This is a genomic window from Marinomonas foliarum, assembly GCF_016906065.1.
In the GTDB taxonomy this organism is placed as follows: Bacteria; Pseudomonadota; Gammaproteobacteria; order Pseudomonadales; family Marinomonadaceae; genus Marinomonas; species Marinomonas foliarum.
On the sequence record NZ_CP070273.1, the window covers coordinates 1,435,515 to 1,810,000 of the forward strand.

Sequence of the window (374,486 nt, forward strand, 5' to 3'; positions counted from 1 at the left end):
GTTGGTCAATCAGTTTGCGTGTGCGCGGGTGCAAAGGCAGTATAACAGGCGCTAAAGTCTGGTGAAGTTCGTTCAAAGCCGACACAATAGCAGCCAAGCGCTCTGGGCTATCTGTATTTTCAGCACGGTGTAACGTAGCCAAAATAAACTCATTTGGAAGCTCATCTGCTGGAGCAACCGCTTTTTTGGCAAACAAAAGCGCTGCATCCTGCATAACATCCCCGACCTGCAACACATGGACCAACTTGTTGGCAAACCCTTCATTCTTAAGATTTTTAACAGCTGTGTCCGTAGGGCAAAACAATAAATCACTAATTTGGTCGGTAAGAATACGATTAACTTCTTCGGGCATCTGCATATTAAAACTACGTAAGCCTGCTTCAACATGGGCTACTGGAATATGCAACTTTGCCGCAGCTAAAGCACCTGCTAACGTAGAATTTGTATCACCATAAACCAAGACGCGATCAGGCCGCTGTTCAAGTAGCACCTTTTCAATTTCCATTAACATTCGTCCAGTCATAGCACCATGACTTCCACCATGAATATCCAACTGAATATCAGGCCTCGGAATACTCAATTGATTAAAAAAAATATCCGACATGTTTGCATCAAAATGTTGCCCAGTATGTAAAATAACCTCATCAACGCCTTCACTTTGTCTAATTGCTCGTGACACTACACTTGCTTTGATAAACTGTGGTCTAGCGCCTACGATTGACAAAACTTTCATCTTTCCACCCTTTTATATAGGTCAAACAATTTGTTTTCTTGAGATGACCAGCTGTAATCAGCTAAGACCGCTTGCTTGCCATTCTTCCCCAGCCTCTGAGCTAGCTGTTTATCATTCTTGAGTCGCTCAATAGCATCAATCAGCGATTCAGGATTCGTTTGATCAACGGAAAAGCCACACTCATTTTTATCGATGAAGGCTTGCCAATTCGACATTGATGACACTATAATCGGTTTACTTGCATACATGGATTCATACAGTCTGTTTGACTTTATTTCCAAATGATTTGGCTGATCACTAAACATCACTAATATCGCATCAGCATTCACATTTTCGTTTAAGGCGTCTTGGGCAGAGAGGTAGCCCAAGTAACGGCAATTGCCTGTTTGCCACGATAAATCAGAATAGCGCTTGGAGATGCCGCCACCAATGGCAATAGAAACATCCGGTAATCCTTTAGAAGCTGCAATAATTGTATTAGCACACCGTTCATCTAATACCCCCCCTAGACTCACTAGCTTAAACGTATCATCACACTTATTTGACAATGGCAACTCTTGAAGCAGAGGGAAATTCTCAAGCATCGTAACATCACTATTAACCTTGGAGAATCGTCTTACTAAGCTAGCGTCGACTGTAACGACCGCTGACATGGTTCTTGCACTCATATCTTCAAACCATTTTGCAATCAGAGATAGTGGTTTTCTTATAGGGCGAGGAATCCATGGACGCTGAAGCAGCTGAGCAGGTATGTCTTCATGAACATCAGCAATCACTTTTTTTCCTAAAAAACGTAATAGTAAAGCAACAGGCCAAAGCTCAAAATCATGAAAGTGGTAAATATCAGCCTTAACTGATAGAGATTTTTTAAGCGCAAGTATAGGTAAAAGGAAGGCCCGTCGAAATTTCGTTGGCGTTACTTGAATAGGAACTATCTTTACCCCATCTTCAATCATGTCGCTTGGGGCAGGAACGACAAAATATACTTCATAACCCACCTTTACCAGTGATTTACATTCCTTTCTAAATATACGGATATCGTGGAACTTATGAGCTGTAGATAAATGACAAACTTTTATCACTTCAATAACCTATAGAAACTATCAGAGGCAGATTTCAAAGAAAACTTGCTCTCGGACTGACTTGCTGAAATAGAGGTAGGAGGTGAAATGTATTGTGCTTTCAATGCAAGCAAAGCACGAATAATATCACTTTTGTCATACTGACACACGATTTGCCCCGACTCTCTGAGCACATCGTAAAGCTCTCCACCATTTGATATATGAAAAACGGTCTTGTCCAGGGCAAAATATTCAAAAATCTTCGTACCAAATGCATACTCAGAACCAATAGAGTTAATTGAAAGGCATGCATAAGCATTATTAATTAAGTTAGCTACTTGATCAGGCTCAACCATAGAAAAAATTTTAAAGCGAGTATCAAGAAGTGGTTCATATTGAGCTTTAATTTTATTTTTAGGGTAGTTTGTGTATAACTTAATATGTAAATTATCTTTTATAAACTGGTCATCTGAAGCCTCAATAGAATCTAGTAATCTATATATCGCCTCAATACGACCGTTAAACAAACTACCAAAATAGCAAAGACTAAAGTCACTAACTTGAACAGGGATTATCGCTTGATAATCATCAGGGTCATAAAAGTTATAAATCGTCTGAAAATGAGTATTAACAGCGTTATGATGACGCAACTTCATAATATTAGTTAGTTCATTTGAAACATTAATAACATGATTTGCATAATTTACCGATAGCGCCTCTTGAAAAACATGCTTCTTTTTCGTAGAAAACCGTTTGCACCCTTTTGTATAGGCAAAAACTCCAAGATCATTCCAGTTATCTCGAAAATCTTGAATAAGGTTTATGTTTGGAAGGTCGTATTTTGTTAGAGAGGCAAAGTAGTTAAGGCTAACAGGGTGACCAGAAGCAAGGACATTACGAATATCATACTCTTCGATGATTTTCTTGGCAGAGCTAACAATGTTGTAGCCGTCGTGTTGAGCTTCATCAATATCAAAAAATAGCTTAGACAAAACAAATTTAGTTAACCTAGAAACGTGATATGCAAATTTATTGTCATGACTTCTCATCAACCAAGATGGGAACCTGCTCTTATATTTATGTATCGCAATGGACTCTGGAAGATCTTTGCTCCAGTTAACACGATCTTGATAATTATAATCGGCACATAATACGTGAACCTCTACACCTTTCTTAGAAAGTGCCTTACTTAGCTTAACCCAACGCCTAGTAGCAATCCCTCCCATAGGAGGGAATTTATATAGCACTACTAGTATCTTTTTACTCATATCTTAAACAACCTTTTGATTTTTCGTCCAACCTGTAGCACCTTTTCTGAGGTTGGATAAGACGGGATATCCCCCTCAATAGGTTGACAGAGCTGTTTGAACTCTTCTAATTCAATATCTAGCTTTTTAGCCACATACTCCATGTCTAAATTTATTTGCAATTGAGAATCATATTCATCTTTATCTATCAGTTGTAACGCATCAGCTCTTGATACCTCACCAGCAAGGATTAAGCTTGATAGGTGAGCTCTTCTTTTATCGTATCCAAACTTATTAGGTAAATAATATGATTGAAAGAATCTAGTAAACTTAGACTCTCCGTGTTTCACTCCATAATCTTTCCAATCTAATTTTTCTATTATTAGCTTCTTTGCTTCAGATTTGTTGTAAGGGATATAGTTTAGAGGAGGGAATTTACTAATCTTATAGATATAAGGATAATAAACATGTGTATCGAATAAAGTTAATTTTGGGAATCTCTTTGTTCTAAATCCGCCAAATGACTTACATATATAGTCAAAGTGTATCGCATCCATGGCAGGAACACCTTGCCAACATCTCGGAAGAATACTCTCAGTTTGAATGTTATACCCAACAAGAAAGTCTCGTATATTGAATTTTTTCGCAATTTTATATAAAGCAGCAAAATACGCATGATCTTGAGGAGTATCTTGGTTCACCGTATGAGAGCGCAAAAAAGCTCGCTGAACTTGTTTCATCTCCTCCCAATCAACGACATGCGTATAAAAATTCAAGTCTAAGCTTCTAATAATGTTTTCAATATTACTTACCGCTTGTTCAGAATTCCACCCAGCATCTACATGAACGGCAAGAATCCTTAAGTCATAGTTTTTTTTGAGATAATACGCTAAGTAAGAGCTATCGACACCTCCACTAAGACCAATCATACAGTCATACTGATACTCGGCCCTACGAGCCTTGAGTTCCGCAATAAAATGATCGAGTTTTTCTTTACCTTCTTTGGTTGGTTGCCAAGCAGGCTTCCTGACGCTTTCAAAATAATAACAATGGCTACACACCCCGTCATCATCAAAGGTGATTGATGGATCAGTTGTATCCATGATGCACTGAGTACAAATTTGATAAGTCATATACAGATTAGCTCAAACTAGATTTCAAAAATTCGTAGGAAGGATACATCACGAGTGGAGCATCATACTTACCTAACAATGAAAAGACACTACCAGCAGCAACTGCAGACACCTCAGTATTCTTTGCTAGTTGAACGAGATCGTTGTAATCTCGGGCACCACCACACGCAATTAAAGGCACTGATAAAGAACGAGCTATTTCTTGAATATAACTCTCATCAAAGCCAACCCTTCCTCCATCTCTACAGACGAAGTTAATAAATACCTCTCCAACTCCGCGCTCTTGAAGCGACAACGCGATATCTATTGGATCTCGATCGGATACTTTTTTATCAACGTGTTCATATACAAACGGTTTTTCATCAGATTTTTTATAGATGTCAATAGCTCCGACAATGCTCTGACTACCATATCTATCAACGGCATTTTCAATAAACCCAGGCAACCCAGAAGCAGAATTGATAACTACCTTTTCAATCCCCAGATTAAACAGCTCTTCAATTTCATCGAGTGAGCTGATACCCCCACCGTATGCCACGGGCATAAAGCACTCACTACAGAGAGATTTAACCAGATTGATGTTCGCACCTGTTTTTAACCTAGACGCAGAAATATCTAAAACAATGATTTCATCAACTTCCTTCTGGTTAAAGATGTTTATCGTATTGATTGGGTCACCCAAATAAACCCTTTCAGTGAACATCTTTGTTTGAACCAAGCGACCTTTCTCGACCAAAAGGGTCGGTATAATACGCTTTTTAATCATAGTTATAACTCACAAAATTTTTGTAGTAGAAACATACCAAAGCGATGACTTTTCTCTGGGTGGAATTGAACCCCTATGATGTTACCTTTCCTAAAACCGGACACAAACTTTTTCCCATAACTCGTACTGTACATGACATCGTTAAGATCGTTACACTCTACATAATAGGAGTGAACAAAATAAAAGCGCTCATCGCCGTGAAGAATAAGAGGGTTATTTACATGTTCTACAATATTCCAGCCCATGTGAGGCACTTTTAAATTTTCAAATGAGAATTTCTTTACTTCAGCGTCCACCCAGCCAAAGCCAGCTTGATTGCCTTCTTCAGAAGACTTTGTCATCAGTTGCATACCTAAGCAAATACCGATAATGGGTTTACATTTGACCACAACTTCACGGTCAAGAACATCAAACAACCCCAGCCTCTTTAACTGATTAATCGCGTAGTCGAATGAACCCACTCCGGGAAGAATCAGCTTATCTGCCGCCTCAATCATTGATACATCGCTAGATATAACAGCATCCACACCAAGATACTTCAACATATTATTAATAGCGCCCAAATTTCCAACGCCATAATCTACAATACAGATCATTTAATATTCCAAACTCTTACAAAGTGGTGAAGACAATAACAACGCCAAATAAAGGCCCAATCAGTAAAGGTGCCAGCTTGATAATCTCGATACAGTCGGAAAACTTTTCCACCATCCACCACACCTGCTAGTCCGTAATTTCTAATTTCTTCAAATGTTGAATCAAATGAATGCTTTAGCTCATTCTTCTGCCAGACTTCTTGGGGTGACACAAAACCCATTTTATCTTTGCGCAGCAAGATGCTATCTGAAACTTTTCCTTTCGCAAGGTTTCTAAGAGGTACTTTGGTAACCCCCTCAACAATCATTTCTGAAGGAGATAAGGCTAATCCAGCTTCTACTATTCGATAATCCATAAATGGAAGCCTTGCCTCTATCGAGAAACGCATAGAGTTTCTATCTTCATCACGAAAATATTCTCTAAGCGATGAGAATTGAATATTCTTTCTTTGATACTGTTTGAAAAGGCTTAATCCTGGAAACTTAGGCTCTTTGCTGTACAAGATTTTTTTAATAAAAACTCCATAAGGGTCATAACGAGTAACATAATCACGTAACAAATACCGGCAAGCGCCTTTCAACAAGGTTGATGAGTTCAAACCTCGAATTTTTTTTATATCTATTAAATTTCTCACAAAACTGACTAATTTACCCTGCTTAAGCAATGAGCTAAGAAGCACATAATAGTCATTTGTATAACCACTAAATATTTCATCAGCACCTTGACCACTAAATATAACCTTCACATCAGTTTCTTGAGATATATATTGATAAATCTTATATTGAGAATAAGCAGAAAGTGAACGCAAAGGATATTCATGCGACAATAAAAAATCGTCAAAATCTTTTCGAAAGTCTTCGACTAACGGATATATAAAATGAGGTTCAAGATCGTTTTTATCTACAGTTATATCGACATAACCCTTCTCACTAAACATGGAGTCTTTAAAATCCGCCGTAAATGATTTTACTTTCTTAGCGCCTTTCATTAAAGATGCAGCAATAAGAGAAGAATCAACACCTCCGCTTAACATAACACCAAACTCAGTATCGGTTCTTTTCCTTATTTCTAAAGCGTTACTGAATATCGATGATAGATCATTTCTAGAAGACTTTAATTGATAGTAAGGTGTTAACTCTAGAGAACCATCAAAGGTGATAACACTTCCAGGAGTAAGGGATTTAATGCCTTCGAAGAAAGTTTCATCATCATGGCTAAGATGAGTATACCTTAAATAAGAGTATACTGCCGACTCGTTAATCATTAATGATTCGAAATATCCTGTAAGTCCTTTTATCTCACTGCAGAAATATATCTCCTCTCTATCCTTATTATGAATATAATATAAAGGTTTAACACCAAACCTATCTCGAGTAAGGGTTAAGTGACCAGTAACCTGATCATAGATTGCTGCAGCCCACATGCCATTAAATTGATTAAATGCATCTATTCCCCAGCAATGATAACCTTTAATAAACACTTCTGTGTCGGAGTCAGAGTCAAAGGAATAACCGAGTTTAATCAGCTCCTCACGCAATTCAATATAATTGTAAACTTCACCGTTGTATACTAAGGTAAAGCGCTCATAACGATAGGGCTGATGACCTCGCTCTGATAAGTCAATAATACTGAGGCGACGATGACCCAATACAAGATTACTAGTATCAATTTCCTTAATGTGCCGACCGATACATTTAACGTCAATCGTATCATCACCATACACATGCTCTAATTCACCAGCCCTACAAATAACAAAGCCTTCGTCATCAGGTCCTCTGTGAGCTATTTTTTTGTGGTTTTCATAGTATTCAAGCAAATTTAAGTTTGAAATCTTAGAGTAATATCCAGATATTCCACACATACCATTCCTCTAATAAATATATTTTGCTTCTAGAAAGCAATGAGATTTTTTAATAATTTAACTCGATCTAATATCAAGCCAAATCCACTTGCAACCTCAATCAAATCAGAAAATTTCTCTCACGCTCTTCTTTTAGATAAGCATTACACTCATTCTCTGGACGCTTATAAAAATAAACATCACCACCCACTCATAAATTAAAAAATATCGCTAAAGAAAAAAGCCATTTGATATTCTTCATTTATAATATATTTAAAATAAAGCTTTATTTAAAAAAACACAAAAACAAATTTTCTATTTTCAATAAAGAGTTTAACACTGTTCTCATTTTAAAATTATTTATAGAGAAATCACAGCTCAGCCCTCATCAGGCATAAGCCCTCAAAAAAATACGATTTAAAACCTAAAAAAATAAGAAATAATTTTATTTGAAATATTGCCATAGACCATAAAAATCCCTGCAATATCAGATTTGAATAATACCTCTCTATAGGGTCACTATAAATTATAATTTTCATTAAAGTAATAACCTATAAAAATCAAAATAAAAAGATATGAGAGAGCTGTCGCCCACTTATATTTTGCACTAAAAAATTTCCAAGAAGCCCTTTGCACCAATATAGAATATACAAAACAACCGACGCAAGTGGATAAGCCGGCCCCAATTATTCCATAGCTAGGAATCAGAAGATAGTTCAAAGCAACATTGAAGGAAAAAGAAATAAAAGTAACCGGAATATAGAACCAAACAATTTTATGGTAGGAGAGTACAATAGACGGCAGCTTATATAAGCCTCCTAGCACAATACCTATCACGACAAAAGGCAATACTTTTTTAGACTCTTCATACTCTCCACTAGATATAACCATATATATAACAGGAGATAAAGAAATCACACCAACCAACAAAAAAAATAGAAACGCATAGTATTTGAGGGACCATGACTCTATTGACAATATTCCTTTGCAATAATCATCTGTTAGGCGTTTAATTGCCATAGGGAAAAGAGAACTAAACATTGATTCGAAAGCAATTGTAATCAGCTTCCCTATAATTAAAGCCAATCCATATAAACCCACAGACTCATTTCCGGAAAACTCTTTTAGGAAGATTCTATCTGTATAAGAGAAAAGTAAAATAAGTATCGAGGAACACGTAGCTGGAAAAGCCAAGTATAATGTCTCAAAAAGCATAGATCGATTAAATCTCCTCGAAAGAGAAAAACCTAAACTCATGAAAGATACTCGAGACAACGCAATCAACTGAACTACGCCACCCAATGCAGCGCCAATGAATCTCCCCCCAATACCAGCCCCAATGATTTGTATAGCGACAATTGCACTGGATTGGCTCACAATAGTTTGAGAAACCTGCGAAAGAGAAACCTCTTTAGACTTTTGCCCGTTAACACAAATTGTATTGAAAAACTTTACCGCGACATTGATGATTCCAGCTACAATAACTATGTGGAAGATATAAACTGTGCCTGGTGCTACCCAATCAGATATAGTGTGAGATAAAGCCCACCCCAACATGATAAGGAGAACACATAAAAAAGCATAAAACCAAAACATTGTGCTTAAGTATATATTGAGATCGTCGCCTTTATAATCAAATATTTTTCTTGCTATGCTTTTTTCTGCTGATAAACCACCAAAGGAAACGACATACTCAAATACCATAATATATACGACCATGACACCAAACTCAGAAGGCGTAAAAACCTCAGTGTAATATCTAGTCATTAAGAATGCTGCAATAGCACTAATTATTGATGCCGAAAAGTATCTAGAAGAATGCTTGAATAATGAATGAATCATGAGAGGAAAAGGCTACCTAATATACCTATCGAAAAAAGCTCAGCACGTATTTCTTGATTCCAATTAGATTAAGAATTTTGCCTGCTAATTTTCTATACTTAACATGAAAACCGACACGATTCCTATGGATTCGTCGTTTTTCTTTCATGCCAAGTTCATATAGTAGCGCATCCACTTCAACGTGATAATCAGCGCTTTCTTTCTTTATATACCAAGTCGGGTAAGAACTATAATCAGCATCTTCCTTACCTCTAGTCACCGAGACTGGCACGCCTAACTGAGAAGCTAGATGATTTACAGCCCACTTAACTAAAGGCCAATCATCGTGATAATCATCACCAGCAAGAATACCTCCTACTTTTAGCTTTTTGTACCAATCGACTAGAGCCTTCCCTCCCTCTTCTCCAGTATGAGCAAAACCATCCACATAAATAAAGTCAAAAGAATTATCATCAAACATATCCAATGCTGAGTCAAAATCCATTCTCAATAAACAGTAGCGAGGATCTTCAAAACCAATATACTTTAATGCATTTTTATATTCATTAACATCATGAGTGTCACCATATATATCCACTCCATAAAATCGATTGAATTTATTGGAGTTTATCATCCTCTTAGAATATACACCTATAGCAACACCAAGCTCTATACCTTTATTTTCATTACCTTCAAGCTCAGAGGTAATGTCATGTCTAAGCCAACCATCTTTATCTATAACGTTAACTTCAGGAGTTTTTTCTTTAGATATATCAACAACATACCTTTTATTCATCATAACATCACCCTATTTAAAGATTCTCTTTATAATTCCACATAATTCTTCATTGCTAAAGAATATATTAGACTTAAAGCAACCTATTGCTTTTTGATCGACTAAATCCAAATCACCATCATTAAACTGAAAGTGATAGCTCTTATCCAAATCTAGCGATAACCGCTCCCATATAAACGAGGAGTGATAAGAAATAGCTATTTCAGATTCGTATATTTTTTCTCTCGAACTAGCCCCACTTGCATCAATTTCAATCTCACCAGAATCGACCCATTTATAATATGGGGGCTTAATACCTGACTTAATTAGCTCTCTTTCAAATGGGTGCGGGTAGACTTTGATAGTGAATTTTTTTTCCACATTCAGCGAGATGAGCGTTAAAAGTCCACTTTCAAAGGCTTGGTAGACTTTATTATTTGCTAAGCTAAAGTTAGCTATAGATTGTATATCACTTGAACGATATAAACCACCCAATCTAGCCCACTCACCAGAAGAGAAAAGTCCTACCTCTCTTTTAGGCACCTTTGATAATACATCCTTACTAAAAAGAATAAATTCATCTCGACAGTACTGCCAATCATTTGGGAGTTTAAGATATTTAACTTCTTCCCTCTGAATAGCACTTGAAAGAATTATGGGGCTCGAAATAGGAAAAGGATAGTTCCACTTGGCTATAGGGTTATTACCCATATGTATAACAGATCTCACTTTATGGAACTCGACATACTTTGCAAATATAAATGGAGACGGGTGGTTTATATAAAACACATATAGCTCTTCAATTTCATTCTTGTAACATTCATATTTAATTAAGTTCTTAAATAAATGAAAAACCCAGTATTGATTAACCTCTCCGCTAATTCGCAACACATAGATACACATTTTAATATAAAGAAATATAATATCAAATCTGATGAAAAAAATAGAACATTTCACATTATCAATATGCGTATATTCTCGCCCAAAATAGTGTTTTACGAAATAAAGCCATGCCTGTCCAGAATCAGAAGTGGGACCAACAGTAAATCCTTTAACCTGATGTTTCCTACCGAAAATAAAAAGCGGAAGAAGCAATACTCTGAAAAAAAGTATTACTTTACTTTTATATCTTTTGTATACAGTTAGATTCGATGTTACATTAGTAGTCTTATCTATTCGAACTTTGAGCGCTTCACTGATATTTACGTCAATACCAAGCATTCTTAAAAGTATAGCGTAATCACGATTCACTCCACGCACCTGTCGTATCAATAATCAAACCTTGGTGAGGTTGGTTTCCAAGAAATTCATCATGTTTAACCAACAATACATGTATATCTGCCATTACCCGTTCATTATTCCAATCAATTAAAGTAAGAGGAAGCTTTTGAATATCTTTGCGTTTAACGTGTGGATCAATACATATGATATTACCCCCCAATTCGCGAGACAGTTTAATTGCAATTTCCAATGCTGGACTTTCACGAACATCATCAATATTTGGCTTGAAACTTAGCCCATAACAAGCAACTGTCACTTCATTCAAGCTTTTGCTAGGGTTTGCGAGCAACCAATCAGCGACTCTTTGCTTTACTTCGTAGATAACCCATTGAGGTTTAGCATCATTAACTTCTCGAGCAGTCCTGATCAATTTAGTTAGCTTGGGAGATTTGGAAACAATAAACCAAGGATCTACTGCAATACAGTGCCCCCCAACTCCAGGCCCAGGCTGCAGAATGTTAACCCTAGGGTGCCGATTCGCTAGTTCTATCAACTCCCAAACATTAATATCCAGTGAATCACAAATTATAGATAGCTCATTGGCAAACGCTATTTGTACATCTCTAGAGCTATTCTCTGTCAGCTTCGCCATCTCTGCAGTTCGAGCATTAGTAACAATGCACTTTCCTTTTACAAAGACACTATAAAGCTCTACCGCTCGCTCGGAGCAAGCTGAAGTAATTCCACCAATAACTCTATCATTCTCCACCAACTCTCTCACAATTTGTCCTGGCAAAACTCTTTCAGGACAATGAGCGATAAAGATATCTTGGTCATTAGAGTACTCATAAGGCATTTTTAGATCTGGACGAAGTTCAGATAGCCAATCACGCACCTGTTCTGTCGTTCCAACTGGAGACGTCGATTCTAATACAACAAGATCTCCAGCTTTCAACACTGACGCAATAGCCTTAATAGCAGAATTTATAAAACTCAGGTCTGGTGTAGGAGTTTTACAATCTTTGTTTTGGATAAAAGGTGTAGGAACCGCGACTAAATATGCACCTGCTGTCTCGGGTATTAAGGAGGCTTGCAGGTAGCCTTCACTAACCGCAGCGTGAACGATCATATCTAAGTCTGGCTCCACAATATGTATTCGGCCTTGATTAATTATGTCTACAGTAGAAGAACAAACATCTACACCTATTACCTTTATTTTTCTAGAAGCAAACATGGCTGCAGTTGGTAAACCAATGTAGCCAAGCCCGATTACTGAAACTGTATCAAAACTCATAGCAATTAAACCTTAAAGACGTTGAGCTAGAATATTACAAATGCGTTCACTGGAACTGCCATCACCGTATGGATTAGCCGATTTACTCATTTGCTCATAAAAGATATTATCCTCAAGTAATTTGACTACACCTTGAATAATACCTTCAGAGCAAGTTCCGACTAATCTGACTGTTCCTGCTGCTATGGCTTCAGGCCGCTCTGTAGTATCTCTCATCACTAATACAGGTTTGCCCAAAGATGGTGCTTCTTCTTGTATCCCACCAGAATCTGTCAAAACAATAAAGCTTCGACTCATGAGATACACAAAAGGCAGATAATCAAGGGGCTCAATCAGTGAAACATTATCAATACCTGATAATAAACGCTCAACCGGTTCTCTAACATTCGGATTTAAATGCACTGGATATACTATTTGGCAATTTGGATATTGAAGAGCAATATGACGAAGTGCATCACATATTTTTTCAAATCCTACACCAAAATTCTCTCTTCTATGACCAGTAACCAAAATAACTTTTTTCCATACATCTATAAAAGAAAAATATGAATTAAGTTTTCTTTGTAGTGCTGGTGTAGAGTCAATCTTTGCCGTCGCTAGTCGCAAAGCATCAATCACAGTATTACCCACGACATATATGTCATTCTTATCTATTGATTCTCGAAGCAAGTTATTCTTTGAAACATCAGTAGGTGCAAAGTGATAATTAGCCAATATGCTAGTCAACCTCCTATTTGCCTCTTCAGGCCAAGGTGAGAAAAGGTCACCTGTCCTTAATCCAGCCTCAATATGGGCAATTTTAATTTTTTGATAATAGCACGCTAAACTTGTCGCAAATGTCGTAGCTGTATCACCGTGAACCAATACAACATCTGGTAAGAATAAATCTAATATGGGCTTTATCTCAGTCACAATTTTTGAGGTTATATCATTCAAACTCTGCCCTTTTCTCATTAAATTAAGATCATAGTCTGGCTTTATATCAAAAAAATTTAGCACCTGATCTAACATTTCACGATGCTGAGCTGTGACACAGACTTTGACCTCGAATCGTTTATCTTGCTTTAAACGAGTAACTAGTGGAGCCATTTTGATGGCTTCAGGCCGAGTACCAAAAACAACTAATACTTTTTTTCTCATTTTTTTTATCACACTTCCACCGTTAATCCATATAACTATGCATAGGCAAACTAAAAACACTGCGTGCTAGCTTTTCTGCGACAGGAAAATCCCCTTCTTGATAATCCAACATTTCAAATGCGGTTTGCTGATGCATACATTTACAATAATAAACCATAGTAGGAACCCCTTGTGCTTTATAATTGACTATATCTGCATCACGGTCTGCTGAAACTACTGTATATTGTGCCCAAGAGCTAATATAGCCTTTTGGTACTTGAGGTGTTTTATATTTACCTGCGAGTGTTTTTTTGTAATTATCAGCAGCCTTATTACGATTAATAAGCTCAGTCGGGAACTCAGCTAACTTTTCGAGCAATATTGCAGCTTGAATTGTATCTAATCGAGAGTTCATGCCAATGCGTACATTATCGTATTTATCGCTACCTTTACCATGAACACGATATGATTTAAGTAACTCTGCGTACTCATCATTATTAGTAAATATAGCGCCGCCGTCTCCATAACAACCTAAAGGTTTAGCAGGAAAAAAGCTGGTAGTAGCTATATCCCCAAAACTACCAGCACACTTACCATTAATGCTACCACCAAACCCTTGGGCTGCATCTTCCACTAACTTTAGGTTATACTTATCCGCAATTTTTTGAATTTCTGGGTAGTTAGCTGGCAATCCGAACAAATCCACGGCAATGATTGCTTTTGGCGTTAGCTTACCTTCCGATATTGTTGCTTGGATACGTTTTTCTAAGTCTGCAGGACAAATGTTAAAAGTAGCTTCGTCTGAGTCAACAAAAACCGGCGTAGCTCCTTCATAGGCAACAACCTCTGCAGTCGCAAAAAACGTAAAGGTTGGACAAAAAACTGCATCACCCAGTTTAATGTCAAGCACCATCATTGTAAGTGTGAGCGCATCTGTGCCATTTGCACAAGTAATAGCGTGCTTAACTCCCACGTATTCAGCTAGCTTTTCTTCAAGCTCTTGCACCTCAGGCCCCATAATATAATGCCCATGGTTTAATACATCTTGAATACGTTTATCTATTTTTGTTTTTAAGTGCTTATATTGTGCGGCTAGATCAATAAATTGCATCATGATTTTTTAGTTAACACCTTACCAACAAGTTGATATATATCGCCCGTCTCAGAGCAAGCCACTTCAGCGTTACCTTCAAGAGGAAGGTCAAGCTGTTCGCCATATTCACTCATCCAACCGATTTGCTTCGCTGGCACCCCCACCATTAACGCATAAGCTGGAACATCTTTATTAATCACAGCCCCAGCGCCAACAAACACGTATTCACCAATAGTCACACCACAAACGACAGTACAGTTTGCCCCAAGCGTTGCGCCTTTTTTGACTATGGTGTCTAAATATTGATCTTTGCGCTCGATCAATGAACGAGGATTATAGACATTGGTAAACACCATGCTAGGTCCACAGAACACGCCTTCTTCAAGATAGACGTTGTCGTAAACTGAGACATTATTTTGGATCTTACAATGATCACCTATCGTGACTTTATTTCCTACAAAGACGTTTTGCCCTAGTGATACACCTTTACCTATTTGGGCACCACCACAAACATGAACAAAGTGCCAAACACGTGAATCATCACCTATTTGAGCACCATCATCCACAATGGCACTTTCATGCTGATAAAAAGCCATGTTATTTCTTAACCTTTGATAATAATGGGTGAGGATTGACTGGGTTTTCGACTATTGCAGATTTACGCATCACATCCACCGTCTCTATAGCCGCGCGGTTGTCTTCTACGCCATAACCTTGGCCTGCTAAAATACGCTGATAACTTTGCGTATGCAGATCAGTGAAACCGCCAGAAAACTCAAGCACTTCACCTTCAATATCGATACTTCGATAAGTGGACTTTTCACCATGAACGGCATTATCCGGCAAATGATTGGCATCAATCGATAGAAACCAACGAACACGCGCTCGCTCATACTCTAAATAACCCGCAGAGGTTTTTTCATCGCGATAATGCACTTCATTATGCTTAATATCACCAAAAATAAAGTGCAACATATCGTAAAAATGCACGCCAATGTTTGTTGCAACCCCTCCTGATTTTCCATCAAAGCCTTTCCAAGACCTCAAATACCACTTACCGCGTGAGGTTAAGTAGGTTAAGTCCACGTTAAACACCTTATCTGCAGGCGCTGCTTGCACTTTTTCACGCAATGCGATGATCGATGGGTGCAAACGAAGCTGTAAAATTGAGTTTACTTTTGCACCGTATTCTTTCTGATAACGATTTAACGTATCTAAATCCGCAGTATTGAGTACTAAGGGTTTTTCACAAATCACATCTATGCCATTCTGAAGAGCAAATTTCATATGCGGTAAATGCAGATAATTAGGTGAAGCAACAGCGATGTAATCTAATTTTTCACCGCTTAATTTTAGATCATCAACAAAAGCAGAAAACGCTTCAAATTCAGTAAAAAATTCCGCATCAGGAAAATGGCTATCCATGATGCCAACTGAGTCATTAACATCCATTGCAACCACGAGGTCATTGCCTGTTTCTTTAATCGCTTTAAGGTGTCGTGGTGCGATATAACCGGCCGCACCAATAAGAGCAAATCGTTTCATTTTTTATATCACCGAATAAATATTTATAAATCACTAAAAGCTACAAATTTGAACTACAAACGCAAGTCAGACTGACCATATGGTAAAACGTATTTCACATCATAAAGAACATGCTTTTCTTTACCTAGGCTGCGGATCTTTTCTTCGCCCCAGTTTTTATAATCTGAATGATCTACCGCCAAAACAATAGCATCGTAGTAACCATTTTTAAGCTCGCTTATTAGCTCAATATCGTACTCATGTTTGACTTCTTCTGGGTTTGCCCAATGATCGTACACATCCACATGCATATTGAAGCTTTTTAACTCTTTAACCATATCGACAATTTTTGTATTACGCACATCAGGGCAATCACCTTTAAACGTAAAACCCAGCACCAGTACTTTCGCTTCATCAACGTGTATTTTTTGCTTTGAAACAGCTTTAACAAGTTGCGTTGCCGTGTACTGCCCCATGCCATCATTAATGCGTCGACCAGCTAGAATAACCTCTGGTTGATAGCCCACTTCTTTGGCTTTATGAGTTAAATAATAAGGATCAACACTAATACAGTGACCACCAACTAGACCCGGCTTGAAAGGAAGAAAGTTCCATTTTGTACCCGCCGCATCAAGTACTTCTTGAGTATCAATATTGAGAATATTAAAAATTTTGGCAAATTCATTAATGATTGCAATGTTCAAATCACGTTGCGTATTCTCAATCACTTTTGCGGCTTCTGCGACCTTGATAGAACTTGCTGAATGAGTGCCAGCCGTAATAATCGAGCCATATAGATCATCCACAAATTTCGCAATTTCGGGTGTGGAGCCAGACGTGATTTTTTTGATTTTGGTTAAGGTGTTTACTTTATCACCAGGGTTAATACGCTCAGGGCTATAACCCGCAAAAAAGTCCACATTAAATTTAAGACCTGATGTCTTTTCAATAATCGGAATGCATACTTCTTCCGTAGCGCCTGGATAGACAGTCGACTCATAAATCACGACGTCATTTTGTTTAATAACCGTTGCTAACATAGCAGACGCTTTGCGAAGCGGCGTTAAATCAGGTGCGTTACTTTCATCTATTGGTGTAGGCACTGTAACAATGTAAATATTACAGTCATTTATATCTTCAATAGCCGAAGAAAACTTAAGTGATGTGGCTGTTTTTAACTCTTCAGGTGTCACTTCCAATGTTGAGTCTTTTCCAGACAACAGCTCGTTCACTCGCGCGTGATTAATATCAAAACCAACGACTTGCTGCTTTTTCCCAAACTCTACTGCGAGCGGTAAACCTACGTAACCTAAACCAATTACTGCAATTTTTTTCATTTTTCATCCAATAATTTAACTAATTTTTGTTATTACTGCTTATGACATTCATCTCTACTCGCAGAGAATTTTCTGACACTTTACATTATGTCGTGTCTATTTTGCCTTTTATCATCAGATCACGCATCGTGCCTCGTCTCATCTGACCTACGGGCTGCATTTCCATTTCAACGATAATGGCTAATCGTCAGATCACGCTTCGTGCCTCATCTCATCTGACCTACGGGCTACATTGTCGGCCTAAAGGCGCGACCTACATAACGTCGTGATTTGTCGCAGCACATCTTTTGTCGGCCTAAAGGCGCGACCTACATAATGTCGTGATTTGTCGCAGCACATCTTTTGTCGGCCTAAAGGCACGACCTACAAGTGACACGCTATGTTTTTACTTCTTGGCGTAGCTGTTCTATTTCTTGTTCTAGTTTTTCGTATTCTGTTATTTTGCGTTGTAAAAAACGTTTGGTTAGGCTGGCTTTTTCCTCTATACCTTTTGGTGTGAGTAGGTATAGGTAACCCATTTTATTGGTGCTGTTTTTAAAGTTGTCGGCTTTTATAAGGCCTTTTTCGATTAGGGCTTTTACGCAAAAATTGGCTTTGCCTAGGCTTATCTCTAGGCGCTTGGCAAGCTCTCGCTGACTCATGCTTGGGTCTTGCTGCAGGGCTTTTAGGATTTTGTAGCGGTATTCGTCGTCTAGCATACCGTCTCACTTTGTGGTGTAGGGTTGAGAAGGCTGCGTTTTGGTAAGCGCGATGGCGAGTATGATGATGTGTGTTGTACGCGACCCATGTGTTTACCTCCTTTATTTTTTTGTATTAAACCATTTTGACCCCATCCTAGCCTTCCTCTTGGAAAAGTGGGAAGGGACAGGTCAAGGCTGTGTTCAGTCGATGAACAATGATAAGTCAGGATAGCAAATTAAGCAAAGAATGTGTTTGAAAAGTGTTTGTAAGGTGGACGTTTTTAAAACGTTTGAGAGTAGTAAGGATATGTTGGTTATGATCATTCGTCAGATCACGCCTCGTGCCTCGGCTCATCGGACCTACAAGTGAGAGAGGGAAGGGACAGTTAGGTTGATGCTGGTTAGGATTGTGGTTTAATCTTGGTTCTTCTTTAAAACGATACATAAGGATTTGTATGTTATCTATTAAGCATCACGGTGCTGTGCAGGGTGTTACTGGGTCTTGTCATGAGTTGTTTGTGGATTCTGATCAGTCTGTGTTGGTGGATTGTGGTTTGTTTCAGGGGGCGGAGACGTCTGGGTCTGGGGCAAGTTCAAACAATTTAGAAATAGACTTTGATCTTTCTGCTGTGCAGGCTTTGGTTATTACTCATGTTCATATCGATCACGTTGGGCGTTTGCCTTATTTGTTGGCAGCGGGGTTTGCTGGGCCGATTTATTGCTCTAAACCGAGTGCGGCGTTGTTGCCTTTGGTGATTGAAGATGCACTTAAGGTGGGTGTGACACGTAATGCCAGTATTATTAAGGCGTGTTTGGATCGTTTGGCATCGCAGTTGGTGCCGTTAGAATATAAAGAGTGGACGAACGTTCCTTTAACTTCAAACCATACCACCAAAGTACAAGTTCGATTATGTCGTGCTGGGCATATTTTGGGGTCGGCATATGTTGTTTTTCGGGTTGAAGGGGGTGACCTTTGTCGTCCTAAAGGCGCGACTTACCAAAATAATGGTGCAGATGATCCTAAAGGCACGACCTACCAAAAATATTGGGATGTGGTGTTTTCTGGGGATTTGGGCGCGCCCTATTCGCCTTTGTTATGTGCACCGCAGTCGCCTTATCGTGCAGACCAGTTGGTTATCGAGAGTACTTACGGTGATCGTAACCATGAGAACAGATCTACGCGCCAGCAAAAACTCCAACAAAGCTTAGAACATGCGCTAAGCGATTCCGGTACGGTGTTGATTCCTGCGTTTAGTATTGGCCGTACGCAAGAATTACTGTATGAGCTAGAGCATATTATTCACCAGAACAAGCAGAAAACTGTGAGCCAAACGCGTTCTGGTGTGCTACTAAACTGGGAAGACATTGATATTATTATCGACTCCCCTCTCGCCAGTCGTTTTACTACTGTGTATCGATCGCTGAAAACCTATTGGGACGCAGAAGCCAAGCGCCGCGTGAGTTCGGGTCGCCATCCACTCAGTTTTGAGCAAGTGACTACGATAGATAGCCACGAGACTCATCTGCAAACCGTATCTTACCTACAACGCCAAACTCGCCCTGCTATTGTTATTGCTGCTTCTGGCATGTGCGCAGGTGGCCGTATTGTGAATTATTTAAAAGCTTTGTTGGATGATGAGCGTAACGATGTGTTATTTGTGGGCTATCAGGCAGCAGGTACGCCAGGACGGGATATTTTGCGGTATCACGATAAGCCAAATGGTTATGTGGTGTTTGATGGGAAGCGTTATGCCATTAATGCCAAGGTACAGCAGATAAGCGGTTATTCCGCCCACGCAGGGCAACGGGATTTGTTGAATTTTATTAAGCGTATGCGCGTCCCGCCGAAGAAAGTGCATTTGGTGCATGGGGATGATGGCGCCAAGCGGACGTTAAAGGGGCTGATTGAAATAGACCATCCGGAGTGCAACGTCGTCGTGCCTTAAGAAATAAAATAAACATAGAATTATACTTATGCGTGTGTATAATTTTATGTTGATCCAAGTAACGCCAGTTCAAAACAAGGATGCAAAGATGAACTCGAAGGATCTTATTAAGCAACTCAAAGACAACGGATGCGTGTTTGTAAGGCATGGAAAAGGAGACCATCAGATATGGTTTTCTCCCATAACAGGAAAGAAATTTTCAGTACCTCACCCAAAAAAAAACCTTCCGATTGGCACATTAAACAGTATTAAGAAAATGGCTGGGGTTTAATCAGCACCTTAAAAACACCAACAGCAAGCGAGGTGGTTATGTTATTTATGGTTGGTATAGAGCGCCCACAGGACAACAACACAGCATGGGGCATTATTGTTCCTATGTTTGAAGCATTCGGGTATGGCTGCGTTTCTGCTGCAGATGAACAAAATGAAGTATTGTATCGCGCCAAAGAAGTAATTCTTTTAATGGCCGAAGAAATCATGGCCGATGGACATATGCTATCGATGTTAGATACCGGTTTTGTTGATTATCGTACTCAATATCCAGAGTTTACTGAATGGCTAGCCATTGAGGTGCCCGTTGAAGGCTTAAAAGGCAAACAAAAGCGCGTCAACATCACCTTGTCAGAACCACTATTAGCAAGAGTCGATGCCTACGTGGGCTTTCATCATGAATTTAAAGATCGGTCGGATTTTCTAGCCAAAGCCGCTGATCGTTATATGCAGGCAAAGTAACAGGTTAGGAATGATTCGTTTTCGTAAGCCGGATGAGGGAGGCACAACCGTCAGATCATGCCTCGTTCCTCGGCTCATCTGACCTTGTATTTCCTTGGTATCAACGACCGGCACAAAACCGATAGTATTCTTATCTGTGGGTCGCGGCTTTGGCCTGATAAAACGTATTTTTGGTAGGTCGCGGCTTTAGCCCGACAAGATGCTATTTGATATCGTCTCGTTTTTGTCGGCATAAATGCACGACCTACATTTTTTGTGATTTGATGCGTCTCGTTTTTGTCGGCATAAATGCGCGACCTACATTTTTTTGGTGGGTCGTGGCTTTAGCCCGACAAATCGTATCTTTGGTAGATCGCGGCTTTAATATTAATAAGGAGTTTTTATGTCATGGAATGACTTGAGAAAAGGAAGGTACTCAGAGCCCAATCGTGAGTATTTCATTACTTTTAATATATTTGACCGAATCCCCTATTTCAGTGATTTCTATACTGCTAGCTTATTTTGCGAGCTGATAGAGACAAACCAAAATCGCAATAATTGCAAATGGCTAACATGGGTTCTTATGCCCGATCATTTCCACGGTTTATTAGAACTTAAAAGTAACAGTTCAACGTTGCCTCGCATTGTTGGGGACTTGAAAGGAGCTAGTGCTTTTAAGATAAATAAACACTTAAACAAGAATGGAAATTTATGGCAGCCTTCTTTTCACGATCACGCTTTACGGGCTGAAGATGATCGCCTTCATATTGCCCGATACATTGTTGCGAACCCTTTACGAAAAAAATTAGTCAACAGTATAAAAGATTACCCTTATTGGGATTCGATCTATTTGTAGTTTTGTCGGCATAAATGCGCGGCCTACATTTTTTGTGATTTGATGCCGTCTCGTTTTTTGTCGGCATAAATGCGCGACCTACATTTTTTGTGATTTGATGCGTCTCGTTTTTTGTCGGCATAAATGCACGACCTACATTTTTTGTGATTTGATGCGTCTCGTTTTTTGTCGGCATAAATGCACGACCTACATTTTTTGTGATTTGATGCCGTCTCGTTTTTTGTCGGCATAAATGCACGACCTACATTTTTTGTGATTTGATGCGTCTCGTTTTTGTCGGCATAAATGCGCGACCTACATTTTTTTGTGATTTGATGCCGTCTCGTTTTGTCGGCATAAATGCGCGACCTACTTTCACCAGCAAATTCAATAACCGCTCCAAGAAATTTCGTAATTGAAGCAATCGTTCAAAAAAACAATTATTCATAGGGACAAAAATAACAACGATCAGGAGATCTGATATGAGTGAGTTTTTTAAGAATGTGCCGCATATAAAATACGAAGGCGCGAATTCCAGCAATCCTTTTGCTTTTAAACATTACGATGCCAATAAAGTGCTTATGGGCAAGACTATGGCTGAGCATTTAAGAATGGCGGTCTGTTATTGGCACAGTTTCTGTTGGCAAGGAAGCGATGTATTTGGGGCAAATACTTTTGACCGCCCTTGGTACAAGGCGTCGTCCGAGATGGAAGCGGCAAAGATGAAAGCCGACGCGGCGTTTGAATTCTTTACAAAGCTGGGTATTTCTTATTACAGTTTTCACGATGTGGATGTCAGCCCAGAAGGCAGCTCACTTAAAGAGTATATTAATAACTTTGCGCAAATGGTTGATGTTCTTCAAGCCAAGCAAGAAGCCACTGGTATCAAGCTGTTATGGGGCACGGCGAATGCCTTTTCCAACCCAAGATACATGTCTGGCGCCGCTTCCAATCCTAACCCTGAAATCTTTGCCTACGCGGCGACTCAGGTGTTTCATGCGATGAATGCAACCAAAGTACTAGGTGGTCAAAACTATGTTCTATGGGGCGGTCGTGAAGGCTATGAAACCTTGCTCAATACCGACTTAAAACGCGAACGTGCGCAGCTTGGTCGCTTTATGCAAATGGTGGTTGAACACAAATACAAAATCGGTTTTGAAGGCACTTTGTTGATCGAGCCGAAACCTGCGGAGCCTACCAAGCACCAATACGATTACGATACTGCGACGGTTTATGGTTTCTTAAAAGAGTTTGGGCTTGAGAAAGAGATCAAGGTCAATATCGAAGCCAACCACGCGACATTGGCGGGACACAGTTTCCATCATGAAATCGCCACGGCTTGTTCCTTGGGTATTCTTGGTTCTGTCGACGCCAACCAAGGTGACGCGCAACTCGGTTGGGACACAGACCAATTTCCAACCAGTGTTGAAGAATATACTTTAGTTACGTATGAGATTCTGAAAAACGGTGGCTTCCAGAACGGTGGTTACATGTTTGACACCAAATTGCGTCGTCAGTCCATGGATCTAGAGGATTTGTTCCACGGGCATATTGGCGCGATGGATACTTTGGCACTGTCCTTAGAACGCGCGGTTAAGATGATCGAAGATGAAAAACTAGCGACGCTTGTTGAACAACGCTACGCAAAATGGAACGATTCTTTAGGGGCCGACATTTTAGCTGGCAAGCATACACTGCAAGATCTTGCGGAGTATGCGACTAAAAACAACATAGACCCTCAGCCCGTTTCTGGTCGTCAAGAGATGCTAGAAAATATGCTGAATGGCTATATTTATAAATAAGATCGCATGTTAGATCGCGAACAAAAAACACAGGCCAACGAAGATTGGCCTGTGTTTTTTATTACTAAATGTTACGAGAAATTTTAAGAAAAGATCACGCCTTTCTTCAGTAGAAAACACCCATAACCTCTTGCTTCCCCCGTTACGACGACAGCGAAAGCCTGTTTGGCAGCTTCATAAAAAGCAAAGCGTTCTAACGAGCCCATTTCTGCATTATCACTGTCAGCCGTCTTTAATAGCGCTGCGAACTCTTGCTGTACTTCTGGCATGACCGATTCGTCTTCGCCAACCATTTGCATACGAGTCACTGGCTGGTCAACAAAGGTATCCAACGGCAATACGGATAAAATCGCCGTAGCCGCTTGGATGACATTCACGCCATCTAGACGAATGACCGGTTTTCCAGCCGCAACAGAAGCCGCAGGAAAGTTACGATCCACCAAAACAATGTCGTCACCGTGGCCCATTGTGCGCAATACGTTTAGCAATTCACCACTTAGTAATGGGTCTATATTTTTTAGCATTTCGCCCTCCCTCACTGTCTCAAAAATACTTTAGTGTTGGTTGTTTTCTTTATCAAGCCGCGACGACACACGGTATTCCCCAGGTGTCATGCCCAAGTTTTTACGCGATACAGTGTACATGTATTGTACAGAAGGGTAACCACAGGTTCGGGCGATTTCATCGAACGGTAAGTTGGTCGAGGTGATCAATTCACAGGCGCGATAAAACTTAGTCATGTGCAGTTGTTCGTGCATTGAGCAGCCAATTTCGTCGATAAAGCGGGTTTCTAGGTTGGTTCTGGATATGCCAATGTAATCAACAACTTGTGCTACTTTCACACCTCGACACGCATTATGACGAATAAAATGCATGGCTTGGATAACATACGGGTCGTGCAATGCGCGATAATCAGACGATTGTCTTTCCGCTATGCCAGTTGGGTCGACCACCACCAGCGAGTTTTCCGTAGAATAGCCTTGTAGCATACGATGCAGCATTTTTGCCGCTTCATAACCCATTTGCTTACTGCCCTGCTCTACTGAAGATAAAGCTGTACGGTTCAAGTTCCTCGCCATGCTTTCATTATCAATGCCTACAATGGCCACTTGCTCTGGTACCAAGATATTCAAATGATCACAGACCTGTAATAAATGGCGCGCACGGGAATCTGTGACGGCTACAATGCCAATGGGTTTAGGAAGGTTTTTAAGCCAGTTTTCTAGCTCACGCTGTGCCGTTTCCCAGACTTCTGCCGAGGTGCAGAAACCTTGGTGTACATGAGGCTCAAAGCCGTCTGAACGGACTTGCTCGATAAAGGCATGCTCACGCTCACTGGCCCACCGACTATAAATGGTACTTGGCACACCATAAAAGGCAAACGCGGGCAGCCCTTTGCGCTTCAGGTGTTGGTACGCGCAATGCACCAAAGCAGCGTTGTCTGTGGCGACATAAGGTAGGCGAGGATAATCTTCTTTATGATGGTAAGAGCCGCCAACCGCTACGGTGGGAATGTTGGTGTCTTTTAGGATGTCTTCCACTTCGGGGTTATCAAAATCGGCAATAATACCGTCCCCTTCCCAGTGTTTTAATGCATCTAGGCGACAGCGAAAATCGTCTTCAAAATACACATCCCAATCACATTGAGCTGCATGTAAGTATTCACCAATACCTTCAATGACTTGTCGGTCATACACTTTATTGGCATTAAACACCAAGTTGAGTCGATAGCGTTTTTCAAACATACAAAAGCATCTCTAATTTTTATTATTAGCTTGATCATACTCTTGTTGATATTGCAGGTTCTAGGTAATGATAAAAATCAGAAAGGAAATAACAGAAATCGTAATGAAAGAAAGTTGGTAATAAGAGCGGCGTCATGCAACACCGCCCTTGCTAATTAAAGCCCTTTTACTCTTTGGTACAAATTCTGAAAGCGCCTGCGCTTCTCTGTATACCGAGAACTATTTGCTTGATTAGGCAAGTAACGTTTAATGAGCGCTGGCTTGGTGCAAATTTCGTTTAGTGCGCCTTGGCCTTGATCGCCAATAGCCGCCAAGCGAGCCGCACCCAAAGCAGGCCCAACTTCGCCACCTGCACGGTAATCCATTGACACATTAAAGACATCAGCCAGCATTTGTAACCAATAGGTGCTTTTGGCTCCGCCACCAATCACGTCTATTCCTTCGCTGATATTTTGTGCCGAGCGTACCGCATCCAATCCATCCAGCAAGGCAAAGCTCACCCCTTCAAGTACTGCAAGAACCAAATCCGCTGGCGTCGTTTCGTGAGTCATTCCCCAAAACACGCCTTTTGCATTGGCATCGTTATGCGGCGTTCTTTCTCCGCTTAGATAAGGCAAAAAAGTCAGCTTGCTGTCATGATCCACACGATTTTCAGCCGCTAATAACGCCAGCTCCACACTGCTAAATTGTGCCAATTTCGTGACCCAATCAATGCAGCTCGCGGCGCTCAACATCACCGACATAGTGTGCCAAGTATTCGGAACCGCATGGCCAAAACTGTGCAAGGCAGCAGCAGGATTCGCTGTAAAGCCATCACTTACCGCAAAAATCACCCCAGATGTGCCAAGTGATAACATGGTTTGTTCAGGGGATATAATGCCCATGCCAACTGCGCCTGCGGCGTTATCACCACCACCCGCGACCACTGGCACAATAGGCATAGACCAGCGTTTCGCCAACAGCTCGTCGATCGTGCCGGTGATTTCCGAGCCTTCATATACTTTTGGCATTTGCTTTTCGTTTAAGCCTGTTGCTTGCAACATGGTCTCGCTCCAAGCACGCTGCTCCATGTTCAACCAAAGCGTGCCTGAGGCGTCTGACACATCGGTTGCGAAATCCCCTGTCATGCGAAAGCGCAGGTAGTCTTTTGGCAGCAGAACCTTGTCTATTTGCGCAAAAACATCTGGTTCATGTTGCTTCACCCAAAGTAACTTAGGCGCGGTAAAACCTGGCATAACTAGGTTCCCCGTAATAGCTTGAACTTCTGGGCAGCGTCGTTGCAATGACAAGCATTCTTCGTGGGATCGGCCATCATTCCAAAGCATAGCCGGGCGCAATACTTCACCCTGCTTACCAAGCAAGGTCGCACCATGCATTTGCCCAGATAAACCAATGGCTTTCACGCCTTGCAGATTGTGCTCTGAAGCCAGCTGCAGCATTGCTAAGTCAGTTGCTTGCCACCAGTCTTCTGGATTTTGCTCCGACCAAAGGTCAAAAGGGCGCGACACAGAAAGAGGCGACGAGCAGCTTGCCGCAACGCGTCCGTTTTCATCCATGAGAATTACTTTGACGCCAGACGTTCCGAGATCTATACCGATATACATACAATACCTATAAATAAATTCGACTTGATGAATGCTGTTTACTGCGATTTTTTGGTTTTCACGTCCAACCAAACGGCGAGCAATAAAATCATGCCTTTAACGATTAGTTGCCAAAATGTCGGCACATCCAACATGCTCATGCCATTGTCCAAGCTCGCCATAATCAGTGCGCCCATAATGGCACCAAATACCGCACCAACACCGCCAGCTAAGCTGGCGCCACCAATAACACAGGCCGCGATAGCATCTAGCTCTGCCATGTTTCCCGCCGCAGGAGAGCCGGCACCCAGTCGAGATGTCAGTATTAATGCGGCCACCGCGACCATCATGCCATTGAAGCCAAACACCAACATTTTAGTGCGTTCAACGTTAACTCCGGACATGCGAGTCGCTTCGATGTTGCCACCGATAGCGTAAATCCGACGCCCAAACGATGTTCGTTTTGCTACATAGGTGGCGATTAGAATCAGCCCGCCCATGATCAAGATTGGCGTTGGAATACCTCGATAACTTTCCAAGATAAACAACAAGCCCATCAATACGGCAACAGCAATCGTCGCTTTGGCGTATTCAAATTTAGCCGACTGATTTTCCACTCCGTGCTTTTGTCTTGCTTTACGTCGAGCATAAACTTTGGCTACCAAACCAAGGCACAACAAGGACACAACGCTGATCCCCCAACCAGACGGAATGTAACTTTGCCCAACAATCGCCAGCGAGCTAGACGTAGGCGCAACCGTTGCACCGTCGGTTAACCCAACCAAAATGCCACGAAACGCCAACATGCCTGCCAAAGTGACAATAAAAGACGGCACTTTTTGATAGGCAACCCACCAGCCGTTAAACAAGCCCAACACCAAACCCGCTGCGACCGTGATTAAAATGGTGAGCATAATAGGAAAGTGAAACCAAACATCCAGAATCGCGGCCACACCACCTAATAAGCCCATCATAGAACCAACGGACAAATCGATTTCCGCACTGATAATCACAAACACCATGCCAATGGCGAGCACGCCTACAATGGCCGTTTGACGAATTAAGTTAGAAATATTTCGCGGTGACACAAAGGCACCATCTGTCGCAAAGGAAAAGAATACGACGATTAACAGCATGGCTGCCAACATGGCAAACAGTTGTAGTTGACTGGTTTTTATTGTTTTAAACATTCGTTGTATCCTCTTTGATCGCGCAATTCATTATCATTTCTTGAGTCAACCCTTGGTGGTCAAATTGCCCTTTTAGTCGCCCTTCGTGCATCACTAATACTCGGTCACTAATACCAATGACTTCAGATAATTCAGACGACACCATAATGATGGACATACCCTGTTTGACGAGTGCAAACATCAACTTGTATATCTCATATTTCGCACCCACATCTATGCCACGAGTCGGTTCATCGAGAATCAAAATTTTGGGATGGGTTAACAGACATTTGGCGATGATGGCTTTTTGTTGATTACCGCCGCTCAGATTTTTAATAGACAATTCAGGAGACGCGGTTTTTACTTTCAGCTGGGCAATATAATGATCGATATCTTGGCTTTCTTTATCTTCATTCACTGCGCCAAACCAAGAAGAGTATTGCTTCAATACCGATAAGGTAATGTTCCGTCCAACACTCATAATAGGCACAATACCGTGGCGTTTTCGGTCTTCCGGCACCATGGCAATACCCGCTTCCAGCGCTGTGCGCTGAGAACGAATTGTTAAAGACTTATCATTTAATTCAATATCCGCTTCGTAATGTCCGTCGTATGACCCGTACAAACATTGCATCAGCTCCGTTCGGCCTGACCCAATCAAACCTGCGATACCTAGAATCTCCCCTTGACGCAATTCGAAACTAACATCGTCTACCTGTGCTCGCGAGGCACCGGCTTGCTTCGCTATCGCATGATTTACCTTCAATACGACGTCACCAATATCATGCTCTTCACGTGGGAAGAGTTCATCTAATTCGCGCCCAACCATCATGCTGATAATGTCATTTTGCGTTAGATTATCGACAGGCCGGGAGTCTATATGGTCACCATCACGAATGACCGTGACCCAATTGGATAAAGCCAATACTTCTTCCAATTTATGGGAAATGTAAATGCAAGCGATGCCCTGCTGCTTCAGCTCGCTGACGATATTCAATAGGATTTCGATTTCTGTGGTGGTCAGAGAAGACGTCGGTTCGTCTAATATCAATAGCTTCACGTTTTTGTTTAACGCTTTGGCGATTTCGATCAATTGCTGCTGGCCCACACCAAGCTCTCGGATTGGCGTATCAGGTAAAATATCCAATTTGACTCGCGCCAACAGTTCCGACGTACGACGGTGCATTTCTTCGTCATTCAGCCTTGCAAACGAACCAAGCTCATTACCCAGAAAGATATTTTCTAAAACAGTCATATCTTTAACGAGCGCCAATTCCTGGTGAATAATGACGATCCCTAGGGCTTCGGTATCTCGAATACTGGATGCTTTAACAAGATTTCCTTCAAAATAAATTTCACCTTCGTAAGAACCAAAAGGCCAAACGCCGCTCAGCACCTTCATCAAGGTTGATTTTCCTGAGCCATTCTCGCCACAAATGGACAAGGCTTCCCCAGGCTCAAGCTGAATACTGACGCCATTTAATGCACGGACACCGGAGAAACTTTTTACAATCCCACGCATGTCCAATAAGGGTTGCTTCATGTTTACGCCTCTTTCTACATCTCTTTTTTAAACCAGAAAAGCAAACAGCACCTTTTGGGTGCTGTTTATAGGAATGAACTAAGGGTTGTAAACAGAGCTACGTGAGTGATAACCATCGGCAATAACGGTGGAATCTAGGTTATCTTTATTGACCGAAATAGGCGTTAACAACACGGCATCAACATCTTTTTTGCCGTTGTTAACCTGACCATTCACATTGATGCTTTCACCACGAGCCAGTTTCACGGCCATTTCTGCGCTGGTTGTCGCCAGTTTAGAAATCGGTTTGTACACCGTCATGGTTTGTGTGCCAGCAACAATACGGCGCATTGCGGCAAGGTCTGCATCTTGACCAGAAATAACCACTTTACCACTCAAGCCTTGAGCCGCTAGCGCTTGTACCGCGCCACCCGCCGTTGAGTCGTTGGAAGCAACCACTGCATCGATTTTATTGGCGTTCGCCGTTAGACCGTTTTCCATGATGTTCAATGCCGCTTCTGCAGACCAGCCCATAGCCCATTGATCACCAACCACTTTAATTTTTTTAGAATCTATTGCCGGTTGAAGCACGTTCATTTGCCCCTGACGGAACATCTTCGCATTGTTATCGGTAGGCGATCCGCCCATTAAAAAGTAATTGCCCGTTGGTTTACGCTTAAGCAGGGCTTCGGCTTGCATTTCACCCACGCGAATGTTGTCAAAAGACACATACAAATCGATGTCAGCGAATTTAATCAGTCGGTCATAAGCCAGTACTTTGATGCCTTCCATCTTGGCTTCCGCAAGTACGTTACTTAATACTTCACCGTTTTCAGGCACGATAACCAGCACATCAACGCCACGAGAAATCATGTTTTCGATTTGGGATATTTGAGTGGTGACATCACCGTTTGCAGATTGGGTATAGACTTTTGCCCCCATGGCTTCCGCCGCTGAGGTAAATAAGTCTCGGTCTTTCTGCCAGCGCTCTAGGCGTAAGTCAGACATTAGCAAACCAATCTTTTCGCCGTCTGCTAAAGCAGGAAGAGACGTTGCTGCGCAGAGCGTTGCGAGCAAACTCATAGACACTATTTTTTTCATCTTTTTCATCCCTTGTTATTTTTATAAGTGAACGATCTCCATATGGAGTGGGATAAATGTAAAGTGATGATCTAAGAAGCGGTATTATCTTTTTTTGTTTGCGTGTAGCGTTTTTTATAAAAAAACGCCTCATGATATTAAAAATATTTTTGGCTTTTCTCGCGGCTTTTCTCGTGTTATTAGCCATGCGATTAAACTCTATTACTTGACTATGTTGAGTAGCAGCAACTCACTGAAAAAGGGGCTGTTTTTGCCTAGGCCCATTTATCTAACCATGCTTTTCTTCGACGATTTTGTAACCATTTCATTTTATTACATCTTATTTTCAATAGTAAAAAAACATCATTTCATCGCCTAAACTCACTTGATTAGATAAAAAAACCCACTATACTCAAAAAATTCTTCTAAAAGACTTTACAAAAAACATTGCAAAAGTCTTTTTTTATGACTAAAAATGTAATCGATTACAAAACATAAAAACCACTCAAATAAAAATAACTATGGGGGTAATATTATGCAGGCTTTACAAGGTCCCGCTTTGTTCCTTGCGCAATTCGCTGGTGATGAAGCACCATTTAATACGTTTGAAAACATTATTGAATGGGCTGCAAGCATTGGCTTTAAAGGCGTCCAAATACCCACTTGGGATCAGAGATTGTTTGACCTAGATCGTGCCGCTAGTGATCTTCAATACTGCCAATACATTCAAGACACGCTTGCTAAGCACGGCATGGTTGTGACTGAATTATCTACTCACTTACAAGGGCAATTGGTCGCTGTTCACCCTGCCTACGATGATATGTTTGACGGCTTTGCACCGGATCATGTCAAAGGCAACCCAGACGCTAGGCAAAAATGGGCTGTCGATCAGTTATTAAAATCCGCACACGCTTCCAAGAATCTAGGTCTTACCAATCACGCTACTTTTTCTGGTGCCTTACTCTGGCCTTATCTTTACCCTTGGCCACAAAGACCAGCTGGTTTGGTTGAAGCTGGCTTTGAAGAATTAGCCAATCGCTGGATTCCAATACTGGATGAATTCGACCGCTGCGGTGTCAATGTTTGCTATGAAATTCATCCAGGTGAAGACCTGCATGACGGCGTCACTTTCGATATGTTTTTAGCCGCGACAAATAACCACCCTAGAGCCAATATCCTTTTTGATCCTTCTCATTTTGTATTGCAGCAACTCGACTATTTGCAGTTCATCGACATTTATCATGAACGCATCAAGATGTTCCATGTAAAAGACGCTGAATTTAATGCCACTGGCAGACAAGGCGTTTACGGTGGCTATCAGAGTTGGATAGATCGGGCTGGGCGCTTTCGTTCTTTAGGAGACGGCCAAGTCGACTTCAAAGGTATTTTTTCAAAACTCACTCAATATGATTTTGGTGGCTGGGCTGTCATCGAATGGGAGTGTTGCATGAAACACCCAGAAGCCGGAGCCGAGGAAGGCGTCAAGTTTGTTAATGATCATTTAATTCGAGTCACAGAGCGCGCGTTTGATGATTTCGCCAGCAGCGGCATAGATCATCAGACAAATCGTCGCATTCTTGGTTTGAAATAGAGGAAAAACAACATGACTCATAAACGTATTCGTATCGGTATGGTCGGTGGCGGTGATGGCGCTTTTATCGGCGCGGTACATCGTATTGCCACTCGTATTGACGATGGCTTTGAATTGGTTGCTGGTGCTTTGTCTTCTGACCCTGATAGAGCCTTGGCGTCGGCACTCCGACTTGGTATTGACCCTGAACGTGCCTATTTGTCATTCGCAACGATGGCCGAACAGGAAAAGCGTCGTGAAGATGGTATTCAGGCTGTAGTGATTGTCACTCCAAATCACATGCACTTCCCTGTTGCTAAGGCTTTTTTAGAACAAGGTATCCACGTAATTTGCGACAAACCTGTCACAAAAGATCTAGATGAAGCCCTTGCGTTAAAGGCGCTGGTTGAAAAATCTGGGGCCTTTTTTGCCCTAACCCATAATTACACAGGCTACCCTCTGGTAAGACATGCCAAGCATCTGGTTGATACCAATGTGCTTGGCGCACTTCGCGTCATTCAGGTGGAATACGCACAAGACTGGTTAACCGATCCCGCTGAAAACACAGATAACAAACAAGCCAAATGGCGCACTGACCCTGAAAAGTCAGGCATGGCTGGTTGCTTAGGAGACATAGGTACTCATGCATTCAATCTAGCTTGTTTCATTTCTGGACAAAAAGTTCAACAAGTGTCTGCTGATTTAAGCGCTTTTGTTAGTGGGCGACGCCTAGATGATAACGTTCATACTATGCTGCGTTTTGATGGTGGAGCAAAGGGTATGTTGTGGTCTAGCCAAGTGGCGCCTGGTAATGAAAACGGCTTAAAAATCCGAGTTTATGGTGAAAAAGCTGGCGTCGAATGGTCGCAAGAATCCCCTAACGAATTATGGCTATCTGTGTTTGGTGAACCTACCCAAAAGATCACCCGAGCGGGTCATGGCGCTGGTGAGGAAGCCAACCGTCTTTCTCGAGTTCCGGCGGGGCACCCCGAAGGCTATTTAGAAGGCTTCGCCAACCTTTACCTCGATATTGCTGCTGCGATTGACTCTATTGAAGCCGGTGCGGATGTGAAGTCTGTGCAAGGCTTTATCCCTAACATTGATGATGGGGTTGATGGGATGAAATTTATTACGGCTGTATTGGCATCGTCTGCTAGTAACAGCACCTGGCAACCTCTTGAAGCCCATGGCCTATAACTAGGAGCAATGCTGATGAATGATCCTATTATGCAAATACGTGGCATCGTCAAAGAGTTTTCTGGTGTGCGTGTTTTACACAAAATAACCTTAGACATTTATGCGGGTGAAGTGCTCGGTGTGCTGGGAGAGAATGGCGCTGGAAAATCGACTTTGCTCAAAATTATCAGCGGAATTTATACCAAAACGTCGGGCAGCATTAAGGTCGACGGTGACGAGGTATTGATCCAGTCTACCGCGGATGCAAAGCGCTTAGGCATCGCCATGATACCGCAAGAATTTAATCTAATTAGTAGCCTAAATGTGTTTGAGAACATCTTTCTTGGCAACGAAATTAAAAAGGGCTTTTTCCTTAATAAGTCCGTGATGCGTGACAGAGCCAGCACGCTACTGAAAGAATTAGAAACCAATTTGAGCCCTGATGCCCTGATAGAAAACCTTAGTGTGGCGCAGAAACAAATGGTGGAAATTGCTAAGGCTCTGGTGAATGAATCACGCATTCTTATCATGGATGAGCCCACGACGGTCCTTACGGATCACGAAGTAGAGATCTTTTTCAATTTAGTGGAAAAGCTTAAACAGCGTGGTGTCACCATTATTTTCATTTCTCACAAGCTAAAAGAAGTGAAGTTACTTTGTGATCGTTTGGCAATTTTACGCGACGGCTATCTCGTCAGTGTGGACGATGTATCAGAAATAGATGAAGAAGACATGGCGCGAAAAATGGTGGGGCGTGAGTTAAACCAAATTTATCCCCAGCGTTCGGAGCATACCGATGAAGTGGTTTTGAAAGTCACCAATTTGTCTATCAAAGGGGTATTAGATGACATCAATTTCGACCTCAAAAAGGGCGAAGTTCTTGGCTTTGCAGGATTAATTGGTGCGGGTCGAACCGAGACAGCGGAAGCTGTGATGGGGTTGCGTAAAAAAGATTCTGGTGAAATCGAAATAAATGGTCAAAAGGTGCAGATTAATTCAATCGCTGATGCGGTGTCTTATAACCTCGCCTATTTGTCTGAAGATCGCCAAGGCAAAGGTTTGATCATGAATTTTGATATTCCTAAAAACATTACGCTTATCTCGCTATCTGCTTATGTAAAAGGCCTTATTCAGCATAAAAAAGAGCAGCAAGTTGCTCGTGAATACGTGAAACGCTTCGATATTAAAGCGGCGTCCCTGCATTCAAACTTGGCTAACTTAAGTGGTGGTAATCAGCAGAAAGTTTATCTCTCTAAATGGATGGACACTCAACCTAGCATCCTCATTTTAGATGAACCGACTCGGGGCATCGATGTGAATACCAAAAAAGAAATCTATCACTTTATCCGTTCACTGACCGAGCAAGGTGTATCAATCATTGTGATTTCATCTGAGCTTGAAGAGGTCATGGGCTTATCCCATCGCATCATGGTAATGAGATCTGGCCAAATAATGGGAGAACTCACCGGTGACGCGATAAACGAGAAAGAAATTATGTACTACGCAGCAGGATTAAAAACCATGGCTCAAGCCTAATTTAAACCATTCGTCAGTCGTTAAACGCAACTTAAATAACGTTCCTGTGCTTGTCATAAATTCAGGAACAAAAAAACAATAAAAATACATGAGGATCTACTATGGCCATGTTCGAATTATCGCCCATGATCACACGCCTAAAACGGCTTGATATAGCCACTTACGCGCCTTTTATCGCTTTGCTTTTATTGATTCTGTTTTCTTCCATTGCCAGCGAGCATTTCTTAATGCCACGCAATATTACCAATGTGTTAAGACAGGTTTCTTATACTGGGATTATTGCGCTGGGGATGACGTTCGTCATCATTGCTGGCGGTATTGATTTATCCGTTGGTTCCATGGTTGCTCTGGTTGGTGTGCTCTCTATTATGATCATCAATGGCGCTGGGGACGGTTGGTGGGCAGTTGCCATGGCTGTTTCTTCCGCTATTGCTCTGGGTGGTGTATTTGGCGCAATAAACGGACTGGTCATTACACGCGGTAAAGTCGCGTCATTCATCGCAACCCTAGCCACCATGTCTATTTTCCGATCCATGACTCTGTACATAAGTGATGCAGGCGAAATGGTATCTGAAAATCAACACTTTGCAGATATTGGCGGCGGTTACTTATGGGCAATTCCCTACCCTGTTTGGATCTTTCTATTGCTGGCTGTTGCTTACCATATTTTATTGAAACACAGCGCGTTCGGTCGCCACGTCTGCGCCGTTGGATCGAATGCAAAAGTCGCTTCTTACTCTGCCATTAAAGTTCGCTGGGTGTATTTCCTGACCTTTGTCATCGCTGGGGTATCGGTTGGTATATCAGCAGTGCTATTGGCGTCTCGTTTAAATTCCGTTAGCCCTGGTGACGCAGGCCTATTTTATGAATTAGACGCTATTGCTGCGGTGGTCATTGGCGGAACGGCATTATCTGGCGGTAAAGGCACTATTTGGGGCACCGTTATTGGTGCGATCATTTTAGGCATTATCAATAACATGCTGAACTTAATGGGCATATCGCCTTATCTACAAGGCATGGTAAAAGGTCTCGTTATTCTGACAGCGGTTCTCGTGCAATTTAAAGGCGACCGTTAAAAGCTTAGTTTTTCTCACTATGTGAAACATAAGAAGAAAAACAAGAATCCGAGCAGAACCCATGTTTTGCTCGCTATTAAATCAATGTAAAACGGAGAAAATCCATGAAATATAACAATAAAATCATGAGACTAATCGCAGTATTTACTATGCTATTTGCCTTTGTTGGCACAAGCTATGCCGCGAAATATAAAGTTGGTGTTAGTGTGCCATCTGCTGATCACGGCTGGACAGCCGGCTTACTGTGGTGGGCTAATAAAGCTGCGGCCGATTTCGAAGCAGAAGACAAAGATGTAGAATTTTTTGTTGTCGCTTCAAGCTCTGGCTCAAAACAAGTCGGTGACGTGGAAGATCTGATGATCAAGGGCATTAATGCTTTGGTTATTCTTCCTCATAACCCAGCAACCTTACAAAAAGTTATTGAAGAAGCCTACGACGACGGCATTTACACTGTCGTTGTCGACCGTGAACTGGCCCATCCGGCTCAAAATGTCTTTATTGCGGGTGACAATGCAGGTCTAGGCCGTGTTGGTGGACAATGGTTAGCCAAAGAGATGTCAGGTAAAGGCAACGTTGTCGTGATTGAGGGTTTGCAGATTCCTATCAATAAACAACGTGTCGATGCATTCAACGAAGTAATGGCCGATTACCCAAATATCAAAATCCTTGACTCTCAGCCTGGTGATTGGTCTACACAGAAAGCGCTATCCGTAATGGAAAACTTCTTACAAAAGCACCCTAAAATTGATGCGGTTTGGTGCCAAGATGACGACATGCTAAAAGGTGTTTTAAAAGCCATTGAAGAGTCTGGTCGTACTGATATCAAAACCGTTCTAGGCGGTGCTGGTTCTAAAGATATTCTGGAAATGATTCAGCATGAAAGCAAAATGGTACGTGCTACTGTAACCTATAGCCCATCAATGATTGCATCTGGTGTTGCTCTAGCGGTACATGGCGTTAAGAACGAAAAAATTGGCCATCTATACCACGAGCCTTCTCGTGTTATTCTTGGGGCTGATTTGGTGACTAAAGAAAACGTTGCGGATTATTACTTTGAAGATGCCGCATACTAAGAGGCATATCAATGCTGCGCCATTAGAGCTTTTGCTCTAATGGCGTTTCCCTAACAATCCTAATTTTCATAGAGAATAGCCGCTGTGTATAGACAGAGAGTTTGGTAAGATATGCAATCATTCAAACTCGCTTTTAAAAGGCTATGCAATTGAGCGCTACTATTCTTTATTTCTTCTTTGTTTTGGACGCTTATGGCCACTGTTAAAGATGTAGCAAAGTTAGCAGGCGTATCCACTGCAACCGTGTCTAGAGCATTAGCTAACCCTGAAGTGGTGTCACCGACTACTCGAAAAAAAGTAGAAAAAGCAGCCTCTGAAGTCGGTTATTCCCCCAATGGCCTTGCTCGAAGCCTACGAAAAAGTGAGTCAAAAACTATTGCTGTTGTCTTGCCTAACATAGACAGTACTTTTTTTTCCGACGTTGTTCATGGTATCGAAGCGCTTGCCCATAAATATGGCTACAAGCTACTCATTGGTGACGCTGGTAATGAGTCATCACGACTCCGTAGTTATTTTGATTTGTTCGAAAGCAAACAGGTAGATGGCATTTTATCTCTTTCTTCTGATGTGCCTGAATCTATGATTGTTAATAGCGCTGGCGAAGTTAAACTTCCTATTGTTATCGCTGGTGAATACTTTTCTGATATTCCTGTACCAACCGTACACATCGACAATCATTACAGCGCTAAAAAAGGCGTTGAATATTTAATTATGATGGGGCACTACAAAATAGCCTGCATCACAGGAAAAAGAAGTAACGCTACTTATAACGCTCGGGTAAATGGCCATAATGAAATAATGAAGAAGTGGAAAATCCCGCCTATGGATAACTACATTCTTGAATGCGACCTTTCTTATATCGCCGGATACAATCTGGGAAAACAGCTTTTATCGCTCGCTAATAAACCATCCGCCATTGTTTGTCACAGCGACGAGGCGGCCATTGGTGTGTTAAAAATAGCCAGAGAAATGAATATACCTGTGCCGAGTGAATTGTCAGTCATTGGCTTTGACAACCTAGCTTTGAGCGAATATTGCGTCCCTGAACTCACCACCATCCATCAGCCGAGACAACTCATTGGTGAAACATCGATGAAACTGCTACTTGATATTTTGGAGGGAAGAAAACCTAATCCTGAAATGACACTGCCGACACAACTCATTGTACGAGAAAGTTCCTGCCCTCCTCCTGTCGACCAACGCTTACAAATAGATTTGTAGCCTAAACGGCAGAAGTGTTTGTAGAAATAAAAGCAAAGAGAAACAAAGGCTGTTTATAAGCCCTTGTATTTCTCTCATACTTATTTTTCTAGCACTTATTTTTTAATAAGTATTTCTTATTCCAATCACTCCACTGTCACCGATTTCGCTAGGTTGCGCGGCTGATCTACGTCTGTACCTTTCACAACAGCAACGTGGTAAGACAACAACTGCAGTGGAATGGTATGAACAATCGGCTCTAGTATGCTGTCTACTTTTGGTACTTCTGTGAAGATGATGTTGTCTTCATTATGAAGGTCAGTATCTTTATCAGCAAAGACGTACAGTTCACCACCGCGGGCGGCGACTTCTTGTAGATTTGACTTAAGCTTGTCCAACATGTCGTTGTGTGGAACCAAGGCAATAATCGGCATGTCTTCATCAACTAATGCCAATGGTCCATGTTTTAGCTCGCCTGCTGGGTAAGCTTCGGCGTGAATATAAGAAATCTCTTTCAGCTTTAACGAACCTTCCAGTGCAATTGGGAACATGGTGCCGCGCCCCAAGAATAGTGCATTGGTTTTATTCGCAAATCGATCCGCTACTTTTTTAATGTGAGCGTCAGCCAATAAAGCGTCATTCACATAGGCAGGCAAAGAGCGCATAGCTTGCACAAGCTCTTTTTCTTTCTCAGCAGACAAGCCATTTTCAACCGCAATCGCTACACTGGTAATCAATAATGCTGTTAGCTGAGTTGTAAAGGCTTTGGTTGATGCCACGCCAATTTCTGGACCAGCATTGGTTAATAAAGTAAGCGCTGACTCACGTACTAGCGTACTAGATGGGACGTTACAAATAGCCAGTGTCGTCAAATAACCCAGTTCTTTTGCCATACGTAATGCGGCTAAAGTGTCGGCTGTTTCGCCCGATTGAGATAAGGTCAAAAACAAGGTTTTCTTGGGCACTGCTACTTTGCGATAGCGATATTCACTGGCTACTTCAACGGTACATGGCAGTCCAGCCAAATCCTCGATCCAGTATTTTGCCACCATGCCTGCATGGTAGCTGGTGCCACAGGCAACGATATGAACATTTTCAACTTCTTTTAAGAAACCAGAATCAACCCCAAAGCAGCTAGTAAGTACTTTGGTTTCGCTGATGCGGCCTTCTAAACACGCACTAATCACTTTCGGTTGTTCGTAGATTTCTTTCATCATGTAATGACGAAATTCGCCTTTGTCTGTGGCATCTACATTGTGGTTAAACACGCTAATTGGTCGGTCTTGCAATTCGCCTTTTGCATCATAGATAGAGACTTGATCACGGCTAACTTCGGCGACATCGCCCTCTTCTAAGAAGATGAATTGGTCGGTAACGTGTAACAAAGCAAGCTGGTCAGATGCGACAAAGTTTTCTTCGATGCCAACCCCAACAACAAGTGGACTGCCTTTTCGAGCCGCTATAAAGCGTTCGTTATCGTCTTTTTGAACCACGCCAATCGCAAATGCACCATGCAGCTTTGTTAATGCAGCTTGTACCGCTTTCAGTAAGTCTGGCTGTGTTTTCATTGCATCGTGAATAAGGTGAACGATGACTTCGGTGTCTGTTTCGGATTTGAACTCATAGCCTTTGGCTTTTAATTCACGACGCAGAGGCTCGTGATTTTCGATAATGCCGTTATGCACTAGTGCAAGATCGTCACCAGAGAAATGCGGGTGTGCATTCGCTTCTGTTGGTTTACCATGGGTCGCCCAACGAGTATGTGCGATGCCTATTTTTCCATCTAATGGCACAGCTTCAAACTTGTCTTTTAGCGCTTGAACTTTGCCTACTGCTCGGTGCGAATAAACACCTTCTTCGTTGTTAATCGCAACACCGGAAGAGTCATAACCACGGTATTCAAGACGACTTAGGCCTTCGATTAAAATTTTTGATACGTTACGACGTGCAATGGCACCAACTATTCCGCACATGAGTGAGTCCTTTTTTTCTGTGAAAAAAGGGGTCAGATCCCTTAAAATTAATAATAAATAGTCTAATTATGAGTGTTCTTTTAAAGGGATCTGACCCCTTTTCTATTCACAATCGTGGCGTGGCTATAATTATTAGCGCCGCAAGCGGCGAGGAATTACACCCAAAGAGATTAAAAGCTAAAACGTTATTTTTTAGTGGGCCTAGGCCAATTGTCTTTATTGGTCTGTCGTGCTCTGGCGAACGCTAACTGCTTCTCACCAACTTGTTTTGTAATAGTCGAGCCGGCAGCGATCGTTGCGCCTTCTGCCACTTGAACGGGTGCAACTAGTGAGGAGTTAGATCCGATGAATACGTTATCGGCTACTTGCGTCTTATGTTTATTAACGCCATCATAATTACAAGTAATGGTACCTGCGCCCACGTTTACGTTGGCTCCCATTTCGGTGTCGCCAATGTAGCTCAAGTGGTTTACTTTACTACCTTCTCCAATAATGGCCTTTTTCGTTTCAACAAAATTACCAATTTTAGCCTTGTTGGCCAATTGAGTTCCTGGACGTAAGCGCGCAAATGGCCCGATGTCGCAAGATTCACCAATCTGACTGTCTTCTATCAGAGTGTTGCTTTTTATGATGGTATTATCGCCCACAGTGCAATTTTTAAGGTGACAATTTGGTCCAACTTCCACACCAGTACCCAATACAACTTTGCCTTCAAAGACACAGTTCACATCGATAATGACATCGTTTCCAGTGACTAGCTCGCCACGAACATCAATACGAGATGGGTCAAATAAAGTCGCACCATTTTGCATAAGACTGATAGCTTGCTGACTCTGTAACTCTCGCTCTAATGCTGCAAGCTGGACACGATCATTTACTCCGGCCACTTCGGCTTCGCTTTCTGGGTTAACAGTAACAATCTCAACACCGTCACGTGCCGCCATGGCAATCACGTCAGTTAGGTAATATTCACCTTGCGCATTGTTGTTTGTTAAAGCAGCAAGCCAGCTCTGAAGGTGTGCATTAGGTGCCAATAGGATGCCTGTATTGACTTCTTTAATAGCAAGCTCACTTTCTGAGGCGTCTTTTTGTTCTACAATAGCGGTAACCTTGTCTTGCTCATTACGCACGATACGCCCGTATCCTGTTGGATTATCGAGAGAAATCGTTAATAAAACCAAGGTGTTAGCATTCGAAAGTGCAGTCATTTTTTCTAATGTACTGGCACGTATAAGCGGCACATCACCATATAAAGTTAATGTCGCGCCATCATCTTGCAGGAAAGGGGCAACGCGGCGTAATGCATCACCAGTACCTTGCGGGTCATTTTGCCAAACAATATTGGCTGAAAAATCCTGACAATTTGCTTCGACCTGTTCACCTTGGTGTCCAACAACGAGATGTAATTTCGAATCCGCCAATGTACCTGCGGTTGTCAGCACTCTTCTTACCATAGAGATACCACCTACTTTATGCAGCACCTTGGAAAATGCGGATTTCATTCGGCTACCCTTTCCGGCAGCAAGAATTACGATGTCCTGAGTCATGAAGCGTCCTTGTGTTGGCGTCTTTGAATAATGAAAATTTTAGGATGGGAGCCATTAGACCTTTTTGCAAAAAACGCTACAACCCAAATTGTCATAAAAAAAATGACAATTTCCATAAAAAAATATAAATCGATGATTTTCAAGGCATCTACTCGAGTCAGCAATCGATATTGTCAGAGAAATATCAATCTGACGGCGAGAGGTTACATTACGGCGCTAGCAGTATAAAATACCGCTCAATATTAATAGTAACCATTATCAATGTTTTGCCAAACCATCAACAATAAAGGACAAGCATGAGTAAACTCAGCGAACCACAACAACTTGATGCACTTTATAAAGAGGCGCACCCTTTAGCATTAAAAAAAGAAATTGATGCGTTAGAGCAACACTCCATCACCTTTATAGAGCATTGTCCTTTTATCATCATGTCAACATCTGACGAAAACGGCTTCGCGGATGTATCGCCTCGCGGTGGGGACGCTGGATTTATTAAGGTTCTAGATTCTAATACGATCGCTTTTTCAGATCTTCCTGGTAACAATCGCCTAGACAGCCTAAGAAACATCGTGGAACGCCCTGAAGTTGGGCTGCTGTTTATGATCCCTGGAATTGGTGAGGTGGTTCGCATAAAAGGCACTGCAAGCCTACACACCGACAAGGACTCACTTGAGCTGTTTTCTGAAGATAACAAACCGCCAAAGTTAGTCGTTAAAATACAAGTGCGTAAATTACTGTTTCACTGCCCTAAAGCGATTGCCGTTGCCAAGCTTTGGAGCGAAGAGAACAAAGTAGAACGCTCTTTCTTGCCTTCATTATTGACTATCATTCAAGACCAAGTCCCAGAGTAACTGGGACTTGAGTTGATATCACGATAATGATGATGAGACTTTGCGGCTTGGGCATGCATTGCATTCCGCCTGAAGAAGTTCAACCAGAAGCCTAGTCGCGGGGCCTGTTCGCTCACCTTTGCCGAAGATGGCATACATGTGAAAATTTCGTTCACTGCCAGAGGTCAGTTTTAGCTTTTGCAGCTTTCCACTTTGCAGTGCGTATTCCAAATCTGCCTTTGGCAGCCAGGCAAAACCTATGCCACTGGTCACAATCTCTAAAGCAGACTGCACGCTCGATACTGTCCAGCGACGATCCGTCCCTAACCAACCCGCATCAACAGAAGTTTCAGAGGCGGAATCACGAATGACGATCTGCAGTTCTCGGCTCAGGCGCTCATTATTAATAGGCTCTACTTCTTGTAGCAATGGATGACTGCTCGCCGCGACAGCGATCATTTCCACTTCCACAATAGGGTCCGCAAGATAACCTTTCGGAACAATGCTACTGAGCACTAAATCAGGGCTACCTTTTCTAAGAGCCTCTTCACCCCCACTCAATACCGCTTCTTTTAGCTGAACTTGTGTGCCTTGGCTTTGCGGTTCGAATGCTTGCAGTGCTCGCAACAGAGCCGGAGTTGGAAACGCTTGATCCACAACCAATTCCAATTCTGGCTCCCAACCTTGGCCTAATGTATGGGCCAGTTCTTCCAGGTCCACCGCCTCTTTTATTAAATGGCGAGACCGACGCAATAGCACTTCACCCCGCTCTGTCAGTTTGGCCTTGCGCCCTTCAATAATTAGCAGCGGATAACCAAGTTGCTCTTGAAGCTTCGCTACTGTGTAGCTCACTGAAGACTGGCTTTTGTGTAACGCTTCGGCTGCTTGGGCAAAGCCGCCTTTATCAACAACTGATTGCAGCACTCGCCATTGTTCTAGGGTTACTCTCGGAGCTTTCAAGGCCATTCTCGCTTTAAAATAGGATGAAACAATGTATCGCATTTTTCGATCAATATCCCCAAAAAATGTCACTTTTTTATCGAATATATTGGTTATATGATAGCGCTATTAATCAATAAACAGCGCCTTTAAGGCTCTTAACCCTTATTACGGAGAATCAAAACATGGCTACATTATTACGTATCGACTCTAGTGCTTCTGGCGAAAATTCAAAATCACGTCAACTAGCAAATGAATTTGTTGAAAACTGGTTAGCAAAAAACCCAGGTGGCAAGGTTGTTGTTCGTGATGTTGATGCGAATCCACTTCCACATTTTACGAGTGAAACTTTGGGTGCATTGTTTACACCGGAAGAAAACCGCACTGCTGAGCAAAAAGCCATTGTTGCGATTGGTGATGAGCTTATTAGCGAAATCGAAGCGGCTGATGTTGTGACGGTTTCTGCACCTATGTATAACTTCGGTATTCCTTCTACATTGAAGTCTTACTTTGACTACATCGCTCGCGCTGGTCGTACTTTCCAATACACTGAAACTGGCCCAGTTGGTTTGCTTAACAAAGATGCTTACGTTTTCGTTGCAAGCGGTAGCTTCTTGGCAGAAACGCCAATGGATCACCAAGTTCCTTACCTAAACACTTTCTTAGGTTTTGTTGGCATCACTGTAAAAGAAACCTTCATTGCTGGTGGCCAAGCACTTGGCGAGCCTGGTGAAGAATCTTTCAATAAAGCAAAAGCAAAAATTGCTTCTGCGGCTTAAATTAATAGTCCAACGCAATCCCTAAAAAAACCGATTAGTACGCTAATCGGTTTTTTTTTGCCTAGATTTACATCATGACACCAACACCAACCCGCCCCGTAGGTCAAATGAGACGAGGAACGAGGCGCTTACTTGAAAAAAGTGACGTTCATAAGCATCTCTCTTAAAGCCCATTGGCTTTCAACGCGATTCGTTTACGCTGTATATCCACTTCTATCACGGTGACATTAACCACTTGCCCCACTCGCACTAGCTCTCTTGGGTCTTTCACAAACCGGTTAGCAAGCTGCGAGATATGAATTAAGCCATCTTGGTGTACCCCGAGGTCTACAAAGGCGCCAAACGCCGCTACATTCGTCACAACACCTTCTAATGTCATACCTTCCTGTACATCTTCAAGTTTCTGAATACTGTGATCAAAAGACGCATAGCGAAATTCTGGACGCGGATCTCGGCCAGGTTTGGCCAGCTCAGCCAAAATATCAGAGTAGGTAAAATCGCCAGCTTGCGCAAAACTGGGCGCTAACTGTTTTAGTTGCTGTAAAGCTTGGGCATTGTTCAAAAGGTTATTGGCTTTGAGAGAAACTTGTTCAGCCATTTTTTTCACCAATGGATAGGATTCAGGGTGCACGCCAGACTGGTCTAAGGCTTCTTTGCCATTGAGTATTCTTAAAAAACCAGCGCACTGCTCGAAGCATTTATCACCAATGCCTTTTATCTTTAATAGCTCACTTCTCGATTCAATTCGCCCTTTTTGCTGACGATAATCTACAATATTTTGCGCTAATCGATTGGTTAAGCCTGAAACATAAGATAGTAAGGAAACCGACGCTAAGTTGATATCCACCCCTACTCGGTTCACACAGTCTTCCACAACATTGGCGAGCGATTTTGATAACAGTGTTACTTTAACGTCATGTTGATATTGCCCAACGCCAATGGCTTGCGGGTCTATTTTTACCAATTCGGCCAACGGATCCTGAAAACGCCTAGCAATCGATACCGCACCACGAATAGTGACATCTAAATCTGGAAATTCTTGAATCGCAATGGGCGATGCTGAATAGACAGAGGCTCCTGCTTCACTAACTACAATCGCACGACAGTCTAGCTCTTGCTCCGCAATCAAAGCTTTGATCAAAGTCTCAGTCTCTCGTGAGGCGGTGCCATTACCTATTGCCGCCCAAGTAATACGGTGCTTGTTTATAAGCGCCAATAACCGAGCGTTTGCTTCTTGTGTCTTGTTCTGCGGACCATGAGGATAAATAACACCATGATCTAATACATTGCCTTGCTCATCAATTACCGCTAGTTTCACACCATTACGGAAACCAGGGTCAACTCCCAGTACTCGGTAAGCACCCGCTGGCGCGGCCATTAGTAAATCTTGAAGGTTATCAGCAAATACCTGAATAGCACCTTCTTCTGCTCGCTCTTTCAATTGCGCTAATACATCACTTTCTAGTTTGGAAAGAAGCTTCTTATCCCATGCGATATTTAAATAACGTCGTTGTACAGAAGTTGGTCGATGCGATTCAGATTGTTGATGATCCAGCAATTGGTTTAAATGGGGGAACATTAAGCTATCGGGATAAGAATCTCCGCTTTTTAAGACCATACTAAGCTTTAATATAGCCTCTTTTTTTCCTCGAAATAGTGCCAGTAATCGATGGGGTGGCACTTTATTTATGTCTTCTTGGTAATCAAAATAGTCTCGGAATTTTTCACCTACTTCTTTTTTACCTCGCAATACTCGGCTGACTAAACGACCATTTTTGAGTAACTCTGCACGTCCTTGTTTTAGAACATCGCTGTCACTTGAAATAGCGTCACTCAATATTTCAATTACACCTTCTAGTGCTGATTCAGCCGACATTTTAATTTTATTTTGTCTATTCCAAGCTTCGATTGCAGATACACTGTCAGACCTTTCTCCCGACCAAACCAAGGCTGCTAATGGCTGCAAGCCTTGCTCTCTTGCTTCATCCGCTTTTGTTTTGCGTGCTTTTTTGAAGGGGGCATACAAATCTTCCAATTCATTTTTTGACGTGGCATTTTGTATTTTCCGCCTTACTATATCAGTGACATTTGAATCGTCAGCTAATAAGGAAAGAATGCTTTCTTTTCGTTTTTTTAATTCGACTAAGTATTGCCACCTATCAAAAAAAGCACGTAAATCCATATCGCTCATACCACCAGTGCTTTCTTTTCTATAGCGAGCAATGAAAGGCACTGTCGCGCCTTCTTCAAATAACTTAATGATGTTATTGCTGTATTTTTTTAATATAGAAAATTCTGCGCTTAAGTTATCCTGTATAGAATTCATTTATTACCCTATTATTTACACTTTTATAACAGTCTAAGAACATTATTTGATTAGCATGTTAGGTTATTTTTTATTAAAATCCACACACAAACTTGAAATAGTATAGAATCACGCCACAATATAATGACAGTAATTCAACATCTTCTTAAATATTGAATTAGCGTCATTAGAAGATAGAAAGTCATCACTTGTCTGAGTTTTAATTCATGAACAAGAGTAAACGACGCTGCTTTTTATTAAAAGGTAACGTGTTTTGACTGCCGATTTTACCACACCACTGTGTGTAATAGATGGATCTCTTTTTCAATGCAGGACCACACAATCAGTTCTTAACAGATAGATAGGGGACACCAATGAGTTTATTAGTTGAATTAGCAGGCAACAAAGCGAAAGCTCGCGCTGCTGGTAAAGAATTAAGCGTTGCTCAGCTTGAAAACCTAATTGCAGGCTTCACTAATGCGCTTGAGAAAGCGAAAGAAGAAGAAGCGGCACGCGAAGCTGAGCAAGCACTGAAATCTGCTCGCGCAGAAGAAATTGCTAGCCTGATCGCTAAAAGCGGCTTAACAATGGAAGAAGTTGCACTTTTAACTACGCCAAAAGCTGGCGCGACAAAAGGCAAAACTGTAGAGCCTAAATACCGTCTAGTTGTTGCTGGTGAAACTCACGAGTGGACTGGCCGTGGCCGCACACCAAAAGTATTCCAAGAATACTTTGACGCTGGCAACAGCCGTGAGAGCGTAGAAATCAAATAATATTTGATTCTCAACTTTCGAATAATAAAAAAGCGACCTAGGGTCGCTTTTTTATTAGCTAAGTATTAAAAGCGGAATTCTAATTTAGTACTTTTAATGCTTAGTTTATAATTTTGAATAAATCAAATCCCAAACACCGTGACCTAAACGCTCGCCACGTTGTTCAAATTTAGTCAAAGGTCGCCATTCAGGACGCGGATGATAAAGTCCTTTGCCAGCGGCATTTTGATAGCCTTCTTCAGCCTCCATCACTTCCATCATATGCTCTGCATAGGGCTGCCAATCGGTTGCCATATGAAAAAGACCACCCTCTTTTAAGACATTTGCCACTTGCTGAGCAAACAATGACTGTACAATACGACGCTTGTTGTGTTTCTTTTTATGCCAAGGATCTGGAAAAAACAGCTGGAATCCGCTTGCAGTGTTTTGCGGTAAGCAATTTGCCATCACCTCAATGGCGTCATCACAGTACACACGCAAATTGGTAACACCTTCCTCTTTCGCTAGCATCATCAACTTGGCAACACCTGGCGGGTGGACTTCAATACCGATAAAGTCTTTTTCTGGTGCATTCTTTGCCATTTCGACCAGAGATGCTCCCATGCCAAAACCTACCTCGATCACCACATCAGATTCACGATTAAATACACTTGTGTAGTCAATTCGGCCATCAGCAAGGTTTAAACCGTATACGACCCAGTTTGCGTCATAGTTCTTTTGCTGGCCTTCGGTCATGCGACCACCACGTACCACAAAGCTTCTGATGGTGCGTTTGTGACTTGGTTCTTGTATTTCTGTGTCTTGCTCTTGCATGATTTCGTATCGCTTAGCTTAAATATGTTCGATTTGAATGGGCATATTTATCAATATTTGATAATACACAACACCCACTGTAAATTTTGGACGCAATACTACCCGAAAACCCCAAATCTGTCCTGTTTTGTCAGATCAAAAATTAGGCTTGATGCTGAGTTGAGCGCCATAAACTTAATGCGAATAAGCACCAAGCCAATAAATAACAAAAACCACCTATCGGCGTTATTGCCCCTAAATAAGTATGACCAGTCAATGCCATGATATATAAGCTGCCAGCAAAAAAGAGATTACCTAAAGAAAATAATATCAGCACGCGTTTACAAGATGACAAAAGGGATGACAGCGCAACGACCAACAAACCAGCCAAGGCGTGATACATTAAATACTGACTCGCTGTGTGCCACCAGCCAAGCGCTTTAGCATCAAGAATTGCAGTTAAAGCATGAGCTCCAAATGCACCAGCTGCAACAGAAATAGCGGCTTGGATAGCAAACAGGGCGCCCCACTTGGACAGCGCCTTCTGAGTTATTGGGAAAATAGAAGGTCTGTTTTTATCGGTCATTGCTATCGGACTTATAGTTTAATGAAAGGGTCATTCTAATATGTTCAAAAAGCCATTACTGCCAATGGCGTAGTATCGATTGTCAGATCCATGCGCAAGCGCTAGGACGCTAGAACCGGTAAGCCGAGCATTCTCTTGCACAACATCCCATTCTTTCTGCACAGTTCCAGTACTCACCTGAACCAAGGAAACTCGCCCTGTCACCTCACCAAGAAGAATCGACCTGTCGTCTTGGGAGAAAGCCGCCTGACTAATAGTGACATTACGGTACTTTAACGCTCCTGTGTCTATTTTTGTCAGCTCTTGCCCTGTTCTTGTCGACCAAATTTTGGCGTTACCAAGTTGAGCTGCACCAAAGGCGTATTTTCCATCTGCAGATAGCGCCACGCTAGCGATCGCATTATCTAAAGGCCACTCGTACTTTTTCTCGCCGGTTTGCATATCCCACAGAATCACTTTGGACAAGTCATCCCCTGTAATACCTAATAGACCATCTGATGTGACATCGACTGCTCGAACCGTTGAGCTAGTTCGTAATGTCTGTCTGATGCCACCTTGTTTAATGTCAAAATAACGAGCAGTTTGGTCATTTAAGCCAACCAGTGCAAAATCGCCATTTTGGGTAAGTTTTAGCGACTGTATATCACCAGGCGTTGTCCAAAAACCATCAGACTTACCGGTTGTCGTATCCCACAGAACCAAGGAGCGACCGCCACCCGTCGCGGCAAATTGCCCACTAGGGTCAATATCCACTCCCAACAATGTCGTATATTCATTTGGCGCATGATTCCAGTTAAATCGACGCTCGTTAATTGCGTTTACCCAATAACTGCCGCCATGTTGAATAGAACCAATTAAAGCGGCTGAGCCGTCATCACTCAAGACAGCAGCATGCAGCCCCTGCACAGCGTATTTTGCCGTTCGGACTGGGGCCTCTGCCGAGCAAGACAAAAGCGCTATTGAGCAGAAAGCGATTACCCCCAGCTCAAGCGTTTTTTTCACTGTGCGCTTCATGTAATTCCTTGATCAACTGATCTTCATATTCGAATCGCTCAGCCATGACCACAGCCAATGCTTGCAATGAAAAAGGCAACGCTTCTAGCTGCTCGTTACAGTGCTCTTTGGTGTCGTATTTATCATTAAATTCGATAGCAATTTCGGTAGTGCTGTCTATTTGAGGCAGTAATTCACGTAATAGCACCACAGCAGCATCATCGCGAAACTCTTTCGCTTCTATAGCCAGCTGCTCATAAACCGTGAAATGTCCCACTGAAACATAATCTACCAGCAACTCACAAAATGATTGGATCTTTGGTGTATCAGTCGGCGTAAATTCTCCACGCTCTCGCAAGTACACTCCCAACTCAAGCAGCTGTCGGCGCTGTGCTAACCAACGATCAATAATGACATGAACTCCGCCCCAGCGCTCTTGGGCTGTTTTACAACCTTCTAACATATGCAGACTCCATTAGGCGTTAATTATTATTTCTATCTTTTCTAAAGCATATTCCGATACACCCCCCCCTGCAAGACGATAGTCAGAGGAATTTGTAACGTTTTTAGAGGGAGAAATAGGATCCCCCCCCCTCCATCACTTTGCTAAAAGCTGCGCCAAAATACTCGTTTATTAACGTATTTTTTTGTTAACTCGCAATGCAATAACAATATTAATAACCGCCATGCCAGTAAATGCGACCAAGGTCCAACCTGGGATGCTCAGGCCAAGAAAAGTCCAAACGACGTCACCACATTCGCCAGTGCCCATCACCATAGCCTGCATAATCTCCTGCCATGGAAACACTTCAAACATATAACTCAACCCCGGCAAACATGCCGGTAACTCATCCATAGGCAAGCTTTGCAGATATAAGTGACGAATAGCCAGTGCCGCCCCCATAACTGACAACACCACTACAAGCCAAGCACAGCCTTTTCTGACACAAACTTTTTCAGACAAAGCCGAGCCCAAAGACACAACACCTACACAGAAAAAAACGATGCGCTGCAACATACATAAAGGACAAGGCTCTAAGCCCATTTGATACTCCATGTAGAATGCCACGGCTAAAAGCGCAAACGCGACAAACGCAACTAAACCATGAAAACGACGAGCGGATAAAAACGCAAACATATATAAAGGTTCCTAAACTGACTAAAAGAGTAATTCAAAGCAAATATAAAGGTTACGACAGTTAGAAAATCCGAAAGTGCAAAATTCCTACTGCAGAAAACATTAATGGCGGTTAGTATACTGTCTATTGGAATGAATACGAGAGTCCCAAATGTCATTGATGATGTCCCTACACAGTAAGTTACGAACCTTTGGTTTATTACTGCTTTTATGTACGACTAGCCTCACATCTTATGCGGCTGACGACGAAACTACGTCGGTACCTGCTTACGTTGAACTAAAGCCAAATTTTGTGGTTAATCATGTGGGCAACGAAACACGTTTGAAATACATCAAAACCAGTATTAGCATTCGTACCGACGAGTCCCAGACAGAACTCATTGAAGCCAATATGCCGTTGATCAGAGATGCATTGGTCATGTTTTTAAGCTCTCGTACCACAGAGCAAGTCACTGGCGCTATTGCCCGCGAGAAAACTCGTGAAGAAGCAGCACTGGCAGTAAACACGGTTCTAAAAGAAGAAACCGGACTAGAGCCGGTAAAAGACATTTTATTTGCCAGCTTTGTTACTCAATAACCTTCTTTAACTGGCTCAAATCAATATTTTAAGTCAAAAAAGGCCCCTTGCTAATGTGTTTAGCAAGGGGCCTTTTTTACAGTAATTTATAGCGTTCTAACGATCTGTTAAAGTTCTTTAATGTCATCCGGATCGACATAACCTGATAGTTTATCTGTCGCTTCGTTATTAAAAAATTTATCCATTTGCTCCATCACGTATTTACGTGACTCAGGCTGCATGAGATTCAACTGTTTCTCATTGATCATCATGGTTTGCAGTAGTTGCCATTCTTGCCAAGCTTGCTTAGACACGTTTTGCAGAATTTCTTGGCCCTTTGCTCCTGGTAACGGCGCTCGATCTAATGCCTCCATTTCTTTTTGAAATTTTTTACAAAAAACTGTATTCGCCATAGAAGTTGCCTGTCTTGTCAAAGTGTATAAGTTGAATAATGGCGTTAAGCGCACAGAATTCAAGGCATGATAGAAATAAGTCATAAAACGAGATAAAAAACTATTCGCTCCTCCCCCTGCTAAGAGGGAGGCCGGGAGGGGGTAATCCTTAAAGGCTTCTAGCCAACCCAACAAGCACAAACACAAGAATCAACACAAAGATCGACGGTCGCTTATACACTAGCCAAATAAACCCGAGCCCGACTATTACCACATCCCAAACACTCAACAAGCTTGATGTGCCAATGGGATGATATAAGGCCGCTAAAAGAATCCCAACCACTGCAGCGTTCAAGCTTGCGACTGCCGAACGAAACAAAACGTGACAAGACAAACGCTGCCATGCTCCTTGAGCACTTAACATCAGTAGCAACCCAGACGAAAATACCGCTAAGGTTGCCATGCCAGCCCAAAGCCAAGCATTAGCGCCTGCTGGTGTCGCAGATGCACCGAGAAAACTCGCCATGGTGAACATAGGGCCTGGCACCGCCTGAGCAGCCGCATAGCCTAACAGCAAATCCGATTCCGACGCAGGCACAAAAGTCGCTAACATGGGCAAGACCACATGCCCACCACCAAAGACCAAAGCCCCCGCTCGATAAAAATCAGCAAACAATCCGGTAATACCGCTGCTTAATAAAAAGCTCACCACAAATATCACCAGCGCCACACCCAAAAAAAACCAAGCAAAACGTACCTTAGGCAAAGGTTCGGTGACTGTAGGCCCAGCAGAATGTCGTGTTATAACACCAAAACATACGGACATTAATAAAACCGCTAAGCTAGCGAAACCAAAAGGTGACAAGATAACAAATGCAGCGCTAGCAACCGTGACTCCCGCCATGGTTTTACTCTGACAAAACGACCGCCACATGCTAACGCAAGCGTCGGCAACCACCACCACAGCCAAAAGCTTCAGAGCATGGACCACAGAATCAAACCAGACATGACCTTGCCAATGATGGCCAAATTGCGCTAACAGCACCATGACAACAAATGATGGTAGAGTAAAAGCAACAAAGGCAGCGATTGCCCCCAACAGTCCAGCGCGATGATAACCTAACGCAAACCCTACTTGGCTCGAACCAGGCCCTGGGACAATCTGACTCAAGGCGATCCATTGGGCATATTGGGCTTCACTGGCCCATTGCTTACGCTTAATGAAAGTTTGATTGAAGTAACCTAGGTGAGCGGCAGGCCCACCAAAACTGGTGAAGCCTAGCATGAAGAAAGAGAGAAACACCTCTGATACACGTTTTAAATAAGAGAGGTTTTTGCCTGTCATTGTCGTTCTATTCCTAGTTAAGTTAGCTGTTCCAAAATACTTCTAACCGGCGCAGGCAACCCTTGCGCCATGGCATCTTGTTGATTAAACCATTGATATTTTTCACCTTCCATTACCTGTTTTGTCTCGGTAATCTGAATTTGGCTTGGCGAAATATCCAAATGATAATGACTAAACGTATGTCTAAAAGATGACAAGGGTGTTACAGCAGAAACCTGCGTCGCAAATCGTTGCTCAATATGCAGCACCACTGATTCGTCAGATGCCAACTCAGGCAAGCTCCAAAGGCCGCCCCAAATACCTGTAGAAGGACGTTTCTCTAATAACCATTGACCCTGCTGATTCATCAATACCAAAAGCTGAATACTCTTCTTTGGCTTAGCTGCTTTTTTCGGTTTACGGATAGGGTATTGTGTAGGGTCTTGACTAAGACGACCTTGGCAATCGCTTTGTAATGGGCAGAGCAAGCATTGCGGTTTGGAGCGCGTACAGAGCGTCGCTCCTAGATCCATCATGGCTTGCGTATAATCACCACAGCGTTCGCTTGGCATATAGTGTTCAGCTAATTCCCACATGACATTTTCGGTTTTTTTCTCGCCTGGCCAAGTAGGTACCGCATGAAAACGCGCCAACACCCGCTTTACGTTGCCATCTAAAATCGCGGCCTGAACACCACGGGAAATAGATAAAATCGCTGCAGCCGTTGAGCGGCCAATTCCGGGCAATTCACATACGCCTTCTACTGTTTGAGGAAATTCACTGTCGAACTCATCCACCAGCATTTTTGCCGCCTTGTGCATATTACGAGCACGAGCGTAATAGCCCAAACCGCTCCAGTGGGCGAGCACCTCGTCCAGCTCTGCCTCAGCTAATGCTCCTACTGTTGGGAAAGACGTCATGAATTTGTGGTAATAAGGAATCACTGTCGTAACTTGCGTTTGCTGCAACATGATTTCAGAAATCCATACACGATACGGTGTTTTACTTTCTTGCCAAGGCAAGCTTTTACGACCATGTTCGTCAAACCACGCTAGAACACGAGGCGCAAAATTTTCAACTGGCTGCATTTATATCTCACGTAACAAATACTAAACAAGCTTCGTTTTAATCAACCCGTGATTAGAGCAAGTTCTTTAATTTATCTTTTAGTTTCTCTTTTAGTTTCTCTTTTGCTCTTTCTTCTTCCGCTTTACGCTTTTCTTCCAATTCTGCTTTTAAGCGTGCTTTTTCAGCGTCTACTTTCTCTTTTAGTCGAGCTTTTTCCGCCTCGGCTTTTGCTTTTAACTCAGCTTTTTCTTCATCTAATTTGAGCGTTAACTCTTCTTTCGCGATATTGGCAAAGAGGGAAGCAAAGCCTTTTAGGTCTGGGCGGCACAACCCTGCTGGATCGTCACTGAACTGCCCTTTACAAACAATAGGAAAGGCCAGCCTAGTCAGTTTCTCGTTCACTCGACATGCTTTGTCTAATGCGCTACCTGCCACACCTACGTTCGCCTGATAATTTAACGACGAATCTGGCAATGACACCACGCCATCACCTGTTACTTGAATACCTGCCGAGCTGATTTTCAAGCCTGGAGTCGAGACCCGGCCATTCACAATATGAGCTGGAAAACGCATAGTTTCGAATGGTGTATCTTTACCGAAGAGCTGTTCATTGATCTGTTCTTTGCGCGTGGCGGCTATGCCTTCACACACTGTTTTGGTCAAGTTAGTTCCTACCAAGGCACCGTTTCTGATATCGATCAACAAATCACCTTGTAATGATGAAATCAAGTCATCCATGCGATTACCCTTGGCTCTAAGGTCACCATTTAGAAAAGTTGACCCTGCAATTTTGTCCATCTCCATGAAGTCCATTAACAGAGGTTGAATCTGCACGCCATCAATCGCTGGCGACACATCCAATATGGGCGTTTTCCCGCGCACATCTAGGCTAGCTTTTGACGATACCGTTCCCTTATACAAGGCAACATTCAGAGGAGACACAGTCACTAGACCGTTTTGCTGAGTTGAATCCAAGGTGATCTTATCAATTTTTAGTTTTTTGACGGTCAGCCCTTCAAATGTCAAACCAACATGACCATTTAAACCACGAATCAACTCAACCGGAATCAACTCTCCAGCAGCGGCAGCGGCTTTCTCTTCAATTTGCGCTTCAGTAATGGCTTCTTTTGAGCCATTTTCATTAGGTTCAATAGGCGTAGGTAAATAACGGTCAAGATTCAAATTTTTACCCGCTACTTTAATGTCCCAGCGCAACGGCGATAAATCTACCACGGCATTCGCTTCAATATTGGTGTCGTCCAACGCAATAGAAATAGGCTGAGCGATAATCGAATTCAAATCGCCTTCAACGGTTATATTGGCTCGCGCTTTGGTCATCGCGGTTTCATCTGACATCTCGGGCAGAGGAAGTTTTAAACGCGTCAGAAGATAACGAGGATTAAACTCGCCTACTGATAACACAGCAGAAAATTGCGGCTCACTTAGCACTTGATAAGCTTGAATCTTCGCATCCAAATTGACACCAAAAGAGCTCAAATTTAACCCGTCTATCAAGACATTTTCTTGTGGTAAGTCGACATCAACTTTTACGGCACTAAGCTTAGCGTTAATTGGGCTTGTAGGTAACGCGGTACTTTCCACATCAGCGGATAACACCAAAGAATCCAGTGTCAAAAACTCTCTTTCTGGGAAAACCGCAAGGTTGGCATTAAGCGTTGCTTTGGCTTTAATAGGAGACTGCCCTTGCAAATCACTTTGTGTGACGGCGATATCCATAACCATTGGCCATGCTTTATCCCACTGAACGTCGTTAAGCTGCACATTTAGCGTAGCATTAATGAGCTGATTGGTTTGTTCGTCACGGTATTCAACTTGAGCATTCTCAATACGGAGTTCATCAAGTTGGATATCTGGTAGCTTTTTGTTGATGGCGTCATTTTCATCATTTGCCTGCTCAGAGCTAGCAGATGCTGTGGTTGGCGCATTAGAGCCTGTGGAACCCGAACCACTCACTTCTTCAGCCGTTTCTAACTGCCAATTACCTTGGCCTTGGGCATCTTTATTTAAGCGCGCTTTGACATTTACCAAGCTAACCTTGTTGACCTGAACTTTTTGCTCCAATAACGGCAAAATAGCCAAGCCAAATTCTGCACGATCGAATTGTACTATTTCAGCGTCCGTACCGAGCGCCACGCCAATATCTTCTAAGCTAAGACCTAACCAAGGAAAAAACGACCAGCTAATATCACCGTCTAAACGCAAATTAACATTGGCTTTTTCTAGTGCAACACTCTTGAGCTCGTCTTTAAAGTCGTTTGGATTGACGAACAGCATTACGTACGCCAACAAAATAGCAATAATGGCCAATAAACCAGCCACCAACAGTGAAAGTCGCTTTATCCAAACCATGGCAAACTCCTTAATAAATTACCCTTACCAGCCTCCCTCTTAGCAGGGGGAGGAGCTAAGTTCGATTTTTTGTTCCTTCCCATTATCTTCAAAGAGAGAGGTGCAAAAATGTTGCCCTATCATAGCACTCGAAGTAAGCATTTATCGATGCAATAGCGACAACTCATTAAAAAACACCTAGGCAAAGCATAGAAGCTAAAGAGCCCACGTTCTATAATGGGGAAATTATGTCATGCTCTTATTATACAAAAACGTGGCGACCATTCGTCACCATCACTGTGGAGAACTCAATCAATGTCAGATCGCATTGCCAGTGTCGAGCGTAATACGCTTGAAACTCAGATCAAGGTGTCGATTAACTTAGACGGTACCGGTAAATTCAACTGCGTCACAGGCGTTCCTTTCCTTGATCACATGCTTGAGCAAGTAGCACGTCATGGCTTGATTGACTTAGACATCCATGCGGTTGGCGACCTACACATTGACGCTCACCACACCGTTGAAGATTTGGGGATTACATTAGGCCAAGCGTTTGAGATTGCCGTTGGCGACAAAAAAGGCATCAAACGATACGGCCACGCCTACGTTCCTCTAGATGAAGCCTTGTCTCGCGTGGTTATCGACTTTTCTGGTCGTCCAGGTCTAGAAATGCACGTGCCTTTCACTCGTGGCTCTGTCGGTGGTTTTGACGTAGATTTGTTCTCTGAATTCTTCCACGGTTTTATCAACCACGCCAAAGTTACACTGCACCTAGACAATCTACGTGGTAAGAACACTCACCACCAAGCGGAAACCATTTTCAAAGCATTTGGCCGCGCATTACGCATGGCACTAGAAGCGGACGAACGCATGGCAGGGCAAATGCCTTCCACTAAAGGTTCTCTGTAAAATTCTCTTGGAATGAGTAGTAAGAGTATGAGTGAGATGAAAAAATCCACCGTCGCGGTTATTGATTACGGTATGGGCAACCTTCACTCGGTTGCCAAAGCCCTTGAACACGCAGCCGATGAAAACACGTCTGTCATTGTCACCAGTGACCCTGCGGTAATTGATGCCGCTGATCGGGTGCTGCTACCTGGTGTTGGCGCTATTCGCGACTGTATCGGTGAAATGCACAACGCAGGGCTTGTTCCTAGCATTAAAAAAGCCATGGCTGAAAAACCTTTTCTTGCTATTTGTGTCGGCATTCAGTCTTTGATGTCTCACAGTGAAGAAAACGGCGGTGTTGATTGTTTAAACCATTTTCAGGGCAACGCTCTGTTCTTTGGTGAGAAACACATCGACCATGATGGCAGCAAGCTTAAAGTACCACACATGGGCTGGAATCAGGTTAAACAGACCATTAACCACCCTCTCTGGGCTGATATCCCAGATAATGCTCGTTTTTACTTTGTTCATAGTTTTTATGTTGTGCCAGAGAACAAAAGCGAAGTGGCGGCTACCTGTGACTATGGTTTAGAGTTTTGTGTGGCAATCGCCCGCGATAATGTATTCGCTGTGCAATTCCACCCAGAGAAAAGCCATAAAGACGGTCTTCAGTTGTACAAAAACTTCCTTCAGTGGAATGGCAAGCCATAACAACAAACGATTAGTTTGTTTAGACAGAAGTATATTAGATTCTAGGAGCGCCATTTTATGGGCTTAGCAAAACGTATTATTCCTTGCCTTGATGTGGACAATGGCCGCGTTGTAAAAGGCGTCCAGTTTGTTGATATTCGTGACGCTGGTGACCCTGTTGAAGTAGCCAAGCGTTACAACGAGCAAGGCGCGGATGAGATTACTTTTTTAGACATCACCGCCAGCTCAGATGACCGAGCAACCACTGTTCATATGGTCGAAGCCATTGCCAGCCAAGTATTTATTCCCCTAACTGTTGGCGGCGGTATTCGCACCTGCGAAGACATTCGTCGCATGCTAAACGCTGGCGCGGATAAAGTTGGCATTAATACCGCTGCGGTATTTAACCCTGAATTTGTTCGTGAAGCGGCTCAGCGCTTCGGCTCTCAATGTATTGTTGTCGCTATCGATGCTAAGAAAGTCAGTGCCGAAGGCGAAACAGACAAATGGGAAATCTTCACCCATGGCGGACGTAAGCCAACAGGCTTGGATGCGGTTGAGTGGGCCAAGAAAATGGTCGAATACGGCGCAGGAGAAATCCTGTTAACCAGTATGGACCGCGACGGTACGAAAAATGGTTTTGACCTTGGTGTTACTCGTGCCATTAGTGAAGCTGTGCATGTACCTGTCATTGCTTCTGGTGGTGTTGGTAACTTAGATCACCTTGTAGATGGTGTCATTGAAGGTAAAGCCGACGCCGTATTGGCCGCCAGTATTTTCCATTTTGGCGAATACAGCATTCAAGAAGCCAAGCAGCGTATGACCGATGCTGGCATCGAAATGCGTCTATAACCCATTCATCTAGTGAAAATTGTCGATCTAAAGACCGATCTACAGGTAATTGTATTTTTGTAGATCGTGTCTTAGCGCGACAGATTCATTATATATATGTTCTAGAAGTCAGCATTTTTTGTGCACAAGGCATCTGCTGCTTGCTGCGAATAAGCTCTGCCGAGTACAATCCTTAAAATTTAATTTTGCCTTACTTAATAGAAGGAAGACTTCTTGACCACCTTAACCGATGCCTTGCAAGCGCTGGCTGCACATTGCCAACAAGCTGCCACGACTTCTGCATTAACGTTTCATCGTGGTGTGGAGCGCGAAGCACTGCGAGTTGAACACTCTGAAGGCCGCATATCACACAAGCCTCATCCTAAAAGCTTAGGGTCGGCATTGACGCACAGCTCGATTACGACAGATTACTCTGAATCCTTGATGGAGTTTATTACTGGCGTTCACCCAAGTGTTGAAGGTGTTATTCAAGAGCTAGAAGACATTCATAACTTAGTAAACCACGAGCTCTTCAAGCAAGACGAATGTTTGTGGCCTGCTAGCATGCCTTGCTATTTAAATGGCAATGACGATGTCCCTATTGCGTATTATGGTGAATCCAACACAGGCAAGTTAAAGCGCGCTTATCGTGAGGGTTTATCCAATCGCTACGGTCGCATTATGCAATGTATTGCAGGCATGCATTATAACTTTTCCTTCGATAAGGATTTCTGGTCGTTTTTAGAGCATCACAAAGGCAAATCGAACCTATCTAACTCTGAGAAGCAAGCTTTTCAATCGGACAACTATTTTGCACTGATCCGTAACTTCCGCCGTAGCTCTTGGATGCTGTCTTTACTGTTTGGGGCTTCACCGGCGATCGATGAAAGCTTTTTACCTAAAAAGCCTGATAGCTTAAATGAACTTGAAGAAAATACTTGGTTCGGCCCAAAAGCCACATCACTTCGCATGAGCGACCTTGGTTATCAAAACAAGGCTCAAGCCGACTTATACGTTTGCTATAACGAAGTAGACACTTATATTAGCACTATCAAAAAAGCGCTGCGCACACCCTATCAGCGCTATCAAGATATTGGCGTAAAAGTTGACGGGCAATACCGACAACTGAACAGCAATCTGCTGCAGATTGAAAACGAGTATTACAGCGACATTCGCCCGAAACGCGTTACCCAACCAGGTGAACACCCAAGTGCAGCCTTGCACGCCAGAGGCGTCGAATATATTGAAGTTCGCATCATGGACTTGGATCCTAGTTCACCCATTGGCATGCAATCTTCAACCTTGTACTTCATTGATGTTTTCTTGCTCTATTGCATGTTACGTGGCGATGAGCATTTAGGCAGCGCAGAATGCAGTCAACTTCGTATTATGCAGCAAGAAATTGCATCTCATGGCCGTGACTTAGATATGGATTTCGATTTCGGTCAAGGTCCAACTAAGCTTCGTACCAAAGCAGAAGACATGCTGAACTCTCTAACAGAAGTCGCGAAATTTCTATCTAGTAAAACAGGCAACCCTGCTTATAAAAATGCAGTAGAAGTTCAACGAGAAAAATTAAGTGACGTATCTAAACTGCCGTCAGCTCAGCTGCTGGAACTCAGTAAAGCACAACAAGGCTATCAGAATGCCATGTTAGCATTATCGAAAGAGCAACAAGCCAAATGGATGTCTTGCCCTTTATCTGCTGAACTAACGAGTGAATTTGCGCAAAAAGCAGAGCGCTCTTTACATGACCAAGCAGCCATAGAAGCAGCGGACGAAGTGGACTTTGATGCCTTTTTGGTTGACTACTTAACTCCGCAATAAAATACAGAAATCTACCTAACAGACATAAAAAAAGCCTCTAACAAGGCTTTTTTTATGTCTTAAAAGTACTAAACCCTTTTGGTGCTATGTCGTGGGCAAGATCAAGAAGAGTCTATTCTTAACTTGTTATTGGCCACAGCAGTCGAACAAGGGTTTTATATTATGCGTTTGGCGAAACAGGAATCTCTTCAAGATTTTCTAATACAAGCCATTCTGCCAACTTGGTACGTAGATCATCAACACCATCGCCATTCAAAGAAGAGAAGGTTTGGACTGAACCATCAACACCCAGTGTTTTTAGAACTTTCTGTACAGCCAACATAGTAGATTTAGCAGGACCACGCTTTAGCTTGTCAGATTTAGTTAATAGCACATGAACTTTCATACGATTGGATTTTGCCCAATCCAGCATCATTTCATCAAACTCTTTTAATGGATGACGGATATCCATCACCAATACAACGCCCGCCAAAGAACGACGATTCATCAAGTAATCTTGCATGTGTGCTTGCCACACTTTTTTCATGGCAATCGGCACTTTTGCGAAACCATAACCTGGAAGGTCAATAAGACGACGATCATCAACATTCAGGCCAAAGCAGTTAATCAACTGAGTTCGACCAGGTGTTTTTGATGTACGTGCTAATTTTTTTTGATTCGTAAGGGTATTTAACGCAGTAGATTTACCAGCATTAGAGCGACCTGCAAATGCGACTTCGACACCTTGGTCTAAAGGACATTGGGAAAGTTTCTCTGCACTTTTAATAAAATGCGCGGATTGGAAAGTGGAGTCAAAAGGGGTCATAAGTTGATATTCGTCAGTAGATTCGGATTTGCATTCAGCGTTATTTCAATTGCTGTATATAATGCCAGCAATCAGTAGAAGATGCCATGTTAAACTCAGTAAGCAGCGGTAAACAAAGAAAATCTAGGTGAGCAACATTGATCGAATACAAGATTTTACAGGAAACACCTGAAAACTATCGATCAATACGCTTTAATGTTGTAAGTTTTATGTAAACTTACTGGAAAAGCAGAACCTTCGTTGGTTGAAATAATCGTATTCTATGTAATTCTATGCATGATATACACATACCCATTAAATATTAATACAACGATTAAATACGATCAGGAGCAACCCATGATAAAGCTGTTTTCAGCGCTAATACTTTCCTTATTTGTCTCACTCACCGCAAACGCAGCAGACTACAGTGATGGCAATGGCTACACCACAATTAAAACTCCCGTTCGTACTAGCGATCCCAGCAAAATCGAAGTTACTGAAATTTTTTGGTATGGCTGCCCACATTGTTACAAACTTGAGCCAATCGCTCAGGCTTGGAAAAAGAATGTTCCTAGCGATGTCGACTTTAAATTCCTACCGGCTGTTTTTGGCCGAGGCTGGTTAGCTCATGCTAAAGCCTTCTATGTCGCTGATTTACTTGGTATTGAAGATAAAGTTCGTGCAGATATCTTTAATGCTATCCATGTTGAACGTCGTAATCTAAACTCTGAAGATGCGTTGGCAAGTTTCTTTGCCAACTATGGAGTAAGCGAAGATGAGTTCCGCAAACAGTACAACTCTTTTGCGGTTAATAGCCGCCTAAGCCAAGCCGATGCGAAGATTCGCGCTTATGGTGCGCGTGGTGTTCCAGGGATAATTGTAAACGGTAAATATTTGGTTAGTGCCGAGACAGCAAACGGCAACGAGAATATTTTCAAAGTCGTTGATTTTCTTATAGAAAAAGAACGTCAAAAATAATTTTAATGAGGCGATATGACGGAATCATCAAGTGAAAAACTGATCGAAGTTTTGCGCAAGGCCGTTTCTAGAACCAGTATGTTGGCCGAAGGAAATGACCCTAAACTGGATTCCGTTGTACGCCAAATTCGTTTGGCAATCACCAAAGGCGCCAATGCCACTGAAATACAAGCAGTGCTCAATGACGCAGAACCTCTGCTTATTCAAAGTGATGAGGCTCAATTGGCTAGAGCAAAACAAGTCCGAAACTGTTTACAAGAACTGATCGACCTTCTTGAGCAACAAGAACAGAAAAACGTTCCGCAAAATGAAAAAAAACAACTAGAGGCCCAAATACGCATGCATTGGCAGGCGTCTTCACAATGGCCAGGACTATTAAAAGGCTTTCTATCCTTAGCCGAAAAGACCTTATCTCAAACTGATTCTAATAAGCCTAAAAGCTCATTTTTTAAGAGTTTCTTCAATTCTAAGACAGATACTGCCGTCTCAAAAAATGATCATGAAGTCATGGGAGAAATAAGCCATACTCTTGCTGGCTTAATGAATAACTTAATGCTTCCAAGCCATTACGATGATGATATTGCCGACCTTAAAAAAGCATTAGTAGGTAACAAAAACCTACAACAACTGCCCGCTCTGCTTGATGAAATCATCAACTTGATCATGGTCGCCATAGGGAAAACCCAAGAAAATTTAACGAACTATCTAAATCAGCTAAATAAACAACTTGCCAGTATCAATGATTCGATCAGTAACAGCTATAACTCTCAAAAGAATTTGTCTGAAAGCCGCGAAGGCTTTAATACAAGACTACAAATGCAAGTTACAGACACCTCTCAGGCCGTACAAGATGCCAGCGATTTAGACAGTCTGAAATCCCTTATCAACGAGAAAATGACAACGATTTCAAGCACCATGACTGAGTACCGTACTCAAATGCTGGAACAAGAAAAGCACGCTAATCAGTCTATTACTCAGCTTAAAAATAAAGTCACAAGAATGGAGAAAGACACCGCCTCATTGCGCTCTTTACTACAAGAAAAGCTTGCTCAAGCGATGACTGATTCATTGACAGACTTGCCCAATCGCACTGCGTATCAAGATGCCATTTTACCCCTTTGCAAAATCATGCAAAAAACACAAAAACCGATTTGTTTAGCGGTTTGTGATATTGACCATTTTAAAAAGGTCAATGACACTTGGGGGCATCTTGCTGGTGATAAAGTACTGCGCCTTGTTCCCAAGCAAATACGCAACATTTTATTAAAACAAGACCACATATTTCGTTATGGTGGCGAAGAATTCGTCATCATTTTTCCCGAAGCAAACATTGAGCAAGCTATCCAGCGCGCTGAAGCGATACGCCTTGCCGTTGAAAAAACCCCTTTCAACATGCAAGGTGAGCCAGTATCGATTTCGGTATCAATAGGTGTGGCAGAACTTAAGCCACAAGAAGACCCAGAATCTTTATTTTCCCGTGCAGACAAACAGCTTTATCTGGCCAAAGAATCTGGTCGAAATCGTGTCATGGCACACAAATAGAAAGGACAAAGCAGTACCAGAGCCTTGCCGTCGGGGTTACAATAACCACATATACAATACAGCACTTTACCGAGTGACTATTTGCACACTATAGAAACGTAAGTAGGGCTGAAAACTAGATATAGGCGTGCGACGCCGCCATTAGGATGAAGTAGTTTATGCAAGACGATCAGAAAAAAACCACCGACTTTGGTTTTAAAGAAATCCCCACCGATGAAAAAGTACAAGCCGTCGCGCAAGTTTTCCATTCCGTAGCTGCAAAATACGACATTATGAACGATCTAATGTCTGGCGGCATTCACCGCCTATGGAAGCGTCACACCATCAGTCAATCAGGTGTTCGTGCAGGCAATTGTGTTCTAGACATTGCTGGCGGCACAGGAGATTTAACCCTTAAGTTTTCACGCCTAGTCGGTAGCCAAGGCCAAGTCATCCTAGCCGACATCAACGACTCAATGCTAAAAGTAGGCCGTGACAAGCTGGCAAACCAAGGCATTGTAGGCAATGTAAAATTTGTACAGGCGAATGCAGAAGCTCTCCCCTTCCCTGATGATACATTCGACTGTATCACCATTGCTTTTGGCTTGCGCAACGTAACAGACAAATCCAAAGCGCTAGCGTCTATGTATCGTGTATTAAAACCAGGCGGTCGTTTACTGGTATTGGAGTTTTCTAAACCTGAATCAGACCTTCTTTCACAAGTTTACGATCAGTATTCTTTCCGTCTCTTACCTGCGATGGGGAAACTAATTGCCAACGATGCTGACAGCTACCGCTATCTAGCCGAATCTATTCGTATGCACCCTGATCAAGAAACGCTAAAAGGCATGATGGAAGAGGTTGGTTTTGAACGAGCAAGCTACCAAAATTTAACTGGCGGCATTGTAGCGCTTCATAAAGGGTTTAAATTCTAATCATGTTAACCAGTGCTTTCCGTTTAATACGCATTCTATTTACGATTGTGCGCTTTCGCCTTGATGTGTTTATTCCCTTTGCTCTTTTGCCTTGGTATATCCGCTATACATTGGGGGCAGTTTGTTCAATCGGCCGCAAACGCGCTAGCAAAAATAAAGGTGAACGACTGCGCCTTGCGCTAGAGTCTCTTGGCCCTATATTCGTTAAATTCGGACAAATTCTTTCAACAAGACGAGACCTGCTTGACGACGACATCGCCGATGAACTGGCAAAGCTTCAAGATAAAGTACCTGCATTTCCAGGACATATTGCTCAAGCCATTGTTGAAAGAGATCTTAAAGCTCCCGTAGCCCAGCTTTTTGCCGAGTTCGATACTACTCCGCTTGCATCCGCATCTATTGCACAAGTACACACAGCAAAGCTACACAGCGGTGAAGAGGTTGTAGTAAAAGTTATTCGGCCAAAAATCGAAATAACCATTAGTAAAGATATAGGCCTACTTTATACATTAGCCCACCTTGTTGCCAATATGAGCGCCGACGGTAAACGCTTAAGACCCGTCGAAGTAGTGACCGATTATGAATACACCATTCTAGACGAACTTGATTTAGCCAAAGAAGCCGCTAACACAGGGCTACTACAGCGTAATTTCACTAACTCTGAATTGCTCTATGTACCTCAGGTTTATTGGGATTATAGCCACCGTAATGTCATGGTGATGGAGCGTATCTCAGGAATCCCTGTTGCAGACATTGCCGCTCTAAACAAAGCCAATGTAGATATGAAATGTTTGGCTGAACGCGGTGTCGAGATCTTCTTTACACAAGTTTTTTCTCACAGTTTTTTCCATGCAGATATGCATCCAGGTAACATATTCGTGGATGTGAGCAACCCGCAAAAACCTAAATACATTGCGATAGACTGCGCCATAATGGGCAGCCTAGATGATGCAGATAAAAACTACTTAGCACGTAATTTATTGGCATTTTTCCAGCGCGATTATCGTATGGTGGCGGAACTTCACGTGGAAAGTGGTTGGGTTCCAAAGGGCACTCCAGTGCATGCATTCGAATCAGCTATTCGTAGCGTTTGCGAACCAATGTTTGCCAAACCACTTAAAGACATCTCTTTTGGTCAAGTCCTTATCGGCTTATTTCAAACAGCGCGACGCTTTAATATGGAAGTGCAGCCGCAGTTGGTTTTGCTAGAAAAAACATTGCTGAATATCGAAGGATTAGGCCGTCAGCTTTATCCAGACTTAGACCTTTGGGTCACCGCGAAACCTTTCCTTGAACGCTGGATGCGCGAACAAATGGGGCCAAAACGGGTAATGGAAGAAGTTCGCAAGCAAGCCCCTCAATGGGCTGGCCAACTACCACAGATTCCAAACTTAGTTTTTACCGCATTATCACAAATGTCACATCAAGAAGAGCGTATGCAAGCGCAAACAGATGCCATCGCGCAACTAGGCAAGGAACTGAAAAGTAGCAGACAAGGCTTGCCTTTCCGGCTACTTGGCGCATTAAGCATTGGGGCAGCTTGGTTTATTACCGATCCAGTATCTTTAAAGCATTTAGAAGTTGCCGATGTTACTAGCCTTGGGCTGTTTCTAGTTGGTCTATACTTACTTGTCTTAAAACCGTAACATTTGAGAGACTATAATGAAATCTGATGTATTGGCTGAATTAGCAGCCACTCTAGAAGAACGTAAAACCGCAGCAGCTGACTCATCTTATGTTGCCAGCCTACACGCAAAGGGATTAAATAAGATCCTAGAAAAAGTCGGCGAAGAAAGCATTGAAACCATAATAGCAGCGAAAGACGCTGTTATCTCGGGCGATAAGTCGGATTTAATTTATGAAACCGCAGACCTTTGGTTCCACACGCTTGTCATGTTATCTCACCTAGACATTGGCCCAGATGCTATTCTTGATGAGTTAGCTCGTCGTTTTAACTTATCTGGGCTTGACGAAAAAGCCAACAGAAGTAACTAAACAGCAGGAGTAATCTATGTTCGGTGGTATCAGTATTTGGCAATTATTAATTGTCTTGGCAATTTTAATACTCATTTTCGGCACGAAGAAATTGAAAAACCTAGGTTCTGATCTAGGCGGTGCAGTAAAAGGCTTTAAAGAAGCTGTCGACAAAGACAGTGACGAAGAAAAAGAAAAAGAGAAAGACGCACAGCATAAAGTTATCGATGCTGACACAAAAAAAGACGATAAGAGCGCCTAAACTGTGTTCGATATTGGCTTTTCAGAACTTCTTGTTGTCTTTGTTGTAGGTCTGCTTATTCTTGGGCCTGAACGCTTGCCCCACGCTGCAAAAACAGCGGGGCTTTGGGTTCGTAAAATCCGCCGCAGCATAGGTTCAGTGCAGAGAGAAATTAATGCACAGTTGGACCATGAAGAACTGCAGCAAAAAATTACCGAAACCAATCAACGCCTATTAAAAGAAGGCCAAGCCATTCAAAACACCATCACACCTTATCCAGAAGAATATAAGGCGAAAAACGACGCAGTGCCTGAAACAGAGATGCAGCCACTCAAAGCAACACCAGAAGCGGCAAGCGATCCTACAGAGCAAGGAAAAGCAGACCAAAAAGACATTGCAGCGGATACGACAAACCAACGTTAGTGACATCCTAATCATTGTAAGTTGGATAACTTCTTCATACCTTTCACATTACGGCGGATATAAGACGCATTATGAGCACTGATTCTTCAAATCAAGCCCCATTGGTTGCTCACCTGATTGAGCTGAGAAACCGTTTATTAAAATGTGTTGTTGCTATTCTGGTTCTTTTTGTTGGCTTATATGCGTTTGCTAACGACTTGTACTTGATCGTATCCGAGCCTTTGCGTTTATTATTGCCTGCTGGCAGCTCACTCATTGCTACCGAAGTCGCATCACCGTTTCTGGCTCCACTCAAGCTAACGTTTGCAGTGTCTGTTTTGATCTCTGTTCCATACACGCTATTTCAAGCATGGTCTTTTATCGCACCAGCGCTGTATAAGAACGAAAAACAAATTGCCATTCCCTTGCTCATTTCCAGTATTTTTCTGTTTTATGCTGGGGTTTTGTTTGCTTACTTTGTCGTATTACCACTCATTTTTGGCTTTTTCACTACGGTAGGACCAGGTGAAGTCACTGTAATGACAGATATTAACAACTACCTAAATTTTGTATTAAAGTTGTTTTTTGCTTTTGGTGTTACCTTTGAAATTCCTGTCGCCACGTATCTACTAATTAAAGCTGGCGTCACCACAGTGGCGACACTATCAAAAAAACGCCCTTATATTTTCTTAGGCTGCTTTGTCGTTGGAATGCTAATCACTCCGCCAGATATTTTTTCACAGACCTTGCTTGCGATTCCTATGTGGATGCTCTTTGAGCTTGGGCTTATTGCTGGGCGCACGGTAAAAGTCGTCGTCGATGGGAGTGAAGAAAATGAAGAAGAGGCAACGGATAGAGCGGGCTAAGAGACTCATCATTATTAAGAAACGCTGAGTCATCTGCTATTTTCAATTTAACATAAATGTCACAGGACCATCGTTGGTAAAAGACACCTTCATATCAGCCCCAAAGCGCCCTGTTTCAACTTTATCGTACTGAGCGCGTACTTGATTAACAAAATCGTTAAATAGCCTCTCACCCTCTGTAGGAACCGCTGCAATAGAAAACCCAGGCCGAAGGCCTTTCTTAGTTTCTGCCGCCAAAGTAAATTGCGACACCAGCAAAACACCGCCACCTACCTGCTGAACATTAAGGTTCATTTTGCCATCTTGATCACTAAACATGCGGTACTTTAATAACTTGTCAGCTAGACGCTGGGTATCAGCTTCTGTGTCGCCTTTTTCGATACCCACCAGCACTAATTGCCCGTGATCAATTTCACCTATCGTTTCCCCATCTACGACCACACTGGCACCCAATGCCCGCTGTACTAATACCTTCATGGCTTACCTCTTTTTCTCTATCTACCGGAACCTATCACTTTAACAAAGCCCAGATAAAACAAAAGCGCCCGAAGGCGCTTCTGTCGCTCACGAATTCATTTGCATGAATTCATTTGCTGCTGCTCTTTATAGAATAGCGAGTATTACTTACGGCCAGCGCGTTTACGCTCGTTTTCAGTCAATAATTTCTTACGAACACGGATGCTTTCTGGTGTTACTTCTACCAATTCATCGTCTTCGATAAACTCAAGCGCTTGCTCAAGAGTGTGGCGAATCGGTGGAGTCAACGTCAATGCTTCATCTGTACCAGAGGCACGCATGTTAGTTAACGCCTTACCTTTAACTGGGTTAACCGTTAAATCATTATCGCGTGAGTGAATGCCGATAACCTGACCTTCGTATACTTCAACCGCGTGACCCAAGAACAAACGACCACGGCTTTGTAGGTTAAACAAAGCGAACGCTGCTGTTTTACCAGTAACCATACTGATCAATACACCGTTCTGACGACTACCAACATCACCATCTTTTACTGGACCGTAATGATCAAATACGCTGGTCATGATACCAGAGCCAGATGTCAATGTTAGGAACAAGCCACGGAAGCCAATCAAACCACGAGAAGGCGTCATGAATTCTAGACGAACACGACCCTTGCCATCTGGTTCCATGTTAGTTAACTCAGCTTTACGCAAGCCAAGCTCTTCCATGATAGAACCTTGGTGTTGCTCTTCAACGTCGATAACGACTAACTCAAATGGTTCTTGAATTTTTCCGTCAACAAGCTTTTGAACCACTTCAGGACGAGAAACCCCCATCTCAAAGCCTTCGCGACGCATGCTTTCAATCAATACAGAAAGATGAAGCTCACCACGACCAGATACGATAAATTTATCTGGCGTTTCGCCTTGACGAACACGTAAGGCTACGTTGTGGATAAGCTCTCGATCAAGACGATCAGAGATATTACGAGTCGTAATATATTTACCTTCTTTACCAGCGAACGGGGAGTCATTCACCATGAAGGTCATGCTTACTGTTGGTTCATCTACAGATAATGCAGGAAGCGCTTCAACACACTCAGGATTACATAATGTGTCAGAAATACTTAGACCATCGATACCTGTGATACAAACAATATCTCCAGCAGAGGCTTGGTTTGTATCAACACGAGCTAGACCGTGGTAACCCTTCACGTTTAGGACTTTACCTTTACGCTCTTTGCCATCTGCCGATTTAACAATCACTTGTTGGTTTGGAGACAACAAGCCACGAGTAATACGACCGATACCGATAACACCAACATATGCATCGTAATCCAATGCAGAAACCTGCATTTGGAACATACCCTCTGGATCAACATCAGGCACAGGCACGCTGTCGACGATCATTTGGTAAAGAGGCGTCATGTCTTCCGCCATATTTTCTGGATCATCACCAGAAATACCATTGATTGCAGACGCATAGATAACAGGGAAATCTAATTGCTCTTCTGTTGCACCAAGGCTGTCGAACAAATCAAAAACCTGATCCATAACCCAATCAGGACGAGCACCTGGGCGGTCAATTTTGTTGATAACAACGATCGGACGAAGACCACGCTCAAATGCTTTTGATGTTACGAAGCGAGTTTGTGGCATTGGACCATCAACGGCGTCAACTAACAAAAGTACAGAGTCAACCATAGACAATACACGCTCAACCTCACCACCGAAGTCGGCGTGTCCAGGTGTATCAACGATATTAATACGGTAGTCGTGCCACATAATTGACGTGTTTTTCGCCAAAATTGTGATGCCACGCTCTTTCTCTTGATCGTTCGAATCCATGATTCGCTCAGAACCTAGGTCCTTACGATCAAGTGTTCCAGATTGGCTTAGTAGCTGGTCAACCAAGGTAGTTTTACCATGGTCAACGTGGGCAATAATAGCTACATTACGTAACTTATTGATATCATTAGACATTTATAGTTCTCTGCATTTAGCGTGAGCAAAAAGATATACCGCCGCTTGATACGGGCAGGCATGCTCTTCAAGCGTCTCGGATCTTGGTGCGGGGTAAAATTCGCGCAATTGTACCCTTATATTGATCAATATCCCATTAAAGTGACAAAAAAAGTCCACAAAAAATACTTCAATAGGGTAAAAAGCGCATTCGAATAAAAACGATAACATTCATATACTACAAAAATGCTACCGTTTTTTAGTACTTATTAAGGTAGGTAAACACCTACATTTTCATGTCCTTTTCCTAATAAAAAAGAAGCATGCATACGACTCATGACACCTTTACCGCAATATAATAAATACGTCACATCTTTATCTAAGTCAGCCCAATTCGTTTCTAGCGAAAAAAACGGAATCACTTTGACTGGACGTCCACTCACCTTTAATGGACGGTTGCTTGCTTCATCGGGATGACGAATATCAATAATCACTTCATCACCAACCGGCATGCGCACAACAGGCACTTCACCTTGATATTGCTTAGACACATCATCCATCACATTTTGAATAGACATAATCTGTGCATTCTCAATGGCGCTTTCTAGTACAGCAAAATCAAAATTGGACTCTTGCTTCTCTACACGGTGCATTTTAGCTCGCGTCGTTGGCTTCACCGAAATAACGCCACAAAATTCAGGCATACTTGCAGCAAAAGGCGCAGTACCTATTTCGATGGCCTTATCTATAATGACCTGTTTATTTGTGGTAATCAAAGGACGAAGCACCAACTCTTCTGTCACTTGGTCAATTACTTTTAAATTCATTAGAGTCTGGCTAGATACTTGGGCAACGCTCTCGCCCGTCACCAAAGCCTTCGCCCCCACTTCAGGCATTAACTGAGACGCTGCTCGTAACATCATGCGCTTAAGAATCACGCCCATTTCGGCGTTATCGACTTTCGTAAGAATCTCTCCAACAACGGCTTCGAAAGGCACAGTAATAAACTTCACATTCAGCGTTGAGCCATATTTTTCCCATAGAAAATTAGACACTTGCTTTACACCAATCTCGTGAGCATCGCCGCCAAGGTTAAAAAAGCAAAAGTGTGTTTTTAAGCCTCGGCTCATGGTGAGATAAGAACTAACTGTCGAATCATAACCGCCAGACATCAAAGACAGTACACAGTCCTGCGAACCTAATGGGTAACCACCAAGACCTTCTACACGTTGCTCAATCATCCACACTCGGCTATCACGAATATCGATAGGCACCAATACTTCAGGATTCTTTAACCGAACAGCCAAAGCACCACAACGTGCTTTTAGGCAACCACCGATATGGCGCTCTGCATCTACAGACGTAAAGTCATGATGACCTACTCGTTTAACTCGAACAGCAAACACAGCATCTTTGATAACATCACCATAAGAAACTATGGCTTGCTCAACAATGTCATCTAGATCAACTAAAGGGAATTCACGTACGAATTGAAAGTGTGCGATACCAGCAATGCTCGATAGCGCTTCGGTAAACTCTTCCCGTAATTCATCTTTATCAGAAAACACTTCGATGAAGTCCCAGTTACCAGATACGACGACGTCAGCATCATGCTTTTTTAGAACCAACTTAACATTGTGTCGAAGCTGCTTAATAAAAGCTTTTCGAACAGGACGACTTTTAATAGTGATTTCTGCAAAGAACTTAACAATAAATTTCATAGGGATTGTGGTTTTTACCGGATATTTATAAAGGCGCACAGTATAAAGAAAAGACATTCGATACGAAAACGCTAAATTCGCACCAAAACAACACAAAACACAAAAAATCGCACCACAAAAGTGCAATTACAGTTTTTATCGCCCTCTCCATGAGCCACAAATAAGTGCAATTTATAAGTGAGAACGTCTATCTATTTGTAAAATATAGAGTTATTGCCTCGCACAAATTTCTGGCACAAGTTGTGCTTAATTCAATTTGATAAATAACTCGACAAACGGTGCTTTGTATTAAATATTAGAGCACCTTTTACAACGAAAAATAATTTCGCTTTAACTACGACTGGAGAACAACTATGTCAAACAAGACCCTTGCCTTGATTGCTGAGCACGACGCGAAGTGGGTTGACCTTCGCTTTACCGATTTTAAAGGTAAAGAACAACACGTATCTATTCCAGCTATTACGGTAGATGAAGAGTTTTTTGAAAACGGTCAGATGTTTGATGGATCATCAATCGCTGGTTGGAAAGGCATCAACGAATCCGACATGATCATGATGCCTCAGGACGATACTGCAATTATCGATCCTTTTACAGAAGAAGCGACTGTTATTGTTCGTTGTAACATCATCGAACCTTCTACTATGCAAGGCTATGACCGTGACCCACGTTCTGTTGCTCTTCGCGCTGAAGAATTCCTTAAATCAACAGGTCTTGGCGACACAGCATTCTTTGGTCCAGAACCAGAATTCTTTATCTTTGATGATGTTCGCTGGAAAACAGACATGTCTGGCAGCACAGTAGAAATCAACTCTGAAGAAGCGGCTTGGTCTTCTAACAAGAAGATTGAAGGCGGAAACATGGGTCACCGTCCTTTCGTTAAAGGCGGCTACTTCCCAGTACCACCAGTTGATTCTCACCATGACCTACGTGGCGCTATGTGTGGTGCTATGGAAACAATGGGCTTAGTTATCGAAGTTCATCACCACGAAGTAGCGACTGCTGGCCAGAACGAAATCGGTGTTAAATTCAACACTCTAGTTAAGAAAGCCGACGAAGTTCAAATTCTTAAGTACTGCGTACACAACGTAGCTCACGCTTACGGCAAAACAGCGACTTTCATGCCTAAACCAATCGTTGGTGACAACGGTTCTGGTATGCACGTTCACCAATCTTTCTGGAAAGATGGTACTAACCAATTCGCTGGTGACCAATACGCCGGCCTATCTGAAATGGCGCTTTACTACATTGGTGGTATCATCAAGCACGCTAAGGCATTGAACGCGTTCACTAACGCTTCAACTAACTCTTACAAGCGTCTTGTTCCTGGTTTCGAAGCTCCTGTAATGCTTGCATACTCTGCACGTAACCGTTCTGCTTCTATCCGTATTCCATACGTTGCAAGCCCTAAAGGCAAACGTATTGAAGCTCGTTTCCCTGATCCAACCGCTAACCCATACCTAGCGTTTGCAGCTATGTTGATGGCTGGTATCGACGGTATCAAAAACAAGATTCACCCTGGCGATGCAGCAGATAAAGATTTGTATGACCTTCCGGCTGAGGAAGCCTTAGCAATTCCACAGGTTGCTGGCAGCCTAGAAGAAGCGCTTAAGTGCCTAGACGAAGATCGTGCTTTCTTGACTCAAGGCGGTGTATTCTCTGATGGTATGATCGATGCTTACATTGATCTTAAATCTGGCGAAGCACAGCGCGTAGCAATGACAACTCACCCACTTGAGTTCGAACTTTACTACAGCGTTTAATCGCTACAGCACTTAATAAAATATGAAAGGCCCTGATACAAATCAGGGCTTTTTTTTGCCCTAAAAAAATCCTCCCAGCCATTGCGCACAATTATAGTGCATAATGTTTTTATCCCCATGACAATACCCTTAATAAACAAGCCATTCAAAGCTGCCCAATGTTGGTTCGCTTTTTGCAGCTGTATTGAAAGAAAGTCATGAAAGCAGGAGTCAACAGAGAGGCGCTGTCTGTGTATAGTTTACTAATCGACCATTTATCCACTGCTGTTGTTCAATTAAACGATCAACTTCAAATTGAGTATTTAAACCCTGCTGCCGAAATGTTGTTAGCTGTTAGCCGTCGTCGAATCTATGGCAACGACATCGGCGTTGCATTTAGGGAAAGCGAAGAAAGCATTCAAGCTTTGTACTCCGCTATTGAATCTGGCCATCCATTCACAAAACGTGAAGCTGAAATTGAATGTAGCAATAACAAAAAGCTTTTCTGCGATTACACTGTCACCCCCGTTATGGGCACGACCAATAACACAGAAAGCCTCATTATAGAGCTGTACCCTCGCGATCGAATGAAGCGGATTTCGCAAGAAGACGAAATCATCGCTAACCATGAAAGCAGTAAAGAGCTGGTTCGTGGCCTAGCTCATGAAATTAAAAACCCGTTGGGTGGTATTCGTGGTGCAGCTCAGCTGATTAGCCGCGCCTTTACCGATGAAGCACTAAACGACTACACGCAAGTCATTATTGAAGAATCAGATCGCTTACGAGATCTAGTCGATCGTCTATTAGGCCCAAGACAATTACCAAAAAATAAATCTCTCAACATTCACAAAGTGATTGAGCGAGTTAGACAACTTATTTCGGTTGAAACCGAGAACCAAATTAAAGTAATCAGAGACTACGACCCCAGTATTCCAGACTTAATCGGGGACGAATCACAGCTAATACAAGCGCTTCTAAATATCACCCGAAACGCGATGCAAGCGCTAATGGAAGATCAAGGCAATCATCACAAGACTATTCATATGGTAACGCGCGCTTTGCGACAATTCACCATCGGCTCAAAGCGCCATCGCTTAGTCTGCAAAATCAGCATCATCGATAATGGTCCAGGTATACCTGAACACATTTTGAAGACTCTTTTTTATCCCATGGTCAGCGGTAGAGCAGATGGTACAGGCTTAGGCTTATCTATCGCACAGTCAGTGATTCACCAGCATCATGGAATTATTGAATGCAACAGTTACCCACAGAAAACCGAATTTAATATATTAATTCCCATTGAGACGACAGTCCAAGAACAGGAGAAACACTCATGACACCAGAAGAAACCGTATGGATTGTTGACGACGATCGCTCTATTCGCTGGGTTTTAGAGAAGACATTAGAACAAGAAGGAATCCAATGTCGCTTGTTTGATTCTGCCGAAAACCTAGTCAACCTTATTGATAAAGAACAACCAAGCGCCATTATCAGTGACATTCGAATGCCTGGCATGGACGGCTTAGCGTTGCTTGAAAAGCTACAGAAAGATCACCCCTATTTACCTGTTATTATCATGACAGCACACTCAGATTTAGAAAGTGCAGTAGCCTCTTACCAAGGTGGTGCGTTTGAGTACCTACCTAAACCCTTCGATGTCGAAGAAGCCGTTAGCCTTGTAAAGCGCGCCATGCTTCACCACCGCAATGCACGACCAAGCACTGACGATATGGAAGCCGAAGAAGAGCCACAAGTAGACAAAGAAATTATTGGTGAAGCTCCAGCCATGCAGGAGGTTTTCCGTGCTATTGGTCGACTTGCCAATTCTAATATTACCGTACTGATCAATGGTGAATCCGGTACAGGTAAAGAGCTAGTGGCCCAAGCCCTACACACCCACAGCCCTCGTGCAGCAAACCCTTTTATCGCTTTAAACATGGCCGCAATTCCACACGACTTAATTGAGTCTGAGTTATTTGGCCATGAAAAAGGTGCCTTTACCGGTGCCAATACACAGCGCCGAGGCCGTTTCGAACAAGCCAATGGCGGAACTCTATTTCTAGATGAAATTGGCGATATGCCAGCTGAGACACAAACACGCCTATTACGTGTTTTAGCGGACGGAGAATTCTATCGAGTGGGTGGACATACCCCAGTGAAAGTCGATGTTCGCATAATTGCAGCAACCCACCAAAACTTAGAAAACTTGGTGCAAAAAGGTTCGTTCCGTGAAGATTTATTTCACCGCCTAAACGTCATCCGTATTCACTTACCTAAGCTGGCAGAGCGTCGTGAAGACATTCCAAAGCTTGCTCGCCACTTCTTGAGCCGCGCAGCTGAAGAACTTGCCGTTGAGCCTAAACTGCTTACCAAAGAAACAGAGAACTATCTGACTCAACTAGATTGGCCTGGTAATGTCAGACAACTAGAAAATACCTGCCGCTGGTTAATTGTTATGGCATCGGGGCGTGAAGTTCTAGTGGAAGACTTACCACCTGAGTTATTAGCGGCAATTCCGCACGAGCAGCCTTTTGCATCATGGGAAGAAGCGCTGAAAAATTGGGTAGACAGCACGCTAGCGACAGGCCAGAAAGGCATCCTTGATCAAGCCGTACCAAAATTTGAACGCATTATGATAGAAACGGCGCTTGCTCACACTGGCGGACGTCGCCGTGATGCTTCTCTTCTTCTTGGCTGGGGACGTAATACACTAACCAGAAAAATCAAAGAATTGAACATTGATCATGCTGAACAAGATGAGGATTAATCAGACCTCATAGAGAAAAGAGTGATGCAGGCATCATGAATTAGTATTTGCCTGCATTATCTCAGCTTTATGCTGTTTTAGACTTGCTTTTACAGACACAATCCCCTACTAATTAAAGACGACTAAATGACCATTAATAAACGGGAAAACTGTTATGTATCCAACACTTCAGTCCATGGGTATCACAAGCATACAGGACATTGAAAAATTCACTTTGCGCTATGAAGGCGGCCACGATGTTTTAAAAATTTACTACCGTCGTGAAAAAGGCTCGCTACTTCCAAAAAGTAAAAAATTCAAATTTGGTCGCTCGACTAAAACCGTTTTAGCAGACGGCGGTCAACAAACTTATCGACAAGTACAAGAGCCTTCTTTAATTGTCTTACGTGCAATGGAAGAGCTAGAGAAAATCGTCGGTCGACAGCACGAAACCAAAGCATCAAAAGAAGATTTGATCAAAGAACTTGAGCACTTAGAAAAAGTCGTTAATAGCAAAATTAACGAAATCAAAGTAAAAATTGAGTCGATGCAATAAATCAATTTGATCGTTTGACAGAACTCCCTCTTTTGACTGAGCGGTGACTTACTATCGCTCAGTCATTTGATCACATTACCAACTAGCCCCATTTATAAAATCTCGCTACAATCTCCCGCTATTTCATATCTACTATATTTTCCAGAAGCCAATTATTATGAATCTTATAACCTGCGTCGAAGAGCTGGCCGATATTATCCGTAAAGGCGGCGTTATAGCTTACCCAACAGAAGCGGTTTGGGGATTAGGCTGTGATCCTTACAACGAATCTGCTGTAAGGCGAATTCTGGCCCTGAAAGATCGTCCAGAATACAAAGGTCTGATTTTGATTGCGGGGGCAAAAAACGAGCTAACACCCTGGCTGCAGACGCTAGATGCAAAAGCAGCAGAACGCTTAATTAGTAAAAATGACATTCCCACTTCTTGGGTCGTACCGGATACAACAATCACCCCGAGCTGGGTGAGAGGTGAGCATCAAAGTGTCGCCATACGCCTTTCACAGCACCAACCAGTACAACGTTTGTGTGCGGCTTATCAAGGCGTCATTGTGTCGACTTCGGCTAATCCTGCGGGGCTAGATCCAGCCATGAGCGTAGAAGAAATAAATGCGTACTTTGGTGGCAAAGTGGATGCTATTTTTAACGCACCACTAGGTGGCGCTTCACAACCCTCACAAGTGAGAGACATTCTGACAGACACCCTGTTTCGAGCTTAAATTAAGCCAATACGGATAGGTATATCCATCTATTGTGTATAAGCCCAGTTTTTACCCACAATACAAAATAAAAAAGCGCGGTGACCTTGTTTATAAACTGGTCACCACGCTTTTTTCTTACTTTAACTGAGTTTAATGACCGCCTAGATAAGCATCACGCACTTCAGGATTAACCAAGAGCTCCGCTCCAGTTCCCGTCAATCGAATCTCACCATTCACCATAACATAGCCACGGTTGGCCAGTTTTAGTGCATGGTTAGCGTTCTGCTCCACCAAGAAAATTGTCATCCCAGTGCTAGCCACATCTTTCAAAATTTGAAAAATTTGCTTAACAATTATTGGCGCCAAACCTAGGCTTGGCTCATCCAATAAAAGCAATTTTGGACGACTCATTAGAGCTCGCGCTATAGCCAACATCTGCTGCTCACCACCAGACATGGTCGATGCTCGCTGGTTACGACGCTCCAATAACCTAGGGAACAATCCGAACATACGCTGCATATCTTCTTCCGCATGATCCATGCCGATTGGAATCGTCCCCATTAATAGGTTTTCCTCCACTGTCATGCCTGGAAAAATACGACGTCCCTCTGGCGATTGAGCCAAACCGTGAGAAGCCACGTAATGGGCAGATTTTTGTGATATATCTTCACCGCGATAAATGATTTCACCGGAAGAAATTCGAGGCTGACCAAATATAGACATTAACAACGTCGATTTACCCGCGCCATTCGCACCAATCAAGGTAACAATTTCACCTTCATCTACGGTTAGAGAGACTTTTTTTAACGCTTGAATCGGGCCGTAATGCACGTCAACATCTTTAAACTGCATCAATGTAGTCATAGTGTTACTTCCTCGCCTTCTTCTGCACCAAGGTAAGCCGCAATAACCTTTGGATTACTCTTAATATCATCTGGACCACCTTTGGCAATAACTTCACCATGGTCTAACACAACGATGTAATCGGAGATATCCATTACCATCCCCATATCGTGCTCGATTAACAGAACCGTCGTGTTGTGCTCATCACGGAGGACTCGAATCATCTTCGTTAAGGCTTCAGTTTCAGATGGGTTTAAACCTGCAGCAGGCTCATCCAAACAAACAATTTCAGGATTAGTACACATGGCACGCGCAATCTCTAAGCGACGCTGCTGCCCATATGAAAGTTCGCCTGCCAGACGGTTTGCTGAATCCACAAGGTCCACTACACCTAACCAATAAAAAGCACGTTCTAATGCTTCTTCTTCGGCTTTTTTATAACCTTTCGTGTTCAAAATTCCAGCAATCAGACTGCGATTAACAAGCATATGCTGAGCAACTAACAAATTTTCAATCACAGACATTTCTTTAAACAAACGAATGTTCTGAAATGTTCTAGACAAGCCTGCTCGGTTCACAAGATGAGACCCACCGAACATTTTGTACTTAAGACGAGAGGCAAATGAGGCAGGTGAAATAAAGTCAGTCGCTTTGAAAGGTTCGCCCAGTACTTTAATAATACTGGTTTCCTTACCGCCAGCAGATAATTGAATCTTGCCACCAGTCGCTTTATAAAAACCGGTAAGGCAGTTAAACACAGTGGTTTTACCCGCACCGTTAGGTCCAATCAAAGCTGATACTGAACCGCGCTTAATATCAAAAGTCACATCATTTAGCGCTTTAATACCACCAAAGTGCATCACCAAGTTTTCAACAGCTAAAATATTTTCTTGGTTCATTTCACCACCCCTTTTTTCGGAGAAAAGCCTGTTCTAGTTACACGAACAATGCCCCGAGGCTTCCAAATCATCATTACCACCATCAAAATACCAAACATCAACACACGGTATTCTGCGAACTCCCTTAACATTTCAGGTAATACTGTTAAACAGAAGGCAGCAATAACTACACCTAATGTTGACCCCATACCACCTAATACCACAATCGCTAAAATTAATGCAGACTCAAAGAAAGTAAATGAGGACGGATTAACAAAGCCTTGGTAAGTCGCGAAAAATACACCCGCCAAACCACCAGTCGAAGCGCCTATCATGAAAGCAGAAAGTTTCACCAACACATGGTTCAACCCCAATGACCGACAGGCTATCTCATCTTCGCGTAGTGCTTCCCAAGCACGGCCAATTGGCATTTTTACCAGACGATGCTTGATAAAAAGCACGGCCCATACAACAGCAAATAGTACGATATAGATAAACATGTACTTATAAGCAGAATCATAGGGGATATTAAAGAACTCGTGGAAGGTTTCACCGTCTCTCGACCTGCGCTTAAACTCCAAACCAAAGAAGGTTGGCAAAGGTGCTGACACACCATTAGGACCATGAGTGAATGACGCCCAGTTTGTTAAGATAAGACGAATAATTTCACCAAACCCTAATGTCACAATCGCCAAATAATCACCATGCATTCGCAATACAGGAAAGCCTAATATAGCCCCAGCAAACGCCGCAAGTATGGCAGCAATTGGCAACATCGACCAAAAGCCTAGTCCTAAGTTTTCATAGCCTAATGCTAGGCCATAAGCCCCGATGGCATAAAAGCCAACAAAACCCAAATCCAGTAGACCGGCCAAACCGACAACGATATTTAGACCCAAGCCCAGTAAGACATAGATTAAACCTAGGATAATAACTGTCAGTACATATTTAGACGCGATAAAAGGTATCAAGAGACCAACCGCGATGACCAATGGAATAATCCATATCATTTTGGATTTATGGCCAGGAGGAAGAACCGTGACGCCGTCATCACTATTGGCATAACGAAAAGCCAGCGCGATGCCTTTTTCTGTCTGCAAGAAGCTAGACATAACAAAACGTCCGACTGCAACTACCGCCACAATCCAAGCAACTCGCCCAAATTCGGCATTGAAACCGTAACCATCCAATACGACACCAACAATTGGCCCAAACAAAACCAATGCCATTAAGCCAGCAATGAAGGCATCAACACTACTTTTCTTAAAATTTATTCCTACTGCTTGGCTCATTTATACTTTCTCCACTTCAGGTTTGCCTAGAAGGCCACTTGGGCGAATAATCAAAATGAGAACTAATAAAGAGAATGAGAAAACATCTTTATAATCAGAACTAATCAACCCAGCAAACAGAGCCTCAGATAATCCAAGGATTAGCCCGCCTAGCATAGCGCCAGGTAAAGAACCTATGCCGCCAAGCACCGCTGCAGTAAACGCTTTGATACCAATAATAAAGCCAACATAAAAATCAAATGCGCCATAGTCTAATGTCACCAATACGCCAGCCAAGGCCGCCATCACAGCACCGATCACGAATACCGTTGATATAACCTTATCTGTGTCGATACCCAAAATAGACGCCATTTTTCTGTCTTGCTGAGTCGCTCGACACATGCGGCCTAATTTTGTTTTTTGAATAACATAAGTCAGTACGCCCATTCCCAATAAGGAAACGAACAAAATAAATAATTTCATATAAGTGATTTGTACAAATCCATCACCCACTGAAAAGCGGATAGCGCCAGTCAATAGAGTTGGAACACCTTGTTGGTTCGCTCCCTGACTCAATTGCACGTAGTTTTGTAAAATCAGCGACATACCGATTGCAGAAATTAATACTGCCAAACGGCTAGAGCTTCTTAATGGTCTATAGGCGATACGTTCAATCACCCAACCATAAGCCCCCGTTACAGCAACGGTAAGAAACAATGTACCAACAATAATGATAGGAAAAGATTCGATACCGAAGAATGTTAAAATCGCAATAGCAATAGCGGTGATATAAGCTGACACCATATACACGTCGCCATGGGCGAAGTTAATCATGCCTATAATGCCGTACACCATGGTGTAACCGATCGCAATGAGTCCGTAAACAGAACCAAGGGTAAGACCGTTTACCAGCTGCTGGAGAACGATATCCATCGTAAGACCTCGTGGGAATTTAGCTCAAATAGAGAGGATATCTGCTAGCAGATCCTTGCTAGCAGATACATTTATGGAGATTCTAAAAATTAATTTAGCTGAATGGATTTACCATTTTGCCATTCATACATCACGTAATCGGAAACAACCAAATCGCCTTTATCATCGAATTGTTTTTTGCCCATTACGGTATCTGTAGCGTTATTTTTTAGCCACTCAGCGCCCTTGATAGGATCTAAGTCATTATTTGCCAAAGCTGCCGCAGCTACTTGCATAGCGGTGTAAGAATATAATGTGTAGCCTTCTGGCTCGTAACCGCTAGCACGGAACTCGCCTACTACTTTTTTACCAGCTGGGTATGAGGTTGGATCAGCACCAAAAGTGTTTAAGACACCTTCAACGTATGTCGGAGAGCCTGCAACAGAAACAAACTCATCCGATACAATACCGTCACCAGACATAAAGATGGCTTTTGAACCTTGCTCGCGCAATTGGCGAACCAAAGGACCCGCTTCGGAATGAAGACCACCGAAGTAAACAACATCTGCATCTACAGAACGAATCTTAGTGATCAATGCGTTGAAATCTTTCTCACCACGAGTCAGACCTTCATACATCACTTCTTTTTCGCCATAAGCGTTAAGTGTTGACTTCATAGCATCAGCAAGACCTTTACCATAAGTATCTTTGTCGTGAATGATTGCAACACGCTTAGCCTTAAGAACATCAACAATATAACTTGCTGCTACGTCACCTTGCTGATCATCACGACCACATACACGGAAAACGTTAGGAAAGCCTTGATCAGTTAATAGAGGCGCTGTCGAAGCAGGCGTAACCATTAGAACACCAGCTTCTTCATAGATTCGAGAAGCAGGGATAGAAGAAGACGAACAGAAGTGCCCAACCACAGCCAAAGCTTCATCAGAGTCAACTAAGCGGTTAGCAACCGAAACGGCCTGTTTTGGTTCACAAGCATCATCCGCTTTTACAAGCTTTATCATTTCACCATTAATACCACCTGCAGCATTAATGTCCATGGCCGCTTTTTCAGCCCCTTTCCACAATTGCTCACCGAACGCTGCGTATGCCCCTGTATGAGGACCCGCTACACCAATTACTACATCAGCTTGAGCCAGTGTCGCAGCACCAGCAACCGCAAGAGAAATTAATGTTTTTCTAATAACCGCATTTGACATAAGAAAAGCCTCTATTCGTTTTGTGATTTATCGTTATTATTCAAAAGCAAGAAGCGTTCCAACAATTTTACCCATAGAAAAAGTATAAAATGTGGAACTTAATACAGCAACTATTCAAAAAATGTGCACCGTAATAAGGCTACACATTAATATCACTGCCATCTTTGGTCAATAGTAGTGCAGATAAATTGTACAAATTGATCGAATTAAACGCTGCGTTTAAAAATATAAGCAAAATTAATCACTAGGTTTTTTTATAAGAAAAGGTTTTTCCACTAAAGTGGTTCGATAAACGCACTATATGAGGGCGAAAGCAAAGAGAGTCATACCTATAAGGAATAACTGATACAAAGTCAGAGTAATAATGCACTCAATGCTCAATCAGATGATAAAACAAAACTCAATTATCTGGCTCACCCTGAGAAGACACTAGCAAAAAAGACAGCGGAACGAGAAGCACACCATCATGCTCCAAACTGGATAGGCGTTTTTTCAAATAAGACATAGTTTCTGGGTAAGGATGGCCAATCGCCAGCGCACTCCCGTTCTTTCTGGCAAGTTTTAGTAGGCGCGTGAATTGCTTATCAATGGCAGCCTCGGTGCGAATATTATCCAAGAACACGTCACGGCTGACTGTGTCTAAACCGTACTCTTGCGCTGTTTTCTTAGCAACACTTTTCGGGCTGGTTAAACTGTCGATAAAAAACAAAGATCGGCCTTTTAGCGTTTCCATCACCCAAGCCATAGAATTGGCCTTGGTGGTTAACAAGCTCCCCATATGGTTGTTCACACCTTGAATACCCGGCAAACCGTCTAAGTCTTTGCTTAGCGTCGCTTTTAATTCGTCTTCCGTCATATTGGCATACAAACCACCAGGACCAAGCTTCAACTCTCGTTGATTTTCCATCGGAGCATGTAATAGTGTAATACGTTTTTGCTTTTGTGCCGACGTTGCCGTTTGCATAGCAAAAGGGGTACTTGGCAAGATGGCCAAGGCCACTTCTGTCGGCAGCGATAAAGACGAATCCATGCCATGACGGTTGTAGCCTAGATCATCAATTAAAATCGCAATCCTTGGCATTTTAGGATGCACATCCACAGCCAGTATTTTAGAGGGCGCCGATATCTTGGGCTCACTGCGTTCAAGTGGTGCTTGTTCCTCAACACCATCAGATGCATCCAAAAAAGGCACAATAGCAGGAGCCCAAGGCTCCCTAGCATCTAATAAAATATTACCCTTGTCTGCATTAGTCTGTTCAACTTCGTCTTCTGCCAACACGTTTGTGTCAATGACAGGACCCAAATGCTCAGGCAAAACAACCGCCTCCTCAGAACGAGCGGCATCTTGCTGCGCCTCAATAAAAGCCACGTCTTCGACCAAAAATTCACTTGAATCATTTGCCCATACAGACAATGCCAATGAACAAATCACCACAGAACAAATTTTCTTAAAATTAACCAAGCGAACCATTACCCAAAAAAAATACGTTTATAAAACAAAAGGCTACTTATGCGAAAGCTTAGGCAGAGTTTTTAAAATAGTCACCGCCTGATAAAGTTGAAAATCCGTTTTTGCCAATTCTCCAATGTCGGATTTCACGTCAGAACTGGTACGTTCCTCTCCACCCGTTCCGTTTCCTAAATGGCCTTTTAGTTCGGCTTCCTTAACAAAAAACTGCCCTTTCTCGAACGTCAGTGTCGCCTGTGGCACCACTAGGTCCGGCGTGATACCTTGAGCTTGAATCGAGCGGCCATTTGGCGTGTAGTAAAGTGCGGTAGTCAATTTAACCGCATCACCATGAGATAGAGGAATCACGGTTTGGACCGATCCTTTCCCGAACGTTTCTGTGCCCATAATCACTGCCCGCTGGTGATCTTGTAAGGCACCAGCAACGATCTCAGACGCAGAGGCAGACCCCTCGTTTACAAGGACAACGAGCGGAATATTGGCCAACTTGGTATTTTTCTCTGTTGCCGTAAATTGGCTCTTGGACATATCATGGCGGCCATTCGTATAAACAATCATGCCTGTATCAATAAAAGCATCAACTACACCTACTGCGCTTTGCAGCACACCGCCTGGGTTATTACGCAAATCCAGAACAACGCCTTGAATCTTGTTTTCTTTTTTCAGCTTATCAATAGCAAGGTGAAACTCTTCACTGCTGTCGCCTTGAAATTGGCTAATACGAAAATACGCAATACCTTCGCCTAACCATTTATCCGTCACACTGGCATCTTCCACAAGTCGACGCACAAGCTCAAAGTGCTTAATCTCACCATCACGCTCGATATCTAAAGTCACGGTAGTGCCAACTTCGCCACGCATCATAGTAACGATATCCTGCATACCAAGATCGGTAATAAGCGTGTTATCAATCTTCACGATGACATCACCAGCTAAAATACCAGCTTCTGCAGCCGCAGAACCGTCAACAGGCGCAACAATAGTCAAACGTTTGTCTTTCATTTCGACTTCAACACCAACGCCAGCATAGTTACCAGACGTTAGCTCATTAAAATCGACTAATTCTTCTTTGGTAAAATATTCAGAATGCGGATCCAGGCCTGACACCATGCCTTTCAAAGCTTTATTCAGAATATCTTGATCTGACATTTCTTCCACATAACCTTCTCGAATGGTTTCAAAGGTTTCAACAAAAGACTGAATCTCAGCACTCGGCAGCTTAGACTTCTCCTGATTTCCTTCCGGAGTTTGCGCAGCAAAAACAGGCTGAGCTAATAGCGCAATAAATATAAAAGAAACCTGTCTACGCAAAGTATTGTTCATGGTCATTCCTATCACTGGTTACTAGGGCGTATTTATTCGTTGTGTAAAAAATCACCCAGCTCTTACCCAAGAAAGTGGTTTTAATGGCGTGCCATTGTGTCGTATAGCAAAAAATAAAGCCGTGTCTGGGCGACCACCCGTACTGCCAGCCATTGCCACAGTATCATTAGCGCCAACCCACTCTCCAACTTCTTTTAAAAGACTTTGATTGTAACCGTATAATGACATGTAACCGTCACCATGATCTAAAATAAGTAAAAAGCCGAACCCTCGCATCCAGTCAGAGAAAACAACTCGACCTGAAAATATGGCGTGTATAGGCTCACCTTCTTTAGCACGTAATGTCACACCACCTAAATTTATGCTGCCATTAGTCGATAGTTCAGACAGTTTTTTTAAAGGGCTGATGAGCTTACCTCGTTGTGATGAGAAAGGCACATCCTGATCAGGAATCTGAATATCAGCCAACGCTTCTTCTAAACGCTGTAACATATCTTGTAAGTTTTTCTGGTCTTGTACCAATTGCTTCGCGCGCTTGTCACCTGTTGCCAAATCTTTGTCTAGCTTAGCAAGTAGGTCGCGTCGATCCGCTTGCTGACTTGTCAACCGATTACGCTCTGCCACCAGCTCTGTTTCTTCTTTGGCTTGCTGGGCTCTATGGCTACGAATGCTTTTTTCGACAAGATTTAAATCACTTACTTCGGTCACAAAGCCATTAATAAGCGATTGTCTAGCATTAGAAAAATAACGGTTGTATTGCACTAAACGCTCAGCATCTTCTGAGCTATCACCATTGAGGAGTAGCTTGATACTTTCTTCATTGCCGGAACGATAAACCGCCCTCAATTGGGCGGCTATTTGTTCATTTTGTTGCTGAATACTCAGCTGCAGAGACCGCTGCTGGACTCGTAGTTCCCCGAGCTGTTTCTCACCTTTTTTGAGACTTTCCTGAATACTTTGGATTTTTTTAAGCAACTCTTGGATATCTTTTTCTTTTCCTTCAAGCTGCTTTTCCACATCTGAGCGCTCAGATTTTATATCTTTTAGCCAGCTGTTAAGCTTTTTCAAGTCTTTCTGTAAAGCCTGAATCTGCTGCTTGGCCTCTTCTGGCGTTTGAGGCTCACCTGCCGCCCAGCCAATGCTGGACAACAGGAATAAACTCAAAAAAAGATGGCGGAATAATACGGTCATTCTTGCCTCAATCCCGTGTCAGCAAGCTGACACCTGTCATCTCTGCTGGCTTTTCCATTCCCATCATATCGAGCAAAGTAGGCGCAAGGTCACACAATGCCCCTTCTTTAATGCCTAACCCTTGAGTAGGAGAGAACAAAACCAGCGGTACAGGACCAATAGTATGAGAGGTCAACGGCTGAGCACCATCATCGCTTAACATCTGCTCCACGTTACCGTGGTCAGCAGTAATCAAACACTGACCACCGTTCACTTTCAAAGCTTCAATTATACGACCTAGACAAGCATCAACCGCTTCAACGGCTTTTACTGCGGCTTCAAAAATACCACTGTGACCAACCATGTCACCGTTGGCAAAGTTACAGATGATAGTGTCGTATTTACCCGCTTCGATGACTTCCACCAGCTTATCGGTAACTTCTGGCGCACTCATTTCTGGTTTTAAATCGTAAGTGGCAACATTCGGAGAAGGAATCAATTCGCGCTCTTCGCCATCAAATAAAGCTTCTTCGCCACCATTAAAGAAAAACGTAACGTGAGCGTATTTTTCGGTTTCAGCTATACGCAATTGTTTCTTATCGTTCTTCGCCAAGACTTCACCCAAGGTATTAGTCAAGGCAACGGGAGGAAATGCCACGTCGGCTTTGATAGTTGAGGCAAACTCAGTGAAGGTAACAAAAGACGCTAGTTTTGGATAAACAGCGCGAGTGAAACCATCGAAGTCAGCTTCGGTGAACGCACGAGTTAACTGACGAGCACGGTCTGGACGAAAGTTTGCGAAGATAATCGCATCGCCATCTTGCACAGGTGCAGATTCGCCCACAATAGTCGCTTTTACAAACTCGTCATTTTCGTCACGTTCATAAGCCGCTTGAATAGCCGCTTCCGCCGTATCCGCTTGAAACTCGCCTTTACCTAAAACAATGGCATCGTATGCCGTCTGCACTCGATCCCAACGATTATCGCGGTCCATTGCATAATAACGACCCGTTAAGGTAGCAATTTTACCAACGCCTAGCTTTGCCAGTTTAGCGTCTAGCTCAGCCGCTGGCGTTTTAGCAGAACGAGGTGGCGTATCACGGCCATCGGTGAAACCATGAACGTAAACTGCTTTTGCACCGCGCTTGGCCGCTAGTTCGCACATCGCCATGATTTGCTCATGGTGACTGTGAACACCACCATCAGACAACAAACCTAAAATATGAACCGCTTTGCCAGCACCAACTGCTTTATCAACCGCATTTACAAGGGCTGCATTTTCAAAAAAAGAACCATCTTCAATGGCTTTACCGATACGAGTAAAGTTTTGATAAACCACGCGGCCAGCACCTAAATTCATGTGCCCAACTTCAGAATTACCCATTTGACCTTCGGGTAAACCCACCGCAAGGCCAGATGTTTTAATAAGAGTATGTGGCTGATTATTCCAAAGTGCGTCCCAGTTAGGCGTATTCGCAGCAGCAATGGCATTGGATTTGGACGTTTCGCTGTATCCCCATCCATCAAGAATAAAGAGAGCGGTAGTTTTTTTGTTCATGTTAATCTATCCCGTAAATGGCTCATGACTATGCCTCGATACTACCACAGGCTTGTAATTTAATTACAGAGCAGCACAACTATTCAGACTATTAATTTCACTAATGAAAAACTAAGACTGATTTCGCTTAGCTAATAACCAGTCTCGAAAAACCACGACTTGCTCAAGATCGGCCTTGTCCGCTGGATAAGACAAAAGATATTCATGGGGCGTAGAAACAGCATCACCGAATGGTGCCACCAGCTCGCCATTTTTCAGGCTACGTTCGGCCAACACACTTGGCATAATGGCAATTCCCATACTGTTTTTAGCTGCTTCAAGCAACATATGAAAATGCGCAAAAGAAGCACCAGCGAAAGAACCACTTTCCAACCCTTGGGAAACCATCCAATCTGGCCAAGCATTAATGCGAGACGATAAATGCAAAAATGGAAATAGTGTCACGTCTTCAACTTTCCATGCATCCATAGTTTTATCTCCCATTCTTGCTAATAGTTCAGCAGAACAGACAGCAATCACTTTTTCCTTCATCAACTGATGGGAGATCGCTCTCGGCCAATGATCGCCACCATAATGCAAAATGATATCAATGCTTTCAGGATCTATTTTTGCAGCGTCATCTAGTGAGCGAACTTTAATTTGAAATTGTGGATGGGCCGTTTGAAACTCTGCCAGAAGCGGCATCAGCCAATAAGAAGCTAAGGTAGGCAAAGCCGATATAGTCAGTGTGGTTTTTTCATCTTCTCTATGCAGCATACGTAAACAAGCGTTTTCCATGCCATCAAGCAAGGGCACCACTTCTTTGTAATAAGCCGCGCCCGTTCCTGTTAATACCAAACGCTTATTGAGACGAATAAATAAATCTCGCGACAAGAATTCTTCAAGGTTACGAATCTGTCGACTGACCGCACTCTGAGTCAGGTGCAACTCTTCCGCCGCCTTAGTAAAACTTAAGTGTCTGACAGAGGCTTCGAAGCATTTTAACGCGGTTGACGATGGAATATAACGGCGCATCTAGACGTTGCTCATTCACGTAAATTAAAAGACAAAAATTGAAAGTAAAAACAAGAAGAGAATAACTCTATCCTATATCACACTGATTCCCAACAGGAAAAATAAAAAACGCACCATAAAGATGCGTTTTAGTGTAAAAGTTATTCGCAGTAAACTTATGCCTGTGCCAAACTAACCGTAACATTTACATGATGTAGCGAGCGCAGTAATCATTCTAATCCAAAGCGTGAGACTGTTGCCCAAGATGATAAGTATGAGCACCTACTTCATAAAACAGGCGCTTCAGCTCTCGAAACGAGATATCTCGCAGTAATGTTGTTGGTATAGACAAGCTTTCTCTTCGACCCGACAGCCACTCTGCCAATTCCGCGCCAACAACAGTTCCTGGCCCAATACCTCGACCGCTGTAGCCTGCCACACTAAACAAGCCTTTTTGTAGCTGCTGGCAATGGGGCAAATGGTCTTCGCTGTAAGCGATTTTTCCTGTCCAGCAATAGTCCCATTCCACTTTGCTTAGAATAGGGAACAATTCAGATATCCGCTGGGTCGCCCAGTTTGAATGAACACCACCCTCACCACCCATACCACCAAACACTAAACGGCCTTGCTGATCCAAACGGAAAGAACTCATTACAGTACAGGTATCCCAAACGCCTTCTTTGTTAGGTAACACAAAGGCCAATTGCGCTTCGCTTAAGGGCTTAGTCGCCAATTGGGAATAAAAGATAGGCACAAATTTACGCGCCTGCTCTTTCACTCCGAATTCACTGTACGCATTCGTCGCTAAAATCACTTTTTCAGCATGTACCTGACCTTTTTTAGTGTGCAAAACCCAGCCATTTTCAGCAGGTTCAATTTTGCTCACAGGCGACTGATCAAAAAGCTTAGCGCCTTCTTTTAACGCCCCATGGGCTAAGCCACGAGCATACGCCAAAGGTTGAATCGTTCCAGCTCTTGGATCAAACAAGGCAGAATTGAATTTTCCAGAACCAATGCGAGCTTGCGCTTCTGCGGCATCCAGCAACTGAACGGGCGCACCGCGTTTCTTCATTTGCTCATAACGACGCTGTAATTGTGCCAAGCCCGCTTTGCCAACACCCGCGTGCAATGTGCCATTTCGCACAGGCTCACACTGAATGTTGTATTCTTTAATTAGGCTGTAAACAAAATCAGGCGCGGCGGCTAACGCCTTGTACATAGCATTCCCCGCTTCGGCACCAAGCGTTTTGTCTAACTGATCTGGCTCTAACCAAACACCGGCATTTGCTAGTCCCACATTACGTCCAGACCCGCCAAAGCCCACTTCTTGTGCTTCAACCACAGCAACAGAAATACCGAATTTAGCTAAATGCAAAGCAGCCGAAAGACCTGTAAAGCCCGCACCAACGATAACCACATCAACATCAACACGACCTTCTAAAGGAGTTAATAAAGGCGCATCTGGAGAGCTTGCACGCCATAAAGAATTACAGACTTTTTCTGACATATGACAACCCCAATAAAGACATTGACCAAACCTTTAAGCCAAAACCTAAACAGGCGAGAAAGTCTCGCCTGTTACTTTCCTAAAGAGCGCTTAACTAAAGAGCGCGCTTACTCAAAGACGATCCCTTGAGCCAAAGGCAAATCACCACCATAGTTCACCGTGTTTGTAGTGCGTCGCATGTAGTTTCTCCACGCATCAGAGCCAGACTCACGACCGCCGCCGGTTTCTTTTTCACCACCAAACGCGCCACCTATTTCGGCACCAGAAGTACCGATATTAACGTTGGCGATACCACAGTCAGAACCTGCTGGAGACATAAACATTTCTGCTTCACGCATGCTTTCTGTAAACACTGCAGAAGATAGGCCTTGTGGGACTTCGTTTTGGATTTCAATCGCTTCATCAAACGTTTTGTAAGTCAGCACATACAAAATAGGCGCAAAGGTTTCTTCATGAACGATTGGCGCATCGTGAGCAATACGAACAATGGCAGGTTTCACATAGAAGCCACCGGCAGGAACCCCTTCAGTTACGCGCTCGCCACCGCAGATAATTTCTCCACCTTGTTTTTTCGCTGTTTCAAGCGCCGCTTGCATACGATTAAAGCTGCCTTCATCGACAAGTGGACCAACAAGATTACCTTCAACGATTGGGCTACCAACGCGAAGCGAGCCATAAGATTTCGCCAAGCGCTCAACCAAACTATCAACGATAGATTCATGAGTAATCAAACGACGCAATGTCGTACAGCGCTGACCCGCTGTGCCCGCTGCTGAGAAAACAATCGCACGTAGGGCAAGATCCAAATCCGCGGAATCAGAAACGATCATGGCGTTATTACCACCCAGCTCTAACAAAGAGCGACCTAAACGACCCGCGACTGTTTTCGCCACCGCACGCCCCATCGCTGTTGAACCCGTTGCAGACACCAGCGGGAAGGTCTCGTTTGCCGCAATTGCTTCACCAAGATCACGATCACCAATCATTACAGACACAGCCGCTTTAGGGATATCTGGCATATCGGCAATAACGTTTTGTGCGATTTGATACATGGCTAAAGCACATAAGGGCGCTTTTTCAGAAGGTTTTAATAGCACAGGATCGCCACAAACCAGACCCAACATGGTGTTCCACGCCCAAACGGCCATAGGGAAATTAAACGCAGTAATAACGGCAACAGGGCCAAGTGGCTGCCACTGCTCCATCATACGGTGACCAGGACGTTCAGACACAATAGACAAACCATGCAACATACGTGATTGACCGACCGCGAAATCACACACGTCGATCCATTCTTGCACTTCACCCAAGGCTTCAGGGACGATTTTTCCGGCTTCCAAAGAGATCACTTGTGCTAACTCATGTTTGTACTTACGCGCTTCGTCTCCAATTCGACGAACCAATTCACCGCGACGTGGCGCAGGAATGGTACGCAATACTTTAAAGGCGTCTTTTAGTTCAGCATTTACTTTATCTAACTGTGCTGGTGTTGCGTTGTTAAAGGTAGACAATGCTTTGCCATCAATTGGACTGTGAGCTGAAAAAGTGCTGCCTTCACCCAAAGCAAGCGTATTACCTGTTAATACGCTGTAAAAAGTGTCCCCTTGTTTTAACGTATTTACACCCAGTGTTTCTAAGCAAGTAAGTGACATATAAACCTCTAAAATTTATGTATGTATTAATTTCTAACTATCAACACCATAACCAGCCAAATCATAAATAAGAAATACCGTTTTCCTGCCAGTGGCCTAGTTTTTTCCTATAGCATGAGAATTGATCTATAGGTATATTGATAGAGAACTCAAAGGCCATTCACAAAAGAGCATAACGATGGACATCCGATCATTACGTTATTTTATTGCTGTTTACGAAGAGCGCAGCCTAAGTGCCGCTGCTAAGCGTTGTTTTGTGGCACAACCGTCCATATCAACCACGGTGTCGCAATTAGAAGATGATCTAGATACAAAACTCTTTGTTCGCCATTCCAAAGGCGTATCACCAACCGACAGCGGCTCACAGCTTTACCCTCACGCCTGCAAAATGGTCAGTGATCTTAGTGCGATGCGCAGCTTATTTACCGACACACCTGTACCACTCGCTCTCTCTATTTCTTTAACGCCTTTTTTGTCGGGTGCCTTAATCAGTCAGGTTATTAAAACCATGCTCGATGAAGTCCATGGACTGACGTTAAAGTTAGTCGATGAATCAGAAAGTGCGGACCTGCGCTTTACTTGTCAGCGCTACACTAACGAAGAAGATGTGTTTTATCCCCTTTGGGAAGATGACTATGTAATCGCCATGCCACTGGATCATTGGTTAGCGGATTTCCCTTCGTTATCCATTAAACAAATAGACAAACAACCGTTCATATCTCGCACACCATGTGACATTTTGGAATCTTGGAACTACTTGATGCAAAAACAGGAGCTCACTACCGATGTTCGTGCTCAAGTAAAAACGGAAGAGTATGCGTTGGACCTAGTGGCTGCAGGTTTAGGTATTTCGCTAATCCCCGAGCATTCATCACGGGGGCGTAGCGACCTGTTTTTACGACCATTAAACGACGTGAAATTAAAACGCGTGGTAGGCTTAGCTCATAAAAAAGAGCGTAGTTTTCCAGCTCATCTTATCAACACAATTTTGGCGGCAAAACAGCAATTGTTAGTAAACAAGAGCGCACCAGAAAATCGTCTCGCATAACTTTTATGCATAACAAGGTGCATTTTTACCTTTTGCATTTCTTGTAAGTCGTGGATTAGAGTAAGTCTTATTCGATATATATTACCTCTTTCCAAACTCACAATTCAGGAGCATTCCATGAAGCCCGCCGATTTCTTCGCATCCTTATGGGATCATTACACAGACGTCACGCCCCAAGCGCAGCGCATTCAACAACTGTTCCAAAGCTACGGTGAAAACGTCCTTAACGACCACGTTGCTTTTCGTACGTTCAATAATTCACCTGTGTCATTAGAGAAGTTAGAGCCTCAACTGGAAGCCCTAGGCTATGTTGCCTATGGTGCTTTTACTTTCGAGAATAAACACTTAAAAGCCCGCTGTTATAAGCACAGAGCCGATGCGGATTCTCCGAAAGTGTTCCTATCTGAGTTACTGGTTGAAGAGCTTCCTGCAGAATGCCAAAACATCATTGCTAAATTTATCGCACAAATTCCGAGTGATGCAGTGCAATCCCCAGCTATTTTTTGGGCTGGAAAGCTATGGGATACACCAACAGAAGCCGAATATCTCACGCTAGCAGAGCACAGTGAATACGCTGCCTGGTTATCAACCATGGGATTACAAGCTAACCATTTCACTGTCAGCATTAATCACTTGCAGAAATTCCCTACGATTGAAGACGTAAATACTCTATTGTTAAACGAAGGTTACGCATTAAACCAAGTGGGTGGCTTAGTAAAAGGCACACCTGATTCCTTCTTGGAGCAATCTTCCACCATGGCCGACAAAGTCGAATACACCTTTACTGATGGCCAACAGAAAACCATCCCTAGCTGCTTTTATGAGTTCGCTCGTCGTCACACCATGCCAAACGGCGTGCTGTTTGATAGCTTTATCGAAGGCAACGCAGACAAAATCTTTGACTCAACCAGCACCAAGTAACGGACTGAAAAAAACTCATCACATAACGAGCCCCAGTGGCTCGTTTTTGCGTTTTAAACCTTGTAGCATCATATCTTTGTCATCTTTGTGTGATAAAAACCTTTATGTAATGTGACAAGCAAAAGTAGTTCTTGAGAGCCTGTACCGATCCATCAGGCCGTGTATAATGCTCGCAGTTTAAATATGAGCCTACTATTATGATTAACCAACTTATCGAATTTTCTATGAACCACTGGGAAATGGTCGCAGTCTTTTTTGCGATTCTTGCCACTTTACTTTTTGTTGAAAGCAAAGGCGGCGCTCAGGGGCTAACACCTTCTGCTGCAACGAACCTAATGAACAATGAAGATGCTGTCATTGTTGACATTCGTCCGGCTAAAGAATTCAGCACAGGCTATATCACTGGCGCAATGAATATTCCAGCTACTAAGATGAAAGAGAACCTAAGCCGTCTTGAGAAACACAAAGATGCCCCCATCATCATAGTTTGCAAATCTGGTGTAACGTCCGGCGCAAGCGCAAAAGACCTTAAAAAATCAGGCTTTAGCAAAGTATATAAACTTCAAGGTGGCATTGCAGAATGGCAATCATCTAACCTGCCACTGGTTAAAGGGTAAGAGTAACTATTATGACCACCGTAACTATCTATTCGAGTGATTACTGCCCGTTTTGCGTTAGAGCAAAACAATTGTTATCAGCAAAGAATATTGCTTTTAACGAAATCCGCGTTGACGGAGAGCGTGAATTAAGACAAGAAATGATGGAAAAAAGTGGTCGTCACACCGTCCCACAAATTTGGATTGGTGAACAACACATTGGTGGATGTGACGATCTGTACGCTCTTGAGCGCGAGCAAAAGTTGGATGCCTTACTTGCATAAAAGTAAGAACGCCAATTATTCGCCTGCACAGAGTGAATAAACGTACTAACACTAACCATCGCAACACAAAAACATAAAAAATCATAGAAAAAGGGAACCAATATGTCCGATACAGCGGAAACACCTGAAGCAACAACGCAAGAAGCGCAAGCACCACAACTTTCCATGCAACGCGTATTTCTAAAAGACATTTCTTTTGAATCTCCACGCTCACCAATGATTTTCCAAGAAGAATGGAAACCAGAAGTAGGCTTGGAGTTAAATACTAAAAGCCGCCAAGTAGGCGAAAATGTCTACGAAGTCGTTTTGGAAATCACTGTAACCGTGAAAAACAGTGGCAACACTGGCTATTTAGTACAAATTCAGCAAGGCGGTTTGTTTGTTATTTCTGGTCTTGATGATCAGCAATTGCACCACGCATTGGGTGCTTTCTGTCCAGCAACTTTGTTCCCATACGCTCGTGAAAACATCGATGCTATTGTGGTTAAAGGCAGCTTCCCAGCCATCATGCTTGCACCAATTAATTTCGATGCGCTTTATGTTGAAAGCCTACAAAATCAACAAGCTGAAACTGAAACAACACAATAATCTGTATTGGTTGAAACACACAGTTTAAGGTTATAAAAAAGGAGGCTATTCGCTTCCTTTTTTTGTTGCATAATAGAAGACATAAATATCCTCCGTAATATGGAAGCTGTGATGAAGAAGAAAAAAAAGCCTTGTCCAAATTGTCTCAGAGCTCGCTGGTTAATTCTCTATCTCGGTTGCTTTGCTTTGTTTGGCATTCTTGTCGTTAACCAGTTTTTTGAAAAGGGAATGTAAGGTGAGGTTGCTCCTTCTGTGGCTTAGTGTGAGCGTGTTGAGTGGCTGTGCTACCTACCAGCAAGATATTGAAGCAGGCTTAAGTTTGGCCAAAGCTGGCGAATGGAAAGAAGCGGAGGAGCAACTAGAAGACGTACTATCCAACAAGCAGGACTCACTACTGTATTACATGGAAATTGGTGCTCTTGCACAAAACCAGGGAAATTACGAACGCAGCAATACATTACTAGAAAAAGCAGAGCGATTAAGCGATACCTTTTTTCCTGATAATTTTTCGAATCGCTCCTGGGCTCTGCTCAGCAACCCAAGACAAAGCGACTATCGCGGCAGCGGGCTAGAACGCGTTTACATCAGCTATCTTAAATCTTTGAACTACCTAGCTCTGGCTGAGCAAGAAAAAAATAGCTCTAAAAAGCGCCAACTCAATGATGCCGCCTTAGTAGAAGTACGACGCATTGACATCAAACTTAATGAAATCCGCGCCCAAACCCCAAGTTATCAAGACCTTAATACCAAAGAAAACCAAGCCTTTTACATGAAGGCATTAAACTGGTTAGGTGATTTTTACACTGGCGGACGTGACACCGATAAATTCCTCTATCGTGATGATGCTTGGGCTCGTTACTTAGCTGGGCTGCAATACGAAATCGATGGCGAATTCGATGATGCACGTATCAGCTATGAAAAAGCCGCCAACCTGTATGAAGACGGTTATGCCACGCAATATGCTTTGCCTAGCACAACCGCAGATCGAGCTTGGCTAGATGCGATTCGTATGATGCAAAAAGGCGGTTTCAGTCAAAGTGAAGTTCAACAAAAAATAGACACCAAACTGTCTGCAGACATGCAAGAAACCCTCAAGCAATACAGCAAAGGCGACGCAGAATTAGTGGTTTTAGAGCATCAAGGCTTTATTCCCGATAAAAGCGAAATGACCCTATTGCTGTACGCAGACCCTCAAGCCTATTCATTGGTACTTGAACCACTTCACGGTGGCGGTAGCCAAACTGCAAATGACTCATTTCGTTGGTTTACCATGGTGTATGCTGACATTAACCCACTAAACCTAATCGCCAATTACAAAGCAGGAGGTGCATGGGGAACTTTTTCAGGTGTCTTTACCAAGCGAGTTATACTTGGTCGGCCTGTTTGGCGGCAACTGCAGGATATCAACGTAGACCGATTGCTCACGGAGCAAACCATTCGTGTCACAGTCCCCTATTATCAACGCTTTACACTGGATCAGCATCAGCCAACGCTACAAGTAAATACGTCATCCATCGCGCCTTTTAAAAGCGCATTACGAATGACATCGCTAGCCGACATAGCTTTTCAGGAGCAACTAGCTCAAGCTCAACGAGATATTTATGAAGGCCTAGTAAGAGAATTACTGCGCAGTTGGTTAGCCTATCATGCGTCATCAAGTGTTCAGGACCAAAATGTCGCTTTGATTTTAAACCTAATTGGCCAAGTCGCCGTGTTTGCCTCATCAGCAGCAGACACACGGAACTGGCTCACACTGCCTGCGCAAGTCAGACTAACCCGTGAGCCTCTGCCACCCGGCAACTACAACCCAGAATACAAAGTGGATAAAAATACATTCTCTCTCGGTGGGGTCAGCTTAGAAGCCAATGAAATTAAACTTTGGAATCTTCGCAACCCCTATTAGACTCTATTAAATTGATTATACTAACGGCTTGGCATCAGGCTAAAACGGACGTAAGGAAAATATTATGCGCATCGGAACTCTTAAACAGCCGAATCTAATTTCTCTATCATGGAAAGCGCTTATCGCTCTCTCCATGACTGTATTACTGACAGCCTGTTCTGGCAGTGTAAAACGTCTTGATACCAATGAAGATGTGATGCTGTCTGACCGCTGGAATGACACAGACTCTCGCCTTGTCGCGGAAGAAATGATGAACGATATGCTGACATTCCCATGGTTCCGTAACTATAACTTCAGCAATAAAGGCAACCCAACAGTTATTGTTCAAACCATCCGTAACAAAACCTCTGAACACATTCCCGTTGATACCTTCATCAATGATATCAAACGCAGCTTGTTACGTGCCGGCAAAGTCGATTTTGTTGTATCCGGAGCTGAACGCGATGAGGTACGCAGCGAACGCGAAGAGCAAGAATTAAACGCAGCACCGGACACTGTCGCCAAGTTCGGTCTAGAGCAAGGCGCTGGCTTTGCCCTATCAGGTACCATTAACTCCATTGTGGACTCTAATGGCGACCAACGTGTAAGCTTCTACCAAGTTGACCTCAAATTGATTGATATGACGACAAACCGAGAAGTTTGGAATGGTCAGAAGAAAATCAAAAAATTGGCAGACAAAGGCTTTTTCTAACTATGAAACTCTCCGCTTTACCAACATCGTATAACTGGATAATGGTAACGGGTCTATTATTCAGTCTAACTGGCTGTACAGGTTTAATGACCGAGCCCGAGCAAGCACCAGAGACCATACCAGACTGGGTGTTGTCGCCACCTCGAGATAATACCCATTTATACGGTGTTGGCAGCGCGCCACGTATTGAAAACATTGCTCTCGCTTTTAATCAGGCAGAGCAAAACGGCAATGCTCAAATCGCCCAGCAGCTGCGAACCCAAGTCAGTCAGATTAATACTCAAGACACGCAAGTTCGATCTGGACAAGGCGGAGAGCAAGTTTCAAAAACACAAACCGCCTATACTCAAGTCACCACATCCCCCATTGAGTTAGAACAAACCAAGAACGAGAAACGCTTTGCAGGTGAAAACTACGTCTATGCCATGCAATCCATTGACCGCAGACGCATTGTTGCCAAACTCATAATAGCTATCAACGACACAGACTCAACGATTCTCAAAGAAGCCGCATTGTTAAGCAAGGCCGACGACCAATATCCTGCACCGCAGGATTGGCAAACCTATATGCAGCTTATTCCGTATTTTGCCCAACGCAAATCCTACGTAGATGAGCTAACAATGTACTCCGTTGAGAATACAAGCGCCGGTAAAGCCGCCTCGGATATCCAAGCGATAGAAAAGCGGCTTAATCTCGCTCTAAGCCATTATGGATTTGATGTGTCGTCGACAAGACAAGCCGACCAATTAGCCAGTGCACTCTCGCATTTTGGCCTAACACCCAAAAGCGGCTCGCTTTTCAAACTAAATAGCAAAACCGTGCTACATACGGAAGAACAAGATGGACGCTTTTATGCTTTTGAAGACGGAACTCTAGAACTTATCGACCCATCGGGTTCACGCTTGGCATCTTGGACTGTCAGCTCTAGAGGCATCGCGAAAAATCAGGGCAAAGCCAAAGAGCAAGCGTCTTACAACTGGTCAAAGCAAGCTGTAGAAGCCATGTTTACTTGGTTAACTCGTTTAGATTAAGTGATTTAGGGTGAGACACTCTAAATCACTTAATCTAAAGAACTATTTGAGGTTACGTCTTACTGTTTGATTTTTTTATCTTCACAAATTTCTTTTAAAAACTTTAGCACGGCATCCACTCGTTGAGATCGATTCTTTCGGCTAGGATATAAAGCCGTCAGTTTCGCGGCACCCGATTCTGGCTTTATATCCTCAGCTACCTCAATCAACTCTCCAGACTCTATCTGTTTTAAACAGTATTGCTCTGGTAGTAATGATATGCCACTACCGGAGAGCACAACCTCACGAACAGTTAAAGGATCATTGCAATGAGTAATATTGTTCTGGAGGTCCAAATACACTTTCTCTGAGTGACAATAAACCGGAAAACGATCAATACCATATCGCGTCTCACAAATTGAAATATGATCAGTAAGTGAATCAATTGTGATTGGGGAATCGAGCGCAGCAAGATATTCTTTTGATGCCACCCATTTCAATTTCCCAGAATAAAGTGGCTTGGCAATTAATTCAGAGTTTTCAAGTTCACCAACAATCACAGCGATATCAATTTCATAATGAAAAATATCTAAAGAATGACCATTCATTATGATTTCAAACTGTATTTTGGGATACCGCTGCTGGAACTCACTTAGTCTAGGAGCTAAAAACTCACGACAAAACGCCATTGGTACCGCTAACTTCACTCTACCCGTTGGCTCTGCTTGTAGACCAGTAATAACTGAATCCGTTTCATTCACCAACTGGAGTATTTGACTGGCATGCTGATAGAGAGTTTGCCCCTCTGTCGTCACCCAAATATTCCTAGAGTTCCTTTCTAGCAAACGAAGATTCAACGTTTCTTCCAAACGAGTAATGGACTTACTTATAGTCGATTTTGACACGCCCAATTGCCTTGCTGCTTCAGACATACTCTTGGTTTCGACAACCTGCACAAAGGCAGGTATATCGCTTAAGTTATTTTGTAGATTCGAACATATTGTCTTCATATGGAAACGATAGGTTTTAAACCAATAAATTGTCGTATTTTTAGTTTATGAGTATTCTCTCCTTATATCTAGTATATTCTTACAATATAAGGAAGAAGAATGGCTAAAATTATAGGAGGCATTGGTGCCTCTCATTCACCAACAATCGCATACGCTAAAGATACAAACAAAGGCGCTGATGCGTCTTGGAAGCCTATTTTTGATGATTTCTCTGTTTTACAAAAATGGGTACATGAACAAAAAATAAATGTGATGTTCCTTATTTTTAATGATCACATCACCTCATTCTTTTTTGATCACTACTCGCCTTTCACTTTGGGTGTAGACGATTCTTATATCACAGCCGATGAAGGTGGCGGTGCAAGAGACTACCCTGCTGCCAAGGGCCACAAGGCCTTATCACAACACATTGCGCAATCAATGATGAATGCTGAGTTTGATTTGTCGACATTCCAAAAGAAGCCGCTTGACCATGGATTTTTCTCCCCATTCTCTATGATCGCACCGGAAGTAGATGGCGCATATTGGAACGGAACAGTCGTTCCGCTACAAGTGGGTGTCCTTCAGTTTCCCGCACCAACAGCAAAACGTTGCTATCAGTTTGGCAAAGCGTTGCGCAAGGCGATTCAGAGTTTCCCTGATGATGATATGCGAGTTGCCATTGTGGCGACAGGTGGTTTGTCTCATCAAGTACACGGTGAACGCTGTGGCTTTAATGATGAAGCTTGGGACAACAAATTTTTAGACGCTTTAGAATTAGATCCAGAAGAATTGACCAAGATGACACACGCGCAATACGCTACAAAAGGCGGATTCGAAGGGGCCGAAGTCATTATGTGGTTAATTATGCGCGGGGCTTTATCAGACAAGGTCAATAAAGTGCATCGTAGTACCTATTTACCTTCTATGACAAACATTGCGACGGTTATTTATGAAGACACCGAAGATACCAATGCAGTCATCGTCGATCCTAATTTAACACATCAGCTAGATGGTCTTGAAAAGCTAGAAGGAACCTACCCTTTTACCTTAGAACGCAGCCACAAAGCGTATCGTTTGAACCTGTTCTTACGCAACCTTTCTAACCAAATTCACCGTGAACGATTTTTGGCAGATAAAGAAGCCCTGATGTCAGAATGCCAACTAACAGATGAAGAAAAAGACATGATCCGTGAGCTAAAATGGATTGAGATGATTCGCTACGGCGCTATCTTTTTCGGGTTAGAAAAATTATCAGCTGTCTTGGGTAAATCCAACCCCGAAATTTATGCCTGTATGCGAGGGGAAACGATGGAACAATTTCAAGCCAGCCGCAAAGTTTCAATGACATACTCTGTTGGTAAAAAGTAAAGTTAATAACAAACTACCAATTCGAAAAAAAAGCCAGATTCAGCTTAGGCTGAATCTGGCTTTTTTATATGCTTAAAACAGAATAAAAAAATGGCTCTAAACAGAACCATTTTTTATTTAAGCACTTCATCTACATCTATCTATAACAAACCAACCGCCAATACAGGGAACGCTACAATGAGTGCTAAACGAAGCAAATCAGATATTACGAATGGCATCACCCCTTTATACATATCTCCAATAGAAATATGGGGGGCAACTGATTTTATAACAAAGACATTCATACCAACAGGCGGTGTAATTAAACCAAGCTCTACGGTAATAACAGCCACAATACCAAACCAGATTGGATCAAACCCAGCAGCTTCAATTAACGGATACACAACAGGAACCGTCAACAACAGCATAGCAATACTATCCATGACGCAACCAAGCAGCATAAACAAAATCAACACACAAAGTAGAACCATATAAGGCCCTAAATGCATGCTATCGACAAATTCAACCAGAGCAAAAGAAATACGTGACACAGAAAGAAAGTAACCAAAAATCTCCGCACCGATAATCATGAAGAAGATCATTGCAGACATCACCAAGGTTTCGCTAACCGCTTCCTTAAATTGAGGAAGGCGCATGCCTCTCACCAAAGCAATTAACAAGGTTGCTCCTGCTCCTACAGCTGACGCTTCTGTCGGTGTAAACCAACCACTATAAATACCACCAATAATGAAGACGAAAACACCGGTAAAAGGCACTAATCCTTTAAGACCCAAGAGCTTTTCTTTTAACGTTGTTGCCTGACCTGGTTGAGCCATATTTGGAAAAACAGTCACCAAAATAGCGACAGTAAGGCCATACATCACCAAGCCAAGTAAGCCAGGAATGACGCCAGCAATAAACATAGCGCCAACAGATTGTTCAGTAATCAAAGCGTATAACAACAGGGCAATAGAGGGAGGAATCATGATACCCAATGTACCACCCGCCGCTAGCACGCCTGTTGCTAATGTTGGAGCATAGCCATTTTTTTCCATCTCAGGCAAAGCGACTCGTGACATACTCGCAGCTGTCGCCATAGAGGAACCTGAAATAGCTGAAAATATACCGCACGAAGTTACCGCAGCTAATCCCATGCCACCGCGCCAACTACCAAACATAGCCCTAGCGCCTTGGAATAGTTCTTGCGACATCCCTGACTTTGACGCAAACACCCCCATAAGAATAAACATAGGAATAGGACTAAAACTATAATTCGACAAGGTCTCAAATGGACCACTGGCCAGAATAGAAACAGCAGGGTCAAAAGCGACAATCCAACCAAAGCCAACGAAGCCAGCTAATGCCATTGTTAGCGCTACAGGTGCCCGTAGCGCAATTAGTAACAACATGGCTGCAATGCAAACCATACCAATCATTGAAGTGCTCATGACTCAACCTTCCCACAAAATAATAGTCGAGACGTGTACGCCACTGCGGAAACAGCCAGCATAGCAGTCGCAAAACAAGCCACCCCATAAAAATACGTCAATGGAATCAATAGATCTTGGGTCGTTTCATAACTCATCGCGGCTTCTTCCACCAAATGATAGAAGCCATAGCTCATACCCACGCCCATTAAACCAAAGCAAAAAATATAAACGGCTTCTAACCTATTTTTTGCTTGGCTTGATAGCCGCTCCGTAAACAGGTCAACAATGACCTGTGAACGGCTGACTGAATGCGGCAGTATAAAGAGTACGGTAAACAAAAGACTGTATTTCACCATCTCGATACCACCAAGAATGGTCCAATCTACGGTACCGTTCGTTATCGTAAACAAGCCTCGAGTGAAAACATCAAACAAGGTCATCACCATCATAGCGATTAAGAAAAAACCGCCCATTAAGTGCATTCCATGCGTGATCCTATCTATTATTCGAGCTACTGCTTTCATTAACTCTCTCCAACTACCACTACTTTACTTAAAAATCTAAACAGCGTTTAGATGCACGCTGTTTTGGACAATTCAACTGCTCGTGCATAGACCTTGTATGAAGGTAAGCCTTTCTTCTGCAGTTCATCCAAATACTCTTCAGTTGCTTGGTAAAGCACTGGTTTCCAAAGAGGGTTCTCAGCACCGTCTTCAATGACAGTAATTTTGTGACCCATTTCGACAGCTTGAGCACGGCCTTTCGCATCTAGATCATCAAAAACAGTAGCCGCTTTCTCAGACCATTCCATGCCAGAGTTATGATCAATAACTTTTTTAAGGTCAGCAGGCAAACGATTATAGAAGGACTTATTTATCGTCATGACAAACGCCAATGTATAAAGACCACCTACTTCCGTGTGATTAGGTGTTAGCTCATTTAGGCGAAAGGTATATTCACCTTCCCACGGCAAAGCAACACCATCAATCACACCACGCTGAGCGGACTGATAAGCATCTGGCGCTGGCATACCAACCGGCTGCGCACCTAGACCTTCAAGCAATTTTGCCACTACAGCAGTCGGGCGACGAATACGTAAACCCTCTAAGTCCTGAGGAACTTTGATTTCTTTATTAGTAGTATGAAGACCGCCTGGTCCATGCGTGAACAAGAACAGCGGTTTAGTTTGAGTGTATTCTCTAGAAATGAGCCCTTCATCGTACAAAGACTGCGCTATACAAGAGCCTTGTGCTGCATTCTGAGACACGCCTGGCAATTCAACGATTTGCGTTAGAGGAAAGCGATTGGCTGTGTAGCCCTGAACAGAAACGGATACATCTGCAATACTATTTTTTACCGCATCGTACTGAGCGGGTGGTTTTGCCAATGTACTAGAAGGATACATTTGAACGTCAATGCGTCCATTGGATTCTGTTTCTACTGCCTCTGCCCATTTTATAAATAGATTTTGGCTTGGATCAGATACTTCAGGAAAGAAGTGACTGAAGCGTAATGTATATTCTGCGGATGCGTTTGCCTGAGCACTGAGAATTGCGGAAGCTGCCACTGCGGTTATAGCAGCATGCTTTATTATTTTTATCATATTCGACTCCAAAGTAGCCTTGTTGTTTTTTTATTTACCCATTTTATTGAAATCCATTTACTTAAAAGGAGACTACCAACCAGGCCTGAGAAAAGGTAATTGATTATAAATTTAAGGTATTGAAAAATTAGATAGTGATATTGTCATTTTTTAGAAACGCTTCGTTTCAATCTATTACAGAAACGTCCATAAGAAATGCAATGTATTGATAATAAATATAAAAAATCAAAAAAACACACAGAAACCAGAACAAGAGCGACTTTCATTTTTCGTTGACATAAATCTATATCTATGAATGAATAGCGCTATTACACCTGTCAAATTATCGAAATAAAAAACAAGTAGACCCTTACTTGGCTCAGAGAAAAATCAAAATGAACTGAGAAATATTTGTATAGCTCTCTTAGTAAATACCCATCACCTTATAAAAGATCTTCCTGTGAGAATGGACTATTCAGTAGCATGAAAGATATACGCTATGTGCTCTAAATTCTGTTAGACTGCGCGGCATTGGCCACTCGCTGTGAGTGGCTGTACGTACCATTAGGAACACCAGTGTCAAAATTCTTTTATCGTGGTAGACCCGATATCATGGGTAAGCATAACCTAGGCAATTATCAGCCTAAGCCTAAAGTAAAACCTGGTAGCGAAGAGAACCCGCTCATTTTACAAGTTCAAACGCCTGAGCGTGAGAGCGAAATAAATGCCATCTTGATCGCTAACGACTTGATCGCAGAAATTACGATTAACAGCGAAGTGGCCGAAGATATTACGCCTTTGGATATGGTGCTTAATAAACCAACTCCACAAATCGCTGAAAAAGCACCACAACGCAATGACCCTTGCCCATGTGGAAGCAGCAAGAAATACAAAAAGTGCTGCGGCTAAAATGCTAAGCTCATTAGCATCACTAGGCTCTAACAAATGAAAAAAGCGGTATCTAATTAGATTACCGCTATTTTTTTATCACAAACTCGCCGTTATCCGTTAAGCAAGATCTTCATAAGGCAAACCGACATATTGCATAGCAATAATACGGCGCCCTTCTTCATTGTCCGTGTAAAAACTCAGTTCAGAACTCATAAACTTTTCATGAGTTGCAGCATCAGTATCCTGTACATCACCCTGTCCAAAATCATGCAGCATGCTGGTCATCCACCATGAAAAACGCTCCCCATGCCAAACACGACGCAAACAAATATCGGAATACTGAGAAATGCATTCTTTGTCGCCTTCGTTATAAACACGCGTCATCACTTTATACAAGGTCGCCACGTCAGAAGCCGCTAGATTCAAACCTTTAGCGCCAGTTGGAGGAACAATATGAGCCGCATCACCGACCAAAAATAAATTACCGTATTGCATGGGCTCACACACAAAAGAACGTAATGGGGCAATGCTTTTCTCAATACTGGGTCCAGTGACCAACTTGGCAGCAACATCATCCGGCAGACGGCGCTTTAGCTCTGACCAGAAATCGTCATCACTCCAGTTTTCTACTTTGTCAGTGAGAGGCACCTGAAGATAATAACGCGAGCGGGTAGCTGAACGCATGCTGGTCATGGCAAAACCACGATCCGTTTTACAGTAGATCAATTCGTCGTTAACCGGTGGCGTATCAGACAACACACCTAGCCAACCGAACGGATAAACACGCTCGAACTCTTTTCGGGACGACTCAGGGATAGTTTGACGAGACACGCCGTGGAAGCCATCACAGCCAGCGATGTAATCACAGTCTAATCTGTGTTGTTCACCGTTCTGCTCAAAGGTCACATAAGGCGCGTCGCTTTTCACATCATGCAGAACCACATTGCTGGATTCGTAATACGTGATGAGACCAGCGTTCTCACGTGCTTCCATCAAATCACGGGTCACTTCTGTTTGGCCATAAACCATCACAGTGCTGCCGCCAGTTAACTTTTCAAGCTCAATCTGCACTCGCTTGTTATTGAACGCCAGTTCCACACCATGATGTACTTGGCCTTCACGGTCCATACGCTCACCAACGCCGGCTTCACGGAGCAAATCCGTCATACCTTGTTCAAGTACACCGGCACGAATTCGACCTAAAATATATTCCCCAGAGACTCGCTCGATAATGACATTATCAATGCCCTGCTTTGCTAATAGTTGACCCAGTAGTAGACCAGATGGACCAGCACCAATAATGGCAACTTGCGTTTTCATGTCTCTCTCCAATTATTGTTATTTTCGATGTCGATTCAGTGATAAACCTCTTTATGACAACCATAATGGAAGATAAACACATAAGACGTTAGGTGATATTTATTCAAAAAATTGTACTTTTTGATCAAGATTATTTTTCTAGAAAGACATCATCAACACAAATATAAGTGACTTTTTTAGCCTTTTACCCTATAAATATCGATAAATAGCTATTTTTTGTACTTTTTTGCAGAAAAGTAAAAACTCTCTCTGAAAGTACATTTATGTCACTTTTAAATAAGAAGAAAAAAATGCAAAAACAAAAAACCGACATTCCTCACTTTGGGCTTTATGGTGAGCCCAGTTGGATTGATGACTCTGAATTTTTCCATATAGAAGACATAGAATCCCGCAGCGGTGATTTAGGCTGGAAAATCAATCCGCATCGACATGCGCAACTATTTCAAATTCTGATTGTAAAATCGGGGGAAGTGAAAGTTCAACTCGATGAGCAGCAGCAAAAGCTGCAAGGTGCATGGGCGATTATTGTTCCTGCCGGTGTTGTCCATGGTTTTCGCTTTGCACCAGATACAGATGGACGCGTCATCACCATTGCCGAACCGCTACTAGAAGACGCTTACAAAGAAAAAGCCGCCAAATATATCCAACCACTACTAAGCAAAGCCAGCTATATCGACTTCAATGGCCAACGCAGTATGTTTGCGGAGCTTTGGCCATTGATACAGCAGTTGGAAAGCGAATCCTCTTATATACGCGAAGGTCGCGCTCTTATGAGTGAGTATTTAATCAAAGCGATTCTACTAATGCTTCATCGACAACAAGTGAATAGCGAGCATAGCACTACCAACAAAACAGAAACCAGCCAGGCACATCAACTCAAAGAGTTAATAGAGAAACACTACCGAGAGCACTGGAATAGCCATCAATATGCCGACGTCTTGGGCACATCCACCAGCCGTTTGAATAGACTCAGCAAAACCGCCTTCAACCAAAGTGTACTCGACTTAATTCATGGACGAGTATTGTTAGAAGCCAAACGTAGCCTTATTTATACCGCTCGTTCAGTAGAAGAAATAAGCTACGACTTAGGTTTCAAAGACCCCGGTTACTTCTCTCGTTTTTTTAAGCGCTCCATAGGCATGCCTCCAGGTAAATTCAGAGCACTGACCAACCAGCCCGTCATATGATGAATTTATCTAATCTATTAGCTGAAAATTGATCGTTTGCTGAATGATTGGTCAGATCCTAAAATAACAAGTGTCGAAAATGACTTAACTTTTTAGGAGAATCTCTATGAATAACGATCTTAAATATGATGCTTTCGGTAACCTTGATGCTGATTACTATGTAGAAAAAGCGTATGAATTACGTCGCGCATACCTATCTTCAGCAATGAAAAGTGCCGTAGTAAACCTAAAAGCATTCTTTGCTAACCTAGCTTCTAGCCGTACATTGAAATCTGCACCACAGCACTAAGCACTATCCACTTTTTGGTCGAGCTTATTTGAACTATCTGTCACCGTTATTACTCATTAAACGAGAAAGTTAATAGCCGTAGCAGAAGCAAATAGATACCGACGTTAAAGAACCCAATGTTCCCGATGATCGAAAGGCAAGAATAATAAATCGATCCGGTAACGGGGTCCTCTCCCTAAGAAATTACCCAACATATCCCCACTCACAACGCTTCGCTAACTTTTCCAGTCATCAAAACGTCATAAATATGACATAAAATAATTCCTCATCCCTTGTCTGACTAAGATCTATTAGAGGAACAATGAGACAAACAGCCGACATGACTTTGCTTGAAAAAGTCCTAACCAATGGATTAATCACGCCCTATTTCCAGCCTATTTATAATTTAAGTAATGGCGAAATTTATGGGCACGAAGCTCTTTCTCGCGGTCCGATGAACTCTACCTTATTCTCTCCAGACCCTCTTTTTACGCTCGCTCAACAAGAAGGAAAGCTGCATAAATTAGAATTACTGTGCCGTGAAAAAGCCCTATCGAAATTCGCCAAGCTAGATCTAAAAGGCCGTTTATTTCTCAATGTCAGTGCATCGTTATTAGGATCACCCGACCACCAATCTGGCATGACATTAGCGATTTTAAACGAACTGGGACTGGATCAAAAAGACATCGTCATCGAGCTTTCTGAACAGCATCCGTACGACCACAATGGCTTACCACGCAGCAGTGTTGATCACTACCGTGAAATGGGATTTCAAGTCGCCATTGATGACCTTGGAGTGGGCTATTCGGGCTTACAGCTTTGGTCTGAACTACAACCAGACATCGTCAAAGTCGACAAACATTTCATCCAAGGAATCGACAAAGACGAAATCAAACGCGAGTTTGTTCGCTCTATTCTAACCATTGCCCAGCGCCTCAACTGCACCCTCATTGCAGAAGGCATAGAAACACAGCAGGAACTTGATCAACTGATCGAAATAGGTGTCACCCTAGGACAAGGTTATTTTCTTGGTCGACCAGTAGAACACCCAGCGTTTTCGACTCACCCTTATTTGGCAAAGCAAGCTCAACGACGCTCCCAATTTCAAGTTGACCACTCAGAAACAGTACAAACACTGTGTCGTCCCACACCAAGCTTGCACGAAAACAGCTTATTAGAAGATGCGTCTCAGTATTTTAAAAAACAACAAGACCTAGTGGCGATCCCCGTAGTAAACAGCGACAACGAACCCGTCGGAGTAGTGCGCCGCCACCAGCTACACGAGCTTTTCTCTACACCTTATGGGCGCGCTTTATACGAACACAAACCCGTCACAAATTTACTCAGCGATGATGTATTGATTGTTGAAAGCAATGTCAGCTTATCCAGTGTTTCCACTTTGATGACCAACCAAGAAGCCGATACGCTGAATAATGAAATCATCGTAGTCAGAAAAGGCAAGTTTATCGGCACAGGCCACCTTCGAGATCTCTTAAAACGCATTACCGAACTAAAAATTCAAAATGCCACTTACTCAAACCCTCTGACGCTATTACCTGGCAACGTTCCGATTCATCGAGAAGTCAGTCGTCGTTTATTAGCAAATGAAGAATTTTATGTGGCCTATTTCGACTTAAATGACTTTAAACCTTTTAATGACTTCTTCGGCTATTCAATAGGTGATGAAGTGATTCAGCTGGTTGGCTCTTTAATCAAAAACCAAGTAAATCCTGATAACAACTTTATCGGGCACATTGGCGGCGATGATTTTGTGGTGATTTTTGGTGATCAAGATTGGCGCCAGCAATGTGACAACATATTAAACATCTTTGGGCAAAAAGTGCGCGAATTTTATACCGAAGACACCTTACAAGACGGCGGTGTCTGGACTAAAAACCGCCAAGGCGACACGCTCTTCCACCCCATTTTAAGCCTCGCTATTGGTGTGGTTCACCCCAATCCGAAACAATGCACCAATCATCACCAAGTAGCAGAGCTCGCGGCACAAGCGAAAAAGTTTGCCAAACAACAAGGTGGCAATCATATCTACCTGCAACCGTATCTAAACACTCATCTACTTGATACAGCGCATTAAGGTTTATTGAATTGTCACAAAGCCCTCACAAGTTTGTCACATAAGCGCTTTACCTTAAGAATAGACAGTCTAGGAGGCGCTTATGCAGACGACATTTCGTTCGGTATTTATTTCTGATGTACACCTCGGTACAAAATCTTGCCAAGCCATACACCTATTGGATTTTTTACAATCGATTAAAACCGATACCTTGTATTTAGTCGGTGACATTATCGACCTGCAAGAAATGCGTCATAAGGCCTACTTTGTCGATGCTCACCACCGTGTCGTAGAACACATACTGGAGATGGCAAAGTCAGGAACAAAAGTCATTTATATTCCCGGTAATCACGATGCCTTCTTTCGCCAGTTTGCAGGACAAACGCTTTCTGGAATCGAGATAAAACTCAACGCTCGCCATAAAACTGCCAACGGCCGAACCTTTTATGTCAGCCACGGCGATGAATTCGATCAAATGGTAAAAATCAGCCCACTCATGCTCGCCATAGGCGATAAAGCCCACGGCCTCATGTTGTCGCTGAATCAATGGATCAACGGCGTGAGACGCTTGATAGGCTTACCTTATTGGTCACTGGCAGGCTATTTAAAAAGCCATATTAGCAAGGCAAAAGAGTTTATTGAGCGCTTTGAAACAGCCGCCATCAAATCCGCAAAAAACCACAAAGTCGACGGCTACATCTGCGGCCACATTCACTTTGCCTCCTTTCAGCTTAAAGACGATGTTCTCTATTGCAACGATGGCGATTGGGTAGAACATTGCACAGCATTAACAGAATCTACTGCTGGGGAAATGAGCCTGATGCACTGGTCAGAAAACCCAAGAGTCTTAGCGACAGAGCCAAAAGAAGAAGATTGGGGATTATCGCCAGTACCTGCTCGGAGTTAGTGGTAAAGGAATAAAAGGAGCAGTCATTTTTGCTATTCCCGCGAAAGCGGGAAACCAGCGCTGTTTTCTAAAAGGACTCATTCGATAAACGATTCCAATAGATCGAGTAGGTTTTTTCCTTCCAAATGCTTCATAAGCACACCTTCCATCTCTCCCAAGACATGATCAAATACGCAATGAATGTTAGAGCCTATGGGGCAACCTTCATAACCCATTCCTCTACTAAGCATGAGCTTTGAACTGAAAGAAGCCTCGTATATCTCCCTCAGTGATACATCTCTCGCATCTTTTGCTAGAGCCACACCTCCACTCTTCCCCCTATAAGTTTTGATTAAGCCTGCTTCATTCAGCGGAACCAGTAGCTGGCGAATCAGTGTGGGGTTACTTTTCGTGCTAGTAGCCAAGTCACTTGATGACACCAACTTTTCTGGATTTCGACGAGACCTATATGCAAGCGCCAACATAATATGTAGCGACGTTGAAAACCTGTAATCAACCATTAGCCATGACACTCATAATTTATTTAAATGTTATTTTAATAATAGCATTTAAATAAAAACCACGCTATCATACTTTTAAATGCTATTCCTAAACTAACATTAATGGAGAACAGATGAAAAATTTAACTGGAAAAGTAGCTTTGGTAACAGGCGGGTCTAGAGGTCTAGGCGTTGCTATCGCATTAGAACTAGCAGAAGCTGGGGCCGATGTTGTAATCACATACAATCAATCCGCTCAAAAGGCACAAGAAGTAATTAGTAAGATTGAAAAACTTGGGCAACGTGGATTGGCTATACAAAGTGATCAAGGTGACACAAAAGCTGCGCCTCTTCTTGTTGAGCGAGTAATAGAAGAGTTCGGTAAGCTAGATATTCTCGTTAACAATGCTGGACTTGCTAATCAAGGCAGCAAAGTTGATGATCCAAACGCCGACACTCAAGCTTGGGATCGCATGTGGCAAGTTAACGTTCTAGGCGTTATTTCCACAATTCGAGCAGCGTCACAAAAAATGAGTAATGGTGGCCGCATCATTTCAATTGGTACCGGATTAGCGACACATGTTGGCGTCCCTGGTGTTACAGAGTATGCAGCGACAAAAGCAGCGATTGTAGGCTATTCAAAGGGAGCTGCGAGAGATCTGGGTGCTCGTAAAATCACCGTAAACGTTATACAGCCGGGCATCATGTTAACAGATATGCAAGCAGGGATAGAAGACGTACCTGATATCCTTCTAAACATGAAGGCCATTCCAGACACGATTGAAATTGAAGATGTCGCCGCTGCGGTTAGCTTCCTTTCAGGCCCTAGAGCAAGCAAAGTCACTGGTGCAGTCCTTGATATAAGCGGTGGTTGGACGGCCTAATTGTAATTACTAAAATACCAAAGGGGACTATTGCTAACGCGTCGCCAGCCTAACTCTTCCGCCTCCCATTTGGTTGAGGTCGTGTAATCGACAGTCTCTGCCTTGGTAGGCAATTTGGGCGAGTAGTAGCTCTGCGGTGGCTAAGGCGTCGGTTAAGGCGTCATGGCCTTGGTATTCCGGTAAGCCGTAACGTTCTCGGCAGGCGCCGAGGCGAAAGCCGCCGTCCTGAATAGGTTGATGCGCTCGGTTGGCTTTGGTGCGTTCAATGGCGAGTGTATCTAGCCAGTTAGCTGAAAATGTCGCTAAGGCTTCGGTTTGCCACGCTTGTTTTAAAAAACCCAGTTCCATTGGTGCGTGGTGCATTACCAAGACGCGTTCGCGTAGAAGGTGTCGTAGGTAACGCAGCACGCTTTCTTGTTTTTTACCTTGCTGCAAAACGTCTGAGTCAGTAATCATGTGAATGCCGACGTTGTCGCCAATTTGTGCACTATCCAACACAATATGTCGCGCGGTATCTAATTCAATCACACCTTTATGAATACATACCCAACCAAAACTAACGATGTGATCTTGCTTCGGATCTAACCCCGAGGTTTCGATATCCAGTACAAGATAATCCCATTCAGACCAGGCTCGCTTAACCGATTGCCGAGACAAATTCCACGCGCTGAGCTTTTGCAGCAAATCAAACGACATCTAGCTGTATCCTTTTAAGAAGCGCTGCTGTGCCACATCTTGCACATCATTGATGATGCTAAAGGTGGTCTTCAGATGCTTACGCTCTAATGAGCTCAAATCTTTCGGATCCAGATACGCGCTGGCTTTACCAGTGGCTTGCCAATGTCGTCCTTGAGCTTCAAGACGCAAGCCATTAAGTTCGTCCCAAGCGTCCATCAGGTTCCGTGCAGTATCGACACTGATGAGCTTTTCACGAATAGCTTGCTCGATTCTATCCAAGGTGCCAGCTCGATAGGTTTTGCAAGACAAGCCATACAAGCGCGCTAAATCGTTAATCAGCGCCAAACCTTGATGCTTAAGATCAAGCTGGTTTTTATGCTCACCAGAGGACTCCAAAACAAAATGACGGAAGAAGCCCAATGGCGGTTTGCTTGCCAACGCAGTGCGTGTCAACGTCGCTAAAAACACACTGTTTTTGCTTATCTCCAACTGCATGGCTTTGATTAGCTTATTCACCGCATCGCCTTGCTTGTCCCCTGAATCATACACACAACGAATATCGAAAAAGATGCTGGCGTGGAGTAATGCACTAGGCGCACTGCTTTTTATCCAAGTGGAAAAAGCTTGCTGCCAGCCGACTGCTGTTCTGCGCCATTCAGGGTTGCTCGCCATGATGTCTCCAGGACAAAGGCGAATCCCACAAAGCCCCAAGCCTTGGCAGATAAACTCGGATAAATCGGCAAAGTACTGACTTTCTTCAGCTCTTGGCTCGCGCTCTAACATCAGGCCGTTATCTTGATCGCTGCCCAAGGATTGATCGCGTCGCGCTTGTGATCCAAACACTAAAAACTGAAATGCCATGGGCGCTGGGCCAAATTTCCCCAAGGCCAATTCGATCACTCGGCGTGTTAAATTATCGCTCACGGTTGCCAACACTTTGCCCACATCCGCGGGCTTCATATCCGTCACAATCAGATTCATGATCAAGGTCGGCAATTGTTTGCAAACACGGGCTAAATCGTCAATAGATTGCTGTCGGTGGATTTGGTTGATCAATAGCAAAGGACTGAGTTCTTGATGTCGTAACAAATCCGCAGCGGTTAACATACCCACGGCTTTTTGCACTTCATCAACAATAGGCAAATGGTGAATATTGCTTTCGCTCATTAAAGTTTGCGCCTGCATCACCAAGGCGTCCGGTCTCAAGTTAACGGGGTCTCGCGTCATCACATCTTTTACCAATGAATCCGCCGAGCCACCGAGGGCCAAAATACGCGAGCGTAAATCTCGATCGGTGACGATGCCAGTGAGTTTGTCGTCTTCTACCACCAAGATAGAACTGACTCGCGCTTCACTCATGCGCATGGCAATAGTTTGAATGCTTTCGTCTGGAGTCGCGAGAATCAGCTGCCTCGTCATAATGTATGAAATGGGTGTCGATAATTGCAAAGCGGGAGAGGCTAATTCATTGTTTTGACTACGAGAAAGTTTGCGTAGACGATTGTGCCGAGTGTGTTCAAAAAAGAGTTCGAAAGCTTCGCTCTTTTCTAGTGTTTCCATAAAGCGTTTTTTATCGAAGCGATAAACTAAGCTGTCTTCCATAGCGACCACTTGCAAACCATCCGGATTTTGCGCCATAAGGCTAGAAATACCAAAGCACTCACCGTCGGCAATTTGATCCACTAGCCCACCTTTAGGCGTACGAATTTCACAAGCTCCACGTCGAATCAAGTGCACGGTCGCTGCGTCACCTGTCAATGCCAACGTCTGCCCTTGGCGAACATATAGCATAGACACACCTGTCAGCAGTTGCTTGCGATCTAGCAGCTTGAGACTAGAAAACGGGGGAATCGCTTCAATAAATTTATGTACTTCAGGAATGTCGATCGCAGCCATTTTATTATTCTCTTTTTCAGACGAAGCTTTTTACAGAAGAAGACACCTATCAAGAGTGTGCGCTTTTATAATAGACAACAAAATGCTTCTTAGACCAATGTCTAAAGCAGACTATTCAATTATCTTCGCCCTTTAAAAGCACATAGGACACAAAAAAGATCCCTTTAAATATCAAGCATCTATAATTAACCAACAATTTTATCCAGAAATGGGCTTGACTAGATTTAAATGTTATCGGTAACATTGCCACCCTAGTTACCGGTAACATCAGCAAAAGCACTGTTCCTAAAAACTGTTATTAAAAAAATAATCAACGGGAAGCGATATCATGAGTAAATTCAGCACTACGCTAATGACCGCCACTATGGCTGGCATTCTATCTACGTCTGCAATCGCAGCGGATTACAATTTCAAGTTCCAATCCTCTGATCCAGCGGGCGACAAAAACTTCCAAGTTCAAAAAGAGTGGACGAAACGCGTCGAAACGATGACGGGCGGCCGTGTTCATATCGAGTTACTTCCTGTTGGCAGTATTTTCAAACACACTGAAACGCTAGACGGCATCAAAATGGGCATCCTAGATGGTCATATTACGGCTACCGAGTTTTTCTCTGGTAAAGATCCAGCATTCGGCCTAATTGGTAACACAGTAGGTGCTTGGTCTAATACTCAACAACTTCTGCAATACGTCAACTACGGTGGCGGTTACGAGCTAATGAATGAACTGTACGCTCCTTACGGTGTGAAGTTCATTGGTGGTTCTACAACAGGTGTTGAATCGTTGGTTTCTCGTGTTCCACTGGACAGCGTTGCCGATCTGAAAGGTCTAAAACTTCGCGCCCCTGAAGGCTTGGTTCAACGTGTATTTGCCGCAGCAGGTGCCGCGCCAGTTAACCTACCGGGTTCTGAAGTATTCACCGGTCTTAGTAAAGGCGTTATCGACGCAGCCGACTACACTGTTTTCTCGACAAACCAGAAAGCTGGCATGAACGACATTGCAACACACCCAGTTCAGCCTGGTTTCCACTCTTTGCCATTGATTGATATTTCAATGAACAAGAAAAAATGGGACAAGCTACCTGCGGATATCCAATCTATCCTAACGGTTTCTGTTCGTGACTTCGCTGAAGACATGACAACTCAGTTACGTATTGCAGACCAAGCAGCCGTAAAAGCAGCACAAGCGGATCCGAACATTACCATTCACGATTGGTCTGCGGAAGAACGTAAAAAATTCCGTGCGATTGCTCGTACACAGTGGGAAGAGTTTGCTAAAAGTTCAGACAATGCTCAGAAAGTATACGACTCTATTACGACGTACTTAGAAGCGAATGGCCTTCTTTAATTAAGCTCTCTTAAAAGCCTTTTAACCCTGCAAAACAGGCGCACTGCAACCTATTGCATCTGCGCCTGCTTTTCATTGGATCATGATCATGAAAGACGAAATTCATCCAGACAATCTCGATAGTTCAGAACAACCAAGAAACATCCTAGATCGTGCGATTTTCAAGTTTGGAAATCTCATCAGCTTGCTGTTTGTTTTTACGGTTGCCATTTCATTTTATGAAGTGCTGATGCGCTATGTATTTAATGCCCCAACTATTTGGGTACACGAAACTGCTTCGTTTTTAGGGGGCTGTTTGTTTGTCTATGGCGGCATTTACGCTTTATCCATCAATAAGCACGTTCGAGTGGTACTGATCTACGACATTGTTTCTGATAGAACACGTCGCTGGCTGAATGTTTTTCATCATGTTATGGGGCTGCTGTTTTCTAGTCTACTTAGCTGGGCGGCTTATCAAATGGTTCAAGACTCATGGTTCACCCCATTTGGTGATGTCCGTTTAGAAACTTCTGGATCCGCATGGAACCCCGCTTTCCCAGCCTTGGTAAAAGGCATGATATTCATGACACTTTGTATCATGTTTGTGCAGTTCTCCTTGCACCTAATACAAGAATTAAATGGCTTAAGGAAACGCAAAGATGTTTGATCTATCCGCAATGGGCATAGGCTACGGCAGTCTACTAATGCTCGGTTCTATGATTTTATTGCTACTAACGGGCATGCAATTGGCCTTCGTTACCGCGTTAGTAGCGCTTGTTTTTGCTATTGGTTGGTTTGGCGTTGGCGCTTTGCCTTTGATCACTAGCCGTTTGTACAGTTTTGTTGGTAGCTATGTATTTCTAGCGGTTCCCATGTTTGTTCTCATGGCCGCATTGTTAGATCGATCTGGTATCGCCCGAGACCTGTTCGACGCTATGAAGGTCTTTGGCCGCAAGCTACGTGGCGGTGTTGCTGTACAGACTTTATTGGTTGCTATCGTACTAGCGTCAATGTCTGGTGTGATCGGCGGTGAAACGGTATTGCTTGGCATCTTGGCCTTGCCGCAAATGTTGCGCCTTGGATACAACCGCAAACTGGCCATTGGTGTAACCTGTGCCGGTGGTGCATTAGGCACTATGCTACCGCCCAGTATCGTGTTGATTATCTACGGTTTAACAGCCAGTGTTTCCATCGGTGATTTGTTTAAAGCGGCGTTCTTGCCTGCGTTTATTCTTGCCTTCGCTTACATGGCTTACGTGCTGATCATTTGTCGTCTTAATCCAGAATACGCTCCATTGCCAAGTGACGAAGAGCTGGCGACTGATAACGACGTTAATTACTTCAAGGCCCTACTCTTCCCATTGCTTACAGTAATGATGGTGCTAGGCAGCATTTATACTGGTGTGGCATCTGTGACTGAAGCCTCTGCACTCGGTGTGGTTGGTATCATCATCAGTGCAGCAATTCGTGGCGAGCTGAATTTCGCCATGCTAAAAGACAGCGCCAAAGCCACCATGAGCACCTGTGGCATGATCATCTGGATCGGTATCGGGGCAACTGCTCTGGTCGGTGTGTATAACCTGATGGGCGGTATCTCGTTTGTTGAAGAAACCATTCTTGCCCTAAGTGGCGGCAGCGTCATGGGTACCGTCATGATCATGATGATCATCTTACTGGTACTCGGTATGTTCTTAGATTGGGTAGGTGTTGCGTTATTAACCATGCCGATCTTTGTTCCTATTATCATAGGCCTTGGCTTAGATCCTATCTGGTTTGGTGTGGTGTTCTGTTTGAACATGCAGGTGTCTTTCTTATCACCTCCATTTGGCCCCGCGGCGTTTTATCTTAAATCTGTGGCGCCAAAAGACATTAGTCTGGGCGAGATCTTTAGCTCTCTCTTGCCTTTCATTGGCTTGCAGGTTTTGGTTCTTGCCTTGGTCATATTCTTCCCTGAGCTGGCCCTTTGGTGGAAATAACCCATTGAGACCATGCCGTTCAACACGGCTTTTTGAACGACACAGCCTTGCTGATAACAGCAAGGCGATAAGGACTTAAGAAGATGACAAAGAAAATTGTAGTATTAGGTGTATCAGGTTCTGGTAAATCTCTGATCGGCAGCAACATAGCAGAAAAACTAGGTTATCCATTTTTTGATGGTGATGACTTTCACAGTCAAGCAAACGTTGACAAAATGCGTAAAGGAACACCGCTAACCGATGACGATCGTAAAGACTGGTTAGCAACACTGAACACCATATTGACCGACAACCCAACGGCGGTGATTGCCTGTTCAGGGCTCAAACCAGAATATCGCGTTATGCTGCGCAACGGCCTAGATGATGTCACTATGATTTATCTAAAAGGCAGTATCGATACTATTTGGCAACGTCATCAAAATCGTGATGGCCATTATTTTAATGGTCGAGAAATGTTAGAAAGCCAGTTTGCCACCTTAATTGAGCCTACAGACGAAGAAGCTCTGGTAATCGATATTTCTCAAGATGCCGACCAAGTATTAAGCGAAGCACTAACGCTTTTAGCCAATCAATAAAAACGTAAGAGACGCAGTGATTGGATTGCGTCTCTTTATTAAAAGTAAACACTCACTGTCAGTATAAAACCTAAATTAGTTAATATCTTACGCAAAAACGTCGACTTTTTCTTTCTCGCCATGAATGGCTTATGATAATGTTACCTGTAACAAAACATGGATACGTCACTGGTATGAAAAGCGCCGACAAGAAAAGCCCCACTATGAAAAACAAACGCCCAACACTACAAGACGTTGCTGACTTAGTTGGCGTGACAAAAATGACCGTGAGTCGCTTTCTTAGAAATCCAGATCAAGTTTCTGTGCCGCTACAAACTAAAATCGCCGATGCATTAGAAGATCTAGGTTATATACCTAATCGAGCACCTGATATTTTATCCAAATCAAAAAGCCACGCGATTGGCGTTCTACTGCCCTCTTTAACCAACCAAGTATTCGCTGAAGTCATTCGCGGCATAGAGTCCGTTGTTGAACCCGCGGGCTATCAAACCATGTTGGCTCACTACGGTTACAGCAAAGAAGCAGAAGAAGCGCGCATTGCCACGCTACTGTCTTACAACGTGGATGGTTTGATTATTTCTGAAAGCTATCACACAGAACGTGTGAGAAAAATGCTTGCTGTGGCTGGCATTCCCGTTATTGAAATCATGGACTCCGTTTCCCCTCCGATTGAACAAGCCATCGGCATAGACAACGAAGCCGCTGCGTATGCGATGACGGATTTCATGATCAAACGAGACCGCAAGAAAATCGTTTACTTCGCAGCGCGAATGGACCAACGGACTCTGTTTAAAATCAAAGGCTACGAAACCGCTATGCTCGACAATGGATTAACGCCTTTGTGCTTAAAAACCAACAGCGCGTCTTCCTTCACCCTTGGGGCCACTTTTCTACACGATGCCCTTCAGCAGCAACCCGACACCGACGGCATATTTTGCACCAACGATGACTTGGCAATTGGTGCGCTTTACGCCTGCCAAAAAGCCGGTATTAAAGTCCCGCAAGACATCAGCATTGCAGGCTTCCACGGTCATGATATTTCTCGCGCCATGGTGCCACTGCTTGCCACTGTCATTACGCCTCGTGAAGAAATGGGGCGTTTGGCTGCCGAGCACCTACTCTCTCGCCTTCAGGGCAACCCCGTCTCACAAAAAATCATTGATTTGCCATTTAAAATAGAAGCTGGCGAAAGTATTTAACCATTGCATGACGATGGACTAAAAGCCTTCAAATATTATTGAGAAGTGTTATCATTATTGATAATTTTCCTCTTCTTAAAGGTCCGCTATGAAGCGCTTATTAGTCATTGCTTTATCTACTCTATTATTTGGTTTTTCTCTTATTGCTCAGGCCGTTTCCGTGGAGGACAGTAAAGGTACCTTTAGTATCAATTACGTTCCGCAGCGCATCGTTGTATTGGAGTTTTCCTTTGTCGATGCATTAGCTGCCGTTGGTGTCAGCCCTGTCGGTATTGCTGATGACAAAGATGCTGAACGTATTCTAAAAGAAATTCGTGATGAAATTGGCGATTGGGCATCGGTTGGTACGCGCTCTCAGCCTAGTCTTGAAACCATTTCTTCGCTAAAACCAGATCTCATCATTGCCGATATTTCCCGTCATGAGGGCGTATATGCTGATCTCCAAAAAATAGCACCTACCTTGATTCTGCCCTCACGCCGAGCGACCTATGAAGAAAACCTTCAAGCCACGGCCATCATTGGTAAAGCCATTGGCAAAGACAAAGAAATGCAAGCACGCTTAAAGAAACATGACGAAGTGATGGCTAAACTAGCGACCCAATTACCAAAGGGCAAAGAAGTTCAATTTGGTGTTGCCCGTGATGACGCCTTATTTCTTCACACGGCAGATTCCTATGCTGGCGGCGTAATACGCGCATTGGGCTTAAAAAATGCCAATACTGGCCGCAGCGATGATGCTTACCGTCAAACCAGCCTAGAACAACTACTAACAGTCAACCCGGATTATTTCATCGTCGGTAATTACGTAACCCCCAGCATCGTCGATAAATGGAAAAGCGAGCCGCTTTGGTCAATCTTAAAAGCCGCTAAAAATAACCACATTTATGCGGTTAACCCTAATACCTGGTCCCGTTGCCGCGGCATTATTTCAGCCGAAACCATGGGGCAAGATCTAATCAAGGTCTTCAACGCGAAAAAATGATCTCGTTACGTTTTTCTTTTTTTGCGCAGTGCCTATTACTACTTCTGCTTCTGTTTGCCTGTTCATGGGTCAGCCTGTTTAGCTGGTCCGTTATTACCGTCACGCCAGCGGATGCCCTGCACGCCTTATACAATATGAATCAGGACAGCATTGCCCAGCATATTGTTCATGATTTAAGGCTGCCTAGAGTACTCGTTGGCATTATGGTGGGCGCTAATCTCGCGGCGGCTGGTGTCATCATGCAAGGCTTGACGCAAAACCCTCTCGCTTCCCCTTCTGTACTTGGGATTAATGCGGGCGCAGCTCTGGGAATGGCAAGTGTTTCCACGATCGCCCCTTGGTTTGGTTTACTCGGTAGTTCAATCGCCGCCATTATTGGTGGCGGCATTGCCTGGGCTTTCGTTATGTTGCTTGGTAGCGCATGGCGCGGCGGCAATGAACACGGAAGATTAGTATTGGCCGGCGTCGCTATTTCCGCTTTATGTGCCGCCTTAACCAAAGCCGTGATTATCATTGCCGAAGATCAAGCTGCAGGCGTACTAACTTGGCTCGCGGGGAGTTTGACTGATGCTAGATGGCAAACCTTCGATTCCCTTTGGCCTGTCTGCCTAATTGGTTTATTAGGTGCCATGCTGATTGCCCCAACACTGAATCTATTGCAGCTTGGCGATGACAATGCGCGCAACCTTGGCGTGTCGCTGATGTGGGTAAAACTAGGCGGCAGCTTTCTTGTCTTATTATTGGTCGGGAGCGCCATCAGCAGCGTCGGTGCAATTGGTTTTGTCGGCTTGCTGGTACCACATATGGCACGAATGCTCGCAGGGCAAGATCATCGTAAATTCTTGCCGATCGCCATGATAATGGGCGCCTGCTTGGTTGTCTTATCAGATACGGTAAGTAGAGGCATTATCTACCCTGCAGAAACACCGGCTGGCGCTATTTTGGCCTTGATCGGTGCGCCGTTTTTCATCTACCTCGTCCGTAAGAGAACCTTATAATGGCCACGCGCTCGCTGCCTTTTTTAGTACTTGCCATGATAGGACTGCTGATCGCTAATCTCATGTTTGGTGCGGTTTCGATTCCGTTTAAACAGATTATAGATGGCCTACAAGTCGGTAACGAACACTACTTCACCATCCACGAATATCGCTTGCCGCGCACCATTCTCGCCATGTTAGTCGGTGCCATGATGGCGCTGGCAGGCGCCTTGGTTCAAGGTGTGATTCGTAACCCTCTAGCGTCACCGGATGTACTGGGTGTGAGCCATGGTGCTGGATTGGCCGCTGTGTTCTATATGACTTTTTTTCCCAATGCCGATATTAGCTGGCTGCCTGCGGTCGCCTTAGTCGGCAGTTTGGTGGCAGCGTTAATGTTGTGGTGGTTGTGCGGTTCACATAGCAGCACCATAAAACTGGCCATTACGGGTGTGGCATTAGCGGCCTTATACGCCAGTTGTATCGACTTTCTGATGCTGGTTAAACCACTGGAAATCAACAACGCTCTTTTGTGGCTAACAGGCAGTTTATGGGGACGTGGCTGGAATCAGCTTGCTATGTTATTGCCTTGGCTTATGTTAATTCCCTTTGCCCTTTGGCTTGCGAAACCGCTCAATCTCATTCATCTCGGTGATGACAGCGCCATCAGCCTTGGTATAAAGGCGAACAAGCTGCGTTTGGCTTCCTTGGCTATTGCTGTTGGGCTGACTGCGTCTTGTGTGGCGATATGCGGCCCTATTGGCTTTCTCGGCTTAGTGGCTCCGCATTTAACCCGAAAATTGGTCGGCGGCCGTCATCAAATACTCTTGCCTGCCACCATGTTAGTTGGCGCCATTTTGTTGCTACTTGCTGATCTCGTGGCTCGCACCATTGACCCACCAATTGAATTACCCGCCGGCATTATGACCGCCATTATTGGCGCGCCGTATTTTCTTTGGCTACTCCTTAGGACAAAATGATTTATGTCTCTTAGCACTCATAACTTATCTGTTGGCTACCATGATAAAGCCATCGTAAAACAAGTCGACCTAAACATCCCCGAAGGAAAAATCATTGCTTTGCTTGGTCCAAACGGTTGTGGAAAATCCACTTTATTGAAAGCCATGGCGCGCATTCTTTCTCCTATGGATGGCCAAGTTCACTGGCAAGGTCAGAACCTTCACGGCATCGCATCTAAAAAACTGGCGCAACAATTGGCCTTGTTGCCACAAACCCAACCGATTCCTGAAGGGATTAAAGTCAAAGATCTGGTCGCCTATGGACGCAGTCCATACACGGGGTTTTGGGGACGGATTGGCAAAGATGATCACGACATTATCACTCAAGTCATGCAAGAAACCGGCATTACCGAGCTAGCTGAGCAACTGGTCAGTGAGCTGTCTGGCGGTCAACGTCAGCGTGTTTGGCTTGCCATGACCTTAGCGCAAGATACGCCGTATTTGTTACTGGATGAGCCAACCACCTACATGGATTTAAGCCATCAAGTCGAACTCATGCACTTGCTACGCAAGTTGAATTTGCAAGGCAAAACCATCATCACGGTGCTCCATGACATCAACCAAGCGGCACGTTATTGCGACCACTTGATCGTGATGAAAAAAGGCAAAATTGTCACCCAAGGTTCACCAGACTCAGTGCTTACCCAGCGATTATTAAAAGAGGTCTTCTCTTTGAGTGCGCAAATTCATCAAGACCCGATAGCCAAAACGCCAATGTGTGTGGTGGAGTAATGATAAAACTAATCGCTTAGTGAGGCATGTTCTTTTGGTAGTAGCGCAAACGCCTCATCTTGCGTAATCACAGTCGCATATTCACCATGCAAGTTCGCTAATGACATGGCATGCACTTCATCGGCACTGCGTGACTGACCGAAAAAGTCTTCTTTCTCAAATGCGAAGCAAGCGCTACCGACAACATAGGTTTTAAAGCCAAGATTACCAGCGCTTCGTACCGTCGACTCAACAGAGTTATTTGTGCTCACACCAACAACTAGCAAAGTTTGAACGTCTTGTTCTCGTAGCCACTTTTCTAGGTCCGAAAAAACAAACGCATCAGGCACCGACTTTTCGATAATTTTCTCGTCAATCAAGGGCTGAAAGGCATCCTGAAAAAGAACCCCTTCTTGATCCGGCCAAAACAAGGATTCAGGCTCAGTGGATAAGTGACGGACATGTACAATAGGTGCGTGAAAGGATCGCCAATGCGCCAATAGCTCAGCAATTTCATGTTCTGCATTAGGATTATTTCGTTCTCCAGCTTGCGGCCAAGACATACCTTGCTGCATATCAATAATCATCAGTACTGCTGAGTTTTCCATCGTTAGCTCCCCTAAAACCATCTCGTTTATTTTTTAAATCGCTGCATTAGCTTTTGTCATCGGTGCGGCTTTCCATTGCAGATAAACGTTTATTTTGATGATGTAACTTAACGAAAAGTACCACCAGCGTCATAAACAATAAGAAGGTTAAATTCCCCAAGAAATTGACTCTATATTCCAGTGATTTCACATTGGTTATTTTGGTAGACAAGGATTGGTAATCGCCCAGCGAGGCGGTAGATAATTGTAGAATAGCAACACTTCGCTCAAGTTCAAAAACAGTCTGAGCAAGCTCTTTTGGATCTTCAGAGACACTCTTTTCAGCCATAGAAAAAGACGCAAAACCGCTCAAGAATATACAGAACAACACTCGATATAACATGGGGAACCTCTAAAATAGCAATCAGTAACCTGTTCTATCATAGCGGTATCAATCACCTAATAGCTAGATGGAGCCTGAGTTATTATCAGAAGCGCCATCTAGCTAATGATTTAAACTTTAAAAATTGAAATACTCCGATTCAATGATTCCGCTTGATTAGCAATGGCTTCACTTGCTTTGGAGTTTAACGCCACCGACTCCGAGGTATCTTCAGTAATATCTCTGATGGTATCGACATTTTTACTTATCTCATTCGCCGCGATGGTTTGCTGATCAATTGCTGTAGACACCGAGCCTGCCATCTCTGATATTTCAGTCACATCATGTATGATTTTTTCTAATACACTTCCTGTCATAACGGCTTCATCACGACTTAGGGCACCATCCTGACGGCAGTCTTCCATTAACGTAACAATACTCTTAGTACGCTCTTGTAACGTCACTATGATGTCTGAGATTTCTTCCGTGGCGGTGTGTGTTCTACTCGCTAACGCTCTAACTTCATCGGCAACAACGGCAAAGCCACGTCCTTGCTCTCCCGCTCTAGCAGCTTCAATCGCAGCATTCAGCGCCAGTAAATTCGTTTGTTCAGCAATTCCTTGGATGACATTCAATACCGTGCCAATGCTTTCGCTCTCTTTTGCTAAAGCACCAACAGTTTCTACAGAACCTTCCAAGCGATCGGACAGCTGGCGAATACGTTCGATAGCTGAATTTACTTTTGATTGACCTTCACGGGCATTGTTTTGTGTTGATACGGCTTTCGAAGCAGCCATTTCCATACTACGCGAAATATCTTCTACTGTGCCGACCATTTCAGTGACAGATACTGCGACCATATCCGTTTCTGCTCGCTGTCTCTGGGCATCATCGGATGTTCTAGCAGCATTCTGTGATAACTGCACAGTGGTACTGTTCATCTCTTTCACTATCAGATTAGCGTTCGCAATGACATGACTGAAATCCGCCAACATATCGTTAATACTTGAGGCCACAGTGCCAATTTCGTCCTTCGCAGATACCTCGACCCGCAAGGCTATATTATGAGTCGATTGTATCTCTCGCATCGTTAACTGAATTGTATTTAATGCTGTGTTGATCGTGCGGTTAATAATCCAAGCTACTAACACACCAATAATGATAATAACGCCACAAAGAATTGCTGTTAACATCATCGCAAACGAGGCTTTTTCCTGTATCACGTTGGATAACTGAGCCTCAACCGAGGTTAGCGCTGTTTCAGTTTTATGAATGGACTTACGCATTGCCAGTAATTTACCTTCCTTACTAGTCAAACCTAAGTCTTTTTTTCCTTCTGCATATTGATTAAAGCCATTTCTGTATTGCTCAGAAAGTGACAGCAATAACTGAACTTTATCCGCAGGTAATGAGCCACTGCGTAAGTCGCTTTCTAATTTATCCAAAGTTGAATTAAAAGAAGTAATGTATTTAAGGTTGCTGCGCAACATAAAATCTTTTTCATGCCGACGAAGCTGCAACATTGTAACAAGCAAAGCATCTTGGTTCAGTGCCGACAATTCACTCTCAATGTTATGCACAGCGCCGCGAAGTTGCCCTTGCAGCCCTGTTTCAGGTGTTAGCCCTAACTTTTTAGAAGCTGACACCACAGCAGCAAAATCGGTCTGATATTCTTTGAAATCTTCAGTCAATTCTAACAAGGTAGCAATGTCGATAGAAAACTCATTCATTGCATTTTCGAGCAAAACTTGATCAGTAAAAAGAGAAGCCATTGTCTCGTTGAATTTTGTTTCATAAGAAAGGTCTAGACGGGCGAGGAAATCTTTCTCATTGCGGCGCAATGTCAGCATATTAACTTGCTGATGCACTATAAGATTCTTGGCGTAGTTTAGCTTTTCAATATTACTCTGCGTATTATAAAAAAGTCCCAGCATGGCCACGAGTGCTACAACCAACAAAGCCGTATTCAAAATTAGTTTATGCTTAATAAGCACGGTTTTATCCTCTCATCCAAAAGAAATCACTCCCTTACTGACACCAAAAAAACTCCATCTCTACCTGCATGTTAATGTATTAAGCTCAGAATATCCTCGAGTCACACAATTCCATAATAAATGTCACAGTAAATAACAAAGCTAACCGAGATTTGTTACAGAACAACATCTACGTCTCAAAACCTAGCAAACGATTTTTTTAGAAAATCCAGCAACAAACGCAGTTTTTTAGACTCAGCCGTGCCCGGTGGAAAGACGGCGTAGACATCAATTCCCGTGCATTGATAATCCGACAAAATGCGCTCTAACGTGCCATTGGCGATACGAGGCTGTGCGTCGTACATGGGAATTCGACCGATGCCATTGCCCCCTTCTAAAAAAATGGTTCTAGCGGCGGCATTATTAGTGCTCACTGCACCACGCACAGACAAGCTAAACGACTTAGAACCTTGGCTAAGATGCACGGTATTGGCTGCTGGCGTATACACTACCCAGTCATGATCGTACAGCTCTTCTGGTTGAGTGGGTTTGCCGCGTCGCCGAAAATACTCTGGTGAACCACACAAGCAGGTTTCGAATGTCGTCAACTTGCTGGCTTGTAAGCCAGAATCCAGTAATGGCGCACCTCGAATGGCCAGATCAACGCCATCTTTAATAATATTGACGACTTCATCACTCAAAGAAAGATTCAGTTCAATTAAAGGGTAAAGTCGACGAAATTCGTTCAGAGCAGGAACAATCACCTGCAAGCCTAAATTCACCGGACAGGTAATTTTCAATTTACCAACGGGCTCTTGTTTGGCTTTTTCTATTTGCTGATTGGCTTCATGGGCCTGAAAGGCAATCGCACGACAACGCTGATAATAGGCTTCGCCTGTTTCAGTCAATGACAAAGACCGAGTGGTACGATTCAGCAGTTTTACACCAAGTTGCTCTTCTAGCTTTTTCAGGTGATAACTCACCACGCCACGGGAAATCCCCATGAATTTAGCTGCGGCCGTCAGACTGCCTTGCTCCACCACTTGGGCAAATACCACCATACTTTTTAACTGTTCAAACGAGACTTCCATCGTGACGGCTCTTTTTTTATAGATAAAGAAAACGATTCCAATTGTATCAATTATTAAACCAATGAAGTCAAAAAGCTTCCCATTATGTTGATTAGATTAATTAGATAGACTAATCACAAGTTATTTAAACAACACATCCAAACATTTAGGAGCCTCTTATGAGCAGCAAAAAAATTCTAGTCGTTCTAACATCCCATTCCGATTTGGGAGACACAGGCCACAAAACAGGTTTTTGGGTAGAAGAATTCGCCGCACCTTATTATGCATTTATTGATGCTGGCGCAGAAGTCACTGTCGCTACGCCAAAAGGCGGCCAAGCGCCAATTGATCCAAACAGTACTGCGCCAGATGCACAAACCGAAGCAACTGAACGCTTCTATAAAGATCAGGCTGCGCAAGATGTGATTACCAACACACTAAAACTGAGCGATATGAAACAAGACGATTTCGACGCTATCTTCTATCCTGGCGGCCACGGTCCACTTTGGGATTTGACTGAGAACGAAGAATCCATTGCCTTGATCGAAAGCTTTATTAAAGCCGACAAGCCAATCTCTTCTGTCTGTCACGCACCAAGCGCTTTCTTGAACATCAAAGACACAGACGGTGAGTATTTCATTAAAGGTAAAACCGTTACAGGCTTCACTAACAGCGAAGAAGCTGCGGTTCAATTGACCGAAGTCGTGCCTTTTTTGTTAGAAGATGAAATAAAAAAACGCGGTGCAGACTACAAAAACACGGCGGACTGGGCACCTTTCGCAGTGCAAGATGGCTTGATGATCACAGGGCAAAACCCTGCAAGTTCTGAATTGGTCGCTGAAAAACTATTGGCTCAATTAGCTAAATAAGCGCCATTAACCATTCATACCAACGAAAAAAAAACCGCCTCAAGGAAACTTGAAGCGGGTTTTCTCGTTCTAGTTGCGCGATATTAAAAAGCGCCTATATGGCGTAATCGAAAACAATAATGTCTTCTAAAATCGGCCCTAATTGCGCTTTTAACACCTCGTGTTCAGGGTGAGGAATATAAGTATCACGAGCCACTTCATCCACAAAGGTCATAAAAACACAATGGGTATAGTCTTTGTTGCGGCCTTCAGGACTGTTGTTTAAGCCCCATTCAACCAATTCAATGCCATCGATCTTGCTCTTAATTTTCTCGAAGTTAGCCATAGACGTTGCGATATCCGCCGCGGTCGCTTGCTCTTTGTACTTAATAAACAATACATGCCGAATCATAAAGACTCCTGTTTAAATAAATGATTTAGCAAAATCATACTCCGCCTTTTCGGCTAAAAATACGCGAATCACAAACAACCCTTAAAAGGTCAATTTTGTTCAATACGTGAGATACCTAAAAAACGATAGTGAACGCCTGTTGATTATTTATCTAGGAACATCTGATGACTTTCTCTTTAATCATTTCTATGTCTTTTTTTGCCTTAGCGGCGTCTTTGTCACCTGGCCCGGTGAACCTTGTTTCGCTGAGTGGCAGTGCGCGTTATGGTATTAAAACAGGACTTGTTTTTGTAACGGGAGCAACCCTTGGCTTTATTGTGCTGTTTTTACTGATTGGCTTCGGGCTGCACTATTTGATTGATCAATTAAACTGGATTACCCAAGCGCTACAATGGTTCGGCATCGCCTTTCTGTTGTATTTGAGTTATCAGTTATTCACCGACAATGGCGAGCTAAATTCCGACAAACATAGCAAGGCGCCAACCTTTATGACAGGTGCCATTATGCAATGGCTCAATCCAAAAGCGTGGCTTGCTTCGCTATCAGGTATTGCGGCTTATATTCCCAATGCAGAAGCAATGGAAGTAATGATTTTTGCCAGCCTGTATTTGCCAATTTGCTGGCTGTCTTTGGGAATTTGGGTATGGATTGGAAAAATACTCGGGCAGTATTTTCAACGCCCCGGAAAAATGCGCTTAATGAACAAAACCTTGGCGACATTACTGGCAGGCAGTTGTGTGCTGATTCTGGTCTAACTGACCTTAACTAAGAAGAAACCGAGCGCCGATACTGGTCTGGCGTTGCCGCGACGCGTTGTTTAAATACCCGCTGAAAATGCGCTTGATCACTAAAGCCAACGGTCTGTGCCACATCAACAATGGCTTGACCTTGCTTCAACGCTTGCTGGCCCAGTTGAATACGACGATTCAAACGATAAGCATGTGGCGTCATATTAAAGTGACGCTTAAACGCACGAACCAAATAACCAGTACTGTATCCAAACTCGGCGCTAATTTGATCAATCGAGGTATCATGCAAACAGTACTGATTCAAATAGTCCGCCACTTGATATAAGTTATTCACAGGTAAAGCCGTGGAAGATTCGATGTTATTGGCGTCTAGCTCCATGAACAAGTCCACCAGCACCACTTCTAGCCTTTGGCCTTTTTTAAAAGACGAAAAAGTTGCACCTATTAGACATTCACATACTTCTACAAATGCCTGATAAGCCTGAACTGACATTAAAGTATCACCCAGGGTATCTTGCCAGACCTGAGTTCTTCTAATGCCACAGGCAAACAGCAAGGACGCTAGCCAGTCTTTATCTAGATGCATCATGTAATAGGCCCAAGGAGAGTCTTGGTGCGGATTACAGGCATGAACCACATCTGGATTCATCATCACCAAAGCACCCCGCTCAACCGCGTGTAAACGATCCGCACAGCGGAATTCGCTCTGACCTTCCAAAATGGCACCAATCGACCATTCTTGATGAGAATGCGGCGCATAGCTCACCTCTCTGCCATCCAATACTTGGCGCAGTTCGACATAAGGCAAAGCCGGATCTCGCCAAAAAATCGGATGGGTAGAAGGTGTCATCTTATCTTCCTATCAATCAAGCCGTTTAGGTCAAATAATTTACGGTAAGCAGCTGAAGCGAAACGCGTCATCCAGCGCTTTAGGTAGCACTAAGGTACTGAACTGTAAGCGTTCTGATTGTTTGCATACGCTATTACGCTCTGATTCATCATCCACATAAATGCGACGATACTCCGCATTCAATACGGGTTTACCGGCTTTAATAAAGCTGGAATAAGAACGACATTCAGAATATTCAAAGCATTGCTCTGTGATAGCAAAATCAAAGTCGTTGCTCAGTGCCCGAGCCTGATCAGGATCGTTTTTCAAACCAATTGCCAAGCCTCTACTATGAGCCTCTGTCGCTAAAAAGCGATTATAATCTAACTGATCATTAGCTCGGAAAGAAAACCCAGTATTGGTTCGATAACTGTCTACGTTATCTGGCTCAACCCCATCACACCCTTTTGTGAGAGCTAAATCCAGACGACGAATCATGACCTCACGAACTTCACTAGAACGAATATCTAACCAACGCTCATCGTCCCAACCGCTCAGAGTCTTCCCCAAGTCTTTCATCGCGAACTCTGTAGCATCAGATCGCCAATCTTCGTATGAACCCGCGGAAAAATAACAAATCACTTTTTTACCGGAGGCTTGTAATCGTTGTATCAGTTCATGAGACGAGTCAAATAAATCAATGTCGTATAAATCGACATCGTAGCCTTCATTAACTATGTCATCGAGCTGCCACTGCCACGTCACAGAAACGGGTGGACGATACCAATCATCCGCGGCATAAAGAGGAGAAAAGAGGGTCGAAAGCAGCACACACAACATAGAAAATGGAAACAGTAAAACGCGCATAGTGGACTCCATATGCTTAGAAGGCGAAAACGCCCGCGACAAATCTTGCCGCAAACCACCACTCTACCCTGTTATGGCATGAAAGGCTCTTAAACTAGCGCCTTATACTTTAGTGGAACAGCTGAGACAGACATTCATCGGAAATGCGACCATGGCACACAGATGTCACACTGCCACTCATACTGACACAAAAATCCTCGCTGATTTCAATATCAATCTGACCACCCGGCATCATTACTTTAATAGACACATCGCATAAACCGAGTTTGTATGCCACCGCGGCCGCAGCACAACTGCTACTACCGGACGCTAAAGTGTAGCCTGCTCCACGCTCCCAGATCTCGATCACAATATGATTACGATCAAGCACTTGCATAAACTGCACGTTGGTTCGATTGGGGAAATTCGGGTGGGTTTCAATCAGCGGACCAAACTCTTTTGCCATGGTTTCGGAGGGAGATTCACTCAAAATCACACAATGGGGATTACCAATAGTGACGGCACTGTAGATGTGATTCAAACTCATCACATTGAGGTTTTCTAACAAAACTTCCCGAGGTTCCCCCCACACAGGAATATCTTGGCTAAGAAAAGACACTTTGCCCATTTCCACATCCACCCGAGCGCCGTTTTCCGACACTTTCGCTTTAACCACGCCACCTTTGGTTTCAATGGTAAAAGATTTGTCCGTTACTAAACCTTGATCCCATAACGCGCGACAAAATATCCGTAAACCGTTGCCGCTTTTTTCTGCTTCACTTGCATCAGGGTTAAATATGCGCAAACCAAAGTCCGCTACATTGGAAGGAAAAGGTCCAATCAACACTCCATCCGACGCCACACCGTAATGTTTATGACAGATATTTTTAATGATCAAAGCTGCAGGCTCATCTGGAAACTCATCAGGCGATACCACTAAATACACATTACCTAGCGCATGATACTTACGAAAATCCATCGCCTTACTCCTCAAAACTAATCAATCAACCGCTTGGCTAAAGCGTATTTTATCAAGCCCGCTGAAGTATGAATATCCAGTTTATTTTTAACATTCTGGCGGTGCGTTTCGACGGTTCTGACACTAATATCCAAAGTCTGAGCAATTTCTTTATTGGATAATCCAGCCGCAAGAGCTTTTAATACGGAGGTTTCACGTTTCGTTAACTCTTCATTTTCTTTTGGCGGAGGCGGGGCTGCAGAAAACAGTGAATCTGACGCGCCAGAAATAAAATACGTACCACCTTGGCACACTGTATTAATGGCTTGAACGAGTTCTTCCGATGATACGTCTTTGAGAACATAGCCATTTGCCCCTGATTGGATCAACGATAAAATATACTCTTTGTCGTTGTGCATACTGAGCATTAGAATTTTTACGTTCGGCTGTTCGGCTTTGAATCGTTTGGTCGCTTCCAAGCCATTTAATACTGGCATAGAAACGTCCATGAGAACCAAATCAGGTTGTGTTTCTTGGGCTTTTTCTAAAGCACTCAAGCCATTCGACGCGGTGGCGATGACGTCTATATTGCCTTCTAGTTCCAAGCGCGCTTGCAACCCATCTAGCACCAGCATGTGGTCATCGACTAAGAGAACGCGAATTTTTTTTATCATTATTATAACTCTTCACTTACTGATTAAATATGTTGTTCAAAGGGCAATAGCGCACGCACTGCTGTGCCTTTACCACGTTGTGACTCCAATATGAAATCACCACCAATTAGTTCAATTCGCTCACGCATATTGATTAAACCAATACCTGAAGAGAGCTCTGTCTTTTTAGAGATGCCTTTGCCATCATCCAAGCATTCAAACTCCACATGTCGGTGAGACTGCGAAACGTGTAGCGAAATATTCTTAGCTTGAGCATGCTTTTCAATATTCGTTAGCGACTCCTGAGTAAGGCGATACACCGTAATTTCTATTTCATCAGGCAACTTAGAAACCACGTCGAACCGATATACTACCTGGATTTCTGTTCGCTCCATAAACTGGTCTATCAAGGCTTGTAGGGCTGTATCCAACCCCAAATCATCCAATAAAGTAGGTCGTAAGTTATGCGAAATTTGCCGCACTTCACTGATGGTTTGGTTTATTAAATCACCGGCTTTTTCCAACTCCTGATGAATCACTTCTTTTTCATGACTGCGATTTAGCTTGTTTTCCGCTAACTCAATCCGAAACTTACAACTCACCAATAATTGATTAATGCCATCATGAAGTTCACGAGAAAAACCTCGTCTTTCGCTAACTTGCAAACGCATAAAGCGCTGGGCCAGTTCTTTTAGTCTCGAGTCTGCCAATTTGTGCTCATGGAGATTGATCGCCAACCCCAACAAGATAACCAAAACCACAGTCACCACAACCACTTCAATGAAGGTAAAAAAGCTATGCTGAATATTCTCATTCATCGTCGCTTGGGTTTTCGCCAATTCAGCGTAGATATCATCAAGATACAACCCAGTTCCCATCATCCAGCCCCATCGCTCGATAGCAACCACATAACCCAACTTGTCCTCTTGCTTCATCAGTGGCGGCTTCTCCCAAATGTATCTGTGATAACCTCCTCCTGCTTGAGCGGCTCGGATTAAGCCTTGAATTAGGAAGTTTCCTGAACGATCCTGAAAGTCCCATAGGTTCTTACCAACAAAATCAGGCTGCGTTGGATGGACTAAATTGACCCCAGACATTTCATAGGCGAAAAAGTACCCATCATCTTCATAACTTAATCCCTCCAGAATTTTCTTCACGCGGTCCTGCGCTTCTGCGTCGTCTAATTCGTCATTTTCCAATATAGGGCGAATCGCAGACATGGCGATATTAACGTGGTTTTTTAATGCCTGTTTCTTGGCATTAACCAAGTTAAATTCATAAATAGATAATTCTTGTGAAGCTAAATCACGGGCAGATTGAAAGCCTAGATACGTAATAATGGCAGTCGCTACAATGAGCGGTGCGACAGCAAGAAGAATAATTTTACTTTTTAATCCCACGGACAAAGACCTTTTTTATTATTTTTTAGGCTTTCAATATTTAATGATGGTCAGAAAACGCTATCAACAAAAAAGCGGGTAAAGACCCGCTTCCTTGCTCTATATTTTATCCCGTTATAAATCAGTCCATGCCATATAACTCTGGGAAAACCATAATACTGACCAGAACTAAGACTTGAATCAATATAAATGGCATGACGCCTTTATAAATGTCCGTTGTTCTAATCGAACTTGGAGCCACCCCTTTTAAATAGAATAGACTAAAACCAAACGGCGGGGTTAAGAAAGATGTCTGTAGATTCATCGCAATCAAGATCGCAAACCACACCATATTGATCCCTAACGCTTCGGCAACAGGCGCTAAAATCGGCACAATAATAAAGGCAATCTCAACAAAGTCGATAAAGAACCCCAAGATCAAGATCGCAATCATGGCTAAGATAATAAAGCCCCATTTTTCACCTGGAAGATTCAATAACACTTCTTCTACGATCGCATCGCCACCAGTGTAACTAAACGCCATAGAAAAGGCCGTTGCACCCATTAGAATAGCAAACACCATCGCCGTGACTTTTACCGTTTCTAAGCCACTGTCATAAAGCATTTTCCAACTAAACTGACGATAAATAAGTGCCAATATAATTGCTCCCACGCCGCCTAATGCAGAAGATTCTGTCGGTGTAGCAATGCCGGTAAAGATAGAACCCAATACAATCAATACCAAGGCCAACGGCGGAATAATCGCTTTTAACGCACTACGAATTTGCTGTGCGCGAGTTTCATCATCCAAATCCTGTGGCATCGCTGGCGCAAGCTCAGGTTTTAAGAAAGTAAGAATCAAGATATAAACAATATAACAAGCAATGAGAATCATGCCAGGAAACAAAGCCGCCTGGAAAAGGTCGCCCACAGGAATACCTAAAACATCCCCTAAGATGATCAGAATAATCGATGGTGGAATAATTTGGCCCAAGGTGCCAGACGCACAAATTGTGCCGCAAGCTAACGACTTACTGTAGTTGTACTTCAGCATAACTGGCAAAGAGATTAGACCCATTGCCACGACACTTGCACCAACAACACCAGTCGATGCCGCTAACAGCGCACCCACTAAAATAGTCGAAATAGCCAAACCACCGCGAACGCCACCAAACAGTTTGCCCATGGCCTCTAATAGCTGTTCTGCCAACTTAGTCTTTTGTAAAACGATACCCATGAATACAAATAATGGCACCGCCATCATCACCGTATTTTCCATGTAGCTTTGAATGCGGAACGGCATGAAAGCAAACATATCAAAACCTTCAGCAAATACGCCAAAGATCAAAGCAATGCCGCCAAAGGTAAAGGCAACAGGGAACCCCAGTAAAAGCATTACTAGGGCAACGAAAAACATGATTATTCCAATCATAAATAACCTACAAACTTAAAATGGAGACAAGACTCAATGTTGAATGGGAGGGTGCGAAAAACCTTCTTCGCTAACGCCTCGCAGCACATTAATGCAGCGAATAACCATTCCTAACCCACTGATCGTCATAGAGAAAAAAGCAAAAGGAATAACCGCTTTAATTATCCAACGGTAAGGAAGACCACCCGGATCGCCACTGGTTTCGCCCAAAGTATAAGCTTCATGAGCAAAGCCAACGCCGTAATATCCCACTAACAAAGTAAAAGGAATTAAGAAAAACACGCAGCCAAACAGATCAATCCATGCCTTTCCTCGAATAGACAAATTTTCATAGATCAAATCCACACGAACATGACCGCCGTGCTGAATGCCGTACGGAATACCTAATAAGAAAATCGCAGCATATAAATGCCATTCCAATTCCTGCATTCCAATAGACACATCGTTGAAGACATAACGCATCAAAACATCGTAGAAAACATTGAACAGTAAGACGATAAACAACAGCGTCGAAAGCATACCAAGGAAATTAGAAAAACGAGTGATGCCTCGTTCTAGGGTGGTTAACAACATGACAAACTCCTAGAAAAAGCACGGCGAATACATGCTGTTCGCCGTGCTTAGAGGTTTTATTCTGCTAAACTATCAACACTGTCCAAATAAGCTCGGTCAGAAATGTTGGTCCAAACGCGTACTTTCTTCAGGTACTTAGCTTGAGAGTCCAAGATCTCTTTCGCCAAAGGATCTTCGGCCGCTTTTTCATCAAGTAGCTCTTGGTTAGCCTTTTTCATCGCTACAAGCACTTCTTTCGGGAAGGTTTTCACCTGAACATTCGGGTATTCTGTCTTCATTGTCGCCCAGTTTTCCGCGCTCTCGTGGTAAGACTGAATGTACATGTCGTAAGACGCTAACTTCATTGAAGTACGAAGAATTTCACGAAGATCCTCAGGAAGCTTTTTCCACGTGCGCTCGTTTACTAGGAACTGAAGTTCCGTTGCTGGCTCATGCCAGCCTGTGTAGTAGTAAGGCGCAATTTTGTGGAACCCCATACGTAAATCAAGAGACGGTCCAACCCACTCAAGTGCATCGATAGTACGACGCTCAAGCGCTGTGTAAAGTTCACCAGAAGCGATATTGGTAGGCTTAGCGCCCAGTTTCGCTAGGACTTCACCCGCAAAGCCTGGAATACGCATTTTCAGACCTTGTAGGTCGTCAAGAGAATTGATTTCTTTTTGGAACCAGCCACCCATTTGGTTGCCAGTATTACCACCAGGGAACGACAATAGACCAAACGGTTGATACACTTTCTGCATCAACTCCATGCCACCGCCGTGATAGAACCAGCCGTACTGCTCAGGCGTAATCATGCCAAAAGGCATAGTGGTAAAGTACAGCGTATTTGGCACCTTGCCTTTCCAGTAGTAAGACGCAGAATGCCCCATGTCGTACTGACCAGAACGCACCATATCAAACACACCCAAAGCGGCTTTGTGTTTGTTAGCTGAGTCGATAGTGATTTTTAAACGTCCATTAGACATTTCATCAGCAATGCGCGCCATATTTCGAGGGGCATCACCAAAGATAGGGAAATTAGATGACCAAGTTTCAGCCATCTTCAGTTTATAAACTTTATCCGCCGCGATAGCAGGTAAAGAGAAAGCACTAAGAGCCACTGCAGTTGCAGCAACAAGAGTTGTGAGTTTTAAGGATTTCATTGTTTTTATCATCCTGTGAGTCTTATTTTTTTATAATTTAAGATCGAGCAGGATGAATAATGGCGTGTATAGAAAGTGCAAACAATTCGTACGAATACCGAGTATAACACCGGAAACTACGCACACGACTACGTATTAATACGTAGAAATAAATGAAAAGCAGTCCAAATTAAAGCGCTAACCTTCTGCCAACAATGAAACGATTGTTGGCTCTATTGCCTCAGCAAAAAGTTGATATTGACTAGTATTCGGATGCAAAAAGTCATTCATCACATCACTGGTGATTCGGCCTTTTTCATCCAAAAAAACGTGATTAATATCGCGAAAAAAGACTTTTTCATCGTCAGCGTAAGTTCGAATAATCTGATTCACTTCGTTATTTAGCATACGCAGCTTTTGTGTTGGTTTGGCACTACGAGGAAAAATAGCCAACAGCAACACCTTAGTCTTCGGTAACTTTTCTGCCAATACAGACAGAATCTGCTTAATTCCTAACGCCGTGTCTTCGGCCTTATCCATGCGATGGCCAGCGTTATTGGTTCCAATCAATAAAACCAATAACTTAGGCTGAATATTATCAATTTCCCCATGAGCCAATCGCCATAAAACATTCTCTGTCTTATCGCCATTAAAGCCCAAATTCAGCGCATTCCTTGATTGATAAAAATCCTGCCAAACATCGGCGCCCTCTTTCTCCCAAGCTTGCGTGATGGAATCCCCAAGAAACACCAAATCCACTCGCGCCATGGCATTTTTTTCAGCCAGCTTTTCCTCATGGCGAGGTAACCACCAAACAGTATCCTGCTTCGTAGAAAGGATAGACAAAGGAGAATGTGAATCGACTGAAGTTGACGACATAAAAGGAATAACTTGTTTAATGGGTATCACACAGACTATCTGATTGCAGATAAACTTAACAGATTGAATCCCTTCGCCTGACAAGATTTTTTGTGAATAAAATGGTGCCTTATCCCCAGACTAGATTGAATACATGTTGTCACTCAACGTTAACAAAGCATCACGAAGATCAACAAAGGCCCCGCCATTGGCACATACAAATGGATTAAAGTTTTAATAACTAAACCAAGATAATAGAGAGACATGCTAAATGGCTAAATTGCTGCAAGCGAACACAATACTAAGATAGGATTCCTTGAGACGAAAAAAAGCCCTGACAGCATAGCTATCAGGGCCTTCTTAATATAAAGCTTGACGATGCTTATCCCCTTGCGAGACTAGCATGGGCGATGGTGATTCCCCATAACGAAAAAACCCCACCCTGCTGAGTAGGATGGGGTTTCTCTTAATATAAAGCTTGACGACGACCTACTCTCACATGGGATCTCCCACACTACCATCGGCGATGGCGCTTTTCACTTCTGAGTTCGGGATGGGATCAGGTGGTTCAACGCCTCTATGATCGTCAAGCAATTCGTTTTGCGTATTGTTTTGAGCTATGCGTTGATTGCATTGTCTTTCGACTTGTCTCAAAACACGCGAATACGTGCTTGGATCTTTAACAATTCTGTTTTGAAATAACGTGGATCAAGTATTAAACCGATGCTCATCATTGCTGATGCTTTATCGTATCTGTGTCTTTGTCATTTTGATGAGATTGAGCTTTCACTTTTCTCATCCAAAACCACTTTGGTGTTATATGGTCAAGCCTCACGAGCAATTAGTATTGGTTAGCTCAATGCCTCACAGCACTTACACACCCAACCTATCAACGTCCTAGTCTCGAACGGCTCTTTAGGGGACTTATGTCCCAGTGAGATCTTATCTTAAGGGAGGCTTCCCGCTTAGATGCTTTCAGCGGTTATCCCGTCCGAACATAGCTACCCGGCAATGCCACTGGCGTGACAACCGGAACACCAGAGGTTCGTCCACTCCGGTCCTCTCGTACTAGGAGCAGCTCCTCTCAAATCTCAAACGTCCACGGCAGATAGGGACCGAACTGTCTCACGACGTTCTAAACCCAGCTCGCGTACCACTTTAAATGGCGAACAGCCATACCCTTGGGACCGGCTTCAGCCCCAGGATGTGATGAGCCGACATCGAGGTGCCAAACACCGCCGTCGATGTGAACTCTTGGGCGGTATCAGCCTGTTATCCCCGGAGTACCTTTTATCCGTTGAGCGATGGCCCTTCCATACAGAACCACCGGATCACTAAGACCTACTTTCGTACCTGCTCGACGTGTCTGTCTCGCAGTTAAGCGTGCTTTTGCCTTTACACTCTATGCATGATTTCCGACCATGCTGAGCACACCTTCGTGCTCCTCCGTTACTCTTTGGGAGGAGACCGCCCCAGTCAAACTACCCACCACACAGTGTCCTCGATCCCGATAAGGGACCTGAGTTAGAACCTCAAACATACCAGGGTGGTATTTCAAGAGTGGCTCCATGCAAACTGGCGTCTGCACTTCAAAGCCTCCCACCTATCCTACACAAGTAGGTTCAAAGTTCACTGTGAAGCTATAGTAAAGGTTCACGGGGTCTTTCCGTCTAGCCGCGGATACACAGCATCTTCACTGCGATTTCAATTTCACTGAGTCTCGGGTGGAGACAGTGTGGCCATCGTTACGCCATTCGTGCAGGTCGGAACTTACCCGACAAGGAATTTCGCTACCTTAGGACCGTTATAGTTACGGCCGCCGTTTACTTGGGCTTCGATCAAGAGCTTCGCTTGCGCTAACCCCATCAATTAACCTTCAAGCACCGGGCAGGCGTCACACCCTATACGTCCACTTTCGTGTTTGCAGAGTGCTGTGTTTTTAATAAACAGTCGCAGCCACCTGGTATCTTCGACCGACTAGTGCTTACGGAGCAAGTCCTTCACACCGGCCGGCGTACCTTCTCCCGAAGTTACGGTACCATTTTGCCTAGTTCCTTCACCCGAGTTCTCTCAAGCGCCTTGGTATTCTCTACCTGACCACCTGTGTCGGTTTGGGGTACGGTTCGATCATATCTGAAGCTTAGAAGTTTTTCCTGGAAGCATGGCATCAACCACTTCGCCCAAAAGAGGGCTCGTCGTCAGTTCTCGGTCTTAAAGGGACCCGGATTTGCCTAAGTCCCAAACCTACCGCCTTAAACACAGACAACCATCGCTGTGCTGGCCTAGCCTTCTCCGTCTCTCCATCGCAATATGTACGAGTACAGGAATATTAACCTGTTTCCCATCGACTACGCATTTCTGCCTCGCCTTAGGGGCCGACTCACCCTGCCCTGATTAACATGGGACAGGAAACCTTGGTCTTCCGGCGGGGGAGTTTTTCACTCCCCTTATCGTTACTCATGTCAACATTCGCACTTCTGATACCTCCAGCCTGCCTTACAGCTTGACCTTCAACGGCTTACAGAACGCTCCTCTACCATGCCTAGTAAACTAAGCATCCGTAGCTTCGGTGTACAGTTTGAGCCCCGTTATATCTTCCGCGCAGGCCGACTCGACTAGTGAGCTATTACGCTTTCTTTAAAGGATGGCTGCTTCTAAGCCAACCTCCTAGCTGTCTAAGCCTTCCCACATCGTTTCCCACTTAACTGTAACTTTGGGACCTTAGCTGACGGTCTGGGTTGTTTCCCTTTCCACGACGGACGTTAGCACCCGCCGTGTGTCTCCCGTAATTGCACTCATTGGTATTCGGAGTTTGCATGGGGTTGGTAAGTCGGGATGACCCCCTAGCCCAAACAGTGCTCTACCCCCAATGGTGAGATACGAGGCGCTACCTAAATAGCTTTCGAGGAGAACCAGCTATCTCCGAGCTTGATTAGCCTTTCACTCCTATCCACAAGTCATCCCCAGCCTTTTCAACGGATGTGGGTTCGGTCCTCCAGTTGATGTTACTCAACCTTCAACCTGCTCATGGATAGATCGCCCGGTTTCGGGTCTATTCCCAGCAACTAAACGCCCTATTAAGACTCGGTTTCCCTACGGCTCCACTATGTGCTTAACCTTGCTACTGAAAATAAGTCGTTGACCCATTATACAAAAGGTACGCAGTCACGGAACAAGTCCGCTCCCACTGCTTGTACGTACACGGTTTCAGGATCTATTTCACTCCCCTCACAGGGGTTCTTTTCGCCTTTCCCTCACGGTACTGGTTCACTATCGGTCAGTCAGGAGTATTTAGCCTTGGAGGATGGTCCCCCCATATTCAGACAGGATAACACGTGTCCCGTCCTACTCGTTTTCATGATTAAGGTGTTTTCGTATACGGGGCTATCACCCTCTATCGCGGCACTTTCCAGAGCCTTCTACTAACACCAAAACCACTTAAGGGCTAATCCCCTTTCGCTCGCCGCTACTTAGGGAATCTCGGTTGATTTCTTTTCCTCCGGGTACTTAGATGTTTCAGTTCCCCGGGTTCGCCTCCACACAGCTATGTATTCACTGTGGGATACTCTACAAGTAGAGTGGGTTTCCCCATTCGGACATGTTCGGATCAAAGTCTGTTTATCGACTCCCCGAACCTTTTCGCAGATTACCACGTCCTTCATCGCCTCTGACTGCCAAGGCATCCACCGTGCACGCTTGGTCACTTGACCATATAACCCAAAATAGTTTTTTACGATTCCAAAAGGAAAAGTAGAAACATAAATCAGACCACATACCAAAGAGCTTTTGTGTCTCTTTGGATTTACGATAATAGAAGTCACTAGGTTAAAGTGAACTTCCACCGGTTTAACGCTTGATTCATCGTTATTTCAAAATTCGAATTGTTAAAGAGCAAGTTTAGTGCAAAGCACTAAGTCAGATGCTTGATGGATAAACCATTCAAACCTCTTGCTTAGAACTCTGTGCTAATGCTTTTAAGATAGGTATCAGATAATTTGTGTGAACGCTCACCAGAGGTTTCTATCGTTTAAGGAGGTGATCCAGCCCCAGGTTCCCCTAGGGCTACCTTGTTACGACTTCACCCCAGTCATTGACCACTCCGTGGTAACCGCCATCCCCGAAGGGTTAAGCTAGCTACTTCTGGAGCAATCAACTCCCATGGTGTGACGGGCGGTGTGTACAAGGCCCGGGAACGTATTCACCGTGACATTCTGATTCACGATTACTAGCGATTCCGACTTCATGGAGTCGAGTTGCAGACTCCAATCCGGACTACGACGTACTTTCTGGGATTCGCTTACTATCGCTAGTTCGCAGCCCTCTGTATACGCCATTGTAGCACGTGTGTAGCCCTACTCGTAAGGGCCATGATGACTTGACGTCGTCCCCACCTTCCTCCGGTTTGTCACCGGCAGTCTCCTTAAAGTTCCCACCCGAAGTGCTGGCAAATAAGGATAAGGGTTGCGCTCGTTACGGGACTTAACCCAACATTTCACAACACGAGCTGACGACAGCCATGCAGCACCTGTCTCAGTGTTCCCGAAGGCACCAAAGCATCTCTGCTAAGTTCACTGGATGTCAAGAGTAGGTAAGGTTCTTCGCGTTGCTTCGAATTAAACCACATGCTCCACCGCTTGTGCGGGCCCCCGTCAATTCATTTGAGTTTTAACCTTGCGGCCGTACTCCCCAGGCGGTCTACTTATTGCGTTAGCTGCGCCACTAAGTCATTACAACCCAACGGCTAGTAGACATCGTTTACGGCGTGGACTACCAGGGTATCTAATCCTGTTTGCTCCCCACGCTTTCGCACCTCAGTGTCAGTATCAGTCCAGGGTGTCGCCTTCGCCACTGATGTTCCTTCCTATATCTACGCATTTCACCGCTACACAGGAAATTCCACACCCCTCTACCGTACTCTAGCCTGCCAGTATCGGGTGCCATTCCAAGGTTGAGCCCTGGGATTTCACATCCGACTTAACAAACCACCTACGCGCGCTTTACGCCCAGTAATTCCGATTAACGCTTGCACCCTCTGTATTACCGCGGCTGCTGGCACAGAGTTAGCCGGTGCTTCTTCTGGGGCTAACGTCAAAATAACTAGGTATTAACTAGCTACCCTTCCTCACCCCTGAAAGTGCTTTACAACCCTAAGGCCTTCTTCACACACGCGGCATGGCTGGATCAGGCTTTCGCCCATTGTCCAATATTCCCCACTGCTGCCTCCCGTAGGAGTCTGGGCCGTGTCTCAGTCCCAGTGTGACTGGTCATCCTCTCAGACCAGTTAAAGATCGTCGCCTTGGTAGGCCTTTACCCTACCAACTAGCTAATCTTACGCAGGCTCATCTAATAGCGGAAGGCTCCGAAGAGTCCCCTCCTTTCCCCCTTAGGGCGTATGCGGTATTAGCATGCGTTTCCACATGTTGTCCCCCTCTACTAGGCAGATTCCTACGCGTTACTCACCCGTCCGCCGCTCGTCAGCAGGAGCAAGCTCCCCTGTTACCGCTCGACTTGCATGTGTTAAGCCTGCCGCCAGCGTTCAATCTGAGCCATGATCAAACTCTTCAGTTAAAAAGTTTGCTTACTCAAAATCTATTACACTAACAATAACTTAATCGACTCATCATCCCTAAGAACAATAAGCCAACATAAAGCGAATTGACGTGTTAGACGTTTCGCAAGACTTCAATTTTTTTGATTATCTCGAATCAGTTAAAAACCAATCCGGACAATCTTCTGAAGCCTCTAGCGAGCGCCCACACAAATTATCTGATTATCTATTTTAAAGAGCGTGCTAACTTGAATGACTAACCAAATCATATTTAGTTAGTTGAACTTGGTCTTCGTTGCTCTGAAGCCTTGTCCGTGTCAGCGAGGGCGTATATTAAGGATCTACAGATTTTGTGCAACCCTTTTTCGATATTTATTTTAATAAATTCAAACTTTTACTTATTTTGTTCAAAAAACGCTCAAAACAACCCCTTTATGCTTATTATTCACCCACCCCCAAAACTTTCGACACAAAAAAGCCTCCTAACTTTTCAGTTAGGAGGCTTTTCATTGGCTATTTAAAGTAACTAATTAGCCTAACCATTTACGGGCATTTTGGAACAAGCGCAACCATGGCGCTTGTTCTTGCCATTCGCTTGGGTGCCAGCTGTGCTGAACCGTACGAAAAACACGTTCTGGGTGAGGCATCATAATAGTCACTCTACCATCTTCAGATGTTAAACCTGTTACACCTTGCGCAGAACCATTCGGGTTAAATGGGTAACGTTCGGTTGCATGACCGTAGTTATCTACATAGCGCAATGCAATTTGATTTGCTGTAGCAAGTGCAGCCATATCTTGATCATCACGGTATTCTGTTTGACCTTCACCATGAGCAACGGCAATCGGCATACGAGAACCTTCCATACCAGCAAGCAAGATAGAGTTCGACTTTTGCACTTCTACCTGAACCAAACGAGCCTCAAACTGAGAGGATTGGTTACGAACAAACTTCGGCCAATGACCTGCACCAGGAATCAATTCGTATAGATTCGATAGCATCTGACAACCATTACACACGCCAAGCGTGAAAGTATCAGGACGATTGAAGAAAGCTTCGAATTGCTCACGAGCAATAGGGTTGAAAAGAATAGACTTCGCCCAACCTTCACCAGCCCCCAATACGTCACCGTACGAGAAACCGCCACAAGCTACCAAACCACTAAATTGATCTAGCGTGGTACGACCAGACAAGATATCACTCATGTGAACATCTACTGGAATGAATCCCGCTTTATGGAAAGCAGCAGCCATTTCCACTTGACCGTTTACACCCTGCTCACGCAAGACGGCAATTTTAGGCTTAACACCAGAAGCAATAAATGCCGCTACGATGTCTTCATTTTGATCGAATTGAACATCAGCAGTTAAACCTGGATCTTTCGCATCCAACAAACTGTCAAATTCTTGCTGCGCTGACTCTGGGTTATCGCGTAAAGCTTGAATGCGGTAACTTGTCTCAGACCAAACACGCTGCCAATTAATACGAGTTTCTTCTAGCAATGTTTCACCAGCAAAACAAACACGGATCGAATCATCACCGGACAATGTTGCAATCGATGTCGTCGTCACACCAGCACTAGCATATGCAGAAATAACTTCCGTTACATCAGACTCATTCACCTGTATGACGGCACCCAACTCTTCGTTGAATAGCACGGGGGCTACTTGCATACGATTAGTAATAGTTTCATCAAGATCGATATTTAGGCCCAAATGACTCGCGAATGACATTTCAACTAAAGTAGCAAACGCACCTCCGTCAGAACGGTCATGATAGGCTAACAACTTACCTTCAGCGTTCAACGCTTGAGTGGTATCGAAGAAGCCAGCTAAGGTTGCGGCATCATCAACATCTGGCGCTTGCTGACCCAACTTATTGTAAACCTGAGCAATAACAGAACCGCCAAGACGATTTTTACCTGCACCCAAATCAATCAATAACAAACGCGTATCGGCTTTGTTTTGCAGTTCTGGTGTTAGTGTTTTGCGGACATCCGTTACTGGTGCAAACGCAGAGATAACCAAAGACAATGGTGAAGTAACAGCTTTTTCTTTACCATCTTCCTTCCATACGGTCTTCATAGACATGGAGTCTTTACCCACTGGAATGGCAATATCCAATGCTGGGCACAATTCCATACCCACTGCTTTTACAGTTTGGTAAAGCTTTTCATCTTCGCCTTCATGACCTGCGGCCGCCATCCAGTTTGCAGACAACTTAATGCTACTACGTTTAGTAATGTGCGCTGCCGCCAAGTTAGTTAACGCTTCACCAACAGCCATGCGGCCAGATGCAGGTGCATCAAGCAAAGCTACGGGCGTACGCTCGCCCATCGTCATAGCTTCGCCAGTGTAGCTTTCTAAAGAAGACGTTGTTACCGCCACATCCGCTACTGGCACCTGCCAAGGACCCACCATTTGATCACGAGCAACCATACCCGTGATTGAGCGATCACCGATGGTGATTAAGAAATTTTTGCTCGCAACCGTTGGCAAACTAAGAATACGCTTCGCTGCGTCAGCAAGATCTACATCAACAGCCGTGAAATCATCACCTGTAATAATGGCTTTCGTTGCTTCACGATGCATTTTAGGTGGCTTGCCAAATAGAACAGACATTGGCAAATCAACAGGTTTGTTATCAAAATGTTCATCTGCTACTTGCAAATGCATTTCTTCTTTCGCATCACCTACAATGGCGAAAGGACAGCGTTCACGCTCACAGATAGCTGTAAATTCTTCAATGCGATCTGGCGAAACCGCCATAACGTAACGTTCTTGCGATTCGTTACACCAGATTTCTAGAGGAGACATACCTGGCTCATCATTTAGAACCTTACGCAGATCGAAGTTACCACCACGCTCACCGTCTTTTACCAATTCAGGCAAAGCGTTAGACAAACCACCAGCGCCCACATCATGGATAAAGCTGATTGGGTTTTTATCACCCATTTGCCAGCAACGGTCGATCACTTCCTGACAACGACGCTCCATTTCTGGGTTGCCACGTTGTACAGAAGCGAAATCGAGATCTTCGTTACCATCGGCAGACGCCATGGAAGATGCCGCACCGCCACCAAGGCCGATCAACATCGCAGGACCACCAAGTACGATTAACTTAGCACCTACTTTGATCTCTTGTTTTTCAACGTGTTCACGACGAATATTACCAATACCGCCCGCCAACATGATTGGCTTGTGGTAACCACGCACTTCCTCTTGTGAAGCACCCTGGATTGTTTGTTCATAAGTACGGAAGTAACCTAATAGGTTTGGACGACCAAACTCATTGTTAAACGCAGCACCACCGATAGGCCCTTCGATCATAATATCCAAAGGCGTTACGATACGAGACGGTTTGCCGTAGTAGCTTTCCCATGGCTGTTCAAAACCAGGTATTTTAAGGTCGGATACCGTGTAACCACTCAAACCTGCTTTTGGTTTAGAGCCAATACCTGTCGCGCCTTCGTCACGAATCTCACCCCCAGAACCCGTTGCCGCACCAGAGAATGGAGAAATGGCTGTTGGGTGGTTATGAGTTTCAACCTTCATCAAGATATCGATGTGTTCGTGGCTAAAATCGTATTCGCGCGTTTCTGCGGATGGGAAGAAACGACCGCCAAAGTGGCCTTCCATCACGGCCGCGTTATCTTTATATGCAGATAAGGTACCGTGTGGATTGTGTTCATGGGTGTTCTTGATCATTTTAAACAAAGAGCGCTCTTGCTCTTCGCCATCAATCGTCCAAGACGCATTAAAGATTTTATGACGACAATGCTCAGAGTTTGCTTGAGCAAACATCATTAGCTCAACATCGATTGGGTTACGACCCAACTCAATGAAAGACTCAACAAGGTAATCAATTTCGTCATCCGCAAGAGCAAGGCCTAGCGTTTGGTTTGCCTCAACCAATGCCGCTCGGCCACCGCCTAATACATCGACTGCTGTCATTGGTGCTGGTTCTGCATGAGAGAACATATCAGAAGCGTCGCTTAATGCCGGAAGCACGCTTTCTGTCATGCGGTCATGCAGCATAGCTGACAACAAATCTAACTCTTCAAGCGCCAATGGCGCGGAGCTATGGATAAAGTATTCCACGCCACGTTCAACGCGGGACACGGCCGCAAGGCCACAGTTATGAAGGATATCGGTTGCTTTCGATGACCAAGGTGAAATCGTTCCTAAACGAGGAACCACTAAAACACTTTGATCAGATGAACTGACTTGGGAGGATTTAGGACCGTAGGCCAAAGCGCGTTGTAGAACAGTTTCCTGTTCAGCAGTAAGTGTTTGATTATCAGCCAGCTCCACGAAATGGAGAAATTGAGCATCAACATCTGTAACAGATGGGATAGATGCTTGCATATTGGCTAATAACTTTGCCTTGCGAAACGCCGATAGCGCTGCGGAACCATGCAGAGTTAGCATGTTGAGTATTGCCTCACTTGGTAGTTTTGGGGAAATGGTGCGGGTATTTTAAATCAATGAGGCAAATAGAGGCCAGCAGAGTATGAAATTTCTACACAAAATGATGGAATTAATTGCCTAAGTCGCTTTTTTTGCCTGTTCCTTGAGCTTCTTTTTCTGCTCACGGCGATATTGAAAGAACTGAGTCAGTTGCGCAGACGCTGTTTCCGCTAAAACCCCAGACTCAACGTTCACCTTATGATTGAGAAAAGGCGCCTCAAAAAACTGCCCCTGACTTTCAATAATTCCGCTTTTCGGTTCTGTCGCAGCATAAACTACCCGATCAATACGTGCGTGCACTATAGCACCAGCACACATTGAACAAGGCTCTAATGTGACATATAAAGTTGCATCGGGAAGACGGTAATTATTCATCATCTTACACGCGTTTCGAATGGCTTGAATTTCTGCATGAGCAGTTGGGTCACAAAGTGAAATCGGCGCATTATAACCTTCACCGATAATTTCATCGTTAAGCACCACAATTGCACCAACCGGAATTTCATTTTCCGATGCAGCTTTTGCAGCCAGCGCTATCGCGCGCTCCATCCATTCTTGATCATTCATTATTGATCTACCTCAAAACGACAATATTGCTTTAAATACATGATTGCCTTTAATGCATAATCCGCTCTACACTGAACCTTACTGTCAAAATAAACACGCTTAAATAGACACAAGGAGATTCATTCATGCGTACTGTGGCAGATCTAATGATTACTGATTTAGTTACCTTGAGAGAAAATGATTCTTTAGCGAAAGCCAAAGCATTAATGCAAGAAAAAAACATCCGTAATATTCCCATCGTAAACGATCAAGGAGAATGCGTTGGTATGTTAACGCAACGAGAATATTTACGTCACGCCTTCCATCTTGTTAGCCAATTCGGCACCCAGCAAATTTCCAAGAAAGAGCAGCAAACTCCCATTGCCAACGCGATGAATAAAGACATACTCACCGTCAGCCCCAGCACAGATTTAGATATGGCTGCAGAGTTTTTTATTGAAAACAAATATGGCTGCCTACCCGTCACTCAAGACAACAAACTCGTCGGAATTTTAACACCTGTCGATTTCGTTAAACTCGCACACAAAATGTTGCAAGAATCTGCATAAGCTAGGCACTTTCAAGTTGTTTATTAGAGCCAGAGGATGCAGCACGCACCTCTTTCTCTACTTGAACATCCATTGCCTGCAAACCAAAATCAGTTGAAGACAAAACAAAATTAACAGGTTGCCCTTTTCTAAGCGTTTTGTGGCCATCACAAGCAATCGACTTGTAGTGAACAAAGACATCACTGTCTTCCTCTCTTTTAATAAAGCCAACGCCTTTGGCGTCATTAAACCACTTAACTTTTCCAGTTAATCTTTCCATCTCTATACTCGCCTCTTTTTTATTTTTATTAAGTAAGCGTAAGGACAGAACCCCAAACCGGGCCCTGCCCTCTTATCTATTTATCAAGAGTAGTTACAAAGATTCAATACTGATCTTTTGCTCTTCTAACTTACTAACAGCTAACTGCAAGTCATCGCATTTGGCACGTTCTTTCTCAACCACTTCAATAGGCGCTTTCGCCACAAAGCTGTCGTTAGAAAGTTTGCCTTGGATGCGTTGTAATTCTTTTGACGCCTTGTCGATTTCTTTTTGCAGACGCGCTAGCTCTGCCTCTTTATCAATCAAACCAGCCATTGGCACGAGCACTTCCATATCACCCACTAACGCCGTTGCTGACATTGGCGCTTCATCGCCCGCATCCAACCAAGTCACAGACTCTAATTTAGCCAAAGTTTGCAAAAAGGTTAAGTTTGCATCTAAACGCGCTTGATCTTGCTCAGAACCATTACGGAACAAAATAGTCAGCGGTTTAGAAGGGGAAATGTTCATTTCGCCACGGATATTACGAATACCTTCAATAACACCTTTTAGCCACTCAACATCTGCTTCAGCTTGTGCATCTTTTTTCGCGTCATTGGCCGTTGGGTATTCACCCAACATCACAGTCTCACCCTCCACACCTGCTAGCGGCGCAACTCGCTGCCAAATTTCTTCTGTCAAGAACGGCATCATTGGGTGTGCAAGACGTAGGAAAGCTTCCAGTACACGAACCAAAGTACGACGAGTACCCATCAATTGTGCAGACGTTGCACTCTCATCCCAAAGCACAGGCTTAGACAACTCCAAGTACCAGTCACAGTATTCGTGCCACATGAATTCATACAAAGCCTGGGAAGCCAAGTCAAAACGATGTGTGTCAAAAGCACGGTTTACAGCATCTTCCGCATGCTGCAAGCGAGAAATGATCCACTTATCAGCAAGAGATAACTCAACGTCGACACCACTTTGACCACAGTCTTGATCCTCTGTATTCATCAAGACATAACGCGTCGCGTTCCAAATCTTGTTACAAAAGTTACGGTAGCCTTCAAGACGATTAAGATCGAACTTTATATCGCGGCCGCCTGACGCCAGAGAACAAAGTGTAAAGCGAAGTGCATCGGTACCGTAAGCCTGAATACCTTCAGGATAGGTTTCGCGAGTATTCTTTTCGACTTTTTCCGCTAAGCGAGGTTGCATCATGCCGTAAGTACGTTTCGCCACCAAGGACTCGATATCAATACCATTAATCAAATCCAATGGGTCAATGACGTTACCTTTGGATTTCGACATTTTATCGCCGCGCTCATCTCGAATAAGCCCCGTTATGTAAACGGTTTTGAAAGGCACTTTATCGGTAAATTTCAAGGTCATCATGATCATTCTGGCCACCCAGAAGAAAATAATATCAAAGCCTGTTACCAACACGTCTGATTCACTAAATTCAGCAAAATCTTGTGTTTCTTCTGGCCAACCTTGTGTTGCAAACGTCCAAAGTGCTGAAGAGAACCAAGTGTCTAGCACGTCTTCATCTTGAGTTAGCTCAACATCTGCCGCGAGGCTATATTTAGCGCGAACCTCATCTTCATTTTTACCAACATAATGCTTTCCATCAGCATCATACCAAGCTGGAATTTGATGTCCCCACCAAAGCTGACGAGAGATACACCAATCATTAAGATCGCGCATCCACGCAAAGTAGGTATTTTCCCATTGTTTAGGAACAAACTGGATATCGCCATTTTCAACCGCTTCAATCGCAGGCTTAGCCAATGACTCAACTGCTACATACCACTGCTGCGTTAGGTAAGGTTCAACAACCGTATTACCACGCTCACCACGCGGTACTTTTAATTTGTGATCAACCACTTTTTCAAGCAAGCCAAGTGCATCAAAATCAGCAACAACAGCTTTACGCGCGTCAAAACGATCCATACCGCGATATTTCTCAGGCGCTACGTCGTTGATCGCCGCATCGTCGGTCAAAATATTAATCAATGGCATGTCGTGGCGCTTGCCTACTTCATAGTCATTAAAATCGTGAGCTGGCGTGATTTTCACACAGCCGGTACCAAATTCTTTGTCTACATATTCATCAGCAACGATTGGAATACGACGCCCGACCAATGGCAGTTCAACAAACTTGCCAACAAGATCAGTAAAGCGCTCATCATCCAAGGCAACCGCAACAGCTGCATCACCAAACATTGTTTCAGGCCGCGTTGTTGCAACAACAATATGATCTTTACCGTCAACTGTTTTTACACCATCGGCTAGCGGGTAACGGAAGTACCACATGAAACCATTTTCTTCTTCAGAAACCACCTCAAGATCAGAAATCGCTGTATGCAAAACTGGATCCCAGTTTACAAGGCGCTGACCACGATAAATGATGCCTTCATCAAACAAGCGAACAAATACTTCCTGAACCGCAGCAGACATACCTGGGTCCATTGTGAAACGCTCTTTATCCCAAGCAACAGAGTCACCCAAAACGCGCATTTGATCAGAAATAGTGCCACCAGACTGGTCTTTCCATTCCCAAACTTTCTCAAGGAATTTTTCACGTCCTAGCTCATGACGTGTAGTGTTCTGAGCAGCTAATTGACGCTCTACTACCATCTGCGTTGCAATGCCAGCGTGATCAGAGCCTGGCTGCCATAATGTGCGGCTGCCCTTCATACGCTCTCGACGGATCATTGCGTCCATTAAGGTATGCTGAAAAGCATGCCCCATGTGCAAGCTACCCGTGACGTTTGGCGGTGGAATCATGATCGAAAATGGAGAACCGTTGCCTTGAGGCGCAAAATAGCCGCTCTCTTCCCAACGTTGATAAATAGGTTGTTCGATACTTTGAGGTTGGTAGGTCTTTTCCATTATGGTGTCTTAAAGCTCTTATGTAGCGGTAAATTGTAATTGGAAGAATTATAACGTGTCATAGCAAGATAAAGAATAACACGCGAATAATTAAGGCATTTATCAGACGGCAGCCTGTCTAACAAAGGTACTTTTGCTATTCCTTTCCGTCAGTTTTGTGCGTAGTGGAAGCTGCCTGCAATGTTTGCATCACTTCCTCCACCAATTCTGGCAAACGCTTCGCCAACACATCAGCTATGGTCTTAGCGACTACCTCTTTCGAAAACGTAGCTGGAGCATCACTTTCCTCTACCGTTATCTTTTCTTCAGCAGACTCAATTCTCACCTCTGAGTGCGATGACTCATCACTTAAACTTGAACCATTTAAAGACTCTGAAAGGTGCACTTCCTGACTAATCGAAGCAGTCACTTGTTCTTCAACGACATCCATCAAAATAGGAATGTCATCTTGATTGCGCAAAGCCGATATTAATGTTTCTTCATCTGGTTCGAAAACACCATCATCATGCTGAGTAGCTAAATCTGACATAGGAAAAACCAACGGTAAAAACACAAAATATGACAAATCAAACGGCCCCAGCCGATTGACCTATCGCTCTTAATAGCCGTTAACTTTCGCACTGACAAAAGCAAAAGTCCACCCTCAGACTCAATGGGCTTTGTTCTATTCTTGTAAGAGGGAAAATAACACCTTGATCAGATTAATCTTTCTGATAAAAAGACATTAAAAAAGCAGCGACAAATAATCATCGCTGCTTTTAATAAGCTCACCCTAGTATTTGAATAAAACGAATTAAGACGTTTTATTCAATAGGTATCGAGTCAACAAGGCAACTGGACGACCACTTGCGCCTTTCGTTGCACCACCAGCCCAAGCTGTGCCGGCGATATCCAAATGCGCCCAAGAGTAAGAACCAGTAAAACGAGACAAGAAACATGCCGCTGTTACTGAACCGGCTTCAGGGCCACCAATATTAGCGATGTCGGCAAAGTTGCTATCAAGCTGCTGCTGATACTCTTCGTCCAAAGGCATTTGCCAAAGCTTATCCGCTGAAGTCTGGCTAGCTGTTTTCAATTCTGACGCGATGCTATCATTGTTCGCGTACATACCAGAGTTAACGCTACCCAAAGCAACCACGCAAGCACCAGTCAAAGTCGCAATATCAACAACCGATTTTGGTTTGAAGCGCTCAATATAAGTCAAAGCATCGCACAACACCAAACGACCTTCTGCATCGGTATTCAAAATCTCTACAGTTTGACCAGACATGGTTTTCACGATATCACCAGGCTTAGTCGCACGAGCACTTGGCATATTCTCGGCCGCCGCAATAACAGCTGTGAAGTTTAGCTTGGGTTTCAGCTCACAAATGGCTTTCATCGTACCGAAAACACTCGCAGCACCACACATGTCATATTTCATTTCGTCCATTTTCGGACCAGGCTTCAAAGAAATGCCACCCGTATCAAATGTAATACCTTTACCTAAAAGAACATGAGGCGCTTCACCCTCTTCGCCCCCGCGGTAATTCATTACAATCAAATAACTTGGCTGATCGCTGCCATGGCCTACCGACAATAAGCAGTGCATGCCTAGCTCATCCATTTTGCTTTCGTCTAATAACTCAACACCTAGACCGTATTCTTCACCTAGCTGCTGCGCTTGAGAAGCCAAGTAACTCGGCGTACAAACATTACCAGGAAGGTTCCCTAACTGACGAGCAAAGGCAGAACCTTTCGCTGTAGCGGCACCAATGGCCAAAGCTGCTTCGTCTGCCCCCTCTAGCAACAAAGATGTCACTTTTGTCGCTTTTTCAGCATCATCTTTTTTGAAACCAAGGAAATTATAAAAACCTTCATTCAACCATTGAGCGACCAAAGCAAGCACTTCGACTTGAGAACGGTTTTTCAATACAAGTCCTGCACTTGCTACAGCAACAGACGCAAAAGGCAATCCTTTAATTTGTGCTGCCACAGCCGCAACTACTTTGCGAGCTTGCATATCACTCAACTCAACATCTTTACCAATACCGACCAACAAAACAGCTTGAGCAAACTCTTGCGATACACCCGGTAACAACAAGGTTTGAGCTACGCCAGCTTTAAAAACACCAGTTTCACGCAACTGAGAAATCTGCCCATTGGCATTCTCGTCAACCCATGTGGTTGACTCGGAAAAATCCCCTTCACTCGGCACAAAGGCCACGAGCAAATCAGCTTGTACTGCAGACAAGCGATCAAATAACGCCATATTCATGAAAAAACCCTCAAAAAATAACTTTTTAAAAAAAACTGGATAATGTCCTTCTTACCACGAGATAATGGGGGCTTTAGATGTGTAATCAACTCTACGCTTAGAAAGCAAGATTCATCCAGAGGTGACTTTGAGACTATTCAAATACTTAGCGAAAGAAGTGCTGGTGTCAACAGCAGGCGTGACGCTAATTTTACTGCTCGTCATTCTAAGTGGCCGTTTTTCTTCTTATTTGGGTCGCATCGCTGAAGGCAAAATGACCTTCGAATTCCTATTCGTCATTCTAGGGTTCCACGTTCCTAGCTTCATTCAGATGATTTTGCCCCTGGCTTTTTTCCTGTCTCTGTTACTCGCTTTCGGGCGTTTATATATAGAGAACGAAATGTCAGTACTTTTTTCGAGTGGCATCAGCAAAATAAAATTGGCAGGCTATACACTAGGCATTGCCTGTATTATTGGCTCTCTAAGTGCCGGACTCAATTTCTGGTTAGCGCCTTTTAGTGAATACAAAGCCGAAGAAGCATCACAGGCACAAAATCAACTTTCTTCTTTTGACCTACTTCTTCCTGGGCGGTTTGAAGGCAGTGGTCAACGCACAACTTACATAGACAGTTTTACTCCTGATGAAGGCTGGATGAACCAGGTATTTTTATCCGATATAGTGCGAAAAAAGGACGGCAACATTCCTATTCAAACGCTAGCTGACTACGCTGAACAAATAAACGTAAGCTCAGAAAACAATCAAAAGTATCTTGTTTTCAAAAATGGCTCCCGCTATGAGGGCAAACCAGGCACAGCCAATTACCGCATCACCCAATTTGACACCTACGCTGTACGGATGGAAAACACAGACCAAAGTGAAATAGATGAGGCCTTCACCAAAACAACATTAAGCCTCATTAATAGCGACACATTATTAGATAAAGTCGAGCTACAATGGCGTATTTCATTGACCATTATCATCCCGATATTAGCGATCATTGGTTTATCTCTAAGCCAAGTCAATCCGAGACAAGGGCGTTTTTTCAAAATGCTACCAGCGATCCTATTGATGATATTGTATATGGCGCTGTTGATTTGGGGACGTACTGGACTAGAAAAAGGCAAACTACCCATCTCACTCGGCTTATGGTGGATTCATGGCATATTTATTCTAATTGCCACTCTACTATTCGCACAGTTCAATCAAGTATTCGAGCGCCGCAAGGCAAGACTTCCCGATGCAGCCGATGAAAGCGAGTAACGATAATGACTAGAATAGACAGATACATCGGCAACAGTGTTTTATGGGCTTTTTTGATCGTCGCTGTTGTGTTGCTTGGTCTCGACTTCGCGCTGACATTTATAGAGCAAATCAAAAAAGTAAACGACAGTTACACCATCCAATCACTGTTACAGGTCATTCTTTATCGCTTACCAGGCAAACTCGCCGAATACATTCCCATCGCCTCATTAATTGGTACATTAATGGGATTAGGGACATTGGCCGCCACATCAGAGCTCACTGTAATGCGAGCCGCAGGCATGCCTATATGGCGCATTGGTTTCGCCGCCTGCCAACCGATCTTATTAGCTTCATTATTAGGCATGGGGATTTCTGAGTTCGTTTCACCTATCGCCGAACAAAAAGCCACCCTGATAGAAAAATTTAAAGACCAAGAAAGCGGCACTTTCTCGCTTACTGGTGGCGTTTGGCTAAAAGCCGACAATAACTTTGTCTATATCGATGCTGCAGACGACACAGGCAAGCTTTATAACCTGCAAATCTTTTCTCCAGAAGGGCAAAAGCTAAAATACATCCGGACTGCCAGTACAGCAGAACACGTACAAGGCACTCAATGGCAACTCAATAACGTCACCGAGACGCGTTTTAACGAGGACAAAATTGAAAAGACCAACATGGAAAAAGCCAATTGGGATGTCAGCATCACACCGGAGCACTTATTCCTAGCAACCCAAGAACCAGACAGCCTGTCATTAAGCCAGCTTAAAAACTACCAAACGTATTTGAAACAACAAAAACTAGACAGTGCCCCCTATGAGCTAGAGTTTTGGATTACCGCGCTGCGCCCTATCGCTTCCTTGGCATTGGTCCTAGTCGCATTATCCAGCGTTTTCGGACCACTTAGATCTTCAACCATGGGCAGTCGTATTTTCTCTGGAGTCATCATTGGCCTAGCTTTTCAAAATGCACTCAACCTGTTTGGCCGCATGAGCGTAGCAGTTAACTTTCCGCCGGTCATTGGTGTCAGCATTCCGATCATCATCTGTTTATTGGCAGGTATCATCTTGATAAGACGCAGAGGCTAACTCTGCGCCTTATCGTTCTTGATATTACTTTAACCAACTCATTCAAGACGACATGAAACGCGCAATTCTTACTAACGCTTCTTTCAACCTCTCTTCGTCACATGTATAGGCAAAACGAACATATTTGTGAGCATCCTTAATACCAAAATCTGCTCCAGGCGTAAGCGCTACTTTTTCTCTTTCAAGCAGTTCTAAACACCATTTCATGGCATCTTCAGTCACTCCGGACACATCCACATAAACATAAAACGCCCCATGAGCAGGTGCCACTACTGGTAAGCCCATTAACTTTAAACCTTCAAGCAACACTAACCGGCGCGCGTCTAACCTTTGGCGACGCACCTCGCACTCAGCCAACACGTCAGCTTCAAAGGCTCGAACGGCCGCGTACTGAGAGACACTTGGAGCAGCTATGAATATGTTTTGTGCAAGCTTTGTCGCACCCTCAATAGCCCATTGAGGCACTACCAACCAGCCCAATCTCCAGCCAGTCATAGCAAAATATTTAGAAAAACTGTTCACAACAAAAATATCATCTGAAATCGACAAAGCTGAAAAATCTTCCCCTTCATAAACCAGACCTTGATAAATCTCGTCCACTAGCAGATGCCCACCAAATTCACTCACCTTTTGCCAAGCTTCGGCTACGTATGATTTACTAAGCACAGCTCCCGTAGGATTAGACGGAGAAGCAAGCCAAAGACCAGACGTATTTTCTCCCCAATGGCCGGATAACGTATTCAAATCCAATTCAAAGCCATTTTCTACCTTTGTTTCAACCAACTTTGCTTGCGCACCAGCTTGGATAAGAAAGTGTCTATTACAGGGGTAACAAGGGTCCGGCATCAGCACTTCATCACTAGCATTGACCATCAAGGATGCCATCAGCAACAAAGCACCAGATGCCCCAGGCGTGACAATAATCCGCTCAGGCGCAACCTCAGCCTGATAACGACTTAGGTAATAGTCACTAATGGCTATTTTTAACTCAGACAACCCAGTTGCCGATGTATAACCTGTCTTGCCCTCCTCAATTGCCGCCATACCAGCTTTAGCAACAGCATCAACAGCGACGAAATCCGGCTCACCAACCTCAAGGTGAATCACATCCTCTCCCTGAGACTGAAGCTGCTTCGCACGATCCAAAACCATCATCACTTGAAAGGGCGCAATATGCCCCACTCTGGTTGCTAACTTATGCTGTTTCATTCTGTATTTCTCTGCCTTTATCAGCCTGTTTCAAAAATATCGCGACAATATGCGCAAAAAATGTGGTTAAGCGCGACATTATCTGGTAAGTTTCCGCCCGAAAATAAATCACCTAATTTTATTGGTTACAGGCTACCACAATGGAAACCTGCGAAGTGAGGCAATGCGTATGCCAAAAATGAACCCTGAGTCATTAATGAAAGACTTCACTCCTTATGTTGCTAAGGATGGCGAAGAATACATGAACGAGAAACAGTTGGCGCACTTTAAAAGCATCCTGCTCAACTGGAAGCAAAACCTTATGGAAGAGGTTGATCGTACCGTTCACCATCTAAAAGAAGAAGCGGTGAATTATGCGGACCCTAACGATCGCGCTAGCCAAGAAGAAGAATTTAGCCTAGAACTTCGCGCTCGTGACCGCGAACGTAAACTGGTTAAAAAAATCTCTCAGACCGTTGAGCTAATCGACGCTGATGATTATGGCTACTGTGAAGAGTGCGGTATAGAAATCGGCATTCGTCGTTTAGAGGCTCGCCCTACCGCAACAATGTGTATCGATTGCAAAACATTGGCTGAAATCAAAGAGAAGCAAATCGGCGGTTAACAGTTTGGTGTCAAACCACGTTAACTCTACCGTGCCTATCTATCGCGGCCGCTTTGCACCCTCGCCAACCGGCCCTCTCCATTTTGGCTCGCTAGTCAGTGCATTAGCGAGTTATTTGGATGCAAAACAGCAGCAAGGCAGCTGGGTCATCCGCATAGAAGATGTGGATGGTACTCGTTGCAATGCACGCTTTGCAGAACAAATTATTGACACACTTAGCAGCTACGAACTCCACTCCGACGAAACAATTCGCGTTCAAAGCCTGCATCACCACCTATACGAACAGCAATTATCCGTACTTAAAAAGCAACGAATCGTCTTTCCATGTAACTGCACACGTCAGTCGCTTGCTAAATACAACGGCAGCCATCCAAACAAATGTCAGAGCAACATAGAAAAACCTCACTCGTGGCGTTTACAAACAAGCCCAGCCATCTATGAATATAAAGACAGCATTCAGGGACACTTGGTTTTCAGCGACGACCTAAAAAGCAACTGTCCAGTGCTAAAAAGAAAAGACGGCTTTTTCTCTTACCAGCTTGCCGTTGTGGTGGATGACCACCTACAAAACATCAGCCACCTCGTCAGAGGCGCCGACCTCATTGAAACCACCGCCCAGCAACTGCACCTTTATCACTTATTTGGCTGGACAGCACCAAGCGTTTGCCATATCCCTCTTATTACCAATAACCACGGTGATAAGATAAGCAAGCAAAATCACGCCAAGCCCATAAAAAATAAGCACCTTCCAACTCTCTTGCGAGCACTCCATTACCTAAAAATAGATTTAAATTCGCCCACCTCGATCACAGAAGCGCTTGCACTAGCAATCGAAGCATGGGACCCCAACAAGCTACAAGGAATAAAAAACCTCCCTCTGGAAGAGCAAGACCTGCATTTCATCTAAGACACCACCATAGATTGTCTTTTACATCTTTATTTATTCTTTTTCATTCACATATCACCCATCTCGACCAACAAGCCTATGTGTGTATAATTGTTACACTAGTTACAAGAGGTGACAGCTTCATGCACAACATTATGATCATTTGCCCAGACAACTCACCACTCAAAGAGTCAGAAAAATGGTTGTCTCGTTATGGCTTTCAGGTCAACACCAGCAGCACGTTGGAGCAAGCAACACGCTACTATGAGCTAGCCGAGTTCCATTTACTGCTTATCGACCAAGAAAGCATTGATAACACCAGCATTGCTCCCCCAGAGATGCCACCTCGTATTGTTTTAGATACTAAGCCTAGTCTCAGTACAGGCGTCAACAGCATGTCGAAGGGAGCACTTTATTACCTGCCTCTGCCAACAGATTCAGAAACACTGCTAAATAACGTAGTGAACGCGCTGGAGCAACACAATCACGCCCTCCCTCCTAAAGAGACACCGGCGCACAACTCGACAGACACTCCAATAGAAGAGACTCTCACTCTAGGAACTGCTGGCAGCGGTATTGTTGGCCAGTGCCAGCCCATGCAAGACTTGTTTAGAGACATGAGAAAAATTGCTGGAACCGATGTCACAGTACTCATACGAGGCGAGTCCGGCACAGGCAAGGAGTTAGTAGCAAAAGCACTGCACAACTTAAGCCTGCGGAGCAAAAAACCCATCATTAGCGTCAACTGCGCAGCCATCCCTGAAAACTTAATAGAATCAGAACTATTCGGTCATGAAAAGGGGGCATTTACTGGTGCCAGCGCCGCACACGACGGCCTAATATTTGCCGCAGACAAAGGCACCTTGTTCCTAGACGAAATAGGCGAACTCCCCTTAGAAGCTCAAGCAAGACTATTGCGCGTGTTACAAGAGGGGGAGATCCGCAGAGTGGGCGCAACACAATCCACCAAGGTAAACATCAGGCTCATCACCGCCACTCACAGGAACTTGATGGCCATGGTAAAACAAGGCCAATTTCGTGAAGATTTATACTACCGACTCTATGTTATGGAGCTGCTACTGCCTCCACTGAGAGACAGGGGAGAAGATATCTCTATCCTTGCAAAAAGCTTACTGGAAAGAATTTGTCAAAAGCACAACAAACCAAACTACAACTACAATCGTACATTTGATAAAGCCATTCGCGCGCACAACTGGCCTGGCAATGTACGAGAGCTAGAAAATGCCATTGAGAGAGCCGTAATACTTAGCCCTCAAGAGAAGGTTGACGCAAATAATTTGAAGCTCGCCACTCAGCAAAATTCGACATCAACAATGAGCAACAACACGACGAGCAGCACAGACACATTGGTAGGAACTACACTGGATGATTACTTCAAACACTTCGTGCTAACGCACCAACACAAAATGACAGAAACACAACTTGCACACTCTTTGGGCATATCAAGAAAAAGCTTATGGGAAAGACGACAAAAACTTTCAATACCCAAAAAAGTAACAACCTAAAAGTAACACTTGATACTATAATACCCAAAAAATAAGCAAGAATTTGTAAAGAAAATGAACAGAAACACACTGAAACTCAGCAAAATCAGTACTTTATGTTTTTTGGCACAACTAATGCCTTATATATGACACAACGATAATAAGATTGACCAAGAATAAAAATAAGTTAATCGTCGTATGTAGGTTCTTAAAAATAAAAATAAAAGCTAAGGACACCGTGACCTCTTCAAATAAAAATAAAAATTTGAGGTCATGGATGGAAAATCGCTTTGGATAATTGATCTTTTTAGATATATAAGCCTTCGGGCAATGAAAACAATGCAAAAATAAAAATAAAACCTGAGTAGAACTGCAGAAGCAGCACCCACTTTGTTTTCGGAACTAGTATCTTCATGTATCCAAAGCGATTATTTTATTTACTTCTTTGTAAGTACCAATCGCTTCACAACCTTCCCCTTAATTGCTACACACTGAAATCATCTAAACATAGCCATTATTCGTGTAATTTTACTACTTTCACGTGTAGAATGCCCTTTTCGTTAACTTTAAAATTTGTTGTCTAATGCTCACAGGATTAAAATCTCTGGTACGTAAAGCCACCTCTCTGTTTGCCTCACCAAAGGCGCAGACTTACCCTATTATCATTCCTCGCAGCGAGCACAGCTTATCTCGACAAGACTTAAGCCCAAATGCTGTCAAAGTATTGTATCGTCTCAATAAAGCAGGCTTCGACGCCTACCTTGTTGGCGGTTGCATCCGAGATCATTTGATTGGCATTGAACCTAAAGATTTTGATGTCGTCACCAATGCTACGCCTGAAGAAGTACATAGCACCTTCTCAAATTCAAGACTCATTGGCCGTCGATTCAAATTGGTCCATGTCACGTTTGGGCGTGAAATCATCGAGGTTTCAACATTTAGAGCCAATTCCGCTCAAGACGATAGCAATGATGACAACGCACAGAATACATCTTTGAAAGGCAAAGACTCCGCACGATCCGCCCATGGCATCGTCTTGCGTGATAATGTCTATGGCAACATCGAAGAAGACGCAGAACGCCGCGACTTCACTTTTAACGCTTTATATTACAATGTTCAGGACTTCAGTATTCACGATTACTGTGGCGGTCTAAAAGACATTGAAAACAAACAAATTCGCATTATTGGTGACGCGAGACAGCGCTACCAAGAAGATCCGGTTCGAATGCTAAGAGCCATTCGTTTTGCGGGCAAACTTGGCTTCGAACTAGAAGCAGAAACCGCCGCGCCGATCAAAGAAATGGCCCACCTACTCGACCATATTCCGCCAGCTCGTTTATTTGAAGAAGTACTCAAATTACTTGGCAGTGGCAACGGCATAGAAACATTCGCTTTGCTTCGCCAGTACGGCCTATTCCGTTATTTATTCCCAGACACAGATGCATTACTACAAAGTGGGTGGAAACGTAACGACATAGACCCTGAAGCCTTCATACTACAAGGCCTTAAAAACACTGACGACCGTATACAAAGTGGCAAAACAACTGCCCCTTACTTTTTATACGCGGTACTACTGTGGCCAAGCGTGTCACTTCGTCATGAAGAATTCCAAGCTCAAGGCATGCCTGCAACACCAGCATTACATCAAGCCGCTAACATGGTATTAGACAACCAAGTCGCATCCACCGCTATCCCGCGCCGATTCTCCACGCCAATGCGTGAAATCTGGGACATGCAGTACAGACTACCAAAGCGCTACGGCAAGCGCGCTTTTCTGCTGCTTGAACATCCTCGCTTCCGTGCGGCTTTCGACTTTTTACTGATTCGCGAGTTAAGCGGAACCGAATTAGATGGTCTAGGCGATTGGTGGGAAAAATTTCAACATGGTACAGAAAACCAACAGAGAGATCTTATTAAGAGCATTGACTCATTTAGCAAAGACAAAGAAGGCCCTAAAAAGCGCCGCCCTCGTCGTCGTAGAAAGAGCAATGGCAACACTTCAGAAACAGCTAAACCACAAAGCGAAACGTTTGACGAGTAAGAGGATGCGCCTTGATACACGCTTATATTGGCCTCGGCAGTAATCTTGAAAATCCATTGGCGCAACTTGATCGCGCCATTGAAACCCTAAAGAAACACGACGATCTAAAAAATCTTCGTGTTTCTTCTATTTACGGCAGCAAGCCCGTTGGCCCACAAGATCAACCGGACTACATTAACGCCGTCGCCTCATTTGACACCGATCTCTCCCCGCTTGCCCTACTTGATCTTTTACAAAGTATTGAGCAGTCACAACGTCGAGTCAGAGAACGTCATTGGGGACCGCGCACCCTAGATCTAGATCTGTTATTGTACGGACAAGAAAGAATACAATTACCAAGACTAAACGTGCCACATCCCTTTATGCTAGAACGAGGATTTGTGATAAAGCCGTTTAGCGACCTAGCGCCCGATATGCTCTTAGAAAATGGCAAAACCGTTACAGAGCAGCTACACCAACTTGATACCAGCGATTTGGTTTTTATCAAAGAAGAATAAACTATGTACTCAGATAACTCACAAAGAAAACTCACCAAACCTGTTACCTTATCCACTCTCAAAAAAATGAAAGCGGAAAAAGAAAAAATCACCTGTTTAACAAGTTATGACGCCTCTTTCACCAATGTTATGAACGTCGCAGGCGTTGAAACGATTTTAGTCGGTGACTCTTTGGGCATGGTCGTACAAGGCCAAGACAGCACACTACCCGTCACTATCGAAGATATGTGCTATCACACCGCAGCGGTAAAACGAGGCAACACCAACGCTTTTATCCTCACAGACATGTCTTTCATGAGTTACAGCAAGCCAGAACAAGCGCTCGATAACGCAGCAAAGTTAATGCAAGCCGGCGCAAACATGGTCAAATTAGAAGGCGGAAGCTGGTTAGCAGACACCGTAAAACTACTCAGCCAGCGCGGCATTCCAGTTTGTGCGCATTTAGGCCTAACCCCTCAGTCCGTGCATAAATTTGGTGGCTACAAAGTACAAGGCAAAAGCCAAGATGCGGCCGATTTACTACTGCAGGAGTCGCTGGATCTTGTCGCGGCTGGCGCCGACATTCTTCTATACGAGTGCATCCCAACCGAACTCGGCAAAACACTGACTGAAGCCGTTCCAGTGCCCACCATTGGCATAGGTGCTGGCCACCACACAGATGGCCAAGTATTGGTCATGCACGACATGCTCGGCATCAACCTAGGTCACACACCAAAATTCGTCAAAAACTTCTTAACCGATGGCCGCAATGTGACAGAAGCCTTTGAAGCCTACGTCAAAGAAGTAAAAGACATGACATTCCCTGGAGCTGAGCACGGATTCAAATCATGAAAACATTCCACACCGTCGCTGAGCTTCGAACAGCACTGAAAATAGAACGCTTGAAAGACAAAAATATTGTGTTTGTCCCAACCATGGGCAACCTACATGATGGCCATATGTCACTAATTCGAAAAGCAAAAGAAGAAGGCGACGTCATTGTGTCATCTATCTTCATCAACCCAATGCAATTTTCGGATCAAAGCGACTTAGAGCGTTACCCAAAAACCTTGGAAGAAGACAAACGAGTCCTTGAGGCCAATGGCTGTCATTACCTGTTTGCACCAGATGCACTGGAAATGTACCCAGACGGCAAACGCAGCCAAACGCAAATTGAAGTCGTCGGCATTTCTGACATTCTTTGTGGAGCGTCTCGCCCAGGCCATTTTGTTGGTGTTTCCACTGTCGTGACAAAATTATTTAATATTGTTCAGCCAGACTGTGCCATATTTGGTAACAAAGACTTTCAACAACTTAAAGTTATTGAAGACATGGTGCGAGATCTAAGCTCTAACGTACGCATCATCGGAGTAGACACAGCACGTAACGAAGATGGCCTAGCCATGAGTTCGCGTAATGGTTACCTAACAGAAGAAGAAAGACGTATCGCACCAACAATTTATCAAACTTTGTTATGGGCGAAAGATGCGCTAATTAAAAACAGTGCGAGTCACGAGGACATCTGCGAACAAGCTCAAAAGAAGCTTGAAGCGGCTGGTTTCCGTCGTGATTATTTCGAAATCCGCGCACAAGAAAGCTTACAAACACCATCAGAAGAAGAGAAGCGCCTCGTTATATTAACGGCGGCATATCTAGGCAAAGCACGCTTAATTGATAACTTACGTGTAGAACTTGCTTAATTCACTTTGAGATCTAGGGAGATTGTAATGGGCTCACCCACCGAATTAACTACTTGGCAGAAACTAGCAGAGCACAAGCAAGAAATGGCTGCTGTCAGCATGAAGTCTTTGTTTGAAGCGGACCCAAGCCGTGCTGAAAAATACACCACTCAAGCAGCTGGCTGGACATTAGATTACGCAAAAAACCGCGCCAATGAAAAAACGATTTCTCTACTAACAGACCTAGCAAAAGAAGCGGGACTTGAAAGCGCCATCAAAGGCATGTTCAGCGGTGCACATATTAACAACACCGAAGACCGCTCTGTATTGCACATCGCCCTACGCGCTAGCCAAGCACAAGAATCATTAATGGTCGATGGCGTTAACGTTTTGGCAGAAGTACGCGCAACCCTTAAACAGATGGAACAGTTTGTCGCGCAATTACACAGCGGCGAATGGAAAGGCTACAGCGGCAAAACCATTACAGACGTCGTATCGATCGGCATCGGCGGCTCTTACCTTGGGCCAAAAGTCGTTGCTGAAGCACTAACGCCATACAAAAAAGACAATATTAAAGTTCACTTCGTTGCCAACATTGATGGTTCAGACATCACCGGCAAACTGAAGCAATTGAACCCAGAAACTACCGTATTTGTTATTTCTTCTAAAACGTTCGGCACCTTAGAAACTTTGTCTAACGCTAACGCTGCGCGTGACTGGTTCCTAAGCAACGGCGGCACACAAGAGAACGTCAGCAAACATTTCGCAGCCGTTAGCTCCAACGTGAAAAAAGCCGTTGATTTTGGCATGGCAAAAGAAAACATCTTTCCAATGTGGGATTGGGTTGGCGGACGCTACTCACTTTGGTCAGCCATTGGCTTACCTGTTGCCATCGCCGTTGGCATGGACAACTTCTACGCCTTGCTCGATGGCGCTCACCAAATGGACGAGCACTTCCGTACCGCTCCATTTGAAGAAAACCTACCGGTAATCATGGGCGCCCTTGGCGTGTGGTATATCAACTTCCACAACGCACAAACTCACGCTTTGATTCCTTACGACCATTACCTACGTGCCATGCCTGCTCACATCCAGCAGCTTGATATGGAAAGTAATGGTAAAGCAAATCTATTGAATGGCGACGGCGTAGAAACCGACACAGGCCCAATCATTTGGGGCGGTGCTGGCACCAACGGCCAACACGCTTATCACCAGTTATTACATCAAGGCACACGCCTAGTGCCTGTGGATTTTATCGCACCATTGGCGTCTCACAATCCTATTGGCGAACACCATACACAATTGTTTGCTAACTGCTTAAGCCAGTCGCAAGCCTTGATGGTCGGTAAAACCCTTGAGCAAGCAGAGCAAGAACTTCGTGATGCTGGCGCAACCGCCGAGCAAGTCGCCAAGATTGCACCGCACAAAGTTATCAAGGGCAACCGCCCAAGCAACACCTTATTGACCGATAAAATGACACCCGCCACCGTGGGTGCCTTGATCGCCCTCTACGAGCACCGTACATTTGTACAAGGCACAATCTGGGGTATCAACTCATTCGACCAATGGGGCGTAGAGCTTGGCAAAGTATTGGGCACCGACATCTACAACCGCCTTGTTAGCGACAGCGACAACAGCGCACTGGATGCCTCCACCCAAGCACTCATCAACGCGTTCAAGAAAGCTCAATCTTAACCGTTTAGCTTTTTATGCAGCGCTACTAAAATCACCAGCCGAGGCTGGTGTTTTTGTTTATTCCCTCCCTACTTTCCTAAGATAAAAAGCGCTAGATTTAAGAGGAACTCTTGTCTCAGTCCCCTCCCCTTCTCTTCAAGGGGAGGGCTAGGGAGGGGTTCTGAAAGCGAAGCTTTCATGTAAGTCGCGCCTTTAGGCCGACAACCTCTCTACATGACACCATCATCAGCCCGACACAGACTCTGGCAAATCGTAGGGCATCATAAGCGCAGCGTAATGTGCCGCTGAAAGCGAAGCTTTCATGTAAGTCGCCAAGATCTCGGATGGCTTTAGAGCTGTTAAAGGTACTTTTTTGAGCCGATTACGCTCATTATTTGGCTCAAAATATGGCGATTCTTGAGCCGAATAAATTAGCTTTTCAGCTCAATCTTGTTTATTCAGTATTGGGGTAGATACAACTCCAATCTTTTCAGTGCTATTCTTTCACTCAATCGAGGAGGACATAAAATGACTCAAGTAAACAGAAACATCGTTGAAGATGTGTTATCACTCCCAATGAACGAACGGATAGAGCCTGTCGAAAAGCTACTTGAATGCTTAGACTCACCAGATGCCGAGCTAAACGCTATTTGGGCGAGGGAGTTAGATGCTCGCATTGAAGCGTACGAAAAAGCCCAGCTAACCTCTAACCCCCCCTCACCGGAGTACTAAGCAAATACAAATAAATAAAGCGTTTTTATCCCTAAGAAACCGCCTTAACCAACCACGCTTTCATCTCTTCTAAATCCGCTTTATGATCAGGGAAGCTTTCAATAACCAAGTCGACACAATCTGCAATGGCATCTGGTCGGTAGATGACGCCAACGAGTTTTTCCGCAAGCTGTTCAATTGGATCGGGAAATAAGCTATCAGTGAAGGTTTTTGCGGCGGTAATTTTCGCGTTACTCAGGTCAAGGTGAATTTCTACTCCGCCCCATTTGAAGCGTTCGTCTAGCGTGTGAGTAAATTGCGGCGATTTACCAAAGTTCCAATCCCAGCTTTGTTGTTGTTCGAATTTCTCAAGGAAGCCAGGCAGATCTGGTAAGGCTTCAGGGGAAATTTCTTCTATGGTTGGTGTTTCACCAAAGTATTCACAGAAAGACGCCACAATGGCGTCACACACCAATTGGTGATTAATCTGTGGATAAAGTAAATCAAGGTTGGTCACACGAGATCGAACTGAAGTAATGCCTTTTGACTGCAGTTTTTTTACATCAGGGTTTAGGTAATTAGCTAAGCGACTCAAATCCGCGTGCAGCAATAAAGTACCATGATGAAAGCCACGGTCTTTGGTTTCTTTGTAGGCAGAACCAGAGAATTTACGCATCTCTTCTCCCTCCCCCACCACCAAATCATTTCGACCATTGGCGTAGCCTTCTATACCAAGTTTCTTCAAGCCTTGCAGAACGATCTCAGTCGACACTTCTTTGTTGTATTCAGGCTTGCCCGCCATGAAAGTGAAGTTAGTATTACCCAAGTCATGAAACACTGCTCCACCGCCACTTTGGCGACGAGCAAGATGAATTTTGTCTTGCTCCATCTTATTAATATTGCACTCTTTCCAAGGGTTTTGTGAGCGCCCAATCACTACCGTGTCTGCGTTGCGCCATAAAAATAGCACTCGCTGATCAGCAGGCATTGAACGAAAAATACAATCTTCCACCGCGAGGTTAAAGTGAGGATTATTAGAATGGGAGATCAAAATTCGGCTTGCCATGGCAGTCTCTCTTGTCACAAAAGGAATAAGCTTAAAAATCAGCTATCTTTATAACGTTTTCTCAGGCATAAAAAAACCACGGCGCTTTCACACCGTGGTTTTTAAGAGAAAATCTAATGCATTAGATGTATTCGACTTTCTCAACTTCATATGTTGCTTCGCCGCTTGGGATTTTCACAATGACTTCGTCACCTTCTACTTTCCCAATGATAGCTTTCGCGATAGGTGAAGCGTAAGAGATTTTTTTCTCTTTCACATCAGATTCGTCGTCACCAACAATTTTGTAGGTAACCGTCTCTTCGGTATCAACATTGAAAAGTGTCACTGTTGTGCCAAAAATAACTTTCCCAGATGCTGGCAGCGCTTTCACATCAATCACTTGTGAATCTGCAAGCTTGCCTTCGATCTCTTTAATACGACCTTCAGCAAACCCCTGCTCTTCGCGAGCTGCATGATATTCAGCATTTTCTTTTAAGTCGCCATGCTCACGCGCGGTTGCGATATCCGCAATCACGCGAGGACGGACGACAGTTTTCAAGTGATTAAGCTCTTCTCTAAGACGAGCTTCACCCTCTACTGTCATTGGTACTTTTTTCATTATTTCCCCAAGTGCAAATCTTGCAGTCTTCTAACTTTCGTTTCACCTGTTAGGCTAATCGCCATACTCGTAGCTTCAGCACCAGCCAATGTTGTAGTGTAACAAACCTTGCGCTGTAATGCTGTACGACGAATAACAGAAGAATCTGCAATCGCTTGCGTACCTGACGTGGTATTGATGATGTAATCAATTTCGCCATTTTTCATCATATCAACGATATGCGGACGACCTTCATTCACCTTGTTCACTTTACGAACTTCAACGCCACGTTCTGTTAGGTATTTTGCTGTGCCTTCGGTGCCGACAAGGTCGAAACCTAGTTCAGCCAAGCGACGAGCTACATCTACCGCACCTTCTTTGTCCATATCGCGAACACTGATAAAAGCACGGCCCGATGTTGGCAGTTCAGTACCACCGCCAAGAACAGCTTTACCAAAGGCTTCTGCGAAGGTATCACCCACACCCATGACTTCGCCTGTAGACTTCATCTCAGGTCCAAGAATCGGATCCACGCCTTGGAACTTATTGAATGGGAAAACGGCTTCTTTCACGCTGTAGTATGAAGGGATGATTTCTTTGGTGAAACCAAGCTCTTCCAGTGTTTTACCCGCCATGACCAAGGCTGCAACTTGCGCCAAAGAACGACCGATACACTTAGACACGAAAGGCACGGTACGTGATGCACGAGGGTTAACCTCGATCACATAAATTTCGCCGTCTTGAACCGCAAGCTGAGTGTTCATCAAACCAATAACGCCAAGTTCTAGCGCCATGTTTTTAATCATCTCTCGAATGTCGTCTTGCACTTCTTTCGACAAAGAATAAGGTGGTAAAGAACAGGCCGAGTCACCAGAGTGAACGCCCGCTTGTTCGATATGTTGCATGATGCCGCCGATAACCACTTGCTTACCATCGCTGATACAGTCGATATCGATTTCAATCGCGGCATTCAAGAAGTGATCTAGCAACACAGGGCTGTCGTTAGATACTTTCACAGCGCTGGTCATGTAACGCATCAACTCTTTTTCGTTGTACACGATTTCCATCGCGCGACCGCCCAACACATAAGAAGGACGAACCACAAGTGGATAACCAATGACGGCAGCTTTCGCTGCAGCTTGCTCAATACTACGCACTGTCGCGTTATGTGGCTGTTTGTAGCCCAAACGCTGGATCATGCTTTGAAAACGCTCACGGTCTTCTGCACGGTCAATAGACTCAGGCGTTGTACCAATGATTGGCACGCCTTCGTTCTGCAAAGCACGAGCAATTTTCAGCGGAGTTTGACCACCAAATTGAACAATAACGCCTTTTGGTTTTTCTTTTCGAACGATTTCTAGCACGTCTTCAAGCGTTACTGGCTCGAAATACAAGCGGTCAGATGTATCGTAGTCAGTCGATACGGTTTCAGGATTACAGTTAACCATGATGGTTTCGTAACCGTCTTCACGTAGACCTAGCGCCGCATGTACACAGCAGTAATCAAATTCAATACCTTGACCAATTCGGTTTGGACCACCACCAAGAATGATGATTTTATCGCGATCCGTTGGCGCTGCTTCACACTCTTCTTCGTATGTTGAATACATGTAAGCTGTATCAGTAGCAAACTCAGCAGAGCAAGTATCTACGCGCTTGTAAACTGGGTGAACATCCATCAAGTAACGACGCTCACGCATGGATTTCTCAGTCACGCTCATCAAGGTAGCAAGACGCGCATCAGAGAAGCCTTTACGCTTTAGACGACGAAGTACGTCGTACGTCATGTCGATCAGACCTTTGTCTGCCAACGCAGCTTCTTCTTTGATCAAGTCTTCGATTTGCACCAAGAACCAATGATCAACACCTGTTGCTGCGTATACTTCGTCAACAGTCATGCCTGAACGGAAGGCATCGCCAATATACCAAATACGCTCAGAACCAGGAGACTGAAGCTCGTAAGCCAACTTCTCTTTACTGTTTTCTTCAGCTAAATCTAACTGAGGATTGAACCCGTCAGAACCTACTTCCAAACCACGTAGGGCTTTTTGCAAGGACTCTTGGAAAGTACGGCCAATCGCCATCACTTCACCAACAGATTTCATTTGCGTTGTAAGGCGGTCATTAGCTGTTGGGAATTTCTCGAAAGTGAAACGAGGAATCTTAGTCACAACGTAGTCGATTGCTGGCTCGAAGCTCGCTGGCGTTTGGCCGCCAGTGATGTCGTTTTGCAACTCATCAAGCGTATAACCAATCGCCAATTTCGCAGCGATTTTCGCAATTGGGAAGCCCGTTGCTTTCGACGCCAAAGCAGACGAACGCGATACACGAGGGTTCATCTCAATAACAACAAGACGACCTGTTTGTGGATCCATGCCAAACTGTACGTTGGAACCGCCTGTCTCTACACCGATCTCACGCAATACCGCTAAAGAAGCGTTACGCATGATTTGATATTCTTTGTCAGTCAAAGTTTGTGCTGGCGCAACCGTGATAGAGTCACCTGTGTGAACACCCATCGCGTCGAAGTTTTCAATCGCACAAACGATGATGCAGTTGTCTTTTTTGTCGCGGACAACTTCCATCTCGTACTCTTTCCAACCGATCAAAGATTCATCGATTAGCAATTCGTTGGTTGGAGACAAATCCAAACCACGAGTACAGATTTCATCGAACTCTTCCATGTTGTAGGCGATACCGCCACCAGTACCACCCATGGTGAAAGAAGGACGAATGATACAAGGGAAGCCAACTTCACTTTGTACTTTAAGCGCTTCTTCCATGTTGTGGGCAATACCCGCACGTGGACACTCAAGACCAATCGCTTTCATTGCTTGGTCGAAACGATTACGGTCTTCCGCTTTATCAATTGCGTCAGCTGTCGCACCGATCATTTCCACATTGTATTTTTCTAGCACGCCGTGACGCTCAAGATCCAACGCACAGTTCAGTGCTGTTTGACCACCCATAGTAGGTAGAACCGCATCTGGACGTTCTTTCTCGATGATTTTCTCAACAGTTTTCCATTCGATTGGCTCGATGTAAGTTGCATCAGCCATAACAGGATCTGTCATGATGGTCGCTGGGTTGGAGTTCACTAGAATAACGCGAAAACCTTCTTCACGAAGCGCTTTACACGCTTGTGCACCAGAATAGTCAAACTCACATGCCTGACCAATAACAATAGGACCTGCACCTAAAATTAAGACGCTTTTTATGTCAGTACGTTTTGGCATAATATTTCGCTCCGCTCCTACTTTTAGGCTTTAGTGGCTTTGATGTTTTCAATGAACTGATCGAACAAAGGTGCCACATCATGTGGCCCCGGGCTCGCTTCAGGGTGACCTTGGAAGCTGAATGCACTTTTATCTGTACGTGCGATGCCTTGCAAAGAGCCATCGAACAAAGATTTATGAGTCATCACAAGGTTAGCTGGCAACGTATCTTCATCTACCGCAAAACCGTGGTTTTGGCTGGTGATCATCACAGTGCCTTTTTCGATCGCTTGTACCGGGTGGTTTGCACCGTGGTGACCAAACTTCATTTTTTTCGTTTTTGCGCCAGAAGCCAAAGCCAAAAGTTGGTGACCAAGACAGATACCGAAAACAGGAATCTCTGTTTCTAGGATCTCTTTAATCGCTTGGATCGCATAATCACATGGCTCTGGATCACCAGGACCATTGGATAGGAAGACGCCATCTGGATTTAGCGCCAATACGTCACTAGCAGGTGTTTTCGCAGGAACAACAGTCAAGCGGCAACCACGCTCAACCAACATGCGAAGAATATTGCGTTTCACACCGTAGTCATAAGCCACTACGTGGAAATCGAAAGATTCTGGTGTTGTATGACCATTGACAAGATCCCAAGTAGACTCAGTCCACTCGTACGCTTTCTCAACGGTAACTTCTTTGGCTAAATCCATGCCTTTCAAACCTGGGAAAGCTTTGGCAGCAGCAACCGCAGTCGCTTCATCCAGATTTTCACCTGCCATGATGCAACCCGCTTGCGCGCCTTTCTCGCGAAGGATACGTGTTAATTTACGTGTATCGATATCGGCGATGCCAACCACACCTTTGCGCTTCAAGTAAGAGTCTAAAGACTCTTGTGAACGCCAGCTGCTAGCAACTAAAGGTAGATCACGAATAATCAGGCCTTCACACCAAACATTGCTGGACTCTTCATCTTCAGGGTTAACGCCAGTATTCCCGATATGGGGATAGGTCAAGGTGACCATTTGTCGAGCATAGGAAGGATCAGTAAGTATTTCTTGATAACCGGTCATCGAGGTGTTGAAAACAACCTCGGCGGTTGAGGAGCCATCTGCTCCGATCGACACCCCTTTAAAAATCGTGCCGTCTTCCAGAGCCAGAATCGCTGATGTTGCCAAAGGAACCTCCCATTTAGAGCCTATCAGGTTGCAAAAAAGCGAGACAAACCGGCGGCTCATCTCGCTTTTAAGAAATTGCGTTTTTGCCGTTCATCCAGTGATGGATAATCAAAGGATCTCGCGTTCAAAAAATCTGCCTAATTCTACTCTTATACGCCTTTAGCGTCCACCGAATTGCCGAGAAAACAGGCGAAAATACGCAAATAGAGCATATTTTTTCTTGACTTATTAGTCAGGAATAATATCTACCTATCAAACACGCTTAACACAACAAACCATCGGCCACACTTTGAGCAGCTTCATAGCCTTTTAAATTGCCCAACACAGTCAATGAAAAAATCATCGCGGTTGCTGGCCCTCTGGACGTCAGAATGTTGTCATCCATGACCACTGGTTCATTAGGCAAATACTCTGCGCCAGTTAAGCCGCCCTCAAACCCTGGATAACAAGTCGCTTGTTTATCGACAACAAAACCATGAGTACCAAACACCACGGCAGGCGATGCACAAATCGCAGCTAACAAAGCATCTTGAATGTCATGCTTTTCCAACATATCAATCAATAACTTACAATCACGGAAATGCTCAGCACCAGGCATACCACCTGCCAAAACCACGGCATCAAAAATCTGATCAGCTACATCCGTCAATAATACATCCGCTTCTAGCTTAGTGTTATGCGCCATCACAACCTGTTTTGACTCATGAATACTCGCAACAGTGACGTCTAGGCCACCACGTCTCAAAACATCAATAATAGTAATAGCTTCAATATCTTCGTTGCCGTTCGCAATAGGAACTAATACCTTGCTCATACTCACCTCTTTAAAACAATTAAATTCATAGTATTTTGGTAAACAAACAGGCCGCTTCGCGTCCCTGTTCTGTTTGTGCTTTTTTTTCTATTTGATAGTAATTTTTCCGGCGCCCCACTAACTCAAACCCCAAAGATTCATAAAGGGAAATAGCACCGACATTCGACTCACGCACTTCTAGCAAAAGTTCACTGACATCTTGCTGCGCAACCGTTTCTGACCAAACCATCATCAACTGTCTAGCTAGCCCCTGTCTACGCACAGAGGAATCAATCACAATTAATTCTAATTCGGATTGATCAAGCACAACCGATGCAGTCAGCCAACCTAAGACAACATGCGGCGTAGAGCCTACCGACTCAAGAATCCAGTTTTCGCGGCTTTGCAAAGCATCAGCCACCAATTTTTCGCCCCAAGGGTGAGGATTAGACAAAGCATCAAGTTGAATAATGGCAGGTAAGTCAGAAGCAATGGCTGGACGGAGAGAAATAGGTACATTCATAGGATTCAAAATCACATCAGTCGCGAATGGAATTAGCTAAAAAGCGTAGACTGCATTTCTTCCCACGCTTCTTTGCGAAGCTCTGGAATACGATGCAGCTCAGGCAAACTAACAATCCGTGCGGTAGGATATTGCTTCAATATATTATCAGCTGGTAAATCTTCCACCAGCTGAGCCACCTTGGCACCTGCCAGTACCAATAAAGGTGCATCAGGAAAATCTTTCACCAAGCGACCTACATAGCTTTCTAAGGCGCCAAACAACCAATCAGTACGATTTAAAAAGTACGGATTACGTAATTGTCCAGGCCAGCTAAACGCACTACCCTGCCATTCATCAATAGGCTTTTTCAGTAGAGCTTGACCCATTTTCAGCGCTAAACGCTCAATGTCCTCTGCTTGCGAAAACACCTGCGGCACATCACTGAGAATTAACAACTTATTCGACAAAGCATAAGCTCGAATATCAAGGTGTGTAATTTGGCTGACAACATTGGACTTAGGCTCAATCACAATATCCACAGCTAACTCTTCGATTGGCTGTAAATCTTCAACGATAATTTCCGGCCCTGCATTTAACTGTTCACGCAGGTTGTGAACCAAAGGCTCTTTTTCCTCTGGAGTCAAAGTTACCACAGGCGGTGGAACCGCTGCTTGGAAACCAGTTGAATAGGCATCAGACGAAGCCTGTGACGAAACACCTTGCTCAACTGCAACATCAATTGGCCAAGGCTGAGGCGGCATAAAAACCGTACCCGACACACTGTCCGTGGCAGAATCACTTTTCTCAATGGACAACCAGGAAACCACGCCCATTTGCGCTAAGCAATGCGTTTGAAAAGCCTGTTGAGGTGGTAATTCGCGGGACATAATAACCTTAATCGCAGTCGTAAAAGTGCACATTCATTGAATTGAATATTGGTAAGCAAATATACCCGCTTACGTCGTGAGATGCCACTTGATGGCCTGAAGCTTGCTAGAGATATTTGCACGATGCCTGTGTATAATCGCAAACCAATTTTGCTAACACCCCCAAAAGGTATGAAAACATGATGTCTTTGTTATCTCGTTTGATGGTTATCGCTGCCGTTTCGATTAGCAGCCTCAGCTTCGCCGACAGCTTGCCAGACCTTAGAGGTCGAACTATTTTAGCTGTCACCGAAAATGCCTACACACCACTTAACTTTGTCGACCCAGCAACAGGCGAAGGTATTGGTTGGGAGTACGACGCCATGAACGAAATTGGCAAACGCCTAAATGCCAACATCGAATGGCACCTAAGCAGCTGGGACACCATGATCCAAGCCGTCAAACAAGGCCAATACGATGTAGGTATGGACGGCATTACAATTAATGAAGAACGCGCAGAGCAAATTGACTTCACCGTTCCTTACATGACCTCTCAGCAGTTCATGTTAGTGCGCGCCGATGAAGATCGTTTTAACGATGCTAAATCTTTTGCTGCTAACACAGATCTACAATTTGGCGCGCAAGCAGGCACCACCAACTTTTATGTTGCCGTCTACGATGTGCTTGATGGCGATGAAAACAACCCTCGCATCACCTTATTGGACACTTTTGGTGCATCAGTCCAAGCACTGAAATCTGGCGATGTTGACAGCGTACTTATGGATGCTGCGTCGGCTCGTGGTTACATTGGCGCCAATCCAGGCGCGTTTAAAATAATCGGCGGCCCATTGGGCTCAGAGGATTTTGGTTTCATTCTGACTCTTGGATCAGATCTTTTAGAGCCAATCAACGCGGCAATAAAAAGTATGAAACAAGACGGCACCTTAGAAGCGCTAAATAAAAAATGGTTCTTCGACTATAACCAGTAACAAATTCCGTTAAATAGAAACAACAACACAGTAACGGAACGTCTATTCTAGGCTTTCCGCTATTAATTGAAGATGACCAAGGAATGGTCCTAATATGAATTGATTATGCCCTTTAAGAAATCCCTAGAACGCACGCCGTGGTGGCTCGTCACCATCATCATTATCGCTCTGGTTTTGCTATGGAACATGATTTCCGACCAAAGCTACCAACGCATCGCAGGCGCACTAAGCGAAGGGTTACTGACCACAATCGGCGTAACCTTCACCGCCTTTATACTAGCAAGTTTTCTTGGGTTATTAATTGCACTGGCAGGGTTTTCTCGTCATCGCATACTTCGTGAATTCGCCCGCTTTTATGTAGAAATCTTCCGCGGCGTGCCGGTTCTCGTACTGCTGTTCTACATCGCCTTTGTTGGCGCACCGGAAATGGTCAAACTCTACAACTGGGTATTACAAATGCCGATTGAAGCTGGCTGGATAGAAAAAACCCGCACACGGGATTTCACCCTACTGTGGCGCGCTATTATCGCCCTAGCCATCAGCTACAGCGCCTTCATTGCCGAAGTCTTCCGCGCCGGCATTCAAGAAGTAGGCAAAGGACAAATAGAAGCGGCCAAGGCACTGGGCTTGTCCAACTGGCATCGCTTTCGTCTCATCACCCTGCCCCAAGCTATGCGTAAAATCTTGCCACCGCTTGGTAACGACCTGGTCGCCATGATCAAAGACTCCGCCCTCGTTTCAGTACTCGGCGTACAAGACATCACCCAACTTGGCAAAGTATTCAGCTCCTCCACCTTCCAATTCTTCGAAACCTACAACGTCGTCGCCTTCATGTACCTCGTACTCACACTCAGCTTATCGCTCATGATCCGTGCTTTTGAAGCGCACCTAAGACGCAATGATCATCATTGACTAGAGACATCAGCACTTAAAAACTAATCAACTTTTAGTGTATAACTGGTAGGGCTACAAGCTGACTTCTTTTGAGGTTATGATCATTAGCATCAAGCTTTCTAAAACAACATATGGAATCGGTTATTTGACTTCAAAAAGGCGTATCCACTCTACTGCCATTTATTGCTTTGACAGTGTTCGACGACTCGGCTCGATTAGAGAAGCATCCCGAACGCTACATATTGCAACCTCAGCAGTCAGCCGACAAATCCAGAAACTAGAAGATGATTTGGATGTACAACTTTTCGAGCGATCACCCAATGGCTTGAAATTAACATCAGCTGGAGAAAGTTTCGCAAGACACGCACAGTTTGTATTAAAAGACGCCGAACGCCTTTACTCAGAAATTGATGCCATAAAAGGTATTCAAAAAGGACACATTGAAATAGCCACAGTTGAAGGCCCTTCTATTGAATTGATCCCTCGCGTCATCAAAAAGTTTAAAACACGCTTTTCTAATATCACCGTTGGTGTTCACGTCATCGGCTCTTCAAAAATGCCAGAGCTGATTATTAACGGAGAAGTCGACATAGGTTTAGCCTTTGATATCGAAAACCAAAGAGATTTAAACCAATTATGGGTGAAAAATTACGTCCTTGGCGCTGTCGTCTCAAAGGACCATCCACTTACATATAAAAATAAAACCGGTCTTCAAGAATGCTGTGCTTATCCATTGATCCTTAGTAAAAAAGGGCTTTCGATCCATAAACATTTAAGCAGTTTTATTAGTCTTATCGATTCTTCTCATCAAGTAATCGAAACCAATTCAGTAGAGCTATCTCGAAAACTAGCCCTTAGCGGCATGGGTGTCACTTTTCAAACTATAATCGGTATAGAAGAAGACCTAGCAAATAAAAGACTGTTCCATATTCCAATTACTCATCCCAGCGTAATGAACTCTGAACTTGGCGTGTATGTCAGATCAAATAGAACCTTGCCAGTCGCTGCAGACTATTTTGTGCGAGATCTCATCCATGAACTTAGCCAAGCGGCAGAATCAGCCACCAGTAGGTGATGCCGTTTTGGCAACACCCTTATCTGAAATGAACGTTATCACTACTCACTGTTCGATTGATAGGATGTAGTCAAACATTCGAACATTGGTGATATATGAAAAGTCAGAATACAACATCTACAACACTGCCTATTATTAACTTGTCAGGTTATCAACAGGCATCAAAAAACCAAAAACAAGAACTCTCCGCAAAAATTGGCGAAGCATGCAGAGAATTCGGTTTTTTTTATATTACTGGACACGGCATCGAAGAATCGCTTCAAACTAGACTGTTTTCAGAAAGCTCAAAATTCTTCGACTTGCCTTCAAAAAATAAACTCAAGATTGACAAAAAATTTTCCAAGGCGAACCGTGGCTACGAGCCACTTAAAGATCAAACACTCGAAGCTGGAACTCCGCCAGACTTAAAAGAAGGTTTTTATATTGGCTTTGACCATAGTCCTGAACATCCCATGGTAAAAGCCAATAAATTTAACTTTGGACAAAACCAATGGCCAACAGAGCTACCCAATCTAAAGCCTGTCGCCATTGACTACCTAAAAACCATGACATCACTTTGCGAAGAGCTAATGTCTCTCATAGCGCTTTCACTGAATTTACCCGACGATTATTTTCATGACTTCTGTCATGACCCATTAGCCACTTTAAGGCTACTACACTACCCACCTCAACCTGTTAATCCCGAAGAGAACGAGAAAGGCTGTGGCGCCCATACAGACTTTGGTGGTTTAACACTTCTGCTACAAGACGAAAATGGTGGACTGCAGGTTTGGTCGCACAAAACCGACGACTGGATTGATGCGCCACCTATAAAAGGTAGCTATGTGGTAAACATTGGAGACATGATTGCTCGGTGGACAAACGATCAATATAGCTCGACCTTACACAGAGTCATTAACAAGAGCGGCAACGAACGCTATTCCATTCCTTTCTTCTTCAGCGGTCACTTAGACCATGAAGTAAAGTGCATACCAACCTGCCTACCTGAGAATGAACAGCCAAAATACCCCCCTACGACTGTAGAAAAACACATGATCGAAATGTATCAAAAAACATACGGGGATAAATAAGCATGACTAATCTGGTCTTAATTCATGGTGCTTGGGCAAGCGGCTGGGCTTGGGAGTCTTTGCTGCATTGCTTCGATTCATCTATCACACTATGCCATGTAATCAACCTTCCCAACAGCGAAAGCTACGAAGCATCGTTGCAATCTCAAGCTGATATAAAACAATACACCTCACATGTTTTAGATGTAATATCTAAAATCGACGAACCCATTTGGTTAATCGCCCACTCAGGCGGAGGCCTGACTGCTACTGCCGTCGCAGAACAAAATCCAGACAAAATTGCAGGTATCATTTACATCGCAGGCATGATGTTACCCAGCGGTATAAGTTTTACTGAGCTGTGTCAAAGCGTCTCTAAAAGAGGAATCGACACTCAAGGTATTGCCCCCTACCTTGAGCAAACAACATATGGAACAAAAGTCCAAACGGAAGGCATCAGAGACATTTTCCTCCATGATGCAACCGAAGAAACTATCCACTTCGCCAATAAAAAAATGGTGGTTCAACCTAACGCTGCAAGAGTCGTCACTATAAACTGGACAAAAGAAAGGGCTGGTCGTGTTTCAAAATATTACGTCATGGCGAAACATGACCGCTCAGTCGTACCAGAAGTACAGCAAGAAATGATAAAACTAGGCGCTCCTAATGCTGTCGCTTCCCTTCCGTGTGGACACTTCCCTCAAATAGTTCTTCCAGAACAACTTGCAGATATCATTATGGGGTTTATCAAAACATCGCCACCCTACCTCTAATAGACCAAACATCATGAGCGAATAACATTCCGACGAGGGAGGCGGTAGTTTCGAGGAGGAATGTTATTCGGTCGATGAGAAGCAATGCAGTTCGAGTAACAATAGCAACCCCATCCTAGCCTTCCCCTTGAAGAAAAGGGAAGGGACAGATACATATCGCTCAATGATTACAACAACAGTTTAGCCGTTAAATACAGGGATAATCTCTCTACCGTATTTGGCGATGATTTCTTCTTCGTCGCCGCTGTCTAGGTAGATGTTAAACTGCGTGGTTCCCGCTGCTTCTAGGTCTTTAATCTTAGCGATGTGATCTTCTGGTGTACCCAATACACAGAAGCTTTTCACTATGTCTTCGGTAATGAAGTCCAAGAATGGGTTGTCGCTTTGACCATGTTTGGAGTAATCGTAGCCACGGCGTTTTTCGATGTAATCCGTTAAGCTTTTTGGCACTAAACCCGAATCACTGCCGTATTTTTCTACGATGTCTGCCACGTGGTTACCCACCATGGCAGGGAACCATTTAGTGTGCTCGATACAATAATCCATGTCGCCGAAGTAAGCAGGCGCGGCGGCTTGGACTTTAAAGTTAGACATATCACGTCCAGCAGCTTCACCAGCCGTAATAGATTGATCTTTAAACCATTTTACTAAATCTGGATCACCAATCTGCAATATCAAACCATCGCCTACTTCGCCTGCTGTCGCCAAGGCTTTCGGGCCATAAGCGCCAATCCAAACAGGCAATTCATAGCCTGTCGCCCAAGGCAATTTTACTGGTTCTGGGCATTCGCCATATTCCACTTCTTCACCGCGCACCATGGCTTTTACCTTGGTGGTAAATTCCGCGAGGCGCGCTAGCGTCGCTGGCTTTTTACCCATGACACGCATGGAAGAATCGCCACGACCAAGACCAATATCGAAACGACCGTTACTTTGGTGAGCCAAACTCGCATACAAGCTGGCAGACAAAGACCAATCACGAATATTTGGGTTAGTCACACAAGGGCCAAAACGCATAGTTTTGGTGTGCTCCATACACATTGCCATGGCGACAAATGACTCACGCCAAAGAATGTGAGAATCGTAAAACCAACAATAAGTGAAGCCAGCCGCTTCCGCCTGACGAACAAGATTTCGTGCGCGATCTGGGCTGACGAAGCCTTTAAACGTAATACCGAATTCCATAATGTGTTCCTCTTGTGATTATGCTTTTTAATATTTTTAAAAATTTGAAACTGTGTTTAACAAAGTATTGGTGAGCTCAGTAATCGCATCTAATGATCGGGTGGGCAGATACGAACTCCCGCGTGCGAAAACGGCACATCTTTCGAAATATTCAATCGAATCAAAATTGGCGTGAGTGCTTCTACACAGCGAGCACTTTCTGCTAAGCCCGCGTTGTAGGCTTGGGTGCCCATTTTTTCGATTAACGCCATGACGCGTTTTTTAGCATCAAGGTCATTGCCGCACACCAAGATGTCGCAATTGATGCCACGAGATAAATCATTCAAAGTCACCGCCGAGACGTTATGTAATGCACCAACAACTGGGATGTCGTCGCCCAATAATAATTGCGCCGATTCGGTCACCGAGCCAGCTGCTGGCATCACCACAGCTTTTGGGTTACCCGGTGCCAATGGCACAACGATGTCGACCAAGGTTTTGCCAACGAGTAATGGTGCTAATGCGGTCAAGGTGGCATCGTGACCACTATAGGGAACCGATAAAATCACCAGATCGTCTGCGGCTTTGGTCGCGTCTTCCATCGACAAGCCAGTAATGTCCGCCTTACAATCCTGTTCCGCCAAGGTGGCGATAAGCTGCTGTGCGGTTTCTGCTGCCTTGGCAGGATCACGAGAACCCAACACCACACTGACACCCGCCAATGCCAAACGCAGGGCCAGTCCTTTCCCTTGCGGGCCTGTTCCGCCAATGATGGCGACTTTATTGCTTACATCGTTGTTCATCTAAAAAGATCCTCGTTATGAGCACGAATAAGATCACGGCTCGAACTGTCGGTTTTTGACCAAGATAGGCCACGAAAAATAATCACTGGCGATTTCGCACTTTTCTCCATTAACAACCCAGACGCCGCCGCGACTTCATCCGCAAAGGCGGGCGCGGTGACACTCAAAGGTCGTCCATACGCGTCTAACTCACCTAACATGTGCATGACACCCGGCACATTCGCCAAGCCAATCGCCACGTTGGTTTGACCCAATCGCCACGGGCGACCAAAGGTATCACTGATAATCACGCCCAAATCACAGCCAAAATGGGCTTCTAATTTGTGACACAACAAACGCGCACTTTTATCAGGATCATCGGGTAATAAAATCAGCTGGCCTGGGTGATCCGCATTGGATTCATCCACCGCTGCGTTGGCGCAGATGTAGCCATTTTTATGTTCGGCGATCAGTACGCCTTCTTCTTGATCTGGTCGTTTCATTGCTCGCACAATTCGGTTTGATTGAGAGAGAATCACCTCGACTTTTCGTGGGTCTTTATTAACCGTTTTCGCCAACTCGATGGCCTCTTCGCTGGGCGTGATATCATCTAGATAAGCAAATGCACCTTCGCTTTTCGACACCACTTTTTGCGCAATAACCAAGATATCGCCAGCTACCAAGGTTTGATTTTGCGTAGTTAAGGTATCAATAATGTTCTGAGCTAAATCATCACCTTCCCGAAAACTCGGTAATCCCATTAGACGAAACATGTTCATAGAATCAGGCATAGTGACGCTCCTTAATGAGCGTTTTTTTCATCAATGCTGCGCTATTGTCACGCCATGCTTTAAAGCGTTCGGGCTGACGAATCACAGCTACTTGCAGGTCTTCGCTGTGATCAATATCCAACGCGAGATTCGCTAAATGCAAACTACGGCAGGCCAAACGATTATTCGTGGCATTGGCCTTATGAGCAGACGCCGAATCACAGCCGTATTCAAATTGAATGGCATCAGGTGGTGATGTTAATAACGCATTGGTGCCGCCATCCTTAGCAACGGCAATCACCACAGAGGCATCATGGGCTGCCTTCATCAAGGTGAGGATTTCCTCTGGATCCAACGCGGCAATATCGCTAGGGACGATAAGTTGGCTGTCGTATCCAGATTGCTTCACCCAATCGCAGGCAAAATCTAACGCACTGTTTAGGCCCTTCTCTCCATCATCAAACAAGGTATTGGCTTCATAGGATTGAGCAAGAGAAAGCACTTCAAGGGACTCGCTCACCACCAGCACATCCAGCATGGGGAAATGTCGTTGAAAAAACGCCAAAGTGTTTTCAAACAAGGTCAAAGACAGCTTTTCACGGGCTGAGTCTGACAAGCTGCCAACCAACCTTTGTTTGGAACGCTTGGGCGATTTCATCGGAATCACTACGCAAAGCTTATCGATTAAGTGATAAATACTTGGCGAATACATTGCTGAATGATGTGTCATTAGGCCGCCCTCTGCTTTTTATAAGACAAGGCGAACTCGACCACTTTGGTAAGCAACGCTGTTTTGTCTTCAGGGGTTTTCATTAGGGTTGGCGTGACCAAGACATCTAGGCCTTGCCCTTGCAACCATGCGGCCTCTTGCTGATCCACATTGTCAATCACCATGCCATGCAAAAAGGAGCTATAACAGTCATAGATGCCTTTTGAATCGATGCTTTTCCCTGCACTTTCGAGCATTTTATCCGCAGGGCCTTTTACCGTTTTTCCGCCAATTAATGGCGAAATAGCAATGATATAAGCACCGCTTTTTTCCACCGCTTGCTGAATTTCCGGCACAGCGAGAATGGCACCAATACTGACTATAGGATTGCTCGGCGCGATAATAATCAGATCACTGTTAGCAATTTGCTCTAAGGCTTCAGGAGTCGGCTTGGCGTTTGCGATGCCTTGATATTCAATATCCAGAACGTCGGACTGACAATGCTCACGTACAAAAAAATCTTGGAAAGACAACCAGCCTTGAGGTGTCTTCACTCGGGTTTGCACCACATCGTTGGTCGGCAACAAAATTGGCACGCTGACGCCATGACGTTTCGCCAGGCATTCAGTAATCTCACTGGCGCTGACGCCTTGGTGTTTTAAATTCGTTCGGTAAATATGCGTGGCGAGATCCAAATCCCCCAGGGTCATCCAAGTGTCTTGCCCTAAGGCTTTTAGCTCGGTGAGTACTTGGTGAGTTTCGTTTTTACGTCCCCAACCTTGCTGGCGGTCGATCTGATCGCCTAAGGAATAAATCAGCGTATCGATATCTGGCGAGACCCAAAGACCGTGAAACTCATCGTCGTCAGCAATGTTGCCAATGATCTTGGTCGAGCTGGCGTATTGGCTTTTTGCCAAACCTTCGGCGGCTTTCGCACCGCCTACGCCACCCGCCAACAAGGTGATATTTAAGCTGGTCATTAAGCCACTCCTTGAATCGCTATGCGGTTCGTCAATGGCGCTTTGATGCTAGTGGCGGCTATTGGATAGTCTTTTACGACGTCATATTTGGTGCTGCGCTGTACTGCATGCAAACCTGCTGCATGAATATTGGCAACCATGTCTTCTGGAAAAACTTCTTGCCCATGTGTCGCCCCAGCCGCGCGAGAAATACTTTCGTTCATCAAGGTGCCGCCCAAATCATTAGCACCGGAACGTAGCATTCTCGCGGCCACATCAGGACCCATTTTCACCCATGAAGCTTGGATGTTATCAATATGACCTTGCAGCATCAGGCGAGCAATGGCGTGCATTTTAAAATGCTCGTCTTGGGTTGGGCCAGGGCGAACCTTGTCTGGGTTGTCATTGTATAAACGGGTTTCGTAATGGATAAAACCCAGCGGAACGAACTCGGTGAATCCCCCGGTTTCTTTTTGAATATCACGCAATAATTTGAGGTGATTTGCCCAATGAATAGGCTGATCCACATGACCGTACATGATGGTTGATGTCGTAGGCACGCCAACAGAATGGGCGGCTTTGATAATGCGCACCCACTCTTCTGTAGTGAGTTTATTTTTGGTCAATTGTTTACGTACTTCGGTATCTAGAATCTCTGCCGCTGTGCCCGGCATAGAACCCAAACCAAGGTTCTTTAACTCGGTCAAAAAGGCTTCTGGCTCAAGGCGACCTTTTTTGCAGCCATACCAAATTTCAAACGGAGAAAAGGCGTGAATATGAATTTCTGGCACACGTTTTTTCACCGCAATAATAAGGTTACGGTAATAATCAGCGCCTATGTCTGGATGCAATCCACCTTGAATACAGACTTCTGTCGCGCCTCGATTCCACGCTTCTTCAGCTCTATCTGCGACTTGCTCAACGGTTAAAAACTCCGCTTCTTTGTCGCCTTTCTCTTTGGCGAAATTACAAAATCGACAGCCCATGTAACACACATTGGTAAAGTTGATATTGCGTGTAATGACAAAGGTTCCGACATTGCCGACGCGCTTTTCACGTACTTTGTCGGCGGTGTCTAATACAGCTTGGGCTTCTGCACCTTGCGTAGCAAATAACACACAAGCGTCTTCGACACTCAGCTCTTCGCCCAATAAAGACTTATCCAAAATTGTTCGAACAGATTCGCTCACTTGGGCATTGTTTGACGTTAAAGGAAATAGGTTCATGCGATAACTCCTCCACTCACTTGAGCAGCACGGCTAACCAGCGACGCGACTCGTTGCGTTAAATTAGGTGTTAGATATTTATTGTCCTGATGCTGAAAGCGGTCATAAATGGTCAGACGTTCTGCCAGCGAATAACCCAAACCTTCACAAGCTTGCGCCACGCTACTGATCTGCGGCCATGCTCTTTCTGGGTTAATAAAATCCTTGGTCAAAGGTGAAATGCCGCCCCAATCGTTAATACCCGCATTGATGTAACTGCCGTATTCGACTTCCAAATTGGGTGGCGCTTGTATGCTGATGTCATCGGGTAAGATTAAACGGGCAACAGCGATGGTGCGCTTCATGTCGTCTAAATTGGGTTCTTGATAATCGGCCATTGCCGTGCCTGCTTTGGCGCGAAAGTTCTGAATAATGACTTCTTGAATATGCCCATAGGCAAGATGGCGATCACGAATGGCGATGAGGCTGTTTACTCGGTCTGTCCAGCTTTCACCAATGCCAATAAGGATTCCCGTAGTGAAGGCGATATCAAGTCGACCCGCTTGCTCTATGGTGTCGAGTCGACGTTTTGGCGTTTTGTCTGGGCAAGCATAATGGGCTTGGCCTTTTTTGAGTAAATCGTTGGAGACGTTTTCCAGCATCATACCCATGCTGGCGGAAACGGGTTTCAGGCGTTTCAGCTCGTCAAAAGACAAAGCACCCGCATTCACATGCGGTAATAAGCTGGTGTGAGTTAACACGCTTGCGCATTGGTCATGCAGATAATCTAAGGTGCTGTCGTAACCTAAATTGGCCAACATATCGCGCGCTTTCTGATGACGTTCTTCTGGTCGCTCGCCCAAACTGAACAAAGCTTCTTTGCAATCTAATGCCGCGCCTTCTCGTGCGGTTTTGAACACTTGTTCTGGCGTCATGTAATTCGCATGTGGCGAATCGGGCGATTGCACAAAAGTGCAATAACCGCAGCTATCACGGCACATATTAGTCAAAGGTATAAAGACTTTTTTTGAATAAGTAAGCTGTTTACCCCAAGCGTTATCACGCGCTTTAGCGGCTTCTTGGCAGAGTGCGTACAAGTCTGGCCCAGTAGCAAACTCATAAGATATGGCTTCAGAATCAGAGATCATATTCACTCCACGCTTTAGTGATTAAATGAGGTTGAATTAATTTTTTTACCATTTGGTATAAAAATTAATAGCAATCATTTTGCGTAGAGTAAATTGTTTTTATTAGTGCAAAACACGCACCGATAAAGGGCTAGCGCTCTAAAGTTCAGTTAAGTAAAAAATTAACCAAAAGGTTAAGATGATGAAATGTGGCGTTTTTTTGCACATTATAATTGTGCGAAAAGTAGACAGCTCAACGTAAATCAAGAAAGAAAATCAGTCTGAATTATTTATAATTATTTTTTTGGCACCAAGAGCGCGCACAACAAAGTCCGTCACTGCTGATTCTGCTCGTTCAAAGTCGGCTTCATCCAAACGATGCTTGCCTAATAGCACTTCCATTTGTACCGAGAAATCTGCGTAGGTTTGTGTCGCGGCCCAAATAGTAAAGAACAAATGTTCAGGGTCTATATCGTCAACTAATCCCTTACTTATCCATGACTTAACCAAAATAACATCTCGATCGAATTGAGGTTTTAAGTGACTAATTAGGTACTCTTTTAAGACTGGCGCACCGCTGATAATCTCATGGGCAAAAACCTTAGAACCATTCGGATACAGACGTGAAAGCTGCATTTTTTCACGTACATAACGACGAATAACCGTTTCAGGGGTATCGCCTTGAGTTTCTAAAAAAGAGAGCTTTTCTATCCAAATATCGAGCATTTCTTTTAACACTCGTTGGTATAGTAACTCTTTGTTTGAAAAGTAATAAATCAGGTTTTGTTTGGAAATACTGGCACTGGCGGCAATCGCTTCCATTGATGAACCGTTATAACCTTTTTCAGCAAAAACCACCTCGGCACAACGCAATATCCGAGACTCTAATTCTTCTCGATTAATCGACTGCTTGGTACGTTTTGTTTTCTTATCGGTCAAAATCTGATCCGCCTTCCATAAAAAATTTTATATTGCCAATGAGTACTATAAGACGCTGTTTTTATTAAATATTATCTTATTTATAGATTTTAAAATAACACACTCAGATGACTCAAACGAGTTTTTATCAGCAAACTTGATTAAAACTTGGCCTACTTATTGCTGACCGGAAAGACAAGTTGTTGATATTTTTTTATCGGCATTTTTTACCTTTTGGTAAAGGTATTGGAAGCAGAAGTAGGAGCTAGTAATGCAAGACCTTCGTATCAACGAACAACGCCTCTGGGACACCTTAATGGAAATGGGAGACATTGGCGGCACAGAAAAAGGCGGCTGCAACCGCCTTGCTGGAACAGACTTAGACAAGCAAGCCCGCGACCTTTTTGTGGCCTGGTGTGAAGCCTGCGGCTGTACCGTTGAGATCGATAAGATCGGCAATATCTTTGCTCGTCGCTCAGGCACAAACAATGATTTACCCGCTGTTGGAACAGGTAGCCACCTTGATACTCAACCTACTGGTGGCAAGTTCGACGGTGTCTTCGGCGTTCTTTCTGGTGTCGAGGTACTGCGTACCCTGCATGAAAACAACATTCAAACACCAACAGCCATGGAATTTTCCGTTTGGACCAACGAGGAGGGATCGCGCTTCCAACCAGCTATGCAAGGCTCAGGAACCTATGTGGGACGCTTCGACCTAGAAACTGAGCTAAATAAAACGGATGTGAATGGTATTCGACTCGGCGACGAATTAGAACGTATTGGTTACTTGGGCGAGATGGAACTGGGCAGCCGACACATGGGCGCATTTTTCGAAGCGCACATCGAACAAGGGCCGATTCTTGAAGACGAAGAAAAAGCCATTGGCATAGTGCGACTGGGCCAAGGTATTCGCTGGTACAACATCGAGGTAGTGGGTCGCCCTTCTCACTCTGGCACCACACCAATGCATCTTCGTAAAGACGCGATGCTCGCTGCTTCAGCTATTGTGACGGAAATGAATGCCATCGCACTTCGCCATGAAAATGGCTTAGGCACAGTGGGCTTTATGCAAGTTTGGCCAAACTCCCGCAACACCATTCCAGGCAATGTGAAATTCAGCGCTGACCTGCGTAATCCAAAACCCGATGTACTGCTTACTATGCACGAAGAACTCGTGTCCTTCTGCGAAAAAGTTGCCGAAGAACACGAAGTAGAAGTCAATCTCGATCCTTTTTGGTATTTCGCTCCAGTTGAGTTTAATGCTTCCGACGACGTAAAAGCCGCTACAGAAAAACTCGGTTATAGCCATATGGACATTTATGCAGGTGCAGGACATGACGCCTGTTACATGGCGGATCTAGTGCCAACCGGAATGATATTTACGCCCTGTCTAAATGGCATCAGTCATAACGAAGCAGAATACAGTTCACCAGAAGAATGTGCGGCAGGCGCCAATGTGCTACTGCACGCCATGCTCGAAGCCAGCGACCGTATAGCCAAAGAGCATCAATAGAGATAACCCAAAGAAGACAATAACGAACCATTGAATGAACGCATACTAATAAACCAAACAATCGAAGAGGTGGCAACAATGACCAGTAAGTCTGTTAAACAAGGTGAATTCTATGAGTTGGAGGTTGATAGCGACCTCAAACAAAGTTCAGCGTATAACGACGATTTAGCGCCAACCAAAGTGAAAGATCGTACTTGGAGCAAGTGGAATATCGCTGCGTTATGGGTTGGTATGTCTATTTGTGTGCCGACTTATACGCTAGGTGGCGTGTTAACGGCCTACTTCGGCTTGTCGGTAATGGAAGCCTTATTTACCATTCTTATCGCTAACATTATCTTACTGGTTCCATTAACACTGAATGCGTACCCCGGTACTAAATTCGGCATTCCTTTTCCTGTGTTATTACGTTCATCATTTGGCATGGTTGGCTCAAACATTCCTTGCCTGATTCGAGCTCTGGTAGCCTGTGGTTGGTTTGGTATTCAAACCATGTTTGGTGGCCTGGCGATTCATTTGTTCTTGTCTGCTGTGTCTGATGGTTGGGCTAGTCTGGGTGGCGTCGGCGAAGTGATTGGCTTCTTCATTTTCTGGGCGCTCAACATGTACGTGGTGATCCGTGGTGCAGAGTCGATCAAATGGATGGAAACCTTATCCGCCCCCTTGTTACTAATCGTTGCCATTGGTCTGATGTTTTGGGCAGGCGGAAAGGTATCTTTCACCGAAATTTTAGCAACACCAGCGAGTCGTCCTGAAGACGCTGGATTTATGGGTTACTTTCTTGGTGGTCTAACTGCCATGGTTGGTTTTTGGGCAACCTTATCCTTGAATATTCCTGACTTCAGCCGCTATGCAAAATCGCAAAAAGATCAGGTTATTGGTCAAATCGTTGGTTTACCAGTCACCATGTTCTTCTTTGCAGCCTTAGGTGTTGTTCTAACCGCAGCCTCGACAACGCTGGTAGGCGAAACCATCTCTGATCCAATATCTTTAATTGGCAAAATCGACAGCCCATTTTGGGTAGCCGTAGCCATGATCTTGATCGTCATTGCCACTCTTTCAACAAATACTGCAGCCAACGTGGTTTCTCCAACCAACGATTTCCAAAACATTGCGCCAAAACTGATTAATCATACTCGTGGTGCTTTGCTAACTGGCTTGATTGGTATTCTGCTAATGGGTTGGGAACTACTGAAAAAATTGGGTCTATTGGAATCCGATGTTAGTGTTGAAGGTATGTATTCCAACTGGCTGCTGGGCTATTCAAGCTTACTTGGCCCTATCGCTGGCATCATGATTGTCGATTACTTTTTGATAAAGCGTCAGCATTTAGATTTGGTGGCACTGTATACCAAAGACAGCCTTTACCCTGCCTTTAATGGCGCTGGACTGATTGCTTTTGCGGTTCCGGTATTGATTACGCTAGTGGCACTGAATATGCCTGCGCTTGGCTGGTTCTACAACTACGGCTGGTTCACTGGCGCATTTACTGGTGCGATTGTGTACTTCGTACTTGCCAACATGCAAACCGCTTCTGCCACTCAAACTGACGCGTTGCAGTCTTAGTCATCACTCCCTCAGCGGCACTTTACGGTGCCGCTTATGTTTCTCAACTGGAAAAGGACGACACATGAGTAGTCTATTAATAAAAGGTGGGACTATCGTCACCCACGAAGAAAGCTTCAAAGCCGACATTCTTTGCAAAGACAACAAAATCGTCGAGCTTGGTGAGATCAGCGTACTGCCAAAAGATGTTGAAACCATTGATGCCACAGGCAAATTCATTATGCCTGGCGGGATTGATCCACATACTCACATGCAGTTGCCTTTTATGGGCACAGTCGCAAAAGATGACTTTGCTTCGGGCACCGTCGCTGCGTTGGCAGGCGGTACTACGACAATAATCGACTTCGTGATTCCCAGTCCTCAGCAGTCATTATTAGACGCCTACCATCAATGGCGTGATTGGGCGAAAAAAGCTCATTCAAACTACACCTTTCATGTGGCGATTACGTGGTGGGATGATACCGTCGCAGAAGAAATGAATATTCTGGTACGCGATCATGGCGTTAACAGCTTTAAACACTTTATGGCTTACAAAAATGCCATCATGGCAACCGACGACATTTTGGTGTCGAGCTTCACCAAGTGCTTAGAACTCGGCGCCATTCCCACCGTGCACGCTGAAAATGGTGAATTGGTGTATCACTTACAAAACAAACTCATGGCGGAAGGCATGACGGGGCCAGAAGCGCATCCTCTGTCTCGCCCCTCTTCTGTAGAAGGCGAAGCCGCGAACAGAGCCATTAGCATTGCCAACACACTCGGCGCGCCTATTTACCTTGTTCATGTTTCCACCGAAGAAGCGGTCGACGCCATTCGTTACGCCAAAGACCACGGTCAAACCGTATTCGGCGAAGTGCTGGCGGGACATCTCACGGTTGACGAAAGCGTTTATCAAAATCCAGATTGGGCAACTGCTGCGGCTCATGTTATGAGCCCTCCGTTTAGACCCAAGCACCACCAAGATGCGTTATGGAAAGGTGTACAAGGCGGTACCTTACAAACTACTGCTACCGATCATTGTGCCTTTTGCGCCGAACAAAAGGCCATGGGCAAAGACAATTTCACGCAAATTCCTAACGGCACAGCGGGTGTGGAAGAGCGCATGATGGTGCTATGGGAAAAAGGCGTAAACGAAGGCAAAATCACCATGAATGAATTTGTCGCCCTCACCTCGACCAACACGGCAAAAATTTTCAACATGTATCCAAATAAAGGCTGTATTCGTGTCGGCGCTGATGCTGATTTGGTTATTTGGAATCCTGCCGCGACTAAAACGATTTCCTCGAAAACGCATCACTCGAAAATCGAACACAGTATTTTTGAAGGCATGGAAATCCATGGTGTACCAGAAACGACTATTTGTAACGGCAAACTCGCTTGGCATGACAATGTACTAATGGTCGAATCTGGCGATGGAAAATACATAGATCGTCCAGCTTACGCGCCTTTCTACGAATCATTAAGAAAGCGCAAAGAGTTGAATCAACCCAAAGCGGTTGCGCGTTAAAGTAGATGCGCTAAAAGGGGTAACTGCCCTTAACTGATAACGAATAACATTTCGACGAGGGAGGCGGTAGTTTCGAGAAGAAATGTTATTCGGTCGATGAGCAACAAGAACAACCCCATCCTAACCTTCCCCTTGGAAGACAAAAGGGGAAGGAACTAAGAGCTAAAAAACAAATTCGACCAAAGCTTGTAACACGACAAAAGACATAATGCCGGCCAAAATGTCATCCAGCATGATACCGAAGCCGCCGTGGACGTTTTTATCGACCCAAGAAATCGGCCAAGGTTTCAAGATATCGAATAGGCGAAACAACACAAAGCCCAGCACGATATAGAACCAACCCGCAGGCGCCAGCCACATGGTGATCCAGAAACCAACGAATTCGTCCCAGACGATGCCAGCATGATCATGCACGCCCATGTCTTTCGAGGTTTTACCACAAAGGTAGATTCCCACCAGTGATGTCACTACCAGTACAATGAAATACGCGGTTGCGGTTAAATCTTGTAGGAACCAGATAAACAAGGGTACAGCGGCCAATGTACCAAAGGTTCCTGGCGCTTTTGGTGCGGCACCTGAGCCAAGACCAAATGCTAAGAAGTGTATCGGATTACGCCATACCGACGCAGGAGCAGAATTTGCCATGGAGTTGCTACCTATTCATTAAATTAAAAACTAAAAATCGTTGTGGACTCTCATGGCTCTAAAAATGTTGCCAGCCCGTTGCCTCTCCATCATACCCTTGAATCACCAAGCCTTCTTCGACAATTTCGCCTACCTTGGTACAAGGCAAGCTCAAGGTTTGAGTGATTAAAGATATCTCAGTGGCTTGCTCTTTCGGAGCGGTAAAACATAACTCGTAGTCATCGCCTCCAGTTAATGCCAACGATATCGCTGATTCTGGTTGCCATTGACGCAGTTCAGAGGAGATTGGCAATCGACTCGCATCGATATTCGCTCCAACGCCAGACGCTTTGAGTATATGTTGAATATCTTGAGCGAGGCCATCGGAAATATCCATCATGGAATGAACCACTCGCTTCAGCGCCATACCAGCAATCAGCCTTGGCTGCGGACGCCAAAAGCGATCATAAAAATAATCAAAGCGCTCACTCGAAACTTGCAACTCGCCGGTAACGATCGGTACAGCGGCAGCGGCATCGCCAAGCAAACCGGTAACGTAAATATCATCACCGACCTTTGCGCCACTGCGTTTTACCGCCATGCCTGGCTCTACATAACCATGTACTTGCAGTGTAATGGTTAGCGGCCCTTTGGTAGTATCGCCGCCAACCAAGGCCAAACCGATCGGCTCCGCCAGTTCTGCCATACCTTGCGCCAAGCCTGCTAACCATTGCGGATCAGATTCAGGAAGCGTTAGCCCTAAAGTGAAAAACGCCGGTTTCGCACCCATGGCCGCTAAATCACTGACACAGCTTGCGACCGCACGATAACCAATATCAACAGGATCCGCATCGAAAGGAAAATGTCGACCTTCAACCAAGGTATCCATAGAAAACACCAAGCTTTGACCTTGCGGCACTTGCACCTGAGCACAATCATCACCAATACCCAACAAAAGATCTCCACGCCCTTGTGTACTTGCCATCACAGACGCTTGAAAGATGTTTTGTATCAACTCGAATTCTTTCAACAGATTACCCTTCTATTATTCCAGTGCAACACATCCTGCACCGAAAATACTGGCAAAGGATACCGTATTACACTACAGATGTCAGAAGCAAAACAGGGCAGATTACGCTAGGTAATCTGCCCTGTTTGTATTGTGCTTTTTAACACCAAAACCGCCATTAATCTTCTGAACGTTTTGCTCGCTGCTTTGGCGTTGGAATCACTTCTAAATAAAAAGTCTTCCAGTGCTGGCTTTGTGCCGAGCTAATATTTGTATTGATATCACCTTCGTGAATCGTTCTTGCCTTATCAACCGTTTGACCAAACTTGCAATTAAATCCCCAAAAATCTGCGCCATCTGGCAAGGCTTTTTTACGCTCTGCTTTAATGTATTGCTTAACTTCATTTTTCGCTTCTTCAATGAGGCGCTGGTATGGTTTTTTGGGGTGAGACAAAACAAAGTTCTTTTTCATTATGATCCTAAAAATATTGGGTAAGGCAGCGTAACAACCACCTCGATACACTATGATAACGGGTTAAGAATAAACCAGCCATCAATAAGAGAAATATTCCTACTTATTTTAGAGATGGCTTTGGCAGCTTTTTGCTATGAAGTAAATTATGGCAAATAACCCAGAAATCGACTTTCTTTACCCTGCCTAATTTTTCATTCAAAGGGTAAGCGCTTTCAATATGAAAACGCATTTTTCCATGCTCCTTCCAGACTCGATATACGACTTGGTAATAAATTTCTATGCCATTATCTTGCTTAATTTTACAACTACAGTAACGACTATAACCGCCGTGATAACAGAATTGATTGGGTAAAGTCGCTATGATTTGGGGTAAATGTTTTGATAACTCGTAACGAGTTTTATCAAACGTCTTTTATCTGACGGAAAAGGATATATGTCGATAACATCAGGAAATTCATCACTTTTAATACCACGCGTAAATACGTGATGAGAAAATGTGAAAAACAGTGTGTAACGCTCGTTTCTTTTAGGATGTTGGAACACCAACTTACAAGCATCAAGATGATCTAAGGGATACTCGGCATTAACATGCTGAAACGGCTTCCACTGCTGAACTTCATGATCAGATAAATTAAAAAGTCTTTTGTATGACATAGATGGATAAGCTTTCCTTAGCCTATAAATAACAAAGGCTCCGTCTAGGGAGCCTTCGCCAAAAGAATAATCTCTTGGATTCAGAACGTCTTTACCGGGCACAGCCTCGACCTTACTTAGAAGGTAACGCGATGTCATACATAAAGTATGTCTGCTACATCGATAAACTTAATTATAGCCATCAATATTGGCGTCAACCATAATAAAATATGCGCTTTCAACGCAAATCATTATCTGTTGAATTTAGACAAACGCCATCGAAAATTAGACATAAAAAAGCCCCGTTATTAACAAGTAATAACGGGGCTCTTAGGTATCTTTTAGTAATAGGTTCTATTACTTGTTCGATTCTTTATTCGCTTCTCGGCGAGCGGCGATTTCTTCGCGTCGCACGCGCTGTGCAAGTTTGTCTAGAATGCCGTTTACGTATTTGTGGCTTTCCGTCGCGCCGAAGCCTTTTGCTAGCTCTACGCTTTCATTGATCGCAACGCGGTATGGCACATCTAAACGCTGGGACAATTCAAATGCCCCAATACGCATAACAGCTAATTCGATAGGGTCTAGTTCGCTCAATGGACGATCTAGTAACTCTTCAAACAATACGTCCAGTTTTTTAGCGCTGGCTGTTACACCTTGTAGTAATTCGCGGAAGTAGACTTTGTCACAAGAATCCATTTCTTGATCTTGGTTCATCACGAATTGAGTTTCGATCTCGCTCACTGCAGATTGGTTCATCTGCCATTGATAGACCGCTTGTAATGCCAAACGACGAGAAGCACTGCGCAATTGCGAACGTGAAGGTTTTTTCTCTTTACGTTTTGGTGCTGGAGTTTGGTCGTTTGCTGTTTCCACTTCGCTCATTTTTTGCCTCAATTGTCCAGACTACGTCGCCTTATGGGCTGACGCTTTGGTCTGTTTGAAAGTACCCTTGGTTGTTAAAGAGCTATATTAGCTACTGCCTTTAGACAGCAACTGAGTCATATCGACCAAAGGTACGAATATATGGGTTGTCTTGGGCGGCGATTATAGCAACATTTATTCTAGGTTTCTCGGCAAAGTTCTCTAAATATTCGCAAGAAAAAACAATTTTCAGGCATTTCAAAAAAAAAGCCTGAAAAAGCAATGACTCACGTTTCTTTATTTTTACAACTCTTCGTCAAAGTCGCCTTCAAGATCATCTTCAAAATCATCCTCTAGATAGCGTGGCTGGTATACTAAGCGCACATCTTGCCCAACTTGACGAACCGATTTAAGCGTCAGCTCAACCGCTTCATCCATTTCATCTAGTGGTAATTTGAACAAAGGTCGCGCACTGGAACCCAATAGTTTCGGCGCCATATAAACGACGATTTCATCAATCAGCCCAGCAGCTAAAAAACCACCGGCCAATTCAGCGCCGGCTTCCAACAAGACTTCGTTGATACCTGAATCAGCAAGTTGCTCCATCGCATCCAATAAATCTAGTCGCCCATCCAAACCTCGCGGTGAGAAACGTACCGTAACGCCTTTTTTTGTAAGCGTTTCTAAGTGTTCTGCTTCAACTTCCTCTTCAACCGAAAACATCCAAGCCTGATTCGTTGGATAAAGAATTTTCGCTTCAGGAAGAATCGACAAAGCCGTATCCATAATCACACGAATTGGCTGACGCACGCTTTTCGGATCGACTTCTTGATCATCATTGTCGATGCGCACTGTCATACTTGGGTTGTCCGCCAACACAGAGCCAATACCAGTAACGATAGCGTCACTTTGCGCGCGCAAACGCTGTACATCAAGACGCGCTGCTGAATCGGTAATCCATTGGCTTTCGCCAGATTCCATGGCCGTGCGGCCATCCATGCTCATGGCAAGTTTCACTCGCACATAAGGAAGACCCTCGCGCATGCGTTTGATAAAACCTAGATTCAGCGCTTCACACTCCGCTTCTAAAACAGGCCCAATTATTTCGATGCCGGCTTGTTTGATTTTTGCCAAGCCATTGCCAGACACTTCTGGATTCGGGTCTTGCATGCCATAAACAACGCGAGCGACACCCGCTTTAATCAAGGCATCGGCACAAGGCGGCGTTTTGCCTTGGTGACTGCAAGGTTCCAAGGTGACATAAGCCGTTGCGCCAACAGCGTCTTGATTCGCATCCGCCAAGGCGTTTACTTCGGCATGGCCTTCTCCGGCTTTAACATGAAAACCTTGGCCAATAATTTGCTGATCTTTTACCAAGACACAACCAACGCGAGGGTTTGGATGTGTGGTGTAGCGGCCTTTTTTTGCTAGTTGAATAGCTTTCGCCATCCAGTGCTCGTGATTAAAAACTGTCATGCTTCATCTTCTTTTTTCGATTCTGGGGCGGCGCTCTTCGACTCTGTAGTCGATGCACTGTGGCTTTCTAGACGATCTATTTCCTCACGGAATTCGCTGATATCTTTAAAGCTACGATACACAGAGGCGAAACGTACATAGGCGACTTGATCAAGACGCTTCAACTCTTCCATTACTGCTTCGCCAGTCCAACGAGAAGGCAATTCTCGCTCACCTGTGGCCTGCATTTTTTCTTTAATTCGGGTGATCGCAGTTTCTACCGCTTCAATGCTAACGGGACGTTTTTCAATGGCTTTAATAATGCCATTACGCAACTTGTCTTCATCAAAAGACTCTCGACTACCATCGCTTTTGATTAATTTCGGCATTTGCAATTCAGCCACTTCAAAGGTGGTAAAGCGCTCTTGGCAATGACTACAGGTACGACGGCGACGCACTTGTGCGCCTTCAGAAACCAATCGAGAGTCCACTACTTTAGTATCTTGAGTTCCACAAAAAGGGCATCGCATAGTGCTTCCAATATCGCTAATTTGGTGTAAGAATGCCTTAGACTAGGCCATCGCGTGATGGGTGAAATCATACCAACCCCGCCATAATATAGCTACAAAGCGACAGTGTGCGCTTGCATCATTCCTTTATTTAAGAGTGAATGATTTTATAAGGATTTATATGCCGTTCGCAGAGTTATCAGGCTTAGTTGCCGCCTTGTGTTGGACTATTTCAAGCCTGATGGCGCCAAACTTAATCCAACGCTTTGGCACCATGCGCTTTAATACCTTTCGTATTGTGATTGCCAGTTCAATTCTGTTAGCTATTTGCTTAATCACTCAACGATTCAATTCAACTTTGTGGCAACATGCTGAGATCGTCATGCTGTCAGGGCTGTTGGGGATTTTTATTGGCGATACCATGTTGTTTACCGCGGTTCATCGCCTTGGCCCTCGACGCACTGGCGTTCTGTTCGCTACCAACGCGCCCATGTCGATTCTATTGGGTTGGTTATTCTTAGGTGAAAACCTTTCTTTCAATCAACTCTTTGCCTGCGGTTTGGTATTAATCGGTGTGGTGATCGCTATTCTATTTGGCCGTAGAGTCAGCCTGCACGCTTGGGAACAAACCAAAGGCAAACTGAGCAGCGGGATTTTGCTTGCTCTTGGTGCTGCACTTGGTCAGGCCAGTGGCGCCTTACTTAGCAAACCCGCTTTAATTGATGGTGCCGATCCGATTGCCGTCTCAGCATTGCGAGTTGGCACGGCCGCTTTCGCTCTAGCGCTAGCATATGGTTTGTACTATCGACACAAACAACCTGCCGACGCTATTCCATTTAGTCAACTAACTCGAGCAGATTTTATGGGCATTGCCGCACTTGCCACCATTGGTATGGTAATAGGTATGAGCGTCTTAGTTTGGGGGGTTGGCAACGCCAATGTGGGTATTGTCACCACACTATCAGCCGTTGTTCCCGTATTGATCTTACCGGGATTGTGGATCACCACCGGCCAACGCCCGGCCTTCGGTGCTTGGGTCGGTGCGATTTTCGTTGTCGCTGGTGCGGCGTTGATTATTCTGAAATAGCCTGAGCTGTGCTATCCTTAGCTCACTAATTGCATTTGGCTCTCCATCGACTTGCTAGATTTTTTTGGCAACCCCGTGGAGCGTTTTAACGAAATAAATTCACGACGTTACGAGCAAAGCCAAGACGAGGCAAAAACCGACGAAAAAGCAGAGTTTATGGGTTATAAATGAGCATTTTGAGTCTGTTTTTAACAAAGTATTGGCGAGCGCAGTAGTCGTGCTAGGATTTCTAATCATAGGATAAGTTGACTATTTATGGCTCAGTTTGTATACAGCATGAACCGCGTTGGGAAAGTTGTTCCCCCAAAACGCGAGATTCTTAAAGACATTTCTCTTTCATTCTTCCCTGGCGCTAAGATCGGTGTATTGGGTCTTAACGGTTCTGGTAAATCCACACTACTGCGCATTATGGCGGGTGTTGATACCGAGCATAATGGTGAAGCACGTCCAATGCCGGGCATCAAAATCGGCTACTTGGAACAAGAGCCTCATCTTGATCCAGAAAAAAACGTACGCGGCATTGTTGAAGAAGCTTTCACTGATGTGATCGAAGCCATGGCACGTTTGGATGCAGTTTACGCAGAATACGCAGAGCCAGACGCAGACTTTGATGCCCTAGCAAAAGAACAAGGCCAACTTGAAGCCTTGATCGAAGCAAAAGAAGGCCACAACCTAGAACGCGCCCTTGAAGTCGCTGCTGATGCACTACGTCTTCCTCATTGGGATGCGAAAGTAGAACATCTTTCTGGTGGTGAGCGTCGTCGTGTTGCCTTGTGTCGTTTGTTGTTGAACAAGCCAGACATGATCCTTCTAGACGAGCCAACCAACCATTTGGATGCGGAATCCGTTGCTTGGCTAGAGCGCTTCCTAAAAGATTACCCAGGCACTGTTGTGGCGATTACCCACGACCGTTACTTCCTAGATAACGCCGCTGGCTGGATTCTGGAACTTGACCGTGGTCATGGTATTCCATACGAAGGTAACTACTCTTCTTGGTTAGAGCAAAAAGACGCGCGTCTACAAACCGAAGCGAAGCAACAAGCTTCTCACCAAAAAGCCATTAAATCTGAGCTTGAGTGGGTTCGCCAAAACGCCAAGGGTCGTCAGTCTAAATCCAAAGCCCGTTTGGCTCGATTCGAAGAAATGAACTCGCAAGAGTTCCAAGATCGTAACGAAACCAACGAGTTGTACATTCCACCAGGACCACGTCTTGGTTCTAAAGTCATCGAAATCGAAGGCGTTAGCAAAAGCTTCGAACACAAGATGCTACTAGAAGACTTCAACATGGTAGTGCCACAAGGCGCGATTGTGGGTGTGGTTGGTGGTAACGGTGCCGGTAAATCTACCCTATTCAAAATGATCGCTGGCATAGAACAACCTGACACAGGTACTGTCACCATAGGCGAAACCGTTCAGCTTGCTTACGTAGACCAAATGCGTGAACTAGACGGCGACAAAACTGTATTTGAAGAAATCGCTGATGGCCAAGACATGATCACGGTGCACAACTACAAAGTGCCGTCTCGTGCTTATATTGGTCGCTTTAACTTCAAAGGGTCTGATCAGCAAAAATTGGTTAAGCACTTGTCTGGTGGTGAGCGTAACCGTTTACACCTTGCCAAACTGCTTAAAGAAGGTGGCAACGTATTGCTACTGGATGAGCCGACCAACGACCTTGACGTAGAAACCTTACGTGCACTGGAAGACGCGCTACTGGCCTTCCCAGGCGCTGCGATTGTTATTTCCCATGACCGTTGGTTCCTAGACCGTATCGCGACACACATCCTAGCATACGAAGGCGATTCTAAAGCCGTCTTCTTCGAAGGGAACTACGCAGAATACGAAGCCGACTACAAACAACGCACCGGCAACGAAGCCACACCAACGCGTATCAAATACAAACGTATTGATGCGTAATTCTATTTAATAGGATTGGTTGGTTTGTATAGAAAGCCGCTTGCAGAGATGTGAGCGGTTTTTTATTGTCGTTATTCTGACTCCTGTAGATCAAAATATACATCCGATAATTTTAGCCATAAATTTTTCAGTCTATAATACTCAAAAACATCAGTTCGAAATTTTCCACCAATTATCTTATCTTCTTCCCAAAGAGCATTACGCGTAGCATCCCAGTGTTTCATCATGACTTCATGATTTTTTGGTATTGGATATCGCCCTTCCCAAATAACAAATTCTGACAATATACTTAATAAGAGAACTTCACCCTCATTTAGAGTTATTTTTGCGTGTTTAGCCAGCTCATGAATTTTATGGCTTTTTGGGAAACTACTGATTTTTCTTATACATATTGCTTTCAACATGACCTCATAAGATAAGCCAAACACCATTAAATAATTATCTAGGCACCCCAGCTCCACTGAAAACTCACTTTTTAAACCTAATCCCTTTATAAATTCACGCTCTTTTGGTGAATTCATTCCATCCCAAATCAAGCTTGCAGAAGCATACAATGAAACTGATTTTTGATACCAAAAAGATGAATTTCCTTCCATATGTTTATAAGTGGCTTCTGATGGCTTCATATACATGCTCCTACACACTACTATTAAGAGTCTCAAAAACTCTGAGGGTCTTTGGTGATTACAACCCTTTCTCAAGCAATCACTTCTATCCCTTTACGCTCTACTAGAGAAAGCATTTTCAGCGCTGCGCCTCTGGGTTTGCTTTCACCTTGCTCCCATTTTTTAACCAGCTTGTCGCTGACGTTTAAGTATTGTGCGAAAACAGGTTGTTTGAGGTTGTTGGCGAGTCTTAGTTTTTGACTTGCTCAGGCGTGAAGTCATGAATGGAGGTTAAACATAAGGTATCAAATTGACGCATGGTGGTTTTATCAATCGCACCCGCTTTTTTAAGGCCTTCTGTTGTCTTATGAACAGACTTTAAAATATCACTCATGACTTCGTATCCTTCGTTTAGCCAAAAATAAATTAGGTTAACTGTAGCACTTTCTTCGACGCTTCCGCCAAGAACCCAGAACGGGATTTGTATTTTGGATTCGCCGCCACTATTTTGTCGATTTTAGTGATCAGCAAATGCGGTAAGGTGACGTTGATTTTTTCACTTTTACCCAACAATGGTGTGATATCAACATTTACCACTGCCCACACGCCATCAGCGTAGTCTGGGTTGTCTTTGTGAGTTGCAATTGGGCTTGCGGTTAGAATGTCTTCCCCGTCTTCTAACAAGAGTTCAAGATGAGAAAAGATTGCTTCTTCAGCCATTTCCAGTGCTTCATCAAATGTATCGCCAGCCGAAAAGCAGCCGGGCACATCTGGCACAGTCACGCCGTAACTAACGCCATTATCGGTATGTAATACAATTGGGTATTTCATGGTTCACACCTCTGCTAAAGCTATTAATAAAGCTGAGCTTGTTTCTTTATGCTGTTAAAAGTACCAATCGGTAAATCTTTCTTTGGATGGGGAACGGTCACTGTGCCTTTTTTATTAGGATGCTTAAACTGCACGTGGCTGCCTTTTACTCTAACTTCATACCATCCGTCTTCGACTAGCATCTGGATTACCTCTCGGCTTTTCATATCAATCCTTTTCGCCATTCCTTTCCTTAGGAAAAATCATAATAACCCCAATAACCCTTAAAAACCCATTGCTTTTACATATAACTCCAATAACCCTAAAAATTTAAAACTATGAACTGATGGAGTCCCCTAAAAAAGCAAACCCCGCTTACCTAAGGTAAGCGGGGTTGAGTATTTCCGGTTAAAGAAGTCTGGTCAGACCAACAAAACTACCGCTTCTTCAAGATCCCACTCGCGATAACGACACCAACACTAACGAAGATGAGTCCGGCGATAGAGTAGCCTTCGAGGTGTTCGCCGAGTACAGGAATAGCGATAAGTGCGGCGAGTACTGGGGTGAAGGCGCCGATGGCGGCCATGTTTTCTGCACCGAGTTTTTGGATGGCGTAGCCGTAGGAAAAACCCGTCATCAAGCCAACAAGTAAGCTTTGCACAAGAATTTGCCCAGCCAACATATCCCACGAAGCATCCGCTAAGCCGCTAGAAGCCAACCCCGTTGCCCATAAGACAGCCAGCGCGATCAAGGACACTAAGCCCATCAACGCCGTTGATACTAATGGCGGCAATCCCGCAATTCGCAAACTCACGGTATACACAGCCCAGAAGAAACTCGCAGCCAGCAGTAATAAATCACCTTTCCATGTATTCTCTGGCGCGGTTAGTAGTGACAAACTGAGCAGAACAATCACGCCAATACTAACTAAACTCAAGCCAGTCTTACGTTCACGGCTGACTTTTTCTTGATAGAAAAGCACGGCCAGCAAGGTAACAAAGAAGGGAAAGGCACCAAGAATCAATAAACCTGCGTGAGACGCTGGCGCGTATTTCAAACCTGTGGCGCTTAGGTAGAAAAATGGCAGGCCTGCGCCACATATCACGCCCAACAAAAGCACCGGAGAAACCGCTTTAACTTGTGCTCTGGCGCGCCACAAAAAAGGAAACAGTAACAGAGCGGGCGGTGAGTATCGCAAAATGCCTAAATCAAAAGCAGTCAAGGTATTGGTCATGCCGGCACGCATACTGACCAGCCAAGATGCCCAAATCAAAATACTAACAAAAGCAGCCAATAGACCAAGGCGAAAACCCCAACCTGTAGCATATTGTTTGTATTTTGGTGGTTCTTGAGCGGATATTGATGATGTGTGTTGTGTCGCAGTTTGGGGCATAACCACCTCGTGGGAAATCGATAGCCTTATTATCTTCTTTCATTCGCGAGCATGTCCTTGCTATTTACCCTCAAGAAAGGCTACTTTTTAGCATATAACACTCAATTCAATTCTATAAATTACTAAGTGTGCCAATATGGATAAAACAGACCTAGAGATTCTCTCTCATCTGCAATCAGACGGACGCCTGACCAACGTCGCATTAGCGGAGGAAATTCATCTATCGCCCTCGCCTTGTTTACGTCGCGTGAAGCAATTGGAAGACACGGGAGTGATCGAGGGTTATCACGCCCGCATTGATCGTCAAAAAGCCGGATTTTCCATGACGGTGTTTGTGGAAGTACGCTTAAAAAGCCATGCGGGAGACAAGCACATCGTCTTTGAACAAGCGATCTTGGAAATGGAAGACATCATCAGCGCGCACTTAGTCTCTGGCATTGCGGATTATCGGTTAGAAGTGGTCGCAATGGATTTACAAGACTATGAGCGTATCCTAAAAGCCCTACAGTCTTTGCCTCATGTAAAAGACATTCAAAGCCATTTTGCTATTCGCTCGGTCAAAACAGCGGCGCCATTGCCATTAAAAAGAATGTCTTAAGCGACTTACCTCAGACTATAAATGAAAAAACCGCTTATCTTTCGATAAACGGTTTTGGTTTACGTTCCGTAGTAGAACTAAACTTTAAAGCTTCCAACTTGCTGATCAAGGTTTTGATACAGCGTAGTAATGTCTTTGGACTGCTGCTGGATAAGATCCGATACAGACTGAACAGAATCAGTTTGGTCTTTCAACGACACCATGTTTTGGTTGATGTCATTAGCAACAATCGATTGCTCTTCTGTCGCTTGTGCCGTTTGTGCCGCCATCTCCTGAACTTTTGCGAAAGATTCCTGCAAGCTATTAAACACCTTGGTTACTTCGTCAAAATTTTCCACAGTAAACCCAGCGTTATCACGGCTGTTCTGTATCGCTTTAGACGATTCTGCTACGTTGATTTTTAGTTTCTCAATCATAGACTCAATTTCATTGGTGCTGTCTTGAGTTCGCGTTGCTAAGGTACGAACCTCATCGGCGACCACTGCGAAACCACGACCTTGCTCGCCAGCACGCGCGGCTTCAATTGCGGCGTTCAATGCTAGCAAGTTGGTCTGTTCTGCAATGTTGCGAATCACTTCTAAGACAGAGGCTATGTTCTCAGAACTCTTTTGTAATTCATCAGAGCGGCCTAGTGCCAACTCTATATCAGAAACCAGTTCAGTAATCGCGTGCTGTGATTTATTGACTGCAGACATACCATTTTGCGTCAAGTTATTAGAATTCTTCGCTTCTTCTGCAGTATCACGTGCCACCGTCGCCATTTGTTGGTTAGACATGTCCATTTCATGGCCCGCACTGACAATAGAGGCCGACGCGTTTGCAAGACCAGTGGTAATATTTGCCGTTTGTGCAGCGGCATTATTTAGCTGGCCTGTCATTTGCCCTAAGGCATTTGATTGCTCATGAATACTGCTAATGATGCCTCGCAAACGACCTACAAAGTCGTTAAATTCATTGGCTAAGTCACCCAGTTCATCTTTAGTAGAAAACTCGATACGTTGAGTTAAATCACCATCTCCTTCGGATATTTCACGTATACGCTGTCCTAAGTAACGCACTTGATTAGTAAGCGTTTTAGGTGTTTTGTAGCTGAACCAAATAGCTACCAACAAGCCAATGATAACAATAGCAATCGCGAACTTTTCAAAATCTATTACTTTTTCTTCAAGAAGTTGTTTCGATTTTATTGCATGCTCATTAACCGCTTCGCCAGCCTGATCAAGAATGCCTCGAAGTGTGCTAAAGTCTGCGTTGGATTTTTTCTCTAATGTTGCAAAGTTAGGCGCACTTTTATCAATCGCAACAACAGCATTAGAAGAACTCAGCCACGCACTAAAGGATTTATCAAAATCACCCAGCGATTTATACACTTGCGGCTCAGCTGATAGATATTGACGAAATAGCGCTAAACGATCTTTAACCTGCTGCGCATTTTCTAGGCGGTCAGCGTCTTCGTCTGCACGCACTCCAATACCTGCGATCATTCTCTGCTCAGCAAGCTTAGCTTGATAAAGGTCACGATCCGCATTCAGAATGACCGCAGAGGCTTTACCATATGAATCGGCTTGAGAATCTAAGGCTGTTTTCAATTGATCTATAATGTATCCCATTGCAGTCATGGCGATCACAAAAGTAATACTCATTACAAGAGCAGGCAAAGAACTTTTCACCCGTATGGAATTAAAACGCATAAATTTGTCTCCTAACAAAACCACCGTGTGCACGGCACATAAGATGATAGTAGAGTGGCATAGCAAGATGAATCAATCTACATTAACAATTACCTACATTTATACTGCACTTAATAACTTATAAACACGCTTATCTTGACCTAACGCAATAAAACAAAACATGACACCTAACTTATTGATGAAACTATATTTTCAGATAAAACATTCAAGAAACTTCTCGGGCCTTTTGCCTTTATCGACAACATCAAGTAAAACAAAGTAGAGAGGAGAGCAATAGTGTCATTCCAAACATGCGGCATTGCAAAAAAGAGAAAGATCATCAGATGAAAAAGAGCAAAACGATAACATGACTTCCCCAACGCCCAACGCCAAATTGGCTCTGGCTGCATGGCTAGAAACCCACACTGCCTTTCGCCTACCAGCTCATGCAAATGATTTAAAATCGGCGCTCAACGCACTCGATTCAACACCAGAGCCCACCAGCTATTCGGCACAATTTGCCTCTCTAAAGCGTTATTTTAATCGCGCTATTGTCGTGCTAATGATGTTTTGCGCGTTGTTAGGATTCATGGCTGTTCCTCCTGCCTTTTCTATAAATCAGTCTAATCAAGCCAATATTTTTTGGTTGTTTATTATTTTACTGGGTTTCCACATGCTGAATTTGGCGGTTTGGACTCTCACCATGCTAACTACTATGAAACAGCAGGCAAACAGCAAGGGAATGCTTCTTAGCCTATTGATTTTTATAAATAATAAAGTAAGTAAGCATTCACATATAGAAAAGAATGTCAGTGCCGCTTACCTACATTGGCAGTGCCCTAATCACACCAATAAATGGTTAATCAGCAGTCTGTCACATGGCGCTTGGGGATGTTATTTATTGGCAGGCTGGATAATGACCTTACTCTTACTGCTTACCAATCAAATTAACTTTGTTTGGGAAACAACGCTTTTGAGTGATGAGGCTTTTATTAAACTGACGCAAACATTGAGTGTCATTCCACAATGGTTTGGCATTTCGCTACCCAATCAATTAGACATTTTAGCTAGCCGTGTGGATCTCATTTCGCAAACAGCCGCGACAAGACAGCATTGGGCTAATTTTTTGCTGGCAAGCATTATGATTTATGGCGTCTTCCCAAGAGTATTTTTAACGCTAGTTTGTTTGAGCATATACAGAGTTAAGCGAGCAATGCTGCCCCTAAGCACACAAGAAAGAATTATTAAAAATCGCTATCGTCAACCAGAAAGCCAAAGCCGCCATATTCTAGACACAGAGCATAATTCAGACTCACAAGCTGGCGGTGAACATATTTCAGAGCTACGAAGCGAGCTTCCTAAGTCGGCCTTTTTACAGCACTGGGCATTGTTTGAATGGAGTACAGAGACACCGAGGCCGTTACACCCAGCAAAGTCTCTAACTATGCTAAACAGTCGGGAGGAGCAGTCGCATTTTTTGGAGGTCACACATAATGAGCCCATGTATTTACTGGTAAACGCCCGACAAAGTCCAGACAGAGGGACAAGGCGTTTTCTCAGGCTCGCGCGCGGCCATTACCCTTCCTTAAACTTGGTACTATATGACGCAAAAAACAGCGCATTCCAAGACGATTGGCAACGTCTTGCAAGAGAAACGCGGGTACCTTCAACATCTCTGCAGTCAAAGGATTAAGCTGTGTCTATTTCTCTTTTAGTGGTTGGTCACGCCAATACTGGTAAAACATCATTGATCCGTACCTTGCTACGTCGTCATGACTTTGGCGAAGTAAACGACAGAGCAGGCACCACTCGTCACGTAGAAAGCGTGAACATTCAGATAGGCAAGCAATCTGTTCTGACTCTAACCGATACTCCAGGATTTGAAGACTCTATTGGGCTTTGGCAGATTCGCCATTCAGCGGCATTTCACTCTTATCAAGGTACAGACTGGCTGCAAGCATTTAACGAAAGTCATTTTGCACAAGATGAATTTGAACAAGAAGCCAAGATCCTAAGGCAGTTAACACAGTGTGATATTATTTTATATGTCATCGATCTACGCCAAGCGCCATTAGGTAAATATTTAGATGAGCTAGCACTCTTGGCCAGCGTCAATAAGCCGATTATTCCGATTCTTAACTTTAGCGCCGCGGACAGCATTCACATGGAAGCGTGGCGAAAAGTTTTGGCGGAGCGCCACCTACATGCGGTTATTAAATACGACACTGTCGCGTTTTACTTTGAAGATGAAAAGCGTCTCTATCAGAGCATTCAGAGCCTAATGCCAGAAGACTACGACTTAATCACACTTCTTATCCAAAACCGAGAAGGTGCCGCTCAATTACGCCGTTCGATGGCCTGTAACCTATTATCTGACTTGCTGCTAAAAGCCGCCAGTACGCGACTAGCGTGCTCCAGTTACCCTCCTCAAAACGAAGAAGTACGCCTTTTCGAAGACGAAATACGTACTCTCGAACGAGACTACACCAGTCAGCTTTTACGACTGTATGAATTTCAGCCAGAAGACCTAATTGCATCACCATTAGACATTCAAAACGCTCGCTGGGAACAAGACCTGTTCGACGCAGATACGCTAAAAGAATGGGGGATTGAAACCAGCACGAGCGCGTTAACTGGCGCAGCAATTGGAGCAGGTATTGATGTTATGTCTGCTGGCCTCACATTAGGCACAGCTACCACGATTGGAGCTATCTTAGGCGCAACATGGAAAACTGGACAGCATTATAAAGACACATTGAAAAGCAAATTCACCAAACAGCATTTTTTGTGCCTCGATCAGGCCACGCTAACCTTATTATGCCTACGAGGCATTAACGCTATTCAGCACTTTCATCAACGAGGACACGCATCACAACAGGCTTATCAACTATCGCCTAAATCACCAAGCAGCGACCTAATGGATCGCATCAAACCTTACTTTAAACAGGCTCAGCAGCACCCTGAATGGTCACAACAAGATTTACCGGATGATCATCCGAGCAAGCAGGGAGTCAAGAGACAACTAGAAGAAACCATAGACTCACTTCACCACCCATAGAGTCATTTGTCTTTATAATAAGACTTATTACGTAAGCTCTTTATCGAGACGTTGTTTGGTTTCATGCATCAGGGTTTCACAGGTTGTCATCAGCTGCACAACATCAGTTTCATGCAATCCAGTGGTATCAATTGGAGGCAACATTTCAACAACAACCTTGCCGTTATGCAGACGATTTAAATTTACCTGATTGTGCGTGCTGCTACAGACGATAGGAATAATAGGAACCCCAGCTTGAACCGCGGCGTGGAAAGCACCGCGTTTAAACGGCAGCCATCCACGTCCCCGGCTGCGCGTGCCTTCTGGAAACATCCAAATAGATAAGCCCGTCTTTTTCATGCTAGAGACAATCTGATCAATGGTAGCTATCGCCTGCTTACGGTCCTCTCGGTTGATCAAAAAATTACCACTGGCCCAATACAAAGCACCAAAGAAAGGAATCCAACGCAAGCTTTTTTTACCAACCGTCACTACACCTTCAGGCACGACTGCCGCCAGCGTGCATAGGTCAAAATTATTTTGGTGATTAGCAACATAAACGGCTTGAGGAACCGTTTTTGCCAAGTCAGAAACTCGTGACTCAACAGACAATCCAAACAGTCTCGCGACCTTCGCGAACACACGCCCTAGATAGTAAACACGGTTTTTTGACCATAAGGTGAGTAAGCAAAACACTATACCCAGTAGTGTTACGCCTACCACCAACAATAATAGCAATGCCATCCGTATCAAAAGCAACATAATTGGATTAACCTAACTTAAACAACGAGCAAGATTGATGTCTTATTAAAATGTATGATTTAACGCGAATGAAATGCTTCACGCCATTTGAAAAAATCTTCTGGTGACAAAGGCTTAGAGAAGAAATAGCCTTGAATTTTATCACAATGATAATACCTTAAAAGCGCCGTTCCTTCTGCATTTTCTGCACCTTCAGCGGTAACCTGAAAGCCCAAACTATGAGATAACTCAATGGTTGCCTTCGTAATAAACTCGTCACCTTTATTGGTATCAATAAACTGAATAAAAGCTCGGTCGATTTTAACCTCGTTAACTGGCAACTCACGTAAATAAGACAATGAAGATTGACCTGTACCAAAGTCATCAATCGCAAGATGAACACCCATGTCCTGCAATGCCTTTAGCACACCGATCACTTTTTCTCGATCTTTCATCACTGCGCTTTCAGTCACTTCTAATGCAAGCGCCCGTGTCGGTAAACGATTCGTCTGCAATGCTTCAGAGACAATAAAGGGCAGCTGTTCATCTAACAAATCATGGGCAGATAAATTCACAGCCACACGGATTTCATGGCCTTGAGCCCACCACTTACTCAGCTGAGATAAAACGGTGTTCAATACCCATTTGGTTAATTGCTGGATGCTACCGGCGTGTTCCAATAAAGAAATAAACTCATCAGGGGGGAGAAAGCCGAGCTCAGGATGAATCCAGCGAATTAATGCTTCAGCTTCATGACAATCATCTCCTGCTAAACCAACCTTAGGTTGATAAACAACAAACAACTGGCCACCATCTAATGCGGCGGGTAAATCTCGAATAATGGTCAATTGTCTACGATGGTTTTCGTCTTGGCCCACTTCATAAAAAACACACAATTTACTTGAGTCACTTGCTTCATCAGCAACAATGTCTAAACGCCTCATCGCACTATTGACGGTAGCGGTTGCGTGCTCGATGGGAAGCACAGCAATACTGATATCCAAACGAATACTCGATCCTTTTTCGATTTCAAATTCATTATGAAAAAAGCACTTTAAATCTTTACAATCTTGCTCAGTAATAGGGCGATCAAAAATCAGCAAAAATTTGTCCGCATTCAATCTTGCTAACTTCTTCGCATCATGTCCCCATGTTTGCAGGCGTTCCGCCACTTTAGATAACAACAAGTTACCAACATCAAAACCCAGCATATTATTGATATCTTTAAAGTGACGAATATTAACAAGCACCAAACCACCCCGCTCTTTGGGTAAGGTGTCGCTTAAATACTGTTCTACCGCACTCTGATTGAATAACCCGGTGAGCTGATCATGTGAAGCCCGATAGGTGAGTTCTTCTTCCCTGCTGATAATAGAGTCCTGCATTGTCTTCATGGTATGAGACAACACACCAAACTCGCCACCGATATTCGGTGCACTAACCTTTTCTTTCGTTCCACCCAGACCGATTTGCTGGGCGTAACCTACCAAACGACCAATCGGTTTAGTCATATTTCGGGCCAAAGCAATACCAAATAACAAAGCCAAAGCCAAGGCGCCGGTAAAGATCAGTATCAGTTGATTGCGCGTATCGCGATAACTTTCTAGCCAGGGGTCATAGGGCAAATGAATAATGCCCCACTGGTTCGTCACACCTATATCGACACCTAAAGATAAGTACTTTTCGTCATCCGAGAACACAGGAGAACTGATAATGTCTTTAATATTACCGATCTCTTTTAATAAGGCATCTTTTTCTATAGAAGGTAAGGTAGATGCACCTGACAGCATATTTGTGTTTTGTGTTTCGTAGACAAAGCTGATGTCCAAACCTGTTACATTTTTAATTCGTTCAGCCAACGCTTGATCTAACAAAAACGCCATGCCAACCCAAGCCACCACATTCGGCGCTCTGATCGGTACTAAAACAAGTTGATAAGCACGATTATCTAACGCCACCATCGTACTAATAGACGACCCGCGAGAACGGCGTGCCGCAAATACTAGTTCGGCAACTGTATCGGTAATATTAAGCGGCTGTGTGGCAGTAATCAGTTCGCCACGAGGTGTCACTAGAAGAGAAATATCTGCATTAATACGCGCACCATGATTTTGCAAAACAGAGCGAATCGTACCAGTTTCCCTAGTAGCGACCGCTTGCTTAAAACCAAAATCCGAAGTTAATATTTCTACCCCTTTGGTAAGTTGCTCGGCGCGTGCAGCTAAAAATAAGTCGAAAACATTATGAGATACATCAATTGATTGTACCCCTTGCTTATAGTTGTCTTCTTTTAACGACGTCAAGACCGCCAATGCCGTGCCTAATTGAGCGAGTGCCAGCAACAATAAGACAAACATGATTAATCGAGATTGAAAGCTTTTTAGCAATTTAAGACCTCTCAAATGCTAATCACACAGGCGACTTAGCTTAAATCCAAAAAAACGTAAAGGTGCTCAAGAATAATAGGGCTTATAATACTTTTATACTATATCAGCAGGGTATCAAATAATTGACACCTAATTTTGCCAATAGTTGTCTTTCCAATAATCAATCTGATCGTCTCCAAGAAAGCTCCATGCGACAAATCGACTGATTTTCTGACCTTGTGCCATTTCAATCGTTTTTACCTGACGAACGCCAACGTCTTTCAACGTACGATAAATCGCGTCTAGATTACCTTGCCGAGCCACTAACGAAGTAAACCAAAAACAACGATCTGCGTATTGCACACTTTCTTTGACCATACGAGACACAAAACCAGCTTCACCACCCTCACACCATAACTCTGCAGCCGTGCCTCCAAAATTAAGTACAGGCTTCTCGGTGGTTGTTTTGCCTTTCACGCCACGCCATTTGCGCTGAGATTCATCAATCATAGCAGATTCACTGGTATGAAATGGAGGATTACAAAGGGTCAAATCAAAACGGTCTTTTTCCTTCCAAACGCCATCAAATAACTTGGCAGACTGAGTTTGCAAACGCGCTATAATCGCACTTTTCAAACAAGCGTTAGATTTAACAATAGTCTCACACGTTGCCACAGCAACCGGATTAACATCCGAGCCAACAAACTGCCAACCATACTCTTGGTGACCAATGATCGGATATACGCAATTCGCACCAATACCAACGTCTAATACTTTCACGCCTTTACCGCGAGGAATAACACCTTCATTACTGCTTGCTAATAGATCTGCGAGATAATGAATGTAATCGGCTCGACCCGGAATAGGTGGACAAAGGTAGCCCGGTGGAATGTCCCAAAAGGCAACACCATAAAAATGGCTAAGCAAGGCCCGATTCAAGGTTTTTACTGCATCTGGATTAGCAAAATCTACCGATTCATTACCGTATTGGTTGAGTTGAATATAATTAGAAAGCTCAGGACAAGAATCCGCCAATAAAGCAAAATCATAACGCGCACGATGCGGATTACGAGGATGAAGCTCTAACTTGTTAGAGCGTTTACTTTTTGTATTCTTGCTTTTTAAGACCACAGTGATGCCATTGTTTTAACCCAAAATGCGAGTATAACCGAATTCCTCAGATTGAACTAAATGTGCAGGATCTTCACGGCTATGTAAAGTCACGACTCCGGATAAGGAATGAGTCCTTTGGCCACCTCTTCCGTAAGTTTTCTAAACCATTCAACAGCGGGATCTCGCTCAATACTTTTTGGCCAGCTTAAAAAATATTTTGAGTCAGGAAACTCAACAGGTAAGGGTTTCATAGTGAGATTAAATTGCTCACAGAATCGCTCCGCCAACAAACCACTCGTACTAATGAGTAAGGATGTACGCCCTACTGTTTCTAACGCGGATAAAAAATATGGCGTCCGGAATGCAAATCGTCGCTCATGGGCCCTATCGGCCAACACGAAGTCGCTCACTACACGTCGAGTTCCTCCCATACTAACCAAAACATGAGAGAAGCTTAAATACTCATCAAGGCTAATCTGATCTTGCTTGGCAAGGGGATGATTGTTCGACATGATGCAGCGAAATTTTTCACGTCCCAGCAAAATTTTTCGGTAAGTGTTGGGGATTTCAATGTATTCACTACATAACACAACATCAACAGAATGCTCGGTTTGACTCAATAAGCTGGTTTCGGTAATGGTCGTAGTCTCCAACGAGGCAAATGGCGCTTCTTGATAAAAGCGTTCGGCGATTGCAGGCACGTAGGCTTGCGCCTGATAGTGGGTGGTTTGTAAGCGAAACACCCGGTTGCTGCTTTGCGGTTGAAAATCAGGCGAAGATTCCAGTCCCTCCATTTGCTCTAACATAAGCTTTAATGGTGCTTCGAGAATGAGGGCTTTTGATGTCGGCACCATGCCTTTTGAGGTACGAATGAACAAGGGATCGTCAAAAGCATCACGCAGTCGATTTAACAATCGACTCATTGCAGATTGACTCAAGTACAACCGATCTGCAGCCCGCCCAACATGGCGTTCTTCCAATAAATACAAAAGCCCTGTCAGGGACTTCAAATCCAGATGTTGTAGCGAGCTTGGAATCATGACTAAATCCCGATATATGCATAATAATTAGAACTATTATGCATTGGATTTGTTTTGCAAGGGAAGCCATTATGACACTCCGAATGTATATCTCCTGTTATAAGGTTCTCTTTTTATGCCAACAGTAAAACAAGCATTTTTATACGGCTTATTTTTCAGCTCCATTACCGTCTTGTTTTGGGGCATGCTGCCCATTGCCCTAAAACTGTCAGGCGATTTTTCTGATCCTATTACACTGACTTGGTTACGTTTTTCGGTGGCGGCCATCCTTTTAGGCTTATGGCAATGGCAACGCGGCAAGCTAAGCGAGTTCACATCGCTTTCTAAAAAAGACTGGTTACGTCTTTTTGCTGCAGGAACCTTCTTGATCATTAACTACACCAGCTTTGCCTGGAGCTTGAACTTCCTACTACCAGGCTCGGCACAGCTAAGTTTTCAAGTTGCCCCTCTATTTCTTGCCCTAGGCGGTTTGTTTTTCTTGAAAGAGAGCATTAACTGGCAGCAATGGTTATGCTTTGTGGGGATTGGATTAGGTATGCTGGTTTTTTTCCATCCTATTTTTGCTCAAGGCAGTCAAGGCTCCATCTGGATAGGCTTCGCAATTATTCAGCTATCAGCAGCGGCATGGTCTATGTATGCATTGCTGCAAAAGTCGTTATTTAAACGCTTGGCGCCAACAAATATTTTACTAGCAATTTATGTCTATGCCTTAGTTGTTATGCTGCCTTTTTCATCACCAAGTGAGTTGTTTGAGATGTCACCTAATGAGATATGGATCGCGGCTTTCTGCTGTCTTAATACGGTCGTTGCCTACGGGGCCTTCGCTCAAGCTATGCGCTATTGGCAAACGGTTCAAGTTAGCGCGTCCATCGCTCTAACGCCGGTTATGGCTTTCATCCTTACCGAGCTTTGTGTGGCATTTGGGTGGTGGGCTAACAGCATAAGCTCTTCTCATGCTGATATATTAAGTCTGTTTGGGATGCTTATTGTGGTGGCCAGTGCGATCAATGTGCAGCTGATTAGTGCTCGCGTGCAACGCAAAGCCGCCCTACTTGCGAACCCTCAGCCTTAGATCATATCCATAAAGTAAAAGGTAAAATAGACACACTCAAGATCAGCAAGACAGCGATAAGAGTGAAAAAGGCTTCGGCAGGGTTCTGTCGCGCATGCTGTAAATAACCAAGTATCCACTGCCCAAATGAAATAGAGCGCATGGTTTGAGCGCGGGCAATTTGATCTTCACGAATCAATTCTCTCGCTTTAATCGCTTGCTCTTTGTCTTTTACCCACAAGCCAGCCATGGATATTTGCCAACGACCAGCAGAGGTTTCATAAAAGGCGATGTCATTCTCGGCTAACAACTGACGAATCTCGTCCGCTTCCTCATCGGGAACATATTTAAGCCGAAAAACCAGAGTGGACATATTGTTTAGCCTTACGTCGAGAAAATTAAGCGGTAGAGAGTAAGAGAAGCGCTACAAGAATACAATCTTACATCATTTCTAATGCTTTATTTTGCGGCATTTTCAATAGAATTATTGCGTGCTATCCACGTAATAATTTGATCCTTTGGAAGTGGTCTACAGAAATAATAACCTTGAACCCTATCTACTCCCAACAGCCTAACAGCCTCAAGTTGATCTTCACGCTCCACACCTTCAGCAACTAATTTCATGCCCAGCTCTTTAGCCAAGATAGTAATTGACGTTAATACTTGGCGCGTAAATTGGTCATCTTTCAAATTGGCAATAAATACTTGATCGAGTTTTAAAGTGTCGTACGGAAAACGGCGCAGAAAGTCTAAACCAGAATAACCTGTACCAAAGTCATCCACAGACAGTCCAATACCCAAAGCCTTAATGTGTTCAAAGCGACTCACCATTAGCGGCAATTCGTCGTGGTTCAGCACGCTAGTTTCTGTTACTTCAAGGCCTAAGTGACCTTTTAATTCTGGGTATTCTTCTAAAATACTCGCCAGCTTGGGAGCAAAGCTTTCTTTAAGTAAACTAAACCGATCAACATTGACAGAGGTTTTAATATCGATAAGTTGATCAGGATACTCTCGATAAAACGCTCCGACCTTACGAATAACCACCCATGTAAGTTCGTCCATCAACCCCAATTCACTGGCCACTTTCACAACGACTAAAGGTGATACATACCCATGATGCAAAGATTGCCAACGGAGTAATGCTTCCATCTCAAGAGATTCACCCGGATTTAGCGAAACAACAGGTTGAAAGTACACATCAATCTCAGCATTTTTAATGGCCCGGCGAATGCAGTGCCGCATTGAACGCCGATAATAAACACTGATTAAATGCGCAGTGTAAAAAGCCAAAAACAAAACTAGCCAAACAGCGAATATGAAAGGAGCGAAGGAGTACAGACGTTGCCAATACAAGTTAGAGGGAAGAAAAACATCTAATGTCACCGACCAATCGTCCAATGATACAACCTTCTTATTCCATATATCTGAATCCATACCATCGCGATTGGAAGACAATATTCGCTTACCTATGGTTAATTCATAAAAATAGTCGGGTAATATTATGGGATCGATAAGAGTGGAAAATCGAATAGGTGGTGCTAAGCCGTTTACACCAATTCCATTTTCGCCCTGATAAAAGGCAAAAAATGTTGCTTCGCCCAATGATTTCGAGCGCACCAAAGAAACGGTTTTACGGCCAGCACTGCTTTCGATACGAGTAACAATCGATGAAAAAATGGGAATATTAACGACTCCATAATTGGAGCAGAACACACGGAAGTCTTTATCAAAAAGCCCGAGTTCTTTAAACGTTGGTGAGTAAAATACCAATCGCTTTAAACGAGTAGCATCCTCTTCCTGACAAGATAATCCTGCACTATCAACCACCGTTTTTAATTCAGAAAAAATACCTTCCATCTGAGTTATCAGTATATTTTCAGCAGCTTTGGCTTTGTTGTCTAAGTCATGTAGCAAGAAGAAATAAAGACTAACGGTGAAAAGAGGAATACTGATAAGTAAAGAAAGGAAACCATAATAAAATAACACTTTCTTCTTATAAGGAACCAATGCCGTAACACTGCCAAACATATGATAGCTTCCCTCTTATTTCACTCGTTAACTAACATTACATTATCTCGGTTCACCGATAGAATTTTTTTAATAAATAAAAGTTAAAAAAAAGACTACCTAATGGTAGTCTTTCATATATAACATAAAATACAGAGCATTTTCTTTAGATGTATATAGAAGCTGCTGAAATAAACGATTCAATCAGCGAGCTGTTTTTTCAATCACAATTGATAAATATCCCACCTCTACACCAAACTTTTTCATTACAGACTCATTAATTACCACACCTTCTTTGACCATATACATACGATCATCAACATTCACTTCTAGCAAATCACCATCGTAAGGCACTTGTAGAACATAGTTCATAAACAGGGAGTTACCAGCAATTTTAATATCACCAGTGCCTACCACATCATTAGCAGTAGCCGAATAACGCCCTTGATCGTCTGGGGTCATAATCCAAGTTCTTTCTTGCACTTCGCCATCATCAAATACAAAAACTTCAGCGAGAGTACCAACCCCATTATCCCAACTACCTTCTAACGTGGCATTAAAATAACGGGTCACTTCACCGCTACGATTCTTTAAAATTCCGTGAGCGGTAAGAGAACCAGAAAAGAAGGTTTGCAATTCGAATTTAGGCTCATTTTTAGCGTATAAAGACACATCAGGTGTCGAACATGCCGTTAGCAATAACAAGCAACATACCGCTGAGATTTTAACCATGATGGAGCGACAAACATTCGTCATAATATTTCCTTTAAAAATTGGAAGCCTAAAAGTGTTATTTAAAAGTAACGGTACTGGATATCGACGTTTTGGTATTTGCCTTGTTCATTACTGATGTTGGCTCGCCCCGTAAAACGCAGCAAACGCTTATTTTCTGAGTCGTACGCGACGACAATAGGGTCGACAGCCATTCTCACGAACCAAGAAACAGGCTTCAAAGAAAAACAGGTAACACCACTTTCAGTTCCGTCAATACAGTCTGATTTACCAAAACGAAAGCTATAAGTTGACTGTCTACTTGGCACAAGAAATTCAATATCCATTTCTTTGCCTGTAATTAAAGTGTCCCAATATTGCGTAACAAAAGCATTAAAGCCAGCATCGACTACGACTCCAGGAACCAAAGGTACTGAGTCTTTTTCTAAGCTCGCCTGACTATTTTCTTGGTAGCTGATTTCGAGCTTTTTGCCTGACTGTAAGACATCAATTTTTTCCCCGTTTCGCTCATTCAATTGAGAAAAACTAGGCGCAATTGACGACTTGGAAGAGTCTAACGACTTGGTCGCAAAGACCTGACCATCTGGTTCTGAATATTCCACAGTGTAAATTGAATCACTCTGTTTCGTATGAGTCTCTCGGTACAGTAGCGTCTTGTCATCTAAACTGTAAGCACTGCCTACTACTTTGGAAATTGTAGGGTCGGCCGGGCTCTCTGAAAGAGTTTCTGCAGAGCTTAATGAAGTAAACAAAAGCGCCCCTGTGATCAGCACTGGAACACAGTTAAGCGATAATTTTTTTGACCTTTCCATCTTAGCCATTTTCACTTTCCTCCGAGAAGATTGTCCATCTTTCTCCAAACCACATACCTAAAGGCAGTATCAACGCCCAAATTAACGCCACCACAGACAATGTCAAAAATATGGGTTCAGCCAATGTAATTCCTGATAATTTAGCCCCTGCGATATAACTTAGAGGTGGCCCTATCATGCCCATTAGAGCAATCAACAAGTAACGGGAACGTAACATCGACAAGCTATGTGCAAACAAGGTTCCAACACTTATCCAAAGACACAACAGCCAAACAGGAGGTAAAAGATTGTCTCCTGTTGATGTGGCTGTCATCGAGAACAATCCAATTTGAAATAACGTACCGTCTATCAAAACACCAAGCCCAAGAAACAAGACCAACAAACGCAATTCCCTGCGCGTATGCATAAAATAACGATCGTGTATGAGCAAATAAACAATCGTGGCAACAAGCGCCCAAACGCTTCCAGCCAATACACAAATAAACCAGACAATTTGGAATAAAATGGCATTACCAAAACGTTTCATGGCGATCTCTATCTTATTTCTATCGACAAGCGATGATCAGGCTTAGCAAAAATAAACTGCCCTGTGCTGATTGCACGCTCTTTAAAGCCGCCTTCGCAATACGCAAGATAAAAGTCCCACATACGACAAAACACGTCATCGAAGCCCATATCGGAGACTTCATGACGCGCAGCATGAAAACGCGCTCGCCAGTCAGCCAAGGTTTTCGCATAGTGCTCAGTAATGTCTTCTAGTCCGACAATTTGCATGTCGGTTTTGGAGGCGATTTTATGAGCAATTACTTGATTGGACGGTAAACAGCCACCGGGAAAAATATAACGCTGAATGAAGTCTACAGAGCGACGCGCATAGTCATAACGCTGATCGGCAATAGTAATGGCTTGAATAACCATCACACCATGAGGTTTTAATAGTGCACTGCATTTAGAGAAATAACTGTCGTAGTACTCGTGACCAACGGCTTCAATCATTTCGATCGACACTAGCTTGTCATATTGGCCTTGCAGGTCACGATAGTCTTCAAGCAATAGAGTAATCTTGTCTTGCAAACCTTCAGCCGCTACACGCGCCTTAGCGAATTCATATTGTTCTTTTGAGATTGTGGTTGTCGTTACTTGGCAGCCATAATGCTTAGCAGCATGAATCGCCATACCGCCCCACCCAGTACCAATCTCTAAAAGATGATCTTTATCACTCAGTTGTAACTTTTGACAAATCCGATCCAACTTATTGACCGAGGCTTCTTCTAAAGAAGAGTTAATCTGAGGATAAACCGCTGAGGAATACATCATGGTAGGGTCGAGAAACAATGAGAAAAAATCATTACCCAAATCATAGTGGGCCGAAATATTATCTTTCGAGCCTTTCTTTGTATTGGCATTCAACTTGTGAATAATTTTGGTTGCAACACGGCTCCAGATAGGACGTTTGGCGTCCATTTTATTAATAAGATTCAGGTTAGCAACCATCAGACGAATAACAGACACAATGTCAGAAGATGACCACCAGCCTTTCATATAGGCTTCACCAGCGCCTATACTGCTGTTTGAAAACACATCTCGGTAAGCATGAATATCATGAACATGAATATGAGCAATGTATTGAGTATCATCCTTCGGCTCGCCAAAGGTATAGGTTTCACCGTTTTCTTCTAAAGTAAGATGACCTATCTCTAATCGGCCCAACATTGTAAAAACCATCTTGCGCGCTAGATTATCAAACCATGTTGCTGTGCGATTTTTTATCACTTTTTGATCACTCATACTAACGGAGTTCATAATTATTGGTCTCCTAATGTGTTTGGCTAATTATTAATATAATCGTCTTATTTAGTCGTTGTAGAAGACGAATTGGGGTGTGAATAAAAAGGCACTTTTTTCACCCAAAGCTTAAGTGCTTGCCAATATATTCCGAATGCCACCTTCATGGTCATCACAGGATAATTAAACAATACCGTCGCCATGGAACGAGGTGTGAGTGGCTGCCGAGTCAGTGATAACGTAGCATCAAACACACATTGCTCATTTTTTCGCTCTTTATTCTGCATATGTACTGCCAGTTTCTGGTGAGGTGTATTACTTCGCCAATCATAGAAATGTTCCATTGGGTGAAATGGAGACACATGCATTCCCTTATTAAATTGGATACGTTGGCTTTGCAGACTTGGATCACTCTTTAAAACATAAGCGATTTTTTCATTCCAAGGGGTATTGGTTACTTCCAGCAGCATAGCTTGCAGCTGTTCATTTTCATCGAAGCAGTAATAAATAGTAATGGGATTAATGATAAAGCCAAAGTAGCGGCAGTTGGTCAACATGCGCACTGGACCGGTTAGTTTCAATCCCAAGCGGTTGTTCACTTCAGCCAAAACTGCGCCCTTAATCGACGCAGATTCATCACCAAAATAATCTTTTCGGGAAAATCGAGCCAAAGACCAGCGCTTAACTGACCACCAAGGGCTCATCGCCAGCACATCATCTAGCTCATCTAAATCGAAATACATCATAAAGACACGATACCGAAAGGCATGAGTACGAGGTGTAAAACGACGATGGCGCACCGTACCCTGATAAATAGCACTGTGCTTAGGAACAAAATCTACCATGAAATACCCAATCCATTTGCGACGCGAACACCGCTCCAACAACCATCTTCGTGGAAGCCATTACGCCAGTAAGCACCACAAAACCAGGTTTTGTTAACACCATTAATCTCTGACCAACGGTCCTGTGCTTTAATGCCGTCTAAGGTAAAAGTAGGATGAGAATATTGAAAGCGCCCAACTATTTTGTCTTCTGCGATCATATCAGTCTGGTTCAATGTCACCACATAGGTCGTATCGCTAGAAAAGTGCTGCAGAATATTCATGTTGTAGCTTAGCGTTGCGGGCTTAGTCCGATCAGAACCCAAGTGATAATTCCAGCTCGACCATGCCAATTTCTTCTTTGGTAATAATCTTGTGTCAGTGTGGAGTACCACATCATTGTTGCGGTAAGGAATAGCTGACAGGATTGCTCGCTCATCTGCTGAAGGATCAGCCAGTAACGCCAACGCTTCATCACTGTGACAAGCAAACACGACTTGATCAAAATCTTGTGTAGAACCATCAGCAAAATGTATCACCACGCCTTCAGCTGAACGCTCTACTTTCGATATATCCGCGCCCAGCTGAATTCTGTCTTCGAATTTAGACACTAAAGGCTTTAAATACGCAGACGAGCCGCCTTCAATCACTCGCCATTGCGGGCGATCATTCACACTCAGTAAGCCATGATTTTTAAAGAAGCGAACAAAAAATACCAAAGGGAAGTCCATCATTTCATCTAAAGTAGATGACCAAATAGCGCTGCCCATAGGAATGAGATAATGACTCGCAAACCGACTGCCGTAGCCTTTTTCTTTTAGATATTCACCAAGCGTCACGCCTTCTTTCAATAGGCCGCTTTCTAAGTCTAGGATGGCTTCTTTATTAAAGCGTAAGATGTCTTTTAACATACCGATAAAAGAAAAATTCAACAAATTACGGCGTTGCGCAAACAGAGTATTGAGATTATTCCCGCCGTATTCCAGCCCAGTACGCTGACAACTTACGCTGAAGCTCATTTCTGTTGGTTTTGATTTCACGCCCAGCTCATCCATCAAACGGATAAAGTTAGGGTAAGTCCAATCATTAAATACAATAAAACCGGTATCAATAGCACGAGTTTTACCGCTTTCTTCTACATTGACGGTGGCGGTATGACCTCCAATACGTTCTGCAGATTCAAATACGGTGACATCATGTTGTTGCTGCAAAAGATAAGCGCTGGTTAATCCGGAAATCCCTGATCCAATAATGGCAATTTTCACTCATTGTCCCCTTAAAACGTAATTTGTCATTACCCAGCTAGGCTGATGTATTAGATGTTTTTTTAGGCGCTAACTTAGAGAGCCACATTTTTGGAAAATGTCGACCTAGCCACAACATGGCGGTCAAGCGCTTAGGAAAGGCATATTCAAAAGGCCGCGACCCTAAAGCCGTAAACATACGTTTTGCCGCATCGTCAGCGGACATCAGAAACGGCATATCAAAAGTATTCTTCTGCGTTAATGGCGTGTCGACAAAGCCGGGTAACAAACAAGTCACATCTACATTGAATTGCTTTAGGTCCATTCTTAAAGAAGACAAAAAGTATCGAATCGCTGCTTTACTGGCTCCGTAGGCTTCGGCTTGAGGAAATGCGGCTTGTACAGCTTGTGAGCTCACCCCAACCAGGTGCGCGCGGGGTGACTTTTTTAGTAACGGTAAAGACACTTCGACGCTGTTCACTAAGCCAATAAAATTCACTGACATGATTCGATCCATCATTTTCCAATCTGGATCAGTGTCTGTCATATCCAAATATTCACAGGTTCCAGCATTCAGTACCGCACAATCTAATTTATCAGTATGGGCACTTAACGCCTCACGAGCAGCACCCATTTGGCTTTCGTCTGTCATATCAAAAGGAACAAAAGAAAGGTTTTCATTGGCATCTATCAATGAGGTCAGCTCGCCTTGCCCTCTTGCGCTGGCAATCACCTTCCAACCTGCGTCTAAAAAGCATTTTGTAAGCGCTAAACCAATGCCAGAACTGGCACCTGTGATCCATACTACGTCTTTTTGAATTGCTTGATTCATCTGAATACCCTCCCTACATCACCAAACGCTTTTTTAACCCTTTCACAAAAAAACCTAATAAAGGCACATGCTCATAGATTAATTGCCCCAGATCATAAACGTCTTCGTGAAAATAAATACGTTCATCAAATTGCACCTGACTAATACCGCGCACTGTGATGGTTTTGTTGCCCAATTTAGGGTGTTTAAAATGCATATTCCATTTAATGTATGCCGTGTTTTCAGACACGGTCTGATCCAAATATTCAAAACGCCCACTATGAACATTGGCGCACATTTCAGAAAGATAAGCATGCAAGGTTTCAGCACCACGCAATTCATGGACGGGATCTTTGAACAACACATCTTCTGTGTATATTTCATCAATTTTATCCAGCTGTGGATGCTTAACATCGAGATAGAAGGCCTTGAAGCGCTCTATTAACAAAGAACTGGGATCCATTTTCGCGTCCGCCATATTCATCACTTACCTTAGCTGTTACCTTGTCAGGTGTTTGGTTATAAGGATTAAACGCAAACCAATGAACTTTGGATCATTCTTTTTAAATTGTTTTTGATCATTAAAGTGATCCACATTTATTTATATGACGTAAATACATTTATAACGCACACAAAGCGTCGAGATAGCTTTCATTATTGGAGCCAAAATGGAACGCGTAACCCAACTAGAATATGACGAAGAACGAGCTGCAGACATGCATGCCGTTGCTGAAGCAAGAGACCAAGCAGCTCTTACACGCCTATTTGATTACTATGTTCCTAAGATCAGAAGTTTCTGTCTTGCGGCTCAGCCTGGCGCAAATTTAATGGCCGATGATATCGCCCAGGAAGTGATGATTCGTATCTGGAACAAAGCACACACTTATAAGCCAGAGTCCGCGTCGCTTAATACTTGGGTTTTCACCTTGGCAAGAAATGCCCGTATCGACTATTTGCGTAAGAACAGCCGACACCAGTCTGATATCGACCCAGAATTTCTCTGGCAAAACGTGGTCGACGAAAATGCAGACCCATTTAAAGATGCTCAGCAAAAAAGAGATCAAGAACGGATCCAACAAGGTTTAGATAAATTACCCAAGGATCAAAAGCAGGTTTTGGCAAAAGTCTATTTAGAAGGCAAAACCCACAAGGAAGCGGCAGAAGAATTATCACTTCCCCTTGGAACGATAAAATCTCGTGTCCGTCTCGCTTTGCACAAACTCACTATTTACGTAAAGAGGTAGTATCGATGATTAACTACCATCCATCGATTGAAACATTGACCGATTATGCAGCTGGCTCATTGCCTCTGGCGCATTCTCTGTGTGTGTCTACACACATAGAACATTGCCAAGAATGCCAACAGCAAATTCGCAAACTCGAAATGCTTGGATCACACCTGTTTGAACAGGCCAAGACCGAGAACCGTCGCCTTAGCAGTTTAAAAGACAGCTTCTTCCAAAAGTTAGCGGAGCAGCCGGAGCCCGTCGATCTCGACAAATCGGAAACATCAGAAGTGCCAGCACAAAGTTGGAATGATGATTACCGTATTCCTCGCAGCCTGCGTCAGTTCATCAAAAGCAGTTACGATGACCTCAACTGGATGCGCTTATCGCCGTCGTTTAAAATTGCCACACTCTACAATGAAGAAGGGGGCGCACAAGTTGCTCTAACACGAGTCAAAGCTGGCGCACATATGCCAACTCACACTCATACAGGTGATGAGATTACCCTAGTGTTAGAAGGTGCTTTTTCCGATGAAAGCGGCGTGTATCGCCAAGGCGACTTTATTAATCGGGACGCCAGTCATAAGCACAAACCCATCGTCACCAAAGACGCAGAGTGTATTTGTCTTACTGTCTTGGATGCGCCTATTGAATTCACGGGATGGTTAACACGACTATTGAACCCAATCATTCGTCGACATCACCCTTACTCACCGCAATAAAGCAATATTTCGTGGCGCCGTGCAGTAAAAGATAGACACACGATTGCAGACGTTAGCCAATAACAAGCAAATATTGTGAAAATCTGGTATAGTCCTTGTTCAATCTAAAAACAAGGACTATTTATCATGGCAACTAAGAAGAAACAGCCGGCTGCTTCGGAAACTTCGGAATCCATTGAAAAGCAAATGCAAGAGTTTCTTGCTCGTGGTGGGCAGATAGATAAAATCGATTCAGGGGTTAGCGGACAATCTCAGCTAACAGGATCACGTCATATTTCCCTAGGAAATAGCAAGGCGAAAGCTCAATAAGCTATAGGGATATTTTACTTCTTGTAGATATCCCTTGCTATTGTCGCAGATAATTACCTATTCAATTGGAACTGGAAGAGTATGCTCTCTGAATCTGATCGCGCGTTTTTTCGCCCTAAATGGCGTCGAGTTGTTACCACCTTATTTTGTGCTGGTTGGGCCATTGTTGAATGGGTTGCAAACGAACCAATCTGGGCCATGATTTCAGCAGGCATTACAGTTTATTGCCTATGGAACTTTTTCTACAAATTTGAAGAAAAAACAGACGAAGACAATACCCCTGCAAGCTAACCATTTGTGCACTCTAACCAATCCTATCCTTTTATAATATTTGTTTATAGCGCGTAATATATTCGCCACATAAACGTCACGACACTGTCATATTGACGCTCTACTCTCACTAATAAGATACCTAAAAACTTATTAGAGCGGAGCACCACTGTGATACAAGTCGAGCAAATGATTGCCAGTAAATCCCCTCAATTTTTCGATAAAAGCCCGTTAATCACTCGCCCAACGTTAAGCGTGCTAAAACGCTTATTCCACGAAAGTGAGGTCAACCATTTCTTGGAAAAAAACCACGGCTGTGTCGGCTTCGAATTTATTGATCGTGTTCTGGATCATTTCAACTTTAGCTATAACGTCAGCCAAGTTGATCGACGAAACATACCTGCGAGTGGTCGCGTTATGATTATCGCTAACCACCCTCTTGGTGCTTTAGATGGCTTAGCGTTACTACGCTTGATTGGTGAAATCCGCCCTGATGTGAGAATCGTCGCCAATGATATGCTAATGGGATTTGATGGTTTAAAACAGCTTGTTCTTCCCGTTGATAACCTCGGTGGAAAAACCGGACGTCAGCAGTTAAAAGCTATCATGAGCTGCCTACATAACGAAGAAGCTGTCATTATTTTCCCCGCAGGCGAAGTGTCGCGTATGTCACCAAGCGGCGTGAAAGATCAGCAATGGAATCAGAATTATTTAAAACTGGCGCAAAAGACCAACAGCCCATTATTGCCAGTTCATATTGGCGGACGCAATTCCATGCTGTTTTACACCAGCTCTCTTTTATATCGTCCGCTCTCGACGATTCAGCTCGCTAACGAAATGTTTCGTCAGCGCAATCGAAAAATCCCCATGCAAGTTGGCCAAGCCATTCCAATTCAAGAGCTGGCACAACTACCACTTAGCGATAAAGAAAAAAACAAACTCGTAAAGCGCCATTTATACCGTATTGCCAAAGGCAAAAAACCGCTACTTAAAACCGAAAAGACCGTTGAGCATCCGCAAAATAGGCAGATGATCAAACAAGAACTAAAAATAGCCGAACACCTTGGCAGTACCAAAGATAACAAGCAAATCTACCTGTTTGATTACGACCCAATGTCGGTGACGATGAAAGAGATTGGGCGCTTACGCGAAATTGCCTTTAGAAAAGTGGGTGAAGGTACTGGCGAGCGTTCAGATTTAGATAAGTTCGACCAATACTATCGCCATTTGATTCTATGGGATGAAGAAGAGCTAGAAATTGTTGGCGCTTATCGTATTGGCGAAGTCGCACGCTACATGAAGTCGGATACACCAAACCGTATCTACAGTGCTGAATTATTCCAATACTCTTGCGATATGGAACCTTATTTTGAACAAGGTATTGAGCTCGGGCGTAGCTTTATCCAACCAAAATATTGGGGCAAACGTAGCTTAGATTATTTGTGGTATGGAATTGGCGCCTATTTAGACAGACACCCTGAAATTCGCTACATGTTTGGCCCTGTAAGCTTAAGCAACAGCTACCCGCAAGTGGCAAAAGACTTTATTGTCTCTTTCTACAAACTCTATTATGCCGATAAAGAACACTTAGCGCGCTCTTTCACGCCTTATCAAGTTAACACAGAACACGCTGATATTATTTCAGCCATGTTCAGCGGTGATAACTATGAAGAAGACTTTAGGATACTAAAAGAGCAGCTCAGCCACTTTGGCGCCAGCGTACCAACACTGTTCAAACAATACAGTGAATTGTGCGAAACGGGCGGAGTTCGCTTCTTAGACTTTGGCGTCGATTCAGACTTTGGCTACTGCGTGGACGGCTTGGTCCTAGTAGACCTAAATACTGTCAAAGAAGCGAAAAATAAACGCTACCGAGGACACAATGACGGCATTCAACACTAACGATGATCGTGCTGGTGCCCATGTGAATGGTTTCTATTCGAACGCTCTCTATGGTGTTGCTCAGGGCGCTTGAAAAACGCTAAATAGATAATTTTCACGATCAGCATTACGCTTAATACAATAAGAACGATCATTTGAATATCCATAAAAACACCTCGTTATTGTTGTTGGTGTCTTTAAAGTGTAGGTCATTTACCTCGCTTAAATTGTGAATTTTCGTCTTAAGTTTGTGTCGATAATAGGCCCCAAAATGGCGCGCTACCTACACATTCAAGACGTTAAAACCAATATAAATAATCGCTTTATTGCAAGGCTTAATATATTTCTTTAAATAGATTAATCAGTTAAAAAATATGGCGTAAGCCTTGCTTACTTAAACTATTATCCTTCAGGCTTTTTGTCGTAGCCTTCACCCACTTTTCTGTCAAAGATAACGGAGCTGGACATGATTGAGAAAACCTACTTAAAGACAAAACCCGAATGCAAAGTGAAATTTGCACTGCCTGCAGAAACCGTCGGTGATGCAAAAAATGTCGCTTTGGTGGGAGACTTCAACAATTGGGATTGCACAGCTAACCTGATGAAAAAGCAAAAATCTGGCGTCTTTGTTTCAACACTTAATTTGGATATAGACACGGCTTATCAGTTTAGATATGTGCTTGATGGTACAGAATGGCTCAACGATGAAATGGCCGACGATTATGTACCAAGCCCTATTAGTTATGATTCAAATGGTGTTATTAGCCTTTAAATAACATCATTGCTAAGAAAAATATACTTGCGCCTCCATATTTCACGTGGAGGCGTTAACCTCTCGATTTCCCTCTTTTTTCCTCTCAAATTCGCCCTTAACAGCGGACACCATAACGTCATTTTTTTGCTCAAAGACACTAATTCATGGATTCGAGCTGCAATTTATAGCCAAAATATGTACAATTGTTTTTATTGAACGCGCGTTTAATAAAAAATCAAATACCTTAACAACTCTAAACAGAGTCGTTAAAACAGACTTAAAGAGGCACATCATGGCACATCAGCAGCAATACATTCACGGCCGCTACCATGCATCCACCAGCGGAGAACACTTTGAGACGATCAACCCAGCCACAGGCGAAGTGATTGCAACAGTCGAACACGCAGGACAAGCTGAAATAGATGCTGCTGTAGAGTCTGCAAAACAAGGTCAAAAAGTATGGGCAGCAATGAGCCCAGTAGAGCGCGGCCGTATTCTAAAAAGAGCTGCGGAACTATTGCGTGAAAACAACGAAGAACTTGCCCGTCTAGAAGTATTAGACACAGGCAAGCCACTTCAAGAAGCTATTTGCGTAGACATTCAAACAGGCGCTGACGTAATCGAATATTACGCAGGTCTGACCGACAAGATCCAAGGCGATTACCAAGACCTTGGCAATGGTAATTTCTTCTACACTCGTCGTGAGCCATTAGGTATTTGCGCTGGCATTGGCGCATGGAACTACCCAATTCAAATCGCCATGTGGAAATCTGGCCCAGCGCTGGCAGCGGGTAACGCCATGATCTTCAAACCATCCGAAGAAACGCCGCTTACCGCTCTTAAATTAGCTGAAATATTTACCCAAGCAGGCTTGCCCGATGGCGTTTTCAACGTCATTCAAGGCGATGCTCGCACCGGTCAAATGATCACAGCTCACCCAGGGATAGACAAAGTCTCTTTCACTGGTGAAGTGGGCACAGGCAAAAAAGTCATGACGGCTTCTGCGCAATCCTTGAAGCAAGTGACCATGGAACTTGGCGGTAAATCGCCTATGATCATCTTCCCTGACATGCCAGTAGATCAAGCCGTTTCTGCCGCCATGCTCGCCAACTTCTACACCCAAGGCGAAGTATGTACTAATGGTACTCGAGTTTTCGTTCACGCCGACATGTTGGACGCTTTCACCAAGGAATTAAAAGAACGCACCGAAGCTATGATCATTGGCGACCCGATGGACATGGACACGCAAGTGGGTGCCTTGATTTCCAAAGACCACATGCAAAAAGTACTTGGCTACATTCAAGCCGCTAAAGACGCAGGCGCGACATTATTGTGTGGTGGTTACCAAGTCACGGAAAACGGCTTAGACAAAGGCGCCTTTGTTGCTCCGACTGTGTTCACGGATTGCACCGACGACATGCCACAAGTTCGCGACGAAATCTTCGGCCCAGTAATGTCTGTACTTAGCTTCACCGACGAAGACGAAGCCATCGCTCGTGCTAACGACACCAAGCTAGGCTTGGCCGCTGGCGTATTTACTAAAGACTTCGCTCGCGCTCACCGTGTAATTAACCAGCTACAAGCCGGTATTTGCTGGATCAACTCATGGGGTGCTTCACCCGCTGAAATGCCAGTAGGCGGTTACAAAGAATCTGGTATCGGTCGTGAAAATGGCATCGAGACCTTGTACCACTACACTCAAAACAAAAGCGTCTTTGTCGATCTGAACGACATTCAAAGCCCTTACTAGGCGGGTCGCTTAACTTTTAATAGATGAGAAAGGTCATGGCAAACGAAACGTACGATTACATTATCGTCGGTGCTGGCTCCGCAGGGTGTGTGCTGGCAGACCGACTGACAGAAAGTGGCGAACACAAGGTATTGCTACTGGAAATGGGCGGCTCAGATAAGAGCATCTTTATCCAGATGCCAACCGCCTTGTCTTATCCAATGAACACGACAAAATACGCGTGGCAGTTCCACACAGACAAAGAGCCAGGTCTTGATGGTCGCGAAATGCATTGTCCACGCGGCAAAGTATTAGGCGGTTCGTCATCTATTAACGGCATGGTCTATGTACGTGGCCACGCCTGTGATTTCAACCAATGGGAAGAAAACGGCGCTAAAGGCTGGAATTACCAAACTTGCCTACCTTACTTCAAAAAAGCCGAAACATGGAAAGGCGGCGCGGATTTATACCGTGGTGGCAACGGCCCATTGTCGACCAACAACGGCAACGACATGACCTACAACCCGCTTTACCAAGCCTTTATCGATGCTGGCGAAGAAGCAGGTTACGGCAAAACCGACGACTACAACGGTTACCGCCAAGAAGGCTTTGGCCCAATGCACATGACGGTGAAAAATGGTGTACGTGCTTCTACGTCTAACGCCTATTTACGTCGTGCCATGCAACGCCCTAACCTAACGCTAAAAACCGGTGTGCTTAGCCACAAAGTCATCCTCGATGGCAAATGCGCCAAAGGTATAGAGTTCAGCAAAAACGGCCAAACTCAGCAAGCTATCGCCAGCAAAGAAGTGATTCTATCGGCTGGCTCAGTTGGCTCACCACAGTTATTACAACTGTCTGGCATAGGTCCGAAAGACGTCTTAGATAAAGCCGGCGTACCAGTGCTTCACGAATTACCGGGCGTAGGTGAAAATCTGCAAGACCATTTGGAAGTCTACTTCCAGTACTACTGCAAACAGCCTGTAACGCTAAACAGCAAGCTTGGCTTGATCAGCAAAGGCTTGATCGGTACCCGCTGGATGCTTTTCAAAACGGGCCTTGGCGCGACTAACCACTTTGAATCTTGTGGTTTTATTCGCTCTCGTGCAGGCCTGAAAGCACCAAATATCCAATACCATTTCTTGCCTGCTGCCATGCGTTACGATGGTCAAGCAGCGGTGGAAGGCCATGGTTTCCAAGTACACGTTGGTCCAAACAAACCTGAAAGCCGAGGAAAAGTGTGGATTGAATCCGCTGACCCAGCGGCAAAGCCTCGTATCTTGTTCAACTACATTTCGACCGAGCAAGACAAGCAAGACTGGCGCGATACGATTCGCCTAACTCGTGAAGTGCTGCAACAATCTGCGCTAGACGATTACCGTGGCGATGAAATTCAGCCGGGTATGAACATCCAAAGTGATGCAGAAATCGACCAGTGGGTAAAAGAAAACGTCGAAAGTGCTTATCATCCATCTTGTACTTGTAAGATGGGCGATGACAACGACCCAATGGCCGTGCTGAACGAGCAATGCCAAGTGCGCGGTATCGAAAGCCTTCGCGTGGTGGATTCGTCTATTTTCCCGACCATCACCAACGGTAACTTGAATGCGCCAACCATCATGGTGGCAGAAAAAGCCGCCGACATGATTCTTGGCAAAGCAGCGTTACCAAGCTTAGATGCGCCCGTTTGGATTCATCCAGAATTTGAAACTAAGCAGCGCTAATAACAAAGTAAAAAAGCCCATAAAAAAACGCCTGCTAAATCCTAGCAGGCGTTTTTCGTTTAAGCGCTTCGCTCTATTTCAATAGCCGTTATTTCAATTCAGCTATTTAATCTGAAACACAGCAAAACCATTGTCGTCTAAAGACTGGTAGGACATGTTTTTACTCGCTGCCTCTTTGGCTTTTGGCGACGTAGTAAACAACACCTTCGCTTTACCGAAACTCGCAAACGTCCAGTTACCGTCGGCCGCTGGATTTATGGTTGTCTGGCTCAATAAGTAATTTGCCACCACATCGCGGTTCTTATCTGGCGCATCAATAACAATGGTCTCGCCATTAAGGTTAGGGAAATGGCCACCACCGCCCGCACGATAATTGTTGGTTGCCACCAAGAACTCATCTTTCATTCTTAACGGTTCACCGTTAAACATCGCCTTGGTAATGCGATGTGCGTCTTTATTAACCACCTCACCGTCCGCATTGTAACGAGCAGGCTGGGTGACATCGATCTTGTACGAGATACCGTCGATTACATCAAAGTTATAAGTTGGGAAAGATTGATTTACCAGTTCTTGTGACTTAGCAGAGCTAGCATCGATTTGATTAAACTGGCCGGCAGCCGCTTCTAACCATTCCACCACTTGCGCACCGGTCAATTTCACGACTTTTAGGTCATTCGGATAAATGTACAAATCACTGACATTTTTCAGGGCGATATCGCCTTTTGGTACATCCGTGTAATAATCTGGACCACCACGACCGCCGGCTTTAAATGGCGCGGCAGCAGATAAGATAGGCAAGCCTTCATAAGACGTACCACGAACAATATTTTCCACATACCAAATCTGCGCATTGTTGACTATCTGGATGGATGGGTCATCTTGCACCAACGCAAAAAAACTATTGATGTCAGCCGTGGATTCGCCCACTTTGCGACGCATATAGGCTAGTGTGCCTTCATGCTCCGTTTCAATCGCCTTATTCACTGCCGCATCCGCTTCGACTAATGGCACAGTCTTACGGCCTTCACGACGAGCAATGGCACGAACTTCTGCTTTGCCATCGGCGACTTTCCAACCATTGCCAGCAGGCTCAAGCGTCAGATCAATCACCCCAAGGTGAGAACCCCAAAAGCCGGGCATAGTTGCAGGTTTACCAAATACCGTGCCTTTTTCGCCATCCACACCTTCAAAGGCGGCTAATGCCTTGTCGCCAGGGAATATTCGATGCGAGTGACCAAACAAAATCGCATCAATGCCATCGACTTTTGCAAGATGATAAGACGCGTTTTCTTCGCCTTTCATATAAGGGGAATTCATCATGCCACTGTGCGGAATCGCGATAATCACATCCGCGCCTTTGGCTTTCATTTCAGGAATGTATTTGTTGGCGGTTTCGATAATGTCTTTGGCGATGACTTTATGGGTTAAATTGTCTTTATCCCACGTCATAATTTGTGGTGGCACAAAGCCAATGTAACCTACTTTGACCGTTTGTTCTTTGCCGTCAGAATCGACGAAGGTTTTGTCTTGAATCAGATAAGGCTGGAAATACGGCTGATCGTTAGATGCATCGTTGTCACCGTCGTCTACATACACATTCGAGTTAACATAAGGGAAATTAGCGCCACTTAAACTTTTCATTAAAAAGTCTAAGCCATAGTTAAATTCGTGGTTACCGATATTACCCACATCGTAATCCAACAGGTTCATTGCTTTAAACGCCGGGTGCGTTTCACCGAAGCGCAATACACGGCCTTTCGCCACATAATCACCCAATGGTGTGCCCTGCAATAAGTCACCGTTATCCACCAATACAGAGTTCGTTACTTCTGCACGTGCGGCTTTGATCAAGGTCGCCACACGAGACAACCCGACCGCATCACTTTGCTTATCGCCGTAGTAATCGTAATCCACTAAGTTCATGTGAATATCCGTAGTTTCCATGACTCGCAAGTCAATAGTCGAAGCCTGCGCCATCGCAGCAAACAGCAAAGAAGAGGCGAACATAGTCGCGCCCTTAGGAACAAAAAACGTCATGAAAATACTCCATTCACAAAGATCTTTCTGATTAAAAAATACTAACCAAAAAGTCAGTTTTTATAGTAAGACGATTTTATGCGAACTTCATGCCTTTTTTGTGACAGGTCTTGAAAGATTGTTTTTCAAAAAATTCGAGTCTTGTGATGAAGAGATCTGTCGGCCTGAAGGCGCGACTTACACCAACACGTCGGATGACGGTCGTGCCTTCCTCATCCAACCTACAAGGCTTAACGCATCCATACAATGAGAACCAAACGGCGTTTTGATGAGGTAGGCGATAGTTTCGAAGAGAAACGCCGTTTGGTTCGAGTCATGTGGAAACACAAAGCACTAGCGTTTAAACCAGCGCCACACAAATAGCACTTTAATCAAAGCAGCAGCGACATAGGTCATGGCGCAGGCGGTGAGGATTTTCTTCACTTTGGGTAGGTCTTCCTGTGGGATGTAGTTGCCTTCTCTTAAAATGGGAAGTGCTTTATTAAAGCTGGCGTCCCATTCTTCTGGCAGTATCGCTAGCTGCACGATGACCGCTAATAATCCGGATAAACCAACAACCAAAGCATGCAAAGGCACAGCGTAGGGAATATGTAGCAGCAAGCTCAAGGCGGGCCAACCAATTAATAACCCAGCGGTAATACGACGAGCAAAATGCGCCAAGGGCAAATAGCGCGTGCTTAGATGAGAGATCTTTTGCTTCTTCTCGTGGGCGATGGCATGCCCTACTTCGTGAGCCGCCACAGCAACGGCAGTTAAAGAGCGCCCATTAAACACGCTAGGGCTGAGACGAACGATATGTTGTCCAAAATCAAAATGGTCGTGGCCTTCTTGTGTGGTCTCAATGTTAACCTCGTTTAATTCAAAGCGTTTTACCAAGTGCGTCGCCAGTTCTCCACCTGTTCCAGGTAAGTCCTCACGGTCCGTTGCATAACGTTTCAAGGTAAATTTCACCCATGCGCTTGGCCCAACGATCAATGTTATAACGCCCAGTATTACTATAATCCACAACATAGTTTTGTCTTTTTCAATATCCCGTTATTAAAAAATACCCGTCGCAACTTTGACCCTTTTTAGGTTCGTAACATACACTGTAATGAATTAATGCCTAAGCAGACGAGACAGATATGAAAAACCCTTTAGTCGGCCCTATCCTCGAAATCCTACGACTTCACCCTGATGGTATCAGTGAATTCGATATTCTTAAGACACTAAAAGAGCAATTACCCGAATTCAGTCAGCTCGCCGACGATATGAACCTACAACTTTTCCGCCAGCATTTTCTAATCATGAATGCCTTGTATCAGCTGCAAAGCAGTTTATGGCAAGAAGAGAATCTCCTGCTAAATATTAGCGCATTACGTATTAACCTACTCAGTGCAACGCAAATTCAGCGCTCTGCCAGTACTAATTTAAGCGATAGCGTAGACGCAAAGTTAGCTGCTTACTACCTTGATTGGGAAGAATACGAAAAAACTGACGCAGACGCCGTAGCACAGCTACTGAATAGTTTTTACAAAGGCATCAGCTTACCGGGCAATAGAGACTCGGCCCTCAAGACACTACAATTAAAAACCTCGAATCCCAGCAAATCAGACATTAAACAGCAATACAGAAAGCTGGCTCAGAAACATCACCCAGACAGAGGCGGTGATCAAGATGTATTCATCGGTCTAAGACAAGCCTACGAGTATTTAATGTTCTAGGCGGCAGTGCGTTGATAAAGTGTAAAACTCCCTCCTAATGATTGCTTTCACTTCTATAAAAATTCAAGATGAACCTCGCTCTTTCTGTGCGGTCAAAACATGACACTCAGTTACTTTACCGATTTATTTTATAGAAATAGGGCTTATGATTTTTTCATTTTTTATACGACACTTGCTACCCACTAAAGCACAATACCGCTTTCTACTTCGCCCACTTTGTCTTGCCTCCTTCGTGTTCCTTAGCAGCTGCAGCGTGAATGAAATAGACAGTTCCAATGACTTCGAAAACAACGGCCGTGACACCGCTGCGCTTAAGCGTGAAACATTATATTTGCAAGAAAGCCTGCCACCAGGGTTGCCGATGCCGGACGAAAGTTTTCAGAGCGGTTTGCAGCAGCAGATCACCTACTTAAACCGCATTCAAGATAAGACGCTATTTTTAGAGAATACCCATACCAGCGTGGCTGATTTAAGAATCGTTGCCGAAGAAATAAACAATTGGTTACAGAATCCAGTCCAACAACCTCAACTTATTGCTCATCAATTAGCGGGACAAGACCAAAGAGGTAACGTACAAATCACAGGCTATTATGTGCCTATTATACCTGTTCGGCATTTACCAGACGAGGTCTACCGTTACCCGCTTTACCGCAAGCCTGTGCAACGGAATACCGAAGGAAAGTACCCATCCCGTGAAGAGATAGATTTTGAAAATGCCCTAGCAGGACAAGGTTTGGAAATTGCCTATACGGCCAGTTTAGTCGATAACTTTTTCCTCCACGTGCAAGGTTCTGGCGTCGTCGAGTATGAGGATGGCGAGCAGAAGTTGCTGTCATGGGGCGGCGTAAACGGTCATGCTTATCGCAGTTTAGGCAAAGAGCTTATTGAGCGGGGTGAGATCGATCGAGCCCATATTTCCGCCCAGAGCATTCGTCAGTGGCTAAGCGATAATCCAGACCGTAACCGCGAAATTTTGTCGACAAACCCAAGCTATTTGTTTTTCAGTGAAGGGCCAAAAGCACCAATTGGTGCAGCTAATGTGCCTTTAACGCCTCTTTATTCAGCGGCTGTTGACCCGAAAGTAATTCCTTTAGGTTCTATCTTGTTGGCACAGGTGCCAAAACTCGACGCTTACGGCAACCTAGTTGGTCATGAATTTCGACTTTTGTTAGCACAAGATAAAGGTGGCGCTATCAAGGGACCAGGTCATATTGATTGGTATCAGGGCATTGGCGAAGAAGCGCACTTTCATGCAGGTCAGCTAAAGCATTTTGGCAAAGTGTGGCTGCTACTCCCTAAAAACCCAGCACCAGAAACACTCATCGCCCAGTAACAGCTATCTATCAAAGCTCGCTGAGCTTGAAGGATACGGGAAGGTTAATTTTTAGCTCAGTTTCTACCATGTCTTTAGAGAAGACTGGTAACGGAACTGAGCGTTTAATCATGTCCAATACGGCTTTATCAAGGCGCTTATGCCCAGAGCTTTTTGTAATGACCACATTAGTAACAGAACCATTCGCATGCGCAACAAATGACAAGGAAACAACCCCTTCTTCATTACGACGGCGAGACGCTCTTGGATAACGTTTATTCTGAGCCAACACCGATGTTAGCTTAGTAAAATAGTTTGCTGTTGCGCCTGGGTTACCGCCTGTCGTTGCTGAATTAGAGCTACCAGTGGTCACTTTCTGATTCGCTGACGATGGCGTTGCAACAGGCTTAGACGTTGCCTTTTTTACTACTTGAGTCTCTTTCTTGGGCTCTGGTTTTGGTTTTGGCTCTGGTTTTGGCTCTGGTTTTGGCTCTGGTTTTGGCTCTGGTTTTGGCTCTGGTTTTGGCTCTGGCTTCACTACTTCCACAGGAGATTCCTGCTTCACAACAACTGGCGCAGGCTCTTTGATAATTTCTGGTTCTACAACTGGCTCCGGCTCAATGACTGGTTCTGGTTCTGGTTCTGGTTCTGGTTCTGGTTCAACGACAGGCTCTTCTTCCACTGCTTCTGGCTCGACCTCTTCTTGAACGTCTTCAATAGGCTCTTCTATAACTTCTTCAACTTCTTTGCTTTCTTCTTGAGCGACTGTCGTTTGAGAAGCAACGCCAAGGTCGCCCACCATACCTAGATCAAACTCAATACCTTGAGAGCCTGCAGACTGACTACCCTCCGTTGGCGCATAAAATACCGCGTAGAAAGCACCAGCATGGACAGAAACAGCAAGTCCACCCGCAATAATCCAATGGCGCGTGGAAATCATTCGCTTCCTCGCTCTAGCTGAGTAGCCAAGCTAACCTTCGTAAGGCCAGCTAAACGCACTTGATTAAAAATGGGACGTAGTTTTTCTAACGAAATAGCGCCATCGGCTTTAATTTGTACCCAAAAGGCCTCAGGATCGGATGATGAATCAAAGGATTTTTCTAAATACGCTTGAATATCATCGACGACAAATAACGCGTCATCCACATACAAGCTATTATCCGCACCCAGCACGATCTCAATATTTGGGTCAGTTGTCGCTCGGGTCTCGTTAACGGATTGAGGAGGAACGACAGCAATAGGATCTGCTTTTTGAATTTGCCCTGCGACCATAAAGAACACCAACATCAAAAACACCACGTTAATTAGTGGCACCATGTTGTCGTCGTTACTGGCGTTTCTCGCGGCGTATTTTTCGCCTATTTTCATTTCAACTCCGGCATGGCAAACGCATTCGCAATAGAAACGGTTTTTGCGCCATTGAGTTTTAAGCGATCAGCAAGATGCATCAAGGTTTGCAACGTCACACCATCTTCAGCTTTAATGACAAAAACACCTTCGTTATGATCTGCAATGAGTGAATGAAAAGCGGATTGATCAGAAAATCGGAGTGCTCGCCCGTCTACCCAAACCTGATCGTCGTTTTGTTTTAACGTCAGCACAAGGTTGTCTGGTTTTTCTTGAGCCGGATCTTGTGGATCACTAGAAACAGACAAAGGCGTATCAACAAGTCGCCAAGGCACAAAAGTCGAGGTCAGCATGAAGAACAACAGCAAGATAAACACCACATCAATCAGTGGTGTCAGGCTAATTGCGTTCTTACGCTTAGGTTGAGACAAATTAAGCGGCATGCAATAACTCTTCGTCAGCCTTTTCTACTAATTCTTTTGTTTGCTTACTGGTAAATACTTGAGTAACAGCGTCGTTCATATTGTGAGCAATACGTTCTACCTTGCGCTCTAACCAGCTTTGTAATGTTACGACTGGAATGGCTACTGCCAAACCTACTGCGGTCGTTAGCAGCGCCTGCCAAATACCGCCGGATAGAACAGAAGGGTCAACTTGATTGCCCGCACCTTCCATCTGCTGGAAAGCCGTGATCATACCCAATACCGTACCGAGCAAACCTAATAATGGGCTCAATGTCGCAATAATTTCTAGAGGTCGAAGATAAGAACGAAGCTGATTAAGTTGATTCATCGCACGACGTTCTACTTCTTCACGAATTAACTCTGCTTGAGTATTCGTCTCTAATAGCACGCGCATTGTATAAGCCACTAAGGCATCTATAGGACGTTTCTCATCTAATTTTTCAAGCGCATCTTCGCAGTTACCAGCACGCCAATCGTTTAAGGCGAGATTACTTGTTTTAAGGCTTTCGGCACGCAGGGAAGACAGCTGCCATAACTTCAATAGGACAATGGTTAGAGCAACGACAGAAAAAACCATCAATATCCAAACTACAGGCCCACCGACCTGCAAAAAGTCGACTATTTTCTGCTGTACTGAATTTTCCACGACACTCTCCAATGAATAATATTAACCAATTAAATGGTAGTCATTCTCAACCACATTTTCAATACATAATTATTTAAATAAAAAGATAGATATGGCGGAGCGATAAATTCACTAGGAACAAGAAAGTAACAGGCCTAATCATGCAGAACTCTACATGATTAGGTGATTATGGAAGTAGTAACAATAGATAGAATGACCGTATACAGTCTATAACCAACCACGATGTTTAAAGTACCAGTATGGCGCAAACGCAGAAAACACCATTAAACCTAATGCCGCCGGATAGCCGTAATCAAAACCCAGCTCCGGCATGATTTCAAAGTTCATCCCGTAGATACTGGCAACCAAGGTTGGTGGCAAAAACACCACCGAGGCAATGGAGAAAATCTTGATGATTTTGTTCTGCTCAATATTAATAAAGCCCTGAGTGGAATCCATCAAGAAGTTGATTTTATCGAACAGAAAGGTGGTATGAGACATCAAGGTTTCAACGTCACGCATTACCTCGCGTAGCGTTTCTGAATACTCTTGCTTATTAGGTAAATGGCGCAACAAGAAGGAAATATTACGCTGTGTATCCATCAAACAAAGGCGAATTTTTCCATTACTGTCTTCTTGGCGTGCTAATTTTTCGATAATGGTATCCAGTTCAGTTTCGTCATCTTCTAACACCAAGTGACTTACATCTTCGAGCTGTCTATGGGAATCTTCTAACGTATCCGCATGGTTCTCTACTTTGTTTTCCAGCAAGGTCACCAATAAATGCGCCGGTGAATCAACCAGAATATGGCCTCGTCGGGCACGCATGCGCAACAACCTAAAATCAGCTAATTCTGTTTCACGGATGGTGATCAGTCTGTCTTGCTGCAAGATGCAAGCAACGGTGGCGGTTTTATGCCGTCCTTCCGTTTGGTTCAAAAATAGAGAGTGAACATGAATGCCAGCTTGATCGACAAAACAACGGGCAGAGGCTTCAATTTCTTCTACATCGTCCGATTCAGGCAGATCGGTTCTTAATAGCGCTTTAAGCAGCAAACGCTCTTCGTCGTCAGGCTCAGCGGCGTCAATCCAGTTGGCTTCTTTTTGAAGGGTGGCAAAGTTCTCGTCTTCTTTGGAAATCTCTTGAATCAATCCATTGCGGATTTTAAAAAATCTTAACATGCTACATCCTCGGTATGCTCGGCACCTTACACCATTATACTTAGGTTATAGCCTACGTCTGTGACAAATTAATGAGAATAAAAAGGACATTAAGCAACATATCCCTTAGTAAAAAACAAATCGATAGGCCACATAAAATAACAATAGCGCCATTCCACGGTTAACCCAGGCCATTACCTTGGGATTAATCGCTGCGTTTTTAAGCCGAGAGCCCGCCAACAAATACACACTTGGCGCCCCACAAGCCATTAGAGCAAGACCAAATGACCACAAAGCAATTTGACTGCCTTCAATATGAAAGCGAGGAAATTGCACGCTAACAATCGGCACAATGGCCACTAACGATTTAGGGTTACACAACTGAAGAATCAGACCCGTTTTAAAACTCACTGCCTTGTCTTGTGCTCTCACCTCTGCCTGCTGAAAACTCGCTTGCAGAATTTTCACTCCTAGATAAGCAATATAAATTCCACCCAAAATGGCGATAATCGATTGATATTTAAGAGGAATAATATCACCCCCTAAATAGCCAATCAGAAGAAATAAGATCAGCATGGCCAACCCGACGCCGACACAATACAAAAAAGCACGCCAGCCTTGGCCATTTACGCCAGCCAAAAGCGCCAACATATTGGCAGGTCCGGGGCTGTACATAACACCAAAGGCGTAGATGATTATTGCGAGCATGGAAACTCCTCAAATGGGGATTTGATACAAAGACGTAATAGAAAAGAATTAGCTATAAGGTGAAGTTTGCCGCTAAGTACGCAGCAAAGTACGCCTAAATTGATAAGGCGTGAGCCCAAACATGGGCTTAAATCGACGATTAAAATAACTCAGGTCGGTGAAGCCAAAGGTAAACGCCACGTCGGCTGGAGACATTCCTAGCTCAAGCGCGTCTTTGGCGCGGTTCATTCGATAATTTTGCCAGTATTGGTGAGGCGTCATACCAAAATAATCACGGAAGCAGCGCAATAAATGGTACTTCGACATATGCGCTACTTGGCTTAGTTCATCAAGTGACACTTCAGCACTCACATGAGCATGTAAGTACTCGCGAACTCGCTCAAAGACAGGGTCTTTCAATCGCTGCTTAGCTTCTATTTTAATACCCTTTTGACATGCCAAATATTCAGCAAATTCAAACAAGGCAGAGGAATATTCCAGTGCAGATGTAGCAGAACTTTCTACCAAAGCAGCCAAGCGCAAAATGTGCGCTTTGAGCACCGCATCCTGTTGCACAGGAAGTTCAACACGAAAGTCTTGCGAGCGACGAATACCAGCACTTTCAAGCATGGGGGTTAATTGATCAGGATGGACATAAAGCATCTTGTAGTGAAGAGGATCATCCGCACCTGAATGACCATCGTGAGCTTCTTCCGGATTAAACACAATCACATTGCCAGCATAGCTTTTGTGATGTTCACCTAAAGCAAAAAAATCCTGACGACCAGATAAAGTTACGCCGAAAGAAAACTCCTCATGGGCATGAGTGCCATAAGAAAAATCGCTCATAGAGGCTTCCAGCAACATCACCTCATCGAGGGCTGCACTTTTCGCAAACTGAAAATGATTTTCTACTGACATCACAACCTCCCGAAACTAGCCTAATCAATAACAATAGACTAACCAATAACAAACAGAAAAGATTGGACGATATTGCGGTATTACAACTTATTCCGCACTAGCTCAGTATCAACTTGTTATTGCGCTATATCCAATCTTGCTTCTCGAATGATACCGTTACTTCACTTTCAAGTTTGCCAGTATGAGCTGTCGATAAAGGCTCAACCATCATAAAATGAGTATCTTTTTTTGCTTTAGGGCAATGCTCTACACCCTTAGGGACAACAAACATTTCACCAGTGTTGAGTACAACATCTCCGCTTCTCATCTGCAAAGTCAGTTGCCCTTTGAACACAATAAAAAGTTCATCTTCATGCTCATGTGTATGCCAAACAAGCTCATCACTTCCTTTTGCTATTTTAACTAGTTGGCCATTTGATTCCGCAATAATCTTCGGAGCCCACTCCTCTGTGAACAATCCAAACTTTTCGTTAATATTGATTTTATTCAATGCATTACTCTCCGGAACAAGACTACTTTTGATAGTACGTAGGCACGCACATTTCACGCTTACCCAAAGAGAAAGCGTCTAACAAAAGACTAAAAAAACGGTTAATTGATGAATTCTTAAAGGCGCATCTAAGTCTAAATTTCTTGTAACTTAAATTCATAAGAATGCGTCAGGATCAGACTTAAGCCCCTGAAACAATAGATATAGACTAACCAATAACAAACAGAAAAGATTGGACGATATTGCGGTATTACGTCTTATTCTGTACTAGCTTTTTCTCAACCTGTTCAAGCGCTCTGCGATACATACGCCAAGCACAAATACCCGCAAGAACATTACCGATCAAGACGCCGAAGAACAGCCCTTTAAGTCCGGCTAATTCAGAACCAATCCATAGACAAGGCAAGAAGAAGGCAAACAGTCGCAATGCAGATATCGTCAAAGCGGTATAAGATTTACCAAGCGCATTAGAGATCGACACCATCAACATACAAATGCCGAGTAGGCCTAAACTCACCGGCACTATCATCAAATGCCAATGCAAAATCATCGATACTTCTTCATCACTGGTCATCAAGTTCGCCAACAGACCCGAGACGAAGAAAGTAACCACTGCAACCAATAGTTGAAATGATAATACGAAACGACAGGCTAAACGCACAACATAACGAACATCATCTAAACGCCCTTCGCCTAACAACCGTCCGACCATGGGTGGCATGGACATAGTCAGCGCCAACACGGCCACAATAGAGAAAAATTCAAAGCGCGAGCCCAGCGCCCAAGACGCTACCGCTGCCGTACCAAACCCAGCAATCAGCTTAGTCGCCAACATAGAAGAAACTGGCGGTAGCAGCTGGCTAACCATCGCAGGCCCCATAATATGACCTATCGACGTCAAACTTTTGCCGACATTGAGATCTTGCCAATCAAAGGTAATCCAGTGCTTACGAGCGACTTGCGGCGCAACAATCAAAGTACCTAAAGCAAACGCCACCGTAGTTGCCATCGCGGCGCCATTCAAACCAAGATCAAAAGTGAAGATAAAAATTGGATCCAGCACCAAGTTAAGCACGCTGGTCACAATCATCATGATACCTGGCAACATGGTATTACCATTAGATCGACAAATGCTGTAATAAAAATAGATGAGCGCCCCGACCCAAGCGCTGAGTAACCAGTGAGGCCAGTAAGAATCAATAACAGGATAAACAGAATCCGGCGCACTCAATAACGCCAAAATAGGATGACGTGAGAACCAAATGATCACACTAAAGAAAGCAATCCCCACGCTTCCCATCATTAATACCAAACCACCTAATTGCTTGGCATAACGCGTATTCCCTGCCCCTAACGCACGAGAAATAATCGCCGTTGTTGCGATCCCTAACCCGACTTGCAGACCAATGACGACCATCTGAATAGGCAGAGTAAAACCCTGTGCAGCTAAGGGCAAAATACCCAATTGTCCGATAAAGGCACTGTCCACCAGCTGGAAACTCATCAACGACAAAATGCCAAACATCATCGGCCATGTCATGGAAAAAAGTTGCTTCGCTAAGGAATCAGATTGGGATATTTGGGATGACATAGAAATAGGTGTGCTCTTACTAAAAAACTGAGCTTACATTCTAACCTATTTTGGTGAACACAGGATGACACCCATCTTCACCAAACCAACTATGCGCTGAAAAACCTTATTCTACGGTATGACGCTGACTGTACTTGTACCCATACCTCAGCATCACAAAAGCAATGATAGAAAAAATAACAAAACCGCTTGCCAATGGCGTCACAGTAAAATGATAAAACTGCCCAATCACGGTCGATAAAATAATCGCCAGAAAGCTGGATAACGATGAAATAACGGAAGCCCCAAGCCCCGCCATTTTTCCTAGCGGCTCCATCGCCATGGCGTTTACATTACCAAACACCATACCGAAGCAGGAAAACATCACCATTCCCAACCCCATAAAGAGCACAAAAGGCGGAACGCCATCAAAGTAAAAAGTTGATAACAGCAAAACAAAAGAAGAGGTTAACAGTACGCTCAACGCACTTATCACACAGCGCAGCATACCGATTCGCAGTACAATCTTGCCGTTTGAGAAATTGATAACAGCAGAGCCAATCGCCAACATGGCAAAGAACAAAGGAAAGCGATCACCTGTGTCATACACATCCTGAAAAATGGATTGGGCAGTGCTTATATGCAACATCAAACCACCAAAAATACAGCCCAATAACACAGTATAGGCCATGACATCACCACGGCTAAGTATGATACGAACATCGGCCACTAATCGTTTTCGGTTAAGTGGAATACGGTTCTCTTTCGACAAGGTTTCAGGCTGACGCAGCAGCAACCATACGCCTGCAATGGTTGCTTGAGTCATTAACAAACCAAAAATCCAACGCCAATCTGCGACTTGCAACACGAGCTGCCCAATAGAGGGAGCAAGCATAGGCACTAAAATAAACACCATCATCACAAAGGACATAATGCGTGCCATCGCAGCGCCTTTGTACATATCTCGGATCAAGGCGCGAGACGCGATTTTTGGCCCAGCAACGCCAAACCCTTGTATCATGCGCCCCAGCAAAAACATCTCGATGGACGACGCCAACAACGCCACCACCGAACCGATAAGATACACACAGATACCAAGTAAAATACTTTTTTTACGGCCGATGGCATCGGACAAAGGTCCAAAGAAAATCTCCCCAAACACCATACCTAGTATCATTGCTGAGACGATCCACTGGGTTTTCTGGTAATCCACCACAGCCAGAGACTCAGCAATGAAAGGAAACGCCGGCAACATGGCATCCATACTCAACGCCGTCAGCGACATCATCAGAGCAAACAAGGCCACCAGTTCTTTTTCAGCCAAGCGTTTTATCGGCAATTCTGTAGATTGTGGCGAATGTAGAAGAGACATCCCTTTCCTTAGCGATTAATAAAATGGACTAATAGTTTACTCGCCTCCTTCAGCATCTCGCAATTATTTAGCAGGCGAGCTTGCTAACAATTCCTGTACCGCCGCTTTTACGTCTTGAATTAACTCGGCTTCGTCCACACCAAGCACTTGGCCATTTTCAACCACTCGCTTACCGTTCACAAAGCTATGTTTAATCAGTGTCGGTTCACCACATAAGATTGGCGCTTCTAATAGGCTGTGCACGCCAGAATAACGCGGAGCATCAAGAGAGTACAAAACCAAATCGGCAGCATAACCTTCGGCTATTTGCCCTGTTTTAAGCCCCAAAAGATCCGCGCCGTTTTGCGTTCCCCATTTAAGCACTTGCGCCACGTTTGTTGCTGTCGGTCCACCCTGAGTGCGATGTAACAACCACGCGAGATTCAACTCTTGCAGCATGGAAGCATTTTCACTAGACGCAGAACCATCCACACCAATAGCAATAGGAATCCCAGCTTTTTCCATTTCAAGAACTGGTGCGATACCGCTGCCGAGTCGACAGTTTGATGTGGGGCAATGGGCAATTCGCGTCTTGGTTTGCGCTAGTAATTCAATTGCATGAGCATCCGCTTGCACCAAGTGAGCGAACCACACATCGTCGCCTAACCAATCACAGTGAGCGGCGTAATCAATGGCGCTCATACCGAAATTTTGTTGCGCCATTTGCTCATCAAAAGACACTTCCAATAAATGTGAGTGGCGCAGCAGGTTTCGCTCTTTTGCCCACTGAGCATAACCACGTAAGTCTTCTGCTGGCGATGTGTGAACCAAACTGGTCGGCGCGACGACCAAGCGTCGCATGCTGAATGGGTTGTTGTCATGGTAGCGTTTGTAGGAAGCATCAAGGCGATCTAATGACAATTCCAATGATTCAGGAACAATGCCGCTGTCTTTCATACCTTTATGACTGCCTTGCACCGTTGCGCCACCACGGCATAAAACTAAGCGAATACCTAAATCTTCGGCAGCACGCCAAACAGCGTCTTCCAATTCTGGTGATGTGTTCGCATGGTACAAATAATGATGATCTGCACAGGTCGTCACACCAGAGCGCAATTGCTCGTACAGGCCTAATTTCGCTGCGACATACATTAAATCTGGCGTAATTTGTGGCCAGAATCGATACGGCACGCTTGCCAGCCATTCCCCTAAACCTTGGTTCAAACCAGCAGGAACGCCTTTTAGTATCGACTGAGCAAGATGATGGTGAGTATTCACAAACCCTGGGTAAACCACACAGTGAGACGCATCTATTAACTCGTCGTCAGGCTCGCGATCTAGCGTTGGAGCAATGGCGGCAATCACGCCATCTTTAATACGGATATCTTGAGGAAGCTCATAACCTGCAACGGCTTTGGCTTGGCGGATTAAATACTGGGGCATAACACTCTCCTTTTTAGGAAAGAGCAATGTCCAGGCCAAAAGGCTTAACCGCTTCTACTCTTTAATTCACATACAACTTAACTAAGTCAACAAGCAAACCTTGTACCAGTCTATGCAACGGCAGTAAGCACACAGCAAGCACGAACCATTCATCATATTTCACATGCTATTAATCATATTTATGGTGCGACTAGACCACAATACGCCCAATTCAAGTGCAGAACAGAGCACTAACTACCACATAACTGCCGAATTTATAGACAAATATATTTGGCCTGCTTGTTGCTTAGTCATAAGTGGCGCAAATAGTTTGCGTGGCGCAATGAGTAGAAGCGGTCAAGTTTGGTGTCGGGTTCCGACAAACCAAATTCGGGCATTGCTCACTGCCTTTATCGACAACCCAAAGAGGATGTCGAAAGGGAAGTGACAGCCGTATCTACTTAATTCGACTGTGTACCCAGCCCTCTCGCTCTTTCCTCATCTTGTTTTCTTTGTGGTTGTTTCACTAACTGAGCTTGGCTTGCTTAGAAAAGCAGAGCCAGATCTATGATGAAACATGGAGAAAACAATGAACAAGACAACCTTATTTCGTAATCTATGCCTAGCTGGGGCCATGGCATTGACAGCCTTAAGTGGAAACGCGGTTTTCGCCGCTGATAAAGTAAAGTTTCAGCTAGATTGGTTACCTGGTGGCGATAAAGCACCGGTTTATGTAGGCATCAAAAAAGGCTTTTTCAAAGACGTTGATTTAGACGTCTCTGTGGCAAGCGGCCGAGGTTCCACCGACGCGATCAGCAAACTCGCCACTGGTAATGCCGACATGGGCTTATCTGACTTGGTCGCGTTATTAATGGCAAAAGCACAAAATGATATGCCGGTTTCCGCGGTGTATTCCGTCTTTAGTAAAGCGCCCCACGCTTTCTTTGTGCCTGCTGATTCAGACGTTAAAAGCGTCAAAGACGTCGCAGGAAAACGCATTGCCACCTCGCCTTATACGTCTTCAAATGTCTTTTTACCCTTATTGTTAGAAGTGAATAACGTTGATCCAGACAGTATCAAATTGGTCAAAGCTGACGCTGGTGCACTAAACCCAATGTTACTTTCCGGTAACACTGACGTAGTTATTTCATGGATAACAGATACGGTAATTTATCAGCAACAAGCCAAAAGCGCCGGTAAAACTTTGCGAGTATTGCCATGGTACGATGCCGGTTTAGAGTTTTACTCGACTTCTGTTATTGCCTCTGACCGCTTTATCAATAAGCACCCAGATGTGACAAAACGTTTTGTTCAAGCCTATAAAAAAGCCATCAAATATACTTGGGAGTACCCAGAAGAAAGCGGGCAAATCGTTCATGACATGGTGCCAGAAGTTGATGCTAGTACTGCAACAAACACAATTAATTCAATCAAATCCTTGGTTTATAACGCCGTCAGTGATCAAGATGGTTACGGCGCATTCACCAAAGAGCGACTCGCCACCACATGGAAATGGACAGCCGAAGCACAAGACATTGCCGTCGACAGTTTTGACCCTGAAAGCGCCGTTAATCGCCAGTTTCAGCCTTAAATAACCATCATGATCTTGTAAAAGAGAAATGCTAAAAAAGCCCATTTATTTGGGCTTTTTTATTGCTATTAGACGCAAATAGCTTCTATTTAGAGTAAAATACCTTTATTAAAAACAATAACAGAGGTCGATATGGACATAGGTCTGGCCAAGCATTTAAAACTCAATCAACTACGCTTAATTTCGGTTATTTCCGAGCATGGTCAACTGGGCATTGCTGCGGATGAAATGGCAATGACACAACCTGCTGCATCACGCATGTTGAGTGAAATTGAACAAACTATCGGTACACGTTTATTTATTCGTCATGCCAAAGGCATGGAACCAACCTTGGTTGGTCAAGCAGTGGCACGCCGGGCGCACAACCTTTTAGTTGAGTTACGCGATCTTGCCCGTGAAGTAGACGAACTTAAAGAAGGCGGCGGCGGAACAACCGCTATTGGCGCAGTCACTGGCGCGGCAGTGGGATTTGTCATTCCCGCTATTCAGCAATTGCGAGCTATCGCCCCCAAAGCCGAAATTGATATTAACGTCGATACCAGTGATGTTTTAGTTCGCGATTTAGTCGCTGGACACAATGACTTCGTGCTTGCCCGTATTCCCAAACAATACGACGCCAACGAATTTGAGATTTACCCAGCGCGCACAGAATCAGTCAATTTATTAGTTCGAAAAGACCATCCATTAGCTCACTTAGATGTCGTCAAAGTAAAAGACTTAGCTCATTTTGAATGGGTCATGCAGTCTCACCGCGCTCCCATACGCGAAGCGGTTGAAGCCGCTTTTATGGAAGAACGAGCTGAATTGCCATTAAGTATAACCAATAGCACCTCCTTGCTCGCCTTAATTGCTATTCTTGTTTCCTCTAACGCTATTGCCCCTATCGCAAGAGAAGTAAGTGATTTGCTAATAGGGAATCAAGTTCGAGCAGACTTAAAAGCACTTAAGCTAGACCGTAAGATTATCATGAGCCCTTATTACTTATTACAAATGCGTGGTCGCCAATTGTCTCCTCTTGCCAATCAACTCAAACGTTTAGTGCTTGCCGAGTTGGAACAAAAGCCAGCGCACAGTTAAACTATTGGCTATTAACTTTACCAAGAAGCAAAAAAAAGCGAGTCGGTTGCTTTCAAAACCGAACTCGCTTAATAACCCGCCTTGGGATATTTAATGCTTAAGAACTAGCCAGCTAGATCTTTTGGTAACAATGCCTTTGGTATGTTTTGGTAACAAACAGGACGCAAGAAACGACGAATCGACAAGGTGCCGACTGAGGTTGCACCGAAATTTGTCGACGCCGGATACGGCCCGCCGTGAACCATGGTGTCGTTCACTTCAACTCCTGTTGGGAAACCATTTGCTAGCAAACGACCAGCTTTGCGTTCCAATACAGGCAAAAGCTTCTGACATGCTGAATGGTCACCTTCATCAAGGTGAATCGTACACGTCAACTGACCTTCCAAATGACGAGCCAACTCGACCATCTGCTCGACGCTTTCCGCCAGAACCACCAAACCAAGAGGACCAAAGACTTCTTGATGAAGAGTTGGGTGATCTAGCCATGCTTGACCCGTTACCGTGAACAAGTTTGGCAATGCCGTTCTATCCGTTGTGTCTGTTGTACGAACAACCGACTCAATACCCGTTTTTTCTATTGCAGCAACACCAGAACGGTACGCATCAGCAATGCCATCAGTCAGCATGGTTTGCGCAGAGATCTCAGATAAGGCCGCACTCGCTGCTGCAATCATGGCTTTTGAATCTGCGTTATCCAACATCACAGCAATACCAGGGTTAGTACAGAACTGCCCTGCGCCCATAGTCAATGAACCCGCCCAGCCTTTACCTAACTCTTCAGCACGGTTTTTCACTGCTTCCGGCATCACAAACATTGGGTTCACAGAACCCAGCTCGCCAAAGAAAGGAATTGGCTCTGGACGCGCCGCACACAAATCAAACAAGGCACGACCACCCGCCAAACTACCAGTAAAGCCAACCGCTTTGATTAACGGATGCTGAACTAGAGCTTGACCAACTTGGCGATTACCGCCTTGGATCAAAGAGAAAACACCCGCTGGCATCTTGCAGCGCTGCATGGCCTTATCAACGGCTTGCGCCACTAACTCGCCCGTTCCCGGATGAGCTGAATGGCCTTTCACTACTACAGGACAACCCGCAGCTAATGCTGCCGCTGTATCACCACCCGCCGTTGAAAACGCCAATGGAAAGTTAGACGCACCGAACACTGCAACAGGACCAATTGGACGCTGCACCATGTACATATCTGGACGTGGTAATGGGGCACGATCTGGCAAAGCTTCATCAAAACGACGATCCAAGTATTCACCAGACAAAATACGCTCAGCGAATAAACGTAGCTGGCCTGTTGTACGGCCGCGTTCACCTTGCAAACGTGCCGCTGGCAAACCTGTTTCTTGTACGCCAACTTCAGTAATTTGATTGCCTAGCACATCAATTTCGTCAGCAATCGCATTCAAAAAAGCAGCACGCTCTTCACGAGAAGAATAACCAAATGTCTCAAAAGAAGCCTCAGCCGCTTCTACTGCGGCATCCACATCGGATACACGACCAACGGCAAACTCATGAGAAGGTCCTGTAGCAGGCGTTGAAGAAAATGTTGCGTCGCCCTTTACCCATTTACCGGCAATAAAATGCTGTCCCGTTAACATACTCACTCCTCTTCTCTATTGTGTTCGTTTATTTTCTTACTCATTTCAAGTAAGGACTTACTCAATGCGAGTCTTTTGGCACCGCAGCGCCTCGACACCCTTTTAAGAAGTCAAAATCGGCACCGGTATCGGCACCCTGTACGTGGTCATGGAATAATTTGATATAGCCACTTTTTGGTGCTTCCAAATGACTTTTCCAGTTCGCTAAACGTGTTGCCATTTCTTCATCTGAAATGTCTACATGAAGACGACGATTTTCTACGTCTAGTTCAATCATGTCGCCATTTTGAATCACAGCCAATGGTCCACCCGCAGCGGCTTCCGGCGTAGTATGCAAAACGACGGTTCCATAGGCCGTTCCCGACATACGTGCATCAGAAATGCGCACCATGTCTTTAATGCCTTTGCGCAACACTTTTGGTGGTAAGCCCATATTGCCTACTTCCGCCATGCCTGGGTAACCTTTTGGCCCACAGTTTTTTAGTACCATGACGCAGTTTTCATCGATGTCCAAGGCTTCATCATTGATCTTAGCTTTGTAGTCATCAATGTCTTCAAACACCACAGCACGGCCACGGTGCTGCAATAAATGCGCCGACGCTGCGGAAGGTTTCAATACCGCTCCTTGTGGCGCAAGGTTGCCTTTCAATACAACAATACCGCCCTTTTGTGTCAGTGCTTTTTCAACGGGCAAAATAACATCTGGATTCCAGTTACGAACCTCTTTTACTTCTTCCCAAATGGATTCACCAGACACGGTAATGGCGTTTTTATGCAGTTTGCCAGCCTCAGCCAAATGCTTGATTACCACAGGCAAGCCGCCTGCGTAGAAGAACTCTTCCATCAAGTATTTGCCCGATGGCATCAAGTTCACAATTGTGGCAATTTCTTGGCCCAATTTATCCCAATCGTCTAGGCTTAAATCCACACCAACACGACCAGCAATAGCCAATAAGTGAATCACGGCATTAGTGGAGCCACCAATTGCGCCATTAACACGAATCGCATTTTCAAACGCTTGGCGAGTTAAAATGTCAGACGGCTTCAAATCGTCTTTGACCATATCGACAATACGACGACCAGTAAGGTGCGCCATAACGCGACGTCGGCTATCTACCGCCGGAATCGCTGCGTTACCAGATAACGCCATACCCAAGGCTTCGGCCATCGATGCCATGGTGCTAGCGGTTCCCATGGTGTTACAACCACCAGCAGAGCGAGACATAGATTGCTCAGCTTCAAGGAAATCTTCTTGCGTCATCTTGCCAGCTTTAATGTCTTCCGACATTTGCCACAAAGCGGTACCAGAGCCCACACGCTCGCCTCTGAAGTAGCCATTCAACATTGGGCCACCAGATACGACAATCGATGGAATATCGACACTACACGCGCCCATAAGCAGCGCTGGAGTAGTTTTGTCACAACCTGCCAACAAGACAACACCGTCGAGCGGATTCGCACGCAAGGCTTCTTCCACGTCCATGGCCGCCATGTTGCGATACATCATAGCCGTTGGGCGAAGTGAGCTTTCACCCACAGAAAACACAGGAAATTCCAGTGGCAAACCACCCGCCTCATAAATACCATGCTTCACTCGATCAGCAAGATCGCGAAGATGGGCGTTACAAGGTGTTAGCTGCGACCAAGTATTACAAATACCAATTACTGGACGGCCATCAAACAAGTCCGCCGGTAAGCCTTGGTTTTTCATCCAGCTGCGATGGTAAATGTGATCACGTGATGTCCCACCAAACCATTCAGTGGAACGTAATTTACGCGGCCATGTTTTTGGTACGAACGTGCTTTTCTTAGAATCACTCATACCCAACCTCCATCAACAATAAAGTTCTGCGCCGAGCACATTGCCGCCGCATCGGACCCTAAGAACAACGCCATGTTGGCGATGTGTTCGGGAAGCACTTTGCCTGCTAGGCATTGGCTTTGTTTAATCTTTTCTTCTGCAGCATCATCAACCCACATGCGCAGCTGTTTTTCTGTCATCACCCAACCCGGCACCAAAGTATTCACTCGAATACCTGCACCACCTAAATCACGGGCAAGAGAGCGAGTTAAACCATGGGTCGCGGCTTTGCTCGTACCATAAGTTGGGTAGCCTGCTGTCGGCATCATCCAGCCCACAGAACCAAAATTGATAATCGAACCACCACCCAGTTTGCGCATCATTGGCGCGACAGCTTGCGCTGCGAACATAGCGTGCTTGATGTTCACACCAACTAATTCATCGAAACGCTCTTCGGTCAGCGATTCCAAAGAATGACGCACATCGTTGGCCGCGTTATTCATCAATACTGAAATTGGGCCAAAAACCTCTGCTGCCGCACGGATTTTGCTTTGATAATCTTGGATATCCGTGATGTCACACACGTCAAAGCGCACTTCGTAGCCTTCTTTGGTAAGACGTTTAGCAAGCGCAGAGCCGGCTTTTTCATCTAAATCCACAAAGGCCGTTTTTGCGCCTTGTTTGGCATAGGCTTCAACAATGGCAGCACCAATACCTGTCGCACCACCGGAGATAAACACAGAGCGATCTTTTAAATCTGGATAAACGGCCATTGGCTTTTTCATAGTACGTCTACCTCGGTGGATAACTCTGCTTCTTTCGCCAAGGCGTTACGTAATGGCAAGCCAAAAGTAGGGGAGGAAATTTCAAATACATCGCCTTCTTTAGCCTGAACACCATCTGCAAATGACAAGGTCGCTGTGCCAAACATATGCACATGCAGATCGCCTGGTTGGCGGAAAATAGAGTATTTAAAATGATGGTGTTCTAGGTTCTTAAAGGTGTGTGACATATTGTCCTCACCAGATAAAAAGCCTTTCTCCCAAAGCGTTTTCTCGCCACGTTCTATACGTGAATGACCATCAATGTGCATTGGCAATTCGCCCACGAGCAATTCTGGACCAAACGACGCTGGACGCAATTTTGAATGAGCCAAATACAAATAGTTCTGGCGCTCTGTCACGTGATCGGAGAATTCATTCGCCAAGGTATACCCAAGACGATGCACTTTGCCGTCATCACCCACCAAGTAAAAACCAGCGATTTCAGGCTCTTCACCGCCATCTAATGCAAAGGATGGTGAAGGCAAAGCATCACCCGGCGCAGCCACGCCAGCGCCATTGCCTTTATAAAACCATTCTGGCTGTACACCCTCTTCACCGTCTTTTGGCTTGCCGCCTTCAACGCCCATTTGGAAGATCTTCATCGAATCCGTTAGCTCTTCACTTTTTGCATGCATGGCGTTTCGCGTTGCAGCAGAGCCTAAATGAGTCAAACCCGTTCCAGTTAAATACATATGTGCAGGATCTGGATGGCGTACAGGACAATCTAATTGGTTTTTGTTAGCAAGTTCGGCCAAATTGACCGCCTCACCTAGACCATGTTTCTCGATAATAGACTTCAGCGGCACGCCATTTTTAACGGCTTCTTTTGCGAGTTCATAAACACTCGATGCATGAAGAACAAGGTGTGCCTCATCGCCTTCACGACAGACCACACCACCTTGTTTAATTTGAGATAAAAACAACATAAATCGCTCCTTAACCCGCGTTCTTAGCGCGCTTTTTGTTTGTTGTAGACGTCGAAGATAACCGCTGCAAGCAAGACCAAACCTTTGATAACTTGCTGCCAATCAATCCCAATACCTAAAATCGACATCCCGTTGTTCATTACACCCATGATGAAGGCACCAATCACCGCACCGATGATTTTACCGACACCACCTGTCATGGACGCACCACCGATAAAGACAGCGGCAATAACATCTAGCTCCATAGCGAAACCGGCTTTTGGCGTCGCTGTATTTAAGCGCGCGGCAAAGATCAAACCAGCCAATGCGGCCAACATGCCCATATTGGCAAAAGTCAAAAAGGTTAAGCGTTCTGTATTAATACCTGAAAGCTTCGCGGCTTTTACGTTGCCACCCAAAGCATAGATGCGACGACCAATTGTGGTGCTGTTGGTTAAGAATGTATAAACCGCGATCAATACAGCCATTGTCATTAAAACGTTTGGCAAACCACGGTAAGTACTTAATAGGTAAGACAAATAAATAATAGCGATGGCAACCAAGGCATTTTTTACGATAAAGAAAGAGAAAGGCTCATCTTGAATACCGTATTTCAATGCTCTAGATCGGCTACGTGCCGCCAAAAAGACAATAGAGCTCGCTGCTAATACGCCTAATACAAGCGCAGTGACATTTGGACGACCCACACCAAATACATCAGGGATAAATCCTGTACTTAATAGCTGAAAACTTTTCGGAAAAGGACCAACAGATTGACCTTCTAGTAACGCCAATGTCAAACCACGGAATACAAGCATGCCCGCTAAGGTCACGATAAAAGCCGGAATTTTCCAATAGGCAATCCAATAGCCTTGTAGGCCACCAATGATCAAGCCAACAACAAGACACACAGGCACAACCAGAATCGTTGGCAAATCATAGTTAACCGACATCACCGCAGCCAATGCCCCAATGAAGCCTGCCACAGAGCCAACCGACAAATCGATATGACCAGCGACGATAACCAGCAACATGCCAATCGCCATGATGATGATGTAGCTGTTTTGTAGGAATAAGTTAGTTAAGTTAACCGGACGCATCAGAGTGCCATCGGTCAAAAATTGAAACATGCCCATGATCACAACCAGTGCGATCAACATACCGTAATCACGCATATGCGACTTCAAGTAGCTGGTAACAGAAGGTGCCGATTGGACCACTGTAGAGGTTTCTTTTGTTGTCATTATTATTACTCCGTTACGCTTTCACTATCATTGACATGATTTTTTCTTGGCTCGCATTCGTTTTGTCTAACTCACCAACAAAACGGCCCTCGTTCATCACATAAATACGATCACACATGCCAAGTAACTCTGGCATCTCTGAAGAAATCATCACCACACCTTTGCCATCATCGGCAAGCTCATTGATGATGCTGTAGATTTCAAATTTGGCACCCACGTCAATACCGCGAGTTGGTTCGTCCAGAATCAGCACATCTGGCTGGGAATAAAGCCACTTACTCAACACCACTTTTTGTTGATTACCCCCAGACAAGTTCATCACTTTCTGGAACACACTTGGTGTACGAATATTGAGAGCTTTGCGGTAATCTTCAGACACTTGGCGCTCGATGTTTTCATCAATCACGCCTTTTGAGGACACACGATCTAGGTTTGCTAAGGTGGTATTGGTTTGAATAGTTTCTTCAAGAATCAAACCCAATTCTTTACGGTCTTCCGTTACGTACGCCAAACCACTTTTTATCGCTTTAGGTACCGTGGATAAATCGGCGACGTCGCCACGTAAGCGCACTTCACCTTGGACATTTTTACCGTAACTTTGTCCAAATAGGCTCATTGCTAATTCTGTTCGACCCGATCCCATCAAGCCCGCAATACCAACAATTTCACCGGCATGCACATTGAAGGCGATGTCATGAATTATTTGACGGTCTACTGCTTCAGGATGCCAAACATTCCAATTGCTGACCTCCAACAAGGTTTTCCCTAAGTGACCTTCTTCGGTCGGGTTCTTTCTTGCTGGGTAGCGGTGTGCCATATCGCGGCCAACCATGTCGCGAATAATGTCTTCTTCACTGATGCTTTGCGCACGACAATCTAACGTGGAGACTGAGGCACCGTCACGGATGACTGTGATACTGTCTGCTACACGGCTGATTTCATTTAATTTGTGGGTAATCAGGATGGAGGAAATACCCTGAGCTTTAAATTCCAGCAATAGATCAAGCAGCTTAGCGCTGTCGTTCTCTTGCAGCGCAGCCGTTGGCTCATCCAGAATCAACAACTTCACATCTTTAGCAAGGGCCTTGGCAATCTCAACAAGTTGCTGCTTGCCTACACCTAATTGCCCAACTAAAGTGGAGGGAGACTCTCTTAAACCAACCTTTGCTAATAACTCTTGTGTACGAGAATAGGTTTTTGGCCAATTGATGACGCCACCTTCAACATTCTCATTACCTAAAAATAGATTCTCAGCGATCGATAAAAGCGGCACGAGCGCTAGCTCTTGGTGAATAATGATGATGCCTTTCTCTTCGCTGTCCGTTATGCCAGTAAATGCAACGGTTTCATCATTAAACAGAATATCGCCTTCATAACTTCCATGTGGATAAACGCCACTCAGCACTTTCATGAGAGTCGATTTACCCGCGCCATTTTCACCCACTAAGGCGTGGATCTCGCCAGCACGAACTTTCAGGTTCACAGCGTCGAGGGCTTTTACTCCAGGAAACGTCTTGGTAATGCTGCGCATTTCCAAAATAATATTTTCCATAAAACATCCCATTAGCGAGCGCGTCCTGACCGTATTGATTCACGATCAATAACGCACTCGCTGATTTATTATTGTTGAATTAGGATACTAATCGTGCGCTTATTCGACCTGAGACTTCGTATAGTAGCCACTACCCAATAGCACATCTTGCCAATTGGATTTGTCTACTGTTACTGGCTCAAGCAAATAGCTAGGAATTACCTTGATACCATTGTCGTAAGTTGTCGTGTCATTGATTTGAGGCTTCGCATCATTTAACACCGCTTGCACCATGCCAACAGTCACATTGGCTAACTCACGAGTATCTTTGAAAACAGTAGAATACTGCTCACCGGAAATAATGGATTTCACTGATTGCACTTCCGCATCCTGGCCAGTAACAATTGGCATTTTTAGATTGCCAGAACCGTAACCAACACCTTTAAGGGATGACAGAATACCGATAGAAATACCGTCATATGGTGACAATACACCATCTACACGTTTGGTTGTGTAATGGGCAGACAGTAAGTTATCCATACGCGCTTGAGCAGTTGCACCGTCCCAACGTAGTGTACCGACTGTATCCATGCCCATTTGACCTGACACAATATTCACTTTGCCAGAATCAATCATTGGCTGAAGTACAGACATGGCGCCGTTATAGAAGAAATAAGCATTGTTATCGTCAGGAGAGCCGCCGAACAATTCAACGTTGTAAGGACCTTGACCGCGTTTTTCCATACCACTCACTAATGACTTAGCCTGCAACACACCCACTTTGAAATTATCAAATGTCGCGTAGTAACTAACATAAGGGCTGTTTTTGATCAGACGGTCATAAGAAATAACTTTAATGCCAGCGGCATCCGCATTTTCTAGCGCATTAGACAGAGTCGTGCCATCAATCGCAGCGATGACAAGGACGTCGACGCCTTTTACGATCATATTTTCAATTTGAGAGAGTTGGTTAGGGATTTCATCTTCTGCATATTGCAGATCGACTTTATAACCTGCATCTTTGAAGAGTTGCACCATGGAATCACCATCAGTGATCCAACGAGCAGAAGACTTAGTTGGCATAGCAATACCCACATAACCCTCAGCAGCCAAGGCGCTCGCAGAGCTCAGTGCAGTGGCACCCAGTACTAAACCAGCAATGGCATTTTTTAGATAGTTCATTAGCTTCTCCTGTTACAGCCAAGGCAAGTACCATAAGGAACAAGCGTCAGTGGCCGTAGATTTTTATGATTATTTTTTCGAGCCAATCAGGTCTTAAAAAACCTATCATCCAGAGTAGGCAAAATAAACATACCAATCAAATAGAATAAATGTTTGTTTGTATATCATTTTTGATATGCGATTTTATTAGGCAAGAATCAGTAATTTCTACATTACGTGCTGCGCGGCTTAAACAAATTCCGTATGATAAAATTCCCCTTTACCACTCTGGATATCAGTAGGAATCTATGGAATTCATTTGGATCTTATTCGCATTCGCCTGCGGACTGGCTGTCAAGTTAATCAATTTACCGCCACTAATAGGTTTCTTGTTGGCTGGCTTTCTACTTAATTACGCAGGATTAGAGCCAAGCAATACTCTGGATTCTCTTGCCAACATTGGCATTACCCTGATGCTGTTTAGCATCGGCTTGAAATTACATGTTAAGGATCTTTTAAAACGAGAAGTCTGGGCATCGACACTTAGTCATATGGGCATAAGCACCATAATGTTTGCCGGTATAGCCTTACTACTTGGCACATTAAGTCTGCCCTACTTTGGCGTGCTGGATTTCAAAACCGCGGCGCTTATTGGTTTTGCGCTCAGCTTCTCCAGTACTGTTTGTGTCATGAAGCTCTTAGAGGAAAGTAGCGAATTAAAAACACGTCACGGACAATTGTCTCTTGGCATTTTGGTAATGCAGGACATAGTGGCGGTTATTTTCCTTGTCGCAGCCACAGGTAAGGTTCCGTCTATCTGGGCGCTTGGATTATTTGGCTTACTGCTGATTCGACCTATTATTAACAAGATCGTCGACAAGGCAGGTCATGGCGAAATGCTTCCATTAACAGGACTGTTTCTTGCGCTAGGTGGCTACGAGCTATTCTACTTGGTGGGCGTTAAGGGCGATTTAGGGGCGCTGATTTTCGGTATTCTATTGGCTTCTCATTCTAAAGCCGCTGAGCTCAATAAGTCCCTAATGAACTTCAAAGACTTGTTCTTAATTGGCTTCTTTTTATCCATTGGTTTTACCGCCCTACCAACATTAAGCATGATCGGCATGAGCTTGATTCTCACCTTAGTCATCTTAGTGAAATATGCGCTCTTCTTTATCTTGTTAACCAAGATGAAATTACGTGGTCGAACCTCTTTCCTATCGTCAATGATTCTGTCTAACTACAGCGAATTTGGCTTAATTGTCGTTGCTCTGAGTGTGGCGAACGGCTGGTTAGAAAAAGAATGGCTGGTTATTTTGGCTCTCGCCGTTTCGTTCTCTTTCGTCATCACCAGCGTTCTGTATCGCAACGTTCATCGCATGTACCGTAAAAACAAAGACGTCATTCGCCGTTTTGAAAGTTCAGATTGTTTACCTGAAGACCGTTTCGTACAGCCAGTCAACAGCGATATCCTTGTCGTGGGTTTAGGTCGAGTTGGCCGTGGTGCATTTGAATCGTTAAAAGGCTTTGTTGGGGATACCGTAGCCGGTATGGATGCCGATCGGAACCGTATTAACCAAATGCAAGCCGACCAAGAAAACGTCTTCTACGGAGACGGTGAAGACGCCGACTTATGGGAGCGCTTGGACACTTCTCGCATTGATTTAGTATTGCTTGCTCTACCAGCAGCAGAAGACACCACCAATGTCGCCATACAGCTACGTAAAGCCAACTACACAGGCCAAATCGCAGCCATAGCACGTTACCAGGATGAAAGAGAGATCCTCATCAACAGCGGCATAGACAACGTCTTCAACTTCTATACCGAAGCCGGTACAGGGTTTGCGGAAGAGAGTTTGGCGCTGGTTCGTCCAATGGACAACGCTACACCGTCTTAATCTTAAAAAGAGCCAAGCGCTCACAATTTATGCACTATAATTAAAAACGCGGCGCCACTAACATGGCACCGCGTTTTTTTGATTCCTTTTATGCTGACCTAGCTTCGTCTATTTTCGCTTTCACCGCTTCGGCTTGCTCCGTCAGTTCTGAATAAAGTCGGATGTCGCCACTGCGTTGGGCTTGCATGGCTTTTTCTAGTAACTCACCATATTCTTTATCGAGTTTTTTAATCGGGTCGGACTTAAGAAAAGAAAACATAAGTAGCCTGTTGTTGTAAGTTGATAAAGTTCATACGACACGGAGCGAGATTTGGATCGATTCAACTAACAAATCACCAAAACAAAAACGCCAACCAGACGAAATCTGATTGGCGCTTTAACTCACAACTCCACAAGTTAGCGGCCTTGTGATTAAACGTCTAGGAAATCCATAATCCCTTCCGCAGCCTTACGACCCTCATCGATAGCCGTTACCACTAAGTCAGAACCACGTACCATGTCGCCACCAGCAAAAATTTTCTCGTTGGTCGTTTGGAACATGAATTTGCCTTTCTTAGGTGCGACAACACGGCCACGAGCGTCAGTCTCGATGCCGAATTTTTCGAACCAAGGCGCTGGACTCGCTTGGAAACCAAAAGCGATCAATACGGTGTCTGCAGGAATGATCTGCTCACTGCCTTCTACAATCTCAGCCGTACGGCGACCGTTTTCGTCAGGCGCACCCATTTGTGTTTCGACAACCTTGATACCTTCCACTTTACCATCACCAATGATTTCTACTGGTTGGCGGTTGAAAAGGAACTGAACACCTTCTTCTTTTGCGTTTTGTACTTCTTTACGGGAACCGGGCATGTTTTCTTGGTCACGACGATACGCACACGTCACGCTTTTCGCGCCTTGACGAATCGCGGTACGGTTACAGTCCATCGCCGTATCACCACCACCCAAGACAACGACTTGCTTGCCTTTTAAGTTCACGTAATCAGCTTCGTCTTCTTCGAAGTCTAGGCAATGATTGACGTTAGAAATCAGGTAATCCAAGGCGTCATGAACACCTGGTAAGTCTTCACCTGGGAAACCGCCTTTCATGTATTTGTAAGTACCCATGCCAAGGAACACGGCATCGTACTCTTCCAATACATGTTCAAACGGCACATCGTCACCAACAGACGTTCCAAGAACGAACTCCACACCCATTTCTTCAAAAATTTCACGACGACGTGTCATGACGCTTTTTTCCAGTTTGAATTCTGGAATACCAAAGGTCAGCAAACCACCGATTTCTGGGTACTTGTCAAAAACCACAGGCTTGATGCCGTTACGCACCAAGATGTCCGCACAGGCAAGACCAGCAGGGCCTGCACCAACGATCGCAACGGTTTTGTTAACCGGTACAACGTTGGACATATCTGGACGCCAGCCCAAAGCAAACGCGGTGTCTGTAATGTATTTTTCAACAGAACCGATCGTAACCGCACCAAAGCCACCTTCGCCAAGAGTACAAGCACCTTCACAAAGACGGTCTTGTGGGCAAACACGACCACAGACTTCTGGCAAAGAGTTGGTTTGATGACTCAACTCCGCTGCTTCTAAAATGCTACCTTCGCTTACTAACTTCAGCCAGTTTGGAATGTAGTTGTGTACTGGGCATTTCCACTCACAATAAGGGTTGCCACACTCTAGACAGCGATGTGCTTGATCTTTCGCTCCCGCTTCTTCGAATGGTTTATAAATTTCGACGAATTGCCCTTTGCGCGTAATTAAAGGCTTCTTTTTTGGATCCTTACGATCCACTTCGACGAATTGAAATGCGTTGTTCAAGCGCTCAGACATAAGCTGCTATCTCCTCGGCCGCCTGTAAACAAGCGGCGCTTCTCTCAAATGGGTCAGACTGATTCATTCACAACGCTTGGTTCGTTTCATTACAAACCAAGCGCTATAACAGCGTGTTTTATTCCGGACGTTGACGAGTGTTAGCCAATAGCGCACCTAAACTGGCGGCTTTTGGTTTCACTAGCCAGAACTTGCCAATGTAGTCGTAGAAGTTCTCTAAGATCTCTTGGCCCCATTCGCTGTTAGTTTCTCGGACATATTCTTCGATCACAGAGCGAAGGTGTGAACGATACTCTTCCGTTAATTCCGTACCGATACGGTGAATTTCCACCAATTCGTGATTGTATTTATCTACGAAGGTACGATCCAAATCGAGTACATAAGCGAAACCGCCTGTCATACCCGCACCAAAGTTGTAACCCGTATTACCAAGTACTGTCACCATACCGCCAGTCATGTATTCACAGCAGTGGTCGCCAGCGCCTTCTATAACCGTATGCGTACCTGAGTTACGTACCGCAAAACGCTCACCAGCCGTACCCGCTGCAAACAATTTACCGCCCGTCGCACCGTACAAACAGGTGTTACCGATAATGGCAGAGTCTTGCGATTTGAACATTGAGCCTTTCGGAGAGCGAATAACCAACTTACCACCAGTCATACCTTTACCAACATAGTCGTTAGCATCACCCTCTAGGTACATATTCAAACCACCAGCGTTCCATACACCGAAGCTCTGACCTGCAGTACCAGTCAATTTCAATGTTAGTGGCACATCAGACATGCCTTGGTTGCCATAGCGTTTCGCAATTTCACCAGACAAACGCGCACCGATAGAACGGTCACAGTTGGTTACGTCAAAGGCAAACTCACCGCCTTCTTTTTCTTCCACTACGTCTTTCACTGCATCCCACATTTTCAAAGCCAGCAGACCTTTATCGTGTGGAGGGTTAAACGGCGAGTTGCAGTATTGTGCTTTGTCAGCAGGAATCAGATCGTTTTGCAAAATTGGAGATAGATCTAAGCTGCGCTGCTTGTCCGTTTCACCTGGCAAAATAGCCAGTAGATCAGTACGACCGATCAAATCTTGTAGACGAGCCACACCCAATTTAGCTAGCCATTGACGTGTGTCTTCCGCCATAAAGCAGAAGAAGTTCTTGATCATTTCAACGGTGCCGATGAAGTGCTCATCGCGCAGCATTTGATCCTGAGTCGCCACGCCCGTAGCACAGTTGTTCAAGTGGCAAATACGCAAGAACTTACAACCCATGGCAACCATTGGTGTCGTACCAAAGCCAAAGCTCTCTGCGCCAAGAATTGCCGCTTTCACAACATCCAGACCAGTTTTTAGACCACCGTCAGTTTGCAGGCGAATTTTGCCGCGAAGATCATTAGAACGAAGCGCTTGTTGTGCTTCTGCTAAACCTAATTCCCAAGGAGAACCCGCATGGCGAATTGACGTAATTGGCGACGCGGCTGTACCACCGTCATAACCAGAGATGGTAATCAAATCCGCGTAAGCTTTCGCTACACCCGCAGCGATTGTGCCAACACCCGGCTCAGAAACCAGTTTCACCGACACCAAAGCGTCTGGGTTAACTTGTTTCAAATCGAAAATCAGCTGAGCCAAATCTTCAATCGAGTAGATATCGTGATGCGGTGGTGGTGAAATCAAGGTAACACCAGGAACCGCATAGCGTAGACGAGCAATTAAGCCGTTTACTTTACCACCTGGTAGCTGACCACCTTCACCCGGTTTCGCACCTTGTGCCACTTTAATCTGTAGCACTTCAGCGTTAACCAAATACTCTGGAGTCACACCAAAGCGGCCAGAGGCGATTTGCTTGATCTTAGAGCGACGCTCAGTACCGTGACGAGCAGGGTCTTCACCACCCTCTCCAGAGTTAGAACGACAGCCTAATTCATTCATCGCTTGCGCTAGCGCTTCATGTGCTTCTGGTGACAAGGCCCCCAAGGACATACCTGCAGAATCGAAACGAGGAAGAATAGCCTCAATAGATTCAACGTCGTCCAACGCAATGGCTTTCGCTTTATCAGATAAAGTAAACAAGTCACGCAACATAGACGCAGGACGATTGTTCACTAGATCGGTGTATTTGGTAAAATCTTCAAAGCGACCGCTGCCTACGGCGACTTGCAAGTTACGCACGACATCTGGGTTAAAGGCATGATATTCCGCTTCGTGGACGTATTTTAGATAACCGCCCTGCTGAATTGGTTTGCGCAATTTCCATGCATTATTCGCGATGGATTCTTGATCCTTTTGGAAATCTTCAAAACGCGCACCTTTAATTCGACTTGGAACGCCTTTAAAGCATAGGTCGACCACTTTCGTATCCAAACCTACGGCTTCAAATAACTGCGCACCACGATAGGAAGCGATCGTCGAAATACCCATTTTAGAGATGATCTTCATCAAGCCCTTGTTAATACCTTTACGGTATTTAACGTGGCAAGCAATTGGATCACCCAAAACTTCGCCTTTATCGACCATGTCGTTAATCAAACGATAAGAAAGGTATGGATAAACCGCTGTCGCACCAAAACCTAACAACACAGCAAACTGATGAGGATCACGAGCAAAACCTGTGTCTGCAATGATATTTGAATCGCAACGCAAACCTTGCTTAGACAAATGATGGTGCACAGCACCCACTGCCATTGGAGCAGGGATAGGCAAGTGGCCTTTTTCGATATCACGATCCGTCAAGACCAAGATAACTGCGCCATTACGTACCACCTCTTCCGCTTTTACTTGCAAGTCTTTAATCGCTTGCTCAAGGGAAACTTTTTCAGGATTGTAATTTGTATTCACACGAACCAAACGGAAACGGTGATCATCTAATGCCAACAAACGGCTGTATTTGCGTGGTGACAATACAGGTGAAGACAAGATAATTCGATTGGCGTGTTTTGGCGTTTCTTCAAATAAATTTCGCTCTACACCGATGCACGTTTCCAACGACATCACCACAGATTCACGTAGTGGATCAATTGGTGGGTTGGTCACCTGTGCAAACTTCTGACGGAAATAATCTGTCACTGGGCGAGTTTGGCTAGACATAACGGCCATCGGCGTGTCATCACCCATAGAACCAACGGCTTCATGACCGCTTTCAGCTAAAGGGCGGAAAATTTGCTCTCGTTCTTCAAAAGACACTTGGAACATCTTTTGATAAGTGGACATTTCTTCTTTAGTGAAAGGTTCAAACTCAAGAGACGATTCTTCCAACAAAGATTCGATGCGAATCGCTTCCTGCTTCAACCATTTTTTATATGGGTGCATGGATTTAAGGCGATTATCAATGTCATCCGTGTGCAGCACCTTGCCGTTTTGAGTGTCGATTACCAACATTTGTCCAGGACCAACACGGCCTTTCGACACAACGTCTTCTGATTTGTAGCCATAAGTACCGACTTCAGAAGCAAGCGTAATAAAGCCATTTTTAGTGATAACCCAACGCGCAGGACGCAAACCGTTACGGTCAAGCATACAAATAGCATGACGACCATCGGTCATTACCAAGCCTGCTGGGCCATCCCAAGGATCCATGTGCATAGAGTTGTACTGATAGAAAGCACGTAACTCTGGATCCATGTTTTCAACGTTCTGCCACGCTGGTGGAATGATCAAACGCGCCGCACGGAAAATATCTACGCCACCCGTTACCAAGACTTCCAACATGTTATCCATGGAAGAAGAATCGGAACCCGTTAAGTTAACCAAAGGCTGAAGATCTTGTAGCTCTGGAATCAATGGTGTACGCAATTTGCTAGTTCGAGCTAACGCCCAATTGCGGTTACCTTCAATGGTATTGATCTCACCGTTATGCGCCAACATGCGGAACGGTTGAGCCAATGGCCACTTAGGAAGCGTATTAGTAGAAAAGCGTTGGTGGAAAACACAAATCGCTGTTTGCATTTTTTCGTTGCCCAAATCTTTATAAAAGAAGGGCAAATCCACTGGCATCATCAGGCCTTTGTATGCCAACACTTTGTCGGACAAAGAACAGATGTAGAAGTTTTCGTATTCTGCCAGCGCGATTTCAGCTTGACGACGAGCGACAAACAAACGTGTTGCAAAAGTACGAGCATCCATACGGTTGCTGTCGACAAATACTTGCTCAATACGAGGCAAGCAATCCATCGCGATAACACCAAGACAAGATGCATCGATTGGCACTTCACGCCAACCCACAACATTCAACCCTTCGTCAGTCAGTTTTTTTGTTAAGGTTTCACGCTGTTCGCTAGCTAATGTTTCATCTTGATCAAGAAACACCATGCCAATACCGTAAAGGTCAGACAAGGTGTGATTAAATAAAGCGTGTGCTTCACCACGTAAAAATAGATCCGGCTTCTGGATAAGAAGACCACAGCCGTCACCTGTTTTACCATCTGCAGCGATACCGCCACGGTGTGTCATACATGTCAAAGATTCAATGGCTGTCTTAAGTAATTCATGGCTGGTATTGCCTTCCATATGCGCAATTAAGCCAAAGCCACAGTTGTCTTTGAACTCGCCAGGACGATAAAGGCCTGCATTCATACACCAACTCCCACAGTTGAAACGTAAAAATAATAAAGATTAGATATTAATTCGATTATCAAGTGGCTGGGTTAAAAAGAAAAAGCGCGAATGCTTTCGCTTCGAGAATGACTATCATCTACCCAAAACACCACCGAAATGGACGATCATACTACCCTGACAAAGAGCACTACTCAAACTAGCACTGCCCTGCTTTATGTTATTTAGACGGTTTTTATAGGGGTTTTAGCGTCAAATAGCGGCGACTTAGAGAATTATCTATGGTGGGAGTTTTTGCAAACAGAAAATTCCACTGTTCATTCAAGTTTTTCAGAGGATTACAGTGATTTTTACTAAATTTAGATAATGACTATACAAAAGCGTCACAAAACGCCATTTATACGGCGTTTTATACTTCACTCAGTCGATATCACTGAGCTTTCCTAATATCGTCCTGAATGCCTCGAGCACTTCTCGCCCAAGGATTGAGGTCGCGGATATCTTTTGGAAGAGATTCGGCTCCCGCTATGGCCTCACTGCGATTACGATACGTACCATAAACTACAACAAACCAGTCCCTGCCATTATGTTTCGATTTAAAGTACCCAAACGCATCCACGCCACCTTGATCACGAATAAAGTCCTGAACGGTCCCCTTATTATGCGTTCCCAGTAGCTGCAATGTGTATCGATTTGGGTTTTGAGAAAGCCACCATTCCGTCTTATCAAAAGGATCTTGGGTAACTTTCAGGTTTGCCTGCTCAGCTCTCGGAGAGACAACTTCTGACGTCTCCTCGATTTGCGGTGCCGCTTCCACTTCAGGTACTTCTGAACGAATCGGTGCCGTAGAAATGGCATTATTTGTCATTGATGGTGTTGTCGCTGGCAACGATCGCGAAGTACTAATGGCTGGTAACGATGAATTAGTTGGAATCGGTGGAAGAACCACATCACCTTCTTGACCGATTTTGCGCTGCATAGCATCAATTCTAGCAATAGTTTCCGCCGATGATTGACCTTGCCTTGGGCTTAAAGGAATAACATTACTGGCTCTATCAGCAGTAGTAGTTGATGTATCCGGCTTATCAGAAAACAACACAGCAACCAAAATACCTAGCATCACCACAGACAAGAGCGCCATATGTGCTAACGGGAACCCCATAGCAAGATTGAAGCGCATACCCGATTTCGCGGGTTTATTACCATTCCCCATTAACGCCTGCGCCGCTTGATTTATTCGACCAGGATAACCACTCGATTCTTGATAAATTTGTTTCACCTGCTTGTCATTAAAGGGCAGGTTAATGCCACCGCTTACCGCGCGAATACGATGCAATAAATAGGCTTTCGTTTGCTCCAGTGAATAAGGGGCAAGCGTGAAAGAATGGCTTAATTGTTCATAACGAGAACTTTGATAAGAGTCTAGATTTCGAGAAAGTGAATACTCACTAAACAGCACCACATGCGGCACCGTTTGATTGTCTGTCGCTAAAGACATCATATCCAGTAGCATGCTGACAGCGTCTGTATTTAATTCTTGAGCATTATCAATTAATACCAATGCCGCTTGGCCTTTTTCTTCTAAATCATGAGAGAACTTAAGCAAAGGTCCAAAAGTAGTTTCATTAGGTGGCTGAGTAAAGTGACCTGAAAATCCAGCATATATGGCCTGCAGCAACTGGCCTGCCGTCATTAACATGGTGCCTTTCACATGGCTGACAATGGTTGTGTCGTCTTGATGGCGCGCGAACTCCATAAGAAAACGACTTTTACCGCTGCCTTGTGGGCCTTGCACAACAGACAGCAAATTACTGTAACGACTTAAATGTTCTAGCAAAGCCAATTGCTGATTGCCTTCTTCAGACGCAAAGTAAACCGATGCGTCTTTCGAGCCAAAAGGATCCCTCAGCGTTGCTTTTGGCGGCTGATTAAGCGCATCCTCTAAATCAAACTGAAAGTCTGGCTTTGCCATAATCGTCCTTCAACAATAAGTCGCCATTAAGAAATGGCGAGGTTAGCTTGCTTACTCGCTTCAAGCGCGTCCATTAGACAGGCATTGAAATCTTCCATTGGAAAATCAGATGTTACAATGGCTTCACCTAGGGCGCCAAGTAGCACCAAACGCAAACTTCCATCCAATACTTTTTTATCTAATGCCATACGCTCAACAAAATGAGCCTGAGTCATATCAACCGGTGGCAATACTGGCAGCTTAGCCGCCTTAAACAGGGCAACAGCACGACCAAAGTCTTCACAGGAGACATTGCCCATGCGCCATGAAAGATCCATTGCTAATACACTTCCTGCCGCTACAGCTTCACCATGCAACCAGTTACCATAACCCATTTGCGTTTCAATGGCGTGCCCAAAAGTATGACCTAAATTGAGGATCGCACGAATACCGCCCTCTCTTTCGTCTTGAGCAACAACATTGGCTTTAGCCAAACAAGAGCGATAAATAGCTTCACTGATTTTTTCATTGTCCAATGACATCAAAGCAGGCATCTCTTGTTCTAACCAATCAAAAAATGGCACATCACAAATCAAACCATACTTAATCACTTCTGCCATACCCGCTGACAACTCTCGTTGTGGCAAACTTAACAGACTATCAGTATCTATAATCACCGCTTGAGGCTGATAAAATGCCCCAATCATATTCTTACCAAGCGGATGATTTACGCCCGTTTTACCACCTACAGAGGAATCTACTTGAGACAATAAAGTTGTAGGCACCTGAATAAATGGGACGCCACGTTGATACGTCGCAGCTGCAAACCCAGCCATATCACCAACAACACCACCACCTAAAGCAATCACTGTCGTAGTTCGGTTATGCTTAGCTTCCAGCAATGATGTCATTATCATGCCGTAGGTATCTAGTGTTTTAAACGCTTCACCATCAGGCAAAACACAGATATCGACCTTGTAGTCTTCTGACAGCATGGTAACCATGGCGTCTAGGTACAGAGGGGCAATTGTGTCATTTGTCACTATCATGACTTGTTTGCCATGAATCGCTTCATCAAAAAGAGCTTTTTGCTGACGTATGCCACGGCCAATATAAATAGGGTAGCTACGATCATCCAGATCAACGGTTAATGTGCGCATTAGGATGTAGTTGTCTCCTCTTTTAAATGTCGCTTAATAGCATCTAAAACTTTGTTGGCAACAGATCTTGGGTGGCGAGAGTCGGTCTCAATAACCAAGGTCGCCACTTCTCTGTATAAAGGGTCACGAACTTCAAACAACTTTTTGAGTGTTGCTTTAGGGTCACCTGTCTGCAGTAGCGGACGATGAGTGCTTTTGGATGTTCGGTATAACTGCTGAGCAACAGATGCGTATAAATACACAACAAGAGCATTTTCACGGAGAATATCTCGGTTTTCTTCACGCATCACAATTCCGCCGCCAGTCGCCAAGACACTGTCACCTTTATCTGACTGTGCAACAGACGCCAAAGCTTGCGTTTCACGTTTACGGAATCCGTCTTCGCCTTCCCTCTCAAAGATCCAAGGAATGTCAGCACCAGCGTTATCTTCTATGACTTTATCTAGGTCATAAAAGTCTTTATCCATTGACTGTGAAATCAAACGGCCTATTGTCGTTTTTCCAGCGCCCATCGGGCCTACTAAAATAATATTGGGGGCTTTTATCATTGTATTCAATTACATCGGAATTAAGCAGAATTAGACTGCGGCCTAGTTAACTGACATTTGTAGCAGCTTTGGCGTAATAAATACAAGTAATTCAACCTTTTCTTGCTGTTCTGATCGCCTTTTAAACAGCTCACCCAGCAATGGAATCGCGCTAAAGAAGGGCACTCGACTCTCTGATTCAAAGCGCTCTTCACGAAAAATTCCCCCTAAAACAAGTGTTTCTTGGTTTTTCACTACAACCTGCGTTTTTAAACGATTGGTTTTCAAGCTAGGAACGCCATTCACTAGATCGCCAACAGAATCTTGGTGAATGTTGAGGGATAGCAAAATATGCTCTCCTTCTTTTACAAAAGGCGTTACTTCCAACATCAGTGCAGCTTGGCGAAATTCAATACTAACTTTATCGTCAGTAACGGTTTGATATGGCACTTCCGTACCCGATTCAATTCGAGCAGGCTGCCCCTCAGAAGTAACAATCTTAGGTTTGGACACCACATTAGCCAAACCTTCCCCCTCCATCATATCCAATGTGAAGGCCAACAATCCAGAGCCACCAGCATTAGAAAAGCTCAAGCTTGTTGAAGGCGCAAGAGCCCCCAAATCCACAGCACCACCCAGCGAAGACCGTACACCGTCTGACAACTTTGCTTGCCAATTAACACCAAACTGAGATTGCGCCGTACGACTAACTTGTGCAATTTGCGCACTGATTTCAATCTGCCTTAACGGCGCATCTAACCAAGCCAAGGTTTCACGAATACCTTCAAATGATTCACACGATGAGGCAATAATCGAGTTGGTCCGATTATCAACAACCAAAGAAAGCGAAGGATATAACGTTTGTAAGTGCACACCTACAGCCTCTGCTTTGGCATGTTTCAATACCCAGTAAGCTTGCTGACAAAGTGCCTTCGCGATGTTACTTTCAGGCACCTCGTCAATGGTGTTGGGCATCAATACAGCAACAGATCCTTGCCATTCAAGACGTAAGTGCGGCGGCTGAGCAACAGCTTCCATCACCTCTTTCCAGCTCGCATTTTTGATCGACAAAGTTAATACATCATCTATCTCTTGGCTTATAACTACACTCTCATTCATTTGCGCAGCAAGCCAAGGTAGTACTTCTTGCAAGGAACGGGACTCAAAATACACATCCATGGCATTAACAGAACGCACGCCGATCACAAAAAGAATAACTAACACACGGATACCTAAGCTAGTCATCGTCATCACCCACCTGACGTATTGCCAAGGTCTGTAAGGAGCCATCTTTTGCAATAAGTGTCACTTGATCAGATGATACAGAACCAACCGACAAACCTGCCGCAGGCAACCAACTGCCCTCTTGTACCCAGTGGCGATGATGTTTATATTCAACCAAGGCAGAGGCATTTTCAGACGTACGCATCGTCGACAACAGCTGCCAATCTTTTTTGATAAAGCGCTCGATCAAAATACGTGCAGGCAACCAATTGTGGTATTCACGATTCATCTTGGGTGCCTGAATCGAAAATTGCATTTTTCCTTGCCACTGCTCGCCACTCCTTCTTTGCCATGACACTGACAGCAACGCTAAAGCGAATCGCTCCTCAACTTGCTCCAATGCTGTTTGCCATTGCGGTAAAGACGCAGCACCCTCGATTTCCCAGATTGAAGTAATTTCCTGCGCCGTATCGACTGTTCGGTGCTGTAGCCAAGGGTGATCTTCAAACTCAGCCATTGCTAACGCGCGGCTTTGTTGTTGAATGGAATTCCATGAATGCTGTGCACCTTGCTTCAACTTAAGTTGCCGGCCTGCATTATCGTAAGCATTATCAATAAATGGGTACCAAACCGCCAACTGCAATATTATCAACAACAGTACAAGCGAGAGATTGATACGAAGTAAGAACGCCCTAAGAGCCTGAAAAAATGGAGATAGAAACATCCAATACCTCCACTTTTTTATGAACAGATTCAGCGGGTTTTGAGGTTTGACTTACTTCCCAGAGCCAGTGCGGAAATTGATGCTGCCAACCAATGAAAACTGAATCTAAATCAGATTGAGACAGGGTCATTCGAACCTTGGCCTTCGCACCATCACTTTCCACCGCAGCCAGCCGAACCGATTTGGGTAATGCTTGTACTACGCTTAAAATAGACTGAGTGAAATCATTTTCTACGTGGACAGCTTTCCAAGCGGACTGAAGTTCCAATACTTCCTGGCGGGCTAAAATTGCTTCTTCAGTGTGTTTGTGGAGAGAAAAAAGATATGTCAGTGCTCCTCCTTGAACGAACAAACTTAGTATCAATAGATAACCTAACAACGTACGTACTTTTTGATTTTTCACCTTATTCGGCTGATAAGAGGACAGAGCCTGCTTTTTACAATTTGACCAAGACCGGCGGCTGGGTGCTTTCATATCCAGCCATTGGCTAGACGGCATAATCACACAGTCCTTTGCAGTATTGTAAAAAGGTCGACAAAGCAGTTCCGCCCACTCATTCGAACAAGCAAACACAGTCAACTCAGCACGCTTATCCGACAATGCAATTTGCAAGTAATTGAACTTCACCGCCTCTGGAGTCAAAAACGTGGTTTCGGCCGCATAACTGAGGGCCGCCAAAGGCAGCAATGTGGAAGGAATCAGGTGATCTATCTGAGATCGAGAAACTACAAGCCATGCATCAGGCACCAAAATCAGGACAGGGGTTCTTTTTGCTAAAGACTCAAGGGATAATGTTTGATGTATTGCAGATAATTGAAGAGTATCAGGAGTAGAGCTGCCCTGATTAATAGCTTGTAATGCGACTAACTCTGCCGCCTTAAAAGAATCATAAAATATACACTGCTCAGCCGTATAGACAGCCACAGAATAGGCAGAAACTAACCGCATCATTCATCCTTGAAATTATAGGTTATTCGGTAAAACGTTTAATTCGACGTCCATGCCAAACTTTTACCAAGATAACACGATTTGATGCAAAGTTAAGCGCCTATTCTAGGATAATCTTAGGTATAATGGCTTTTTTTCACACAGCATTTATTAGATTAATATGGCCAAGACACTTAAAATTCTCTTCTTTCTCGGTCTTTTCGGGGCCCTTTGCGCCGTCGGCATTACCTATGCTATTTACTACAATGTAAAAGACCGCATTCCCACCGTAGATGAACTTAAGGCCATAGAACTTCGAATTCCATTGCGGATCTATACTGCTGACGACCAGCTTATTGGAGAATTCGGCGAGCAACGTCGCTCGCCGATTAATTACGCAGAAATACCAACCAATCTAGAACACGCCATTTTAGCGGCAGAAGACACCAATTTTTACCATCACCCTGGCGTAGACATTCTTGGCTTAGGCCGCGCAGTCATGCAGCTTATCACCACAGGTCAAAAACAAGGCGGCGGCAGTACCATCACCATGCAGGTGGCACGTAACTACTTTCTTTCGTTCGAGCAAACCTACACACGTAAATTTACAGAAATCTTTATTGCTTTAAAAATGGAACGAGAGCTAAGCAAACATGAAATTCTTGAGCTTTACGTCAATAAAATCTACTTAGGCAATCGTGCTTATGGCTTCGAAGCCGCCGCTCAAGTCTATTATGGCAAAAATCTAAGCGAGCTAGACCTTGCACAACTAGCAATGATAGCAGGTTTGCCAAAAGCACCCTCTCGCTTTAATCCAGTTGTAAACCCTTCTCGTGCCTTGATCCGCCGTAACTGGATTTTACAGCGAATGCTGTCCCTTGGCATGATTGATAAAGACGCCTACCAAGATGCTGTTGAAGCGCCGATTACCGCTAAGAATCACGGAGTAATGCCAGACATTGAAGCTGGCTACATTGCAGAAATGGTTCGCGCAGAACTGTATAACACCTTTGGCGATGACCTTTACAGCACGGGGATGACCGTCTATACCACCATTGATTCAACTCGCCAAAAAGCCGCCAACAGTGCCGTTTTTAATGGTGTTTTAAGCTACGATACTCGCCATGGCTACCGCGGTTCCATCGAAACCCGAGTGGATCTAGTTGAAGCACCACTCGAAGAGCAAGAAAAAGCGTTACAAGATATAGAGCGCTTCTATAACTGGCAAACAGCCCTGGTTATTAACATTGATGAAAACACAGCGGATGTTCGTCTAGCCGACGGTAAACGCGCTACTCTAGCGTGGGACGCCATAAAATGGGCCAAGCCTTATATCAATGAAGACTCGCAAGGGGCAACACCAACCACTGTCTCTGACGTCTTGGTTCCGGGTGACATTGTACGTTTGCGCCCAGACGCTAAACTTGGCTGGATATTGGCACAAAAGCCAACGGTTCAAAGCGCGTTAATCTCTTTGAACAGTAAAGATGGCGCCATCCAAGCTCTTGTGGGCGGCTTTAACTTTTTTGAAAACAAGTTCAACCGTATCACTCAGTCTAAGCGTCAACCTGGATCAAACTTTAAGCCGTTTATTTATGCCAGCGCATTAGACAGAGGCTATACAGCAGCCAGCATTATTAATGATGCACCCGTGGTGTTTAATGATTCAAACTTGGCCTCCGCGTGGCGTCCAACCAACGACGGCGGCAAGTTCTATGGGCCAACACGTTTACGCCAAGCATTGTATCGCTCACAAAACATAGTCTCGGTTCGTCTGTTAGATGAACTAGGCATTCGACCTACACTAAACTTCCTAAGACGCTTTGGCTTTGATCCTAATGAGTTACCACATAATTTGTCGTTATCTTTGGGTAGCGCCAACTTATCTCCACTACAGATCGCAACAGGCTACGCTGTTTTCTCTAACGGTGGCTATCAAGTACAGCCTTACCTTATTGATAAAGTAATAGACCGTAACAATGAAACTCTATTCCAAGCGAGCCCAGTTACCGTTTGCCTGACGTGCACTATGCTAGAAAAACCAAATGACGGCGACTTGCAAATGGGATTATTCAACACTCCTAAAGGCATTCAGAGTTTACCTGTCGCGCCACAAGTGCTTGACCCTGAAGTGAACTACATCATTTATGACATGATGAGAGATGTAATCAAATACGGTACTGGGCGACGCGCTCGCGTCCTCCAGAGAGATGATATTGCTGGTAAAACAGGTACCACTAACGATGGACGCGATGCTTGGTTTTCTGGCTTTAATGGTGAATTAGTGACGTCCGTATGGAGTGGCTTTGACAATTCATCTCCGCTAGGTCGTGGCGAATGGGGTGGATCAGTATCACTACCAGCTTGGATCGATTACATGCGTGAAGCACTTAAAGGTACAGAACCTTCTTATGTAGCAAAACCATCCTCTTTGGTTACAGTAAGAATCGACCCAAATACAGGTGAGCGGGCACTTCCTGGCCAGTCTAATGCAATTTTCGAGATATTTAGAAGAGACCACGTGCCAGCACAAAGAGAGCTAAATTTGCCAGCCTCTAACAACAATGGTAATGGTAACGAAGCACAAGAAGAGAAACAGGAAAATAATGTACTAGAGAACTTGTTCTAACAGCGCTTAGTACAAGAGCATAAAAATGCCAGCCTCGAGCTGGCATTTTTATGCTATCAAGCACGTTAACTCCACTTAGGTTGAGGCGCTCTATATGCTTGAAAAGCTGATAATAGGGCCTCAGGTGAATTCACCTTGATAATCATATCGATATAAGATTGTTTCACAAACCCTGCCTGTTGCATGCTTTCAACCATAGTAAACAATGGATCATAAAAGCCATTTATATTATAAAAAGCACAAGGTTTATCGTGTAACCCGAGCTGCCCCCAAGTCCAAATTTCAAACATTTCCTCTAGCGTTCCTACGCCACCAGGGAGCGCCACAAAAGCATCGGCCAATTCACTCATCTTCGCCTTGCGTTCATGCATATTGGCGACTATATGAAGCTCAGTTAAGCTAGGGTGGGCAATTTCTTTTGATTTTAAATGCTGAGGAATAACGCCGATAACTTTACCGCCTGCTTGTAACACAGCATTAGCAATCACGCCCATTAAACCAACATTACCTCCACCATAAACAACACCAACGCCCTGCTCCGCCAAGTGCCTTCCTAAAGCTTTTACGCAATTGACATAATCGGGAGATTTTCCCTCTGCTGAGCCACAGTAAATAGCTACTTTCATTCCATTTCTCCCATACTTTAATCCATGGCATTACAGCTTTGCATCTGAAAAATATCGCAAAAAAAGGCGACTCCTTATCAGGGAGTCGCCTTTTTAGTTGACCTTAATTCGATTAAGCACCGAAGTGGTCAAGATTCTCTAAAGGGTAGAAATCTGGGTATGGAAGCATTGCCACTCCAGAATCCACCGCTGCGCGAGCTACCGCTGCAGAAACTACATTCAGCAAACGAGAGTCCATTGGTTTCGGCAAGATGTACTCTTTACCGAAGCTCAACGCACCGCCGCCGTATGCAGCAACAACATCCGCTGGCGCTTCTTCCTTCGCAAGGTCTTTAAGTGCATGAACCGCTGCTACTTTCATTTCTTCGTTGATCTTAGTCGCTCGAACGTCTAATGCACCACGGAAGATGAAAGGGAAGCCAAGCACATTGTTTACTTGGTTAGGGTAGTCAGAACGTCCAGTCGCCATAATCAAATCATCACGAGTCGCGAGAGCAAGCTCTGGATTGATTTCTGGATCTGGGTTCGAACAAGCAAAAACGATTGGATTAGCTGCCATTTTAGCTAATTGGTCAGCAGACAATAGATCTGGACCAGATACACCGATGAATACATCAGCACCATCAATGGCGTCATCAAGAGTGCGCTTGTCAGTATCAATTGCAAACATTGCTTTGAACTGGTTCAAGTCTGTACGGCCAGAATGAATGACACCGTTACGGTCTAGAACGAAGATATTCTCACGTTGTGCACCACAAGCGATGATCAGTTTCATACACGCCGTTGCCGCAGCACCCGCACCTAAACAAACGATTTTAGCATCAGCAATGTCTTTGCCTTGAAGCTCAAGCGCATTCAAAAGGCCAGCTGCTGTTACAATCGCTGTACCGTGCTGGTCATCATGAAAAACTGGGATAGAGCAACGCTCGATCAACTGACGTTCGATTTCAAAACACTCAGGTGCTTTGATGTCTTCTAGGTTAATACCGCCGTATGTGTTCGCAATACGAGCAACGGTATCAATAAAGGCTTGTGGGCTTTCAGATTCAACTTCCACATCAACAGAATTAATGCCAGCGAAGCGTTTAAACAATAAACCTTTACCTTCCATAACTGGCTTGCTTGCCAATGGACCTAGGTTACCTAAACCAAGGATCGCAGAGCCATCAGAAATGACAGCAACTAAGTTGCCTTTACCTGTGAAGCGGTAAGCTGCTTCTGGATCTTTTGCGATTTCACGGCAAGGCTCAGCCACACCAGGGCTGTATGCAAGAGCAAGGTCACGAGCAGTTGCTGTTGGTTTAGTAATAGTAACGCTCAATTTTCCTGGAACTGGGTACTCATGGTAGTCCAGTGCAGCTTGTTTTATATCTTCTGCCATTATTATGTTTCCGTCTATTTGGTGTAATTCATTAGTTTTATCATAGCCAAATTGGGCCTTGTTCCCAAGCCTAAAAAAGCTTCGAAAGTGGCACCTTATAATTTTGTTCCATCAGAATAATCGATATATCTAATACTTTAAAGCGCAAGATCATAGGAATATTCTATCAGTCAAGGACTGACAGAGTCTTTGATCTCAAGCAAATCATTGGGGTGCCTTACAGAAAGAACCCAAGATTTAAAGTCCGAATGTCGACTTTTCCTTCGATGCTGCCAACCCCGTACCTCTATCTTCCGCCCCTCAAGATAAAATATTTCTTGAGCTGGCCAATAATCGGTAACACTGGGTGGTAAGTTGATTACTAGATCCTGATCGGTTTCTAGCCACCAACCTCCTCGGTTCTTAGTAATTGAGGTGATGTTAACACGAGAGATTGCAAAGCCAGCTTGTGGCTGCCATTGCAAAGATTGCTGCCATAATTTCTTATGTGCTTTGCGAGCTATACTTTCGGATGCCTCAAAACAAGCCTGATAGGCTAGGTTTGGAGGGATTGCAATACGATAACCAAGTCCTTCGGATAGTAGCTGACTTGTTAATGAAATACGATCTTTATCGAAAAGATAGTACAACTTACGACCATATCTATCCTTGTCGACCTTTGCTGTTTGAATATAAACATATTGATCAAGACGAGAGCGTACAAACTCTGTCGCCTCAACGGCAAAAGGTTCATGATTGCCTTTTTTGTGGTCTAGTTCGGGAGTATCTATTCCCACCAGTCTAACTTTTCGACCATCAACAAGATGAATTGTATCGCCATCGACAATGCGTTTTATCTTTGCTTTTTCAAGCGGACCAGTCGCGACACAAAGCTCCTCAGCTTGAACCGCAAAGGACAAAAACAAAAAAAGCGCCAAGAGAGCTTGGCGCTTTTTTAAAGAGATCACAGTCATTCCACCAATTACTTAGTAGTACGACGCGCTCCGAAACGCTTGTTGAAGCGATCAACACGACCACCAGTATCCAACATTTTTTGCTGGCCTGTGTAGAATGGGTGACAGTTGCTACATACGTCGATGTGCATGTCTTTACCATGTGTTGAGTTCAAGTTCAAAGTGTTACCACAAGTACAAGTTGCAGTAAGCGCTGAGTAAGTTGGGTGGATATCTTTTTTCATCGTAGTTACCTTAAAGTTTGGTGTGCCGCCACTTGATCGATATATAAATGGGCTATCGCCTCGCCAAGCACCGCACGTTTCGTTGTACAGACATTGTACAGTGGATCCAAGAACGGCGTATTTTAGGGATCTATGATCCAATCAGCAACCTTTTTATCACGCTTTTCTTATAAAAATGTGGCTCGCCCTTAGTCACCACTCTGACGTACACTTATCTTATTCACTAAGAACTCTAATTTTTGCTTTACTATAAGGTTCAACCTAACGCATGTCTGAAGCGCTTCTAACACTTCACCCATACATTAAAGTCGCTTTGCCCGTACCAATGCGGACACTCTTTGACTATAAAGTTCCCAAAGCAATTGCCCTAAGGCATGAATTAAAACCTGGCATGCGCGTTAAAGTTCCCTTCGGAAAAAGCAGCCGACTTGGCGTTATTGTTGCCCTCAGCGAAACCTGCGACTGGGACCCTGAACAAGTTAAGCCACTGACATCTCTCCAAGATGAAAGCCCTGTGATTAGTGCCGAGCTAATGGCGCTGTGTGAATGGGCTGCACGTTATTATCACCACCCTATTGGCGACGTGATATTTCACGCCTTGCCAGTCTTACTTCGCAAAGGTGAAAATGCAGAGTTTCGTACAGAAAATTGGTGGTTCACTACGCCACAAGGTCAATCTCTACCGCTTGAACAACTTAGCAGAGCTCCTCGTCAGCAAGACTTTTTGAAAGCAGTGCAACAGCATCCTAACGGTTTAAGCCAACATGCGGCTTCTGTGTTAGACCTTGCTCCTGCAGCGGGAAAGAGCTTAGAAGAAAAAGGCTTATTACGACGCGAACCTCGCTCTTTTAACAAAGGTGGCGAAAAGCACGCTCACCAAACTCAAGTGCCACCAACTCTCAACCCAGAACAAATGAGGGCTACAGAGCATTTATTAGACTATCGCCATCAATTCAATGTCGCCTTATTGGATGGCGTAACAGGTAGCGGCAAAACGGAAGTATTCTTGCGAGTCATGGAGCGCCTAATAGAAGAAGGCAAGCAAGTGTTAGTGATGGTGCCAGAAATAGGTCTAACACCACAAACCCTGAAGCGATTCGAAATTCGATTTAATACTGACATTGTCTTAATGCACTCCAACATGAGCGATAGAGAGCGTCTGGACGCTTGGCTATTGGCCGCCAGCGGCCATGCAAAAATCATCATTGGCACACGTTCTGCGGCTTTCATCCCCGCTCCTAACCTCGGCATGATTGTCATTGATGAAGAGCACGACACCTCCTATAAGCAACATGAAGGCTTTCGTTATCACGCTCGAGACCTTGCGGTAAAGCGCGCTCAAGCGCTGAATATTCCAGTACTACTTGCCTCGGCTACACCGTCTTATGAAAGCTTAACGAATGCACTACAAAAACGTTTTGCTTGGTTAAAGCTTCGCCAACGAGCTGGCAATGCCCACATTCCAGAAATGGAAAGAGTAGACCTACGCGGAAAAACGCTCGTGCATGGCTTCAGCGAACAAGCACTTGCCAGTATGAAACTCTGCTTAGAGCGTAAGGAACAAGTCTTGGTGTTTTTAAACCGTCGAGGCTACGCCCCTACGTTAATGTGTCACCAATGCGGTTGGATCGCTGCATGTGATCATTGCGATGTCAACCTTACCGTCCATAAGCGCGCGAATAAACTACACTGCCATCATTGCGACACGCAAAAAGCCCTTCTTCACACTTGCCCTGAGTGTCAATCAGAAGAACTATTTACCGTCGGTGAAGGCACAGAGCAAATCGAAACTCAACTCAGCACCCTATTCAAAGAAGTGCCAATCCTACGCATAGACCGCGACAGCACCCAGCGTAAGTCTGCCATGGCGAAACTAACCCAAAAAATACATGAACACGATCAAGCTATTTTAATCGGCACGCAAATGCTGGCTAAAGGTCATCACTTTCCCAACGTCACCTTGGTGATTATCATGGATGCTGATGCGGGCCTATTTTCGTCCGATTTTCGAGGTATGGAACGAACTGCTCAGCTTATTACCCAAGTCGCTGGTCGTGCTGGTCGTGCCAAAAAGCCTGGACACGTTTTGCTACAGACATATCACCCAGACCATGCCGCAATCGAATGTTTATGCAATCTTGGCTACGAGCATTTTGCTATAGATGGCTTGGCTGAACGTAAATCGCTTTCGCTTCCACCCTTTTATCATCAGGTTATAGTGCGAGCCGAATCGGGTAATGAACAAGAAGCCATGCAGTTATTATCTGCCATGAGAAATGACCTTGAACCCTACTTTGCAAAGGATGTTTATCTGGTTGGACCTTACGCAGCCATCATAGTTCGTAAGGCTGGACAGCATCGAGCGCTGATTTCGATCAAAGCCGCCCACCGAGCACCTTTGCATCAAGCAACCCAAATGATCAGTGATTGGCTAGAGCAGTCTACTCGACAACACAGAATTCGTTTTGCAATTGATGTAGATCCACTGGAAACTTACTGATCTTGCACGCATAATGTGCGCAATTGATCCAGTATCCTATTTACACATAGCAAAAAGCCCAAATTATGTTTAGCCCCATTCAAATTGCAGCAAAAGGAAGCCGTCCCAAAAAAGGGGCAACTCGTCGAACGCCCCCACCACAGAAACGCAAAACAGCATGGTGGTTATGGCTGCTGGTACCTGCAATCCTTGTGGCTTTTATTTATGGACTAACGCAACTGAACCAAGTCGCACCGAAATCAGTGCCTGTACCGGTAGAGAAAATAAAAGTAACGCCAAAACCTAAGCCTACTCCAGTTAAGAAAGAAGAAGTTATCAAGGTGATGCCGAAAAAGGACACCTTCGAGTTTTACCAAATATTGCAAGATAGCAAAGTCGATACCAGCCATGTAGATGCGTATCAATCTACGCCTCGTGGCGAGCAAGATTTCTATTACATGCTGCAAGCAGCTTCTTTCAGAAACCCTGAAGACGCAGATCGCATGCGAGCCCAGCTCATCCTATCTGGGCTCGTAGAAAGCAGCATTCGAAAAACCATAGGGCAAGGGGAACAACCTTGGTACCGCGTGGTATTAGGCCCTTATGAATCGCGCTCTAAAATGAATCGAGCCGAAGACAAGCTCGTTTCAATGGATATCTCTCCCTATTCTTACAAAGTAAAAAAAGAACAATAACCTTTCTCTCAATCTCGTATAGATTGCATACAGAAAATGGAAGCTAACTCTGTATGCAATCCTTGCTTGAAATCCTTCTGCTCGCCCCCATTTTATTAGAATCGAAACTGGAGTAGACCCATGACAACGATTCTTACTGTACGCAAAGGCAACCAAGTCGTCGTAGGCGGCGATGGACAAGTATCTTTAGGCAACACTGTGATGAAAGGCAATGCTCGTAAAGTGCGTCGCTTATACCATGGTGAAGTGATTGCTGGCTTCGCTGGCGGTACAGCGGATGCCTTCACTCTATTCGAACGCTTCGAAGGCCAGTTAGAAAAACACCAAGGCCAACTTGTTCGCGCCGCTGTAGATCTTGCCAAAGACTGGCGATCCGACCGCGCATTACGCAAGTTAGAAGCTATGCTGATAGTTGCCAATAAAGAAAGCACACTAATCATTACAGGAACTGGCGATGTTGTTGAGCCGCAGCACGGCGCATTAGCCATTGGCTCTGGTGGCAATTACGCAGAAGCAGCAGCTCGTGCCTTAATCGACAACACAGACCTAACAGCAAAAGACATTGTCGAGAAAAGCCTTAATATTGCAGCAGACATCTGTGTCTTTACCAATCACAGCCTAACCATCGAAGAAATTACGATAGACCCGCAGCTTGAAGACAAATCCGCCTAGAGTAGTAGTCTACAACGCAGACAACATCATTCAAGAACATAGAAGAGAATTGATAATGAGCAGCATGACCCCAAGAGAGACGGTTAACGCCTTAGACAATCACATTATTGGTCAGCAAAAAGCAAAGCGCGCTGTTGCCATCGCACTACGCAATCGCTGGCGTCGCATGCAACTTCCTGAAGACATGCGTGCGGAAGTTACACCAAAAAATATTTTGATGATTGGGCCAACTGGTGTTGGTAAAACTGAAATAGCTCGTCGTTTAGCCAAGCTATCTAACGCGCCATTCATTAAGATCGAAGCCACTAAATTTACCGAAGTAGGCTATGTTGGCCGCGATGTGGAATCCATCATCCGTGACCTGGTCGAAATGGCAATCAAAATGCTGCGTGAGCAAGAAACCGCAAAATTGCGCCATAAAGCTGAAGACGCAGCAGAAGACCGTATTCTTGATGTGCTATTACCACCCGCTCGTGGCGGCGACCCGGAACTAGAAGACAACAGCACGCGCCAGACTTTTCGCAAGAAATTACGCGAAGGCCAACTGGACGATAAAGAAATCGACATCGATGTTGCTGACTCGCCAATGGGTGTAGAAATCATGACACCACCTGGAATGGAAGAGATGACCAGCCAGCTGCAAAACATGTTTTCTAGCTTTGGCTCACAAAAAACCAAAAAGCGTAAATTGAAAGTCAAAGAAGCCTTACGCCAAGTTCGTGATGAAGAAGCCGCGAAACTGGTTAACGAAGAAGAGCTAAAAGCCCGTGCGGTTGAAGCGGTTGAGCAAAACGGAATCGTGTTCTTAGATGAAATCGATAAAGTGGCAAAAAGCTCTGAACGTTCTGGTGGTGAAGTTTCTCGTGAAGGCGTACAACGTGACTTACTACCATTAGTCGAAGGTTGTACAGTTAGTACAAAATACGGCATGGTCAAAACTGACCATATCCTATTTATTGCGTCTGGTGCCTTCCATCTGTCTAAGCCATCCGACTTAATTCCGGAACTGCAAGGTCGCCTACCGATTCGTGTTGAATTAGATGCACTAACAGTAAACGACTTCAAGCGTATCTTGGTAGAGCCAAGTGCCTCTCTTACTAAACAATATGTGGCGCTGGCGAAAACAGAAAATATCAATTTAAACTTCACCGAAGAAGGTATTCATCGTATTGCAGAGATCGCATTCCAAGTGAATGAACGCACAGAAAACATCGGCGCCCGCCGCTTGCATACGGTACTTGAACGCTTACTTGAAGAAGTGTCTTATTCTGCTAGCGATATGCCTGATGATCAGACCGTCGACATTACTGCAGCTTATGTAGATGAACAACTTGGGGAAATCGCTGAAGACGAAGACCTAAGCCAATACATCCTATAATTGATTCAACCATATAACATACCCCTTCATTGAAGGGGTAATATAGGAAACAAGACCATGGCAACGCCTACGCCAACTTCAATTAACTACCATAAACAGTCCCGTGAATTGGCCATCGCCTTTACTGATGGGCAGAGCTTCCGCCTAAGCGCAGAATATCTTCGAGTACATTCACCTTCTGCTGAAGTGCGTGGTCACGGGTTACAAATCCCTATTCTGCAATACGGTAAAAAGCACGTTGGTATCAATAACGTAGAAGGTGCTGGTAATTATGCACTTAAGATATCTTTTGATGATGGGCACGATACAGGCCTCTATACGTGGGAATATCTCTATAACATCGGTAAAAACCATGATGAACTCTGGCAAATGTACCTGGATCGCCTTGAAAAAGAAGGCCAGACGCGTGACACTGCAGTGATTCAAATCCACCAGCTTTAGTTTTAACCGTATTTAAGCCATTATCGGGAAGATATTTTTATGGGTTCACTTAGTTTATCGGCTCTTAGCGCGATTGAAAATGCGATCAACCTCGCCCTTAAACAAGACACACCATCACAGGAGCGACTAGGCAAATTAGCTGGTCAACAGGTTTTTCTTTATATAGAAGACTTCTCTTTTATTCTACAGATTCACATCCTCGAACAGGGCGTGATGCTAGACCGACCAGAGAGCTTGGATGAGATCGAACTCGACCCACGACTAGATACTCTTGTTAAAGGACCGAGTGTAGCCTACCGGAAATTACTCGACGGCGATGGTTTCTTTGATGGCGACCTGCGCATTCAGGGTAATGCTCAAGCCTTAATGACACTGCATAAAGTGATGGAAAACTTCGAATTTGATTGGGAAGAATTGCTTGCTGATCACATTGGCGATTTGTCGGCAGCGGCTCTAGCTCGACTATTTCGTGCTCAATGGTCTTGGAGCAAAGAGTTTACCACCAACGCCAGAATGCAGATGGTTCACCATCTACAAACTGACAGCCAGCTGCTGCCAAGCAAAATTGAATTCGACAACTTTGTCGATGAAATAGAGCGCTTTGGTACCTTGATTGATCGTACGGAAGCCAAAATCAGAATCCTTGAGAAGAAAAGCTAAAACCGCCTTTCTTCTCTTTCCTCATGCCTCACTGGTTTTTGCTCGACTGAAATACACACCAACAATCGTTATGACAAAGCCGATAATCTGAATCATGGTCATGGATTCACTAAATAGAAAGTAACTTTCTATTGCGGCTAATGGCGGGGCCAATAGCAGCATAGTCGACACCTGTGATGCTCTGACTTTTCTCAATAACCACACCATCAAGAAAACGCCGCCGCCAGATAAAACGAGCACACCCCAGATAACGAGTAAGAAGGACTCCAACTGCACTGCAAACAAGGTTTCACCGAGTAGCAACATAAAGCCTATCGAGACAACGCTCGCAGCGAGGTTTTGAATCGCCATTGAGCTAAAAATATCCGACGATGATATGGACATCTTTTGATAGGTCACACCAAGAGATAAGGTAAATATTGCTGCGCAAGCTAAGGTAAACGTTAGCAAAGTGACTCCACCATGACTCATATCTAACTCTAGTGCTGGACTGATAACCAACACGAGCCCAACGATGCCAACAAGCATGCCGAGGACACCTTTCAAAGACGTTTTCTCCTTGATCAACAAGAAGGCAAGTAGCGCCACTAAGGCTGGCTGTAATGCGCCAATTAAGGCCATAACGCCAGCGGGCAAGCCTTTTGCAATGGCAACATAGGCAAAGCCCAAGTAAAAACCATTCATCAACATACCGGCAATAATGTGCTTGGGTAACTCTTTCAATGCAGGAAAGCGTCGACGCTGCCACAAGGCAATGACAAGAAACAACAAGCCCGCCAACACAAAACGAATACTTAAAAAAACGTTAGGATCAATCAGACCGACGATAAGTTTGCCAGTGATAAAGCCTGTTGACCAAATCGACACTAAAAGCACATATAAAAATGCCATACAAAATTCCTTTTAGCTTTTCGTTATGAGAAGCTGCTTTTAATTTCTTCGCTCGAAAGGCCTAAACCGATCAAGAAGCTCAATTTCACAAACGAGGCTTCGTAAGTCATATCCCCTCCTGACACTACACCCGCTTTAACCAATGCAGAACCTGCAGCATAAGCGCCTGCCGCCACGCTTCCCGCGCCACATTGACTCACATTGACAATCACCACGCCGCGTTCTGAAGCGGTTTTTAATAGCGCTAAAAGAGCAGGATCTTTATCAGGGGCATTACCAGCGCCATAACTTAATAACACCGCGCCTTTTACGTTTTCACTCAACAAGCCTTGCCAATGAGCAGCTTGAACACCAGGGAAGACAGGCAAAATAGTTACAGAACCTTCTTGCATTTCTGGAATCTGAATTTGCATTGGTTGCTTAGCAACATCGACAGAGCGCCAGCGCCAATCGATGCCTAACACGCCTCTCTCTGGGCAGTTTGGAGAGCTGAAGGCTTGCCAATCACTGGTGTGCGCTTTATGAGCTCGGTCGCCTTCGATCAAACGACCAGCAAAGAATAGAAACACACCTCTTTTATAATTTTCACAAGTAAGCTCTTCGCAAGCAGATATGGCGCCCATCACATTAATCATGGCATCAGTTCGCACTTTATACATGGGCACTTGCGAACCCGTGACAATAATAGGTTTGTCACTGCGGGCAAACATAAAGGACAACGCCGCTGAGGTATAAGCCATGGTATCTGTACCGTGCAGAACAATAAAGGCATCGAAGTCATGCCATTTGCTTTCTATATCACGAGCGATAGTTTGCCAGTCTTTCGGCGTAGCATTGGATGAATCAATCAAACTTGGGTAACTAGTGATTACAAAGTCGTGGGCAAGCTCATCGGATGCATTTAAGTGTAGAGTAAGATGGTCAGCAAAGGCCGCATCGGGTATTAAGCCTTCCTCTGAAGGCACCATACCAATCGTGCCTCCAGTGTAGGCTATATAAATTCTCATCTGCTGATTATTCCTCTTTATTAATCCTATTTTACGTGTGGATTATGTCACTTAAGATTTAAAACATAAAAGGCGCTAATCAACTAGAAAAGCGCCTTTTATTTTCTTCATTAAAACAAAACAGTAGAGAAATTTTACATTCGCTCTAGTGTTTCAATCCCTAGCAAAGACAGGCCAAGCTTCAGAGTTGAGGCTGTATTCAAAGCCAATTGCAGACGGCTATGTTTCACGTCATCTTCGGCGTTCAAAATAGGACAAGCTTCGTAGAAAGTCATAAAGGTACCCGCTAAATCGTACAGGTAAGCACACAAGAAGTGCGGCATACCGTCATTAGCAACCTGTTGAATAGCCTCTTCAAACTGACACAATTTCATCGCTAAGGCGCGTTCTTGTGGTTCTTCAACCGAAATATCACCTGCCAGGCTCGCTAGATCGATTTCAGAGCGTTTAACGATACTTGCTACGCGAGAATAAGCGTACAACAAATAAGGCGCTGTGCTGCCTTCAAAGCTCAACATGGTGTCCCAATTGAACACGTAATCACTGGTACGGTTTTTCGATAGGTCAGCGTATTTAACCGACGCAATACCGACTATACGACCGATGTTACGTAGCTCTTCTTCACTCATTTCTGGGTTCTTCGACGCCACCAATTGATAAGCACGCTCTTGAGCCTCTTCCAACAAAGAAGACAATTTCGCTACGCCGCCAGAACGAGTTTTGAATGGTTTCCCATCGCTGCCCATCACAGTACCAAACGGCATGTGTTCCAATTGAGTTTCTGGTTTTACAAAGCCTGCTTTACGAGACAAGGTAAAAATCTGCTGGAAATGCAAAGACTGGCGCGCATCCACAAAATACAACACACGGTTGGCATTCAAGGTATGCTGACGGAAACGTACCGCCGCTAAATCGGTTGTCGCATACAAGAAACCGCCACCGGTTTTCTGCACGATAACCGGCGTAATCTCGCCTTCTTTATTAGCAAACTCCTCCATGAATACACACTGTGCGCCATTAGATTCTTGCAACATACCCTGTTCTTTCAGCTCACTAACCACGTTCGCCAAATCATCGTTGTAGGCACTTTCAGGCATTACGTGCTGGCGCTCTAAAGATACACCAAGCATCTTGTAGGTTTCTTCACAGTGCGCCATAGAGATTTCGATAAACTCATCCCAAAGCGCCAAGCATTCTTCATCACCAGACTGCAAGGAAACAACCAATTCACGAGCACGAGCAGCAAAAGCTTCATCCTCGTCAAAGCAGGTTTTAGCGGCACGGTAAAAAGTTTCAAGGTCAGCAAGGGCCATACTGATCTTGGCATTTTCGGCGCGTAGGCGTTCCATGTACGCCAACAACATACCGAATTGCGTTCCCCAATCACCTACGTGATTTTGACGAACCACATGATGACCAAAAAACTCCAGCGTACGAACAACGGCATCGCCAATCACCGTCGAACGTAAATGGCCCACGTGCATTTCTTTAGCGAGGTTTGGTGCAGAGTAATCCACCACAACCGTTTCAGGCGTTTCAACTGGATTTACATCAAGACGCTCACTGGTACGCAATTGCACCAACTCTTTACTTAACCAAATATTTTTCAAGAAGATATTGATAAAACCAGGCCCGGCGATTTCGACTTTGTCGGCAAGATCTGAAATATCCAATTTCTCAAGTGTGGCCTGGGCAAAATCACGAGGGTTCATTTTAAGCGCTTTCGCCGCGCCCATAATGCCATTTGCCTGGTAATCACCAAATTGAACTTTTGCCGATTGACGCACTAACGCTTGCGCAGTATCAGATGCGCCAGCCGCAACCATAGCCGCTTGAATGCGTTGATTTAGAAGAGTTTGAATATTCACAAGGGAGACCTTTAAACAGTAAATATGTCACTAAGAATAGCGACATATTAGAATCACACAGCCCTCTCACTGTCACCAATGAGAGGGCTGAATTCAAAAAATAGTTGCGCTAATGATAACCGATTTTCACGCTTTTAGCGAAAGAACAGCTTACAAGCATCGTTGTTATTTTCGTCTTGATAAGGATAGCCCAGCTCATCTAAGAATTTAGTCACATCGGTTTCTTCTCCTACCGCTTGCAACCCAACCAAAACACGCCCATAGGCATCGCCATGATTACGATAATGGAACATGGAAATATTCCATTGACCACCAAGCGTGTTTAAGAATTTCAACAAAGCACCTGGACGTTCAGGGAATTCAAAGCTGTACAACAACTCGCCTTTATCGCTGCGTAAATGCCCACCAATCATATGACGGACATGAACTTTGGTCGTTTCATCGTCGGTTAAATCTGTGATCTCGTAATCTTTCAGGTCCTCCAATAGCTCTTTACGACTATGCGGACTGCCGCCTAAAGCGACGCCAACAAAAATAACGGCTTCTTGGTCATCGCCATAACGATAATTAAATTCTGTAATATTACGGCCCACCAAGGCTTGGCAGAAATCTTTAAAGCTACCTGGATGTTCTGGAATCTTCACGGCAATAATGGCTTCGCGTTTCTCGCCCAATTCCGCTCGCTCAGAAACATGGCGCAAGCGGTCGAAATTGACGTTCGCACCACTATTGATGGCGATAAGCGTTTGGCCTTTTGCACCTTCCCGCTCGATGTACTTCTTCAAGCCCGCCAAAGCACACGCTCCAGCAGGTTCCGTAATCGCACGAGTATCATCATAGATGTCTTTGATCGCCGCACACATTTCATCTGTAGTCACTGTGATGACTTCATCGACGGTATCTTTGGCAATAGCAAAAGTATTCTGACCAATTTCTGCCACAGCTACACCTTCGGCAAAAATCCCCACTGTCGGCAAGCGAGTGGGTTTGCCTTTTTCCAAGGCAATTTTTAGACAAGCGGCATCTTGTGGCTCGACACCAATAATTTTAATGTCTGGACGAAGGTATTTGATATAAGCCGATACTCCAGCGATTAGACCACCACCGCCGACAGGAATAAAAATCGCGTCGATATTACCTTCGTGTTGATGAAGGATTTCCATGCCGATCGTGCCTTGACCTGCGATCGTGTCTAGGTCATCGAATGGATGAACGTAAACTTGTCCGGTTTTTTCCATAATTTCACGAGATTTTGCCGACGCTTCATCAAAAGCATCACCGAACAAAACCACTTCCGCGCCATGATTTCGCACCGCACTGACTTTCACTTCTGGCGTCGTTGCAGGCATTACAATAGTCGCTTGAATACCAAGTTTTTTCGCCGCCAAGGCCAAACCTTGTGCGTGGTTACCTGCCGACGCAGCAATAACACCACGAGCACGCTCTTCTGGTGTTAACTGACAAATTTTATTGTATGCCCCACGAATTTTGAAAGAGAAAACCGGCTGTAAATCTTCTCGCTTCAAAATAATCTCGTTACCCAATCGATTCGACAACTGATTGGCACGAGATAGTGGTGTTTCTACGGCAACGTCATAAACGCGCGCCTGTAGAATCTTTTTAATCATGGTATGAGGCATAGTGCTTCCTAAACGAATATAAATCGACAACACGATGTTCTAAACGACATCTACGCTGACTGCTAGTCAAAAAAAACCGAGTAGGAAATATACTCTTTCAACTCACTGGGCGCAAAGACAGATAGCCTCTAAACCAAGATGAAAAAAGCATAAAATCGTTAAATGAGCGCATAAAGCAGGGGTAACAATCATCTGTTTAAGCGCCTATAATACGACCACCATCAGAGGTCGCTTATCATTATAGGTAAGCCGAATAATACCGCCCCCTTGTAAAACTATAATAGAAGGTGAACATCACCATGACGCAAGACGAATTAAAACAAGCCGTTGCAGAAGCTGCGGTAGCTTACATTCTTCCTATGTTAGAAACCGACACTATCGTCGGTGTTGGCACAGGCTCGACAGCAAACCTTTTTATTGATGAATTAGCTAAACACAAAAGCTTATTTGACGGCACTGTAGCAAGTTCAGAAGCGTCTGCAGAGCGACTAAAAAAGCATGGAATTCCTGTTTATAACCTAAACAGCGTTGATAGCATTCGCGTGTACGTTGATGGGGCGGATGAGTCAGATGAACACTTACACTTAATCAAAGGCGGCGGTGCGGCATTAACCCGCGAAAAAATCGTGGCGGCATGCAGTGACGAATTTGTCTGTATTGCGGATGAATCCAAGCTAGTTAAATTACTGGGGGATTTCCCTCTTCCTGTAGAAATCATTCCAATGGCACGCGGCCATGTAGCTCGTGAATTAGTAAAACTAGGCGGTGACCCGGTTTATCGTGAAGGCGTTGTTACCGACAATGGCAACCATATTTTAGATGTCTATAATCTAGAAATTCTTGATCCTATCGCGCTAGAAAAAAGTATCGACAGCATTGTTGGTGTGGTGACAAATGGCTTGTTTGCAAAACGTTCTGCGGATATTTTGCTGTTAGCCACAAAAGATGGCGTTAAAACACTGAAGAAATAATCTTCAGTGTTTTTGTTGCTATTCATAAGATAAGGAAAGGCCGCTTTCTCAAAACCAGCGGCTTTTTCTCATTACCACAAATTGGCCACCGCCTAGTACCACTAAAGCGATACAAAATAGCCAAAACGCTGAACCATTATCTGTACCCGGCATACCGCCAATGTTGATACCAAACAAACCGGTTAAAAAGCCTAGAGGCATAAAAATGCCAGACAGAATCGATAATACGTACATTCGAGCGTTCATCTTTTCAGCCTGTAAATTGGCAAACTCTTCCTGCATCAATAAACAGCGTTCACGCAATGACTCTAACCCTTCGACATAACGAGTGATATCGTTGGCAGCTTCATGCACTTGTGATGTTTGATCAGGAGTCATCCAAGCAAGTGACTCTTGTGCTAATTTATTGATCGCTTCTTTCTGAGGTACAAGAAAGCGTCTTAAGCGAATCGTTTCAAGGCGACGTTGTACAAGAGAATCACGCTGATCAGCTTCAATCCCCTCTCCAATGCTTTCCTCTAAGTCCGCTAACTCATCCTCTAAGTCATGGATAATTTTCGCCATGCGGCCAGTCAATGTCTCGGTTAAAGTCGCCACAATATCACCAGTATTCGTTGGGCCTTCATTGTTAACAAGATTCTTCACTGTATCTTGTACAGACAAAAGCTTACGACGACGGCTAGACACGATAAAATGTGGCGTTACCCAAAGTCGCAGAGACACCATGTCGGAAGGGTTAGATTCTGGGTTTAAATTAACGCCTCGTAACGTCAGTAATAAACCATCTCCCATCTTTACCGCACGTGGGCGGGTTTCTTCAGCGAATAAAGCTTCTACTGCTGTTTCAGGAATTCCCTCTAAATCTGAGAGCCATGTAAACCCTTCCTCCTCAAGGCAATCTAAGTGTATCCAGCGACAGCCACTTTCAGGAACAACTGTAGGTAAATCGAGAGAAGATAATGCTGTCGCACCGCCTTGACCATTTAGTTCCAGATGATGAACAATAAAATCAGACATAAAGATTCCTTTTCAGTATTTTGCGTAGATTATCCGAAAACGTCGATTTTCCCTATTTATTTTATGATCAAAACACAACCTTGGCTGACACTAAGTAACTAGAATGGCATAATTTCGGCAACTTCAAATAACAAGGAAATGCCAGACCATGCAAAACCTACCTGATGTTTTAGCATCCAGTGCAACACCAACGTCATTACAAGCAGTTTTAACTGTAACAACTGATACCTGCATCGCGATATCTGATGCACTAAAACAAGGCTCGCTTGCAGGTATTTTAGGTATGGCTGGCAATGAAAATGTTCAGGGTGAAGAGCAAAAGAAACTGGATGTTATTTCTAACGACATGCTTAAAGAAGCACTGCTTGCTTGCCCAGCAGTAAGAGCCATTGCTTCAGAAGAAGAAGACTACATAGTTCCCGCTAATACAGATGGAGAATACTTCATCGCCTTTGACCCATTAGATGGTTCATCGAATATCGACATTAATGCTATGGTCGGAACAATCTTCTCCATCTACCGCCAAACTGGTGATAAACCAGCTACTGAAGCTGATTTTCTAATTCCTGGTAAAGAACAAGTAGCTGCCGGTTATGTTTTATATGGCCCATCAACCATGTTGGTTCTTACAACAGGCAATGGCGTCAACATGTTTACTTATGATCCAGTTAACCATGTTTTCACACTAACTCGTGAAAAAGTTCAAGTAGCACAAGATACTCAAGAATTCGCTATTAATATGTCGAACCAGCGTTTTTGGTCAGTCAATATGCAGAACTATGTGAGTGACTTAGTGAAAGGTAAAGAAGGTACTCGTGATAAGAACTTCAATATGCGCTGGGTCGCTGCTATGGTAGGTGACGTGCATCGTATTCTTTGTCGTGGTGGTATCTTCATATACCCTTGGGATAACAAAGACCCATCTAAAGCAGGCAAGCTACGCCTAATGTATGAAGCAAACCCAATGGCTATGTTATTAGAACAAGCTGGCGGCAAGGCTCATACCCACACTCAACGCATTCTGGATATTAAGCCAGAAGCTATTCACCAACGTGTTGCCGTGATTCTAGGTGCTGCAAACGAAGTGGATAAGTGTCTAACTTATTAACAAATAATAAAAGCTGACTTTCCTCTCTATGTGGATAGATTTGTTGGTATAAAAAAGGGCAAACGTTCCAGCTTGCCCTTTTAAATATTGTATTGGGTTCTATGCACTAAGCTTAGCCGCAATTTCAGCCACATGCTTACCTTGGAATCGCGCCATCGCGATTTCTTTTTGTGAAGGCTGACGACTACCGTCAGCACCCGCAATGGTTCCTGCTCCTAGCGGAGAGCCGCCTTTTACTTCACTGACATCAGCTAATTCTGGACAAGAATAAGGCAGACCAACAACCACAAAACCATGATGGAATAACGTCGTATGGAAAGATTGCACAGTGGTTTCGTTGCCACCGCCGGTACCAGTAGAAGTAAATACACTACCGACTTTACCAACAAGTTTACCTTCAGCCCATAATCCGCCAGTCATGTCCAAGAAGTTTCTCATTTGAGATGCCATATTACCGAAGCGTGTTGGCGAACCAAAAATCACGGCATCATAATTCACCAAGTCATCAGGTTTGGCAACGGGAGCATCTTGATCTAGCTTCACGCCAGAGCTTTTAGCAACGTCTTCCGGCATAAGCTCGGGAACTCGTTTAATATCCACTTGAGCGCCCGCACCGCGGGCACCTTCCGCTATTTCATTAGCCATTGCTTCGATGTGACCATAACTTGAGTAATAAAGAACTAACACTTTTGCCATCTCAAACTCCTTGTTTAATTAAACAGTCTATTCATTGTAGACATGAATCTTTAAAATTAAAGCTGGCAGCCTAAGGTTTAAAATTGTTTGAACTTTATTTGGATATTAGTAAGCCTTGTAACCTACGATATTGATACAAGCTAATTAAGCTAAATAAAACATTGGTAAGCTGGAATGAAGCTATTGCTTAAGCTTATTAGAGTGAAGATAACTTTTCTTGAGCGGCCTTCTCCAGACGAAAAAAAGCCCTGACAGCATAGCTATCAGGGCCTTCTTAATATAAAGCTTGACGATGCTTATCCCCTTGCGAGACTAGCATGGGCGATGGTGATTCCCCATAACGAAAAAACCCCACCCTGCTGAGCAGGATGGGGTTTCTCTTAATATAAAGCTTGACGACGACCTACTCTCACATGGGATCTCCCACACTACCATCGGCGATGGCGCTTTTCACTTCTGAGTTCGGGATGGGATCAGGTGGTTCAACGCCTCTATGATCGTCAAGCAATTCGTTTTGCGTATTGTTTTGAGCTATGCGTTGATTGCATTGTCTTTCGACTTGTCTCAAAACACGCGAATACGTGCTTGGATCTTTAACAATTCTGTTTTGAAATAACGTGGATCAAGTATTAAACCGATGCTCATCATTGCTGATGCTTTATCGTATCTGTGTCTTTGTCATTTTGATGAGATTGAGCTTTCACTTTTCTCATCCAAAACCACTTTGGTGTTATATGGTCAAGCCTCACGAGCAATTAGTATTGGTTAGCTCAATGCCTCACAGCACTTACACACCCAACCTATCAACGTCCTAGTCTCGAACGGCTCTTTAGGGGACTTATGTCCCAGTGAGATCTTATCTTAAGGGAGGCTTCCCGCTTAGATGCTTTCAGCGGTTATCCCGTCCGAACATAGCTACCCGGCAATGCCACTGGCGTGACAACCGGAACACCAGAGGTTCGTCCACTCCGGTCCTCTCGTACTAGGAGCAGCTCCTCTCAAATCTCAAACGTCCACGGCAGATAGGGACCGAACTGTCTCACGACGTTCTAAACCCAGCTCGCGTACCACTTTAAATGGCGAACAGCCATACCCTTGGGACCGGCTTCAGCCCCAGGATGTGATGAGCCGACATCGAGGTGCCAAACACCGCCGTCGATGTGAACTCTTGGGCGGTATCAGCCTGTTATCCCCGGAGTACCTTTTATCCGTTGAGCGATGGCCCTTCCATACAGAACCACCGGATCACTAAGACCTACTTTCGTACCTGCTCGACGTGTCTGTCTCGCAGTTAAGCGTGCTTTTGCCTTTACACTCTATGCATGATTTCCGACCATGCTGAGCACACCTTCGTGCTCCTCCGTTACTCTTTGGGAGGAGACCGCCCCAGTCAAACTACCCACCACACAGTGTCCTCGATCCCGATAAGGGACCTGAGTTAGAACCTCAAACATACCAGGGTGGTATTTCAAGAGTGGCTCCATGCAAACTGGCGTCTGCACTTCAAAGCCTCCCACCTATCCTACACAAGTAGGTTCAAAGTTCACTGTGAAGCTATAGTAAAGGTTCACGGGGTCTTTCCGTCTAGCCGCGGATACACAGCATCTTCACTGCGATTTCAATTTCACTGAGTCTCGGGTGGAGACAGTGTGGCCATCGTTACGCCATTCGTGCAGGTCGGAACTTACCCGACAAGGAATTTCGCTACCTTAGGACCGTTATAGTTACGGCCGCCGTTTACTTGGGCTTCGATCAAGAGCTTCGCTTGCGCTAACCCCATCAATTAACCTTCAAGCACCGGGCAGGCGTCACACCCTATACGTCCACTTTCGTGTTTGCAGAGTGCTGTGTTTTTAATAAACAGTCGCAGCCACCTGGTATCTTCGACCGACTAGTGCTTACGGAGCAAGTCCTTCACACCGGCCGGCGTACCTTCTCCCGAAGTTACGGTACCATTTTGCCTAGTTCCTTCACCCGAGTTCTCTCAAGCGCCTTGGTATTCTCTACCTGACCACCTGTGTCGGTTTGGGGTACGGTTCGATCATATCTGAAGCTTAGAAGTTTTTCCTGGAAGCATGGCATCAACCACTTCGCCCAAAAGAGGGCTCGTCGTCAGTTCTCGGTCTTAAAGGGACCCGGATTTGCCTAAGTCCCAAACCTACCGCCTTAAACACAGACAACCATCGCTGTGCTGGCCTAGCCTTCTCCGTCTCTCCATCGCAATATGTACGAGTACAGGAATATTAACCTGTTTCCCATCGACTACGCATTTCTGCCTCGCCTTAGGGGCCGACTCACCCTGCCCTGATTAACATGGGACAGGAAACCTTGGTCTTCCGGCGGGGGAGTTTTTCACTCCCCTTATCGTTACTCATGTCAACATTCGCACTTCTGATACCTCCAGCCTGCCTTACAGCTTGACCTTCAACGGCTTACAGAACGCTCCTCTACCATGCCTAGTAAACTAAGCATCCGTAGCTTCGGTGTACAGTTTGAGCCCCGTTATATCTTCCGCGCAGGCCGACTCGACTAGTGAGCTATTACGCTTTCTTTAAAGGATGGCTGCTTCTAAGCCAACCTCCTAGCTGTCTAAGCCTTCCCACATCGTTTCCCACTTAACTGTAACTTTGGGACCTTAGCTGACGGTCTGGGTTGTTTCCCTTTCCACGACGGACGTTAGCACCCGCCGTGTGTCTCCCGTAATTGCACTCATTGGTATTCGGAGTTTGCATGGGGTTGGTAAGTCGGGATGACCCCCTAGCCCAAACAGTGCTCTACCCCCAATGGTGAGATACGAGGCGCTACCTAAATAGCTTTCGAGGAGAACCAGCTATCTCCGAGCTTGATTAGCCTTTCACTCCTATCCACAAGTCATCCCCAGCCTTTTCAACGGATGTGGGTTCGGTCCTCCAGTTGATGTTACTCAACCTTCAACCTGCTCATGGATAGATCGCCCGGTTTCGGGTCTATTCCCAGCAACTAAACGCCCTATTAAGACTCGGTTTCCCTACGGCTCCACTATGTGCTTAACCTTGCTACTGAAAATAAGTCGTTGACCCATTATACAAAAGGTACGCAGTCACGGAACAAGTCCGCTCCCACTGCTTGTACGTACACGGTTTCAGGATCTATTTCACTCCCCTCACAGGGGTTCTTTTCGCCTTTCCCTCACGGTACTGGTTCACTATCGGTCAGTCAGGAGTATTTAGCCTTGGAGGATGGTCCCCCCATATTCAGACAGGATAACACGTGTCCCGTCCTACTCGTTTTCATGATTAAGGTGTTTTCGTATACGGGGCTATCACCCTCTATCGCGGCACTTTCCAGAGCCTTCTACTAACACCAAAACCACTTAAGGGCTAATCCCCTTTCGCTCGCCGCTACTTAGGGAATCTCGGTTGATTTCTTTTCCTCCGGGTACTTAGATGTTTCAGTTCCCCGGGTTCGCCTCCACACAGCTATGTATTCACTGTGGGATACTCTACAAGTAGAGTGGGTTTCCCCATTCGGACATGTTCGGATCAAAGTCTGTTTATCGACTCCCCGAACCTTTTCGCAGATTACCACGTCCTTCATCGCCTCTGACTGCCAAGGCATCCACCGTGCACGCTTGGTCACTTGACCATATAACCCAAAATAGTTTTTTACGATTCCAAAAGGAAAAGTAGAAACATAAATCAGACCACATACCAAAGAGCTTTTGTGTCTCTTTGGATTTACGATAATAGAAGTCACTAGGTTAAAGTGAACTTCCACCGGTTTAACGCTTGATTCATCGTTATTTCAAAATTCGAATTGTTAAAGAGCAAGTTTAGTGCAAAGCACTAAGTCAGAGACTAAAAATCACCCAACACACGAATGTGAAAGATGTTTAGCGTCTTGCTTAGAACTCTCTTCTAATCTTTTACACAGAGTGATCATCATCAGTAAATGGTGGAGCTATGCGGGATCGAACCGCAGACCTCCTGCGTGCAAAGCAGGCGCTCTCCCAGCTGAGCTATAGCCCCATTACTAACTAGATCGTATTTGGTTAATCGGAGAAGATATCTCCAATCAAATACCAGAATCTCAAGAACAAGGCTTTTAAGGTCGACGTTTAGTTTGCTAAACGAGGGCTTAAATAACGCGGTTATTGATATACTGGTGGGTCTGGGCCGATTTGAACGGCCGACCTCACCCTTATCAGGGGTGCGCTCTAACCAACTGAGCTACAGACCCAAATACTTTCTGTGCTTCTTATAAATTAGATATCAGATAATTTGTGTGAACGCTCACCAGAGGTTTCTATCGTTTAAGGAGGTGATCCAGCCCCAGGTTCCCCTAGGGCTACCTTGTTACGACTTCACCCCAGTCATTGACCACTCCGTGGTAACCGCCATCCCCGAAGGGTTAAGCTAGCTACTTCTGGAGCAATCAACTCCCATGGTGTGACGGGCGGTGTGTACAAGGCCCGGGAACGTATTCACCGTGACATTCTGATTCACGATTACTAGCGATTCCGACTTCATGGAGTCGAGTTGCAGACTCCAATCCGGACTACGACGTACTTTCTGGGATTCGCTTACTATCGCTAGTTCGCAGCCCTCTGTATACGCCATTGTAGCACGTGTGTAGCCCTACTCGTAAGGGCCATGATGACTTGACGTCGTCCCCACCTTCCTCCGGTTTGTCACCGGCAGTCTCCTTAAAGTTCCCACCCGAAGTGCTGGCAAATAAGGATAAGGGTTGCGCTCGTTACGGGACTTAACCCAACATTTCACAACACGAGCTGACGACAGCCATGCAGCACCTGTCTCAGTGTTCCCGAAGGCACCAAAGCATCTCTGCTAAGTTCACTGGATGTCAAGAGTAGGTAAGGTTCTTCGCGTTGCTTCGAATTAAACCACATGCTCCACCGCTTGTGCGGGCCCCCGTCAATTCATTTGAGTTTTAACCTTGCGGCCGTACTCCCCAGGCGGTCTACTTATTGCGTTAGCTGCGCCACTAAGTCATTACAACCCAACGGCTAGTAGACATCGTTTACGGCGTGGACTACCAGGGTATCTAATCCTGTTTGCTCCCCACGCTTTCGCACCTCAGTGTCAGTATCAGTCCAGGGTGTCGCCTTCGCCACTGATGTTCCTTCCTATATCTACGCATTTCACCGCTACACAGGAAATTCCACACCCCTCTACCGTACTCTAGCCTGCCAGTATCGGGTGCCATTCCAAGGTTGAGCCCTGGGATTTCACATCCGACTTAACAAACCACCTACGCGCGCTTTACGCCCAGTAATTCCGATTAACGCTTGCACCCTCTGTATTACCGCGGCTGCTGGCACAGAGTTAGCCGGTGCTTCTTCTGGGGCTAACGTCAAAATAACTAGGTATTAACTAGCTACCCTTCCTCACCCCTGAAAGTGCTTTACAACCCTAAGGCCTTCTTCACACACGCGGCATGGCTGGATCAGGCTTTCGCCCATTGTCCAATATTCCCCACTGCTGCCTCCCGTAGGAGTCTGGGCCGTGTCTCAGTCCCAGTGTGACTGGTCATCCTCTCAGACCAGTTAAAGATCGTCGCCTTGGTAGGCCTTTACCCTACCAACTAGCTAATCTTACGCAGGCTCATCTAATAGCGGAAGGCTCCGAAGAGTCCCCTCCTTTCCCCCTTAGGGCGTATGCGGTATTAGCATGCGTTTCCACATGTTGTCCCCCTCTACTAGGCAGATTCCTACGCGTTACTCACCCGTCCGCCGCTCGTCAGCAGGAGCAAGCTCCCCTGTTACCGCTCGACTTGCATGTGTTAAGCCTGCCGCCAGCGTTCAATCTGAGCCATGATCAAACTCTTCAGTTAAAAAGTTTGCTTACTCAAAATCTATTACACTAACAATAACTTAATCGACTCATCATCCCTAAGAACAATAAGCCAACATAAAGCGAATTGACGTGTTAGACGTTTCGCAAGACTTCAATTTTTTTGATTATCTCGAATCAGTTAAAAACCAATCCGGACAATCTTCTGAAGCCTCTAGCGAGCGCCCACACAAATTATCTGATTATCTATTTTAAAGAGCGTGCTAACTTGAATGACTAACCAAATCATATTTAGTTAGTTGAACTTGGTCTTCGTTGCTCTGAAGCCTTGTCCGTGTCAGCGAGGGCGTATATTAAGGATCTACAGATTTTGTGCAACCCTTTTTTCAATAAATTTTAAATTAAATTAAAAAGGCGCTACACCTCAACAATACGAAGTTCTTTTGGCATAGAAAAAGACACGTTCTCTTCTCTACCTTTGATCTCTTGGGGAGCGCTACCGCCTTCTGTAACAAGACGATCAATTACCTCATTAACCAACACTTCAGGCGCTGAAGCACCAGCAGTCACACCAATACTACGAATACCCTTCAACCAGTCACACTGAATCTCACTAGCATTATCGATCAAAAAAGCTTTTGCTCCCATTCTTTCTGCTAGTTCGCGTAGACGGTTTGAGTTAGAGCTATTCACAGAACCCACCACAAGGACCAATTCAGATTCTTGCGCTAACGTCTTCACCGCATCTTGACGATTTTGCGTTGCATAACAAATATCATCTTTCTTCGGTCCACGAATCATCGGAAAATTTTTGCGAAGCGCATCGATAACAACAGAAGTATCATCCATAGACAATGTTGTTTGAGTAACAAAGGCGAGGCGCTCAGAATTTTTAACTTTAAGCTTCTCAACATCAGCAGGGCTTTCTACTAGATAAATAGCCCCCCCTTGACGGTCATCATACTGCCCCATTGTCCCTTCTACTTCTGGATGACCATCATGGCCAATCAGAACACACTCCATACCATCGCGAGAATAACGCAATACTTCTAAGTGCACTTTAGTAACAAGAGGGCAAGTCGCATCAAAGACCTTTAAGCCTCTATTCGTTGCTTCATCACGAACCGCTTTTGAAACACCGTGAGCACTAAAGATAACTATATTGTCATCAGGCACTTGGTCCAGTTCATCAACAAAAACAGCACCACGAGACTTTAAAGACTCAACGACAAATTTATTATGCACTACTTCATGACGAACATAGATGGGTGCTTCAAAAAGATCCAAGCAGCGATTAACGATGTCTATCGCTCTATCAACTCCTGCGCAAAAGCCACGAGGATTCGCTAGTTGAATAGCAAAACTCATGCAACCTCCTCTACTGCAACAATCTGAGTTCTAAATGTCAGAGAGCGTCCAGCCAAAGGGTGATTAAAGTCCACCACTACTTCTTTATCGCCAATTTCAGCAATAACGCCTGGCAATTCGTTTTTACTCATATCGGCAAAAGACACTACCATCCCCTCTTCTAGATCCATAGAAAACTGAGATCGGGGCATACGCTGGATGTTACTTTCATTGTGTGCACCAAACGCTTTTTCAGGTGACATAACAAAAGAAGATTCTTGCCCTGCAGACATACCCAACAAAGCCGTTTCAAAATCTGGTAATAAACTACCATCACCAAATACAAAACTTGCTGGAGCCTGAGAAAAATTAGAATCAACGATTTGACCGTCTTCAAGTGACAATTCAAAATGCAGAGTGACTCGACTTGTTGCCGTAATTACATTCATTCTTTTGTACCTTCCTGCTTTTTCGTCACGAAGCCTTCAAGCAACATTAAAATAACACCGATAGTAATAGCAGTATCCGCTAGATTAAACGCAGGAAAATACCATGATTGCTGCCAATGAAATTGGAGAAAATCTACAACATGGCCATAAACCAATCGGTCATAAAGATTACCGATAGCACCACCCAATACAAATGTCAGAGCCAATGATTCCAATCGATTTGTCTCTGCGATTTTAACTAGCCGCCAACTGATACCAACAGCTACCGCAAATGCGATTAAAGAGAAGAACCAACGCTGCCAGCCCCCCGCTTGCGCGAGAAAACTAAAAGCCGCACCCGTGTTATATCTCAGAGTTAGATCAAAAAATGGCAAAACAGCGATTTCTTGCCCATAAAACAAATTGGACGATATCACTTGCTTTGTCACCCAATCCAAAGCAAAAAGAATGAGAGCCAGCGCCCACCAGCGCTGTACTCGTTTCCACACAATTAAAGCAGTCATTAGGCGTAAAGGCGCTCTTCGCCTTCCCCGTCAGGCAAGTTTGAGATACAGCGATCACACAACTCAGGATGCGTTTCTCGTTTACCCACTTCTTCACGGTGGTGCCAACAACGTACACATTTAGTGTACTTGCTCAGTTCAACCTGAACTTTCAAGCCATCAAGGTCTGTAGCAATAGCCTCATCACTCGCTTGAGACAAAGGCAGAACCTTAACGTCAGAAGCAATCAAAACGAAACGAAGTTCTTCGCCTAGTCGGGTCAAGGTCGCTTGCAAGGCTTCATTACAATAAAGCGTGATATCAGCACTTAAGCTCGCTTTCATCTTACCTTCGCTACGAGCCGCTTCTAACACCTTATTCGTTGCCACTTTAGCTTCAAGAACTTGCTTCCAAAATTCACGACCCATTGGCTCATCACCAGATAGCTCTTCTAGGCCTTCGTACCATGTTTCTAAGAAAACAGACTCACCGCGCTCACCTGGCAGAGTTTGCCAGATTTCATCGGCCGTAAAGCTCAAGATAGGCGCAATCCAACGAGAGAAGGCCTCCATCACATGATAAAGCGCTGTTTGAGCAGAACGACGCGCTAAGCTATCTTCTTGCGTTGTGTATTGACGATCTTTAATGACATCCAGATAGAAACCACCCAAATCCACAGAACAAAAGTTCTGGATTTTTTGGTTAACAGTGTGGAATTGATATTCGTTGTAAGCGGTATTCAACTCTTTTTGCAACAAGGCAGCACGATCTACAATCCAACGATCCAAAGCAATCATTTCGCTCGCAGGCACCATATGTTCCGCTGGCTCAAAACCATTTAGGTTCGCCATCATAAAGCGCGCCGTATTACGAATACGACGATAAGAATCCGCTACACGTTTAAGGATTTCATCAGACACTGTCATTTCAGTGGTGTAATCCGTTGCCGCAACCCACAAACGGATAATATCCGCACCTAGCGTATCCATCACTTTCTGAGGCGACAAGACGTTACCCAGAGACTTCGACATTTTGCGGCCGTCGCCATCTACGGTAAAACCGTGAGTCAGCACTTGCTTGTATGGTGGCACACCACGCACTGCAATGGACGTTTTCAAAGATGATTGGAACCAACCGCGATGCTGATCTGAACCCTCAAGATACAAATCAGCAGGGAAGCTCAGCTCGTCACGCTGATCGATAACAGAATAATGAGTCACACCAGAGTCAAACCACACATCCAAGGTATCAGTAACCTTGCTGTACTTTTCAGCATCCGCACCCAACAATTCTTCTGCTGCCATTTCAAACCAAGCGTCGATGCCTTCCACTTCGATTCGTTTAGCGACTTCTTCGATCAAACGAGGTGTTTCAGGGTGAAGCTCTTGAGTCTCTTTATTGATAAACAACGCAATCGGCACACCCCAAGTACGCTGACGAGACACACACCAATCAGGGCTGTTATTCAACATCCCTTCCATGCGGTTTTGTCCCCAGCTTGGTACCCACTTCACACCTTCAACAGCATGTTTTGCGGCATCGAGTAAACCTTCTTTGGCCATACTGATAAACCACTGAGGCGTTGCACGGAAAATAAGTGGCGTTTTGGTACGCCAGCAATGTGGATAGCTATGGAAGATCTTAGACTCAAACACTAAAGCGCTGTTACGATTTAATGCTTCAAGTATGGCACCATCTACTTTATAGACATGCAAACCAGCAAATTCGCCAGCCGCATCAGAATAAACACCGTTATCTTGAACAAGATTGATTGTACCAATGCCATTTTCACGGCCAACATTAAAGTCGTCTACGCCGTGATCTGGTGCCGTATGTACGCAACCGGTACCCGCTTCAGTCGTTACGTGCTCACCTAAGATGACAGGAATATCACGCTCTAAGAAAGGGTGGTTTAACACAGTGCCTGCTAGGTCAGCCCCAACAGCACGACCAACAATGCGAAATTCTGTTACGCCATAGCGAGACATAACACCTTCAACCATGTCTTCAGCAACAATCAAGCGCTCTTTGCCCAAGCCCATGTCAACTTCAACTAACGCATAGTTAAATTCAGGGTGAACAGAGACTGCTTGGCTTGCTGGAAGCGTCCAAGGCGTCGTTGTCCAGATAACAACAGACACTTTGCCTTCACCCTCAACATCTGCGAATTTGGCAAGCAAAGCCACTTCGTTTTGTGGAGCATAACGTACATCCAAGGACAAAGACGTTTTATCTTGGTATTCCACTTCCGCTTCCGCCAAGGCAGAACCACCGACTACACTCCAGTAAACCGGCTTAAAGCCCTTTACCAAATGACCGTTTTCAGCGATTTTTCCCAGAGCACGAACGATATTTGCTTCGGTGACAAAATTCATTGTCAGATAAGGATTTTCCCAATCACCCATCACACCCAAACGGATAAAGTCTTTTTTCTGTTCTTCAATTTGCGTATAAGCGTATTCGCGGCATTTTGCACGAAACTCTTTATAAGATACTTTCGTTCCGGCCTTACCTATAAGCTGCTCAACTTTATGCTCGATTGGTAGACCATGACAGTCCCAACCAGGAATATATGGCGCATCAAAGCCACTAACAGTTTTTGACTTAACAATAATATCTTTGAGGATTTTGTTAACTGCGTGACCAATGTGAATACTGCCATTTGCGTACGGAGGGCCATCATGAAGAATAAAAGATTTACGGCCTTTACTTACATCACGTACTTTCTGGTATAGGTCCATATCCTGCCAACGCTTAAGCATTGCAGGTTCACGTTTTGCCAAATCTCCACGCATTGGGAAGTTAGTATCTGGCAAATTCAGTGTCGGTTTATAATCACTCATGGTTTATCGGTTCATCCTCAAAGATCATCTTTTCACTGATTAGCAAAAAAGCGTAACGCTTCTTCTTTATCACATTGAATTTGTTTTTCCAGCGCATCTAAGCTGGCCATTTTTCGCTCTGCCCTAATGAAATGACAGAAAGTAACCTGAACGTATTTGTCGTACAGATCACCGGTAAAATCTAATAAATGCACCTCTAATATCGGCGTTTTACCTTGAACAGTAGGACGCACACCGATATTCGCTACACCATTATGAGAAATGCCATCAACCATAAAAGTCACGGCATACACCCCTGACAACGCAGCCTTAATCCCTTTAAGATGTACATTCGCTGTTGGAAAGCCTAATTTTCGCCCTAACTGCTGTCCATGTATCACACGACCACTTAAAGAAACCGCATGCCCCATGTTCATTTGTGCTGCCGAAATATCACCACGCTCTAGCGCTTTTCTAACTAAAGTACTACTCACTCGTTCATTCAGAGCATTTAACACCGAGGGTGTATTTTCGACATCGAAGCCATGCTGACTACCAAATTCTTGCAGATAGTAAAAATCCCCCTGTCGATCACAACCAAAACGAAAATCGTCACCCACAACTAAATGCTTTACTGACAAGCCATCTAATAAAATTTGCTGACAAAATGCCTGTGCATCTAATTGCTGGAGTTTGGGATTGAATGGCATGCAAAGTACATAATCAATACCCTGCCCTTCCAATAACCTAACCTTATCTCGCATACGACCAATGCGACCTGGCGCCGTATCTGGAGCAAAGAACTCTCTCGGTTGAGGCTCAAAAATCATAATAGCGGCTGGCGCATCGTATTGCTTAGCCAAAGCTTTAGCACGTGCCAATATTGCACCATGCCCTAAATGAACACCGTCAAAATTCCCTATCGTCAGCACGCATTCTTTATGCTTTGAACGGATATTATGAATACCGCGAATTAACTCCATAGAACCCCGTACAAAACAATTAAATCCAGCGTCGAAAAAAATACCACGGATTATATAGCAGTTAACCAGATGAAGGTAGGCCAGAACTTGAACAAGCTGTGCAAACTAACAATCAAAGACAAAAACACATCATAGACATCTAATGCTTTAAAATTGAAGGGCGCAACCCAGCAATCACAGCGACAAGCACATACACTAGCACACCACTAACCACCACCGACAAAGTACAACCTACTCGATACAAGTCATCCATTTGCGTCCACTGCCAGTCTTGCAGAAGAAACAAGTACAAACATCCACCAAGCGCCAACGTAGCAGTCAACAATATACGTAGCAAACGCCCCCACTGAGCTGAAAAAACATGATATTGCTTCTTATACAAACCGCGCCATAGTAAGAAAGCATTCAAGCCAGCCGACAAACTTGTCGCCAACGCCAGTCCAACATGCCCAAGCGGCCAGACCAGTATCAAGTTCAGCACCATATTTGATACCATAGCAATAATACCTATACGCACAGGCGTTTTGGTATCTTGTCTCGCGTAATACCCTGGCGCCAATACTTTGATCAGCATCATGAACACCAAACCCAACGAATATGCCTGCAAACTTTGCGCTGCCATCTGAACATCGTTTACCGTTAACTCACCACGATAAAAAATCGTCGCAATCAAAGGCTCAGCCAACATAAACAACGCCAACGACGACGGAATAGCAATCAGCAACAATATTCGCAACGCCCAATCCAGTGTTTCCGAGAACTTCGACGCTTCACCACCAGAAAAACTACGAGATAGCGAAGGTAAAATAACCGTACTGATGGCAATAGCAAAAATACCCAGCGGCAATTCATACAATCGATCAGACAAATACAGCCAAGTAATACTACCCGTCTGTAAAAAAGACGCCAGCACTGTGTCTAACAACAAATTAATCTGACTTACGGAAACCCCAAACAGCGCCGGCCCCATCAAAAGCAAAATTCGTTTCACACCTGGATGACGAAACCCCAATGTCGGCATTGGCAGCAATCGCAACCTCGCCAAAAACGGCACTTGAAATATCAACTGAATCAGTCCCGCAAAAAACACCCCCCAAGCAACCGCCGTTTCAGCTTGCGCAACAGTACGAGCAAAAAACACCGTCGCAACAATAAGAGAGATATTTAAAAAGATCGGTGTGATTGCCGGCACTGCGTATTCACCATGAGCATTCAAAATCCCACCCGCCAAAGCTGTTAAGGAAATGAACAGCAAGTAAGGGAAAGTAATGACCAGCAAATCAGATGCTAATGCAGCTTGACCATCATCACCTGCAAAACCGGGTGCAAATACGTAAACAACCCAAGGTGCGCACACCATAAAAATTACAGTGATACACAGCAACACCAAAGCAAGCGATCCAGATACCGCAGAAATCAGAGCTCGCACCTCATCTTTACCTTCTTTAACGCGGTAATCACTCAATACTGGAACAAATGCTTGAGCAAACGCCCCTTCCGCAAATAAACGACGAAAAAAGTTAGGGATTTTAAAAGCCACATAAAAAGCATCTGCACTTCCGCTTGCCCCCAAAACATAAGCCAAAGCGGCATCCCTCACCAACCCAAGAATACGAGAAAGAAAAGTACAAATAGAAACCAGGACACCAGAACGTAATAAAGACAAAGACTTAGGCTTTTTATTGGTGGCAATCTTTTTTTCAGACATAAGAAATTACGACTTAGACAATAGACAGATGCATCAAGAATAACACCTGCAACAGCTAGAGCGCAGCCAAATATATAAGCTCATTTGATTAAAATTTGTATAATAGGGTTGTGACTGCGCTAAAAACTGGTAAAATCCGCCGCGAGATTTCAAAGTTAAAACTTGACATTAATTTCATGACACAGCACAGTGCTGGGTCATAACTTATTCCAAATTAAAGGAGCCAGACCGTGGCAAATTCCGCCGGTTCAAAAAAACGCGCGCGCCAAGCAGTAAAAAGCCGCGCTCACAATGGTAGCCTTCGTTCAATGGTTCGCACGTACTTGAAAAAAGTAGATGCGGCTATCGAAGCAGGCAATCAAGCTGACGCACAAGCAGCTTACGTTCTAGCAACTTCTAAGCTAGACAAAGCCGCAGACAAAGGCCTATATCACAAAAACAAAGCAGCTCGTCATAAGAGCCGCTTGAGTGCTAAAATCAAAGCACTGGCCTAACACCTATAAAAAAACCGGCAAATGCCGGTTTTTTTATATCTAAATTCTATCTAAATACTCCGCTCGAACAACATCACCCAAACAGAATAACCAACCAAACAATAGCGGCTAAAACCAAAGCCAGCATAACCGCAGCCGACCCTAAGTCTTTTGCCCGACCAGACAGCTCATGGTGCTCAGGACTAATACGATCAACCACCGCCTCAACGCTGGAATTAAACGTCTCAACAATCAACACCATACCCACCGAAAAAATCAGCACAGCGCGCTCAAGACCAGTATCACCAAGCCAAATAGCAAAAGGCAAAGAAATCAAAAACAAAAAAGCCTCTTGGCGAAAGGCCGCCTCATGCTTCCACTGGGCACGCAAACCTTGATAGGAATATTTTGACGCACTTAAGACGCGATCCAAACCCACTTTACCAGGCTTTGCCATGACAACCTCTTTTTAAATAATAACCAAATCGTCGCGATGAATTAGTTCGGGCTCACCTTTGTAGCCTAAAATTTCACCAATACTAGAAGAAGGCTGACCCAATAACTTCAATGTCTCAGCAACACTGTAGTTCACCAAACCTCGGGCCACTAGACCACCTTGCAAATCGACGCAAATCACCATATCACCACGAGAAAAAGTACCTTGAGCATCTCTTACACCCACAGACAAAAGACTAGTACCCTCTTTACGCAGTGCTTTCACCGCACCATCATCTAGGATCAAAGCACCGCGACTCTTAAGATGCCCAGCCAACCACTGTTTACGGGCAGCCACTCTTCCGTGCTCCGGCTGCAGCCAGGTTCCCAGCACCTCACCGGAAGCTACGCGAACAATCACATTTTCTTCGCGACCAGAAGCAATCAAGGTATCCGCTCCAGAACGAGCAGCCAAACGCGCCGCTCGAACTTTCGTAAGCATACCACCGCTACCTAGCAAACCAGCGCCACCGCTTGCCATTGATTCAAGCCGATCATCCGATGCTGAAATATGAGCTATTAATGTTGCATCTTTATGATCACGAGGATTTTTATCAAATAAACCATGCTGATCCGTCAAAATAACTAACACATCAGCCTCTACCAAGTTAGCAACCAAGGCACCCAGCGTGTCATTATCGCCAAAACGAATCTCATCAGTTACAACAGTGTCATTTTCATTAACTATGGGTACAACACCAAAACCAAGCAAAGTTCGCAACGAAGATCGAGCGTTTAAATAACGTCGGCGATTAGATAAGTCATCGTGAGTTAGCAGTATTTGAGCCGTACACAGACCATGTTTCTCGAAATGAGATTCATACACCCCCACCAACTCCATTTGCCCTACCGCAGCAGCGGCTTGAAGCTCATTCACTTGAGTGGGGCGAGAAGAAAAACCAAGACGCTTCATGCCAGCAGCAATAGAGCCAGAAGAAACTAGAACAACTTCCTTCCCCTGCGCTCGCAGCTCGGCTATCTGAGCAACCCAAAGACCAATTCGAGCAACATCCAACCCCTGCCCATCATTTGTCAATAACGCACTACCGATTTTAACGACAATACGCTGCGCCTTCGCTATTTTCTCTCGCATATCCATGATACTACTTTTTCCTACTCATCAGATTAGCTAACGTACTCTACATCCACATCGTAATCGTCATCATCAAAGTCGTCATCGTCAAGCATCTTACCTTCCAAACGACGTTTTTCACGTAATGACATAATACGGTTTCGACCTTCTTCATCAATCAACGCTCGAACCGCTTTCTCTTTTTCACGCGCCTCTGGGCTCTCCATTAGCAACTCACGTTGCTCATCAAGCGCCGTCATTAAATCCAAACACAACACTTCTGTGCCTTCGCCAGATATTGCTGAAATGCGGTACGCTTTACCTTCCCAGCCAAGCGCATCAATAACACTCTGGCAACGCTCTTCTAACTCGCCTTCTGGAACCATGTCTGTTTTATTCAAGACCAACCAACGGTCACGCTCTGCCAAGGCTGGGCTGAACTGATGCAATTCATTCACTGCAATCACGGCCGCCTCTGCAGGAGTAATTTCATCCCAAGGCGCCAAATCAACGATGTGCAACAAGATACGGTTACGCACCAAGTGCTTCAAGAAACGAATACCAAGACCCGCACCCTCAGAAGCCCCTTCAATAATCCCTGGAATATCGGCAATAACAAAACTCTGATGCTTTTTAACTTTTACCACACCAAGGTTTGGCACCAAGGTCGTAAAAGGGTAATCCGCTACTTTTGGCTTAGCAGAAGAAACCGCACGAATAAACGTCGATTTACCCGCATTAGGAAGACCCAGCAAGCCAACATCCGCCAATACTTTCATTTCTAGCTTCAGCGTTCGCTCTTCACCAACAGTTCCTTTCGTTGTCTGACGCGGCGCACGGTTAGTACTAGACTTGAATCGAGTATTTCCTAGACCGTGATGACCACCTTGAGCCACTTTTAGCTTTTGGCCATCACGAACAAGATCACCAAGCGTTTCACCAGTATCATCATCAATGACAGTCGTACCGACAGGCACTTTAATTTCTAAATCTGGCCCTTTGGAGCCAGTCATGTCTCGCCCCTGACCGCCTTCACCACTTTCCGCGATGTACTTTTTCGTAAAACGAAAATCGATCAAGGTGTTTAGCGCTTCATCAGCAACCAACACTACGCTGCCGCCATTGCCGCCATCACCGCCATCAGGGCCGCCTTTAGCAACAAACTTTTCACGCCAAAAGCTCAACGCTCCATTTCCGCCTTTACCTGCTCTTACATAGATACTGGCTTCATCAACAAATTTCACAGTAACACCTCTTCGGTGGTTTAATCAGTTTCAATAACACTGATTATAGAATTCTTCCAAAAAAAAAGCCCCGCGTCGCGGAGCTTTTTTTAAGTTTTTAGTAAGCGATTAAGCAGCTACGACAGAAACTGTACGACGCTTAAACTTACCTTTCACTTCAAACTTCACTTGGCCTTCAACAACAGCGAACAAAGTGTGATCTTTACCAATTTGAACACCAGCACCAGGGTGGAACTGCGTACCACGCTGACGAACAAGGATGTTACCTGGGATCACAACTTGACCACCAAAACGTTTGACACCTAATCGTTTCGACTCGGAATCGCGACCGTTACGAGTACTACCACCCGCCTTTTTATGAGCCATGACTTACTCCTTAAATTTGAATAGTTAGCGCTTAGTTAATACCAGTTATTTTCACTTCCGTGAACCACTGACGATGACCCATACGCTTCATAGAATGCTTACGACGACGGAATTTCAAAATTTTCACTTTGTCTCCGCGACCATGAGCAACAACTTCAGCTGTTACTTTAGCGCCTTCTACAACTGGTGCACCAACTTTAACGTCGTCGCCGTTGCAAACAAGAAGAACGTCATCGAACTGAATCGCGCCGCCTTCTTCAACAGCTAATTTCTCAACCTTAAGGGTTTGGCCTTCTTCTACACGGTATTGCTTACCGCCAGTTTTGATCACTGCAAACATGTTCTTCTCCAATGAGATTTACCCGGCTACTGAATTTGAATTTGACCTACTTCTAGTGGCAGTAACTTTTACCCGAATCGGATAAAAATCGCTAACCATATGATAGGGAGCAAAATGTGGGTAAATCGGACGCGAGATTGTACAAAATCACACCAATCAATACAAGCTAAAAGCAACGTCTTTATACATTTTTCGTAATTTGGGTTGACCCTGACACAAGCCTTACCTAGCATGAGGCACACTTGCTGATCAGCTTGAGACTATTTAGCTTCGGAAATTGCATGCAACCTATACAAATACACGATGTTGTGGCCAACGAATTTGGCCAAGTGAATGATTATATTGTGTCACAACTTAGTAGTGACATCCCCCTAATCGAGCAAATCGGCTACTACATTATTAGCAATGGCGGGAAACGCTTAAGACCGCTATTGGTTTTATTAGCGGCACGAGCCAGCACGGAACTAGACAAAGCACAGCTAGATCAAGCCATTCAAATGGCAACCATCATCGAATTCATCCATACATCAACACTTTTGCATGATGATGTAGTGGATGAATCCGACATGCGCCGAGGCAAAAAAACCGCCAATGAAGAATGGGGCAATGCACCAAGCGTTTTAGTTGGCGACTTCCTTTATTCTCGTGCCTTCCAAATAATGGTAGATGTTGGCAGCATGCAATGTATGAGTATTTTGGCTAAGACTACCAACATCATCGCTGAAGGCGAAGTTCAGCAGCTAATCAACTGCGGCGACCCCGACACTACAGAAGAAAGCTATTTAAAAGTTATTCAATATAAAACAGCAAAATTGTTCGAAGGTGCTGCCCTTTGCGGTGCAGTTATTGCTGGTGCAAAGACAGAATATCAAGAAGCGTTAAGACAGTTTGGTATGCATGTAGGTACGGCTTTTCAGCTAATAGATGATGTGATGGATTACACTAGCACAGCTGAAGAAATGGGCAAAAGTGTTGGCGATGATCTTGCTGAAGGCAAACCGACCTTGCCTCTTATATTTACGATGAAGTATGGCTCTCCAGAGGCCATAGAGCGAGTAAGAAAAGCCATTTTAACTGGTGGGCTTGAGCAGTTAGAAGCCATCATCAGTGACGTACAGAACTGCGGCGCCATCGAATACACACAACAACAAGCTCAGGAACAAGCCGATTTAGCAATCTCAGCAATAGAGCCATTGCCAAAATCGGACTACAAAGCAGCACTTATAGCGCTGGCAAACGCTTCAGTTAAGCGTCGTAACTAGCCTGCTCCCCCCTAAAAGACCAAGCTCGCTAACCTCGAGCTTGTTCTTTTTCCTATTTTTGCTTCAACACATCCAACACAGCCTGTGCCGCCTTCCCAGAATACTGCTGCATAAAGCAATGACCGCCCACTACTTCAATCACCTGAATGTTTGGATTTAACTTAGCCGCTAACTGATAAGCCTCTTTGAAATAATCAAAGGTATCCTTACCTTGTATAATGTAGGTAGGCACAGAAATTTTAGAAATCGCACTCCACAGCCTTCTTGGATAGCTGGAAAAAATCTCGGCCTCCATCCAAGAAGGACAACCCAACTGATAATGTCCTTTGTCATCACATTTGATAGATGACGTAATATAATCTTCTAAACAATCAGGCTCCCAGCCTTTAAAGGTGCCTCTTTCAAAAAAACTACTTTTTACCTGAGCAAGACTCTCCCATTGAGTGCGTCGGCGACGTGCCTGTCGCGCCAATGGTATTTGGCTTTTCAACCCTGAAAGCTTCACTCCGCGCATCATCCAAATTAACCGCGGAGGAAATAATGCTGGATCCAACAAAATCAGCCTATCAAAAAGCGAAGATTCCTGATGACTCATTAATGCAGTCATACAACCACCGAAGCTATGTCCAATCCCAATCAACTCATTTTTCGGTAACTGTTGTCGCTGTGCGTTTAATGAGTCAACAAAGCGCGCGGCAGTCCTATTCCAACCAATAAATTTTTGCCCTGCTGTCGACCCACCATGACCAGCAGCATCCTGCATAATAAGATTGTAACCTTCAAGCTTACTCAAAAAGGATTGGTAAGTTCTTACCGAGAAGCCATTACCATGGAGAAAGTGTACCGTTGATCTAGTAATATCCACTTTACCCAAATACCCCTGAATATGGCCACCATCAAATTCATAGCGCCAAGTAGCCAAATCTATATTTTTTTCCGAACTCATAAAGGTACTCAAACAACCAAAAATAGTGTAATTAGAAACATACTAGCAGAAAACATAATGCCAAAAGACAACAACAAACGAGTTATAAAAACGGCTTTTTATAACTTTCACCCTAGCCAAACCCTCTAAAGATCGTAAATATGATCATTTTTCATGCAGGTAATTTGGTTTTTTTCCGTTCAAACATTCATATTAGGGTTCCAAACCGATATAATCAGCTGGATTTTCTACTGCAAACTGGACCACGACAATCCGCCAGACCATTTTGAGTCATCGGCTGGATGTGGATATAGGACTATAATGACTACAGCTTCATCTTTTGAAAAAGACGAACTATTAAAATGCGGCCACGGTGAAATGTTTGGTGCAGGCAATGCCCAGCTTCCTGTCGGCAATATGCTAATGATGGATCGCATTACTCACATCTCAACTGAAGGCGGGGAACATGGCAAAGGCGAGATTATTGCTGAGCTAGACATAAACCCTGACTTATGGTTTTTTGCATGCCACTTTCCTGGCGACCCAGTTATGCCTGGTTGCCTTGGCTTAGATGCGATGTGGCAGCTAGTAGGATTCTTTCTTGGCTGGAAAGGAAATAAAGGGCGCGGACGCGCACTAGGCTCTGGTGAAGTAAAATTCACAGGACAGATTCTTCCAACAGCAAAAAAGGTTACCTTCCACATTCACTTAAAGCGTGTTATTGAACGCAAATTAGTAATGGGAATTGCAGACGGAAGCGTTAAGGTTGATGGTCGTGAAATTTACACAGCAAAAGACTTGCGTGTAGGCTTATTTACGTCAACTGATAACTTCTAAAGATTAAGAATGAAAGAGGCACATTTATGCGTCGTGTAGTAGTAACAGGTCTTGGCATTGTCAGCTGCCTAGGCAATGACAAAGATAGCGTTCTAAACTCCTTACGCGAAGGCCAATCTGGCATTCGTTTCGCTGAGGATTACAAAGAGCATGGCTTTCGTAGCCACGTTTGTGGCCGCATTGACTTAGATGCCGAAAGCATTGACCGCAAAGTACGCCGTTTCATGGGCGACGCAGCAACTTACGCTTACGTTTCTATGCAGCAAGCTATTTTAGATTCTGGTTTGACTGAAGACCAAGTATCCAATGTTCGCACTGGTCTGGTTGCAGGGTCTGGTGGCGCTTCCGCTAAAAACCTTGTTGACTCGGCTGACACTCTTCGCGAGAAAGGCGTTAAGCGCGTTGGTCCATATCGTGTTACTCAAACTATGGGCAGCACTGTTTCTGCTTGTTTGGCTACACCATTCAAGATCAAGGGTGTTAACTACTCAATAACTTCCGCTTGCTCGACTAGTGCCCACTGTATTGGTAACGCAATGGAGTTGATTCAACTAGGCAAGCAAGACATCGTTTTTGCTGGCGGCGGCGAAGAAGAAAGCTGGACTCAAACTTGTATGTTTGATGCTATGGGCGCGCTATCTTCAAAGTACAACGAGACACCAGAAAAAGCGTCACGCGCTTACGATGCAAACCGTGACGGTTTCGTTATTGCTGGCGGTGGCGGTATGCTAGTTATTGAAGAACTAGAACACGCTAAAGCTCGCGGTGCTAAAATCTACGCGGAACTAGTGGGTTACGGTGCAACGTCTGATGGTTATGACATGGTTGCTCCTTCTGGTGAAGGCGCAGTACGTTGTATGCAAATGGCAATGAGCACAATTGATGGTGATATTGATTACATCAACACTCATGGCACAAGTACTCCTGCTGGCGACATGAAAGAGCTACAAGCAGTCAACGAAACTTTCGGCGATAAAATCCCGCTGATTAGTTCGACTAAATCTTTGTCTGGTCACTCTCTAGGTGCAGCAGGCGTTCATGAAGCAATCTACTGCTTGCTAATGATGGAAAATAATTTCATCACCGCATCAGCAAACGTTGACGAGCTTGATGAAGCAGCAGGAAACATTCCTGTAGTAACGACTCGCAAAGATAATGCAGACTTGAACCTAATCATGTCTAACAGCTTTGGTTTTGGCGGCACTAACGCCAGTCTAGTATTCAAAAAATACTCTGCATAAATAAAACCTATGCAACTAAAAAAGCCGCATCATTGATGCGGCTTTTTTTATGACTTCAATTCAGCACATAAGTTTAACTAGAACAAAAAGTCATTTCCTTTAGGCAGCTTCGCCATTTCTGCCCTCATCCACACATCCATTTCATCATGTAATGCAGACGTTTTCTTACCTTCGGATTCAATAATAGGGCCAATAACTACGCGAATTGAGCCTGGATACTTACGCCACTTCTTTCCAGGCCAAGTATAACCAGCGTTATGCACAACAGGTAGAATAGGTACTCCAGCAGACGTTGCAAGCATAGCCGCCCCTTTATTGAATGCTTGCTCTTTATTTGGAGCAATACGCGTTCCTTCTGGAAAAATCAGCACAGAACGACCATCATCTAAACGCTCTTTACCCTGACTGATAATTTGCTTCAACGCATTCGTACGCTGGGAACGATCAATGGCAATAGGCTGAACCATACGTAAGCCCCAGCCAAAAAAAGGAACAGATAAAAGCTCTTTTTTCAGAACCGTCGATACAGGTGCCATTAACACTTGCAGCACATAGGTTTCCCATTCACTTTGATGGTTTGCCACCAACACAACAGGACGATCTTTATTAATATACTCTAAACCAATAATCTCAACTTTCACACCGCAAAACACTCGAAAAACAAACAACAGACCTTTGTTATGAAGGTTCAGCACTGGCTGGCGATAATTCTTTGGCAATAAAACCGTTGCGAAAGGTGCAAGCACACCAAATAGAATAGTGGACACCATATAATAAAAGGCGAAAATTATTGAGCCGATCCAAGACCTTACCGACACACATGCATTCATTGACAGCTTACTCCCTATGTTTATTTGTTCAGATATTTTTGCTGTTGCTTCAATGGATTTGCATACATTGCCAACACTGTTTCCCTTAGGTTCTCAGGGCAACGCTCAAGATAACTCTTGAATGCACTGTCTGAACTAGGTAAGCCTTGCTGTAATGCCAATGCAGCCTCATTCGAGGACTGAATCGCGTAATGAGTAATAATTTGGCGATCCACCTCTGCAACAAACTCTTCGGGAGTTTCAAAGCCATCTTTTATGACATCACCAAAAGTCACTACCACCTTGCCTTTTTGGCCGACTATACCGTTTTTAATACTATCGATATCTTCAAATTCGGCTTTTTCATAATTCCCGGTGGTTGATTTCTGATGCAACTCACGCGCCTTATCAAACGCACATGGATCATATTCATAAGCAATCGAAACCGGGACAACTTTCAAGTTTGCCATCGCCTCAGGAAAAGGCACTTTCTCTTTCTTCTGCCCCATGAAAAACATTTTTATGATCGCAGGATCCGTTTGGTCCAAGCCATCTTTGGCACGACCTTCTTTCTGAGCAATCCAAATATTAGCCTGATCTTTCGTTAACGATTCGGTGATATAAGAAGACAATTGACCAAACGCAGCCATCATTTCGCGAATGCCATTCGCCGAGCGCTTCACAATGAAGCTTTTATTAAGTCGCATAAGGTCAGACACAAAAGGACGACGCAACAGGTTGTCACCTATGGCGATGCGTACCGTATCCAGCCCTGCTAGATACAGACCATAGTTGACAAAAGCCGGATCCATAGCGATGTCCCTGTGGTTCGACAAGAACAAATAACCTACGCCTTTCTCTAGTTTTTCAATGCCTCGGTATTCAACATTCGTTGTCGTGGTTTTGATCATGCGCTCCATATAGCTTGCAACGCGCATCTGAAATTCATGAACATTCGAGATATTGGCAACTTGACGCTTTAAAGCCAACTTAACCGAAAAGGCCAAAGGCACTTTTAAAAACTTAGGCCATTGAGCAAAGCGAAAACCAATAATTGTATTAATAAAATCTGGCGTGTTAACCAAATTGTTCAACACCTCGGCGACCTCATCGTCGTTGTATGGGCGTATATCGTGAAACTGATCCATTTAATTTTCCGTCAGTAAAAACTGCTTTATATTTTTGTTATCAAGTTATTTTTAAAGGGTTTGGATATCAAACCCTAACGCTTCGAGTTCCGTACGTTTTGATGTGGACGTTACTACCGCGACGTTTTCATTTTCTTTTGTTAAATATGTCTTAGCCACTTGCTGTAATTGCTCAACCGTTACCGCCAAAACCTTAGCACGGAACGCTTCTCTGTAGGCCAAGCTACGGCCATGCAACTGCACATAGAAGTCGCTTTGCGCTTCTCCCGCAGGCGAGCCTGGTTTGTCCATTGAACCAATAACACCTAAAACAGCCTCTTCAAGCGCATCTTCTGTGTGCTCTTCATTTATCATCCATTCAATAGAATCATCGAAGTCTGACAAGGTCTCAGTCAAGCGCGGGTCACGGTATGAGTAGAAGCGGAACGAGCCAGTGCTACCATCAAACGTCGCACCGCCACCGTAAGCACCACCCTGCTCGCGAATCACTCGATGCAAGAAACCATTACGCAAGAAGCCTCCCAGCACAGTCAATGCAGCAACATCAGGATGCTCACCAAAGACAGTGCGAAATGCTTTACTGCAGAAGTTCACTTGAGTCGATGTCAGCCAAGCAACATTCACTTTAGAGTCTACCGGAGCCATTGAGAATGGAGTCTGCCCAATACCCACTGGTAGATCCGCAAAAACGGTCTGAACTTCGCTCAAGACATTCGCTTCATGCTGTGGTTCTGCAACCAATAAAATCTGTTTCTTCGCTTGCAACAACTTAGTATGCAAACGCTTGAAAATAGCCAACACGTTTTCAACGGTGTTACTGTCTGCTTTCATCGCATCATCCAGCGCAATCGCAGAACGAATGCCAGACATGCCACTCCATTTTTCTTGCTGAGTAGCTAAGCCGGAAATACCACTGGACGCTGCCGTCATCGCTAACGAGTGCCCTTGGCCCGTAATAGATTGTTCGCGACGAGCACGACGTTGAGCCACCAGCTCTTTAACTCGACTTGCTTCATCAAAGCGTACATTAAGCATAGTGTCTTTCAACAATTCACTCATGGCTTTAACATTTGGCACCAAGGCTTTCGATGACAAGATGAAATAACCATTCAAGTCCTGACGGTCCTTAATGGTGGCACGAATCGAATTAGAAGCACCTAAGCCGCCACAGACTTGAGCTTGACGCTCTTGAACAGCAAGATAATCCGCTTCGCCAATGCCCAGCTCCGTCATCATTGAAGAGAATAAAGGCAAATATTCCGTTTCTTCTGCATCCAGCTCAGGCAGGTCAATCACTAACTGCTGGTAAACCAGACCGTTTGTACCTTGCGGATAGAAAGTAATAGGCAAATCCCCCATCACCTTCTCATTTTCATATTCAGGCAAACGCGCAGGCACATCTTCTAGGCCTACTTTTGGTAGAATACTCATGTCATCAATTTGCGACTGACGGGCTTTCAATGCAGCACTACGATCAATAATTTGTTGCTTATCCGAATCAGACAAGGCCGCTTTAATCTGACTAAGACGATCTTTCTCAGCCTGATTTCGGCGCGTTTCTAGTGCATCATCAGGGCTCAATGTGATCGTGACTCGATGCGCATTGCTCAACAACAAATTTTTAATCAAACTCGGAATATATTGCGGGTCTTGTACTTTCTCTCGCATCACAGTGATAACAGGATCAAGATCAAGCTGGGCAATCACATCTCCGGCATGTACGGCCGTCGACAAACCAGCCAGAATCAATTGCAAACCATATGGATAGCTACCACCACCGACTTCACGCTGGCTTAGTTCCAATTGGTGTAACATGGCATCAACCATATCCTGTGGGATACCATTCTCTGCAATGCTTTCCAGTGTAGATAAAACTAAGGCTTCTACTTTCGTTGCGTCTTCACGCTTCACACCTTCCAATCCGCACATGAAGCTCATTTCTTTGTTGCTGTCTTCAAGGCCACACAGAGGAGATGGCGCACGGCCAAGTTCGCTATTTTCTAATACACGCATCAAAGGCGAAGCACTGTTATCTAGCAAAACGCTAGACAGCAATTGTGCTTCGAACTGCTGATTTAAGTCGGTACTTTCACCCAATAACCAACCAACAACCACATGGCTACCATCTTCTTTCACTTCATCTGCTGCGTAACCTTCCTCCACTCGTATAGGAGAAAAGTAACGCTTCACATTCGGCACACTAACTTGCTCGTCTAAACGCTCAAAGCGGCTTAGTACTTTTTCTTCAAACTCGGCTTGTAGTGTTTCAGCAGGAATATCACCAAAGGTCATGAAGACCGCATTCGAAGGATGATAATGGGTGCGGTAAAAGGCCAATAGATCTTGATAAGATAAATCAGGGATATCAGATGGCTCACCACCCGAATTGAAATGGTAAGTATTATTCGGAAACAAGTATTTGGTCAGCGTTTGCCACAAGACAGATGTCGTTGAGCTCATCGCGCCTTTCATTTCATTAAATACTACACCTTTGAAGGTCAATTCAGATTCTGCATTATCTGGCTCTGCAAACTCTAGGCGGTGACCTTCCTGAGAAAAGTCCAGTTCATCTAGACGGGAAAAGAACACCGCATCCAGATACACGCCCAACAAATTATGGAAGTCTTTCTTATTCTTGCTGGCGAACGGATAAGCCGTCCAATCGGAAGAGGTAAAGGCATTCATGAAGGTATTCAACGAACGTCGAATCATCATAAAGAATGGGTCGCGTACAGGAAAACGCTCAGAACCACACAATACAGTGTGCTCGAGAATATGCGCGACGCCGCACGAATCAGTTGGCACGGTTTTTAAGCCAACTAAAAAGACATTTTCGTCATTCTCAGACGCGATGTGAAAATGCTTAGCGCCCGTAACTGTGTGCTCAAACTCTTGAACTGTCACATTCAGAGCATCGATAAACTCACTGCGAAGAAACGTAAATGCAGGATGGTGCGCGGTGCTATTTGCCATTCTCTACCTCGATAGAATCAGAATACGATAATTACATTATTTTGGGGCAGCTTGGATACATTCAAGACAACATAAGTCCAAGACAGCAAAGTGGCGTGATTATAACAAAAACATGGCTTTTACTGCACGAACTAACGTAATTCCACGTACAAGACGACGCCGTACGCTAACGTTTTTGATGTTTTTCCCAATCATCTAAACGTGCTTTTTCCGTCTTTTTAAACAGCACATACACAGCCCCCAAACCGCCATGATGACGCTGTGCACTATGAAACGCCATAACCGTTTCAAGTTCTTGTAACCACTTATTAATATGACTTTTAATCATGGCTCGAAAATCAGGATCTGGCGTACGATCACCTTTACCATGCACAATAATCGCAACACGAATGTCATTGCGCATACAATCATCAACAAACTGAAATACCTGCTCTCGTGCCTGAGCGACAGTATGTCGGTGCAGATCCAAGCGCGCCTCTATTCCATACTTCCCTTGCCTGAGACGCTTGAAGACACCGTCTTGCACGCCTGATCGCTTATATTCAAGCACATCATTTGGTTCAACTTTTTCAACATAGTCTTGCGACAAATGATTTCTGTCCGCCTCTTTAGCGATCAACGCCGCCTTTTGGCGAGCGGAGAAATCGACCTGAGGGCCTTTCTTACCCAGATACACTTCGCTTTTTTTAAGTGGCTTAATACCCGCCACTTCTTGCGCGAACAAAGACGTTTCATCTTCGTCGTTCACAACCTAAACCCTCTTTGATTTACTCGTCATATTTAGCACACCACTATAGAACAATAAAGGCCCCTAAAAGGAGCCTTTATTACTTTAATGGTCGTAAAACATGTATGTTTTAGAACGGGATATCATCATCAAAGTCGTCAAAGTTTGGCGCTTGCTGAGGCTTTGGCTCAGGAGCCGGTGCACGCTGTTGAGGTGCTGGCTGCGGTGCGCGTTGCTGTGGTGCCGCTTGCGCTGGTGCCTGTTGTGGTGCATTACCCCAGCTACCAAAAGACTGTGGAGCAGCTTGTTGTGGAGCTGCCTGCTGAGGAGCCGCCTGTTGCGGTGCTTGACCATAGCCGCCACCTTGAGGCTGATTAAATCCACCTGGTGCAGCTGGTTGTTGAGCAGGAGCTTGATTGTAACCACCTTGCTGAGGCGCAGACTGTTGTGGCGCTTGGCCATAACCGCCACCGCCCTGCATAGAATCGTAACCGCCACCTTGCTGACCTGCGTTGTCACCACGACCGTCTAACAATTGCATTTCATTCGCTATAATTTCAGTCGTATAACGTTTAACACCATCTTTTTCCCACTCACGAGTTCGCAACGACCCTTCTACGTATACTTTAGAGCCTTTTTTAATAAAGTCGCCCGCAATTTGCCCAAGACGGAAATTACCACGATCCATAAAAGACACACGGTGCCATTCTGTACGTTCTTGCATTTGTCCTGTTTGCTTGTCACGCCAGCTTTCTGTTGTCGCTAGGTTAACGTTCGCAACCGCAGCGCCTGATGGCATAAAACGCACTTCAGCATCATTGCCTGCGTTACCGATTAAGATGACTTTGTTTATTCCACGTGCCATGAGGCTTTTCTCCAACTAAAAAATAAATAAGGTGTTTTAAAGACGCACTTGCGGGGCTAATCGCATCAACGCATCTTTGTCTAATATTTTTTTATCGACTTTCAGATAAGCAGTTTGCTCATCTTTAAAAATTTGCATGCCCTCCACTCCTTGGATTTCAGCAAGTTGATCCGCTAACTTTGCTATTTCTTCATTATTCATATTAGGTAAACTAAACGCCAAACCACTCAATTGACGAGGTGCTGGCTGAGTCAAACAAACGAGAGACCAAGCCAAAAATACAACACCAACTACCCAAAAAATACCACCATTAGAATGATGCTGTAACAACCAGCCTCCGCCAATACCACCTAAAAACGACCCCATAAATTGGTGGGTAGAAAACACCCCCATGGCCGTTCCGCGATACCCTACAGGGGCCAACTTACTCACTAGAGATGGCAAAACCGCTTCTAATGAATTAAAACCAACAAAATACACACACAGTAAGGCAGCAAAAATCCACAGATAAGGCGCCCACTGCAATGCGATTGCACTTAACCCTAACAAAATTAATACGGCGATTAAAACGCCTTTCATTTTGCCTTTTGATTCAGCAATAATGACTAATGGTAACATACCAACAAAGGCAAAACCCATGATCGCCAAGTATAACAAACTGTGTTCGGATAAGGGTAAATCAAACTGCTGAATTAATAAGTTTGGCACCGTCACAAACATAGCTGTCAAGCTTGCGTGCAGCAACAAGACACTCACATTAAGAAAGCGCAGCTTTGAGTCTTTCAAAACCAAACTTAAAGCGGTAAGACTTGGTGTTGTATCACGTCGAAAGGTATGCTGGACGATATTCGGCACAGCAAAAATGATCAAGAGTATACCCAGTAAAGATAATGCAAAAGACAAATAAAACAGACCAGAAAGACCAATTAGAGCAAATAGCCATGGCCCCAAAACCAAGGACAACATAAAAGATGCGCCAATACTGACACCAACTAACGCCATAGCCTTGGTACGATTTTGCTCTCTAGTTACATCGCTTAATAAGGCCATTAAGGTACTGGCAATAGCTCCAGCACCCTGAACCGCTCGCCCTACTATTAACGTCGTAATGTCATTAGCATTAGCACAAATCAAACTCCCCACGGCAAACAACAAAAGACCAATAACGATAACCCGTTTACGGCCAATTTTGTCGGACCACATGCCCATTGGAATCTGTAAACTAGCCTGTGTAAGGCCATAGATACCGATCGCGGTGCCTATTAAAGCTGCATCCGCTCCCGATAGCCCATCAGCCGCTACACTGATGACGGGCATAATGAGGAATAAGCCTAACATTCTGAATAAATAGATCAGCGCTAAAGCGGAAACTGAGCGGCGTTCGAGTAGATCCATAAAGAGGTTTTAACCGTTTAACTTTGAAGGTTAGGAAAAAAGATGTCAATTTTACAAAAAATACCGTTGAAGCTCCATTTCAACTACTGTAAAAATAGACAGTTATTTAATTTACTGGCAGATTTCTTCTGTTGATCGACTTCACATTGGAGACACATGGATACCATTACCATACGCGGGGCCCGCACTCACAATTTAAAAAATGTGGACCTAGACATCCCAAGAGACAAACTTGTGGTGATTACTGGCCTATCCGGCTCAGGTAAATCCTCTCTCGCGTTCGATACTCTATACGCTGAAGGACAACGTCGCTATGTAGAATCACTCTCAACATACGCTAGACAGTTTTTGTCCATGATGGAAAAACCAGATATAGACCACATTGAAGGTCTTTCACCTGCAATCTCCATCGAGCAAAAATCCACATCTCACAACCCACGATCAACAGTGGGTACCATAACAGAAATCTACGATTATCTACGATTGTTATTTGCCCGAGCAGGTCAGCCTCGCTGCCCCGATCATGGCGAACCACTAGAGGCGCAAACCATATCACAAATGGTTGATAAAGTTATATCGCTGCCTGAAGAATCCAAGATGATGTTGCTTGCGCCCATTATCAAGGATCGAAAAGGTGAGCACTTACATACCATTAGCGACCTACTGTCTAAAGGTTTCATTCGTGCACGCATCGATGGCATTGTTGTAGATTTGGACGATGCACCAGTATTAGAAAAAAATAAGAAACACACTATTGAAGTTGTCATTGACCGCTTCAAGGTACGCTCTGACCTTCAGCTTCGCTTGGCTGAGTCATTTGAAACTTGTCTCGGCTTGTCCGATGGCATCGCCAAAGTCATCAACATGGATGACGAAAAAGAAGAGTATATTTTTTCTAGTAAATTCGCCTGCCCTGTTTGTGGATACAGCTTAACCGAGCTAGAGCCTCGTCTATTTTCTTTTAACAATCCAAATGGTGCCTGCCAAACCTGCGATGGCTTAGGCACTCATCAAATGTTTGATCCAGATAGAATTATTCAAGATGAAACACTCACTCTTGCCGAAGGTGCAATACGCGGCTGGGGTAGACGTAGTATTTTTTACTATCAACAACTTAGCGCCCTAGCAAAACACTATGACTTTGACATTGAAGCAAAATACAAAGACATTCCTAGTGATTTCAAAAAGCGAATTCTGCAAGGCTCAGGCAAAGATAAAATAGATTTCATCTATATAAACGAACGTGGCGACAAGATGACACGATCACATGCGTTTGAAGGTGTTATTCCTAACCTACAGCGTCGCTACCATGAAACAGAATCCGATAGTGTGCGTGATGACCTCTCACAATACATCAGTGTTCAGCCTTGCCCTGAGTGCCATGGCTCACGACTAAACAGATCCGCCCGTAACGTCTATATTGCAGAACAAACTTTACCGGAAGTAGTGACCTATCCGATCGCTGAATGCTTAAAGTATTTTGAAACCCTTGAGCTTCCTGGCGCACGCGGGGAAATCGCTTCAAAGATACTAAAAGAAATTCGCGACCGCTTGACCTTTTTAGTCAATGTCGGTCTAGACTATCTAACACTAGACAGAAAAGCAGATTCTCTTTCAGGAGGCGAAGCACAGCGAATACGATTAGCCAGTCAGATAGGCGCAGGGCTAGTGGGAGTCATGTACATTCTTGATGAACCGTCAATTGGCTTACATCAGCGTGACAATGAACGTTTAATTGCCACCCTAACTCGCTTACGAGACCTAGGCAACACAGTCATTGTGGTTGAACATGATGAAGATGCGATTCGCGTAGCGGATTTTGTTGTCGATATAGGCCCAGGCGCTGGCGTTCACGGTGGACAAATTATTGCCAGTGGAACGCCACAAGACATTATGGATTGCCCTGAATCAGTAACAGGACAGTTTTTAACCGGTCAACGCAAAATTGAAATTCCGGCTATACGTCATCAAGCTAAAGATAAGCAGTACCTCAAGCTTATTGGTGCAACAGGGAACAATCTGAACAACGTTGACCTAACTATTCCTGTCGGTGTAATGACATGCATTACCGGTGTTTCAGGCTCAGGCAAATCAACACTTATTAACGGTACGTTATACCCACTTGCAGCGACGGCACTTAATGGCGCAACGACATTAAAGCCGGCACCGCACGATCGCATAGAAGGTTTAGATTTATTCGACAAGTGTGTGGATATCGATCAAAGTCCTATCGGTCGTACCCCAAGATCAAACCCTGCGACATACACAGGCATCTTCACTCCGATGAGGGAGTTATTCTCAGCCACACAAGAATCACGCTCACGTGGCTATAAACCAGGACGGTTTAGTTTTAACGTCAAGGGCGGCCGATGTGAAGCCTGTCAGGGTGATGGTGTCATCAAGGTTGAAATGCACTTCCTCCCTGATATTTATGTCCCATGCGATACTTGTAAAGGCAAACGTTACAATCGTGAAACCCTAGAAATCCACTACAAGGGTAAGAACATTCATGAATGCTTAGAAATGACCATTGAAGATGCTCGCGAATTCTTTGATCCAGTGCCTTCTATTGCTAGAAAACTTCAAACCTTAATGGATGTAGGTTTAGGCTATATACGCCTTGGTCAAGCAGCCACAACGCTTTCAGGCGGTGAAGCTCAGCGCGTTAAATTGGCAAAAGAGCTTTCCAAACGTGACACAGGTACAACACTATACATTTTGGATGAACCGACTACTGGCCTTCACTTTGCAGATATTGAACAATTGCTTAAAGTTCTCCATCGTCTCAGAGACCATGGCAACACAGTCGTTGTTATCGAACATAACCTTGACGTGATTAAAACAGCAGATTGGATTATCGACTTAGGCCCAGAAGGCGGCAGTGGCGGAGGATATGTTATTGCAGAAGGCACTCCAGAAGAAATTGGCATGGCAGACAAATCACATACTGGGCGCTTTCTTAAGGCAATGCTCAACTAGTTAAGCTAATTATAAAAAAACACCCTATGGAACTGCATTCCATAGGGTGCTTTTTTGTTTCTGAATTTCGGTTTATTTTGAGCAAAAAAAAGCCGAGCTAATAGCTCGGCTTTTATATTACAAACTGATATTACTCAGCAGCTTCTGTCACTGGACGATCGACCAATTCAACATAAGCCATAGGTGCGTTGTCACCTGTACGGAAGCCACATTTAAGAATGCGAACATAACCGCCAGGGCGAGCTTGGTAACGAGGACCAAGTTCAGAGAACAATTTACCTACTGCATCTTTGCTACGAGTACGAGCAAAGGCAAGGCGACGATTCGCAACAGAATCAACTTTCGCCAATGTGATTAACGGCTCAGCAACACGACGCAATTCTTTAGCTTTCGGCAACGTAGTTTTAATAACTTCGTGTTCGAACAAAGAAGCAGCCATGTTTTTAAACATCGCTTTACGATGTGAGCTAGTACGGTTTAAGTGACGTCCACTCTTACGATGACGCATTTTACATTCCTTACCAAACTACGGTGGTCAGGGAACAATGACCTAGCGAGCTAGAACTTTGCTATCGTCTTTTAAACTAGCTGGTGGCCAGTTTTCTAGACGCATTCCCAAAGACAAACCACGCTGTGCTAAAACATCTTTGATTTCAGTTAACGACTTCTTACCTAGGTTAGGCGTCTTAAGAAGCTCAACCTCAGTACGTTGAATCAAATCACCGATGTAATAAATGTTCTCTGCTTTTAAACAGTTAGCACTGCGAACGGTCAATTCAAGATCATCAACCGGGCGTAGCAAAATTGGATCAATCTCATCCTCTTCTTCTACAACTGGCGCTTCACTCTCGCTTTCAAGGGCGACGAATACAGCGATTTGTTGTTGTAGAATAGTCGCTGCGCGACGTATTGCTTCTTCAGGATCGATTGTACCATTGGATTCGATGTCTAAAACAAGCTTATCCAAATCTGTACGTTGCTCTACACGAGCATTATCGACACTGTAAGCCACACGACGAACAGGGCTGAATGAGGCATCCAGCTGCAAGCGACCAATTGGACGAGTCTCATCGTCGCCAGCAACACGAGCATCAGCAGGCTCATAACCACGACCACGAGCGACTTTGATTTGCATAGTTAACTCTGCAGTATCATCCAAGTGCGCAATAACATGATCTGGGTTAGCGATCTCTGCATCAGCAACCAACTGGATATCACCAGCTGTTACGATACCAGGACCTTTTTTACTTAAAGTAAGAGTTGCCTCATCTTGCCCGTGTAGAGCGATCGCAACTCCTTTCAGGTTAAGAAGAATTTCAATTACATCTTCTTTAACCCCTTCGATTGCGCTGTATTCATGTAATACACCGTCGATTTCAACTTCAACAATCGCACAACCTGGCATTGAAGACAGAAGAATTCGGCGTAGCGCGTTACCCAAAGTATGACCAAAACCACGTTCTAGTGGCTGCAGTGTAACTTTAGCGCGAGTATTGCCTAGTTCCTGAACTTCAATGTTGCGTGGGGTTAACAATTCGCTCACTGAACGCTGCATAGATCCACCTATTTCTTAATCCTAATTACCAACTTACTTAGAGTAAAGTTCGACAATTAGGTTCTCATTAATTTCAGCTGATAAATCGGCACGCTCTGGAACAGCTTTATAAGTTGCTTCCAGTTTAGTTGAATCAACTTCGATCCAATGGATCGGTGCACGACCTTTAGATAGCTCTAGTGCGCTTTGTACACGCAATTGCTTCTTAGCTTTTTCACGGATAGACACAACGTCACCAGCTTTAACTTGGTAAGACGGGATGTTAACCGTTGCGCCATTTACTAGAATGCCTTTATGGCCTACTAACTGACGAGCTTCCGCACGTGTAGAACCAAAACCTGCGCGGTATACAACGTTATCTAAACGTGATTCTAAAAGTTGCAGAAGGTTTTCACCTGTAGCGCCTTTTAGACGGGCAGCAGATTTGTAGTAATTACGAAATTGCTTTTCAAGAACGCCATACATACGACGTACTTTTTGTTTCTCACGTAACTGCAAGCCGTAATCAGAAAGACGTCCGCGACGTGCGCCATGCACACCAGGAACTGTCTCTACTTTACATTTCGACTCAAGAGCGCGTGAACCGCTCTTCAATTGCAAGTCGGTACCTTCACGACGAGACAACTTACAAGTTGGACCTATATAACGAGCCATGTATCTGTCTCCTCAATTAAACGCGACGTTTCTTAGGTGGACGGCAACCGTTGTGCGGGATTGGCGTCACATCTGTGATGTTATTAATACGCAAGCCCAATGCATTCAATGCACGAACTGCGGACTCACGACCAGGACCAGGGCCCTTAATCATTACGTCAACGTTTTTAAGGCCGAACTCTTGTGCGACAGCACCGGCACGTTCCGCTGCTACTTGAGCTGCGAAAGGAGTACTTTTACGAGAACCACGAAAACCAGAACCACCGGCAGTAGCCCAAGACAAAGCATTGCCTTGGCGGTCAGTGATAGTCACGATCGTGTTATTAAATGACGCATGTACATGAGCAACACCATCGACGACCGTCTTTTTGACTTTCTTCTTGGTGTTGCGCGTAGCTGGCTTAGCCATATTGCACTTTCCTATTTAATGCTCAGCTCTAGCAAACTTAGTGGCTAGAGCGAAACGCGTTCTAATTACTTACGAATAGGTTTACGAGGACCTTTTCGTGTACGAGCGTTCGTTTTGGTACGTTGACCACGAACTGGTAGGCTGCGGCGATGACGAATCCCGCGGTTGCAACCCAAGTCCATCAAACGTTTGATAGACATACTGACTTCACGACGCAAGTCACCCTCTACAGTATACTTACCAACTTCGCCACGAAGTTCATCAAGGATATCATCACTTAATGAACCGATTTTCGCAGTTTCTGCAACACCTGTAGCGGCGCAAATAGCGCGCGAACGAGTGCGACCAATTCCGAAGATGTAAGTCAGAGAAATGACCGCATGTTTATTGTCAGGAATATTGACACCGGCTATACGAGCCATTCACTTTACTCCGTTGTTATTGATGATTAAATGTTAATTCATCATTTTACTTTCATGAGGGCGGCTGATTATGCCTATCTTTAGGACATAAATCAACCACCCTTACCTATCATCGAGCGAACTCGCGATTAACCTTGACGCTGTTTGTGACGAGGCTCAATGCAAATCACTCGAACTGAACCGTTACGACGAACGATTTTACAGTTACGACAGATTTTCTTTACAGATGCACGTACTTTCATGTTCAACTCCAACCTACGCTTAACGCATTAGGCCATTTGGACCATAACCAGTCAGATTAGATTTCTTCATTAACGACTCGTATTGCTGACTCATCAAATGACTTTGAACTTGCGACATAAAGTCCATGACAACTACCACTACGATCAACATAGAAGTACCGCCAAAGTAGAATGGGACATTCCACGCAACAACAAAGAATTGAGGCATCAGTGACACTAGAGTGATGTATAAAGCACCAAACAATGTCAAACGGGTCATTACACCATCAATATATCGAGCTGTATGATCGCCTGGACGAATACCCGGCAAAAAAGCACCGGATTTTTTCAAGTTATCTGCCACATCTTTAGGGTTGAACACTAGTGCCGTATAGAAGAAGCAAAAGAAAACAATTGCTATCGCAAATAACAACACATAGAGCGGTTGCCCAGGAGCTAGAGCCAAAGAGATATTTTGCAACCATTCCATGCCTTCACCTTGACCAAACCATTGGCCGATCGAGGCTGGGAACAGAAGGATACTTGAAGCAAAGATAGGTGGAATTACACCAGCCATATTCACTTTAAGAGGCAAATGACTCTTTTGTGCGGCAAACACTTTTTTGCCTTGCTGACGCTTAGCATAATTAACCGTAATCCGACGTTGACCACGTTCAATGAAAACCACGAACGCGATAGTCGCAATAGCTAAAATACCAATCAACAACAAAGCCAAAATATTAATATCGCCTTGACGAGCCGACTCAAATGAACGGCCTAGAGCAGATGGTAGGCCTGCAACGATACCAGCAAAGATAAGAATGGAAATACCATTACCAATACCTTTTTCTGTTACCTGCTCGCCTAACCACATCAAGAAAACAGTACCAGCAACAAGGGTCACTACAGCAACAGCATAAAACTCTATACCACTACTAAAGGAAATCCCTTGGCTTGCTAGACCAACCGCCATACTGGCAGACTGAACTAAAGCAAGCAAAACAGTACCGTAACGAGTGTATTGAGTTATCTTTCGACGCCCCGCCTCACCCTCTTTCTTAAGTTGCTCTAGCTGAGGACTCACAACCGTCAATAACTGCATAATAATAGAGGCAGAAATATAGGGCAAAATCCCAAGCGCAAAAATACTCATGCGCTCAAGCGCGCCCCCTGAGAATACGTTAAATAAACTCAGAATAGTGCCTTCATTTTGATCAAATAAAGCAGACAACCTATCAGGATTAATACCTGGAACAGGAATGTGTGCACCAATTCGATATACAATAATTGCTAGAAACACAAAACGGATGCGAGACCAAAGCTCGCTTAATCCATTTTGCATGCCAGCAGGTAGTGAGCCACGCTTTGCCATTTATTCCTCGACTTTTCCGCCGGCAGCTTCGATAGCAGCACGAGCACCTTTAGTCACTTTAAGACCACGAACAGTAACAGCTTTGTCGATAGAACCAGACAAGATTACACGTGCAGTCTTAATTTGATGACCTAGGATGTCGGCGCCTTTCAAAGCAGCCAAATCTACAACTTCAGCATTTACAGCAGCAAGCTCGTTTAAACGAACCTCAGCAACATACTTTGCCTGACGTGAAGTGAAACCGAATTTTGGCAGACGACGCTGCAAAGGCATTTGACCACCTTCAAAACCAGGTTTTACTGAGCCACCAGAACGAGATTTAAGACCTTTATGGCCTCGTCCGCCGGTTTTGCCCAAGCCGCTACCAATGCCGCGACCAACACGTTTAGGAGCATGTTTGCTACCTTCGCCAGGACGAAGTGTATTTAAGAACATGTTATTCCCCTACCACTTTAACCATATAATAAACTTTATTAACCATACCACGTACAGAAGGAGTATCTTCCAACTGACGAGTTTGGCCAACTTTACGCAAACCCAAGCCTTTTACAGTTTCACGGTGCTTTGGAAGACGACCGATCGGGCTGCGGGTTAGTTGAACTGTGATGGTATTATTCGCCATGACACATTACCCCAAAATTTGATCGACTGACTTACCGCGTTTTGCTGCGATTTGTTCAGGTGCTTTCATATCCTGCAAACCTTTGATCGTAGCGCGAACCACGTTTACTGGGTTTGTAGAACCGTAACATTTAGCCAATACGTTGTGAACGCCAGCGATCTCTAGAACCGCACGCATTGCACCACCGGCGATGATGCCAGTACCTTGTGACGCAGGCTGCATGTAAACTTTAGACGCGCCGTGGTTCGCTTTAACAGGATACTGAAGAGTATCGCCATCAAGCTTAACAGAAACCATGTTGCGACGAGCTTGTTCCATTGCTTTTTGAATCGCCTGTGGAACTTCGCGCGCTTTACCGCGACCAAAGCCAACTTTACCTTTACCATCACCAACGACTGTCAAAGCTGTGAAAGAGAAGATACGACCACCCTTTACAACTTTAGCAACGCGGTTTACTTGAACTAGCTTCTCTTGGAGGTCGCTAGTTTGTTGATCATTAACTGCCATTTGCTACCCCTTAGAACTCTAGACCGGCTTCACGTGCAGCGTCAGCAAGAACCTGAACGCGGCCATGGTATTTGAAGCCAGAACGGTCGAAAGCGACCGAAGTGACACCTGCTTCTTTAGCGCGTGTAGCAATCAAAGTGCCGACTTCTTTAGCCGCCGTTTTGTTGCCTGTCGCTGTGCCACGAAGAGCCTCTTCAAGAGTAGAAGCACTAGCTAGCACTTTACTACCACAAGGAGAAATCACTTGAGCATACATATGGCGTGGTGTGCGATGTACAGTTAGACGATTCGCACCTAAGTCACGAATATGCAAACGAGCACGACGTGCACGACGAATCCGAGATTGTTTTTTAGTGTTCATGAATGCCTACCTACTTCTTCTTAGCTTCTTTACGACGAATCACTTCGTCAGAATAGCGAACACCCTTGCCTTTATATGGCTCTGGTGGACGGAAACCGCGAACTTCTGCAGCAACTTGTCCCACGGCTTGTTTATCAATGCCACGGATCACAACTTCTGTTTGAGAAGCGCATTCAGCTGTTATGCCTTCAGGTAGTTCGTAATCTACTGGATGAGAAAAACCCAGAGATAGGTTAAGTACGTTGCCTTTAAGCACAGCACGGTAACCAACACCTTGAAGAAGCAATCTTTTCTCGAAACCCTGACTAACACCAACAACCATGTTGTTAATCAACGCACGAGTTGTACCAGCTAAGGCACGGCTTTGTTTTGCACCATCGCGCGCAGCGAAGGTAATAACATTTTCTTCTTTAGACACTTGAACGCTTGTGTGAACATTAAACTCTAATGAACCTTTGCCGCCTTTAACAACAACATTTTGGCCATTTAGGGTCAAATCTACACCACTAGGAAGCGTCACGGGACTATTAGCAACTCGAGACATACTAACTCCTAGAATACTGTGCAGATTACTTCGCCACCGATACCAGCAGCACGAGCTGCACGGTCTGTCATCACACCTTTAGAGGTGGAGATGATAGCAACACCAAGGCCAGCTTCTACTTTAGGTAGAGCACTAGTGCCTTTGTATTGACGCAAACTTGGGCGAGATGCGCGTTTGATTTGTTCGATAACAGGCTTACCTTCGTAGTATTTCAACTCGATAGTAAGTGTTGGTTTTACTGCTTCATCTACGGAAAAGTCACCAACGTAACCTTCTTCGCGTAGTACAGCAGCAATCGACGCCTTCATTTTAGATGAAGGCATACTCACAGATGTCTTAGACGCCATCTGTGCATTACGAATACGTGTAAACATATCCGCAAGGGTATCTTGCATACTCATTTAAGAGCTCCTAATTTAAAAAACCATTGTGCAGCAAATAGAGCTCGCGCATAGTACACAGCAGCGAGCAGAATGTCCAGTATTTAGACACCCCACTCACTGCCATGTATTATGATCGCGCTCTACTTGCTTACCAACTAGCTTTCTTCAAGCCTGGCACGTCACCACGCATCGCTGCTTCACGCAGTTTGATACGAGACAGACCGAAGCGACGGTATACACCGTGCGGACGACCTGTAATTTGGCAACGGTTACGCTGGCGTGAAGAAGATGAATCGCGTGGAAGCGCTTGCAATTTAAGCGTCGCTTCCCACTTTTCATCGTCCGATGCATTAACGTCACTAATGATCGCCTTTAGAGCCGCACGCTTTTCAGCGAACTTAGCTACTAATTTGGTGCGTTTTGCTTCGCGCTGAATCATTGATATTTTAGCCATGATTCCTACCTCTTATTTCTTGAAAGGGAAACTAAAGGCGGCTAGCAAAGCACGACCTTCTTCGTCGGTACGAGCTGTCGTTGTGATGGTAATATCCATACCACGTACACGATCAACTTTATCGTAGTCGATTTCAGGGAAGATAATCTGCTCTTTAACACCCATGCTGTAGTTACCACGACCGTCGAAAGACTTAGGATTAAGTCCACGGAAGTCACGGATACGCGGGATAGCAACATCAACCAAACGGTCAAAGAAATCCCACATACGCTCACCACGTAGAGTTACTTTACAACCGATCGGATAACCGTCACGGATTTTAAAGCCTGCTACTGATTTACGAGCCTTAGTCACTACAACTTTTTGGCCGCTAAGTGCTTCAAGATCATTTACCGCATGCTCAAGAAGTTTCTTGTCTGCGATAGCTTCACCAACACCCATATTTAATGTGATTTTAGTGATTTTCGGCACTTCCATCACGTTTTGGTAACTAAACTCTTCAGTAAGTTTTGCTACCACTTGATCTTTATAAACTTGCTTAAGTCTCGCCATGGCTATAATTCTCGCTCTTAGGCGTCGATCGCTTCACTATTTGATTTAAAGATACGCACTTTCGTACCATCTTCATTCAATTTAAAGCCGACGCGATCCGCTTTACCCGTAGCATTGTTAAAAATGGCTACATTAGAAACCTGGATAGGTGCTTCTTGTTCAACGATACCACCAGTTGAACCCTTCATAGGGTTTGGTTTCTCGTGCTTCTTAACAGTGTTAATGCCAGAAACTAGAACTCGGTTTTCGTCTACTACCTTAACAACTTTACCGCGCTTACCTTTGTCTTTCCCAGCAATCACGATAATTTCGTCGTTACGTTTGATTTTGCGCATAATGTCCCCTCTCTCTCTTACAGCACTTCAGGCGCAAGAGAAACAATTTTCATGAACTGCTCTGTGCGCAATTCACGTGTTACAGGGCCAAAGATACGAGTACCAATAGGCTGTCCTGAAGCATTCAATAGAACCGCTGAGTTTACATCAAAACGGATTACTGAGCCATCAGAACGACGAACACCTTTCTTAGTTCTAACAACAACTGCGTTTAGAACCTGCCCTTTTTTAACACGACCACGTGGGATCGCTTCTTTCACTGTGACCTTAATGATGTCACCGATAGCAGCATAACGACGATGTGAGCCACCCAGTACTTTAATACACTGAACACGCTTTGCGCCGCTGTTATCTGCAACATCAAGCATCGATTCTGTTTGAATCATTACTGCTCTCCAATCAAATTAGATAACAAGTCTCACGAAGGAAAGAGCAGCTTAAACAGCTGCTGCTTTTTCGACAACTTGAACCAGATTCCAAGTCTTAGACTTAGAGTAAGGACGTGTTTCTACGACCTTAACGGTATCACCGATCTGACACTCATTGTTTTCATCGTGAGCGTGTAATTTAGTAGAACGACGAATGAACTTACCGTATAGCGGATGTTTCTCTGTACGCTCAACTAGTACCGTGATGGTTTTATCCATCTTATCGCTAACTACTTTACCAGTAGCTGTACGCGCTTTTGTTTCTGCCATCTTAGTTACCTGCCTTATCATTTAGCACGGTTTTAACACGTGCGATATTGCGGCGAACTTGCGAGAGCAAATGAGTTTGCGCTAACTGACCAGTGGCTTTCTGCATGCGCAGAGTAAATTGCTCACGTAGTAGTTCAATCAAGGTCGCTTGTAGCTCAGCTACAGACTTTTCTTGCAGTTCTTTTGCTTTCATCTACATCACCGTACGCGTTACGAAAGTTGTGGACAGAGGAAGCTTAGCAGCAGCCAACGCGAATGCTTCGCGAGCTAGCTGTTCTGATACACCCTCAACTTCATAAAGCATTTTTCCAGGTTGAATCTGTGCAACCCAGTATTCTACGCTACCCTTACCTTTACCCTGACGAACCTCAAGAGGTTTCTGGGTAATCGGCTTATCAGGGAACACACGAATCCAGATTTTACCACCACGCTTGATGTGACGAGTCATTGCACGACGCGCCGCTTCAATTTGACGAGCAGTAAGACGACCACGTTCAGTGGACTTCAATCCGAATTCACCAAAGCTAACTTGGTTTCCGCGAAGAGCCAAGCCGCGGTTACGGCCTTTTTGCATCTTGCGGAACTTAGTACGTTTCGGTTGTAACATGACTTACCCCCTACTTAGACTTCTTCTTTTGTGCGCCTTTATCAGCTCGCACTTGTTCAATACCGCCCAAGATTTCGCCTTTGAAGATCCACACTTTTACGCCAATGATGCCGTAAGTTGTAGCTGCTTCATAAGTAGCGTAGTCAATGTCAGCGCGTAGAGTGTGTAGAGGTACACGACCTTCACGGTACCACTCAGCACGTGCAATTTCTGCACCGCCCAAACGACCACTTACCTGAACCTTGATACCTTTCGCGCCTGCACGCATAGCATTCTGTACTGCGCGCTTCATAGCACGACGGAACATAACACGACGCTCAAGTTGGCTAGCAATATTTTGCGCAACCAATTTAGCATCCATTTCAGGCTTACGAATTTCTTCGATGTTGATATGGACAGGTACGCCCATCATTTCAGAAACTGCATTACGTAGCTTCTCAACATCTTCGCCCTTCTTACCAATCACGATACCCGGACGGGCAGTGTGAATTGTAATGCGAGCTGTCTGAGCAGGACGCTGAATCTCAATACGAGAAACAGAAGCCTGGACCAATTTTTTCTCCAGGAACGCACGAACCTGAAGATCGTTTAATAACAGCTTAGAGTAGTTTTGATTATTAGCATACCAAGTAGAAGTATGATCTTTAACTATCCCTAGGCGTATACCAGTTGGATGAACCTTCTGACCCATTGGGTTTCTCCTAATTAGTCAGCGACTTTAACTGTAATATGGCAACCGCGTTTTAGAATACGGTCAGCACGGCCTTTGGCACGTGGCATAATACGTTTCAGAGTCATAGCCTCATCAACGTAAGCCGTAGACACACGCAAGTCATCTACATCAGCACCTTCGTTATGCTCAGCGTTAGCTATAGCAGACTCTAGTACTTTCTTGACAATTACTGCCGCCTTTTTAGGACTGAACGTTAAAATGTTCAGTGCTTCGCTAACAGATTTGCCGCGGATTTGATCTACAACCAAACGGGCCTTCTGCGCTGAGAGGCGAGCACCCTTCAATGAAGCTTTTACTTCACTCATGTTAATACCCCTTATTACCGTTTGGCTTTCTTGTCCGCGACATGACCACGATATGTACGGGTCGGAGCGAACTCACCCAATTTATGACCGACCATATCTTCAGTTACTAGAACTGGAACATGCTGGCGACCATTATGGACAGCGATAGTCAACCCTACAAAATCAGGGAAGATAGTAGAACGGCGTGACCAAGTTTTAATTGGACGACGATCTTTTTTCTCTACCGCAGCCTCTACCTTTTTCAACAAATGAAGGTCGATAAAAGGACCTTTTTTTAGTGAACGTGGCACAGTCGTTTCCTCTTATTACTTAGTACGGCGACGTACAATAAGTTTGTCAGTACGCTTGTTGCTGCGCGTTTTGTAACCTTTAGTAGGCACACCCCATGGCGTAACTGGGTGACGACCACCTTTGCTACGACCTTCACCACCACCATGTGGGTGATCAACTGGGTTCATCGCCGAACCGCGAACGGTAGGACGAACACCACGCCAACGCGTAGCACCAGCTTTACCAAGAACTCGCAAGCTATGCTCAGAGTTTGATACTTCACCTAAAGTAGCGCGACATTCTGTCAGTACTTTACGCATTTCGCCTGAACGTAGGCGAAGGGTAACGTAGCGACCTTCACGAGCAACTAGCTGAGCAGAAGCACCAGCGGAACGTGCAACTTGTGCACCTTTACCTGGCTTAAGCTCGACACAGTGTACGGTACTACCAACTGGGATATTTTGCAGAGGCAAAGTATTACCAGCTTTGATAGGCGCATCTGCACCACTAAAAACGATATTGCCAGCGACCATACCTTTAGAAGCGATAATGTAACGACGCTCACCATCAGCATATCTAATTAATGCAATATTTGCAGAACGGTTTGGATCATACTCCAAACGCTCAACTACCGCAGAAATTCCATCTTTATTACGACGGAAATCAACCATACGGTAATGCTGCTTATGACCACCACCTACGTGACGCGTAGTGATGCGTCCGTTATTGTTACGTCCACCAGATTTGCTTTTTGTGTCTAGCAAAGGTGCATATGGTGCGCCTTTGTGCAAATCGTTGTTGGTAACTTTAACAACGTGACGACGGCCTGCAGACGTTGGCTTACTTTTAACAACAGCCATTGACCTATCTCCCCTTATTCAGCGACCATGAAATCAATGTCTTGGCCTTCAGCCAAACGTACATACGCTTTTTTCACGTCTTTACGTTTACCTAGACCACGAACTGTACGCTTAGTTTTACCTTTATGGTTCAACGTGCGAACAGACTCAACTTTGACTTCAAAAAGCGCTTCGATAGCTTGTTTGATTTCAGGTTTCGTTGCATCACCAGTTACACGAAAAACATACTGACCATTACCTTCGGCTACGATCGTTGCTTTTTCGGAAATGTGTGGACCCAACAGAACTTTATAAATACGTTCGCCGATCATGCTAGTGCCTCCTCAACTTGTTTCAGAGCACCAACTGTCACCAACACTTTGTCGTAAGCAATCAAGCTAACAGGGTCGATAGACGCTGCATCACGTACATCTACGTTAGGAATGTTGCGAGCCGCTAAGAATAAATTGTCATCCAATTGATCGGAAACAATCAAAGCGTTCTCAATATTCAATTCTGCCATTTTTGCTATGAAGAGCTTAGTTTTTGGAGCTTCCAATTTAAGATCTTCTACAACAACAAGACGGTCTTGACGTACAAGCTCAGACCAGATGGTGCGCATTGCTGCACGGTACATCTTCTTGTTCACTTTCTGAGAGTGATCTTGTGGCTTAGCAGCGAAAGTAACACCACCAGAGCGCCATAGAGGGCTACGGATAGTACCTGCGCGTGCACGACCAGAACCTTTTTGTTTCCAAGGTTTGCGTCCACCACCTGCTACTTCAGAGCGTGTTTTCTGTGCACGTGAGCCTTGACGAGCGCCAGCCAAGTAAGATGTAACTACTTGGTGAACCAACGCTTCGTTGTATTCACGAGCAAAGGCTACATCAGAAACTTCTACAGTCCCTTCCGCGCCTGTTAGATTCAAGTTCATTGTCTACCCCTCTTAGCGAGCTTTAACAGCTGATTGAAGAATAACATCACCATTTACTGCACCAGGTACGGCACCTTTCACAAGGATAAGGTTACGTTCTGTGTCTACACGAACCACTTCTAGTGATTGAGTAGTTACTTGTGCAGCACCCATATGGCCAGCCATCTTCTTGCCTTTCCAAACACGACCAGGTGTTTGACATTGGCCGATAGAACCAGGTGCACGGTGAGACAACGAGTTACCATGCGTAGCGTCTTGCATACTAAAATTATGACGCTTGATGGCACCTTGAAACCCTTTACCCTTTGATTGACCAGTTACATCAACCATTTGGATAGATTCGAAATCAGCAACAGTTAGCTCATCACCAACATTGATTTCTTTTTCGTCACCTGCCAGGCGGAACTCCCACAAACCACGACCTGCTTCAACATTCGCTTTTGCATAATGACCCGCAGCAGCTTTGTTAACGCGGCTCGAACGGCGAGAACCTACAGTTACTTGAACAGCTTGGTAGCCGTCAGCTTCTGCTGTTTTCACCTGAGTAACGCGGTTCGGTTCAACCTCGATGACGGTTACTGGCACGGATACACCATCTTCAGTGAAGATACGTGTCATTCCGGCTTTGCGTCCGACTAATTGAATAGTCATTTTTTACCTCATTTGCCAGTTGTGTATGGGGCTATCACCCGCTACGGCTGATCATTCCAGATCATTCCACTAATGTGCATATAGCCGACTGATAACCAGCCGGTTGTCGCACCCCAAACTTTGAGCTATTAACCCAAAGAAATTTGTACTTCCACGCCTGCCGCAAGATCTAGCTTCATTAGAGCATCAACTGTTTTTTCAGTTGGCTCAACGATATCTAGAACACGTTTATGTGTACGGATTTCATACTGATCACGCGCATCTTTATTTACGTGTGGAGAAATCAATACTGTATAACGCTCTTTGCGAGTAGGAAGTGGAATCGGTCCACGCACTTGCGCACCTGTACGTTTCGCTGTGTCCACAATTTCTTGTGTTGAAGCATCGATCAGACGATGATCAAATGCTTTCAGACGAATACGGATTTTTTGGCTTTGCATTTCCAACTCCAAATACAATGTTTTAATGACCTAACTGTACATTTATTAGGCCACAATCCTTTTTTAAGGACGGCGAATATTAGCCATTCAAAAACTGGTTGTCAAGTAACCAATTTCTGAACAAACAAAATAAACCATAAAATAAAAAGGCCACCCGATATGCGAGTGGCCTTTTTCTAAATCAAAGTAAGCAGATATTACTATCTAATTACTTAAGGATTTTAGCTACAACACCAGCGCCAACTGTACGACCACCTTCACGGATCGCGAAACGTAGACCTTCGTCCATCGCGATTGGGTGAATTAGTTCAACAGTCATTTGAATGTTGTCACCAGGCATAACCATTTCTACGCCTTCAGGAAGAGAACAAGCACCAGTTACGTCAGTTGTACGGAAGTAGAACTGAGGACGGTAGCCTTTGAAGAATGGAGTGTGACGACCACCTTCATCTTTACCCAACACATACACTTCTGCTTCAAACTCAGTGTGAGGTGTGATTGAACCAGGCTTAGCCAACACTTGACCACGCTGAACATCTTCACGCTTAGTACCACGCAGAAGAATACCACAGTTCTCACCAGCACGACCTTCGTCTAGAAGCTTACGGAACATTTCTACACCAGTACAAGTTGTCTTAGTAGTATCAACGATACCAACAATTTCAACTTCTTCTTGGATGCGGATGATACCACGCTCAACACGACCTGTAACAACTGTACCACGGCCTTGAATAGAGAACACATCCTCGATAGGCATGATGAATGCACCGTCGATTGCACGCTCTGGCTCAGGAATGTAAGAATCTAGAGTTTCAACAAGTGTTTTAACAGCTGTTGTACCCATTTCGTTATCATCTTCACCGTTCAACGCCATTAGAGCTGAACCAGGGATGATTGGAGTATCATCACCTGGGAAGTCGTATTCAGAAAGAAGATCGCGAAGCTCCATTTCAACAAGCTCTAGCATCTCTGCATATTCTTCAGAATCTGCACCGCCACAATCTTCAGCTAGAAGATCTGCTTTGTTAAGGAATACTACGATGTAAGGTACACCCACTTGACGAGAAAGAAGGATGTGCTCACGAGTCTGAGGCATAGGGCCGTCAGTCGCACCACATACTAGAATCGCGCCATCCATTTGAGCAGCACCAGTGATCATGTTTTTAACATAATCGGCGTGTCCAGGACAGTCTACGTGTGCGTAGTGACGAATTGGAGAATCATACTCTACGTGAGAAGTAGAGATAGTGATACCACGCTCACGCTCTTCTGGAGCATTATCGATACCATCAAAAGCAACAGCTGTTCCGCCGAATACTTCTGCACATACACGAGTCAATGCTGCCGTTAGAGTTGTTTTACCGTGGTCAACGTGACCGATAGTACCAACGTTAACGTGTGGTTTATTACGTTCGAATTTACTCTTTGCCATGATACATACACCTTAAGAATTAGTAAGTATGATGATTAATCTTCATTTTTGATGATCGCGTCTGCCACACTAGCCGGTGCTTCAGCGTATTTCTCAAACTCCATCGCATAACTTGCACGCCCTTGCGACAAGCTACGCACGTCAGTCGCATACCCAAACATTTCCCCAAGGGGAACTTCTGCTCGAATAATTTTACCTGACGGGGAATCGTCCATCCCCTGAACAAGCCCACGACGACGATTCAGGTCTCCCATCACGTCACCCATGTACTCCTCAGGAGTCACAACTTCCACTTTCATTACAGGTTCAAGAACACAAGGATCAGCATCAACTGCTCCTTTTCTTAATCCCTGAGAAGCTGCAATTTTAAAGGCCATTTCATTAGAGTCAACATCATGGTAAGAACCATCGAACAACACAACCTTTAGCCCCAATAAAGGAAAACCACCGATCACACCATTCTTCATTTGCTCTGAAATGCCCTTTTCTACCGCAGGGATGTATTCTTTAGGAATAGCACCACCAACAATCTCGTTAACAAACTCAAGCCCATCTTTATCAGTTGGGATTAACTTCATTACGACGTGACCGTATTGACCACGACCACCGGATTGACGCACAAATTTGTGATTAACCACCACTTCTTTGCGAATTTTCTCCCGATAGGAAACCTGAGGCTTACCAATGTTCGCCTCCACCTTAAACTCGCGACGCATACGATCGACAAGAATATCAAGGTGCAGCTCACCCATACCGGAAATAATTGTTTGACCAGTCTCTTCATGCGTCTCCACACGAAAAGAAGGATCTTCTTGCGCCAATTTACCCAGCGCAACGCCCATTTTATCTTGATCTGCCTGAGAGCGAGGCTCGACAGCAACAGATATCACAGGCTCTGGAAACTCCATACGCTCTAGCACAACGACATCATTCATATCACAAAGCGTATCACCCGTGGTTACATACTTCATACCCACGATGGCAGCAATATCTCCCGCCAACACTTCTTTAATCTCTTCGCGATTGTTAGCGTGCATCTGAACCATTCGACCAACACGTTCACGCTTCTGCTTAACAGAATTATAAACCGCATCACCAGAACGCAACATACCTGAATACACACGAATAAATGTCAGTGTACCAACAAATGGATCCGTCGCTATCTTAAACGCTAATGCAGAGAACTTAGCATCATCATCTGCAATTCGAGTAACGACCGTCTCACCATCTTCAAGCGTACCCTCTATCGCTTTAACTTCAAGCGGTGAAGGTAAATATTCAACAACAGCATCCAGAACCGCCTGCACACCTTTATTTTTAAAGGCAGAGCCACACGTAACCAAAACAATTTCGTTTGACAAAGTGCGAGCTCGCAGACCGATCTTTATGTCTTCAACAGATAACCCACCTTCTTCAAGGTATTTATCCATCAACTCCTCATTTGCTTCAGCAGCAGCCTCAACCATTAGCTCTCGCCATTCTAACGCTTCATCAAGCAAATCAGCAGGAATTTCCTCCAAAGAGAAAGTCATCCCCTGATCCTCTTCATTCCACATTATGACCTTCATCAAAACCAAATCCACTACGCCTCTGAAATCTTCTTCAGCGCCGACATTGATTTGAATCGGGACAGCATTAGCACCGAGACGCGTTTTCAACTGACGCACAACCGAAAAGAAATCAGCTCCCGTACGATCCATCTTATTGACGAACACCATTCGAGGAACTTCATATTTATTCGCTTGACGCCAAACAGTCTCAGTCTGAGGCTGCACACCCGAAGAACCACAAAGCACAACAACAGCACCATCCAGAACACGCAAAGAACGCTCTACTTCGATAGTAAAATCTACGTGCCCAGGCGTATCAATAATATTGACACGATGCTCTTCAAACTGTTTATTCATCCCACTCCAGAAGCATGTTGTTGCCGCTGAAGTTATGGTAATACCACGTTCTTGCTCTTGCTCCATCCAATCCATAGTAGCAGCACCATCGTGCACTTCTCCTATTTTATGAGACAGACCAGTATAGAAAAGAACGCGCTCAGTCGTCGTCGTTTTACCTGCATCAACATGCGCACAAATACCGATGTTACGGTAGCGGTTGATAGGGGTTTTACGTGCCACTGTGTATCCTTCTCCGGATGATTAGAAACGGTAGTGAGAGAATGCTTTGTTAGCTTCTGCCATGCGATGAACGTCTTCACGTTTCTTAACAGCAGAACCTTTATTTTCAGCAGCATCTAGAATTTCACCAGCAAGACGCAAAGCCATGGATTTTTCACCACGTTTGCGAGATGCATCAACCAACCAACGCATAGATAATGCTGCGCGACGAGCTGGGCGAACCTCAACAGGTACTTGGTAAGTCGCACCACCAACACGACGAGACTTAACCTCGACCATTGGCTGGATTGATTCTAGTGCTTTTTCAAAGATAGCCATTGGCTCTTCTGTTTTAGCACGCGTTGCAACAGTGTTTAGCGCATTATATACGATGCTTTCTGCTACAGATTTTTTGCCACTAACCATTACATGGTTAATGAATTTAGCGAGAAGCTGGCTTCCGTGTTTAGGATCCGGAAGGATCTCACGCTTAGCGACGACGCGTCTTCTAGGCATATCTATATCCTCTTCAGGTTCGTCCGAGACAATGCAATTATCGCTCGGCCTTACTGTATTAAAAAATTATGTCTAAACGATGAATTAAGTAACGTTAGCTTACTTAGGACGTTTAGTACCGTATTTAGAACGGCCTTGCTTACGATTTTGTACGCCTGAAGTATCCAAGCTACCACGTACTGTGTGGTAACGAACACCTGGAAGGTCTTTTACACGACCGCCGCGAATCAGCACTACGCTGTGTTCTTGCAGGTTGTGACCTTCACCACCGATGTAGGAAGTAACTTCGAAGCCGTTAGTCAAGCGAACACGACATACTTTACGCAAAGCCGAGTTAGGCTTTTTAGGTGTAGTAGTATATACGCGAGTGCAGACACCGCGGCGTTGCGGACAAGCTTGTAACGCAGGAACGTCACTCTTTGCCACTTTACGTTTACGTGGTTTACGAACCAACTGGTTAACGGTTGCCATTAGACAAGCTCCACAAATCCAATTCTTATGACGGAAATCGCCAAAATTAAGGAGGCGCAAGTTTAATTTGCGCCTATAAAACAGTCAATAGGGAGGCGACTAAAAAATCACCTCCCTCGCGATTTTACAGCAAATAACTAGTCTTTCAGCGCTGCACTCAATGCTTCTTCAACATCTGAGGCACTTACTGAAGAACTTCCTTCTTTTGCTGCTAACGCAAGCTCTTTCTTACGCTTACGTTCATTGTGGTATGCCAAACCTGTACCAGCTGGTATCAAGCGACCTACAACAACGTTTTCTTTTAAGCCACGCAAGTGATCTTTTTTACCAGTTACCGCACCTTCCGTAAGAACTCGAGTTGTCTCTTGGAATGATGCTGCTGATATAAAGGACTCTGTAGCCAAAGAAGCTTTCGTGATACCTAGTAGCACACGCTCAAACTTAGCAGAGAATTTACCTTCTGCTTCGGCTTTCTCGTTGGCATCTAGAAGTTGAGTAAACTCAACCTGATCACCTTGGATAAGATCTGTATCGCCAGACTCACCAACTTCTACTTTACGCAACATTTGGTTAACAATAACTTCAATGTGCTTATCGTTAATTACTACGCCTTGTAAGCGGTAAACTTCCTGCACTTCATTCGTGATGTAATCAGCTAAAGCTTCTACACCTTGAAGACGCAAAATGTCATGAGGACTCAAAGGACCGTCGGCAATAATCTCACCCTTAGCCACTTCTTCACCATCAAAGATGTTGATTTGACGCCATTTAGGAATCAAAGTCTCGACTGGATCATCACCGTTTTGAGGAGTGATAACCAAACGAATCTTACCTTTTGTTTCTTTACCGAAGCTAACCACACCGCTCGTTTCCGCCATAACAGCTGGATCTTTCGGGCGACGCGCCTCAAATAGATCTGCCACTCGCGGCAAACCACCGGTAATATCTTTGTTACCAATAGATTCTTGAGGAATACGCGCAAGAACCTCACCTGATTTCACTGTCGCGCCATGATCTAGGCTCAACAATGCTTTTTCAGGAAGCATGTACTGTACTGGTGATTCAGTACCTGGAATCAATACAGGATTACCCTCTGCATCAACAACGGCAATCATCGGACGTATGTCTTTACCAGCCGCAGGACGGTCGCGCATTTCCATCACTTCAATCGTAGTCAAGCCCGTCATTTCGTCAGACTGACGACGAATAGTAACGTTCTCTTCCATACCACTGAATTCAAGACGACCTTCCATCTCAGATACAATTGGGTGTGTATGCGGATCCCAGTTAGCAACAATTTGACCCGCAGTAACTTGATCACCTTCACGCACACTCAATACCGCACCGTAAGGAAGCTTATAACGCTCTTTCTCACGACCCGCTTCATCGGCAATTGCCAACTCAGAAGAACGAGATGCAACCACTAGATGACCTGTGTGGCGCTCGATACTCTTCATTTTATTGAAGCGCACTGTACCGGCACTCTTCACCTGAACACTATCTACTGCAGATGCTCGAGATGCTGCACCACCAATGTGGAACGTACGCATCGTTAACTGTGTACCTGGTTCACCGATAGACTGTGCAGCAACAACACCAATCGCCTCACCGATATTAACCTGATGACCACGAGCCAAATCGCGCCCGTAACATTTAGCACATACGCCATGACGCGTATCACAGGTAATAACAGAGCGAATGAGCATCTCATCTACACCAGCCGCTTCAATTGTACGAACATCATGCTCATCAATCAGCGTACCAGCTGCCAACACCAAGTCACCTTTCGTATCCATAACGTCTTGGGCAACAACACGGCCCAATACACGATGACCTAGCGGCACAACGACGTCACCACCTTCAATCATGGCCGCAACGGAAATACCGTTTGTAGAACCACAATCTACTTCAGTGATAACCAAATCCTGCGCTACGTCTACTAGACGACGAGTCAAGTAACCAGAGTTTGCTGTTTTCAATGCTGTATCGGCTAGACCCTTACGAGCACCGTGTGTAGAGGTAAAGTACTGAAGTACTGATAGACCTTCACGGAAGTTCGCAGTGATTGGCGTTTCAATGATGGAACCGTCTGGCTTCGCCATCAGACCACGCATACCACCTAGCTGACGCATCTGCGCAACACTACCACGGGCACCAGAGTCGGCCATCATATATACAGAGTTGAAAGATTGTTGCTCAACCGTTTCACCTGCTTTATTGACAGTCATCTCTTTTGCCAAGTTTTTCATCATGGCTTCGGTTACAGTTTCATTAGTACGAGACCATAAATCGATTACTTTGTTATACTTCTCGCCTTGAGTTACAAGACCATCAGCGTATTGGTATTCGATTTCTTTAACTTCCGCCTCTGCTTTAGCAATGATCTCTACCTTCTCTGGTGGGATAACAAAGTCATCAACACCAACAGAAGAGCCAGACGCTGTTGCGTAAGCAAAACCTGTATACATCAATTGGTCTGCAAAGATACAGCTCTCTTTCAAGCCCACTTTACGGTAACACTCGTTGATCAAGTTAGAGATCGCCTTTTTCTTCATGGTTTGGTTAACCACGGAGAACGGTAGGCCATCAGGAACAATATCAAACAACAAAGCACGACCAACCGTTGTATCTGCGATGAAAGTAGACGGTACTTTGTCGCCTTCAAGTGTTGTATCAACTTGGCTGATACGCACTTTTACTTTTGCATGCAATTCAACTTGTTTCGCACCATATGCACGGTGTACTTCTTTGATGTCAGAAAACGCCATGCCTTCACCCTTGGCATTGATTTTCTCACGAGTCATGTAGTACAGACCCAATACAACGTCCTGAGAAGGAACGATGATCGGCTCACCGTTTGCAGGTGATAGGATGTTGTTCGTAGACATCATCAAAGCACGAGCTTCAAGCTGCGCTTCGATAGTCAACGGAACGTGAACCGCCATTTGGTCACCATCAAAATCGGCGTTATATGCCGCACACACTAGTGGGTGCAACTGAATCGCTTTACCTTCGATCAGCATTGGCTCAAACGCTTGGATACCCAAACGGTGAAGTGTTGGTGCACGGTTCAACATCACTGGATGTTCACGGATAACCTCATCAAGGATATCCCACACTTCAGGCGTTTCACGCTCAACCATTTTCTTCGCCGCTTTGATTGTCGTCGCCATGCCACGAAGTTCAAGCTTAGAAAAAATGAATGGCTTGAATAGCTCAAGTGCCATTTTCTTAGGTAGACCACACTGATGTAGACGCAGTGATGGACCTACTGTGATTACAGAACGACCAGAATAGTCAACACGCTTACCTAGTAAGTTCTGACGGAATCGACCTTGCTTACCTTTGATCATATCAGCCAAAGATTTTAGAGGACGCTTGTTAGAACCAGTAATCGCGCGACCACGACGACCGTTATCAAGCAAAGCATCAACAGATTCTTGCAACATACGCTTTTCGTTGCGCACGATGATATCTGGAGCAGATAGCTCTAGTAATCGTTTTAGACGATTGTTACGGTTAATCACACGACGATAAAGGTCGTTCAAATCAGACGTCGCAAAACGACCACCTTCAAGTGGCACCAATGGACGAAGGTCTGGCGGAAGAACTGGCAATACATCTAGCACCATCCACTCTGGGTTGTTACCAGAATGATAGAATGCCTCAACTAGCTTAAGACGCTTAGAAAGCTTCTTAATACGAGTTTCAGAATTCGTGCTATTTAGCTCTTCACGCATGCTATTAATTTCTTCCGGCATGTCTAAATCGCGCAGCAACATCTGAACCGCTTCGGCACCCATACGGGCATCAAATTCGTCACCGAATTCCTCTAGCGCTTCAAAATATTGCTCATCATTCAGCAACTGCCCTTTTTCAAGCGTCGTCATACCTGGATCAATCACGATGAAAGATTCAAAATACAAAACACGCTCAATATCACGCAACGTCATATCCATGATAAGACCGATACGTGACGGTAGAGATTTCAAGAACCAAATATGAGCAACAGGCGATGCAAGCTCAATGTGCCCCATGCGTTCACGACGCACTTTAGACAGAGCCACTTCAACGCCACACTTCTCACAGATAACACCGCGGTGTTTCAAACGCTTGTATTTACCACACAAGCACTCGTAGTCCTTAATAGGACCAAAGATTTTTGCACAGAACAAACCGTCACGTTCTGGTTTGAACGTACGGTAGTTGATGGTCTCTGGCTTCTTAACTTCACCGTAAGACCATGAACGAATCATATCTGGTGACGCCAAGCCAATGCGGATCGCATCAAACTCGTCAGATTGTCCCTGTGATTTTAGAAGACCTAATAAGTCTTTCATGGATATTCGCCCCACTCGTAAGGCCGGGGAGTCTTGCTCCCCAGCAGGTCAAATGTGATTCGTGCTTATTCGTTTTCTAGCTCGATATCGATACCAAGAGAACGAATCTCTTTCACCAACACGTTGAAGGACTCAGGCATGCCAGGTTCCATACGGTGGTCACCGTCTACGATGTTTTTATACATCTTAGTACGGCCATTCACGTCATCGGACTTAACAGTCAACATCTCTTGAAGCGTGTAAGCAGCACCGTATGCCTCTAGTGCCCATACTTCCATCTCCCCGAAACGCTGACCACCGAACTGAGCTTTACCACCCAGCGGCTGCTGAGTAACCAAGCTATAAGAGCCGGTAGAACGTGCGTGCATCTTGTCATCAACCAAGTGATTCAACTTAAGCATATACATGTAACCAACCGTTACAGGACGTTCAAAAGCATCACCAGTACGGCCGTTAAATAATTTAACCTGACCACTTTCGTTGATTCCAGCTAAGCGCAACATACGCTTGATCTCAGCTTCTTTTGCACCATCAAAGGCACCAGACGCCATTGGAACACCACCCGTCAGGTTGGAGGCCAAGGTTAAAATCTCTTCGTCTGTAAAGCTATCTAGATCTTCCGTACGAGCACAACGCAAGTCACCTTCGTAGCCATTGTAGATTTCATCGAGGAAGCTACGCAGTTCTGCAACCGCCTCAGCTTTCTCACGCTCTACAACAAGCATCTCGTTGATCTTACGACCCAAGCCTTTAGATGCCGCACCTAAGTGAGTCTCCAAAACCTGACCAACGTTCATACGCGAAGGAACACCTAACGGGTTCAATACGATATCAACTGGATCACCGTTTTCATCATACGGCATGTCTTCAACTGGCATAATTTTAGAAATTACACCCTTGTTACCATGACGACCGGCCATTTTATCACCTGGCTGGATACGACGTTTGATGGCAACATAAACTTTAACGATTTTAAGAACGCCAGGCGCTAGATCATCACCTGTTTGTAATTTGCGTTTCTTATCTTCAAATTTCGCATCAAGCTCTTTACGGCGCTCAATCAAAGCGGCTTGCGCTTTTTCAAGCTGCTCACTCGCTTCTTCATTAGCAACACGAATTTTAAACCACTCAGGGTGATCTAGATTCGCCAAGTACTCTTCCGTAATAATCGCATTGCGAGCCAAGCTAGGACCGCCTTCCGCTTGCTGGCCGATTAGGGCTTCAGCTAGACGTTCGAAAGTCGCTTTCTCAACAATACGGAACTCTTCGTTCAAGTCTTTACGAACTTGATCAAGCTGCGATTTTTCAATGAACTTAGCACGGTCATCTTTTTCAATGCCATCACGAGTGAAAACTTGCACGTCGATAACTGTACCGCGCGTACCCGTCTTAACACGTTGCGACGTATCTTTTACGTCAGACGCTTTTTCACCGAAGATAGCTCGCAAAAGTTTCTCTTCAGGCGTTAGCTGTGTTTCGCCTTTAGGCGTCACTTTACCAACTAGAATATCGCCTGGCTCAACTTCTGCACCGATGTATACGATACCGGATTGATCCAACTTAGAAAGCGCACCTTCACCCACGTTAGGGATATCGGCAGTAATTTCTTCAGGCCCAAGCTTAGTATCACGTGCAACACACGTTAACTCTTGAATGTGGATAGAAGTGAATCGATCTTCTTCTACAACACGCTCAGATACTAGGATCGAGTCTTCGAAGTTGAAACCATTCCAAGGCATGAAAGCAATACGCATGTTTTGACCAAGCGCCAAATCACCCATATCAACAGAAGGACCATCGGCCATAATGTCGCCAGAAGCAACCTTCTCACCCTTCATCACCAAAGTACGCTGATTAATACATGTGTTCTGGTTAGAACGCACGTATTTAGTCAGGTTGTAGATATCCACACCTGCTTCACCAGCAATTGTTTCTTCTGAGTTCACACGTACAACGATACGGCTCGCATCAACAGACTCAATCACACCACCGCGATTCGCAACGATACAAACACCAGAGTCTTTTGCTACATTTTTTTCCATACCAGTACCAACTACAGGCTTATCAGCCTTAAGTGTCGGCACGGCTTGACGCTGCATGTTCGAGCCCATCAATGCACGGTTAGCATCATCGTGCTCTAGGAACGGAATCAAAGATGCCGCAACAGAAACAACCTGACGAGGTGACACGTCCATTAGGTTTACTTTTTCTTTTGGAATCAAAGTCGTTTCGTGCATATGACGCACCTGAACCAACTCATCAACCAAACGACCTTCCGCATCAACATTTGCAGACGCTTGGGCAATTACATATTTCGCTTCATCGATCGCAGAGATATAAACTGTTTCATCCGTCATCTTGCCATCAATAATCTTACGGTATGGCGTTTCTAAGAAGCCGTAGCTGTTAGTACGCGCATAAGTAGATAGCGAGTTGATCAAACCAATGTTTGGACCTTCAGGTGTTTCGATAGGACAAACACGGCCGTAATGAGTTGCGTGTACGTCACGCACTTCAAAGCCTGCGCGTTCACGCGTAAGACCACCAGGCCCTAACGCTGAAACACGACGCTTATGCGTTACTTCAGATAGCGGGTTGTTTTGGTCCATAAACTGAGACAACTGGCTTGAACCGAAGAACTCTTTAATAGCAGCAGCAACTGGCTTCGCATTCAAAAGATCTTGTGGCATAAGGCCATCAGCTTCCGCCATTGACAAACGCTCTTTCACTGCACGCTCAACACGAACAAGACCAACACGGAATTGGTTCTCGGCCATTTCGCCAACAGAACGAACTCGACGGTTACCCAAGTGATCGATATCATCAACCATGCCGTTACCGTTACGGATATCAAGCAAGGTTTTAAGAACAGCAACAATGTCGTCGTTATCAAGAACGCCAGCACCCGCATCTTCTTCACGACCCAAGCGGCGGTTGAACTTCATTCGTCCAACGCCAGACAAATCATAACGATCTTCAGAGAAGAACAAACCTTGGAACAAGCCTTCAGCCGACTCCTTGGTTGGCGGCTCGCCAGGACGCATCATGCGGTAGATCTCAACCAAAGCTTCCAACTGGTTGCTGGTCGGATCAATACGAAGCGTATCAGAAATAAATGGACCATTATCCAAGTCATTCGTGTAAAGCGTATCCACTTCAGTGATACCTGAAGCCACTAATGCCTCTAGCAAATCAACAGAAAGCTCTGTGTTTGCTTCAGCAATCAATTCGCCCGTTGAAGGGTGAACCAAATTTTTAGCAGTTACTTTACCAAGCATGTATTCAAGCGGCACAGATAAGCGCTCAAGACCCGCTTTTTCCATTACACGAATATGCTTAGCGGTAATACGACGACCTTCTTCTACGATAAGTTCGCCATTCGCATCAGCAATATTAAATAGCGCTGTATCACCACGTAGGCGATTAGCAACTAGATCCATCTCAAAACCATCACGCTTCAAATAGAAACGCGTAGATTCAAAGAAAGCATCTAGAATTTGTTCCGTACCATAACCCAAAGCACGCAGCAAAATCGTTGCTGGTAACTTACGACGACGGTCGATACGAACAAATACGCAATCCTTTGGATCAAACTCGAAGTCCAACCAAGAACCGCGGTAAGGAATAATTCGAGCAGAATGCAGTAATTTACCTGAAGAGTGAGTTTTGCCACGATCGTGATCAAAAAACACACCAGGAGAACGGTGTAATTGAGAGACGATAACACGCTCAGTCCCGTTAATTACAAAGGTACCATTATCTGTCATGAGCGGAATTTCACCCATGTAGACTTCTTGCTCGCGTATGTCTTTGATTGCTTTGTTCGACGATTCTTTATCATAAATGATAAGTCGCACACGAACACGTAAAGGTGCCGCGTAAGTAACACCACGCAACTGACACTCTTTAACATCAAAAACTGGTTTGCCTAAACGGTAATCGACGTATTCTAGCGCCGCATTGCCGGAAAAGCTGACCATTGGAAAGACAGATTTAAAGGCCCCATGCAGACCTAATTCCCCACGCTCTGCAAGGCTTTTACCTTCTTGCAGAAAATTACGGTAGGATTCAAGCTGAATTGCCAGCAAGTATGGCACATCCAAAACGGGCGGCAGTTTACCGAAATCCTTACGGATACGTTTTTTCTCAGTGTATGAGTAAGCCATCAGCATTCCCCAGCTTGTGCACATTGACGCAAAAGGCCCAAATCAGGCCTTACCATATATGGGAGCATTATCTCCCACTTGAAAATTCTTCTAAGGTTTTATTTGAGTTTTAGAAACCCAAAAAGGCCGGTGACAATAATGTCACCAGCCATTTCGACTATTGGTCGAAATCTGGAAATGCAAGCATCATTACTTGATTTCGACAGATGCACCAGCTTCTTCAAGAGCTGCTTTAAGAGCGGCAGCGTCATCTTTAGAAGCACCTTCTTTAACAGTCATTGGAGCGCCGTCAACGATAGCTTTAGCTTCTTTCAAGCCTAGACCAGTCGCTGCACGAACAGCTTTGATTACGTTTACTTTCTTGTCGCCAGCAGCAGTAAGAACAACGTCAAATTCAGTTTGTTCTTCAGCAGCAGCGCCAGCTTCAGCAGCAGGACCTGCAGCTACAGCAGCAGCTGCAGATACGCCGAATTTTTCTTCCATTGCTGAAATTAGTTCAACAACGTCCATCACAGACATTTCTGCTACTGCATTGATGATATCTTCTTTAGTTAGAGCCATGACTCAGATTCCTAGCATTCTTTATAATTACCCGAAGGCAATAAAACAAAATATTTATCAAGAAGGGATACGGTAAACCGTATTACGCCGCTTCTTGCTCTTTTTGATCGCGAACCGCTGCAAGAGTACGTACAAACTTGCTTGTTGCGCCCTGAATAACACTCATCAGTTTCGCAATTGCTTCGTCGTATGTAGGCAGTGTTGCCAAACGATCAATGTCGCCAGCTGGGATCAACTCACCGTTGAACGCCAACGCCTTCACTTCAAACTTGTTGTTCGTTTTAGCAAAAGCTTTCAACAAACGAGCAGCCGCACCCGGGTGTTCGTTAGAAAAAGCAATTAACGTAGGACCAACAAAGCTCTCAGCTAGGCATTCGAAGTCAGTGCCTTCAACTGCACGGCGAGCCAAAGTGTTACGTACTACACGTACATAAACACCTGCTTCACGCGCTTCTTTACGTAGTGCTGTCATATTGCTCACGGTAACACCGCGAGAATCAGCAACTACTGCAGACAATGCAGTTTTAGCAACTTCGCTAACTTCGGCGACAATGGCTTTTTTGTCTTCTAGACCTAATGCCACTGGTTTTCTCCTGGATTAGCAGAGAGCGTATACTCTCTTATTTTTACCAACTCTTCGATTACTCGAAGTACTTGCTGGTGAGTTAGATCCAGTATATCTGAATCGGGCCACACCATCTGCGCAGGACAAACATTTTACAACGTTGTTATTAAACCCTTAGGGTTCCTGCGGTCTTTGACGGCCTGCTCAACAAATAAATGAAGGCAGACCCCAAAGCTCATGATCTAAACATGCTTACTTAGTAGAGTTAAGCGCGCTTAGATCAATTTGTAGACCAGGTCCCATTGTAGAGGACAAAGTCACTTTTTTCAGGTAAACGCCTTTAGATGAAGCAGGCTTAGCACGACGCAAGTCAGCCAAAAGTGCTTCCACGTTTCCTCTGATAGCATCAGCAGCGAACTCAATAGAGCCTACAGCCGCATGGATGATACCATTTTTATCTGTACGGTAACGAGCTTGACCAGCTTTTGCATTTTTAACTGCAGTTGCAACATCAGGTGTTACTGTGCCAACTTTAGGGTTAGGCATTAGACCGCGTGGACCTAGAACCTGACCTAGTTGACCGACGATACGCATTGCATCAGGAGATGCGATAACAACGTCAAAATCTAGGTTACCAGCTTTAACTTGCTCAGCCAAATCTTCGAAACCAACAACATCTGCACCAGCTTCTTTCGCAGCTTCAGCATTTGCACCTTGCGCAAATACAGCAACACGAACATCTTTACCAGCACCATGAGGCAATACAGTAGAGCCACGAACAACCTGATCAGATTTACGTGGATCAACGCCTAGGTTAACAGATACATCGACAGATTCTTTGAACTTAACAGTAGAAAGCTCAGACAATAGAGCAACAGCCTCTTCTACAGAGTAAAACTTAGTTGCTTCTACTTTTTCAGCGATCAAGCGAGCGCGTTTAGTTAATTTAGCCATTAGTTTACACCCTCAACTTCTAGACCCATAGCGCGTGCGCTACCAGCAATCGTACGAACTGCTGCATCCATGTCAGAAGCAGTCAAATCAGCTTGCTTCGCAACAACAATCTCTTCTAGCTGTGCACGTGTAACCGTACCAACTTTCTGAGTGTTTGGACGTGGAGAACCACTCTTCAAACCAGCTGCTTTTTTAAGTAAAACAGAGGCAGGAGTAGATTTAGTTTCAAATGTAAAGCTACGATCACTGTATACAGTGATGATTACTGGCGTTGGAAGACCAGGCTCTACGCCTTGAGTTTTCGCATTAAACGCTTTACAGAATTCCATGATATTCACACCGTGTTGACCAAGTGCTGGACCAACTGGTGGACTTGGGTTCGCTTGACCCGCTTTAACTTGTAGCTTGATATAAGCTTGGACTTTCTTAGCCATTTTTCAACTCCAGATGGGTCACTGCCCGAAGGCTACCCGTTCAACAAAATCAGGCCTTCTCAACCTGACTAAACTCCAAATCAACAGGTGTCGAGCGCCCAAAAATAAGCACCGCCACTTTGATTCGACTTTTATCGTAATCCACTTCTTCCACAACACCATTGAAGTCAGCAAACGGCCCTTCGTTAACACGAACCACCTCACCCACTTCAAACAAAGTCTTAGGACGCGGCTTATCAACCCCATCACTAACGCGTTGCAAAATAGCATCTGCTTCACGACTCGTGATCGGAGAAGGCTTATCAGCCGTACCACCGATGAAACCCAATACACGAGAGGTGCCTTTAACCAAGTGCCAAGAGGCGTCATTCATATCCATTTGAACCAATACATAACCTGGATAGAACTTTCTTTCACTCTTGCGCTTTTTGCCATCTCGGATTTCGACCACTTCTTCAGTCGGCACCAAGATGTCACCAAAATTTTCTTCCTGCCCCATAACCTGCACTCGCTCAAGAAGCGAACGCATTACGTGCTTTTCGTACCCTGAGTACGCCTGTACTACATACCATCGTTTGGTCACGAGCAACTCCTAACTAATTACCGAGGAAACGATCCAACCAAGGAACGAATCCACCCCCCATAGCACGAGAGACATAAAAACAACAACCGCTAATACTATTAATGTTGTTTGCGTGGTCTCTTGTCTGGTTGGCCATACAACTCTGCGAATTTCAGTCTTAGCTTCTTTTGCCAAAGTAAAAAAAGCCTTACCTTTCACAGTCTGCAACGCAACAAAACCAGCAACACCAGCCAACACCAAGATAGCAATTAAGCGATACAATAGTGACTCAGCAGAATAATAGTTATTACCAATCACGCCTACCGCAACTAGTAGAACAACAATCGCCCACTTAAACACATCTCCGCGAGACGCTTGAGCTTCAGTACTCGAACTCATACTTTAGGTGATCCCTAACTAAGAAATAGGATACGAATTATGGCAGGCCAAGAGGGACTCGAACCCCCAACAGCCGGTTTTGGAAACCGGTGCTCTACCAATTGAACTATTGGCCTACAATCGTATGGGCGGAGGATGATACCTAAACATGCTAAGTTTAGCAAGGGTATCTGCCCAAAAAACAGACAATAAAAAAGGCGGTCGAGCCACCTATCTTTTGCATTGGAAAGCTGGAGCTCATGAGCAGATTTGAACTGCCGACCTCACCCTTACCAAGGGTGTGCTCTACCAACTGAGCTACATGAGCATTGGAGCGGGTAGCGGGAATCGAACCCGCCTCTTCAGCTTGGAAGGCTGAGGTAATAGCCACTATACCATACCCGCAATTGGTGGAGGGAGGTGGATTCGAACCACCGAAACTTTCGTGGCAGATTTACAATCTGCTCCCTTTGGCCACTCGGGAACCCCTCCACGTACTCAGCGCTACAACGCAACACCCCAAAAGGTGGGAGCCATTATATGAATCGTCTTGCCAATTGCAAGCGCTAGCAAGGATTTTTTTCTACTTTTATCATCATCTTTGTCAGATCAAAGCGTGACATGAACTGTTCCCAGTCTTTTTCATCCACTGGGTGCGATATATCGATCTGCTGCAGTGAGACATTTCGCATATGTTCATAAACATCAACAGGATAGCCTGAGGCATTCTGCACTCGCACTTTCGCCTGATTCGCTCGCTCTTGTGATGAATACAAACCCAAAGATATTCGATTCTTCATTTCAGCACGATTAATAACAAAACTGTCGATCGATTTAGAAGCAAGTTCTTTTACAATACGCGCTGCAATTTCTGGCGTTTCTGGTGCCGCTATATACAGCCAGAATTTAGGCCTTTTACCTGTCACCTCTCTGTCCTGATAATCCCAACCAAAACCATTTAGCACTTTAACAATTTGCTGCTTATCTTCATTGCGCTCTGCCTCAAGACGCGGACAGAATAACTCTGGCGCATCAACGGTCGCCTGTTCAATGACTTTGTTAAGCGCCTCTTCAAGACTTTCATTTGATGACACTTCAGCTTCAGGGTATTGTTCGATAGGAGCTTCAGACAAAAGGTAAATTTTTTCGCTGACAGGCGGCCCATAAACTGACTCTCTGCTTTTTTCAGGCGTATCTTGGACAAAACTATGCCAACTTAAAAATGCGGCATTCAACAACACAACAAAAAGAAAAAGCCACTTCATTTATTGCCTCTTAACTGCTCATCACCCACCAATTTTGCACCTATAGCCACTAGGTTCATCTGGCGCTCGACGGGGATACTCAAACGCCCCAGCAAAGACTCAGCATCGCCACCTGTCGCCACCCATTTATAATCTTTGTATTGTAAGTGGATGCGCTCCAAGAAACCTAAAACCATTTCATAACACCCTTCTGTTACCGCTCGGGCGGTCGAGTTAGGAAGCCCTTCTCCGCCAACGACCTCATTCGAATCATAACGAATTCGCGCCGTGTTAGAGAGCAGAGATTCCTCCATCATACCAAGCCCTGGGGTTATATATCCGCCAAGGTGGACCCCTTCTTTATTTACCACATCTACCTTAATAGCTGTACCAGCATCTATCACAACCACACCATCCTTTGCTAGGTAGTATGCTGCAATGGCACCAAGCCAACGATCTACGCCTAATCGCTCCGGCTCAAGGTAAGCGTTATACACACCGCAAGCTTCAGCTTGGCTGGCTAATGTGACCCAGCCACTATGCGGGTATTCAGCCTGAATATCTGCATGCAACAGCGCACTTTGCTCCTTCGAGCGCACACTGGCAAAGTAAATCACATCTGGATCAAAACCTGTATTAGCAGGGCAATTGTCACCTCGCTGAACCCACAATACAGAATCACCTTCAAATGCAGTAAGTTTGATACTTGTATTCCCTGCATCAACCACCAAAACCTTAGATGCGACGGACACTTATTTCTCCTCCATGCAAAGCCACTAGCTCACCATTTTCTTCTAGCAGCAACGCCCCTTTCTGATCAATACCTCGCGCGACACCTTGGCGCTGCTGAGAAACCGTACTAACAGTAACGGATTGATTAAAAAGCACGTCATATGCTTGCCATTGATGCTGAAAATGCTTCATCCCATTACCGTCTTCAAACAATTGGCAGATACTCATTAGCTCTTCGGTGAGCTCTGCCAAAAGAAAGTTTCTACTTGGTCGAGTCTTAAGTCGAGAAACCAAATCGGTCCAAGGCTGATCGACGTGCGCCATAAATCCATCATCCATCTCGACGTTTAACCCCACCCCAATAATGACATGACATACATCCTGATCCGCCACCATTTCCAATAAAATGCCACAGATCTTCTGCCCATCAATTTGTACATCATTGGGCCACTTCAGGCCTGGATTCGGAATACCTGCTTTTCTCAAAACACGTGCAACAGCCACCCCCACAGCAAGGCTCAACCCTTCTACTACACTCGGCCCATTGTCAAAACGCCAAACGAATGAGAAGGTTAGGTTTTTGGCAACACCGGATTCCCATTGACGACCGCGTCGCCCTTTACCTTTAGTTTGGCGCTCAACAGCAATTAACGCAGGTAAGGGCTGGCCAGTTGATATATGTTGTTTTGCATCACCATTCGTAGACTCAGTTTCAAACGCTAATTTGAGCGCCACATCACTTGCCACACCATTAGCACGCAGCAGCTCTTCGGACAACAATTCAACGGGGGTTGGTAAACGATAACCACGACCTTTAACGGAATGAACTGTGACACCAATAGACTCTAACTTTTTAAGTTTCTTCCAGACCGCTGCGCGGGTGACTCCTAATGCGACCCCTAACTCTTCACCAGAGTGAAATTCATTATCACTAAGTAGGGCCAAAACAGCTTGCATCAACGCTCTCCAACTTTAATTTATCATTTCGTTTGAAACGGTATAAAAGATTGACCTTTCACCGCTTGAAGCCAGTTTAATTCAGGGTAATCACAAGTATTATCAACAGCATGAATAGAATACGCATGGCGCGACAGTTCAGAGCGATTAGCATAACTAAGGTGAGGAAACTCGCCATTCAAAACCACTAAGGAGCCTTTTGGTACTGGCATGGCCACCAGCTCGTCTTGACGCCAAGCGTGTTCTTTTAATGTCACCATTTTTGTTTCTACCGAATCAGGTGCATTACGTTCGAAACGCTTTAATAATCCTTGACGATGGCCTTTGGGCACACCCCAAAGACAACCATTTTCAAGTGTCGCGTCTTCAATGGCAAACCACAAGCCGATAACACTCATTGGCGTAGTGTATAGAAAGGTGCTGTCTTGATGACAATTTACCTCTCCACCAATACCTGGTTGCTTAAAAATATACATAGATTGTGCAGCCCGTGGCTCAACCATCCCCAGCTGCCGTAACAATTGCCCCCATACACAGGACAACGAAAAATCTTTAAACACATCATCTTGAAAATGAAGACTGTGCCCTACTTTGTTAATAGACAGCTCAAGGGGTTGTTTAAGACTACCAACCTCATCAAACGCCTCTTCTTCAAAGAAGAAAGACACCTTATTAGCCGACTCCATGAAATAACTGTCGGTATAGCGAGACTGCTCGTTAGTTGTGAAAATAGAGCGTACAGAGTCCGGCTCGAAAGATGCCATAAGCTCTAACATCCGCGCTTTAAGCGCATCACAAACAGCCTCCGGAATAATCGACTCCAGCACCAAATAGCCATCATTATGGTACTGCTCTATTTGCGATTGCATGATATCAACTGCAGGAAGACTAAGCCCTATATTTTCTGACATGCACTCTCTCTATCTATATTCACTTTGCGTTAGCCTTAATGAAAAAGGCGACTTCCTGCATCAATGAATTGAAGTTTGGATTCCAAGACACTCGCGCCGCATGGGGGCTATTTTTCGTTAAGGCTGAAGACTTTTCACCAAACCAATTTTCACCATCTGTTCGACACGTTTGATACAAGGACTCATCCGCTTGGTACCAACCGCAAATTCTATATTCACCTGCAGCTCCATAATAGGGGTTTTCTGGGTTGCCATGAACAGCCATGTGCGCCAGACCTAATATCCTGTCCTCTGGCCAATTGGTATTGTAAACCTTAATTCGGTCTGTATTGGCGCTCATTTGATCTTTGCTATACAGCACCATCTGGCTTTTTGGCCCAACCATGCCTGCATTAAACACTTTTTCTGATACAGAGGAATCGACTGTCTGGTCATCTTCCGATAAAGCGATGAATACTGGTAATGTTTTCGGATTTTTCAGAATTAAGTGACGCACTTCTTTCGACAGTTTATATACTTCAGCGATTGCTGGAACAGGAATAGACGCGTACTTAGCAAAGTCGTCGCTTGGGTAATTATCCAACCAATCTTTAAACATCGCCAACCAAGGTGACAGCCAATCAATGCTGCTGTTCACTTTAAAAACAGGCGAAAACAAAATAGCACCAGCGACACTATCTGAATGCTGCCAGGCATACTCTGCAGCTAATGCACCACCAGTAGAGAAGCCCCCAACATACATCACATCAACTTCTTTACTGAATTTATCCGCTGCATTTCGGAACGTCACGCGCCATTCATTTCGGGAAACATGCAATAGATCATCAGCCTTTGTGCCATGACCAGGCAATAAAACCACTCTTACATGATAGCAAGACGCTTGCAGTGCCACTGCTGGGTCTCGCATCGAAAAAGGAGAATCAGATAAACCGTGCGATAGCAACACGCCAATACGCGCTCGGCCGGTACATGTCTGCGCATCAGGCAATAATTCAAAAGGCAAAACAGCAGACAACTCTCTAGCTTTGTTATCAGCATTAACCCATAACTTCCGCTCGTTAACATATTGCTCTGCTCGAGCGACGTATTGATCAAAAGGTTCGCCTGGCTCATAGATGAATTCAGCTTGCTCTTGCGCCGCATTGACGGCTTCTGATATAGGTAAAAGCAATACAAAAACACACCACAACGCTATTTTCTGCCGCACAATAAATCCTCTCGCTGTAAGTAATTCAATCTAAATAACATCCTAGGAGCTCCCTGACCATGTTATTATTAAACACTTCCCTTGTACTACGCACTCCATCATGAAACCACCTTACCCTAACGCAGAACAAGTTCCTTCACTTTGGTTCCCCTTGGTAAAAAAGTTTTATCAAGCACACTACCCAAGCGGAAAACCAAATAAAGCAGACCCGATTTGGGTTATAAAAGACAAAGGCGTCATTCTGTGCGCAGTCAGGCTCAAACGTATTGCCGACAATCAACTACTCACAAGCATGATAACAGACCCTAATTTCCGCAAGCTTGGGCTAGGTAGCCACCTCATCAGCAGCATACACCCAGCACTGAATGAAATGCCCACCTATTGCTTTGCCTTGACTCATCTAGTGCCCTTTTATATTGCCAATCATTTTACGACCATATCGGTAAAAATGTTACCTGAAGAATTATCAAGCCGCTTTCGCACTTATACTGCACAAGGTCGAAAACTTACGCCAATGTGTTACATCCGCAGTTAAAATGCTCTTAAAATGCACTTAAAACCTCTTAAATTACTAAAACCATGATGCCTTTATTGACGCTTTTCAGCTTCCTCCAGTACCTTTGATCACCTTACATATCTTTGTGAAGACAATAAATAAAAAGACTGAGGACATCATGTCAATCACCTTACCATCCAACTCGAAAATGCTTAGCTCTGATTTTATCTTTGGCGTGGCTACTGCCTCCTTTCAGATCGAGGGCGCGACAACAACCGACAATCGCCTTACTTCTATTTGGGACACTTTCTGTGCAACACCCGGAAAAGTAAAAGGCGCAGATAACGGAGAAGTGGCGTGCGACCATTACCACCTTTGGGAGCAAGACATCCAGCTTATAAAAGATCTTAATGTAGATGCTTATCGACTATCCATTGCATGGCCACGTGTCATGAATGAGAAAGGTGAAGCAAACCAAGCCGGATTGGATTTTTACCGCAACTTGCTCAAAAAGCTCAAAGCGGAAGGCTTGGCTGTATTTGTCACCCTGTATCATTGGGACCTACCACAGCATTTAGAAGACAAAGGTGGTTGGCTTAACAGAGAAACGGCATATCAGTTCAAGCAATATGCCGACTTGGTGACTAAAGAGCTGGCCGAATGGGTCGATAGCTGGGCAACCTTTAACGAACCTTTCTGTGCAGCAATATTAGGCTATGAACTAGGCATTCATGCGCCAGGGCTAAGCAAACCAGAATACGGTAGACAAGCCGCTCATCACATCTTACTCGCTCATGGCTTGGCTCTCCCAGTGATTCGTAAAAACGCGCCAAAATCTCAGGTTGGCATAGTACTAAATATGAACCGCTCCTACGCTGCCAGTGACAAAGCCGAAGATCAATTCGCTTGCTTGATGCGCGAAACGTTAGACAATCAATTTTTCATTGAGCCTTTGATGAAAAGCCAGTACCCACAGATCCTCAAAACCGTTGCACCACAATATTTGCCTAACGTTTTACCAGGCGATATGGAGATAATCTCTCAACCAATGGACTTCTTAGGCATGAACTTCTACACCTGTAACCATAATGCCTTCGACTCAAAAAACATGTTTAAAGATGTGAAAAACAGCAAAACCGTTGAATATACCGATATTGGCTGGGAAATTGCTCCACACGCCTTTACCGAGCTGTTAATAAACCTTCACAAACAATATACCCTACCACCAATGTACATTACCGAGAACGGTATCGCCTGCGCCGATAATATTATTGATGGGGACATCAATGACGATCAACGCGTGCGTTATTTGAACGGCCATTTAAATGCCGTACATCAAGCGATTGAAGCGGGAGTGGATATTCGGGGGTATTTTGCTTGGAGCTTAATGGATAATTTTGAATGGGCCGAGGGTTACAGCAAACGCTTTGGTTTAACTTACGTCGACTATCAAACTCAAGAAAGAACCATTAAACGCAGCGGATATGCCTACCGTGACTTTTTAAATAATCGCAAAAGCTAAATTATTTAGACGCAATTATTGAGCAACTAAAAATGCCCGATGCATAACATCGGGCATTTTTATTGGTAAAACAAACAGGTGCCTTTAAAAAGTTACTTCAAATGGCCTGCATTGTGAAGCTCTCTGTCTTTTTCTGCTGGCGGCGTCCACTGATATTGCCACGTCTCAGTCAGCGGCTGACCATTCGCTTCTAGATAAACACGAAGATTAATCGGCTTAGTGGCATTCTTTCCATTTGGTGGGACTAAATCGAACATCGCGCGATAGCCATCAATAGAATGAAGTGGTCGCGCCGATTCAATTTCCACTCGTCCGTCTGAAGAGGTAATCACTGCTTTCACTTTAGTATCATTGCCTAGCATAGCTAAAGAACCGCCAGCAAAATCAACAACAAAACGCTTGCTGTAATAATCACGCTTCTTACCAATCACACCACCAATACCAGTAAAGGTATCAACGACTCTTGCGCGATTAGATTGAACGGGGGGGTGGCTTCCCCAGTACATGTTATAGCTATAAAGCAACTCTTGGCCTGCTTCAACTGGAGTATCTGGATTCCAGAAAGCCACAATGTTATCGAAGGTTTCATCTAAAGTTGGAATCTCTACCAACTGAACAGAACCTTTACCCCAATTACCGATTGGCTCAATCCATAGGCTAGGACGCTTTTCATAGAAGACACCATCGTCTTGGTAGTGATCAAAGTTACGGTCACGCTGCAGTAAACCAAACCCTTTTGGGTTTTCATCACTATAAGCATTGAACTGCAAATTGGCAGGGTTAGTTAGTGGACGCCAAATCCATTCACCATTACCTGTTTGCATAGCAAGTCCATCAGAATCATGAATCTCGGCACGCCAATCATAATTTGTACGACGGTCATTTTCCCCAATCATAAACATACTGGTCATTGGCGCGACCCCCAAACGCTCAACAGATTTGCGTGGGTAAATAGCAGAATCCACTTTCATTTTGAACGGTTCGCCTGGAGACATATCAAAGCGATAAGCACCTGTAACACTTGGAGAATCCATTAACGCGTAAACAGTTACTACATCAGAACCTGGTGCAGGCTTCTGTAGCCAAAAATCTGTAAATACAGGGAACTCTTCTGGATGCGGCATTGCTGTATCAATTGCCAAGCCACGAGCAGACAGACCATACTGCATTTCACTACCCACTGCTCGGAAGTAGCTCGCCCCTAAGAAGGCAACAACATCACGCTGCCAATCTGTCGAAAACTGCATTCTAAAGCCAGCGAAACCAAGATCTTTAGGAAGATCTTCACCTTTTACTTTAGACTTACCGTAAGTAAATTCAGAAGGCATATAAGGAATCGGGGTAGATTTACCATTTTCCAACTCACTCATATGAATTGGCGTATCAAAACCTAAACCAAGATGGAAAAGCCCTGTACGGAACTCCGATTTTTCATCATTCCATAATGCAGCGTCTTTATTAAATTGGATTTCTTGATAATCATCCCAGTCCAAGCCTTTTAAGCTCTCTGGCATTTCACCTTGATGACTTTCATAAGGCTTAGTCGCCAATTGGCGCGCGTACCCTTTTAACCAAGCATAGCTAAATACTTCACCCTCCTCAGGTTGAGCCGCAGAAGACGCGGATGTCATTTCAGATGACGGAGCGGCACACGCAGTAAGACTGAACAACACACCAACTGCCAATAAGGAACGACTTGCTAAGCGCTGTAAATTACTAGATACATTTGTTTTTCGGGATTTTCGCAAAACCTGCGACCCGACCAAGTTTGAACCCTTCATGGGTTCTGAAAAACAATGATGAAGCATATTATCGACTCTATTAGTTATGGACAATTGAGTCCTATATTATCGAATAACAATGTCAACTAGTGTTCAGATAGAGTAAACATTTAAGATTTATACAGACAATATCCGCCTCTAGCTTAGTTTTTTTGTCCATTAGAGCCGCTAAAAGAGCAAAGTCTGGCGCTTGAATACGGTTCTCTATAAAATTCCGTCTACTAACAATCTAATAGGAACAACAATATGAAAAATGCCATTGTCGGCATTCAAATGCTATTTGTTGCATTTGGCGCTTTGGTACTCGTACCTCTATTGACAGGGCTTGACCCTAGCGTTGCTCTCTTTGGCGCTGGTGTCGGTACACTTTTATTTCAATTCATGACGCGCCGCACTGTGCCAATTTTCCTCGCCTCTTCTTTTGCCTTTATCGCGCCAATTATGTTTGGCGTTCAAACATGGGGCATTCCTGCCACGATGGGCGGATTAATGGCAGCAGGACTTGTTTACGTCATCTTGGGTGGCATCATTCGACTAAAAGGCGCTGGTTTCATCCATACGCTATTACCGCCTGTCGTCATAGGTCCAATAATCATTGTGATCGGCCTAGGGCTTGCACCCGTTGCTGTCAATATGGCTCTCGGGAAAGCTGGCGACGTTCAGGCAATTGATGCCGATATTTCGATCATCATCGCGCTCACTTCTTTACTGACAACCATCTTGATCAGCGTGTTCGCAAAGGGCTTATTTAAGCTTCTGCCTGTACTTGGTGGCATCTTTGTAGGCTATATATTGAGTTTATTCTTTGGCATCGTTAATTTTGAAGCGGTATACAGTGCTGCTTGGTTTGCTATGCCTAACTTCACAGCACCAGAATTCAATATCAATGCCATCTTGTTCATGTTGCCTGTTGCTATCGCCCCTGCCGTCGAGCACGTAGGCGATATTCTTTCTATCTCCAATGTCACCGGCAAAGACTATCTTAAGAAGCCAGGCTTACACCGAACTATTGCTGGCGATGGTGTCGCAACGATGGCAGCCGCTATGGTCGGCGCACCACCAAATACAACTTACAGTGAAGTTACAGGTGCCGTTATGCTGACTAAAGCATTTAACCCTGTCATCATGACTTGGGCTGCCATCGCAGCCATAACACTCGCTTGGGTTGGAAAATTAGGTGCCGCCTTACAAACCATTCCTCTGCCTGTAATGGGCGGCATTATGATTCTCTTGTTTGGATCTATTGCTGCGGTAGGCTTGAATACTCTAATCAAAAACCAAGTTGATCTTCATAAATCTCGTAATCTAATCATCGTCGGTGTCACACTGGTATTTGGTATCGGCGGCATGGCGTTTGGTATTGGTGAATTTAGCCTCCAAGGTATAAGCCTATGCGGTATTGTGGCGATCACGCTTAACCTCATCCTACCAAAAGACATCGGCGACAATCATATTGTTGATAACGCACAGATGGAAGAATAACTCTAGATAATAGAAGCAGTTCAAACTAAAACGGCCCCTCATAGGGACCGTTTTTTTGTAAAAAAAACCACATCGATATTTGTTAAGCCAGCATAGGATAAGTGAATAAAAATAAGTGCAGAGCATTTACTATAAAGTGGCATAGAATAGACAACTCGATTCGATTAGTCAGATAATACAGATAGCCATAACCTAAACCAGCAACCCCCGCTACGATGACATATTCAATACCACCTCCAACATGGGCAATACCAAAAAGCAAAGCAGGAACAATAGGAATAACAAACATGTATGACTTCCCTTTCAACCAATTTGATAGTTCTCTTTGCATAAAACCACGAAAGAAAGCCTCCTCGGCCACACAAGTAAATAACAAATTAATAACAAGGAAAGCCAACCAGAAGCTAGGCAACTTAACATCAATATGAATCAAACCGAGCAGCGTAGCCAACCCCAGAGCCAAGCATGGCGTAGCAAAGAATATTACTAGTGCGCCCTTAGATTTCTGCAACGCCTTAAAGTAACTTACATTAGCCTGCCCTCTAAAGAAGTAGACTATCAAGAACAAGCCAGCCAAACCTTTGTCAAAGTTTGCATATAAACTAAAAGGTATTCCGTCTCTACTCACTGACTCATCAATCACCACCGCATTGTTATTGAAACCTGGCAATAGATGCGTTGCTAGAGCAAGGGAAAACACTCCAAAAATCCCTACAACCACTCTGCGAAGCCAAACCACACGTAGCAACAATGAAGCGAATAACAACCCTGAATAAACAAAGATCACCGCTACCCCTTGGATACTCAGAACACCCTCTATAAATCCAACAAGCACGGCAATTAGGGAAGACATACCCCATAAAGGAATCTTTATAATTGAAAATTTTAATGGCGCAAAAACCAATAAAATAGATAAACCAAGTAAATAAAATGCCATGACAACCTCAGCAGAAGACCAATTAATAAATACCAGAAGATGACCTACTTTCGCCCCCTTCCTATGGCTTCCCGCCTTCGCTGAAATAACAGTAGCGATATGTCATTGCGACATTCCCTTCTTAGAAACTACAAACTTTTATTTGCTAGCAACAATTTTTCAACTCGTCTTTTCATCAAATGAAAAGCCTGACAGCATTAGTGACCAGATAATGCTTAATTAAAAGAAGATTGAAAAGTATTAACGTTGGATTCACGCTGACGCGTTGAGTTTGCATTTCCTTAAGACGAAAAAAAGCCCTGACAGCGTAGCTATCAGGGCCTTGTTAATATAAAGCTTGATGATACTTCCCCTATTGCGGGACGATCTACTCTTACATGCCTGTCTGTTATAAAGAGCCCCACATACTTATCCCCTTGCGAGACTAGCATGGGCGATGGTGATTCCCCATAACGAAAAAACCCCGACCTGCTGAGCAGGACGGGGTTTCTCTTAATATAAAGCTTGACGACGACCTACTCTCACATGGGATCTCCCACACTACCATCGGCGATGGCGCTTTTCACTTCTGAGTTCGGGATGGGATCAGGTGGTTCAACGCCTCTATGATCGTCAAGCAATTCGTTTTGCGTTTGTTTTGAGCTATGCGTTGATTGCATTGTCTTTCGACTTGTCTCAAAACACGCGAATACGTGCTTGGATCTTTAACAATTCATTTTGAAATAACGTGTATCAAGTATTAAACCGGATCGTATTATGTGTCTTTTTAACGTTTTCGTTAAAACCACTTTGGTGTTATATGGTCAAGCCTCACGAGCAATTAGTATTGGTTAGCTCAATGCCTCACAGCACTTACACACCCAACCTATCAACGTCCTAGTCTCGAACGGCTCTTTAGGGGACTTATGTCCCAGTGAGATCTTATCTTAAGGGAGGCTTCCCGCTTAGATGCTTTCAGCGGTTATCCCGTCCGAACATAGCTACCCGGCAATGCCACTGGCGTGACAACCGGAACACCAGAGGTTCGTCCACTCCGGTCCTCTCGTACTAGGAGCAGCTCCTCTCAAATCTCAAACGTCCACGGCAGATAGGGACCGAACTGTCTCACGACGTTCTAAACCCAGCTCGCGTACCACTTTAAATGGCGAACAGCCATACCCTTGGGACCGGCTTCAGCCCCAGGATGTGATGAGCCGACATCGAGGTGCCAAACACCGCCGTCGATGTGAACTCTTGGGCGGTATCAGCCTGTTATCCCCGGAGTACCTTTTATCCGTTGAGCGATGGCCCTTCCATACAGAACCACCGGATCACTAAGACCTACTTTCGTACCTGCTCGACGTGTCTGTCTCGCAGTTAAGCGTGCTTTTGCCTTTACACTCTATGCATGATTTCCGACCATGCTGAGCACACCTTCGTGCTCCTCCGTTACTCTTTGGGAGGAGACCGCCCCAGTCAAACTACCCACCACACAGTGTCCTCGATCCCGATAAGGGACCTGAGTTAGAACCTCAAACATACCAGGGTGGTATTTCAAGAGTGGCTCCATGCAAACTGGCGTCTGCACTTCAAAGCCTCCCACCTATCCTACACAAGTAGGTTCAAAGTTCACTGTGAAGCTATAGTAAAGGTTCACGGGGTCTTTCCGTCTAGCCGCGGATACACAGCATCTTCACTGCGATTTCAATTTCACTGAGTCTCGGGTGGAGACAGTGTGGCCATCGTTACGCCATTCGTGCAGGTCGGAACTTACCCGACAAGGAATTTCGCTACCTTAGGACCGTTATAGTTACGGCCGCCGTTTACTTGGGCTTCGATCAAGAGCTTCGCTTGCGCTAACCCCATCAATTAACCTTCAAGCACCGGGCAGGCGTCACACCCTATACGTCCACTTTCGTGTTTGCAGAGTGCTGTGTTTTTAATAAACAGTCGCAGCCACCTGGTATCTTCGACCGACTAGTGCTTACGGAGCAAGTCCTTCACACCGGCCGGCGTACCTTCTCCCGAAGTTACGGTACCATTTTGCCTAGTTCCTTCACCCGAGTTCTCTCAAGCGCCTTGGTATTCTCTACCTGACCACCTGTGTCGGTTTGGGGTACGGTTCGATCATATCTGAAGCTTAGAAGTTTTTCCTGGAAGCATGGCATCAACCACTTCGCCCAAAAGAGGGCTCGTCGTCAGTTCTCGGTCTTAAAGGGACCCGGATTTGCCTAAGTCCCAAACCTACCGCCTTAAACACAGACAACCATCGCTGTGCTGGCCTAGCCTTCTCCGTCTCTCCATCGCAATATGTACGAGTACAGGAATATTAACCTGTTTCCCATCGACTACGCATTTCTGCCTCGCCTTAGGGGCCGACTCACCCTGCCCTGATTAACATGGGACAGGAAACCTTGGTCTTCCGGCGGGGGAGTTTTTCACTCCCCTTATCGTTACTCATGTCAACATTCGCACTTCTGATACCTCCAGCCTGCCTTACAGCTTGACCTTCAACGGCTTACAGAACGCTCCTCTACCATGCCTAGTAAACTAAGCATCCGTAGCTTCGGTGTACAGTTTGAGCCCCGTTATATCTTCCGCGCAGGCCGACTCGACTAGTGAGCTATTACGCTTTCTTTAAAGGATGGCTGCTTCTAAGCCAACCTCCTAGCTGTCTAAGCCTTCCCACATCGTTTCCCACTTAACTGTAACTTTGGGACCTTAGCTGACGGTCTGGGTTGTTTCCCTTTCCACGACGGACGTTAGCACCCGCCGTGTGTCTCCCGTAATTGCACTCATTGGTATTCGGAGTTTGCATGGGGTTGGTAAGTCGGGATGACCCCCTAGCCCAAACAGTGCTCTACCCCCAATGGTGAGATACGAGGCGCTACCTAAATAGCTTTCGAGGAGAACCAGCTATCTCC

Annotated in this window: 341 protein-coding genes, 6 tRNA genes, 8 rRNA genes and 1 pseudogene (2 of these 356 cut by a window edge); 114 read left to right on the forward strand and 242 right to left on the reverse strand. The window is 44.3% G+C overall.

Going from position 1 to position 374,486, the window contains the following annotated elements:
• From wecB (JSY38_RS06670) to JSY38_RS06750, 17 genes are all read right to left on the reverse strand, one after another.
• Nucleotides 1-733 carry the 5' portion of a non-hydrolyzing UDP-N-acetylglucosamine 2-epimerase gene (gene wecB, locus JSY38_RS06670; protein ID WP_205115946.1) on the reverse strand. The gene continues 332 nt to the left of window position 1, outside the view, so only the first 733 of its 1,065 coding nucleotides appear in the window; it begins with the start codon at nt 731-733; the stop codon falls past the left edge of the window.
• A complete protein-coding gene (locus tag JSY38_RS06675) occupies nt 730-1,815 on the reverse strand; it encodes a glycosyltransferase (protein ID WP_205115947.1) in 1,086 nt (361 codons plus the stop codon). The genes wecB (JSY38_RS06670) and JSY38_RS06675 overlap by 4 nt, the downstream gene beginning before the upstream one ends.
• Nucleotides 1,812-3,062: a glycosyltransferase family protein gene (locus JSY38_RS06680; protein WP_205115948.1), complete on the reverse strand. Its 1,251-nt coding sequence runs from the start codon at nt 3,060-3,062 to the stop codon at nt 1,812-1,814. The genes JSY38_RS06675 and JSY38_RS06680 overlap by 4 nt, the downstream gene beginning before the upstream one ends.
• Nucleotides 3,059-4,174: an N-acetyl sugar amidotransferase gene (locus JSY38_RS06685; protein WP_275586988.1), complete on the reverse strand. Its 1,116-nt coding sequence runs from the start codon at nt 4,172-4,174 to the stop codon at nt 3,059-3,061. Before JSY38_RS06685 ends, JSY38_RS06680 begins: the two co-directional genes overlap by 4 nt.
• 7 nt (nt 4,175-4,181) lie before the next feature.
• Complete coding sequence (locus tag JSY38_RS06690; RefSeq protein WP_205115958.1) at nt 4,182-4,940, reverse strand: HisA/HisF-related TIM barrel protein; 759 nt, start codon at nt 4,938-4,940, stop codon at nt 4,182-4,184.
• Between the two features lie 2 nt (nt 4,941-4,942).
• A complete protein-coding gene (gene hisH / locus JSY38_RS06695; protein WP_205115960.1) occupies nt 4,943-5,536 on the reverse strand; it encodes an imidazole glycerol phosphate synthase subunit HisH in 594 nt (197 codons plus the stop codon).
• Nucleotides 5,533-7,398, reverse strand: a complete 1,866-nt coding sequence (gene asnB, locus JSY38_RS06700; protein WP_205115962.1) for an asparagine synthase (glutamine-hydrolyzing) — start codon at nt 7,396-7,398, stop codon at nt 5,533-5,535. The genes hisH (JSY38_RS06695) and asnB overlap by 4 nt, the downstream gene beginning before the upstream one ends.
• A 498-nt stretch (nt 7,399-7,896) precedes the next feature.
• Nucleotides 7,897-9,219: a lipopolysaccharide biosynthesis protein gene (locus JSY38_RS06705; protein ID WP_205115969.1), complete on the reverse strand. Its 1,323-nt coding sequence runs from the start codon at nt 9,217-9,219 to the stop codon at nt 7,897-7,899.
• 25 nt (nt 9,220-9,244) lie between these two features.
• Nucleotides 9,245-9,997, reverse strand: a complete 753-nt coding sequence (locus tag JSY38_RS06710; protein WP_205115970.1) for a class I SAM-dependent methyltransferase — start codon at nt 9,995-9,997, stop codon at nt 9,245-9,247.
• A 9-nt stretch (nt 9,998-10,006) separates the two neighbouring features.
• On the reverse strand, nt 10,007-11,224 hold the full coding sequence (locus JSY38_RS06715; protein WP_205115971.1) for a hypothetical protein: 1,218 nt from the start codon (nt 11,222-11,224) through the stop codon (nt 10,007-10,009).
• Nucleotides 11,214-12,488: a UDP-N-acetyl-D-mannosamine dehydrogenase gene (gene wecC / locus JSY38_RS06720; RefSeq protein WP_205115972.1), complete on the reverse strand. Its 1,275-nt coding sequence runs from the start codon at nt 12,486-12,488 to the stop codon at nt 11,214-11,216. Before wecC ends, JSY38_RS06715 begins: the two co-directional genes overlap by 11 nt.
• Nucleotides 12,489-12,500: 12 nt before the next feature.
• The gene (gene wecB, locus JSY38_RS06725; protein WP_205115976.1) at nt 12,501-13,628 is read right to left on the reverse strand and encodes a non-hydrolyzing UDP-N-acetylglucosamine 2-epimerase; all 1,128 of its coding nucleotides are present in this window, start codon (nt 13,626-13,628) and stop codon (nt 12,501-12,503) included.
• A gap of 22 nt (nt 13,629-13,650) precedes the next feature.
• Nucleotides 13,651-14,721, reverse strand: coding sequence for a DegT/DnrJ/EryC1/StrS family aminotransferase (locus JSY38_RS06730; RefSeq protein ID WP_205115979.1), 1,071 nt, complete (start codon nt 14,719-14,721; stop codon nt 13,651-13,653).
• Entirely contained in the window at nt 14,718-15,296 is a 579-nt protein-coding gene (gene wbpD / locus JSY38_RS06735) for a UDP-2-acetamido-3-amino-2,3-dideoxy-D-glucuronate N-acetyltransferase (protein ID WP_205115987.1), read from the reverse strand. Before wbpD ends, JSY38_RS06730 begins: the two co-directional genes overlap by 4 nt.
• A gap of 1 nt (nt 15,297) precedes the next feature.
• A complete protein-coding gene (locus JSY38_RS06740) occupies nt 15,298-16,245 on the reverse strand; it encodes a Gfo/Idh/MocA family protein (protein ID WP_205115988.1) in 948 nt (315 codons plus the stop codon).
• Nucleotides 16,246-16,298: 53 nt separating this feature from the next.
• Entirely contained in the window at nt 16,299-17,561 is a 1,263-nt protein-coding gene (tviB, locus tag JSY38_RS06745) for a Vi polysaccharide biosynthesis UDP-N-acetylglucosamine C-6 dehydrogenase TviB (RefSeq protein ID WP_205115989.1), read from the reverse strand.
• A gap of 377 nt (nt 17,562-17,938) precedes the next feature.
• Complete coding sequence (locus JSY38_RS06750; protein WP_205115990.1) at nt 17,939-18,259, reverse strand: MarR family EPS-associated transcriptional regulator; 321 nt, start codon at nt 18,257-18,259, stop codon at nt 17,939-17,941.
• A gap of 437 nt (nt 18,260-18,696) precedes the next feature.
• On the opposite strand from JSY38_RS06750, the gene JSY38_RS06755 reads away from it, so the two are divergent.
• From JSY38_RS06755 to xylA, 5 genes are all read left to right on the forward strand, one after another.
• Nucleotides 18,697-20,187: an MBL fold metallo-hydrolase RNA specificity domain-containing protein gene (locus tag JSY38_RS06755; RefSeq protein WP_205115991.1), complete on the forward strand. Its 1,491-nt coding sequence runs from the start codon at nt 18,697-18,699 to the stop codon at nt 20,185-20,187.
• Nucleotides 20,188-20,275: 88 nt separating this feature from the next.
• Entirely contained in the window at nt 20,276-20,458 is a 183-nt protein-coding gene (locus tag JSY38_RS18635) for a type II toxin-antitoxin system HicA family toxin (protein WP_205115992.1), read from the forward strand.
• Nucleotides 20,459-20,496: 38 nt separating this feature from the next.
• Complete coding sequence (locus JSY38_RS06765; protein WP_205115995.1) at nt 20,497-20,919, forward strand: type II toxin-antitoxin system HicB family antitoxin; 423 nt, start codon at nt 20,497-20,499, stop codon at nt 20,917-20,919.
• A gap of 382 nt (nt 20,920-21,301) precedes the next feature.
• Nucleotides 21,302-21,754: an REP-associated tyrosine transposase gene (locus tag JSY38_RS06770; protein ID WP_205116000.1), complete on the forward strand. Its 453-nt coding sequence runs from the start codon at nt 21,302-21,304 to the stop codon at nt 21,752-21,754.
• A gap of 461 nt (nt 21,755-22,215) precedes the next feature.
• Nucleotides 22,216-23,535: a xylose isomerase gene (gene xylA / locus JSY38_RS06775; RefSeq protein ID WP_205116002.1), complete on the forward strand. Its 1,320-nt coding sequence runs from the start codon at nt 22,216-22,218 to the stop codon at nt 23,533-23,535.
• A gap of 83 nt (nt 23,536-23,618) precedes the next feature.
• Here xylA and JSY38_RS06780 read toward each other — a convergent pair whose 3' ends face one another.
• The 6 genes from JSY38_RS06780 to xylF form a co-directional block, all read right to left on the reverse strand.
• Nucleotides 23,619-24,059, reverse strand: a complete 441-nt coding sequence (locus tag JSY38_RS06780; RefSeq protein WP_205116004.1) for an RbsD/FucU family protein — start codon at nt 24,057-24,059, stop codon at nt 23,619-23,621.
• 30 nt (nt 24,060-24,089) lie between these two features.
• Nucleotides 24,090-25,280 carry a XylR family transcriptional regulator gene (locus JSY38_RS06785; protein ID WP_205116007.1) on the reverse strand — a complete coding sequence of 397 codons (1,191 nt, stop codon included), beginning with the start codon at nt 25,278-25,280 and terminating at the stop codon, nt 24,090-24,092.
• A 155-nt stretch (nt 25,281-25,435) separates the two neighbouring features.
• Complete coding sequence (gene xylB, locus JSY38_RS06790) at nt 25,436-26,884, reverse strand: xylulokinase (protein WP_205116008.1); 1,449 nt, start codon at nt 26,882-26,884, stop codon at nt 25,436-25,438.
• 38 nt (nt 26,885-26,922) lie between these two features.
• A complete protein-coding gene (locus tag JSY38_RS06795; RefSeq protein WP_205116010.1) occupies nt 26,923-28,053 on the reverse strand; it encodes a sugar ABC transporter permease in 1,131 nt (376 codons plus the stop codon).
• Nucleotides 28,046-29,575: a xylose ABC transporter ATP-binding protein gene (locus JSY38_RS06800; protein ID WP_205116012.1), complete on the reverse strand. Its 1,530-nt coding sequence runs from the start codon at nt 29,573-29,575 to the stop codon at nt 28,046-28,048. The genes JSY38_RS06795 and JSY38_RS06800 overlap by 8 nt, the downstream gene beginning before the upstream one ends.
• A gap of 78 nt (nt 29,576-29,653) precedes the next feature.
• Nucleotides 29,654-30,655, reverse strand: a complete 1,002-nt coding sequence (gene xylF / locus JSY38_RS06805; protein ID WP_205116014.1) for a D-xylose ABC transporter substrate-binding protein — start codon at nt 30,653-30,655, stop codon at nt 29,654-29,656.
• A 514-nt stretch (nt 30,656-31,169) separates the two neighbouring features.
• Between xylF and JSY38_RS06810 the strand changes: the two genes are divergently transcribed.
• The 6 genes from JSY38_RS06810 (at nt 31,170) to JSY38_RS06835 (ending at nt 38,286) form a co-directional block, all read left to right on the forward strand.
• Nucleotides 31,170-32,225: a sugar phosphate isomerase/epimerase family protein gene (locus tag JSY38_RS06810; protein WP_205116016.1), complete on the forward strand. Its 1,056-nt coding sequence runs from the start codon at nt 31,170-31,172 to the stop codon at nt 32,223-32,225.
• Nucleotides 32,226-32,237: 12 nt separating this feature from the next.
• A complete protein-coding gene (locus tag JSY38_RS06815; RefSeq protein WP_205116018.1) occupies nt 32,238-33,401 on the forward strand; it encodes a Gfo/Idh/MocA family protein in 1,164 nt (387 codons plus the stop codon).
• 15 nt (nt 33,402-33,416) lie between these two features.
• Nucleotides 33,417-34,916, forward strand: coding sequence for a sugar ABC transporter ATP-binding protein (locus tag JSY38_RS06820; protein ID WP_205116020.1), 1,500 nt, complete (start codon nt 33,417-33,419; stop codon nt 34,914-34,916).
• 101 nt (nt 34,917-35,017) lie between these two features.
• On the forward strand, nt 35,018-35,992 hold the full coding sequence (locus JSY38_RS06825) for an ABC transporter permease (RefSeq protein WP_205116022.1): 975 nt from the start codon (nt 35,018-35,020) through the stop codon (nt 35,990-35,992).
• Nucleotides 35,993-36,096: 104 nt separating this feature from the next.
• Entirely contained in the window at nt 36,097-37,065 is a 969-nt protein-coding gene (locus JSY38_RS06830; RefSeq protein WP_205116024.1) for a substrate-binding domain-containing protein, read from the forward strand.
• Between the two features lie 192 nt (nt 37,066-37,257).
• The gene (locus tag JSY38_RS06835; RefSeq protein ID WP_205116026.1) at nt 37,258-38,286 is read left to right on the forward strand and encodes a LacI family DNA-binding transcriptional regulator; all 1,029 of its coding nucleotides are present in this window, start codon (nt 37,258-37,260) and stop codon (nt 38,284-38,286) included.
• A gap of 125 nt (nt 38,287-38,411) precedes the next feature.
• Here the strand turns inward: JSY38_RS06835 and glmS are convergent, their stop codons facing one another.
• Together glmS and glmU are read right to left on the reverse strand one after the other, a co-directional pair.
• The gene (gene glmS, locus JSY38_RS06840; protein ID WP_205116028.1) at nt 38,412-40,238 is read right to left on the reverse strand and encodes a glutamine--fructose-6-phosphate transaminase (isomerizing); all 1,827 of its coding nucleotides are present in this window, start codon (nt 40,236-40,238) and stop codon (nt 38,412-38,414) included.
• A 185-nt stretch (nt 40,239-40,423) separates the two neighbouring features.
• Nucleotides 40,424-41,785, reverse strand: a complete 1,362-nt coding sequence (gene glmU, locus JSY38_RS06845; protein ID WP_205116030.1) for a bifunctional UDP-N-acetylglucosamine diphosphorylase/glucosamine-1-phosphate N-acetyltransferase GlmU — start codon at nt 41,783-41,785, stop codon at nt 40,424-40,426.
• 296 nt (nt 41,786-42,081) lie between these two features.
• Between glmU and JSY38_RS06850 the strand changes: the two genes are divergently transcribed.
• Nucleotides 42,082-42,636, forward strand: coding sequence for an MSMEG_1061 family FMN-dependent PPOX-type flavoprotein (locus tag JSY38_RS06850; protein ID WP_205116033.1), 555 nt, complete (start codon nt 42,082-42,084; stop codon nt 42,634-42,636).
• Nucleotides 42,637-42,654: 18 nt separating this feature from the next.
• Here JSY38_RS06850 and JSY38_RS06855 read toward each other — a convergent pair whose 3' ends face one another.
• Nucleotides 42,655-43,617 (reverse strand): LysR family transcriptional regulator, encoded by a 963-nt coding sequence (locus JSY38_RS06855; protein ID WP_239544401.1) that lies wholly within the window; start codon nt 43,615-43,617, stop codon nt 42,655-42,657.
• Between the two features lie 122 nt (nt 43,618-43,739).
• On the opposite strand from JSY38_RS06855, the gene JSY38_RS06860 reads away from it, so the two are divergent.
• On the forward strand, nt 43,740-44,333 hold the full coding sequence (locus JSY38_RS06860; RefSeq protein ID WP_205116037.1) for an FMN-dependent NADH-azoreductase: 594 nt from the start codon (nt 43,740-43,742) through the stop codon (nt 44,331-44,333).
• Between the two features lie 163 nt (nt 44,334-44,496).
• Here JSY38_RS06860 and JSY38_RS06865 read toward each other — a convergent pair whose 3' ends face one another.
• Nucleotides 44,497-46,659: a Tex family protein gene (locus tag JSY38_RS06865; protein WP_205116038.1), complete on the reverse strand. Its 2,163-nt coding sequence runs from the start codon at nt 46,657-46,659 to the stop codon at nt 44,497-44,499.
• Between the two features lie 353 nt (nt 46,660-47,012).
• Here JSY38_RS06865 and JSY38_RS06870 point away from each other — a divergent pair, with 353 nt between their 5' ends.
• Nucleotides 47,013-47,411, forward strand: a complete 399-nt coding sequence (locus tag JSY38_RS06870) for an H-NS histone family protein (protein ID WP_114411698.1) — start codon at nt 47,013-47,015, stop codon at nt 47,409-47,411.
• 105 nt (nt 47,412-47,516) lie between these two features.
• Here the strand turns inward: JSY38_RS06870 and trmB are convergent, their stop codons facing one another.
• The 5 genes from trmB to JSY38_RS06895 all read right to left on the reverse strand — a co-directional run bounded on the left by trmB (nt 47,517) and on the right by JSY38_RS06895 (nt 50,920).
• Entirely contained in the window at nt 47,517-48,224 is a 708-nt protein-coding gene (trmB, locus tag JSY38_RS06875; protein ID WP_205116039.1) for a tRNA (guanosine(46)-N7)-methyltransferase TrmB, read from the reverse strand.
• Between the two features lie 142 nt (nt 48,225-48,366).
• Nucleotides 48,367-48,789 (reverse strand): DUF423 domain-containing protein, encoded by a 423-nt coding sequence (locus JSY38_RS06880; protein ID WP_205116040.1) that lies wholly within the window; start codon nt 48,787-48,789, stop codon nt 48,367-48,369.
• A 30-nt stretch (nt 48,790-48,819) separates the two neighbouring features.
• Complete coding sequence (locus JSY38_RS06885) at nt 48,820-49,803, reverse strand: WD40 repeat domain-containing protein (RefSeq protein ID WP_205116041.1); 984 nt, start codon at nt 49,801-49,803, stop codon at nt 48,820-48,822.
• A complete protein-coding gene (rsd, locus tag JSY38_RS06890) occupies nt 49,775-50,245 on the reverse strand; it encodes a sigma D regulator (RefSeq protein ID WP_114411702.1) in 471 nt (156 codons plus the stop codon). Before rsd ends, JSY38_RS06885 begins: the two co-directional genes overlap by 29 nt.
• A 171-nt stretch (nt 50,246-50,416) precedes the next feature.
• On the reverse strand, nt 50,417-50,920 hold the full coding sequence (locus JSY38_RS06895; protein WP_114411703.1) for a disulfide bond formation protein B: 504 nt from the start codon (nt 50,918-50,920) through the stop codon (nt 50,417-50,419).
• Between the two features lie 151 nt (nt 50,921-51,071).
• Between JSY38_RS06895 and JSY38_RS06900 the strand changes: the two genes are divergently transcribed.
• Complete coding sequence (locus tag JSY38_RS06900) at nt 51,072-51,497, forward strand: flagellar basal body-associated FliL family protein (protein WP_114411704.1); 426 nt, start codon at nt 51,072-51,074, stop codon at nt 51,495-51,497.
• 107 nt (nt 51,498-51,604) lie between these two features.
• Here the strand turns inward: JSY38_RS06900 and JSY38_RS06905 are convergent, their stop codons facing one another.
• The 4 genes from JSY38_RS06905 to JSY38_RS06920 form a co-directional block, all read right to left on the reverse strand.
• Nucleotides 51,605-51,889, reverse strand: a complete 285-nt coding sequence (locus tag JSY38_RS06905) for an oxidative damage protection protein (protein ID WP_114411780.1) — start codon at nt 51,887-51,889, stop codon at nt 51,605-51,607.
• Nucleotides 51,890-52,037: 148 nt separating this feature from the next.
• The gene (gene chrA, locus JSY38_RS06910) at nt 52,038-53,213 is read right to left on the reverse strand and encodes a chromate efflux transporter (protein ID WP_205116042.1); all 1,176 of its coding nucleotides are present in this window, start codon (nt 53,211-53,213) and stop codon (nt 52,038-52,040) included.
• A gap of 17 nt (nt 53,214-53,230) precedes the next feature.
• On the reverse strand, nt 53,231-54,280 hold the full coding sequence (mutY, locus tag JSY38_RS06915; RefSeq protein ID WP_114411706.1) for an A/G-specific adenine glycosylase: 1,050 nt from the start codon (nt 54,278-54,280) through the stop codon (nt 53,231-53,233).
• A gap of 52 nt (nt 54,281-54,332) precedes the next feature.
• Nucleotides 54,333-56,630, reverse strand: coding sequence for an AsmA family protein (locus JSY38_RS06920; protein WP_205116044.1), 2,298 nt, complete (start codon nt 56,628-56,630; stop codon nt 54,333-54,335).
• A 294-nt stretch (nt 56,631-56,924) separates the two neighbouring features.
• Here JSY38_RS06920 and hisB point away from each other — a divergent pair, with 294 nt between their 5' ends.
• The 4 genes from hisB to gshA all read left to right on the forward strand — a co-directional run bounded on the left by hisB (nt 56,925) and on the right by gshA (nt 60,845).
• On the forward strand, nt 56,925-57,518 hold the full coding sequence (hisB, locus tag JSY38_RS06925) for an imidazoleglycerol-phosphate dehydratase HisB (protein WP_114411708.1): 594 nt from the start codon (nt 56,925-56,927) through the stop codon (nt 57,516-57,518).
• A gap of 27 nt (nt 57,519-57,545) precedes the next feature.
• Complete coding sequence (gene hisH / locus JSY38_RS06930; protein ID WP_205116045.1) at nt 57,546-58,208, forward strand: imidazole glycerol phosphate synthase subunit HisH; 663 nt, start codon at nt 57,546-57,548, stop codon at nt 58,206-58,208.
• Nucleotides 58,209-58,265: 57 nt separating this feature from the next.
• Complete coding sequence (gene hisF, locus JSY38_RS06935) at nt 58,266-59,039, forward strand: imidazole glycerol phosphate synthase subunit HisF (protein WP_114411710.1); 774 nt, start codon at nt 58,266-58,268, stop codon at nt 59,037-59,039.
• A 213-nt stretch (nt 59,040-59,252) separates the two neighbouring features.
• The gene (gene gshA / locus JSY38_RS06940) at nt 59,253-60,845 is read left to right on the forward strand and encodes a glutamate--cysteine ligase (protein ID WP_114411711.1); all 1,593 of its coding nucleotides are present in this window, start codon (nt 59,253-59,255) and stop codon (nt 60,843-60,845) included.
• 160 nt (nt 60,846-61,005) lie between these two features.
• Here the strand turns inward: gshA and yihA are convergent, their stop codons facing one another.
• On the reverse strand, nt 61,006-61,650 hold the full coding sequence (yihA, locus tag JSY38_RS06945) for a ribosome biogenesis GTP-binding protein YihA/YsxC (protein WP_114411712.1): 645 nt from the start codon (nt 61,648-61,650) through the stop codon (nt 61,006-61,008).
• Nucleotides 61,651-61,986: 336 nt separating this feature from the next.
• Here yihA and JSY38_RS06950 point away from each other — a divergent pair, with 336 nt between their 5' ends.
• The 8 genes from JSY38_RS06950 (at nt 61,987) to tatC (ending at nt 68,546) form a co-directional block, all read left to right on the forward strand.
• A complete protein-coding gene (locus JSY38_RS06950) occupies nt 61,987-62,607 on the forward strand; it encodes a thiol:disulfide interchange protein DsbA/DsbL (RefSeq protein ID WP_114411713.1) in 621 nt (206 codons plus the stop codon).
• A 15-nt stretch (nt 62,608-62,622) separates the two neighbouring features.
• Nucleotides 62,623-64,149, forward strand: a complete 1,527-nt coding sequence (locus JSY38_RS06955; protein WP_205116050.1) for a GGDEF domain-containing protein — start codon at nt 62,623-62,625, stop codon at nt 64,147-64,149.
• Nucleotides 64,150-64,307: 158 nt separating this feature from the next.
• Nucleotides 64,308-65,063, forward strand: a complete 756-nt coding sequence (gene ubiE, locus JSY38_RS06960; RefSeq protein WP_114411715.1) for a bifunctional demethylmenaquinone methyltransferase/2-methoxy-6-polyprenyl-1,4-benzoquinol methylase UbiE — start codon at nt 64,308-64,310, stop codon at nt 65,061-65,063.
• Between the two features lie 2 nt (nt 65,064-65,065).
• Nucleotides 65,066-66,709: a ubiquinone biosynthesis regulatory protein kinase UbiB gene (ubiB, locus tag JSY38_RS06965; RefSeq protein ID WP_205116052.1), complete on the forward strand. Its 1,644-nt coding sequence runs from the start codon at nt 65,066-65,068 to the stop codon at nt 66,707-66,709.
• A 16-nt stretch (nt 66,710-66,725) separates the two neighbouring features.
• Nucleotides 66,726-67,058: a phosphoribosyl-ATP diphosphatase gene (locus tag JSY38_RS06970; RefSeq protein ID WP_114411717.1), complete on the forward strand. Its 333-nt coding sequence runs from the start codon at nt 66,726-66,728 to the stop codon at nt 67,056-67,058.
• A gap of 16 nt (nt 67,059-67,074) precedes the next feature.
• On the forward strand, nt 67,075-67,299 hold the full coding sequence (gene tatA, locus JSY38_RS06975; RefSeq protein WP_205116053.1) for a Sec-independent protein translocase subunit TatA: 225 nt from the start codon (nt 67,075-67,077) through the stop codon (nt 67,297-67,299).
• Between the two features lie 3 nt (nt 67,300-67,302).
• A complete protein-coding gene (gene tatB, locus JSY38_RS18490; protein ID WP_239544411.1) occupies nt 67,303-67,701 on the forward strand; it encodes a Sec-independent protein translocase protein TatB in 399 nt (132 codons plus the stop codon).
• Nucleotides 67,702-67,772: 71 nt separating this feature from the next.
• Entirely contained in the window at nt 67,773-68,546 is a 774-nt protein-coding gene (gene tatC, locus JSY38_RS06985; RefSeq protein WP_205116054.1) for a twin-arginine translocase subunit TatC, read from the forward strand.
• A gap of 42 nt (nt 68,547-68,588) precedes the next feature.
• On the opposite strand, the gene dtd is transcribed toward tatC, so the two are convergent.
• From dtd to thiI, 3 genes are all read right to left on the reverse strand, one after another.
• On the reverse strand, nt 68,589-69,023 hold the full coding sequence (gene dtd, locus JSY38_RS06990) for a D-aminoacyl-tRNA deacylase (RefSeq protein WP_205116055.1): 435 nt from the start codon (nt 69,021-69,023) through the stop codon (nt 68,589-68,591).
• A gap of 143 nt (nt 69,024-69,166) precedes the next feature.
• Complete coding sequence (gene typA, locus JSY38_RS06995) at nt 69,167-70,987, reverse strand: translational GTPase TypA (RefSeq protein WP_114411721.1); 1,821 nt, start codon at nt 70,985-70,987, stop codon at nt 69,167-69,169.
• Between the two features lie 248 nt (nt 70,988-71,235).
• The gene (gene thiI, locus JSY38_RS07000) at nt 71,236-72,687 is read right to left on the reverse strand and encodes a tRNA uracil 4-sulfurtransferase ThiI (protein ID WP_205116056.1); all 1,452 of its coding nucleotides are present in this window, start codon (nt 72,685-72,687) and stop codon (nt 71,236-71,238) included.
• Nucleotides 72,688-73,040: 353 nt separating this feature from the next.
• Between thiI and glnA the strand changes: the two genes are divergently transcribed.
• The 5 genes from glnA to tsaC all read left to right on the forward strand — a co-directional run bounded on the left by glnA (nt 73,041) and on the right by tsaC (nt 78,443).
• The gene (gene glnA, locus JSY38_RS07005) at nt 73,041-74,447 is read left to right on the forward strand and encodes a glutamate--ammonia ligase (protein WP_114411722.1); all 1,407 of its coding nucleotides are present in this window, start codon (nt 73,041-73,043) and stop codon (nt 74,445-74,447) included.
• A 230-nt stretch (nt 74,448-74,677) separates the two neighbouring features.
• Entirely contained in the window at nt 74,678-75,763 is a 1,086-nt protein-coding gene (gene glnL, locus JSY38_RS07010) for a nitrogen regulation protein NR(II) (RefSeq protein ID WP_114411782.1), read from the forward strand.
• Nucleotides 75,760-77,193, forward strand: coding sequence for a nitrogen regulation protein NR(I) (gene ntrC, locus JSY38_RS07015; RefSeq protein ID WP_114411723.1), 1,434 nt, complete (start codon nt 75,760-75,762; stop codon nt 77,191-77,193). Before glnL ends, ntrC begins: the two co-directional genes overlap by 4 nt.
• A 154-nt stretch (nt 77,194-77,347) precedes the next feature.
• A complete protein-coding gene (locus JSY38_RS07020; protein ID WP_114411724.1) occupies nt 77,348-77,728 on the forward strand; it encodes a DUF3461 family protein in 381 nt (126 codons plus the stop codon).
• 157 nt (nt 77,729-77,885) lie between these two features.
• Nucleotides 77,886-78,443, forward strand: coding sequence for an L-threonylcarbamoyladenylate synthase type 1 TsaC (gene tsaC, locus JSY38_RS07025; RefSeq protein WP_205116065.1), 558 nt, complete (start codon nt 77,886-77,888; stop codon nt 78,441-78,443).
• A gap of 132 nt (nt 78,444-78,575) precedes the next feature.
• Here tsaC and JSY38_RS07030 read toward each other — a convergent pair whose 3' ends face one another.
• From JSY38_RS07030 to amaB, 12 genes are all read right to left on the reverse strand, one after another.
• Nucleotides 78,576-79,289: an ABC transporter ATP-binding protein gene (locus JSY38_RS07030; protein ID WP_114411726.1), complete on the reverse strand. Its 714-nt coding sequence runs from the start codon at nt 79,287-79,289 to the stop codon at nt 78,576-78,578.
• Nucleotides 79,286-80,167 carry an ABC transporter ATP-binding protein gene (locus tag JSY38_RS07035; RefSeq protein WP_114411727.1) on the reverse strand — a complete coding sequence of 294 codons (882 nt, stop codon included), beginning with the start codon at nt 80,165-80,167 and terminating at the stop codon, nt 79,286-79,288. The genes JSY38_RS07030 and JSY38_RS07035 overlap by 4 nt, the downstream gene beginning before the upstream one ends.
• Nucleotides 80,164-81,438: a high-affinity branched-chain amino acid ABC transporter permease LivM gene (gene livM, locus JSY38_RS07040; protein ID WP_114411728.1), complete on the reverse strand. Its 1,275-nt coding sequence runs from the start codon at nt 81,436-81,438 to the stop codon at nt 80,164-80,166. The genes JSY38_RS07035 and livM overlap by 4 nt, the downstream gene beginning before the upstream one ends.
• Nucleotides 81,439-82,350, reverse strand: coding sequence for an ABC transporter permease subunit (locus tag JSY38_RS07045; RefSeq protein WP_114411729.1), 912 nt, complete (start codon nt 82,348-82,350; stop codon nt 81,439-81,441).
• A gap of 89 nt (nt 82,351-82,439) precedes the next feature.
• A complete protein-coding gene (locus tag JSY38_RS07050; RefSeq protein WP_114411730.1) occupies nt 82,440-83,549 on the reverse strand; it encodes a branched-chain amino acid ABC transporter substrate-binding protein in 1,110 nt (369 codons plus the stop codon).
• Nucleotides 83,550-83,949: 400 nt separating this feature from the next.
• Complete coding sequence (locus JSY38_RS07055; RefSeq protein WP_239544414.1) at nt 83,950-84,984, reverse strand: divergent polysaccharide deacetylase family protein; 1,035 nt, start codon at nt 84,982-84,984, stop codon at nt 83,950-83,952.
• 69 nt (nt 84,985-85,053) lie between these two features.
• Nucleotides 85,054-86,340 carry a S41 family peptidase gene (locus JSY38_RS07060; protein ID WP_205116067.1) on the reverse strand — a complete coding sequence of 429 codons (1,287 nt, stop codon included), beginning with the start codon at nt 86,338-86,340 and terminating at the stop codon, nt 85,054-85,056.
• A 51-nt stretch (nt 86,341-86,391) separates the two neighbouring features.
• Nucleotides 86,392-87,531 carry a murein hydrolase activator EnvC family protein gene (locus tag JSY38_RS07065; protein WP_114411733.1) on the reverse strand — a complete coding sequence of 380 codons (1,140 nt, stop codon included), beginning with the start codon at nt 87,529-87,531 and terminating at the stop codon, nt 86,392-86,394.
• Between the two features lie 7 nt (nt 87,532-87,538).
• A complete protein-coding gene (gene gpmI, locus JSY38_RS07070) occupies nt 87,539-89,068 on the reverse strand; it encodes a 2,3-bisphosphoglycerate-independent phosphoglycerate mutase (protein WP_114411734.1) in 1,530 nt (509 codons plus the stop codon).
• A 111-nt stretch (nt 89,069-89,179) separates the two neighbouring features.
• Nucleotides 89,180-90,082 carry a LysR substrate-binding domain-containing protein gene (locus tag JSY38_RS07075; protein WP_114411735.1) on the reverse strand — a complete coding sequence of 301 codons (903 nt, stop codon included), beginning with the start codon at nt 90,080-90,082 and terminating at the stop codon, nt 89,180-89,182.
• Between the two features lie 214 nt (nt 90,083-90,296).
• The gene (locus JSY38_RS07080) at nt 90,297-91,568 is read right to left on the reverse strand and encodes an NAD(P)/FAD-dependent oxidoreductase (protein WP_205116069.1); all 1,272 of its coding nucleotides are present in this window, start codon (nt 91,566-91,568) and stop codon (nt 90,297-90,299) included.
• A gap of 107 nt (nt 91,569-91,675) precedes the next feature.
• Nucleotides 91,676-93,220 carry an L-piperidine-6-carboxylate dehydrogenase gene (gene amaB, locus JSY38_RS07085; protein WP_205116071.1) on the reverse strand — a complete coding sequence of 515 codons (1,545 nt, stop codon included), beginning with the start codon at nt 93,218-93,220 and terminating at the stop codon, nt 91,676-91,678.
• A 178-nt stretch (nt 93,221-93,398) separates the two neighbouring features.
• Here amaB and JSY38_RS07090 point away from each other — a divergent pair, with 178 nt between their 5' ends.
• The 8 genes from JSY38_RS07090 to JSY38_RS07125 all read left to right on the forward strand — a co-directional run bounded on the left by JSY38_RS07090 (nt 93,399) and on the right by JSY38_RS07125 (nt 100,282).
• Complete coding sequence (locus JSY38_RS07090) at nt 93,399-94,268, forward strand: LysR family transcriptional regulator (RefSeq protein WP_205116072.1); 870 nt, start codon at nt 93,399-93,401, stop codon at nt 94,266-94,268.
• A gap of 117 nt (nt 94,269-94,385) precedes the next feature.
• On the forward strand, nt 94,386-95,189 hold the full coding sequence (locus tag JSY38_RS07095; protein ID WP_205116074.1) for a DUF1338 domain-containing protein: 804 nt from the start codon (nt 94,386-94,388) through the stop codon (nt 95,187-95,189).
• Between the two features lie 197 nt (nt 95,190-95,386).
• On the forward strand, nt 95,387-95,806 hold the full coding sequence (locus JSY38_RS07100) for a rhodanese-like domain-containing protein (RefSeq protein ID WP_114411740.1): 420 nt from the start codon (nt 95,387-95,389) through the stop codon (nt 95,804-95,806).
• An 11-nt stretch (nt 95,807-95,817) separates the two neighbouring features.
• Complete coding sequence (gene grxC, locus JSY38_RS07105; protein WP_114411741.1) at nt 95,818-96,069, forward strand: glutaredoxin 3; 252 nt, start codon at nt 95,818-95,820, stop codon at nt 96,067-96,069.
• Between the two features lie 102 nt (nt 96,070-96,171).
• On the forward strand, nt 96,172-96,657 hold the full coding sequence (gene secB, locus JSY38_RS07110; protein WP_114411742.1) for a protein-export chaperone SecB: 486 nt from the start codon (nt 96,172-96,174) through the stop codon (nt 96,655-96,657).
• 235 nt (nt 96,658-96,892) lie between these two features.
• Nucleotides 96,893-98,560, forward strand: a complete 1,668-nt coding sequence (locus tag JSY38_RS07115) for a COG3014 family protein (RefSeq protein WP_205116076.1) — start codon at nt 96,893-96,895, stop codon at nt 98,558-98,560.
• A 64-nt stretch (nt 98,561-98,624) separates the two neighbouring features.
• Nucleotides 98,625-99,251 (forward strand): penicillin-binding protein activator LpoB, encoded by a 627-nt coding sequence (locus JSY38_RS07120; RefSeq protein WP_205116078.1) that lies wholly within the window; start codon nt 98,625-98,627, stop codon nt 99,249-99,251.
• Between the two features lie 2 nt (nt 99,252-99,253).
• A complete protein-coding gene (locus JSY38_RS07125; RefSeq protein WP_205116079.1) occupies nt 99,254-100,282 on the forward strand; it encodes an LPP20 family lipoprotein in 1,029 nt (342 codons plus the stop codon).
• A 59-nt stretch (nt 100,283-100,341) separates the two neighbouring features.
• Here the strand turns inward: JSY38_RS07125 and JSY38_RS07130 are convergent, their stop codons facing one another.
• Nucleotides 100,342-101,271, reverse strand: coding sequence for a LysR family transcriptional regulator (locus JSY38_RS07130; RefSeq protein WP_275586989.1), 930 nt, complete (start codon nt 101,269-101,271; stop codon nt 100,342-100,344).
• A 99-nt stretch (nt 101,272-101,370) separates the two neighbouring features.
• Between JSY38_RS07130 and JSY38_RS07135 the strand changes: the two genes are divergently transcribed.
• Complete coding sequence (locus JSY38_RS07135; RefSeq protein ID WP_205116082.1) at nt 101,371-102,621, forward strand: gallate dioxygenase; 1,251 nt, start codon at nt 101,371-101,373, stop codon at nt 102,619-102,621.
• 140 nt (nt 102,622-102,761) lie between these two features.
• On the opposite strand, the gene JSY38_RS07140 is transcribed toward JSY38_RS07135, so the two are convergent.
• The 3 genes from JSY38_RS07140 to JSY38_RS07150 are packed head-to-tail and all read right to left on the reverse strand — an operon-like array spanning nt 102,762 to nt 105,633.
• On the reverse strand, nt 102,762-104,048 hold the full coding sequence (locus JSY38_RS07140) for a TRAP transporter large permease (RefSeq protein ID WP_205116084.1): 1,287 nt from the start codon (nt 104,046-104,048) through the stop codon (nt 102,762-102,764).
• Nucleotides 104,045-104,554 (reverse strand): TRAP transporter small permease, encoded by a 510-nt coding sequence (locus JSY38_RS07145; RefSeq protein WP_205116086.1) that lies wholly within the window; start codon nt 104,552-104,554, stop codon nt 104,045-104,047. Before JSY38_RS07145 ends, JSY38_RS07140 begins: the two co-directional genes overlap by 4 nt.
• 47 nt (nt 104,555-104,601) lie before the next feature.
• Nucleotides 104,602-105,633 (reverse strand): TRAP transporter substrate-binding protein, encoded by a 1,032-nt coding sequence (locus JSY38_RS07150; RefSeq protein ID WP_205116088.1) that lies wholly within the window; start codon nt 105,631-105,633, stop codon nt 104,602-104,604.
• A 555-nt stretch (nt 105,634-106,188) separates the two neighbouring features.
• Here JSY38_RS07150 and JSY38_RS07155 point away from each other — a divergent pair.
• A complete protein-coding gene (locus JSY38_RS07155; RefSeq protein ID WP_114411745.1) occupies nt 106,189-106,521 on the forward strand; it encodes a PBPRA1643 family SWIM/SEC-C metal-binding motif protein in 333 nt (110 codons plus the stop codon).
• Between the two features lie 99 nt (nt 106,522-106,620).
• Here the strand turns inward: JSY38_RS07155 and pobA are convergent, their stop codons facing one another.
• Nucleotides 106,621-107,823, reverse strand: a complete 1,203-nt coding sequence (pobA, locus tag JSY38_RS07160; RefSeq protein WP_205116089.1) for a 4-hydroxybenzoate 3-monooxygenase — start codon at nt 107,821-107,823, stop codon at nt 106,621-106,623.
• A gap of 290 nt (nt 107,824-108,113) precedes the next feature.
• Between pobA and JSY38_RS07165 the strand changes: the two genes are divergently transcribed.
• From JSY38_RS07165 to JSY38_RS07180, 4 genes are all read left to right on the forward strand, one after another.
• Entirely contained in the window at nt 108,114-109,010 is an 897-nt protein-coding gene (locus JSY38_RS07165; protein ID WP_205116091.1) for a helix-turn-helix domain-containing protein, read from the forward strand.
• Nucleotides 109,011-109,116: 106 nt separating this feature from the next.
• On the forward strand, nt 109,117-109,299 hold the full coding sequence (locus JSY38_RS07170; protein ID WP_114411748.1) for an RSP_7527 family protein: 183 nt from the start codon (nt 109,117-109,119) through the stop codon (nt 109,297-109,299).
• Between the two features lie 301 nt (nt 109,300-109,600).
• Nucleotides 109,601-111,373, forward strand: a complete 1,773-nt coding sequence (locus JSY38_RS07175) for a GGDEF domain-containing protein (RefSeq protein WP_205116093.1) — start codon at nt 109,601-109,603, stop codon at nt 111,371-111,373.
• An 82-nt stretch (nt 111,374-111,455) separates the two neighbouring features.
• On the forward strand, nt 111,456-112,259 hold the full coding sequence (locus JSY38_RS07180) for a UDP-2,3-diacylglucosamine diphosphatase (protein ID WP_114411750.1): 804 nt from the start codon (nt 111,456-111,458) through the stop codon (nt 112,257-112,259).
• A 77-nt stretch (nt 112,260-112,336) separates the two neighbouring features.
• Here JSY38_RS07180 and JSY38_RS07185 read toward each other — a convergent pair whose 3' ends face one another.
• Complete coding sequence (locus JSY38_RS07185) at nt 112,337-112,759, reverse strand: RrF2 family transcriptional regulator (RefSeq protein WP_114411751.1); 423 nt, start codon at nt 112,757-112,759, stop codon at nt 112,337-112,339.
• Between the two features lie 113 nt (nt 112,760-112,872).
• Here JSY38_RS07185 and JSY38_RS07190 point away from each other — a divergent pair, with 113 nt between their 5' ends.
• A complete protein-coding gene (locus tag JSY38_RS07190; RefSeq protein WP_114411752.1) occupies nt 112,873-113,622 on the forward strand; it encodes an SDR family NAD(P)-dependent oxidoreductase in 750 nt (249 codons plus the stop codon).
• Nucleotides 113,623-113,655: 33 nt separating this feature from the next.
• On the opposite strand, the gene JSY38_RS07195 is transcribed toward JSY38_RS07190, so the two are convergent.
• Both JSY38_RS07195 and JSY38_RS07200 read right to left on the reverse strand, forming a co-directional pair.
• Entirely contained in the window at nt 113,656-114,318 is a 663-nt protein-coding gene (locus JSY38_RS07195) for a 3'-5' exonuclease (protein ID WP_205116095.1), read from the reverse strand.
• Nucleotides 114,319-116,196 carry a DUF294 nucleotidyltransferase-like domain-containing protein gene (locus JSY38_RS07200; RefSeq protein WP_205116101.1) on the reverse strand — a complete coding sequence of 626 codons (1,878 nt, stop codon included), beginning with the start codon at nt 116,194-116,196 and terminating at the stop codon, nt 114,319-114,321. It abuts the gene before it with no gap.
• 328 nt (nt 116,197-116,524) lie between these two features.
• Between JSY38_RS07200 and JSY38_RS07205 the strand changes: the two genes are divergently transcribed.
• From JSY38_RS07205 to fecE, 9 genes are all read left to right on the forward strand, one after another.
• On the forward strand, nt 116,525-117,541 hold the full coding sequence (locus JSY38_RS07205) for a TRAP transporter substrate-binding protein (RefSeq protein ID WP_110576719.1): 1,017 nt from the start codon (nt 116,525-116,527) through the stop codon (nt 117,539-117,541).
• Nucleotides 117,542-117,629: 88 nt separating this feature from the next.
• On the forward strand, nt 117,630-118,187 hold the full coding sequence (locus JSY38_RS07210) for a TRAP transporter small permease subunit (RefSeq protein ID WP_239544416.1): 558 nt from the start codon (nt 117,630-117,632) through the stop codon (nt 118,185-118,187).
• Nucleotides 118,180-119,496 (forward strand): TRAP transporter large permease, encoded by a 1,317-nt coding sequence (locus JSY38_RS07215; RefSeq protein ID WP_114411756.1) that lies wholly within the window; start codon nt 118,180-118,182, stop codon nt 119,494-119,496. The genes JSY38_RS07210 and JSY38_RS07215 overlap by 8 nt, the downstream gene beginning before the upstream one ends.
• Nucleotides 119,497-119,579: 83 nt before the next feature.
• Complete coding sequence (locus JSY38_RS07220) at nt 119,580-120,071, forward strand: gluconokinase (RefSeq protein ID WP_205116102.1); 492 nt, start codon at nt 119,580-119,582, stop codon at nt 120,069-120,071.
• A 203-nt stretch (nt 120,072-120,274) separates the two neighbouring features.
• Nucleotides 120,275-121,270, forward strand: coding sequence for a gluconate operon transcriptional repressor GntR (gene gntR, locus JSY38_RS07225; protein ID WP_205116106.1), 996 nt, complete (start codon nt 120,275-120,277; stop codon nt 121,268-121,270).
• 88 nt (nt 121,271-121,358) lie between these two features.
• Nucleotides 121,359-122,252 (forward strand): Fe(3+) dicitrate ABC transporter substrate-binding protein, encoded by an 894-nt coding sequence (locus JSY38_RS07230; protein ID WP_205116107.1) that lies wholly within the window; start codon nt 121,359-121,361, stop codon nt 122,250-122,252.
• A complete protein-coding gene (locus JSY38_RS07235; RefSeq protein ID WP_205116108.1) occupies nt 122,249-123,250 on the forward strand; it encodes an iron chelate uptake ABC transporter family permease subunit in 1,002 nt (333 codons plus the stop codon). Before JSY38_RS07230 ends, JSY38_RS07235 begins: the two co-directional genes overlap by 4 nt.
• Nucleotides 123,250-124,206, forward strand: a complete 957-nt coding sequence (fecD, locus tag JSY38_RS07240) for a Fe(3+) dicitrate ABC transporter permease subunit FecD (RefSeq protein ID WP_205116113.1) — start codon at nt 123,250-123,252, stop codon at nt 124,204-124,206. The genes JSY38_RS07235 and fecD overlap by 1 nt, the downstream gene beginning before the upstream one ends.
• A gap of 3 nt (nt 124,207-124,209) precedes the next feature.
• Nucleotides 124,210-124,977, forward strand: coding sequence for a Fe(3+) dicitrate ABC transporter ATP-binding protein FecE (gene fecE, locus JSY38_RS07245; protein ID WP_205116115.1), 768 nt, complete (start codon nt 124,210-124,212; stop codon nt 124,975-124,977).
• An 8-nt stretch (nt 124,978-124,985) separates the two neighbouring features.
• On the opposite strand, the gene JSY38_RS07250 is transcribed toward fecE, so the two are convergent.
• The 4 genes from JSY38_RS07250 to JSY38_RS07265 all read right to left on the reverse strand — a co-directional run bounded on the left by JSY38_RS07250 (nt 124,986) and on the right by JSY38_RS07265 (nt 128,989).
• Nucleotides 124,986-125,564, reverse strand: a complete 579-nt coding sequence (locus JSY38_RS07250) for a cysteine hydrolase family protein (RefSeq protein WP_205116116.1) — start codon at nt 125,562-125,564, stop codon at nt 124,986-124,988.
• A gap of 46 nt (nt 125,565-125,610) precedes the next feature.
• Nucleotides 125,611-125,946, reverse strand: coding sequence for a hypothetical protein (locus tag JSY38_RS07255; RefSeq protein ID WP_205116119.1), 336 nt, complete (start codon nt 125,944-125,946; stop codon nt 125,611-125,613).
• A gap of 110 nt (nt 125,947-126,056) precedes the next feature.
• Nucleotides 126,057-127,919, reverse strand: coding sequence for a methyl-accepting chemotaxis protein (locus JSY38_RS07260; RefSeq protein ID WP_205116121.1), 1,863 nt, complete (start codon nt 127,917-127,919; stop codon nt 126,057-126,059).
• A gap of 176 nt (nt 127,920-128,095) precedes the next feature.
• Complete coding sequence (locus tag JSY38_RS07265) at nt 128,096-128,989, reverse strand: LysR family transcriptional regulator (RefSeq protein WP_205116122.1); 894 nt, start codon at nt 128,987-128,989, stop codon at nt 128,096-128,098.
• 158 nt (nt 128,990-129,147) lie between these two features.
• Between JSY38_RS07265 and JSY38_RS07270 the strand changes: the two genes are divergently transcribed.
• Nucleotides 129,148-129,837 carry a type 1 glutamine amidotransferase domain-containing protein gene (locus tag JSY38_RS07270; RefSeq protein ID WP_205116124.1) on the forward strand — a complete coding sequence of 230 codons (690 nt, stop codon included), beginning with the start codon at nt 129,148-129,150 and terminating at the stop codon, nt 129,835-129,837.
• A 94-nt stretch (nt 129,838-129,931) separates the two neighbouring features.
• On the opposite strand, the gene JSY38_RS07275 is transcribed toward JSY38_RS07270, so the two are convergent.
• A complete protein-coding gene (locus JSY38_RS07275) occupies nt 129,932-130,228 on the reverse strand; it encodes a Dabb family protein (protein WP_205116126.1) in 297 nt (98 codons plus the stop codon).
• Nucleotides 130,229-130,392: 164 nt separating this feature from the next.
• On the opposite strand from JSY38_RS07275, the gene JSY38_RS07280 reads away from it, so the two are divergent.
• Nucleotides 130,393-130,983: a LysE family translocator gene (locus JSY38_RS07280; RefSeq protein ID WP_205116133.1), complete on the forward strand. Its 591-nt coding sequence runs from the start codon at nt 130,393-130,395 to the stop codon at nt 130,981-130,983.
• Between the two features lie 10 nt (nt 130,984-130,993).
• Here JSY38_RS07280 and JSY38_RS07285 read toward each other — a convergent pair whose 3' ends face one another.
• From JSY38_RS07285 to tadA, 14 genes are all read right to left on the reverse strand, one after another.
• Nucleotides 130,994-131,827 carry an AraC family transcriptional regulator gene (locus JSY38_RS07285; protein WP_205116135.1) on the reverse strand — a complete coding sequence of 278 codons (834 nt, stop codon included), beginning with the start codon at nt 131,825-131,827 and terminating at the stop codon, nt 130,994-130,996.
• A gap of 39 nt (nt 131,828-131,866) precedes the next feature.
• Nucleotides 131,867-132,673 carry an endo alpha-1,4 polygalactosaminidase gene (locus JSY38_RS07290; RefSeq protein ID WP_205116137.1) on the reverse strand — a complete coding sequence of 269 codons (807 nt, stop codon included), beginning with the start codon at nt 132,671-132,673 and terminating at the stop codon, nt 131,867-131,869.
• A gap of 109 nt (nt 132,674-132,782) precedes the next feature.
• Nucleotides 132,783-133,631 (reverse strand): diaminopimelate epimerase, encoded by an 849-nt coding sequence (gene dapF, locus JSY38_RS07295; protein WP_205116139.1) that lies wholly within the window; start codon nt 133,629-133,631, stop codon nt 132,783-132,785.
• Nucleotides 133,632-133,648: 17 nt separating this feature from the next.
• Nucleotides 133,649-134,284, reverse strand: a complete 636-nt coding sequence (locus JSY38_RS07300) for a response regulator transcription factor (protein ID WP_205116141.1) — start codon at nt 134,282-134,284, stop codon at nt 133,649-133,651.
• Nucleotides 134,285-134,307: 23 nt separating this feature from the next.
• Nucleotides 134,308-135,663 carry a cache domain-containing protein gene (locus tag JSY38_RS07305; RefSeq protein WP_205116148.1) on the reverse strand — a complete coding sequence of 452 codons (1,356 nt, stop codon included), beginning with the start codon at nt 135,661-135,663 and terminating at the stop codon, nt 134,308-134,310.
• 121 nt (nt 135,664-135,784) lie between these two features.
• Nucleotides 135,785-137,074 carry a TRAP transporter large permease gene (locus tag JSY38_RS07310; RefSeq protein ID WP_114411776.1) on the reverse strand — a complete coding sequence of 430 codons (1,290 nt, stop codon included), beginning with the start codon at nt 137,072-137,074 and terminating at the stop codon, nt 135,785-135,787.
• 33 nt (nt 137,075-137,107) lie between these two features.
• Complete coding sequence (locus tag JSY38_RS07315) at nt 137,108-137,647, reverse strand: TRAP transporter small permease subunit (RefSeq protein WP_205116157.1); 540 nt, start codon at nt 137,645-137,647, stop codon at nt 137,108-137,110.
• A 56-nt stretch (nt 137,648-137,703) separates the two neighbouring features.
• Nucleotides 137,704-138,789 (reverse strand): TRAP transporter substrate-binding protein, encoded by a 1,086-nt coding sequence (locus tag JSY38_RS07320; protein WP_205116159.1) that lies wholly within the window; start codon nt 138,787-138,789, stop codon nt 137,704-137,706.
• 177 nt (nt 138,790-138,966) lie between these two features.
• Entirely contained in the window at nt 138,967-139,647 is a 681-nt protein-coding gene (locus JSY38_RS07325; RefSeq protein WP_205116161.1) for a GDSL-type esterase/lipase family protein, read from the reverse strand.
• Nucleotides 139,648-140,102: 455 nt separating this feature from the next.
• A 5S ribosomal RNA gene (gene rrf / locus JSY38_RS07330) occupies nt 140,103-140,217 on the reverse strand.
• Between the two features lie 229 nt (nt 140,218-140,446).
• Nucleotides 140,447-143,336 (reverse strand): 23S ribosomal RNA (locus JSY38_RS07335).
• Nucleotides 143,337-143,654: 318 nt separating this feature from the next.
• A 16S ribosomal RNA gene (locus tag JSY38_RS07340) occupies nt 143,655-145,194 on the reverse strand.
• The 16S, 23S and 5S rRNA genes sit together here, the layout of an rRNA operon.
• Before the next feature lie 510 nt (nt 145,195-145,704).
• Nucleotides 145,705-149,604 (reverse strand): phosphoribosylformylglycinamidine synthase, encoded by a 3,900-nt coding sequence (purL, locus tag JSY38_RS07345; protein WP_205116163.1) that lies wholly within the window; start codon nt 149,602-149,604, stop codon nt 145,705-145,707.
• A gap of 117 nt (nt 149,605-149,721) precedes the next feature.
• The gene (tadA, locus tag JSY38_RS07350) at nt 149,722-150,210 is read right to left on the reverse strand and encodes a tRNA adenosine(34) deaminase TadA (protein ID WP_205116165.1); all 489 of its coding nucleotides are present in this window, start codon (nt 150,208-150,210) and stop codon (nt 149,722-149,724) included.
• A gap of 125 nt (nt 150,211-150,335) precedes the next feature.
• On the opposite strand from tadA, the gene JSY38_RS07355 reads away from it, so the two are divergent.
• Nucleotides 150,336-150,758, forward strand: coding sequence for a CBS domain-containing protein (locus tag JSY38_RS07355; RefSeq protein ID WP_114413672.1), 423 nt, complete (start codon nt 150,336-150,338; stop codon nt 150,756-150,758).
• 1 nt (nt 150,759) lies between these two features.
• Here the strand turns inward: JSY38_RS07355 and JSY38_RS07360 are convergent, their stop codons facing one another.
• The 4 genes from JSY38_RS07360 to JSY38_RS07375 form a co-directional block, all read right to left on the reverse strand.
• Complete coding sequence (locus JSY38_RS07360; protein ID WP_114413671.1) at nt 150,760-151,017, reverse strand: cold-shock protein; 258 nt, start codon at nt 151,015-151,017, stop codon at nt 150,760-150,762.
• A 93-nt stretch (nt 151,018-151,110) separates the two neighbouring features.
• Nucleotides 151,111-153,894 (reverse strand): valine--tRNA ligase, encoded by a 2,784-nt coding sequence (locus JSY38_RS07365; protein ID WP_114413670.1) that lies wholly within the window; start codon nt 153,892-153,894, stop codon nt 151,111-151,113.
• Nucleotides 153,895-154,030: 136 nt separating this feature from the next.
• The gene (locus JSY38_RS07370) at nt 154,031-154,423 is read right to left on the reverse strand and encodes a hypothetical protein (protein ID WP_205116166.1); all 393 of its coding nucleotides are present in this window, start codon (nt 154,421-154,423) and stop codon (nt 154,031-154,033) included.
• Between the two features lie 264 nt (nt 154,424-154,687).
• Nucleotides 154,688-156,151: a leucyl aminopeptidase gene (locus JSY38_RS07375; RefSeq protein ID WP_205116168.1), complete on the reverse strand. Its 1,464-nt coding sequence runs from the start codon at nt 156,149-156,151 to the stop codon at nt 154,688-154,690.
• A gap of 121 nt (nt 156,152-156,272) precedes the next feature.
• On the opposite strand from JSY38_RS07375, the gene lptF reads away from it, so the two are divergent.
• Both lptF and lptG read left to right on the forward strand, forming a co-directional pair.
• Nucleotides 156,273-157,391, forward strand: coding sequence for an LPS export ABC transporter permease LptF (gene lptF / locus JSY38_RS07380; RefSeq protein WP_114413667.1), 1,119 nt, complete (start codon nt 156,273-156,275; stop codon nt 157,389-157,391).
• 5 nt (nt 157,392-157,396) lie between these two features.
• The gene (lptG, locus tag JSY38_RS07385; protein ID WP_114413666.1) at nt 157,397-158,458 is read left to right on the forward strand and encodes an LPS export ABC transporter permease LptG; all 1,062 of its coding nucleotides are present in this window, start codon (nt 157,397-157,399) and stop codon (nt 158,456-158,458) included.
• 42 nt (nt 158,459-158,500) lie between these two features.
• Here the strand turns inward: lptG and JSY38_RS07390 are convergent, their stop codons facing one another.
• Entirely contained in the window at nt 158,501-159,667 is a 1,167-nt protein-coding gene (locus JSY38_RS07390; RefSeq protein ID WP_205116171.1) for an aminotransferase class I/II-fold pyridoxal phosphate-dependent enzyme, read from the reverse strand.
• A 169-nt stretch (nt 159,668-159,836) separates the two neighbouring features.
• On the opposite strand from JSY38_RS07390, the gene dksA reads away from it, so the two are divergent.
• The 9 genes from dksA to JSY38_RS07435 all read left to right on the forward strand — a co-directional run bounded on the left by dksA (nt 159,837) and on the right by JSY38_RS07435 (nt 169,264).
• Nucleotides 159,837-160,271: an RNA polymerase-binding protein DksA gene (gene dksA / locus JSY38_RS07395; protein ID WP_114413675.1), complete on the forward strand. Its 435-nt coding sequence runs from the start codon at nt 159,837-159,839 to the stop codon at nt 160,269-160,271.
• A gap of 7 nt (nt 160,272-160,278) precedes the next feature.
• A complete protein-coding gene (gene gluQRS, locus JSY38_RS07400) occupies nt 160,279-161,178 on the forward strand; it encodes a tRNA glutamyl-Q(34) synthetase GluQRS (protein ID WP_205116188.1) in 900 nt (299 codons plus the stop codon).
• A gap of 122 nt (nt 161,179-161,300) precedes the next feature.
• Entirely contained in the window at nt 161,301-162,683 is a 1,383-nt protein-coding gene (locus tag JSY38_RS07405; RefSeq protein ID WP_205116190.1) for a sigma-54-dependent transcriptional regulator, read from the forward strand.
• Between the two features lie 562 nt (nt 162,684-163,245).
• Entirely contained in the window at nt 163,246-164,703 is a 1,458-nt protein-coding gene (gene pcnB / locus JSY38_RS07410; protein WP_205116193.1) for a polynucleotide adenylyltransferase PcnB, read from the forward strand.
• Nucleotides 164,704-164,717: 14 nt separating this feature from the next.
• A complete protein-coding gene (gene folK / locus JSY38_RS07415) occupies nt 164,718-165,200 on the forward strand; it encodes a 2-amino-4-hydroxy-6-hydroxymethyldihydropteridine diphosphokinase (protein ID WP_205116714.1) in 483 nt (160 codons plus the stop codon).
• Between the two features lie 3 nt (nt 165,201-165,203).
• Nucleotides 165,204-166,031, forward strand: a complete 828-nt coding sequence (gene panB / locus JSY38_RS07420; RefSeq protein WP_205116195.1) for a 3-methyl-2-oxobutanoate hydroxymethyltransferase — start codon at nt 165,204-165,206, stop codon at nt 166,029-166,031.
• Nucleotides 166,028-166,879 (forward strand): pantoate--beta-alanine ligase, encoded by an 852-nt coding sequence (gene panC / locus JSY38_RS07425; protein ID WP_114413659.1) that lies wholly within the window; start codon nt 166,028-166,030, stop codon nt 166,877-166,879. Before panB ends, panC begins: the two co-directional genes overlap by 4 nt.
• Nucleotides 166,880-166,906: 27 nt before the next feature.
• Entirely contained in the window at nt 166,907-168,553 is a 1,647-nt protein-coding gene (gene pgi, locus JSY38_RS07430) for a glucose-6-phosphate isomerase (protein ID WP_205116197.1), read from the forward strand.
• 507 nt (nt 168,554-169,060) lie between these two features.
• On the forward strand, nt 169,061-169,264 hold the full coding sequence (locus JSY38_RS07435; RefSeq protein WP_205116199.1) for an addiction module protein: 204 nt from the start codon (nt 169,061-169,063) through the stop codon (nt 169,262-169,264).
• Between the two features lie 31 nt (nt 169,265-169,295).
• Here JSY38_RS07435 and JSY38_RS07440 read toward each other — a convergent pair whose 3' ends face one another.
• From JSY38_RS07440 to JSY38_RS07470, 7 genes are all read right to left on the reverse strand, one after another.
• Nucleotides 169,296-170,309, reverse strand: coding sequence for a lipoate--protein ligase (locus JSY38_RS07440; RefSeq protein ID WP_205116206.1), 1,014 nt, complete (start codon nt 170,307-170,309; stop codon nt 169,296-169,298).
• Nucleotides 170,310-170,430: 121 nt separating this feature from the next.
• Nucleotides 170,431-170,907: a transcription elongation factor GreA gene (gene greA, locus JSY38_RS07445; protein ID WP_114411576.1), complete on the reverse strand. Its 477-nt coding sequence runs from the start codon at nt 170,905-170,907 to the stop codon at nt 170,431-170,433.
• A complete protein-coding gene (gene carB, locus JSY38_RS07450; protein WP_114411575.1) occupies nt 170,907-174,122 on the reverse strand; it encodes a carbamoyl-phosphate synthase large subunit in 3,216 nt (1,071 codons plus the stop codon). Before carB ends, greA begins: the two co-directional genes overlap by 1 nt.
• Nucleotides 174,123-174,145: 23 nt before the next feature.
• The gene (gene carA / locus JSY38_RS07455) at nt 174,146-175,276 is read right to left on the reverse strand and encodes a glutamine-hydrolyzing carbamoyl-phosphate synthase small subunit (protein WP_205116214.1); all 1,131 of its coding nucleotides are present in this window, start codon (nt 175,274-175,276) and stop codon (nt 174,146-174,148) included.
• Nucleotides 175,277-175,538: 262 nt separating this feature from the next.
• Complete coding sequence (locus tag JSY38_RS07460) at nt 175,539-176,090, reverse strand: DJ-1 family glyoxalase III (RefSeq protein ID WP_114411573.1); 552 nt, start codon at nt 176,088-176,090, stop codon at nt 175,539-175,541.
• Between the two features lie 25 nt (nt 176,091-176,115).
• The gene (locus JSY38_RS07465; protein ID WP_239544419.1) at nt 176,116-176,607 is read right to left on the reverse strand and encodes a GNAT family N-acetyltransferase; all 492 of its coding nucleotides are present in this window, start codon (nt 176,605-176,607) and stop codon (nt 176,116-176,118) included.
• Nucleotides 176,608-176,624: 17 nt separating this feature from the next.
• Nucleotides 176,625-177,461 carry a hypothetical protein gene (locus JSY38_RS07470; protein WP_205116216.1) on the reverse strand — a complete coding sequence of 279 codons (837 nt, stop codon included), beginning with the start codon at nt 177,459-177,461 and terminating at the stop codon, nt 176,625-176,627.
• 179 nt (nt 177,462-177,640) lie between these two features.
• Here JSY38_RS07470 and JSY38_RS07475 point away from each other — a divergent pair, with 179 nt between their 5' ends.
• From JSY38_RS07475 to JSY38_RS07495, 5 genes are all read left to right on the forward strand, one after another.
• Entirely contained in the window at nt 177,641-178,429 is a 789-nt protein-coding gene (locus tag JSY38_RS07475) for a transporter substrate-binding domain-containing protein (protein ID WP_205116218.1), read from the forward strand.
• A gap of 105 nt (nt 178,430-178,534) precedes the next feature.
• Entirely contained in the window at nt 178,535-179,341 is an 807-nt protein-coding gene (locus JSY38_RS07480; RefSeq protein WP_205116220.1) for an amino acid ABC transporter permease, read from the forward strand.
• A 79-nt stretch (nt 179,342-179,420) separates the two neighbouring features.
• Nucleotides 179,421-180,398 carry a LysR family transcriptional regulator gene (locus JSY38_RS07485; RefSeq protein WP_205116222.1) on the forward strand — a complete coding sequence of 326 codons (978 nt, stop codon included), beginning with the start codon at nt 179,421-179,423 and terminating at the stop codon, nt 180,396-180,398.
• Between the two features lie 95 nt (nt 180,399-180,493).
• Nucleotides 180,494-181,468 carry an isopenicillin N synthase family dioxygenase gene (locus JSY38_RS07490; protein ID WP_205116224.1) on the forward strand — a complete coding sequence of 325 codons (975 nt, stop codon included), beginning with the start codon at nt 180,494-180,496 and terminating at the stop codon, nt 181,466-181,468.
• A gap of 2 nt (nt 181,469-181,470) precedes the next feature.
• Entirely contained in the window at nt 181,471-182,220 is a 750-nt protein-coding gene (locus JSY38_RS07495; protein ID WP_114411568.1) for an alpha/beta fold hydrolase, read from the forward strand.
• Nucleotides 182,221-182,400: 180 nt separating this feature from the next.
• On the opposite strand, the gene JSY38_RS07500 is transcribed toward JSY38_RS07495, so the two are convergent.
• The 8 genes from JSY38_RS07500 to JSY38_RS07535 all read right to left on the reverse strand — a co-directional run bounded on the left by JSY38_RS07500 (nt 182,401) and on the right by JSY38_RS07535 (nt 189,875).
• The gene (locus JSY38_RS07500; protein ID WP_114411567.1) at nt 182,401-183,405 is read right to left on the reverse strand and encodes a TIGR03842 family LLM class F420-dependent oxidoreductase; all 1,005 of its coding nucleotides are present in this window, start codon (nt 183,403-183,405) and stop codon (nt 182,401-182,403) included.
• Between the two features lie 89 nt (nt 183,406-183,494).
• On the reverse strand, nt 183,495-184,187 hold the full coding sequence (gene npdG / locus JSY38_RS07505) for an NADPH-dependent F420 reductase (RefSeq protein ID WP_205116226.1): 693 nt from the start codon (nt 184,185-184,187) through the stop codon (nt 183,495-183,497).
• Nucleotides 184,184-184,957: a coenzyme F420-0:L-glutamate ligase gene (gene cofE / locus JSY38_RS07510; protein ID WP_114411565.1), complete on the reverse strand. Its 774-nt coding sequence runs from the start codon at nt 184,955-184,957 to the stop codon at nt 184,184-184,186. The genes npdG and cofE overlap by 4 nt, the downstream gene beginning before the upstream one ends.
• Nucleotides 184,950-185,666 (reverse strand): 2-phospho-L-lactate guanylyltransferase, encoded by a 717-nt coding sequence (cofC, locus tag JSY38_RS07515; protein WP_205116227.1) that lies wholly within the window; start codon nt 185,664-185,666, stop codon nt 184,950-184,952. Before cofC ends, cofE begins: the two co-directional genes overlap by 8 nt.
• Nucleotides 185,666-186,625, reverse strand: a complete 960-nt coding sequence (gene cofD / locus JSY38_RS07520; RefSeq protein ID WP_205116229.1) for a 2-phospho-L-lactate transferase — start codon at nt 186,623-186,625, stop codon at nt 185,666-185,668. The genes cofC and cofD overlap by 1 nt, the downstream gene beginning before the upstream one ends.
• Nucleotides 186,625-187,830 (reverse strand): 5-amino-6-(D-ribitylamino)uracil--L-tyrosine 4-hydroxyphenyl transferase CofH, encoded by a 1,206-nt coding sequence (cofH, locus tag JSY38_RS07525; protein WP_205116234.1) that lies wholly within the window; start codon nt 187,828-187,830, stop codon nt 186,625-186,627. The genes cofD and cofH overlap by 1 nt, the downstream gene beginning before the upstream one ends.
• Complete coding sequence (cofG, locus tag JSY38_RS07530) at nt 187,827-188,957, reverse strand: 7,8-didemethyl-8-hydroxy-5-deazariboflavin synthase CofG (RefSeq protein ID WP_205116237.1); 1,131 nt, start codon at nt 188,955-188,957, stop codon at nt 187,827-187,829. Before cofG ends, cofH begins: the two co-directional genes overlap by 4 nt.
• 255 nt (nt 188,958-189,212) lie before the next feature.
• The gene (locus JSY38_RS07535; RefSeq protein WP_205116239.1) at nt 189,213-189,875 is read right to left on the reverse strand and encodes a TetR/AcrR family transcriptional regulator; all 663 of its coding nucleotides are present in this window, start codon (nt 189,873-189,875) and stop codon (nt 189,213-189,215) included.
• 250 nt (nt 189,876-190,125) lie between these two features.
• Between JSY38_RS07535 and JSY38_RS07540 the strand changes: the two genes are divergently transcribed.
• The 3 genes from JSY38_RS07540 (at nt 190,126) to hydA (ending at nt 194,437) form a co-directional block, all read left to right on the forward strand.
• Nucleotides 190,126-191,367 (forward strand): Zn-dependent hydrolase, encoded by a 1,242-nt coding sequence (locus JSY38_RS07540; protein ID WP_114411559.1) that lies wholly within the window; start codon nt 190,126-190,128, stop codon nt 191,365-191,367.
• A gap of 78 nt (nt 191,368-191,445) precedes the next feature.
• Entirely contained in the window at nt 191,446-192,930 is a 1,485-nt protein-coding gene (locus tag JSY38_RS07545; RefSeq protein WP_205116241.1) for an NCS1 family nucleobase:cation symporter-1, read from the forward strand.
• 64 nt (nt 192,931-192,994) lie between these two features.
• Nucleotides 192,995-194,437, forward strand: a complete 1,443-nt coding sequence (hydA, locus tag JSY38_RS07550; RefSeq protein ID WP_205116243.1) for a dihydropyrimidinase — start codon at nt 192,995-192,997, stop codon at nt 194,435-194,437.
• A 162-nt stretch (nt 194,438-194,599) separates the two neighbouring features.
• On the opposite strand, the gene JSY38_RS07555 is transcribed toward hydA, so the two are convergent.
• The 7 genes from JSY38_RS07555 to nrdR form a co-directional block, all read right to left on the reverse strand.
• A complete protein-coding gene (locus JSY38_RS07555) occupies nt 194,600-195,082 on the reverse strand; it encodes a phosphatidylglycerophosphatase A family protein (RefSeq protein WP_205116244.1) in 483 nt (160 codons plus the stop codon).
• 58 nt (nt 195,083-195,140) lie between these two features.
• Nucleotides 195,141-196,091 (reverse strand): thiamine-phosphate kinase, encoded by a 951-nt coding sequence (thiL, locus tag JSY38_RS07560; RefSeq protein WP_205116246.1) that lies wholly within the window; start codon nt 196,089-196,091, stop codon nt 195,141-195,143.
• A gap of 157 nt (nt 196,092-196,248) precedes the next feature.
• The gene (locus tag JSY38_RS07565) at nt 196,249-196,542 is read right to left on the reverse strand and encodes a DUF6172 family protein (protein ID WP_114411555.1); all 294 of its coding nucleotides are present in this window, start codon (nt 196,540-196,542) and stop codon (nt 196,249-196,251) included.
• A gap of 360 nt (nt 196,543-196,902) precedes the next feature.
• Nucleotides 196,903-197,301, reverse strand: a complete 399-nt coding sequence (locus JSY38_RS07570) for a hypothetical protein (protein ID WP_205116248.1) — start codon at nt 197,299-197,301, stop codon at nt 196,903-196,905.
• 234 nt (nt 197,302-197,535) lie between these two features.
• A complete protein-coding gene (gene nusB / locus JSY38_RS07575) occupies nt 197,536-198,060 on the reverse strand; it encodes a transcription antitermination factor NusB (protein ID WP_114411554.1) in 525 nt (174 codons plus the stop codon).
• Nucleotides 198,061-198,342: 282 nt separating this feature from the next.
• A complete protein-coding gene (ribD, locus tag JSY38_RS07580; protein WP_114411553.1) occupies nt 198,343-199,515 on the reverse strand; it encodes a bifunctional diaminohydroxyphosphoribosylaminopyrimidine deaminase/5-amino-6-(5-phosphoribosylamino)uracil reductase RibD in 1,173 nt (390 codons plus the stop codon).
• Nucleotides 199,512-200,024 (reverse strand): transcriptional regulator NrdR, encoded by a 513-nt coding sequence (gene nrdR, locus JSY38_RS07585; protein WP_114411552.1) that lies wholly within the window; start codon nt 200,022-200,024, stop codon nt 199,512-199,514. The genes ribD and nrdR overlap by 4 nt, the downstream gene beginning before the upstream one ends.
• A 160-nt stretch (nt 200,025-200,184) precedes the next feature.
• Between nrdR and JSY38_RS07590 the strand changes: the two genes are divergently transcribed.
• Nucleotides 200,185-201,090, forward strand: a complete 906-nt coding sequence (locus JSY38_RS07590) for a DMT family transporter (RefSeq protein WP_205116250.1) — start codon at nt 200,185-200,187, stop codon at nt 201,088-201,090.
• A 255-nt stretch (nt 201,091-201,345) separates the two neighbouring features.
• The gene (gene ettA, locus JSY38_RS07595; protein ID WP_114411550.1) at nt 201,346-203,007 is read left to right on the forward strand and encodes an energy-dependent translational throttle protein EttA; all 1,662 of its coding nucleotides are present in this window, start codon (nt 201,346-201,348) and stop codon (nt 203,005-203,007) included.
• Nucleotides 203,008-203,078: 71 nt separating this feature from the next.
• Here the strand turns inward: ettA and JSY38_RS07600 are convergent, their stop codons facing one another.
• From JSY38_RS07600 to JSY38_RS07620, 6 genes and pseudogenes are all read right to left on the reverse strand, one after another.
• Nucleotides 203,079-203,633, reverse strand: coding sequence for a HEPN domain-containing protein (locus JSY38_RS07600; RefSeq protein ID WP_205116252.1), 555 nt, complete (start codon nt 203,631-203,633; stop codon nt 203,079-203,081).
• Between the two features lie 71 nt (nt 203,634-203,704).
• A pseudogene (locus tag JSY38_RS18495) lies at nt 203,705-203,809 on the reverse strand (helix-turn-helix domain-containing protein); the annotation flags it as partial.
• Nucleotides 203,810-203,862: 53 nt separating this feature from the next.
• Nucleotides 203,863-204,006, reverse strand: coding sequence for a hypothetical protein (locus JSY38_RS18500; RefSeq protein WP_239544424.1), 144 nt, complete (start codon nt 204,004-204,006; stop codon nt 203,863-203,865).
• Nucleotides 204,007-204,038: 32 nt separating this feature from the next.
• Entirely contained in the window at nt 204,039-204,443 is a 405-nt protein-coding gene (locus JSY38_RS07610; RefSeq protein ID WP_205116255.1) for a type II toxin-antitoxin system HicB family antitoxin, read from the reverse strand.
• A 23-nt stretch (nt 204,444-204,466) separates the two neighbouring features.
• Nucleotides 204,467-204,667 carry a type II toxin-antitoxin system HicA family toxin gene (locus JSY38_RS07615; RefSeq protein WP_239544426.1) on the reverse strand — a complete coding sequence of 67 codons (201 nt, stop codon included), beginning with the start codon at nt 204,665-204,667 and terminating at the stop codon, nt 204,467-204,469.
• A gap of 191 nt (nt 204,668-204,858) precedes the next feature.
• Nucleotides 204,859-205,815, reverse strand: a complete 957-nt coding sequence (locus JSY38_RS07620; RefSeq protein ID WP_205116258.1) for a DMT family transporter — start codon at nt 205,813-205,815, stop codon at nt 204,859-204,861.
• Nucleotides 205,816-205,951: 136 nt separating this feature from the next.
• Here JSY38_RS07620 and JSY38_RS07625 point away from each other — a divergent pair, with 136 nt between their 5' ends.
• Entirely contained in the window at nt 205,952-206,413 is a 462-nt protein-coding gene (locus tag JSY38_RS07625; RefSeq protein WP_205116260.1) for an Lrp/AsnC family transcriptional regulator, read from the forward strand.
• A 77-nt stretch (nt 206,414-206,490) separates the two neighbouring features.
• Here JSY38_RS07625 and JSY38_RS07630 read toward each other — a convergent pair whose 3' ends face one another.
• Nucleotides 206,491-208,104 (reverse strand): methyl-accepting chemotaxis protein, encoded by a 1,614-nt coding sequence (locus tag JSY38_RS07630; protein WP_205116262.1) that lies wholly within the window; start codon nt 208,102-208,104, stop codon nt 206,491-206,493.
• A 346-nt stretch (nt 208,105-208,450) separates the two neighbouring features.
• Here JSY38_RS07630 and JSY38_RS07635 point away from each other — a divergent pair, with 346 nt between their 5' ends.
• Together JSY38_RS07635 and JSY38_RS07640 are read left to right on the forward strand one after the other, a co-directional pair.
• Nucleotides 208,451-209,776, forward strand: a complete 1,326-nt coding sequence (locus tag JSY38_RS07635) for a DUF2868 domain-containing protein (protein ID WP_205116264.1) — start codon at nt 208,451-208,453, stop codon at nt 209,774-209,776.
• Between the two features lie 3 nt (nt 209,777-209,779).
• Entirely contained in the window at nt 209,780-211,141 is a 1,362-nt protein-coding gene (locus tag JSY38_RS07640) for a DUF3482 domain-containing protein (RefSeq protein WP_205116266.1), read from the forward strand.
• Between the two features lie 27 nt (nt 211,142-211,168).
• On the opposite strand, the gene JSY38_RS07645 is transcribed toward JSY38_RS07640, so the two are convergent.
• The 4 genes from JSY38_RS07645 to JSY38_RS07660 form a co-directional block, all read right to left on the reverse strand.
• Nucleotides 211,169-211,882 carry a 1-acylglycerol-3-phosphate O-acyltransferase gene (locus tag JSY38_RS07645; RefSeq protein WP_205116268.1) on the reverse strand — a complete coding sequence of 238 codons (714 nt, stop codon included), beginning with the start codon at nt 211,880-211,882 and terminating at the stop codon, nt 211,169-211,171.
• 59 nt (nt 211,883-211,941) lie between these two features.
• The gene (locus tag JSY38_RS07650) at nt 211,942-214,248 is read right to left on the reverse strand and encodes a bifunctional diguanylate cyclase/phosphodiesterase (protein ID WP_205116269.1); all 2,307 of its coding nucleotides are present in this window, start codon (nt 214,246-214,248) and stop codon (nt 211,942-211,944) included.
• A gap of 129 nt (nt 214,249-214,377) precedes the next feature.
• Entirely contained in the window at nt 214,378-215,358 is a 981-nt protein-coding gene (gene rlmF, locus JSY38_RS07655) for a 23S rRNA (adenine(1618)-N(6))-methyltransferase RlmF (RefSeq protein WP_205116271.1), read from the reverse strand.
• An 89-nt stretch (nt 215,359-215,447) separates the two neighbouring features.
• A complete protein-coding gene (locus JSY38_RS07660) occupies nt 215,448-216,380 on the reverse strand; it encodes a LysR family transcriptional regulator (protein ID WP_114411539.1) in 933 nt (310 codons plus the stop codon).
• A 115-nt stretch (nt 216,381-216,495) separates the two neighbouring features.
• On the opposite strand from JSY38_RS07660, the gene JSY38_RS07665 reads away from it, so the two are divergent.
• Complete coding sequence (locus JSY38_RS07665; RefSeq protein WP_205116273.1) at nt 216,496-217,452, forward strand: DMT family transporter; 957 nt, start codon at nt 216,496-216,498, stop codon at nt 217,450-217,452.
• A gap of 1 nt (nt 217,453) precedes the next feature.
• Here the strand turns inward: JSY38_RS07665 and JSY38_RS07670 are convergent, their stop codons facing one another.
• The 10 genes from JSY38_RS07670 to JSY38_RS07715 form a co-directional block, all read right to left on the reverse strand.
• Nucleotides 217,454-217,804, reverse strand: coding sequence for a DUF6164 family protein (locus JSY38_RS07670; protein ID WP_205116275.1), 351 nt, complete (start codon nt 217,802-217,804; stop codon nt 217,454-217,456).
• Between the two features lie 86 nt (nt 217,805-217,890).
• On the reverse strand, nt 217,891-219,459 hold the full coding sequence (locus JSY38_RS07675) for an EAL domain-containing protein (protein WP_205116277.1): 1,569 nt from the start codon (nt 219,457-219,459) through the stop codon (nt 217,891-217,893).
• A 183-nt stretch (nt 219,460-219,642) separates the two neighbouring features.
• Nucleotides 219,643-220,194: a DUF3833 domain-containing protein gene (locus JSY38_RS07680; RefSeq protein WP_205116279.1), complete on the reverse strand. Its 552-nt coding sequence runs from the start codon at nt 220,192-220,194 to the stop codon at nt 219,643-219,645.
• A 38-nt stretch (nt 220,195-220,232) separates the two neighbouring features.
• Nucleotides 220,233-220,991, reverse strand: coding sequence for a hypothetical protein (locus JSY38_RS07685; protein WP_239544428.1), 759 nt, complete (start codon nt 220,989-220,991; stop codon nt 220,233-220,235).
• A complete protein-coding gene (locus JSY38_RS07690) occupies nt 220,984-221,508 on the reverse strand; it encodes a DUF2878 domain-containing protein (RefSeq protein WP_114411534.1) in 525 nt (174 codons plus the stop codon). Before JSY38_RS07690 ends, JSY38_RS07685 begins: the two co-directional genes overlap by 8 nt.
• 8 nt (nt 221,509-221,516) lie before the next feature.
• A complete protein-coding gene (locus JSY38_RS07695; protein ID WP_114411533.1) occupies nt 221,517-222,785 on the reverse strand; it encodes an SAM-dependent methyltransferase in 1,269 nt (422 codons plus the stop codon).
• 47 nt (nt 222,786-222,832) lie between these two features.
• A complete protein-coding gene (locus JSY38_RS07700) occupies nt 222,833-223,612 on the reverse strand; it encodes a DUF1365 domain-containing protein (protein ID WP_114411532.1) in 780 nt (259 codons plus the stop codon).
• Nucleotides 223,606-224,856: an NAD(P)/FAD-dependent oxidoreductase gene (locus tag JSY38_RS07705; RefSeq protein WP_205116281.1), complete on the reverse strand. Its 1,251-nt coding sequence runs from the start codon at nt 224,854-224,856 to the stop codon at nt 223,606-223,608. The genes JSY38_RS07700 and JSY38_RS07705 overlap by 7 nt, the downstream gene beginning before the upstream one ends.
• A 37-nt stretch (nt 224,857-224,893) precedes the next feature.
• Nucleotides 224,894-225,667, reverse strand: a complete 774-nt coding sequence (locus tag JSY38_RS07710) for an SDR family NAD(P)-dependent oxidoreductase (RefSeq protein WP_205116289.1) — start codon at nt 225,665-225,667, stop codon at nt 224,894-224,896.
• Nucleotides 225,668-225,680: 13 nt separating this feature from the next.
• The gene (locus JSY38_RS07715; RefSeq protein ID WP_239544431.1) at nt 225,681-226,124 is read right to left on the reverse strand and encodes a nuclear transport factor 2 family protein; all 444 of its coding nucleotides are present in this window, start codon (nt 226,122-226,124) and stop codon (nt 225,681-225,683) included.
• Between the two features lie 190 nt (nt 226,125-226,314).
• Here JSY38_RS07715 and JSY38_RS07720 point away from each other — a divergent pair, with 190 nt between their 5' ends.
• The 8 genes from JSY38_RS07720 (at nt 226,315) to betA (ending at nt 234,261) form a co-directional block, all read left to right on the forward strand.
• Nucleotides 226,315-226,890, forward strand: coding sequence for an RNA polymerase sigma factor (locus tag JSY38_RS07720; protein ID WP_114411528.1), 576 nt, complete (start codon nt 226,315-226,317; stop codon nt 226,888-226,890).
• Between the two features lie 5 nt (nt 226,891-226,895).
• Entirely contained in the window at nt 226,896-227,594 is a 699-nt protein-coding gene (locus JSY38_RS07725; RefSeq protein WP_205116291.1) for a ChrR family anti-sigma-E factor, read from the forward strand.
• Between the two features lie 126 nt (nt 227,595-227,720).
• Nucleotides 227,721-227,903: a hypothetical protein gene (locus JSY38_RS07730; protein ID WP_114411526.1), complete on the forward strand. Its 183-nt coding sequence runs from the start codon at nt 227,721-227,723 to the stop codon at nt 227,901-227,903.
• 81 nt (nt 227,904-227,984) lie between these two features.
• Complete coding sequence (locus JSY38_RS07735; protein ID WP_114411525.1) at nt 227,985-228,194, forward strand: hypothetical protein; 210 nt, start codon at nt 227,985-227,987, stop codon at nt 228,192-228,194.
• Nucleotides 228,195-228,344: 150 nt separating this feature from the next.
• Nucleotides 228,345-230,075: a bifunctional ornithine lipid synthase OlsF gene (gene olsF, locus JSY38_RS07740; protein ID WP_205116297.1), complete on the forward strand. Its 1,731-nt coding sequence runs from the start codon at nt 228,345-228,347 to the stop codon at nt 230,073-230,075.
• A gap of 445 nt (nt 230,076-230,520) precedes the next feature.
• Nucleotides 230,521-230,826 carry an isoamylase early set domain-containing protein gene (locus JSY38_RS07745; protein ID WP_114411524.1) on the forward strand — a complete coding sequence of 102 codons (306 nt, stop codon included), beginning with the start codon at nt 230,521-230,523 and terminating at the stop codon, nt 230,824-230,826.
• A gap of 274 nt (nt 230,827-231,100) precedes the next feature.
• Complete coding sequence (gene betB, locus JSY38_RS07750; RefSeq protein ID WP_205116299.1) at nt 231,101-232,558, forward strand: betaine-aldehyde dehydrogenase; 1,458 nt, start codon at nt 231,101-231,103, stop codon at nt 232,556-232,558.
• 35 nt (nt 232,559-232,593) lie between these two features.
• Nucleotides 232,594-234,261, forward strand: a complete 1,668-nt coding sequence (gene betA / locus JSY38_RS07755) for a choline dehydrogenase (protein ID WP_205116306.1) — start codon at nt 232,594-232,596, stop codon at nt 234,259-234,261.
• A gap of 102 nt (nt 234,262-234,363) precedes the next feature.
• On the opposite strand, the gene JSY38_RS07760 is transcribed toward betA, so the two are convergent.
• Both JSY38_RS07760 and JSY38_RS07765 read right to left on the reverse strand, forming a co-directional pair.
• A complete protein-coding gene (locus tag JSY38_RS07760; RefSeq protein ID WP_205116308.1) occupies nt 234,364-236,298 on the reverse strand; it encodes a bifunctional 2',3'-cyclic-nucleotide 2'-phosphodiesterase/3'-nucleotidase in 1,935 nt (644 codons plus the stop codon).
• Nucleotides 236,299-236,631: 333 nt separating this feature from the next.
• The gene (locus JSY38_RS07765) at nt 236,632-237,309 is read right to left on the reverse strand and encodes a zinc metallopeptidase (RefSeq protein WP_205116310.1); all 678 of its coding nucleotides are present in this window, start codon (nt 237,307-237,309) and stop codon (nt 236,632-236,634) included.
• 113 nt (nt 237,310-237,422) lie between these two features.
• Here JSY38_RS07765 and JSY38_RS07770 point away from each other — a divergent pair, with 113 nt between their 5' ends.
• Both JSY38_RS07770 and mltA read left to right on the forward strand, forming a co-directional pair.
• Complete coding sequence (locus tag JSY38_RS07770) at nt 237,423-238,001, forward strand: DNA-J related domain-containing protein (protein ID WP_114411518.1); 579 nt, start codon at nt 237,423-237,425, stop codon at nt 237,999-238,001.
• A gap of 253 nt (nt 238,002-238,254) precedes the next feature.
• Nucleotides 238,255-239,334: a murein transglycosylase A gene (mltA, locus tag JSY38_RS07775; RefSeq protein ID WP_239544433.1), complete on the forward strand. Its 1,080-nt coding sequence runs from the start codon at nt 238,255-238,257 to the stop codon at nt 239,332-239,334.
• Nucleotides 239,335-239,344: 10 nt separating this feature from the next.
• Here the strand turns inward: mltA and JSY38_RS07780 are convergent, their stop codons facing one another.
• The 11 genes from JSY38_RS07780 to JSY38_RS07830 all read right to left on the reverse strand — a co-directional run bounded on the left by JSY38_RS07780 (nt 239,345) and on the right by JSY38_RS07830 (nt 249,372).
• Nucleotides 239,345-240,253, reverse strand: a complete 909-nt coding sequence (locus tag JSY38_RS07780; protein ID WP_205116311.1) for an energy transducer TonB — start codon at nt 240,251-240,253, stop codon at nt 239,345-239,347.
• Nucleotides 240,250-240,681 carry an ExbD/TolR family protein gene (locus JSY38_RS07785; protein ID WP_205116313.1) on the reverse strand — a complete coding sequence of 144 codons (432 nt, stop codon included), beginning with the start codon at nt 240,679-240,681 and terminating at the stop codon, nt 240,250-240,252. The genes JSY38_RS07780 and JSY38_RS07785 overlap by 4 nt, the downstream gene beginning before the upstream one ends.
• Nucleotides 240,678-241,103, reverse strand: coding sequence for an ExbD/TolR family protein (locus JSY38_RS07790; protein ID WP_205116315.1), 426 nt, complete (start codon nt 241,101-241,103; stop codon nt 240,678-240,680). The genes JSY38_RS07785 and JSY38_RS07790 overlap by 4 nt, the downstream gene beginning before the upstream one ends.
• The gene (locus JSY38_RS07795; RefSeq protein ID WP_181858506.1) at nt 241,093-241,770 is read right to left on the reverse strand and encodes a MotA/TolQ/ExbB proton channel family protein; all 678 of its coding nucleotides are present in this window, start codon (nt 241,768-241,770) and stop codon (nt 241,093-241,095) included. The genes JSY38_RS07790 and JSY38_RS07795 overlap by 11 nt, the downstream gene beginning before the upstream one ends.
• A gap of 207 nt (nt 241,771-241,977) precedes the next feature.
• Nucleotides 241,978-242,931 (reverse strand): magnesium/cobalt transporter CorA, encoded by a 954-nt coding sequence (gene corA, locus JSY38_RS07800; RefSeq protein WP_205116317.1) that lies wholly within the window; start codon nt 242,929-242,931, stop codon nt 241,978-241,980.
• 105 nt (nt 242,932-243,036) lie between these two features.
• A complete protein-coding gene (locus tag JSY38_RS07805; protein ID WP_205116325.1) occupies nt 243,037-243,618 on the reverse strand; it encodes a LysE family translocator in 582 nt (193 codons plus the stop codon).
• Between the two features lie 72 nt (nt 243,619-243,690).
• A complete protein-coding gene (locus JSY38_RS07810) occupies nt 243,691-244,518 on the reverse strand; it encodes an AraC family transcriptional regulator (RefSeq protein ID WP_205116327.1) in 828 nt (275 codons plus the stop codon).
• Between the two features lie 124 nt (nt 244,519-244,642).
• The gene (locus JSY38_RS07815) at nt 244,643-245,008 is read right to left on the reverse strand and encodes a cupin domain-containing protein (protein WP_114411510.1); all 366 of its coding nucleotides are present in this window, start codon (nt 245,006-245,008) and stop codon (nt 244,643-244,645) included.
• Nucleotides 245,009-245,258: 250 nt separating this feature from the next.
• Nucleotides 245,259-246,599, reverse strand: a complete 1,341-nt coding sequence (locus JSY38_RS07820) for an MATE family efflux transporter (protein WP_205116329.1) — start codon at nt 246,597-246,599, stop codon at nt 245,259-245,261.
• A 106-nt stretch (nt 246,600-246,705) separates the two neighbouring features.
• Entirely contained in the window at nt 246,706-247,950 is a 1,245-nt protein-coding gene (locus JSY38_RS07825) for a multidrug effflux MFS transporter (protein ID WP_114411508.1), read from the reverse strand.
• Between the two features lie 63 nt (nt 247,951-248,013).
• Entirely contained in the window at nt 248,014-249,372 is a 1,359-nt protein-coding gene (locus JSY38_RS07830; RefSeq protein ID WP_205116336.1) for an amidohydrolase family protein, read from the reverse strand.
• Between the two features lie 568 nt (nt 249,373-249,940).
• Here JSY38_RS07830 and JSY38_RS07835 point away from each other — a divergent pair.
• Nucleotides 249,941-250,942, forward strand: coding sequence for an ABC transporter substrate-binding protein (locus JSY38_RS07835; protein WP_205116338.1), 1,002 nt, complete (start codon nt 249,941-249,943; stop codon nt 250,940-250,942).
• Nucleotides 250,943-251,074: 132 nt separating this feature from the next.
• Nucleotides 251,075-252,019 carry a LysR family transcriptional regulator gene (locus tag JSY38_RS07840; RefSeq protein ID WP_205116340.1) on the forward strand — a complete coding sequence of 315 codons (945 nt, stop codon included), beginning with the start codon at nt 251,075-251,077 and terminating at the stop codon, nt 252,017-252,019.
• Between the two features lie 104 nt (nt 252,020-252,123).
• Here JSY38_RS07840 and JSY38_RS07845 read toward each other — a convergent pair whose 3' ends face one another.
• The 7 genes from JSY38_RS07845 to chvE form a co-directional block, all read right to left on the reverse strand.
• The gene (locus JSY38_RS07845; protein ID WP_205116342.1) at nt 252,124-253,632 is read right to left on the reverse strand and encodes an aldehyde dehydrogenase (NADP(+)); all 1,509 of its coding nucleotides are present in this window, start codon (nt 253,630-253,632) and stop codon (nt 252,124-252,126) included.
• Between the two features lie 61 nt (nt 253,633-253,693).
• Nucleotides 253,694-255,454 carry an L-arabinonate dehydratase gene (gene araD, locus JSY38_RS07850; RefSeq protein WP_114411503.1) on the reverse strand — a complete coding sequence of 587 codons (1,761 nt, stop codon included), beginning with the start codon at nt 255,452-255,454 and terminating at the stop codon, nt 253,694-253,696.
• Nucleotides 255,451-256,218 carry an SDR family NAD(P)-dependent oxidoreductase gene (locus JSY38_RS07855; RefSeq protein WP_114411502.1) on the reverse strand — a complete coding sequence of 256 codons (768 nt, stop codon included), beginning with the start codon at nt 256,216-256,218 and terminating at the stop codon, nt 255,451-255,453. Before JSY38_RS07855 ends, araD begins: the two co-directional genes overlap by 4 nt.
• Nucleotides 256,215-257,183 (reverse strand): AraD1 family protein, encoded by a 969-nt coding sequence (gene araD1 / locus JSY38_RS07860; protein ID WP_205116344.1) that lies wholly within the window; start codon nt 257,181-257,183, stop codon nt 256,215-256,217. Before araD1 ends, JSY38_RS07855 begins: the two co-directional genes overlap by 4 nt.
• Nucleotides 257,184-257,206: 23 nt before the next feature.
• Nucleotides 257,207-258,406, reverse strand: a complete 1,200-nt coding sequence (mmsB, locus tag JSY38_RS07865) for a multiple monosaccharide ABC transporter permease (RefSeq protein WP_114411500.1) — start codon at nt 258,404-258,406, stop codon at nt 257,207-257,209.
• A 13-nt stretch (nt 258,407-258,419) separates the two neighbouring features.
• The gene (gene mmsA, locus JSY38_RS07870) at nt 258,420-259,958 is read right to left on the reverse strand and encodes a multiple monosaccharide ABC transporter ATP-binding protein (RefSeq protein WP_114411499.1); all 1,539 of its coding nucleotides are present in this window, start codon (nt 259,956-259,958) and stop codon (nt 258,420-258,422) included.
• Between the two features lie 99 nt (nt 259,959-260,057).
• Complete coding sequence (chvE, locus tag JSY38_RS07875) at nt 260,058-261,119, reverse strand: multiple monosaccharide ABC transporter substrate-binding protein (RefSeq protein WP_114411498.1); 1,062 nt, start codon at nt 261,117-261,119, stop codon at nt 260,058-260,060.
• Nucleotides 261,120-261,406: 287 nt separating this feature from the next.
• Between chvE and JSY38_RS07880 the strand changes: the two genes are divergently transcribed.
• Nucleotides 261,407-262,993, forward strand: coding sequence for a cation:proton antiporter family protein (locus JSY38_RS07880; RefSeq protein WP_205116346.1), 1,587 nt, complete (start codon nt 261,407-261,409; stop codon nt 262,991-262,993).
• 88 nt (nt 262,994-263,081) lie between these two features.
• On the opposite strand, the gene JSY38_RS07885 is transcribed toward JSY38_RS07880, so the two are convergent.
• The 9 genes from JSY38_RS07885 to JSY38_RS07925 all read right to left on the reverse strand — a co-directional run bounded on the left by JSY38_RS07885 (nt 263,082) and on the right by JSY38_RS07925 (nt 275,910).
• Nucleotides 263,082-263,252 (reverse strand): DUF6435 family protein, encoded by a 171-nt coding sequence (locus JSY38_RS07885; RefSeq protein ID WP_114411496.1) that lies wholly within the window; start codon nt 263,250-263,252, stop codon nt 263,082-263,084.
• A 152-nt stretch (nt 263,253-263,404) separates the two neighbouring features.
• Nucleotides 263,405-264,826: an FAD-dependent oxidoreductase gene (locus JSY38_RS07890; RefSeq protein WP_205116349.1), complete on the reverse strand. Its 1,422-nt coding sequence runs from the start codon at nt 264,824-264,826 to the stop codon at nt 263,405-263,407.
• A gap of 118 nt (nt 264,827-264,944) precedes the next feature.
• Complete coding sequence (gene gltB, locus JSY38_RS07895; RefSeq protein ID WP_114411494.1) at nt 264,945-269,396, reverse strand: glutamate synthase large subunit; 4,452 nt, start codon at nt 269,394-269,396, stop codon at nt 264,945-264,947.
• Nucleotides 269,397-269,805: 409 nt separating this feature from the next.
• Nucleotides 269,806-271,347: an SPOR domain-containing protein gene (locus tag JSY38_RS07900; RefSeq protein WP_205116351.1), complete on the reverse strand. Its 1,542-nt coding sequence runs from the start codon at nt 271,345-271,347 to the stop codon at nt 269,806-269,808.
• 26 nt (nt 271,348-271,373) lie between these two features.
• Complete coding sequence (gene aroB, locus JSY38_RS07905; RefSeq protein WP_205116353.1) at nt 271,374-272,486, reverse strand: 3-dehydroquinate synthase; 1,113 nt, start codon at nt 272,484-272,486, stop codon at nt 271,374-271,376.
• Nucleotides 272,486-273,034 (reverse strand): shikimate kinase, encoded by a 549-nt coding sequence (locus tag JSY38_RS07910; protein ID WP_114411491.1) that lies wholly within the window; start codon nt 273,032-273,034, stop codon nt 272,486-272,488. Before JSY38_RS07910 ends, aroB begins: the two co-directional genes overlap by 1 nt.
• 42 nt (nt 273,035-273,076) lie before the next feature.
• Nucleotides 273,077-274,258, reverse strand: coding sequence for a type IV pilus secretin PilQ (locus JSY38_RS07915; protein WP_205116355.1), 1,182 nt, complete (start codon nt 274,256-274,258; stop codon nt 273,077-273,079).
• Nucleotides 274,251-274,961: a hypothetical protein gene (locus tag JSY38_RS07920; protein WP_205116357.1), complete on the reverse strand. Its 711-nt coding sequence runs from the start codon at nt 274,959-274,961 to the stop codon at nt 274,251-274,253. Before JSY38_RS07920 ends, JSY38_RS07915 begins: the two co-directional genes overlap by 8 nt.
• A complete protein-coding gene (locus tag JSY38_RS07925; RefSeq protein ID WP_114411488.1) occupies nt 274,930-275,910 on the reverse strand; it encodes a hypothetical protein in 981 nt (326 codons plus the stop codon). The genes JSY38_RS07920 and JSY38_RS07925 overlap by 32 nt, the downstream gene beginning before the upstream one ends.
• A 160-nt stretch (nt 275,911-276,070) precedes the next feature.
• Between JSY38_RS07925 and JSY38_RS07930 the strand changes: the two genes are divergently transcribed.
• Nucleotides 276,071-278,518, forward strand: coding sequence for a penicillin-binding protein 1A (locus JSY38_RS07930; protein WP_205116359.1), 2,448 nt, complete (start codon nt 276,071-276,073; stop codon nt 278,516-278,518).
• A gap of 65 nt (nt 278,519-278,583) precedes the next feature.
• On the opposite strand, the gene JSY38_RS07935 is transcribed toward JSY38_RS07930, so the two are convergent.
• From JSY38_RS07935 to rpmE, 4 genes are all read right to left on the reverse strand, one after another.
• Complete coding sequence (locus tag JSY38_RS07935; protein WP_114411486.1) at nt 278,584-279,144, reverse strand: LOG family protein; 561 nt, start codon at nt 279,142-279,144, stop codon at nt 278,584-278,586.
• 112 nt (nt 279,145-279,256) lie between these two features.
• Entirely contained in the window at nt 279,257-280,525 is a 1,269-nt protein-coding gene (locus JSY38_RS07940; RefSeq protein ID WP_114411485.1) for a malic enzyme-like NAD(P)-binding protein, read from the reverse strand.
• A 170-nt stretch (nt 280,526-280,695) separates the two neighbouring features.
• Nucleotides 280,696-281,478 carry a thermonuclease family protein gene (locus tag JSY38_RS07945; RefSeq protein WP_114411484.1) on the reverse strand — a complete coding sequence of 261 codons (783 nt, stop codon included), beginning with the start codon at nt 281,476-281,478 and terminating at the stop codon, nt 280,696-280,698.
• Nucleotides 281,479-281,486: 8 nt separating this feature from the next.
• Nucleotides 281,487-281,702, reverse strand: a complete 216-nt coding sequence (gene rpmE, locus JSY38_RS07950) for a 50S ribosomal protein L31 (RefSeq protein ID WP_114411483.1) — start codon at nt 281,700-281,702, stop codon at nt 281,487-281,489.
• A gap of 268 nt (nt 281,703-281,970) precedes the next feature.
• Between rpmE and JSY38_RS07955 the strand changes: the two genes are divergently transcribed.
• From JSY38_RS07955 to JSY38_RS07980, 6 genes are all read left to right on the forward strand, one after another.
• Nucleotides 281,971-284,202 carry a primosomal protein N' gene (locus JSY38_RS07955; protein WP_205116361.1) on the forward strand — a complete coding sequence of 744 codons (2,232 nt, stop codon included), beginning with the start codon at nt 281,971-281,973 and terminating at the stop codon, nt 284,200-284,202.
• A 65-nt stretch (nt 284,203-284,267) separates the two neighbouring features.
• Nucleotides 284,268-284,876: an SPOR domain-containing protein gene (locus tag JSY38_RS07960; protein WP_114411481.1), complete on the forward strand. Its 609-nt coding sequence runs from the start codon at nt 284,268-284,270 to the stop codon at nt 284,874-284,876.
• A gap of 120 nt (nt 284,877-284,996) precedes the next feature.
• Nucleotides 284,997-285,548 carry an ATP-dependent protease subunit HslV gene (gene hslV / locus JSY38_RS07965; RefSeq protein ID WP_114411480.1) on the forward strand — a complete coding sequence of 184 codons (552 nt, stop codon included), beginning with the start codon at nt 284,997-284,999 and terminating at the stop codon, nt 285,546-285,548.
• Nucleotides 285,549-285,603: 55 nt separating this feature from the next.
• Nucleotides 285,604-286,926, forward strand: coding sequence for an ATP-dependent protease ATPase subunit HslU (hslU, locus tag JSY38_RS07970; RefSeq protein WP_114411479.1), 1,323 nt, complete (start codon nt 285,604-285,606; stop codon nt 286,924-286,926).
• 57 nt (nt 286,927-286,983) lie between these two features.
• The gene (locus JSY38_RS07975; RefSeq protein WP_205116363.1) at nt 286,984-287,367 is read left to right on the forward strand and encodes a gamma-butyrobetaine hydroxylase family protein; all 384 of its coding nucleotides are present in this window, start codon (nt 286,984-286,986) and stop codon (nt 287,365-287,367) included.
• Nucleotides 287,368-287,406: 39 nt separating this feature from the next.
• Entirely contained in the window at nt 287,407-288,027 is a 621-nt protein-coding gene (locus JSY38_RS07980; RefSeq protein ID WP_205116365.1) for a ubiquinone biosynthesis accessory factor UbiJ, read from the forward strand.
• Nucleotides 288,028-288,048: 21 nt separating this feature from the next.
• On the opposite strand, the gene JSY38_RS07985 is transcribed toward JSY38_RS07980, so the two are convergent.
• From JSY38_RS07985 to ilvA, 4 genes are all read right to left on the reverse strand, one after another.
• Nucleotides 288,049-288,918, reverse strand: a complete 870-nt coding sequence (locus tag JSY38_RS07985; protein ID WP_114411476.1) for a DMT family transporter — start codon at nt 288,916-288,918, stop codon at nt 288,049-288,051.
• A gap of 23 nt (nt 288,919-288,941) precedes the next feature.
• Entirely contained in the window at nt 288,942-289,925 is a 984-nt protein-coding gene (locus JSY38_RS07990) for an asparaginase domain-containing protein (protein WP_205116367.1), read from the reverse strand.
• Between the two features lie 134 nt (nt 289,926-290,059).
• Entirely contained in the window at nt 290,060-291,793 is a 1,734-nt protein-coding gene (gene argS, locus JSY38_RS07995; RefSeq protein WP_205116369.1) for an arginine--tRNA ligase, read from the reverse strand.
• A 134-nt stretch (nt 291,794-291,927) separates the two neighbouring features.
• Entirely contained in the window at nt 291,928-293,433 is a 1,506-nt protein-coding gene (gene ilvA, locus JSY38_RS08000) for a threonine ammonia-lyase, biosynthetic (RefSeq protein ID WP_205116371.1), read from the reverse strand.
• A 299-nt stretch (nt 293,434-293,732) separates the two neighbouring features.
• On the opposite strand from ilvA, the gene rpiA reads away from it, so the two are divergent.
• Nucleotides 293,733-294,404, forward strand: a complete 672-nt coding sequence (gene rpiA / locus JSY38_RS08005; protein WP_114411472.1) for a ribose-5-phosphate isomerase RpiA — start codon at nt 293,733-293,735, stop codon at nt 294,402-294,404.
• 48 nt (nt 294,405-294,452) lie between these two features.
• On the opposite strand, the gene JSY38_RS08010 is transcribed toward rpiA, so the two are convergent.
• The gene (locus tag JSY38_RS08010) at nt 294,453-295,421 is read right to left on the reverse strand and encodes a zinc transporter ZntB (RefSeq protein ID WP_205116373.1); all 969 of its coding nucleotides are present in this window, start codon (nt 295,419-295,421) and stop codon (nt 294,453-294,455) included.
• Nucleotides 295,422-295,569: 148 nt separating this feature from the next.
• Here JSY38_RS08010 and JSY38_RS08015 point away from each other — a divergent pair, with 148 nt between their 5' ends.
• The gene (locus JSY38_RS08015; RefSeq protein WP_205116375.1) at nt 295,570-296,529 is read left to right on the forward strand and encodes a class 1 fructose-bisphosphatase; all 960 of its coding nucleotides are present in this window, start codon (nt 295,570-295,572) and stop codon (nt 296,527-296,529) included.
• Nucleotides 296,530-296,628: 99 nt separating this feature from the next.
• On the opposite strand, the gene wrbA is transcribed toward JSY38_RS08015, so the two are convergent.
• From wrbA to murJ, 12 genes are all read right to left on the reverse strand, one after another.
• Complete coding sequence (gene wrbA / locus JSY38_RS08020) at nt 296,629-297,225, reverse strand: NAD(P)H:quinone oxidoreductase (protein ID WP_114411469.1); 597 nt, start codon at nt 297,223-297,225, stop codon at nt 296,629-296,631.
• 390 nt (nt 297,226-297,615) lie between these two features.
• Nucleotides 297,616-297,730, reverse strand: a 5S ribosomal RNA gene (rrf, locus tag JSY38_RS08025).
• Nucleotides 297,731-297,959: 229 nt separating this feature from the next.
• Nucleotides 297,960-300,849 (reverse strand): 23S ribosomal RNA (locus tag JSY38_RS08030).
• Between the two features lie 307 nt (nt 300,850-301,156).
• Nucleotides 301,157-301,232, reverse strand: a tRNA-Ala gene (locus tag JSY38_RS08035).
• 134 nt (nt 301,233-301,366) lie between these two features.
• Nucleotides 301,367-301,443, reverse strand: a tRNA-Ile gene (locus JSY38_RS08040).
• Nucleotides 301,444-301,517: 74 nt separating this feature from the next.
• Nucleotides 301,518-303,057 (reverse strand): 16S ribosomal RNA (locus JSY38_RS08045).
• Between the two features lie 377 nt (nt 303,058-303,434).
• Nucleotides 303,435-304,385 carry a 4-hydroxy-3-methylbut-2-enyl diphosphate reductase gene (gene ispH, locus JSY38_RS08050; RefSeq protein WP_205116377.1) on the reverse strand — a complete coding sequence of 317 codons (951 nt, stop codon included), beginning with the start codon at nt 304,383-304,385 and terminating at the stop codon, nt 303,435-303,437.
• A complete protein-coding gene (locus JSY38_RS08055) occupies nt 304,382-304,813 on the reverse strand; it encodes an FKBP-type peptidyl-prolyl cis-trans isomerase (RefSeq protein WP_205116379.1) in 432 nt (143 codons plus the stop codon). Before JSY38_RS08055 ends, ispH begins: the two co-directional genes overlap by 4 nt.
• Nucleotides 304,810-305,316 carry a signal peptidase II gene (lspA, locus tag JSY38_RS08060; protein WP_114412676.1) on the reverse strand — a complete coding sequence of 169 codons (507 nt, stop codon included), beginning with the start codon at nt 305,314-305,316 and terminating at the stop codon, nt 304,810-304,812. The genes JSY38_RS08055 and lspA overlap by 4 nt, the downstream gene beginning before the upstream one ends.
• A complete protein-coding gene (gene ileS, locus JSY38_RS08065) occupies nt 305,316-308,138 on the reverse strand; it encodes an isoleucine--tRNA ligase (protein ID WP_205116387.1) in 2,823 nt (940 codons plus the stop codon). The genes lspA and ileS overlap by 1 nt, the downstream gene beginning before the upstream one ends.
• Nucleotides 308,139-308,170: 32 nt before the next feature.
• The gene (gene ribF, locus JSY38_RS08070) at nt 308,171-309,100 is read right to left on the reverse strand and encodes a bifunctional riboflavin kinase/FAD synthetase (RefSeq protein WP_114412678.1); all 930 of its coding nucleotides are present in this window, start codon (nt 309,098-309,100) and stop codon (nt 308,171-308,173) included.
• A gap of 139 nt (nt 309,101-309,239) precedes the next feature.
• On the reverse strand, nt 309,240-310,808 hold the full coding sequence (gene murJ, locus JSY38_RS08075) for a murein biosynthesis integral membrane protein MurJ (protein ID WP_205116389.1): 1,569 nt from the start codon (nt 310,806-310,808) through the stop codon (nt 309,240-309,242).
• Nucleotides 310,809-311,038: 230 nt separating this feature from the next.
• Between murJ and rpsT the strand changes: the two genes are divergently transcribed.
• The gene (gene rpsT / locus JSY38_RS08080) at nt 311,039-311,302 is read left to right on the forward strand and encodes a 30S ribosomal protein S20 (RefSeq protein ID WP_012071893.1); all 264 of its coding nucleotides are present in this window, start codon (nt 311,039-311,041) and stop codon (nt 311,300-311,302) included.
• Nucleotides 311,303-311,375: 73 nt separating this feature from the next.
• Here rpsT and JSY38_RS08085 read toward each other — a convergent pair whose 3' ends face one another.
• From JSY38_RS08085 to rplU, 5 genes are all read right to left on the reverse strand, one after another.
• Nucleotides 311,376-311,738, reverse strand: coding sequence for a diacylglycerol kinase (locus JSY38_RS08085; protein WP_114412680.1), 363 nt, complete (start codon nt 311,736-311,738; stop codon nt 311,376-311,378).
• Between the two features lie 12 nt (nt 311,739-311,750).
• Entirely contained in the window at nt 311,751-312,875 is a 1,125-nt protein-coding gene (gene proB / locus JSY38_RS08090; RefSeq protein ID WP_114412681.1) for a glutamate 5-kinase, read from the reverse strand.
• Between the two features lie 26 nt (nt 312,876-312,901).
• Nucleotides 312,902-314,092 carry an Obg family GTPase CgtA gene (gene cgtA, locus JSY38_RS08095; RefSeq protein ID WP_205116391.1) on the reverse strand — a complete coding sequence of 397 codons (1,191 nt, stop codon included), beginning with the start codon at nt 314,090-314,092 and terminating at the stop codon, nt 312,902-312,904.
• Between the two features lie 108 nt (nt 314,093-314,200).
• On the reverse strand, nt 314,201-314,458 hold the full coding sequence (gene rpmA, locus JSY38_RS08100; RefSeq protein ID WP_110577397.1) for a 50S ribosomal protein L27: 258 nt from the start codon (nt 314,456-314,458) through the stop codon (nt 314,201-314,203).
• 31 nt (nt 314,459-314,489) lie between these two features.
• A complete protein-coding gene (gene rplU, locus JSY38_RS08105) occupies nt 314,490-314,798 on the reverse strand; it encodes a 50S ribosomal protein L21 (protein ID WP_012071898.1) in 309 nt (102 codons plus the stop codon).
• Between the two features lie 281 nt (nt 314,799-315,079).
• Between rplU and JSY38_RS08110 the strand changes: the two genes are divergently transcribed.
• Nucleotides 315,080-316,060 (forward strand): polyprenyl synthetase family protein, encoded by a 981-nt coding sequence (locus JSY38_RS08110; RefSeq protein WP_114412683.1) that lies wholly within the window; start codon nt 315,080-315,082, stop codon nt 316,058-316,060.
• A 52-nt stretch (nt 316,061-316,112) separates the two neighbouring features.
• Here JSY38_RS08110 and JSY38_RS08115 read toward each other — a convergent pair whose 3' ends face one another.
• On the reverse strand, nt 316,113-317,006 hold the full coding sequence (locus JSY38_RS08115; protein WP_205116393.1) for an alpha/beta hydrolase: 894 nt from the start codon (nt 317,004-317,006) through the stop codon (nt 316,113-316,115).
• Between the two features lie 300 nt (nt 317,007-317,306).
• Here JSY38_RS08115 and fabA point away from each other — a divergent pair, with 300 nt between their 5' ends.
• Together fabA and fabB are read left to right on the forward strand one after the other, a co-directional pair.
• Nucleotides 317,307-317,822 carry a 3-hydroxyacyl-[acyl-carrier-protein] dehydratase FabA gene (gene fabA / locus JSY38_RS08120; RefSeq protein WP_114412685.1) on the forward strand — a complete coding sequence of 172 codons (516 nt, stop codon included), beginning with the start codon at nt 317,307-317,309 and terminating at the stop codon, nt 317,820-317,822.
• A gap of 26 nt (nt 317,823-317,848) precedes the next feature.
• Nucleotides 317,849-319,063 (forward strand): beta-ketoacyl-ACP synthase I, encoded by a 1,215-nt coding sequence (gene fabB / locus JSY38_RS08125; protein ID WP_205116395.1) that lies wholly within the window; start codon nt 317,849-317,851, stop codon nt 319,061-319,063.
• A 77-nt stretch (nt 319,064-319,140) separates the two neighbouring features.
• Here fabB and JSY38_RS08130 read toward each other — a convergent pair whose 3' ends face one another.
• The 6 genes from JSY38_RS08130 to JSY38_RS08155 form a co-directional block, all read right to left on the reverse strand.
• Nucleotides 319,141-319,881 carry a lysophospholipid acyltransferase family protein gene (locus JSY38_RS08130; RefSeq protein ID WP_239544435.1) on the reverse strand — a complete coding sequence of 247 codons (741 nt, stop codon included), beginning with the start codon at nt 319,879-319,881 and terminating at the stop codon, nt 319,141-319,143.
• A 32-nt stretch (nt 319,882-319,913) separates the two neighbouring features.
• Nucleotides 319,914-321,020 carry a 1-acyl-sn-glycerol-3-phosphate acyltransferase gene (locus JSY38_RS08135; protein ID WP_205116399.1) on the reverse strand — a complete coding sequence of 369 codons (1,107 nt, stop codon included), beginning with the start codon at nt 321,018-321,020 and terminating at the stop codon, nt 319,914-319,916.
• A gap of 51 nt (nt 321,021-321,071) precedes the next feature.
• Nucleotides 321,072-323,993, reverse strand: a complete 2,922-nt coding sequence (locus JSY38_RS08140; RefSeq protein ID WP_205116401.1) for an insulinase family protein — start codon at nt 323,991-323,993, stop codon at nt 321,072-321,074.
• 166 nt (nt 323,994-324,159) lie between these two features.
• A complete protein-coding gene (smrA, locus tag JSY38_RS08145; RefSeq protein ID WP_114412690.1) occupies nt 324,160-324,741 on the reverse strand; it encodes a DNA endonuclease SmrA in 582 nt (193 codons plus the stop codon).
• A 109-nt stretch (nt 324,742-324,850) separates the two neighbouring features.
• Nucleotides 324,851-325,585 carry a single-stranded DNA-binding protein gene (gene ssb / locus JSY38_RS08150; protein ID WP_114412691.1) on the reverse strand — a complete coding sequence of 245 codons (735 nt, stop codon included), beginning with the start codon at nt 325,583-325,585 and terminating at the stop codon, nt 324,851-324,853.
• 36 nt (nt 325,586-325,621) lie between these two features.
• Complete coding sequence (locus JSY38_RS08155; protein ID WP_205116403.1) at nt 325,622-326,980, reverse strand: MFS transporter; 1,359 nt, start codon at nt 326,978-326,980, stop codon at nt 325,622-325,624.
• Between the two features lie 156 nt (nt 326,981-327,136).
• Between JSY38_RS08155 and uvrA the strand changes: the two genes are divergently transcribed.
• On the forward strand, nt 327,137-329,959 hold the full coding sequence (uvrA, locus tag JSY38_RS08160; protein WP_114412693.1) for an excinuclease ABC subunit UvrA: 2,823 nt from the start codon (nt 327,137-327,139) through the stop codon (nt 329,957-329,959).
• Nucleotides 329,960-330,089: 130 nt separating this feature from the next.
• Here the strand turns inward: uvrA and rplQ are convergent, their stop codons facing one another.
• From rplQ to JSY38_RS08405, 49 genes are all read right to left on the reverse strand, one after another.
• Nucleotides 330,090-330,467: a 50S ribosomal protein L17 gene (gene rplQ, locus JSY38_RS08165; protein ID WP_113918294.1), complete on the reverse strand. Its 378-nt coding sequence runs from the start codon at nt 330,465-330,467 to the stop codon at nt 330,090-330,092.
• A gap of 42 nt (nt 330,468-330,509) precedes the next feature.
• Nucleotides 330,510-331,514 (reverse strand): DNA-directed RNA polymerase subunit alpha, encoded by a 1,005-nt coding sequence (locus JSY38_RS08170; protein ID WP_114412694.1) that lies wholly within the window; start codon nt 331,512-331,514, stop codon nt 330,510-330,512.
• A gap of 33 nt (nt 331,515-331,547) precedes the next feature.
• Nucleotides 331,548-332,168, reverse strand: coding sequence for a 30S ribosomal protein S4 (gene rpsD, locus JSY38_RS08175; protein ID WP_114412695.1), 621 nt, complete (start codon nt 332,166-332,168; stop codon nt 331,548-331,550).
• Between the two features lie 16 nt (nt 332,169-332,184).
• The gene (gene rpsK / locus JSY38_RS08180) at nt 332,185-332,577 is read right to left on the reverse strand and encodes a 30S ribosomal protein S11 (RefSeq protein WP_009836290.1); all 393 of its coding nucleotides are present in this window, start codon (nt 332,575-332,577) and stop codon (nt 332,185-332,187) included.
• A gap of 65 nt (nt 332,578-332,642) precedes the next feature.
• A complete protein-coding gene (gene rpsM, locus JSY38_RS08185) occupies nt 332,643-332,999 on the reverse strand; it encodes a 30S ribosomal protein S13 (protein ID WP_114412696.1) in 357 nt (118 codons plus the stop codon).
• A gap of 128 nt (nt 333,000-333,127) precedes the next feature.
• Nucleotides 333,128-333,241 (reverse strand): 50S ribosomal protein L36, encoded by a 114-nt coding sequence (rpmJ, locus tag JSY38_RS08190; protein ID WP_110577380.1) that lies wholly within the window; start codon nt 333,239-333,241, stop codon nt 333,128-333,130.
• Between the two features lie 19 nt (nt 333,242-333,260).
• Nucleotides 333,261-334,592, reverse strand: a complete 1,332-nt coding sequence (gene secY, locus JSY38_RS08195) for a preprotein translocase subunit SecY (protein ID WP_114412697.1) — start codon at nt 334,590-334,592, stop codon at nt 333,261-333,263.
• Nucleotides 334,593-335,027 (reverse strand): 50S ribosomal protein L15, encoded by a 435-nt coding sequence (gene rplO, locus JSY38_RS08200; RefSeq protein ID WP_111608640.1) that lies wholly within the window; start codon nt 335,025-335,027, stop codon nt 334,593-334,595. It lies immediately after the preceding gene.
• Nucleotide 335,028: 1 nt separating this feature from the next.
• Nucleotides 335,029-335,214 carry a 50S ribosomal protein L30 gene (gene rpmD / locus JSY38_RS08205; RefSeq protein ID WP_111608639.1) on the reverse strand — a complete coding sequence of 62 codons (186 nt, stop codon included), beginning with the start codon at nt 335,212-335,214 and terminating at the stop codon, nt 335,029-335,031.
• A gap of 6 nt (nt 335,215-335,220) precedes the next feature.
• On the reverse strand, nt 335,221-335,721 hold the full coding sequence (gene rpsE / locus JSY38_RS08210) for a 30S ribosomal protein S5 (protein WP_113918292.1): 501 nt from the start codon (nt 335,719-335,721) through the stop codon (nt 335,221-335,223).
• A gap of 10 nt (nt 335,722-335,731) precedes the next feature.
• Nucleotides 335,732-336,082 carry a 50S ribosomal protein L18 gene (rplR, locus tag JSY38_RS08215; protein WP_114412698.1) on the reverse strand — a complete coding sequence of 117 codons (351 nt, stop codon included), beginning with the start codon at nt 336,080-336,082 and terminating at the stop codon, nt 335,732-335,734.
• 10 nt (nt 336,083-336,092) lie between these two features.
• Entirely contained in the window at nt 336,093-336,626 is a 534-nt protein-coding gene (gene rplF, locus JSY38_RS08220) for a 50S ribosomal protein L6 (RefSeq protein WP_114412699.1), read from the reverse strand.
• A gap of 8 nt (nt 336,627-336,634) precedes the next feature.
• The gene (rpsH, locus tag JSY38_RS08225) at nt 336,635-337,027 is read right to left on the reverse strand and encodes a 30S ribosomal protein S8 (RefSeq protein WP_110577374.1); all 393 of its coding nucleotides are present in this window, start codon (nt 337,025-337,027) and stop codon (nt 336,635-336,637) included.
• Nucleotides 337,028-337,157: 130 nt separating this feature from the next.
• Nucleotides 337,158-337,463 (reverse strand): 30S ribosomal protein S14, encoded by a 306-nt coding sequence (gene rpsN, locus JSY38_RS08230; RefSeq protein ID WP_110577373.1) that lies wholly within the window; start codon nt 337,461-337,463, stop codon nt 337,158-337,160.
• A gap of 12 nt (nt 337,464-337,475) precedes the next feature.
• Nucleotides 337,476-338,015 carry a 50S ribosomal protein L5 gene (gene rplE / locus JSY38_RS08235; RefSeq protein WP_114412700.1) on the reverse strand — a complete coding sequence of 180 codons (540 nt, stop codon included), beginning with the start codon at nt 338,013-338,015 and terminating at the stop codon, nt 337,476-337,478.
• 17 nt (nt 338,016-338,032) lie between these two features.
• The gene (rplX, locus tag JSY38_RS08240) at nt 338,033-338,350 is read right to left on the reverse strand and encodes a 50S ribosomal protein L24 (protein ID WP_036163130.1); all 318 of its coding nucleotides are present in this window, start codon (nt 338,348-338,350) and stop codon (nt 338,033-338,035) included.
• A 17-nt stretch (nt 338,351-338,367) separates the two neighbouring features.
• A complete protein-coding gene (rplN, locus tag JSY38_RS08245) occupies nt 338,368-338,736 on the reverse strand; it encodes a 50S ribosomal protein L14 (protein WP_067020125.1) in 369 nt (122 codons plus the stop codon).
• Between the two features lie 51 nt (nt 338,737-338,787).
• Complete coding sequence (rpsQ, locus tag JSY38_RS08250) at nt 338,788-339,048, reverse strand: 30S ribosomal protein S17 (RefSeq protein ID WP_110577371.1); 261 nt, start codon at nt 339,046-339,048, stop codon at nt 338,788-338,790.
• Between the two features lies 1 nt (nt 339,049).
• Nucleotides 339,050-339,241, reverse strand: coding sequence for a 50S ribosomal protein L29 (gene rpmC, locus JSY38_RS08255; protein ID WP_110577370.1), 192 nt, complete (start codon nt 339,239-339,241; stop codon nt 339,050-339,052).
• The gene (gene rplP, locus JSY38_RS08260; protein WP_110577369.1) at nt 339,242-339,655 is read right to left on the reverse strand and encodes a 50S ribosomal protein L16; all 414 of its coding nucleotides are present in this window, start codon (nt 339,653-339,655) and stop codon (nt 339,242-339,244) included.
• 10 nt (nt 339,656-339,665) lie between these two features.
• Complete coding sequence (gene rpsC / locus JSY38_RS08265; RefSeq protein ID WP_012071930.1) at nt 339,666-340,346, reverse strand: 30S ribosomal protein S3; 681 nt, start codon at nt 340,344-340,346, stop codon at nt 339,666-339,668.
• A gap of 14 nt (nt 340,347-340,360) precedes the next feature.
• A complete protein-coding gene (gene rplV, locus JSY38_RS08270; protein ID WP_012071931.1) occupies nt 340,361-340,693 on the reverse strand; it encodes a 50S ribosomal protein L22 in 333 nt (110 codons plus the stop codon).
• A gap of 14 nt (nt 340,694-340,707) precedes the next feature.
• Nucleotides 340,708-340,983 (reverse strand): 30S ribosomal protein S19, encoded by a 276-nt coding sequence (rpsS, locus tag JSY38_RS08275; RefSeq protein WP_114412701.1) that lies wholly within the window; start codon nt 340,981-340,983, stop codon nt 340,708-340,710.
• A gap of 15 nt (nt 340,984-340,998) precedes the next feature.
• Nucleotides 340,999-341,823 carry a 50S ribosomal protein L2 gene (rplB, locus tag JSY38_RS08280; RefSeq protein WP_114412702.1) on the reverse strand — a complete coding sequence of 275 codons (825 nt, stop codon included), beginning with the start codon at nt 341,821-341,823 and terminating at the stop codon, nt 340,999-341,001.
• Nucleotides 341,824-341,837: 14 nt separating this feature from the next.
• Complete coding sequence (rplW, locus tag JSY38_RS08285; protein WP_012071934.1) at nt 341,838-342,134, reverse strand: 50S ribosomal protein L23; 297 nt, start codon at nt 342,132-342,134, stop codon at nt 341,838-341,840.
• Nucleotides 342,131-342,736, reverse strand: a complete 606-nt coding sequence (gene rplD / locus JSY38_RS08290; RefSeq protein WP_113918284.1) for a 50S ribosomal protein L4 — start codon at nt 342,734-342,736, stop codon at nt 342,131-342,133. The genes rplW and rplD overlap by 4 nt, the downstream gene beginning before the upstream one ends.
• Before the next feature lie 12 nt (nt 342,737-342,748).
• A complete protein-coding gene (gene rplC / locus JSY38_RS08295; protein WP_205116405.1) occupies nt 342,749-343,387 on the reverse strand; it encodes a 50S ribosomal protein L3 in 639 nt (212 codons plus the stop codon).
• A gap of 128 nt (nt 343,388-343,515) precedes the next feature.
• Nucleotides 343,516-343,827, reverse strand: coding sequence for a 30S ribosomal protein S10 (gene rpsJ / locus JSY38_RS08300; protein WP_012071937.1), 312 nt, complete (start codon nt 343,825-343,827; stop codon nt 343,516-343,518).
• Between the two features lie 208 nt (nt 343,828-344,035).
• Entirely contained in the window at nt 344,036-345,259 is a 1,224-nt protein-coding gene (gene tuf, locus JSY38_RS08305) for an elongation factor Tu (RefSeq protein ID WP_114412704.1), read from the reverse strand.
• A 35-nt stretch (nt 345,260-345,294) separates the two neighbouring features.
• Complete coding sequence (gene fusA, locus JSY38_RS08310) at nt 345,295-347,388, reverse strand: elongation factor G (protein ID WP_205116407.1); 2,094 nt, start codon at nt 347,386-347,388, stop codon at nt 345,295-345,297.
• A 21-nt stretch (nt 347,389-347,409) separates the two neighbouring features.
• Nucleotides 347,410-347,883 (reverse strand): 30S ribosomal protein S7, encoded by a 474-nt coding sequence (rpsG, locus tag JSY38_RS08315; RefSeq protein ID WP_111608625.1) that lies wholly within the window; start codon nt 347,881-347,883, stop codon nt 347,410-347,412.
• A gap of 99 nt (nt 347,884-347,982) precedes the next feature.
• A complete protein-coding gene (rpsL, locus tag JSY38_RS08320; protein WP_013659444.1) occupies nt 347,983-348,354 on the reverse strand; it encodes a 30S ribosomal protein S12 in 372 nt (123 codons plus the stop codon).
• Between the two features lie 137 nt (nt 348,355-348,491).
• On the reverse strand, nt 348,492-352,694 hold the full coding sequence (gene rpoC, locus JSY38_RS08325; protein ID WP_205116409.1) for a DNA-directed RNA polymerase subunit beta': 4,203 nt from the start codon (nt 352,692-352,694) through the stop codon (nt 348,492-348,494).
• Nucleotides 352,695-352,759: 65 nt separating this feature from the next.
• Nucleotides 352,760-356,860, reverse strand: a complete 4,101-nt coding sequence (gene rpoB / locus JSY38_RS08330; protein WP_205116411.1) for a DNA-directed RNA polymerase subunit beta — start codon at nt 356,858-356,860, stop codon at nt 352,760-352,762.
• Between the two features lie 189 nt (nt 356,861-357,049).
• Nucleotides 357,050-357,421: a 50S ribosomal protein L7/L12 gene (gene rplL / locus JSY38_RS08335; protein WP_110577358.1), complete on the reverse strand. Its 372-nt coding sequence runs from the start codon at nt 357,419-357,421 to the stop codon at nt 357,050-357,052.
• Nucleotides 357,422-357,503: 82 nt separating this feature from the next.
• Complete coding sequence (rplJ, locus tag JSY38_RS08340; RefSeq protein WP_114412708.1) at nt 357,504-358,004, reverse strand: 50S ribosomal protein L10; 501 nt, start codon at nt 358,002-358,004, stop codon at nt 357,504-357,506.
• Nucleotides 358,005-358,238: 234 nt separating this feature from the next.
• Nucleotides 358,239-358,940, reverse strand: coding sequence for a 50S ribosomal protein L1 (gene rplA, locus JSY38_RS08345; RefSeq protein ID WP_114412709.1), 702 nt, complete (start codon nt 358,938-358,940; stop codon nt 358,239-358,241).
• A complete protein-coding gene (gene rplK, locus JSY38_RS08350; RefSeq protein WP_110577354.1) occupies nt 358,940-359,374 on the reverse strand; it encodes a 50S ribosomal protein L11 in 435 nt (144 codons plus the stop codon). Before rplK ends, rplA begins: the two co-directional genes overlap by 1 nt.
• Nucleotides 359,375-359,423: 49 nt before the next feature.
• Nucleotides 359,424-359,957, reverse strand: coding sequence for a transcription termination/antitermination protein NusG (nusG, locus tag JSY38_RS08355; RefSeq protein WP_114412710.1), 534 nt, complete (start codon nt 359,955-359,957; stop codon nt 359,424-359,426).
• 9 nt (nt 359,958-359,966) lie between these two features.
• Nucleotides 359,967-360,335 carry a preprotein translocase subunit SecE gene (secE, locus tag JSY38_RS08360; RefSeq protein ID WP_114412711.1) on the reverse strand — a complete coding sequence of 123 codons (369 nt, stop codon included), beginning with the start codon at nt 360,333-360,335 and terminating at the stop codon, nt 359,967-359,969.
• A 40-nt stretch (nt 360,336-360,375) separates the two neighbouring features.
• Nucleotides 360,376-360,451 (reverse strand) — tRNA-Trp (locus tag JSY38_RS08365).
• Nucleotides 360,452-360,566: 115 nt separating this feature from the next.
• Nucleotides 360,567-360,642, reverse strand: a tRNA-Thr gene (locus JSY38_RS08370).
• Nucleotides 360,643-360,644: 2 nt separating this feature from the next.
• Nucleotides 360,645-360,719 (reverse strand) — tRNA-Gly (locus tag JSY38_RS08375).
• A 3-nt stretch (nt 360,720-360,722) separates the two neighbouring features.
• Nucleotides 360,723-360,806 (reverse strand) — tRNA-Tyr (locus JSY38_RS08380).
• A 74-nt stretch (nt 360,807-360,880) separates the two neighbouring features.
• Nucleotides 360,881-361,579, reverse strand: coding sequence for an SPOR domain-containing protein (locus tag JSY38_RS08385; protein ID WP_114412712.1), 699 nt, complete (start codon nt 361,577-361,579; stop codon nt 360,881-360,883).
• A complete protein-coding gene (locus tag JSY38_RS08390; RefSeq protein ID WP_205116413.1) occupies nt 361,576-362,310 on the reverse strand; it encodes a type III pantothenate kinase in 735 nt (244 codons plus the stop codon). Before JSY38_RS08390 ends, JSY38_RS08385 begins: the two co-directional genes overlap by 4 nt.
• Nucleotides 362,294-363,247 (reverse strand): biotin--[acetyl-CoA-carboxylase] ligase, encoded by a 954-nt coding sequence (locus JSY38_RS08395; protein ID WP_114412714.1) that lies wholly within the window; start codon nt 363,245-363,247, stop codon nt 362,294-362,296. The genes JSY38_RS08390 and JSY38_RS08395 overlap by 17 nt, the downstream gene beginning before the upstream one ends.
• A gap of 23 nt (nt 363,248-363,270) precedes the next feature.
• Entirely contained in the window at nt 363,271-364,158 is an 888-nt protein-coding gene (locus JSY38_RS08400; protein ID WP_239544438.1) for a phytanoyl-CoA dioxygenase family protein, read from the reverse strand.
• Nucleotides 364,159-364,177: 19 nt separating this feature from the next.
• A complete protein-coding gene (locus tag JSY38_RS08405; RefSeq protein ID WP_114412715.1) occupies nt 364,178-365,365 on the reverse strand; it encodes an alpha/beta hydrolase in 1,188 nt (395 codons plus the stop codon).
• A 100-nt stretch (nt 365,366-365,465) separates the two neighbouring features.
• Here JSY38_RS08405 and JSY38_RS08410 point away from each other — a divergent pair, with 100 nt between their 5' ends.
• Nucleotides 365,466-365,900 (forward strand): GNAT family N-acetyltransferase, encoded by a 435-nt coding sequence (locus JSY38_RS08410; RefSeq protein WP_114412716.1) that lies wholly within the window; start codon nt 365,466-365,468, stop codon nt 365,898-365,900.
• Between the two features lie 139 nt (nt 365,901-366,039).
• Nucleotides 366,040-367,383: a GH1 family beta-glucosidase gene (locus JSY38_RS08415; RefSeq protein ID WP_205116415.1), complete on the forward strand. Its 1,344-nt coding sequence runs from the start codon at nt 366,040-366,042 to the stop codon at nt 367,381-367,383.
• A 92-nt stretch (nt 367,384-367,475) separates the two neighbouring features.
• On the opposite strand, the gene JSY38_RS08420 is transcribed toward JSY38_RS08415, so the two are convergent.
• Nucleotides 367,476-369,191, reverse strand: coding sequence for an OpgD/OpgG family glucan biosynthesis protein (locus tag JSY38_RS08420; protein WP_114412718.1), 1,716 nt, complete (start codon nt 369,189-369,191; stop codon nt 367,476-367,478).
• A 219-nt stretch (nt 369,192-369,410) separates the two neighbouring features.
• Here JSY38_RS08420 and JSY38_RS08425 point away from each other — a divergent pair, with 219 nt between their 5' ends.
• A complete protein-coding gene (locus JSY38_RS08425) occupies nt 369,411-370,646 on the forward strand; it encodes a uracil-xanthine permease family protein (RefSeq protein ID WP_205116417.1) in 1,236 nt (411 codons plus the stop codon).
• An 82-nt stretch (nt 370,647-370,728) separates the two neighbouring features.
• Here JSY38_RS08425 and JSY38_RS08430 read toward each other — a convergent pair whose 3' ends face one another.
• From JSY38_RS08430 to JSY38_RS08440, 3 genes are all read right to left on the reverse strand, one after another.
• Nucleotides 370,729-371,583 carry a CPBP family intramembrane glutamic endopeptidase gene (locus tag JSY38_RS08430; protein WP_205116419.1) on the reverse strand — a complete coding sequence of 285 codons (855 nt, stop codon included), beginning with the start codon at nt 371,581-371,583 and terminating at the stop codon, nt 370,729-370,731.
• Between the two features lie 502 nt (nt 371,584-372,085).
• A 5S ribosomal RNA gene (gene rrf, locus JSY38_RS08435) occupies nt 372,086-372,200 on the reverse strand.
• Nucleotides 372,201-372,382: 182 nt separating this feature from the next.
• A 23S ribosomal RNA gene (locus tag JSY38_RS08440) occupies nt 372,383-374,486 on the reverse strand (it continues 786 nt past the right edge of the window).

What these genes read in the sequence shown, in the direction of transcription:
- JSY38_RS07270 (WP_205116124.1), top strand. Translation starts at nt 129,148, where the DNA reads ATGAGCAGCAAAAAAATTCTAGTCGTTCTAACATCCCATTCCGATTTG.
- hisF (WP_114411710.1), top strand. Translation starts at nt 58,266, where the DNA reads ATGGGCTTAGCAAAACGTATTATTCCTTGCCTTGATGTGGACAATGGC.
- rplE (WP_114412700.1), bottom strand. Translation starts at nt 338,015, where the DNA reads ATGGCGAGACTTAAGCAAGTTTATAAAGATCAAGTGGTAGCAAAACTT.
- JSY38_RS07360 (WP_114413671.1), bottom strand. Translation starts at nt 151,017, where the DNA reads ATGGAAAGATTAACTGGAAAAGTTAAGTGGTTTAATGACGCCAAAGGC.
- JSY38_RS07185 (WP_114411751.1), bottom strand. Translation starts at nt 112,759, where the DNA reads ATGGTTGATTACAGGTTTTCAACGTCGCTACATATTATGTTGGCGCTT.
- rpmA (WP_110577397.1), bottom strand. Translation starts at nt 314,458, where the DNA reads ATGGCTCATAAAAAGGCGGGTGGTAGTACTCGTAACGGTCGCGATTCC.
- JSY38_RS06895 (WP_114411703.1), bottom strand. Translation starts at nt 50,920, where the DNA reads ATGTTTGCGTTTTTATCCGCTCGTCGTTTTCATGGTTTAGTTGCGTTT.
- JSY38_RS07235 (WP_205116108.1), top strand. Translation starts at nt 122,249, where the DNA reads ATGATCTCGTTACGTTTTTCTTTTTTTGCGCAGTGCCTATTACTACTT.
- rpsL (WP_013659444.1), bottom strand. Translation starts at nt 348,354, where the DNA reads ATGGCAACCGTTAACCAGTTGGTTCGTAAACCACGTAAACGTAAAGTG.
- hslU (WP_114411479.1), top strand. Translation starts at nt 285,604, where the DNA reads ATGAGCAGCATGACCCCAAGAGAGACGGTTAACGCCTTAGACAATCAC.
- fabB (WP_205116395.1), top strand. Translation starts at nt 317,849, where the DNA reads ATGCGTCGTGTAGTAGTAACAGGTCTTGGCATTGTCAGCTGCCTAGGC.
- rplL (WP_110577358.1), bottom strand. Translation starts at nt 357,421, where the DNA reads ATGGCTCTAACTAAAGAAGATATCATCAATGCAGTAGCAGAAATGTCT.
- JSY38_RS07545 (WP_205116241.1), top strand. Translation starts at nt 191,446, where the DNA reads ATGACCAGTAAGTCTGTTAAACAAGGTGAATTCTATGAGTTGGAGGTT.
- JSY38_RS06855 (WP_239544401.1), bottom strand. Translation starts at nt 43,617, where the DNA reads ATGCGATACATTGTTTCATCCTATTTTAAAGCGAGAATGGCCTTGAAA.
- JSY38_RS08155 (WP_205116403.1), bottom strand. Translation starts at nt 326,980, where the DNA reads ATGGATCTACTCGAACGCCGCTCAGTTTCCGCTTTAGCGCTGATCTAT.
- rplO (WP_111608640.1), bottom strand. Translation starts at nt 335,027, where the DNA reads ATGTTCTTAAATACACTTCGTCCTGGCGAAGGTAGCAAACATGCTCCT.
- rplX (WP_036163130.1), bottom strand. Translation starts at nt 338,350, where the DNA reads ATGCGCAAAATCAAACGTAACGACGAAATTATCGTGATTGCTGGGAAA.
- JSY38_RS06950 (WP_114411713.1), top strand. Translation starts at nt 61,987, where the DNA reads ATGATAAAGCTGTTTTCAGCGCTAATACTTTCCTTATTTGTCTCACTC.
- secE (WP_114412711.1), bottom strand. Translation starts at nt 360,335, where the DNA reads ATGAGTTCGAGTACTGAAGCTCAAGCGTCTCGCGGAGATGTGTTTAAG.
- betB (WP_205116299.1), top strand. Translation starts at nt 231,101, where the DNA reads ATGGCACATCAGCAGCAATACATTCACGGCCGCTACCATGCATCCACC.
- JSY38_RS07785 (WP_205116313.1), bottom strand. Translation starts at nt 240,681, where the DNA reads ATGAAAATAGGCGAAAAATACGCCGCGAGAAACGCCAGTAACGACGAC.
- rpsD (WP_114412695.1), bottom strand. Translation starts at nt 332,168, where the DNA reads ATGGCTCGTTATATAGGTCCAACTTGTAAGTTGTCTCGTCGTGAAGGT.
- JSY38_RS07300 (WP_205116141.1), bottom strand. Translation starts at nt 134,284, where the DNA reads ATGATAAAAAAAATTCGCGTTCTCTTAGTCGATGACCACATGCTGGTG.
- JSY38_RS07075 (WP_114411735.1), bottom strand. Translation starts at nt 90,082, where the DNA reads ATGCGCCGTTATATTCCATCGTCAACCGCGTTAAAATGCTTCGAAGCC.
- JSY38_RS07190 (WP_114411752.1), top strand. Translation starts at nt 112,873, where the DNA reads ATGAAAAATTTAACTGGAAAAGTAGCTTTGGTAACAGGCGGGTCTAGA.
- JSY38_RS07695 (WP_114411533.1), bottom strand. Translation starts at nt 222,785, where the DNA reads ATGAACTCCGTTAGTATGAGTGATCAAAAAGTGATAAAAAATCGCACA.
- JSY38_RS06750 (WP_205115990.1), bottom strand. Translation starts at nt 18,259, where the DNA reads ATGCTAGACGACGAATACCGCTACAAAATCCTAAAAGCCCTGCAGCAA.
- JSY38_RS07145 (WP_205116086.1), bottom strand. Translation starts at nt 104,554, where the DNA reads ATGAAAGCAGTAGCTCGAATAATAGATAGGATCACGCATGGAATGCAC.
- JSY38_RS08010 (WP_205116373.1), bottom strand. Translation starts at nt 295,421, where the DNA reads ATGTCTGATTTTATTGTTCATCATCTGGAACTAAATGGTCAAGGCGGT.
- betA (WP_205116306.1), top strand. Translation starts at nt 232,594, where the DNA reads ATGGCAAACGAAACGTACGATTACATTATCGTCGGTGCTGGCTCCGCA.
- cofG (WP_205116237.1), bottom strand. Translation starts at nt 188,957, where the DNA reads ATGATCTCTGATTCTGAAGCCATATCTTATGAGTTTGCTACTGGGCCA.
- nrdR (WP_114411552.1), bottom strand. Translation starts at nt 200,024, where the DNA reads ATGCGATGCCCTTTTTGTGGAACTCAAGATACTAAAGTAGTGGACTCT.
- trmB (WP_205116039.1), bottom strand. Translation starts at nt 48,224, where the DNA reads ATGCAAGAGCAAGACACAGAAATACAAGAACCAAGTCACAAACGCACC.
- JSY38_RS07220 (WP_205116102.1), top strand. Translation starts at nt 119,580, where the DNA reads ATGACAAAGAAAATTGTAGTATTAGGTGTATCAGGTTCTGGTAAATCT.
- JSY38_RS07045 (WP_114411729.1), bottom strand. Translation starts at nt 82,350, where the DNA reads ATGGATATCGTTCTCCAGCAGCTGGTAAACGGTCTTACCCTTGGTTCT.
- JSY38_RS07120 (WP_205116078.1), top strand. Translation starts at nt 98,625, where the DNA reads ATGCGCATCGGAACTCTTAAACAGCCGAATCTAATTTCTCTATCATGG.
- JSY38_RS07745 (WP_114411524.1), top strand. Translation starts at nt 230,521, where the DNA reads ATGATTGAGAAAACCTACTTAAAGACAAAACCCGAATGCAAAGTGAAA.
- wbpD (WP_205115987.1), bottom strand. Translation starts at nt 15,296, where the DNA reads ATGGCTTTTTATCAGCATGAAAGTGCCATTGTGGATGATGGTGCTCAA.
- rplN (WP_067020125.1), bottom strand. Translation starts at nt 338,736, where the DNA reads ATGATTCAAACAGAATCGATGCTTGATGTTGCAGATAACAGCGGCGCA.
- JSY38_RS06970 (WP_114411717.1), top strand. Translation starts at nt 66,726, where the DNA reads ATGAAATCTGATGTATTGGCTGAATTAGCAGCCACTCTAGAAGAACGT.
- JSY38_RS06705 (WP_205115969.1), bottom strand. Translation starts at nt 9,219, where the DNA reads ATGATTCATTCATTATTCAAGCATTCTTCTAGATACTTTTCGGCATCA.
- rplP (WP_110577369.1), bottom strand. Translation starts at nt 339,655, where the DNA reads ATGTTACAACCGAAACGTACTAAGTTCCGCAAGATGCAAAAAGGCCGT.
- JSY38_RS08110 (WP_114412683.1), top strand. Translation starts at nt 315,080, where the DNA reads ATGCAACCTATACAAATACACGATGTTGTGGCCAACGAATTTGGCCAA.
- JSY38_RS07540 (WP_114411559.1), top strand. Translation starts at nt 190,126, where the DNA reads ATGCAAGACCTTCGTATCAACGAACAACGCCTCTGGGACACCTTAATG.
- fecE (WP_205116115.1), top strand. Translation starts at nt 124,210, where the DNA reads ATGTCTCTTAGCACTCATAACTTATCTGTTGGCTACCATGATAAAGCC.
- corA (WP_205116317.1), bottom strand. Translation starts at nt 242,931, where the DNA reads ATGTTAAGATTTTTTAAAATCCGCAATGGATTGATTCAAGAGATTTCC.
- rplB (WP_114412702.1), bottom strand. Translation starts at nt 341,823, where the DNA reads ATGGCTGTTGTTAAAAGTAAGCCAACGTCTGCAGGCCGTCGTCACGTT.
- JSY38_RS08400 (WP_239544438.1), bottom strand. Translation starts at nt 364,158, where the DNA reads ATGTCAGAAAATATAGGGCTTAGTCTTCCTGCAGTTGATATCATGCAA.
- JSY38_RS08015 (WP_205116375.1), top strand. Translation starts at nt 295,570, where the DNA reads ATGCAAAACCTACCTGATGTTTTAGCATCCAGTGCAACACCAACGTCA.
- JSY38_RS07200 (WP_205116101.1), bottom strand. Translation starts at nt 116,196, where the DNA reads ATGGCTGCGATCGACATTCCTGAAGTACATAAATTTATTGAAGCGATT.
- JSY38_RS07915 (WP_205116355.1), bottom strand. Translation starts at nt 274,258, where the DNA reads ATGACTAGCTTAGGTATCCGTGTGTTAGTTATTCTTTTTGTGATCGGC.
- lspA (WP_114412676.1), bottom strand. Translation starts at nt 305,316, where the DNA reads ATGACTGCTTTAATTGTGTGGAAACGAGTACAGCGCTGGTGGGCGCTG.
- JSY38_RS06870 (WP_114411698.1), top strand. Translation starts at nt 47,013, where the DNA reads ATGAGTTTATTAGTTGAATTAGCAGGCAACAAAGCGAAAGCTCGCGCT.
- JSY38_RS07940 (WP_114411485.1), bottom strand. Translation starts at nt 280,525, where the DNA reads ATGGCAGAAGATATAAAACAAGCTGCACTGGACTACCATGAGTACCCA.
- secB (WP_114411742.1), top strand. Translation starts at nt 96,172, where the DNA reads ATGTCCGATACAGCGGAAACACCTGAAGCAACAACGCAAGAAGCGCAA.
- JSY38_RS07195 (WP_205116095.1), bottom strand. Translation starts at nt 114,318, where the DNA reads ATGTCGTTTGATTTGCTGCAAAAGCTCAGCGCGTGGAATTTGTCTCGG.
- JSY38_RS07150 (WP_205116088.1), bottom strand. Translation starts at nt 105,633, where the DNA reads ATGATAAAAATAATAAAGCATGCTGCTATAACCGCAGTGGCAGCTTCC.
- JSY38_RS18500 (WP_239544424.1), bottom strand. Translation starts at nt 204,006, where the DNA reads ATGAGTGATATTTTAAAGTCTGTTCATAAGACAACAGAAGGCCTTAAA.
- gntR (WP_205116106.1), top strand. Translation starts at nt 120,275, where the DNA reads ATGAAAAACAAACGCCCAACACTACAAGACGTTGCTGACTTAGTTGGC.
- JSY38_RS07460 (WP_114411573.1), bottom strand. Translation starts at nt 176,090, where the DNA reads ATGAGCAAGGTATTAGTTCCTATTGCGAACGGCAACGAAGATATTGAA.
- JSY38_RS07495 (WP_114411568.1), top strand. Translation starts at nt 181,471, where the DNA reads ATGACTAATCTGGTCTTAATTCATGGTGCTTGGGCAAGCGGCTGGGCT.
- JSY38_RS07130 (WP_275586989.1), bottom strand. Translation starts at nt 101,271, where the DNA reads ATGAAGACAATATGTTCGAATCTACAAAATAACTTAAGCGATATACCT.
- JSY38_RS07805 (WP_205116325.1), bottom strand. Translation starts at nt 243,618, where the DNA reads ATGCTCGCAATAATCATCTACGCCTTTGGTGTTATGTACAGCCCCGGA.
- JSY38_RS07485 (WP_205116222.1), top strand. Translation starts at nt 179,421, where the DNA reads ATGATCATTAGCATCAAGCTTTCTAAAACAACATATGGAATCGGTTAT.
- JSY38_RS08140 (WP_205116401.1), bottom strand. Translation starts at nt 323,993, where the DNA reads ATGGCAAATAGCACCGCGCACCATCCTGCATTTACGTTTCTTCGCAGT.
- rpoB (WP_205116411.1), bottom strand. Translation starts at nt 356,860, where the DNA reads ATGGCTTACTCATACACTGAGAAAAAACGTATCCGTAAGGATTTCGGT.
- rplW (WP_012071934.1), bottom strand. Translation starts at nt 342,134, where the DNA reads ATGATCGGCGAACGTATTTATAAAGTTCTGTTGGGTCCACACATTTCC.
- rsd (WP_114411702.1), bottom strand. Translation starts at nt 50,245, where the DNA reads ATGTTAGAAGGTTGTAAAACAGCCCAAGAGCGCTGGGGCGGAGTTCAT.
- dksA (WP_114413675.1), top strand. Translation starts at nt 159,837, where the DNA reads ATGCCAAAAATGAACCCTGAGTCATTAATGAAAGACTTCACTCCTTAT.
- JSY38_RS07205 (WP_110576719.1), top strand. Translation starts at nt 116,525, where the DNA reads ATGAGTAAATTCAGCACTACGCTAATGACCGCCACTATGGCTGGCATT.
- JSY38_RS08135 (WP_205116399.1), bottom strand. Translation starts at nt 321,020, where the DNA reads ATGGATCAGTTTCACGATATACGCCCATACAACGACGATGAGGTCGCC.
- JSY38_RS07030 (WP_114411726.1), bottom strand. Translation starts at nt 79,289, where the DNA reads ATGACTACATTGATGCAGTTTAAAGATGTTGACGTGCATTACGGCCCG.
- ilvA (WP_205116371.1), bottom strand. Translation starts at nt 293,433, where the DNA reads ATGCCTCATACCATGATTAAAAAGATTCTACAGGCGCGCGTTTATGAC.
- amaB (WP_205116071.1), bottom strand. Translation starts at nt 93,220, where the DNA reads ATGTCACTTACTTGCTTAGAAACACTGGGTGTAAATACGTTAAAACAA.
- cofC (WP_205116227.1), bottom strand. Translation starts at nt 185,666, where the DNA reads ATGACACATCATTCAGCAATGTATTCGCCAAGTATTTATCACTTAATC.
- JSY38_RS07630 (WP_205116262.1), bottom strand. Translation starts at nt 208,104, where the DNA reads ATGCGTTTTAATTCCATACGGGTGAAAAGTTCTTTGCCTGCTCTTGTA.
- JSY38_RS07175 (WP_205116093.1), top strand. Translation starts at nt 109,601, where the DNA reads ATGAGACAAACAGCCGACATGACTTTGCTTGAAAAAGTCCTAACCAAT.
- rpmD (WP_111608639.1), bottom strand. Translation starts at nt 335,214, where the DNA reads ATGGCGAATAATACCATCACAGTTCAACTAACCCGCAGCCCGATCGGT.
- JSY38_RS06810 (WP_205116016.1), top strand. Translation starts at nt 31,170, where the DNA reads ATGCAGGCTTTACAAGGTCCCGCTTTGTTCCTTGCGCAATTCGCTGGT.
- JSY38_RS07165 (WP_205116091.1), top strand. Translation starts at nt 108,114, where the DNA reads ATGCAAAAACAAAAAACCGACATTCCTCACTTTGGGCTTTATGGTGAG.
- JSY38_RS07700 (WP_114411532.1), bottom strand. Translation starts at nt 223,612, where the DNA reads ATGGTAGATTTTGTTCCTAAGCACAGTGCTATTTATCAGGGTACGGTG.
- JSY38_RS07470 (WP_205116216.1), bottom strand. Translation starts at nt 177,461, where the DNA reads ATGTCCCGCGAATTACCACCTCAACAGGCTTTTCAAACGCATTGCTTA.
- JSY38_RS07170 (WP_114411748.1), top strand. Translation starts at nt 109,117, where the DNA reads ATGAATAACGATCTTAAATATGATGCTTTCGGTAACCTTGATGCTGAT.
- araD (WP_114411503.1), bottom strand. Translation starts at nt 255,454, where the DNA reads ATGAGTGATTCTAAGAAAAGCACGTTCGTACCAAAAACATGGCCGCGT.
- JSY38_RS07375 (WP_205116168.1), bottom strand. Translation starts at nt 156,151, where the DNA reads ATGAATATGGCGTTATTTGATCGCTTGTCTGCAGTACAAGCTGATTTG.
- JSY38_RS07835 (WP_205116338.1), top strand. Translation starts at nt 249,941, where the DNA reads ATGAACAAGACAACCTTATTTCGTAATCTATGCCTAGCTGGGGCCATG.
- rpmJ (WP_110577380.1), bottom strand. Translation starts at nt 333,241, where the DNA reads ATGAAAGTACGTGCATCTGTAAAGAAAATCTGTCGTAACTGTAAAATC.
- rpoC (WP_205116409.1), bottom strand. Translation starts at nt 352,694, where the DNA reads ATGAAAGACTTATTAGGTCTTCTAAAATCACAGGGACAATCTGACGAG.
- JSY38_RS07390 (WP_205116171.1), bottom strand. Translation starts at nt 159,667, where the DNA reads ATGAAACAGCATAAGTTAGCAACCAGAGTGGGGCATATTGCGCCCTTT.
- carB (WP_114411575.1), bottom strand. Translation starts at nt 174,122, where the DNA reads ATGCCAAAACGTACTGACATAAAAAGCGTCTTAATTTTAGGTGCAGGT.
- pgi (WP_205116197.1), top strand. Translation starts at nt 166,907, where the DNA reads ATGGGCTCACCCACCGAATTAACTACTTGGCAGAAACTAGCAGAGCAC.
- ubiE (WP_114411715.1), top strand. Translation starts at nt 64,308, where the DNA reads ATGCAAGACGATCAGAAAAAAACCACCGACTTTGGTTTTAAAGAAATC.
- lptG (WP_114413666.1), top strand. Translation starts at nt 157,397, where the DNA reads ATGACTAGAATAGACAGATACATCGGCAACAGTGTTTTATGGGCTTTT.
- chvE (WP_114411498.1), bottom strand. Translation starts at nt 261,119, where the DNA reads ATGAACTATCTAAAAAATGCCATTGCTGGTTTAGTACTGGGTGCCACT.
- JSY38_RS07370 (WP_205116166.1), bottom strand. Translation starts at nt 154,423, where the DNA reads ATGTCAGATTTAGCTACTCAGCATGATGATGGTGTTTTCGAACCAGAT.
- murJ (WP_205116389.1), bottom strand. Translation starts at nt 310,808, where the DNA reads ATGTCTGAAAAAAAGATTGCCACCAATAAAAAGCCTAAGTCTTTGTCT.
- JSY38_RS06740 (WP_205115988.1), bottom strand. Translation starts at nt 16,245, where the DNA reads ATGAAACGATTTGCTCTTATTGGTGCGGCCGGTTATATCGCACCACGA.
- JSY38_RS07625 (WP_205116260.1), top strand. Translation starts at nt 205,952, where the DNA reads ATGGATAAAACAGACCTAGAGATTCTCTCTCATCTGCAATCAGACGGA.
- JSY38_RS07645 (WP_205116268.1), bottom strand. Translation starts at nt 211,882, where the DNA reads ATGTTGCTTTTGATACGGATGGCATTGCTATTATTGTTGGTGGTAGGC.
- ssb (WP_114412691.1), bottom strand. Translation starts at nt 325,585, where the DNA reads ATGGCACGTGGAATAAACAAAGTCATCTTAATCGGTAACGCAGGCAAT.
- JSY38_RS07035 (WP_114411727.1), bottom strand. Translation starts at nt 80,167, where the DNA reads ATGAACCAAGAAAATATTTTAGCTGTTGAAAACTTGGTGATGCACTTT.
- JSY38_RS07610 (WP_205116255.1), bottom strand. Translation starts at nt 204,443, where the DNA reads ATGAAATACCCAATTGTATTACATACCGATAATGGCGTTAGTTACGGC.
- rplV (WP_012071931.1), bottom strand. Translation starts at nt 340,693, where the DNA reads ATGAGTGAAGTAAAAGCTTCATTGAAGGGTGCTCGCCTCTCAGCGCAG.
- JSY38_RS07985 (WP_114411476.1), bottom strand. Translation starts at nt 288,918, where the DNA reads ATGGCATTTTTATATGTGCTTTTAGTGTCGATTTGGTCAACAGGCTTT.
- JSY38_RS07990 (WP_205116367.1), bottom strand. Translation starts at nt 289,925, where the DNA reads ATGAGAATTTATATAGCCTACACTGGAGGCACGATTGGTATGGTGCCT.
- rplQ (WP_113918294.1), bottom strand. Translation starts at nt 330,467, where the DNA reads ATGCGTCATCGTAAGAGTGGACGTCACTTAAACCGTACTAGCTCACAT.
- JSY38_RS07980 (WP_205116365.1), top strand. Translation starts at nt 287,407, where the DNA reads ATGGGTTCACTTAGTTTATCGGCTCTTAGCGCGATTGAAAATGCGATC.
- JSY38_RS07845 (WP_205116342.1), bottom strand. Translation starts at nt 253,632, where the DNA reads ATGTTAACGGGACAGCATTTTATTGCCGGTAAATGGGTAAAGGGCGAC.
- JSY38_RS07590 (WP_205116250.1), top strand. Translation starts at nt 200,185, where the DNA reads ATGCCGTTCGCAGAGTTATCAGGCTTAGTTGCCGCCTTGTGTTGGACT.
- JSY38_RS07500 (WP_114411567.1), bottom strand. Translation starts at nt 183,405, where the DNA reads ATGGAATTCGGTATTACGTTTAAAGGCTTCGTCAGCCCAGATCGCGCA.
- JSY38_RS08425 (WP_205116417.1), top strand. Translation starts at nt 369,411, where the DNA reads ATGAAAAATGCCATTGTCGGCATTCAAATGCTATTTGTTGCATTTGGC.
- JSY38_RS07215 (WP_114411756.1), top strand. Translation starts at nt 118,180, where the DNA reads ATGTTTGATCTATCCGCAATGGGCATAGGCTACGGCAGTCTACTAATG.
- wecB (WP_205115976.1), bottom strand. Translation starts at nt 13,628, where the DNA reads ATGAGAAAAAAAGTATTAGTTGTTTTTGGTACTCGGCCTGAAGCCATC.
- yihA (WP_114411712.1), bottom strand. Translation starts at nt 61,650, where the DNA reads ATGACCCCTTTTGACTCCACTTTCCAATCCGCGCATTTTATTAAAAGT.
- pcnB (WP_205116193.1), top strand. Translation starts at nt 163,246, where the DNA reads ATGCTCACAGGATTAAAATCTCTGGTACGTAAAGCCACCTCTCTGTTT.
- dtd (WP_205116055.1), bottom strand. Translation starts at nt 69,023, where the DNA reads ATGAAGGTATTAGTACAGCGGGCATTGGGTGCCAGTGTGGTCGTAGAT.
- grxC (WP_114411741.1), top strand. Translation starts at nt 95,818, where the DNA reads ATGACCACCGTAACTATCTATTCGAGTGATTACTGCCCGTTTTGCGTT.
- JSY38_RS08395 (WP_114412714.1), bottom strand. Translation starts at nt 363,247, where the DNA reads ATGCAAGCTGTTTTGGCCCTACTTAGTGATAATGAATTTCACTCTGGT.
- JSY38_RS07290 (WP_205116137.1), bottom strand. Translation starts at nt 132,673, where the DNA reads ATGCGCGTTTTACTGTTTCCATTTTCTATGTTGTGTGTGCTGCTTTCG.
- JSY38_RS07180 (WP_114411750.1), top strand. Translation starts at nt 111,456, where the DNA reads ATGCAGACGACATTTCGTTCGGTATTTATTTCTGATGTACACCTCGGT.
- mmsA (WP_114411499.1), bottom strand. Translation starts at nt 259,958, where the DNA reads ATGGAAAATATTATTTTGGAAATGCGCAGCATTACCAAGACGTTTCCT.
- JSY38_RS07710 (WP_205116289.1), bottom strand. Translation starts at nt 225,667, where the DNA reads ATGAATCAAGCAATTCAAAAAGACGTAGTATGGATCACAGGTGCCAGT.
- JSY38_RS07670 (WP_205116275.1), bottom strand. Translation starts at nt 217,804, where the DNA reads ATGTCCACTCTGGTTTTTCGGCTTAAATATGTTCCCGATGAGGAAGCG.
- rpsN (WP_110577373.1), bottom strand. Translation starts at nt 337,463, where the DNA reads ATGGCTAAAATATCAATGATTCAGCGCGAAGCAAAACGCACCAAATTA.
- JSY38_RS07960 (WP_114411481.1), top strand. Translation starts at nt 284,268, where the DNA reads ATGTTTAGCCCCATTCAAATTGCAGCAAAAGGAAGCCGTCCCAAAAAA.
- JSY38_RS07280 (WP_205116133.1), top strand. Translation starts at nt 130,393, where the DNA reads ATGACTTTCTCTTTAATCATTTCTATGTCTTTTTTTGCCTTAGCGGCG.
- JSY38_RS07725 (WP_205116291.1), top strand. Translation starts at nt 226,896, where the DNA reads ATGATTAACTACCATCCATCGATTGAAACATTGACCGATTATGCAGCT.
- ettA (WP_114411550.1), top strand. Translation starts at nt 201,346, where the DNA reads ATGGCTCAGTTTGTATACAGCATGAACCGCGTTGGGAAAGTTGTTCCC.
- JSY38_RS06885 (WP_205116041.1), bottom strand. Translation starts at nt 49,803, where the DNA reads ATGAAGCGCACAGTGAAAAAAACGCTTGAGCTGGGGGTAATCGCTTTC.
- JSY38_RS06900 (WP_114411704.1), top strand. Translation starts at nt 51,072, where the DNA reads ATGTCATTGATGATGTCCCTACACAGTAAGTTACGAACCTTTGGTTTA.
- rplA (WP_114412709.1), bottom strand. Translation starts at nt 358,940, where the DNA reads ATGGCTAAATTAACTAAACGCGCTCGCTTGATCGCTGAAAAAGTAGAA.
- mmsB (WP_114411500.1), bottom strand. Translation starts at nt 258,406, where the DNA reads ATGACAACAAAAGAAACCTCTACAGTGGTCCAATCGGCACCTTCTGTT.
- typA (WP_114411721.1), bottom strand. Translation starts at nt 70,987, where the DNA reads ATGTCTAATGATATCAATAAGTTACGTAATGTAGCTATTATTGCCCAC.
- JSY38_RS07920 (WP_205116357.1), bottom strand. Translation starts at nt 274,961, where the DNA reads ATGTTTCTATCTCCATTTTTTCAGGCTCTTAGGGCGTTCTTACTTCGT.
- JSY38_RS07265 (WP_205116122.1), bottom strand. Translation starts at nt 128,989, where the DNA reads ATGGAAGTCTCGTTTGAACAGTTAAAAAGTATGGTGGTATTTGCCCAA.
- JSY38_RS07480 (WP_205116220.1), top strand. Translation starts at nt 178,535, where the DNA reads ATGCCCTTTAAGAAATCCCTAGAACGCACGCCGTGGTGGCTCGTCACC.
- JSY38_RS07315 (WP_205116157.1), bottom strand. Translation starts at nt 137,647, where the DNA reads ATGTTGTTAACCACCCTAGAACGAGGCATCACTCGTTTTTCTAATTTC.
- JSY38_RS18635 (WP_205115992.1), top strand. Translation starts at nt 20,276, where the DNA reads ATGAACTCGAAGGATCTTATTAAGCAACTCAAAGACAACGGATGCGTG.
- JSY38_RS07810 (WP_205116327.1), bottom strand. Translation starts at nt 244,518, where the DNA reads ATGTCAGTAGAAAATCATTTTCAGTTTGCGAAAAGTGCAGCCCTCGAT.
- ispH (WP_205116377.1), bottom strand. Translation starts at nt 304,385, where the DNA reads ATGAGTTTTGCTATTCAACTAGCGAATCCTCGTGGCTTTTGCGCAGGA.
- mutY (WP_114411706.1), bottom strand. Translation starts at nt 54,280, where the DNA reads ATGCAGCCAGTTGAAAATTTTGCGCCTCGTGTTCTAGCGTGGTTTGAC.
- JSY38_RS07250 (WP_205116116.1), bottom strand. Translation starts at nt 125,564, where the DNA reads ATGGAAAACTCAGCAGTACTGATGATTATTGATATGCAGCAAGGTATG.
- tviB (WP_205115989.1), bottom strand. Translation starts at nt 17,561, where the DNA reads ATGAAAAAAATTGCAGTAATTGGTTTAGGTTACGTAGGTTTACCGCTC.
- JSY38_RS06920 (WP_205116044.1), bottom strand. Translation starts at nt 56,630, where the DNA reads ATGGTTTGGATAAAGCGACTTTCACTGTTGGTGGCTGGTTTATTGGCC.
- JSY38_RS07890 (WP_205116349.1), bottom strand. Translation starts at nt 264,826, where the DNA reads ATGTCTGAGCGCTTGAACAACGCATTTCAATTCGTCGAAGTGGATCGT.
- rpmE (WP_114411483.1), bottom strand. Translation starts at nt 281,702, where the DNA reads ATGAAAAAAGATATCCACCCAACTTACTCAGCGCTTACTGCAACTTGT.
- JSY38_RS06880 (WP_205116040.1), bottom strand. Translation starts at nt 48,789, where the DNA reads ATGACCGATAAAAACAGACCTTCTATTTTCCCAATAACTCAGAAGGCG.
- JSY38_RS06685 (WP_275586988.1), bottom strand. Translation starts at nt 4,174, where the DNA reads ATGACTTATCAAATTTGTACTCAGTGCATCATGGATACAACTGATCCA.
- rpsM (WP_114412696.1), bottom strand. Translation starts at nt 332,999, where the DNA reads ATGGCTCGTATAGCCGGTGTCAATATTCCTGACAATAAACATGCGGTC.
- JSY38_RS06955 (WP_205116050.1), top strand. Translation starts at nt 62,623, where the DNA reads ATGACGGAATCATCAAGTGAAAAACTGATCGAAGTTTTGCGCAAGGCC.
- JSY38_RS07210 (WP_239544416.1), top strand. Translation starts at nt 117,630, where the DNA reads ATGAAAGACGAAATTCATCCAGACAATCTCGATAGTTCAGAACAACCA.
- JSY38_RS07685 (WP_239544428.1), bottom strand. Translation starts at nt 220,991, where the DNA reads ATGGCTAAGATGGAAAGGTCAAAAAAATTATCGCTTAACTGTGTTCCA.
- ribF (WP_114412678.1), bottom strand. Translation starts at nt 309,100, where the DNA reads ATGGAGTTAATTCGCGGTATTCATAATATCCGTTCAAAGCATAAAGAA.
- greA (WP_114411576.1), bottom strand. Translation starts at nt 170,907, where the DNA reads ATGAAAAAAGTACCAATGACAGTAGAGGGTGAAGCTCGTCTTAGAGAA.
- fecD (WP_205116113.1), top strand. Translation starts at nt 123,250, where the DNA reads ATGGCCACGCGCTCGCTGCCTTTTTTAGTACTTGCCATGATAGGACTG.
- JSY38_RS06765 (WP_205115995.1), top strand. Translation starts at nt 20,497, where the DNA reads ATGTTATTTATGGTTGGTATAGAGCGCCCACAGGACAACAACACAGCA.
- gltB (WP_114411494.1), bottom strand. Translation starts at nt 269,396, where the DNA reads ATGAATGCAGGCCTTTATCGTCCTGGCGAGTTCAAAGACAACTGTGGC.
- dapF (WP_205116139.1), bottom strand. Translation starts at nt 133,631, where the DNA reads ATGGATTTTCGTAAGTATCATGCGCTAGGTAATGTGTATTTAGTGGTA.
- rpsC (WP_012071930.1), bottom strand. Translation starts at nt 340,346, where the DNA reads ATGGGTCAGAAGGTTCATCCAACTGGTATACGCCTAGGGATAGTTAAA.
- JSY38_RS06680 (WP_205115948.1), bottom strand. Translation starts at nt 3,062, where the DNA reads ATGAGTAAAAAGATACTAGTAGTGCTATATAAATTCCCTCCTATGGGA.
- rpsH (WP_110577374.1), bottom strand. Translation starts at nt 337,027, where the DNA reads ATGAGTATGCAAGATACCCTTGCGGATATGTTTACACGTATTCGTAAT.
- JSY38_RS07365 (WP_114413670.1), bottom strand. Translation starts at nt 153,894, where the DNA reads ATGGAAAAGACCTACCAACCTCAAAGTATCGAACAACCTATTTATCAA.
- JSY38_RS07735 (WP_114411525.1), top strand. Translation starts at nt 227,985, where the DNA reads ATGCTCTCTGAATCTGATCGCGCGTTTTTTCGCCCTAAATGGCGTCGA.
- glmU (WP_205116030.1), bottom strand. Translation starts at nt 41,785, where the DNA reads ATGACTCAGGACATCGTAATTCTTGCTGCCGGAAAGGGTAGCCGAATG.
- hydA (WP_205116243.1), top strand. Translation starts at nt 192,995, where the DNA reads ATGAGTAGTCTATTAATAAAAGGTGGGACTATCGTCACCCACGAAGAA.
- JSY38_RS07405 (WP_205116190.1), top strand. Translation starts at nt 161,301, where the DNA reads ATGCACAACATTATGATCATTTGCCCAGACAACTCACCACTCAAAGAG.
- cofE (WP_114411565.1), bottom strand. Translation starts at nt 184,957, where the DNA reads ATGCCTGATTCTATGAACATGTTTCGTCTAATGGGATTACCGAGTTTT.
- JSY38_RS06825 (WP_205116022.1), top strand. Translation starts at nt 35,018, where the DNA reads ATGGCCATGTTCGAATTATCGCCCATGATCACACGCCTAAAACGGCTT.
- tatC (WP_205116054.1), top strand. Translation starts at nt 67,773, where the DNA reads ATGAGCACTGATTCTTCAAATCAAGCCCCATTGGTTGCTCACCTGATT.
- glnA (WP_114411722.1), top strand. Translation starts at nt 73,041, where the DNA reads ATGTCAAACAAGACCCTTGCCTTGATTGCTGAGCACGACGCGAAGTGG.
- panB (WP_205116195.1), top strand. Translation starts at nt 165,204, where the DNA reads ATGTACTCAGATAACTCACAAAGAAAACTCACCAAACCTGTTACCTTA.
- rplD (WP_113918284.1), bottom strand. Translation starts at nt 342,736, where the DNA reads ATGAACTTGAATCTAACAGGCGCGGAAGGGACTGTAGAAGTTTCTGAT.
- JSY38_RS07090 (WP_205116072.1), top strand. Translation starts at nt 93,399, where the DNA reads ATGGACATCCGATCATTACGTTATTTTATTGCTGTTTACGAAGAGCGC.
- JSY38_RS07555 (WP_205116244.1), bottom strand. Translation starts at nt 195,082, where the DNA reads ATGGCAAATTCTGCTCCTGCGTCGGTATGGCGTAATCCGATACACTTC.
- JSY38_RS07310 (WP_114411776.1), bottom strand. Translation starts at nt 137,074, where the DNA reads ATGATTGGAATAATCATGTTTTTCGTTGCCCTAGTAATGCTTTTACTG.
- pobA (WP_205116089.1), bottom strand. Translation starts at nt 107,823, where the DNA reads ATGAAAACGCAAGTTGCCATTATTGGTGCTGGTCCATCTGGTCTACTA.
- JSY38_RS08085 (WP_114412680.1), bottom strand. Translation starts at nt 311,738, where the DNA reads ATGGCAAAGCCTGGTAAAGTGGGTTTGGATCGCGTCTTAAGTGCGTCA.
- JSY38_RS07665 (WP_205116273.1), top strand. Translation starts at nt 216,496, where the DNA reads ATGCCAACAGTAAAACAAGCATTTTTATACGGCTTATTTTTCAGCTCC.
- JSY38_RS07020 (WP_114411724.1), top strand. Translation starts at nt 77,348, where the DNA reads ATGTATCCAACACTTCAGTCCATGGGTATCACAAGCATACAGGACATT.
- JSY38_RS06730 (WP_205115979.1), bottom strand. Translation starts at nt 14,721, where the DNA reads ATGATGCAATTTATTGATCTAGCCGCACAATATAAGCACTTAAAAACA.
- JSY38_RS08410 (WP_114412716.1), top strand. Translation starts at nt 365,466, where the DNA reads ATGAAACCACCTTACCCTAACGCAGAACAAGTTCCTTCACTTTGGTTC.
- JSY38_RS07675 (WP_205116277.1), bottom strand. Translation starts at nt 219,459, where the DNA reads ATGTTTGGCAGTGTTACGGCATTGGTTCCTTATAAGAAGAAAGTGTTA.
- wecC (WP_205115972.1), bottom strand. Translation starts at nt 12,488, where the DNA reads ATGAGTTTTGATACAGTTTCAGTAATCGGGCTTGGCTACATTGGTTTA.
- JSY38_RS07900 (WP_205116351.1), bottom strand. Translation starts at nt 271,347, where the DNA reads ATGGCAAAGCCAGACTTTCAGTTTGATTTAGAGGATGCGCTTAATCAG.
- araD1 (WP_205116344.1), bottom strand. Translation starts at nt 257,183, where the DNA reads ATGTTGTTTTTATCTCAAATTAAACAAGGTGGTGTGGTCTGTCGTGAA.
- JSY38_RS07885 (WP_114411496.1), bottom strand. Translation starts at nt 263,252, where the DNA reads ATGTTTTCTTTTCTTAAGTCCGACCCGATTAAAAAACTCGATAAAGAA.
- xylA (WP_205116002.1), top strand. Translation starts at nt 22,216, where the DNA reads ATGAGTGAGTTTTTTAAGAATGTGCCGCATATAAAATACGAAGGCGCG.
- JSY38_RS06780 (WP_205116004.1), bottom strand. Translation starts at nt 24,059, where the DNA reads ATGCTAAAAAATATAGACCCATTACTAAGTGGTGAATTGCTAAACGTA.
- JSY38_RS07135 (WP_205116082.1), top strand. Translation starts at nt 101,371, where the DNA reads ATGGCTAAAATTATAGGAGGCATTGGTGCCTCTCATTCACCAACAATC.
- rplF (WP_114412699.1), bottom strand. Translation starts at nt 336,626, where the DNA reads ATGTCTCGAGTTGCTAATAGTCCCGTGACGCTTCCTAGTGGTGTAGAT.
- JSY38_RS06815 (WP_205116018.1), top strand. Translation starts at nt 32,238, where the DNA reads ATGACTCATAAACGTATTCGTATCGGTATGGTCGGTGGCGGTGATGGC.
- JSY38_RS06865 (WP_205116038.1), bottom strand. Translation starts at nt 46,659, where the DNA reads ATGAATTCTATACAGGATAACTTAAGCGCAGAATTTTCTATATTAAAA.
- JSY38_RS06690 (WP_205115958.1), bottom strand. Translation starts at nt 4,940, where the DNA reads ATGATTAAAAAGCGTATTATACCGACCCTTTTGGTCGAGAAAGGTCGC.
- nusB (WP_114411554.1), bottom strand. Translation starts at nt 198,060, where the DNA reads ATGAGCGAAGTGGAAACAGCAAACGACCAAACTCCAGCACCAAAACGT.
- JSY38_RS07730 (WP_114411526.1), top strand. Translation starts at nt 227,721, where the DNA reads ATGGCAACTAAGAAGAAACAGCCGGCTGCTTCGGAAACTTCGGAATCC.
- rplK (WP_110577354.1), bottom strand. Translation starts at nt 359,374, where the DNA reads ATGGCTAAGAAAGTCCAAGCTTATATCAAGCTACAAGTTAAAGCGGGT.
- hisB (WP_114411708.1), top strand. Translation starts at nt 56,925, where the DNA reads ATGTCAGATCGCATTGCCAGTGTCGAGCGTAATACGCTTGAAACTCAG.
- JSY38_RS07275 (WP_205116126.1), bottom strand. Translation starts at nt 130,228, where the DNA reads ATGATTCGGCATGTATTGTTTATTAAGTACAAAGAGCAAGCGACCGCG.
- JSY38_RS07100 (WP_114411740.1), top strand. Translation starts at nt 95,387, where the DNA reads ATGATTAACCAACTTATCGAATTTTCTATGAACCACTGGGAAATGGTC.
- JSY38_RS08055 (WP_205116379.1), bottom strand. Translation starts at nt 304,813, where the DNA reads ATGAATGTAATTACGGCAACAAGTCGAGTCACTCTGCATTTTGAATTG.
- tadA (WP_205116165.1), bottom strand. Translation starts at nt 150,210, where the DNA reads ATGAATGATCAAGAATGGATGGAGCGCGCGATAGCGCTGGCTGCAAAA.
- JSY38_RS07325 (WP_205116161.1), bottom strand. Translation starts at nt 139,647, where the DNA reads ATGTCGTCAACTTCAGTCGATTCACATTCTCCTTTGTCTATCCTTTCT.
- tatA (WP_205116053.1), top strand. Translation starts at nt 67,075, where the DNA reads ATGTTCGGTGGTATCAGTATTTGGCAATTATTAATTGTCTTGGCAATT.
- gpmI (WP_114411734.1), bottom strand. Translation starts at nt 89,068, where the DNA reads ATGAACAAAAAAACTACCGCTCTCTTTATTCTTGATGGATGGGGATAC.
- JSY38_RS07825 (WP_114411508.1), bottom strand. Translation starts at nt 247,950, where the DNA reads ATGTCTCTTCTACATTCGCCACAATCTACAGAATTGCCGATAAAACGC.
- tsaC (WP_205116065.1), top strand. Translation starts at nt 77,886, where the DNA reads ATGAATCTTATAACCTGCGTCGAAGAGCTGGCCGATATTATCCGTAAA.
- livM (WP_114411728.1), bottom strand. Translation starts at nt 81,438, where the DNA reads ATGAGCCAAGCAGTAGGAATAAATTTTAAGAAAAGTAGTGTTGATGCC.
- JSY38_RS07925 (WP_114411488.1), bottom strand. Translation starts at nt 275,910, where the DNA reads ATGCGGTTAGTTTCTGCCTATTCTGTGGCTGTCTATACGGCTGAGCAG.
- JSY38_RS07615 (WP_239544426.1), bottom strand. Translation starts at nt 204,667, where the DNA reads ATGGCGAAAAGGATTGATATGAAAAGCCGAGAGGTAATCCAGATGCTA.
- JSY38_RS07080 (WP_205116069.1), bottom strand. Translation starts at nt 91,568, where the DNA reads ATGTCAGAAAAAGTCTGTAATTCTTTATGGCGTGCAAGCTCTCCAGAT.
- cofD (WP_205116229.1), bottom strand. Translation starts at nt 186,625, where the DNA reads ATGACCAGCTTAAATATCACCTTGTTGGCGGGTGGCGTAGGCGGTGCG.
- JSY38_RS07715 (WP_239544431.1), bottom strand. Translation starts at nt 226,124, where the DNA reads ATGGCGGACGCGAAAATGGATCCCAGTTCTTTGTTAATAGAGCGCTTC.
- rpsK (WP_009836290.1), bottom strand. Translation starts at nt 332,577, where the DNA reads ATGGCTAAGCCAGCTACGCGCAACACCAAGAAGAAAGTCAAAAAGACG.
- JSY38_RS08115 (WP_205116393.1), bottom strand. Translation starts at nt 317,006, where the DNA reads ATGAGTTCGGAAAAAAATATAGATTTGGCTACTTGGCGCTATGAATTT.
- JSY38_RS07255 (WP_205116119.1), bottom strand. Translation starts at nt 125,946, where the DNA reads ATGTTATATCGAGTGTTGTTCTGTATATTCTTGAGCGGTTTTGCGTCT.
- JSY38_RS08430 (WP_205116419.1), bottom strand. Translation starts at nt 371,583, where the DNA reads ATGGCATTTTATTTACTTGGTTTATCTATTTTATTGGTTTTTGCGCCA.
- JSY38_RS07140 (WP_205116084.1), bottom strand. Translation starts at nt 104,048, where the DNA reads ATGAGCACTTCAATGATTGGTATGGTTTGCATTGCAGCCATGTTGTTA.
- JSY38_RS07830 (WP_205116336.1), bottom strand. Translation starts at nt 249,372, where the DNA reads ATGCCCCAGTATTTAATCCGCCAAGCCAAAGCCGTTGCAGGTTATGAG.
- JSY38_RS07285 (WP_205116135.1), bottom strand. Translation starts at nt 131,827, where the DNA reads ATGACACCTTCTACCCATCCGATTTTTTGGCGAGATCCGGCTTTGCCT.
- JSY38_RS07355 (WP_114413672.1), top strand. Translation starts at nt 150,336, where the DNA reads ATGCGTACTGTGGCAGATCTAATGATTACTGATTTAGTTACCTTGAGA.
- hisH (WP_205115960.1), bottom strand. Translation starts at nt 5,536, where the DNA reads ATGATCTGTATTGTAGATTATGGCGTTGGAAATTTGGGCGCTATTAAT.
- chrA (WP_205116042.1), bottom strand. Translation starts at nt 53,213, where the DNA reads ATGACAGGCAAAAACCTCTCTTATTTAAAACGTGTATCAGAGGTGTTT.
- thiI (WP_205116056.1), bottom strand. Translation starts at nt 72,687, where the DNA reads ATGAAATTTATTGTTAAGTTCTTTGCAGAAATCACTATTAAAAGTCGT.
- JSY38_RS07060 (WP_205116067.1), bottom strand. Translation starts at nt 86,340, where the DNA reads ATGAACAATACTTTGCGTAGACAGGTTTCTTTTATATTTATTGCGCTA.
- rpsQ (WP_110577371.1), bottom strand. Translation starts at nt 339,048, where the DNA reads ATGGCAGAAACAAAAGCGCGTACAGCTACTGGTAAAGTAGTTAGCGAT.
- JSY38_RS07770 (WP_114411518.1), top strand. Translation starts at nt 237,423, where the DNA reads ATGAAAAACCCTTTAGTCGGCCCTATCCTCGAAATCCTACGACTTCAC.
- JSY38_RS07065 (WP_114411733.1), bottom strand. Translation starts at nt 87,531, where the DNA reads ATGACCGTATTATTCCGCCATCTTTTTTTGAGTTTATTCCTGTTGTCC.
- JSY38_RS07050 (WP_114411730.1), bottom strand. Translation starts at nt 83,549, where the DNA reads ATGTCAAATGCGGTTATTAGAAAAACATTAATTTCTCTTGCGGTTGCT.
- JSY38_RS06860 (WP_205116037.1), top strand. Translation starts at nt 43,740, where the DNA reads ATGGCTACATTATTACGTATCGACTCTAGTGCTTCTGGCGAAAATTCA.
- rpiA (WP_114411472.1), top strand. Translation starts at nt 293,733, where the DNA reads ATGACGCAAGACGAATTAAAACAAGCCGTTGCAGAAGCTGCGGTAGCT.
- JSY38_RS07680 (WP_205116279.1), bottom strand. Translation starts at nt 220,194, where the DNA reads ATGACGAATGTTTGTCGCTCCATCATGGTTAAAATCTCAGCGGTATGT.
- JSY38_RS06755 (WP_205115991.1), top strand. Translation starts at nt 18,697, where the DNA reads ATGTTATCTATTAAGCATCACGGTGCTGTGCAGGGTGTTACTGGGTCT.
- JSY38_RS07780 (WP_205116311.1), bottom strand. Translation starts at nt 240,253, where the DNA reads ATGATTTCCACGCGCCATTGGATTATTGCGGGTGGACTTGCTGTTTCT.
- JSY38_RS07475 (WP_205116218.1), top strand. Translation starts at nt 177,641, where the DNA reads ATGATGTCTTTGTTATCTCGTTTGATGGTTATCGCTGCCGTTTCGATT.
- JSY38_RS07935 (WP_114411486.1), bottom strand. Translation starts at nt 279,144, where the DNA reads ATGAAAGTAGCTATTTACTGTGGCTCAGCAGAGGGAAAATCTCCCGAT.
- JSY38_RS06820 (WP_205116020.1), top strand. Translation starts at nt 33,417, where the DNA reads ATGAATGATCCTATTATGCAAATACGTGGCATCGTCAAAGAGTTTTCT.
- hisH (WP_205116045.1), top strand. Translation starts at nt 57,546, where the DNA reads ATGAGTGAGATGAAAAAATCCACCGTCGCGGTTATTGATTACGGTATG.
- ntrC (WP_114411723.1), top strand. Translation starts at nt 75,760, where the DNA reads ATGACACCAGAAGAAACCGTATGGATTGTTGACGACGATCGCTCTATT.
- JSY38_RS07230 (WP_205116107.1), top strand. Translation starts at nt 121,359, where the DNA reads ATGAAGCGCTTATTAGTCATTGCTTTATCTACTCTATTATTTGGTTTT.
- aroB (WP_205116353.1), bottom strand. Translation starts at nt 272,486, where the DNA reads ATGCGCACATTAACCGTTGATCTGGATGATCGTAGCTACCCTATTTAT.
- rplR (WP_114412698.1), bottom strand. Translation starts at nt 336,082, where the DNA reads ATGAACACTAAAAAACAATCTCGGATTCGTCGTGCACGTCGTGCTCGT.
- JSY38_RS07930 (WP_205116359.1), top strand. Translation starts at nt 276,071, where the DNA reads ATGGCCAAGACACTTAAAATTCTCTTCTTTCTCGGTCTTTTCGGGGCC.
- hslV (WP_114411480.1), top strand. Translation starts at nt 284,997, where the DNA reads ATGACAACGATTCTTACTGTACGCAAAGGCAACCAAGTCGTCGTAGGC.
- panC (WP_114413659.1), top strand. Translation starts at nt 166,028, where the DNA reads ATGAAAACATTCCACACCGTCGCTGAGCTTCGAACAGCACTGAAAATA.
- JSY38_RS06905 (WP_114411780.1), bottom strand. Translation starts at nt 51,889, where the DNA reads ATGGCGAATACAGTTTTTTGTAAAAAATTTCAAAAAGAAATGGAGGCA.
- npdG (WP_205116226.1), bottom strand. Translation starts at nt 184,187, where the DNA reads ATGAACAACGATGTAAGCAATAAAGTCGCCATCATTGGCGGAACAGGC.
- cofH (WP_205116234.1), bottom strand. Translation starts at nt 187,830, where the DNA reads ATGAACCTATTTCCTTTAACGTCAAACAATGCCCAAGTGAGCGAATCT.
- JSY38_RS07910 (WP_114411491.1), bottom strand. Translation starts at nt 273,034, where the DNA reads ATGATAAAAGCCCCCAATATTATTTTAGTAGGCCCGATGGGCGCTGGA.
- proB (WP_114412681.1), bottom strand. Translation starts at nt 312,875, where the DNA reads ATGGATATGCGAGAGAAAATAGCGAAGGCGCAGCGTATTGTCGTTAAA.
- JSY38_RS06800 (WP_205116012.1), bottom strand. Translation starts at nt 29,575, where the DNA reads ATGAAGCAACCCTTATTGGACATGCGTGGGATTGTAAAAAGTTTCTCC.
- JSY38_RS06795 (WP_205116010.1), bottom strand. Translation starts at nt 28,053, where the DNA reads ATGTTTAAAACAATAAAAACCAGTCAACTACAACTGTTTGCCATGTTG.
- JSY38_RS07760 (WP_205116308.1), bottom strand. Translation starts at nt 236,298, where the DNA reads ATGACGTTTTTTGTTCCTAAGGGCGCGACTATGTTCGCCTCTTCTTTG.
- JSY38_RS07690 (WP_114411534.1), bottom strand. Translation starts at nt 221,508, where the DNA reads ATGAAACGTTTTGGTAATGCCATTTTATTCCAAATTGTCTGGTTTATT.
- JSY38_RS06710 (WP_205115970.1), bottom strand. Translation starts at nt 9,997, where the DNA reads ATGATGAATAAAAGGTATGTTGTTGATATATCTAAAGAAAAAACTCCT.
- JSY38_RS07095 (WP_205116074.1), top strand. Translation starts at nt 94,386, where the DNA reads ATGAAGCCCGCCGATTTCTTCGCATCCTTATGGGATCATTACACAGAC.
- JSY38_RS07820 (WP_205116329.1), bottom strand. Translation starts at nt 246,599, where the DNA reads ATGTCATCCCAAATATCCCAATCTGATTCCTTAGCGAAGCAACTTTTT.
- rpmC (WP_110577370.1), bottom strand. Translation starts at nt 339,241, where the DNA reads ATGAAAGCAAAAGAACTGCAAGAAAAGTCTGTAGCTGAGCTACAAGCG.
- ileS (WP_205116387.1), bottom strand. Translation starts at nt 308,138, where the DNA reads ATGAGTGATTATAAACCGACACTGAATTTGCCAGATACTAACTTCCCA.
- JSY38_RS07440 (WP_205116206.1), bottom strand. Translation starts at nt 170,309, where the DNA reads ATGGCAAGCCGAATTTTGATCTCCCATTCTAATAATCCTCACTTTAAC.
- glmS (WP_205116028.1), bottom strand. Translation starts at nt 40,238, where the DNA reads ATGTGCGGAATAGTTGGTGCCATTGCACGTCGTAACGTATCAAAAATT.
- JSY38_RS07880 (WP_205116346.1), top strand. Translation starts at nt 261,407, where the DNA reads ATGGAATTCATTTGGATCTTATTCGCATTCGCCTGCGGACTGGCTGTC.
- JSY38_RS06850 (WP_205116033.1), top strand. Translation starts at nt 42,082, where the DNA reads ATGAGTAAACTCAGCGAACCACAACAACTTGATGCACTTTATAAAGAG.
- rplU (WP_012071898.1), bottom strand. Translation starts at nt 314,798, where the DNA reads ATGTTTGCAGTGATCAAAACTGGCGGTAAGCAATACCGTGTAGAAGAA.
- JSY38_RS06785 (WP_205116007.1), bottom strand. Translation starts at nt 25,280, where the DNA reads ATGTTTGAAAAACGCTATCGACTCAACTTGGTGTTTAATGCCAATAAA.
- rpsJ (WP_012071937.1), bottom strand. Translation starts at nt 343,827, where the DNA reads ATGCAAAGCCAAAAAATCCGTATTCGTCTGAAAGCATTTGATCATCGT.
- JSY38_RS07565 (WP_114411555.1), bottom strand. Translation starts at nt 196,542, where the DNA reads ATGAAAAAGAACTTTGTTTTGTCTCACCCCAAAAAACCATACCAGCGC.
- rpsE (WP_113918292.1), bottom strand. Translation starts at nt 335,721, where the DNA reads ATGGCAGTTAATGATCAACAAACTAGCGACCTCCAAGAGAAGCTAGTT.
- tuf (WP_114412704.1), bottom strand. Translation starts at nt 345,259, where the DNA reads ATGGCAAAGAGTAAATTCGAACGTAATAAACCACACGTTAACGTTGGT.
- JSY38_RS07790 (WP_205116315.1), bottom strand. Translation starts at nt 241,103, where the DNA reads ATGCCGCTTAATTTGTCTCAACCTAAGCGTAAGAACGCAATTAGCCTG.
- rpsG (WP_111608625.1), bottom strand. Translation starts at nt 347,883, where the DNA reads ATGCCTAGAAGACGCGTCGTCGCTAAGCGTGAGATCCTTCCGGATCCT.
- JSY38_RS07840 (WP_205116340.1), top strand. Translation starts at nt 251,075, where the DNA reads ATGGACATAGGTCTGGCCAAGCATTTAAAACTCAATCAACTACGCTTA.
- JSY38_RS08385 (WP_114412712.1), bottom strand. Translation starts at nt 361,579, where the DNA reads ATGAAGTGGCTTTTTCTTTTTGTTGTGTTGTTGAATGCCGCATTTTTA.
- fabA (WP_114412685.1), top strand. Translation starts at nt 317,307, where the DNA reads ATGACTACAGCTTCATCTTTTGAAAAAGACGAACTATTAAAATGCGGC.
- JSY38_RS08420 (WP_114412718.1), bottom strand. Translation starts at nt 369,191, where the DNA reads ATGCTTCATCATTGTTTTTCAGAACCCATGAAGGGTTCAAACTTGGTC.
- uvrA (WP_114412693.1), top strand. Translation starts at nt 327,137, where the DNA reads ATGGATACCATTACCATACGCGGGGCCCGCACTCACAATTTAAAAAAT.
- JSY38_RS07620 (WP_205116258.1), bottom strand. Translation starts at nt 205,815, where the DNA reads ATGCCCCAAACTGCGACACAACACACATCATCAATATCCGCTCAAGAA.
- ubiB (WP_205116052.1), top strand. Translation starts at nt 65,066, where the DNA reads ATGTTAACCAGTGCTTTCCGTTTAATACGCATTCTATTTACGATTGTG.
- JSY38_RS06835 (WP_205116026.1), top strand. Translation starts at nt 37,258, where the DNA reads ATGGCCACTGTTAAAGATGTAGCAAAGTTAGCAGGCGTATCCACTGCA.
- JSY38_RS07765 (WP_205116310.1), bottom strand. Translation starts at nt 237,309, where the DNA reads ATGTTGTGGATTATAGTAATACTGGGCGTTATAACATTGATCGTTGGG.
- ribD (WP_114411553.1), bottom strand. Translation starts at nt 199,515, where the DNA reads ATGACAGTTTTTAATCACGAGCACTGGATGGCGAAAGCTATTCAACTA.
- JSY38_RS07975 (WP_205116363.1), top strand. Translation starts at nt 286,984, where the DNA reads ATGGCAACGCCTACGCCAACTTCAATTAACTACCATAAACAGTCCCGT.
- JSY38_RS07955 (WP_205116361.1), top strand. Translation starts at nt 281,971, where the DNA reads ATGTCTGAAGCGCTTCTAACACTTCACCCATACATTAAAGTCGCTTTG.
- JSY38_RS06770 (WP_205116000.1), top strand. Translation starts at nt 21,302, where the DNA reads ATGTCATGGAATGACTTGAGAAAAGGAAGGTACTCAGAGCCCAATCGT.
- JSY38_RS07720 (WP_114411528.1), top strand. Translation starts at nt 226,315, where the DNA reads ATGGAACGCGTAACCCAACTAGAATATGACGAAGAACGAGCTGCAGAC.
- JSY38_RS07435 (WP_205116199.1), top strand. Translation starts at nt 169,061, where the DNA reads ATGACTCAAGTAAACAGAAACATCGTTGAAGATGTGTTATCACTCCCA.
- JSY38_RS07320 (WP_205116159.1), bottom strand. Translation starts at nt 138,789, where the DNA reads ATGAAATCCTTAAAACTCACAACTCTTGTTGCTGCAACTGCAGTGGCT.
- JSY38_RS07635 (WP_205116264.1), top strand. Translation starts at nt 208,451, where the DNA reads ATGACTTCCCCAACGCCCAACGCCAAATTGGCTCTGGCTGCATGGCTA.
- JSY38_RS07945 (WP_114411484.1), bottom strand. Translation starts at nt 281,478, where the DNA reads ATGACTGTGATCTCTTTAAAAAAGCGCCAAGCTCTCTTGGCGCTTTTT.
- JSY38_RS08415 (WP_205116415.1), top strand. Translation starts at nt 366,040, where the DNA reads ATGTCAATCACCTTACCATCCAACTCGAAAATGCTTAGCTCTGATTTT.
- purL (WP_205116163.1), bottom strand. Translation starts at nt 149,604, where the DNA reads ATGCTAACTCTGCATGGTTCCGCAGCGCTATCGGCGTTTCGCAAGGCA.
- xylB (WP_205116008.1), bottom strand. Translation starts at nt 26,884, where the DNA reads ATGTATATCGGTATAGATCTCGGAACGTCTGGCGTCAAAGTAATTCTC.
- JSY38_RS07125 (WP_205116079.1), top strand. Translation starts at nt 99,254, where the DNA reads ATGAAACTCTCCGCTTTACCAACATCGTATAACTGGATAATGGTAACG.
- JSY38_RS07855 (WP_114411502.1), bottom strand. Translation starts at nt 256,218, where the DNA reads ATGAAAAAGCCAATGGCCGTTTATCCAGATTTAAAAGATCGCTCTGTG.
- rplC (WP_205116405.1), bottom strand. Translation starts at nt 343,387, where the DNA reads ATGACTATTCAATTAGTCGGACGCAAAGCCGGAATGACACGTATCTTC.
- asnB (WP_205115962.1), bottom strand. Translation starts at nt 7,398, where the DNA reads ATGTGTGGAATATCTGGATATTACTCTAAGATTTCAAACTTAAATTTG.
- JSY38_RS08170 (WP_114412694.1), bottom strand. Translation starts at nt 331,514, where the DNA reads ATGCAGCGTTCAGTGAGCGAATTGTTAACCCCACGCAACATTGAAGTT.
- JSY38_RS07600 (WP_205116252.1), bottom strand. Translation starts at nt 203,633, where the DNA reads ATGAAGCCATCAGAAGCCACTTATAAACATATGGAAGGAAATTCATCT.
- wrbA (WP_114411469.1), bottom strand. Translation starts at nt 297,225, where the DNA reads ATGGCAAAAGTGTTAGTTCTTTATTACTCAAGTTATGGTCACATCGAA.
- xylF (WP_205116014.1), bottom strand. Translation starts at nt 30,655, where the DNA reads ATGAAAAAAATAGTGTCTATGAGTTTGCTCGCAACGCTCTGCGCAGCA.
- secY (WP_114412697.1), bottom strand. Translation starts at nt 334,592, where the DNA reads ATGGCAAAGCGTGGCTCACTACCTGCTGGCATGCAAAATGGATTAAGC.
- JSY38_RS07490 (WP_205116224.1), top strand. Translation starts at nt 180,494, where the DNA reads ATGAAAAGTCAGAATACAACATCTACAACACTGCCTATTATTAACTTG.
- JSY38_RS07660 (WP_114411539.1), bottom strand. Translation starts at nt 216,380, where the DNA reads ATGATTCCAAGCTCGCTACAACATCTGGATTTGAAGTCCCTGACAGGG.
- JSY38_RS06830 (WP_205116024.1), top strand. Translation starts at nt 36,097, where the DNA reads ATGAAATATAACAATAAAATCATGAGACTAATCGCAGTATTTACTATG.